309 protein-coding genes, 1 tRNA gene, 1 other RNA gene and 1 pseudogene (1 of these 312 only partly in view) are annotated in these 348,404 nt (G+C 63.0%); 151 read left to right on the forward strand and 161 right to left on the reverse strand.

The window, feature by feature from the left end:
• The 10 genes from CAG18_RS13015 to yaaA all read right to left on the reverse strand — a co-directional run.
• A protein-coding gene (locus CAG18_RS13015) for an MBOAT family protein (protein WP_015271746.1) crosses the window boundary here: on the reverse strand, window positions 1–955 show its 5' portion. It extends 503 nt beyond the left edge of the window; 955 of the gene's 1,458 nt are visible here — the first part of the coding sequence; its start codon is at window positions 953–955; its stop codon lies beyond the left edge, outside the window.
• Window positions 956–1,152: 197 nt separating this feature from the next.
• The gene (locus CAG18_RS13020; protein WP_013974156.1) at window positions 1,153–2,256 is read right to left on the reverse strand and encodes a mannuronate-specific alginate lyase; all 1,104 of its coding nucleotides are present in this window, start codon (window positions 2,254–2,256) and stop codon (window positions 1,153–1,155) included.
• A gap of 7 nt (window positions 2,257–2,263) precedes the next feature.
• Window positions 2,264–3,706 carry an alginate O-acetyltransferase gene (locus CAG18_RS13025; RefSeq protein WP_013974155.1) on the reverse strand — a complete coding sequence of 481 codons (1,443 nt, stop codon included), beginning with the start codon at window positions 3,704–3,706 and terminating at the stop codon, window positions 2,264–2,266.
• 13 nt (window positions 3,707–3,719) lie between these two features.
• Window positions 3,720–5,279 (reverse strand): mannuronan 5-epimerase AlgG, encoded by a 1,560-nt coding sequence (gene algG / locus CAG18_RS13030; RefSeq protein ID WP_039613017.1) that lies wholly within the window; start codon window positions 5,277–5,279, stop codon window positions 3,720–3,722.
• 15 nt (window positions 5,280–5,294) lie between these two features.
• Entirely contained in the window at window positions 5,295–6,773 is a 1,479-nt protein-coding gene (locus CAG18_RS13035; RefSeq protein WP_013974153.1) for an alginate export family protein, read from the reverse strand.
• Complete coding sequence (algK, locus tag CAG18_RS13040; protein ID WP_085720998.1) at window positions 6,770–8,197, reverse strand: alginate biosynthesis TPR repeat lipoprotein AlgK; 1,428 nt, start codon at window positions 8,195–8,197, stop codon at window positions 6,770–6,772. Before algK ends, CAG18_RS13035 begins: the two co-directional genes overlap by 4 nt.
• Before the next feature lie 12 nt (window positions 8,198–8,209).
• Window positions 8,210–9,376 (reverse strand): alginate biosynthesis protein Alg44, encoded by a 1,167-nt coding sequence (locus CAG18_RS13045; protein ID WP_013974151.1) that lies wholly within the window; start codon window positions 9,374–9,376, stop codon window positions 8,210–8,212.
• Window positions 9,377–9,412: 36 nt separating this feature from the next.
• Complete coding sequence (locus CAG18_RS13050) at window positions 9,413–10,894, reverse strand: glycosyltransferase family 2 protein (RefSeq protein ID WP_031324250.1); 1,482 nt, start codon at window positions 10,892–10,894, stop codon at window positions 9,413–9,415.
• Window positions 10,895–10,967: 73 nt separating this feature from the next.
• On the reverse strand, window positions 10,968–12,284 hold the full coding sequence (locus CAG18_RS13055; RefSeq protein WP_085720999.1) for a nucleotide sugar dehydrogenase: 1,317 nt from the start codon (window positions 12,282–12,284) through the stop codon (window positions 10,968–10,970).
• Window positions 12,285–13,148: 864 nt separating this feature from the next.
• Window positions 13,149–13,928, reverse strand: coding sequence for a peroxide stress protein YaaA (yaaA, locus tag CAG18_RS13060; protein WP_085721000.1), 780 nt, complete (start codon window positions 13,926–13,928; stop codon window positions 13,149–13,151).
• A gap of 136 nt (window positions 13,929–14,064) precedes the next feature.
• Between yaaA and CAG18_RS13065 the strand changes: the two genes are divergently transcribed.
• The 5 genes from CAG18_RS13065 to moaE all read left to right on the forward strand — a co-directional run bounded on the left by CAG18_RS13065 (window position 14,065) and on the right by moaE (window position 18,233).
• Window positions 14,065–15,192, forward strand: coding sequence for a polysaccharide deacetylase family protein (locus CAG18_RS13065; protein WP_085721001.1), 1,128 nt, complete (start codon window positions 14,065–14,067; stop codon window positions 15,190–15,192).
• 365 nt (window positions 15,193–15,557) lie between these two features.
• Complete coding sequence (locus CAG18_RS13070; RefSeq protein WP_013974146.1) at window positions 15,558–16,952, forward strand: PhoH family protein; 1,395 nt, start codon at window positions 15,558–15,560, stop codon at window positions 16,950–16,952.
• Window positions 16,953–17,068: 116 nt separating this feature from the next.
• Complete coding sequence (gene moaC / locus CAG18_RS13075; RefSeq protein WP_003251775.1) at window positions 17,069–17,539, forward strand: cyclic pyranopterin monophosphate synthase MoaC; 471 nt, start codon at window positions 17,069–17,071, stop codon at window positions 17,537–17,539.
• Window positions 17,539–17,784 carry a molybdopterin converting factor subunit 1 gene (gene moaD, locus CAG18_RS13080; protein ID WP_085721002.1) on the forward strand — a complete coding sequence of 82 codons (246 nt, stop codon included), beginning with the start codon at window positions 17,539–17,541 and terminating at the stop codon, window positions 17,782–17,784. Before moaC ends, moaD begins: the two co-directional genes overlap by 1 nt.
• 2 nt (window positions 17,785–17,786) lie before the next feature.
• Complete coding sequence (gene moaE / locus CAG18_RS13085) at window positions 17,787–18,233, forward strand: molybdopterin synthase catalytic subunit MoaE (RefSeq protein ID WP_085721003.1); 447 nt, start codon at window positions 17,787–17,789, stop codon at window positions 18,231–18,233.
• 128 nt (window positions 18,234–18,361) lie between these two features.
• On the opposite strand, the gene rhlB is transcribed toward moaE, so the two are convergent.
• Entirely contained in the window at window positions 18,362–19,825 is a 1,464-nt protein-coding gene (gene rhlB, locus CAG18_RS13090; RefSeq protein WP_085721004.1) for an ATP-dependent RNA helicase RhlB, read from the reverse strand.
• A 101-nt stretch (window positions 19,826–19,926) separates the two neighbouring features.
• Complete coding sequence (locus CAG18_RS13095; protein WP_015271737.1) at window positions 19,927–20,583, reverse strand: alpha/beta hydrolase; 657 nt, start codon at window positions 20,581–20,583, stop codon at window positions 19,927–19,929.
• Between the two features lie 331 nt (window positions 20,584–20,914).
• On the opposite strand from CAG18_RS13095, the gene CAG18_RS13100 reads away from it, so the two are divergent.
• From CAG18_RS13100 to CAG18_RS13115, 4 genes are all read left to right on the forward strand, one after another.
• Window positions 20,915–21,943, forward strand: coding sequence for an amino acid ABC transporter substrate-binding protein (locus CAG18_RS13100; RefSeq protein WP_015271736.1), 1,029 nt, complete (start codon window positions 20,915–20,917; stop codon window positions 21,941–21,943).
• Window positions 21,944–22,010: 67 nt separating this feature from the next.
• A complete protein-coding gene (locus CAG18_RS13105) occupies window positions 22,011–23,189 on the forward strand; it encodes an amino acid ABC transporter permease (RefSeq protein ID WP_085721005.1) in 1,179 nt (392 codons plus the stop codon).
• 10 nt (window positions 23,190–23,199) lie between these two features.
• Complete coding sequence (locus CAG18_RS13110; RefSeq protein WP_013974139.1) at window positions 23,200–24,297, forward strand: amino acid ABC transporter permease; 1,098 nt, start codon at window positions 23,200–23,202, stop codon at window positions 24,295–24,297.
• A 10-nt stretch (window positions 24,298–24,307) separates the two neighbouring features.
• A complete protein-coding gene (locus CAG18_RS13115) occupies window positions 24,308–25,072 on the forward strand; it encodes an amino acid ABC transporter ATP-binding protein (protein ID WP_003251792.1) in 765 nt (254 codons plus the stop codon).
• Window positions 25,073–25,193: 121 nt separating this feature from the next.
• Here the strand turns inward: CAG18_RS13115 and algW are convergent, their stop codons facing one another.
• Window positions 25,194–26,354 (reverse strand): Do family serine endopeptidase AlgW, encoded by a 1,161-nt coding sequence (gene algW, locus CAG18_RS13120; protein ID WP_015271734.1) that lies wholly within the window; start codon window positions 26,352–26,354, stop codon window positions 25,194–25,196.
• A gap of 167 nt (window positions 26,355–26,521) precedes the next feature.
• Between algW and CAG18_RS13125 the strand changes: the two genes are divergently transcribed.
• From CAG18_RS13125 to cysN, 3 genes are all read left to right on the forward strand, one after another.
• Window positions 26,522–27,280 (forward strand): Nif3-like dinuclear metal center hexameric protein, encoded by a 759-nt coding sequence (locus CAG18_RS13125; protein ID WP_015271733.1) that lies wholly within the window; start codon window positions 26,522–26,524, stop codon window positions 27,278–27,280.
• Between the two features lie 313 nt (window positions 27,281–27,593).
• On the forward strand, window positions 27,594–28,511 hold the full coding sequence (gene cysD / locus CAG18_RS13130) for a sulfate adenylyltransferase subunit CysD (protein ID WP_013974136.1): 918 nt from the start codon (window positions 27,594–27,596) through the stop codon (window positions 28,509–28,511).
• Between the two features lie 16 nt (window positions 28,512–28,527).
• Window positions 28,528–30,429: a sulfate adenylyltransferase subunit CysN gene (gene cysN, locus CAG18_RS13135; RefSeq protein WP_054573306.1), complete on the forward strand. Its 1,902-nt coding sequence runs from the start codon at window positions 28,528–28,530 to the stop codon at window positions 30,427–30,429.
• Window positions 30,430–30,641: 212 nt separating this feature from the next.
• On the opposite strand, the gene CAG18_RS13140 is transcribed toward cysN, so the two are convergent.
• From CAG18_RS13140 to CAG18_RS13150, 3 genes are read right to left on the reverse strand one after another with little or no spacing between them, the layout of a single operon-like run.
• A complete protein-coding gene (locus CAG18_RS13140; protein ID WP_015271731.1) occupies window positions 30,642–30,905 on the reverse strand; it encodes a bacteriocin immunity protein in 264 nt (87 codons plus the stop codon).
• Window positions 30,902–33,145, reverse strand: a complete 2,244-nt coding sequence (locus CAG18_RS13145) for an S-type pyocin domain-containing protein (RefSeq protein WP_085721006.1) — start codon at window positions 33,143–33,145, stop codon at window positions 30,902–30,904. Before CAG18_RS13145 ends, CAG18_RS13140 begins: the two co-directional genes overlap by 4 nt.
• A complete protein-coding gene (locus CAG18_RS13150; protein WP_085721007.1) occupies window positions 33,138–33,617 on the reverse strand; it encodes an Lrp/AsnC family transcriptional regulator in 480 nt (159 codons plus the stop codon). The genes CAG18_RS13145 and CAG18_RS13150 overlap by 8 nt, the downstream gene beginning before the upstream one ends.
• A 127-nt stretch (window positions 33,618–33,744) precedes the next feature.
• Here CAG18_RS13150 and CAG18_RS13155 point away from each other — a divergent pair, with 127 nt between their 5' ends.
• The gene (locus tag CAG18_RS13155) at window positions 33,745–34,941 is read left to right on the forward strand and encodes a methionine gamma-lyase (protein ID WP_085721008.1); all 1,197 of its coding nucleotides are present in this window, start codon (window positions 33,745–33,747) and stop codon (window positions 34,939–34,941) included.
• 162 nt (window positions 34,942–35,103) lie between these two features.
• On the opposite strand, the gene CAG18_RS13160 is transcribed toward CAG18_RS13155, so the two are convergent.
• Window positions 35,104–35,538: a YhcB family protein gene (locus tag CAG18_RS13160; RefSeq protein ID WP_003257164.1), complete on the reverse strand. Its 435-nt coding sequence runs from the start codon at window positions 35,536–35,538 to the stop codon at window positions 35,104–35,106.
• A gap of 135 nt (window positions 35,539–35,673) precedes the next feature.
• Here CAG18_RS13160 and CAG18_RS13165 point away from each other — a divergent pair, with 135 nt between their 5' ends.
• From CAG18_RS13165 to zapE, 3 genes are all read left to right on the forward strand, one after another.
• The gene (locus CAG18_RS13165; protein ID WP_085721009.1) at window positions 35,674–36,309 is read left to right on the forward strand and encodes an alpha/beta hydrolase; all 636 of its coding nucleotides are present in this window, start codon (window positions 35,674–35,676) and stop codon (window positions 36,307–36,309) included.
• 25 nt (window positions 36,310–36,334) lie between these two features.
• On the forward strand, window positions 36,335–37,684 hold the full coding sequence (locus CAG18_RS13170) for a tryptophan--tRNA ligase (RefSeq protein WP_085721010.1): 1,350 nt from the start codon (window positions 36,335–36,337) through the stop codon (window positions 37,682–37,684).
• A 166-nt stretch (window positions 37,685–37,850) separates the two neighbouring features.
• A complete protein-coding gene (zapE, locus tag CAG18_RS13175; RefSeq protein ID WP_015271725.1) occupies window positions 37,851–38,945 on the forward strand; it encodes a cell division protein ZapE in 1,095 nt (364 codons plus the stop codon).
• Between the two features lie 119 nt (window positions 38,946–39,064).
• Here the strand turns inward: zapE and CAG18_RS13180 are convergent, their stop codons facing one another.
• Both CAG18_RS13180 and CAG18_RS13185 read right to left on the reverse strand, forming a co-directional pair.
• Entirely contained in the window at window positions 39,065–39,985 is a 921-nt protein-coding gene (locus CAG18_RS13180; protein ID WP_169774643.1) for a GlxA family transcriptional regulator, read from the reverse strand.
• Window positions 39,986–40,294: 309 nt separating this feature from the next.
• Complete coding sequence (locus tag CAG18_RS13185) at window positions 40,295–41,335, reverse strand: NADP(H)-dependent aldo-keto reductase (RefSeq protein ID WP_015271724.1); 1,041 nt, start codon at window positions 41,333–41,335, stop codon at window positions 40,295–40,297.
• A gap of 257 nt (window positions 41,336–41,592) precedes the next feature.
• On the opposite strand from CAG18_RS13185, the gene rplM reads away from it, so the two are divergent.
• The 7 genes from rplM (at window position 41,593) to CAG18_RS13220 (ending at window position 46,458) form a co-directional block, all read left to right on the forward strand.
• On the forward strand, window positions 41,593–42,021 hold the full coding sequence (rplM, locus tag CAG18_RS13190) for a 50S ribosomal protein L13 (protein ID WP_003260798.1): 429 nt from the start codon (window positions 41,593–41,595) through the stop codon (window positions 42,019–42,021).
• A 14-nt stretch (window positions 42,022–42,035) separates the two neighbouring features.
• Window positions 42,036–42,428 (forward strand): 30S ribosomal protein S9, encoded by a 393-nt coding sequence (gene rpsI / locus CAG18_RS13195; protein WP_003260797.1) that lies wholly within the window; start codon window positions 42,036–42,038, stop codon window positions 42,426–42,428.
• Window positions 42,429–42,691: 263 nt separating this feature from the next.
• The gene (gene petA / locus CAG18_RS13200; RefSeq protein ID WP_015271723.1) at window positions 42,692–43,285 is read left to right on the forward strand and encodes a ubiquinol-cytochrome c reductase iron-sulfur subunit; all 594 of its coding nucleotides are present in this window, start codon (window positions 42,692–42,694) and stop codon (window positions 43,283–43,285) included.
• Window positions 43,285–44,496 carry a cytochrome bc complex cytochrome b subunit gene (locus CAG18_RS13205; RefSeq protein ID WP_003260795.1) on the forward strand — a complete coding sequence of 404 codons (1,212 nt, stop codon included), beginning with the start codon at window positions 43,285–43,287 and terminating at the stop codon, window positions 44,494–44,496. The genes petA and CAG18_RS13205 overlap by 1 nt, the downstream gene beginning before the upstream one ends.
• Entirely contained in the window at window positions 44,496–45,275 is a 780-nt protein-coding gene (locus CAG18_RS13210) for a cytochrome c1 (RefSeq protein ID WP_013974125.1), read from the forward strand. Before CAG18_RS13205 ends, CAG18_RS13210 begins: the two co-directional genes overlap by 1 nt.
• 117 nt (window positions 45,276–45,392) lie before the next feature.
• Window positions 45,393–46,016, forward strand: a complete 624-nt coding sequence (locus CAG18_RS13215) for a glutathione S-transferase N-terminal domain-containing protein (RefSeq protein ID WP_015271722.1) — start codon at window positions 45,393–45,395, stop codon at window positions 46,014–46,016.
• A 10-nt stretch (window positions 46,017–46,026) separates the two neighbouring features.
• Window positions 46,027–46,458 carry a ClpXP protease specificity-enhancing factor gene (locus CAG18_RS13220; RefSeq protein WP_039613003.1) on the forward strand — a complete coding sequence of 144 codons (432 nt, stop codon included), beginning with the start codon at window positions 46,027–46,029 and terminating at the stop codon, window positions 46,456–46,458.
• A gap of 51 nt (window positions 46,459–46,509) precedes the next feature.
• Here the strand turns inward: CAG18_RS13220 and CAG18_RS13225 are convergent, their stop codons facing one another.
• The 5 genes from CAG18_RS13225 to CAG18_RS13245 all read right to left on the reverse strand — a co-directional run bounded on the left by CAG18_RS13225 (window position 46,510) and on the right by CAG18_RS13245 (window position 50,335).
• A complete protein-coding gene (locus CAG18_RS13225) occupies window positions 46,510–46,728 on the reverse strand; it encodes a YgdI/YgdR family lipoprotein (RefSeq protein WP_003260792.1) in 219 nt (72 codons plus the stop codon).
• A 163-nt stretch (window positions 46,729–46,891) separates the two neighbouring features.
• Window positions 46,892–47,470 carry a BON domain-containing protein gene (locus tag CAG18_RS13230; RefSeq protein WP_015271720.1) on the reverse strand — a complete coding sequence of 193 codons (579 nt, stop codon included), beginning with the start codon at window positions 47,468–47,470 and terminating at the stop codon, window positions 46,892–46,894.
• Complete coding sequence (locus tag CAG18_RS13235; RefSeq protein ID WP_085721011.1) at window positions 47,467–48,060, reverse strand: phosphoheptose isomerase; 594 nt, start codon at window positions 48,058–48,060, stop codon at window positions 47,467–47,469. Before CAG18_RS13235 ends, CAG18_RS13230 begins: the two co-directional genes overlap by 4 nt.
• Window positions 48,061–48,146: 86 nt before the next feature.
• Entirely contained in the window at window positions 48,147–48,518 is a 372-nt protein-coding gene (locus CAG18_RS13240; protein WP_039613002.1) for a YraN family protein, read from the reverse strand.
• Window positions 48,518–50,335 (reverse strand): penicillin-binding protein activator, encoded by a 1,818-nt coding sequence (locus CAG18_RS13245; protein WP_085721012.1) that lies wholly within the window; start codon window positions 50,333–50,335, stop codon window positions 48,518–48,520. Before CAG18_RS13245 ends, CAG18_RS13240 begins: the two co-directional genes overlap by 1 nt.
• A gap of 186 nt (window positions 50,336–50,521) precedes the next feature.
• On the opposite strand from CAG18_RS13245, the gene rsmI reads away from it, so the two are divergent.
• The 18 genes from rsmI (at window position 50,522) to lpxC (ending at window position 69,941) form a co-directional block, all read left to right on the forward strand.
• Window positions 50,522–51,397 (forward strand): 16S rRNA (cytidine(1402)-2'-O)-methyltransferase, encoded by an 876-nt coding sequence (gene rsmI / locus CAG18_RS13250; protein WP_043935900.1) that lies wholly within the window; start codon window positions 50,522–50,524, stop codon window positions 51,395–51,397.
• Between the two features lie 67 nt (window positions 51,398–51,464).
• Window positions 51,465–51,824, forward strand: an RNA gene (gene rnpB, locus CAG18_RS13255) — RNase P RNA component class A.
• A gap of 308 nt (window positions 51,825–52,132) precedes the next feature.
• A complete protein-coding gene (gene mraZ / locus CAG18_RS13260) occupies window positions 52,133–52,588 on the forward strand; it encodes a division/cell wall cluster transcriptional repressor MraZ (protein WP_004575120.1) in 456 nt (151 codons plus the stop codon).
• Window positions 52,585–53,532: a 16S rRNA (cytosine(1402)-N(4))-methyltransferase RsmH gene (gene rsmH / locus CAG18_RS13265; RefSeq protein WP_015271715.1), complete on the forward strand. Its 948-nt coding sequence runs from the start codon at window positions 52,585–52,587 to the stop codon at window positions 53,530–53,532. The genes mraZ and rsmH overlap by 4 nt, the downstream gene beginning before the upstream one ends.
• Complete coding sequence (gene ftsL, locus CAG18_RS13270; RefSeq protein WP_003260787.1) at window positions 53,529–53,822, forward strand: cell division protein FtsL; 294 nt, start codon at window positions 53,529–53,531, stop codon at window positions 53,820–53,822. The genes rsmH and ftsL overlap by 4 nt, the downstream gene beginning before the upstream one ends.
• A complete protein-coding gene (locus tag CAG18_RS13275) occupies window positions 53,822–55,564 on the forward strand; it encodes a penicillin-binding protein 2 (RefSeq protein ID WP_178075713.1) in 1,743 nt (580 codons plus the stop codon). Before ftsL ends, CAG18_RS13275 begins: the two co-directional genes overlap by 1 nt.
• Window positions 55,561–57,051, forward strand: a complete 1,491-nt coding sequence (murE, locus tag CAG18_RS13280) for a UDP-N-acetylmuramoyl-L-alanyl-D-glutamate--2,6-diaminopimelate ligase (RefSeq protein ID WP_170976258.1) — start codon at window positions 55,561–55,563, stop codon at window positions 57,049–57,051. The genes CAG18_RS13275 and murE overlap by 4 nt, the downstream gene beginning before the upstream one ends.
• A complete protein-coding gene (gene murF / locus CAG18_RS13285; protein ID WP_015271712.1) occupies window positions 57,044–58,411 on the forward strand; it encodes a UDP-N-acetylmuramoyl-tripeptide--D-alanyl-D-alanine ligase in 1,368 nt (455 codons plus the stop codon). Before murE ends, murF begins: the two co-directional genes overlap by 8 nt.
• Window positions 58,411–59,493, forward strand: coding sequence for a phospho-N-acetylmuramoyl-pentapeptide-transferase (gene mraY / locus CAG18_RS13290; RefSeq protein WP_015271711.1), 1,083 nt, complete (start codon window positions 58,411–58,413; stop codon window positions 59,491–59,493). The genes murF and mraY overlap by 1 nt, the downstream gene beginning before the upstream one ends.
• Before the next feature lie 6 nt (window positions 59,494–59,499).
• Window positions 59,500–60,846 carry a UDP-N-acetylmuramoyl-L-alanine--D-glutamate ligase gene (gene murD / locus CAG18_RS13295; RefSeq protein WP_061303698.1) on the forward strand — a complete coding sequence of 449 codons (1,347 nt, stop codon included), beginning with the start codon at window positions 59,500–59,502 and terminating at the stop codon, window positions 60,844–60,846.
• The gene (gene ftsW / locus CAG18_RS13300; protein ID WP_015271709.1) at window positions 60,843–62,057 is read left to right on the forward strand and encodes a putative lipid II flippase FtsW; all 1,215 of its coding nucleotides are present in this window, start codon (window positions 60,843–60,845) and stop codon (window positions 62,055–62,057) included. Before murD ends, ftsW begins: the two co-directional genes overlap by 4 nt.
• Window positions 62,047–63,126, forward strand: coding sequence for an undecaprenyldiphospho-muramoylpentapeptide beta-N-acetylglucosaminyltransferase (gene murG / locus CAG18_RS13305; protein WP_015271708.1), 1,080 nt, complete (start codon window positions 62,047–62,049; stop codon window positions 63,124–63,126). The genes ftsW and murG overlap by 11 nt, the downstream gene beginning before the upstream one ends.
• A complete protein-coding gene (gene murC / locus CAG18_RS13310; protein ID WP_013974110.1) occupies window positions 63,119–64,567 on the forward strand; it encodes a UDP-N-acetylmuramate--L-alanine ligase in 1,449 nt (482 codons plus the stop codon). Before murG ends, murC begins: the two co-directional genes overlap by 8 nt.
• Window positions 64,564–65,520: a D-alanine--D-alanine ligase gene (locus CAG18_RS13315; protein WP_015271707.1), complete on the forward strand. Its 957-nt coding sequence runs from the start codon at window positions 64,564–64,566 to the stop codon at window positions 65,518–65,520. The genes murC and CAG18_RS13315 overlap by 4 nt, the downstream gene beginning before the upstream one ends.
• A 4-nt stretch (window positions 65,521–65,524) precedes the next feature.
• Window positions 65,525–66,394, forward strand: a complete 870-nt coding sequence (locus tag CAG18_RS13320) for a cell division protein FtsQ/DivIB (protein ID WP_012274056.1) — start codon at window positions 65,525–65,527, stop codon at window positions 66,392–66,394.
• A gap of 14 nt (window positions 66,395–66,408) precedes the next feature.
• The gene (gene ftsA / locus CAG18_RS13325) at window positions 66,409–67,665 is read left to right on the forward strand and encodes a cell division protein FtsA (RefSeq protein ID WP_015271706.1); all 1,257 of its coding nucleotides are present in this window, start codon (window positions 66,409–66,411) and stop codon (window positions 67,663–67,665) included.
• A gap of 55 nt (window positions 67,666–67,720) precedes the next feature.
• A complete protein-coding gene (ftsZ, locus tag CAG18_RS13330; RefSeq protein WP_003260772.1) occupies window positions 67,721–68,917 on the forward strand; it encodes a cell division protein FtsZ in 1,197 nt (398 codons plus the stop codon).
• 112 nt (window positions 68,918–69,029) lie between these two features.
• Window positions 69,030–69,941 carry a UDP-3-O-acyl-N-acetylglucosamine deacetylase gene (gene lpxC / locus CAG18_RS13335; protein WP_003260771.1) on the forward strand — a complete coding sequence of 304 codons (912 nt, stop codon included), beginning with the start codon at window positions 69,030–69,032 and terminating at the stop codon, window positions 69,939–69,941.
• 47 nt (window positions 69,942–69,988) lie between these two features.
• Here the strand turns inward: lpxC and CAG18_RS13340 are convergent, their stop codons facing one another.
• On the reverse strand, window positions 69,989–70,444 hold the full coding sequence (locus CAG18_RS13340) for a DUF721 domain-containing protein (RefSeq protein WP_015271705.1): 456 nt from the start codon (window positions 70,442–70,444) through the stop codon (window positions 69,989–69,991).
• 392 nt (window positions 70,445–70,836) lie between these two features.
• Between CAG18_RS13340 and secA the strand changes: the two genes are divergently transcribed.
• The 4 genes from secA to CAG18_RS13365 all read left to right on the forward strand — a co-directional run bounded on the left by secA (window position 70,837) and on the right by CAG18_RS13365 (window position 76,704).
• The gene (gene secA, locus CAG18_RS13350; RefSeq protein ID WP_015271704.1) at window positions 70,837–73,572 is read left to right on the forward strand and encodes a preprotein translocase subunit SecA; all 2,736 of its coding nucleotides are present in this window, start codon (window positions 70,837–70,839) and stop codon (window positions 73,570–73,572) included.
• Between the two features lie 196 nt (window positions 73,573–73,768).
• Entirely contained in the window at window positions 73,769–74,986 is a 1,218-nt protein-coding gene (argJ, locus tag CAG18_RS13355) for a bifunctional glutamate N-acetyltransferase/amino-acid acetyltransferase ArgJ (RefSeq protein WP_023662147.1), read from the forward strand.
• 144 nt (window positions 74,987–75,130) lie between these two features.
• Window positions 75,131–75,763, forward strand: a complete 633-nt coding sequence (locus CAG18_RS13360; protein WP_015271702.1) for a glutathione S-transferase family protein — start codon at window positions 75,131–75,133, stop codon at window positions 75,761–75,763.
• Window positions 75,760–76,704: a Nudix family hydrolase gene (locus CAG18_RS13365; protein ID WP_015271701.1), complete on the forward strand. Its 945-nt coding sequence runs from the start codon at window positions 75,760–75,762 to the stop codon at window positions 76,702–76,704. Before CAG18_RS13360 ends, CAG18_RS13365 begins: the two co-directional genes overlap by 4 nt.
• A 125-nt stretch (window positions 76,705–76,829) precedes the next feature.
• Here CAG18_RS13365 and CAG18_RS13370 read toward each other — a convergent pair whose 3' ends face one another.
• From CAG18_RS13370 to CAG18_RS13380, 3 genes are read right to left on the reverse strand one after another with little or no spacing between them, the layout of a single operon-like run.
• Complete coding sequence (locus CAG18_RS13370) at window positions 76,830–77,396, reverse strand: cob(I)yrinic acid a,c-diamide adenosyltransferase (RefSeq protein ID WP_085721014.1); 567 nt, start codon at window positions 77,394–77,396, stop codon at window positions 76,830–76,832.
• A 1-nt stretch (window position 77,397) separates the two neighbouring features.
• Window positions 77,398–79,428 (reverse strand): ATP-binding protein, encoded by a 2,031-nt coding sequence (locus CAG18_RS13375; RefSeq protein WP_013974101.1) that lies wholly within the window; start codon window positions 79,426–79,428, stop codon window positions 77,398–77,400.
• A 38-nt stretch (window positions 79,429–79,466) separates the two neighbouring features.
• Window positions 79,467–80,384 (reverse strand): putative 2-dehydropantoate 2-reductase, encoded by a 918-nt coding sequence (locus CAG18_RS13380; RefSeq protein WP_085721015.1) that lies wholly within the window; start codon window positions 80,382–80,384, stop codon window positions 79,467–79,469.
• Window positions 80,385–80,484: 100 nt separating this feature from the next.
• Here CAG18_RS13380 and CAG18_RS13385 point away from each other — a divergent pair, with 100 nt between their 5' ends.
• From CAG18_RS13385 to CAG18_RS13395, 3 genes are all read left to right on the forward strand, one after another.
• The gene (locus CAG18_RS13385; RefSeq protein ID WP_003260761.1) at window positions 80,485–80,970 is read left to right on the forward strand and encodes a YajQ family cyclic di-GMP-binding protein; all 486 of its coding nucleotides are present in this window, start codon (window positions 80,485–80,487) and stop codon (window positions 80,968–80,970) included.
• Window positions 80,971–81,084: 114 nt separating this feature from the next.
• Entirely contained in the window at window positions 81,085–81,927 is an 843-nt protein-coding gene (locus CAG18_RS13390; protein WP_015271698.1) for a mechanosensitive ion channel family protein, read from the forward strand.
• Between the two features lie 211 nt (window positions 81,928–82,138).
• Window positions 82,139–83,383: an MFS transporter gene (locus CAG18_RS13395; RefSeq protein WP_015271697.1), complete on the forward strand. Its 1,245-nt coding sequence runs from the start codon at window positions 82,139–82,141 to the stop codon at window positions 83,381–83,383.
• A 115-nt stretch (window positions 83,384–83,498) separates the two neighbouring features.
• Here the strand turns inward: CAG18_RS13395 and CAG18_RS13400 are convergent, their stop codons facing one another.
• The gene (locus CAG18_RS13400; RefSeq protein ID WP_013974096.1) at window positions 83,499–85,046 is read right to left on the reverse strand and encodes an AmpG family muropeptide MFS transporter; all 1,548 of its coding nucleotides are present in this window, start codon (window positions 85,044–85,046) and stop codon (window positions 83,499–83,501) included.
• Window positions 85,047–85,089: 43 nt separating this feature from the next.
• Entirely contained in the window at window positions 85,090–85,443 is a 354-nt protein-coding gene (locus tag CAG18_RS13405) for an MGMT family protein (protein ID WP_003260756.1), read from the reverse strand.
• 166 nt (window positions 85,444–85,609) lie between these two features.
• Between CAG18_RS13405 and CAG18_RS13410 the strand changes: the two genes are divergently transcribed.
• From CAG18_RS13410 to groL, 5 genes are all read left to right on the forward strand, one after another.
• The gene (locus CAG18_RS13410) at window positions 85,610–86,620 is read left to right on the forward strand and encodes a DUF481 domain-containing protein (protein ID WP_023662443.1); all 1,011 of its coding nucleotides are present in this window, start codon (window positions 85,610–85,612) and stop codon (window positions 86,618–86,620) included.
• A 149-nt stretch (window positions 86,621–86,769) separates the two neighbouring features.
• A complete protein-coding gene (locus CAG18_RS13415; protein ID WP_085721016.1) occupies window positions 86,770–87,501 on the forward strand; it encodes a HugZ family protein in 732 nt (243 codons plus the stop codon).
• A gap of 67 nt (window positions 87,502–87,568) precedes the next feature.
• Window positions 87,569–88,030, forward strand: a complete 462-nt coding sequence (locus CAG18_RS13420) for an FxsA family protein (protein WP_039612990.1) — start codon at window positions 87,569–87,571, stop codon at window positions 88,028–88,030.
• A 248-nt stretch (window positions 88,031–88,278) separates the two neighbouring features.
• Complete coding sequence (locus CAG18_RS13425; protein WP_003260750.1) at window positions 88,279–88,572, forward strand: co-chaperone GroES; 294 nt, start codon at window positions 88,279–88,281, stop codon at window positions 88,570–88,572.
• 48 nt (window positions 88,573–88,620) lie between these two features.
• Window positions 88,621–90,261, forward strand: coding sequence for a chaperonin GroEL (groL, locus tag CAG18_RS13430; protein WP_013974091.1), 1,641 nt, complete (start codon window positions 88,621–88,623; stop codon window positions 90,259–90,261).
• A gap of 166 nt (window positions 90,262–90,427) precedes the next feature.
• On the opposite strand, the gene CAG18_RS13435 is transcribed toward groL, so the two are convergent.
• Window positions 90,428–91,156: a phosphatase PAP2 family protein gene (locus tag CAG18_RS13435; RefSeq protein ID WP_085721017.1), complete on the reverse strand. Its 729-nt coding sequence runs from the start codon at window positions 91,154–91,156 to the stop codon at window positions 90,428–90,430.
• Window positions 91,157–91,339: 183 nt separating this feature from the next.
• Here CAG18_RS13435 and colR point away from each other — a divergent pair, with 183 nt between their 5' ends.
• The 5 genes from colR (at window position 91,340) to CAG18_RS13460 (ending at window position 95,052) form a co-directional block, all read left to right on the forward strand.
• The gene (gene colR, locus CAG18_RS13440; protein ID WP_003255215.1) at window positions 91,340–92,023 is read left to right on the forward strand and encodes a two-component system response regulator ColR; all 684 of its coding nucleotides are present in this window, start codon (window positions 91,340–91,342) and stop codon (window positions 92,021–92,023) included.
• Window positions 92,013–93,323, forward strand: a complete 1,311-nt coding sequence (locus CAG18_RS13445) for a HAMP domain-containing sensor histidine kinase (RefSeq protein ID WP_015271692.1) — start codon at window positions 92,013–92,015, stop codon at window positions 93,321–93,323. The genes colR and CAG18_RS13445 overlap by 11 nt, the downstream gene beginning before the upstream one ends.
• Window positions 93,324–93,430: 107 nt before the next feature.
• Window positions 93,431–94,114 (forward strand): class I SAM-dependent methyltransferase, encoded by a 684-nt coding sequence (locus CAG18_RS13450; protein ID WP_013974088.1) that lies wholly within the window; start codon window positions 93,431–93,433, stop codon window positions 94,112–94,114.
• A gap of 6 nt (window positions 94,115–94,120) precedes the next feature.
• The gene (locus tag CAG18_RS13455) at window positions 94,121–94,819 is read left to right on the forward strand and encodes a lipopolysaccharide kinase InaA family protein (RefSeq protein ID WP_054573313.1); all 699 of its coding nucleotides are present in this window, start codon (window positions 94,121–94,123) and stop codon (window positions 94,817–94,819) included.
• Entirely contained in the window at window positions 94,819–95,052 is a 234-nt protein-coding gene (locus CAG18_RS13460; RefSeq protein ID WP_085721018.1) for a hypothetical protein, read from the forward strand. Before CAG18_RS13455 ends, CAG18_RS13460 begins: the two co-directional genes overlap by 1 nt.
• A gap of 297 nt (window positions 95,053–95,349) precedes the next feature.
• On the opposite strand, the gene CAG18_RS13465 is transcribed toward CAG18_RS13460, so the two are convergent.
• From CAG18_RS13465 to CAG18_RS13515, 11 genes are all read right to left on the reverse strand, one after another.
• On the reverse strand, window positions 95,350–98,394 hold the full coding sequence (locus CAG18_RS13465) for a multidrug efflux RND transporter permease subunit (protein WP_085721019.1): 3,045 nt from the start codon (window positions 98,392–98,394) through the stop codon (window positions 95,350–95,352).
• A gap of 12 nt (window positions 98,395–98,406) precedes the next feature.
• Window positions 98,407–99,555, reverse strand: coding sequence for an efflux RND transporter periplasmic adaptor subunit (locus tag CAG18_RS13470; protein ID WP_015271689.1), 1,149 nt, complete (start codon window positions 99,553–99,555; stop codon window positions 98,407–98,409).
• A gap of 233 nt (window positions 99,556–99,788) precedes the next feature.
• Window positions 99,789–100,886: a DUF1513 domain-containing protein gene (locus CAG18_RS13475; RefSeq protein WP_013974083.1), complete on the reverse strand. Its 1,098-nt coding sequence runs from the start codon at window positions 100,884–100,886 to the stop codon at window positions 99,789–99,791.
• Window positions 100,887–100,888: 2 nt separating this feature from the next.
• Window positions 100,889–101,953 (reverse strand): imelysin family protein, encoded by a 1,065-nt coding sequence (locus CAG18_RS13480; protein WP_015271687.1) that lies wholly within the window; start codon window positions 101,951–101,953, stop codon window positions 100,889–100,891.
• A gap of 20 nt (window positions 101,954–101,973) precedes the next feature.
• Window positions 101,974–103,401 carry a di-heme oxidoredictase family protein gene (locus CAG18_RS13485; protein ID WP_015271686.1) on the reverse strand — a complete coding sequence of 476 codons (1,428 nt, stop codon included), beginning with the start codon at window positions 103,399–103,401 and terminating at the stop codon, window positions 101,974–101,976.
• Between the two features lie 277 nt (window positions 103,402–103,678).
• Window positions 103,679–105,016 (reverse strand): imelysin family protein, encoded by a 1,338-nt coding sequence (locus CAG18_RS13490; protein WP_013974080.1) that lies wholly within the window; start codon window positions 105,014–105,016, stop codon window positions 103,679–103,681.
• Window positions 105,017–105,172: 156 nt separating this feature from the next.
• Window positions 105,173–107,227 carry a bifunctional diguanylate cyclase/phosphodiesterase gene (locus CAG18_RS13495; protein WP_015271685.1) on the reverse strand — a complete coding sequence of 685 codons (2,055 nt, stop codon included), beginning with the start codon at window positions 107,225–107,227 and terminating at the stop codon, window positions 105,173–105,175.
• A 425-nt stretch (window positions 107,228–107,652) separates the two neighbouring features.
• Entirely contained in the window at window positions 107,653–108,621 is a 969-nt protein-coding gene (locus CAG18_RS13500; protein WP_085721020.1) for a TauD/TfdA family dioxygenase, read from the reverse strand.
• A gap of 29 nt (window positions 108,622–108,650) precedes the next feature.
• Window positions 108,651–109,388, reverse strand: coding sequence for a TSUP family transporter (locus CAG18_RS13505; RefSeq protein WP_043935892.1), 738 nt, complete (start codon window positions 109,386–109,388; stop codon window positions 108,651–108,653).
• Between the two features lie 190 nt (window positions 109,389–109,578).
• The gene (locus CAG18_RS13510) at window positions 109,579–112,035 is read right to left on the reverse strand and encodes a membrane-bound PQQ-dependent dehydrogenase, glucose/quinate/shikimate family (protein WP_085721021.1); all 2,457 of its coding nucleotides are present in this window, start codon (window positions 112,033–112,035) and stop codon (window positions 109,579–109,581) included.
• A gap of 212 nt (window positions 112,036–112,247) precedes the next feature.
• Entirely contained in the window at window positions 112,248–113,150 is a 903-nt protein-coding gene (locus tag CAG18_RS13515; protein ID WP_085721022.1) for a GntR family transcriptional regulator, read from the reverse strand.
• A gap of 92 nt (window positions 113,151–113,242) precedes the next feature.
• Between CAG18_RS13515 and CAG18_RS13520 the strand changes: the two genes are divergently transcribed.
• Complete coding sequence (locus CAG18_RS13520; protein ID WP_085721023.1) at window positions 113,243–113,992, forward strand: hydroxypyruvate isomerase family protein; 750 nt, start codon at window positions 113,243–113,245, stop codon at window positions 113,990–113,992.
• Window positions 113,993–114,109: 117 nt separating this feature from the next.
• On the opposite strand, the gene CAG18_RS13525 is transcribed toward CAG18_RS13520, so the two are convergent.
• Together CAG18_RS13525 and CAG18_RS13530 are read right to left on the reverse strand one after the other, a co-directional pair.
• On the reverse strand, window positions 114,110–114,706 hold the full coding sequence (locus tag CAG18_RS13525; RefSeq protein ID WP_013974076.1) for a superoxide dismutase: 597 nt from the start codon (window positions 114,704–114,706) through the stop codon (window positions 114,110–114,112).
• Window positions 114,707–115,015: 309 nt separating this feature from the next.
• Entirely contained in the window at window positions 115,016–115,615 is a 600-nt protein-coding gene (locus CAG18_RS13530; RefSeq protein WP_003258234.1) for a LysE/ArgO family amino acid transporter, read from the reverse strand.
• Between the two features lie 97 nt (window positions 115,616–115,712).
• Here CAG18_RS13530 and CAG18_RS13535 point away from each other — a divergent pair, with 97 nt between their 5' ends.
• The 3 genes from CAG18_RS13535 (at window position 115,713) to CAG18_RS13545 (ending at window position 118,605) form a co-directional block, all read left to right on the forward strand.
• Entirely contained in the window at window positions 115,713–116,603 is an 891-nt protein-coding gene (locus CAG18_RS13535; RefSeq protein ID WP_085721024.1) for a LysR family transcriptional regulator ArgP, read from the forward strand.
• Between the two features lie 49 nt (window positions 116,604–116,652).
• Complete coding sequence (locus CAG18_RS13540; protein ID WP_085721025.1) at window positions 116,653–117,648, forward strand: NAD(P)-dependent oxidoreductase; 996 nt, start codon at window positions 116,653–116,655, stop codon at window positions 117,646–117,648.
• Between the two features lie 87 nt (window positions 117,649–117,735).
• On the forward strand, window positions 117,736–118,605 hold the full coding sequence (locus CAG18_RS13545) for an ATPase (protein WP_085721026.1): 870 nt from the start codon (window positions 117,736–117,738) through the stop codon (window positions 118,603–118,605).
• 123 nt (window positions 118,606–118,728) lie between these two features.
• Here the strand turns inward: CAG18_RS13545 and CAG18_RS13550 are convergent, their stop codons facing one another.
• Both CAG18_RS13550 and CAG18_RS13555 read right to left on the reverse strand, forming a co-directional pair.
• A complete protein-coding gene (locus CAG18_RS13550; protein ID WP_085721027.1) occupies window positions 118,729–119,778 on the reverse strand; it encodes an alkene reductase in 1,050 nt (349 codons plus the stop codon).
• Window positions 119,779–119,795: 17 nt separating this feature from the next.
• Window positions 119,796–120,098, reverse strand: coding sequence for a helix-turn-helix transcriptional regulator (locus CAG18_RS13555; protein ID WP_015271675.1), 303 nt, complete (start codon window positions 120,096–120,098; stop codon window positions 119,796–119,798).
• A 150-nt stretch (window positions 120,099–120,248) separates the two neighbouring features.
• Between CAG18_RS13555 and CAG18_RS13560 the strand changes: the two genes are divergently transcribed.
• Window positions 120,249–120,833 (forward strand): ACP phosphodiesterase, encoded by a 585-nt coding sequence (locus CAG18_RS13560; protein ID WP_085721028.1) that lies wholly within the window; start codon window positions 120,249–120,251, stop codon window positions 120,831–120,833.
• 61 nt (window positions 120,834–120,894) lie between these two features.
• Here CAG18_RS13560 and CAG18_RS13565 read toward each other — a convergent pair whose 3' ends face one another.
• Window positions 120,895–121,683 carry a lysophospholipid acyltransferase family protein gene (locus CAG18_RS13565; protein WP_085721029.1) on the reverse strand — a complete coding sequence of 263 codons (789 nt, stop codon included), beginning with the start codon at window positions 121,681–121,683 and terminating at the stop codon, window positions 120,895–120,897.
• On the reverse strand, window positions 121,683–122,438 hold the full coding sequence (olsB, locus tag CAG18_RS13570; RefSeq protein ID WP_015271672.1) for an L-ornithine N(alpha)-acyltransferase: 756 nt from the start codon (window positions 122,436–122,438) through the stop codon (window positions 121,683–121,685). Before olsB ends, CAG18_RS13565 begins: the two co-directional genes overlap by 1 nt.
• A 160-nt stretch (window positions 122,439–122,598) precedes the next feature.
• On the opposite strand from olsB, the gene CAG18_RS13575 reads away from it, so the two are divergent.
• The 6 genes from CAG18_RS13575 (at window position 122,599) to CAG18_RS13600 (ending at window position 127,444) form a co-directional block, all read left to right on the forward strand.
• On the forward strand, window positions 122,599–123,486 hold the full coding sequence (locus CAG18_RS13575) for an acyl-CoA dehydrogenase (protein WP_085721030.1): 888 nt from the start codon (window positions 122,599–122,601) through the stop codon (window positions 123,484–123,486).
• 167 nt (window positions 123,487–123,653) lie between these two features.
• Window positions 123,654–124,736, forward strand: coding sequence for a serine hydrolase (locus CAG18_RS13580; RefSeq protein ID WP_085721031.1), 1,083 nt, complete (start codon window positions 123,654–123,656; stop codon window positions 124,734–124,736).
• The gene (locus tag CAG18_RS13585) at window positions 124,733–125,029 is read left to right on the forward strand and encodes a hypothetical protein (protein WP_025340511.1); all 297 of its coding nucleotides are present in this window, start codon (window positions 124,733–124,735) and stop codon (window positions 125,027–125,029) included. Before CAG18_RS13580 ends, CAG18_RS13585 begins: the two co-directional genes overlap by 4 nt.
• A 44-nt stretch (window positions 125,030–125,073) precedes the next feature.
• Window positions 125,074–125,655 carry a YceI family protein gene (locus tag CAG18_RS13590; protein ID WP_013974065.1) on the forward strand — a complete coding sequence of 194 codons (582 nt, stop codon included), beginning with the start codon at window positions 125,074–125,076 and terminating at the stop codon, window positions 125,653–125,655.
• A gap of 1 nt (window position 125,656) precedes the next feature.
• Complete coding sequence (locus tag CAG18_RS13595; RefSeq protein WP_015271668.1) at window positions 125,657–126,814, forward strand: phosphatidylserine/phosphatidylglycerophosphate/cardiolipin synthase family protein; 1,158 nt, start codon at window positions 125,657–125,659, stop codon at window positions 126,812–126,814.
• 51 nt (window positions 126,815–126,865) lie between these two features.
• Entirely contained in the window at window positions 126,866–127,444 is a 579-nt protein-coding gene (locus CAG18_RS13600; protein WP_015271667.1) for a DJ-1/PfpI family protein, read from the forward strand.
• A 124-nt stretch (window positions 127,445–127,568) separates the two neighbouring features.
• Here the strand turns inward: CAG18_RS13600 and CAG18_RS13605 are convergent, their stop codons facing one another.
• Window positions 127,569–127,967, reverse strand: a complete 399-nt coding sequence (locus tag CAG18_RS13605) for a nuclear transport factor 2 family protein (protein ID WP_015271666.1) — start codon at window positions 127,965–127,967, stop codon at window positions 127,569–127,571.
• Window positions 127,968–128,082: 115 nt separating this feature from the next.
• On the opposite strand from CAG18_RS13605, the gene CAG18_RS13610 reads away from it, so the two are divergent.
• Both CAG18_RS13610 and CAG18_RS13615 read left to right on the forward strand, forming a co-directional pair.
• A complete protein-coding gene (locus CAG18_RS13610) occupies window positions 128,083–128,673 on the forward strand; it encodes a GNAT family N-acetyltransferase (RefSeq protein WP_013974061.1) in 591 nt (196 codons plus the stop codon).
• A complete protein-coding gene (locus CAG18_RS13615) occupies window positions 128,670–129,548 on the forward strand; it encodes a carbon-nitrogen hydrolase family protein (RefSeq protein ID WP_085721032.1) in 879 nt (292 codons plus the stop codon). The genes CAG18_RS13610 and CAG18_RS13615 overlap by 4 nt, the downstream gene beginning before the upstream one ends.
• A 121-nt stretch (window positions 129,549–129,669) precedes the next feature.
• Here CAG18_RS13615 and CAG18_RS13620 read toward each other — a convergent pair whose 3' ends face one another.
• Window positions 129,670–131,193: a fumarate hydratase gene (locus CAG18_RS13620; protein WP_013974059.1), complete on the reverse strand. Its 1,524-nt coding sequence runs from the start codon at window positions 131,191–131,193 to the stop codon at window positions 129,670–129,672.
• Between the two features lie 248 nt (window positions 131,194–131,441).
• On the opposite strand from CAG18_RS13620, the gene CAG18_RS13625 reads away from it, so the two are divergent.
• Window positions 131,442–132,362: an iron-sulfur-binding ferredoxin reductase gene (locus CAG18_RS13625; RefSeq protein ID WP_085721033.1), complete on the forward strand. Its 921-nt coding sequence runs from the start codon at window positions 131,442–131,444 to the stop codon at window positions 132,360–132,362.
• Between the two features lie 138 nt (window positions 132,363–132,500).
• On the opposite strand, the gene pyk is transcribed toward CAG18_RS13625, so the two are convergent.
• Window positions 132,501–133,955: a pyruvate kinase gene (pyk, locus tag CAG18_RS13630; RefSeq protein WP_013974057.1), complete on the reverse strand. Its 1,455-nt coding sequence runs from the start codon at window positions 133,953–133,955 to the stop codon at window positions 132,501–132,503.
• 179 nt (window positions 133,956–134,134) lie between these two features.
• Here pyk and CAG18_RS13635 point away from each other — a divergent pair, with 179 nt between their 5' ends.
• From CAG18_RS13635 to sbcB, 3 genes are all read left to right on the forward strand, one after another.
• Entirely contained in the window at window positions 134,135–134,521 is a 387-nt protein-coding gene (locus CAG18_RS13635; protein WP_003259593.1) for a hypothetical protein, read from the forward strand.
• 123 nt (window positions 134,522–134,644) lie between these two features.
• A complete protein-coding gene (locus CAG18_RS13640; protein WP_003259592.1) occupies window positions 134,645–135,004 on the forward strand; it encodes a PilZ domain-containing protein in 360 nt (119 codons plus the stop codon).
• A 71-nt stretch (window positions 135,005–135,075) separates the two neighbouring features.
• Complete coding sequence (gene sbcB, locus CAG18_RS13645) at window positions 135,076–136,509, forward strand: exodeoxyribonuclease I (RefSeq protein ID WP_015271663.1); 1,434 nt, start codon at window positions 135,076–135,078, stop codon at window positions 136,507–136,509.
• Window positions 136,510–136,594: 85 nt separating this feature from the next.
• On the opposite strand, the gene mvaT is transcribed toward sbcB, so the two are convergent.
• Complete coding sequence (mvaT, locus tag CAG18_RS13650; protein ID WP_003259590.1) at window positions 136,595–136,972, reverse strand: histone-like nucleoid-structuring protein MvaT; 378 nt, start codon at window positions 136,970–136,972, stop codon at window positions 136,595–136,597.
• A gap of 284 nt (window positions 136,973–137,256) precedes the next feature.
• Here mvaT and purU point away from each other — a divergent pair, with 284 nt between their 5' ends.
• Complete coding sequence (gene purU, locus CAG18_RS13655; protein WP_023662871.1) at window positions 137,257–138,108, forward strand: formyltetrahydrofolate deformylase; 852 nt, start codon at window positions 137,257–137,259, stop codon at window positions 138,106–138,108.
• A 297-nt stretch (window positions 138,109–138,405) separates the two neighbouring features.
• Here the strand turns inward: purU and CAG18_RS13665 are convergent, their stop codons facing one another.
• From CAG18_RS13665 to CAG18_RS27500, 5 genes and pseudogenes are all read right to left on the reverse strand, one after another.
• Window positions 138,406–139,398: a lysylphosphatidylglycerol synthase transmembrane domain-containing protein gene (locus CAG18_RS13665; RefSeq protein WP_085721035.1), complete on the reverse strand. Its 993-nt coding sequence runs from the start codon at window positions 139,396–139,398 to the stop codon at window positions 138,406–138,408.
• Complete coding sequence (locus tag CAG18_RS13670) at window positions 139,395–140,159, reverse strand: DUF2334 domain-containing protein (protein ID WP_015271659.1); 765 nt, start codon at window positions 140,157–140,159, stop codon at window positions 139,395–139,397. Before CAG18_RS13670 ends, CAG18_RS13665 begins: the two co-directional genes overlap by 4 nt.
• Entirely contained in the window at window positions 140,152–141,273 is a 1,122-nt protein-coding gene (locus CAG18_RS13675) for a glycosyltransferase family 1 protein (protein WP_085721036.1), read from the reverse strand. Before CAG18_RS13675 ends, CAG18_RS13670 begins: the two co-directional genes overlap by 8 nt.
• 251 nt (window positions 141,274–141,524) lie before the next feature.
• Entirely contained in the window at window positions 141,525–142,289 is a 765-nt protein-coding gene (locus CAG18_RS27495; protein ID WP_370464237.1) for a methyl-accepting chemotaxis protein, read from the reverse strand.
• Window positions 142,290–142,382: 93 nt separating this feature from the next.
• Window positions 142,383–143,399: pseudogene (locus CAG18_RS27500) on the reverse strand (cache domain-containing protein); the annotation flags it as partial.
• A gap of 169 nt (window positions 143,400–143,568) precedes the next feature.
• Here CAG18_RS27500 and CAG18_RS13685 point away from each other — a divergent pair.
• Window positions 143,569–145,044 (forward strand): helicase HerA-like domain-containing protein, encoded by a 1,476-nt coding sequence (locus CAG18_RS13685; RefSeq protein ID WP_085721037.1) that lies wholly within the window; start codon window positions 143,569–143,571, stop codon window positions 145,042–145,044.
• A gap of 170 nt (window positions 145,045–145,214) precedes the next feature.
• On the opposite strand, the gene CAG18_RS13690 is transcribed toward CAG18_RS13685, so the two are convergent.
• Complete coding sequence (locus tag CAG18_RS13690) at window positions 145,215–146,687, reverse strand: inorganic phosphate transporter (protein WP_013974049.1); 1,473 nt, start codon at window positions 146,685–146,687, stop codon at window positions 145,215–145,217.
• A 311-nt stretch (window positions 146,688–146,998) separates the two neighbouring features.
• Window positions 146,999–147,199: a hypothetical protein gene (locus CAG18_RS13695; protein ID WP_003259583.1), complete on the reverse strand. Its 201-nt coding sequence runs from the start codon at window positions 147,197–147,199 to the stop codon at window positions 146,999–147,001.
• A gap of 494 nt (window positions 147,200–147,693) precedes the next feature.
• Here CAG18_RS13695 and pcaR point away from each other — a divergent pair, with 494 nt between their 5' ends.
• The 9 genes from pcaR (at window position 147,694) to pcaC (ending at window position 157,377) form a co-directional block, all read left to right on the forward strand.
• Complete coding sequence (gene pcaR, locus CAG18_RS13705; RefSeq protein WP_013974048.1) at window positions 147,694–148,584, forward strand: pca regulon transcriptional regulator PcaR; 891 nt, start codon at window positions 147,694–147,696, stop codon at window positions 148,582–148,584.
• Window positions 148,585–148,911: 327 nt separating this feature from the next.
• Window positions 148,912–150,258, forward strand: coding sequence for an MFS transporter (locus CAG18_RS13710; RefSeq protein ID WP_015271655.1), 1,347 nt, complete (start codon window positions 148,912–148,914; stop codon window positions 150,256–150,258).
• Window positions 150,259–150,488: 230 nt separating this feature from the next.
• Window positions 150,489–151,349 (forward strand): CoA transferase subunit A, encoded by an 861-nt coding sequence (locus CAG18_RS13715; protein ID WP_015271654.1) that lies wholly within the window; start codon window positions 150,489–150,491, stop codon window positions 151,347–151,349.
• Window positions 151,346–152,125 (forward strand): CoA-transferase subunit beta, encoded by a 780-nt coding sequence (locus tag CAG18_RS13720; RefSeq protein ID WP_015271653.1) that lies wholly within the window; start codon window positions 151,346–151,348, stop codon window positions 152,123–152,125. The genes CAG18_RS13715 and CAG18_RS13720 overlap by 4 nt, the downstream gene beginning before the upstream one ends.
• Window positions 152,122–153,327, forward strand: coding sequence for a 3-oxoadipyl-CoA thiolase (gene pcaF, locus CAG18_RS13725; protein ID WP_169774743.1), 1,206 nt, complete (start codon window positions 152,122–152,124; stop codon window positions 153,325–153,327). The genes CAG18_RS13720 and pcaF overlap by 4 nt, the downstream gene beginning before the upstream one ends.
• A gap of 189 nt (window positions 153,328–153,516) precedes the next feature.
• A complete protein-coding gene (locus CAG18_RS13730) occupies window positions 153,517–154,806 on the forward strand; it encodes an MFS family transporter (protein ID WP_085721038.1) in 1,290 nt (429 codons plus the stop codon).
• 9 nt (window positions 154,807–154,815) lie between these two features.
• Window positions 154,816–156,168, forward strand: a complete 1,353-nt coding sequence (locus CAG18_RS13735) for a 3-carboxy-cis,cis-muconate cycloisomerase (protein ID WP_085721039.1) — start codon at window positions 154,816–154,818, stop codon at window positions 156,166–156,168.
• An 11-nt stretch (window positions 156,169–156,179) separates the two neighbouring features.
• Window positions 156,180–156,971 carry a 3-oxoadipate enol-lactonase gene (gene pcaD / locus CAG18_RS13740; RefSeq protein ID WP_061551888.1) on the forward strand — a complete coding sequence of 264 codons (792 nt, stop codon included), beginning with the start codon at window positions 156,180–156,182 and terminating at the stop codon, window positions 156,969–156,971.
• 10 nt (window positions 156,972–156,981) lie between these two features.
• The gene (gene pcaC, locus CAG18_RS13745; RefSeq protein ID WP_003259581.1) at window positions 156,982–157,377 is read left to right on the forward strand and encodes a 4-carboxymuconolactone decarboxylase; all 396 of its coding nucleotides are present in this window, start codon (window positions 156,982–156,984) and stop codon (window positions 157,375–157,377) included.
• 113 nt (window positions 157,378–157,490) lie between these two features.
• Here the strand turns inward: pcaC and CAG18_RS13750 are convergent, their stop codons facing one another.
• The 6 genes from CAG18_RS13750 to ttgA form a co-directional block, all read right to left on the reverse strand.
• Entirely contained in the window at window positions 157,491–158,015 is a 525-nt protein-coding gene (locus tag CAG18_RS13750) for a DUF962 domain-containing protein (protein WP_015271648.1), read from the reverse strand.
• Between the two features lie 192 nt (window positions 158,016–158,207).
• Window positions 158,208–159,131 (reverse strand): LysR family transcriptional regulator, encoded by a 924-nt coding sequence (locus tag CAG18_RS13755; RefSeq protein WP_015271647.1) that lies wholly within the window; start codon window positions 159,129–159,131, stop codon window positions 158,208–158,210.
• 183 nt (window positions 159,132–159,314) lie between these two features.
• Window positions 159,315–160,571, reverse strand: coding sequence for an OprD family porin (locus CAG18_RS13760; RefSeq protein WP_015271646.1), 1,257 nt, complete (start codon window positions 160,569–160,571; stop codon window positions 159,315–159,317).
• Window positions 160,572–160,870: 299 nt separating this feature from the next.
• On the reverse strand, window positions 160,871–162,328 hold the full coding sequence (locus CAG18_RS13765; RefSeq protein ID WP_013974037.1) for an AdeC/AdeK/OprM family multidrug efflux complex outer membrane factor: 1,458 nt from the start codon (window positions 162,326–162,328) through the stop codon (window positions 160,871–160,873).
• Window positions 162,325–165,477: a multidrug efflux RND transporter permease subunit TtgB gene (ttgB, locus tag CAG18_RS13770; protein ID WP_085721040.1), complete on the reverse strand. Its 3,153-nt coding sequence runs from the start codon at window positions 165,475–165,477 to the stop codon at window positions 162,325–162,327. Before ttgB ends, CAG18_RS13765 begins: the two co-directional genes overlap by 4 nt.
• A 3-nt stretch (window positions 165,478–165,480) precedes the next feature.
• The gene (gene ttgA, locus CAG18_RS13775) at window positions 165,481–166,635 is read right to left on the reverse strand and encodes a toluene efflux RND transporter periplasmic adaptor subunit TtgA (RefSeq protein WP_013974035.1); all 1,155 of its coding nucleotides are present in this window, start codon (window positions 166,633–166,635) and stop codon (window positions 165,481–165,483) included.
• Window positions 166,636–166,893: 258 nt separating this feature from the next.
• Here ttgA and ttgR point away from each other — a divergent pair, with 258 nt between their 5' ends.
• Window positions 166,894–167,526, forward strand: coding sequence for an efflux transport transcriptional regulator TtgR (gene ttgR, locus CAG18_RS13780; protein WP_013974034.1), 633 nt, complete (start codon window positions 166,894–166,896; stop codon window positions 167,524–167,526).
• Between the two features lie 221 nt (window positions 167,527–167,747).
• On the opposite strand, the gene CAG18_RS13785 is transcribed toward ttgR, so the two are convergent.
• A complete protein-coding gene (locus tag CAG18_RS13785; protein ID WP_085721041.1) occupies window positions 167,748–169,199 on the reverse strand; it encodes an MDR family MFS transporter in 1,452 nt (483 codons plus the stop codon).
• Between the two features lie 440 nt (window positions 169,200–169,639).
• Here CAG18_RS13785 and CAG18_RS13790 point away from each other — a divergent pair, with 440 nt between their 5' ends.
• Window positions 169,640–170,509, forward strand: coding sequence for an oxaloacetate decarboxylase (locus tag CAG18_RS13790; RefSeq protein ID WP_003259571.1), 870 nt, complete (start codon window positions 169,640–169,642; stop codon window positions 170,507–170,509).
• A gap of 25 nt (window positions 170,510–170,534) precedes the next feature.
• Here CAG18_RS13790 and CAG18_RS13795 read toward each other — a convergent pair whose 3' ends face one another.
• Window positions 170,535–171,440: a LysR family transcriptional regulator gene (locus CAG18_RS13795; protein ID WP_015271643.1), complete on the reverse strand. Its 906-nt coding sequence runs from the start codon at window positions 171,438–171,440 to the stop codon at window positions 170,535–170,537.
• 103 nt (window positions 171,441–171,543) lie between these two features.
• Between CAG18_RS13795 and CAG18_RS13800 the strand changes: the two genes are divergently transcribed.
• Both CAG18_RS13800 and CAG18_RS13805 read left to right on the forward strand, forming a co-directional pair.
• On the forward strand, window positions 171,544–172,419 hold the full coding sequence (locus CAG18_RS13800; RefSeq protein ID WP_085721042.1) for an MBL fold metallo-hydrolase: 876 nt from the start codon (window positions 171,544–171,546) through the stop codon (window positions 172,417–172,419).
• 27 nt (window positions 172,420–172,446) lie between these two features.
• On the forward strand, window positions 172,447–173,061 hold the full coding sequence (locus CAG18_RS13805; RefSeq protein ID WP_015271641.1) for an NAD(P)-dependent oxidoreductase: 615 nt from the start codon (window positions 172,447–172,449) through the stop codon (window positions 173,059–173,061).
• On the opposite strand, the gene CAG18_RS13810 is transcribed toward CAG18_RS13805, so the two are convergent.
• Window positions 173,045–173,947, reverse strand: coding sequence for a LysR substrate-binding domain-containing protein (locus tag CAG18_RS13810; RefSeq protein ID WP_085721043.1), 903 nt, complete (start codon window positions 173,945–173,947; stop codon window positions 173,045–173,047). The genes CAG18_RS13805 and CAG18_RS13810 overlap by 17 nt on opposite strands.
• 114 nt (window positions 173,948–174,061) lie before the next feature.
• On the opposite strand from CAG18_RS13810, the gene CAG18_RS13815 reads away from it, so the two are divergent.
• Window positions 174,062–175,699 (forward strand): 5-guanidino-2-oxopentanoate decarboxylase, encoded by a 1,638-nt coding sequence (locus CAG18_RS13815; protein ID WP_085721044.1) that lies wholly within the window; start codon window positions 174,062–174,064, stop codon window positions 175,697–175,699.
• Between the two features lie 134 nt (window positions 175,700–175,833).
• On the opposite strand, the gene CAG18_RS13820 is transcribed toward CAG18_RS13815, so the two are convergent.
• Entirely contained in the window at window positions 175,834–176,754 is a 921-nt protein-coding gene (locus CAG18_RS13820; protein ID WP_003258430.1) for an AraC family transcriptional regulator, read from the reverse strand.
• 202 nt (window positions 176,755–176,956) lie between these two features.
• On the opposite strand from CAG18_RS13820, the gene CAG18_RS13825 reads away from it, so the two are divergent.
• Window positions 176,957–177,250, forward strand: a complete 294-nt coding sequence (locus tag CAG18_RS13825; protein WP_003258431.1) for a putative quinol monooxygenase — start codon at window positions 176,957–176,959, stop codon at window positions 177,248–177,250.
• Window positions 177,251–177,380: 130 nt separating this feature from the next.
• A complete protein-coding gene (locus CAG18_RS13830) occupies window positions 177,381–177,647 on the forward strand; it encodes a hypothetical protein (protein WP_003258432.1) in 267 nt (88 codons plus the stop codon).
• Here CAG18_RS13830 and CAG18_RS13835 read toward each other — a convergent pair whose 3' ends face one another.
• Together CAG18_RS13835 and CAG18_RS13840 are read right to left on the reverse strand one after the other, a co-directional pair.
• A complete protein-coding gene (locus CAG18_RS13835) occupies window positions 177,648–178,253 on the reverse strand; it encodes a flavin reductase family protein (protein ID WP_085721045.1) in 606 nt (201 codons plus the stop codon).
• Between the two features lie 118 nt (window positions 178,254–178,371).
• Window positions 178,372–178,737 carry a hypothetical protein gene (locus tag CAG18_RS13840; RefSeq protein WP_015271636.1) on the reverse strand — a complete coding sequence of 122 codons (366 nt, stop codon included), beginning with the start codon at window positions 178,735–178,737 and terminating at the stop codon, window positions 178,372–178,374.
• 344 nt (window positions 178,738–179,081) lie between these two features.
• Between CAG18_RS13840 and CAG18_RS13845 the strand changes: the two genes are divergently transcribed.
• On the forward strand, window positions 179,082–179,834 hold the full coding sequence (locus CAG18_RS13845; RefSeq protein WP_054571987.1) for a hypothetical protein: 753 nt from the start codon (window positions 179,082–179,084) through the stop codon (window positions 179,832–179,834).
• A 267-nt stretch (window positions 179,835–180,101) separates the two neighbouring features.
• On the opposite strand, the gene CAG18_RS13850 is transcribed toward CAG18_RS13845, so the two are convergent.
• The 4 genes from CAG18_RS13850 to bglX all read right to left on the reverse strand — a co-directional run bounded on the left by CAG18_RS13850 (window position 180,102) and on the right by bglX (window position 187,224).
• Complete coding sequence (locus tag CAG18_RS13850; protein WP_003258436.1) at window positions 180,102–181,421, reverse strand: MFS transporter; 1,320 nt, start codon at window positions 181,419–181,421, stop codon at window positions 180,102–180,104.
• Between the two features lie 277 nt (window positions 181,422–181,698).
• Window positions 181,699–183,033 carry a sigma-54 dependent transcriptional regulator gene (locus CAG18_RS13855; protein WP_085721046.1) on the reverse strand — a complete coding sequence of 445 codons (1,335 nt, stop codon included), beginning with the start codon at window positions 183,031–183,033 and terminating at the stop codon, window positions 181,699–181,701.
• Window positions 183,027–184,784: an ATP-binding protein gene (locus tag CAG18_RS13860; protein WP_024087686.1), complete on the reverse strand. Its 1,758-nt coding sequence runs from the start codon at window positions 184,782–184,784 to the stop codon at window positions 183,027–183,029. Before CAG18_RS13860 ends, CAG18_RS13855 begins: the two co-directional genes overlap by 7 nt.
• Before the next feature lie 148 nt (window positions 184,785–184,932).
• Entirely contained in the window at window positions 184,933–187,224 is a 2,292-nt protein-coding gene (gene bglX / locus CAG18_RS13865) for a beta-glucosidase BglX (protein WP_085721047.1), read from the reverse strand.
• Window positions 187,225–187,410: 186 nt separating this feature from the next.
• Between bglX and CAG18_RS13870 the strand changes: the two genes are divergently transcribed.
• Both CAG18_RS13870 and CAG18_RS13875 read left to right on the forward strand, forming a co-directional pair.
• Window positions 187,411–188,028, forward strand: coding sequence for a TPM domain-containing protein (locus tag CAG18_RS13870; RefSeq protein ID WP_085721048.1), 618 nt, complete (start codon window positions 187,411–187,413; stop codon window positions 188,026–188,028).
• Between the two features lie 258 nt (window positions 188,029–188,286).
• A complete protein-coding gene (locus CAG18_RS13875) occupies window positions 188,287–189,501 on the forward strand; it encodes an SAM-dependent methyltransferase (RefSeq protein ID WP_013974019.1) in 1,215 nt (404 codons plus the stop codon).
• A 44-nt stretch (window positions 189,502–189,545) separates the two neighbouring features.
• On the opposite strand, the gene CAG18_RS13880 is transcribed toward CAG18_RS13875, so the two are convergent.
• From CAG18_RS13880 to CAG18_RS13910, 6 genes are all read right to left on the reverse strand, one after another.
• Window positions 189,546–190,553 carry a DUF4917 family protein gene (locus CAG18_RS13880; RefSeq protein WP_085721049.1) on the reverse strand — a complete coding sequence of 336 codons (1,008 nt, stop codon included), beginning with the start codon at window positions 190,551–190,553 and terminating at the stop codon, window positions 189,546–189,548.
• Window positions 190,554–190,768: 215 nt separating this feature from the next.
• The gene (locus tag CAG18_RS13885) at window positions 190,769–192,475 is read right to left on the reverse strand and encodes a SulP family inorganic anion transporter (RefSeq protein ID WP_054573857.1); all 1,707 of its coding nucleotides are present in this window, start codon (window positions 192,473–192,475) and stop codon (window positions 190,769–190,771) included.
• Window positions 192,476–192,640: 165 nt separating this feature from the next.
• Window positions 192,641–192,714 (reverse strand) — tRNA-Gly (locus CAG18_RS13895).
• A gap of 111 nt (window positions 192,715–192,825) precedes the next feature.
• Window positions 192,826–193,713, reverse strand: coding sequence for an alpha/beta fold hydrolase (locus CAG18_RS13900; protein WP_013974016.1), 888 nt, complete (start codon window positions 193,711–193,713; stop codon window positions 192,826–192,828).
• 430 nt (window positions 193,714–194,143) lie between these two features.
• Window positions 194,144–194,836 (reverse strand): pseudouridine synthase, encoded by a 693-nt coding sequence (locus CAG18_RS13905; protein ID WP_015271612.1) that lies wholly within the window; start codon window positions 194,834–194,836, stop codon window positions 194,144–194,146.
• 9 nt (window positions 194,837–194,845) lie between these two features.
• Window positions 194,846–195,058 (reverse strand): cysteine-rich CWC family protein, encoded by a 213-nt coding sequence (locus CAG18_RS13910; protein ID WP_085721050.1) that lies wholly within the window; start codon window positions 195,056–195,058, stop codon window positions 194,846–194,848.
• A gap of 143 nt (window positions 195,059–195,201) precedes the next feature.
• On the opposite strand from CAG18_RS13910, the gene CAG18_RS13915 reads away from it, so the two are divergent.
• On the forward strand, window positions 195,202–195,654 hold the full coding sequence (locus CAG18_RS13915; RefSeq protein ID WP_085721051.1) for a hypothetical protein: 453 nt from the start codon (window positions 195,202–195,204) through the stop codon (window positions 195,652–195,654).
• 147 nt (window positions 195,655–195,801) lie between these two features.
• Here the strand turns inward: CAG18_RS13915 and CAG18_RS13920 are convergent, their stop codons facing one another.
• On the reverse strand, window positions 195,802–196,908 hold the full coding sequence (locus tag CAG18_RS13920; protein ID WP_085721052.1) for an enoyl-CoA hydratase/isomerase family protein: 1,107 nt from the start codon (window positions 196,906–196,908) through the stop codon (window positions 195,802–195,804).
• 126 nt (window positions 196,909–197,034) lie between these two features.
• Between CAG18_RS13920 and ung the strand changes: the two genes are divergently transcribed.
• The gene (ung, locus tag CAG18_RS13925) at window positions 197,035–197,727 is read left to right on the forward strand and encodes a uracil-DNA glycosylase (RefSeq protein ID WP_044047153.1); all 693 of its coding nucleotides are present in this window, start codon (window positions 197,035–197,037) and stop codon (window positions 197,725–197,727) included.
• A gap of 41 nt (window positions 197,728–197,768) precedes the next feature.
• Here ung and CAG18_RS13930 read toward each other — a convergent pair whose 3' ends face one another.
• From CAG18_RS13930 to CAG18_RS13950, 5 genes are all read right to left on the reverse strand, one after another.
• A complete protein-coding gene (locus tag CAG18_RS13930) occupies window positions 197,769–198,800 on the reverse strand; it encodes an AbrB family transcriptional regulator (protein WP_085721053.1) in 1,032 nt (343 codons plus the stop codon).
• The gene (locus CAG18_RS13935; protein WP_013974009.1) at window positions 198,793–200,307 is read right to left on the reverse strand and encodes a tripartite tricarboxylate transporter permease; all 1,515 of its coding nucleotides are present in this window, start codon (window positions 200,305–200,307) and stop codon (window positions 198,793–198,795) included. Before CAG18_RS13935 ends, CAG18_RS13930 begins: the two co-directional genes overlap by 8 nt.
• Before the next feature lie 3 nt (window positions 200,308–200,310).
• Complete coding sequence (locus CAG18_RS13940) at window positions 200,311–200,769, reverse strand: tripartite tricarboxylate transporter TctB family protein (RefSeq protein ID WP_015271606.1); 459 nt, start codon at window positions 200,767–200,769, stop codon at window positions 200,311–200,313.
• A gap of 200 nt (window positions 200,770–200,969) precedes the next feature.
• Window positions 200,970–201,950, reverse strand: a complete 981-nt coding sequence (locus CAG18_RS13945) for a tripartite tricarboxylate transporter substrate binding protein (RefSeq protein WP_085721054.1) — start codon at window positions 201,948–201,950, stop codon at window positions 200,970–200,972.
• A gap of 46 nt (window positions 201,951–201,996) precedes the next feature.
• The gene (locus tag CAG18_RS13950) at window positions 201,997–203,286 is read right to left on the reverse strand and encodes an OprD family porin (RefSeq protein WP_023663468.1); all 1,290 of its coding nucleotides are present in this window, start codon (window positions 203,284–203,286) and stop codon (window positions 201,997–201,999) included.
• Window positions 203,287–203,486: 200 nt separating this feature from the next.
• Here CAG18_RS13950 and CAG18_RS13955 point away from each other — a divergent pair, with 200 nt between their 5' ends.
• Together CAG18_RS13955 and CAG18_RS13960 are read left to right on the forward strand one after the other, a co-directional pair.
• Window positions 203,487–204,158, forward strand: a complete 672-nt coding sequence (locus tag CAG18_RS13955; RefSeq protein ID WP_085721055.1) for a response regulator — start codon at window positions 203,487–203,489, stop codon at window positions 204,156–204,158.
• Window positions 204,151–205,530, forward strand: coding sequence for a sensor histidine kinase (locus CAG18_RS13960; RefSeq protein ID WP_061303756.1), 1,380 nt, complete (start codon window positions 204,151–204,153; stop codon window positions 205,528–205,530). The genes CAG18_RS13955 and CAG18_RS13960 overlap by 8 nt, the downstream gene beginning before the upstream one ends.
• A 126-nt stretch (window positions 205,531–205,656) precedes the next feature.
• Here the strand turns inward: CAG18_RS13960 and CAG18_RS13965 are convergent, their stop codons facing one another.
• Together CAG18_RS13965 and CAG18_RS13970 are read right to left on the reverse strand one after the other, a co-directional pair.
• A complete protein-coding gene (locus tag CAG18_RS13965; protein WP_015271603.1) occupies window positions 205,657–206,463 on the reverse strand; it encodes an HDOD domain-containing protein in 807 nt (268 codons plus the stop codon).
• Window positions 206,464–206,518: 55 nt separating this feature from the next.
• Window positions 206,519–207,460, reverse strand: coding sequence for a folate-binding protein YgfZ (locus CAG18_RS13970; RefSeq protein WP_085721056.1), 942 nt, complete (start codon window positions 207,458–207,460; stop codon window positions 206,519–206,521).
• 133 nt (window positions 207,461–207,593) lie between these two features.
• On the opposite strand from CAG18_RS13970, the gene CAG18_RS13975 reads away from it, so the two are divergent.
• Together CAG18_RS13975 and CAG18_RS13980 are read left to right on the forward strand one after the other, a co-directional pair.
• On the forward strand, window positions 207,594–207,848 hold the full coding sequence (locus CAG18_RS13975; protein ID WP_003252043.1) for a succinate dehydrogenase assembly factor 2: 255 nt from the start codon (window positions 207,594–207,596) through the stop codon (window positions 207,846–207,848).
• Window positions 207,832–208,296 carry a protein YgfX gene (locus CAG18_RS13980; RefSeq protein ID WP_061303760.1) on the forward strand — a complete coding sequence of 155 codons (465 nt, stop codon included), beginning with the start codon at window positions 207,832–207,834 and terminating at the stop codon, window positions 208,294–208,296. Before CAG18_RS13975 ends, CAG18_RS13980 begins: the two co-directional genes overlap by 17 nt.
• Before the next feature lie 291 nt (window positions 208,297–208,587).
• On the opposite strand, the gene nadB is transcribed toward CAG18_RS13980, so the two are convergent.
• Complete coding sequence (gene nadB / locus CAG18_RS13985; protein WP_013974000.1) at window positions 208,588–210,192, reverse strand: L-aspartate oxidase; 1,605 nt, start codon at window positions 210,190–210,192, stop codon at window positions 208,588–208,590.
• Between the two features lie 434 nt (window positions 210,193–210,626).
• Between nadB and rpoE the strand changes: the two genes are divergently transcribed.
• From rpoE to CAG18_RS14005, 4 genes are all read left to right on the forward strand, one after another.
• Window positions 210,627–211,208, forward strand: coding sequence for an RNA polymerase sigma factor RpoE (rpoE, locus tag CAG18_RS13990; protein ID WP_003252049.1), 582 nt, complete (start codon window positions 210,627–210,629; stop codon window positions 211,206–211,208).
• Window positions 211,209–211,239: 31 nt separating this feature from the next.
• Entirely contained in the window at window positions 211,240–211,830 is a 591-nt protein-coding gene (locus CAG18_RS13995) for a sigma-E factor negative regulatory protein (RefSeq protein ID WP_015271600.1), read from the forward strand.
• A gap of 12 nt (window positions 211,831–211,842) precedes the next feature.
• Window positions 211,843–212,805 (forward strand): MucB/RseB C-terminal domain-containing protein, encoded by a 963-nt coding sequence (locus CAG18_RS14000; protein ID WP_085721057.1) that lies wholly within the window; start codon window positions 211,843–211,845, stop codon window positions 212,803–212,805.
• A 222-nt stretch (window positions 212,806–213,027) separates the two neighbouring features.
• Window positions 213,028–214,428 carry a DegQ family serine endoprotease gene (locus CAG18_RS14005; protein ID WP_370290353.1) on the forward strand — a complete coding sequence of 467 codons (1,401 nt, stop codon included), beginning with the start codon at window positions 213,028–213,030 and terminating at the stop codon, window positions 214,426–214,428.
• Between the two features lie 79 nt (window positions 214,429–214,507).
• On the opposite strand, the gene CAG18_RS14010 is transcribed toward CAG18_RS14005, so the two are convergent.
• Window positions 214,508–215,701 (reverse strand): hypothetical protein, encoded by a 1,194-nt coding sequence (locus CAG18_RS14010; protein ID WP_015271597.1) that lies wholly within the window; start codon window positions 215,699–215,701, stop codon window positions 214,508–214,510.
• A gap of 202 nt (window positions 215,702–215,903) precedes the next feature.
• Here CAG18_RS14010 and lepA point away from each other — a divergent pair, with 202 nt between their 5' ends.
• The 6 genes from lepA to pdxJ all read left to right on the forward strand — a co-directional run bounded on the left by lepA (window position 215,904) and on the right by pdxJ (window position 221,947).
• Complete coding sequence (gene lepA / locus CAG18_RS14015) at window positions 215,904–217,703, forward strand: translation elongation factor 4 (RefSeq protein WP_013973995.1); 1,800 nt, start codon at window positions 215,904–215,906, stop codon at window positions 217,701–217,703.
• Window positions 217,704–217,708: 5 nt separating this feature from the next.
• Window positions 217,709–218,563 (forward strand): signal peptidase I, encoded by an 855-nt coding sequence (lepB, locus tag CAG18_RS14020; RefSeq protein WP_003258486.1) that lies wholly within the window; start codon window positions 217,709–217,711, stop codon window positions 218,561–218,563.
• A 161-nt stretch (window positions 218,564–218,724) separates the two neighbouring features.
• Window positions 218,725–219,414 carry a ribonuclease III gene (rnc, locus tag CAG18_RS14025; protein ID WP_003258487.1) on the forward strand — a complete coding sequence of 230 codons (690 nt, stop codon included), beginning with the start codon at window positions 218,725–218,727 and terminating at the stop codon, window positions 219,412–219,414.
• A complete protein-coding gene (gene era, locus CAG18_RS14030; RefSeq protein ID WP_015271595.1) occupies window positions 219,407–220,309 on the forward strand; it encodes a GTPase Era in 903 nt (300 codons plus the stop codon). The genes rnc and era overlap by 8 nt, the downstream gene beginning before the upstream one ends.
• A gap of 170 nt (window positions 220,310–220,479) precedes the next feature.
• Window positions 220,480–221,163 (forward strand): DNA repair protein RecO, encoded by a 684-nt coding sequence (gene recO / locus CAG18_RS14035; RefSeq protein ID WP_085721058.1) that lies wholly within the window; start codon window positions 220,480–220,482, stop codon window positions 221,161–221,163.
• 61 nt (window positions 221,164–221,224) lie between these two features.
• On the forward strand, window positions 221,225–221,947 hold the full coding sequence (gene pdxJ / locus CAG18_RS14040) for a pyridoxine 5'-phosphate synthase (RefSeq protein ID WP_153670549.1): 723 nt from the start codon (window positions 221,225–221,227) through the stop codon (window positions 221,945–221,947).
• Between the two features lie 45 nt (window positions 221,948–221,992).
• Here the strand turns inward: pdxJ and CAG18_RS14045 are convergent, their stop codons facing one another.
• Window positions 221,993–223,375: a heavy metal sensor histidine kinase gene (locus CAG18_RS14045; protein WP_085721059.1), complete on the reverse strand. Its 1,383-nt coding sequence runs from the start codon at window positions 223,373–223,375 to the stop codon at window positions 221,993–221,995.
• On the reverse strand, window positions 223,372–224,046 hold the full coding sequence (locus tag CAG18_RS14050; RefSeq protein WP_003258489.1) for a heavy metal response regulator transcription factor: 675 nt from the start codon (window positions 224,044–224,046) through the stop codon (window positions 223,372–223,374). Before CAG18_RS14050 ends, CAG18_RS14045 begins: the two co-directional genes overlap by 4 nt.
• A gap of 349 nt (window positions 224,047–224,395) precedes the next feature.
• Between CAG18_RS14050 and CAG18_RS14055 the strand changes: the two genes are divergently transcribed.
• Window positions 224,396–224,599: a hypothetical protein gene (locus tag CAG18_RS14055; protein ID WP_025340422.1), complete on the forward strand. Its 204-nt coding sequence runs from the start codon at window positions 224,396–224,398 to the stop codon at window positions 224,597–224,599.
• A gap of 69 nt (window positions 224,600–224,668) precedes the next feature.
• On the opposite strand, the gene cmoB is transcribed toward CAG18_RS14055, so the two are convergent.
• The 7 genes from cmoB to CAG18_RS14090 all read right to left on the reverse strand — a co-directional run bounded on the left by cmoB (window position 224,669) and on the right by CAG18_RS14090 (window position 235,857).
• Entirely contained in the window at window positions 224,669–225,625 is a 957-nt protein-coding gene (cmoB, locus tag CAG18_RS14060) for a tRNA 5-methoxyuridine(34)/uridine 5-oxyacetic acid(34) synthase CmoB (protein WP_015271590.1), read from the reverse strand.
• Window positions 225,622–226,365: a carboxy-S-adenosyl-L-methionine synthase CmoA gene (cmoA, locus tag CAG18_RS14065; RefSeq protein WP_015271589.1), complete on the reverse strand. Its 744-nt coding sequence runs from the start codon at window positions 226,363–226,365 to the stop codon at window positions 225,622–225,624. Before cmoA ends, cmoB begins: the two co-directional genes overlap by 4 nt.
• A 147-nt stretch (window positions 226,366–226,512) precedes the next feature.
• Window positions 226,513–226,905, reverse strand: a complete 393-nt coding sequence (locus CAG18_RS14070) for a protease inhibitor I42 family protein (protein ID WP_013973987.1) — start codon at window positions 226,903–226,905, stop codon at window positions 226,513–226,515.
• Window positions 226,906–227,075: 170 nt separating this feature from the next.
• Window positions 227,076–229,496, reverse strand: a complete 2,421-nt coding sequence (lon, locus tag CAG18_RS14075; RefSeq protein WP_085721060.1) for an endopeptidase La — start codon at window positions 229,494–229,496, stop codon at window positions 227,076–227,078.
• A gap of 217 nt (window positions 229,497–229,713) precedes the next feature.
• Window positions 229,714–232,125 carry a glucose/quinate/shikimate family membrane-bound PQQ-dependent dehydrogenase gene (locus CAG18_RS14080; RefSeq protein WP_085721061.1) on the reverse strand — a complete coding sequence of 804 codons (2,412 nt, stop codon included), beginning with the start codon at window positions 232,123–232,125 and terminating at the stop codon, window positions 229,714–229,716.
• A gap of 30 nt (window positions 232,126–232,155) precedes the next feature.
• Window positions 232,156–233,490 carry a carbohydrate porin gene (locus CAG18_RS14085; RefSeq protein WP_085721062.1) on the reverse strand — a complete coding sequence of 445 codons (1,335 nt, stop codon included), beginning with the start codon at window positions 233,488–233,490 and terminating at the stop codon, window positions 232,156–232,158.
• Window positions 233,491–233,805: 315 nt separating this feature from the next.
• Window positions 233,806–235,857 carry a TonB-dependent receptor gene (locus tag CAG18_RS14090; RefSeq protein ID WP_085721063.1) on the reverse strand — a complete coding sequence of 684 codons (2,052 nt, stop codon included), beginning with the start codon at window positions 235,855–235,857 and terminating at the stop codon, window positions 233,806–233,808.
• A gap of 165 nt (window positions 235,858–236,022) precedes the next feature.
• Between CAG18_RS14090 and CAG18_RS14095 the strand changes: the two genes are divergently transcribed.
• Window positions 236,023–236,244 (forward strand): VF530 family DNA-binding protein, encoded by a 222-nt coding sequence (locus CAG18_RS14095; RefSeq protein WP_003252112.1) that lies wholly within the window; start codon window positions 236,023–236,025, stop codon window positions 236,242–236,244.
• Window position 236,245: 1 nt separating this feature from the next.
• Window positions 236,246–236,881, forward strand: a complete 636-nt coding sequence (locus CAG18_RS14100; RefSeq protein ID WP_015271585.1) for a Pr6Pr family membrane protein — start codon at window positions 236,246–236,248, stop codon at window positions 236,879–236,881.
• 283 nt (window positions 236,882–237,164) lie between these two features.
• On the opposite strand, the gene CAG18_RS14105 is transcribed toward CAG18_RS14100, so the two are convergent.
• The 3 genes from CAG18_RS14105 to CAG18_RS14115 form a co-directional block, all read right to left on the reverse strand.
• Complete coding sequence (locus CAG18_RS14105; protein WP_015271584.1) at window positions 237,165–237,926, reverse strand: siderophore-interacting protein; 762 nt, start codon at window positions 237,924–237,926, stop codon at window positions 237,165–237,167.
• A complete protein-coding gene (locus CAG18_RS14110) occupies window positions 237,919–238,464 on the reverse strand; it encodes a PadR family transcriptional regulator (protein ID WP_054573739.1) in 546 nt (181 codons plus the stop codon). The genes CAG18_RS14105 and CAG18_RS14110 overlap by 8 nt, the downstream gene beginning before the upstream one ends.
• 89 nt (window positions 238,465–238,553) lie before the next feature.
• On the reverse strand, window positions 238,554–241,703 hold the full coding sequence (locus CAG18_RS14115) for a transglycosylase domain-containing protein (protein ID WP_054573738.1): 3,150 nt from the start codon (window positions 241,701–241,703) through the stop codon (window positions 238,554–238,556).
• Window positions 241,704–242,180: 477 nt separating this feature from the next.
• On the opposite strand from CAG18_RS14115, the gene CAG18_RS14120 reads away from it, so the two are divergent.
• Window positions 242,181–243,599, forward strand: coding sequence for an amino acid permease (locus CAG18_RS14120; protein ID WP_013973978.1), 1,419 nt, complete (start codon window positions 242,181–242,183; stop codon window positions 243,597–243,599).
• Window positions 243,600–243,742: 143 nt separating this feature from the next.
• Here the strand turns inward: CAG18_RS14120 and CAG18_RS14125 are convergent, their stop codons facing one another.
• Entirely contained in the window at window positions 243,743–245,362 is a 1,620-nt protein-coding gene (locus CAG18_RS14125; RefSeq protein WP_015271581.1) for an FMN-binding glutamate synthase family protein, read from the reverse strand.
• 277 nt (window positions 245,363–245,639) lie between these two features.
• A complete protein-coding gene (locus CAG18_RS14130; RefSeq protein WP_015271580.1) occupies window positions 245,640–249,908 on the reverse strand; it encodes a DEAD/DEAH box helicase in 4,269 nt (1,422 codons plus the stop codon).
• Between the two features lie 226 nt (window positions 249,909–250,134).
• Between CAG18_RS14130 and CAG18_RS14135 the strand changes: the two genes are divergently transcribed.
• Complete coding sequence (locus tag CAG18_RS14135) at window positions 250,135–250,548, forward strand: NUDIX domain-containing protein (RefSeq protein WP_015271579.1); 414 nt, start codon at window positions 250,135–250,137, stop codon at window positions 250,546–250,548.
• Here the strand turns inward: CAG18_RS14135 and metR are convergent.
• On the reverse strand, window positions 250,532–251,449 hold the full coding sequence (metR, locus tag CAG18_RS14140; RefSeq protein WP_003258025.1) for a transcriptional regulator MetR: 918 nt from the start codon (window positions 251,447–251,449) through the stop codon (window positions 250,532–250,534). The two genes, CAG18_RS14135 and metR, sit on opposite strands and share 17 nt — an antisense overlap.
• A 196-nt stretch (window positions 251,450–251,645) precedes the next feature.
• Here metR and CAG18_RS14145 point away from each other — a divergent pair, with 196 nt between their 5' ends.
• A complete protein-coding gene (locus CAG18_RS14145) occupies window positions 251,646–252,641 on the forward strand; it encodes an alpha/beta fold hydrolase (protein WP_015271578.1) in 996 nt (331 codons plus the stop codon).
• A gap of 168 nt (window positions 252,642–252,809) precedes the next feature.
• Here the strand turns inward: CAG18_RS14145 and CAG18_RS14150 are convergent, their stop codons facing one another.
• From CAG18_RS14150 to CAG18_RS14205, 12 genes are all read right to left on the reverse strand, one after another.
• Window positions 252,810–253,145 (reverse strand): GlpM family protein, encoded by a 336-nt coding sequence (locus CAG18_RS14150; protein ID WP_015271577.1) that lies wholly within the window; start codon window positions 253,143–253,145, stop codon window positions 252,810–252,812.
• Window positions 253,146–253,170: 25 nt separating this feature from the next.
• Window positions 253,171–254,499 carry a sigma-54 dependent transcriptional regulator gene (locus tag CAG18_RS14155; protein WP_013973972.1) on the reverse strand — a complete coding sequence of 443 codons (1,329 nt, stop codon included), beginning with the start codon at window positions 254,497–254,499 and terminating at the stop codon, window positions 253,171–253,173.
• Window positions 254,496–256,400 (reverse strand): ATP-binding protein, encoded by a 1,905-nt coding sequence (locus CAG18_RS14160; RefSeq protein WP_015271576.1) that lies wholly within the window; start codon window positions 256,398–256,400, stop codon window positions 254,496–254,498. The genes CAG18_RS14155 and CAG18_RS14160 overlap by 4 nt, the downstream gene beginning before the upstream one ends.
• A gap of 72 nt (window positions 256,401–256,472) precedes the next feature.
• Entirely contained in the window at window positions 256,473–257,207 is a 735-nt protein-coding gene (locus CAG18_RS14165; RefSeq protein WP_015271575.1) for an amino acid ABC transporter ATP-binding protein, read from the reverse strand.
• On the reverse strand, window positions 257,204–257,875 hold the full coding sequence (locus CAG18_RS14170) for an amino acid ABC transporter permease (protein ID WP_013973970.1): 672 nt from the start codon (window positions 257,873–257,875) through the stop codon (window positions 257,204–257,206). Before CAG18_RS14170 ends, CAG18_RS14165 begins: the two co-directional genes overlap by 4 nt.
• Window positions 257,876–258,622, reverse strand: a complete 747-nt coding sequence (locus CAG18_RS14175) for an amino acid ABC transporter permease (RefSeq protein ID WP_015271574.1) — start codon at window positions 258,620–258,622, stop codon at window positions 257,876–257,878. It abuts the gene before it with no gap.
• 141 nt (window positions 258,623–258,763) lie between these two features.
• On the reverse strand, window positions 258,764–259,681 hold the full coding sequence (locus CAG18_RS14180; protein WP_015271573.1) for a glutamate/aspartate ABC transporter substrate-binding protein: 918 nt from the start codon (window positions 259,679–259,681) through the stop codon (window positions 258,764–258,766).
• Window positions 259,682–260,002: 321 nt separating this feature from the next.
• Window positions 260,003–264,151 carry an NEL-type E3 ubiquitin ligase domain-containing protein gene (locus tag CAG18_RS14185; RefSeq protein ID WP_085721064.1) on the reverse strand — a complete coding sequence of 1,383 codons (4,149 nt, stop codon included), beginning with the start codon at window positions 264,149–264,151 and terminating at the stop codon, window positions 260,003–260,005.
• A 119-nt stretch (window positions 264,152–264,270) separates the two neighbouring features.
• Window positions 264,271–265,803, reverse strand: a complete 1,533-nt coding sequence (gene glpD / locus CAG18_RS14190) for a glycerol-3-phosphate dehydrogenase (protein WP_015271571.1) — start codon at window positions 265,801–265,803, stop codon at window positions 264,271–264,273.
• Between the two features lie 185 nt (window positions 265,804–265,988).
• Window positions 265,989–266,744 carry a DNA-binding transcriptional repressor GlpR gene (gene glpR / locus CAG18_RS14195; RefSeq protein WP_015271570.1) on the reverse strand — a complete coding sequence of 252 codons (756 nt, stop codon included), beginning with the start codon at window positions 266,742–266,744 and terminating at the stop codon, window positions 265,989–265,991.
• A 276-nt stretch (window positions 266,745–267,020) separates the two neighbouring features.
• A complete protein-coding gene (gene glpK / locus CAG18_RS14200; protein ID WP_015271569.1) occupies window positions 267,021–268,520 on the reverse strand; it encodes a glycerol kinase GlpK in 1,500 nt (499 codons plus the stop codon).
• Window positions 268,521–268,571: 51 nt separating this feature from the next.
• Entirely contained in the window at window positions 268,572–269,423 is an 852-nt protein-coding gene (locus CAG18_RS14205; protein WP_015271568.1) for an MIP/aquaporin family protein, read from the reverse strand.
• Window positions 269,424–269,727: 304 nt separating this feature from the next.
• On the opposite strand from CAG18_RS14205, the gene ybaK reads away from it, so the two are divergent.
• Entirely contained in the window at window positions 269,728–270,198 is a 471-nt protein-coding gene (ybaK, locus tag CAG18_RS14210; protein WP_085721065.1) for a Cys-tRNA(Pro) deacylase, read from the forward strand.
• Between the two features lie 121 nt (window positions 270,199–270,319).
• Here the strand turns inward: ybaK and CAG18_RS14215 are convergent, their stop codons facing one another.
• Window positions 270,320–271,429 (reverse strand): ABC transporter ATP-binding protein, encoded by a 1,110-nt coding sequence (locus CAG18_RS14215; protein WP_015271566.1) that lies wholly within the window; start codon window positions 271,427–271,429, stop codon window positions 270,320–270,322.
• Window positions 271,426–272,346, reverse strand: a complete 921-nt coding sequence (argF, locus tag CAG18_RS14220; RefSeq protein WP_015271565.1) for an ornithine carbamoyltransferase — start codon at window positions 272,344–272,346, stop codon at window positions 271,426–271,428. Before argF ends, CAG18_RS14215 begins: the two co-directional genes overlap by 4 nt.
• Before the next feature lie 397 nt (window positions 272,347–272,743).
• Here argF and CAG18_RS14225 point away from each other — a divergent pair, with 397 nt between their 5' ends.
• Together CAG18_RS14225 and grxD are read left to right on the forward strand one after the other, a co-directional pair.
• On the forward strand, window positions 272,744–274,852 hold the full coding sequence (locus CAG18_RS14225) for a molybdopterin oxidoreductase family protein (RefSeq protein WP_085721087.1): 2,109 nt from the start codon (window positions 272,744–272,746) through the stop codon (window positions 274,850–274,852).
• A 91-nt stretch (window positions 274,853–274,943) separates the two neighbouring features.
• Window positions 274,944–275,279 (forward strand): Grx4 family monothiol glutaredoxin, encoded by a 336-nt coding sequence (grxD, locus tag CAG18_RS14230; RefSeq protein ID WP_003254949.1) that lies wholly within the window; start codon window positions 274,944–274,946, stop codon window positions 275,277–275,279.
• A gap of 57 nt (window positions 275,280–275,336) precedes the next feature.
• Here the strand turns inward: grxD and bfr are convergent, their stop codons facing one another.
• Window positions 275,337–275,810: a bacterioferritin gene (gene bfr / locus CAG18_RS14235; protein ID WP_003258014.1), complete on the reverse strand. Its 474-nt coding sequence runs from the start codon at window positions 275,808–275,810 to the stop codon at window positions 275,337–275,339.
• A gap of 201 nt (window positions 275,811–276,011) precedes the next feature.
• Window positions 276,012–276,230, reverse strand: coding sequence for a bacterioferritin-associated ferredoxin (locus CAG18_RS14240; protein WP_003254947.1), 219 nt, complete (start codon window positions 276,228–276,230; stop codon window positions 276,012–276,014).
• A gap of 224 nt (window positions 276,231–276,454) precedes the next feature.
• Between CAG18_RS14240 and CAG18_RS14250 the strand changes: the two genes are divergently transcribed.
• Window positions 276,455–277,057: a peroxiredoxin gene (locus CAG18_RS14250; RefSeq protein WP_003254945.1), complete on the forward strand. Its 603-nt coding sequence runs from the start codon at window positions 276,455–276,457 to the stop codon at window positions 277,055–277,057.
• Between the two features lie 159 nt (window positions 277,058–277,216).
• On the opposite strand, the gene rnt is transcribed toward CAG18_RS14250, so the two are convergent.
• The gene (rnt, locus tag CAG18_RS14255; protein ID WP_230388460.1) at window positions 277,217–277,828 is read right to left on the reverse strand and encodes a ribonuclease T; all 612 of its coding nucleotides are present in this window, start codon (window positions 277,826–277,828) and stop codon (window positions 277,217–277,219) included.
• Window positions 277,829–277,887: 59 nt separating this feature from the next.
• Entirely contained in the window at window positions 277,888–278,934 is a 1,047-nt protein-coding gene (gene pyrC / locus CAG18_RS14260) for a dihydroorotase (protein ID WP_015271562.1), read from the reverse strand.
• Window positions 278,935–279,064: 130 nt separating this feature from the next.
• Here pyrC and CAG18_RS14265 point away from each other — a divergent pair, with 130 nt between their 5' ends.
• Together CAG18_RS14265 and CAG18_RS14270 are read left to right on the forward strand one after the other, a co-directional pair.
• The gene (locus CAG18_RS14265) at window positions 279,065–279,982 is read left to right on the forward strand and encodes an OmpA family protein (RefSeq protein ID WP_085721066.1); all 918 of its coding nucleotides are present in this window, start codon (window positions 279,065–279,067) and stop codon (window positions 279,980–279,982) included.
• Between the two features lie 156 nt (window positions 279,983–280,138).
• Complete coding sequence (locus CAG18_RS14270; RefSeq protein WP_013973956.1) at window positions 280,139–281,356, forward strand: argininosuccinate synthase; 1,218 nt, start codon at window positions 280,139–280,141, stop codon at window positions 281,354–281,356.
• A 58-nt stretch (window positions 281,357–281,414) separates the two neighbouring features.
• Here CAG18_RS14270 and CAG18_RS14275 read toward each other — a convergent pair whose 3' ends face one another.
• The gene (locus CAG18_RS14275; protein WP_015271560.1) at window positions 281,415–281,897 is read right to left on the reverse strand and encodes a hypothetical protein; all 483 of its coding nucleotides are present in this window, start codon (window positions 281,895–281,897) and stop codon (window positions 281,415–281,417) included.
• A 362-nt stretch (window positions 281,898–282,259) separates the two neighbouring features.
• Here CAG18_RS14275 and CAG18_RS14280 point away from each other — a divergent pair, with 362 nt between their 5' ends.
• Entirely contained in the window at window positions 282,260–282,880 is a 621-nt protein-coding gene (locus CAG18_RS14280) for a response regulator transcription factor (protein ID WP_015271559.1), read from the forward strand.
• Between the two features lie 43 nt (window positions 282,881–282,923).
• On the opposite strand, the gene CAG18_RS27085 is transcribed toward CAG18_RS14280, so the two are convergent.
• From CAG18_RS27085 to metG, 7 genes are all read right to left on the reverse strand, one after another.
• The gene (locus CAG18_RS27085; RefSeq protein WP_003258006.1) at window positions 282,924–283,100 is read right to left on the reverse strand and encodes a PA3496 family putative envelope integrity protein; all 177 of its coding nucleotides are present in this window, start codon (window positions 283,098–283,100) and stop codon (window positions 282,924–282,926) included.
• 104 nt (window positions 283,101–283,204) lie between these two features.
• Window positions 283,205–283,843, reverse strand: a complete 639-nt coding sequence (gene nth, locus CAG18_RS14285; protein ID WP_013973953.1) for an endonuclease III — start codon at window positions 283,841–283,843, stop codon at window positions 283,205–283,207.
• Between the two features lie 4 nt (window positions 283,844–283,847).
• Entirely contained in the window at window positions 283,848–284,372 is a 525-nt protein-coding gene (locus tag CAG18_RS14290) for an Rnf-Nqr domain containing protein (RefSeq protein WP_015271558.1), read from the reverse strand.
• Complete coding sequence (locus CAG18_RS14295; protein WP_085721067.1) at window positions 284,365–284,967, reverse strand: RnfABCDGE type electron transport complex subunit G; 603 nt, start codon at window positions 284,965–284,967, stop codon at window positions 284,365–284,367. The genes CAG18_RS14290 and CAG18_RS14295 overlap by 8 nt, the downstream gene beginning before the upstream one ends.
• Window positions 284,964–285,938 (reverse strand): RnfABCDGE type electron transport complex subunit D, encoded by a 975-nt coding sequence (locus CAG18_RS14300; protein ID WP_085721068.1) that lies wholly within the window; start codon window positions 285,936–285,938, stop codon window positions 284,964–284,966. Before CAG18_RS14300 ends, CAG18_RS14295 begins: the two co-directional genes overlap by 4 nt.
• Window positions 285,935–286,483 carry an Rnf-Nqr domain containing protein gene (locus tag CAG18_RS14305; RefSeq protein WP_085721069.1) on the reverse strand — a complete coding sequence of 183 codons (549 nt, stop codon included), beginning with the start codon at window positions 286,481–286,483 and terminating at the stop codon, window positions 285,935–285,937. Before CAG18_RS14305 ends, CAG18_RS14300 begins: the two co-directional genes overlap by 4 nt.
• 165 nt (window positions 286,484–286,648) lie before the next feature.
• Window positions 286,649–288,688 carry a methionine--tRNA ligase gene (gene metG, locus CAG18_RS14310; protein ID WP_015271555.1) on the reverse strand — a complete coding sequence of 680 codons (2,040 nt, stop codon included), beginning with the start codon at window positions 288,686–288,688 and terminating at the stop codon, window positions 286,649–286,651.
• Between the two features lie 158 nt (window positions 288,689–288,846).
• Between metG and apbC the strand changes: the two genes are divergently transcribed.
• The gene (gene apbC, locus CAG18_RS14315; RefSeq protein ID WP_061304814.1) at window positions 288,847–289,941 is read left to right on the forward strand and encodes an iron-sulfur cluster carrier protein ApbC; all 1,095 of its coding nucleotides are present in this window, start codon (window positions 288,847–288,849) and stop codon (window positions 289,939–289,941) included.
• A gap of 123 nt (window positions 289,942–290,064) precedes the next feature.
• Here the strand turns inward: apbC and CAG18_RS14320 are convergent, their stop codons facing one another.
• Entirely contained in the window at window positions 290,065–290,274 is a 210-nt protein-coding gene (locus CAG18_RS14320) for a cold-shock protein (protein ID WP_003254922.1), read from the reverse strand.
• Window positions 290,275–290,602: 328 nt separating this feature from the next.
• Between CAG18_RS14320 and dcd the strand changes: the two genes are divergently transcribed.
• Together dcd and CAG18_RS14330 are read left to right on the forward strand one after the other, a co-directional pair.
• Window positions 290,603–291,169, forward strand: a complete 567-nt coding sequence (gene dcd / locus CAG18_RS14325; protein WP_003258001.1) for a dCTP deaminase — start codon at window positions 290,603–290,605, stop codon at window positions 291,167–291,169.
• A gap of 93 nt (window positions 291,170–291,262) precedes the next feature.
• Window positions 291,263–291,490, forward strand: a complete 228-nt coding sequence (locus CAG18_RS14330) for a hypothetical protein (protein WP_015271553.1) — start codon at window positions 291,263–291,265, stop codon at window positions 291,488–291,490.
• 10 nt (window positions 291,491–291,500) lie between these two features.
• Here the strand turns inward: CAG18_RS14330 and pdeM are convergent, their stop codons facing one another.
• From pdeM to CAG18_RS14370, 8 genes are all read right to left on the reverse strand, one after another.
• On the reverse strand, window positions 291,501–292,154 hold the full coding sequence (gene pdeM / locus CAG18_RS14335; RefSeq protein ID WP_085721070.1) for a ligase-associated DNA damage response endonuclease PdeM: 654 nt from the start codon (window positions 292,152–292,154) through the stop codon (window positions 291,501–291,503).
• Window positions 292,151–294,604 carry a ligase-associated DNA damage response DEXH box helicase gene (locus tag CAG18_RS14340; RefSeq protein ID WP_015271551.1) on the reverse strand — a complete coding sequence of 818 codons (2,454 nt, stop codon included), beginning with the start codon at window positions 294,602–294,604 and terminating at the stop codon, window positions 292,151–292,153. Before CAG18_RS14340 ends, pdeM begins: the two co-directional genes overlap by 4 nt.
• Window positions 294,605–294,671: 67 nt before the next feature.
• Entirely contained in the window at window positions 294,672–295,787 is a 1,116-nt protein-coding gene (locus CAG18_RS14345) for a succinylglutamate desuccinylase/aspartoacylase family protein (protein ID WP_015271550.1), read from the reverse strand.
• Between the two features lie 223 nt (window positions 295,788–296,010).
• Window positions 296,011–297,669, reverse strand: coding sequence for an ATP-dependent DNA ligase (locus tag CAG18_RS14350; RefSeq protein ID WP_085721071.1), 1,659 nt, complete (start codon window positions 297,667–297,669; stop codon window positions 296,011–296,013).
• Complete coding sequence (locus CAG18_RS14355; RefSeq protein WP_015271548.1) at window positions 297,666–298,682, reverse strand: ligase-associated DNA damage response exonuclease; 1,017 nt, start codon at window positions 298,680–298,682, stop codon at window positions 297,666–297,668. The genes CAG18_RS14350 and CAG18_RS14355 overlap by 4 nt, the downstream gene beginning before the upstream one ends.
• Window positions 298,683–298,780: 98 nt before the next feature.
• Window positions 298,781–299,122, reverse strand: a complete 342-nt coding sequence (locus CAG18_RS14360) for a hypothetical protein (protein ID WP_054573727.1) — start codon at window positions 299,120–299,122, stop codon at window positions 298,781–298,783.
• A gap of 105 nt (window positions 299,123–299,227) precedes the next feature.
• Entirely contained in the window at window positions 299,228–301,669 is a 2,442-nt protein-coding gene (locus CAG18_RS14365) for a penicillin acylase family protein (RefSeq protein ID WP_085721072.1), read from the reverse strand.
• Window positions 301,670–302,047: 378 nt separating this feature from the next.
• Window positions 302,048–303,388 (reverse strand): PLP-dependent aminotransferase family protein, encoded by a 1,341-nt coding sequence (locus CAG18_RS14370; protein ID WP_085721073.1) that lies wholly within the window; start codon window positions 303,386–303,388, stop codon window positions 302,048–302,050.
• A 154-nt stretch (window positions 303,389–303,542) separates the two neighbouring features.
• Between CAG18_RS14370 and CAG18_RS14375 the strand changes: the two genes are divergently transcribed.
• Window positions 303,543–304,739, forward strand: coding sequence for an MFS transporter (locus CAG18_RS14375; RefSeq protein WP_085721074.1), 1,197 nt, complete (start codon window positions 303,543–303,545; stop codon window positions 304,737–304,739).
• A gap of 54 nt (window positions 304,740–304,793) precedes the next feature.
• Here CAG18_RS14375 and CAG18_RS14380 read toward each other — a convergent pair whose 3' ends face one another.
• The 4 genes from CAG18_RS14380 to CAG18_RS14395 are packed head-to-tail and all read right to left on the reverse strand — an operon-like array spanning window position 304,794 to window position 306,460.
• Window positions 304,794–304,991: an SEC-C metal-binding domain-containing protein gene (locus CAG18_RS14380; protein WP_003258907.1), complete on the reverse strand. Its 198-nt coding sequence runs from the start codon at window positions 304,989–304,991 to the stop codon at window positions 304,794–304,796.
• Between the two features lie 7 nt (window positions 304,992–304,998).
• Entirely contained in the window at window positions 304,999–305,484 is a 486-nt protein-coding gene (locus tag CAG18_RS14385; RefSeq protein ID WP_015271543.1) for an LEA type 2 family protein, read from the reverse strand.
• A 2-nt stretch (window positions 305,485–305,486) separates the two neighbouring features.
• On the reverse strand, window positions 305,487–305,963 hold the full coding sequence (locus CAG18_RS14390; protein WP_015271542.1) for a YchJ family protein: 477 nt from the start codon (window positions 305,961–305,963) through the stop codon (window positions 305,487–305,489).
• Window positions 305,964–305,965: 2 nt separating this feature from the next.
• Window positions 305,966–306,460 carry a DUF6231 family protein gene (locus tag CAG18_RS14395; RefSeq protein WP_015271541.1) on the reverse strand — a complete coding sequence of 165 codons (495 nt, stop codon included), beginning with the start codon at window positions 306,458–306,460 and terminating at the stop codon, window positions 305,966–305,968.
• 159 nt (window positions 306,461–306,619) lie between these two features.
• Here CAG18_RS14395 and CAG18_RS14400 point away from each other — a divergent pair, with 159 nt between their 5' ends.
• From CAG18_RS14400 to CAG18_RS14415, 4 genes are all read left to right on the forward strand, one after another.
• Complete coding sequence (locus tag CAG18_RS14400) at window positions 306,620–307,312, forward strand: OmpA family protein (protein ID WP_003258902.1); 693 nt, start codon at window positions 306,620–306,622, stop codon at window positions 307,310–307,312.
• 89 nt (window positions 307,313–307,401) lie between these two features.
• Window positions 307,402–308,121 carry an OmpA family protein gene (locus CAG18_RS14405; protein WP_085721075.1) on the forward strand — a complete coding sequence of 240 codons (720 nt, stop codon included), beginning with the start codon at window positions 307,402–307,404 and terminating at the stop codon, window positions 308,119–308,121.
• Between the two features lie 98 nt (window positions 308,122–308,219).
• The gene (locus tag CAG18_RS14410; RefSeq protein WP_013973933.1) at window positions 308,220–308,495 is read left to right on the forward strand and encodes a DUF1145 domain-containing protein; all 276 of its coding nucleotides are present in this window, start codon (window positions 308,220–308,222) and stop codon (window positions 308,493–308,495) included.
• Window positions 308,488–309,246, forward strand: coding sequence for a collagen pro alpha-chain precursor (locus CAG18_RS14415; protein ID WP_085721076.1), 759 nt, complete (start codon window positions 308,488–308,490; stop codon window positions 309,244–309,246). The genes CAG18_RS14410 and CAG18_RS14415 overlap by 8 nt, the downstream gene beginning before the upstream one ends.
• 150 nt (window positions 309,247–309,396) lie before the next feature.
• Here CAG18_RS14415 and CAG18_RS14420 read toward each other — a convergent pair whose 3' ends face one another.
• Window positions 309,397–309,861 (reverse strand): CopD family protein, encoded by a 465-nt coding sequence (locus tag CAG18_RS14420; protein WP_085721077.1) that lies wholly within the window; start codon window positions 309,859–309,861, stop codon window positions 309,397–309,399.
• 98 nt (window positions 309,862–309,959) lie between these two features.
• Between CAG18_RS14420 and dinG the strand changes: the two genes are divergently transcribed.
• From dinG to pdxH, 5 genes are all read left to right on the forward strand, one after another.
• On the forward strand, window positions 309,960–312,104 hold the full coding sequence (gene dinG, locus CAG18_RS14425) for an ATP-dependent DNA helicase DinG (protein ID WP_013973931.1): 2,145 nt from the start codon (window positions 309,960–309,962) through the stop codon (window positions 312,102–312,104).
• An 81-nt stretch (window positions 312,105–312,185) separates the two neighbouring features.
• Window positions 312,186–314,420 carry a beta-galactosidase gene (locus CAG18_RS14430; protein WP_054573722.1) on the forward strand — a complete coding sequence of 745 codons (2,235 nt, stop codon included), beginning with the start codon at window positions 312,186–312,188 and terminating at the stop codon, window positions 314,418–314,420.
• Between the two features lie 257 nt (window positions 314,421–314,677).
• A complete protein-coding gene (locus CAG18_RS14435; protein ID WP_085721078.1) occupies window positions 314,678–315,823 on the forward strand; it encodes a serine hydrolase domain-containing protein in 1,146 nt (381 codons plus the stop codon).
• Between the two features lie 99 nt (window positions 315,824–315,922).
• Window positions 315,923–316,900, forward strand: coding sequence for an OmpA family protein (locus CAG18_RS14440; RefSeq protein ID WP_015271535.1), 978 nt, complete (start codon window positions 315,923–315,925; stop codon window positions 316,898–316,900).
• An 18-nt stretch (window positions 316,901–316,918) separates the two neighbouring features.
• Entirely contained in the window at window positions 316,919–317,566 is a 648-nt protein-coding gene (pdxH, locus tag CAG18_RS14445; RefSeq protein WP_015271534.1) for a pyridoxamine 5'-phosphate oxidase, read from the forward strand.
• A gap of 143 nt (window positions 317,567–317,709) precedes the next feature.
• Here pdxH and CAG18_RS14450 read toward each other — a convergent pair whose 3' ends face one another.
• On the reverse strand, window positions 317,710–317,943 hold the full coding sequence (locus CAG18_RS14450; protein ID WP_013973926.1) for a hypothetical protein: 234 nt from the start codon (window positions 317,941–317,943) through the stop codon (window positions 317,710–317,712).
• Window positions 317,944–318,089: 146 nt separating this feature from the next.
• Between CAG18_RS14450 and CAG18_RS14455 the strand changes: the two genes are divergently transcribed.
• A complete protein-coding gene (locus tag CAG18_RS14455; protein WP_013973925.1) occupies window positions 318,090–318,554 on the forward strand; it encodes a glycine zipper 2TM domain-containing protein in 465 nt (154 codons plus the stop codon).
• Window positions 318,555–318,623: 69 nt separating this feature from the next.
• On the opposite strand, the gene nhaA is transcribed toward CAG18_RS14455, so the two are convergent.
• The 8 genes from nhaA to CAG18_RS14495 form a co-directional block, all read right to left on the reverse strand.
• The gene (gene nhaA / locus CAG18_RS14460) at window positions 318,624–319,799 is read right to left on the reverse strand and encodes a Na+/H+ antiporter NhaA (RefSeq protein WP_015271532.1); all 1,176 of its coding nucleotides are present in this window, start codon (window positions 319,797–319,799) and stop codon (window positions 318,624–318,626) included.
• 312 nt (window positions 319,800–320,111) lie between these two features.
• Window positions 320,112–321,719, reverse strand: coding sequence for an NAD(P)/FAD-dependent oxidoreductase (locus tag CAG18_RS14465; RefSeq protein ID WP_015271531.1), 1,608 nt, complete (start codon window positions 321,717–321,719; stop codon window positions 320,112–320,114).
• Window positions 321,720–321,822: 103 nt separating this feature from the next.
• Window positions 321,823–322,497: a COG3650 family protein gene (locus tag CAG18_RS14470; RefSeq protein WP_085721079.1), complete on the reverse strand. Its 675-nt coding sequence runs from the start codon at window positions 322,495–322,497 to the stop codon at window positions 321,823–321,825.
• 169 nt (window positions 322,498–322,666) lie between these two features.
• Window positions 322,667–323,368: an ABC transporter ATP-binding protein gene (locus CAG18_RS14475; RefSeq protein ID WP_013973921.1), complete on the reverse strand. Its 702-nt coding sequence runs from the start codon at window positions 323,366–323,368 to the stop codon at window positions 322,667–322,669.
• Window positions 323,369–324,136 carry a high-affinity branched-chain amino acid ABC transporter ATP-binding protein LivG gene (gene livG, locus CAG18_RS14480; protein ID WP_013973920.1) on the reverse strand — a complete coding sequence of 256 codons (768 nt, stop codon included), beginning with the start codon at window positions 324,134–324,136 and terminating at the stop codon, window positions 323,369–323,371.
• A complete protein-coding gene (locus CAG18_RS14485; protein ID WP_085721080.1) occupies window positions 324,133–325,389 on the reverse strand; it encodes a high-affinity branched-chain amino acid ABC transporter permease LivM in 1,257 nt (418 codons plus the stop codon). The genes livG and CAG18_RS14485 overlap by 4 nt, the downstream gene beginning before the upstream one ends.
• Window positions 325,386–326,309 (reverse strand): high-affinity branched-chain amino acid ABC transporter permease LivH, encoded by a 924-nt coding sequence (gene livH / locus CAG18_RS14490; RefSeq protein WP_013973918.1) that lies wholly within the window; start codon window positions 326,307–326,309, stop codon window positions 325,386–325,388. The genes CAG18_RS14485 and livH overlap by 4 nt, the downstream gene beginning before the upstream one ends.
• A 185-nt stretch (window positions 326,310–326,494) precedes the next feature.
• Complete coding sequence (locus tag CAG18_RS14495; protein ID WP_024087643.1) at window positions 326,495–327,610, reverse strand: branched-chain amino acid ABC transporter substrate-binding protein; 1,116 nt, start codon at window positions 327,608–327,610, stop codon at window positions 326,495–326,497.
• A 358-nt stretch (window positions 327,611–327,968) separates the two neighbouring features.
• On the opposite strand from CAG18_RS14495, the gene CAG18_RS14505 reads away from it, so the two are divergent.
• Together CAG18_RS14505 and CAG18_RS14510 are read left to right on the forward strand one after the other, a co-directional pair.
• On the forward strand, window positions 327,969–328,280 hold the full coding sequence (locus CAG18_RS14505) for a DUF2288 domain-containing protein (protein ID WP_003258939.1): 312 nt from the start codon (window positions 327,969–327,971) through the stop codon (window positions 328,278–328,280).
• A gap of 308 nt (window positions 328,281–328,588) precedes the next feature.
• Window positions 328,589–329,476 (forward strand): NAD(P)-dependent oxidoreductase, encoded by an 888-nt coding sequence (locus tag CAG18_RS14510; RefSeq protein WP_015271527.1) that lies wholly within the window; start codon window positions 328,589–328,591, stop codon window positions 329,474–329,476.
• On the opposite strand, the gene CAG18_RS14515 is transcribed toward CAG18_RS14510, so the two are convergent.
• Window positions 329,376–331,640 carry a bifunctional diguanylate cyclase/phosphodiesterase gene (locus CAG18_RS14515; protein ID WP_054573718.1) on the reverse strand — a complete coding sequence of 755 codons (2,265 nt, stop codon included), beginning with the start codon at window positions 331,638–331,640 and terminating at the stop codon, window positions 329,376–329,378. The two genes, CAG18_RS14510 and CAG18_RS14515, sit on opposite strands and share 101 nt — an antisense overlap.
• A 320-nt stretch (window positions 331,641–331,960) precedes the next feature.
• The gene (gene rapA / locus CAG18_RS14520) at window positions 331,961–334,807 is read right to left on the reverse strand and encodes an RNA polymerase-associated protein RapA (RefSeq protein ID WP_041505639.1); all 2,847 of its coding nucleotides are present in this window, start codon (window positions 334,805–334,807) and stop codon (window positions 331,961–331,963) included.
• A 161-nt stretch (window positions 334,808–334,968) separates the two neighbouring features.
• Here rapA and CAG18_RS14525 point away from each other — a divergent pair, with 161 nt between their 5' ends.
• From CAG18_RS14525 to CAG18_RS14545, 7 genes are all read left to right on the forward strand, one after another.
• Window positions 334,969–335,664, forward strand: coding sequence for a M949_RS01915 family surface polysaccharide biosynthesis protein (locus CAG18_RS14525; protein WP_047595771.1), 696 nt, complete (start codon window positions 334,969–334,971; stop codon window positions 335,662–335,664).
• A gap of 63 nt (window positions 335,665–335,727) precedes the next feature.
• A complete protein-coding gene (locus tag CAG18_RS14530; RefSeq protein ID WP_085721081.1) occupies window positions 335,728–336,057 on the forward strand; it encodes an aspartate-semialdehyde dehydrogenase in 330 nt (109 codons plus the stop codon).
• A 67-nt stretch (window positions 336,058–336,124) separates the two neighbouring features.
• On the forward strand, window positions 336,125–336,286 hold the full coding sequence (locus tag CAG18_RS27090) for a hypothetical protein (protein WP_003258944.1): 162 nt from the start codon (window positions 336,125–336,127) through the stop codon (window positions 336,284–336,286).
• Between the two features lie 135 nt (window positions 336,287–336,421).
• Complete coding sequence (ccoM, locus tag CAG18_RS27410; RefSeq protein ID WP_003254862.1) at window positions 336,422–336,538, forward strand: cytochrome c oxidase subunit CcoM; 117 nt, start codon at window positions 336,422–336,424, stop codon at window positions 336,536–336,538.
• 272 nt (window positions 336,539–336,810) lie between these two features.
• Window positions 336,811–338,799: an FUSC family protein gene (locus CAG18_RS14535; protein ID WP_085721082.1), complete on the forward strand. Its 1,989-nt coding sequence runs from the start codon at window positions 336,811–336,813 to the stop codon at window positions 338,797–338,799.
• Window positions 338,786–338,992 (forward strand): DUF1656 domain-containing protein, encoded by a 207-nt coding sequence (locus tag CAG18_RS14540; RefSeq protein ID WP_013973910.1) that lies wholly within the window; start codon window positions 338,786–338,788, stop codon window positions 338,990–338,992. Before CAG18_RS14535 ends, CAG18_RS14540 begins: the two co-directional genes overlap by 14 nt.
• A gap of 12 nt (window positions 338,993–339,004) precedes the next feature.
• A complete protein-coding gene (locus tag CAG18_RS14545) occupies window positions 339,005–339,874 on the forward strand; it encodes an HlyD family secretion protein (RefSeq protein ID WP_015271522.1) in 870 nt (289 codons plus the stop codon).
• A gap of 39 nt (window positions 339,875–339,913) precedes the next feature.
• Here CAG18_RS14545 and CAG18_RS14550 read toward each other — a convergent pair whose 3' ends face one another.
• Window positions 339,914–340,672, reverse strand: coding sequence for an SDR family NAD(P)-dependent oxidoreductase (locus CAG18_RS14550; protein WP_013973908.1), 759 nt, complete (start codon window positions 340,670–340,672; stop codon window positions 339,914–339,916).
• A gap of 112 nt (window positions 340,673–340,784) precedes the next feature.
• Here CAG18_RS14550 and CAG18_RS14555 point away from each other — a divergent pair, with 112 nt between their 5' ends.
• Both CAG18_RS14555 and CAG18_RS14560 read left to right on the forward strand, forming a co-directional pair.
• On the forward strand, window positions 340,785–341,693 hold the full coding sequence (locus tag CAG18_RS14555; protein WP_015271520.1) for a LysR family transcriptional regulator: 909 nt from the start codon (window positions 340,785–340,787) through the stop codon (window positions 341,691–341,693).
• Window positions 341,694–341,816: 123 nt separating this feature from the next.
• Window positions 341,817–342,146 (forward strand): DUF2025 family protein, encoded by a 330-nt coding sequence (locus tag CAG18_RS14560; protein ID WP_015271519.1) that lies wholly within the window; start codon window positions 341,817–341,819, stop codon window positions 342,144–342,146.
• Window positions 342,147–342,188: 42 nt separating this feature from the next.
• Here CAG18_RS14560 and CAG18_RS14565 read toward each other — a convergent pair whose 3' ends face one another.
• On the reverse strand, window positions 342,189–344,774 hold the full coding sequence (locus CAG18_RS14565) for an EAL domain-containing protein (protein ID WP_085721083.1): 2,586 nt from the start codon (window positions 344,772–344,774) through the stop codon (window positions 342,189–342,191).
• A gap of 51 nt (window positions 344,775–344,825) precedes the next feature.
• The gene (locus CAG18_RS14570; protein WP_043936262.1) at window positions 344,826–345,899 is read right to left on the reverse strand and encodes a diguanylate cyclase; all 1,074 of its coding nucleotides are present in this window, start codon (window positions 345,897–345,899) and stop codon (window positions 344,826–344,828) included.
• 130 nt (window positions 345,900–346,029) lie between these two features.
• On the opposite strand from CAG18_RS14570, the gene CAG18_RS14575 reads away from it, so the two are divergent.
• Window positions 346,030–347,121, forward strand: a complete 1,092-nt coding sequence (locus CAG18_RS14575; RefSeq protein WP_085721084.1) for an MBL fold metallo-hydrolase — start codon at window positions 346,030–346,032, stop codon at window positions 347,119–347,121.
• 3 nt (window positions 347,122–347,124) lie between these two features.
• On the opposite strand, the gene CAG18_RS14580 is transcribed toward CAG18_RS14575, so the two are convergent.
• Complete coding sequence (locus CAG18_RS14580) at window positions 347,125–348,021, reverse strand: formate/nitrite transporter family protein (RefSeq protein WP_085721085.1); 897 nt, start codon at window positions 348,019–348,021, stop codon at window positions 347,125–347,127.
• Between the last annotated feature and the right edge of the window lie 383 nt (window positions 348,022–348,404).

The following is a 348,404-nucleotide window of genomic DNA, read 5'->3' on the forward strand; positions in this document are numbered from 1 at the left end:
CACCCAGCAGCATGGTCAGGAACAGGTTGCGGTAGGTGTTGAAGGTGCCTTTGCGGTTACCGCCCAGGGTGATGTACAGGTAGTCGCGCAGCCAGGTCGACAGGCTGATGTGCCAGCGCCGCCAGAACTCGGTGATCGACTGGCTGATGTACGGCTGCTTGAAGTTCTCCATGAAGCGGAAGCCCATCATCAGGCCGAGGCCGATGGCCATGTCGCTGTAGCCGCTGAAGTCGAAGTACAGCTGCGCGGTGTAGGCCAAAGCGCCGAGCCAGGCATCCCCGGTGGTCGGGTTCTGCAGGGCGAAGCAGTGGTCGGCCACTACCGCCAGGGTATCGGCGATGAACACTTTCTTGATGAAGCCCTGCATGAAGCGGGTGCAGCCTTCGGAGAACTTGTCCAGGGTGTGGGTGCGGTTGTTGAACTGGTCGACCAGGTCCTTGAAGCGCAGCACGGGGCCGGCGATCAGGTGCGGGAAGATCGCCACGAACGCCGCGAAGTCGATCAGGTTGCGGGTGGCCGGGGTGTCGCCGCGGTACACGTCGATGATGTAGCTGATCGACTCGAAGATGTAGAACGAGATACCGATCGGCAGCAGCACGTGGGTGAGGATGAACGGCTCCAGGCCGAACGAGGAGATGATCGCGTTGAGGCTGTCGACGCCGAAGTTGGCGTACTTGAAGTAGCCGAGAATCGCCAGGTCCACACCGACGCCGAGCAGCAGCCAGCGCTGTGCCGGCTTGGTACGCACGCCGGCGGCGCCGACTTTCAGGCCGATCCAGTAGTTCCACAGGGTCACGCCGGCGAACAGGGCGAGGAAGTCGACCCGCCACCAGGCGTAGAAGATGTAGCTGGCGACCAGCAGCAGCAGGTTGCGATAGCGTTGCCCGCTCAAGTAGTACAGGCCGAGGAAGATCGGCAAGAACAGGAACAGGAACACGTTGGACGAGAAGACCATCCCGGTTCTCCTTTTTGTTCACAGCATCCGGGGCAAAGCGCCCCCCAAACCCCCCAGTGCAAGACTGGAAGGCAACCTAGTACCTCTGTGGGAGCTGGCTTGCCGGCGAAGCCTTGCCCAGCGGTAGACAGCGGCTGCTACGCAGCCCATCGCCGGCAAGCCGGCTCCCACAGGTTTCACCCCCACATTGGGGTGTGTTACTTCTTGCTCTCTGCGCTCGGGTCATAGACCCGGGTCAGGTCGCCGCCCAGCCGGAAGCTGTTGAACGGCTGCATACCGCGCTTGCGCTGCAGGGTGTCGCCACTGCACGCATACAGGCTGCAATAGGGCTCCATCCACGAGTACTTGCTGTCGATCTTCAGGTCTTTCATGTCCTGTTTCTCGCCATTGCGGGCCTTGAACGCGCTTGGGTCCTTCGAACCGTTCAGTACCCGCTGCGCCAGGCGCTGCAGGGCGTTGTTGTTCTCGCCGCGCACGTCCACGCCATTGACCTGGGCGAAGCTGGCGATCATCGTCAACGGCGGCAGGGCGTAGTTGTGGTAGGCCAGGGCGCGTTGCTTGCGCTTCAGTTCGTTGGGCAGGAAGCCCTGCTCGTCTACCTGGTTGGCGCCAACCCTGTATTCCTTCACGGCCCAGTCGAACAGGTCGCGACGGTCGGTAGCCACGGCGGTGGCCATTACCGCCCAGGCCGCCCAGTAGCTGTGGTTGTTGATCTTCTCCAGTGGCAGGTCGCTCCAGTCGCGCACGGTCTGCTCGGCCAGGCGGGCGAACCATTTTTCGATCAGCTCGGCCTCGGCCTGGTGCGCGGCCAACGGCTGCGAATTGGAGAACTTCAGGCGCAACCACGAACCACTCATGCTGCCCAGCGCCCATTTGCGCATCGACTTGCCGGTGTGGTTGTAGTCGGTGGACATCAGCGCATCGGCGCGGGCCCAGCTGCCCAGCCAGGCCAGGGTGCAGTCGAGTTGCGCCGGGCGGCCGTCACGCATGTACTGGCCGATCATCTTGCTCACGCCTTTCTCAAGGGTGGTGATGTCTTCGGTGGACTTGCGAAAGGCCTTTTCCGAGTCGGCGTTGAGTGTTGCCCGCGCCTTGTCCGAGCCTTCGTATTTGCTGCGGAACTGCAGGGCACCGGTATACGGTTTGGGGGCAGCTTCGCAGCGGAAGTTACCGTCGCCGGTCTTGAGCTTTTCGATCCCCTCGTAGTAACCCTGGGGCGGTACCAGCGCGGCGTGCGCGGCACCGCCGCACAACGCCAGGGCGAGCAGGGCGGGGCGGGAAATTCGCTTGAACGGGATCATGGTCGCCTCACTGGCCGGCCTGCGCGGTCTGCGCAGGCACGGCGAAGTTGTTGCGTTTGCAAAGCTTGGCTTCGACCTTCTGGGTACCGCTTTCCGGTCCCTGCACCTCGAACGCCAGCAGGCTCTGGCTGGCCCAGTCCTCGTCTTCGCGCATCTGGAAGACGAAGCGGCCGTCGGTGTCGGAGGTTTCCGGTTTTTCCAGCTTGATGTCCTCGTGGCGGCCGTTGAGGTACCAGAGGGTGGCCTGCAGCACCTTCACCGACGGGTCTTCGAACTTGATGTCCATCTGCATGTTGCGGTTGATCAGGTCTTTGATCACGCCGCCCTTGCCATTGACCATCAGCTCGTTCTTGCCGGGCTTGAGGGTGGCGCTGGCGCTCATCAGGGCCGGGCGGTCATCGCAGCCGTCGTCGAGCAGGCCAAGGATTTGCCGCCAGATGGTTTCCTGGTCCAGGCGATACAGCGGGGAGAATTCCCAGATCAGGATCTTCGGCGGGTTCTTCTGGAATTCTTCGCTGCCCAGGTACTGGATCATCGAACCTTCCAGGCCACCACCAGGGAAGGCCACGTTGAGCACGTCGGCGCCGATGTACTGCTCGAGGAACCCGGAGAAGTTGTAGTTCTTGCCACTGTGGCTGGTGCCGACCAGGGTGATCTGCGCGTTGCCGCCGTCACCGAACAGGTCGTCGCCGCCACCGGTGGAACCTTTCGGCTCGGTGGCGAACTGGTCCATGTATTGGACGGCATAGCTGGTGCCGCACAGCTGGCCGGCCACGTTATGCAGGGTGCCGGTCTTGCCCATGCGCCCGGATTTTTTCGTTTCGAATTCCTTGCGCGGGATGCCTTCGAAAGCCGGCATCTTGTGCACGGTATCGGCCACGATCCTGGCCGCGCGCTCGGCGCCGTAAGGCGTCCAGTGCTGGTCGCCGCGGAAGTAGAAGTCCTTGCCCTGGTCGGCAGCGGCCAGCTGTTCGTTGGTCAGCGGCGACAGGTCGGGCACGTTGTAGCCCATGCTGGCAAAGCGCTTGAGCATGGCCTGGTAGTTGCCCAGGGCCTTCTGGTAGTCGAAGGCAGCCTTTTCCGCCGGGTTGAGCATGTTGCGGTTCACCAGGCCGCGGGTCGGCTGGTACACCACCACCAGTTCCACGCCGCGCTTCTTGAATGCGTCGTGCACTTGCTGCAGGCGCTTGTAGCCGGCCGGGGTGGTATTGAACTCGGTGCGCAGGTCTTCGCGGGTACGGAACAGCCAGTCGCCCTTCGCCTGCACCAGCGTGGTGAAGTTCTGCTGGTAACGGGTTGTGTAGCGGCTTGGGTCATGCGCTTCAGGGCACAGCTGGCAGCAAGGCTCGGCGCTGAAGGTGGGGGCCTTGACGTCTTCGGCGCGCACGCCCTGGCTGATCGCCAGAAGTGCGGCGGACAGGCCCAGCAGTTTCATCAGATGTGGAGTCATGGTCTGGGCTTCCTTAATCGATCATTTCGGTCTGGCGTTCGACCGGGTCGATCAGCACAGCCTTTTGCTGGCGTACCAGCAGGTCGAGGATTTCGTCCTGGCGTTCGCCGAGGATGCCGTTCAGGCTGATGCCGTTGGCCTTGCGCGGGGCTAGCATGGATACCTTGTAAAGCTCGACCGACAGCGGCGAGTCGATCGACAGCGGGCCCGAGCCGTTGGCCGCCAGTTCGCCACCGACCAGGATCAGCGACACCTTGGTGTCGAACGGGTCGAGGGCGATGTCGCGGTCGGTGTTGGACAGGTCCTTGATGTGGCCGTACACGCCGACCAGGCCGTTGGCCATTGCGACGTTTTCGTACAGGCGGATGTTCACGCTGTTACGCACGCGGATGCCGTGGCGGCGGTTGTTGATCAGCTTGTTGCCCCAGATCAGGTTGTCGCCACTTTCGTACAGGGTGATGCCGTCGGTGTGGTTGCGGTAGATCTCGTTGTAGGCAATCAGGTTGTTGACGCTGTTACGGTCGATCACCACGCCCGAGAGCTTGTTGTCGAAGCTCTTGTTGTTGATGATCCAGCTGTCGTTGACCTCACGCGAGACGATGATGCCGTGCTTTTTCTTGGTGCCGTACACCGTGTTGCCGGCGATGATCAGCCGGTGCGAGCGGTCGTGCGGGTCGATGCCGTAGACGATGTTGTCGCGGTAGGTGCTGTCCTTGACCACGAAGTCCTGGGTCTCGTAGCAGTAGAAGCCGTACCACATGTCGCTGAACTCAGAGCCGATGATCCAGCCGGTGGGTTCCGGGCGGCCCATGCGCTTGGCCATGTTCGGCGTGTACTGCGAGATGCTCACGCCGTACGACTTGGACTTGGCGTAGCCGAAGCTGGCCATTTTGGTGTTGACGATGTAGGTCTCGGTACCGCCCCACGACAGCAGGAACGGGCGGAACTCCTTGGGCGAGCGGAAGGTCGCCGGGCCGTTTTCCTTTTCCCGCCAGCCGGTCACCTGGGTGTCGGTGACGAACAGCTTGCCGTCGTTGACCAGGAACGAACCGCCTTCCTGGGACAGGCGCAGTTGCTTGACCTTGCCGTCGATCTCGAGGATGCCCTTCTGCCCGACCACGATCGGCAGGCGCGCCAGGTACACACCCGGCTCGACTTCGCTGAGGTACTGCTTGGGTACCTTCTTGCTCAGCTCGACCAGGTCGACATGGCCGTCATCGACGAAGATCGCCTGCGGAATGCCATGCTGGCGCTGGACCCACTCGGCCGCCTTGTTGTCGCCGCCAACGAATTCCTTGAGGGTGTCCTCCTGGAACATGCGGCGCAGGCTGACCTTGCCTTTGTGGCGACGGTCGATTTTCTTCTGCACCGCCTCGGCGGTGTAGCCGGTCAGGTCAGGCAGCTTCGGCGGGTCCATGTGCAGCGGCTCGACCGGTGCACTGGAGACCGTGTAGGTCTTGGCCTGCTGCAGTTCCTTGGCGATCACCTGGGGCTCTGCGGCAGCGACCAGGCCACTGGCCAGCAGCAGGGCGCTGGCCAGGAGGCTGTGACGTAAGTGCGGGTGAAGGTTCATCAGGGTCTCCCGGCCTCAGAAGCGCCAGATCACGTCGACGAAGGCGCGGTGCATGTACGAGTCCGCTTCCTTGCCGTAGGCGTCACCCGGCTTGAACACACCGGCGCGCAGGCGCACCAGGGCAGATGGCTCGTCGATGGCCTGGCTCATCGAAGCCGGCAGCAGGCCTTGCTTGAAGTACTTGGTCACGACCACGTCCATTTCCTGGCCAAGGTCTTTTTCACCATCGACCAGCGGGCGGTTCACGCCGTTGTCGTTGACTACCGCGTTGATGCCGCTGGAACCGATGTTCTGGTTGCCATCGACACGCCAGAACTTGTGGTAGATGAAGCTGGCGTCATAGTCGTCGCGCAGCTGCCAGGAGGCGAACAGGGTGGCCGCCTGCAGGTTGCCCAGCTCGCCACGGAAGGCTTCACCGAAGCGGTGCACGCGCGAACGGGTGCCGGTGTAATTGGAGCGGTTGCTCTCGAGGCCGGTCTGCTCGTAGTTGCTCGAACCGTCGTCGCCACCACCACCGCTGCCACGGGCGTAGGCCGCACCGACCTGCCATTGCGGGTCGAGGCGCAGGCGGATGCCGAGGTCGGTGGCCCAGGCGTTGACGTCACCGCTCTGCTTGCCGGTGGCCACGGTTTCGTCACCGACGACCTGGCTGCTGAGGGTGTCGCGGTCACCGGTCAGCCAGGTGACGCTGCCCCAGTAGTTGACGGTGTGGTCGTTGCGCCAGTTGTAGGCGTCGCTGTTGGCTTCCAGGCCCAGCCAGGTGAGGTCGCCGGTGCGGGTCTTGTCCAGCGCATCGACGGTTTCGCCCGGGTTCTTCAGGCTGCCGCCGTCGTGGGTGTGGTGGGCGCGAACGCCGACCCAGTGGCCAGGGGTCCACTGCGTGGCGACGTTGCCGTAGAGGTGTGTGCGGTCCTTGTCTTCCGGGGCCAGTTCGGTGAGGTCGGTGCGGTATTCGCTGAAGCGCTGGGCCACGCCCAGGTCGGCCTTGAGCAGGGTGGTGTCGAAGGTCCAGTTCAGCGCCTCGATATTGGTGTCACGCCACATGCCATCGTCGCTGCGCAGGCGCTGGCGGCCGAAACGCAGCTGCTCGCCGGGGTAGGCGGTCAGGCCGCTGTAGCCGACCCAGAATTCGCGCATGGCCAGGTAGCTCTTGTCCTGTTCACGGCCGTCGGCAGCGGTATCGGTACTGGTGCCGTCGTCGTTCTGGCGCAGGGTGTCGGTTTCGATGGTGTCGGTGGCGGTGACTGCCTGGCCCATGGCGTAGGCGCTCCAGTTGCCACGCTCGCCATATACCCAAGGGCGCAGATCAAGACCGAGGCCGTTGACGTCGCCGCCGGAGCGGGTGCCCAGGTCACGGTCGTCTTCCGACTGGCCGGTGATCTTCACATCCAGGCCGAAGTTCTTTTCAGCGGTCATTTCCGCCAGGGTCGGGCAGGACCACAGCAGGGCGAAGCTCAGGCCGATGCCAGCTTTCACGAAGGGATTGAGCGTCATAGCGAGTCCTCACCGGTTACTTCTTTTTCGTCGTCTTGCAGGGCTTCGATGGCCAGGGTGCTGTTTGCGCCTTGCGCCATGCTGCCGCGCGCCTGCTTCTCTTGTGCCAGCAGTTGCTGGGCCTGGCTGCGTTGGTCAGGCGTAAGTTGCTGATCGAGCTGCTGCAACAGTTCAGCGGACTGCGGCGACGGGTTGGCCTGGGCCAGCTGGGCGAATACCCAGGCGTTACCTGGTTGCGGGCGAATGCCGTGGCCTTCGCTGAACAGCTGGGCCAAGGCGTAGTCGGCGCTGTTCTGGCCGCCACGGGCGGCGGCCAGCAGGTGGTCGACGGCCTTCTGCGGCTCGACGTTGCCCAGGTAACCGCGGCGGTACAGCTGGCCCAGGTAGTAATGGGCGCTGACTTCGCCGGCGTCGGCGGCAGCCTGCAGGTGTTCTTCGGCTTTGGGCGCGTCCGCAGGCACGGTCTTGCCTTCGTAGTACAGGCGGCCCAGCAACAGTTCGGCGCGTGGCTGTTCGGCTTCGCGGCCCTTGTCGATGTAGGCCATCAGCTGGTCGGTATCACCCAGCTCGGGGAAGTCGTACACCAGTTGCGCCAGGCTGACCCAGGACGCCGGGTTGGCCGGGGCCACCTGCTCGAGCAGGTCCTTGGCGGTTTTTTCGTCGGTCTGGCCGAGGCTGCGGTCAGCCAGTACCCGGGCAACGCTGTCGACCCGGGTGGCCGGCACTGCGCCACGGGCGTAGGCAGCCTTGAGTTGGCCGAGCAGGGCAGCCTGCTGGTCGGCCTGGCCACGCTTCTGGTACACGGTGGCCAGTTCGACGTAGCAGATGTCGGTGGTGTTCAGGGCGGCCTTGCAGATCTTCTCCACTTCGCCCAGGTGCTGGTCGTAGGTGCCCTGGGTGCGGTACAGCAGCACCTGGGCCAGGCCCGCTTCCGGGTTACCGGCGGCGCGCCACTGGTCGATCTGCTGCTGCGCGTTGACCTTGGGGAAGCTCTGCGGGTAGGTCAGGTAGAGCATCGCCAGCGGGATCAGGGTGTTGCTTTCGCCCTGCTTGGCGGCTTGCTTGAGCAGGGTTTCGGCTTCTTCGCGCTCGGCCTGGGTGCTGTCGGGCTTGGCCACCAGCAGGCGGCCAAGGCGCGCCTGGGCACGCGGCGAAATGGCGGCCGCGGCGCGGTAGGTGGCCTCGGCTTCCTTGATTTTCGCCGGATCGCGGGTGGCGACCTTGATGTCGGCCAGGCCCACTTGCGCTTCGCTGTAGCCCAGGTCGGCCAGCGCCTTGTAGTTGCGCTCGGCCAGTGCCGTGTCACCGCGCTTCATGGCTTCGTTGGCCAGGCGCTGGTCGGGCAGGCCTGCACAGCCGGCCAGGGTGATGGCTGCAGCCAGGGCACACAGGCCCAGGCTGGCGCTTTTCTTGTGGGGAATCATGTTGTGGTCCTCTTACAGCCCACGGGCCATGGCTTTGTCGATCAGCCAGTTCAGCGATGGGCCACGGTCGCTGTTGACCGAAGCCGGGCGGCCGGCGAGTTCGGCGGGCAGGGCGCTGTCGGGCTTGATCTGCACGCGGATGTCGGCGGCCAGGTCTTCGCTGTTGAGGCTGGCGCTGCTGACGATCTGGCCGGTGCGTACTTCGTCTTCGCCGGCTACCTGGAAGTTGACGCGGGTGCCTGGCTTGACCTCGTCGAACTGGCGGTAGGTGAAGCGCGCCTCGACCATCGGGTTGGTGGTGCGCGGGATCAGCTGGAAGATCGGCTGGCCCTTGGCGGCGTACTGGCCGTTGTCCACCAGCTGGCGGGCAACCACGCAATCACACGGGCTGGTGAGGGTGCCGGACAGCTGCTTGCCGAACAGTTCCTCGATCTTCGCCGGCTCCAGTTGTGCGTCTTCCAGGTTGCCCTTGAGCATGTCCAGCATGCTGGTGGTGAAACTGGCCAGTGGCGCGCCCTTGGCGATCTGCCCACCGCTTTCGACCAGGCTGTTCACGGTGCCGTCGCGCGGCATGGTGACGTTGGTGGTGGGTACCGCGACCACGCCGGCTTCGGCATGGCTGACGAAGTACATGCCGTACAGCGACTTGGCGATGAAGCCGAAGGCGGCGACACCGACCACGAACACGCCGAGGGTGACGGTGACCGCCTTGAGGCGGCCGAAGGCGCTCAGGCCGGCACCGCCGTCCTTTTGCTTGCGCGCCTTGGTGAAGTTGTCGCGCTGCAGGGTGCTGAGCACATCGCCAGCAGTGATCAGCTCACCCGACAGGTGCGAGGTGATGATGTGGCGCAGCGTGGCGATGTCGCGGAGCTCGAGGTTCTGGAACTGCGCGCCGGTACGGCCGCTGCCCGGGTTGTAGGAGCGCACCTGGAACTCGATGTCCATCGACAGGCCGAGGTTGTCGACCGTGAACTGCAGCCGCCCGCGGAGCACGTCGCCAACCGACAGTTGTTGCTTGGTGTGGAAGCTCAGGCCACCGGCGGAGAGGTCGTCGACCTTCACATCGTGGGCCTGGCGCTGAGGGTCGAGGAACCGCAGCTTGGCGGGGATGCGTACCCGGGCATGCTGGCGCTGGGCTTCGGACTCATGCACGACGTTGACGTTCACGGCGGTATTCATGTGGTTTGTTCCTGTTAGTTCCGATCCGGGTTGGGCTCACACGACCATGAACAGCACAGCAACGAAGATGCTGGCAGCCGAGAAGGTCATGGTCCGCGAGGACCAGGTGTTGAACCATTGTTGAAAGCTGGCGAGGTCACGCTTGAGGGCAGTGGGCTGACGCGTCCAGGACTGCTTGTCGAGGCGGAAGAACACGTAGATCTTCATCAGCGCGCCGATGATCTGGTTGTAATAGAGAATCAGCGGGTAGGCCGGGCCTACGTTGTGGCCGGAGCACAGCAGCATGATGGTGAGGATCAGGCGGGTGATACCGATCCACAGCAGATACACCAGCAGGAAGCCCAGGCCGAACTTGAGGCTGGCGATCACCGCCACGGTCAGGCCCAGCAGGCTGGTCCACATCGACACGCGCTGGTCGAACAGCACGATGCTGGTGAACAGCCCCAGGCGGCGCAGGCCCAGGCCAAGCGCGCGGGAGTTCTGCCGCAGGTTGTTGCCGTACCAGCGGTACATCAGCTTGCGGCTGGCCTTGAGGAAGCTCTTCTCCGGCGGGTGCTCGACCGTGTTGATGGCGGCGTCCGGCACGTAGAAGGTGTCGTAGCCCAGGCGCATCAGGCTGAACCAGCTGGACTTGTCGTCACCGGTGAGGAACTTGAAGCGGCCCAGGCGCCAGTGCATCAGCGAGTCGCTTTCGACGTCGGCGATGAACTCGGGGTTGGTCACCACGCTGGCGCGGAACATCGACATGCGTCCAGTCATGGTCAGCACGCGCTTGGACAAGGCCATCGAGCACATGTTGATGTGGCGCTGGGCGAAGCGCAGCTTGTGCCACTCGCTCATGATGTAGCCGCCACGCACTTCGCAGAACTCGTTGGTGGTCAGGCCGCCGACGTTGGGGAACAGCTTGAACCACGGCACGGTCTTGCGTACCACGCCATCGCCCAGCACGGTGTCACCGTCGATTACCGCCACCACGGCGTTCTCGTCCGGCAGCATGCGCGAGATCGCACGGAAACCGTAGGCCAGGCCGTCACGCTTGCCGGTACCGGCGATGCGCACGATGTCCAGTTTCACGTGGGCTGGCGGGTTGTATTTGGCCCACAGGCTTTTCACCAGCAGTTCGTCCGACATCTCCACCAGCGAACAGACCACGGTGGTGGGGAAGCCACAGTTGATCGCCTCGCGGATCACCGAGCTGTACACCTGAGCAGTGGTGAGAGCTTCGATGCGGAAGCTGGTCACCATCAGGTACACGTGGGACGGGTCGGCGTCCTTGCCCATTTTCTGAACCTTGCGGCGCAGGTACGGGTATACGCCGTAGAGGAAGATCATGCCGCGGATGAAATGCGTGGCGCCCATGGAGTAGCGCCAGATGCCGACTGCGCCGACCAGGAAGATGAAGTGCTTCGACTGCGAGTCGAAGATATCGGCTGGCAGGGCCAGGGCGATCAGCATGAGCAGACTCACGTAGAGCAGCCAACCGGCGCACTGCAACAGCACTGTCTGGATCCTTTGCATGTTCAGCATCCGTCGAGAATTCGGGAAAAGGTGGGCAGCGGGGGTGGGGAGGCCCCCGCTGCCCGGCCAGCACTTACCAGCAGATGCCTTCGGTGCGGCTGGTAGCGCAGGTCGGTTTGCTCATGAAACCGACCAGGTCGATCACGTGCTTGCCGGCCGGCGCTTGCTGGGCCAGTGCACGGAACTGCTCGTCACGGTTGCCCAGGACGATGATGTCGGCGTTGTCGATCACCTTCTGGAAGTCGGCGTTGAGCAGCGACGACACGTGCGGGATCTTCGACTCGATGTAGTCCTTGTTGGCGCCGTGTACGCGGGCGTACTGGACGTTCTCGTCGTAGATATCCAGCTGGTAGCCCTTGCCGATCAGGCGTTCGGCCAGTTCCACCAGCGGGCTTTCACGGAGGTCGTCGGTGCCGGCCTTGAAGCTCAGGCCGAGCAGGGCGACCTTGCGCTTGTCGTGGGCTTCGATCAGCTCGAAGGCGTTCTGCACCTGCGAATCGTTGCTGCGCATCAGCGAGTCGAGCAGCGGTGCGCGTACATCGAGGCTGGCGGCGCGATAGGTGAGGGCGCGCACATCCTTGGGCAGGCACGAGCCGCCGAAGGCGAAGCCAGGGCGCATGTAGTACTGGGACAGGTTCAGCACTTTGTCCTGGCAGACCACGTCCATCACGTCACGGCCATCCACGCCTACGGCCTTGGCGATGTTGCCGATCTCGTTGGCGAAGGTGACCTTGGTGGCGTGCCACACGTTGCAGGTGTACTTGATCATCTCGGCCACTTCGATCGGCTTGCGGATGATCGGTGCGTCGAGCTCTTCGTACAGGGCCTGCAGGATGTCGCCGCTGGCGCTGTCCAGTTCGCCGATGACGGTCATCGGTGGCTGGTCGTAGTCCTTGATCGCGGTGCTTTCACGCAGGAATTCCGGGTTGACCGCGACGCCGAAGTCGACGCCGGCTTTCTTGCCCGAGCAGTCTTCGAGGATCGGGATCACCACGTTCTTCACGGTGCCCGGCAGCACGGTGCTGCGTACCACGATGGTGTGGCGGCGCTCGCTGTCACGCAGCACGTAGCCGATTTCTCGGCACACCGACTCGATGTATTCGAGGCCCAGGTCGCCGTTCTTCTTGCTTGGGGTACCCACGCAGATCATCGATACGTCGCTGGCACGGATGGCTTCGGCGAAATCGGTAGTACCGCGCAGGCGGCCGTTGGCGATGCCCTGTTGCAGCAGTGCTTCCAGGCCAGGTTCGACGATGGGCGACTTGCCCTGATTGATCAGGTCGATCTTGGTGCTGGACACGTCCACACCGATCACTTCATGGCCACGCGCCGTCAGGCAGCCTGCACAGACTGCACCCACATAACCCAAACCAAAGATGCTGATACGCATCGCTATCACCTCATGTGTTTATCACGCCGGCGCCTCCGGAGAGAGCCGGACTGGGTTGATTAACAACAGTTTTCGGGCGCACGGATCCATGGCGAAATGCACACTTCGCCGAGCGCAGGCAAAATAAATCCGGAGCGCAAAAAGTTATGCACTCAAATGTGGCAGTAAAAAGCCATTAATTAAAAAACGTGCCCTGGAATGCAGCCGTCTTTATTGCAATGCGCTACGTGGCGCTTTGCTGTGCTTGTTCTTTCAAGTGGAAAAATCCTTTGAAATCAACCACTAGGACGAATTGAAAGGGACGCGTCTCTCCTGCATGGACAGGTCTTCGGGGGTTGCCCGTCATACCTGTCGAAGTTGTTGAGGCCGGTAGTGGATACCTGCCGTTGTCATATGTAAGTCATCTCTCACAGCCCAAGGGCAAGAAAATCGTTACGGCACTATGAGCGAATCGTCGTAGCAGAAGTTCCGAGGTGGGTTCGACGTGGATGAAAGATTTCTAAATATTTTTTCAGTGGCGGACAATTTCAATCTGATAGCACTCGGGGGTTTTGCCCCGATATATAAAGGGCGAAACTGTTGCGAGATATTTTTATGCCAGCATCGAAAAATATTTTGAAAAATTCGTCAAAAAAGCTACGAACGGTCTTATGGCGCTTGGCTATAAGTCGCGGCGTGCCGTTTTTTTGGCGTCGGATTTGTGGCGTGATGGCGATATGAAGCGTGCCCTGTTGCAGGGCAAAGGCGGGGAGAAATGATTTTGCCCATTCGCGGGCACGCCCGCTCCCACAGGTTGGTCACTGACCTTGAATTCAGTGGCATACCTGTGGGAGCGGGCGTGCCCGCGAAAGCGGTGCTACAGGCTTACTCAGTGGGATGATCGCGCAGGAACACCAGGTGGTCCGGCTTCGACTGCTCGGCACTGTAGTAGTACCCCTGCACATCGAACTGCTTGAGCTGCTCCGGGTCGCTGATGCGCTGCTGGATCACGAAGCGGCTCATCATGCCGCGGGCTTTCTTGGCGTAGAAGCTGATGATCTTGTATTGGCCGTTCTTCAGGTCCTTGAAGTCGACGTTGATCACCCGGGCCTTGAGCGCACTGCGTTTCACCGCGCTGAAATACTCGTTGCTGGCCAGGTTCAGCAGCACGTCATCGCCCTGTTCGGCCAAGGCCTGGTTCAGCCATTCGCTGATGCGTGTGCCCCAGAAAGCGTACAGGTCCTTGCCGCGGGCGTTGGCCAGCTTGGTGCCCATTTCCAGGCGGTAAGGTTGCATCAGGTCGAGCGGGCGCAGCAGGCCATACAGGCCCGAAAGCATGCGCAAGTGCTGCTGGGCATAGCTGAAATCGTCCTCGCCCAGGCTTTCGGCGTCGAGGCCGGTATACACGTCACCCTTGAACGCCAGCAGCGCCTGCTTGGCATTGGCCGGGGTGAAGTCCGGGGTCCAGCTGCCGAAGCGCGCGGCATTCAGGCCGGCGAGCTTGTCGGACAGGTGCATCAGTTCGCTGATCTGTGCTGGCGACAGGTCGCGCAACTGCTGGATCAGCTCCTGAGAGTCGTCCAGGTACTGGGGCAGGGTGAAACGCTCGGTCACCGGCGGGGTTTCGTAGTCGAGGGTCTTGGCGGGTGATATCACCGTCAGCATCGGGTCGGCTCCTGGCATCGTAGGCCGGGAATTCTACGGGCTGGGCGGTGCAAGTCCAAACTATGGCGACGATAGTCACAGACCATGGCCGGTGCAGAGGCTATAGTGCGCGTTTCGCCGTTGCGGAGCTTCAACCGTGCGTATTGCCTCTGCCTTGTTGGCCGCTCTGCTGAGCCTGGCCGTGCAAGCCGCCCCTTCAACCCAGGTGAGCCTGGACCGCAGCCTGTGGCCCGAAAAGCTGGACAGCCCGGCGTTGTTCGATGTGGCCTCGCGGGCCGAGATCCTCTCGTTCGCCCAGGTGCTGCATGAAAGCGAACTGCTGGACGACGCGGCGCTGGCGGCACGCTTGGGGCTACGGCAGGTCAACCTGCAGAAGGTGCGCCTGGTGCGGGCGCGCATGTGGCAGCGGTTGTGGGAAGGTTATCAACAGGCGCAGCGCAGTTGCGAACAGGATGCGTCGTTCTGCTATCCGGTTACGTCGATGGCGGAGTTGCGCACACAGGCAGCGACGTTCGCTGCCGATGTCGGCACGTTCTACACGGGCTGGATCGAGCCGAGCCACCAGTTCCATGTGCGGTACCTGGAGGAACAACTGCGCAAGGCTGCGTTGCTGCCGCAGACCAGCAGCGAGGTGGAGCGGTTGTCCTCACGCGAGCGCAATGGGGATGAACTGAACGACCGCATGTTCCTGCTGACCTTCGTCGGCGGGCCCGGGCCGGATGGCGGCAGTACCGATCTGCTGACTGATTATCTGCGCCGGCAAAAGCTTGAAGGCACGTTCTTCGTGCTCGGCAACCGCCTGCAGCAACGCCGCGACGCCGGTGCGGCAGATGCCTTGCGCCAGCTCTATCGTGGGCATTGCGTGGGGGTTCAGGGTTGGGAGTACCGCTCCCATGCGCAGTGGACAGACTGGCAGGATTCATTGCGGCGCAGCCAGGCTCGGGTGCAGGCCGACTTGCCGGAGCAGTATGTACCGTTGTTTCGGCCGCCCTACGGGCAGCGCCGGGCCGATGGCGAGGCGTTCATGACCAGCCAGCAGTTGCAAGTGTCGTTGTGGGACATCGATGCCCAGGATGATGGCGCACTGAGCGCCGAGCCCTCTGCCCAGCGGGTGCTGACCTTGATGCTGCTGTGGCGCAAGGGCGTGATCCAGTTCCATGACAGCCTGCCCAAGGCGCAGCCGGCGGTGGAGTGGTTGTTGCGCAATACTGCGCAGAGCGGGATTGGTTGGGAAGACTGCCAGGGATATGCCAACCGGGAGTGAGAGGGGGCTGCTGCGCCGCCCATCGCCGGCAAGCCGGCTCCCACAGGTACCGTGCATGGCTTGCTGGCGATAGCCCCTGCAATGGCAGCCTGATTTTTGACTGTAGTCCTCACGCGCCCCCTCGCCAACCCCTGTTCGTCATTTGGAAAAATAAACTTCACCTACGCGTAAAAAGACTTTTTTTAGTCATCATTTTTGCGGTATGAAGAAACCAGACAGCCGATTCCTGCAGCACAGGTGGCGTCATCCAGGCCCACCTAGCCAGGTTCGCTTCCCGCCCGTAACGACGCGGATACGGGGACAGCGGCAGTCACTCTGCGGCGTAACAGACCACGCCGTGTGGCTTCGACATAAGGTGACCGAGTATGGATGACCAAGGACGCAACCCTTCCTCCAGCAAGCCTATCCTGTATGTGCTCGATACCAACGTCCTGATTCACGACCCCAACGCGTTACTGAACTTCGAGGAGCACCATGTCGCCATCCCGATGACGGTGCTGGAGGAACTCGACAAGCTCAAGACCGGCAAACAGACCATCGCCGCCGAATGCCGCCAGGCCATTCGCCTGATCGACCAGACCCTTGGTGACGCCTCGCCCAGCGATGTCGAGCAGGGCGTGCCGATCCAGCGTGGCAAGAGCGGGCCCAAGGGCTTCCTGTCCATCCTGATGACTCCGCGCAACGAGCCGAACAAGCTGCTGCCGGAAAACCTCAACGACAACATCATCATCAACCAGTTGCTCGAAGTACGGGCCCGGCGCACCGACCTGGACGTTGTGCTGGTCACCAAAGACATCAACATGCGCCTGAAGGCACGTGCCTGTGGCATCGCGGCCGAGGACTACAGCACCGACCAACTGGTCGATGACGTGTCGTTGCTGTCCAAGGGCTACCATTCGGTCACCGGCTCGTTCTGGGACCGGGTGAGCAAGGTCGATACCCGCCAGGAGCGCGGCCGCACCTGGCACCGCGTGCAATTGATCGACAACCTGCCGGCGGTTCACGTCAACGAGTTCATCATCGATGAACAGGGCTTCGTCGGCTGGATCAAGGGTATCCGCAACGACGAACTGCTGTTGCTGGACCTGCACCAGGAACCGCTGCTGCACCAGGAAGCCTGGGGCTTGAAACCGCGGGACATCCACCAGAGCCTGGCGTTGTTCGCCCTGCTTGACCCGGATATCCACTTGGTCAACCTGACCGGCGCCGCCGGTTCCGGCAAGACCATCCTGGCCCTGGCCGCAGCCATCGAACAGACCATGGTAAGCAAGCGCTACCGGCGCATCATCGCCACCCGCAGTGTGCAGGGGCTGGACCAGGAGATCGGCTTCCTGCCGGGCACCGAGGCCGAGAAGATGGAACCTTGGCTGGGCGCCATCACCGACAACCTCGAGGCCTTGCACATGGATGACGAAAGCACCCATGGCAGCGTCGAGTACATCCTCGAGCGCGTGCCGTTGCAGTTCAAGTCGCTTAACTACATCCGTGGCCGTAGCTTCCAGCAGAGCCTGATCCTGATCGACGAGTGCCAGAACCTGACGCCGCACCAGATGAAAACCATCATCACCCGTGCCGGCTCCGGGTCCAAGGTAGTCTGCCTGGGCAACCTGGCGCAGATCGATACCCCCTACCTGTCCGCGACCAGCTCGGGCCTGACCTACCTGACCGAGCGCTTCAAGGACTTCCCCCATGGCGTGCACATCACCCTGCAGGGCGTGCCACGCTCGGTGCTGGCCGAGTACGCCGAGTCGCATCTGTAACCCTTTCCGCCGGGCGGTTCGCCGCCCGGCTCTTTCGCGGGCACGGTTGACGCACCCCTCTGCTCAAACCTGACTCACAGGTTTACACTGCGAGTTCCCTTCACAGGAGCAGAGCAGTGCTGACACATCTTGATTCCCAGGGGCGGGCCAACATGGTCGACGTCACTGAAAAGGCCGTGACCGAGCGCGAGGCCACTGCCGAGGCGCGGGTGCGCATGTTGCCGCAGACCTTGCAGATGATCGTCGACGGTGAACACCCCAAGGGCGACGTGTTCGCCGTGGCGCGCATTGCCGGGATCCAGGCGGCGAAGAAGACCAGCGACCTGATCCCGCTGTGCCACCCGCTGATGCTGACCAGCGTCAAGGTCGAACTGAGTGCCGAGGGGCAGGACGCGGTGCGTATCGTCGCCCGCTGCAAGCTGGCCGGGCAGACCGGCGTGGAGATGGAGGCGCTGACTGCCGCCAGCGTGGCTGCGCTGACGATCTATGACATGTGCAAGGCTGTGGATAAAGGTATGGTCATCGAGCAGGTGCGCCTGCTGGAAAAACTCGGCGGCAAGAGTGGCCACTACAAGGTGGAGGCGTGATGAAGGTCAAGGTGATGTACTTCGCCCGTTACCGCGAATTGTTGGGCGTGGATGCCGAGCGGGTGGAGGGTTCGTTCAAGGTGCTCGACGATGTGCGCCAGGCCTTGGTGGCCAAGGGCGGGCAGTATGAAGTGCTGGCCGAGCAGAACCTGATGTGTGCGCGCAACGAAGAACTGTGCAAGCTCGATGAGCCGCTGGAAGAGGGCGATGAAGTGGCGTTCTTTCCGCCGGTGACCGGAGGCTGAACATGGCTGTGCGAGTACAGGAGGGCGCGTTCGATCCGGGAGCCGAGACCAATGCCATGCACGCGGCGAATGTCGGTGTGGGCGCGGTGGTCGGTTTTGTCGGCTACGTGCGGGATTTCAACGATGGCCGCGAGGTGGCGGGGATGTTCCTCGAGCACTATCCGGGCATGACCGAAAAGGCCTTGGCCAAGATCGTGGTGGAGGCAGAGCAGCGCTGGCCGTTGCTCAAGGTGGAGGTGCTGCACCGCATCGGTGCGCTCGAGCCGGGTGAGCCGATCGTGTTCGTCGGCGTGGCCAGTGCCCATCGGCAGGCGGCGTTCGATGCCTGCAACTTCATCATGGACTATCTGAAGACGCGGGCGCCGTTCTGGAAGAAGGAAAATACCCAGGAAGGGGCGCGGTGGGTGGAAGGGAGGCAGAGTGACCAGGATGCCGCTGGGCGCTGGTAGATCCTTGTTTGATGGCCGGGGCGGAGCCCCGGTTCGCAGGTGAACCCGCTCCCACAGGTACACCACAGGTTTTGAAAGCTGTGCAGTACCTGTGGGAGCGGGTTTACCCGCGAAGAGGCCGGCATAGGTTAATGGTGCTTGCGCGGCACCGGCTTCAGCATTTCATCCGGCGGCATTTCACACTTGATCTTGCGCCCCAGCAGCTCTTCGATCGCTGGCAGCTGGTACGAGTCATCCTCACCGGCAAAGCTGATCGACACACCACTGGTGCCAGCACGGCCTGTCCGGCCAATGCGGTGCACGTAGTCGTCCGGGTCTTCCGGCAGGGTGAAGTTGATCACGTGGCTGATGCCATCGATATGAATGCCCCGCCCCGCCACGTCGGTGGCCACCAGCACGGTGATGCGCCCTTCGCGGAAGTTCTCCAGGGTACGGATACGCTTGTGCTGCGGCACGTCACCCGACAACTGCGCGGCATTGATGCCGTCGCGCACCAGTTTTTCCTCGATGCGCCGCACTTCGTCCTTGCGGTTGGCGAACACCATCACCCGTTCCCACTTGTTCTGGGTCACCAGGTTGTACAGCAGCTTGTACTTGTCGCTGCCGGCCACCGCATAGACGTGCTGCTCCACCGTTTCGCTGGCAACGTTCTCCGGCTCGATCTCGACGATGGCCGGGTTGGTGGTCCACTGCTTGGCCAGGTTCATCACGTCGTCGGTGAAGGTGGCGGAGAACAGCAGGGTCTGGCGCTCGCTTTTCGGCGGCGTCTGGCGAATGATCTGGCGCACCTGGGGGATGAAGCCCATGTCGAGCATGCGGTCGGCTTCGTCCAGCACCATCACTTCGACCATGTCCAGGTGCACCTCACCGCGCTGGTTGAAGTCCAGCAGACGCCCCGGAGTGGCCACCAGGATGTCGCAATGGCGCGCTTCCAGGGCCTTGAGCTGCTTGTCGAAGTCCATTCCGCCGACGAAGCTCATCACGTTCAGGCCGGTGTACTTGGTCAGGGCGATGGCGTCCTTGGCGATCTGCACCACCAGCTCACGGGTGGGCGCGATGATCAGCGCACGTGGCTCGCCCATGTAGCGTTCCTTCGGCGGCGGCGTCTGCTGCAGCTGGGAAATGATCGAGATCAGGAACGCCGCAGTCTTGCCGGTACCGGTCTGGGCCCGGCCGATGGCATCCTGACCGCGCAGGGTGTAGCCCAGCACCTGTGCCTGGATCGGCGTGCAGTACGGGAAGCCCAGGTCGTGGATGGCATGCATCAGTTCGTTGGACAGCTTGAAGTCGTGGAAGCGGGTCTTGCCTTCCTGTGGCTCGACCACGAAGTCTTCCGGTTTCCACAGGCTGGCCTGCGGCTTGGGCTTGCGCTCGCGACGCGGTTTGTCCTTGGCCGGCTTGTCGGCGGCTGGCGTAACGGCGGCAGGCTGTTCGGCCTGGGGAGTGGGGGTGGCGCGTGGTGCGGCCGGTTTTTCCGCAGGCCGGGCCTCGCTGGTGGGTGCGGGCGCAGGCGGCGTCACGCTGGCAGCAGGAGCGACGGCCTGTGGCGCGGCGTCTCCCTTGCCGAAAATTTTCTTGAGTGCCTTGAGCACGATCGTCTCATCAACTGGTTAAGGAATGTACGCCGGGCAGTGTAATGCAAGATTCAGGCGCGGCGTAGTGGAATAGCCTTACAACTACAGACAGCCCTGGCTTATTGCAATTGCTTGCTCAGCCAGTCGTGGATGTCGCTCAACTCTTCCACCACCACTTCGTGTTCCATCGGGTATTCGTGCCAGCGTGCGGCAACGCCCCAGGTATTGAGGTACTCGAAGGCGGTGCGGCCCATGGAAGGGATCACCACCGGGTCGTGCACACCATGCAGGCACAGGGCCGGGGTGCGTTGCTGGCAGGCGCTCAACTGATGCTGGTCGTTGAAGGTGGGGGCGTAGGTGGACAAGGCGATCACGCCACCCAGCGCTTCTTGCCACTTTATATAGGCAGTGTGCAGCACCACCGCGCCACCCTGGGAGAAGCCAGCCAGGAAGATCCGCGACAGGCTGATGCCTTTGGCCTGCTCGGCCTTGATCATGCTGATGACCTGTTCGGCCGATTCCTCCAGCTGCGCCTCGTCGATGGCGCGGGCCGGGGTCATGGCCTTGATGTCGTACCAGCTGGGCATGGCGTAGCCGCCGTTGATGGTTACCGGGCGGGTGGGAGCCTGGGGCATGACGAAACGGGTGCTGAGCAGGCGTTCCTGCATGAATTCGGCCACTGGTAGGAAGTCGTAACGGTCGGCACCCAGGCCGTGCAACCAGATCACACAGGCGTCTGCGGTTTTCTGCGGTTCGAGAATCAGCGGGTTGGTCATGACTGCTCCGAAAGTGTGCGGGTCTTGTTATGGCGTGCGTGAAAAGAAGGCGCTGGAAATGATTGTCGGAAAAAGAATGTCGCAACGATACAACTTTCCCTACTTGACGAGCGCTTAAACGCTACAGCCGTAAATTCTGGTACGCGCTTTGCAATTCAACCAATGATGCAAAGGGCAGGCCGTGACGGTAACACCCTTTGCACGCGAAGGCTGTCACAGAACAGTCCATTGCGCCATTGACCCAATAACAAGCCAATACGGGTCGGATACGCCTCAAAAGGGTGCGGTGCAATTCCGGCTCGATACAACAAGAGCGATTTGGAGGTTGTGAATGAAGATGTTGAAAACCACCCTGGCAGTCCTGACCGCTGCCGCCGCGCTGGGCGCCGTGAGCAACGCCCAGGCCGGCGCCACCCTGGATGCGGTAAAGAAGAAGGGCTTCGTCCAGTGTGGCGTGAGCGACGGTCTTCCAGGCTTCTCGGTACCTGATGCGCAGGGCAAGATCGTTGGTATCGACGCCGACGTGTGCCGCGCCGTAGCCGCCGCTGTATTCGGCGATGCGACCAAGGTCAAGTTCAGCCAGCTCAACGCCAAGGAACGCTTCACCGCACTGCAGTCGGGCGAAGTCGACGTACTGTCGCGCAACACCACCTGGACCAGCTCGCGTGATGCCGGCATGGGCCTGGTGTTCGCCGGTGTTACCTACTATGACGGCGTCGGCTTCCTGGTCAACAAGAAACTCGGTGTTTCCAGCGCCAAGGAGCTTGATGGCGCGACCATCTGCATCCAGGCCGGTACCACCACCGAGCTGAATGTGTCGGACTTCTTCCGCGCCAATGGACTGAAGTACACGCCGATCACTTTCGATACCTCCGACGAAAGCGCCAAGTCGCTGGAGTCCGGCCGTTGCGACGTGCTGACCTCGGACAAGTCGCAGCTGTTCGCCCAACGCTCCAAGCTGGCCGCGCCGACCGAATACGTGGTACTGCCGGAAACCATCTCCAAGGAGCCGCTGGGCCCGGTGGTGCGCAAAGGCGATGAGGAGTGGTTCAGCATCGTCAAGTGGACCCTGTTCGCCATGCTCAACGCCGAAGAGGCAGGCATCACCTCGAAGAACGTCGAGGCCGAGGCCAAAGGCACCAAGAACCCGGACGTCGCTCGCCTGCTGGGGGCGGACGGCGAGTATGGCAAGGACCTCAAGCTGCCCAAGGACTGGGTAGTGCAGATCGTCAAGCAAGTCGGCAACTATGGCGAAGTGTTCGAGAAGAACCTGGGCCAGGGCACCGACCTGAAGATCGACCGTGGCATGAACGCCCTGTGGAACAACGGCGGCATCCAGTACGCGCCACCTGTGCGCTGATGGCTGCACCCTGCGGCGGCATCCCGCCGCCGCAGGCTGTTCGGAACCCTACTTTCCGGGGCACTTCATGCAAAATCGAATCGGCGCACAAAAGGGTTTATCCCTGAGCGATCCACGTGTGCGCGCGTGGCTGTTCCAGATTCTCACGATAGTCTTCGTGGTCGGTCTGGGCTGGTATCTGTTCCACAACACGCAAACCAACCTGCAACACCGGGGTATCACCTCGGGCTTCGACTTTCTCGACCGCAGTGCCGGCTTCGGCATCGCCCAGCACCTGATCCCCTACGTGGAATCAGACAGCTATGCGCGGGTGTTCATCATCGGCCTGCTCAACACCTTGCTGGTGACGTTCATCGGCGTGGTGCTGGCGACCATCCTTGGCTTCATCATCGGTGTGGCGCGGTTGTCGCCGAACTGGATGATCAACAAGCTGGCGACCGTGTATGTGGAAACCTTCCGCAACATCCCGCCGTTGTTGCAGATCCTGTTCTGGTACTTCGCCGTGTTCCTGACCCTGCCGGGACCGCGGGGCAGCATCAATATCGACGACACCTTCTTCATCAGCAACCGTGGCCTGAACATGCCCGGCGCGTCCATGGCCGAAGGCTTCTGGCCGTTCGTCGTGGCCCTGGTCCTGGCGCTGCTGGCCATCGTGGTGATGGTGCGTTATGCCAACAAGCGCTTCGACGAGACGGGTGAGCCATTCCACAAGTTCTGGGTGGGGCTGGCGCTGTTCATCGCCATCCCAGGCGTTTGCGCACTGCTGTTCGGCAGCCCGGTGCACTGGGAAGTGCCGCAATTGAAAGGATTCAACTTCGTCGGTGGCTGGGTACTGATCCCCGAGCTGCTGGCGCTGACCCTGGCGTTGACCATCTACACCGCTGCGTTCATCGCCGAGATCGTGCGCTCCGGTATCCGTTCGGTCAGCCATGGCCAGACCGAGGCCGCGCGTTCGCTGGGCCTGCGCGAGGGGCCGACCCTGCGCAAGGTGATCATCCCCCAGGCACTGCGGGTGATCATTCCGCCGCTGACCAGCCAGTACCTGAACCTGGCGAAGAACTCGTCGCTGGCGGCCGGTATCGGCTACCCGGAGATGGTCTCGCTGTTCGCCGGTACCGTGCTCAACCAGACCGGCCAGGCCATCGAGGTGATCGCCATCACCATGAGTGTCTATCTCGCCATCAGCATCAGTATTTCGCTGCTGATGAACTGGTACAACAAGCGCATTGCGCTGATCGAGCGGTGAGGATACGCCCGTGAATGCCCATGTTTTCAAACCCGACATGCCGCCACCGGTGAAAACCGTCGGCGTGCTCGCATGGATGCGTGCCAATCTGTTCTCCAGCTGGCTCAATACGCTGCTCACTCTGTTCGCCATCTACCTGGTTTGGCTGATCGTGCCGCCGCTGCTGCAGTGGGCGTTGCTTGATGCCAACTGGGTCGGCACCACCCGCGCCGACTGCACCAAGGAGGGCGCCTGCTGGGTGTTCGTGCAGCAGCGTTTCGGCCAGTTCATGTACGGCTACTACCCGGCCGAGTTGCGCTGGCGCGTGGACCTGACCGTGTGGCTTGCCGTGCTTGGCGCCGCCCCGCTGTTCATCAAACGCTTCCCACGCAAGGCCTTCTACGGCCTTGGCTTCCTGGTGGTGTACCCGCTGCTGGCCTACACCCTGCTGCACGGGGGCATGCTGGGCCTGGAAAGCGTACCTACCAGCCAGTGGGGCGGGCTGATGCTGACCCTGGTGATTGCCACCGTGGGCATTGTCGGCGCATTGCCGCTGGGAATCCTGCTGGCCCTGGGGCGGCGCTCGAAAATGCCTGCGGTGAAGGTGGTGTGCGTGACCTTCATCGAGTTCTGGCGCGGCGTGCCGCTGATCACCGTGCTGTTCATGTCATCGGTGATGCTGCCGTTGTTCCTGCCTGAGGGCATGAGCTTCGACAAGCTGCTGCGGGCGATGATCGGCGTGATCCTGTTCCAGTCGGCGTATATCGCCGAGGTGGTGCGTGGCGGCCTCCAGGCCATCCCCAAGGGCCAGTACGAAGCTGCCGCGGCCATGGGCCTTGGCTACTGGCGGGCGATGGGCCTGGTGATTCTGCCGCAGGCGCTCAAGCTGGTAATTCCCGGCATCGTCAACACCTTCATTGCCCTGTTCAAGGACACCAGCCTGGTGATCATCATCGGCCTGTTCGACCTGCTGAACAGCGTCAAGCAAGCTGCTGCCGACCCGGCCTGGCTGGGTATGGCTACCGAGGGCTACGTGTTCGCCGCCCTGGTGTTCTGGATTTTCTGTTTCGGTATGTCCCGCTACTCCATGCATCTGGAGCGCAAGCTGGACACTGGCCACAAGCGTTAGGAGTTTCGAAATGAGTGAAGCGATCAAGCAGCCTGCCGGCCCCGAAGGCATCATCCAGATGCAGGGCGTGAACAAGTGGTACGGCCAGTTCCATGTGCTCAAGGACATCAACCTGAACGTGCGCCAGGGCGAGCGCATCGTGCTGTGCGGGCCGTCCGGCTCTGGCAAGTCCACCACCATCCGTTGCCTCAACCGCCTTGAAGAGCACCAGCAGGGGCGCATCGTGGTCGATGGTGTGGAGCTGACCAACGACCTCAAGCAGATCGAGGCCATCCGCCGCGAAGTGGGCATGGTGTTCCAGCACTTCAACCTGTTCCCGCACCTGAGCATCCTGGAAAACTGCACCCTGGCGCCGATGTGGGTGCGCAAGATGCCGCGGCGCAAGGCCGAGGAAATCGCCATGCACTACCTGGAGCGGGTGCGTATTCCGGAGCAGGCGCACAAGTACCCGGGGCAGTTGTCCGGTGGTCAGCAGCAGCGTGTGGCGATTGCCCGCGCGTTGTGCATGAAACCGAAGATCATGCTGTTCGACGAACCGACCTCGGCGCTGGACCCGGAAATGGTCAAGGAAGTGCTCGATACCATGGTGGGCCTGGCCGAGGACGGCATGACCATGCTCTGCGTGACCCACGAGATGGGCTTTGCCCGGACCGTGGCGAACCGGGTGATCTTCATGGACAAGGGCGAGATCGTCGAGCAGGCGGCGCCGGATGACTTCTTCGACCGGCCACGCAGTGACCGGACCAAGTTGTTCCTGAGCCAGATCCTGCATTGATGTAGCCGGGGCCGCTTTGCGGCCCATTCGCAGCACAAGGCTGCTCCTACAAGGGAAATGCGATCTCCTGTAGGAGCAGCCTCGTGCTGCGAAGCAGCCCCCCAGAGACCAGATCGCAGCCTTACTTCTCTTCCTTGGCGACTGCCGGCGCCGGTGGTGGCCGCAGGCCCACCTCGGCGATCAGCTTCAACTGCTGCCCATTGCGCATCACCTCGATGGTGATCTTCTCGTTGGGCTTGATCCGCGCCACCTGGTTCATCGACTTGCGCCCGTCACCGGCCGGCTCGCCGTTGATGCTCAGGATCACGTCACCCAGCTGCAGCCCGGCCTTTGCCGCCGGCCCTTCGCGGAAGATGCCCGCCACCACGATGCCCGGGCGGTCCTTCATGCCGAACGATTCGGCCAGTTCCTGGCTCAGTGGCTGTACTTCGATGCCCAGCCAGCCACGGATCACCTGGCCGTGCTCGATGATCGACTTCATCACCTCCAGTGCCAGTTTCACCGGGATGGCGAAGCCGATACCTTGCGAACCGCCGGACTTGGAGAAGATCGCCGTGTTGATGCCGATCAGGTTGCCGTTGGCATCCACAAGCGCACCGCCGGAGTTACCCGGGTTGATCGCCGCGTCGGTCTGGATGAAATCTTCGTAGTTGTTCAGCCCCAGCTGGTTGCGGCCAGTGGCGCTGATGATGCCCATGGTCACGGTCTGGCCGACCCCGAACGGGTTACCGATGGCCAGCGACACGTCACCGATGTGAATGTTGTCGGAGCGGCCGATGGTGATTGCCGGCAGGCTCTTCAGGTCTATCTTCAGCACCGCCAGGTCGGTTTCCGGGTCGCTGCCGATGACCCGGGCCAATGTCTCGCGGCCATCCTTCAGGGCCACGACGATCTGGTCGGCGCCGCTGGTGACATGGTTGTTGGTCAGCAGGTAGCCTTCGGGGCTCATGATCACCGCCGAGCCCAGGCTCGACTCCCAGCGGCGCTGCTTGGGCAGGTTGTCGCCGAAGAAACGGCGGAACTGCGGGTCTTCGAACAGCGGGTGGGCGCTCTTGTTCACCACCTTGGTGGTGTACAGGTTGACCACCGCCGGGGCGGCCAGGGTCACGGCGTCGGCGTAGGATACCGGGCCCTGCATGATCCGCGTGGTCTGCGGTGCCTGCTGCAGGTTGACGTCCTGGCTGGGCAGGCCGACCCACTCCGGGAAGCGCTGGATGATCAGCATGGCGATCAGTACGCCGGTAAGCAGGGGCCAGCCAAAATAACGCAAAGCCTTGAACATGAATGAATCCTGGAAATAGCCGGGGACGATGACCGTGCGGTGGGCATGAGCGCGCGCGATCATACACCGGTTCCCCCAGTGCCGGCGACGGCCCATAATGGCCGGCATTATACGGGCGTTGCATGGGCGTTGTGCCCGAGAAAAACGCAGATTTCGAGGAGATTTTCATGGCCGTCGCTCTGAACACCCTGGTCGAGGAAGCCGAGCGTTACCTGGGCAGCGCGAAGATCCAGGATTATTGCCCCAACGGCCTGCAGGTCGAAGGCCGGCCGCAGGTCAGCCGCATCGTCAGCGGCGTTACCGCCAGCCAGGCGTTGCTGGATGCGGCAGTCGAAGCCGAGGCCGACCTGGTGCTGGTGCACCATGGCTACTTCTGGAAGGGAGAGAACCCTTGCGTCACCGGCATCCGGCAGCGCCGGCTGAAAACCCTGTTGAACAACGACATCAGTCTGCTGGCGTTCCACCTGCCGCTGGACGTGCACCCGGACGTGGGCAACAACGTGCAACTGGCGCGGCAACTGGACATCACCGTCGAAGGGCCGCTGGACCCGGAGAACCCCAAGGTGGTCGGCCTGGTCGGCTCGCTGGCCGAGCCGATGACTGCGCTCGACTTCGCCCGGCGAGTGCGGGAGGTTCTGGGGCGTGAGCCTTTGCTGGTAGAGGGTGAGCAGATGATCCGGCGGGTCGGCTGGTGCACCGGAGGCGGGCAGGGCTACATCGACACGGCGATCGCGGCCGGGGTGGACCTGTACCTGACCGGCGAGGCGTCGGAGCAGACCTACCATAGTGCCCGCGAGAATGGCGTCAGCTTCATTGCCGCCGGGCACCATGCCACCGAGCGGTATGGGGTGCAGGCGCTGGGTGATTACCTGGCGCGGCGCTTTGCCGTGGAGCACCTGTTCATCGATTGCCCGAACCCGATCTGACATCGGCGTCGCCTTCTTCGCGGATACAGTGTTGATGGCGCGGTCCCTGTAGGAGCAGCCTTGTGCTGCGAAGAGGCCAGTGAGGCAAAAGAGCTTTTTGGGCAGTAACGGCCTCTTCGCAGCACAAGGCTGCTCCTACAGATCCTGTGCATGTCCAGAGACCAATACCGGGCCTGCCAGCCCAAACCCCCAGTCATATCGTTAGACTTTTTCGATCTAGCCAGCCTCCTAAATAGAAGCAGCCGCTGTGATAAAGTGGCTCGCTCGAACACGGCCCGCAGGCCGTCCATAAGATCGTTTTTCGTGAGTAGCCATGGTCGACAAACTGACGCACTTGAAACAGCTGGAGGCGGAGAGCATCCACATCATCCGCGAGGTGGCCGCCGAGTTCGACAACCCGGTGATGCTGTACTCGATCGGCAAGGACTCCGCCGTGATGCTGCACCTGGCGCGCAAGGCCTTTTTCCCAGGCAAGTTGCCGTTCCCGGTGATGCACGTCGACACCCAGTGGAAATTCCAGGAGATGTACAGCTTCCGCGACAAGATGGTCGAGGAAATGGGCCTGGAGCTGATCACCCACGTCAACCCCGAGGGTGTGGCGCAGGGCATCAACCCGTTCACCCATGGCAGCTCCAAGCACACCGACATCATGAAGACCCAGGGCCTGAAGCAGGCGCTGGACAAGCATGGTTTCGATGCCGCCTTCGGTGGTGCGCGCCGCGACGAAGAGAAGTCGCGGGCCAAGGAGCGCGTGTACTCGTTCCGTGACAGCAAGCACCGCTGGGACCCGAAGAACCAGCGCCCGGAACTGTGGAACGTGTACAACGGCAAGGTCAACAAGGGCGAGTCGATCCGCGTCTTCCCGCTGTCGAACTGGACCGAGCTGGACATCTGGCAGTACATCTACCTCGAAGGCATCCCGATCGTGCCGCTGTACTTCGCCGCCGAGCGTGAAGTCATCGAGAAGAACGGCACCCTGATCATGATCGACGACGAGCGCATCCTCGAACATCTTACCGATGAAGAGAAAGCGCGCATCGTCAAGAAAAAGGTGCGTTTCCGTACCCTTGGCTGCTACCCGTTGACGGGTGCTGTCGAGTCGGAAGCCGAGACGCTCACCGACATCATTCAGGAAATGCTCCTGACGCGCACTTCCGAGCGCCAGGGCCGAGTCATCGACCACGATGGCGCCGGTTCCATGGAAGACAAGAAACGTCAGGGCTACTTCTAATTTTCAGGGTTACTCCATGTCGCACCAATCCGATTTGATCAGCGAAGACATCCTCGCTTATCTGGCTCAGCACGAGCGCAAAGAACTGCTGCGTTTTCTCACCTGCGGCAACGTGGATGACGGCAAGAGCACCCTGATCGGGCGCTTGCTGCATGACTCGAAGATGATCTACGAGGACCACCTCGAGGCCATCACTCGCGATTCGAAAAAGGTCGGCACCACCGGCGAGGAAGTCGACCTGGCGCTGCTGGTCGACGGTCTGCAGGCCGAGCGCGAGCAGGGCATCACCATCGATGTCGCCTACCGCTATTTCTCCACCGCCAAGCGCAAGTTCATCATTGCCGACACCCCGGGCCACGAGCAGTACACCCGCAACATGGCTACCGGCGCGTCCACCTGCGACCTGGCGATCATCCTGGTCGATGCCCGCTACGGCGTGCAGACCCAGACTCGCCGCCACAGCTACATTGCCTCGTTGCTGGGCATCAAGCACATCGTGGTCGCGGTCAACAAGATGGACCTCAAGGGCTTCGATCAGGGCGTTTTCGAATCGATCAAGGCCGACTACCTGAAGTTCGCCGAAGCCATCAACCTGGTGCCGAGCAGCCTGCACTTCGTGCCGATGTCGGCGCTCAAGGGCGACAACGTGGTCAACCACAGCGAGCGTTCGCCGTGGTATGCCGGCCCGACGTTGATGGAAATCCTCGAAACCGTCGAAGTGTCGGCCGACCGCAACTTCACCGACCTGCGCTTCCCGGTGCAGTACGTCAACCGTCCCAACCTGAACTTCCGCGGTTTCGCCGGCACCATCGCCAGCGGCGTGGTGCACAAGGGTGACGAAATCGTCGTGCTGCCGTCGGGCAAGAGCAGCCGCGTCAAGTCCATCGTCACCTACGAAGGCGAGCTGGAAAACGCAGGCCCCGGCCAGGCCGTGACCCTGACCATGGAAGACGAGATCGACATCTCCCGTGGCGACCTGCTGGTGCATGCCGACAACGTCCCGCCGGTCACCGACCAGTTCGACGCCATGCTGGTGTGGATGGCCGAGGAGCCGATGCTCCCGGGCAAGAAATACGACATCAAGCGCGCCACCAGCTACGTGCCGGGCTCGATTGCCAGCATCACCCACAAGGTCGATGTGAACACCCTGGAGCAGGGCGCTGCCAGCGCGTTGCAACTGAACGAGATCGGCCGCGTCAAGGTGTCCCTGGACGCCTCGATTGCCCTGGACGGTTACGAAAGCAACCGCACCACCGGTGCGTTCATCGTCATCGACCGGCTGACCAACGGCACGGTCGGCGCCGGCATGATCATCGCCCCGCCAGTCCTGCCGCACGGCAGCACCGGCCATCATGGCAAGCTGTGCCATGTGGCCACCGAAGAGCGCGCCCTGCGCTTCGGCCAGCAGCCTGCCACCGTGCTGTTCAGTGGCCTGTCCGGCGCTGGCAAGAGCACCCTGGCCTACGCCGTGGAGCGCAAGCTGTTCGACATGGGCCGTGCAGTGTACGTGCTCGACGGCCAGAACCTGCGCCATGACCTGAACAAGGGTTTGCCGCAGGACCGTGCCGGCCGCACCGAGAACTGGCGCCGCGCCGCCCATGTGGCGCGCCAGTTCAACGAAGCCGGTCTGCTGACTCTTGCCGCGTTCGTGGCCCCGGATGCAGAAGGCCGCGAACAGGCCAAGGCATTGATCGGCAAGGAGCGCCTGGTGACCGTTTACGTCCAGGCCTCGCCGCTGGCCTGCCGTGAGCGTGACCCGCAAGGCTTGTACGCTGCTGGTGGCGACAACATCCCGGGCGAAAGCTTCCCGTACGATGTGCCGCTGGATGCCGACCTTGTGATCGATACCCAGGCCACGAGCGTGGATGAGGGCGTGAAGCAGGTGCTGGACGTGCTGCGTCAGCGTGGCGCGATCTAAGCGCCCCTGCAAGAAAAAACCCGCCTCGGCGGGTTTTTTTATCCTGCTATTTATAGCCGCCAAAGCCAGCGGCCTTGAGATACTGGTCGGTAAATAGGCGACCGTTGCGGCCATTGCCCAAAACGCGCTTGGCGCAGCCTTCCTGTGGATGTTTGGAAATTTTTACTGAGTTGCGCTTTGGTGGTACAGCCCGCGTGAGCGGGGTGTCGAATTCATTCTGGTTTGAATCCTGGCTTGCCGTTGGCTGCACGCCACTCTTTTATTATGCGTAGAATTTCTTCAGGCGTGTCAAGGCCGTCTGCTTCAGGCCAATAAATTAGGTCTGACCCGTTGGGGTGTTCGCTCAGAGTCTTGAATGCCATGATTTGTGCGTCAAGTTCTTGATCGCTTATGTTGTCTGGTGGGTTGATTATTGATTTGATGAAATTCAAGAAGTCAAGTTCTGTATATTCGGAGATCGTGGCTTTTTGAGTCATTCGGAGGCCCCATAGTGAATGGCATGATGCGCCGCTGGTGTAACTACTCTTAAGTTGTCTACGTCGTATACAGCCCCGCTCTCGGAAATTGGAATCACGTGGTGGAGTATGAAGGTTGCGTGACCTTTGTGGTGATCTTTGTCACGCGCTCTGGGCGCGCGCCCTTTGGCGATGAGACTCTTGTTTGCATCATTGAATTGGCTAGAAAGCTCTGGGGTATCGGATAACGCCTTCCAGAATGCGGTTCTGAACTCATCGAAGTCTCGAAACTCTCTTCCCCTCAGCGCATTTGCAATTTGTGTCGGGATTTTTGCTCCGGCCCCTCTGGTTATGTCCCCAAGCCAGATGCCATCGATCTCCGCCCCTGAGCCCATGACAATACCTGGCTCATATCGCGGACTCTTGAACACCACCAGAATAGGCGGTAATCCCGAGTCCATGGGGAAGGTAATGATCAGCCGTTCCTGATCCAGCAGATCAAGCGCGGGGTAGCCTTCCTGTTCGTTATTCACAGGGTTCAGGCTGCTACCGGCATAGACGATGGTGCCTGGGGGTAGTTGCGGAAGGCTGGTGGAACTTCCTTGCTCACCACCCGGAGCACTGGCAGGTGTCCACGTCAGAATCCGCTGAGGATTGTCCAGCGCCAGGCTGTACACCTGCCGTTCCGTGTCGAACGTTGCTGCACGAACCGCTACCGGTTTGCCGCCTGGCACCACATACAGGTCCAGGGTGTCTTCGCTTTCGGCCCCTGCCATGAGATACGGTAAGTCGATACTGGTGGATGTTGCGGCCAACGCGGCAATGTCTGGCCCGTCAGGTGGTACCAGGCTGGATAGTGGGGTGCTGATGAGGTAGTGGCGTTCGCTGTTGCCCAGTGTCGATGGCCAGGCCATTGCGAGGGTGCCAACGGAAAGCGAGCGAAGAGAAACAGCAACCAGACGACTGATCGCCGAAGTTATTGCTTTGCTCAACGCTGTGTACGATGTTTCGGCAATTGCAAAGGTTGCAGCGCCGATGGGGATTACGGCTGGCGCTGATCCTGCAAGCTGCGCCTGGTGGTTATAGCGCACGCGCTGGCGTATAGCCTCCTGCCATTGTTGCTCGGCTTCCGCCGCCGAGCGCTCAGCTTCGGCCTGCTGGCGCGCAGCTTCTTCTTGTGCGGCGAGTTGCCCTTGCAGGCTCTCTACCTCAACGGCGCGCTGCACCAGGTTTTGCGTGGCACTTGTGTAGACACCCAGAAACCGGATCGATTCGGTCAGAGCAAGCGCCTGGTGATACTCCTTCCAGCGTGGACCGGCACGCCGTAACCGCTGCTCATCCACGAGGTGCAGAAGCCCTTCGAGTTGCGGCTTTGACAGAGGGCCGTTGATTTGAGGGTTTTGGTCCGGGTATGACGGGATTTGCGATTGTTTGCCCTGGATCAGGGCAACAGCAGTGGCTAGATAAGCACTGAGTGCCTGAACGAGCGAGAGTGCGTCGTCAATGACTGTCTGCCCCAACTCGTGCTGAATAACACTGGGCAAGCAGTTGAAATGAATTTGCCGCTCTGCATGGATTTGCGCTGTTCTTCGGGCAATGGCCTGCGACAAGTCCATCGGCTGATGACTCAGCTCATCCTGATCCACTTGTGTTGCCAGGCTTTCCAGGTCATCTGCCAGTGCCTGAATCTTGAGTGCTTCAAGATGCAGGCGATAGGCGCCATCCCATGAACTGTGCAGTTTGGCGCCCCATTCTGCCCCCAGTTCTTCACCCGTTGTTGCGGCGAAAAAGCCCGGGTCGAGAAATCGGCTCATCATTGAATCACCGCGTTTATAGAACGCGGGTGCACCGAAATAACTGTTGGCGTCGGGCAGGATCTGTAGATAAAGATCACGCATCTGATTGATGCGTGTGGTGAGAATGACCTGCTCGGCTGATGCCGCTGTCAGAGGGGCGCCTGCCTGGCTCGCTTCCGCTTTTATTTGGGACTTCAATGCTGCAATTGTGCTTGGCAGCTGGTTCGTCTCTTGACGGTATTTTTCCAAATAATCTTTTTCAATGACATGGTATTCCTCTGCGAACACCTTTCGAGTGGAAATTACGCGTGCAATATCGCTTTTGGTTGGACTGGTCCCGCGAGGATACCCGTCGCTAAGCCCCCAGCCACCTCCCCCCGGCCCACCACCACCGCCAATATAATGCAGCTCAATGCCCGTTGGTGGCTGCGCACCCTGGCGTGCTGAAAGACCTGTCCTAGATATGTTTTTCCGACACCGGTATCACCCGTTTTTCCTTCACCGCTTTGTACGAAAAACTCGAGTAGATCTCCTTCACCCCCGGTAACCGCTGCAGCACTTCGCGGGTGAATTCGCCGAACGACTCCAGGTCCCGCGCCAGGATCTCCAGCAGAAAATCATACCTCCCGGAAATGTTGTGGCAGGCAACGATCTCGGGAATCTCCATCAACCGCTGCTCGAACGCCAGCGCCATGTCCTTGGTGTGCGAGTCCATCATGATGCTGACGAACGCGGTCACGCCAAATCCCAGCGACTTGGGCGAGAGGATGGCCTGGTAGCCGGTGATGTAGCCGTTGTCCTCCAGCAACTTGACCCGCCGCCAGCACGGCGAGGTTGTCAGCGCTACCTGGTCGGCAAGTTCGGCAATGGTGAGGCGGGCATTGTCCTGCAGGGCAGCGAGCAGGGCGCGGTCGGTGCGGTCGAGGCGTGAAGGCATGTTTTGCCCTCCTGGTCCGGTAATTATTGTTTTTATTCCAACAAGTACGCGTATGCGTGGGCCATTTTGGAAAAAATCGGGCAGCTCGGTGGCATAAGCTTATAGCAAACCACAAGAGGCTGTTGCCATGCGCGACTCCCATAACAACACCGGTTTTTCCACGCGGGCCATTCACCATGGCTACGATCCGCTTTCCCACAATGGCGCCCTGGTGCCGCCGGTGTACCAGACCGCTACCTATGCCTTCCCCACAGTCGAATACGGTGCTGCTTGCTTCGCCGGGGAGGAGCCGGGGCATTTCTACAGCCGCATTTCCAACCCTACCTTGGCTCTGCTGGAGCAGCGCATGGCCTCGCTGGAGGGCGGCGAGGCGGGGCTGGCATTGGCGTCGGGCATGGGGGCCATCACCTCGACGATCTGGACCCTGTTGCGCCCTGGTGATGAGCTGATCGTCGGGCGCACATTGTACGGCTGCACTTTTGCTTTCCTGCACCATGGCATTGGCGAATTCGGCGTGAAAATCCGCCATGTCGACCTGAACGATGCCAAGGCCCTGAAAGCGGCGATCAACAGCAAGACGCGGTTGATCTACTTCGAAACGCCGGCCAACCCCAACATGCAGCTGGTGGATATCGCCGCGGTGGCCGAGGCGGTGCGCGGGCATGATGTGCATGTCGTGGTCGACAACACCTACTGCACGCCCTACCTGCAGCGGCCGCTGGAGCTGGGAGCGGACCTGGTGGTGCATTCGGCGACCAAGTACCTGAGTGGCCACGGCGATATCACTGCCGGTCTGGTGGTGGGGCGCAAGGCGCTGGTCGACCGCATTCGCCTGGAAGGGCTGAAGGACATGACCGGGGCGGTGCTGTCACCCCACGATGCGGCGCTGCTGATGCGCGGTATCAAGACCTTGGCCCTGCGCATGGACCGACATTGCGCCAATGCCCAGCAGGTGGCGGAGTTTCTGGCTCGGCAGCCGCAGGTGGAGCTGATTCACTACCCAGGTTTGCCGTCGTTTGCCCAGTACGAGCTGGCGCAGCGGCAGATGCGTTTGCCGGGCGGGATGATCGCCTTCGAGCTCAAGGGGGGGATCGAGGCCGGGCGCAGGTTCATGAATGCTCTGCAACTGTTTGCGCGGGCGGTGAGCCTGGGCGATGCCGAGTCGCTGGCGCAGCATCCGGCGAGCATGACGCACTCAAGCTATACCGCGCAGGAGCGGGCCCATCACGGGATATCGGAGGGGCTGGTGCGCCTGTCGGTGGGGCTGGAGGACGTGGAGGACCTGCTGGCGGATGTCGAGCAGGCATTGCAGGCCTGCAGCTAGGTTGCCTGGGCCGACCTCTTCGCGGGTAAACCCGCTCCTACAGGTCAGGCGCAGTATTTGAAACCTGCGCCGCCCCTGTGGGAGCGGGTTCACCCGCGAAGAGGCCAGTGAATCCAGCCCATGAAAAAGGCCTCTTGCGAGGCCTTTGTCATTTTCTGCAGATCAGCGCTTCAGCCCGTAGCTCTCGTCAAGCATGCCCGGCGAGTTCGGTGCTTTCGGCGCGTAGTCGCGTGGCACTTCGGCGTCCTTCGGCGGGGTCAAACGGTCGCGTGGGCCTTGCGCTGCCTCGGAGTGCAGGGCTGCCAGCAAGCGTTGGCGAGTGACGTCGTCCAGGGCCAGGCTGTTGGCGCCTTCGGCCAGGTGGTCCTGCACGTCCTGATAGCTTTGGGTCAGTTTCTTGACCAGCACGGCCGTGCTGTTGAAATGAGTAACCACTTCGTTCTGATAGCTGTCGAAGCGCTTCTGGATATCATCCAGTTGACGCTGGGTGCTGCTCGGCGCGGCATTGGGCAGCAGGCGAGCGACGACGAACCCAACCACCACGCCGATGACCAGGGCCAGGGTCGGCAACAACCAAACAAGGAGCGAGAGTTCCACGAGTCCTTCCTCTATAAACGGCTTTGCTTTACGTTAACGGCTCAGACCTGCGCTGTATACCGCGAGCGATCGCAAATCAGAACAGAATTCCTCATCTAGACGAATCGACCCCTCCCGAGGTCACGGAGTAGTGCCTTGCTTGTCCGCGAAACCCCCTTGTTCATCGATGGCCCCAGCGGCCAGCTGGAAGCCTTGTACCTGGACGTGGCCAATGCCCGTGGCGTGGTGCTGATCTGCCACCCCAACCCGGTCCAGGGCGGCACCATGCTCAACAAGGTGGTCTCGACCCTGCAGCGCACCGCCCGTGACGCCGGCTACGTGACCTTGCGGTTCAACTACCGTGGCGTCGGGCAGAGCGCAGGCACCCATGACATGGGCGCTGGCGAAGTGGCCGATGCCGAGGCCGCTGCGGCCTGGCTGCGCGAAAAGCACCTGGGCCTGCCGCTGGTGCTGATGGGTTTCTCGTTCGGCGGCTTCGTCGCCACCAGCCTGGCCGGCCGCCTGGAAGCTGCCGGAGTAGAGCTGCAACAGCTGTTCATGATCGCCCCGGCGGTCATGCGCCTGACGGCGGAGTTCCCGCTGCCGCAGCGCTGCCCGATCACCGTGGTGCAGCCGGACGCCGACGAAGTCGTCGCGCCGCAGCTGGTTTACGATTGGTCCGACAGCCTGTCGCGCCCCCATGAGCTGCTGAAAGTGGCAGAATGCGGACACTTCTTCCATGGCAAGCTGACCGATCTGAAGGATCTGCTGCTGCCGCGCCTTTCGAACTGAGCCAAGCCTGAATAAGCGAACACCCATGACCACGCGCATTCTCACCGGTATCACCACCACCGGCACTCCGCACCTGGGCAACTACGCCGGCGCCATCCGCCCGGCGATCCGTGCCAGCCAGCAGCCCGGTGTCGACTCGTTCTACTTCCTGGCCGACTACCACGCCCTGATCAAGTGCGACGACCCGCTGCGCATCCAGCGTTCGCGCCTGGAAATCGCCGCCACCTGGCTGGCCGGCGGTCTCGATGCGGACAAGGTGACCTTCTACCGCCAGTCCGATATCCCGGAAATCCCCGAGCTGACCTGGCTGCTGACCTGCGTCAGCGCCAAGGGCCTGCTCAACCGTGCACACGCCTACAAGGCCTCGGTGGACAAGAACCTGGAAAATGGCGAAGACCCGGATGCCGGCGTGACCATGGGCCTGTACAGCTACCCGGTGCTGATGGCTGCGGACATCCTGATGTTCAATGCCAACAAGGTGCCGGTCGGTCGTGACCAGATCCAGCACGTGGAAATGGCCCGCGACATCGGTCAGCGCTTCAACCACCTGTTCGGCCAGGGCAAGGACTTCTTCGCCCTGCCGGAAGCGGTGATCGAGGAGAGCGTGGCGACCCTGCCGGGCCTGGACGGGCGCAAGATGTCCAAGAGCTACGACAACACCATCCCGCTATTCACCAGCGCCAAGGAGATGAAAGACGCCATCTCGCGCATCGTCACCGACTCGCGTGCGCCTGGCGAAGCCAAAGACCCGGACAACGCGCACCTGTTCACCCTGTTCCAGGCCTTCTCGACGCCGGCGCAGTGCGCGGAGTTCCGTGACGAGCTGCTGCAGGGCCTGGGCTGGGGCGAGGCCAAGCAGCGGCTGTTCCAGCTGCTGGACGGCCAGCTGGCCGAGAAGCGCGAGTACTACCACCAGCTGATCGCCCGTCCGGCGGACCTGGAAGACATCCTGCTGGCCGGCGCTGCCAAGGCTCGCAAGATCGCCACGCCATTCCTCGAGCAGCTGCGCGAGGCCGTTGGCCTGCGTTCGTTCCGTAGCAGCGTGCAGGCCAGCACCGAAGTGAAGAAGAAGGCCGCCAAGAGTGCGCGTTTCGTCAGCTTCCGCGATGAAGACGGCAGCTTCCGCTTCCGCCTGCTTGCCGCTGATGGCGAGCAACTGCTGCTGTCGCGCAGCTTCGCCGACGGCAAGAGCGCCGGCGCCGTGAGCAAGCAGCTGCAGCAAGGTGGCGAGGCGGATGTACGCGTCGAAGGCCTGGGTTTCGGTCTGTGGCTGAACGGTGAACAGGTTGCCGAGGGGCCGCAGTTCGACAGCGCCGAAGCCCGTGATTCGGCCATCGAAAGCCTGCGTGCAGCGCTTGTTCCACAATCGGACTGAAGATGGTGAAACTGTGGGAGCGGGCGTGCCCGCGAAACAGGCGCCGCGTTGCATGGCACCGGCTTTGCCGGTGTTCGCGGGCACGCCCGCTCCCACAGACTGATTGCCATTAAGCGGGCCTGTCGCTACAGTGACGGCCCGTTTTTTGTTGCCTCGCTAACGAATCATGACGCCCCTAGAACGATATCAAGCAGATCTGAAACGTCCCGACTTCTTCCATGACGCGGCGCAGGAAACTGCGGTGCGTCACCTGCAGCGCCTGTACGATGACCTGGTACACGCGCAGAACAACAAGCCGGGTGTGTTCGGCAAGCTGTTCGGCAAGAAGGAGCAGACCCCCGTCAAGGGCCTGTACTTCTGGGGTGGGGTAGGGCGCGGCAAGACCTATCTGGTCGATACCTTCTTCGAGGCGCTGCCGTTCAAGCAGAAGATGCGCACGCACTTCCACCGCTTCATGAAGCGTGTGCACGAGGAAATGAAAACCCTCAAGGGCGAGAAGAACCCGCTGACCATCATTGCCAAGCGCTTCAGCGAAGAAGCCAAGGTCATCTGTTTCGACGAATTCTTTGTGTCGGACATTACCGACGCGATGATTCTCGGCACCCTGATGGAGGAGTTGTTCAAGAACGGCGTATCGCTGGTGGCTACCTCCAACATCGTGCCTGACGGCCTGTACAAGGACGGCCTGCAGCGCGCGCGCTTCCTGCCGGCCATCGCCATGATCAAGCAGTACACCGACGTGGTGAACGTCGACAGCGGGGTCGACTATCGTCTGCGTCACCTCGAGCAGGCCGAACTGTACCACTACCCGCTCGATGAGGCGGCGCACCAGAGCCTGCGCGCCAGCTTCAAGGCCTTGACTCCTGAGTGCACCCAGGCGGTCGAGAACGACGTGCTGATGATCGAGAATCGCCCGATCCAGGCCCTGCTGACCTGTGACGATGTGGCCTGGTTCGACTTCCGCGCGCTGTGCGACGGCCCTCGTAGCCAGAACGACTACATCGAACTGGGCAAGATCTTCCATGCCGTGCTGTTGAGCAACGTGGAGCAGATGGGCGTCACCACCGACGACATCGCCCGCCGCTTCATCAACATGGTGGACGAGTTCTACGACCGCAACGTCAAGCTGATCATCTCGGCCGAGGTGGAGCTGAAGGACCTGTATACCGGTGGGCGCTTGGCCTTCGAGTTCCAGCGTACCCTGAGCCGCTTGCTGGAGATGCAGTCGCACGAGTTCCTGGCGCGGGCGCACAAGCCCTGAAATTGCCGGGGCCGCTTTGCGGCCCTTTCGCGACACAAGGCCGCTCCTACAGGATCACGCGATTCCATGTAGGAGCGGCCTTGTGTCGCGAAAGGGCTGCAAAGCAGCCCCAGAAGGCCTCAAGCCTCCTGCATGAACTGCTGCCGATACTGGTTCGGCGACAGCTCGGTATGCTGACGGAACAGCCGCGCAAAGAAACTGGCATCGTCATAGCCCACCTCATAACTGATGGTCTTGATGCTCTTGCGCGTGCTCGACAACAAGCCCTTGGCCGTCTCGATCCTCAACCGTTGCAGGTAGTGCAGCGGCTTGTCACCCGTAGCGCTCTGGAAACGCCGCATGAAATTGCGAATGCTCATGCCGTGGTTGCGAGCCACGTCCTCGAAGCGGAACTTGTCGGCGAAGTGTTCTTCCAGCCAGTGCTGTATCTGCAGGATGATCAGGTCCTGGTGCAGCTTCTGCCCGCCAAAGCCCATGCGTCCCGGGGTGTAATTGCGCTGCACTTCGTAGAGGATGTCGCGGGACACGGCGCGGGCCACGTTGGCGCCGCAGAAGCGTTCGATCAGGTAGATGTACAGGTCGCAGGCTGAAGTGGTCCCGCCGGCGCAATAGAGGTTGTCTGCATCAGTCAGATGCTTGTCCTGGTTCAGCCGGATCTTCGGGAAGCGTTCGGCAAAGCTGTTGAAGAAGCGCCAGTAGGTGGTCGCTTCCTTGCCATCGAGCAGGCCGGACTCGGCCAGCCAGAATACGCCACTGGCCTCGGCGCACAGCACCGAGCCACGGGCATGCTGTTCACGCAGCCACGGCAGTACCTGTGGATAACGTTGCAGCAGGTTGTCGAAGTCATCCCAGAAGGCCGGAAGGATGATCACGTCTGCGTCGTCAAGGCCGCCTTCGACTGGCAACTGCACATTGCTGAAGCTGTCCACGGGCTGGCCGTCCGGGCTCACCAGGCGAATCTCGAACATGGGCTGCAGGCCCAGGCCCAGTTGCTTGCTGTAGCGCAAGCTGGCGAGGTGGAAGAAATCCTTGGCCTGCATCAAGGTCGAAGCGAACACCTTGTCAATGGCCAGGATGCTGACGCGCCGCAGCGACGCGGAGGGTTGGGTAAACATCATTGTCATTGTTCTTATAGGGTAGAGTGGTCAATCACCGGCTGGATCGTCTTATTTTTTGGCGATTGTGTCTAGCCTGTGCAGCAGAGGGGCAGCGCCAACCGGTAGGAGCAGCCTTGTGCTGCGAAGAGGCCATTGCTGCCACAGGCAACCTTCAGCCATACAGACCTCTTCGCAGCACAAGGCTGCTCCTGCAGGTGTCCCACAGGCCTCGAAGTGGGCACAGGGTCCGGCTCAAGGCGCCGGGTTCGGTTGCTCCTGGTGAATCGCCTCGATCGCCGCCAGCAGCTCATCACTCAGGCTCAGCTCGAGGCTGGCAAGGTTGCTGTCCAGCTGTTCGAGGCTGGTCGCGCCAATGATATTGCTGGTCACGAACGGCTGCCGGGTAACGAACGCCAGGGCCATCTGCGCCGGGTCCAGGCCGTGCTCGCGGGCCAGCTGCACATAGCGGCTGCAGGCCGCCACGGTCTGTGGGTTGGAATAGCGGGCAAAGCGGCTGAACAGGGTCAGGCGTGCGTTTTCCGGGCGTGCGCCGTTCTCGTATTTGCCGGAGAGCATGCCGAACGCCAGCGGCGAATAGGCCAGCAGGCCGCATTGCTCGCGGATGGCCACTTCCGCAAGGCCCACCTCGAAGCTGCGGTTGAGCAGGTTGTAAGGGTTCTGGATTGATACCGCTCGCGGCCAGCCGCGGCTTTCAGCCAGTTGCAGGAACTTCATGGTGCCCCACGGCGTTTCGTTGGACAGGCCGATGTGGCGGATCTTGCCCGCGCGTACCTGCTCGTCGAGCACTTCGAGGGTTTCTTCCAGCGGGGTGAAGTGGTCCTGTGGCAAATGCTGGTAGCCCAGCTTGCCGAAGAAGTTGGTGCTGCGCTCGGGCCAGTGCAGCTGGTACAGGTCGATGCGGTCGGTCTGCAGGCGCTTGAGACTCTCGTCCAGCGCCGCGACGATATGCTGGCGGTTGTGCTTGAGCTGGCCGTCGCGAATGTGGCTGATGCCGTTGCCGGGGCCGGCGACCTTGCTGGCCAGCACCCAGTCGTCGCGATCGCCATTGTCACGGAACCAGTTGCCTATGATGCGCTCGGTGGCGGCGTAGGTTTCGGGGCGGGGCGGCACCGGGTACATTTCGGCGGTGTCGATGAAGTTGACCCCGGCGGCCTTGGCCCGGGCAATCTGCTCGAAGGCCTCGGCCTGACTGTTCTGTTCGCCCCAGGTCATGGTTCCAAGGCACAGGGCGCTGACATTGAGGTCGGTACGGCCAAGCTGGCGGTATTCCATCGGATAGACACTCCTTGGCAAAGAAGCCCATCAAAGCAGGTTGAAATTTTTCGCGCAATCTGGATAATTCGGCACCTCTCCGTGTGGCGGAAGTGATGCACCACCACGCAGGAAGAACCCCGTCGAACATTGGCGTGCCTGACCCGAGCCCCCAAAAGCGTCAGCGTTCGGCTGCGCGCTTGCCCTTGGCAAGCTGTGCACTATCCAGTAAGATTCGCCGTCTATTTTTCGCTGGGCGGCCTCTGAGGCTTTAGAGAATGAAAACTTTTACTGCTAAACCGGAAACAGTAAAGCGCGAGTGGTTCGTAGTCGACGCCGCTGGCCAGACCCTGGGTCGTCTGGCTACCGAAATCGCTAGCCGTCTGCGTGGCAAACACAAGCCAGAATACACCCCTCACGTTGACACCGGCGACTACATCGTCGTTATCAACGCCGAGCAGGTTCGTGTGACTGGTGCCAAGTCTTCCGACAAGATGTACTACTCCCACTCCGGTTTCCCGGGCGGTATCAAGGAAATCAACTTCGAGAAGTTGATCGCCAAGGCCCCTGAGCGTGTTATCGAAACTGCGGTCAAAGGCATGCTGCCGAAGAACCCGCTGGGTCGCGACATGTACCGCAAGCTGAAAGTGTACGCGGGTGCTGCTCACCCACACACTGCTCAGCAGCCTCAAGAACTGAAGATCTAACGGGATAGTTCATTATGTCGGCGACTCAAAACTACGGCACTGGCCGTCGCAAGACCGCAACCGCTCGCGTATTCCTGCGTCCGGGTACTGGTAACATTTCCATCAACAACCGTTCTCTGGACGTGTTCTTCGGTCGCGAAACCGCTCGCATGGTTGTTCGTCAGCCGCTCGAGCTGACCGAAACCGTTGAGAAGTTCGACATCTACGTCACCGTTTCCGGTGGTGGTGTCAGCGGTCAAGCCGGTGCGATCCGTCACGGTATCACCCGCGCTCTGATGGAATACGACGAAACCCTGCGTGGCGCTCTGCGTCGTGCTGGCTACGTCACCCGCGACGCTCGTGAAGTCGAGCGTAAGAAAGTGGGTCTGCGTAAAGCGCGTAAGCGTCCTCAGTACTCCAAGCGTTAATACCGCTTCGGCAGTCGAAAAAAGCCCGGTTCTTTGGAACCGGGCTTTTTTTATGTCTTGAACTAACCTGTCAGCATGTCCGTGACGACTTGCCGCATAGACGCAGATCAAGCAAAGCGAGGGTTGTAGCCCGTTCCCCGGGTAATCACCTTGTCAGTGTGTGGATTTGTTTCTTACCATGGCGGCCAATTTTTAGTGCCACAGACATTACCTAAGTACAGGCCAGGTCCAACTGGTCAAGCAAGCTGATGGGAGAGGACTGAATGAGCAATGACGGCGTCAACGCAGGCCGGCGCCGCTTCCTCGTAGCCGCGACATCCGTAGTCGGGGCGGCGGGGGCAGTGGGGGCTGCGGTACCGTTCGTGGGGTCATGGTTTCCCAGTGCCAAGGCGAAAGCCGCGGGTGCACCGGTGAAGGTCAATATCGCCAAGGTCGAGGCCGGCCAGCAGATGGTGGCCGAGTGGCGCGGTCAACCAGTGTTCATCGTGCGGCGAACGGACGAGATCCTCGGTAACCTGAAAAAGGTCGTAGGTGATCTGGCTGACCCCGAGTCCAAGGCCTCGGTGCAGCCCACCTACGTCGATCCGCAGGTTCGTTCGATCAAGCCGGAAATCCTCATCCTTGTTGGCCTGTGCACACACCTGGGCTGCTCGCCCACCTTCCGCCCGGAAGTCGCACCCGCTGACCTTGGCCCGAAATGGGTAGGTGGCTATTTCTGCCCGTGCCACGGTTCCCACTACGACCTGGCCGGCCGTGTCTACAAGTCGCAGCCGGCGCCACTCAACCTGCCCGTGCCACCGCACTCTTACGAGTCGGACGAGATCGTCGTCATCGGCGTTGACCAGGAGAACGCATGATGAGCAAGTTCATGGACTGGATTGATGCTCGCTTCCCCGCGACCAAGATGTGGGAAGACCACCTGAGCAAGTATTACGCACCCAAGAACTTCAACTTCCTGTACTTCTTCGGCTCGCTGGCGTTGCTGGTACTGGTCAACCAGATCGTCACCGGTGTGTGGCTGACCATGAGCTTCACACCCTCGGCAGAAGAGGCGTTCGCCTCGGTCGAGTACATCATGCGCGATGTGGAATACGGCTGGATCCTGCGCTACCTGCACTCCACCGGTGCATCGGCGTTCTTCATCGTCGTCTACCTGCACATGTTCCGCGGCCTGCTCTACGGTTCCTACCAGAAGCCGCGTGAACTGGTGTGGCTGTTCGGCATGCTGATCTACCTGGCGCTGATGGCCGAAGCCTTCATGGGCTACCTGCTGCCGTGGGGCCAGATGTCGTACTGGGGTGCCCAGGTGATCATCTCGCTGTTCGGTGCCATTCCGGTGATCGGTGGCGACCTTACCCAGTGGATCCGTGGTGACTACCTGATCTCGGGTATCACTCTGAACCGCTTCTTCGCCCTGCACGTGGTTGCCTTGCCGATCGTGATTCTCGGCCTGGTGGTCCTGCACATCCTCGCCCTTCATGAAGTGGGTTCGAACAACCCCGATGGCGTCGACATCAAGAAGAAGAAGGACGAAAACGGTATCCCGCTGGACGGTATCCCGTTCCACCCGTACTACACCGTCAAGGATATTGTCGGCGTGGTGGTGTTCCTGTTCGTGTTCTGCGCCGTGGTGTTCTTCTTCCCGGAAATGGGTGGTTACTTCCTGGAGAAACCTAACTTCGAGCAGGCGAACGCCTTCAAGACCCCCGAGCACATTGCGCCTGTGTGGTACTTCACGCCGTTCTACGCGATCCTGCGTGCGGTGCCTGACAAGCTGATGGGCGTCATCGCCATGGGTGCGGCCATTGCCGTGTTGTTCGTCCTGCCCTGGCTCGACCGCAGCCCGGTCCGCTCCATGCGCTACAAGGGCTGGATCAGCAAGCTCTTCCTGCTGGTGTTCTGCGTGGCCTTCGTCATCCTCGGCATACTGGGCGTGCTGGCGCCGACACCTGGGCGTACCTTGCTGTCGCAGGTGTGCACGGTGTTGTACTTCGCCTACTTCCTGCTGATGCCGTTCTACACAAGGCTCGAGAAGACCAAACCGGTTCCGGAAAGGGTGACTGGCTGATGAAAAAGTTGATTGCAGTATTTTTGCTGGCAGTGATGCCTGCCTTTTCCTTCGCGGCCGAAACGGGCCTGGAGCTGGACAAGGTCGACATCGACCTGAGCGACAAGGCCGCCATGCAGGACGGTGCGCGTACCTTTGCCAACTATTGCATGGGCTGCCACAGTGCGAAGTTCCAGCGTTACGAGCGGGTTGCCGATGACCTGGGCATCCCCCACGAGCTGATGCTCGAGAAGCTGGTGTTCACCGGTGCCAAGATCGGTGACCACATGCAGATCGGCATGAAGCCCAGTGACGCCAAGACCTGGTTCGGCGCCGCACCGCCCGACCTGACCCTGGTGGCCCGTGTGCGTGGCACCGACTGGTTGTACACCTACCTGCGCAGTTTCTATGAGGACCCGTCACGGCCTTATGGGGTGAACAACAAGGTGTTCCCGAACGTCGGCATGCCTAACGTGCTGGTCGGCTTGCAGGGCAACCAGGTGGTTGGCTGCAAGCAGGTGCAGACCGTGACCGATGGCAAGAAGCAATTCGACCCACTGACTGGTAGCCCGCTGACTCATGAAGCCTGCGACCAGCTGACCATTACGCCGAATTCCGGTACCCTGACGACCGAGCAGTTCGACGAGAAGGTCAAGAACCTGGTGACCTTCCTGGCCTATTCGGCCAACCCGGTCAAACTGGAAAGCCAGCGCATCGGTACCTATGTGTTGCTGTACCTGGCTTTCTTCTTCGTATTCGCCTACTTGCTCAAGCGTGAATACTGGAAGGACGTGCACTGATCACGCAGTAGTTTCTGGTTGTTGAACGCGCCCGTGGTGGCCTGGCAGATCTGCCAGGTCACCACGGGCGCGTTTTCATTTACAGTTTTACAAGCATCCCGTACGAGGAGGCGCTACATGGGCGCAACCAACAGGTTAGCCTGCTATTCCGACCCCGCTGATCACTATTCTCATCGGGTACGCCTCGTGCTGGCCGAGAAGGGCATCAGCGTGCAGGTCATCGATGTCGATCCCGGTCGACTGCCGCCCAAGCTGGTCGAGGTGAATCCTTACGGCAGCGTGCCGACCCTGGTCGACCGTGACCTGGCGCTGTATGAATCGACCGTGGTGATGGAGTACCTCGAGGAGCGTTATCCACATCCGCCGCTAATGCCGGTGTACCCGGTTGCGCGGGGGAACAGTCGCTTGCTGATGCACCGCATCCAGCGCGACTGGTGCTCCCTGGCCGATACCGTGCTCGATCCGCGCAGTAGCGAGGCTGCCCGAACCGAAGCGCGCAAGGCATTGCGTGAGAGCCTGACCGGGGTCTCGCCGTTGTTCGGCGAGTACGCCTGCTTCATGAGTGAGGAGCAAAGCCTGGTCGATTGTTGTCTACTGCCCATCCTCTGGCGTCTGCCGGTGTTGGGTATCGAGTTGCCGCGGCAAGCCAAGCCGCTGCTGGATTACATGGAGCGACAGTTCGCCCGCGAGCCTTTCCAGGCGAGCCTGTCCTCTGTAGAACGTGAAATGCGCAAGCTTTAAGGAGCCGTTGATGAACTCCAGTCGCCCCTATCTGGTTCGAGCACTGTACGAGTGGATCGTCGACAACGATTGCACGCCCCATATGCTGGTCAATGCCGAATTCCCGAAGGTCCAGGTGCCGGACGGTTTCGCCAGTGATGGCCAGATCGTCTTGAACATCTCGCCAAGTGCCGTGCGCAGCCTGCACATGGACAACGACGCGGTCAGCTTCGAGGGCCGCTTCGGTGGCGTGGCTCACTCGCTGTACGTGCCGGTTGGCGCCATCCTGGGTATTTACGCCCGCGAGAATGGCCAGGGTATGGTCTTCGAGCTGGAGTCGTCCATGATGGATGACGATGAGCAGGAAGATGATGATGTGCAGCCGGATGACGATGGCCCGCCAGAGGGTGGTGGCCAGCCGCCACGCCCGACTGGTCGACCAAGTCTGAAAGTGGTCAAGTAATAAAAAAGGCGATCCAACCGGATCGCCTTTTTTTAATTACGCCAGCCCTGCTTACAGGTCGCTGATGGTACGTACCTGGTCCTTGTTGATGCGGGTACGCTTGCCGTCGAGTTGCTGGAACTCATAGAAGCCGGCGTCACGGTCGAACTTCGGTACGTCGACGGCCTGGATTTCACGGCCATCGTTGAGGGTGATCAGGCTTGGTGTAGAGCAGCCGGCCAGGGTGGCGAAAGTGCCGAACAGCAGGGCAGGCAGCAGAAGCTTTTTCATGCGGTGTTTCCTGGATTTCTGAAGGGTGGGGCAGTGTTGTCGCCTGTGCTGGCCTTTTCGCGGGTAAACCCGCTCCCACAGGAATACAACAAGTCTCGAAAGCTGTGAGATCCCTGTGGGGGCGGGTTTACCCGCGAATAGGCCGGTGCAGGCAATCAGTGAATCAGTCGATGTACTCGAACAGCTTGACGATCTTCTGCACACCCGACACGCCCTGTACCACGGCAGTGGCCGAGTTGGCCTCCTGCTGGGTCACCAGGCCGAGCAGGTAAACGATGCCATTCTCGGTAATCACCTTGATGCGCGAGCTGGGCACGGCATTGTCGGTCAGCATCTGGGTCTTGATCTTGGTGGTCAGCCAGGCGTCGTTGTTGCGCGCCAGGATGGAGGAGGGTTGCATCACCTGCAGCTCGTTGTGCACTTTCTTGACGCGCTGTACCTGGCTGGCAGTCTGCTCGGCGAGGCTCTTGAGGTCGGCGCGCGGTGTCTGGCCGGCCAGCAGGACGATGCCGTTGTAGCTGCTGACAACGATGTGCGAACCTTTGTCCAGGTCAGGGCTGGCCTTGGCGATGTTGACCGAAGCCTTGGTTTCGATCAGCGAGTCGTCGATCTTGCTGCCGATGGTGCGCGTTCCGCGATCGTCCTCGATCGGCGAATTGCGGGTAGAGGTCAGTACCGAGCTGCAACCAGTGACGCTCAGGCACAGTGTCAGGGCCATAAGGCCGAGGCGCATAGGGGTCATTCTTCACTCCCGAACAGTTGGCTGTCGATCAGATCACACAGGCAGTGGATCGCCAGCAGGTGGACTTCCTGGATACGCGCGGTAACCGTCGAAGGTATGCGGATTTCCACGTCTTCGGGCAGCAGCAGCGAAGCCATGCCGCCGCCATCGCGACCAGTCAATGCTACGACAATCATTTCGCGGTCATGTGCGGCCTGGATCGCCTGGATCACGTTGGCCGAGTTGCCGCTGGTGGAGATCGCCAGCAGAACGTCACCGGGCTGGCCCAGCGCGCGGATCTGCTTGGAAAAGACTTCGTTGTAGCTGTAGTCGTTGGCGATCGAGGTCAAGGTCGAGCTGTCGGTGGTCAGCGCGATGGCCGGCAGGCTCGGGCGTTCGCGCTCGAAGCGGTTGAGCAGCTCGGAGGAAAAGTGCTGGGCATCGCCGGCCGAGCCGCCGTTGCCACAGGCGAGCATCTTGCCCTCGTTGAGCAGCGCGTTGACCATGACCAGGCTGGCCTGCTCGATGTGCGGTGCCAGGATGTCCATTGCCTGTTGCTTGGTATCGATGCTGGCCTGGAATAGCCGGCGAATTCGGGATTGCATGTCCATCTGGTGACCTTAAGTGGGGCGGTGGCCTTTGCTACGCGCAACAACGACCAGCCCGCGAAACATAGAGCAAAAAAATCGGAATGGGTTCAGCATTCGAAGGCGTTTTTCAGCCATTGAAGCGGTCTGCCTGCATGGTGGCTGCCCTGTAGGGCGACTACGTCGAAGCGGCAGGGGTGGTTGCCCCAGTGGGGCTCCTTCTGCAGGAACAGGCTGGCGGCGAGCACCAACCGTTTCTGCTTGCGCCCGTCGATACTGCCAAGGGCGCCACCGAAGCCCGCGTGCAACCGGTAGCGGACTTCGACGAATACTACTGTATCGGCGTCGAGCATGACCAGATCAAGCTCACCGCCTTTGCATCGCCAGTTGCGCGCCAGCAGTTGCAGGCCCTGCCCTTGAAGATATTCAAGGGCCTGGCTTTCCGCTGCCTGCCCGGCGCTGGTGGGCGACGCTGCTGCCATCAGCGAGGAGTGTCAGGCAGGCGCTGGACCTGGCCACCGACGAACTCGGCCCAAGGTAGCTGGCGCTCGACACGCTGGTTGGCGTTCATGCTCAGGCTGCCCGAAAGGCCCAGTACGCGGTTGTCCGGTAGTGCTTTCAGCTGGCCCAGGCGCGGCGCCAGGCTGTAGGCGTCGACGCCCATGGCATACAGGCGGCCCAGGCTGCCTGCCGCTTGCGGCCATTGCTGCACGACCTGCTGGCGCAGGCTGTTGCTGGTATCGAGCAGCCACGGGGTTTCGCAGAAGCGGATACCGTTCATGTCGTTGTACTGGTTGACGTCACCACTGGCGCTGTACAGGTTCGAGGTGGCGTAGACCGGTACGTCACCGGCGTACTGGAAGTTCAGGGTCGGCTTGATCTGCTGGGCCTGTTGCGGGGTCGAGGCGAGGAAGATGAAGTCGATGTCCTGGCGGCGCGACGGCTGCGCGGCGATGCTGCCACCTACCGTGCTCTGCAGGCTCTTGGCGCGGCCTTCGCTCTGGCGCAGCTGGAACAGGTCGGCAATCTGCTGGGCCAATGCGACCGGCTGGGCGATGCGTTCGGCGGCGAGCAGAGTGCCACCGTTGCCTTCCCAGTCCTGGCGGAAGGCGGCAAGCACACGATCGCCCCATTCGCCGCTCGGCACCAGGGCAACTGCGCGGACCATGCCATCGGCGCGGGCGCGACGGGCCACTTCACGGGCTTCGTCTTCGGCAGCGAGGCCGAACTGGAACAGCTGCGGTGGAGCCTTCTGGCCGGCGTCGGCGTAGTTCAGGGCCAGGGTGGTGATCGGCAGTTGTGGCTTGGCAGCCAGTTGCTTGACCAGCGGTTTTTCCAGCGGGCCGATGACCAGCTGTACGCCTGCGGCCTGGGCCTGGCGATAGAAGTCGTCGAGCGAGCCGATGCGCGAGCTGTCGAATACCTGCACGGCTGGCGCCTGCTGGCCGGCTTGCTGGGCCTGGAAGTGTGCAGCCATGAAACCGTCACGCAGGGCGCGGGCAACACCGGCAAGCGGGCCTTCCTGAGGCAGCAGCAGGGCAATCTTGGTCAGCGGTTGGCTGGCCAGCTCCTTGAGCTTGGTCAGAGCCAGCGGCAGTTGCTGGGCGGCCGGGTGGTCCGGGTGCTGCTTGACCCAGGCGTCGATCGCCGCTTGCTGCTGCTCCAGGGTGCCGGCGCTTTTTACCGCGAAGGCCAGGCTGGTCCAGCCGGCAAGGGTCTGGTCGTTGCCTGGCTGCTGCAGTTGCTCTGCCGGCAGCGAGGCGACCAGTGCCCAGATGGCGTCATTGTTGGCGCTGGCGGCCTGGCCGCTGAGCAGCGGGGCCAGCAGCACGCGCTGTTGCGCGGCGGCGAGGGCCTGGCCATCGGCTTCGAGGGCGGCCGCGTGCACGCTGTAGGTGCGCGCTTGCTGTTCTTGCGGCAGTTCGGCGACGCGCTGCAGGCTGGGGTGGGCCAGGGCAGCCAGGGCAGCCTTGGGCTGGTTGCGGCTCATGGCCAGCTCGGCTCCGAGGGTGCTGGCGAACACTTGCTGGGCCGGCTTGAGCGTGTCCAGCGGCACCTGCTCGAGGATGCGTGCGGCGCGTGGGAAGTCCTTCTGCCTGTAGGCCAGGTCGGCTGCGCTCAGGCGCAGCAGGGCGGCGTCTTCCGCGGACTTGCTGGAAGCAGCCTTTTCGAGCAGTTGCTCGATGCTGGCGTCCGGGGTGCGTGGCAGTTCGCCCAGGCTGGATGAGGGCGAGCTGGCGCAGGCTGCCAGCAAGGCAGCAAGGCAGAGGGCTGTGAACAGCCGCAGGCAAGCGATCATGTAAAGGTCCTGTTACTCGATCAAGGTGGCCGGCAATTGTACCCAAGCGCTGGCCGGGGCGCGATGTTGCCGTGTCGATCCTTCACTATAGGAGGCCTGCCATCGGTCGTCGGCGAAGTTCTTTGCGCCCTGTTGCAGGCGCTCGGGCTACAATGGCGCCTTTGATCCGAACGACAGGTGTGCGCAGTGACTGATGTGGCAGGGGCTTCGAAATCCACGGTGGGGACGCTGTATGTGGTCGCAACCCCTATCGGCAACCTCGACGACATGAGTGCCCGGGCGCTGAAGGTGCTGGCGGACGTGGCCCTGATCGCGGCGGAAGATACCCGTCATTCGATCCGTCTGCTGCAGCACTTCGGCATCGACACGCCGCTGGCGGCCTGCCATGAACACAACGAGCGTGACGAGGGTGGGCGTTTTCTCACCAAGCTGCTGGCGGGCGAGAATGTGGCGTTGGTTTCCGATGCCGGCACGCCGCTGATTTCCGATCCGGGGTACCACCTGGTGCGCCAGGCGCGTGCTGCGGGGGTAAATGTGGTCCCGGTGCCGGGCGCCTGCGCTCTGATCGCTGCGCTGTCGGCAGCCGGCCTGCCGTCGGACCGTTTCATCTTCGAAGGCTTCCTGCCGGCCAAGGCGGCGGGACGGCGGGCGCGCCTGGAGCAGGTAAAGGAAGAACCGCGCACGCTGATCTTCTACGAGGCCCCGCACCGTATCCTGGAATGCCTTGAAGACATGGAAGCGGTATTCGGTGGCGAGCGCCCGGCGCTGTTGGCGCGTGAACTGACCAAGACCTTCGAGACCCTCAAGGGCCTGCCCCTGGCCGAGCTTCGCGCCTTCGTTGCTGGTGACAGCAACCAGCAGCGCGGTGAGTGCGTGGTACTGGTTGGTGGCTGGAGTGCGCCGGAGGGCGAACAGGCGATCAGTGCCGAAGCGCAACGGGTGCTCGACCTGCTGCTGGCCGAGCTGCCACTCAAGCGGGCGGCGGCGCTGGCTGCGGAAATTACCGGGGTGCGCAAGAACCTGCTGTATCAACTTGCACTGGAAAAGCAGAAAGCCGAATAGTGGCATATTGATATAAATGCCGGTATTGCTTGTTCTTGGGCGCGCGTGCCGTTAATCTTGGCGGCGGAGAGTCGATCGGACAGTCGCTGCCTGCTTTTGTTCCGCAACAGTAGGGGGAGGAAAGTCCGGGCTCCATAGGGCAGAGTGCCAGGTAACGCCTGGGAGGCGCGAGCCTACGGAAAGTGCCACAGAAAATAACCGCCTAAGCACTTCGGTGCCGGTAAGGGTGAAAAGGTGCGGTAAGAGCGCACCGCACGGCTGGCAACAGTTCGTGGCTAGGTAAACCCCACTCGGAGCAAGACCAAATAGGGTTCCATCAGGCGTGGCCCGCGTCGGAACCGGGTAGGTTGCTAGAGGCGTCCAGTGATGGCCGTCGTAGAGGAATGACTGTCCTCGACAAAACCCGGCTTACAGATCGACTCTCCACCTTTCCCTCCCTGCTTTATTCGATAGCAGATGCCCTCTGGTAATACCGAAAAAATCTTACTCTTAATAAATCACTTTAACTTCGAACTCCATTCGCCTGCGTGGGTTTGATTTTTCTCGTGTTTTTTTCTGCTCAGTAGTCCTTCCGCATTCCTTTATTGCGCTAAATCTCGGTCCTGTAAGGCTTTTCCTTCCGAACGTGCCTTGACGGTGCTGCGGGCGGATTCCTATAGTGTGCGCAAGTGGCAGAAAGTGGGATGAAGTGGGTTTTCTGGCACAAAAAAGCTAACATTGTGGGGAATCGCAGCCGTGTTCCGCGGAGCCAACGCCGTCAGCCTCGATGCCAAGGGCCGTCTCGCCATGCCGAGCCGGTACCGTGACGAGCTCGATTCGCGTTGCAATGGTCAGCTGATCGTGACCATCGACGCCGTTGACCCCTGCTTGTGTGTTTATCCCCTCGATGAGTGGGAACAGATAGAAGCCAAGTTGCGTGCCTTGCCATCGTTGCGTGAGGAAAACCGCCGCCTTCAGCGTTTGCTGATCGGTAACGCGGTTGACCTGGAGCTCGATGGCAGTGGGCGTTTCCTGGTACCGCCCCGTCTGCGTGAGTACGCCAAGCTCGACAAGAAGGCGATGCTGGTGGGGCAACTGAACAAATTCCAGCTGTGGGATGAAGATGCCTGGAACGCGGTTTCGGCAGCAGACCTTGCAGCTATTCAACAACCGGGCGCCATGCCCGACGAATTGCGTGACCTGATCCTGTGACCATAGATAGCGGCTTCAACCACATTACCGTCCTGCTCGACGAAGCTGTCGAGGCATTGGCCCTGCGCGCCGACGGTTGCTATCTGGACGGCACCTTTGGCCGTGGCGGGCACAGCCGGCTGATTCTCAGCAAGCTCGGGCCGCAAGGGCGGCTGCTGGGTTTCGACAAAGATCCACAGGCGATTGCCACGGGGCAAGCGCTGGCGGCCGAAGACGGCCGCTTTGTCATTGTGCAGCGCAGCTTTGCCGAGCTGGGCGCGGAAGTGGCCGAGCGTGGCCTGGATGGCAAGGTCAGCGGCGTATTGCTGGACTTGGGCGTTTCCTCGCCGCAGCTGGATGACCCCGAGCGGGGCTTCAGCTTCCTCAATGATGGCCCGCTGGACATGCGCATGAACCCGGACCAGGGCATCAGCGCCGCCGAGTTCATCGCCACTGCACCTGAAGAAGAAATAGCCCGTGTGTTCAAGGAGTACGGCGAAGAGCGTTTCGCCAAGCGCATGGCTCGCGCCGTGGTGCAGCGCCGCGAACAGCAACCGTTCACCCGCACCGGCGACCTCGCCGAGGTGCTGAAGGTGGCCAACCCGGCCTGGGAGAAGGGCAAGAACCCGGCGACCCGCGCCTTCCAGGGCCTGCGTATTCACGTCAACAACGAATTGGGTGATCTCGAGGCAGGCCTGGAGGCCGCGATCGATGCGCTGGAAGTGGGCGGCCGCCTGGCAGTGATCAGCTTCCATTCGCTGGAAGACCGCATCGTCAAGCTGTTCATGCGCAGGCTGGCCAAGGGCGAGGCTGACAACCTGCCGCGCAACCTGCCGGTACAGCACAAGGTCTTCGAGCCGAAAATCAAGCTCATCGGCAAGGCTCAGTTCGCTTCCGACGCCGAGCTCAAGGCCAACCCGCGGGCGCGCAGCGCCGTTATGCGGGTGGCGGAGAAGCTGCGGTGAGCAGGCTGTTTGCCAAACCTTTGCCAGGCGGAAGCTTCCTGATGCTTCTGCTGTTCGTTGCCGTGCTGGTTTCGGCCATCGCCGTGTCCTACAGCGCGCACTGGAACCGTCAGTTGCTCAACACGCTGTACGGCGAATTGAACGAACGTGACAAGGCCCAGGCCGAATGGGGCCGGCTGATTCTCGAACAAAGCACCTGGACCGCCGCCAGTCGCATCGAGAACCTGGCTTCCGAGCAACTGAAGATGCGCGTACCTTCGGCTGACGAAGTGCGGATGGTGGCGCCATGATGAAGCTCGAAGGCGCACTCTACCCCTGGCGCTTCCGCGTGGTGATCGGCTTGCTGGCGCTGATGGTCGGTGCCATCTGCTGGCGCATCATCGACCTGCAGGTAGTCGACCGTGATTTCCTCAAGGGGCAGGGCGATGCGCGCAGCCTGCGTCACATCCCTATCCCGGCTCACCGCGGCCTGATCACCGACCGTAACGGTGAACCGTTGGCGGTCAGTACCCCGGTCACCACCCTGTGGGCCAACCCAAAGGAAATGCAGGCCTCCAAGGACCGCTGGCCGCAGCTGGCAGCAGCACTGGGGCAGAACACGCAGCAGCTGACCGAGCGCCTGACCCAGCAGGCCAGCAAAGAGTTCATCTACCTGGTCCGCGGCCTGACCCCGGAGCAGGGCCAGCATGTGCTCGACCTGAAAGTGCCGGGCGTGTATGGCCTGGAAGAATTCCGCCGCTTCTACCCGGCCGGTGATGTCACCGCGCACATGGTCGGCTTCACCGACCTCGACGACCACGGTCGCGAAGGGGTGGAGCTGGCCTATGACGAATGGCTGGCTGGCGTACCCGGCAAGCGGCAGGTGATCAAGGACCGGCGCGGCCGGCTGATCAAGGACATCCAGGTAACCAAGAACGCCAAGGCCGGGAAGACCTTGGCGTTGTCGATAGACCTGCGCCTGCAGTACCTGGCCACCCGCGAGCTGCGCAACGCCATTGCCGAACAGGATGCCAAGGCCGGCAGCCTGGTGATCATGGACGTCAAGACCGGTGAGGTCCTGGCCATGGTCAACCAGCCGACCTACAACCCCAACAACCGCCGCAGCATGTTCCCGGCCGCCATGCGTAACCGCGCGATCATCGACGTGTTCGAGCCGGGCTCCACGGTCAAGCCGATCTCCATGAGTGCGGCACTGGAAAGTGGCCGCTGGAAGCCGACCGACAAGGTCGAGGTGTACCCGGGCAGCCTGCAAATTGGTCGCTACACCATCAAGGACGTGTCCAGGAGCGAAGGCCCGATCCTCGACCTGACCGGTATCCTGATCAACTCCAGTAACGTCGGCATGAGCAAGATCGCCTTCGACATCGGCGGCGAGGCCATCTACCGGGTCATGTCCCAGGTCGGCCTGGGTCAGTACACCGGCCTTGGCTTCCCCGGCGAGCGCGTCGGCAACCTGCCCAACCATCGCGAGTGGCGCAAGGCCGAGACTGCGACCCTGTCCTATGGCTATGGCGTGTCGGTGACCGCCCTGCAGCTGGTGCATGCATACGCGGCGCTGGCCAACGACGGCAAGATGGTGCCGCTGTCGATCCTCAAGGTCGACAAGGCCCCGGAAGCGGTGCAGGCCATTCCGAAGGAAACCGCCGAAACCATTCAGGGCATGCTGCAGCAGGTGATCGAAGCGCCGCGCGGGGTGTTCCGTGCCCAGGTTCCGTTCTACCACGTGGCCGGCAAGTCAGGTACCGCCCGTAAGGCCACCGTCGGTTCCAAGGGCTACACCGAAAACGCCTACCGCTCGCTGTTCGCCGGCTTCGGGCCGATGAGCGACCCGCGCTATGCCATCGTCGTGGTAATCGATGAGCCTGGCAAGGGCGGTTACTTCGGTGGCCTGGTTTCGGCACCGGTGTTCAGCAAGGTCATGTCCGGCACTCTGCGCCTGATGAACGTTCCGCCAGACAACCTGCCTCCATCGGCACCTGTAGAACAATCGCAAGTCAATGCTGCTGCAACCGCCAAGGGAGGGCGTGGATGATGACAATGCCATTGAGCAAGCTTTTCGCTCACGCCAGCCGTGACCCGTTGATCCGTGAACTGACGCTGGACAGCCGCAATGTGCGTCCGGGTGATCTGTTCCTGGCTGTTCCGGGCGCCAAGGTCGATGGCCGCGAGCATATCGCCGATGCCCTGGCGCGTGGCGCTGCCGCTGTAGCCTATGAAGAGCAGGGCACGAGCGTCCTGCCTATCACCGATGTGCCGCTCATCCCGGTCAAGGGCCTGATCGCCCAGCTTTCGGATATCGCAGGTCGCTTCTATGGCGAACCGAGCCGCCAGCTGAACCTGGTGGGCGTTACCGGTACCAACGGCAAGACCAGCGTCACCCAGCTGGTGGCCCAGGCGCTGGACTTGCTTGGCCAGCGTTGCGGCCTGATCGGCACCCTGGGTACCGGCTTCTATGGTGAGCTGCAGAGTGGTCGCCTGACCACGCCCGACCCGATCGCCGTACAGTCGACCCTCAACGACCTCAAGAAAGGTGGCGCCAAGGCCGTGGCCATGGAGGTTTCCTCCCACGCCCTGGAGCAGGGCCGGGTCGCCGCTCTGGAATTCGACATCGCGGTCATGACCAACCTGTCCCGCGACCACCTGGACTACCACGGCAGCATGGAGGCCTACGAGGCCGCCAAGGCCAAGCTGTTCGCCTGGCCGAGCCTGCGTTGCCAGGTGGTCAACCTGGATGACGATTTCGGCCGTCGCCTGGCCGCCGATTTTGCCCGCCGCCCGAGTGTCGACCATATCGAGACCCGGTTGCTCAGCTACAGCCTGGAGAACCCGGAGGCCTCGCTGTACTGCCGTGAAGCCGTGTTCAATGACGATGGCGTGCGCGCCACCCTGGTCACCGCCCAAGGCGAACGTACCCTGCGCAGCCAGTTGCTGGGCCGCTTCAACCTGAGCAACATGCTCGCCGCCGTGGCGACCCTGTTGGCGCTGGACTACGCGCTGGACGAAATCCTCAAGGTCACCCCGCAGCTGCAGGGGCCGATCGGCCGCATGCAGCGCCTGGGTGGGGGCGACAAACCGCTGGTGGTGGTCGACTATGCGCACACGCCGGACGCCCTGGAGAAAGTGCTCGAAGCCCTGCGCCCGCATGCGCACGGCAAGCTGCTGTGCCTGTTCGGCTGCGGCGGCGACCGAGACCGCGGCAAGCGCCCGCTGATGGCCGAAGTGGCCGAGCGCCTGGCCGACCGCGTGCTGGTAACCGATGACAACCCGCGTACTGAAGACCCGCTGCGCATCTTTGATGACATCCGCCCGGGTTTCGCCAAGCCTGCCGAGGTCGAGTTCGTTGCCGGTCGTGGCGAAGCCATTGCGCACCTGATCGCCACCGCCGCTGCCGACGATGTGATCGTGCTGGCCGGCAAGGGGCACGAGGATTACCAGGAGATCAATGGCGAGCGCCATGATTTCTCCGATTTGACCGAGGCCGAAAAGGCACTTGCAGCCTGGGAGGCTCCACATGCTTAAGCCGATGTCACTCAGCCAGCTGACCAAAGCGCTGGGTGGTCAACAAGTCGGTGCCGACGCCACCTTCACCGGCGTCAGCATCGACAGCCGCAGTGTTGGCGCCGGGCAACTGTTCGTGGCCCTGGCCGGCCCGCGCTTCGATGGCCACGACTACCTGGCCGATGTGAAGGCCAAGGGCGCTGTCGCTGCCCTGGTCGAGCGTGAAGTGGCCGATGTCGACCTGCCGCAGCTGCTGGTCGCCGATTGCCGCCTGGCCCTCGGCCAGCTTGGCGCGCTGAACCGTGCTGCATTCGACAAACCGGTGGTGGCCATCACCGGTTCCAGCGGCAAGACCACGGTCAAGGAGATGCTCGCCAGCATCCTGCGCACCCGTGGCCTGGTGCACGCCACCCGCGGCAACCTGAACAACGACCTCGGCGCGCCGCTGACCCTGCTGGAGATCGCTCCCGAGCACAGCGCCGCGGTGATCGAGCTGGGCGCCTCGCGCATTGGCGAGATCCGCTACACCGTCGGCCTGACCCGGCCCCAGGTGGTCATCATCAACAACGCCGGCACCGCCCACGTTGGCGAGTTCGGCGGCCCGGAAAAGATCGTCGAAGCCAAGGGCGAGATTCTCGAAGGCCTGGGCGAGGGCGGTATCGCCATCCTCAACCTGGACGACAAGGCCTTTGATATATGGAAGGCACGTGCCGGCGCGCACAAAGTCTTCAGCTTTGCCCGCAACAATCCAAAGGCCGATTTCCATGCCTCTGACATCGGCCGCGATGCCCGTGGTTGCCCGTCGTTCAAGCTCCATGGCGCTGGCGACACGGTAGACGTGCAACTCAATGTGCTCGGTGAGCACAACGTCAGCAATGCCCTGGCCGCCGCTGCCGCTGCCCATGCCGTTGGTCTGAGCCTGAGCGGCATCGCCGCAGGCTTGGCTGCCGTGCAACCGGTCAAGGGCCGTACCGTGGCGCAGATCGCGCCGAACGGCGTGCGGGTGATCGACGACAGTTACAACGCAAATCCCACCTCCATGTGCGCGGCCATTGATATACTCGCCGGCTTTTCCGGGCGCACCGTCTTGGTGCTTGGGGATATCGGCGAACTGGGGCAATGGGCGGAAGAAGGCCACCGTCAGGTGGGTGACTACGCGCGTGGCAAGGTCGACGCCCTGTACGCAGTGGGTTCCAACATGACACACGCGGTCAAGGCATTCGGAGCCAATGGCCGCCATTTCGCTACTCAAGCTGAGCTGATCGACGCGGTTGGCGCCGAGAATGCCAGCGACACCACTATCTTGATCAAGGGCTCGCGCAGTGCTGCGATGGAAAACGTCGTGGCGGCATTGTGCGGTGCCAGCGGGGAGAAACATTAATGCTGCTGCTGTTGGCCGAGTATCTGCAACAGTTCCACAAAGGCTTCGCGGTCTTCCAGTACCTGTCCCTGCGCGGGATTCTGGGTGTGCTGACCGCGTTGTCCCTGGCGCTGTGGCTGGGGCCGTGGATGATCCGTACCCTGCAAATACGCCAGATCGGCCAGGCCGTGCGTAACGACGGCCCGCAATCGCACCTGTCCAAGTCCGGCACCCCGACCATGGGTGGGGCGCTGATCCTGTCCGCCATCGCCGTCAGCACGCTGCTGTGGGCCGACCTGACCAACCGCTATGTGTGGGTGGTGCTGATCGTTACCCTGGCATTCGGTGCCATCGGCTGGGTCGATGACTACCGCAAGGTGATCGAAAAGAACTCGCGTGGCCTGCCAAGCCGCTGGAAGTACTTCTGGCAGTCGGTGTTCGGCCTGGCTGCAGCCGTCTTCCTGTACAAGACCGCGCCGACCAGCGTCGAAACCACGCTGATCCTGCCGTTCATCAAGGATGTCACCATTCCGCTGGGCATCGGCTTCGTCGTGCTGACCTACTTCGTCATTGTCGGTTCGAGCAACGCGGTCAACCTCACTGACGGCCTCGACGGCCTGGCGATCATGCCGACGGTGATGGTCGGCGGCGCCCTGGGCATCTTCTGCTACCTGTCGGGCAACGTGAAGTTCGCCGAATACCTGCTGATCCCCTATGTGCCGGGCTCGGGCGAGCTGATCGTGTTCTGCGGCGCGCTGATCGGTGCCGGCCTGGGCTTCCTGTGGTTCAACACCTACCCGGCGCAGGTATTCATGGGTGACGTCGGCGCGCTGGCGCTGGGCGCCGCGCTGGGCACCATCGCCGTGATCGTTCGCCAGGAAATCGTGCTGTTCATCATGGGCGGCGTGTTCGTCATGGAAACCCTGTCGGTGGTGATCCAGGTTGCCTCCTTCAAGCTGACCGGCAAGCGCGTGTTCCGCATGGCGCCGATCCACCACCACTTTGAACTCAAGGGCTGGCCAGAGCCACGGGTGATCGTCCGCTTCTGGATCATCACCGTGATCCTGGTGCTGATCGGCCTTGCAACCCTGAAACTGAGGTAGATGAGCGTGTCCTTGATCGCTTCCGACCAATTCCGCATCGTTGTCGGCCTCGGCAAGAGCGGCATGTCCCTGGTTCGCTTCCTGGCGAGCCGGGGCATTGCCTTTGCGGTCGCCGACACCCGCGAGCAACCGCCGGAACTGGACACCCTGCGCCGTGATTACCCGCAGGTGGAAGTGCGCTGTGGTGAACTGGACGTGGACTTCCTGTGCCGCGCCAACGAGCTGTATGTCAGCCCCGGCCTGGCCCTTGCCACCCCGGCCCTGCAGCAGGCGGCCGCGCGTGGGGTGAAGTTGTCCGGTGACATCGAACTGTTCGCCCGCCACGCCAAGGCCCCGATCATTGCCATCAGCGGCTCCAACGCCAAGAGCACCGTCACCACCCTGGTGGGCGAAATGGCCGCCAAGGCGGGCAAGCGCGTGGCGGTGGGCGGCAACCTCGGTACCCCGGCGCTGGACCTGTTGGCCGATGATGTCGAGCTGTACGTGCTGGAACTGTCCAGCTTCCAGCTGGAAACCACCGATCAGCTCAACGCCGAAGTGGCCACCGTGCTGAACATCAGCGAAGACCATATGGACCGCTACAGCGGCCTGCCGGCTTACCACCTGGCCAAGCACCGGATCTTCCGTGGTGCCCGCCAGGTCGTGGTCAACCGCCAGGATGCCCTGTCCCGGCCGCTGCCGGTGGAAGGCCGCCCATGCTGGACCTTCGGTCTCAACCAACCGGATTTCAAGGCCTTCGGCCTGCGTGAAGTGGACGGCGAAAAATACCTGGCGTTCGAGTTCCAGGCGCTGATGCCGGCACGTGAGCTGAAGATTCGTGGCGCCCACAATCAGAGCAACGCCCTGGCGGCTCTGGCTCTGGGGCACGCTGCCGGCCTGCCGTTCGAACCGATGCTCGAGGCACTGCGCGAGTTCGGCGGCCTGGCCCACCGTTGCCAGTGGGTGCGCGAGCGCAACGGCGTGAACTGGTACGACGATTCCAAGGCCACCAACGTCGGTGCTGCCCTGGCCGCGATCGAAGGCCTGGGTTCCGACATCGAAGGCAAACTGGTGCTGATCGCCGGTGGCGACGGCAAGGGCGCCGACTTCGCCGCGTTGCGCGAGCCGGTCAAGCGCTTCTGCCGCGCCGTGGTGCTGCTTGGCCGTGATGCCGAGCGCCTGGCCGAAGCCCTGGGCGATGGCGTGCAACTGGTCCGCGTGAAGTCTCTCGACGAGGCTGTACAGCAATGCGCCGAACTGGCCCGGCCGGGTGATGCCGTGCTGCTGTCGCCGGCGTGTGCCAGCCTCGACATGTTCAAGAACTTCGAAGAGCGCGGGCGCCTGTTCGCCCAGGCAGCGGGAGGCCTTGCATGATCTTTGGCATCCTCAAGCCCTATCCGTCGCCGCTGATCAGCGGCCGTGGCATCGACCTGGACTTCGCGATGCTCGCCGGCTGCCTGGCTTTGCTGGGCCTGGGCCTGGTGATGATCACGTCGGCGTCCTCGGAAGTGGCTGCGGTGCAGTCTGGCAACCCGCTTTACCACATGTTCCGCCACTTGGTGTACGTGTTCCTCGGCCTGGTCGCCTGTGGCGCCACCATGCTGGTGCCGATCGCCACCTGGCAGCGCATGGGCTTCCTGATGCTGCTGGGGGCCTTCGGCCTGCTGGTGCTGGTGCTGGTGCCGGGCATCGGCCGCGAAGTGAACGGTTCCATGCGCTGGATCGGCTTCAGCTTCTTCAACGTGCAGCCTTCGGAAATTGCCAAGGTGTTCGTGGTCATCTACCTGGCCGGCTACCTGGTGCGCCGGCAGACCGAGGTACGCGAAACCTGGATGGGCTTCTTCAAGCCATTCATCGTGCTGCTGCCCATGGCTGCCCTGCTGCTGATGGAGCCGGACTTCGGTGCCACCGTGGTGATGATGGGCGCGGCGGCGGCCATGCTGTTCCTCGGCGGGGTGGGGCTGTTCCGCTTCAGCCTGATGGTGGTGTTGGCGGTCGTTGCGGTGTTCGTCCTGGTACAGGCGCAGCCTTACCGTATGGCGCGCCTGATTACCTTTACCGACCCGTGGTCCGACCAGTTCGGCTCGGGCTACCAGCTGACCCAGGCGCTGATTGCCTTCGGCCGTGGCGAGTGGTTCGGCGTTGGTCTGGGCAACAGCGTGCAGAAGCAGTTCTACCTGCCTGAAGCGCACACCGACTTCGTGTTCTCGGTACTGGCCGAAGAACTTGGCGTGGTCGGCTCGCTGCTGACTATTGCTCTGTTCGTATTCGTGACTGTGCGTGCCCTGTATATCGGCCTGTGGGCGGAAAAAGCCAAACAGTTCTTTGCCGCTTATGTTGCGTTCGGCCTGGCCTTCCTGTGGATCGGCCAGTTCCTGATCAACATCGGTGTGAACGTCGGCCTGCTGCCGACCAAGGGCCTGACCCTGCCGTTCCTCAGCTACGGGGGCAGCTCGCTGGTGATCTGCTGTGCCTGCGTGGGCCTGTTGCTGCGCATCGAGTGGGAAAGCCGTACGCACCTGGGTAGTGAGGAGCACGAATTCAGCGAAAGCGATTTTGCCGAGGAGACCAATCATGGCCGCTGACGGCAGGAACGTACTGATCATGGCGGGCGGAACCGGGGGCCACGTGTTCCCGGCCCTGGCCTGCGCTCGTGAATTCCAGGCGCGCGGTTACAGCGTGCACTGGCTGGGCACCCCGCGTGGCATCGAGAACGAACTGGTGCCCCAGGCCGGCCTGCCGTTGCATCTGATCCAGGTCAGCGGCCTTCGCGGCAAGGGCAAGCTGTCGTTGCTCAAGGCGCCGTTCACCCTGGTCAAGGCCGTGCTGCAGGCGCGGCGTATCGTGCGTGAGCTCAAGCCGGTATGCGTGGTCGGCTTCGGTGGCTATGTGACCGGCCCAGGCGGCGTGGCCGCACGCCTGTGCGGCGTACCGCTGGTGATCCACGAGCAGAACGCGCGCGCCGGTACTACCAACCGCCTGCTGCTGCCGCTGGCTGCGCGTGTTTGCGAAGCCTTCCCGGCCACCTTCGCCGCCAGCGACAAACTGCGCACCACCGGCAACCCGGTGCGCCCGGAGCTGTTCATGGACGCCCTGCGCGCGCCGCTGGCCGAGCGCCGTGCGCGCCTGCTGGTGATGGGCGGCAGCCTGGGGGCGGAACCATTGAACAAATTGTTGCCTAAGGCCCTGTCCGAAGTGCCCCCCGCGCTGCGGCCAGAGGTATTCCACCAGGCCGGCAAGCAACACGCGCCAGCCACCGCCGAGCGTTATCGCGAGGCGGGCGTCGAGGCTCAGGTAGAGCCCTTCATCAAGGACATGGCCCAAGCCTATGGCTGGGCCGACATTGTGGTGTGCCGGGCCGGCGCCTTGACCGTCAGTGAGCTGGCGGCAGCGGGCCTGCCTTCGATGCTGGTGCCATTGCCCCATGCGATCGACGACCACCAGACCCACAACGCCCAATATCTGGCCCGGGAAGGCGCTGCCTTCCTGATGCCACAAGCGACAACTGGCGCAGCGCAGCTCGCTGAACGCCTGAACGAGGTGCTGATGCAACCCGAGAAACTCAACGTCATGGCAGGCACCGCACGGCGCCTGGCCAAACCTGCCGCAACCAGCACCGTGGTCGATATCTGCCTGGAGGTGGCCCATGGTTGAAAGCCAGAAAGCCATGCCCCAGCCAAAGATGGGCCGTATCCGCCGTATCCACTTCGTCGGTATCGGCGGCGTGGGCATGTGCGGCATTGCCGAAGTGTTGCTGAACCTGGGCTATGAAGTGTCCGGTTCCGACCTGAAGGCTTCGCCGGTCACCGAGCGCCTGGAGTCGTTCGGCGCCGAGATCTTCGTCGGCCACCGTGCCGAGAACGCCGCCACCGCCGATGTGCTGGTGGTGTCCAGCGCCATCAACCCGGCCAACCCGGAAGTCGCCACCGCTCTCGAGCGGCGCATTCCGGTGGTGCCGCGTGCCGAGATGCTCGCCGAGCTGATGCGCTATCGCCATGGCGTGGCCGTTGCCGGCACCCACGGCAAGACCACCACCACCAGCCTGCTGGCCTCGGTGTTCGCCGCTGGCGGCCTGGACCCGACCTTCGTCATCGGTGGCCGCCTGACCGCTGCCGGCACCAATGCCCAGCTGGGTACCAGCCGCTACCTGATTGCCGAAGCGGACGAGAGCGATGCGAGCTTCCTGCACCTGCAGCCGATGGTGGCCGTGGTCACCAACATCGACGCCGACCACATGGCGACCTACGAAGGTGACTTCAACAAGTTGAAGAAAACCTTCGTCGAGTTCCTGCACAACCTGCCGTTCTACGGCCTGGCCGTGATGTGCCTGGACGACCCGGTGGTGCGCGAGATCCTGCCACAGGTCAAGCGCCCGACCGTGACCTATGGCTTCAGCGACGAGGCCGACATCCGCGCCATCAACGTGCGCCAGATGGGCATGCAGACCCACTTCACCGTGCTGCGTCGTGATCGCGAGCCGCTGGAGGTGTCGGTGAACATGCCCGGCAACCACAACGTGCTCAATGCCTTGGCCACCATCGCCATCGCCACCGACGAAGGCATCACCGACGAAGCCATTGTCCAAGGCCTGTCCGGCTTCCAGGGCGTCGGCCGCCGCTTCCAGGTGTACGGCGAACTGCCGGTCGAAGGCGGCAGCGTGATGCTGGTCGACGACTACGGCCACCACCCGACCGAAGTGGCTGCGGTGATCCAGGCCGTGCGCGGCGGTTGGCCAAGCCGTCGCCTGGTGATCGTCTACCAGCCGCACCGCTACAGCCGTACCCGCGACCTGTACGACGATTTCGTCCAGGTTCTGGGCGATGCCAACGTGCTGCTGCTGATGGAGGTCTACCCGGCCGGCGAAGAGCCGATCCCCGGCGCCGACAGCCGCCAGCTGTGCCACAGCATCCGCCAGCGCGGCAAGCTGGACCCGATCTACATCGAGCGTGGCGTCGACCTGGCGCCGCTGGTCAAGCCACTGCTGCGCGCCGGCGACATCCTGATCTGCCAGGGTGCCGGTGATGTCGGCGGCCTGGCCCCTCAATTGATGAAAAGCCCGCTGTTCGCTGGCGCCAAGCAGGAGAAGTCGAAATGACCAGCGCCTACGACAAGCTGCACTCGACCCTGGACGTCAAGGCGTTCGGCCGCGTCGCGGTGCTGTACGGCGGCAAGAGCGCCGAGCGCGAAGTGTCGCTCAAGTCCGGTGCCGCAGTGATCGACGCGCTGACCACCGCCGGTGTCGACGTGGTCGCCATCGACGTGGGTGACGACCTGCTCGACCGCCTGCAAAGCGAGAAGATCGACCGCGCCTTCATCATCCTCCACGGCCGTGGCGGTGAAGACGGCAGCATGCAAGGCCTGCTCGAGTGCCTGGGCATCCCCTACACCGGCAGTGGCATCCTTGCCTCGGCACTGGCCATGGACAAGCTACGCACCAAGCAAGTGTGGCAGAGCCTGGGCATTCCGACCCCGCGCCACGCGGTGCTGGCGAGCGAAAGCGATTGTTTGCAGGCCAGTACGGAACTGGGCTTCCCGCTTATCGTCAAACCCGCCCATGAAGGTTCCAGCATCGGCATGGCCAAGGTGAACAGCGCCCAGGAACTGGTCGCCGCCTGGCAGGATGCCGCCCGATACGATTCCCAGGTACTGGTGGAGCAGTGGATCCACGGGCCGGAGTTCACCGTCGCGGTATTGCGCGGCCAGGTGCTGCCGCCGATCGCCCTGGGTACGCCGCACGTGTTCTACGACTACGACGCCAAGTACATCGCCAACGATACCCAGTACCGCATTCCCTGCGGCCTGGACAGCGTCAAGGAACAGGAACTGATCGACCTGACCGCGCGTGCCTGCGATGCCATCGGCATCGAAGGCTGGGGGCGGCTGGACGTGATGCAGGACGAGCAGGGCCGGTTCTGGCTGCTCGAAGTCAACACCGCACCCGGCATGACCGACCATAGTCTGGTGCCCATGGCGGCCCGCGCGGCCGGCCTGGACTTCCAGCAACTGGTGCTGGCGATCCTGGCCGAGAGCGTGGCGACGCGAGGTTAAAACCATGCAAGGCGCGATGATACGTCAGCAGCAACCCGTTACCGGCCGTAGCAAGCCGGTGCCGCGTGGTGCCAGCCGTCTGGTGGCCGACGAGCCCGTATCGGCGCGCCTGCCGCGGCCAAGCCTGGGTGGTCTCAAGCGCCTGCTGTGGCCGGTGCTGCTGGTGGCGGCCGGGTTTGGCGCCTACGAGGGCGCCATTCGCCTGATGCCGTATGCGGACCGGCCGATCACCAAGATCGACGTGCAGGGCGACCTCAGCTACATCAGCCAGCAGTCGGTGCAGCAGCGTATCGCGCCCTATGTGGCAGCGAGCTTCTTCAGTGTCGACCTGCCGGCGATGCGCGCAGAGCTCGAGCAGATGCCGTGGATCGCCCACGCCGAAGTGCGCCGGGTGTGGCCCGACGAGGTGGTGATCCGCCTGGAAGAACAGTTGCCGGTAGCGCGCTGGGGTGACGAAGCCTTGCTCAACAACCAGGGCCAGGCCTTCACCCCGCGCGAACTGGCCAACTACGAGCACCTGCCGCAGCTGGCCGGGCCGCAGCGTGCTCAGCAACAAGTCATGCAGCAGTATCAGGTATTGAGCCAGATGCTGCGCCCCCTGGGCTTTTCCATCGCTCGCCTGGAGCTGCGCGAGCGAGGCAGCTGGTTCCTGACCACGGGCGCGAGCAGCGCCGGGCCGGGCATCGAGCTGCTGCTGGGGCGCGACCATCTGGTGGAGAAGATGCGCCGTTTCATTGCCATTTACGACAAGACACTCAAAGACCAGATCACCACTATCGCCCGCATTGATCTGCGTTACTCCAACGGACTTGCCGTTGGTTGGCGGGAACCGATTGCACCGACGACGGCCCAACCCGCCGTTGCGAAGAATTAGAGAGAGGCAGGACCATGGCAAACGCGCATAGCGGCAAAATGATCGTCGGGCTGGACATCGGCACCTCCAAGGTGGTGGCGCTGGTGGGTGAAGTGGGCGAGGACGGCACCCTGGAAATCGTCGGGATCGGTACTCATCCGTCCCGCGGCCTGAAAAAAGGCGTGGTGGTGAACATCGAGTCCACCGTGCAGTCGATCCAGCGCGCCGTGGAAGAAGCGCAGCTGATGGCCGGCTGCCGCATCCACTCGGCCTTCGTCGGCGTGGCCGGCAACCACATCCGCAGCCTGAACTCCCACGGCATCGTCGCCATCCGCGACCGCGAGGTCAGCCTGGCCGACCTGGAGCGCGTACTCGACGCCGCCCAGGCCGTTGCCATCCCGGCCGACCAGCGCGTGCTGCACACCCTGCCGCAGGACTACGTGATCGACAACCAGGAAGGCGTGCGCGAGCCGCTGGGCATGTCTGGCGTACGTCTGGAAGCCAAGGTCCACGTGGTCACCTGCGCGGTCAACGCGGCGCAGAACATCGAGAAGTGCGTACGCCGTTGCGGCCTGGAAATCGACGACATCATCCTCGAGCAGCTGGCCTCGGCCTACTCGGTGCTGACCGACGATGAAAAAGAGCTGGGCGTGTGCCTGGTGGACATCGGCGGTGGCACTACCGACATCGCCATCTTCACCGAGGGCGCGATCCGTCACACCGCGGTGATCCCGATTGCCGGCGACCAGGTGACCAACGACATCGCCATGGCGCTGCGTACTCCGACCCAGTACGCCGAAGAAATCAAGATCCGCTACGCCTGCGCCTTGGCCAAACTGGCTGGCGCCGGCGAGACCATCAAGGTGCCGAGCGTGGGCGATCGCCCACCGCGCGAGCTGTCGCGCCAGGCCCTGGCCGAGGTGGTGGAGCCACGTTACGACGAGCTCTTCACCCTGATCCAGGCCGAACTGCGCCGCAGTGGCTACGAGGACCTGGTGCCGGCCGGCATCGTTCTCACCGGCGGCACCGCGAAGATGGAAGGCGCCGTGGAACTGGCCGAGGAAATCTTCCACATGCCGGTACGCCTGGGCGTACCGCACAGCGTTCGGGGGCTCAGCGACGTGGTTCGCAACCCGATCTATTCCACCGGCGTGGGCTTGCTCACCTACGGCCTGCAGAAGCAGACCGAAGACCTGCCCCTGACCGGTAACAGCAGCAACAACAGCTATGGCGATGAACCGAAGGCTCCAGTGCTTGAACGCTTCAAGCGCTGGGTCCAGGGCAATTTCTAAGTTTCAAAGCAGTAGTGGTAGGCGCGACAACTAGAGAACTGTAAGGAGAGGGAAAATGTTCGAGCTCGTAGACAACGTCCCGCAAAGCCCGGTCATCAAAGTGATCGGTGTTGGCGGTGGTGGCGGCAACGCCGTCAACCACATGGTCAAGAGCAGCATCGAAGGCGTGGAATTCATCTGCGCCAACACCGATGCCCAGGCGCTGAAGAACATCGGCGCGCGCACCATCCTGCAATTGGGTACTGGTGTGACCAAGGGCCTGGGTGCCGGTGCCAATCCGGAAGTCGGCCGTCAGGCCGCGCTGGAAGACCGTGAGCGCATCGCTGAAGTGCTGCAGGGCACCAACATGGTGTTCATCACCACTGGCATGGGTGGCGGTACCGGTACCGGTGCAGCGCCGATCATCGCCGAAGTGGCCAAGGAAATGGGCATTCTCACCGTTGCCGTGGTGACCCGTCCGTTCCCGTTCGAAGGCCGCAAGCGCATGCAGATCGCCGATGAAGGCATCCGCATGCTGGCCGAAAGCGTCGACTCGTTGATCACCATCCCCAACGAGAAGCTGCTGACCATCCTGGGCAAGGATGCCAGCCTGCTGTCTGCCTTCGCCAAGGCCGACGACGTACTGGCCGGTGCCGTGCGCGGTATCTCCGATATCATCAAGCGCCCGGGCATGATCAACGTCGACTTCGCCGACGTGCGTACCGTGATGGGTGAAATGGGCATGGCCATGATGGGTACTGGCTGTGCCAGCGGCCCGAACCGTGCGCGTGAAGCCACCGAGGCAGCGATCCGCAACCCGCTGCTGGAAGACGTCAACCTGCAGGGCGCCCGCGGCATCCTGGTGAACATCACCGCAGGCCCTGACCTGTCGCTGGGTGAGTACTCCGATGTGGGTAGCATCATCGAAGCCTTCGCCTCCGACCACGCCATGGTCAAGGTCGGCACCGTGATCGACCCGGACATGCGTGACGAGCTGCACGTGACCGTGGTGGCTACTGGCCTGGGCGCGCGCATCGAGAAGCCTGTGAAGGTGGTCGACAACACCCTGCAGACTGCCCAGCAGGTGTACGAGGCCTCCAACCCGGCGCCGGTTCGCCAAGAGCAGCCTGCGGTCAACTACCGTGACCTGGAGCGCCCGACCGTAATGCGCAACCAGGCTCATGCAGGTGCTGCTGCAGCCGCTAAACTGAACCCTCAGGATGACCTGGACTACCTCGATATCCCGGCATTCCTGCGTCGTCAGGCTGATTAATGGAATTTATCAGGGGTATAAAGGTGATTGGTATTCATCAAAGGTTGGGTCTGTTATCATCCCCAGCCTTTGTTGATACCTGTTCGCAATTTGCGCTGAAGCGGCCAATGCCATGATTAAACAACGCACCCTGAAGAATACCATCCGTGCCACAGGTGTCGGTCTGCACTCCGGGGAGAAGGTTTACCTGACCCTCAAGCCTGCACCTGTTGACACCGGCATCGTCTTCCGCCGCGCCGACCTCGACCCTGTGGTCGAAATCCCGGCGCGCGCGGCCAACGTCGGCGAGACAACCATGTCGACGACGCTGGTCAACGGTGACGTCAAGGTCGATACGGTCGAGCACCTGCTCTCCGCCATGGCGGGCCTGGGCATCGATAACGCCTACGTCGAGCTCTCCGCCTCGGAAGTGCCGATCATGGATGGCAGCGCCGGACCCTTTGTATTTCTGATTCAGTCTGCCGGCCTGGAAGAACAGGACGCAGCCAAGAAGTTCATCCGCATCCTGCGTGAGGTAACCGTGGAAGAGGGCGACAAGCGCGCCACTTTCCTGCCTTTCGACGGCTTCAAGGTGAGCTTCGAGATCGACTTCGATCATCCGGTCCTCAAGGGCCAGACCCAGAGTGCGGTCGTCGACTTCTCCAGCACCTCGTTCGTGAAGGAAGTCAGCCGCGCCCGTACCTTCGGCTTCATGCGTGACATCGAGTACCTGCGCAAGCACAACCTTGCGCTGGGTGGCAGTGTCGAGAACGCCATCGTGGTCGACGAGACCGGTGTGCTCAACGAAGACGGCCTTCGTTCCGATGACGAATTCGTCAAGCACAAGATCCTCGACGCCATTGGCGACCTTTATCTGCTGGGCAACAGCCTGATCGGCGAGTTCAAGGGCTACAAGTCCGGCCACGCGCTGAACAACCAGCTGTTGCGCAAGCTGATTGCCGAAACCGATGCCTGGGAAGTGGTCACCTTCGAAGATGCCAGCACGGCACCGATCTCGTACATGCGCCCTGTTGCGGCCGTGTAAGTTCGAACACTCTCTAGTTCATTAAGGCCACCTTCGGGTGGCCTTTTTTATGGCTTGTCCCGGGCGTGGGCGGCCAATCGTTCCAGTGCTGCGCGCAGCTTGGGGTCAGTGATGCCCTCGGCGGTATCGCGCAGGCTCTCGGCTGCGTTATTGGACAGTTCTGCGGCATTGCCGCCACGCTTGGCTGGCACCAGCGGGGGCTGGACCTTGTACAGGATGCGCCTGAGGTTGGCGAATGCCTCCATGGCCTGTAATGCAGAGATCAAGCGTTTCTGCTGATAGCGCAGGCGGGTTGCCCAATGGCCGTCGGTCACCACCAGCAACAATGTGCCATCGCGCCACGACGCCACATGGCAGTGCTCGCGGGCGGCCGGTTGCAGCTGGCTTTCCAGCAGGCGCTGCAGGTGCTCCAGGCGTTCGGCCTGGTTCAGCAGCAGGCGCAGCGGGCGGACCTGGCGGAGCAGGGCCGAGGGCGGCTGGGCGGGGGAGGGTTTGTAGGCCATGGGTATGTGCATGAGGTTACAAGATCGGCAGTTTAACACCTCTTGTAGCCTGTGCCGGCCTCTTCGCGGGCTTGCCCGCTCCCACAGGTATTACGCAACACTTGAGACCTGTGGTGATCTTGTGGGAGCGGGCAAGCCCGCGAAGAGGCCGACACAGGCAACCAAGGACAAGACTCATTCTCGATACGTTTCATCTTCCCGAACCTTGAACTCAGGGAAAATGCCCCTATCTAAAACAAGCCCCCGCCAAAACGCTGTCCAAGCATCGTGGAAATCCACCACTTTCCTCACCATCGTTTCCGGGTAGAATGCTCGTTCGCATGCGGCCTCAGGGCTGCACGGGCGACTCATGGGGCCGCCCTCCATCCCTACGTGTGGAAGATCCTGCCGATATGTTTGCGCCTTTGTTAAAGAAACTTTTTGGAAGCAAGAACGAGCGTGAAGTCAAACGCATGCTCAAGACGGTGAACATCGTCAATGCTCTCGAAGAGAAGATGGTGGCCCTCTCCGACGAGCAACTGCGGGGCAAGACCGCAGAGTTCAAGGAGCGCCTGGCCAAAGGCGAGACACTGGACCAGTTGCTGCCTGAAGCCTTCGCCGTGGCCCGTGAGGCCGGCAAGCGCGTGATGGGCATGCGCCACTTCGACGTGCAGCTGATCGGTGGCATGACCCTGCACGAGGGCATGATCGCAGAAATGCGTACCGGTGAAGGCAAGACCTTGGTCGGTACCCTGGCCGTGTACCTCAACGCATTGTCCGGCAAGGGCGTGCACGTGGTCACCGTCAACGACTACCTGGCCCGCCGCGACGCCAACTGGATGCGCCCGCTGTACGAGTTCCTTGGCCTGTCGGTCGGCATCGTCTCGGCCTTCCAGCCGCCGGAAGAAAAGCGTGCCGCCTACGCGTCCGACATCACCTACGGCACCAACAACGAATTCGGTTTCGACTACCTGCGCGACAACATGGCGTTCAGCCAGGAAGAGAAGTTCCAGCGTGAACTGAACTTCGCCGTGATCGACGAAGTCGACTCCATCCTCATCGACGAAGCGCGTACCCCGCTGATCATTTCCGGCCAGGCCGAGGACAGCTCCAAGCTGTACATCGAGATCAACCGTCTGATCCCGCGCCTTACCCAGCACATCGAGGAGGTGGAAGGCCAGGTCACCCAGGAAGGCCACTTCACCATTGACGAAAAGAGCCGTCAGGTCGAGCTGAACGAAGCCGGTCACCAGTTCATCGAAGAGATGCTCACCCAGTCCGGCCTGCTGGCCGAGGGCGAGAGCCTGTATTCGGCGCATAACCTGAGCCTGCTGACCCACGTCTATGCTGGCCTGCGCGCGCACAAGCTGTTCCACCGCAACATCGAATACATCGTCCAGGACGGCCAGGTCCTGCTGATCGACGAGCACACCGGCCGTACCATGCCAGGCCGTCGTCTGTCCGAAGGCTTGCACCAGGCCATCGAAGCCAAAGAGAACCTGAACATCCAGGCCGAGAGCCAGACCCTGGCTTCGACTACCTTCCAGAACTACTTCCGCCTGTACACCAAGCTGTCCGGCATGACCGGTACCGCTGACACCGAAGCGTTCGAGTTCCAGTCGATCTATGGTCTCAACGTGATGGTCATTCCGCCGAACAAACCGTTGGCACGTAAAGACTTCAACGACCTGGTGTACCTGACCGCCGACGAGAAATACGCCGCGATCATCGCCGACATCAAAGAAAGCATGAAGCAGGGTCGCCCGGTGCTGGTGGGTACTGCGACCATCGAAACCTCCGAGCACATGTCCAACCTCCTGAAGAAGGAAGGTATCGACCACAAGGTGCTCAACGCCAAGTACCACGAGAAGGAAGCCGAGATCATCGCGCAAGCCGGTGCGCCAGGTGCCCTGACCATCGCCACCAACATGGCCGGCCGTGGTACCGACATCCTGCTGGGCGGTAACTGGGAAGCCGAAGTGGCAGCCCTGGAAAACCCGACCGCCGAGCAGATCGCCCAGATCAAGGCCGACTGGCAGAAGCGTCACCAGCAGGTGATCGAGTCGGGTGGCCTGCACGTGATCGCTTCCGAGCGCCACGAATCGCGCCGTATCGACAACCAGCTGCGTGGCCGTTCCGGCCGTCAGGGCGACCCGGGCTCCAGCCGCTTCTACCTGTCGCTGGAAGACAGCCTGATGCGTATCTTCGCCTCTGACCGGGTGAAGAACTTCATGAAGGCGCTGGGCATGCAGTCCGGCGAGGCCATCGAGCACCGCATGGTCACCAACGCCATCGAGAAGGCCCAGCGCAAGGTCGAAGGCCGCAACTTCGACATCCGCAAGCAGTTGCTGGAATACGACGACGTGGCCAACGAGCAGCGCAAGGTGATCTACCACATGCGCAACAGCCTGCTGGCCGCCGAGAACATCGGCGACACCATCGTCGAATTCCGCAAGGAAGTACTGGACGCTACCATCAGCCAGCACATTCCGCCGCAGTCGCTGCCCGAGCAGTGGGACGTGGCCGGCCTGGAGGCTTCGCTGGCCAGCGATTTCGCCATGAAGCTGCCGATCCAGCAGTGGCTCGACGAGGACGATCACCTCTACGAAGAGACCCTGCGCGAGAAGCTGCTGAACGAAATCACCACCGCGTACACCGAGAAGGAAGACCAGGCCGGTATCGAAGCCCTGCGTACCTTCGAGAAGCAGATCCTGCTGCGTGTGCTGGATGACCTGTGGAAAGACCACCTGTCGACCATGGACCACCTGCGTCACGGTATCCACCTGCGTGGTTATGCGCAGAAGAACCCGAAGCAGGAGTACAAGCGCGAATCCTTCAGCCTGTTCCAGGAGCTGCTCGAGTCGATCAAGCGCGACACCATCCGCGTGCTGTCGCACGTTCAGGTACGCCGCGAAGACCCGGTCGAAGAGGAAGCACGCCTGCGCCGCGAGGCCGAGGAACTGGCCAGCCGCATGCAGTTCCAGCATGCCGCTGCTCCGGGCCTGGAAAGCGAGCAACTGAACGAGGAGGGCGCCGAAGTGGCCGTTGCCTCGGCACCGGTGCGCAACGAGCAGAAGCTGGGCCGCAACGAGCCGTGCTGGTGTGGTTCGGGCAAGAAGTTCAAGCATTGCCACGGGCAGATCGAGTGATCTGACCAGGCTGTTGTAACCTGAAACATCCGGGGCCGCTTTGCGGCCCATTCGCGGCACAAGGCCGCTCCTACAGGGACCGCGCCCGCCCCAATGGTTGCGATGTCCTTGTAGGAGCGGCCTTGTGCCGCGAATGGGGCGCGAAGCGGCCCCGCTCTTCCATCACCTGTTCACCGTATTTTCTAGGAGCGCTCTAATGGCTGTTGGTCTTGGTCCTTTGCCCACCCTGCACCCGGTTCCGGGTTTTGAACTCGGCATCGCTTCTGCCGGCATCAAGCGCCCGGGGCGCAAGGATGTGGTGGTCATGCGCTGCGCCGAAGGCTCCAGCGTGGCTGGCGTGTTCACCCTCAACGCCTTCTGCGCAGCGCCGGTGATCCTGTCCAAGCAGCGTGTGCAGGGCACCGTGCGCTATCTGCTGACCAACACTGGTAACGCCAACGCCGGCACCGGTGCGCCAGGCCTGGCCGCCGCCGAGCGCACCTGCGCCAAGCTGGCCGAACTGGCCGGCGTACCGGCCGAGTCGGTACTGCCATTCTCCACCGGCGTGATCGGCGAGCCGCTGCCGGTCGAGAAGATCGAAGGCGCACTGCAGGCCGCCCTCGACAACCTGTCGGAAAACCACTGGGCTGAAGCTGCCACCGGCATCATGACCACCGACACCCTGCCCAAGGGGGCCAGCCGCCAGTTCCAGCACGATGGCGTGACGGTTACCGTCACCGGCATCAGCAAGGGTGCAGGCATGATCCGCCCGAACATGGCCACCATGCTCGGCTACATCGCCACCGACGCCAAGGTTGCCCCGGCGGTGCTCAAGGACCTGATGCTGGACGGCGCCAACAAGTCGTTCAACCGCATCACCATCGATGGCGACACCTCGACCAACGACTGCTGCATGCTGATTGCCACTGGCAAGGCCAACCTGCCGGAAGTCACCGAAGCCAGCGGCGCACTGTTCGAAGCGCTGAAGAAGGCAGTGTTCGAAGTGTGCATGGAAGTGGCCCAGGCCATCGTCCGTGACGGCGAGGGCGCCACCAAGTTCGTTACCGTGCAGGTCAACGGCGGTGGCAACCACCAGGAATGCCTGGACGTCGGCTACGCCGTGGCCCACTCGCCGCTGATCAAGACTGCGCTGTTCGCTTCCGACCCCAACTGGGGCCGTATCCTCGCCGCCGTCGGCCGTGCCGGCGTACCGGAGCTGGACGTGAGCCTGATTGATGTGTACCTGGACAGCGTTTGCATTGCCAGCAAAGGCGGCCGTAGCCCGAGCTACACCGAAGACCAGGGTGCCAAGGTTATGGCCCAGGAAGAGATCACCATCCGTATCGAGCTGGGCCGTGGCCAGTGCAGCGAAACCATCTGGACCACCGACCTGTCCCACGAGTACGTGAAGATCAACGCCGAGTACCGTACCTGATGTAGCTGGGGCCGCTTTGCGGCCCGATCGCGACACAAGGCCGCTCCCACAAGCACCTGCTTACACCGCCCCATGTGGGAGCGGCCTTGTGTCGCGAAAGGGCTGCAAAGCAGCCCCAGAATTCCCAAACGATGGAGCCGAACCATGAGCTATCACCTGATCATCGGCGACAAGCTGTATTCCTCCTGGTCGCTGCGTGGCGCCCTGGCCCTCGAGCTGGCTGGCGTGCCTTACGAAGAAACACTGATCAAGCTGAACCAGCCTGACACCCGTCAGCGCATCCTCGCCTTCTCGGCTACCGGCAAGGTACCGCTGCTCAAGACAGAGCACGGTGTGATCGCCGACTCGCTGGCCATTGCCGAATACCTCAACGAACGCCATCCCGACGCCCAGCTGTGGCCTGCCGACGTGGCGGCCCGGGCCCAGGCCCGTTCGGCCTGCGCGCAGATGCACAGCGGCTTCTTCGCCCTGCGCGGCGCGATGCCGTTCGACCTGTCGCGCGACCAGGCGCTGGACAGCGTGCCGCTGGAGGTTCAAATCGATATCGACCGTATCGTTGCACTGTGGTCGGAATGTCGCCTTGCGGCCAAGGACAGCGGCCCGTTCCTGTTCGGCAGGCCGAGCCTGGCTGATGCCTTCTTCGCCCCGGTGGCGGTGCGCCTGCGCACCTACCGTGTGGAAGTGCCTGCGGAGGCGGCGACTTATATCGAGACCATTTATCAGTGGCCAGCCTTCCAGGCCTGGCAAAAGGCTGGCCTGGCGGAGCGTGAAGGGTGAAACGGATTCATGTTGTAGCTGCTGTCATTCGCGGTACTGACGGCCGTATTCTGATCGCGCGGCGCGCCGATACCCAGCACCAGGGCGGTCTGTGGGAATTCCCGGGCGGCAAGGTAGAAGAGGGTGAGGGCGTCGAGGCGGCGCTGGCCCGCGAGCTGCGCGAGGAGCTGGGTATCGAGGTGAGTCGTTCGCGCGCGCTGATCAAGGTCAGCCACGATTACCCGGACAAGCAGGTGCTGCTGGATGTGCGCGAAGTCGAGGCATTCACCGGCGAGCCGCATGGCGCCGAAGGGCAGCCGCTGGAATGGGTTGCTCCACGCGATTTGCCCCAATACGAATTCCCCGAGGCCAACAAGCCGATCGTTGCAGCCGCGCGCCTGCCGGATCAGTACCTGGTCACCCCCGATGGCCTGGAAGTGCCGCAGATGCTCAAGGGCATCCAGAAGGCAGTGGCCAGTGGCATTCGCCTGATCCAGTTGCGTGCCCCGGACATGTACGATCCCAAGTATCGCGATGTGGCAGTGGATGCGGTTGGCCTGTGCGCGGGCAAGGCGCAGTTGATGCTCAAGGGGCCGCTGGAGTGGCTGGGTGACTTCCCAGCCGCGGGTTGGCACCTGACGGCTGCACAACTGCGCAAGTATGCCGCCAACGGCCGGCCGTTCCCCAAGGAGCGCTGGCTGGCGGCGTCCTGCCACAGTGCCGAAGAGCTGGCGCTGGCGGAGCAGATGGGCGTGGACTTTGTCACCTTGTCGCCGGTGCAGGCAACCCGGACACACCCTGAGGCGGTGCCGCTGGGGTGGGACGAGGCGCAACGTTTGATTGCCGGGTTCAACAAGCCGGTCTACCTGCTGGGTGGGGTAGGGCCGGGTGAGCGCGAGCAGGCCTGGGAAGCAGGGGCACAGGGTGTGGCCGGGATCCGGGCGTTCTGGCCTGAGATCTGAGCCGCCTGAAATTGGGGCCGCTTTGCGGCCCATCGCCGGCAAGCCAGCACCCACAGAGGCAGCACAGACCGGGCTCTGTGGGAGCTGGCTTGCCGGCGATGGGCTGCGCAGCAGCCCCAGAAATATCAGCCGTTTGGTTTCTCAGCAGGCTGCCACAAAACCTCCGCCACCCCCTGCCGCCGCCCAATAATCCGCGCGGCCACGAACAGCAGATCCGAAAGCCGGTTGATATACGCCAACCCAACCCCCGCCAACGGCTCCAGCGCATTCAGCTGCTGGCACCGCCGCTCCGCACTGCGCGCCAGGCTCCGGCACACATGCGCCTGCGCCACCAGCGCCGAGCCACTGGGCAAGATGAAGTTTTTCAACGGCCCCAGCTCTTCATTCCACACATCGATCGCTGCCTCAAGCCGCGCCACCTCCGCCAGGTCCAACGCCTGATAACTGGGCATCGCCAGCTCACCGCCCAGGTCGAACAGGCGGTGCTGACACGGCGCCAAAACCGCGCTCACTTCATCCAGCCCTTGTTCGGCCAGCCCCGCCAGCAGCAAACCCAGCTGGCTGTTCAGGCTGTCCACCTCGCCAATCGCCTCGATCCGCGGGTGATCCTTGGGCACCCGGCGCCCATCGCCCAGGCCGGTTTCGCCTTTGTCGCCGGTGCGGGTGTAGATCTTCGACAGGCGGTAGCCCATGTCATTTCTCCATTTTGGCCGGCGCCACCGCTGCCGGCTGGCCAAGGGGCAAGCGCAGGGTGAAGCAGGTGCCCTGGCCGGGCGTGGACTGCACTTCCATCTGCCCCTTGTGGTTGTTGGTGATGATGAAGTACGAGACCGACAGCCCCAGCCCGGTACCCTGGCCGATTTCCTTGGTGGTGAAGAACGGCTCGAAGGTGCGCTTGCGCACCCCTTCGGGCATGCCGACGCCGTTGTCCTCGACCTGGATTTCCGCCCATGGCGGGCTCAAGCGGGTACGCAGGGTGATGCGCCCGGGCTCGCTCGGCTGCGGCCGCTGGTGGATGGCCTGGGCCGCGTTTTTCAGCAGGTTGAGCAGCACCTGCTCCAATTCGTTGGCGGTGCACGGCACCGGCCCCAGGTCGGGGTCGAACTGACGCACGATGGCCTGGCCCTTGAAATCGAAGCCTATGGCCAGGTCGAAGTCGTTGCTGGCAATCTCCACCGCCTGATCGATCAGCGCCGGCAGGTCGCACGGCGCCAGCTGACGGTTGCTGCGGCGGCTGAAGCTGAGCATGTGGGTGACGATCTTCGCTGCCCGGGCACCGGCCTGCTGGATGCCGTCGAGCAATTGTGGCACTTCGCGGCTCTCCAGGTAGCGGTTGACCGTGGGCAGGTCGATGCCCAGTTCCTCTGCCTGTTCCTGATTGCGCGGCAGTTCTGGTGACAGGCGCCGGCGGATGTTCTGCACGTTATGCAGGATCGCGCCCAGCGGGTTGTTGATCTCGTGGGCCATGCCGGCGGCCAGGCCGCCGACCGAAAGCATCTTTTCCGATTGCACCATCATTTCTTCCAGCGACAGGCGCTGGGTGATGTCGTCGATACGGATGACAACGCCACGGCCGCCGCCACCGGTCAGCGGGTAGAAGGTCAGGGCGTAGTGGCGCAGGTCGTCACCCTTAGGCCAGGTGACCCGCTCGATCTTTGCCACCCGGTGCTTTTCCACTGTTTCCTTCAGTTGCGGCAGGAACGGCTTGAGCGGTTCGAAGGCAATGAAGATCGGCTGATTCAGCGCCTCGTCCAGAGGCGTGCCGGAAAGTACCGTGGCTTCGTGGTTCCATTGGGTCACGTAGAGCTGCTCATCGAGGGCGATCAGTGCCGAGGGCATCGAGTCGATGATGCTGTTGAGGTAGTTCTGGAAGCCGGTGAGTTTTTTCTCGATCTTGCTGCGCACCTGAACTTCCAGTTCCAGCTTGCGGTTGGTGTGGCGGGTTTCCTCGGCCAGGCCCTGGGCCTGGTCGTAGGCCTCCTGAAACTCGTCGCGGGTGCGCTTGAGTTGCTGTTCGCGGGCTTCGATGCGCGAGAGCATGGTGTTGAACGCTTCGGCCAGGCTGCCGATTTCGTCGTCGTTACCGCGCTGCGCACGCAAGGCATAGCTCTCTTCGCGGGTGACCTGGCGGCTGAGCTCTTCGAGCTGGTTGATCGGCTGGGTGATCAGGCGTTTTATCTGTCGGGCTATGACGATCCACAGAAGGATGCTGAACACCAGGATGCCCAGGCTGGCGCTGAGGGTGCCGGTGTAGAAAGCCGTGGGCAGTTCACTGCTGGCCACCAGCAGCAGGTGTGCGGGCGGGTTGGCGTCACGTGGCATGCGGATCAGCTGGGTGCTGCGAAACTCCATCAGGCGCCAGCCGTCGATGTTGCGAAAACGCTTGGGCAGTGCCAGCGGCTCGCCGTGCTGCAACTGCGCCAACATGCGGCCATCGCCACCGTAGACGGCAGCGGCGCGCAGCGGCGTGTAGCTGTCCAGCTCCTTCAGCAGGGCGCTGGCGGTGTCCGGTGTATCGCCGGCGCGCGCTGCCAGTTGCGGGTTGGCCACCAGCCGGCCGATGGTGTGCAGCGCCTGTGGCGCCATGCTTTCCTGGGTGATCCAGTAGGCGGCGCTGATGAAGGTGAGGTTGGCCACCAACAGGATGGTCACCAGCAACACCAGCAGGGCTGCCAGCAGCTTCTGCCCGACCGGGAGGTTTTCCAGGCGTTGGCGCAAGGTCATGGGCTAGGCAATATCCGTATCCGGTTGAAAGGGCTGCGTCAGTCGCAGGGCAAACCACGCACACGCAGGTTATCGACCAGGTGCTGCAGCAGGCGTTCCAGCTCTGGCAGCTGCAGGCCATGACGGCCGGCGGCGCGGCAGGCATGGCCAAGCAGGTAGTGCACCTCGGTGCGGCGGCCTGCGCGTACATCCTGGTACATGGAAGAGTAGTTGGCCGCAGTGGCGAGGATCACCCGCTGCACTTCTTCGTTCAGCCCGTGTGCCGCTTCTGGCTGGCCACAGCGGTGCAGCAGTTGGGCCAGCTCGGCGCACAGCGCATCCACTTCGCCCAGGTGCCCCAGCAGCCCGCCGTTCTGGCAGTCGTGCAGCACGGTCAGCGGGTTGATGGCGCAATTGAGTGCCAGCTTGCGCCACAGGCGGGTGAGGATATCCACCGTCCACTCGGCAGGGATGCCAGCCTGATGCAGGTCATCGAACCAGGCCGGGATCGTCGGGTTGCATGGGTCACCCAGCCAGTTGAAGCCGTGGCCGGCAAAGCGTACCTGCCAATCTCCCTCGCGGAATGCGCCTTCGGTACTGGAGGCGAAGATGCAGCGTGCATGGGGCACCAGGTCGGCGACCTCGTCCTGGCTGCCCAGGCCGTTCTGCAGCAGAACCACCTCAGCGTCTTCGGCCAGGCGAGGTGCCACGCCGGCGATGGCCGGGGCGGCGTCGTAGGCCTTGCAGGCCACCAGCAGGCGATGGATCGGGCCGCGTGCCTGCGCGGTTTCGGCGGGGATGGCGTAGTGGCGGGACTGGTCCTGTTCGACCAGGGTCAGGCCGCCGGCCTGCTGGTAGGCCTGCAGCCGCTGCCCGTCACGCAGGATCAGGCGCACTGCCTTGCCCGCGCGCGCCAGGCGGCAAGCCCACAGGCTGCCCAGGCTACCGGCGCCGAGAATATGCCAGGTGCTGCTCATATGCGTTTCGCAACCCGTTATAATGAGCCCGCATTTTAACCGTCAAATCCAGCGCGCTCCATCTTCAGCCTGAGCGCGCTTTTATTTTGGGAGAACAACCATGCCTTCGTTCGACGTGGTATCGGAACTGGACAAGCACGAAGTGCAGAACGCGGTCGACAACGCCATCAAGGACCTGGACCGTCGCTACGACCTCAAGGGCAAGGGCACCTTCGAGTTCAAGGACAAAGAGCAGACCGTGATGCTCACCGCCGAGGAAGAGTTCCAGCTCGAAGCGATGCTGGAAATCCTGCGCCTGGCGCTGGTCAAGCGCAAGATCGACGTGAAGTGCCTGGAAACCAAGGACCCGTATGCCTCGGGCAAGGAAAAGAAACAGGAAGCCAAGTTCCGCGAAGGTATCGACAAGGAACTGGCGAAGAAGATCGTCGCCACCATCAAGGATGCCAAGCTGAAAGTGCAGGCCGCCATCCAGGGCGAGCAGGTACGCGTTACCGGCAAAAAGCGCGACGACCTGCAGGAAGCCATTGCGCTGCTGCGTACCAAGGAATTCGACATGCCATTGCAGTTCAACAACTTCCGCGACTGATGTGGGCATCGCCCGGAACCCCGATGGCCAAATGATGTCCATGGGGACCGGGGCTGCGCCATCGCGCGTGGCCAGTTCTACCGTGTACTTGCCGCTCGGCATCAGGAGATGAATATGGATTTGAACGCTGAAGTCGATCAGCTGGTCCGCCAATCCCAGACCTGGATCCCCTTGATCATGGAATATGGCAGCCGTGTGCTGCTGGCGCTGCTGACCCTGGCGGTCGGCTGGTGGATCATCAACAAGGTCAGCGCCCGCCTGGGCAAGCTGGTTGGCCTGCGCAACGCCGACCTGGCGCTGCAGGGCTTCATCAGCACCTTGTCGAATATCGTGCTGAAGGTGCTGCTGTTCGTCAGCGTGGCGTCGATGATCGGTATCGAGACCACCTCGTTCGTTGCCGCCATCGGTGCCGCGGGCCTGGCCATCGGCCTGGCCTTGCAGGGCAGCCTGGCGAACTTCGCCGGCGGTGTGCTGATCCTGATGTTTCGCCCGTTCCGCATCGGTGACTGGATCGAGGCGCAAGGCGTGGCCGGCACCGTCGACAGCATCCAGATCTTCCACACCGTGCTGCGCACTGGTGACAACAAGACGGTGATCATGCCCAACGGCAGCCTGTCCAACGGCATCATCACCAACACCAACCGCCAGCCGACGCGCAAGGTGGTGTTCGATGTGGGCGTGGACTACGAGGCCGACCTGCAGAAGGCCCGCAACGTGCTGCTGGAGCTGGCGCAGGACCCGCGCGTGCTGCCCGACCCGGCGCCGCAGGCGGTGGTCGCGACCCTGGGCGACAGCTCGATCACAGTGTCCTTGCGCTTGTGGACCAAGACCGCCGATTACTGGGATGTGATGTTCATGCTCAACGAGCATGCGCGTGACCGGTTGAAGGCCGAAGGAATCGACATTCCGTTCCCGCAGCGGGTGATTCGCGTGGTGCAGGAGACTGCAGCGCAGTAATACCGCGTTGAAGCCGGGGCCGCTTCGCGCCCCATCGCCGGCAAGCCAGCTCCCACAGGGTTATCACAGTCTTCAGGCCTGTGTCCCTGTGGGAGCTGGCTTGCCGGCGATGGGGCGCGAAGCGGCCCCGGCTTTTTACACTTGTTCACAGCAATACCCCGCCATTTCTGGCATATAGCCTGACCCCACCTGCCACACCCGATACGCCATCATGAAACCACTGCTGTACATCACCCCCCTGCGTGCCTTGCTGTTCGGCCTGACCCTGGCCCTGTTCGAGCTGCTCACCTACCTGGCCAGCGATGCCGTCATGCCGGCCATGCCGGTGGTGGTCGGCGACCTGGATGCCAGCCCCGAATACATTCCCCACGCCCTCAACCTGTACCTGCTGGGGGGCGTGGTGCTGCAATGGCTGATCGGCCCGTTGGCCGACCGCTATGGCCGGCGCCCGTTGCTGCTGATCGGCTGCGCGTTCTTCGGCCTGGCCTGCCTGGCCACCTTCTGGGTCCACGACATCGGCCTGTTCAACTTGCTGCGCCTGCTGCAAGGCATCGGCCTGGGGTTTGTGGTCACGGTCAGCTACCCGGCCCTGAACGAAGCCTTCAGCGAAGCCGACGCCGTGCGCATGATGGCCCTGCTGGCCAATATCGCCTTGCTCTCGCCTTTGCTCGGGCCGTTGGTGGGCACCTTGCTGTTGCAGTGGCTGGACTGGCGTTGGCTGTTCGTGGCCTTCGCCATTGGCGCGGTTGTGGCCTGGCTGCTGCTGTACCGGCTGATGCCGGAGACCTTGGGCGTGGAGCGCCGTGACGGCTCGCGCCTGGCATTCACGCCGATCCACCTGCTGCCACTGCTGGCCGGCTACGGCCAGTTGCTGGGCAACCGCCGCTTTGTCGCTGGCAGCGCGGCCCTGGGCCTGGTCGGTCTGCCGCTGATTGGCTGGATCGGCCTGTCGCCGGTGCTGCTGATCCACGACGAGGGGCTGAGCACCATGGAGTACGCCTTGTGGCAGTTGCCGGTGTTTGGCGGGCTGATCCTGGGCAACCTGATCATCAACCGCATTGCCGATCGCTATCCGTTGGCGGCGCTGGTGCGTGGTGCATTGTGGCCATACCTGGCCGGCCTGTGCCTTATGGGACTGGCGACATGGTACTGGCCGAGTGTGACCAGCGTGGTGGCGGGCATGTCGCTGTACGCGCTGGGGTTGGGCGTGGCCAACGCGGTGCTGTATCGCATGACGCTGTTCGCCAGCGAGCAGAGCAAGGGCCTGGTCTCGGCCATGCTGGGGATGATCACCATTGCCTTGCTGGGGTTGGGTGGGGCGCTGCTGGCGATGATTGGGGCCGGGACCAGCTTGCTGCACTTTGCCCTGGCGGCGGGTGTGGCGGGGGCCTTGGCGCTGTGGCCGCTGTGGTTTGTGGTGGGTGGAAGGCCTGGTGAGGGGGCTGTTGCTCAGTAAACTTTATTGCCTGCACCGGCCTCTTCGCAGCACAAGGCTGCTCCTACAGAGCTGTGATGTATCTGTAGGAGCAGCCTTGTGCTGCGAAGAGGCCGGTACAGGCAATACAAACCAGTCAGGGCCGCTCGGCCGCCGAACCTTCCTCTGCAACCGGTTTGCCCGGCCCGGCCTCCTGGCGCCACTGCAGGGCAATCAGGATCAGGGTCGGCACGCCAAGGAGGGCAGTGATCAGGAAGAAGTCGTGGTAACCGAATTTCTCCACCATGACCCCCGAATAACCCCCGATCAGCCTTGGCAACAGCAGCATGATCGAGCTGAGCAACGCGTACTGGGTAGCCGAGAACTTCAGGTTGGTCAGGCTCGACAGGTAGGCAACGAAGGCCGAGGTGGCCAGGCCGGAGCTGAAGTTGTCCAGCGAGATGGTCACCACCAGCATTTGCAAGTTCGGGCCCATGTCGGCCAGCATCAGGAACAGGATGTTGGTGCCCGCGGAGGCCGCACCGCCGATGAACAGGATCGGCATGATGCCGAAGCGCACGATCAGCAGGCCGCCAACACCTGCGCCGACCAGGGTCATGATCAGGCCGAAGATCTTGCTGACGCTGGCGATCTGGTCCTTGGTGAAGCCCATGTCGATGTAGAACACGTTGGCCATCACGCCCATTACCGTGTCCGACATGCGATAGGTGGCGATCAGGCCGAGCAACAGCAGGGCCTGCCAGCGGTAGCGGGCGATGAAGTCGTTGACCGGGGTCAGCACCGGCGCGAGGCCGCGACGGCCCAGGCTCGACAGGCACGCCCATGTCAGCAGCACATAGAGGATCAGGCGCAGGAAGGCGCGGTCTTCCAGCAGCAGGTCCAGTGGCGTTGCATCACCGGAGATGACGCTGGACCAGCCGGTATTGAACATCTGGGTGAAGCTGGCCGGTACCGATACCAGCAAGATTATCAGCACGAACACCGAGGCCAGCTGGTGCACCAGCCCATAGCGCGCTGCCGACAGCTGGGTACGCATGGGTACGGGCGGTTCGCGCATGATCAGGGTGGTGAACACGGCGGGCAGCATCATCACCGCGAACATGACGTAGGTGCCGGCCCAGGCCTTGTGCAGGTAGCTGAAGCCAGTGGAGCCGAACCACTCGGCGAAGAACAGGGCACCAGCCGTGGCCAGCAGGGCCGCCACGCGGTAGCCGGCCATATAGCTGGCGGCGAGTGCAGCCTGGCGCTGGTCGTCGGCGATTTCCAGGCGGTAGGCATCGACCGCGATGTCCTGGGTGGCCGAAGCGAAGGCCACCAACACCGCCAGGGCGATCAGCCAAGACAGATGCTGCTGCGGGTCGCACAGGCTCATGCCGACCAGCCCGATCACCACCAGCGCTTGCGACAGCAACAACCACGAACGCCGGCGCCCCAGGCTGCCGAGCAGCGGCAGGCGCCATTGGTCGAGCAGTGGCGACCACACCCACTTGAAGGCGTACGCCAGGCCGATCAGGCTGGCGTAACCAATGGTCTCGCGGGCCACGCCAGCTTCGCGCAACCACACCGAAAGGGTGGAGAACACCAGCATGTAGGGCAGACCGGCGGCGAAGCCGAGCAGCAAAAGTACCAAGGTTGACGGGCTGGCATAGGCAGCAAGCGCAGCGCGCCAGGTTTTACGGGGCATGGGCCAACATCTGCCTCAAGTTTGCGAAAACAAAACGCGCACTCTAACCGCTGTGCTCCATCGGGCGCCAGCCATGGCGCGTCATATCCACACGATTGTTGGTTACATTTACACCCTCCGCACGAAGGCGCGCCCGTTGTTCATCCCCAGACGGGGTACCCAGTGCCAGGCTCAGGCGACCGCCTGCGCCGAGCACCCGGTGCCAGGGCAGGCGAGTGTCCGCGGGCAGTTGCCCGAGGGTACGTCCGACCCAGCGTGCCGCCCGCCCAAGCCCTGCCAGTTCGGCCAGTTGGCCATAACTGACCACCTTGCCGGCCGGAACTTGGCCAAGTACCGAATACAGCACCGTCCGTCGGCCCTCGGCGGAGTCGAGGGCGTGCTCATATCCGTCAGACATCAGGCCCCCTCTGGGCTGCAGATGAAACCGGACCGGCGGTCTGGCAAATGAGAGTTGAACTCAACGGCATGCTCCCGGTCTTTTCTTGCTCTGGTCGTCGTTATCCGGATAATGCCCGGCTTTTTTCGCCAAATCGAACCTGTAGTCCGAAAATCATAGCCCGCTTATGTATTCTAGATCCTTGTTGTGCCTGCTTGCTGTTTCCCTCTGCGCCTCCCCGGTGTTCGCCGACACCGTATGGATGAAGAACGGTGACCGTCTCAGCGGCAAGATCAAAGTCTTCGACGGCGGCAAGTTGCTGCTGGAAACCCCCTATGGCGGTTCCATCGCCCTGGACTGGAAAGAGGTCCAGACCCTGGAGAGCGACCAGGAGATGCTGGTCAAGCAGGACGCCTACAGCGGTGAGCGCGCCAAGTCGCTGAAGGCCGCCGAGCCTGGCAAGGTGACCCTGGCCAATGGCGAGGCGCCGAAGACCGTGGAGCTGGCCAGCATTGAGCAGATCATGAAGCCCAAGCCCCTGGTCGAGGATTTCGTGTGGAAGGGCAACGTCGACGTGGCGCTGGACTACAAGCGCGCCGAGAACGACACCGACGACTACGACGTCGGCTTCAAGACCAGCGCCCGCCATGGCCGCTGGCGGCACAATGCCGAAGGCGAATACAACCGCGAGACCAAGGACGACGTCACCACCACAGACAACTGGAGTGCCGAGTATGCCCTGGACCGCTTCCTCACCGAGAAGTGGTTCTGGCAAGGGCGCATGGAGTACAAGCGCGACCGCATCGAAGACCTTGCTCGCCAGCGCACCGTGGGTACCGGCCCGGGTTACCAGTTCTGGGACAACGAACTGGGCGCGTTTTCGCTGGGGTCGCTGATCAACCGCACCGACTTCGAATACCAGGATGGCGCCAAGGACAACTTCTATTCTGCGGCGGTGAAGTGGGACTACACCCGCTACCTGATTGGCAAGAACGTGCAGCTGTTCACCAACGGCGAGTTCGCCAAGCCGCTGGGTGGCGTGGCCGACTATGCGCTGGATGCCGAGGTTGGCCTGCGCTACAAGGTCACTGAATGGGCCTCGCTCAACCTCAAGGCGGAGAAGGACATCATCACCGGTACCCGTGAGAGTGACCTGGACAAGACCCGCTATACCGCAGGCTTCGGCGTTACCTGGTAAATCTTTGCGGCCCATCGCGACACAGGATGTACGCGATCCCTTGTAGGAGCGGCCTTGTGTCGCGATGGGCTGCAAAGCAGCCCCATTGGCACTGGATCTGATAATGCTTATCTTGTCCCATCCAGCCCGATATCAGGAGCCGCCCCCAAGTGAGTACCAATGCCATCCGTCCCGCCCGGGAGCTGCTGCTCAAGGAATACCGCGGCGTGCTCTCGACCCATTCCAAGTCGATGCCCGGCTACCCCTTCGGCTCGGTCGTGCCGTACTGCCTGGACGCCCAGGGCAACCCGTTGATCCTCATCAGCCGCATCGCCCAGCACACGCACAACCTGCAGAAGGATCCCAAGTGCTCGCTACTGGTAGGTGAGCGCGAAGCCGAGGACGTGCAGGCCGTGGGGCGCCTGACGGTGATGGCCGAGGCGCACAAGCTGGTGGAGGAGGCCGCCATCGAGGCTGCCGCAGAGCGTTACTACCGCTATTTCCCGGACGCGGCCAACTACCACAAGGCCCACGACTTCGACTTCTGGGTGCTGCAGCCGGTGCGCCACCGCTACATCGGCGGCTTCGGCGCGATCCACTGGCTTGACCAGGTAACTCTGGCCAACCCGTTCGCCGGTAAAGCCGAGGCAAGCATGGTCGAGCATATGAACAGCGACCACGCCAACGCCATCGCCCACTATGTGCAACTGACCGAGCTGCCAAGCCATGCGCCAGCACAGATGGTCGGGGTAGACAGCGAAGGCATGCACCTGCGTATTAGCCAGGCGGTGCACTGGTTGCCCTTCCCAAGTACTTGCAATACGCCGACACAAGTCCGCGAAGCCCTGGTTTTGCTGGCTCGCGCCGACCAGTGGCCGGTTGCGACGGAAGTCGAGGGTTGAAAACCCGAGCGCACGCATCCATCTGTTGGTCTTACAGGAAGGTTCTCTTCCGACGAGGAATGCTTTGATGCGTGCTTTTCTACTGCTGTTTCTCCTGTTTCCCGTGCTGGAGCTGTTCGTCTTCGTGAAGGTCAGTGCCGCCATCGGTTTCTTCCCGGCACTGCTGCTGATCATCGCCGGCTCCGCCCTGGGTGTGCTGGTGATGCGCGTGGCCGGGCTGGCAACCGCACTGCGCGCCCGTGAAAGCCTGCAGCGTGGCGAACTGCCCGCCGAGGACATGTTTCAGGGCATGATGCTGGCCGTTGGTGGTGGCCTGCTGTTGCTGCCAGGTTTCATCAGCGACGTGCTGGGCTTGCTCTGCCTGCTGCCATTCACCCGTCATCTGGCCGCGCGCAAGATGCGCGAGCGTGCCGAGGCCCAGGCCATGCGACAACGCGCCTTTCAGGACGACCCTTTCCAGGCCCGGCCGCGTGATGGCGGGCATCGGCCGAATGTGATCGAAGGCGAGTACGAGCGCCGCGACAAGTAATAACCGGGGGGCCGCTTTGCGGCCCCAGCTTTTTGCGGGGCCAAGGCGCTAATGAAAAATTTTCTGAAGCAAGCCTTGTAATTGAATATGGCGGCCTCATGTAGTGGTCACCGCAAGGTTTCTGGTGGCAACACCAGGCATAACTCAGGTGGTTCGCCCATTGCGGGCCACCCCGGCAACGCCGGACAGCAACAACCCGCCGGTGTCGACACCGGCCGATGAAAACCACAATTTGGGAGAGATCGACAATGAAGCTTCGTCCTCTGCATGACCGCGTCGTTATCCGTCGCAGCGAAGAAGAATCGAAAACCGCTGGCGGTATCGTCCTGCCGGGTTCGGCCGCTGAAAAACCAAACCGCGGCGAAGTCGTCGCCGTCGGCACCGGTCGCATCCTGGACAACGGCGAAGTTCGCGCACTGGCCGTGAAAGTGGGTGACAAAGTGGTTTTCGGCCCTTACTCGGGCAGCAACACCGTGAAAGTCGATGGCGAAGACCTGCTGGTCATGGCCGAGAACGAAATCCTCGCCGTTATCGAAGGCTGATTTCCCCGACTTCCCGTTACTCCAAAGAATTCCAAGGATTAAACGATCATGGCTGCTAAAGACGTAAAATTCGGCGATTCCGCTCGTAAGAAAATGCTGGTTGGTGTCAACGTTCTGGCTGACGCGGTAAAAGCGACCCTGGGCCCGAAAGGCCGTAACGTGGTGCTGGCCAAGAGCTTCGGCGCTCCGACCATCACCAAGGACGGCGTTTCCGTCGCCAAGGAAATCGAGCTGAAAGACGCCTTCGAGAACATGGGCGCCCAGCTGGTCAAGGAAGTTGCTTCCAAGGCCAACGACGCTGCCGGTGACGGCACCACCACCGCTACCGTCCTGGCTCAGGCCATCGTCAACGAAGGCCTGAAAGCCGTCGCTGCCGGCATGAACCCGATGGACCTGAAGCGCGGCATCGACAAGGCCACCGCTGCCGTCGTCGCCGAGCTGAAGAACCTGTCCAAGCCATGCGCCGACTCCAAGGCCATCGCCCAGGTAGGTACCATCTCCGCCAACTCCGACAACTCCATCGGTGAAATCATCGCCGAAGCCATGGAAAAAGTCGGTAAAGAAGGCGTGATCACCGTTGAAGAAGGCTCGGGCCTGGAAAACGAACTGTCGGTCGTTGAAGGCATGCAGTTCGACCGCGGCTACCTGTCCCCGTACTTCGTCAACAAGCCGGACACCATGGTTGCCGAGCTGGAAGGCCCGCTGCTGCTGCTGGTCGACAAGAAGATCTCCAACATCCGTGAGCTGCTGCCAGTTCTGGAAGCCGTTGCCAAAGCCGGCCGCCCACTGCTGATCGTTGCCGAAGACGTTGAAGGCGAAGCCCTGGCTACCCTGGTAGTCAACAACATGCGCGGCATCGTCAAGGTTGCTGCGGTCAAGGCTCCGGGCTTCGGCGACCGCCGCAAGGCCATGCTGCAGGACATCGCCGTCCTGACTGGCGGCCAGGTCATCTCCGAAGAAATCGGCCTGTCGCTGGAAACCGCTACCCTGGAGCACCTGGGTAACGCCAAGCGCGTCATCCTGTCCAAGGAAAACACCACCATCATCGACGGCGCTGGCGCCGACACCGAGATCGAAGCACGCGTCAAGCAGATCCGTGCCCAGATCGAAGAGACTTCCTCGGACTACGACCGCGAGAAGCTGCAAGAGCGTCTGGCCAAACTGGCTGGCGGTGTTGCCGTGATCAAGGTCGGTGCCGGCACCGAAGTTGAAATGAAAGAGAAGAAAGCCCGCGTTGAAGACGCCCTGCACGCTACCCGTGCAGCCGTTGAAGAAGGCGTGGTGCCTGGCGGTGGCGTAGCCCTGGTTCGCTCCCTGGCTGCCATTGCCAACCTCAAAGGTGACAACGAAGACCAGAACGTCGGTATCGCCCTGCTGCGTCGCGCTGTTGAAGCGCCGCTGCGCCAGATCACTGCCAACGCCGGCGACGAGCCAAGCGTTGTCGCTGACAAGGTCAAGCAAGGTTCGGGTAACTTCGGTTACAACGCTGCTACCGGCGAATACGGCGACATGATCGAGATGGGTATCCTGGACCCAGCCAAAGTCACCCGCTCGGCGCTGCAAGCTGCTGCTTCGATCGGCGGTCTGATGATCACCACCGAAGCCATGGTCGCTGACCTGCCAGAAGACAAGCCAGCTGCTGGCATGCCTGACATGGGCGGCATGGGTGGCATGGGCGGCATGATGTAAGCCAGCCTTACCCCCTGCACCATGAAAAGCCCCGGTTCGCGAGAACCGGGGCTTTTTTGTTTTCCTGTGAGGGCCCTTTCCCAGCACAAGGCTGCTCCTACAGACGATCACGTACTCTTGTAGGAGCAGCCTTGTGCTGCGAAAGGGCCGCAAAGCGGCCCCTGGGTCAGGCGACGCTACGCTCGGCAGCAGGCACCTCAGCCATTCCCCGCCGATAAAGGATCAGGTAATAGGACCCCAAGCCGATCAACCAGCAGAACACCGCCGTCCACACGTTGTGCGACAGGAAATGCGCTCCCTGCATCATCCGCCCCAGCGACAGCACCGACCCGGCGACGAAGGCCACCGTCAACGCCACTCGCGCCAGCCTTGGCTTGCGATCACGCAACATGAAGAACAGCCCGAACAGGCAGAACCCGGTGGCGGCATGCCCGCCCGGCCAGCACAGCCCGGGCTTGTCGGTCGCCGGCCGCGGCTCCAGCAGCTTGCTGTAGGTTTCCTTCCCGCCAAACTGGGTCAGGCTCCACGGGCATTGCACCTGGGTCACTTTCTTCAGCGGTGTGACAAACGCCGTGGACAGGCCCAGTGCCAGCACCAGGCAGCCCAGCTCACGGCGCCAGCCGAACAGGCGCTTCCAGAAGAAGCTGGCAGCAAAGGTCACCAGCGACATCACTCCCAGCAGGATCACCCCCTGCTTGACCCTGTCATGCAGGATGTTCTCCAGCAAATAGCTGTGGCGGCCGATGAACTGCCCGGCAGCAGGGTCGAAGAACAGGTTGGCAATGTCCATGTCGACCGAGGTCAGTTCCAGCAGAATCAGGCCGATTGCGGTCGCCAGGGGTAGCCCCAGATAAAGCCAGAAATTGATCGGGCGGGGGCGATTTGGTTGCTGCATGGCGGCTCCAGGGCGCGAAAAAGATCGGGCATTGTCGGCCGCCCGCTATCCTGTGTCCGTGAAGGATCAGTGAAAAAACCGTCAAGTGCGCTGAATTTTCCCTGGGGCTGGCACCCTGCAGGCATAGGCCTTAAGCTGCGCCTGCCGCGCACCACAGCGAGAAGCGCCGCACAGGAGAAACCGATGCGCATTCTTTTGGTTGAAGACAACCGCGATATCCTGGCCAACCTGGCCGATTACCTGGGCATGAAAGGCTATACCGTCGACTGTGCCCAGGATGGCCTGTCCGGCCTGCACCTGGCTGCCACCGAGCACTACGACCTGATCGTGCTCGACATCATGTTGCCGGGCATCGACGGCTACACCCTGTGCAAGCGCCTGCGCGAAGACGCCCGCCGCGACACGCCGGTGATCATGCTCACCGCCCGCGACCAATTGGACGACCGCCTGCAAGGCTTCCGCTCCGGTGCCGACGACTACCTGCTCAAGCCCTTCGCCCTGTCGGAGCTGGCCGCCCGCATCGAAGCGGTGCTGCGCCGGGCCCAGGGCGGTGGGCGCCGCACCTTGCAGGTGGCCGACCTCAGTTATGACCTGGACACCCTCGAAGTCACCCGCCAGGGCCGCTTGCTCAAGCTCAACCCGGTCGGCCTCAAGCTGTTGGCGGTGCTGATGCAGAAAAGCCCGCACGTATTGCGTCGCGAAGTGCTGGAAGAAGCCCTGTGGGGAGATGATTGCCCTGACAGCGACAGCCTGCGCAGCCACGTGCACCAGCTGCGCCAGGTGATCGACAAGCCGTTTGAAAAACCGCTGCTGCATACCGTCCATGGCGTCGGCTATCGCCTCGCCGAGGGCCGTGATGGAGTTTAAGCAAAGCCTTGCCCAGCGCATCATCATCGCCTTTGCCCTGATGAGCGCGCTGGTGGCCGGGGCCTTCGCCTTTGGCATCGTCGGCACCGTGCACCTGGTCGAAGAGCGGCTGATTTCCTCGGTGCTGGGCGGTGACTTGCAGCGCTTGCTGCGCATGGACAGCGTCAGCGACTGGAGCCACCGCCCCCGCCCCGACCAACTGTTCTATTTCAGCGGCGGGCGCGACGACTTCGAACTTCCCAAGGACCTGCGCCACCTTGACCGCGGCTTCCACGAGGTATTCCGCGATCAACTGTCGTACCACGCCATGGTCGAGATCGTTGATGGCCGTCGCTATGTGCTGTTGCAGGACCAGAGCGACTTCGAAGAGCGCGAGCGCTTGCTGTTCGCGGTGGTGGTGGTGGGCTTCGTGCTCAGCCTGGTACTGGCGGTGATCCTCGGCTGGCTGGTGGCGCGCCGGGTGATGGCACCGGTGATCCGCCTGGCGCGCCAGGTACGCCACCGTGACCAGTTGCTGGGCCTGGCCCCGCCGCTGGCACCGGACTATGCCGCGGACGAAGTCGGCCAGCTGGCGGTAGCCTTCGACGATACCTTGGGCCGCCTGCGCGATGCGCTGACCCGCGAACGGTTGTTCACCAGCGACGTCAGCCATGAATTGCGCACACCCTTGATGGTGCTGGCCACCTCGTGTGAGCTGCTGATGGAAAACCCGACGCTGGACGCCCGCTCGCGCAGCCAGGTGGAGCGCGTGGCGCGGGCCACGGAAGAAATGCGCGAGCTGGTCAAGACCTTCCTGATGCTGGCCCGGGCACAGCGCGACGAGGGTGCGGTGGCATCGCGGGCCACCCTGCGGGAGGTGGCTGACGAACTGGTCGGGGTTTGGCGCGACACCATCGAGCAGAAGGGCCTGGCCTTGTATTACGATGGCCGCGTCAGTGCCAGCCCGGTACTGTACAACGCCACCTTCCTGCAGTCGGTAATGGGCAACCTGCTGCGTAATGCCGCGCACTACACCGACAGCGGCTACATCCGCCTGAGCCTGGAAGCCAACGGCTTCAGCGTGGAGGACAGTGGCGTGGGTATCCCGGAGGAACAGCGCGAGGCGATGTTCCGGCCGTTCGTGCGCGGCGATGAGCGGCGCGGTGAGGGCCTGGGCCTGGGCCTGTCGTTGGTACAGCGTATCTGCGATGACCAGGGTTGGCATGTCACCCTCACATCAACCTTGCCCCACGGCTGCCGTTTCGTGGTCGACCTGAGCAATACCGCGGCCAAGGGCGATCCGGAGGCTTTGGTCGAGTAATCTGTGGTAACAGGTCATTCGGCGCTCAACATATTTTTCACACCAGCATGACCTGATTCATACGCTTGCTTACCTAATGTGGGCGGAATGGAGTCAGGAGATGCCCAATGCGTAGCCCCATCAAGCTTGAATTTTCCGAGAAGTACGACAAAGAACATGCCCGCGAGTACTTTCTCAAGCACCAGGATGGCCTGGCGCGACGCCTTTCCCACAAGCGTGATGAGCAACTGGCGCGTCGTGCCTTGGCATTGGCTGGTGAGCCTGGGCTGGTCCTCGACCTGCCATGCGGTGCTGGCCGCTTCTGGCCGTTGCTGGCAGAAAAGCCCAATCGGGTGATCATCGGCGCCGACAACTCAGAAGCGATGATCGAGACAGCCTGTACCGCGCAAGCGCCAGAGGTGGTGGCACGGGTACGCCCTTTGCAGACTTCGGCATTTGCCATCGACTTGCCGGACAATTCGGTGGACAGCATCTTCTGCATGCGCTTGTTCCACCACATCGGCGAAGCGGCGCACAGAAAGACCATTCTTTCGGAGTTTCAACGGGTTAGCCGTGATAGTGTGATCCTGTCATTGTGGGTGGATGGTAATTTCAAGGCCTGGCGCCGGAAAAAACTGGAACAGCGCCGCAGGTCCAGGAAGGGCGACCAGGACAACTACCAGAACCGTTTTGTGTTACCGGCCGATACGGTCGAAGAAGAATTCCGAGCCGCCGGCTTCAGAATCCAGGAACGCCTCGATTTCCTGCCGTTCTATGCCATGTGGCGGGTATATGTATTGCGTAAGGGGTAGTGTTTGATGGCTGTAGCCCAGAGCGGGGAGTCGCGGTTCGATTTTTACTGGCGCCAGCAGGGCGAGTGGGTCGAGGAGCCTAACCAGCGTCGTGGTGGCGAGAGCGGTGTGCAACGCCTCGACGATGGCAATGGCAAGCTGCTGTATGCCAAGCGCCAGGTCGGGCATATCTACCGTAGCCTGCTGCACCCTTTCGGCCGACCGACCGTATTGCGTGAGCTCGATGCGTTGAACAGCTTCGAGCAACTGGGGGTGCGTGTACCGCGCATCGTCTTCTGTGGCGCCGAACGTGGTGCCGACAAGCAGTGGCGTGCGCTATTGGTGAGCGAAGCACTCGACGGTTTCGTCGAACTCGATACCTGGCATGCCGAAGGTGCCCGCGAGCGTTACCCGCAGGTGGTGCATGAGCGCATGCTCAAGGACCTGGCGGACAACCTGGCGCGCATGCATCTGGGGCACTGGCAGCACGGTTGCCTGTATGGCAAGCATGTGTTCGTCAAGGTGATTGGCGAGGGCGAGCAGGCCCGGGTCGAAGTCGCGCTGCTGGACCTGGAAAAATGCCGTCGGCGCATCAGCTGCCAGCGTGCGGCGGGCAATGACCTGCGCCAGCTGCGCCGCCATTCGTCGATGAATGACGCGGAATGGCAAACACTGCTCTACTTTTACCAGATGGCGTTTGGCAGCGCTGTCAAAGGGTTAGGGTAATGAAACTAGAAATAGCTCGAGCTTTGTTCCTGGTAGCTGGCCTGGCGGTGACCACCGTGGCGGTGGCTGCCTGGGAAGAGCCGAGGCCGACGGTGTTCAGTAAGGCGGAGCTGGCCGACCAGTGCGCGTTGCCGCGGGAAATGAAACCGCAGCAACAAGCCGAGGCCGCGCCGGATCAGGACCTGTTGCTGTTCCTGTTCGGCATGCGCCAGGGGTTGCGGCCGTTCGGTTGAACCCGGTGGTATATGGGAAATGCCAGAGGCCTCGCGGTTGCGGGGCCTCTGGCATTTTTGCATTTGCCTCGCCGGCCTCTTCGCGGGCTTGCCCGCTCCCACAGGTAACGCGCAAGGTTCAAGACCTGTGCGGTATTTGTAGGAGCAGCCTTGTGCTGCGAAGAGGCCAGCAGGGCAACAGAGCTTCTTCGGCAGTAGGGGCCCCTTCGCAGCACAAGGCTGCTCCTACCGGTCCTGCGCAAACCTCAAAGTCGATGCTGGCCAGGTGGGAGCGGGCGAGCCCGCGAAGAGGCCTGTTCAGGCAACCGATGTTTCCCTGGCAACCGCCTTGTGCGCCAGCAACGTGTAGATACAAGGCAACACGAACAGGGTAAACAGCGTACCAATCGACATCCCGGTGGCAATCACCGTACCGATGTCAAAGCGGCTGACCGCCCCCGCACCAGTCGCCAGGATCAGCGGTACCATGCCAAATACCATCGCTGCCGTAGTCATCAGCACCGGCCGCAGGCGAATCGCCGCGGCTTCCTCGATCGCCTCGCGCACACTCATGCCGCGCTCCTCACGTAACTGGTTGGCGAACTCGACAATCAGGATGCCGTGCTTGCTGATCAGCCCAATCAGTGTCACCAGCCCGACCTGGGTGTAGATGTTCATGCTCGATACGCCAAGGAACAGTGGCAGCAGCGCGCCACAGATCGACAACGGCACCGTCACCAGTATTACCAGTGGGTCGCGGAAGCTTTCGAACTGCGCCGCCAGCACCAGGAAGATGATCGCCAATGCCAGGCCGAAGGTCACCCACAGCGCGCTGCCTTCCTGCACGTACTGGCGCGCCACGCCGGCATAGTCGAAGGCGAAACCTTCCGGAGCCTCCTCGTGGGCGATGCCCTGTACGGTCTGCAGCGCCTCGCCCAGGCTGACCATGGGCACGCCCTGGATGATCGCCGAGTTCAGCTGCTGGAACTGGTTGAGCTGGCGCGGGCGGGCGCGGTCGGTGAGGGTGATCAGGGTGGATAGTGGCAGCAGCTGGCCCTGGTCGTTCTTCACGTAGTAGTTGTTCAGCCAGCCGGGGTTGTCGCGGTAAGGCCGCTCGACCTGGGCAATCACCTTGTAGCTGCGGCCTTCGAGGGTGAAGCGGTTGATTTCCGCCTCGCCCAGCAAGGTCGCCAGGGTGCTGCCCAAGGTGTCCATCGACACCCCCATCTGCGCCGCCTTGGCCCGGTCGATATCCACCACCACTTCGGGCTTGTCGAAGGCCAGGTCGATGTCGAGGAAGGCGAACTTGCCGGATTCCTGGGCGCGGGCCTTGATGCGCTGGGCCACATCCAGCAGTGCCGGGTAGTCGCCAGCGCTGTTGATCACGAACTGGAATGGCAGGCCCTCGCCGGTGCCGGGCAGCGACGGCAGGTTGAAGCCGAAGATCTGCAGGCCACTGATTTCTTCGAGCTTGCTCTGCACCAGCGGCAGCAGCTCCATCTGCGTGCGCTCGCGCTCGTTCCAGGGTTTGAGCAGGAAGCCGCCGATGCCGGTCTGCACGCCATTGAAACCGTTGATCTGGAACGACGAGTAATACTCGGGGAAAGCCTTGAACAGCGGGGTGAATTCGTCGGTATAGGCGTTGAGGTAATCAAGGTTGGCCGGCTGGGGTGAACTGCTCATCATGAAGATCACCCCCTGGTCTTCGTTGGGCGCCAGTTCGTTCTGGGTGAACTTCAGCAGTACCGGAATCAGGCACAGAATGATCACGGCAAACACCAGCACGACGGGCCGGCTGTCGAGGGTGGTGTGCAGCAGGCGCTGGTAGCGCACCTTCAGGCGTTCGAACAGCACGTCCAGGCGGTGGGCCAGGCCGCTGGGGTTCTGTTCCTGACGCAGCAGCAGCGCGCACATCATCGGTGACAGGGTGAGGGCAACGATGCCGGATATGATCACCGCACCGGCCAGGGTCAGGGCAAATTCCTTGAACAATGCGCCGGTCAGCCCGGTGAGGAAGCCGATCGGTGCATACACCGCCGCCAGGGTGATGGTCATCGACACCACCGGCATGGCGATTTCGCGGGCGCCCTCGAGGGCGGCGTCGAACGGCGACTTGCCTTCTTCCATGTGCCGGTGGATGTTCTCCACCACGACGATCGCGTCGTCCACCACCAGCCCGATGGCCAGCACCATTGCCAGCAGGGTCAGCAGATTGAGCGAATAGCCCATCATCTGCATGAAGAACAGCACGCCGATCATCGACAGCGGAATGGTCACCACCGGAATCAGCACCGAACGCAGGGCACCGAGGAACAGGAACACCACCACGATGACGATCAGTACAGCTTCGCCGAGGGTCTTGATCACTTCGTCGATGGAGGCCTGGATGAAAAGCGTGGCGTCATAGGCGATCGATACCTTCAGCGCCGAGGGCAGCTGGCTTTCCAGCTCGGGCATGATGCGCCGCACTTCCTTGATGACGTCCAGCGGGTTGGCGGCTGGTGTGGCCTTGATGCCGATGTACACCGATGGGGTGCCGTCGAACGAGCTGACCGTATCGTAGTTTTCCGCCCCCATCTCGACCCGCGCCACATCGCCAAGCAGCACGCGGCTGTCGCCACTGGTCTTGACCGGCAGGGCGGCGAACGCCTCGGCCGACTTCAGCTCGGTGCTGGCGTTGATGCTGGTGACCACGTATTCACCCTTCACCTCGCCGGCCGCGGAAAGGAAGTTGTAGCGGCGCACGGCATTGGTCACGTCGATGGCAGACAGGCCATAGCCCGCCAGTTTCACCGGGTCGATCCAGATGCGCATGGCGAATACCTGGTTGCCGAGGATTTCCGCTTCGGCCATGCCCGGCAGGGTCGCCAGCTTGGGCTGGATCACCCGCGACAGGTAGTCGGTGATTTGCGGGTTGCTCATCTCTTTGCTGTAGAAACTGATGTACATAAGCGCCGAAGCATCGGCGGCTTCCTTGCTCAGTACCGGGTCTTCCGAGTCCTGGGGCAGCTTGTTGCGCACTTCGTTGGCCTTGGCCAGCAGTTCGGTGAACAACCGGTCGCTGTCGGCGCCGATGCGGGCGTAGATGGAAATGATCGAGAAGTTCTGTCTGCTCACCGAGGTCATGTAGTCGATGCCTTCGGCGCTGGCCAGGCTTTGCTGCAGCGGCTGGGTGATATAGCCCTGGATGGTCTCGGCGTTGGCGCCGGGGTAGGCGGTGGTTACCGTGATCAGGGCATTTTCCATTTGCGGGTACTGGCGGATCTGCAGCTTGTTCCAGGCCTGGAAGCCCAGCAGCAGGATCAGCAGGCTCACCACGCTGGCCAGCACCGGGCGGCGGATGAACGGGTCGGTGAACGCCATGCCAGCCTCCTGTCAGTCCTTGCCCGGCGTGCCCTGTGCGGGCTTGAGGGCTTTGTCCTGGCCGATGCGGATCGCGGCGCCGGGGGTGAGCTTCAGTTGGCCGGCGGTGACCACCTGTTCCCCGGCCTGCAGGCCCTTGCTGACCACCACCACGCCGTCACGGCGCTCGCCGGTCTGCACCGCGCGCTGCTCGGCGGTGAGCTGCGGCTGGCCCTTGTCGTCGTTTAGTGGCTTGCCGTCCTTGTCCTTTTTCGGCGTTGCGACATACACCGAGTTGCCATACAGGGTGTAGGTGATGGCGCTTTCCGGCACCACCACTTGTGGCTGCGGGTTGGGTAACAGGATCAGCAGGCTGGCGAACATGCCCGGCAGCAGCTTGCTGTCCGGGTTGGCCATGGTTGCGCGCACCAGCAGGTTGCGCGTGGTTTCCTCGACCTTGGGGTTGATGGCGCTGAGGCTGGCGGGGAAGGTCTGGCCCGGGTAGGCGGCCACCTGCACCAGCACCTGCTGGCCCAGGCTGAGGTGTGGCAGGGCCTGTTCCGGTACGTTGAAGTCGACGTAGAGGCTGGATGTGTCCTGCAGGGTGGCGATCACCGTGCCGGCGGCCAGATAGTCGCCGACGTCCACTTGGCGAATGCCGATGGTGCCGCTGAACGGAGCGCTGATGCTCTTCTTGGTCTTCGATGCCTTGAGCTGGTCGACCACCGCCTGATTGCGCCGGTACTGGGCGGTGAGGCGGTCGAATTCGCCGCGGGAGATGGCCGAGTCGCCGACCAGCTGGCTGCCACGGCCGAAATCTACCTTGGCCAGGCCCAGGTCGGCCTGGGCGGTGCCGAGCAGGGCGGTTTCCTGGTCGTCGTTGAGTTGCAGCAACAGTTGCCCGGCCTTGACCTGCTGGCCTGAGTCGAAATGCAGGGCCTTGACGATGCCTTCCACTTCCAGGCTCAGTTCAACGCCCTGTAGCGCCTTGAGGCTGCCGACGGCGGGCAGGCGCTCTTGCCACGGGCGCTGTTCGGCCAAGGCGGCCGCCACGGTGATGGGCGGCTTGGGGGCAGTGAACATCTGGATCTGCTGGTAGATCGAAAAGGCTTTGTAGCCCCCCAGGGCCAGCACGATCAGCAGAACCACGGCCAACATGATGAGCATGCGGCGGCGCAGCATAGGTCCGGTTCCTTGGATGCGGTTGTTATTCGCTTAGACACGACAACGGGCGATCCTGCCCACGTGTGGATGGGGGAAGTATTGACTGTTTTTTGGGGGAAGGGGAGCGGAATGCCTGGGCCGGCCCCTTCGCGGCTAAAGCCGCTCCCACAGGGGCCGCGCAGTCAGCGGGTTGCGCTATTCCTGTGGGAGCGGTTTTAGCCGCGAAGGGGCCAGTACAGCCAACCCGAAAATCAGACGAGATGCAGGTGGTTGTCCCAGAAACCGGACGGCAGGTTCATCGGTTGCCCGACCAGTTCGGCCTTGCGGCAATCATAGAACCGGCAACGGCCCTGCCCGGAGGTGACGACAAAGCCGTCCTGTACCGCGCCCACCCCCGCGCAATCGGGCATTGGCGCATCCAGCCGCACCGCGCCGCTGTCCAGGTCCCAGACGAACAGGCGATTGGCCCGTGGCGCGGTCAGCGCGACCAGCCGCAGCTCGCTGTGGATAGCCACGCTGGCGGTGTACTGGGCCATGGCCTGCAACTGCCGCTCCGGTACCGGGAAGGCCTTGAACGGCTCGCCAGGGCGCTTGATCGCCAGCAATTCGGCGGTTTCATCGGCATCGCCCATGAACTGCTGGCAGGCGGCGATGGTGCCATCGCTGCCCACCGCCAGGTGGCGCACGCTGTTCATCTGCTGGGCCAGGGTTTCCTTGCTCAGCAGGGTGCCGTCGCGCTGCATCAGCACCAGGCTCGGTTCCATGGCGTCGAGGTTCATCTCCACCCGGCTTTCGGCTTCGGTGCGGATACCGCCGTTGGCCACGATCAGCGTTTCGCCGTCCGGCAGCCAGGCCACTTCGTGCGGGCCGATGCCGTGGGTCGGAATCTCCCCGCTGTGCACCAGGCGCTCGCCTTCGAAGCGGTACACGCCGAGTACGCCACGCCCCGGGTCGGTGGTGTCGTTCTCGGTGGCATACAGCCATTCGCCACCTTTGTGGATGACCGCGTGGCCGTAGAAGTGCCGGTTCGGCTGCGAGGTGACGGTTTGCAGCAGGCGCCCGTCGCGCAGGTCGACCAGGTAGCTTTCGGTGCCGGGACGGCGGGCGACGAACAGGGCGATCGGCAGGTCCGGGTGATGGATGATGGCATGGCAACGTTGGGCGACCTGGGTGCTGAACACCTGGGTGCCGTCCAGGCGGAACCCGACCGCATAGTGCTTGCCGTCGCCGTCGTCACGCGCCGACAGCAGCAGGGGCTCGCTGCCTTTGTTGCGGAACAGGCTCCAGCCGCCCAGGGTGAGGGCGCTGAGCAATACGCTACCGAGTTTGAGGGCCTGGCGTCGCAGCATGATCAGTCACCGTCGTTGGCATTGAAGCCCAGCTGGATGTTCAACGCCTTGGCCAGCTCGCCTTCGTGCAGGCGGTGGACGACGTTGAGGCTGTCGTAGATCTGGTTCAGGGTTTGCTGGCCAGCGTCGTCGGCCAGCAGCTCGCCCAAGGTTTTCTGGTTGTCGGCCAGCAGTTTGAGCGAGGCAGCGTAGGCGACGTCGATCTTGTCTGCCAGGGCTTTCTGATCGCTGGACAGCAAGCCGCGCAGGCCTTGGTTGTCGACCCCGACCCAGACCGCTTCGGCGGCCTTGAGGCTGGCCTCCAGGCTCTTGAGCGAGCTGTGGCTGCGCCAGGCTTCGGCCTGCAGTGGCTGCGGAATGCCCTTGCTCTGGCGGCCCATCGGCGCACCGAGCTTTTTCTTCAGGCTGTCCAGGGCGGTGACCTGGGCGCGCAGCAGGTCGGCGATGGCCTCGTGGGAGTCGGCGTAGCGCTGGTTGGGGAACTTGGTCATCTGCGAGAGCATGCCGTCGGTGCTGTTCCAGCCCTTGAGGATCTCTTCGGCCAGGGTTTTCTGGTGTTCACCGATGGCCACCAGCAACGGGCAGTAGCGGGCTTTCTGCTCGGCAGTGGCGATGTCCGGCTTGCTGTCGAACAGGATGTACTCGTAGGCCGACAGGCCACGCACCACCACGCTGGCCTTGCCCAAGGCCGCGGCATCGACCGGCTGGTCTGCGTTGACCAGCTGCTCGACCTGGCGGCCGACCAGGTTCTTCTTGTCGGGCCAGAACTGTACTTGCCAGGCGCGGTTGCCTTCGGCCAGCGGGCCGACCAGCAGCGGTTGCAGCTCGGCCCAGGCTTTTTGCGCATTGAGGAAGTCGGCACGGGCCTTGTCCAGGGTTTCCTTGCCTTCGCAGTAGGCCAGGGCGCTGGCGGCCAGCGTGCGGTCGGCTTCGACCCAGCGGCTGTAGGTGGGCAGGATCACCTGCTTGGCGATGGCAGCGGAGGTCACGGCTTGCGGGTCCTGCGGCGAGCAGGCGCCGAGGGCGAGTGCGGCGAGGCTGGTGAACAACAGTTTGGGTCGGAACATGCCCGGCTCCTTTGCGCTTTTTAAAGTGAGTTCAGGAAAGCCAGCAACGCGGCACGCTGCTCGGCATTGAAAGTGAGTACGAAATTGCGTGCCGACTCGGCCTCGCCACCGTGCCAGAGCACGGCCTCGAGCAGGTTGCGGGCGCGGCCGTCGTGCAGGAACTGGCTGTGGCCACTGACCGTTTCGCTCAGGCCGATGCCCCACAGTGGCGGGGTGCGCCAGTCCTGGCCGTTGGCGGCGAATTCGGTGCGCTCGTCGGCCAGGCCCGGGCCCATGTCATGCAACAGCAGGTCGCTGTAAGGGCGGATCAACTGGTTGGCCAGCTCCGGCTCGGCGGCATTGGCGGCTGTGGTGAACTGCGGTGTATGGCAGCCCTGGCAGCCGGCCTGGTAGAACAGGTTCTTGCCCGCCAGCACCTGCGGCGAGCCCACGTCGCGTCGGGCCGGTACGGCCAGGTTGCGCGTGTAGAAGGTAACCAGGCGCAGGATGTTGTCGCTGACCTCCTTTTCGCCATCGGCACCGTCGCCGTTGGGCGCGGCCAGGCAGTCGGACTGCGCCTGGGTGCAGTCATCGTTGGGCTGCAGGGTGGTGGTCAGGCCCATGTCGCCGGCAAAGGCATGCACGTTCTGCTGGTTGACGTTGGGCTGCCCGGCCTTCCAGCCGAAGCGGCCGACCACAGTTTTGCCCTGGGCGTCATCCCACACCCGGTTGGCCCGGCCGCGGATGCCGTCGCGGTTGCGGTCGTCGGGATCCTCGTTGGCCAGCAGGTCGGCCTCGGGGATGGCTTCGAGCAGGCCCAAGCCGATCATCGGCGGCGCCACCCGCGCCGAAAAGCGCGTGTCGGGGTGCATCACGCCATAGCCGAGCTGGGTGATCTGCAGGGCCGGCTTGCGCAGCTCGACCTGGTGGCCATCCTCGAACGACACCGTTTCGCTGGTGTAGCTGACCCGCACCTTGCCTTCCGGCGTCACGCCGGGGATGGCCATGTCCTGCAGCTGGGTGCCATAGACCGGCTCCGGCACCACGCCGAGACGTTCGACCACCTTGGCCAGGTAGGGCTGGTCGGGGATCGACAGGCGTACCAGCATCGATACGGCGTTGCTGTCGCCCGGCTCTGGCGGGTGGCCGCGGCCGTCTCGCACGTGGCAGTTCTGGCAGGCATTGGTATTGAACAGCGGCCCCAGGCCGTCACGGGCGGTGGTAGTGGACGGGGCGATCACCCAGGGGTTGCGGAAGAAACTGTTGCCTACGGCGAAATCCAGGCGCCGCTCGGGCGAGAGGTTGGCCGAGGGCAGGGAATAGGCATTGCGGTCGGTGCGCTGCACGGTGGCTTTGCCGCCCGACAACGCTTCGCCGGGCTCGGCCTGGGTGAAACGCGGGGCGTCGTCGCAGGCGGCAAGGGCAAAGGCCAGCAGCAGGGGGGAGAGTCGGGACAGCGACAAGGACATCGAAAATCCTGGGCGTGAGCGAAAAACCGGCGTGCAAGCTTAGCAGGGTGAGGGAGTTTGAATAAGAGCAATTTGCAATTGCTGGATGAAATCGGTGTCAGTTGGCCATGGTTTGTGGTTGCCTGGTCGGGCCCTATCGCCGGCAAGCCAGCTCCCACAGGTACCCCACAGCCTCTGAGCCCAGTGGGGAACCTGTGGGAGCTGGCTTGCCGGCGATAGGGCCGGAAGCAAAAAAGGCGACCCGAAGGCCGCCTCTTTCAGAACCGCTACAGCAGGATCAGAACTCGTGATCCGCGGTATCCGGGTTGAGGTTGGCAATGCCCAGCTTGCCCGCGGCCTGCTCGATCGCACCGGTCTGCTTGACCAGGGAGGCGATGGCGTCACGCACGATCTGGTTGCCGGCTGCGTTGTCGGCAGCGATCAGCTGGTCGTAGTGCTCGCCCTTGAGCGCGTGGTCGACGATCACCTGGATCTTGGCTTCGGTGGCTTCCAGGTCGGCCTTGAGGGTGGCGTCGGCAGCCGGGTCTACTTTGGCCACCAGCGACGACAGGCTCGGGCCGGTCACCTTGCTGCCGTCCGGGCGGGTGTACTCGCCCAGGTAGACGTTGCGGATGCCCTTGGCATCGTAGAAGTGCGAGTAGTGGGTGTTGTCGCTGAAGCAGTCGTGCTCGTCTTCCGGCGAGTTGGCCTCCAGCGAAACCTTCATGCGCTCGCCAGCCAGTTCGCCCAGCGACAGGCTGCCCATGCCGAACAGCATCTTGCGCAGGCCGTCGTTGACCGACTCGGCTTCCAGCTTGGCGCGGTAGTTGTCGGCAACGTTCGGTGCCCAGTTGCCGACCATCTCTTCGAGGTCCTTGACCAGCAGGTCGGTGACCGCTTTCAGGTAGGCACGGCGGCGGTCGTTGTGGCCACCGGTGGCGCCCTTGCCTTCCAGGTAGTCCGACGCCGGACGGTTGCCAGCGCCCGGGCCGGTGCCGTTCAGGTCCTGGCCCCAGAGCAGGAACTCGATGGCGTGGTAGCCGGTGGCGACGTTGGCTTCAGAGCCGCCCAGTTCGTTCAGGCTGGCCAGCTTCTCGGGGGTGATGTCCTTGACGTCGATCTTCTCTTCGCCCACCTGGATCTCGGTGTTGGCGATGATGTTGGCGTTGGCCGCCGGGTTGCCCAGGGCGTGCTCATAGCTCTTGTCGACGTAGTCGATCAGGCCTTCGTCCAGCGGCCAGGCGTTCACCTGGCCTTCCCAGTCGTCGATGATGGTGTTGCCGAAGCGGAATACTTCGCTCTGCAGGTACGGTACGCGCGAGGCGACCCAGGCTTCCCTGGCTGCTTTCAGAGTTTCGTCGTTCGGCTTGGCCAGGAACGCGTCGACTGCGGTCTGCAGGGTCTTGGCGGTGCTCAGCGAGTCGCTGTACACGGCGTAGACCAGCTCGGCGTAATGCTTGACCACGGCTTTGCCGGCGGCTTCGTCGACAGCCCCGGGCGCTGCAGCGGTGGTACTGGCGGCGGCAGGTGCCTGGGCTTGCGGCGCGGCGGCCTTGTCGTCCTTGCCTTCGCCGCAACCGGCGAGAGCGATGGCAATGGCCAGCAGACTGGCGGAGGCCAGAGGCATTCGAATCATTATTGGTTTCCTGCGTCGTGTGGTTGGACCAAGGGGTGGACGGTGCGCCGTGGCACGCGAAACGACAACATCATGCGAAAGATTTGCATTTGCTGTAAAGGGGCGGGCATGCAATTCGTGTAAATGCCGGTCACGGGCTGTAATCGGGCAGGCGGCTCAGAACATCGAAACCTGGTTTCGCTGTGCCTGCTTGAGGAAGTTGGTCAGCTCACGGGCCGACAGCGGCTTGCTGTAGTGGTAGCCCTGGCCCTCGTGGCAGCCCTGGGCGACGATGTAGGTTTCCTGTTCGGCGGTTTCCACGCCTTCGGCGATTACCTGCATTCCCAGGCTCTTGCCCAGCTGGATGATGGCGCGGACGATGGTGGCGTCGTCATCGTCGTCCAGCAGGTCCTGGACGAAGCTCTTGTCGATCTTGATCTTGTCCAGCGGCAGCGATTTCAGGTAGCTGAGCGACGAGTAGCCGGTGCCGAAGTCGTCGATGGCAATCAGTGCTCCGGAGCGGCGCAGGCTCAGCAGGTGCTGGGCGGCGGTGCTGATGTCTTCCATCAGGCCGGTCTCGGTGACTTCCAGTTCCAGGCTGCGTGGTGGCAGGCGGTAAGCCTGCAGCAGGTTGTTGACCACCCGCGGCAGCTCGTTGTGGTGCAGCTGCACGGTGGACAGGTTGACCGCCATGCGCAGGTCGCTGAAGCCCATGTCGTGCCATTCGCGCAATTGCCGGCAGGCCTGGTCGAGCACCCATTCGCCGATGCCGATGATGCTGCCGTTCTGTTCGGCCAGGGGGATGAACTGGTCCGGGGGCACCATGCCCAGCTCCGGATGTTGCCAGCGCAGCAGTGCTTCGACACCGACCACGCGGTGGTCGCGGTAGCTGATCTGTGGCTGATACACCAGGTACAGCTGGTTGCGTGGCAGGGCTTCGCGCAGGTCCTTTTCCAGTTCGCGACGGCGGCGCATCTCGCTGTCGACGCTGGCGATGTAGAACTGGTAGCGGTTGCGTGAACGGGCCTTGGCCAAGGTCATGGTCTGTTCGGCTTTCTGCAGCAGCTTCTCGGTGCTGTCGCCGTCTTCCGGGAACAGGGTGATGCCGATGGTGGCGCGCAGGCGGATCTGCTGGTGGTGGTCGAGGTCGAACGGCACTTCCAGGTCGTCGAGGATACTCTGCGCCAGTTCGGCGGCCTCGTAGGGCTGCTCGATATTGGCCTGCACCAGGGCGAACTGGTCACCGCCCAGGCGTGCCAGGGCGCCCAGTCGGCCGCTGTGGGCGCGCAGGCGGTCGGCCAGGGCCAGCAGCAACTGGTCGCCGACCTGGTAGCTGAACTGCTCGTTGATGCCCTTGAAGTCGTCCAGGCCTACGCACAGTACCGCCACGCGGTGTTGCAGGCGGCCACCGTCGACGAGGATCTTGTCCAGTTGCTGCTGCAGTTGCTGGCGGTTGGGCAGGCCGGTGAGGAAGTCGTACTGGGCCATGCGTTGCAGGCTGTTTTCCGCCTCGTGACGCAGATGGGTGTTGCGCTCGATCGAGGCCAGCAGCTGGTTGGCGGTATTTACCCACAGGCCCAGCTCGTTCTTCTCGTGGCCCTTGAGCAGCGGTAGCTGATGCTGGCTGGGGCGGTCGGGGTTGATCTGGGTGAGGTGCTCGATGATCTTCGACAGCGGTTTGGTCAGCAGCCAGTGGTAGACCAGGTACAGCACCAGGCCCATGGCCAGGGCCCGCAGCACGCCGGAAATGAAGATGATCACGGCGTTGATCAGGAAATCTTCGCCGTAGGACGAGGTGTCGAGGGTGATGCTCAGGTCGCCGTAGTATTCGCTGTAGGGGCCGCGGCCGACCAGTTGCGTGCTGTAGGTACGTTCCTGGCCGAGAATCAGGTCGGTCAGCCAGCGCATGGACATGTCCTGCAGCGGGCGGGACTTTTCTGCGAGCATGGTTTCGTTGGGGTGGCCAATGGAGGCCATGCGTACCGATTCATCCTGGAACAGGCCTTCAATCACCTGCATGCCCATTTCGCGGTCTAGGCTATATACCGCCTGGGTCGAGGGGTCGCGGAACATGTCGAGGATGCGTTGGGCATCGCTGTTCACGGCTTGGCGGGTCTTGTAGGTGTCGTAGACGATTTGCGCACAGCTGAGCACGACACCGACCGCTAGCGCCGACAGCAGCACGACCCTGAGCAACTTGACCGACAAGCTGTTCCGCAATTCCAGCTTCAATGGGGGTTTCCTTAATCCATGCGCATGGCATCATTTTGCCATCAACGATGACGATACACTATCGGCCGACCATCAGAAGTGTATCGGTTGCCTGACCCCGCAACTTGAATGCGCCGTGACAATCTTCCAGAGGTTTGATGTTAGCGTGGTATGCGGGCTGAGCAAGCGTTTTGCGGGTGGGGCGTGGATGAAAACCGTGTCGACCGCTTCGCGGGCAAGCCCGCCCCCTCAGGCATGGCACATTCCTCCAAATGGAGTAGCGCCTGTGGGGCGGGTCTGATTTGCACGCCGCTGGAGAAGCGGACGGATCCCTGCGATGAAAGGCAACCACCTGTGTACGCATGCAGACGAGCACAGCATCCGCCATCAGGCAGGCACTGTGAAGGCACGCGTTATCGGGCAGTTACAGTAGTGCGGGGAAAGGGTTATTGGCGATTGGCACTGCTGGCCGGCCATTGTTCAAGTTCGGCACAGGGCGGGGTCAGGAACATGTCCGACTGAAACCGAATCCCGCAACTGTAATCGATGATGGCAGGCGCGTTCTCGGCGGCGGCAATATTGTATTTCTGGAACGGCAACATGGCCCTGCGCACCGGCGACTGGTTGAGAATATTCTTGAATACCATGCTGGTGTCATCGGCAATCCACAGCCGACGGACTTTTCTTTTCATGTTGCCGTCAGTGAACTGGTGGCGTGCATGCAATACTCGCAAGTTGTCCATGACCAGGATTTCGCCGGGTTCCAGGCTAATGTTGGTGATGTAGTCCGGGTTGGTTGAATATTTATCCTGGATATACTGGAAGGCGGAACTGGCCCATTCCGGACTGAACGCAGTGCTGTCATACCGGTAGCGAATACGCAGTTTGTTCTCATTGACCTTTTCGAAGACAGAACAATCGATCGACAGCAGGTCATCACGGCAGTACGTGACACTGCCACTGGTCATCAGGATCCTCAGGATGTCGGGATGATTCACCAGCAGGTCATTATAAATGCGTTGCCCATCCACCAGGAAGTTGTCACCGCCAAACTGCGGTTTGGAAACGCACTGCAGAATGACGTATTTGGGCGGGGTAATCTTCCTGGCAACCCCATCGATATACGCCATGCCATTGAGGAACGAGCCATCCGTATGGGGATAGAAGTCGCTCGACAGTTCGCCGTGGTAGTCGTCCCTGAACGCTTGCCAGTCCTTGTTGATCGGATCGCCGCCGCCGACCACGCCAGTCTTGTCGGATTTGGTATGGAACTGGATCAGGCCGAACCGGCCTGCCACCGCGCGAAAGGCCTCGAGCGAATCGTCCTCGGGGTTGATTACGCAATATCCATGTTCATGAAGAAAAGTCGAGATCCCCTGGCTGTCCTTGGAATCAAACTTTTTACGCGCGATCATTTCAAACTCCTTGTTTGAATGGATGAAGCTCAGACGTTTTGAATAAAGTGGTCCACAATCATTTTCAAACCGAAGAACGTCACCCCGGCTTTAAGCAGGATGGCGCCAACACGTTGCGATATTCGGTTTCGAAGAAAGCCGCCCAGGTAGGAACCGGCGGTGGAGGCGGTGATCATGATGATGATCAACTGGGCATAGTCCATGAAGGCAAAGCCGGCAAAGACAAAGGCAGCTACTTTCAGGCCGTGCAATACACTCATCTGCATGGCGTGGGTGACGATGACCTGATCCTTGTTGATGTTCATCCTCATCAGGATCGGCTGGGAAATAAGCCCGGTGACGGCAACGAACAGTGATAGAAACGTTTGCAGGAAACCAACGATGGCAAAATTTTTCAGGACAAAGCCGAGCGAGGCGACCAGCTTGGTCCAGGTAATCGCCAGGATGAAGATGCCGAGAATCAACGACAGGTACTTTTCCGGGAAATGCCCAATGAAGAAGTAACCGATGGCTGCCCCTGAAAGGCAGCCGATGACATAACGCGGGAGAATCTCGATTTTTGCGTGCTTGTAATCGAAGGCGAAGCGGCTGCCGTTGCTGACCATCTGAATCAGGCCATGCACCGGCACAACGGCAGAAATGGGCAGGAACTGCGGCATGACTGCCAATAGGCCAATCCCGCCGCCTACGCCGATAGCGGCAGTCATCAAAGAAGTTAGAAAACTGACGCCCACCAAAACATATAGGCCAGCGGATAGTTCAAACATTGTCACTCCTGTCTGATTGACATGAATTCAAGCGGGCACTTCTGTACCGCAGTTGCTCGTTGCTGTTTGTGGCGCGCACGCAGCCACCCGACGGCGCACGGCGCGCCATCGGCGGTCGATGATTGGTTGATAGCGGGTATGTCAGCGCCTGGCTTTCAGTGCCGAGCAGCGCCTTTACGCAGCGGGCGCGCTATTTTTCCGGCAGCGCCCAGGCAATGATGCTGTCACCCAGCTTGGTCGGAATCCGGTCATGCCCGCCGACCACGGCAACAACGTACTGCCGCCCTTCGCTCATGTAGGTCAGGGGCGAAGCCTGGTTGCCGGCCGGTAGGCGCTCTTCCCACAGCAATTCACCACTTTCGCTGTTGTAGGCGCGCATGAAACGGTCGATGGCAGCGCCAATGAAGGTCACGCCTCCTGCTGTAGCCACGCCAGTGGCGTCGCTCGGAGTGCCGATTTCGAAGCGCAGTTTCGAGGCGATGCCCAAGGGCCCACTGTCATAGCCGGTGCCGAACGGGCGGCTCCAGCGCACTTCACGTGTGCGCAGGTCGATAGCGGAGATGAACCCCCAGGGTGGTGCGATGCACGGCTGTTCCAGCGCTGACATCCATGGGTCCTTGATCGCCCCGAACGGCAGACCGGCCTGGACGCGGAACCCCTGGTTATTGCCCGGCGACTCCTGGAACGACTTGGCATTGATCGCATCGAGCTGTTCGCGTGGAACCAGCCCCTGCATGTACGGCAACCGCTGGTTATTGATGATCAGCAGGCCTCGCTGCAGGTCCACCATCACCCCGCCCCAGTTCAGGCCGCCGTGATGGCCGGGAAAGATCAGGCTTTGCTGGCCGACTACCGGCGGTGTAAAGATCCCTTCGTAACGCGCCTGGCGAAACTCGATGCGGCATTGCAACTGATCGAACGGCGTCAGGCCCCAGGCGTCGGCTTCGTCCAGCACTTCCGGTCTTTTCGATGGGCGGCCCATGGTGCTCGGCATGCTTGGTGACAGCGGCTGCGTCGCCGCGGTGTAGTCTCCAGGGGCAGTGCCCTGTGGGACGGCAGCCTGCACCACGTCGACCAGCGGTTCGCCGGTGGCGCGGTCGAGGACGAACAACTGGCCCGATTTGGTCGCTTGAATGACGGCCGGGCGTGGGCCGCTGCTCGTGGGGAAATCGATCAGCGCCGGTTGTGGGCTCAGGTCGTAGTCCCAGAGGTCGTGATGGACGGTCTGGAAATGCCATTTGACCTTGCCGGTGAGCGCATCCAGGGCCACCAGTGAAGAGCTGAACTTGTCTTCCTGTTCGGTACGGGTACCGCCATAGAAGTCGCCTGCAGCATTGCCGGTGGTGATGTAGACCAGCCCCAGTTCGTCGTCGGCGGAAATCGGCGCCCATGAGTTGGGCGTGCTGAGCGTATAGGTTTCATCGGCGTCGGCAGGCGCAGTGCTGTCGGGGCGACCGAGGTCCCAGGCCCACTTCTGTTTGCCGCTGACTGCGTCGTAGGCGCGAACCACACCTGATGGCGCCGGGCGCACATCCGAATCAAGCACGCGGCCACCGGTAATGACCACACCGCGGATTACCAGTGGTGCAGAAGTGATGCCGGTGGAGCCTTTGCGGAACGTGCCCAGGCCGTCCTTGAGGTCGGCAAAGCCTGCCGTGCCGAAATCTGGGCAGGCCTGCCCGGTGAGTGCATCAACTGCACCCAGGCGGATGTCGTTGGTGCCCCAGATGATGCGTTTGGCGCATAGGCCACTGGCATTGGGTACTTCGTAGTACGAGACACCACGGCAATAGGCACCACCGTTGGCGAAATAGTCCGGGTCGACTTTCGAGTCGTAGCGCCAGTTCTCTTTGCCGGTAGTGGCGCTCAACGAAATGATGATTTGCTTGGGCGTGCAGGTATACAGCGAGTCGCCAACCTTGATTGGCGTGGCCTCGTTCAGATACTTGGTTTTTTCGCCAGGCTGTTTCACATCGCCATGATGATACTCCCAGGCCTTGACCAGGCCGGAAACGTTGCTTGGGGTAATCTGCGCCGCAGCGGAATAGTGGTTGCCGAGGTTGGAGCCGGCATAGGCGGTCCAGTTGGTCTTGTCGTGGGACGCGGCGACATTGGCGTCCGGTGAGGTCACCGTACTGCGGCTGAAGGGTTGCTGTGTATGGGCGGTGATAGCGGGCGAGTCGGCCAGGTGAACGGTGTTGGGGAAGAACAGCGGTGTCAGGATGGTGGCCGCCATCAGCAGCGGCAGCCCCCCCATGATGCTGAAATACAGTGCCTTGTTGACTTTGGCAAAGTCGCGCCGGACAAGAGGCCAGAAGGCCAGAAAGATCACACTGAGAAGTACCAGCCATGCCAGACGTGGGATATAGGCCCAGCCGTTGTAGCCGGATTCCCAGATTGCCCAGCCGTAGGTGGCTAGGGATGCTGCACCGTAGAGATAGATGCCGAGCGACTTCTTCAGGCCCATGAGTGCGGCTGACAGCAGCAATGCGGTACCCATCATTGCGTAGTAAGGCGAGCCGCCGGCACTGACCAGCGTGCTTCCCTGACAGGCCAGCGTCAGGCCAAGCAGGGCCAGCAGAATCGTGTACACCCCGAACAGCAGGCTGGAGACCCCCGTCCCGTTAGCCAACGTTCCTTGTTTCATTGCAATCATCCCTGTGTGATTCGGTGCCACAGTGCGTCCGAGCGGCGCGCATAATTGCTTATTCTTACAATTAAATACAATAAGTGGCGCGAAATTTACTCCTGGCGCTGAATCTCAGGGTGGTTTTGTATCTTGCGTAAAAAGAAGGCAATGTCTAAGCTGCCTTCCCTGATCTGAATGCGCGGGTAATGAAAGGAAGGCGGGGGAAGGGGTTACCCCTGCTGGCTTTCCAGCAAGGCATCCTGACGGGTCTTGAGCCGGCCGACTTCGTCCAGATGTTTCCAGAGAAACTGAGCGGCTTCTTCACGCCGACCGGACTCGATCAAGTCGAGCAGGTGCAGGTGCTCCAGGCATTGCGTCATCAGGCGACTGCGGTCGACGTTGGCTTTGTAGCTCATGAAGCGTCTGAGCTGGTTTTGCCGACGTATGGCATCTATGAAGAAGAGATTGCCCGAGCACTGCACGATCATTTCGTGAAACTGGGCGCCAATTTCGAACAGTTGGGCACGTGACAGCTGGTGAATTTCGCCGTCGAGCATGGCCTGCTGTTGCTCCCGGGCTTTGGCAAATGCGGCCTGGTTGACCTTGTAGCCTGGTTCGCGCAGTGCGGCCGGCTCGATGGCCATGCGGAAGCGGTAGCTCTGGATGTGGGTCTGGGCGTTGTGTACGAATTCGTTAAGGCTCCAGCCTTGCCCGGGCTTGCGCTCGACCATGGCTTCGCTGGCCAGCCGGTTGAGGACCTTGAGCAGTTGCCCGCGGGGCACGGAGTAGCGTCGCAGTAATTGGGCCTCAAAGAATTCGGCAGGGACTTCCCCGCTGAGGATGTCGTCCACCACGCGCAGGTAGAAGTCTTCGAATGGGTCGCAGGTGGACGGTACAGTGGTTTCCTGGATCTGCCCGGCGTCCTGTTTCAGAAAGTAGCCGCGATTGGGCTCCTGCACCGCGATGTTCCACTCGGCGAGCAGGGCAAATACCCTGCGAATGGGGGAGCGGGAGACATCGAAGGCTTGGGCGAAGGTCTGCTCGCGCAATGGCTCGCCGGCCTTCATCGACCGGGCGCGGATCATCTCGATGACGCGAGGGGCCAACTGCAGGGCGAGATCTTTCTTTATCACAGGCTGTATTCCGAATGGTTATCTTCAGTCGATCCAGCAGATTCGGGTCGGACTGGGGCAGGAAAATACCACACACGGATGGATCTATACGCATGCTCAAATTCAATGCTCATCTCGGCTTCCAGTTCAATGAACTGCCTTTTCTGCAGCGTATCGAAGCCGCTGCCGCCGCCGGATTTCGCGCGGTGGAATTCCCGTCACCCTATGAATTCGACGCGAGTTTGTTGGCTGATCAACTGGCGCAATATGGGTTGCCATTGGTCCAGTTCGCTGCGCCGGCTGGCGTTTCCAAGGGTATTGCCGCGGTGGCGGGCAAGGAGCCCGAGTTCCGTGACGGGTTACGCCAGGCCGTCAGCTATGCCCGCGCACTGGCGTGTGCGGATGTGCACCTGATGTCCGGGGTAACCCACGAGGATGGCGCCGACAAGGTGTATGCGAGCAACCTGGACTATGCCGTGAAGTATTTTGAGGACCAGGGGCTGCGGCCATTGATCGAGGTGATCTGCACGCAGGCAATGCCGGGGTATTACATGTCCGATTTCGGCAAGGCGCAGCAGGTACTGGAGGCGCATCCCGATATGGGGCTGATCCTTGATCTTTATCATGCACAGTTGCTGACCGGAAATGCTGCCGATGTGCTGGCGCAGTTCTTTGAACGGACGGTGCATGTGCAGGTGGCCGACTGCCCGGGGCGGCATCAGCCGGGGACGGGCCAGATGGATGTTGCAGGGTTGCTGGCGGCGCTGGAGCAGCGCGGGTATGCAGGGTGGGTTGGATGTGAGTATCGGCCTACGGGTGCCACTGTAGATAGCCTTGGCTGGCTTGATCGGTACGTTTCCTGAAAATACGGCGTTCTGGCCCCTCGTATGCCCCGAAAAAAATCCGATACCAGAGGACTGGCATCGGATTTTCGAAGAGCCCCGGCGTGGCGCCGGGGTTCTGTCTCAAGGCTGGATGACTCAGGCCTTGAAGGTCTTGCCTTCGAACTGTTCGGCAACGAAGGCCCAGTTGACCAGGTTCCAGAACGCCTCGACGTACTTCGGACGCAGGTTGCGGTAGTCGATGTAGTAGGCATGTTCCCAGACGTCGCAGGTCAGCAGCGGGGTGTCGCCGCTGGTCAGCGGGCAGCCGGCGCCGATGGTGCTGGCCAGGGCCAGGGAACCGTCAGCCTTCTTCACCAGCCAGCCCCAGCCGGAACCGAAGGTGCCAACCGAAGTCTTGGTGAACTCTTCCTTGAACTTGTCGAAGGAACCGAAAGCGGCGTTGATGGCGTCAGCCAGGGCACCGGTCGGCTGGCCACCGGCGTTTGGTGCCAGGCAGTTCCAGTAGAAGGTGTGGTTCCAGACTTGAGCGGCGTTGTTGAAGATGCCGCCCGAAGAGCTCTTGACGATCTCTTCCAGGGTCTTGCCTTCGAATTCGGTGCCTGGGACCAGGTTGTTCAGGTTCACGACATAGGTGTTGTGGTGTTTGTCGTGGTGATACTCCAGGGTTTCCTTGGAGATGTGCGGCTGCAGGGCATCGTGGGCGTACGGCAGCGGCGGCAATTCAAAAGCCATGGTGGATCTCCTGATTCAGGTCTGTTTGCGGTTTGCGCAAGGCCGATCACGGGCGGCCCGATGAGCGTCGGCGAGTTTGTACTCTTTGCGACGCAAGGGCTGGATCATAGCACCGGGCCCGGCGCATAACCACGCAACAAAGATAGGGAATAGAGGTTCCAGAGCGGTTGGGCTGTGCCGACCAGTGGCGTCAGCTATTGCCTGCAAGGGCCTCATCGCCGGCAAGCCAGCTCCCACAGGGATATCACCGCCCTCAGGCCTGGTGACATCTCTGTGGGAGCTGGCTTGCCGGCGATAGGGCCCTTGAGGTCAGTTGAAGATCAACTGCGCCGCCACCGCGAACATCATCACCGCCACCATCAAGTCGAGCATGCGCCAGGTCGCCGGCCGGGCCAGCCACGGCGCCAGCCAGGCCGCACCGATCGCCAGGGTCGAGAACCACAGCAGCGAGGCGCTGGCAGCGCCAGCCACGTAGGCGCCAGGCGCAGCCTGCTGGGCGCCCAGCGAGCCGATCAGCAGCACCGTGTCGAGGTACACGTGCGGGTTCAGCAGGGTCACCGCCAGTGCACTGAGCAACACCGCGCGGCGTGAGCGCGCACCCTGGCCCTGCTGGTGCTGCAGGCTCTGCCTGGAGCAGGCGCTGCGCAACGCCTTGGCGCCGTACCAGATCAGGAACACCGCGCCGCCCCAGCGGGCGATCGCCAGCAAGGTCGGGTTGTGCGCCAGCACGGTGGCCAGGCCGAACACTCCGGCAGCCACCAGGATGGCGTCACAGACGATGCACAGTGCTGCCACCGGCAAATGATGCTCGCGGCGCAAGCTCTGGGCGAGGACGAAAGCGTTCTGTGCACCGATGGCCATGATCAGGCCGAAGGCCACGAGCATGCCGTTGAGATAGCTTTGCCACATGGCACGCTCTCCAAAGCGTCTAAAAGATGCTGGCCATTGTGATGAACCACGCTGTATAAGAAAAACAAATAGAGCTGATCCGTCATTAGGAAAATCGATGTTCGACTACAAGCTGCTGGCCGCCCTCGCCGCCGTGATCGAGCAGGGTGGTTTCGAACGCGCGGCGCAGGTGCTGGGCTTGTCGCAGTCGGCCATTTCCCAGCGCATCAAGCTGCTCGAGGCGCGGGTCGGCCAGCCAGTGCTGGTGCGTGCCGCGCCGCCAAGCCCCACCGAAGTCGGCCGCCAGTTGCTCAACCATGTGCAGCAGGTGCGCCTGCTTGAGCGCGACCTGCAGCGCCAGGTGCCGGCGCTGGACGAGGAGGGCATGCCGGAGCGCTTGCGCATCGCCCTCAATGCCGACAGCCTGGCCACTTGGTGGGCCGGTGCGGTGGGTAACTTCTGCGCGCAGCAGAATGTGCTGACCGACCTCGTGGTGGAAGACCAGGAAGTGGGCCTGAAACGCATGCGTGCGGGCGAAGTTGCGGCCTGCCTGTGTGGCAGCGAGCGGCCGGTGGCCGGGGCGCGCAGCCTGCCACTGGGTGCCATGCGCTACCGGGCGCTGGCCAGCCCCGGGTTCATGGCGCGGCATTTTCCGCAGGGCTTCGCCGCCAGCCGCCTGGCCCGTACCCCGGCGATCGTGTACGGCCCGGACGACTTCCTGCAACACCGCTACCTGGCATCGCTGGGCATCGAGGATGGCTTCCTGCACCACTTGTGCCCGTCGTCCGAAGGCTTCCTGCGCATGACCGAAGCCGGCCTGGGGTGGGGCCTGGTGCCCGAACTGCAGGCCCGCGAGCAACTGGCCAGCGGCCAGCTGGTGGAAATCTGCAGTGATACCCCCATCGATGTGCCGCTGTACTGGCATCATTGGCGCAATGGCGGGCAACTGCTCGCGCAACTGACCGACCACCTTCGGCACACCGCACGGCAATGGCTGGTGCCCTTGTAGCCACGGCTGGCGTCAGTTGCATCTGAAATCTGGCAAGACGGAGTCTTACATGCGAATTCTGGTCACCGGCGCGAGTGGCTTCATTGGCGGGCGCTTTGCACGCTTTGCCCTGGAGCAGGGCCTGGACGTGCGGGTCAGCGGCCGTCGAGCCGAAGGGGTCGAGCACCTGGTCAAGCGCGGCGCCCAGTTCATCCCCGGCGACCTGGGGGATGCCGAGCTGGCCCGCCGCCTGTGCCAGGGCGTCGAGGCGGTAGTGCACTGCGCCGGCGCAGTGGGCAACTGGGGGCGCTACCAGGACTTCTATCAAGGCAATGTGGTGGTCACCGAAAACGTGGTCGAGGGCTGTTTGAAGGAGCACGTACGGCGGCTGGTACACCTGTCGTCGCCGTCGATCTACTTCAATGGCCGCTCGCGCCTGGAAATCCGTGAAGACCAGGTGCCGCGCCGCTTCCACGACCACTACGGGCAGACCAAGTACATGGCCGAGCAGAAAGTGTTCGGTGCCCAGGAGTTCGGCCTCGAGGTGCTGGCGCTACGCCCACGCTTCGTCACCGGCGCTGGCGATGCCAGTATCTTCCCGCGGCTGATGCAGATGCAGAGCAAGGGGCGCGTGGCGATCATCGGCAACGGCCTGAACAAAGTCGATTTCACCAGCGTGCACAATCTTAACGAAGCGCTGCTCAGTGCCCTGTTCGCCGATGACCGGGCGCTGGGCCAAGCCTATAACATCAGCAACGGCCAGCCGCTGCCGCTGTGGGATGTGGTCAACTACGTGATGCGCCAGATGCAACTGCCGCAGGTTACCCGTTACCGTTCCTACGGCCTGGCCTACAGCCTGGCCGCGCTGAACGAGGCGGCCTGCATGTTGTGGCCGGGGCGCCCGCAACCGACCCTGTCGCGCCTGGGGATGCAGGTGATGAGCCGCGATTTCACCCTGGATATCAGCCGCGCCCGACAGTACCTGGACTACCAGCCCAAGGTCAGCCTGTGGACGGCATTGGATGAATTCTGTGCCTGGTGGAAGCACCAGCCGCCGGGGCAGTAAAGCCGGCCGGCCGACAATGGTCATCAACGCGCCGCGCTGGCGGTTTATACTCGTGCCTCTTTGCGACTACCGCGGTTGAATGTATCCATGCGTAACCATGCTCACGATGACTACGATGACGTGCCTAGCCTGCGGGCGGGCACCCATGACGATGACGAACTGATGCCGGCGCACGTGGTGCGCAACCGCCAGAAGGCCGCTCGCGGTGCCAGCACGGCGCCGCTGTGGGCATTGCTCGGGGCCTCGTTCATCGCCTTGGCGGGCCTTGGCTGGTGGAGCTTCCAGCAGATCTCGCTGATGGAGCAGCAGCTGGTGGCGACCCAGGAAAGCTTCGCTCGCATCAGCGAAGAGGCTGCCGGGCGCCTGCAGGCGATCAGCGGCAAGGTGGCGGCCAGCGAATCCGGCGCCACTACCAACAGCGAGGCGTTGAAGCTGCAACTGCGTCAGTTGCAGCAGGGGGTGGCCGGGCAGACCGGCGACCTGGGCAAGCGCCTGGAGCAGGTACTGGCTGATACCCGCGAACAGCAGAAGGCCGTGACCCAGCTGCAAACCCAGTTGCAGACGCAACTGAAGGCGGTGAATGGCGAGCTGGCCGCATTGCGCTCGGGCCAGGTCGATGGTGGCAAGCTGGATACCCAGTTCAAGGGCCTGAACGAACAGGTTGCTTCGCTGAAGGCCGCGCAGGTGGATGGCGCCAAGCTGGATGCGCAGCTCAAGAGCCTGGGCAGCGAGGTTGCTGCGCTGAAGAAGCAGGGTAACCCGAGCGCGGCCATCCAGGACCTGGAGCAGGACATTCTGGTGCTCAAGAGCCAGATCGATAACCGCCCGGCCGCGGCGGCGTCCAGTGGTGCTTCGGTGCAGGAATTCGACGCCTTCCGGGCGCAGACGACACGCAACCTGAATACCTTGCAGAGCCAGATCCAGAACCTGCAGCAGCAGATCAATGCCCGGCCGTGACATTGCAGGGGAGGGCTTTGCCCTCCTATCGCGACACAAGGCCGCTCCTACAGGAAATCGCGTTCCCCTGTAGGAGCGGCCTTGTGTCGCGATAGGGCCGCAAAGCGGCCCCGGCGATTTCAGTTACAACCGCGGATAGTCGATGTACCCCACCGGCCCCTTGCCATAGAAAGTCTCCGGCCGCGCCTCGTTCAACGGCGCATCCGCCGCCAGCCGCGCCGGCAGGTCAGGGTTGGCGATGAACGGCACGCCAAACGCCACGGCGTCGGCCTTGCCGCTGGCTAGGGCGGCATTGGCACTGGCCTTGTCAAACCGCTCGTTGACGATGTACGGGCCGCCGAACGCTTCCTTGATCAGCGGGCCGATACTGTCATCGGCTTCCTTTTCCCGCGAGCAGATGAAGGCAATACCACGCTTGCCCAGCTCACGGGCCACGTAGGTAAAGGTTTCGGCACGGTCGGCATCGCCCATGTCATGGGCATCGGCCCGCGGCGCCAGGTGCACGCCCACGCGGTTTGCGCCCCACACCTCAATGGCCGCATCGGTCACTTCCAGCAGCAGCCGCGCACGGTTTTCCAACGAACCGCCGTAGCGGTCGGTGCGCTGGTTGGTGCTGCTCTGCAGGAACTGGTCGAGCAGGTAGCCGTTGGCGCCGTGGATTTCCACGCCATCGAAACCGGCAGCCTTGGCATTCTCGGCACCGCTGCGGTAGGCCTCGATGATGTCGATGATTTCTTCGGTTTCCAGCGCGCGTGGGGTGGGGTAGTCACTGAGCGGGCGCACCAGGCTTACATGGCCCTTGGGCTGGATCGCGCTGGGGGCCACCGGCAGCTCGCCGTTCAGGTAGCTGGGGTGGGAGATGCGGCCAACATGCCACAGCTGCAGGAAGATGCGCCCGCCGGCGGCATGCACGGCCTTGGTCACGTTGTTCCAGCCACGCACCTGTTCGTCGTTCCAGATACCAGGGGTATCCGGGTAGCCGACGCCCATGGCGCTGACCGAGGTCGCCTCGCTGAGGATCAGCCCGGCGCTGGCGCGCTGTACGTAATACTCGGCCATCAGCGCGTTGGGCACGCGGCCTTCGTCGGCCCGGCAGCGGGTGAGCGGGGCCATGATGATGCGGTTGGGCAGTTGCAGGTCGCCCAGGGTGATCGGATCGAAAAGCGTGGTCATTACGGTTACCTGCCTGTTCAGAGTGCTTGGCGCAGTTGTTCGAGAAACGCCTGGATGGTGGCTTCGTTGCGTTTGAAGAAATGCCATTGGCCGATCTTCTGGCTGCTGATCAGCCCGGCGCGCTGCAAGGTGGCCAGGTGGGCGGAGACGGTCGACTGCGACAGACCGCAGCGTTGGTCTATCTGCCCGGCACATACACCGTTCTCGGTGCTGTGGTACTGGTCGGGGAATTGTGTCGCCGGGTCCTTCAGCCAGCTGAGGATTTCTCGCCTGACCGGGTGGGCCAGCGCTTTTATGATTTCGTCGAGATCGATAGGCATGGGTTGAGGCTCGTTGTAGCGGTATATCGCGATAGAACGAAATGTAAATCGTGGTTTCCCGATATACAAATATGAAGAGGTTCTGAGCTGAGCACGAATCGATATATCGCGTTATAACGATATATTGGCCGGCGGTGCTAGACTGCGCTCATGAACTACCTCGCACACCTGCACCTTGGCGGCCCGGCGCCGCACCAACTGCTTGGCAGCCTGTATGGCGACTTCGTCAAAGGCTCGCTGGAAGGGCGCTTCCCGCCAGCGCTGGAGACGGCCATCCGGCTGCACCGGCATATCGACAGCTATACCGACCAGCACCCGTTGGTGTTGGCGGCTCTTGCGCGTTTTCCGCGTGAGCGGCGGCGCTTTGCCGGCATCGTCCTGGATGTGTTTTTCGACCATTGCCTGGCCCGGCATTGGCAGGATTATGCCGAGCAGCCGCTGGAGCAGTTCACCGGGGACTTTTATCGGGTATTGCTGGCGGAGCCCGAGTTGCCGGGGCGGCTGGCGCGGATTGCGCCGTTCATGGCTGCGGATGACTGGCTGGGGGCGTATGGCGATTTTGCCACGCTGGAGCAGGTGTTCAACGGTATTGCCCGGCGCTTGTCGCGGCCGGAGGGGATGGTTGGGGTGATGGGGGAGCTGGAGCGGCTGTATGAGCCATTGCTGGCGGACTTCAGGGAGTTTTATCCACAGTTGCAGGCGTTTGCGGCGGCTGGCCGGTTGTCTGACAGTTAGTCCTGCGCTGGCCTCTTCGCGGGCAAGCCCGCGAAGGGGCCGGTACTGGCAGTGCAAGAGTTCAGGCAGCCCGCGCCTGCCGCCGTGGCGCCAGCTCGACTCCTTCAACCCCGAACAACGCCAGGTGAATCGCCTGCTGCGCCTGCAACGCCAGCACCGCTCGCTCCTTGCCCACGCTGCCGATCGGCTGCAGCAGGTGAATGCATACCTCGCCCCGCGGCAGGGCAAACAGGCGCATCAGGTGCGACACCAGGTCATCGTCACCAATGAACGGTGCAATCGGGTCGATCTGGCCATCGCGCAGGTACTGGATGGCGACCGGCTGCACCGCCACGCCACGGTCGATGGCACCTGCCAGCAGGCGACCATGGAAGGTGCGCAGGGTACGGCCACTGGTGGTGGTACCCTCCGGGAAGATCAGTAGCGGCCGGGAAAGACCCAGTTGCCCGGCGATCTGCTCACGCAGGCGCTGGCTGTCGCCCCCGCCACGGCGGATGAACAAGGTGCCGGCCTTTTCCGCCAGCCAGCCGGCCACCGGCCAGTGCCGCACTTCGGCCTTTGACAGGAACGACAGCGGCAGCAGCATGCCAAGCAACGGGATATCGGTCCAGGACACGTGGTTGCTGACCCACAGCATTGGCCGTTGGGGCAGCTCTCCGATCACTCGCACATCGAAGGGAAGGGCCGCGACCAGGCGCTTCATGAACAGGCAGGTCCAGCGCTGGCGGCGCTCGATGGGCGCCTTGAACCCCAGGCGTTCGCCCAGGGCGATCACGCTGGCCATCAGCATGCCCAGCAGCAGTACCAGCAGCAGTCGAGTCAGGCGGGCCATTACCCGCAGCTTCGGCATCAGACCGCTGCCTTGAAGTGGCGGGCGTAGCGTGGGCACAGTTCGTCGCGCTTGAGCAGGATGAACACATCGGCCACCTGGAAGTCTTCGTCCCAGCACGGCTCGCCGCAGATCTTCGCGCCCAGGCGCATGTACGCCTTGAGCAGCGGTGGCATCTCGGCGATGACGTTGTTCGGCAGGGCCAGGTTGGGCAACGGGTTCTTCGGCTCGGCGCGCAGGTGCTCGGTGCACAGGTAGCGGTCACGCAGGCGCTGCATCACCGCGTGGGCCTGCACCCCGCCATCCTGCATGGGGATGCTGGCGCAGCCCATCAGGTAGCTGTAGCGGCCTTCGTTGAGCACTTCGGCCAGTTCGCCCCAGAGCACGGCGATGGTGCCGCCGTTGCGGTAGTCGGGAGCTACGCAGGTTCGGCCCAGCTCCAGGATCGGGCCCTGCAGCTGCAACAGGCCGTGCAGGCTGAATTCTTCTTCGCTATAGAAGCGGCCCAGGCTGCTGGCGGCCTGATGGTCGAGCAGGCGGGTGGTGGCAACCAGCTCGCCGGTGCTCAGGTCGCGTACGCCAATGTGGCGGCAGTGCACGTCGTAGTCGTCCATGTCCAGGCCTTGCTCGGCTCCTTTGAGCTTGGCCTTGAATTCGGCGCTGAACACTTTGTAGCGCAGGGCCTGGGCTTCCTGCAGGGCCGCGGCGCCAACCAGGCGTTCGGCTTGCAGACGGCGTTCGGTGCTGTTGTCGCCAGCGTGAGCGATCCGAGTCATTACGAGTCTCCATAAGCCAGCCATGAAGGGTTGCGGCCGGTCGGCTTTGTTGTGCAAAGTCAGCCTAGGTAGATGGGGTGTCACCCCTGTGAATCTTTGGTGATGCTTGCGTGACACCCCCTGAGCCACAACTGAAAGCCCTTCAGCAAGGAGCCGACCGATGGCCTGGTTGCAACGACTCAACGACCCGCTTCGCCAAGCGCTGGCGGGCACCCTGGGCGAAACCTATGCCGCGCTGCTCGAGCGCCTTGGCCCGGTTGCCCCGTTCGAACTGGCGGTGCTCGGCGGGCGCGCGATGGCCACCCCCGGCCTGGCCTTCCTGGTCGGCTACCAGGCCGCCTTGCGCGTGCTGTGGCCCAGTGCTCCACCCAGCCTCGGCGCCCTGTGCGCCACCGAACGGCGCAGCGTGCGGCCGGCGGACATGCGCACGCGCCTGGACGGCTTGCGGCTGACCGGCAGCAAGGACTTCGTCACTGCAGGCCTGGAGGCGGAATGGCTGCTGGTGGCGGCGCGCTGCGAGGCGACGGGCGCGGCGCCGCAGTTGAACCTGGCGGTGGTCTACCCCGGGGAGCCAGGTGTGACGCTGGAAGCGCTGCCGACGCTGCCGCTGATGCCGGAGGTAGGCCATGGGCGACTGGTGCTGGAGCGCGCGGCGTGCGAGTTGTTGGCCGGTGATGGTTGGGATGCCTATGTGAAGCCGTTCCGTTCGCTGGAGGACTTGTATGTGCTTACGGCGTTGACGGCCTGGTTATATGGCGTGGGGCAGGAGTGCGCCTGGCCGCAGGCCTTGCGCCTGCAGTTGCTTGGGCTGCTGGCCGGGTGTGCCGAAGGTAGCCGGCAGTGCGCCGATAGCGTTGGTTGCCATTTGTTGCTGGGGGGATTGTTTGCACAGTTCCAGGCGCTGCGAGGGGAGATCGATGCTGCGTTGGCGGCGGGGCCGGCGCAGTGGGCGCAGATCTGGCAGCGTGACCAGGGGGTGATGGCGCTGGCGGCGGCGGCGCGGGAGAAGCGGCTGAACAAGGCTTGGGCTGCTGCGGGATTGTCATGAATGCCTGATAGGTTTGTGTGATCCGATGAATCCTGGGGCCGCTGTGCGGCCCTTTCGCGACACAAGGCCGCTCCCACAAAAGCAAGAGCAGCGCTGTTCCCTGTGGGAGCGGCCTTGTGTCGCGAAAGGGCTGCGCAGCAGCCCCAAAATTGCGAGCCTGAAACGGGATGCTGAAAAGTCTGCTGCTGCTTTTTTGCATGGCTACGGGAACCGCCAAAGCCGAGGTCTGGCCAACGCCGGACTGGCCAATCGACAACACCCCCCTCGACTGGCAAGCCGTCGACGCCTACGCCTTCCCCGCACGCACAACCCCCGAACGCAGCGGCATCCGCACCGACGCCCTGCTGATCATCCGCGACGGCCGCATCCTCCACGAACGCTACGCCGCCCCCAGCACTGCCGCCACCGCCCACCTCACCTGGTCGATCAGCAAGAGCGTACTCGCCACGCTATTGGGCGTAGCCCAGGGCGAAGGCCGCTTCCAGCTGCAGGACTCGGTGACCCGTTTCTACCCGGCCATGCACGCCCATCCCGGCGTGCGCATGGCCGATCTGCTGCATTGGGCCAGCGGCCTGGACTGGCAGGAAGACTACGAGTACGCCCCGCTCAAGTCCTCGGTGGTGGCCATGCTGTATACCCGTGGCCGCGAGGACATGGCGGCCTACACGGCGGCGCGGGAAGCGGTGGCCAGCCCGGGCCAGCGGTTTCTCTATTCCAGTGGCGACAGCAACCTGCTGGCCGCGGCGTTGCGCGGCATGCTCGATGCCGGTCAGTACCCCGACTACCCCTGGCATGCGCTGTTCATTCCGTTGGGGATCGACAGCGCGGTATGGGAGCGGGACCGCGCGGGTACCTATGTGGGTTCGTCCTACCTGTACCTCAGCGCTCGCGACCTGGCGCGCATCGGCCTGCTGATGCAGCGCGACGGGCGCTGGCAGGATCGGCAATTGCTGCCCAAGCCCTGGGTGGCTTTCAACCGCACGCCGTTTGCCGAAGCCGAAGCACTGCCCGGCGAGGCCAACCCCGGTGGCCACTGGTGGCTCAATCAGCCGCTGGTCGGCGCTGCCCGGCCTTGGCCGAGTGCTCCCGCGGACACCTACGCAGCCCTTGGCCACTGGGGCCAGGCGCTGTACGTGCTGCCCGCGCAAAAGCTGGTGATCGTGCGTTACGCCGATGACCGCGACGGCAGCTACCAGCACGATGAACTGCTCAAGCGGATACTCGCGGCGCTGGCTGGAGAGGGGGCATGAAGCGGGTGCTGCTTGTGGTGTTGCTGGGGCTGGTGTACTGGGCCTGGCACGAGCGCCAGGCCCTGGCGGACTTCCCCGGTATCCTTTCGGCCTACTCGGCCAAGGAATATTGCTCGTGCCGCTTCGTCATGGGGTTCGAGCCAGCGTATTGCCAAGGCTACGTGAAGCAATGGCTGCCGCTGAGCCTGCTGGAGGAAGACAGCCAACAGCGGCAGGTCACCGCCGAAGGCCTGGGCCGTCGCAACCAGGCTGCCTGGCAAGGCCCGCGCGAGGGCTGCCGCTTGCTGCCGTGAAGGCGGGCGGGTAAGGTTGGCGGCCTGGTTTCACGAGATCTGTCATGTTCAAGCTGCCCCGCCTGCTGCCCGCCTTGTTGCTGGCTTTTTGCCTGCCCGCCCACGCCAACTGGCACCTCGATGGCGAGTCTTCGCGCCTTTCGTTCATTACCGGCAAGAACGGTAACACCGCCGAGGTGCACCGCTTCCTGGTGCTGCATGGCACGGTCGACCGCAAGGGAGTGGCCGGGTTGAGCATCGAGATGGACTCGGTGAGCAGCGGTATTCCGCTGCGTGATGAACGCATGCGCGAGGACCTGTTCGAGGTCGAGCGCTTTGCCGAAGCCAAGGTGCAGGCGCAACTGGACCTACGGCCGATCAACGACCTGGCCAACGGTGCCCAGATCGAACTGCGCCTGCCATTGACCGTGACCCTGCATGGCCAGTCGCACAGCTACAACGCCCTGCTGCTGGCCACCCGCCTGGACGAGCGACGCTTCCAGGTGGTGACCCTGGAGCCCTTGGTGCTGCGCGCCGAGGATTTCGGCCTGCTGCCGGGGCTGCAACGCCTGCGCAAGTTCGCCGGGCTCAAGTCCATCAACCCGTCGGTGCCGGTTAGCGCGGTGCTGATCTTCACCGCCCGCTGACATGCCGGGGCCGGTCTTTCCCTGGCGGGATGGCAACCAGTTCGAACTGCTGATCGACGGCCCCGAGTTTTTTCCGCGCATGCTCCTGGCGATCATGCGCGCCGAATTCCAGGTCGACCTGGAACTGTACCTGGTCGAGGCCGGTGACTGCGCGGATGCGGTGGTCGAAGCGCTGGAGCAGGCTGCCCGACGTGGCGTGCGGGTGCGCTGCCTGTTCGACGACTATGGCTCGCTGGCCTTCAACAGCAAGTTGCGTCAGCGCCTGCTGGACGCAGGTGTGTACCTGCGCTGGTACAACCGCCTGCGCTGGAAGCGTGGCTTGCGCAACCTGTACCGCGATCACCGCAAGTTGCTGCTGGTGGACGAACGCTGGGCAGTGGTGGGCGGCACGGGCGTCACCGACGAGTTCTGGACGCCGGGCGAGGCGACCAGTGAATGGCACGAGGTGATGGTGCAGATGCAGGGGCCGGTGGTAAGCGACTGGCAGTTGCTGTTCGACCGCCAGTGGCACGCCAACAACCGTCGCACAGCCTGGCGCCCCGCCGAGGGCTTTGGCCTGCCGCGCCTGCCCAAGGTGCCTGCACAGGGGCAGGGCATGGGCCGGGTAGCCTATGCCGACGCCCGCCAGCACCAGGACATCCTGCATTCGCTGGTGCGCGCGATCAACAGCGGCAAGCAGCGAGTGTGGCTGGCCACGCCTTACTTTCTGCCGACCTGGAGCGTGCGTCGGTCGCTGCGCCGGGCTGCCGGCAAGGGGGTCGATGTGCGGCTGCTGCTGACCGGGCCGCGCACCGATCATCCATCGGTACGTTACGCCGGGCATCGCTATTACCCGCGTCTGCTGCGCGCCGGGGTGCGTATCTACGAGTACCAGCCGTGTTTCCTGCACCTGAAGATGGTGTTGATCGACGATTGGGTCAGTATCGGCTCATGCAACTTCGATCACTGGAACTTGCGCTTCAACCTCGAGGCCAATATCGAGGCACTCGACCCGCCGCTGACGGCTGCCGTGCAGGCCAGTTTCGAGCGTGATTTCGCGTTGAGCGAGGTGGTCGACCTGGGCCACTGGAATGCCCGGCCGCTGTGGCGCCGGGTGAAGCAGCGGTTGTGGGGGTGGCTGGACCGGTTGGTGGTCAACTTGCTCGACCGTCGCGACTGAGACCAGCTATCGTGCAGTGATTGGCTCAAGGCAATCGAAGGAGTGGGTGCGATGACGGCAAAGAAAATTCTCATGTTGGTCGGCGACTACGTCGAAGATTACGAAGTCATGGTGCCGTTCCAGGCGCTGAGCATGGTCGGGCACACGGTGCATGCGGTATGCCCGGAAAAGGTCGCGGGGCAGACGGTGCGTACCGCGATTCATGATTTCGAGGGCGAACAGACCTACAGCGAAAAGCCGGGGCACAACTTTGCCTTGAATTATGACTTCGTGCGTGTACGGCCCGAGAGTTACGACGCGCTGCTGATCCCGGGTGGTCGTGCACCGGAGTACCTGCGCCTGGATGAGCGGGTGCTGGAGCTGGTGCGGGCGTTCGACCAGGCCGGCAAGCCGATCGCGGCGGTTTGCCATGGTGCCCAGTTGCTGGCGGCGGCCGGCGTGCTGGAAGGGCGCGAATGCAGTGCGTACCCGGCGTGCGCCCCGGAAGTGCGCTTGGCGGGCGGGACATTCATCGATATCGCGGTGGACCAGGCGCATGTGGACGGCAACCTGGTGACGGCACCGGCATGGCCGGCGCATCCGGCGTGGTTGGCGGCATTCCTCAAGGTGCTTGGTACCCGTATTGCCTGATACGGCCTTATCGCCGGCAAGCCAGCTCCCACAGGTTTAGCGAAGGTTTCAAGACCTGTGGAGTACCTGTGGCAGCTGGCTTGCCGGCGATGAGGCCAGTGCAGGCAACACAGCTCAACCAGGCTTAACCCACCTGCTCGACCCAGTCATTGAGGTTGTAGTAGTTGGTCACCCGGGCAATCTTCCCGCAATGGATATAGAAGAACGCCCCTGCCGGCAGCACATAGGTCTGCCCGTTGGCCGCCGGCAACCCTTCGTCATCGGCCAGATATTCCCCATGCACGGTGAACTCCGCCGCCGCGCGGCTGCCGTCGGCGTTCTGCATCACCACGATATCGGCCAGGCGCTCGCGGTAGCAGCGGTTCATCTTGTCCATGAACGCTGCAAACCGGGCCTTGCCCATCTGCCGCTCGCCCTGGTTGATGTCGTGGATCACATCCTCGCTGAGCAGGGCGAGAAAGGCCGGCATGTCGCCCGCATTGAAGGCGGCGTAGTAAGCATTTACCAGTTCGGTAGCGGTCATGGAACAATACCTGTCGTGGAGGGAAAAGGCGGGTCGTCGCTCCGGATGATAGGGTTTCCCCTCAAGCCCGGCTTAGCCGAGCGCGTCATCCACATCGACAAAACGACCGCCAAGCATGGAAATACGCCTGTTGCACGGCGCCGCTATCGCGCCTTACATCGATGACCTCGCTCGCCTGCGCCTTACCGTGTTTCGCGAGTTTCCCTACCTTTACGACGGCACCCCGGAGTACGAGGCCGACTACCTGGCCACTTATGCCCGCTCCGGGCGCAGCCTGGTGGTGCTGGCGCTGGACGACGGCAAGGTGGTCGGTGCCTCCACCGGCCTGCCGCTGGTGGATGTCGCCCCCGAGTTCCAGCAGCCGTTCCTGGCCCAGGGGCGCGACCCGGCCAGCGTGTACTACTTTGGTGAATCGGTGGTACTGCCCGAGTACCGTGGCCAGGGCCTGGGGGTGCGCTTTTTCATCGAGCGCGAGTCCTACGCACACAAGCTGGCCGAGTTCGACTATTGCGCGTTCTGTGCGGTCGAGCGGCCAGGTGTGCATCCGCGGCGGCCTGCGGACTACAAGCCGTTGCATGGCTTCTGGCGTAACCGCGGCTTTCTGCACGACCCGTCGCTGCGCACCAGCTACGCCTGGCGCGACCTGGACGAGCAGGAAAGCTCCGACAAGCTGATGTCGTTCTGGCTCAAGGAACTGCCGATATGATCCGCCTGGCGGCCTGCCAGTACGCCATCGAGCTGCATGAAACCTGGGAGGCCTACGCCGATCATCTGCAAGCCCTGTGCGCCGAGGCGGTGGACGCGGGGGCCCGCTTGCTGCTGTTGCCGGAGTACGCCGGCCTGGTGCTCAGCGGGCAGCTGAGTGCCGAGCAGCGGGGTGACCTGAAGGCTTCCATCGCCGGTATCCAGCCGCTGATCGAACCCTGGAGGGCCTTGTGCGAGAGCCTTGCCCGGCGCTGGGGTATCTACCTGCAACCGGGTAGCGTACCGGTGCTGGACAGCGATGGGCGCTACCGCAACCGTGCCTGGCTGTTCGGCCCCCAAGGTGTGCTGGGCTACCAGGACAAACTGATGATGACCCGTTTCGAACGGGAGCAATGGGACATAGCCGCGGGCCAGGGGCTGCAGGTGTTCGACACTGAACTGGGGCGCCTGGGCATCCTGATCTGCTACGACAACGAATTCCCGATGCTGGCGCGGCGCCTGGCGGAGGGTGGTGCCGACCTGATCCTGGCGCCGAGCTGTACCGACACCGAGGCGGGTTACCACCGGGTGCGCATCGGTGCCCAGGCGCGGGCGCTGGAGAACCAGATTGCGGTGTTGCAGAGCCCCACGGTCGGGCTGGCGCCCTGGTCGCCGGCGCTGGACGAGAATATCGGCCGGGCAGGGCTGTTCGTGCCGCCGGATCATGGGATGCCGGGGGATGGGGTGGTGGCCTTGAGTGAAGAATCGAGCCCTGCCACTAGTCAGTGGCTGGTCTGTGAGGTGGACCTTGAGGAAGTACGGCGGGTGAGGCGGGAAGGGCAGGTGTTTACCCGCAGGGACTGGCCGGAGCAGTTTGACCGGATCTGCCCCCTGTAGGAGCAGCCTTGTGCTGCGAATGGGCCTGTGCTCACCCAAATATCTGTGGGTGACACAAGGCCTCTTCGCAGCACAAGGCTGCTCCTACAAAGAGCAGGGCCGTGACGCTTTTGCAGCAGATTTACTTCACTTCGACTGCCAGGCTCTGGGCAATCTTGCTCTGCCACAGGGCAGGGCCAGTGATGTGTACCGACTCACCGTTGCTGTCCACGGCGACGGTCACCGGCATGTCCTTGACCTCGAACTCGTAGATCGCTTCCATGCCCAGCTCGGCGAAGGCCAGGACCTTCGACTTGCGGATGGCCTGGGCCACCAGGTAGGCAGCACCGCCGACGGCCATCAGGTACACGGCCTTGTTGTCCTTGATCGCTTCGATGGCGGCAGGGCCGCGCTCGGACTTGCCGATCATGCCGAGCAGGCCGGTCTGCTCGAGGATCTGGCGGGTGAACTTGTCCATGCGGGTGGCGGTGGTCGGGCCGGCTGGGCCTACCACTTCGTCACCGACCGGGTCGACCGGGCCAACGTAGTAGATGAAGCGGCCTTTCAGGTCCACCGGCAGCTCTTCGCCACGGTTGAGCATTTCGACCATGCGCTTGTGCGCGGCATCGCGGCCGGTCAGCATCTTGCCGTTGAGCAGGATGGTTTCGCCCGGCTTCCAGCTGGCGACTTCTTCCGGGGTGATGGCGTCGAGGTTGACGCGACGGGCGCTCGGGCCAGCTTCCCAGACGATTTCCGGGTAGGCGTCCAGCGACGGCGCTTCCAGCTCGGCCGGGCCGGAGCCATCGAGCACGAAGTGGGCGTGGCGGGTGGCGGCGCAGTTGGGGATCATGCACACCGGCAGCGAAGCGGCGTGGGTCGGGTAGTCCATGATCTTGACGTCGAGCACGGTGGTCAGGCCACCCAGGCCCTGGGCGCCGATGCCCAGCTGGTTGACCTTCTCGAACAGCTCCAGACGGATTTCTTCCAGGCGGTTCTGCGGGCCACGGGCTTTCAGTTCGTGGATGTCGATGGACTCCATCAACACTTCCTTGGCCATGACGGCGGCCTTCTCGGCGGTACCGCCGATGCCGATGCCGAGCATGCCAGGCGGGCACCAGCCAGCGCCCATGGTCGGGACGGTCTTCAGTACCCAGTCGACGATCGAGTCGGACGGGTTGAGCATGGCCATCTTCGACTTGTTCTCCGAGCCGCCGCCCTTGGCTGCGACATCGACCTCGACCTTGTCGCCGGGGACGATGGAGTAGTGGATCACTGCCGGGGTGTTGTCCTTGGTGTTCTTGCGGGCACCGGCCGGGTCGGCCAGGATCGAAGCGCGCAGGACGTTTTCAGGCAGATTGTAGGCGCGACGCACACCTTCGTTGATCATGTCGTCGACGCTCATGGTGGCGCCGTCCCAGCGCACGTCCATGCCCACGCGGATGAACACGGTGACGATACCGGTGTCCTGGCAGATCGGGCGATGGCCAGTGGCGCACATGCGCGAGTTGATCAGGATCTGGGCGATGGAATCGCGCGCAGCAGGCGATTCTTCACGCAGATAGGCCTCGTGCATGGCCTGGATGAAATCGACGGGGTGGTAGTACGAGATGAATTGCAGGGCGTCGGCGACGCTCTGAATCAGGTCGTCTTGCTTGATCACGGTCATGCAGCGCGCTCCTCTTAAAGACGGGAACATTCATTACGGCGCTCGACGGTGCCGACCAGCGTGTCGAAGCGCCTTGCAAGGCGCCGGCAGGTCAGGCCGACGGAAAAAGGCGCGGCAGTATAGCGCGCATCCGTGCCGGGCACACCTGCGGTCGGTCTGGACCATGGTCGGCAGTGGTTGGGCATCCTTTTTGCTGCCGTTGCGTGCTTGGCTTAAAGTGCACTGTGATATGTGGAGAAAGACCGACCATGCCCGTACTTTGCGTGGGCGAGCGCCGCTGGGCGGTGCCGACCGGCAGCAACCTGCTCGATGCCTTGAACGAGGCCGGGCTGAACGTACCCTACAGTTGCCGCGCCGGCAGTTGCCATGCCTGCCTGGTGCACTGCCTGGGCGGGCAACCGCTGGATGCCATGCCCGAGGCCCTGGCGCCGGACAAGCATGCCCAGGGCTGGCGGCTGGCCTGTCAGTGTCGGGTAGTCGAAGATCTGCGCGTGGCGCAGTTCGACCCGCAGCAGGATGGCCTGCCGGCGCAGGTCTGTGCCCTGGACTGGTTCGGCGATGTGCTGCGCGTGCGGCTGCGGCCCGAACGGGCAATGCGTTACCAGGCGGGGCAGCATGTGGTGCTGTGGAATGGCGCGGTGGCGCGGCCTTACTCCTTGGCCAGCTTGCCGGGCGAAGATGATTTCCTCGAGTTTCATATCGACTGCCAGCACCCCGGCGCCTTTTGTGACAAGGCCCGTGGCTTGCAGCTGGGTGATGTGCTGCGCCTGGGCGAGCTCAGGGGAGGGGCCTTGCACTACGACCCGGACTGGCAACAGCGGCCGCTGTGGTTGCTGGCGGCGGGGACCGGGCTGGCGCCGTTGTGGGGCATCTTGCGCGAGGCTCTGCGGCAGGGGCACCAAGGGGAAATCAGGGTCATGCATGTGGCGCGCGAGGACGCTGGGCATTATCTGGCCGAGCCGTTGCGCAAGATGGCGGATGTGAGTGTCGAGTTGGTACTGGCAGAGCGGCTGGATGAAGCGTTGGCCGGGTTGCGGCCGTCATCGCGGCAGACGGTGGCGCTGGTGTGCGGGGCGCCGGGGAGTGTCGAGCGGTTTGCCCGGCGGCTGTTCATTGCCGGGGTGCCACGGGGGCAGGTGTTTGCCGATGTGTTTGTCGAGCATGCCTGAGGCATTTGTGTAATCTGGGCTGGCCCCATCGCCGGCAAGCCAGCTCCCACAGCATTGCAACAGACCTGGGCCTGCGCGGTACCTGTGGGAGCTGGTTTGCCGGCGATGGGGCCGCAGTGCGGCCCCGTTTGGAGCAGATCAACCGACCAGCGGATCACCGACATGCAGGATCTTCATGCCATTGGTGCCACCGATGGTGTGGTAGCTGTCACCCTTGGTCAGGATTACCCAGTCACCTTGCTCCACCAGGCCACGCTTGAGCAGTTCGTCGACCGCTGCCTGACTCACCTTGTCGGCCGGCAGCGAGGCCGGATCGAAGGCGATCGGGTACACGCCGCGGAACATGTTGGCACGGGCCTGGGTAGCGCGGTGCGGCGACAGGGCGAAGATCGGCACGTGCGAACGCAGGCGCGACATGATCAGCGGGGTGTAGCCACTCTCGGTCAGCGCAATGATCGCCTTCACGCCCGGGAAGTGGTTGGCGGTGTACATGGCCGCCAGCGCGATGCTCTCGTCGCAGCGCTCGAAGGTAGTGTGCAGGCGGTGGCTGGACTTCTGGCTGGTCGGGTGCTTTTCGGCACCCAGGCAGATGCGGGCCATGGCCTGGACAGCTTCGATCGGGTAGGCACCGGCGGCGCTCTCGGCCGACAGCATCACCGCGTCGGTGTTGTCCAGCACGGCGTTGGCCACGTCGGACACTTCGGCACGGGTCGGCATCGGGTTCTGGATCATCGACTCCATCATCTGGGTCGCCACGATCACCGCCTTGTTGTTGCGGCGGGCGTGCTGGATGATCTTCTTCTGGATGGCGATCAGCTCGGCGTCGCCGATTTCCACGCCCAGGTCGCCACGGGCGACCATGACGGCGTCGGATGCGAGGATCAGCTTGTCGAGGGTCTCGTCGTCGGCCACTGCTTCGGCGCGTTCGATCTTGGCCACCAGCCAGGCGCTGCCGCCAGCTTCGTCACGCAGCTTGCGCGCGTATTCCATGTCGCTGGCGTCACGCGGGAAGGACACGGCCAGGTAGTCCAGGTCCATTTCCGCGGCCAGCTTGATGTCGGCCTTGTCTTTCTCGGTCAGGGCCGGTGCGGTAAGGCCGCCACCTTTACGGTTGATGCCTTTGTGGTCCGACAGCGGGCCACCGATGATCACCACGCAGTGCAGGGCATCTGCGGTGGCGGTCTCGACGCGCATCACCACGCGGCCATCGTCGAGCAGCAACTCGTCACCAACGCCGCAGTCCTTGACCAGGTCGGGGTAGTCGATACCGACGATGTCCTGGTTGCCTTCGGTCAGCGGGTGGGCGGTGGAGAAGGTGAACTTGTCACCGATCTTCAATTCGATACGCTTGTTGGCGAACTTGGCGATGCGGATCTTCGGACCCTGCAGGTCGCCCAGCAGTGCAACATGGCGGCCGTTCTTGGCGGCGATGTCACGGATCAGGCGCGCGCGGGCCTTGTGCTCGTCCGGAGTGCCGTGGGAGAAGTTCAGGCGTGCCACGTCCAGGCCGGCGAGGATCAGCTGTTCGATCACTTCCGGCGAGTTGCTGGCGGGGCCAAGGGTGGCGACGATTTTGGTACGGCGGATGCTCATGCACAGACTCCTATAGTGAAGCGCAGCGAAAGGCTACTCCTGAATCTCGCTGTAGTCATTGTTCCGTTGCACTACCTGCGACCGAGGCAGGGTGGCATTTGAACGGGCAGGGCATCATTGCAAAAGGGTGTGAAGATTTGCCGGCAAAGGCCGATACACTGGCATCAAAGGAGACCCCCATGCGAGCCCTGATCGTTTTAGCCCTGGCGGCCAGCGCCGTCGGTTGCACCCGCTGGTCCATGGACCACCACCTGAACAATGCCTACCGTGCCTACGACCGTGGCGATTGCGCGCGGGTCATGCTCGAGCTGTCGCAGGTCGACCGCACCAGCCGTGCACGACCGTTCATCCACCCCGAGGTGTCGCTGCTGCGCGGCCAGTGCCTGGAGCGCCAGGCCTTGTACGTGGATGCGGCGCAGACCTACCAGTACCTGATCCAGCAGTACCCGGGCAATGAATACGCGTATCGTGCCCAGGCACGCCTGCAGACCCTGGAGAAACTCGGCCATTTGCGCGGCACCGAAGCCGCCGTGGCGAACCCGGTGACCGCCGCACCTTGGCGTTAACACCAAGGTGTGATTTATTTCACGGGATTTGCCGCGCGCGCTGCGCTAATCTGTAACTCAGTTGTTACAACAACCGCCAGTTCCACGTATTCCTGGCATCGGATACGGACTGCACTTGCGATCATGTTCAACAAGCGCCACATCGAACGCCATCAGCTGCCTTGTGTTCTCAAGGTGTTCAACCGCATTACCGGTCAGGCCATCGGCCAACTGGGTAACGCCTCTGAAGACGGGCTGATGTTGATAAGCCAGCTACCTGTGCTGGTCGGGCCCGACTATGATCTGCAATTACGCCTGCCGCTGCTTGGTGGCGGGCATCAATTCGTCAACCTTACCGCCAGCTGCCTGTGGTGCCGTGAAGACCAGACGCCCGGGCACTACGATTCCGGTTTCATGCTGCTGCAGGCCCCCCGCGAGTACGATGAATTCGTCCGTTCGTTGCGCGACTATTTCAGTTTCCGCCCCGCCAACGCATCTGCCTGAGCCTGCTGAGCCCCGGGCCCAGCTTCTGGAATCGCGCTAGAATCGGGTCGACCTCGATACAGGACGACCCCGTGACCTCCAGCATTTTCTGGCACGACTACGAAACCACCGGCATCAACCCGCGCTGTGACCGGCCGTTGCAGGTTGCCGGTGTGCGCACCGACTTTGACCTCAACGAAATCGACGAGCCGATCAGCCTTTATTGCCGGCCCTCCGACGATATCCTGCCGCACCCGGCCGCCTGCCTGGTGACTGGCATCACCCCACAACTGCTGGCCGAGCAGGGTTTGTGCGAAGCGGAGTTCATGACCCGGGTGCACGCACAACTGGCGCACCCTGGTACCTGTGGCGCCGGCTACAACACCCTGCGCTTCGACGACGAAGTGACCCGCTACAGCCTGTACCGCAACTTTTTCGACCCTTATGCCCGAGAGTGGCAGGGCGGCAACAGCCGCTGGGACCTGATCGACATCGTGCGCACGGCCTATGCACTGCGCCCGGACGGCATCGAGTGGCCGCAGCAGGACGGGCGCACCAGCCTGCGCCTGGAGCTGCTGAGCAAGGCCAATGGCATCGACCATGGGCATGCCCACGAAGCGCTTTCCGACGTGCGGGCAACCATCGCCCTGGCCCGCCTGATCCGGCAAAAACAGCCCAAGTTGTATGACTGGCTGTTTCAGTTGCGCAGCAAGCATAAAGTGATGGAGCAGATCCGTTTGTTGCAGCCACTGGTGCATATATCCGGGCGCTTCTCGGCGGCACGCAATTACCTTGGTGTCGTATTGCCGCTGGCCTGGCACCCGCGTAATCGCAATGCACTGATTGTGTGCGACCTGCATCAGGAAACCCTACCGTTACTACGGGAAAGTGCTGAAGTTCTACGCCGGCGTTTGTATACCCGCCATGAAGAACTGGCCGAAGGCGAATTACCCGTGCCGCTCAAATTGGTGCAGGTCAATCGCTGCCCGGTAGTGGCGCCACTTTCGGTATTACGCCCGGCCGATCAACAGCGGTTGGGTCTGGACTTGACGTTGTTACAATTGCGCGGCGAAGAATTGGCCGAGCAACAGGCGCAATGGCAAGACAAGCTGGAACACATCTACGGCAAGGAAGACTTCGCCCCGAGTGAAGACCCGGAACAACAGTTGTATGACGGTTTTCTGGGGGACCGTGACCGCCGCTTATGCGAGCAAGTTCGTGCACTGGAACCGGCGCAGTTGAGCCATGGGCAGTGGATGTTCGATGACCTGCGCTTGCCTGAATTGTTGTTCCGCTATAGGGCACGCAACTTCCCCGAGACCCTGACCGGCGAAGAGCGGCAACGCTGGTTCAGCTTCTGCCAGCAGCGCCTGAGCGACCCGCAGTGGGGCGCGCCGAATACGCTGGGCGACTTCGAACAGGCGCGGCAGCAGGCCTGGGAGGGCGCTGACGATGCGGGGCGGCGGGTGCTGGATGCCTGGCAGGTACATGCCCGGCAATTGCAGGCACAGTATGCAGTTGGCTGAGCGCTGACACAAAACGCGGACAAACAAAAACGCCGGCAATATGCCGGCGTTCTTGTTGCGATAAGCAGCAGGCGTGTGCGGACAATCAGTCCAGCAGGGTCGCCCAGCTTTCAACCACATCGCCACCCCACTTGGCTTTCCATTCTTTCAGGGTCTTGTGGTTGCCGCCTTTGGTTTCGATCACTTCATTGTTGTGCGGGTTCTTGTATTGCTTGACCTTGCGTGCACGCTTGGTGGCGGTAGTCTTGACCGCACCACGAGGTGCCTTGCTCAGTTTCGACTCTGGGTCGAGCAGGGCAATCACGTCGCGCAGCGACTTGGAGTATTCGCCCATCAGTGTGCGCAGTTTGCCTTCGAACTCCAGTTCTTTCTTCAGCTTGTCATCCTGCGACAGGTTGGCCAGGCGGGCCTGAAGTTCCTTGATGGCTTCTTCGGTAGCGCGGTACTCGTTGATCAGGGACATGGAGTGTTCCTTAATGCGTGTTCAGAAATGTGTGGGGCAATAATAGACAGGCAATACTCGCAAGTAAACATATTGTTGGGCAATTAACTGTTAACTAAGCTGTGACAACCATTTCTCTAGGTGAACAAAAATTTACAATTAACCCTGCATTTCGTCATGTCTGTCAGAGAATGCCGGCAGTGCATCTCGTCAGGAACACAGGCCACGGCCGCTGCGATCATTACTGCGTTTTTCCTGGCGGGCCGCTAGAATGAGCGCCTTTGCGAAGTTCTGGAGTCTCATTCATGCGCACCTATCGTCTGGTGATCGCCTGCCCCGACCGTGTTGGCATCGTGGCGAAAGTCAGTAATTTCCTGGCCTTGTACAATGGCTGGATCAACGAAGCCAGCCACCACTCTGATGAGCAGAGCGGTTGGTTCTTCATGCGCCATGAAATCCGCGCCGAATCGCTGCCGTTCGGTATCGAAGCCTTCCGTGAGGCGTTTGCGCCTATCGCCGAAGAGTTCTCCATGACCTGGCGCATTACCGACTCGGCGCAGAAAAAGCGCGTGGTACTGATGGCCAGCCGCGAGTCGCACTGCCTGGCCGACCTGCTGCACCGCTGGCACACCGATGAACTGGACTGCGAGATCCCTTGCGTGATCTCCAACCACAACGACCTGCGCAGCATGGTCGAGTGGCACGGTATTCCGTTCTTCCATGTACCGGTCGACCCCAAGGACAAGGCACCGGCCTTTGCCGAAGTTTCGCGCCTGGTGCAGGAGCATGCCGCCGACGTGGTGGTGCTGGCCCGCTACATGCAGATCCTGCCGCCGCAGCTGTGCCAGGACTATGCTGAAAAGGTGATCAACATCCATCACAGCTTCCTGCCGTCGTTCGTCGGCGCCAAGCCGTATCACCAGGCGGCCCTTCGCGGTGTGAAACTGATCGGCGCGACCTGCCACTACGTTACCGAAGAGCTGGACGCCGGCCCGATCATCGAGCAGGACGTGGTACGTGTCAGCCATGCCGACAGCATCGATGACATGGTCCGCTTTGGCCGTGATGTGGAGAAGATGGTGTTGGCCCGTGGCCTGCGTTATCACCTGGAAGACCGGGTGCTGGTGCATGGCAACAAGACTGTGGTGTTTGACTGACAGAGTCGGGTTGGCGGTGAGATCTTGGGGCTGCTGCGCAGCCCTTTCGCGACGCAAGGCCGCTCCCACAAGGGTATGGTGTACCCCGTTCCATGTGGGAGCGGCCTTGTGTCGCGAAAGGGGCGCAAGGCGACCCCGGCAATCCTGAGGGATACGCAATGGCCAAGACCCGCAATAACCCCACTGCCTCACCCCCACCCACCCTCGGTGAAGGCTGCCTGGCCCGCTACGATCCCGAAGCCCTGGCCGATACCGATGGCACCGATTTCCCTGGCGCCGCGGAACTCTGGCAGCAGCTCAACCCGCCTGACGCCGCCAGCGATCCAGCAGCGGGCGCGCCAGCAGGCACACAAACACCGGCCCACCCGCCAGCAGATAAAAGTAGTAAGTGACCGCCCGCCATATCAGGATCGCCGCAGCCGCGGTCGAACTGCCCACCAGTGGCGTCAGCAGGCTGGCCGAAGTCAGCTCGGCGGCGCCGGCACCACCCGGCAACAGGCTGAACTGGCCAGCACTGAGCGACAGCATCTGCACAAGGAAGCTGGGGATCCACGCCAGGTCTACCCCCAACCCCCTCAATACCAGGTACAACACGCTGTAGCGCAGGCCCCAGTGGGCGCAGGTCAGGGTGAACACCAAGGTCAGCGTACGCTTGGGCAGGCGCCAAGTCTGCGCCAGTGCATCGATGAAGCGTAGCAGTTTGCGTGCCCAACGCCGCTTGCGCTGGCGGCTCATGCCCAGGCGGCGCAGCAACCTGCCGTTCACGCGCATCACCGTGCGCCGGTAGCGCAGCAGGCCGATCACTCCGGCCAGTGCCGTGCACAGCAGCAACGCGCTGCCCAGCAACATGCTCTCCTGGCTGCGGCCCAGGCTGTGGAACAGTGCATAACCGGCAATAGCCAGCATCGCGCAGAAAAAGAACACCAGGTCGTTCAGCTGATCCATGGCAAACACCGCGCCGCTGCGCGCCGGGCCTATCCGGTCACGTGCCAGCAGGGCCATCAGGGTCAAGGGGCCGCCGCTGCCGCCGGGGGTGGTACAGATGGCGAACTCGGTAGCCATCACCACACCCAGGCTGCGCAGGCGCCCAAGCCTTGCTCCTTGCTGGCCGAGCAACAGGCGCAAGCGGATGGCGTTGATGACCCAGCAAAGCAGGATCATGCCCAGCAGGGTCAGCATGAGGCTGGGGGCGAAGCGCTGCAGCCTCGGTAGCAGCTCGCTGCCACCGAGCAGTGCCGGTACCAGCATGGCACCCAGCAGTGCCAGGGCCAGCCAGGCCAGGCGGTTCATACGCTGGCCTGGCGGTCGAGCCAGGTGGATTTGGTCAGCGGCTCTCGGCCCTGTGCCAGTAGCGTGTGCAAGGTGTTCAGCCAATAGTCGCGGGACGCGCGATGGCGCATGTCCACCGGGTGCAGGCCCAGGCGCAGGGTCTGGGCGTCGCGCCAGCGCCGGCATTGCCAGTCGCACAGCACCCGTGACAGGCCACGGCGCCAGGCGCTGCGTGCACTCCAGACAAGCCCTGGGGCCTTGATCGCGGTGAAGTCCGGTAAACGATACAGGTGCTGTGGCGTGCTGGTGTAGCGCAGCGGCAGACGGCGCAGTGCCTGGCGGGTGCCTTCGCTCATCAGCCAGGCAGGCGCGACGAAGCCTGCCACTGGCCAGCCCTGCTGGGCGAACAGTGCCAGGCCGTGCTCCAGTCGTTGCAGGGCCTGCTGCTGGTCAAGGGCGTAGAATTCCCCTTCGTGGGTATAGATGCGGCGCATGAAGTATTCGCCGGGTGTGCGCGGTGGTGGCCCGCTGTCGGCATGGTAGAAGCCGTGCAGGGCAAGCTCGTCGCCCTGGGCCAGGCGCCGTTCGAGCAAGCGGCAGAAGGTAGGCGAGCGTTGCAGCGGGTTGCGGTGGTGAAAGTCCGGCACCACCAGCCAGGTCATGGGGATGCCGCCGATGGCGTCGACGGCCTGGACGAAGGGCTGGTAGTCGGGCCAGGTCTCGGGCGCGACATCGTGCAGCACCAGCATCAGGCTGCGCGATGCCGGTAGCGGCTCAGCCATGGGCACGTACCTGTGGCTGGTGGCCGAGCACAGCCTGGTAGTGTTGCAGCAGGCCGGCGACGACGTTGTCCCACGAATAGTGCTGCTCGGCATGGCGACGGGCCTGTAGCCCAAGCGTGCGCACACCGGCTTCGAACGCCTCTTGCACGGCCGTCGCCATGGCCTGGCTATCGTTGGGGCGGCACAAGCGCCCGCATTGTTCGTTGACGATTTCGCCGAAAGCACCTGCGCGCACGGCCACTACCGGCGTGGCGCTGGCCATCGCTTCGAGAATGACCAGGCCGAAGGTTTCCTGGTCACCGGCATGCACCAGCAGGTCGGCGCTGGCCATCAGCCGGGCGACTTCCGGTGCCGGGCAGAAGTGATCGATCACACTGACGTTCCGCGGTACGTTGGCCGGCATGTTCGAACCCACCAACAGCAAGTGGTAGGGGTGGCCCAGGTGCTGCATGCAGTCGAGCAGCACCGGCAGGTTCTTTTCTCGCGAGCCACGGCCGGCGTAGATCAGCAGGCGACTGGTTTCGGCAATACCCAGTTCGGCACGCAGCTGCGGGTCGCGCTGGTTGGGGTGGAAGGTGGCCAGGTCGACGCCCAGGCGCTGCACGTGCACATCGCGCACGCCCAGGCGGCGCAACTTGTCTGCCATGACCTGGCTGGGGGCCAGGACCCGGTCGAAATTGCCGTACAGCTTGCTGACATAGGCCTCGACATTGGGGGTGAACCAGTTGCCCATGCGGTTGCTGACCAGCAGCGGCAGGTCGGAATGGTAGAAGCCGATTACCGGCACATCGAGCTTGCGCCGCGCTTCCAGTGCAGCCCAGGCGGTCAGGTAGGGGTCGCCGACTTCGATCAGGTCGGGCTTGAGCCTGCGCAGCACATTGCACCAAGGGGCCAGGCGTACCGGGAAGCGGTAGCCATTGCCGAACGGCAGTGGCGGTGCGGGCACTTGGTATATGCCATCGGCGTGCTGGGCGCTGGCACCGGGTATCAGCAAGCTGTGGCGGACGCCCTGGATGGCGTCGAGGCGGTGGTGTTTGGCATCAAGATAGGTACGTACGCCACCACTGGCGGGGGCGTAGAACATGGTGATGTCGGCGATGTGCACGATCAGCATCCCTCCGGGATCGTCTTCGGGTCTGTCATCCGGCGTTAACGGGCCGGCGATGACGCGCCTAAAGGTTGACCTATCAGAAGGATAGTTTGTTCGATCGGGGTTGGGTGGGGTTGGGAAGAGGGTAGGCTGCACAAGCGTTGTAGGAGCAGCCTTGTGCTGCGAAGGGGCCAGAGAAGGCAACACAGTTGTATTGCCTGTACTGGCCTCTTCGCAGCACAAGGCTGCTCCTACAAAGAGAGGAGTAGCACTTGTCAGATGCGGAAGCTGCCCACCAGGTGCTTCAGGCGGCCGGCCTGCTGCTCCAGGTCGGAGCAGGCGCGCAGGGTGGCCTGCAGGTTTTCCACGCCCTCCTGGTTGAGCATGTTGATTTCGTTGATGTCCATGTTGATCGCTTCGACCACGGCGGTCTGCTCTTCGGTGGCGGTGGCTACCGACTGGTTCATGCCGTCGATCTCGCCGATGCGCACGGTAACGCTGTCCAGCCGTTCACCGGCCTGGTTGGCGATCTGCATGCTGTCCTGGCTGTGGCGCTGGCTCTGGTCCATGGTCTCGACCGATTCGCGCGCACCGACCTGCAGTTCTTCGATCATGGTCTGCACCTGTTGCGCCGACTCCTGGGTGCGGTGCGCCAGGTTGCGTACTTCATCGGCGACCACGGCAAAACCACGCCCGGCTTCACCGGCACGGGCCGCTTCGATGGCCGCGTTCAGCGCCAGCAGGTTGGTCTGCTGGGAAATGCTGGTGATCACCTCAAGGATCTGACCGATGTTGACGGTCTTGCTGTTCAGCGTCTCGATGTGCGCGCTGGAAGTGACGATCAGGTCGGACAGGCGGTTCATTGCCGCAATGTTGCGTTCCACCACCTGCTGCCCTTCTTCGGCCAGCAACCGCGCCGAACTGGCGTGCTGCGAGGCCTGGGCGGCGTTGCCGGCAATTTCCTGGGCGGCGGCGCCCAGTTCGTTGATGGCGGCGGCCACGCTGTTGGTACGGTTGGACTGTTCGTCGGAGTTGGTCATCGACGAGTTCGAGGCACTGATGACCCGCAGGGCAACTTCGTTGACCTGCTCGGTGGCCGAGGACACTTCGCGGATCGAACTGTGTATACGTTCGACAAAACGGTTGAAGGCGCTGCCCAGGATGCCGAACTCGTCATGGTTGTGGATGCGCAGGCGCTTGGTCAGGTCGCCTTCACCCTCGGCAATATCTTCCATGGCACGGGTCATGGTGTGCAGCGGCTGCATCAGCACGCGGATCAGCAGCCCGAGCAGGCCGATGATGATCACCACCGCCACCAGCGTGGCGATCACCGCTGACGTGCGGAAGGTGCTCAGCATCGAGAAGGCCTTGTCCTTGTCCACCGACAGGCCGATGTACCAGTTGGCCGACGGCAGGCCGGTGATCGGGGTGAAGGTCAGCAGGCGGGCCTGGCCGTCGCTCTGCACTTCGGTCAGCTCACCGCTCAGTTTCGGCGTGTGCTGCGGGAACAGGTCCGACAGCGACTTCATCACCAGGTCTTTGTCCGGGTGCACCAAGATCTTGCCTTGATCGTTGACCAGGAAGGCATAGCCCATGCCGCCGAAGTTCAGCGAGTTGATGATCTGCACCAGGCCGTCCAGGGCCAGGTCGCCACCGACGACACCGACACTGCCGGACACTTTGTTGATGATGCCGATGACCATCCTGTTGGTGGCCATGTCGATGTATGGCTCGGTCAGGATCGGGCCTGCGGCGTTCATGCCGTCCTTGTACCAGGGACGGATACGTGGGTCGTAGCCGTCAGGCATCTTCGTGTCAGGACGCACGCTGAAGCCACCGTCGACCTTGCCCACGTAAACCGTGAGAAAGCTCGAGATCAGCGCATTCTGGCCCATCAGGGTTTCGGCGTTGGTCGGGTCCTGGGCTATGTTCTGTGCCAGGTTTTCCACCAGCTTGATACGGCCTTCGAACAGGTTGCGGATATTGGTCGAAGTGGAAGCGCCCATTTCAGCCAGATAGTTCTCGAGGTCCTCGCGGATCGCATTACGCTGGAGGTAATCGTTGTAGAGCGTGAAAAGGCTGAAGGCGAGTATCACGATCAGTGATGCTGCCAAAAGAATCTTGTGGCTGAAACGAAGGCTTTTGTTCATGGCGTAATCGGTTCCGCTAAGGTTTCATATCAGGCGTTTGCACGCGTGGAGTCGCAAAGCAGTGCAATATCCCGAAAAGTCCCTTTTCGGTTGTTCCTCTCTATTAAGGCGAATATCACCCACAGGTATCGGCCGAATTACGGTAAAGCTTGAGCAGAGGATTTAAGAGATGTCGGAAATTTCGACCATCGTTGTAGGTGCTGGCCCGGATGGCCAGCCGGTTGGGCAAGCTATGAGGTTGGCCAACCGCCATGGCCTGGTAGCGGGCGCTACGGGTACTGGCAAGACCGTCACCTTGCAGCATCTGGCGGAAGCGTTCAGTGACGCGGGGGTTGCGGTGTTCGCCGCCGATGTCAAAGGCGACCTGTGCGGCCTGGGCGCTGCTGGTGCGCCGCAAGGCAAGGTGGCCGAGCGCATCGCCGGCATGCCCTGGCTGGGGCACAGGCCCCAGGCTTACCCGGTGAGCCTGTGGGACATTGCCGGGCAGTCCGGCCACCCGCTGCGTACCACCCTCAGTGAAATGGGGCCGCTGCTGCTGGGCAACCTGTTGGAACTGACCGACAGCCAACAGGCGGCGCTGTATGCGGCGTTCAAGGTAGCCGACCGTGAAGGCCTGCTGCTGCTGGACCTCAAGGACCTCAAGGCGCTGCTCGCGCACCTGAAGGACAACCCGCAACTGCTGGGCGAAGACAGCGCGCTGATGACAACGGCCTCCACTCAGGCGCTTTTGCGCCGGTTGGCGACCCTGGAGCAGCAGGGCGCCGAGGCGTTGTTCGGTGAACCGGGGTTGCAGCTCGAGGACCTCCTGCGGCCAGACCCGGATGGCCGTGGGCGTATCCACCTGCTGGACGCCAGCCGGTTGGTTCACGATGCACCGAAGGTGTACGCGACCTTCCTGTTGTGGCTGCTGGCCGAGTTGTTCGAGCAACTGCCCGAGCGCGGTGATGCCGATAAGCCGGTGCTGGCGTTGTTCTTCGATGAAGCGCACTTGTTGTTCAACGATACACCCAAGGCATTGCAGGATCGCCTGGAGCAGGTGGTGCGGCTGATTCGTTCCAAGGGCGTGGGTGTGTACTTCGTCACCCAGTCGCCGGGGGACTTGCCAGATGCGGTGCTGGCCCAGTTGGGCTTGCGCATTCAGCATGGCTTGCGGGCGTTTACCGCCAAGGAGCAGAAGTCGCTGCGGGCGGTGGCTGATGGCTTCCGCCCCAACCCGGTGTTCGACACCCTGGCGGTGCTGACCGAACTGGGTATTGGCGAGGCGCTGGTGGGGACACTGGAAGAGAAGGGCACGCCAGCGATGGTGCAACGTGTGCTGATTGCACCGCCGCAGTCGCGTATCGGGCCGTTGAGCGCGGCTGAGCGCAGTGCGCTGATTGCCAATTCGCCGCTGGCGGGGCGTTACGACAAGCCGGTGGACCGTGAGTCGGCCTATGAGATGCTGACCCAGCGCAAGGGCGAGCCGGTGGAGCCCGTGCCGCAACCCAAGGCGGATGAAGAGAGCTTTGCCGACAAGGCTGGTGAGTTCTTGCAGAGTGCGGCAGGGCAGGCAATCAAGTCGGCGGTGCGCCAGGCGGCCAACCAGTTGGGGCGGCAGTTGGTGCGTGGGTTGATGGGGTCGTTGCTGGGGGGCAAGAAAAGGTAGGTTGCCTGTACCGGCCCTTTCGCCGGCAAGCCAGCTCCCACAGGTACTGCACAGGCCTTGCGGGCGGTGCAATACCTGTGGGAGCTGGCTTGCCGGCGATAGGGCCGGTACAGGAATGACACCTATGAAAAAGGCGCCCGTCAGGCGCCTTCTTCTTATTGCGGTATCACTCAGCCAATGGCTTTGGACGCCAGCCAGAACAGGCCGGCCGCCAGGCCCATCGACGCAGGCAGGGTCAGTACCCAGGCCAGCAGGATGGTCTTCACGGTGCCGCCTTGCAGGCCGCTCTTGTTGGCGACCATGGTGCCGGCCACACCGGACGACAGCACGTGGGTGGTCGATACCGGCAGGGCGAAGATGTTGGCCATGCCGATGGCACAGGCCGCGGTGATCTGTGCCGACATGCCCTGGGCATAGGTCATGCCCTGCTTGCCGATCTTCTCGCCAACGGTCAGTACCACGCGCTTCCAGCCGACCATGGTACCCAGGCCCAGGGCCAGGGCGACGGCCACGATCACCCAGAACGGGGCGTACTCGGTAGTGGCGGTCAGGTCTTTGCGCAGTTTTTCCAGATCGGCCTTTTCACGGGCTTCCAGACCTGGCAGCTTGCCGACCTTCTTCGCCGTGTCGTCCAGGCACAGCAGGTAGCGGCGCACTTCGACACGCTTGTCGGCACTCAGGCTGTGGTAGTCGGTCACGCCCTGCAGCGAGGACTGCAGCGCGGCAATGGTCGGCTCGGTCTGCTGCGGGTTGCAGCTGAACTGCTCCGGCAGGTCGCTGGACTTGGCCTTGCCCAGTGCCAGGAACTCGCCCAGGGTGGCGGCGTTGCGCTGGTAGAACTGGCTCATGTGCAAGGTGGCGTCGCGGGTACGCTCGATCTGGTAGGTGGTGCTGTTCAGGTCGAGGACGAATTTGGCCGGGACGATACCGATCAGCACCAGCATGATCAGGCCGATGCCTTTCTGGCCGTCGTTGGAGCCGTGCACGAAGCTCACACCCATGGCCGAAACCACCAGTACCAGGCGGTTCCAGAACGGTGGGTGCTTCTTGTCGTCGAGCTTGCGGCGCTGCTCGGGGGTCTTGTGCATCTTCGACAGCGGGCGCCACCACTTGAGGCCGATCAGCACCATAGCGGCAACGGCGAAGCCGGCCATCGGCGAGACCACCAGCGACATGGCGATGTCGATAGCCTTCTGCCAGTTGACACCGTCGCCCAGCGGGATGTCGTTGATCAGGGCGTTGGCCAGGCCGACGCCGAGGATGGAGCCGATCAGCGTGTGCGAGCTGGAGGCGGGGATACCGAAGTACCAGGTGCCCAGGTTCCAGGTGATGGCCGCAGCCAGCAGCGAGAAGACCATGGCCAGGCCGTGTCCGGTGTTCACATTGATCAGCAGCTCTACTGGCAGCAGGTGCACGATGGCATAGGCCACCCCGACACCGCCGAGCAGAACGCCAAGGAAGTTGAACACGCCGGAGAAGAACACGGCGAGGTGCGGCGGCATGGCTTTGGTATAGATGACGGTAGCTACCGCGTTGGCGGTGTCATGAAAGCCATTGATGAACTCGAAGGCGAGCACGAAGGTCAAGGCGAGCAGCAGGCTCACCAACACCCAGGCATCCAGTCCGCTGAATAATTCGATCATGAAGGTTGTCTGGCGGTCTTAGGGGGGCGGGATTATGCCAGAAAACGTTGGCAATCGATGCATTTGCGACAGACCGACGGCAATCTTCCTGACGCGAGCGTGATGTGCACGGTGCGACGTGCCGGCAGGGAAATATCCGCTAAAGCGCGTAAAAGCTGGCGAAAACCGGCAAAAAGCTGGAAAAAAAGCCGCTTCGCTTCTTTTCAAACGGTCGTATGAAATTTGTGTAATTCCATTTCACCTTCGGCCGGACAGTAAAGATCGACCGCGCCCGGGCTGGCCGGGCGACGACGCGCTGGCGTGGTCCCAGGTCAGGGAGTGTCGCTGCGCAGTTCCTTTTCCATACGTTCCAGTTCCTGGCTGAAGGCCTGGTCGCGCACGCTGGCGCGCTTGCGCCAAGGTTTGCGTTCCGGATCCGGTTGTGCGGCGTAAGTGGTGACTTCGCCACCATAAACATCCTTGTAACGTTCAGCCTGGCGCTCGAGTTCCGCGCGCAGTTCATCTTTCGTCACAGTAGTACCTGAATTAAGTTAAGTTTGATGACAGTTGTTAAGCGTTGTGCAGCGTGCACATGCCTTGCTGGCCGCAACGGCTTGATACAGCGGAGGGTTCCATTACCACGGCATCGTCGAGGCCTGCGCAATCGATTATAGCAATCGATATTCGCCGGACATCGTAATTTACCCAACCCTGACATCACAAGACGCAAGTAATGGAATGCATTCGATGACAGTTTGGGCCTTTCGTACAAGTTTGAAAGGCAATACGGACAAAAGTTCGTTGCAGTGCAGCAGCGGGACAGTCGACCGGGAGGGTAATGAAAAACGGCCTCGCCAAAAGGCGAGGCCGTTGCCTGGGGACTTCTACGGTGGGTACCTGACCAGTCTCTCCAAAGAAGCCACAAGTGGCATGAGAAAGGTATAAGTAAAAGTGTCAGCGGTCAATTGCGATTATCGGCCGTTTGTTCGATAATCGCACGAGTGGGCGTTTTTTTTTGAGGTGTGCGATGAGTGACGAAACCTTGGCCAGCGATTCCGTCAATCCAGAGTCGGTCAACCTGGAGCAGGGGCGACCTGCCTCGGCAGCCCTGGCACCACCGATCGTGGCGTCACCGGCCAAGCGCATCCAGGCCTTCACCGGCGACCCGGACTTCATGACCTCCCTGGCGCGAGGCCTGGCAGTCATCCAGGCCTTTCAGGAACGCAAGCGCCACCTGACCATCGCCCAGATCAGCCACCGCACCGAAATCCCCCGTGCTGCGGTACGCCGTTGCCTGCACACGTTGATCAAGCTGGGTTACGCCACCACCGACGGGCGCACCTATTCGCTGTTGCCCAAAGTGCTGACGCTGGGGCATGCGTACCTGTCGTCGACGCCGCTGGCGATTTCCGCCCAGCCTTACCTGGACCGCATCAGCGACCAGCTGCACGAGGCGGCCAACATGGCCACGCTGGAAGGTGACGACATCCTTTATATAGCCCGTTCGGCGACCGTGGAGCGGTTGATTTCGGTCGACCTGTCGGTGGGCGGGCGCCTGCCGGCCTATTGCACATCGATGGGGCGTATTCTGTTGGCGGCCATGGACGACACCAGCCTGCGTGAATACCTGGAGCGTGCCGACCTGAAGGCGCGTACCAGCCGTACCTTGCACGACCCCGAGTCGCTGTTCGCCTGTATCCAGCAGGTGCGTGCCCAGGGCTGGTGCGTGGTAGACCAGGAGCTGGAGCAGGGGCTGCGCTCGATTGCGGTGCCGGTGTATGACGCCTCGGGGCAGGTGCTGGCGGCTTTGAATGTGAGTACCCATGTCGGGCGGGTGACGCGCAGTGAGCTGGAGCAGCGGTTCTTGCCGATCCTGCTGGCGGCCAGCCGGGACCTATGTCATCAGTTGTTTGGTTGAGCCCCGAAGGGGCGCACAGCGCGCCACTTTCAAATTTAGAACAGGCAAAACCCTTTCCTGTGCGATAAACGCACAGTGTCGTTCGCGGTGAATTGCGCCGCCTCCGCTCGCTGATTAATGTCTCTCGCAACGGTCGGCTGTGCCGACCGAACAAGAAAAACATAAGAGGCACTTAACATGAATACTGTCCCCTCGCTGCCGCGGCCGCACCCGCGCGCAGTACCGTTATATCCAGGCTGACGCCGGCTGCATCCCCAAATCATCGTCCTCTGTACCGTTTGATCGCGTGCAGTGGGCTGGCTGTGCCCCTCATTCTGGAAAACAATAATGAATCAAGCGCAAACCAACGTCGGCAATAGCCTCGACGTCCAGTCGTTCATCAATCAGCAGCCGCTGTCCCGCTACCAATGGCGGGTGGTGTTGCTGTGCTTCCTGATCGTCTTCCTCGATGGCCTGGACACCGCCGCCATGGGCTTCATCGCCCCGGCCCTTTCGCAGGAGTGGGGGATAGACCGCGCCAGCCTCGGCCCGGTCATGAGTGCTGCATTGATCGGTATGGTTTTCGGTGCCCTCGGCTCCGGCCCGCTGGCGGACCGTTTTGGCCGCAAGGGCGTGCTGGTGGGCGCAGTGCTGGTATTCGGTGGCTTCAGCCTGGCCTCGGCCTATGCCACCAACGTCGATCAGTTGCTGGTGTTGCGCTTCCTGACTGGCCTGGGCCTTGGTGCAGGTATGCCCAACGCCACCACGCTATTGTCTGAATATACCCCCGAGCGCCTCAAGTCGCTGTTGGTGACCAGCATGTTCTGCGGCTTCAACCTGGGCATGGCCGGTGGTGGTTTCATTTCCGCCAAGATGATCCCGGCCTACGGCTGGCACAGCCTGCTGGTGATCGGTGGCGTGCTGCCGTTGCTGCTGGCGCTGGTGCTGATGGTATGGCTGCCGGAGTCGGCGCGGTTCCTGGTGGTGCGCAATCGGGGTACCGACAAGGTGCGCCAGACCTTGTCGCCCATCGCGCCGCAGGTGGTGGCCGAGGCGGGCAGTTTCAGCGTGCCGGAACAGAAGGCGGTGGCCGCGCGCAACGTGTTCGCGCTGATCTTCTCCGGTACCTACGGCATGGGCACCATGCTGTTGTGGCTGACCTACTTCATGGGCCTGGTGATCGTCTATCTGCTGACCAGCTGGTTGCCAACCTTGATGCGCGACAGCGGCGCGAGCATGGAACAGGCTGCCTTCATCGGCGCACTGTTCCAGTTCGGTGGCGTGCTGAGCGCCGTCGGTGTGGGTTGGGCCATGGACCGCTTCAATCCGCACAAGGTGATCGGAATTTTCTACCTGCTGGCCGGGGTGTTCGCCTACGCCGTGGGGCAGAGCCTGGGCAACATCACCGTATTGGCCACGCTGGTGCTGGTTGCCGGCATGTGCGTGAACGGCGCCCAATCGGCGATGCCTTCGCTGGCAGCGCGCTTCTATCCGACACAGGGCCGCGCCACAGGGGTATCGTGGATGCTGGGTATCGGCCGCTTCGGTGCGATTCTCGGGGCCTGGAGTGGTGCGACGCTGCTGGGGCTGGGCTGGAACTTCGAACAGGTGCTCACGGCATTGCTGGTGCCGGCGGGGCTGGCGACCGTGGGTGTGATCGTGAAAGGGCTGGTGAGCCACGCTGACGCGACCTGAAGCCCGAGGGCCGCTGTGCGGCCCTTCGCAGCACAAGGCTGCTCCTATAAAGGCGACGCCGCCCCCTGTAGGAGCAGCCTTGTGCTGCGAAGAATTCGACACGGTAGTGAATGAATAGCAGGACAACAAATTGTTCGATAATCGCACAGATAGTCGATTATCGGATTGTAAGCCACCCACCAGTCTCCTTAATCTGAGCTCACCGAAGCACCCTGACCAGGAGTCTCCAAATGGCTGCAATTCTCCCGCTTCACGAAGCCGTGAAGCAGTTCATCCAGGATGGCGATACCGTCGCCCTCGAAGGTTTCACCCACCTGATCCCGACTGCCGCCGGCCACGAGATCATCCGTCAGGGCAAGCGCGACCTGACCTTGGTGCGCATGACTCCGGACCTGATCTACGACCAGCTGATCGGCGCCGGCTGCGCCAGCAAGCTGATCTTCTCCTGGGGTGGTAACCCAGGTGTCGGCTCGCTGCACCGCCTGCGTGATGCCGTCGAGAAGCAGTGGCCACACGCCATCGAAATCGAAGAACACAGCCATGCCGACCTGGCAAACGCCTATGTCGCCGGTGCTTCTGGCCTGCCGTTCGCCGTGCTGCGTGCCTACGCCGGCTCCGACCTGCCGAAGGTCAACCCGCTGATCAAGAGCGTCACCTGCCCGTTCACCGGTGAAGTGCTGGCAGCCGTGCCGTCGGTGCGCCCGGATGTGACCGTGATCCACGCGCAAAAGGCCGACCGCAAAGGCAATGTGCTGCTGTGGGGCATCCTCGGCGTGCAGAAGGAAGCCGCCCTGGCCGCCAAGCGCTGCATCGTCACCGTCGAGGAAATCGTCGACGACTTGCAGGCCCCGATGAACGCCTGTGTGCTGCCGACCTGGGCCCTGAGCGCGGTATGCCTGGTACCTGGCGGTGCGCACCCGTCCTATGCCCACGGCTACTACGAGCGTGACAACCGCTTCTACCAGGCCTGGGACCCGATCGCGCGTAGCCGCGAATCGTTCACCGCCTGGATCGACACCTACATCCGTGGCACTGCCGATTTCAACGAATTCAAGGCCAAGCTGGCCAGCACTGCGGAGGCCGCACAATGAGCTACTCCACTTCCGAAATGATGACCGTCGCTGCAGCACGTCGCCTGCGCAACGGTGCTGTGTGCTTCGTCGGCATCGGCCTGCCGTCCAAGGCTGCCAACCTGGCGCGCCTGACATCGTCGCCAGACGTGGTGCTGATCTACGAATCCGGCCCGATCGGCGCCAAGCCAAGTGTGCTGCCGCTGTCTATCGGCGACGGCGAGCTGGCCGAAACCGCTGACACCGTGGTGCCGACCGGCGAGATCTTCCGCTACTGGCTGCAAGGTGGGCGCATCGACGTCGGCTTCCTCGGCGCTGCCCAGGTCGACCGCTTCGGCAACATCAACACTACCGTCGTCGGTGATTACCACGCCCCGAAAACCCGCCTGCCAGGTGCTGGTGGTGCACCGGAAATCGCTGGTTCTGCCAAGCAGGTACTGATCATCCTCAAGCAGTCGCCGCGTGCCTTTGTCGACAAGCTGGACTTCATCACCTCGGTTGGCCACGGTGAAGGCGGCGACTCGCGCAAACGCCTTGGCCTGCCAGGCGACGGCCCGGTCGGCATTATCACCGACCTGTGCATCATGGAGCCGGAAGCCGGGACCCACGAATTCGTCGTCACTGCGATCCACCCGGGTGTGACCCGCGAGCAGATCATCGCCGCCACTGGCTGGGCGATCCGCTTTGCCGACGATGTGCAGACCACCGCCGAACCGACCGAAGTCGAGCTGTCCGCTCTGCGTGACCTCGAAGCCCGTACCGCCGCGGCCCATGGCCAGGTCGCAGGAGAAGCTTGATGCGCGACGTATTCATCTGTGACGCCATTCGCACCCCGATCGGCCGCTTCGGTGGCGCCCTGGCCGGCGTGCGGGCCGACGACCTGGCCGCCGTACCGCTGAAGGCGCTGATCGAGCGCAACCCGACCGTGCAGTGGGATCAGGTTGACGAAGTGTTCTTCGGCTGCGCCAACCAGGCTGGTGAAGACAACCGCAACGTGGCACGCATGGCGCTGCTGCTGGCCGGCCTGCCGGAGAGCATTCCGGGTGTCACCCTGAATCGCCTGTGCGCGTCGGGCATGGATGCCATCGGCACTGCCTTCCGCGCCATTGCCAGCGGCGAAATGGAGCTGGCGATTGCCGGCGGCGTCGAGTCGATGTCGCGTGCCCCGTTCGTCATGGGCAAGGCCGAAAGCGGCTATTCGCGCAACATGAAGCTCGAAGACACCACCATCGGCTGGCGTTTCATCAACCCGCTGATGAAGAGCCAGTACGGTGTGGACTCCATGCCGGAAACCGCCGACAACGTGGCCGACGATTACCAGGTTTCGCGTGCCGACCAGGACGCCTTCGCCCTGCGCAGCCAGCAGAAGGCAGCTGCGGCCCAGGCCGCCGGCTTCTTCGCCGAAGAGATCGTGCCGGTGCGTATCGCGCACAAGAAGGGCGAGACCATCGTCGAGCGTGACGAACACCTGCGCCCGGAAACCACGCTGGAAGCCTTGACCAAGCTCAAGCCGGTCAACGGCCCGGACAAGACCGTCACCGCTGGCAATGCCTCGGGCGTGAACGACGGTGCCGCGGCGTTGATCCTGGCTTCGGCCGAGGCTGTGAAGAAACACGGCCTGACCCCACGTGCCCGCGTACTGGGCATGGCCAGCGCCGGTGTTGCACCGCGAGTGATGGGCATTGGTCCGGTGCCGGCAGTGCGCAAGCTGACCGAGCGCCTGGGTGTGGCGGTGAATGATTTCGATGTGATCGAGCTCAACGAAGCCTTTGCCAGCCAAGGTCTGGCGGTGCTGCGTGAGCTGGGTGTGGCCGACGATGCACCGCAGGTGAACCCCAACGGCGGTGCCATCGCCCTGGGCCACCCGCTGGGCATGAGCGGTGCGCGCCTGGTGCTGACTGCGCTTCACCAGCTGGAGAAGAGCGGTGGGCGTAAGGGCCTGGCGACCATGTGTGTGGGCGTAGGCCAAGGTTTGGCGCTGGCCATCGAGCGGGTTTGACTTGTACCGGCCTCTTCGCGGGTAAATCCGCTCCCACAGGGGGAACCACGCCTCCCGCTGTGGGAGCGGGCTTGCCCGCAAAGAGGCCGGTCCTGCCAGACTCAAGGCCAGTTGCCAGCCAGATAGCGGAACGAGTGTGTTACCAGGTGTGTCTAGAATTACCTGCGACCCTCCAGGAGTAAACTCACCATGACCTCAACCTATTACACCGGCGAAGAACGCAGCAAACGCATCTTCGCTATCGTTGGTGCCTCTTCAGGCAACCTGGTGGAATGGTTCGACTTCTACGTCTATGCCTTCTGCGCGATCTACTTTGCCCCGGCTTTCTTCCCCTCCGACGACCCCACCGTGCAGTTGTTGAACACGGCAGGCGTGTTCGCCGCGGGCTTTCTGATGCGCCCCATCGGTGGCTGGATCTTCGGCCGCCTCGCTGACCGCCATGGTCGCAAGAATTCCCTGATGATCTCGGTGCTGATGATGTGCTTCGGCTCCCTGATGATCGCCTGCCTGCCTACCTATGCCAGCATCGGCACCTGGGCCCCGGCGCTGCTTTTGCTGGCCCGGTTGATCCAGGGCCTGTCGGTAGGCGGCGAGTACGGCACCACCGCCACTTACATGAGTGAAGTAGCCCTGCGCGGCCAGCGCGGTTTCTTCGCCTCGTTCCAGTACGTGACCCTGATCGGCGGCCAGTTGCTGGCGGTGCTGGTGGTGGTGATCCTGCAGCAACTGCTCACCGAAGAAGAGCTGCGCGCCTGGGGCTGGCGCATTCCGTTCGTGGTCGGTGCCATTGCCGCACTGATCTCGCTGATGCTGCGCCGCTCGCTGCATGAGACCAGCAGCGCCGAAACCCGCCAGGACAAGGATGCCGGCACCATCAAGGGCCTGTTCCGCGACCATGCGGCGGCCTTCATCACCGTGCTCGGCTATACCGCGGGCGGTTCGCTGATCTTCTATACCTTCACCACCTACATGCAGAAGTTCCTGGTCAACACCGCTGGCATGACCGCGAAGAACGCCAGCTATGTGATGACCGGTGCGCTGTTCCTGTTCATGGTGCTACAGCCGTTCTTTGGCATGCTCTCCGACCGCATCGGTCGGCGTAATTCGATGATGCTGTTCGGTGCCCTGGGGACGCTATTTACCGTACCGTTGCTGATGGCGCTGAAAACCGTGAGCAGCCCGTTCATGGCCTTCGTGCTGATTACCCTGGCGTTGTGTATCGTCAGTTTCTATACCTCGATCAGCGGCTTGGTGAAGGCCGAGATGTTCCCGCCGCAGGTGCGCGCACTGGGCGTGGGCCTGGCCTATGCAGTGGCGAACGCGGCGTTCGGCGGTTCGGCCGAGTACGTGGCCCTGGGCCTGAAGACCCTGGGCATGGAAAACACTTTCTACTGGTACGTGACGGCGATGATGGCGATTGCCTTCCTGTTCAGCCTGCGCCTGCCGAAGCAGGCGGCCTACCTGCACCACGATAATTAAGGACGTGGCATGACCAACCAACTGTTCGACGCCTACTTCACCGCACCGGCCATGCGCGAGATCTTCTCCGACCGTGGCCGCCTGCAGGGCATGCTCGATTTCGAGGCGGCGCTGGCGCGTGCCGAGGCGGCTGCCGGGCTGGTCCCGCATAGCGCTGTAGCGGCCATCGAGGCGGCGTGCCACGCCGAGCGCTATGACGTTGGCGTGCTGGCCAATGCCATCGCCACTGCAGGCAACTCGGCGATCCCGCTGGTGAAGGCGTTGGGCAAGGTGATTGCCAGTGGCGTGCCCGAAGCCGAGCGCTATGTGCACCTGGGCGCCACCAGCCAGGACGCGATGGACACTGGCCTGGTCCTGCAGCTGCGTGCTGCCCTCGACCTGATCGAAGCCGACCTCGGCAAGCTGGCCGATACCCTGTCCCGTCAGGCCTTGCAGCACGCCGACACGCCGCTGGTGGGGCGCACCTGGCTGCAGCACGCCACCCCCGTGACCCTGGGCATGAAACTGGCCGGTGTGCTGGGCGCCTTGACCCGTCACCGCCAGCGCTTGCATGAGCTGCGCCCACGCTTGCTGGTGCTGCAGTTCGGCGGCGCCTCGGGTAGCCTGGCGGCGTTGGGCAGCAAGGCGATGCCGGTGGCCGAAGCCCTGGCCGAGCAGCTCAAGCTGACCCTGCCCGAGCAGCCCTGGCACACCCAGCGCGACCGCCTGGTGGAGTTTGCCTCGGTACTAGGCCTGGTCGCTGGTAGCCTGGGCAAGTTCGGCCGCGATGTCAGCTTGCTGATGCAGACCGAGGCGGGGGAACTGTTCGAGCCTTCCGCGCCGGGCAAGGGTGGGTCTTCGACCATGCCGCACAAGCGCAACCCTGTCGGCGCCGCGGTGCTGATCGGCGCCGCGACCCGCGTGCCGGGGCTGGTTTCGACGCTGTTCGCCGCCATGCCCCAGGAGCATGAGCGCAGCCTCGGCCTGTGGCATGCCGAATGGGAAACCCTACCGGACATCTGCTGCCTGGTCTCTGGTGCGCTGCGCCAAGCCCAGGTGATTGCCGAGGGCATGGAAGTAGATGCCGCGCGCATGCGCCGTAACCTCGACCTGACCCAGGGCCTGGTGCTGGCCGAAGCGGTGAGCATCGTCCTCGCCCAGCGCCTGGGCCGCGACCACGCCCATCACCTGCTGGAGCAGTGCTGCCAGCGCGCTGTGGCCGAACAGCGCCACCTGCGCACCGTGCTGGGTGAAGAGCCGCAGGTCAGTGCCGAACTGTCCGCCGAAGAACTCGATCGCTTGCTCGACCCTGCCAATTACCTGGGCCAGGCCCGCGTCTGGGTGGCGCGCGCCGTGTCCGAACATCAACGTTTCACTGCCTGAAGGAGACCGCTGTGGCGCACTTGCAACTGGCCGATGGCGTTTTGAATTACCAGATCGATGGCCCGGAAAACGCCCCGGTGCTGGTCCTGTCCAACTCGCTGGGCACCGACCTGGGCATGTGGGACACACAGATACCGCTGTGGAGCCAGCACTTGCGCGTGCTGCGCTACGACACCCGTGGCCACGGTGGGTCGCTGGTCACTGAAGGCCCCTACAGCATCGAACAGCTGGGCCGTGACGTGCTGGCCCTGCTCGATGGCCTGGATATCGCCAAGGCGCACTTCGTCGGCCTGTCGATGGGCGGCTTGATCGGCCAGTGGTTGGGCATAAACGCCGGCGAGCGCCTGCACAGCCTGACCCTGTGCAACACCGCCGCCAAGATCGCCAACGACGAGGTGTGGAACACCCGTATCGACACCGTGCTCAAGGGCGGCCAGCAGGCCATGGTCGACCTGCGCGATGCCTCCATCGCCCGCTGGTTCACCCCGGGCTTCGCCCAGGCCCAGCCAGCGCAGGCCCAGCGCATCTGCCAGATGCTGGCGCAAACCAGTCCGCAAGGTTATGCCGGCAACTGCGCGGCGGTGCGTGATGCCGATTACCGCGAGCAACTGGGCCGTATCCAGGTGCCGGCGCTGATCGTTGCCGGTACCGAGGACGTGGTGACCACTCCGGAGCACGGCCGCTTCATGCAGGCCGGTATCGCGGGTGCCGAGTACGTCGACTTCCCGGCGGCGCACCTGTCCAACGTCGAGATCGGCGAGGCGTTCAGCCGCCGAGTGCTCGCCTTCCTGCAGGCTCACTGAGGATACCGCCATGGACGAGAAACAACGTTACGACGCCGGCATGCAAGTACGCCGCGCAGTGCTTGGCGATGCCCACGTGGACCGCAGCCTGGAGAAGCTCAACGACTTCAACGGCGAGTTCCAGGAGATGATCACCCGCCACGCCTGGGGTGACATCTGGACTCGCCCTGGCCTGCCGCGCCATACCCGTAGTCTGATCACCATCGCCATGCTGATTGGCATGAACCGCAACGACGAGCTGAAGCTGCACCTGCGCGCGGCGGCCAACAACGGCGTGACCCGCGACGAAATCAAGGAAGTGCTGATGCAGAGCGCGATCTATTGCGGCATTCCGGCGGCCAATGCCACCTTCCACATGGCTGAGTCGGTGTGGGATGAGCTGGGTGTGGAGTCGCGACAGCAGTAATGGCTGTACCGGCCCAATCGCCGGCAAGCCAGCTCCCACAGGGATTGCATCAGGCTTGAGGGTAGTGCAGTTCCTGTGGGAGCTGGCTTGCCGGCGATTGGGCCATGGAATGTTTACATGGCCGCATTCTTCTGCCGCATGGCCACTGGGCCGGCGTTGCTTTCTACGGCTTGCTTCAGGGCCGGGCACAGGCCGAGCATGAATGCCGCTTCTGCCACCACGAACAACGGCCCGATGATCAATCCGCTGACATCGTCGACAAACGCCGGTTTGCGGCCTTCGTAGTAATGGCCGACGAACTGGATGATCCAGCCCACCACGAACGCTCCCAGCCCGGTGCCGAGCCACAGCGCTGTCGTCTGCATCGCCAGCACCTGGCCGACCCACAGGCATAGCCCAAGCAACAACCCCATCACCAGGCCGAAGCGCAGGTCCAGGCGCAGGTAGAACCAGACCGAGGCCGCCGCCGCAGGCAGGGCAGGGGACAGCCACATGCCGGCTACCTCCCAGCCTGGGCGCGACAGCAGGATAGTGACCGCCAGCACGATCATCGGGATGCCGACGAAGTGGGTGGCGATGTTGCGTGGGTCGCGGTGGTAGCTGGCGTATTGGCTCAGGTGGTCGACGAGGGTTTTCATTGTTGTGCCTCCCTGGTTGCCTGATCGAGGTGTATTGCTGTTCCGGCCTCTTCGCGGGTAAATCCGCTCCCACAGAGTCACTACAACTCCTGAGGGCTGCGCTGGACCTGTGGGAGCGGGTTTACCCGCGAAAGGGCCGGTACAGGCGACCGATATAGCTCAGGATAGCCCGCCCCTGCCACCATCATCAGCTCAGCGAATGGCAGCAGCCCGCACTGGCATATCCAGCCCCACCAGCGTCTCGATCATCGCTCGCGCCGCCGGCGACAGCCGGTAACCGCTGCGGCTGACCACGCCACAGCGCACACTCAGCACTTCCAGCGCCGGTGGCAGGTTGCGCCAGTGCAGGCGCACCAGCCGGCCGCTGGCCAGGTCTTCGGCAACTGCTTCCTCGCTGGCGGTGCCGATGGCATCGCTGGCTTGCACCACACTGCGCAGCACGGCCAGGTGCTCGGTTTGCAGGTGCGGGGTGAAATCGCTGCGCCCGCTCAGGTTGGCCAGGCGCTTGCGCACACCGGGGGCGAGCAGGGCGCTGGCCAGCGGGTAGCTGAACAGGTCGTTGGTCGACAGGCTGTCCTTGGCCAGCAATGGGTGCCCCGGGCGGCAGAAGAACAGGCCGGGGCGCGTTGAAAGGGGCTCGGTGTGAAAGTTGGGATCGGCTTCGAACGGTCGGATATCGTCGACGAAAAATTCGATCTGCTCGCGGCGCAGGGCCTGGCCGAGGCGTTCGGCGTTGTCTACCAGCAGTGAGGTGCGGATGCCCGGGTGGCGTTCGAGAAAGTGGCGCAGGGCATCGGGCACCAGGCGCACGGCCAGCGCCGGGCCGCTGCCGAAATGCAACTCGCCGGCGTCGAGCTTGGTCATCTGCAGCACTTCGTTGCTCAGCTGCGCGGCACCTTGTACCAGGCGCCGGGCATGTTGCAGCACCACCAGGCCTTCGGGGGTGGGCGGCAGGGCTTTGCTGGCGCGGTCGACCAGTGGGCAGCCGAAGCTGTGTTCCAGACTCTGTATGGCACGGCTGAAGGCGGGTTGGGTGATGCCCATGGCCTCGGCGGCACGGACGAAGCTGCGGTATTCGGTGAGGGCGATGAAGTAGCGCAGCTGACGGAGGTCCATGTCATAGCTCTGGGGCGGGGATCAGGGGCCTATTCAAGCGGTTGCTGCATATGTCGTCAAAGAAGGTTTATTGATTTGTTTATAGCTTAGGGTTATTTGTTTTAGCTTCTGGCCTCTTCGCGGGCATGCCCGCTCCCACAGGGACCGCACAGGTTTCAAGGCTGGTGCGGTCCCGCGAAGAATTCAGAGGAGATTCAGCGGGTAACTCAGGATCAACCGGTTCTCATCGAACGAGTTGGTGCTGAAGTCCCGGCGCATGGTGGAGTTGCGCCACTTCACCGACAGGTCCTTGAAGCTGCCCGACTGCACCACATAGGCCAACTCGGTTTCCCGCGCCCATTCCTTGCCATCGTCCACACCGCCTGCGGTCACGTTGTCACCCTTGATGTAGCGGTTCATCAGGGTCAGGCCTGGCACGCCGACGGTGGCGAAGTTGAAGTCATGGCGCACCTGCCATGAGCGTTCCTTGGCGTTGTCGAAGCTGGAGTTGTAGCTGTCGTTTGCCAGAGTGCCGCCGCTGGTGCCGTTCACCCGCATCCAGGCGTCGTCGCCGCTGACTTTCTGCAGGCCGACGTAGATGGTGTGGCCCTGATAGCGTGCCGAGAGCATGGCCGAGGCGGTGCGGTTGTCCAGTTCGCCAGCGCGTTCGGCGCCGTCTTCCTTGCCGATGAAGTAGCCCAGGTTGGCGCCCAGGGTCCAGTCGCCCAGGGGTTGGCTGTGCACCAGGTTGAGGTACTGCTGGCGGTAGATGTCCTTGAGCTGAGCATTCCACAGGCCGATCATGGTGCGCTTGTCGTTGAAGGTGTATTCGCCGCCGCCAAAGTTGAAACGGTCGGAGGTGAACGCTGCCTTGCCGTTCATCGACATGTCTTCCATGCTGGCGTCGTTGCGCGGGCTGTTGCCGCGGAACTGGCCGGCGTACAGGGTCAGTCCGGCGATTTCCTTCGAGGTCAGCTGGCCGCCGCGGAAGGTCTGCGGCAGCGAGCGGCCATCGTCCGAGCGCAGGATCGGCAGTACCGGCATCCATTCACCCACTTTCAGCTCGGTTTCGGACAGCTTGGCTTTCAGTGCCACGCCCAGGCGGCCGAAGTCATCGGCCGGGCGGCCATCATCGTGCACCGGCAGCAGGTGGGTGTTGGTGGTGCCTTTGCCGCCGTCGAGCTTGACCGAGTACAGGCCCAGTACGTCCACGCCGAAACCGACGGTGCCCTGGGTGAAGCCGGAGCGGGCGTCGAGGATGAAGCTCTGCGTCCACTCCTCGGCCTTGGCCTGCGGGTGGGCCGGGTCGACGAAGTTGCGGTTGATGTAGAAGTTGCGCAGGTTGAGGGTGGCCTTGGCGTCCTCCAGGAAACCACCTTCGTCGGCGGCGAACACGGGGAGTGCGCAGGACATGGCCAACAGGCCGGGCAGCAGCTGGCGTGCGGGTTGCAAAGTGCTCATCTGTCGTGGATCTCTTGTTTTTATGGGCGAGCCGATACGCTGCAGGATGCGGCCTGCAGGTGCGGGTCTTTTGGGATGAACCGGGGCAACGTTGCGTGGGGAGGATGGTGCGGGGTAGGGCAGGGGTGAGGCAATTCGCCACAAACGGAAACGGGCGATAATCGAACGGAATGTTCTGGTTGGTTAATTGTTTTTCCTGTGCTGGCCTCTTCGCGGGCGAGCCCGCGAAGAGGCTGGTCCAGGCAACACAAAACAAAAAGCCCACCGCGAGGGTGGGCTTGATGCTTTGACAGCTTCAATCAGCTCTTCGGTGCTTCCACCGCTGCCTGCTGGTTGTTGGCCTGCCCGGTCTGCTCGTACCAACCACCGCCAAGCGCCTTGTACAGGTTGACCTCGCTGGTCAGCTGCGACAAGCGGTCGCCGATCAGTGCCTGCTGGGCGCTGAACAGGTTGCGCTGCGCGTCGAGGAAGGTCAGGTTGCTGTCGATACCGATGCGATAGCGGCGTTCGGCCAGGCGGTAGTAGTCCTGGTTCGCCTGCACCAGGTCGCGTTGCGCCTGCAGCTGCTCTTCGAAGGTCTTGCGCGCCGCCAGGCCATCGGAGACTTCCTGGAACGCGGTCTGGATGGTCTTTTCGTACTTGGCGACGTTGATGTCCTTCTGGATCTTCGAGTAGTCCAGGCTGGCCTTCAGGCTGCCGGCGTTGAAGATCGGCAGGTTGATCTGCGGCTGGAACAGCCAGGTGCCCTGGCCGCCCGAGAACAGGTGGCCCATGTCGGGGCTCAGGCTGCCAGCATTGGCGGTCAGGCTGATGCTCGGGAAGAACGCTGCGCGGGCCGCGCCAATGTTGGCATTGGCGGCCTTGAGCAGGTGCTCGGCTTCCTGGATGTCCGGGCGACGCTGGAGGATGTCCGACGGCAGGCCGGCCGGTACTTCGGCCAGTTGGTCGGCATTGAGCTCCAGCGGCTTGGCCAGGTCGGCGGGAATGCCGGTGCCCAGCAGCACGGTCAGGCTGTTGACGTCCTGGGCGACCAGGCGCTGGTACTGCGAGTACTTGACCCGGGCGCCTTCCACGGCGGTACGCGCCTGGCTGACGTCGAGTGCCGAGGCTACGCCGACTTCGTTGCTGCGACGGGTGAGGTTGTAGCTTTCCTCGTAGGTCTTCAGCGTTTCTTCGGTCAGCTTGAACAGCGCCTGGTCGGCCTGCCAGGTGTAGTAGGCGTTGGCCACGCTGGCCACCAGGCTGATCTGCGTGGAGCGACGCGCCTGTTCGCTGGACAGGTAGGTTTCCAGGGCCTGCTCGGTCAGGCTGCGTACGCGGCCGAACAGGTCCAGCTCATAGGCGCTGACGCCCAGGGTGGCCGAGTACTGGCTGGTGATGCCCGCTTCGCCCGTCTGCGACATGTTCGCCGGTACGCGCTGGCGGCTGCCGCTACCGTTGGCCGAAACCGCAGGGAACAGGTCGGCACGCTGGATGCGGTACTGCGCACGGTAGGCGTCGATGTTCAACGCGGCAACGCGCAGGTCGCGGTTGTTCACCAGCGCGGTCTGGATCAGCTGCTGCAGGGCCGGGTCGTGGAAGAACTGACGCCAGCCCTGTTCGGCGGCGGCAACCTCCGCCGACTGCGTCGGCGAGTAAGCCGGGCCTTGCGGCCACTGCGCAGCCACCGGCGATTCCGGGGTCTGGTAGTCAGGGATCAGCGAGCAGCCGCCAAGAATGAAAGCGGTTACTGCCAGGGACAACAAAGACTTGGTCATTGCCCAGCCTCATAACGTGGAGTTTCAGGGGTGACGTCTTTTTCCGGCTCTTTGCTGCCGAACAGTGACGACACTGCGACGAAGAACAGTGGTACCCAGAAGATAGCCAGCACGGTCGCACTGATCATGCCGCCGATCACGCCAGTACCGATGGCATGCTGGCTGCCGGCGCCGGCGCCGCTGGCGATAGTCAACGGTACCACGCCGAGGATGAACGCCAGCGAGGTCATGATGATCGGGCGCAGACGCATGCGGCACGCCTCGATCGCCGCGTCGTACAGGCTGCGGCCTTGCTCGTGCAGTTCCTTGGCGAACTCGACGATCAGAATGGCGTTTTTCGCCGCCAGGCCGATGGTGGTCAACAGGCCGACCAGGAAGTACACGTCGTTGGACAACCCGCGCAGGCTGGTGGCGATCAGGGCACCGATGATACCCAGCGGTACTACCAGTACCACGGCGATCGGGATCGACCAGCTTTCGTACAGTGCTGCCAGGCACAGGAACACGAACAGTACCGAGAGGGCGAACAGTGCCGGCATCTGCGAACCGGAGAGTTTTTCCTCGTAGGACATGCCGGTCCAGGAGAAGCCGATGCCGCTTGGCAGTTCGCCAGCAATGCGCTCGACCTCGGCCATGGCTTCACCGGTGCTGTAGCCCGGGGCCGGAGCACCGAGGATTTCCATTGCCTCGACGCCGTTGTAACGCGACAGCTTCGGCGAACCGTAGGTCCATTCGCCCTTGGCGAAGGAGGAGAACGGCACCATTTCGCCGGCGCCATTGCGCACGTACCACTTCTGCAGGTCTTCCGGGCTCATCCGCGCGTTCGGCTCGCCCTGGATGTACACCTTCTTGACCCGGCCACGGTCGATGAAGTCGTTGACGTAGCTGGCACCCAAGGCAATCGACAGGGTGTTGTTGATGTCGGCGATGGTCACACCCAGGGCGCTGGCACGCTCGTCATCGATGGTCAGCTGGTACTGCGGCTCGTCGTTCAGGCCGTTCGGGCGCACGGCGCTGAGGATCTTGCTCTGCGCGGCCTTGGCCAGGAACTGGTTGCGCGCTTCCATCAGCTTGGTATGGCCGACACCGCCGCGGTCCTGCAGGAACACGTCGAAGCCGGTGGCGTTACCCAGTTCGAGCACCGCAGGCGGGGCAAAGGCGAACACCATCGCATCGCGGAAGGTGAAGAAGTGCTGCTGGGCGCGCTGGGCAAGGGCGAACACGCTGTTTTCCTTGGAGCGTTCATCCCACGGCTTGAGCATGATGAATGCCATACCCGAGCTCTGGCCACGGCCGGCGAAGTTGAAGCCGTTGACGGTGAACACCGAAGCCACGGTGTCGGCCTCTTCGCTGAGCAGGTACTCACGCATCTGGTCGACCACCACCTGGGTGCGCTCGGCACTGGAGCCGGCCGGGGTCTGTACCTGGGCGAACAATACGCCCTGGTCTTCTTCCGGCAGGAACGCGGTAGGGATGCGGGCGAACAGCCAGATCATGCCGACCACGATCAGCGCGTAGGCCAGCAGGAACGGTACCTTGTTGCGCAGGATGGCGCCCACGCTGCGCTCGTAGCCGGTTACGCTGCGGTCGAAGTTGCGGTTGAACCAGCCAAAGAAGCCGCGCTTGGCCACATGGTGCTCGCCCTTCTTCAGCGGCTTGAGCATGGTGGCGCACAGGGCCGGGGTGAAGATGAGCGCCACCAGCACCGACAGGCCCATGGCCGAGACGATGGTGATGGAGAACTGCCGGTAGATCACACCTGTGGAGCCGCCGAAGAACGCCATGGGCAGCAGTACCGCCGACAGCACCAGGGCGATACCCACCAGGGCACCCTGGATCTGCTCCATCGAGCGCTTGGTCGCTTCCTTGGGCGGCAAGCCTTCCTCGGACATCACCCGCTCGACGTTCTCCACCACGACGATGGCGTCGTCCACCAGCAAGCCGATGGCCAGGACCATGGCGAACATGGTCAGGGTGTTGATGCTGAAGCCGGCAGCGGCAAGGATGCCGAAGGTACCCAGCAACACAACCGGTACGGTCATGGTGGTGATGATGGTGGCGCGGAAGTTCTGCAGGAACAGGTACATCACCAGGAACACCAGGACCACGGCTTCGATCAGGGTGTGGATAACGCCACTGATCGATTCGGTGACCACCGGAGTGGTGTCATACGGGAATACCGCTTTCACCCCAGGCGGGAAGAACGGTTCCAGGTCGGCGATGGTCTGGCGCAGGGCCTTGGCGGTGTCCAGGGCGTTGGCACCGGTAGCCAGTTTAACTGCCAGGCCGGAGGCCGGCTTGCCGTTGAACTGGGCGCTGACGGCATAGTTTTCACCACCCAGGCCAACCTGGGCGACATCACCCAGACGCACCTGCGAACCGTCGCTGTTGACCTTGAGCAGGATTTTCTCGAACTGCTCGGCAGTCTGCAGGCGGGTCTTGCCGATGATGGTAGCGTTCAGCTGGGTACCCGGCATGGCCGGCAGGCCGCCGAGCTGGCCGGAGGATACCTGCACGTTCTGCGCGGCCACGGCGGTCTTGACGTCGACCGGGGTCAGCTGGAACTTGTTCAGCTTGGCCGGATCGAGCCAGATACGCATGGCGTACTGCGCACCGAACACCTGGAAGTCACCCACACCCGCGGTACGCGAGATCGGGTCCTGCATGTTGGAGACGATGTAGTTGGCCAGGTCGTCCTTGGTCATGCTGCCGTCTTCGGACACCAGGCCGATCACCAGAAGGAAGTTCTTCACTGCCTTGGTGACGCGGATACCTTGCTGCTGCACTTCCTGCGGCAGCAGCGGGGTAGCCAGGTTCAGCTTGTTCTGCACCTGCACCTGCGCGGTGTCTGGGTTGGTGCCCTGCTCGAAGGTGGCGGTAATGGTCATGCTGCCGTCAGAGTTACTTTCCGACGACACATAACGCAGGTTGTCGATACCGTTGAGCTGCTGCTCGATCACCTGTACCACGGTGTCCTGTACGGTTTGCGCCGAGGCGCCCGGGTAGGTCACGGCGATGGCGATGGCCGGCGGCGCGATGCTGGGGTACTGGTTGATCGGCAGCTTCAGGATCGACAAGGCGCCGACCAGCATGATCACCAGGGCGATCACCCAGGCGAAGATCGGGCGATCGATAAAGAACTTCGACATGGTTTACTCCGCTTTGGCGTCTGCTTTCGCCGCGTTGGCCTGAACAGGGCTGGCCGGCTTCTTGACGTTGGTGGCTTCGCTGACCTTGACCTCGACGCCCGGGCGCACGTACTGCAGCCCTTCGGTGATCAGGCGGTCACCCGGGTTCAGGCCTTCCTCGATCAGCCAGTCGCTGCCCAGGGTACGGTTGGCCTTGAGCTGGCGCAGTTCGACCTTGTTCTCCTGGTTGACCACCAGTGCGGTCGGCGCGCCTTTCAGGTCGCGGGTCACGCCCTGTTGCGGGGCCAGGATGGCGTTGGCGTTAACCCCGGCCTTGAGCCGCGCATGCACGAACATGCCTGGCAGCAGGGTGTGATCGGGGTTGGGGAAGAGGGCGCGCAGGGTGACCGAGCCGGTGGTCTCGTCGACCGCGACTTCGGAGAACTCCAGGCGGCCTTCCTGCTTGAACAGGCTGCCGTCTTCCAGCACCAGCTGCACCGAGGCGGCGTTGTCGCCGGCCTTCTGCAGCTGGCCGCTTTCCAGGTCACGGCGCAGCTTGAGGAGTTCGGCGGTGGACTGGGTGACGTCGACGTAGATCGGGTCGAGTTGCTGGATGGTGGCCATGGCGTTGGCCTGGCCATTGCTCACCAGTGCACCTTCGGTGAACGAAGAACGGCCGATACGGCCGCTGATCGGTGCCAGGACCTTGGTGTAGCGCAGGTCGATCTGCGCGCTTTTGAGCGAAGCCTCGGCCTGCAATCGTTTGGCATTGGCGTCGTCGTATTCCTGCTTGGAGACAGCTTGTTCGTCGATCAGCTGCTTGTAGCGCTCGGCCAGCGAGCGGGTGGCCTGCAGGTTGGCCTGGGCATTGGCCAGGTTGGCTTCGTACACGGCAGGGTCGATCTGGTACAGCTGCTGGCCTTCCTTGACCTCACTGCCTTCCTTGAACAGGCGCTTGAGGATGATGCCGTTGACCTGCGGGCGCACTTCGGCGACGCGGTAGGCAGTGGTACGCCCCGGCAATTCCGAGGTCAGGGTGAAGGCTTGGGGCTGGATGGTCACGACGCCGACCTGAGGAGCCTGCGCCGCTGGCGCTGCTTCTTCTTTCTTACAGCCACTGAGCAGGGTTGCCAGGGCGACGGCGGAAACCAGAGCGGTAACGGCTGGCTTGAATTGCATGAGGATCCTCGGGTCGCTGGAGCTGGGAGACGCTCAAGAGTAATGGAAGAGTCTTGATCTGGAAAAATTGCTATCCGGTGGATAAATAGCTTGCTAAGGAATATACTTACATTCATGGTTGTTTGTAAATACCGCTGGGTTGTACTCGGGTACTGCCACAGCTCTTGATTAGCTCCCCCGCGAGGCACCCTGCAGAGGTGCCCCCGGAGTGTTCCCCGCACGCGCCGCGCGTTCGGGGCAAATGAGGTTTGTACTGCCATGGTCCGTCGAACCAAAGAAGAAGCCCAGGAAACCCGCGCCCAGATCATCGAGGCGGCGGAAAAGGCCTTCTACAAGCGCGGGGTTGCGCGAACCACCCTGGCCGACATCGCCGAGCTGGCGGGTGTGACGCGAGGAGCGATCTACTGGCACTTCAACAACAAGGCCGAGTTGGTGCAGGCGTTGCTCGACAGCCTGCATGAAACCCATGACCATCTGGCGCGGGCGAGCGAAAGCGAGGACGAAGTGGACCCGCTTGGCTGCATGCGCAAGCTGTTGCTGCAAGTGTTCAACGAGCTGGTGCTCGATGCCCGAACCAGGCGTATCAACGAAATCCTGCATCACAAGTGCGAGTTCACCGATGACATGTGTGAAATTCGCCAGCAGCGCCAGGCTGCTGTGCTGGATTGCCACAAGGGCATCACCCTGGCGTTGGCCAATGCCGTGCGCCGGGGCCAGTTGCCAGGCGAGCTTGATGTCGAGCGCGCGGCGGTGGCCATGTTCGCCTATGTCGATGGCCTGATCGGGCGCTGGCTGTTGCTGCCTGACAGTGTCGATTTGTTGAAGGATGTCGAAAAATGGGTCGACACCGGGCTGGATATGCTGCGCTTGAGCCCGGCTCTGCGCAAATGACACTTTGTTAAGGATTGTGAGGGAGTGTTACCCCTTTGTGTTAAGGGGGGATTAATGCTTCCGGATGACCTTGAACAAATCACAGATCCTGTGGGAGCGGCCTTGTGTCGCGATAGGGCTGCGCAGCAGCCCCGGCAATTTGTGCATCACTGCTGAAATCCTGGGGCCGCGTCGCGGCCCTTTCGCGACACAAGGCCGCTCCCACAGAGATCGCGTAGCTTCTAGCGTCCGCGCAGTTGCCGGTCGGGCAATGCAAACGCTGCAAACAGTCCCAGCACGGCTACCCCGGCACTCCCCATCAACAACTGCCGGAACGTCTCGAGCAACCGCCCCTGTGTCACCAGGTCCACTTCACCGGCCTTCAGGCTCCCCAGCAACGGATTACCCAGCGACTCGAACCCGCCCTGGTGCAGCAGCGCCAGCAGCAGGCTGGACATGCACGCCACCCCCATGGCCCCACCTAGCGAGCGGAACAGGTTGGTGGTGCTGGTGGCCACGCCGATGTCCTTGCTGTCCACCGCGCTTTGTGTGCCTACCAGCGAGGTCGGGAACTGCAGCCCGCAAGCGATGCCGGTCAGCAGCATGAACAGTGCACTGAGCAAGGCCGACTGCGGCGGGGTCAGCGCCATGGCGAAAATGGCCAGTGGCATCAGCAGTGCGCCGGCCAGGATCTGCGGCTTGTAGCGCCCGGTCAGGCTGGTCATGCGCCCGCCGGTGAAGGCACCCATGGGCAGCCCCATCACCAGCGGCAGGAGGTGCAGGGCAGCACTGTCGGCGCCGGCACCGGTGATGCCCTGGTAGCGCAACGGCATAAGCATGGTCAGGGAGATCGACTGGAAGCTGGCGAAGAAGATCACGCCCCAGCACAGCACCGCCACGCGGTTGCCGAACAGGCCGAGTGGCAGCAGTGGATCCCGGCAGCGGCGTTCATGGGCGATGAACAGCACCAGGCCCAGCGCGGCGCAGGCGAACAGGGCCAGCACGGCCGGGTCGGCCCAGGCGTGGCCCTGGCCGACCAGGGTAATGCCCAGCAACAGGCTACCCAGGCCGAGGATCAGCAGCACGGCGCCAAGGTAGTCCACCTGCGCCTCGCGGCGCTGCGCCGGCATGCCGCCGAGGGCGCGGCGGATCGCCCACAGTGCAACCAGCCCCAGCGGCAGGTTGATCCAGAACACCCAGCGCCATGACAGGTATTCGGTCAGCCAGCCGCCCAGCACCGGGCCGGCGACACTGGCCACCGCGTACATGCTGCTGAAGTATCCCTGGTAGCGGCCGCGCTCTCGTGGGGGTACGAAGTCGCCGATGATCGCCTGGCTCACCGAGACCATGCCACCGGCACCAATGCCCTGCAGTACCCGGGCCAGCACCAGCTGTTGCATGTCCTGGGCCAGGGCGCAGGCGATCGAGGCCAGGGTGAACAGGCTGATGCCGGTGAGGATCATCCGGCGCCTTCCGTACAGGTCGCCCAGCTTGCCGTAGATCGGCACGGCGACAGTCATCGCCACCATGTAGCCGGAGATGACCCAGGCCAGCAGGCCGACATCGTTGAACTGCGCCGAGATCGCCGGCAGCGAGACAGCGACGATGGTCTGGTCCAGGGCGCCGAGGAAGATCGCCAGCATCAGGGCGGTGAGCACGTTGCGCAGGGTGGTGGGGGGCAGGGCGGCGGTCACGGGGATACCTTGTTTATCGGTTGAGGCCTCTTCGCGGGCACGCCCGCTCCCACAGGTACAACACAGGGCTTGAAGGCTGTGGTGTACCTGTGGGAGCGGGCGTGCCCGCGAAGGGGCCCCGAAATTGTAACCTGAGTTAGGTAGCTTCCTATCCACTATCTGCATCCCCTATGCAAGATCGGCATTGGCGCATTCATTCAGTGCTGCATGGCTGCGTGATATCGTTGGTATGCCACAGAGGCCGAAAATCGGGGGTTTGCACCAGCTTGGTGCAACATTATGCCGCAGGTTTTTGCGCCGCTGTCTCCCACACCTTTTATTCCTCTGCCTGCATGTCGAGCATGACCGCCCAGATGGCGACGGTTGGAACAGGCCAGGTAGACCCGATTACAGGGGTCGGTAGTTACCGTTCGAATTTCAACTTATTTTGCGGAGTGATCATGCCCAAGGCTTCCCATCAAGATCTGCGTTTTGCCTTCCGCGAGCTGCTCGCTTCAGGTTCCTGTTATCACACCGCATCGGTGTTCGACCCGATGTCGGCACGCATTGCCGCAGACCTGGGCTTCGAGGTCGGCATCCTCGGTGGCTCCGTCGCTTCGCTGCAGGTACTGGCTGCACCGGACTTCGCCCTGATCACCCTCAGCGAGTTCGTCGAGCAGGCCACCCGTATTGGTCGTGTGGCACAACTGCCGGTGCTGGCTGACGCCGACCACGGCTATGGCAACGCGCTGAACGTCATGCGCACGGTCATCGAACTGGAGCGCGCCGGCGTGGCTGCGCTGACCATCGAGGACACCCTGCTGCCTGCCCAGTTCGGGCGCAAGTCCACCGACCTGATCCCGGTTGAAGAGGGCGTCGGCAAGATCCGTGCGGCGCTGGAGGCACGGGTCGATTCGTCGCTGTCGATCATTGCCCGGACCAACGCTGGCGTGCTCACCACCGAAGAAATCATCGTGCGTACCCAGAGCTACCAGAAGGCCGGAGCCGATGGCATCTGCATGGTGGGGGTGAAGGACTTCGAGCAACTCGAGCAGATTGCCGAGCACCTGACGGTGCCATTGATGCTGGTGACCTACGGCAACCCGAACCTGCGTGACGACGAGCGCCTGGCACGCCTGGGCGTGCGCATCGTCGTCGATGGTCACGCGGCCTACTTTGCCGCCATCAAGGCCACCTACGATTGCCTGCGGCTGCAGCGCGGCCAGCAGAACAAGTCGGAAAACCTCAGCGCCACCGAACTCTCGCACACCTACACCCAGCCCGAGGACTACATCCGCTGGGCCAAGGAGTACATGAGCGTCGAGGAGTGACAGTGCCATTCCTGTAGGAGCGGCCTTACAAGTCCTGATCCCACTCCGGTTCGTCCTTGAACCGCTGCACAAGAAAATCCAGCATGCTGCGCAAGGTCGCCGGCATGTGCTTGCGTGAGGTGTATACCGCATTCAGGTTCAGCTCGCGTGGCCTGGCTTCGGGCAGCAGGCGCACCAGTTCACCCCGGCGCAGGGCCTGCGCGGCCTGGTAGGTCGGCAGCATGGCGATACCTGCGCCGGCCAGCGCCGCCTTCTGCAGTGTCATCGCCTCGTTGGCACTGATGTTCCCCGCCACTGGCACGGCGACTTGCTGGCCGGCTACCTCGAAATGCCACAGGCTGTGGCCGAAGTAGGCATGTGTCAGGCAGTTGTGCCGGCTCAGTTCCTCGACCCGTTGCGGCGTGCCGTGCTCGCGCAGGTAGGCCGGTGCCGCACACACAGCCGAGCGGCATACGCTCAGGCGCCGGGCGATCAGGTTGGGGTCCAGGTCATTGCTGGTGCGTATGGCCAGGTCGATGCGCTCGTCCACCAGGTTGACCGTGCGATCGAGCATCTGTAGTTCCACCTTCACCCCAGGGTAGCGTCGGACGTAATCGGCCACAGCATCCACCAGTTGGGCCTGGCCGAATGAGGTGCTGACGCTGATGCGCAGCGCGCCCTTGGGCGCGTCATCCGGCTGCTGCACCGCGGCCTGCAGGTCGCCAGCCAATTCCAGCAATTGCCGGCAGCGGGGCAGGGTTTCCTGGCCGGCGGCGGTGAGGCTGAGCTTGCGTGTGGTGCGCTGCATCAGTCGTGCGCCAACCCAGTCTTCCAGCTCTGCCAGGTAGCGCGAAACCACCGGCCGGGACAGTTGCAGATGATCCGCCGCCGCCGACTGGCTGCCCAGGTCGACGACGGTGACGAAAACGCGCATGGCGTTGAGACGGTCCATGATTTGCCCGGTTTCAGAAACAAACTATGTTCGAGCATCGCATTTTTTGTCACGGATTGGGCAACTAAGCTGTTGGGCATTGTTCATCTGACGGGCGTTTGCGATGTCTCTTTTCACTCCTCTGCGTGGCCTGCTGCTGGCCTGTGTGACCCTGGCCGGCCCGGCGCTGGCTGCCGACCCCTTGCGGCTGGAGGTTTACAACCCCGGGCATGAGGCGATCTTCCCGGTCAGTTCGGTGATCGTCAGCGGCGAGCACGACGCCATCCTCGTCGATGCCCAGTTCGGCAAGGCCCAGGCCGAGCAGCTGGTGCAGCGCCTGCGGGCAGGCGGCAAGCAGCTGACCACTATCTACATCAGCCATGGCGACCCGGACTACTACTTCGGCCTGGATACCCTGACCCAGGCCTTCCCGGACGCCAAGGTGCTGGCGTCGGCCGCCACGGTTGCCCATATCCGCCAGACCATGGATGCCAAGCTGGCCTACTGGGGCCCGCAGATGGGCGCGGACAAGCCGGCGCGGTTGGTGCTGCCACAGGTGCTCGAAGGCAACCGCCTGACGCTGGAAGGGCAGGACCTTGAGGTGGTCGGCCTCGACGGCTCGCAACCTGACCGCAGTTTTGTGTGGATCCCGTCGATCAAGGCGGTGGTCGGTGGCGTGGTGGTGTCGGAGAACATTCATGTGTGGATGGCCGACACGCAAACGACCAAGTCCCACGCCGACTGGCTCGGCACCCTGGCGCACATCGAAGCGCTGGCGCCGCGTACGGTCATCCCCGGACATTACCTGGGGGGCAGCAGTCGATCGCTGGAGGCCGTGCATTTCACGGCGAACTACATTCGTGACTTCGATGCCGAGACCGCCCAGGCGAAAGACGCCGGTGCGTTGATCGCGGCGATGAAGCGACGTTACCCGAGCCTGGCCGATGAAAGCTCGCTGGAGCTGGGGGCCAAGGTCGCCAAGGGCGAGATGAAGTGGTAGTTCCGTTCAACTGATGGAGAGTATCCCATGAGCAAGATTGCAATCATCGGTGCCACCGGCCGCGCTGGCAGCCAGTTGCTGGAGGAGGCCCTACGCCGTGGTCACAGTGTGCTGGCCATCGCCCGCGACCCGTCGCGGTTGCAGGGGCGGGAGGGGGTGACCGTCAAGGCGCTGGATGCCAAGGACAGCGCAGCCCTGCAAGCGGCGGTCGCGGGTGTGGATGCGGTGCTGAGTGCGGCGCATTTCTCGACCATCGAGCCACACGCCATCATCGAGCCGGTCAAGCGGGCCAGGGTCAGGCGCCTGCTGGTGGTAGGTGGGGCCGGCAGCCTGTTGCTGCCGTCTGGGCATCGGGTGATCGACAGCCCGGACTTCCCCGAGGCATACAAGGCCGAGGCCACTGCCGGGGTGCGTTTTCTGGAAGCGTTGCAACGGGAGCCGAACCTGGACTGGACCTTCCTGTCGCCGTCGGCGGAGTTCGTTGAAGGTGAGCGCAGCGGGCATTACAAGCTGGGCAAGGATCATCTGTTGATCGGCGCGGATGGCAAGAGCTGGATCACCTTTGCCGATTACGCGATTGCCATGCTCGACGAACTGGAAAAGCCGGCGCATTCGCGGCAGCGTTTCACTGTCGGCTATTGAGTCGCCTGCTTCGCGGGCTGGCCTGGTGTTCCAGCCAATCCAGCAACTCCCCCAACCCCGCCGGCAAGCTCTTGGCCTGGCTCACCAGGTAATACCCCTTGCCGGTCATCACCTTCAGCGCAAACGGCATGCACAACCGCCCCCCGCGCAAGTCATCGCCGATCAGCGACCAGTCGCCGATGGCCACACCGGTGCCCTGCGAGGCCATGGCCATCGCCATGTCCAGCGTTTCGAAATGCTGCTTCGGCCCTTGAGTGCCCAGTGTCACCCCCGCTGCCTGCAGCCATAACCGCCAGTCATGCTCATTCCGCGAGGGGTGCAGCAGCATGTGTCGCGCCAGGTCCTCGACCTGCTGCAACGGCACCGGCCCCTCGCGCAGTGACGGCGCACACACCGGCGTCAGCTGCTCATCGAACAGCTTGCGCACGCGCAGCCCATGGTTCGGCGCATCGCCATACACCACCGCCGCATCGAAACCCTCGCGGCGAAAGTCCACTCCATGTTGCACCGTGGTGGTCAGCTCCACCGGTACATCCGGCCGTAGCGCCTGCCATTCCATCAGGCGTGGCAGCAGCCAGCGCATCACGCAGGTCGGTGCCTTGAGCTGTAATGTAGCGCTGCGCCCACCCACCTCGCGCACCCCTTGTTCAATCAGCGCAAATACCTGTTGCACCCTTGGCAGCCAGTCCTGGCCTTCACGGGTCAGGCTCAACCCACGGGCCTGGCGCTGGAACAAGGCATAGCCCAGATGCTCTTCGAGGGCCGCGATCTGTCGGCTTACGGCGCCCTGGGTGATATGCAACTGCTGCCCGGCACGGGTGAAATTGCAGTGCTGGGCGGTGACCAGGAAGGTATGCAGGGCGGGCAGGGGCGGGAGGCGTTTCATTGTGCTGAGCCATGATTGCAGAACATGGCTAGTATGTGTTTTTTTGCATTGTGGCGATAGCCGTGGCTGGGTCCAATAGGGGCATAACCCAACCAAGATTCACGGTGAAACCCAATGTCGACCTGCGGCGAAGTACTGGTAAAACTCCTTGAAGGCTATGGCGTTGACCATGTCTTCGGCATTCCTGGTGTACATACCGTGGAGCTCTACCGCGGCCTGGCCGGCTCGTCCATCCGCCATGTCACCCCGCGCCACGAGCAGGGGGCCGGGTTCATGGCCGACGGCTATGCGCGGACCCGCGGTAAACCGGGGGTGTGCTTCATCATCACCGGCCCGGGGATGACCAACATCACCACCGCCATGGGCCAGGCCTATGCCGACTCGATCCCGATGCTGGTGATTTCCAGCGTGCAATCCCGCGACCAGCTGGGCGGTGGCCGTGGCAAGCTGCATGAGTTGCCCAACCAGGCCGCGCTGGTGTCGGGTGTGGCGGCGTTTTCCCACACCCTGATGAGTGCCGATGACCTGCCGCAGGTGCTGGCTCGGGCATTCGCCGTGTTCGAAGGCGCCCGACCGCGCCCGGTGCATATCGAGATCCCGCTCGACGTGCTGGTCGAACCGGCCGATCACCTGCTGCCGGGGCGCGTGGTGCGCAGTACCCGGGCAGGGGCAGCGCCGCAGGCCGTGGCGCAGATGGCCGAGCGCCTGGCCAATGCAAGGCGGCCATTGATCCTGGCCGGGGGCGGTGCATTGGCCGCGGGCGCTGCGCTGGCGCGCCTGGCCGAACAGCTGCAGGCGCCGGTGGCGCTGACCATCAATGCCAAGGGGCTGCTGCCGGCCAGCCACCCCCTGCAGATCGGCTCGAGCCAGTCACTGCCAGCTACACGGGCGCTGGTGGCCGAGGCCGATGTGGTGCTGGCGATCGGCACCGAACTGGCCGAAACAGACTATGACGTCACCTTCAAAGGTGGTTTCGAGATCCCGGGCAGCCTGTTGCGCATCGACATCGACCCGGACCAGACCGTGCGCAATTACCTGCCGGCGCTGTCGCTGGTGGCCGATGCCGAACTGGCCGCCGAGGCGCTGCTCGGTGCCTTGCAGGCGCTGCCGCAATCCGTGCGTGAGAGCACGTGGGGCGAGGCCCGGGTGGCCAAGCTGCGCCAGGCACTGGCGGCGGGTTGGGACCAGCCGACCTTGAGCCAGACGCGTCTGCTGAGTGCGATTCTCGAGCGTCTGCCCAATGCCATTCTGGTGGGCGATTCGACCCAGCCGGTGTACACCGGCAACCTGACCCTGGACATGGACCAGCCACGCCGTTGGTTTAACGCTTCGACCGGCTACGGCACTTTGGGTTACGCATTGCCGGCGGCCATGGGCGCCTGGCTGGGCAGCGCGGAGCAGGTCGGTGAGCGTGCCCCTGCGGTGTGCCTGATTGGTGATGGCGGTTTGCAGTTCACCTTGCCGGAGCTGGCCAGCGCGGTGGAAGCGCAGGTGCCGCTGATCGTGCTGCTATGGAATAACCAGGGGTACGAGGAAATCAAGAAGTACATGGTCAACCGGGCCATCGAGCCAGTCGGGGTGGATATCCATACGCCGGACTTCATCGGTGTGGCGCGGGCCCTGGGCGCGGCGGCGGAGCAGGTGGCAGATGTGGCGCAGCTGCAGGTGGCGTTGGGGCAGGCAGTGGAGCGCAAGGGGCCGACCTTGATCCAGGTTGACCAGAATCAGTGGCAGGGGGCTGTGTTGGGTTGAGGTGAAGCTATTGTCTGTACCGGCCCTTTCGCGGGTGAACCCGCTCCCACAGGTACTGCACAGTTATCAATATCTGTGCAAAACCTGTGGGAGCGGGTTTACCCGCGAAGAGGCCGGCACAGGCAAAGCCAAACTCAGCCAGCAGTCGCCCGCAACCTGGCCACATCACGAATCGGCGGCGCGCCATACAGCCGGCTGTATTCACGGCTGAACTGTGACGGGCTTTCATACCCCACCCGGTAGGCCGCCACCGCTGCCTCGAGGCCGTCATTGAGCATCAATCGCCGCGCCTCCTGCAGGCGCAGTTGCTTCTGGTACTGCAACGGGCTCATCGACGTCACGGCCTTGAACCGGTGGTGCAAGGTCGAGGTGCTGAGGTTGACTTCACGCGCCAGATCCTCGATGCGCAAAGGCCGCTGGTAGTTCTGGTTGAGCCAGGTGATGGCCTGACAAACGCGGTGGGTCTGGCTGTTGGCCAAGGCAATTTCGTACAACCGATAGCCCTGCGGCCCTCGCAGCAGACGGTACAGAATCTCCCGGCGGAACAGCGGCGCCAGCATCGCGATGTCGCGCGGGGTGTCCAGCAGGCGTATCAGGCGCAGCAAGGCGTCGAGCAACGCGGCGTCGGTTCTCTCCACATACAAGCCACGACCGGAAGGCCGGTTGGGCACCAGCATCGGCCCGCTTTCGGCGATCAGCTGGCTGATTTCGGCTGGGTCCAGGTCCATGCGCAGGCCAAGGCTCGGGTGCTCGGGGCTGGCGTCGAGCTTTACGCCGCTAAGCGGCAAGGTTACCGAGACCACCATGTAGTGCAGCGGGTCGTAGGCGTACTGCTCGTCACCCAGGAACAGGCTTTTGCTGCCCTGGGCGAGGATGCACAGCGCGGGTTGCGCCAGGGTCGGTACCGAGCGCACGTTTTCGGTGTAGCGCACCAGGTACAGGTCATCGATGGCCGATGCCGGGCCATGAGGCTCCCCGGCGTGGCGGCGGATCAGCTCGGCCAGCTCCTGGCGTTGCAGTTCCAGGCTTGGGTCGATGGACGTGGCGATGGTCATGATGGCTTTCCTCTGCTGACCGACGCAGCATAGGTTTGGGCAATGGCGGGCGCTAGTCAAAAGCTGCACGCCGATTGCCTGATCCTGCCGCGCTGCAGGATCAGGCAATCGGCGAGCAGTAATGGCCTAACGCGTCGCGCGGGCGAGGCCCTAACCTTGGCAGCCTGGCTTTTTCGTCCGCCTGCTTCAAGGAGATTGTGCAATGACCCCGACACAACCGGTCACCCACCTTGCTTTCATCCGTGCCAGCAGCGGGCGCTCGGCGGAGCTGGGCGCGCGCCTGCGTGACCTGCTCGAGCCCTCGTTGCGGGCACCGGGCTGCCTGAGTTTTTCGGTGCAGCGTTCGCAGGCTGATGCCGATTTATGGTTGCTCAGTGGCAGCTGGCAAGACCAGCAGGCGATGAGTGGCTATTTTGCTTCGCCGACACTGGAAGTGTTTGGTGAGTTGGTGCAGGAACAGGTGGTCAGTAGCCTGGATCTGCATACCTTTGATTGAGGTGTTGCCTGTTCTGGCCTCATCGCCGGCAAGCCAGCTCCCACAGGTTTATCGCAGGTTTCGAGGGCGGTGCAGTACCTGTGGGAGCTGGCTTGCCGGCGATAGGGCCGGTACAGATGAATAGGGTAAGATGCTGCCCTTGATCAACCAGGTAGATAGCAACATGGCACGTAGAGAATTCCCGCATTTCGAAGCGGTTTCGGCGATGGTCCCGGTGGAAGGTGGCGGCTACAACGCGGCCATCGCGGTCAAGGCCCTGGGCATGGGTGGCGCGCCGCGCTTTCACAAGATTCTCGACGGCCAGGTGTTCCAGGGCGCCGTGGCCGCCGACGAAGCGGCCACGGCCGAGCTGCAACGCCTGCAGGGCGTCAGCGAAGAGGGTGAGCTGATCTGGTGATCAGGCCGGTGGGCGGGCCATCTTGAACAGGTTGCCCAGCTCGAAATAATCTGCCGGGCCACCACCACGCAGGATCGGCTCGGCGGCAGCGGTATCGTAGATGCCGTTCTTCAACAGGTGCTCGGCAATGTGCACCGCCACCACTTCACCCAGGATCAACCAGCTGGGCACCAGTTCCTGGTCGGCCCGCTTGAGCTGGACGATCTGGCTGACCTTGCACTCGAAGGCCACTGGGGTTTCGCCGACACGCGGCACATTGACGATGCTCGATGGCGTGGCGGTTAGGCCGCTCAATTCGAATTCGCTTACCTCGGCGGCAACCGGTGCGCAGCTCTGGTTCATCTGCTCGGCCAACGTGCGAGTGGCGAGGTTCCAGACGAACTCGCCGGTCTGCTCGATGTTGTTCAGGCTGTCTTTGCGCCCGACGCTGCAGAAACCGATGATTGGCGGGATGTAGTTGAAGGCGTTGAAGAAGCTGTAGGGCGCCAGGTTCAGGCGGCCTTCGCGGTCGTGTGAGGAGATCCAGCCGATAGGGCGGGGGCCGACGATGGCGTTGAACGGGTCGTGGGGCAGGCCGTGGCCTTTTGCGGGTTCGTAGTAATACATCTGTGCTGGGCTTGCTGGCCCTACCTCCTGGTGGACAAGGCGCCTAGTGTGCCAAGCCTGTGCCCGCCTGCAAATGATCAAGCCCGGCCGAAGCCGGGCTGGGTACTCGCATCAGGGATCAGCTGATGCGGTGGGCGTTGGTGCGGTTGAAGCCGTCTTCGGCGAAACGCTGGCCACCAGTGCGGTCGAAGCCGTCTTCGGCGAAGCGTTGACCACCAGTGCGGTCGAAGCCGTCTTCGGCGAAGCGTTGACCACCAGTGCGGTCGAAGCCGTCTTCGGCGAAGCGCTGGCCACCGGTGCGGTCGAAGCCATCTTCAGCGAAGCGCTGGCCGCCAGTACGGTCGAAACCATCTTCAGCGTAGGCAGCGGATTGGCTCTGGGTCGCTGCGAAGGTGTGGGCGTTGGTGCGGTTGAAGCCATCTTCGGCGAAAGCGCCAGCAGCGAAAACCGAGAGGGCCAGGGTGAGGATCAGTTTGTTTTTCATGGTCGTTGCTCCAGGGGTTTTTGAGGTTGTTTTGTTTCTATGGGTTTAATCCTACGCTTATTAATTTGATTAAAAAGCGCGAATAGCAGTTCTTAAAAATCGAATAGTTCGATATGTGTTGGCGTGCATCTTGTGGCTCGGGCAGCGGTTCTGGCTCAGGATGTGCCCGCCCATGCGCCGACGTTCTGCCAGCCATTTCAGCTTGAGGCGGTGGAATTAATGGGGCGTTAAGGATGAAAAATTTGTCATTGAAGGCTGCTGAACGCATTTTTCATACATCACCAACCGATTTTTCAAATGCTGTTCAGCACCATCGCCGCACCTCAAACCGGAGCGGCACAACAATGAACAAACTTCCGCAAATCACCTTGGCCTTCTGGGTCATGAAGATCTGCGCTACCACCCTTGGCGAAACGGCGGGGGATTTGCTGTCGATGACCCTGAACATCGGCTATGCCCTCAGTTCGTTGCTGCTTATCAGCGTGTTCCTGCTGACCTTGCTCGGCCAGCTGTACTCGCGCCGCTACCACCCGATGCTGTACTGGCTGGTGATCCTCTCCACCAGCACCGCAGGCACCACCATGTCCGACTTCATGGACCGCACCCTGGGCCTGGGCTACGCCGCGGGTTCGGCCATCCTCATCGGCATCCTGCTGCTGACCTTCCTGGTATGGCGCCTGAGCGGCAACCCGCTGGATGTCACCCGCATCAAGAACCGCACGGGCGAATTGTTCTACTGGGTGGCGATCCTGTTTTCCAACACCCTCGGCACGGCGCTGGGCGATTACCTGGCCGATGACTCGGGGCTCGGTTTTGCCGGTGGCGCACTGTTGATCGGCAGTGCCATCGCCATGGTAGTGGTGGCCCGCTACTGGACACGCATCCCTGGCGTGGTGTTGTTCTGGGTCGCGTTCGTGCTTACCCGCCCGTTCGGCGCCACCTTGGGCGACTTCCTCACCAAGCCCCACGAGAAGGGCGGTTTGGACTTCGGCACGGTCGGCTCTTCGGCGGTGCTGGGAGGGGTGTTGTTGGTACTGGTGCTGATGGCCACCTGGTACCAGCGCCGTGAGCCGCGTCAGGCGTTGGAGATGTCCTGAGCCTGCTTTCCGATACCAGTAAGCCGATTAATTGGGCTATTCGGCTCACATGGTGAGCCGAATAGGATTTCTAATCGGCTCATCAGAAGGCTTCGGAGGTATGGCTTGATGTTTGCGCTGTTGCTGAAATCAAGCGCCGTCCGCGCGGTGCGTCTCGCATGCGCTGGAGCCCTCAAACCGTACACCTGGATTGCATGACGCATTCGCATGTATGAAAAAAGGCGCCCCGACAACGGGGCGCCCTTCTTGATTACCGCAAGCTCACACTCACTCAGTGGTAATCCGCGAGTGCTGCTTGGTGTCCTTCATGGTTGCGTAAACCAGCAGCGAGCAGGCGATGCAGGCGGTCACGTACCAGTAGAAGCCACTCTCCATGCCGGCGCTCTTGAACCACAGGGCCACGTACTCGGCGGTGCCGCCGAAGATTGACACGGTCAGCGCGTACGGCAGGCCCACGCCCAAAGCGCGGATTTCGGTGGGGAACAGCTCGGCTTTGACCACGGCGTTGATCGAGGTGTAGCCGCTGACGATGATCAGCGCCGCCATGATCAGGAAGAACGCGCCCCACCAGGTCTGGATGGTGTGCAGGGTGCTGAGGATCGGTACGGTGAACAGGGTGCCGAGCACGCCGAAGGCGATCAGGATCGGGCGTCGACCGATCTTGTCGGACAGGCCGCCGATCACCGGCTGCAGGCACATGAACAGGAACAGCGTGGCGGCCGAGATGGTGGTCGAGTCGCTGATGCTCATGCCAACGGTGTTGACCAGGTACTTCTGCATGTAGGTGGTGTAGGTGTAGAAGGCCAGGGTGCCGCCCATGGTCAGCCCGACCACGGTCATCAGCTCCTTGGGGTGGCGCAGCAGGGTGCGCATCAGGCTTTCCTTGGCCTTTTCCTTCTTGGTGAAGGAGGCGGTTTCTTCCATGCCGCGACGCAGGTACAGGGCCACCACGGCGCACAGCGCACCGATCACGAACGGTACGCGCCAGCCCCAGGCATACAGCTGCTCGGTGGTCAGGGTCTGTTGCAGGACGATCAGTACCGCCAGGGCGATGAGCTGGCCGGAGATCAGGGTGACGTACTGGAAGCTGGAGAAGAAGCCACGGCGGTCCTTGCTGGCCATCTCGCTGAGGTAGGTGGCCGAGGTGCCGTATTCACCACCCACCGACAGGCCCTGCATCAGGCGTGCAATGACCAGCAGGATGGGTGCGGCGACTCCGATGGTTTCGTAACCCGGGGTCAGGGCGATGACCAGCGAGCCTGCGCACATCAACAGTACCGAGGCCATCAATGCGGCCTTGCGGCCTTTGCGGTCGGCGTACAGACCCATCAACCAGCCACCGATCGGGCGCATGAGGAAGCCCACGGCGAAGATCGCGGCGGTATTGAGCAATTGTGCGGTGGAATCGCCGGCCGGGAAGAAGGCCTTGGCGAAGTACAGCGAGAATGCGGCGTAGACGTACCAGTCGTACCATTCGACCATGTTGCCGATGGACCCGCTGAAGATCGACTTCAGGCGGCTGGCGGTGGTTTTTTCTGTGGCAGGCGCGGTGGACGCCCCGGCTGGCAGGGAGGTGGCATTATCCATCAGGGATACCTTCTCGTTGTTTTTGTGGAGCGCGCCGTGGCGCAGCTTGCACAGGTGATTGCAGAAGGTGTGCCAAATGGGTGCATTGGGCTTCAAATGGGGGCGCTGCGCGCCCTTCGCGGGCACGCCCGCTCCCACAGGGACCGCGTGACGTCTGACTCTTCGCGTTTCCCTGTGGGAGCGGGCGTGCCCGCGAAGGGCTGCAAGGCAGCCCCGGAAAATCAGATTAATGAGCGGTTTTTTGCTTGCTGATTGAGCGAGATAAGCGGATTTCCGCTCATTCCCGCCCGATGAAGTCCTCGCGCACCAACCCATGCCGCTGCATCTTTTCGTTCAGCGTGCGCCGCGGCAGCTGCAAGGCCTCCATCACCGCCTTGATTTCGCCCCTGTGCTGGCGCAGCGCCGCGCGCAGGCATTGCGCCTCGAACGCTTCCATCTGTTCGCTCAACGACTGCCCGGCAGGCGTCACCTCGATGTTCGGCGAGCCCAGCCCCAATGCATGCCGTTCCGCCGCGTTGGCCAGCTCACGCACGTTGCCCGGCCAGTCATGCGACAGCAGCTGCGCCAGTTGCGCGCCCGACAGTGGCGGGGCTGCGCGACCAAGCTTTTCGCCGGCGGCACGGGCAAAGTGCTCGAACAGCAGTGGAATGTCCTCACGCCGTTCACGCAACGGCGCCAGGCGCAACTCGGCCACGTTCAGGCGATAGGCAAGGTCTTCGCGGAAGCGCCCGGCGCGGGCTTCTTCGAGCAGGTCGGGCTTGGTCGCGGCAATGATGCGCAGGTCGACGCTGATGCTCTGGTTGGCCCCCAGGCGTTCCAGCTTCTGTTCCTGGATCACCCGCAGAAGCTTGGCCTGTTGGGCCAGTGGCATGCTTTCGATTTCGTCGAGGAACACCGTGCCACCGTTGGCGTACTCAAGCTTGCCGATGCGCTTGCCCTGGGCGCCGGTAAAGGCGCCGCTTTCATGGCCGAACAGCTCGGCCTCGAACAGCGACTCGGGGATGGCTGCACAATTGAGGGCGACGAACGGCTTGTCGGCGCGCGGGCCAAAATCGTGCAGGCAGCGGGCCACGCGCTCTTTGCCACTGCCGGTTTCGCCGCGGATCAGCACATTGACCGGCAGGCTGGCCAGGTCCAGCACTTGCCGACGCAGCTGTTGCAGGCCCTGGGACATACCCAGCAGTGTGCCTTCCAGGCGTGACTTGAGATCGGCCTGCTCGTGCAGCCGGCGGTTTTCCAAGACCAGCTGGCGCTTTTCCAGGGCCCTGCGCAGGCTGCCCAGCAGGTGCTGCGGGGTAAAGGGTTTTTCCAGGAAGTCGTAGGCCCCGCTGCGCATGGCTTCCACTGCCATGGGCACATCGCCGTGGCCGGTCAGCAGGATCACCGGCAAGTCGGAGTCGTCCGCCTGCAGGCGTTCGAGCAACTGCAGGCCATCCATGCCCGGCATGCGTACATCGCTGATGATCACCCCGGGAAAGTGCCGTGGCAGGTGTGCCAGGCATTCTTCGGCGCGGGCGAACAGTTGCACGCTGAAGCCCGACAGGCTCAGCCATTGCTCGACCGCCGTGCGGATACTGGCTTCATCATCGACGACGATCACTGAATTCAACATGCAGGCTCCAGGTCACGGGGCAGGGTAAGGCTCAGGCGCGCGCCGCCAGGCAGGTTTTCGGCCTGCAGCTTGCCGCCGGCCTCGTGGACAATGCCGTAGGAGATGGCTAGCCCCAGCCCAAGGCCTTCACCCACCGGCTTGGTGGTGAAGAATGGGTCGAAGACCTTGGCCAGGTTGGCCTCGGCAATGCCGCCACCCGAATCCAGCACGCTCAGGCGCCATAGCTCGCCGTCGGGCTCGATGCGGATCTCCAGGCGTTTGTAGCGCTTGTCGGCCATGGCGTCGAGGGCATTGCGCAGCAGGTTGATCAGCACCTGCTCCAGGCGAATGGCATCGCCGCGCACCCAGGCCGGGCGCGCCAGGTACAGGGCTACCTCCACTTCTTCGCTGCGAATACGCGCCTCCAGCAGGTGCAGTGCCTGGTCGACCACGGTGGCCAGGTCGAGGCGTTCGCGCAGGCCGACCGGGCTGTTGCGGGCGAAGGTTTTCAGGTGACTGGTGAGCGCGGCCATGCGCGTGAGCATCTGCTCCAGCGGCTCCAGTGCCTGGCGTGCTTCGTCATATCGGCCATGGTCGAGCAGCAGACGCAGGGTTTCCAGTTGCATGCGCTGGGTGGTCAGCGGCTGGTTGATTTCATGGGCCATGGCCGCCGACATTTGCCCAAGCGCCGCCAGCTTGGCCGATTGCACCAGCCCCTCCTGGGCGGTGCGCAGCTCACGGGTGCGTTCCTCGACCTGGCGCTTGAGCTCCTCCCGGCTACGCTGGCGCAGGCGGGCAAGGCGCAGGCGCTGGCTGACGAACAGCGCAGCGAACACCAGGCTCAGCCATACGGCGGCGGCGCCGAGGGCGGCATTGCGACCGTCGGCGGCCACCTGCGGCTTGCGCAGCAGATGCAAGGTCCAGTTTTCACTTTCCAGCGGCAGGCTTTCCCACAGGTACTCGGCGCTACCCTCCGGGCCTTGCACGCGGCTGAGGGTGCTGTTGGCGGCAAAGCGGGTCAGCACCTGGTGCTGCAGCGGCACCAGCGGTTGCTTGTCGTACTGACGGGTTTCGGCCAGTTCGGCACGGTCGGCACCATTGAGCGGCTGCAGCTCGCGGTAGCGCCAGCCGTCCTGGTTGGCGATAAAGGTGATGCCACGGGCATCGCTGACCAGCAGGATGTCGCTGCCCTGGCGCCACTCGCGCTCCAGTTCGGGGAACTCCAGCTTAACCACCATGGCGCCGAGGAAGCGGCCATGCTCGTCGTTCACCGCGCTGGCGAGGAAGTAGCCCGGCACGCCACTGGTCACGCCCACGGCGTAGAAGCGGCCACTGCCTTGGCTGCGGGTTTGCTTGAAGTAGGGGCGGAAACCGTAGTTGGAGCCCACATAGCTGCTGGGCAGCCGCCAGTTGCTGGCGGCGATGGCCAGGCCGGTGCGGTCGAGCAGTTCGAGGGTGGAGGAGTTGGCAGCGCCGTTGATGCGTTCGAGCTTGCGGTTCAGGGCGTCCTGCATCGGTTCGCTGACCGGGCCGCGCAGGGCGGCGATCAGTTCCGGGTCCAGCGCCAGCACGGCGGGCAGGGCGCGGTAGCGGTCGATCAGCGTGTGCAGGGCATTGGCATACAGGCCCAACTGCTGGCTGGCACGCTGGGCGTCGGCTTCCATGGCCTGGCGCTTGGCCTGGTGCATGGCCCAGCCGGCGCTGAGGGCGGTGCCCAGCACGATCAGCAGGGAGATCAGCCCCAGACGCAGGGCGCGAACGGAAAAGGGCATGGGGCGGATCCGGATAAATGGGGTATCAGGGCTGGCCTATTCGCGGGCTTGCCCGCTCCCACAGAAGATTCACAGCCCGATGGACCTGTGCATTACCTGTGGGAGCGGGCAAGCCCGCGAAGGGGCCGGTACAGGCATAACCTGTCAGTTACAGCAGTTCAAAGCTCTGCTGTTGCACCGCCTGGGAATCCAGGCCGACCTGGACATTGAATTCCCCTGGCTCGGCAACCCGCTGCAGTTGGCCATTGTAGAACTTCAGGTCTTCTTCGCTGATGCGGAAGCTCAACGTGCGCGATTCGCCAGGCTTGAGCATCAGCTTCTGGAAGTTCTTCAGTTCCTTCACCGGGCGGCTCATCGATGCCGATACATCCTGCAGGTACAGCTGCACCACGGTCTCGCCTGCCACCTTGCCGGTGTTCTTCACCGTCACCTTGGCCTCCAGCGTGTCGCCACGCCTGAGGTCCTTGTTCGACAGCTTCAGCCCCGACAGCTCGAAGCTGCTGTAGCTCAGGCCATAGCCGAACGGGTACAGCGGGCCATTGGGCTCTTCGAAGTACTGCGAGGTGTAGTTGCCCGGCTTGCCCGGTGTGAAGGGCCGGCCGATACGGGTGTGGTTGTAGTACATCGGGATCTGCCCGACCGAACGCGGGAAGGTGATGGCCAGCTTGCCGGACGGGTTGTAATCGCCGAACAGTACGTCGGCGATCGCGTTGCCGCCTTCGGTACCGGCGAACCAGGTTTCCAGGATGGCGTCGGCCTGCTCGCGTTCCCAGGCAATCGACAGTGGGCGGCCGTTCATCAGCACCAGCACCAGTGGCTTGCCGGTGGCTTTCAGGGCCTTGATCAGCTCCCGCTGGCTGGCCGGGATTTCCAGGGTGGTACGGCTCGACGACTCGTGGGACATGCCGCGGGATTCGCCGACCACTGCCACCACCACATCGGACTGCTTTGCCGCCTTCACCGCCTCGTCGATCAGCACCGCGGGCGGGCGCGGGTCGTCGACGATTTCCGGAGCATCGAAGTTGAGGAAGTTCAGGTAATCGAACATCGCCTTGTCGCCGGTGACGTTGGAACCTTTGGCGTAGACCAGCTTGGCCTTGCCCTCCACGGCGCGGCGCAGGCCTTCGCGCACGGTCACCGAGTGCACCGGTTTGCCGTCGGCAGCCCAGCTGCCCATCATGTCGATCGGGGCATCGGCCAGCGGGCCGACCAGGGCGATGGTGCCGGCCTTTTTCAGCGGCAGGGTCTGGTTGTGGTTTTCCAGCAGTACCAGGCTGCGGCGCGCCACGTCACGCGCGGCGTCGCGGTGCAGGCGGTCGTTGCCGTAGTAGTCCTTCAGGTCAGTTTCGGCCTTGCCGATGCGCACGTACGGGTCCTTGAACAGGCCCATGTCGTACTTGGCGCCCAGTACTTCGCGCACTGCCTGGTCCAGTTCGGCCTGGGTCACTTCGCCAGACTTCAGCAGGCCTGGCAGCTCTTCGCCGTACAGGGTGTCGTTCATGCTCATGTCGATGCCGGCCTTGATCGCCAGCTTGGCGGCTTCGCGCCCGTCGCGGGCGACGCCATGGCGGATCAGCTCCTGGATGGCGCCATGGTCGCTGATGGTCACGCCCTTGAAGCCCCACTCCTTGCGCAGCAGGTCGTTCATCAGCCAGGTATTGGAGGTGGCCGGCACGCCGTTGATCGAGTTCAGCGCCACCATCACTCCGCCGGCACCAGCGTCGAGCGCGGCGCGATAGGGTGGCAGATAGTCGTTGTACATTTTCGGCAGGCTCATATCGACCGTGTTGTAGTCGCGCCCGCCTTCCACCGCGCCATACAGGGCGAAGTGCTTGACGATGGCCATGATGCTGTCGGGGTTGGCCGGGCTGCTGCCCTGGAACGAGCGGACCATCACCTGGCCGATCTTCGAGGTCAGGTAGGTGTCCTCGCCGAAGCCTTCACTGGTGCGGCCCCAGCGCGGGTCGCGGGCGATGTCGACCATCGGTGCGAAGGTCATGTCCAGGGCGTCGGCCGCGGCTTCGATGGCGGCGGTGCGGCCGACCTTGGCGACGGCGTCCATGTCCCAGGTCGCGGCCATGCCCAGGCCGATCGGGAAAATGGTGCGTTCGCCGTGGACGGTGTCGTAGGCGAAGAACATCGGAATCTTCAGCCGGCTACGCATCGCCGCGTCCTGCATGGGGCGGTTCTCGGGGGCCGTGCGTGAGTTGAAGGTACCGCCGATGCGCCCGGCGGCAATTTCCTCGCGGATCTTATCCTTCGGCATTTCCGGCCCGATACTGATCAGGCGCAGTTGGCCGATCTTCTCGGCTTCGGTCATCTGGCTGATCAGATGGTCGATGAACGCCTGCTTGTCCTGCAGGGGCGGGGCGGAGGGGGCGGCGAGTGCCGCCTGACTGGCAAGGCCCATGGCCAGGCCCAGCAAAGACAGTTTCATCATCAATTCCGTTGTGAGGCCTGTGCCGTATCCACGGTGATACGCGCGCGGCCGAAGTTTTCAGGCGGCTATTGTTGTACGATTTGCAGGCATTTCTTCCAGCGGCGGATTATGCCTGAATATGTCGCCTGCGGACGAAGCCCCGAATGCCGGGACAACAACTATAAGAACGCTCAAGAGACCGACGGCATGACCCCCCTCGACGAATACCATCAGCGCCAGATCGCCGAAGCCATTGCCCGTGCCGAACGGCGCACCGATGCCGAACTGGTGACGGTGCTGGCCCGCCGGGCCGACGATTATGCCTACTGGCCGTTGTTCTGGGCCGCCGTGCTGGCGCTGGCCGTGCCGGCCCTGTTGCACTGGCTGCTGGGTTGGCCCGGAGTGCGTGGCTTGCTGGTGGCCAATGTGCTGCTGTTCGTAGGCTTGTGCCTGCTGCTGCGCAGCCCGCGCCTGGCCGGCTGGCTGATCCCCCGGGCCCTGCGCCGCTGGCGCGCCTCGCGCCTGGCCCGCCAGCAGTTTCGCGAACAGAACCTGCAGCACACTGCCGGTGCCACGGGTGTACTGATCTTCGTCAGCGAGGCGGAGCGGCATGTGGAGATCCTGGTCGACCGCGGTATCGAGCGCCATCTGGATGCCACCGCCCGCGCGGCCATCGTCGCCCGCCTTGCCGAACAGGTACGCCAGGGCCGCACCTTGCAGGGGTTTGTGGAGTGCATAGAAGCGTGCGGCGAACTGCTCAGCGAACATGTGCCGCCTACCCATGCGCGTAACGAGTTGCCCAACCGGTTGGTGATTCTCGATTGAGCCGACCCCGATGGCTTGACGCGCCCCCCTGTAGGAGCGGCTTTAGCCGCGAACACCGGCGCAGCCGGGGCCATGCACCGCGTTGGATTCTTCGCGGCTAAAGCCGCTCCCACAGGGTACGCGTACCGCTTGCGAATTCAGCTCCCTACGCGACAGCGCAGCCCAAAGGACTGGGCGATCTCCCACAGGAAGTTAGCCACCCTGTAGAATGCGTGCATTGCGCCATGCGCTCCCCGCTACCCGAGGCACCGTTTTTCCATGTCCGCCAGTTCTTCTGCCCCATCCGCGCCGGATGCGCGCACCCAGTTTCTCGACCTGCTGAACGCCGCCCTGCATGGCAATACCCTGGTCAAACTGGTATTGGCGCGCCATGTCGGTGCCGACCAGACCCTGCAACGGATCATTGCCAAGCCGCTGCAGGTCAAGGGCCAGCCGTGCCTGTCGCTGGTCTATCGCCACCAGACCCGCGACATCACCCGCAATCTGGCGCTGGAGCAGGCACAGGCGCTGGTCGCCGAGCTGCTACCGGACAGCTTCCGCAACGCGCACTTGTTCGATGCCGACGGTGAAGTGCAGTTGACCTTCAGCAAGAAGGGCAAGCCCATGCTCCAGCGCCACGGCGCACAGGCGCCACGCGAAGCTGCCAGTAGCAGCGGCCATGACCGCGAGAAGAAGCGCTATCTGGAGCTTTCACGGCCGTTCCTGCGTGACCTCGGCGTTACTGACGCACAAGGCGCGCTGATCCCGTCGATGTCGCGCAAGTGGAAGCAGATCAACAAGTTCATCGAAGTCTTCGACCACGCCCTGGCCAGTGCACCGGTGCCGGCGGAGCAGGCGCTACGGGTGGCCGACTTCGGCTCAGGCAAGGGCTACCTGACCTTTGCCATGCACGACTACCTGCGCAATAGCCTGGGCCGCGAAGCACAGGTAACCGGCGTCGAGCTGCGCCAGGACATGGTCGACCTGTGCAACGCCGCCGCCTTGCGCCTGGAGCACCCGGGCCTGGAGTTCCAGTGTGGTGACGTGCGTAGCGTGGTGCCCGAGGCCATCGAAGTGATGATCGCCCTGCATGCCTGCGACATCGCCACCGACTACGCCATCCACACCGGCATCCGCTGCAACGCCGCGATCATCATGTGCTCGCCGTGCTGCCACAAGCAGATCCGCCCGCAACTGCACAGCCCGGGGTTGTTGCAACCGATGCTGCAGTACGGCCTGCACATGGGCCAGCAGGCCGAAATGCTGACCGACAGCCTGCGCGCGCTGTACCTCGAAGCCTGCGGGTATGAGACCAAGGTGTTCGAGTTCATTTCGCTGGAGCACACCAACAAGAACAAGATGATTCTTGCGGTGAAGCGGCGTCAGGCAGGGGACAACGGCGCGTTGCTGGAGAAGATCGGGCAGCTCAAGGCCTTTTACGGGGTGCAGGAGCATTGCCTGGAGACGTTGTTGCGTGCGGATGGGTTGCTCTGACGTTGCGACACCAGGCAGCTCCTGCAGCTGACTGCGTTGAGCGATCAGGTGCGAGCTGGCGCCTCGATAGCCAGTTCTGCCTGTCCCAACGGATGCGTACTGGCATCAAAGAAGTGCAGCACTGTCCCCGGCATATCCCCGAACCTGTCGACAAAATGCTGCTTCTGGTTGATCACCGATGCCTCGCTCAATGGCCGTATGGCAATCGACAGATGCTTCGGCCGGGCCTGTCGGATGGCTTCGAGCAGATGCTGGTCACTGCTGTCCAGGTGCAGCCCGAACAGGCATAGCCCCTGGCTTTCCCGCGCCAGTTGCCCCAGGCACCAGCCCAGGTAGTCAGAGTTGCGGATGGCGCGCAGCTTCTCGTCGCTGCGGTCTTCGTTGACGAACAGCGGCACTTCGCCCGGGATGTTCACGGCAAAACCATCGAGCAGTTCGGCGCTGTCGGCACTGCGTTGGCGGGTGGTGCCGTCGGGCAGCTTGAGCAGGTGCAGGCCGCCATGCAGGTGCAGTACCCGCGTGCCTTCGCCGTTGGTGCGGCGCACGTCGAAGAAGCCTTGCTCGTCGAACAGTTCGGCGAAACCCTGCGGGGCGTGTTGCACGGCCCACGGTAGCAGCAGGTCATAGTTGCTGGTGTAGACGCTGCGGTAGCCACGCAGCGCCTGGTTGAGGGTTGCCAGGGTCGTGGCCGGCATGAGTGGCCACGGCAGGTGCACCGTGCGTACGGCGTGGATCAGCGCTTCCTTGATCGAGTAGTAGCGGTTCAGCGGCGCGGTGGAGTTGATGGCCAGCGCGGCGTTGGTGCGCACGGTGGTGTTGAGGGCGCTGAGCACCGGCTCGAACAGTTCCGTACCCAGTGACTTGAACAGTGCCTGGTCGCTGACGGCCAGGCCTTTCTTGCGCCCGGCACGTTGCGCTTCCTCGAACAGCGAGAAGTAGCCGAACGGCTTCCACAGCACGCGGCTGGCGCCGTTGCCCAGCAGCAGGGCGTCGCAAGGGTGGCGGGCGGCGAGTTCCGGCCAGGGGGTGAGGGTGGCGTCTAGTGCGGGCATGCTGGGGTCCGTTGGGTGGAGCGGGAACGGGGGCGACTTTAGCATGTCATGCAAAGTGTGCGAGGGTTGGTGTCCAGGCAACTGCTTTGTGCAGCCTGTACTGGCCCTATCGCCGGCAAGCCAGCTCCCACGGTTCGCCACAGGCCTTGAGAGCAGTGCAGTACCTGTGGGAGCCGGCTTGCTGGCGATATGGCCAGTAGCAACGACGCAATGCTTCAACCTTGTTCAGCCCGTTGCTCAACGCGACTCCTGTTACGCCAAACCCGATAGGCGCGAATGCCCGCCCGCACCGAGCCGAACAGCAGTTTGTCTTCCATCTCCCGGGCCATCCCCGAGCGCACCAGCATGCGCAGGAAGGTGCCGCGAGCGCGGGCGATGGCAAAGAAGATGCCCTGCGCGGCCAGGGTGTCGCGCACTTCGCGCAGGGCGGCGATGCCGCTGACGTCGATGCTGGTTACCGCTTCGGCATCGAACAGCACGGCCCTGGGCCGTTCCTGGCTCTGCACCGCTTCGAGCAGGCGCATCTTGAAGTAGTCGGCGTTGAAGAACAGGATCGCGTCGTCGAAGCGGTACACCACAAGGCCTGGCACGGTGCGGGCATCCTTGTGTTTGCGGATGTCCACCTGGCCTTCGGTGCCGGGCAGCCAGCCAAGCACCGCGTCGGTGGGCTGATAGATGCTGTACAGCAGGCGCAGGATCGCCAGGGTCACGGCAAACACGATGCCGGGAAGCACGCCCAGGCTCAGCACACCGACCGTGGTCAGCAGGCACAGCCAGAACTCGAAGCGGCTCAGGCGGCGGATATGCTTCAGCGACTTGATGTCGATCAGCCCCCAGCCTGCCATCAGCAGCACGGCACCCAGCGCGGCCTGCGGGATCCACGCCATCGGCGCGGTGAAGAACAGCAGGATCAGGGCGATGACCAGTGCTGCGATGATGCCCACCAGTTGGCTCTTGCCACCGACCATGTCGTTGACCGCAGTGCGCGAGTCTGCACCGCTGATGGCAAAGCCCTGGGAAACCCCGGCAGCCAGATTGCTTACGCCCAGGGCGACGAATTCGTGGTTGGCGTTGATCGCGTAGCCGTGCCGGGCGGCAAAGCTGCGTGCGGTGAGCATGGCGCTGCAGAAGCTGACGGTGGCGATACCCAGGGCGTCGCGCAGCAGGCTTTTCATTTCTGCCAGGTTACTGTGTGGCCAGGCCAGCTGCGGGATGCCGGCAGGTACCGGGCCGAGAATGGCGACGCCAAAGCGGTCGAGGCCGAGCAGGCCGACCAGCAGCATGAACAGCGCCACTACAGTTAGCGCCGCAGGCAGATGGGGGTAGCGTCGTGGCAGCCAGATCAGCAGGCCCAGTGCGGCGATGCCGATGAGCAGCGTCACCCAGTGGATTTCGCCTAGGCGCTGGAAGAAGTTGATCAGGCTGAGGATGAAACCGTCGCCCTCGATCTTGAACCCCACCACCTTGGACAACTGCCCGGCGATCAGGCTCAGGCCGATACCGTTGAGATAGCCGATCAGGATCGGCCGCGAGAAGAAGCTGGCGATGAACCCGGCCCGGGCCACCCCGGCCGCGATCAGCATTACCCCGACCAGCAAGGTGACGATCACCGACAGCTCGGCAATCCGGTGCGGTTCGCCCATGGCCAACGGCGCCACGGCGCCGGCGATCATCGCGCAAGTGGCGGCGTCTGGGCCGACCATCAGCTGGCGCGAGCTTCCGATCAGGGCATAGACCATCATCGGCAGCACACAGGCATACAGGCCGTACTGCGGCGGCAGGCCGACGATCTGCGCGTAGGCGATGGCAATGGGAATCTGGATCGCCGCCACCGAGAGGCCGGCCTGCAGGTCGGCGTGGAACCACTCGCGGCGGTAGTGCAGCAGGTTGGCAAGGCCCGGTAGCCAGCGGGAGAGAAACATGCGTCGTCCTTTCGAAATGCTTCACGAATCCATCCACGCATTGAAGCGGATCGGCAGGCAAATGGCCATGGGGCAGGTCAAAGGGAGGGGGGAGAAACGAAAAAAGGAGCCTGGGCTCCTTTTGACAGCGATGACGTTGCTGGAACGCCATGCGGGAATGCGATGTGGAGCGGGTAGAGGGAATCGAACCCTCAACTAAAGCTTGGGAAGCTTTCGTTTTACCACTAAACTATACCCGCGTTTGCGCAGCACTTTTTACCAGAACCCTCAACGAATTAGAAGCCCAAGTTATTAAAAAGCTTGTCGGCGCCCCATGGTTTGCGGGTTTGAGCCACAGGACGCCGAGTTGCTCAGATGGCCAATGCATGCTGCTCCTGTTTTACAGGCTGGTAACGTTGACGAGGTTCACGCACGGTTGGCTTCAGGAACCCCAGCATGACACTGCGAGTGTCCTCGCAAGCGGCCTTGTGTTCCATATCCAGGAAGTGGCCTGCATCGCGGATCACGCTGAAGTGGCTTCGGCCCACGTGCTTGCTGAACTGCCGCGCATCCTCGACCGTGGTGTACTCGTCGCGGTCACCATTGATGAAAAGTACCGGGATGTCGATATTGCGTGCACCATCCAGCGCCCGCCCCAGGTCATGTTGCAGCACCTCGTTGATGTGGAAGTGCATCTGCGCATACTCGTGGCTGTCCAGGCTGCTGACATGGCGGTAGTTGAAGCGCTTGAACAGTGACGGCAGGTGCTTGCCGATGGTGTCGTTGATCAGGTTGCCGACCTGATAACGGTCGCAGGCGGCCAGGTACTGGCAACCACGGTCCAGGTAGTCGCGCATCGGTTCGTTGATCACCGGTGAGAACGAACTCACCACTGCCTTCTTCACGCCCCGCGGCTGGTGCGCCAGCGCCAGCAGCGTACTTGCGCCACCCCACGAGAACGACATCACGTGGTCTGCCTGGAAGTGCTCGATCAGCTCGAGGAGAATATGCGCTTCGGTCTCCTTGCTGATAAAGCGTTCCTGGCGATTGTGCGGCTTGGATTTGCCAGCGTATGGCTGGTCGAACAGTACAACGTTGAACTGCGGGTGCAGGTTACGTACCGTCTGGGCGAACGAGGCCGTGGTGGCAAGCGAGCCATTGATCAGGATGATCGTATTCTCGGCCGCATCCGCGCGATAGAACTCCGTGTAAACCCGATACTGACCTTGGATATCAAGTACAGCGATTTCTGGCCTCATGTCATCGACTCCTGGCGCAAAAAGGGTATTCGCGTCACCTAGGGTGCACGTTCTTTATGACAGGTAGGCATTTGCCTGAAGAGAAACCGGGGGGCCCTGTGTCGATCCTTGGCACGTGCGTCGACGGTATTGTTTTTGGCGGGCAATTCGCCGTGCCCCAAGGCATCGAGGCCTTGGGTGGCCGGCAAAAAGTGTCTTCGACTGCGATCGTGACTTGGTAGTCACATGCAGACTGACGATTTGGATTCAAGCAGTGGGTCGGGAATCCCGCAAGTGCAGTTCGGGGGAAAATGTGACTTTTGTCGCTGAGCGGTCGTATGACGACCCTGATCTGTCTGGTCCGGCCCTTTCCACGGTTCGAGTCAGGCTTTGCGTGCTACGCGGCCCCTGTGGGAGCGGGCGAGCCCGCGAAGAGGCCGGAACAGCCAACCTAGACCGTCGCTATTTCATCCGCCGTCAGCTCACGAAACGCCCCTGGCGCCAACCCCGGGTCCAGCCGGATCGCCCCCATGCTTTCCCGATGCAACCCCACCACCTTGTTGTCGAAATGGCCGAACATGCGCTTCACCTGGTGATAGCGCCCTTCGACGATCGACAGCCGTGCCTGGCGCGGCCCGAGGATGTCCAGCTGGGCGGGCAGGGTGGTGAGGTCTTCGAAAGCGAAGTAGAAGCCCTCGAGGAACTTGGCCACATAGTGCTCGCCAATCTCGTCCTCGGTTTGCACCAGGTAGTGCTTGGGCAGCTTGGTCGCGGGCTGGGTAAGCCGGCGTGACCATTGGCCATCGTTGGTCAGGATCATCAAGCCCGTGGTGTTGAAGTCCAGGCGCCCGGCAATGTGCAGGTCCTCACGCAAACCGGCTGGCAGCAGGTCGAGCACGGTGCGGTGTTGCGGGTCCTGGGTGGCGCTGACGCAGCCTGCGGGCTTGTGCAACATCAGGTAGCGTGCCGGGCGGCCAGCCTGCAGCAGCTGGTCGTCCAGCTCCACGCGGCTGAATTCGCGCACTTCGGCCAGTGGGTCGCTGACCACTTGGCCATCCACCCGCACACGGCGTTGCGCCAGCATCAGACGGACTTGCTGACGGTTGTGGCTGGGCAGGTTGGCGAGGAAACGGTCGAGGCGCATGGCAAACGGTCAGTCGGAAGCGGGGGAGCGAAGTTGTTCTTCGACGGCGGCGCAGCGCGGGCACAGGCAGGCTTTGTCGCGCAGCTCGGCGGGCAGGGCTTCGAGCACGGCATGGTCGATGGTCACGCTGTAACACCAGCAGGCCTGGGTGGTCCGGCGCGGATCGGCCAAGCTGCACTGGTTGAGGGCGCCACAAGCGGGGCAGTGCTGGTTGTCGGGCATGGCTGCCGCTCACCTGTATCAAATTGTTGCAGAAATGGCACTGCACCTTGGCGGCACTGTCTTATTCAGTGTCGATGATCGCATTTCGCATCGATGCTCGCCAGCGCCGCTGTTCGGGCACTCCAGCGGTCCAGGAGGCCGCCATGTCCTATCGAATCCTGTTGATCGCCCTGCTGGGGCTGATGACTTCCGCCTGCGTTCCGTACTACGAGAGCGGGGGCTATTACCGATCGGACCACTACTACTCCGACCGTTATGTGTCACCGGATTATTACCGCTATGACCGCTATTACGTAGCGCCGCAGCCCCGTTATTACTATCAGCCTGCGCCACGCTACTACTACCGCTCGGCGCCCGCGCCTCACTACCGGTCTCATCCGCAGCCGGGGATGAAGCAATGGTATGGCAACCCACGAAACGACTATGGCAACCGCCAGCGGTATGACTATGGGCGCGACCGGGACCGTCATGATTATCGCGGTGGCAGCCAGCGCTACCAGCAGAATGACCGTTGGCACTCTAGCGGGCGGGGTGATGGTGACCGGCGCGGGGACGGGCGGCGTGGGCACGGGCAAGGAGGGAACTGGCAGCGGTAGGTGAATTGAAAATCGGGGGCGCGGTGCGCCCCTTTCGCGACGCAAGGCCGCTCCCACAGGTACGGCGCAGCATTGGAAACCATCGCTGTACCTGTGGGAGCGGCCTTGTGTCGCGATGGGCTGCAATGCAGCCCCAACTTCTCGAAGCTACCCGAGATCCGCCAGCGGATGCCGCCCCTCCCACACCTTGGCAAAATGCGCCTCGACCACCGCTGCCGGCACTTGCGCCACATCGGGCCAGTGCCAGTGCGGCTGGTTGTCCTTGTCCAGCAAGCGCGCACGCACGCCTTCGCTGAATTCCGGGTGGCGGCAGCAGTTCAGGCTCATGCTGTATTCCATCTGAAACACCTGCGCCAACGACAGCTGCCGTGCCCGGCGGATCTGTTCCCACACCAGGTGTGCGGTCAGCGGGCAACCTTCATGCAACCGTTGGCCGGCATCTGCCAGCAGCGGGTCGTCGTGGTGCTTGAGCCCCTCCAGCGCACGCCAGGCGGCTGCTGCGTCGGCCACGTCGAGCAACTGATCGATTACCTGTCGCCGCGGCAGCCACTGGGCCTGGGGCAACTCGGCGCAGGCGCGGTGCTGTTCGGCCTTGAGCAGGCTGTTCAGTTGCAGGGCAGTTTGTTCCTGCCAGTTCAGTTGCAGCAGTTCCTCGATCAGCGCCTCTTGCTGGTGCTCACCCAGAAAGCGGTCGGCCAGGCCCAGGTCCAGGGCGTCGTGGGCGTTGATCGGCGCGCCTGTCAGGCCGAGGAACAACCCCAGCTTGCCCGGCAGGCGGGCAAGGAACCAGCTGGCGCCCACGTCCGGGTACAGGCCGATGCTGATTTCCGGCATTGCCAGCCGACTGCTGGGGGTGACAATACGCACATTGGCGCCCTGCAGCAGGCCCATGCCACCACCCAGCACATGCCCGTGCCCCCAGCACAGCAACGGCTTGGGATAGGTGTGCAGGGCAAAGTCCAGGCGGTATTCGGCGGCGAAGAAGGTGGCGGCCAGCGGGGGCACGCTACCAGGGTGGTCGCGGCAGGCTTGTACCAGCGCACGCACATCACCGCCGGCACAGAAGGCCTTGGCACCGTTGCCGCGCAGCAGCACGCAGACGATTCCCGGGTCGCGAGCCCAGGCGTGCAACTGTTCGCCCAATACCTCGATCATCGGCAGGCTCAGCGCATTGAGCGCCTTGGGCGCATCCAGGGTGGCGATGCCGATGCGGGCGCCATCGGCGCCGGTGAGTACCTCGCAATGAATGGCCATGGACTACCTCGCGCAAGTCATCGCCCAAGTATGGCTTGCCTGGCCGAACATGCCGGTCGTCGGTCGGATCGTTTGACAAGCGGGAAGGGCTTACCTAGTGTCGCGCCATTGTTTATGGAAGGCCCCATGACTGACGACGATCGCATCAAACTCGAACCCAGCTGGAAGGCCGCCTTGCGCGCGGAATTCGACCAGCCCTACATGCATCAGTTGCGCGAGTTCCTGCGCAGCGAGTACGCCGCCGGCAAAGAGATCTACCCGCCAGGGCCGTTGATCTTCAACGCGCTCAACTCGACGCCGCTGGACCAGGTGAAGGTGGTCATCCTTGGCCAGGACCCTTACCACGGGCCGGGTCAGGCGCATGGCCTGTGCTTCTCGGTGCAACCGGGCGTGGCCACGCCACCTTCGCTGGTCAACATCTACAAGGAGCTGCAGCGCGACCTGAACATCCCGATTGCCAGTCATGGCTACCTGCAGAGCTGGGCCGAGCAGGGCGTGCTTTTGCTCAACACGACCATGACCGTGGAGCGTGCCAATGCCGCGTCGCATGCCAAGAAGGGCTGGGAGTTCTTTACCGACCGGATCATCCAGGTGGTTAGCGAGCAGTGCCCGAACGTGGTGTTCCTGCTGTGGGGCTCGCATGCGCAAAGCAAGCAGAAGCTGATCGACGGGACCAAGCACCTGGTGCTGAAATCGGTGCATCCATCACCGTTGTCGGCTTACCGTGGGTTCCTGGGGTGCGGGCATTTCAGCCGGGCCAACAGTTTCCTCGAGCAGCGTGGGCTGGCGCCGATCAACTGGGCATTGCCACCGCTGTGATCACCTGAAAAAACGCGTCGCCTGCTTCGCGGGCGACGCGATTATTCCGGGTTGGCGTTCCACACCCGGAACAACGGCTCTGCCAGAAACAGCACAAACAACAAGCGCATCACCTGCAGCGCCGTCACCAGCGGTACCGACAGCTGCAGGGTCTCCGCCGTCAGGCTCATCTCGGCAATTCCGCCCGGCATCATCCCCAATGTCAGCGAACGCAGATCCAGCGCGGTCATCATGCTCAGCACCCATGCGGCACTGCCGGCAATCGCCATGCACAACGCCGTGGCCACCAGGGTGCGGCAAAGGAACGACGGTGCGCGGCGGAAGAACGCGCGGTTGAAGTGGCAGGCCAGGCCGCTGCCGATCAACCACTGGCCGATCTGGCTGGCGCCATTGGGCAGGGTTATCTGCAGGTCGCCCGCCAGGCTCACGGTGGCTGCGACCAACAATGGCCCGAACAACCACGGGTTGGGCTGGCGCAAGCGCTGCCACAGCAGGGCGACGGCAACGCCCAGAGGTGCAATCAGCGCCAGCCAGCCCCAGCTCACACTGCCGGTGTGATTCAGCGGTACCCCGTCACCCAGCAGGAACTTGAACAGCGCCGGCACGCACAGTACCACCGCCAGTACGCGCAGGCTTTGCGCCGCCGCCACCTGGCTGAGCACTGCGCCATTGCGGGCGCCAAGGTTGACCATCTCCCCCGAACCGCCAGGCATGCTGGCGAAGAACGCCGTGGCACGGTCTTCACCGGTGCGCCGCAGCAGCCATACGCTGATCACGCTGGACAAGGTGGTGAACAGCGCGCCGAAGAAGATCAGTGCGAAATGGCTGGCCACCTGCTCGATCACCGCCGGGGTGAAGTGCAGGCCAATGCCGATGCCGATGATGCATTGCCCGCATTTGCGGCCATTGGGGATTTCCGGCAGCTGCCAGGGTGTCAGGCAGCGCACCAGGATGATCGCCAGCAACGAGCCGACCATCCACGGCAAAGGCCAGCCGACCTTGCTGGCGGCAAAACCGCCAGCAAGGCCGACCAGCCCGGTCGCGACAAACAACGGCAACGAGCGATCAGGCATCGGCCATCGCCCGGCGCTGCAGGCTGCGTTTGCGCCAGATGCGCAGCAGCGGCAGGGTCAGCATGCAAATGGTCAGTACCCATACCGACATGCTGATCGGGCTCGACCAGAGGATGCCCAGTTCGCCGTTGGAGATCGACAGCGCCCGGCGCAGGTTCTGCTCCATCAACCCACCGAGGATGAAACCGAGCAGGATCGGCGACAGCGGGAAGTCCAGCTTGCGCAGGATATAGCCCATGATGCCGATACCGACCATCAGGAACAGGTCGAAGGTAGTGGCATGCACGGCGTAAACGCCGATCGCGGTGATGATGGCGATCACCGGTACCAGCGCCCAGTTTGGCACGGCGAGGATGCGGGTGAAGATGCGGATCATCGGGATGTTGAGGATCACCAGCATGATGTTGGCGACGAACAGCGAGGCGATCAGGCCCCAGACGATGTCTGGCTGCTGTTCGAACAACAGCGGGCCTGGGGTGATGTTGTACAAGGTCAGCGCGCCGATCATCACCGCGGTGGTGCCCGAGCCAGGTACGCCCAGGGTCAGCATCGGTACCAGGGCGCCACAGCAGGAGGCGCCGATGGCGGTTTCCGGTGCGGCCAGGCCGCGGGCGTCGCCCTTGCCGAACTTGCCCTTGTCGCCCGCCAGGCGCTTTTCGGTCATGTAGGCCACGGCGCTGGCCAGTGTTGCACCGGCACCAGGCAGCACACCCATGATGAAGCCAAGCAGGCCGCAGCGGATGTTGACCACGAACACCGAGGCCGCTTCCTTGAAGTTGAACAGCATGCGGCCGGTGGCTTTGACTGCCTGGTGGCCATGGTGGGTCTTTTCCAGCAGCAGGAGGATTTCGCTGATGGAGAACAGGCCCAGCACCAGTACCACGAACTGGATGCCGTCGGCCAGGTGCACGCTGTCGCCGGTGAAACGGTACACGCCACTGTTGGCATCGATGCCGACTGCCGACAGGAACAGGCCGATCAAAGCGGCAATGAAGGTTTTCAGCGGCTTGTCGCCGGCCATGCCGCCGAGGGCGACGATGGCGAACACCATCAGCACGAAGTACTCCGCCGGGCCGAAGGCGATTGCCCATTTCGCCAGCAGCGGTGCGAACAGCACCATGCCGCAGGTGGCGATCAGCGCACCGATGAACGAACTCCAGGCCGACAGCGACAGCGCTACGCCAGCCAGACCATTGCGGGCCATCGGGTAGCCATCGAGAGTGGTCATCACGGTCGAGGCTTCGCCGGGGATGTTCAGCAGGATCGAACTGATGCGTCCGCCGTACTCGCAGCCCAGGTACACCGCTGCCAGCAGGATCAGCGCCGATTCCGGCGGCAGGCCGAGGGCGAAGGCGATGGGGATCAGCAAGGCCACGCCGTTGATCGGGCCCAGGCCCGGCAGCAGGCCGACCACGGTACCGATCAGCGTGCCGGTGAGGGCGGTGACCAGGTTGTAGGGGGACAGGGCGACGCCGAAGCCCTGGCCCAGGTAGCTCAAGGTATCCATGTGTCAGTTCTCCAGTACGCTCAGCAGGCCAAGGGGCAGGGGCACGTCCATCACGCGGTCGAACAGCCAGTAGAGAAACAGGCTCATGCCCGCCACCACGATGGCGCTGTGCAGCCAGCGGCCGCCGTACAGGCGGGCCATGGGCACGCCGACCAGGATGGCGCTGAGGATGAAGCCCAGGGCTTCGAAGGTGCTGGCGAACACGATCAGCAGGCCGACGCAGGCGGCGATCTTGATCAGGGTCTCGCGGTCCAGTTCCGGTTCGTCGTCCTTGCGCACGATGGGGGTGGGGCGGAACACCAGGTACAGCAGGCCCAGGCCGAGCAGGCCGAGCGTCAACAGCGGGTAGGCGCGCGGGCCCACCGGTTCATAGGAAAACGCCGCCTGGTAAGGCCAGGCCATAACGGCCAGGGCGGCGCACACCGCCAGCAGGGCCAGGGCGAAGATGCGTTGCAGGATCATGAAGGAATCCTCGTTGGGATCGCTCAAGCGAGATGCAAATCCTGTGGGAGCGGCCTTGCGTCGCGATCGGGCGCGAAGCGGCCGCAAAACCTGCCACTGCGATCTGTCTGAAGCATCGCATCGGCTGAGACAGGGGCCGCTGTGCGGCCCATCGCGACACAAGGCCGCTCCCACAGGGATTGTGGTAACTCCGGCCAGTGTTACTGGATCAGGCCAAACTCCCTGGCCAGTGCCTTGTAGTCAGCCACTTGCTTCTTCACATAGCCGTCCAGCTCTGCACCGGTCATGGCGAACGGGAACAGTTCGCGCTGGTCACGCAACTTGGCGAAGTCTTCCGAAGCCAGCATTTTGTCGAATGACTGCTTCCACCAGGCGTATTCCTCGTCGCTCACCTTTGGCCCCAGGTAGAAGCCGCGTACCACTGGCCAGACGATGTCGTAACCCTGTTCCTTGGCGGTGGGGATGTCTTTCATCTCGGGCTCGTCCAGGCGCTTTTCCGAGAACACCGCGAGGATGCGCATGTTGCCGCTCTGAATGTGCGGCATGGAGTCGGAGATGTCGGTCGAGCCTACCTGGATATGCCCGCCCAGCAACGCCGTGGCGATCTCGCCGCCACCTTCCAGGGCGACGTAGCGCAGGTCACGCGGGTTGATGCCGGCGGCCTTGGCAATCAGGGCGGTCTGCATCCAGTCCTGGCTGCCGACGGTACCGCCGGAGCCGATCACCACCTTGCTCGGGTCTTTCTTCAACGCTGCGACCAGGTCGTCGAGGGTCTTGTAGGGCGAGTCGCTTTTCACTGCGATGGCGCCGTAGCTGGTGCCGACGGCGGCCAGCCATTTCACCGCGTTCTCGTCGAAGCGGCCGAACTTGCCCTGGGCCAGGTTCAGCAGCGAACCGCTGGACCAGGCCACCAGGGTGCCGGCATCGGCCGGGCGCTGGGCGACCACGGCGTTGTAGGCCACCGCACCGACACCGCCGGGCATGTAGGTGACGCGCATCGGCTTGGTGAGGATTTTTTCCTGCACCAGGGCGCTCTGCACCAGTTTGCAGGTCAGGTCGAAGCCGCCGCCGGGCGAGGCGGGGGCAATGCATTCGGGGCGTTTCGGTTCGGCAGCGAGGGCGTTGCCGGCCAGCAGCAGGCAGCCGGTAGCGAGGACGAGGCGGCGCAGTGAGTAGGTCATCGTCTTTCTCCGTGAGCGTTGTTATTATCAAGTTATCGCTATGGGGTTACCACAGCGCCACGCTGTAGCTCACCAGCAGCCGCACCTCGTCCGCGTCGCGGGCGAAGTTGGAGCGGAAGGTGGCGTTGCGCAGGCGCACGGCGACGTTCTTCAACGGGCCGCTTTGTACCACGTACTTCATTTCGGTATCGCGTTCCCACTCCTTGCCCTCGCCACCGGCGGCGCGGCTGACGTTGTCGCCGCTGATGTAGCGGGTCATGAAGGTCAGGCCGGGCACGCCGAGCGCGGCGAAGTTGTAGTCGTAGCGCGCCTGCCAGGAGCGCTCGTCGGCCCCTGCGAAGTCGTTGATCTGGACGAAGTTGACCAGGTACGGGTCGGCACCATCGACGTACGGGAAGGCGCTGTCGCCTGACAATTGCTGCCAGGCGGCGCTGACCTTGTGCCCGCCCAGGGCGTAGCTGAGCATGCCATTGACGGTGGTGTTGTCGATGTTGCCGGCCTTGGCGGCGCCGGCGTCATCACTCACGGCCAGGCGCAGGTCGGCGCCCAAGGTGCCGGGGCCCCATGGCTGGGTGGCGACCATGCCGATGAAGTGCTGGCGGTAGATATCGTCGAGCTGGGCAAAGTGGTAGCTGCCGGTGATGCGATCGGTGAACTGGTAGTCGAGGCCGGCCAGGTCCAGGTTGTCGGCGCTGAACGAGCCACCGAAGCGGCCGTTCTTGTTGTTCAGGGCCAGGTCTTCCCAGTTGGTGTCGTTGCGGTCCTTGGCCTTGTCCAGTCGGCCTCCGGTGAAGGTCAGGCCCTTGACCTCCTTCGAGGTGAGCAGGCCGCCTTCGAAGGTTTGCGGCAGGATGCGCCCATCGTTGGGCTGCAGGGTCGGCAGTTCGGGGATCAGCGTGCCGATCTTCAGTTCGGTCTGCGACACCTTCACCTTGCCGGTCAGGCCGAGCTTGGAGTACTCGTCGGCGGCCTTGCCGTCATCGTGCGTCGGCAGCAGGCCGGTGTCGGTGCGGTCGGGGCTGGAGTCGAGCTTGATGCCGAGCATGCCCAGCGCATCCAGGCCGAAACCCACTGTGCCATCGGTGTAGCCAGACTCGAAGTTGAGCATGAAGCCCTGGGCCCACTCGTCGCGCTTGGATTGCTGCGCACTGGTGCCGTCGCGGAAATCGCGGTTGAAGTACATGTTGCGGGTTTCGAAGGTGGCCGTGCTGTCTTCGAAGAAGGCGGCCTGGCTCATCGGCGCGACACCGGCAAGCGCAAGGGCGCTGACGATGGCGGAGGGGCGTGCGGCAAAGGAACGGGTAGGCGCGAACGCCTGCGGCTGCGATGACAGCATCACTGATGGCTCCGTTTATTGTTCTTATTCGTTGCACCTTGCTGGTGCTTTTTTTCGGCGCGTAGGGCGACCGTGGTGCGATGCTAGGTAACCAACCTTTCGCTAACCTTTCAGCGTGAAAGGTTTGTCGACAGGGCTTCACAGGCCTGCCGACAGCGGTACACTCCGCGCCACCGTCCCACCCGAGCAGGGAGAATCCGATGCGTGTGCTGCTGGTCGAAGACCACCTGCAACTGGCTGAAAGCGTGGCCCAGGCCTTGAAAAGCCATGGCCTGACCGTGGATGTGCTGCATGACGGCGTGGCCGCCGACCTGGCCCTGGCCAGCGAGGAGTACGCCGTGGCCGTGCTGGATGTCGGCTTGCCGCGCATGGACGGCTTCGAGGTGCTGGCGCGCCTGCGCAGCCGTGGCAAGACCCTGCCGGTGCTGATGCTGACCGCACGCAGCGACGTCAAGGACCGGGTTCATGGGCTGAACCTGGGCGCCGACGACTACCTGGCCAAGCCGTTCGAGCTGACCGAGCTGGAAGCACGGGTCAAGGCCCTGTTGCGGCGCAGCGTGCTCGGTGGCGAGCGCCAGCAACGCTGCGGGCCGCTGGTGTACGACCTGGACACCCGGCGCTTCGCCCTGGGTGGCGAAAACCTGACCCTGACCTCGCGCGAACAGAGCGTACTGGAAGCGCTGATCGCCCGACCGGGCCGGGTGATGAGCAAGGAGCAACTGGCCGCCCAGGTGTTCGGCCTGGACGAAGAAGCCAGCCCTGATGCCATCGAAATCTACATCCACCGCCTGCGCAAGAAGCTCGACGGCCACCCGGTGGCGATTGTCACCTTCCGTGGCCTGGGCTACCTGCTCGAGCACCGCGATGCGTGACAACGGCAGCCTGCGTGGGCGCTTGCTCGGCAACCTGGCCTTGCTGCTGGTGGTGTTGATGCTGGCCAGCGGCCTGAGCGCCTACTGGAACGGCCGTGAGGCCGCCGACACCGCCTACGATCGGACCCTGCTGGCCTCGGCAAGGACCATTGCCGCAGGCCTGTCCCAGCGTGACGGTTCGCTGAGCGCGGATGTGCCCTACGTGGCCCTGGACACCTTCGCCTACGACAGTGCCGGGCGAATCTACTACCAGGTGCTGGACATCCAGCAGCGGCTGATTTCCGGCTACGAGAACCTGCCAGCGCCGCCGCCGGGCACGCCGCGTACCGACGACTACCCGGCGCTGGCGCGGTTCTATAACGCCACCTACCTGGGCCAGGACGTGCGCGTGGTCAGCCTGCTGAAGCCGGTGAGCGAGCCGAACATGAACGGCATGGCGGAAATCCGTGTGGCCGAGACCGAGGAAGCGCGGGTGCGCATGGCCCGTGGTCTGATGGCCGATACCCTGCTGCGCCTGGGGATGCTGGCGCTGGGCGCGCTGGTGATGGTGTGGTTTGCCGTGAGTGCCGCGTTGCGACCGCTGGAGCGCCTGCGCACGGCGGTGGAAGAGCGCCAGCCGGACGACCTGAGGGCCTTGCCGGTGGTGCAGGTGCAGCGTGAGCTGGGCCCACTGGTGCGGGCTTTGAACCATTTCACTGAGCGTTTGCGAGGCCAGTTCGAGCGCCAGGCGCAGTTCATCGCGGACGCTGCCCACGAGTTGCGCACGCCACTGGCCGCGCTGAAGGCGCGGGTCGAGCTGGGCCTGCGTTCGGCCGAGCCGCAGGAGTGGCGACAGACGCTTGAGTCCGCGGCCCAAGGCACCGACCGGCTGACCCATCTGGCCAACCAGCTGCTGTCGCTGGCGCGGGTCGAGAACGGTGCGCGGGCGATTGCAGAAGGCGGCGCGCAGCGCCTGGACCTGAGCCAGTTGGCTCGTGAGCTGGGCATGGCCATGGCACCGCTGGCGCACAAGCGTGGGGTGGCGCTGGCCCTGGAGGCCGAGGCGCCGGTGTGGCTGAAGGGGGAGCCGACGCTGCTCAACGAGCTGTTGAGCAACCTGGTGGACAATGCCTTGGCGCATACGCCGACTGGCGGCAACGTGATCTTGCGAGTGCTGGCGCCGGCGGTACTGGAGGTGGAGGATGACGGACCGGGGATTCCCGAGGCCGAGCGTGAGCGGGTGTTCGAGCGCTTCTACCGGCGCAGTGCGCAGGGCAGTGGGCTTGGCTTGGCGATTGTCGGCGAGATCTGCCGGGCGCACCTGGCACAGGTGAGCCTGCATGACGGTGCGAAGGGCGGGTTGCGGGTGCGGGTGAGTTTTATCGCGGATTGATGTGTTGCCTGTACCGGCCCTATCGCCGGCAAGCCAGCTCCCACCTCGACTGCATTGACCTCAAGTCATGTGCTATCCCTGTGGGAGCTGGCTTGCCGGCGATAGGGCCGAACAGGCTGACACCGGTCAGCGCAACATGCTCCGCGCCTCGATCAGTTCACCCACTTCAAGCTCGGTGCCGTACGGCAGGCCCAGGTGGCGGTATGCCGGCAGTGCCGCCAGCGGCCGGTGGCGGCCTCGCTGGCTGATGCAGCGGGCGATCTGCACGATGTCGATGTAGTCGATCTTGTCAGTCTGCCGGTCCAGGTCCTGCACCTGGCTCGGCAGGTTGACCAGTTGCTCCGGAAACTCCCAGGCCTTGAGGATCTTGTCGCCCAGCACTGGCTGGATCTGCTCGATCACATAATGCAGGCACACTGGGTCCGACAGCAGTTCGTTGTGCTCTTCGGCGTAGATCAGTACCGGCAGCGCGCCAATCTGGTTGACCAGCCCGCCGAGGGTGGCCTGGTCGGGTTTGAGTTGTGTAAAGCGCCGGCAGATTTCGTAGCTGATGCCCGCCACATCCAGGCTGTTGGCCCAGATATCGCGTAACTTCTGCTCCACAGCCGGCGCCCGTGCGTGGAAAATCTGCTCGATCACCAGGCCAATGGCCAGGTTGCAGCTGTAGTTGATGCCCAGCCGCGTGATGGCGGTGTGCAGGTCGGTGACCTCGACCGCCGCGCGCAGCAGCGGGCTGTTGACGACTTTGATCAGGCGCGCTGAAAGGGCCGCATCGCGACCGATCACCTTGCTCAGGGCCGCTACGCTGATCTCGCTGTCTTCCGCCGCCTCGCGGATGCTCAAGGCAACCTCGGGCAGGGTCGGCAGGACCAGGTCATCCTTTTCGATGGCATCGAGCAACTGTGCTTGAACCATCTCGGCCAGCTTGTTCATGGGCGTGTCTACCGCAGTGGTGGTGCGGCCCCGCCATGTAGGCGGGGCAGGCTGGTCAGCGCTGGATTTCCCGGTCGCGGTCCAGTTCGTAGGGCAGGGTCAACACCTGCAGGCGTGGGCCATCGAGGCTGCCCAGGTGCAGGTTGTCGTCTTCCACCGCTTCGGCGCTGAGCACCGCGAGCAGTTCGCAGCCTGTGCCGTTGCTGGCAGCAATGACCACTTCACCGACCGACGAACCATGGGTGGGCGAGAAGATCTCGACGCCCGGGGCCGGAATGGCCTGCTGGTCCAGTGCCAGGCGGTACTGGCGGCGCTTGAGCTTGCCCAGGTACTGCATGCGGGCAACGATTTCCTGACCGGTGTAGCAGCCCTTCTTGAAGCTGACGCCGTCGACGGCCTGCAGGTTGATCATCTGCGGGATGAACAGCTCGCGGGTCGGCCCCATGACCTGACCGATACCGGCGCGAATCTGCCCCAGCAGCCAGTCGTTGAGGCTACCTTCGGGCAACGCCGCGGCCAGCGCCTGGCGAACGCTTGCGGCGCTGTCCGCCGGGGCCCACAGCTCTACGCGGCCAGCGGACACGGCAATGGCGATCAAGCCGTCGTGGCGTGCGGTGCTGCCGGCTGCTGGTGGCACATCGAGCCCCAGCGCCTGTAGCGCCGCATCGCCGCCGTGCAGGCCGAAGCGTGCCCAGGCAGCGCTTTCATCGGTCAGCGTGGCCTTGGAGAACACGGCGTACTTCTTGAGGTCGGCCAGCTGGGCGTCGAGCAGCTCACTGGCCATGGCCAGCAGGTAGCCGTTGCCTTCGGGCAGGATGCGGAAACTCGACTGCATGCGCCCCTTGACCATGCAGCGGGCGCCGAGGCTGGCGTGTTCCGGGCTGAGGTAGTTGATGTTGCAGGTCAGCTGGCCTTGCAGGAACTTGCCTGCATCGGAGCCGCGGACGGCGAGGATGCCCTCGTGGGACAGGGGGCAGAAGAAAGCGGAATCGGCCATGGGTCATCGCGGTGGCTAAAGACTGGCGGCCATCATAGAACGCCGGTAACAAAATAGGTAGTTGACTAGACCAACGCCCGGTGTCGCTTCGCTCGCCTGGCTGTATACTGGCGGGCCATTCGAGGAGGGCCCCATGGTCGAACAAACTGAACTCAACCGGCTTTTCTGGCACAGCCGCCGCGGCATGCTGGAACTGGACGTACTGCTGGTGCCTTTCACCCAGGAAGTCTACCCCACGCTCAACGAAACCGACCGCGAACTCTACGTGCGTCTGTTGAGCTGCGAGGATCAGGACATGTTCGGCTGGTTCATGGAGCGCACCGAGTCCGAAGACCCGGAGCTGCAGCGCATGGTCCGCATCATCCTGGATCGTGTCCAGCCCAAGTGAGTGCTTCGAGTGCCGCTGGCGAGGCTCGCGCCTGCTGCTGGCGGTCTACCTGGGTTGCCAGGTACTGGCGTGGTTCGCCGTATGGGCGAGCCCGCTGCCCGGGTGGTCGGCCCTTGCAGTTGTCGCCGCCTGTATTGCCCACGCTGGCTGGGCCATTCCCCGACGTATTCTGCTGACGCATGAGCATGCCGTTGTCGGCCTGCGCCGTGATGTGCGCGGCTGGCAGGTGTTCAGCCGTGCCCGCGGCTGGCAGCCGGTGCGCTTGTGCCGGGACAGCGTGGCGTTGCCGGCGCTGGTGGTGTTGCGCTTTGTGCGGGCGGGGCGCTGGTTGGGGGAGAGCCAATGTGTGCCGCGTGATGCGCTGGGGGCTGATGAGCACCGGCGTTTGCGGGTGCGGTTGAAGTTCAGCCGGCGCAGGTGGGCAGGGGTGGGGGCGAGTCAGGGCTGACAGGTGTTCGTCGTGGCAGCTTCAGCGCCTGCAAGATCGAGCGCCGCCCGCGCGGCGCTTCGCAGCACAAGGCTGCTCCTACCGTTTGTTTCGGGCCAGTTATTCCTGTGAGCGCGGCACGCGGCCCCTGGCGTACGCCTCGATATCGTGTCGGGCAAACAAGGCGGTCGCGTGCGCAGGCACAGGCGTTACTGGCCCGAAACAGATGTAGGAGCAGCCTTGTGCTGCGAAGCGCCGCGCGGGCGGCGCTCGATCTCGCAGGCGCTGAAATTGCCGCGCCAGGGGCCGGACTTAGATCGGACTAAGGATGGTGTCCTTGGCCTCGTCCAGCATCCCCGGGTAATCCAGTGTGTAATGCAGTCCGCGGCTTTCCTTGCGCTGCATGGCCGACAGGATCATCAACTCGGCCACCTGCGCCAGGTTGCGCAATTCGATCAGGTCGCGGCTGACCTTGTAGTTGCTGTAGAACTCGTCGATTTCGTCCAGCAGCAGGCGAATGCGGTGCTGCGCTCGCTGCAGGCGCTTGCTGGTTCGCACGATGCCTACGTAGTCCCACATGAAGCGCCGCAGTTCGTCCCAGTTGTGCGCAATGATCACGTCCTCGTCCGAGTCGGTGACCTGGCTGGCGTCCCAGCCGGGCAAGGCCTTGGGCATGGTCACCTCATCCAGGTGCGCCTGGATGTCGGCGGCGGCGGCACGGCCATAGACGAAGCATTCCAGCAGCGAGTTGCTGGCCATGCGGTTGGCGCCGTGCAGGCCGGTGAAGCTGGTTTCGCCAATGGCATACAGGCCCGGCACGTCCGTGTGGCCGCGGTCGTCGACCATCACCCCTCCGCAGGTGTAGTGCGCCGCTGGCACCACCGGGATCGGCTGACGGGTGATGTCGATGCCGAAGGCCAGGCAGCGCTCGTACACGGTGGGAAAGTGGCTCTTGATGAAGTCGACCGGCTTGTGGGTGATATCCAGGTATACGCAGTCCACGCCCAGGCGCTTCATCTCGTGGTCGATGGCGCGGGCCACGATGTCGCGCGGCGCCAGTTCTTCGCGCGGGTCGAAACGTGGCATGAAGCGTTCGCCATTGGGCAGGCGCAGCAGGGCACCTTCGCCACGCAGGGCTTCGGTGATCAGGAAGCTCTTGGCCTGTGGGTGGTACAGGCAAGTCGGGTGAAACTGGTTGAACTCCAGGTTCGCCACCCGGCAGCCAGCCCGCCAAGCCATGGCGATGCCGTCGCCGCAGGCACCGTCGGGATTGCTGGTATACAGGTACACCTTGGCCGCACCGCCAGTGGCCAGCACGGTGAAGCGCGCACCGAAGGTGTCCACCTCGCCGGTGTTGCGGTCGAGCACGTAGGCACCCAGGCAGCGCTCGCCGGGCAGGCCGAGGCGGCGTTCGGTGATCAGGTCGACCGCCACGCGCTGCTCCAGCAACTGGATATTCGGGCGTTTGCGGGCCTGCTCCAGCAGCGTGGTGAAGATGGCTGCGCCGGTGGCGTCGGCGGCGTGGATGATGCGCCGGTGGCTATGGCCGCCTTCGCGGGTCAGGTGGAACTCGAAGCCGCCGTCGTCGACGCTGTAGTGCTCGTCGCGGGTAAAGGGCACGCCTTGCTCGATCAGCCACTCGATGGCCTCGCGGCTGTGCTCGACGGTAAAGCGCACGGCGTCTTCATGGCAAAGGCCGCCGCCGGCATTGAGGGTGTCCTCGACATGCGACTGCACGGTATCGGTATTGTCCAGCACCGCCGCGACACCGCCCTGGGCCCAGAAGGTCGAGCCGTTGGCCAGGTCGCCCTTGCTGAGTACGGCGACTCGAAGGTGGCTGGGGAGGTTCAGTGCCAGGCTGAGACCGGCGGCACCGCTGCCGATCACCAGGACATCATGTTGGAATTGTTGGCTCATGTCGGGACACTAGTATTCTTTGGAAGGGGCGCGGCACAATAGTCACGCGCCGATGGCATTGTGAAACTATCGTAAAAGCTGGCCGGGTTGCCTTTATAGCAGCCCCGGGTGGCCAATTTCCATGCCACTTGCCTGGTCGCGACAACCTTTGTGGGAACTTTCCGACATGGCCGGAAATCCTATGAAGGCTGCCCACGCGCCACAACTTGCCGCGGCGACGCAGGGCGGCAGGCCTGTCCGGGCTGTCCCTGCGTACTCGAAACCTGATTATCGACGTAGCCGGCCGTGACCGTGCCGCGTCTTTCGTGCAAGCCGACCAAGGGCTGCAGGAAACTTGCTTGGAGGGGAGAACTTTTGCGCAAAGCCCGAGTCTATGGTTGCAAGCCTGAACGATGGCTGATGCAACGCTCCTTCGAGTTCACTGAGGAGTGTTCATGCTAACCCAGGAAGAGGATCAGCAGCTTGTCGAGCGCGTTCAGCGTGGTGACAGGCGAGCGTTCGATCTGTTGGTGCTGAAGTATCAGCACAAGATTCTCGGGTTGATCGTGCGGTTCGTTCACGACACCCACGAGGCCCAGGATGTAGCACAGGAAGCCTTCATAAAGGCCTACCGTGCGCTTGGCAACTTCCGCGGAGACAGTGCGTTCTATACGTGGCTGTACCGCATCGCCATCAACACGGCGAAGAACTACCTGGTGTCCCGTGGAAGACGGCCGCCAGACAGTGATGTGAGCTCCGAGGATGCGGAGTTTTACGACGGCGATCATGGTCTCAAGGATCTCGAGTCCCCAGAGCGCTCGTTGTTGCGGGATGAAATCGAAGGCACTGTCCATCGCACCATCCAGCAACTGCCTGAAGACCTGCGCACGGCGCTGACCCTGCGCGAGTTCGACGGGCTGAGTTACGAAGACATTGCCAGTGTCATGCAATGTCCGGTGGGTACCGTGCGCTCTCGAATCTTCCGCGCTCGGGAGGCAATAGACAAAGCCCTGCAACCTTTGCTGCAGGAAACCTGAGACAGCGGCGACAGCCAAGAGAGGAACCGCCATGAGTCGTGAAGCTTTGCAGGAATCGCTGTCCGCGGTGATGGATAACGAAGCGGACGAGCTTGAACTGCGTCGTGTGTTGAACGCCGTAGATGATGCTGAAACCCGTGCCACCTGGTCGCGTTACCAGGTTGCCCGCGCAGCCATGCACAAGGAGCTGCTGCTGCCTAACCTGGATATCGCCTCGGCGGTGTCTGCAGCGCTGGCTGACGAAGCCGTGCCGGCCAAGGTCAAGAAAGGGCCATGGCGCAGCATTGGCCGCCTGGCGGTAGCTGCCTCGGTCACCGTAGCGGTGCTGGCCGGTGTGCGCATGTACAACCAGGACGAGATCACTGGCGCCGAGCTTGCTGCCCAGCAACCTGCCCAGCAAGGCCTGAGTGTGCCACAAGCACAAGGCCCTGCCGTTTTGGCAGGCTATAGTGAGAGCAGTGAGCAACCGACCGGGCCGATGGCCAACGGCGTGCTGCAGAACCAGGCCGGCTGGGACCAGCGTCTGCCAGGCTACCTGCGCCAGCATGCCCAGGAATCTGCGCTCAAGGGCACTGAAACCGCATTGCCGTATGCCCGCGCCGCCAGCCTGGAAAACCGTTAAGTAAGGAGGATCATGCGCGCGCTACCTCTCCTGTCGCTGCTGATTGGCAGCTGCGTGACGGTGCCAGCATTGGCGGCCAATTCTTCGCCCGAGGCGAGCGAGTGGCTGAGCAAGCTGGCACAGGCCGAGCAAAAGCAGAGCTACCAAGGCTCTTTTGTCTACGAACGGAACGGCAGTTTCTCTTCCCACGAGATCTGGCACAGGGTCGACGACGGCAAGGTCAGCGAGCGGCTGTTGCAGCTCGATGGTGCCGCTCAGGAGATCGTGCGCGTGGATGGCAAGGTGGAGTGCGTCAGCGGGGCCTTGGTCAGTGGAGTGACGACGCCCCCGAACACTACGCAGCGTGTACTTGATCCGCTGAAACTGATGGGCTGGTATGACTTGAGCGTGGCGGGCAGGTCGCGGGTCGCCGGACGCGATGCCGTGATCGTGACGCTCACCCCGCGCGACCAGCACCGCTATGCCTTCGAATTGCACCTGGACCGCACTACTGGCCTGCCGCTGCGCTCGTTGATGATCAACGACAAGGGGCAGTTGCTGGAGCGCTTCCAGATGACCCGTCTCGATACTGGCGCACCCAGCGATGATGACCTGCGCGCCAGTGCTGCATGCAAGCCGGTGCAGCATGTGGCTGCTGCCGCCAATGACACGGTCGCCGGCTGGCGTTCGGACTGGCTGCCGCCCGGCTTCGAGCTGGTCAACAGCTCGGTACGCCGCGACCCCAAGAATGACAGCACGGTCAGCAGCCTGATGTATGACGATGGCCTGGCGCGCTTCTCGGTGTTCCTCGAGCCGGTAAAGGATGAGGGCGGGACCGACATGCGCACCCAGCTTGGCCCGACCTCGGCGGTCTCGCGTCGGCTGAACACGCCCAAAGGCAAGGTCATGGTCACTGTGGTCGGCGAGATTCCGCTGGGTACCGCAGAGCGTGTGGCGCTGTCGATGCGCCCCCAGGATGGCCAGGCGCGCCAGTGATGGCGTGCATTTGCGGGCATGGCGTGCAGGCCATGCCAAGGCGTGCGGACATGCCGCTGAAATGAAATTAAAGCATTGTCATTTGCAATCCATCGGCAAATTTTCTATAGGTCAGGCTTCTAGGAGTCTGGCCTTTCCTGTTTTGTGCAGGGGCCTTTCTAAACTACCGCTCGTTGTGACGGGAGCCGTATGTCAATACCACGCTTGAAATCCTACCTATCGATGTTCGCCGCCGTGCTGATGCTCGGCCAGGTGCTCAGCGCCCAGGCCGAGGAAGCCCTGCCGGACTTCACTACCCTGGTCGAGCAGGCCTCGCCAGCCGTGGTCAACATCAGTACCAAGCAGAAACTGCCGGACCGCCGCATGGCCGCCGGGCAGATGCCCGACCTGGAAGGCCTGCCGCCGATGTTCCGCGAGTTCTTCGAGCGCAACATGCCGCAGCAACCGCGCTCTCCGCGTGGCGACCGCCAGCGCGAGGCCCAGTCGCTGGGTTCGGGCTTCATCATTTCCAGTGATGGCTACGTACTGACCAACAACCACGTGGTAGCCGATGCCGACGAGATCATCGTCCGCCTGTCGGACCGCAGCGAGCTGCAGGCCAAACTGGTCGGCACCGACCCGCGCACCGACGTGGCCCTGCTCAAGGTCGAGGGCAAGAACCTGCCGACCGTCAAGCTGGGTGATTCCGAGAAGCTCAAGGTGGGCGAGTGGGTGCTGGCCATCGGTTCGCCGTTCGGCTTTGACCATTCGGTGACCAAAGGTATCGTCAGTGCCAAGGGCCGTACCCTGCCCAATGACACCTACGTACCGTTCATCCAGACGGACGTGGCCATCAACCCCGGAAACTCCGGCGGCCCGCTGTTCAACATGAATGGCGAAGTAGTGGGTATCAACTCGCAGATATTCACCCGTTCCGGTGGTTTCATGGGCCTTTCGTTCGCCATCCCGATCGATGTGGCGATCGATGTCTCCAATCAGCTGAAGAAAGACGGCAAGGTCAGCCGCGGCTGGCTGGGCGTGGTGATCCAGGAGGTCAACAAGGACCTGGCTGAATCGTTCGGCCTGGACAAGCCGGCCGGTGCCCTGGTGGCACAGGTGCTGGAAAACGGCCCTGCAGCCAAGGGCGGCCTGCAGGTGGGTGACGTGATCCTGAGCATGAACGGCCAGCCGATCATCATGTCGGCCGACTTGCCGCATCTGGTCGGCAGCCTCAAGGATGGCGAAAAGGCCAAGCTGGAGATCATCCGCAACGGCAAGCGCCAGAACCTCGACATCAGCGTTGGCGCACTGCCCGACGAAGATGCCGACATCGGTACCGGCGCCGAAGGCAGCGCCGAGCGTAGCAGCAACCGCCTGGGCGTCTCGGTTGCCGACCTGACCGCCGAACAGAAGAAAGCCCTCGAACTCAAGGGTGGTGTGGTCATCAAGGAAGTTCAGGATGGCCCGGCCGCGATGATCGGCCTGCGTCCGGGTGATGTGATCAGTCACCTGAACAACCAAGCTATCGGTTCGGCCAAGGAATTCACCGAAATCGCCAAGGAACTGCCGAAGAACCGTTCGGTGTCGATGCGCGTACTGCGTCAGGGCCGTGCCAGCTTCATTACTTTCAAGCTGGCTGAATAAGGTGTAGTTGCCTTCGCAGGCATTGTCCGGCTTGACAAGCCCGGTGCGTGAGCGCCGGGCTTTGTCATTCAGGGGGGGCTCAGTTGAAAATGGACATCAACGTGCCGAGGTATCCAGCAACTGCGGTTGAGTTGAAACCGATCACAGTGCGCTGCCCGTTATCCAGGCAAGTCATGGCATCGGGTATGCCGACGAGATCATTGATCGGTCGGAAGGATGTATCAATGGAGCCATCCGCAAGAAAGCGACGGTTTTCCAGGCTCCTGCCCAGGCCGAACGCAAACAGCCGATGTTGCTCATCGATGGCCACTGCACACCAATCTGTCAGACCTGAGTCGTCCAGTATCGGTGCACCGCCGTTAAATGTCGGGTCCTTCGCGCCACTGGCATCGAACTGCCAGAGCAATGCTTGTGATGAATTGTCTCCGGTTGTCGCTTTACCGGCGACCAGCAGCTGTCCTTCCGGCCTGGCTAGCAGCGCGTTGAGTTCGGTAGCGAAACCCTCAGCCCGGAAATACACTGTGCCGCCTTCACCGAAGGCTGAATCCAGCTCGCCGTCGTGACGGTAGCGAGCGAGAAAGCTTTCTGCGGGCTGCCCCTGCTGCGAGCGGGTTCCGCTGACCACGAACCCGTCAGGCAACTGAACGATTCCGGCGACAGCAATTTGGCCTGCGTCCGGTAGAATATCGATGAATTCCTGAAGCCCTGCTGCTGGCTGGCCGGTGTGTTCCCGCAGGTACACCCTGGCCATCGTGGAACGCGCGCCTTGAGCCTTTTGGAGGTTCAAGGAAACCATGAGGTATGGCCCGTCGCTTGTAAGGCGACCGCTACCAATCACCATGCCCATATCCGGCGGCACGCTCAGGAGCTGGTGTTCACCTCCTCGGCCATCGCGGTCGTAACAGGTGAGCCTGGGCTTTGCCAGCAGGTTCGAGGTAGGGGCACTCCATCCCAGCACTGTGAAGCGTTGGTCAGCCAGTACCGTTAGCGCTTCAGTCGATGCATGTTCGTCAATCACGTAACGGCCAACGATCACGCCGCCCTGTGCAAAGTCGTTGTCAACTGAACCGTTTGCGGTAAAGCGGGTCAGGGCAAAATGACGCCCCCCGGAGGAGTCAAAGGCAAGCGCGCTGACAAGCAGGCTGCTCCCTTGTAGCGCCATGCCAGTCAGGTTTCGGCCTATTGAAGCGCCATGGAACGAAGGGAGCTCGGCCCTGCCATTCATTCCAAATGCAGGGTCGTAATCCCCCGGTGTCATGTGTTGTTCGGGCATGCTGGTCACCTTGGTCGAGAGGTTTGCAAGGATGGTCGACTCCCGATGCGGTGAGTACTGGCAGAAATGTCAGGTAGCACCTCTGTCAGGCAACCGTGTTCACCAACGGCCGGATGGCGTGGCGGCCTGCTGCGGCTTAAGGTACAATTCCCGGCTATTTTTCGGCGGGCGTCCGGCTCGCAGCCTTTTCGAGTGTTGACCCGTGAGTGATTTGAGTCATATCCGCAATTTCTCCATCATCGCCCACATCGACCATGGCAAGTCGACGCTGGCCGACCGTTTCATCCAGATGTGCGGTGGCCTGTCGGCACGCGAGATGGAAGCCCAGGTGCTCGATTCCATGGACCTGGAGCGTGAGCGCGGTATCACCATCAAGGCCCACAGCGTCACGCTCAACTACAAGGCGCAGGACGGCAAGGTCTACCAGCTGAACTTCATCGATACTCCTGGCCACGTCGACTTCACCTACGAAGTCTCGCGTTCGCTGGCGGCCTGTGAGGGCGCGCTGCTGGTGGTGGATGCCGGCCAGGGCGTCGAGGCCCAGTCTGTGGCCAACTGCTATACCGCCATCGAGCAGGGCCTTGAGGTCATGCCGGTACTGAACAAGATGGACCTGCCCCAGGCCGATCCGGATCGCGTCAAGGACGAGATCGAGAAGATCATCGGCATCGACGCCACCGACGCCGTGGCCTGCAGTGCCAAGAGCGGCATGGGCGTGGACGAGGTGCTCGAGCGCCTGGTGCAGACCATTCCCGCGCCGGAAGGCGATATCGAGGCGCCGCTGCAGGCGCTGATCATCGACTCCTGGTTCGACAACTACCTGGGTGTGGTCTCGCTGGTGCGCGTGCGACACGGTCGCGTCAAGAAAGGCGACAAGATCCTGGTCAAGTCCACCGGCAAGGTGCACCTGGTCGACAGCGTGGGCGTGTTTACCCCGAAGCACACCCAGACCGCCGACCTGAAGGCCGGCGAAGTGGGCTTCATCATCGCCAGCATCAAGGACATTCACGGTGCCCCGGTCGGTGACACCCTGACCCTGTCCGCGACCCCTGAGGTCGAAGTGCTGCCAGGCTTCAAGAAGATTCAGCCGCAGGTCTACGCCGGCCTGTTCCCGGTCAGCTCCGACGACTTCGAGGACTTCCGCGATGCGCTGCAGAAGCTGACCCTGAACGACTCGTCGCTGCAATACATGCCGGAAAGCTCCGACGCCCTGGGCTTCGGCTTCCGTTGCGGCTTCCTCGGCATGCTGCACATGGAGATCATCCAGGAGCGCCTGGAGCGCGAATACGACCTGGACCTGATCACCACCGCGCCAAGCGTGATCTATGAGCTGGAACTGAAAACCGGCGAGACCATCACCGTCGACAACCCGTCGAAGCTGCCAGACGTCTCGGCTGTCGCCGATTTCCGCGAGCCGATCGTCACCGCCACCATCCTGGTGCCGCAGGAGCACCTGGGCAACGTCATCACCCTGTGCATCGAGAAGCGTGGCGTGCAGCGCGACATGCAGTTCCTCGGTAGCCAGGTGCAGGTGCGCTACGACCTGCCGATGAACGAAGTGGTGCTGGACTTCTTCGACCGCCTCAAGTCCACCAGCCGCGGCTATGCTTCGCTGGACTATCATTTCGATCGCTACCAGTCGGCCAATCTGGTCAAGCTGGACGTACTGATCAACGGCGACAAGGTCGATGCCCTGGCATTGATCGTGCACCGCGACAACGCGGCCTACAAGGGCCGTGCGTTGACCGAAAAGATGAAGGAACTGATCCCTCGGCAGATGTTCGACGTGGCGATCCAGGCAGCTATCGGCGGCCAGATCATTGCGCGGACAACCGTCAAGGCGCTCAGAAAGAACGTACTGGCCAAGTGCTACGGTGGCGACGTCAGCCGTAAGAAGAAGCTGCTGGAGAAGCAGAAGGCCGGTAAGAAACGCATGAAACAGGTGGGTAACGTGGAAATTCCACAGGAAGCCTTCCTCGCCGTGCTCAGGTTGGATAGCTAGGTCCTATGTCGCTAAATTTCCCGCTGTTGCTAGTCATCGCCGTCTTCGTCTGCGGCCTGCTGGGCTTGATCGACCTGCTGTTCCTGGCCCCGCGCCGGCGTGCGGCAATCGCCAACTACCAGGGCAGCGTCAGCCAGCCCGAGATGGCGGTGGTCGAGCGCCTGGGCAAAGAGCCGTTGCTGGTCGAGTACGGCAAGTCGTTCTTCCCGGTGCTGTTCATCGTGCTGGTGCTGCGTTCGTTCCTGGTCGAGCCGTTCCAGATCCCTTCGGGGTCGATGAAACCGACCCTGGAAGTGGGCGACTTCATCCTGGTGAACAAGTTCTCGTACGGCATTCGCCTGCCGGTGATCGACAAGAAGGTCATCGAGGTGGGTGACCCGCAACGCGGTGATGTGATGGTGTTCCGCTACCCTAGCGACCCGAACGTCAACTACATCAAGCGTGTGGTCGGCCTGCCGGGCGACCAGGTGCGCTACACCAGCGACAAGCGGTTGTTCGTCAACGGCCAGCCGATTGCCGAGCAACTGGTGGGCACCGAGCCGGGCACTTTGGGCAGCGCCGAGCTGTACAAGGAAAAGCTCGGCGAGGCCGAACACCTGATTCGCAAGGAAATGAGCCGTTATCGCATGCCGCCGGACCAGCAATGGACCGTGCCAGCAGGCCATTACTTCATGATGGGCGACAACCGCGACAACTCCAACGACAGCCGTTACTGGGATGACCCGAACATCCCGAAGGAACTGCACGGCATGGTTCCCGACCGGAACATCGTCGGCAAGGCCTTCGCGGTGTGGATGAGCTGGCCAGAGCCCAAGCTCAGCCACCTGCCCAACCTGTCGCGGGTCGGTCTGATCCATTGATACCCATCGGCGCTGGCCTGCAGGCAGCGCCGAATGCATTTCTGACATAGGCTGTGTTCTCAGGGATCGGGAGATTCGTCGCACATCGCGGCGGGCCACAGCCAAACAGTCTTTCAGGATGTTGATTTGAACAACGCGTTGAACAACGAACGGGTGGCTGCATGAGTGCTCCCCTTGCCCGTCTGGAGCGAAAGCTCGGTTATACCTTCAAGAACCAGGACCAGATGCTCCTGGCACTGACCCATCGCAGCTACGCCGGGCGCAACAATGAGCGCCTGGAGTTTCTCGGTGACGCCATTCTCAACTTCGTCGCCGGCGAAGCGCTGTTCGAGCGCTTCCCGCAGGCCCGCGAAGGCCAGCTGTCGCGCTTGCGCGCGCGCCTGGTCAAGGGTGAGACCCTGGCCCGCCTGGCCCGTGGTTTCGACCTGGGCGATCACCTGCGCCTGGGCTCGGGGGAGCTCAAGAGCGGTGGCTTCCGCCGCGAGTCGATCCTGGCCGACGCCCTGGAGGCGCTGATTGGCGCCATCTACCTGGACGCCGACATGGAAACGGCCCGGGAGCGCGTGCTGGCCTGGCTGGCCGATGAATTCGAAGGCCTGACCCTGGTTGATACCAACAAGGACCCGAAAACCCGCCTGCAGGAGTTCCTGCAGTCGCGCAGCTGTGAGCTGCCGCGTTACGAAGTGGTGGATATCCAGGGCGAACCGCACTGCCGGACCTTCTTCGTCGAATGCGAAGTGGTGCTGCTGAACAACAAGAGCCGTGGCCAGGGCGTTAGCCGGCGTATCGCCGAGCAAGTCGCCGCCGCGTCTGCACTGATCGCCCTGGGCGTGGAGAATGGCAATGACTGATAGCAACCCGACCCGCTGCGGCTACGTGGCCATTGTCGGCCGCCCGAACGTGGGCAAGTCGACCCTGCTCAACCACATCCTCGGCCAGAAGCTGGCGATCACCTCGCGCAAGCCGCAGACCACCCGTCACAACATGCTCGGCATCAAGACCGAGGGTGACGTGCAGGCGATCTACGTCGATACCCCCGGTATGCACAAGGCCAATGACAAGGCCTTGAACCGCTACATGAACCGCAATGCCTCGGCGGCCCTGAAGGACGTCGACGTGGTGATCTTCGTGGTCGACCGCACCAAATGGACCGACGAGGACCAACTGGTGCTGGAGCGCGTGCAGTACGTGACGGGCCCACTGATCATCGCGGTCAACAAGACCGACCGCATGGAAGAGAAGGCCGAACTGATCCCGCACCTGCAATGGCTCCAGGAGCAGTTGCCGAACGCCGAAGTGATGCCTATTTCCGCGCAGCAGGGGCACAACCTGCAGGCGCTGGAAGCACAGATCGCCAAGCACCTGCCCGAGAACGAGCACTTCTTCCCCGAAGATCAGATCACCGATCGCAGCAGCCGCTTCCTGGCCGCCGAACTGGTGCGCGAAAAGATCATGCGCCAACTGGGTGCGGAATTGCCGTACCAGATCACCGTGGAAATTGAAGAATTCAAGCAGCAGGGCCACGTGCTGCACATCCACGCGCTGATCCTGGTCGAGCGCGATGGCCAGAAGAAGATCATCATTGGCGACAAGGGTGAGCGCATCAAACGCATCGGCTCCGAGGCGCGCAAGGACATGGAGGTGCTGTTCGACTCCAAGGTCATGCTCAACCTGTGGGTCAAGGTGAAAGGCGGCTGGTCCGATGACGAGCGCGCCCTCCGCTCGCTGGGCTACGGCGACCTCTAAGCAATACTATTGGGGCCGCGGTGTGGCCCATCGCCGGCAAGCCGGCTCCCACCCAGATCGCATCGACTTCAAGCCATGCGCCGTACCTGTGGGAGCTGGCTTGCCGGCGATGGGCTGCAGAGCAGCCCCAATATGCAGTTTACCGAGCCACAGGGAGCCAGTGATCTTCCATGGAACAACCTGTCGGCCAGCCAGCCTACGTGCTGCACAGCCGCGCCTACAAGGAAACCAGCGCGCTGGTGGACTTCTTCACCCCGCAGGGCCGCATGCGTGCCGTGCTGCGCCGTGCGCGTGGCAAGGGTGGCAGCCTGGTGCGGCCGTTCGTGCCGCTGGAACTGGAGCTGCGCGGGCGTGGCGAGCTGAAGAATGTTGGGCGCATGGACAGCGCTGGCATCGCCGCCTGGCTGCATGGCGATGCCCTGTTCAGCGGGTTGTACCTCAACGAACTGCTCATGCGCCTGCTGCCCGCCGAAGCGCCTTTCCCGGCGCTGTTCGAGCACTACACCCTGACCTTGCAGGCCTTGGGCGCCGGTCGCCCGCTGGAGCCGCTGCTGCGCTCCTTCGAATGGCGGCTGCTGGACGAGCTCGGTTACGCGTTTTCGTTGCACCACGACGTCAATGACCAGGCGATCGCGGTCGATGGCCTGTACCGCTTGCGTGTGGATGCAGGCCTGGAGCGGGTCGAGCTGGTGCAACCCGGGCTGTTCCGCGGCACCGAACTGCTGGCTCTGGCCGAAGCCGACTGGGATGCGCCAGGTGCCTTGCTCGCTGCCAAGCGCCTGATGCGCCAGGCACTGGCGGTTCATCTGGGGGCAAAACCGCTGGTCAGCCGGGAACTGTTTCGCAAGCGCTGATCACGACGTATGCTGTGGGGCTCAATCTTCAGGAGAGCCTTTCGTGACTCACAGCAACCGCATGCTTCTCGGCGTAAACATCGACCACGTGGCGACCCTGCGCCAGGCCCGGGGCACGCGTTACCCCGATCCGGTCAAGGCTGCCCTGGATGCCGAGGAAGCGGGCGCCGATGGCATCACCGTCCATCTGCGTGAAGACCGTCGGCACATCCAGGAGCGTGATGTGGTGCTGCTGAAGGACGTGCTGCAGACGCGCATGAACTTCGAGATGGGCGTCACCGAAGAGATGATGGCCTTTGCCGAGAAGATCCGACCGGCGCACATCTGCCTGGTACCCGAAACCCGTCAGGAACTGACCACCGAAGGCGGCCTTGACGTGGCGGGCCAGGAGGCACGGATCAAGGCTGCGGTTGAGCGGCTGTCGCGTACCGGTGCCGAAGTGTCGCTGTTCATCGATGCCGACGAGCGGCAGATCGAGGCGTCGCGTCGCGTTGGTGCGCCTGCCATCGAACTGCACACCGGGCGTTACGCCGATGCCGAAACCCCGACCGAAGTGGCCGAGGAGCTCAAGCGTATCGTCGATGGCGTGGCGTTTGGCGTGGGGCAGGGGTTGATCGTCAATGCTGGCCACGGGCTGCACTACCACAACGTGGAGGCGGTGGCGGCGATCAAGGGCATCAATGAGCTGAACATCGGTCATGCGCTGGTGGCGCATGCGCTGTTCGTCGGCTTCAAGGCCGCTGTGGCCGAGATGAAGGCGCTGATCGTGGCGGCTTCGCGCTAATCGCTGGTCGCCTGTACCGGCCTCTTCGCGGGTATAGGCGATGTATTACTCGGCAGGAAATACCAGGGTAAACCGGGTCGGCCCCAAGGGCCTGCTGCTGACCTCGACCCGCCCACCATGCAACTGCATGATCGATTTCACGATCGCCAGCCCCAACCCGGTCCCTCCCTCCAGCCGCGAGCGTCCCGAGCCCACCCGGTAAAACCGCTCGAACAAGCGCGACTGGTGCTCTTCAGCAATACCAGGCCCCTGGTTTTCCACCGAAAGCCGAACTTCGCTGCCCACGCGCTCGATGCACAGTTCCACAGGCTTGCCATCCGGACAGTGCCGAATGGCATTGCTCAACAGGTTCGACAGTGCCCGCTGAAACATCAGCCGATCACCCTGCGCCGTCCCCCAGCCTTGCACACGCAACTCAACCCCTTTCAGCTCGGCACTGAACGCAAACAGCTCGACAACCCGCGCCGTCTCGTCGGCCAATGCCATGGGCTTGAGCGCGACCTGGGCCTGGGGTTGGCTGACCTGGGCGAGAAACAGCATGTCATTGATGATGCGGTTGAGCCGGGTCAGTTCTTCGATGCTGTCTTCCAGCACTTCCCGGTAATTCGCGTTGTCCCGTTCGCGGGCCAGCGTCACTTGCGCCTTGCCCATCAGGTTGCTCAACGGTGTGCGCAGTTCATGGGCCAGATCATCGGAAAACTGCGACAGCTGGCTGACGCCCTGATCGAGGCGGTCGAGCATCACGTTGATGCTGCTGGCCAGCTCTGCCAGCTCCAGCGGCAGGCCGGTAGCGGGAAGGCGATGTTGCAGGTCCTGGGCCGACACCCGCCCGGCAATGCGCCGGAAGTGCCGCAGTGGCCTCAGGCCGCGCTGCATCAGCCACCAGGCACCGGCCCCGATCAGCAACAGCAGCAACGGCAGCGCGAGCAAGGTGGAATGCAGATAGGCCTGCAGCAGGGCGTTGTCGTCGGCGCGGTTGAGCGACATCATCACCTTGACCGGGGTGTCGTCGCGCAGGCGCATCAGCCGGGTCGCGGTGAGTATCTGGTTGCCATTGCTGTCGCGCCACGCATGAAAGGCCAGACGGGCATCGGTGCGCAGCTCGCCTACCTGTGATTCCAGCGCCGGCCCGAGGCTGAGCAGGTGCGGGTGGCGGCCTTCGAGAGCCAGCACGCTGAGGCTGAGGTTATCGTGCCCCATCACCAGGTCGAGCAAGGGATGGGCGCGGCTGCCCAGGTCTTCGTTACGCAGGTCGACGCGCAGGTTGTGCTCGACCTGCAGCATCTTGCGCGCCAGGTCCTTGCGTGCGCGGCTGTCCAGTTCGTGATCGAGGGCGAACACGGCCAGGCAGGCCAGCAGCAGCACCAGTGCGGCGCCCATCAGCGTCACGCTCAAGCCCAGGCGCAGTGACAGGCTGGCGTTTTTCAAAAGCGTGCCTCGAGCACGTAGCCGACGCCACGCAGGGTATGGATCAGCTTGTTGTCGAACGGGTCGTCGATCTTTGCCCGCAGGCGCCGGATCGAAACCTCGACCACATTGGTGTCGCAGTCGAAGTTCATGTCCCACACCAGCGAGATGATCTGGGTGCGCGACAGCACCTCGCCGGTCTGGCGCATCAGCAGGTGCAGCAGGGCGAATTCCTTGGCGGTCAGGTCGATACGCTGCCCCGCGCGGTAGGCGCGGTGACGGCCGGGGTCCAGCTCCAGATCGGCGACGCGCAGGGTGCTGGGCTGCAGTTGCTGGTCGTTGCGGCGCAGCAGGCTGCGGATACGGGCCAGCAGTTCCGGGAACTCGAAAGGTTTGAGCAGGTAATCGTCGGCCCCCAGGTCCAGGCCCTTGACCCGGTCGGCCAGGCGGCCGTGGGCGGTAAGCATCATGATGCGCGTGGCCGATTCGGCGCGCAGCCGCTGCAGCACGGTCCAGCCATCGAGTTCGGGCAGGTTGACGTCGAGGATGACCAGGTCGTAGGGCTGCTGGCGGGCCAGGTGCAGGCCATCGGTGCCGGTGTGGGCGCAGTCGACCACGTAGCCGTTCTCGCGCAGGCCCTGCTGCAGGTAGTCGGCGGTACGCAGTTCGTCCTCGATGATCAGTAGACGCATGGGTGGGCTCGGTGTGATGAAAGGGGGCGATTCTCGACCCTGTAGTGGCATCAGGGTCAAGGCGTGGGATGTTACGGCATGAGTAAGGACGCGCGGCGCAGATAACGGATTTGTAATCCTGGTGTTATCTGGCTGTCTGTTCGGGCCCTATCGCCGGCAAGCCAGCTCCCACAGGTACTGCACAGTTTTCAAGACCTGTGGTGATCCTGTGGGAGCTGGCTTGCCGGCGATAGGGCCCGAACAGGCAAAACAGGGCCACATTGCAAGACTGTAATCCCCGCCTCACCTTGCCGTTAGCTAGCCCTCGCTAGGATGGCCCTGTCTGATCGGTTATCACGAGGCAACCACGATGAACCTGACCAAATACCTGCTGTTGGCCACCCTTGCCCTGGGCAGCGCCAGTGTTTACGCCGAGGGCGGTGCGGAACGTTCCAAACAATTCTGGCAAGCGTTCCGCGAAGACCAGCAGCGCCTGCACGGCGACAAGCAACAGGCCGTTGCCGAGCGTGAGCGCAAGGCACAGGAGAAGGCCCGCGAGTTGGCCAAGGACTGAGGTAACAGCACCTGCGCCGTGACAGCTCCTCGGCGCAGGTGTATTCGGGCGCCCATCCGGGCGCCTTTTTTATTTGCGCGCCAGCAGGGTGGCGCGGCGTGGGGCCGGCAGGCCTTCGATGGTCTTGCTGTGGTCGTTCGGGTCGAGGAAGTCGCCCAGTGACTGGTAGCGCATCCACTCGGTGCTGCGCTGTTCCTCGACGCTGGTCACGCTTACGTCGACGCAACGCACGTCGCTGAAACCGGCACGGCGCAACCAGCGCTCCAGGGCTGGCACCGACGGCAGGTACCAGACGTTGCGCATCTGTGCATAGCGGTCCTCAGGTACCAGCACCTGGTTTTCGTCACCCTCGATCACCAGGGTTTCCAGCACCAGTTCCCCGCCTTTGACCAGGCAGTCCTTGAGCGCCAGCAGGTGCTCGATGGGCGAGCGGCGATGGTAGAACACCCCCATGGAAAACACCGTGTCGAAACCTTCAAGGTTGGCCGGCAGGTCTTCCAGGGCGAATGGCAGGTGCCAGGCGGGCAGCTCTGGCAGGTATTGCTGGACGGCCTGGAACTGGCAGAAGAACAGCCAGTTGGGATCGACGCCAATCACCATGTCGGCACCGGCACCGAGCATGCGCCACTGGTAGTAGCCGTTGCCGCAGCCCACGTCGAGCACGCGCTTGCCCTTGAGGTCCAGGTGCGGGCCAACCCGCGACCATTTCCAGTCCGAACGCCATTCGGTATCCACATGCACGCCGAACAGGTCGAAGGGGCCTTTGCGCCAGGGCGACAGTCCCATTAGTGCATGATGCATCTGCGCGCGGGTCGCGTCGTCGCAATCGCAGTCCAGGCGCAGCCCGTTGACCAGGTCGACTTCGCTCGGCTGCAGCGCGGGCAGGGCTTCCAGCGCACCGCGCCAGCGGTCGAGGTCACCGTGGCCCTTCTCCAGCTTGGCTTCCAGTTGCGCTTGCAGGCCTTGCGACCAGGAAGCCAGGGGCGTGCCCGCCAGGCGGCGGACTAGGGGGGACAGATCGATCATGGCAGGGCAATCAACGAGGCGAAGTTAAGGCATTGGAACCAGGGCACCACCTTCGAGAAACCGGCTGCGCGCAGGCGCGCCTGGTGGGCTTCGAGGGTGTCGGGCTTCATCACGTTCTCGATGGCGCTGCGCTTCTGGGCAATTTCCAGTTCGCTGTAGCCATTGGCACGTTTGAAGTCCAGGTGCAGTTCATTGAGCAGGTCCTGCTGTTCCGCATCGGCGAAGCGCAGTTTTTCCGAGAGGATCAGCGCACCACCGGGCAAAAGCGCCTGGCGGATGCGGCCAAGCAGTTCCAGGCGCTGGTCGGGGGCGACGAATTGCAGGGTGAAGTTCATCGCCACCACCGAGGCGGGCTCGAATGGCAGGGCCAGGATGTCGGCTTCCAGCACCTGCACCGGCAGCAGTTCCTGGAACATCGAGTCCTGGGCAGTGAGGTATTGGCGGCAACGCTCGACCATCGCCGCGGAGTTGTCCACGGCAATCACCCGGCAGCCATCACTGCGCACATGGCGGCGCAGCGACTGGGTAACGGCACCCAACGAGGCACCGAGGTCGTACAACGCGGTGTGCGGCTGGGCGAAGCGCGCGGCCAGCACGCCGAGGTTCTCGACGATGGTCGGGTAGCCTGGCACCGAGCGCTTGATCATGTCCGGGAACACGCGCACCACATCCTCGTTGAAGGCGAAGTCGGGCACTTGCTCCAGGGGCTGGGCGAAAAGGCGGTCGGGTTGTTTGCTCACGGGAGGGCTCGATACAGGGTGAAACGGAGACGCATTTTAGCCAAAGGCCGCGATTCTTGCCATGGCGGCGCTCAAGGGGCGGGGCGCCGAGGGGCCTCTGCCCCTAACAAGTGGCCGTTCAGGTTGCCCGGGACGGAGCTGCGGCCTTTAGCGGACGATGATCTTGCAGTCGAAGGTTTGTACGGGCGCAATATCTGCGGCCCACGGCTGCTGGTACACAAGCACCAACTGGCCATCGCCGGTACCGCTGGCCTGGTAGCGCCAGGTGGAGACACCGGCATTGCCGACCAGGTCTTCCTCCTCGGGAGCGCTGTACACCTCCGGGCCAAGGCTGCGCAGTACATTGGCGGCGGGGTTTTCGACGCGCCAGCGATAGCCGGTGGATGGGTTGCTGGGCAGGGTCAGTGTCAGCACCTGGCCAACCTGCAGGCGTGTCGGGCATTCGCTTTCGGCGTCCAGTTCGACGGGTTGCGTAGGCTGTTGAGCGCAGGCGGAAATCAGGGCGAAGCTCAGGGGAACGAGCAGACGAGGGGCGGTCATGTTGGCTCCGGAGGCTGGCGATGGCCTGAGGATAACCGATGATCGAGGAGATTTGTGTTGCCTGTGCCGGCCTCTTCGCGGGCTTGCCCGCTCCAACAGGTATTGCACAGTAATTGAAAACTGTGATTTCCCTGTAGGAGCGGGCAAGCCCGCGAAGGGGCCGGAGCAGCTCAGAACAGGACTTTGGCCACGTCGGCGAAGCGCTTGGCGAAATGCACGGTCAGGCCTTCGCGCAGGTAGTCCGGCAGTTCTTCATAGTCCCCGCGGTTAGGCTCCGGCAAGATCAGCTCGAAGATCTTCTGCCGCCGTGCTGCAATCACCTTCTCGCGCACACCGCCAATCGGCAGGACCTGCCCGGTCAGGGTCAGCTCGCCAGTCATGGCCACCCCTTTCTTCGGCGCCTGGTCACGGGCCAGCGACAGCAGGGCGCTGGCCATGGTGATACCGGCACTTGGGCCGTCCTTGGGCGTGGCGCCTTCGGGCACGTGCAGGTGAATGAACGCTTCGTTGAAGAAACCTGGGTCACCACCAAACTGCTTGAGGTTGGAGCTGACGTAGCTATAGGCGATTTCGGCCGACTCTTTCATCACCTCACCCAGCTTGCCGGTCAGCTTGAAGCCGCGGTTGAGGCTGTGGATGCGGGTGGCTTCGATCGGCAGCGTGGCGCCGCCCATGCTGGTCCAGGCCAGGCCAGTGATCACGCCTTTGCCGGCCAGCACCTGCTCGCTGCGGAACACGGGCATGCCGAGCGCAGCTTCCAGGTCCTTGGTGCCGATCTTCAGCTTGGCTTCGGGGTTGTCCAGCAGCTTGACCACGGCCTTGCGCACCAGCTTGCCCAGTTGTTTCTCCAATTGGCGTACCCCGGCTTCGCGGGCATAGCCTTCGATCACCGCACGCAGGGCGCTGTCGCTGATGCCGAGGCTGGTCTTGGCCACGCCAGCCTTTTCCAGCTGCTTGGGCCACAGGTGGCGCTTGGCGATAGCCAGTTTCTCTTCGGTGATATAGCCGGACAGGCGGATCACTTCCATACGGTCGAGCAATGGCCCGGGGATCGAGTCCAGGGTGTTGGCGGTGCACACGAACAGCACCTTGGACAGGTCCAGGCGCAGGTCGAGGTAGTGGTCGAGGAAGTCGACGTTCTGCTCTGGGTCCAGGGTTTCCAGCAGCGCTGAAGCCGGGTCGCCCTGATAGCTCTGGCCCATCTTGTCGATCTCGTCGAGCATGATCACCGGGTTCATCACTTCGACGTCCTTCAGGGCCTGCACCAGCTTGCCGGGCTGGGCGCCGATGTAGGTGCGGCGATGGCCCTTGATCTCGGCCTCGTCACGCATGCCGCCGACACTGAAGCGGTAGAACGGCCGGCCGAGCGATTCGGCGATGGATTTGCCGATGCTGGTCTTGCCTACCCCAGGCGGGCCCACCAGCAGCACGATCGAGCCGCTGATCTCGCCTTTCCAGGCGCCCACGGCAAGGAACTCGAGAATGCGCTCCTTGATGTCATCGAGGCCGGCGTGGTGCTGGTCGAGGACTTTGCGCGCGTGGTTGAGGTCGAGCTTGTCCTTGCCGTACACACCCCAGGGCAGGGCGGTTGCCCAGTCCAGGTAGTTGCGGGTGACGGCGTATTCGGGCGAGCCGGTTTCGAGGATGGCCAGCTTGCCCATCTCTTCGTCGATGCGCTTGCGCGCCTGGTCCGGCAGGGTCTTGCCCTCGAGGCGCTGCTCGAACTGCTCCAGGTCGGCGCTGCGGTCGTCCTTGGTCAGGCCCAGCTCCTGCTGGATGACCTTGAGCTGTTCCTTGAGGAAGAACTCGCGCTGGTGCTCGCCGATCTGCCGGTTGACTTCGGCCGAGATCTCGTTCTGCAGGCGCGCGACCTCGACCTCTTTGCGCAGCATCGGCAGGACCTTTTCCATGCGTTTGAGCATGGGGACGCAGTCGAGCACTTCCTGCAACTGGTTGCCGGTGGCCGAGGTGAGGGCGGCGGCGAAGTCGGTGAGCGGCGACGGGTCGTTGGGGCTGAAGCGGTTGAGGTAGTTTTTCAGCTCTTCGCTGTACAGCGGGTTGAGTGGCAGCAGTTCCTTGATCGCGTTGATCAGCGCCATGCCATAGGCCTTGACCTCGTCGGTCGGCTCGGCGGGCTGGCGCGGGTATTCGACCTCTACAAGGTACGGCGGGCGGTGGTGCTTGAGCCAGGTACGGATGCGTACCCGGGTCAGGCCCTGGGCGACGAACTGCAGCTTGCCGTTTTCGCGGCTGGCGTGGTGCACCTTTACCAGCGTGCCGTACTGCGGCAGCGCCGAGGTATCGAAGTGGCGGTGGTCTTCTGGCGGGGTATCCATGAAGAACAGGGCCAGGCTGTGGTCTGGCGACTTGGCTACCAGGTCCAGGGTTTCTGCCCAAGGGTCTTCATTGACGATGACCGGCAGCACCTGGGCCGGGAAGAACGGACGGTTGTGGATCGGGATCACGTAGACCTTGTCCGGCAGCTGCTGGCCGGGCAGGGCGAGGGCGTGGCCGGTTTCGGCCTGGGGTGTGGTGTGTTCGACTTCGCTGTGTTCGTCGGGATGTTCCGGGAAATCCTGCTGGTTGCTCATGGGGCACCTGCGTGAATGACTATGGTGCTTAGATGGGGCGCGGGGGGATGGGTTTCAATGGTAGTTGAAGGGTGCAGATAGGAGTGATGCCTGTACCGGCCTCTTCGCGGGTAAACCCGCTCCCACAGGTACGGCGCCGAACTTGGGGGTAGCGCCGTACCTGTGGGAGCGGGTTTACCCGCGAATGCGGCAGCAGGTTCACTGCCGCATCTCTGGATTACTCAGCCAGTTTGTAAGCGATGATGTAGTCGCCCATCCTGGTGCCCAGCGAGCCATGCCCGCCGGCAGTCACCAGCACGTACTGCTTGCCATCCTTGCCGCTGTAGGTCATCGGCGTGGCCTGGCCACCCGCGGGCAGGCGGGCTTTCCACAGTTCCTTGCCGTTGTTCACGTCATAGGCGCGCAGGTACTGGTCCAGGGTGCCGCTGAGGAAACCGACGCCACCAGCGGTGACGATCGAGCCGCCCATGCTCGGCACGCCAACCGGCAGGCCGATCGGCACCGGGGTGCTGTCGCGGGTGGTGCCGTTCTTGTGCTTCCACACCACCTTGTTGGTGAACAGGTCGATGGCGGCGACATAGCCCCAGGCCGGGGCCTGGCACGGTACGCCCAGGGGCGACATGAACGGGTGCATGGTCACTGCGTACGGTGCGCCGGTGTTCGGCTGCACGCCGCTGGTCTCGCTTTCGCGCTTGCTGCCCTCGGCCACCTGCTCACGCGGGATCATCTTCGACACGAAGGCCATGTAGTTGGGCGAGGTGAACAGCAGTTGGCGCACCGGGTCGACCGACACGCTACCCCAGTTGAACACACCGACGTTGCCCGGGTAGACCAGCGAGCCTTGCTCGGACGGTGGAGTATATTGGCCTTCGTAACGCAGTTCGCGGAACTGGATGCGGCACAGCATCTGGTCGAACGGCGTGGCGCCCCACATGGCCTGTTCGGTCAGCTCAGGGCCGAGCAGGTTGAGGTCGGAGCGGGCTTGGGTCGGCGAGGTGTGGTCACCCTTCACCGCACCTTGAGGGGTGGGGATCTCGCGGATCGGCACGATCGGCGTACCGTCGCGGCGGTCGAGCACGTACAGGCTGCCTTGCTTGGTCGGCACGATGATTGCCGGCTTCACGCCATCGTCGGTCTTCAGGTGGACCAGGGTCGGCTGGCTGCCGACGTCCATGTCCCACAGGTCGTGGTGGGTGAACTGGTAGTTCCAGCGAGCCTTGCCGGTGGCCAGGTCGAGTGCGACCACGCCGGCGCTGTACTTCTCGGCGCCCGGGGTGCGGTCGGCGCCCCACTGGTCCGGGGTCTGGTTGCCCAGTGGCAGGTAGATCATGCCGAGGTCTTCATCGACGCTGGCGATCGACCACATGTTGGCCGAGTTGCGGCTGTACATCTTGCCGGGGGCCAGTGGCTGGGTGTCGTCCGGGTTGTTGCTGTCCCAGTTCCACACCAGGTGACCATCGTGTACATCGTAAGCGCGGATCACGCCGGATGGCTCGTTGGTCGACTCGTTGTCGGTGACGTGGCCACCGATGATCACCAGGTCACGGGTGATTGCGGCTGGCGAGGTGGAGTAGTAGCCGCCAGCGGTGAACGGGCCGATGCCGGTGGTGAGGTCGATCACGCCCTGGTTGGCGAAGCCTTCGCAGACCTTGCCGTTGTCGGCATTGATGGCGATCAGGCGGGCGTCCGCAGTCGGCAGGTAGAGGCGGCGAGGGCAGGCCTGGGCCACGGCTTGGCCGGCGTCGGTAATTTTCGGTGCCGGGCTGCCGTCGCGGCTGACGTAACGGTTTTCGTCATAGTACGAAACGCCACGGCAGGTCATGTGGGCAAAGCCTTTGAAGGTGCCGACGGGGCTCTTGACCTGTGGATCAAAGCGCCAGATTTCCGCGCCGGTGTCCGGGTCCAGGGCCAGCAAGCGGCTATGCGCGGTGCAGGCATAGAGCATGCCGTTGACCTTCAGTGGGGTGTTCTGGTTGGTCAGCTCCACAGGGTCGTTTTCGGTCGGCAGGTCACCGGTGCGGATGCGCCAGGCCTCTTCCAGGCGGTAAGCGTTCTGCGGGGTGATCTGGCGCAGTGGCGAATAGCGGTCGCCGTGCTCGGTGCGGCCGTAGGCCTGCCATTCACCGTCGGGCATGGCCGGGGCGGCGCTGGCCATTTCGCTGCTGTCGCGGCCCAGTTCGCCAAACACTTCACCGGGGTGGGTGAACTGGCTGCCCAGGGCACAAGCGCCAGATGCTACCACTGCAACGCCGAGCAGCGCAGTGTTGGCCTTGCTGGCCGGGCCGACCAGCGGACGACGCGCCCAAGGCAGCAGCAGGACCACGCCGATGGCAAACCAGATGGCCAGGCGTGGCACCAGTTGCCACCAGTCCAGGCCCACTTCGAACAGGGCCCATGCGGTGCTGCCCAGCAGTACCAGGCCGTACAGGCCCAGGGCGATGCGGCGTTGGGCCAGCAGCAGGATACCAGACAGGGCAAAGCCGATTCCGGCGATCAGGTAGTACAGCGATCCGCCCAGCTGGCTCAGCTTGATGCCGCCAGCCAGCAGGGCCAAGCCCATCAGCAACAGCAGCGCGCCGATCAGGCGCGGTAGCCAGCGGCTTCCATTGTTGGCACCTTCAGTGCTCATCGTAGGTTCTCCGTCAGGTCAAGAAAGGGGTTAGAAACTGCTCTGGATCTTCAGGCCGCCGATCAGGGCGCCATCGACTTGCGACACCCCGCCCGGGTGGCGGATGTACTGCAGGTTGGGGCGTACCGTGAGCCAGTCGGCCAAGTGGATGCCGTAATACAGCTCGGCGCTGTACTCGGTGTCCTGTACCGGCAGGAAACCGGGGTTGTCATAGTCGTCGATGCCGGCGGCCTGGTTGACCAGACGCGCGTTCTTGCGATAGGCAGGGTTGACGTGCACGCGGGCGAGGGCGAAACCGATGTCGTCCTTGGCGCGGGCGTCGAATGGCCCTTTGTATACCAGTCCTGCCTGAACATAGTTGTCGATGGCATTGGTCTTCTTGTCGTGCACCGTGGCGTTGGCGAACAGGTTCAGGCCACGCGACTGGTCGGACGCCAGCGAAGTCACCTGCTGCTGGGCGCCGAGCCACAAGCCGTGCTTGCTCGAACTGCTGCGGTAGGCGGCGCCGCTGAGGGCTGCCGGCTGGCCATTGCTGTCCTTGAGAACATCCTGTGCCTTGGCATTACTGTAGTAGTAGCCAGCGCGATATTCCCCTTTCAGGCCATTGACCTGTGGGCTCCATACCAGTTCGATCGGCATTACCGCGCCTTGGGTGCCGCTGCCGCTGAGCTTGAAGCCGTTGCCCGACTCCAGGTTGGAGGGGTTCTGCTCGTACACGCCGACCTGGGCGTAGAGCGCATCGCTGAGGTTGTAGCGGACGCGCAGGGCCCACTGGCTGACCGGCCAGTTGTACCAGATGCCACCTACCCAGTTGCCTACCTGCGAGCCGCAGAAGGCCAGGTTCTGGAAGTCGCAGGGGAAGCTGTTGAAGTCTTCGCCTTCGCCGAAACGGCCGAATTTCACATCCAGTGCGCCATCGAAGTACTTCTGCTTGATCCACATCTGCGTCAGCCGCCAGGTTTCGCCACGGCCCCAGACCTCCTGGGCCGAGGTGAAGCCGCCGACACGCGGGTCGTTGATACGGTCGTTGCTGATGTTGTCGCCGTGGCGCTCGGTAATGGTCAGCTGGAATTCGGTGTCTTTCCAGCCGAGGATCTTCTCCAGGTCCAGGTGGCTGCCGAAGGTGAACTGGTCGCTGTAGCGCGCGGTGCGGTCGTGGTCGTAGCCACCATGCAGGTTGCTGCCCATCTCGCCGGTGTAGCCGAGGGTGAAGTCGTAGCCTTTTTCCAGCAGTTCGCTGCGGGTGCCACCCCAGTCGCCGAGCATCCATGGCGAATCGCTGGCGAACATCTCGCTGGCGCTGCTGGGAGCCGCCAGGGCGCTGAGGGCTAGGCCGATGTAACAGGTTTTGGGCAGTTGGAGCATGAGATAGCGCTATCTTCTGATTGTTGAATAAACGGCAAGCGCATCGAAGGGCGGGCCCTTCAATGGAAATGGCGACAAGATGGTTTCGATGAAGCGATTCAGCTTGCGGCGGGGAGGATATAGGGGAAGTTGTAAGAAAAAAAGACAAATTGTCGCAGTGGATTGTTGTTCGACAGGTAATAATTGGCTGCAGAGGCGGCTGCTTTGCAGCCCAATCGCCGGCAAGCCAGCTCCCACAGGATGGCGTTGCACTTGAGGCAGAAGCAATACCGGTGGGGCTTGCCGGCGAAAGGGGCGCGAAGCGCCCCCACGATTTCAGAAGGTGGTACGCAGACCCACTTCCACACTACGCCCCGGCGCCGGGGCGATGTCGCGCAGGATCGAGCTGGCATAGCGCACGGTCTGGTCCGTCAGGTTTTCGCCGCGCACAAACGCCAGCCACTGGCTCTGGCCAACTTCGAAGCGGTAACCAACGCTGGCCCCTAGCGTGGTATAGCCATCAGTGCTGGTTTCGTTGGCCGGTTTGCGATGCTGAGACGCAGCGTGTTGCACGTCGACCCGCGCCTGCCAGCGGTCCAGCTCCCAGACCAGGCCGCTGTTCAGGCGCAGCGGGGCGATGCGGGGCAGCGGCTCGCCACTGTCCAGGTTCTTGGCCCGGGTGTAGTCACCAGACACTTCCAACGCGAAGCTGCCGTAACGGTTCTCGGCCAGCTGCCAGCGATCCTGGGCCTCGATGCCATAGAATCGCGCCCGCACGCCCTGATACTGGTACTCCGGGAAACCGCCGTGGTCATGATCGTGATCATGGTCGTGGTCATCCTCATCATGATCGTGGTCATGCCCCTCGCGGATGTTGCCGGTGCTGATCAGGCCGATGTAGTTGCGGAAGTGGCTGTAGAACACCCCGACACTGCCCTTGTGGGTGCCGTTGTCGAAACGCAGGGCCAGGTCGGCGGAAACGGCTTTTTCCTTGTTCAGGCTGGCATCGCCGACTTCAAAGGCTCCGGTGGCCACGTGGGCACCATTGGCATACAGCTCGTAGAAGGTCGGGGCGCGCTCGGTGTAGCCGAGGTTGGCGGCCAGCGACCAGACCGGGTCGAGCTGGTACACCGCCCCGGAAGACAGGCTGAAGGTGTTGAAACTGCTGGCGCTGTCGGCGTCGGCGAAGTTCTCGTTGCCTTTGGCATCCGGATCGACCCGGGTGTGCTCCATGCGTGCACCCAGGCTCAGGTTGAGGCGCTCGGTGGCTTGCCACTGCTCCAGCATGAACAGCGCCAGGCTGTCGGTGTCGGTGTGCGGGACGAAGGCTTCCTCGCCCAACGCGGAGAATTCGTTGCGGCTGACCTGGGCGCCGATCACGCCTTCTACCGGCCCGAGCGGTTGGTGGCGAGCTTCGATACGTGCTTCATAGCCCTTGTTCCTGAAGGTGGTGTGGACCTCGCCTTCTTCGATTTCACGATGCTCGTAGTCGGTGTAGCCGGCATCGACCTTGATCGAAGTGAACGGGCCGTCCAGGTCACGCAGCTCGGAGGCGAAGGCGTAATGGTCCTGCTTCATGTCCAGGCGCACACCTGGCTCGGCCACCGAGCCATAGTTACTGTCGTAGCGGCTGTACGACAGGCCGGCGTAACCGTGGTCCCAATGGTAGGCGCCACCCAGGGCGCCACCGTCCTGGCGGCCGTCGCTGTTTTCCAGGCGGTGCTTGCTGCCGGGTTCGTCGGCATCGCGCACCTTGGAACTGCGCGCGTAAGCGGGGATGCGCAGGTCGTTGAACTGGCGGCTGTTGGCATCCAGGTGCAGGGCGAAGGCACCGTTGCCGGCCTCCAGCTTGCCAGCGCTGCTGCGGGTGGTATCGGCGCCGCCGTAGCGCAGTTCACCGGCACCGTGGATGCCCTCGATGGGGGCATCCGGGATGCGGTTGTCGAAGGTATTGACCACGCCGCCGATGGCGTTGCCGCCGTAGAGCAGGGCGGCCGGGCCACGGACGATCTCGACACGGTCGACGGTCACCGGGTCCAGCGGCACGGCGTGGTCGTAGGACAGTGATGAAGCGTCGAGGGCGCCGACGCCATTGCGCAGGATGCGAATGCGGTCGCCATCCAGGCCACGAATTACCGGGCGACTGGCGCCAGGGCCGAACCAGGTGGAGGCGACTCCGGGCTGCTTGTTCAGGGTTTCACCGAGGCTGCCGTGCTGCTGTTGCAGCAGGTCGTCGCCTTCGAGCACGGTGCTGGGGGCGGCCAGCTGGCTGTTACCCAAAGGGTTGGCGGTGATGACCTGGGGCTCGAGCTCCACCGCTTGGCTGGGTGGTGCGGCAAGCCAGAGCGCGACGGCGAGGGGAGAGAGGCGAAGCGGTGTGTACAGCATGGGGATGGGGCGTTCCTTGGCAGATGCTTTTGTATTGTTACAATATAACATCTCTATTTCAGCACAGAGGTTTTGCGCCTGGCCAGCGGTTTTTCTGTTGACTCACCTGATCCCACCCACCACTACACTCGTGTAAGGTGCGCATCTTTCCTACGGAGCACTGGCATGAGCACGGCCCAACACAACGCGCTGCACGGCAAAACCCTCGAACAGATCCTCACCGAGCTGGTGGCGCACTACCAATGGCAGGGCCTGGCCGAGCGCATCGATGTGCGCTGCTTCAAAAGCAACCCGACCATCAAGTCGAGCCTGACCTTCCTGCGCAAGACGCCGTGGGCACGGGAAAAGGTCGAGCAGCTGTACGTGAAGCTGCAGCGCCAGGCCTGACATGCCACGTCGCCCCTGGCTGACCGGCATGGCCGTGCTGGGCTGGTTCGGCCTGACCGTGCAGGTGTATCTGGTGCTGCTGGCGCGTTGGCAGGAGCAGGCCAGCCTGGTGGGTGGTCTGATCAATGTGTTCGGGTATTTCACCGTGTTGACCAACACCCTGGTGGCAACGGTGCTCAGTTATGCGGCGTTTGGCCGGGAAGGCCGTGCCAAACGCTTTTTCCTGTCGCCTTCGGTGAGTTCCGCAGTGGCTGCCAGCATCGTGCTGGTGGCATTGGCCTACAGCGTGCTTTTGCGTCACTTGTGGCAACCGCAGGGCTGGCAATGGCTGGCGGACGAGTTGCTGCACGATGTGATGCCCGTGCTATATGCCTTGTACTGGTGGTGCGAGGTGCCCAAAGGTAGGTTGCGGCTATGGCATCTGCTGGTCTGGGCGGTTTATCCGGCGACGTATTTTGCCTACGCGCTGTGGCGTGGGAGCGAGATTGGCGTGTATGCCTACCCGTTCATCGACGTGGCGAGCCTGGGGTATGGGCAGGTAGTGCTCAATGCCCTGGGGGTGTTGGCGGGGTTCTGGGGGATTGGGCTGGTGTTGCTGGGGCTGGATCGGTGGCGGGGGCTGCACAGATTGGCTTGACCTGCACTGGCCCTATCGCCGGCAAGCCAGCTCTCATAGAACAACACATGACTCATTGGTTCGGCGAGGTTCTGTAGGAGCAGCCTTGTGCTGCGAAAAGGCCGGTGCTGACAAAGCCTGTCTATTGGCTGTACCGGCCTTTTCGCAGCACAAGGCTGCTCCTACGAAGGATGCGTCAGACGTGCGATATTGGTTCTCTGCACGACAGCGCAGCCCTTGAGCGCTGCGGGGGACCTGTGGGAGCCGGCTTGCCGGCGATAGGGCCCATGCAGGCAATAAACAATCATTCGTCGTCCGCAGTCCCGTCGGCACGCCAGTAGGCCACAGCCTTGAGCGCATCCTCAGGCAAGCCTTTCTCCAGCAACAGTGCTTTGGCCTGCCGGCTCAGGGCTTTTTCCAGTGCCACCCAGCCGTACAACCGGCCCTGCGGCAAGGTCAGGTTCTTCACCAGTGCCAGCAAGTCCTCCTGTTGGCGACGTACCCAGATCACCTCCACCTGTGCCTTGCTAGGCAGTGGCTGGCGTTCCTGCTCGTCTTCGATCTGGATAACCGCCAGCACCTGACGGCCCGCAGGCAACTCCTCCAGGCGGCGGCCAATGGCCGGGATGGCAGTTTCGTCACCGATCAGCAGGTAGCTGTCGAAGATGTCCGGCACCACCATCGAAGCCCGCGGCCCGGCGATGTTCAGGGTTTGCCCGGGTGCCGCCTGGGCGGCCCAGGTGGATGCAGGGCCATCGCCGTGCAGCACGAAGTCGATATCCAGTTCATTGGCCACCAGGTCGATGCGCCGTGGCGTGTATTCGCGCATGGTAGGCCGTGCGCCACCTTCTCGGCCCAGGTTGCGAGCCTCGATGGCTTGCTGTTGCTCCGGCGTTTCGGCGAACAACAGCTTGATATGGTCGTCGCTGCCCACGCTGGTGAAACCTTGCAGCTCGGCACCCCCGAGAGTGATGCGGCGCATGCGCGGGGTCAGTTCGGTGACCCGCAGCACCTGCAGGTGGCGTTGGCGGATTTCGTGGTTGACGCGGTGAATGGTGTCACTCATGGGGTGTCTCCCTGGCAGGTTCAGCCGGCGAGGAGGCGATGGCCTTGGCGGCGTGGTTGAGCAGGTCGCGGACCCGCTCGATTTCTTCCGGTGTCCAGCGGCCGCTGTGCATGTGCAGTGCGTGGCGCAGGTTGCCGACCGCTTCATGAATCTCTGGTGGGCGGTCGTGGCCGCGCAGGGCGCGCTTGCTGACTTCGATGCGCATGCGCACGCCGTCCAGTGCGACGGCCTGTTCGGCCAGGGCGGTGCGGCCGGCTTGTGTGATGGCATAGAGGCGTTTGCTGCCCTGCACCTGGCCGCTGATCAGTTCGGCCTCCTCAAGGAAGTTGAGGGTGGGGTAGATCACCCCGGGGCTTGGGCTGTAGCTACCGTCGAACAGGTTTTCGATCTGGCGGATTAGGTCGTAGCCGTGGCCTGGCTGCTCGGCGAGCAGGGCCAGCATCAGCAGCTTGAGGTCGCCGGGAGCGAAGACGCGCGGGCCGCGTTCGCCACGACCTGGGCGCCGCTCGAAGGGGTCATGGGGGGTATGTTCGCGCATGGGGGCAGGGCTCTGTCGTTTGCGATATATCGTAAGATATTACTCAAGATATATCTAAAGACAAGCCCTTAATTGCAGATGATTATCATCTAGTTGTTCGATGTATCCCCTTGCGGCGCGGCTGTGTGCATGGCCACCTGCGGCGCTTTGCACTCATTCGGATTGCCCGGTTGCAGGTAAGGCATGAGAATCGGAGCCATACCCTTGAGCACCTGCACCGGCAGCGCCGAGGTGAACTTGAAGGCCTCTGCCGAGCGCCCCGGCACGAATGCGGTCAAGGTGCCGAAATGGTTGTCGCCCAGGAAGAACACGAAGGTGGCGGTTCGGTTCAGCGAGCGCGAGCCGATCAGTCGGCCGCCAGCACCAAAGCTTTCGATGCGGTTGTCACCGGTACCGGTTTTGCCGCCCATCACCAGTGGCGTGCCGTCCTGCAGCTTGAAACTGCCGGAAATACGCCGCGCGGTGCCCGCATCCACCACCTGCGACATGGCGCCTTTGAGGGCGCGCGCGACTTCGACCGGCAGAATCCGCACACCCCGGTCCGGGTCGGTGACCAGCTTGGTCTCGTAAGGCGTATTGGCTGCGAAGTGCAGGGTGTCGATCCGCAAGGTCGGCAGGCGCACACCGTCGTTCTGAATGATGCCGACCAGCTCGGAGAGGGCGGCGGGGCGGTCGCCCGAGCTGCCGATGGCGGTGGCCAGCGAGGGTACCAGGTGGTCGAATGGATAGCCCACGCGCTTCCAGCGCTGGTGAATGTCGAGGAACGCTTCGATCTCCACCATGGTGCGAATGCGGCTGTCACGGGCGCCCTGATGGCGGCTCTTGAACAGCCAGCCGTAAACCTCCTGGCGCTCGAAGCGGCTGGCATTGACCATTTCGGTTAAGGTCGAACCGGGGTTCTTCAGCAGGTAACCCAACAGCCACAAGTCCAGCGGGTGGACCTTGGCGATATAGCCCTGGTCGGGTAGGTCGTACTTGCCCGGGCCATAGGCGTCGTACATCTCCGACAGGCGGCCATCGGTCAGTTTGCCCAGGACGATCTTGTCACCCTTGAGGTGGGCGCGGACGAAGGCGTTGAAGGTTTCCTGGCCAGCCTCGGGGAACAGGTAGCGGTGCACGGCCGCCAACCGTTGCGGGGTCACGCGCATGCTGTCGAGGAAGGTGTCCAGTCGCTGCTGCGAGGTCTTGCGCTGGTATTTCTTCCAGAAGCGCATCAGGTAGTTGGTGCCTTCCTTGTCGGCGAAACGGGCCAGGTATTCCTGGCGGCGCGGGTCGGAGTCGTCCTTGAGCAGCGGCACGCGGTTATACGGTTGCTGGTAGGTCACGTAGCGCACCAGGTCGCGCATCAGGCGGATGAACGGCAGGTTGATCGATTCGCGCAATGCATCCTTGAGGGTTGGGTTGCGGCTGTTGTCTTCCTTGCGGAAGTTGTTGAACACATGCATGCCGCCGCCGGTGAAGAAGGCTTCGCCGGTGTTGGCCGAATACTTGCGTTCCAGTGCGGCATCGAGCATGGCGTCCAGGCTCTGGTTCTTGCTGTTCTGCGCCAGCCATTCCAGCGACCACTGGCTGATGCGGTCTAGCTCGGCGACTTCGACTTTCTTCAACTCGGCGGCTGGCTTGCCGGCGTATTTGTCGTGCAGTTCGGCGATGATCTCCAGGTAGGTGGTGAGCACCCGCAACTTGGCGGTTGAACCCAGCTCCAGCTTGCTGCCTTCGTTGATATCGAATGGCTGGTCGGTGCTGTCGGTCTGCACCCGCACCCGCGAGCCGTCGGCGGTGCGCTCGAACAAGGTGAAGCTGTAGCTCACCTGATCGGTGGTCTTGGCGGTGAGCAGGCGTTCGCCGATCAGGCCGATCTGCGCCGCGAATTCAGGGTCGGAAAGGTTTTTCAGGTACTGGCTGACCTGCAGTTGCAGGTCGGACTGCAGGGTGCTGGTGGCCGACAGATCCAGCCGGTCGAGATCGTACAGCGGGCGGTTGAGCATGGCTGCCAGGCGGTTGCGTGCCAGGCTGATGCCCTTGTTGGTGACGATCGGCACGATGGTCGGTTGAGCCACCCAGTCGCGGTATACCGCCTTGCTGGCCAGTGCAGCGTCGGCCAGTGGCCGCTCGATGACCTTGTTGGCGGCCAGCACGCGGATGTGCGCGTCGGTCAGTTCGGCCAGTTCGAGCCGCCCCTTGGACAGGTAGTGCGACGGCCGGCGCTGGGCAATCATCAGCGACAGCACCTGGCGCAGGGCCAAGCCGCGTGCGGCCATGCTCTCAGGGTCGCTGGCGGTGGAACTCAGGGCCTGGTTGACCTGGTCGAAATCGGCGCCGTACCACACCCGCAGGCCTTCGGCCATGCCATGCACTTCGCCATGCCCAGGTACTGCCGACAGCGGCACGCTGTTGAGGTAGTCCCGCACGATGCGCTGGCGCGCCTCGGTTGTATCAGGGCCGCCCTGATAGGCACGCACGCTGGCGGAAATCATCTGGCGGATCTTCTCGGCGCCGGAAACGGTCAGGCCGTCCGGTGAATGACGGTACTTTTCAAGCTGCGTGGCCAGGGTGCTACCGCCAGCGGACTGGCCGGGCAGGGCCAGGTACTTGGCCACCTGGCTGTAGGCGGCCTTGGCGAAGCGCGGCCAGTCCACGGCCGGGTTGTTGCGCGGGTCCTTGGTGTCGAGCAGGTCGCGGTTTTCGATGAACAGCAGGCTGTTGACGATAACCGGCGGGATCGCCGCAAAGTCCGGGTACAAGTGTTGCGGGTAGTTGTACTGGTACAGCATGTCGCCACGGCAGTCGGTGATCGACAGGCCAGCCTGGATTTTCTCGATATAGGGGGCGAACAGCCCATGATCGACGTAGTTCATCAACGCCGGCGAGAACTTCACCTGCTCGCTGATCAGGTAGTCGCGCTTGAGCAGGCGTGGCAGGAATTCGCCCAGGGCACTGTAGCCCAGGCGTTTGTCGAACGGCCCTTCGCCGGGGTAGACGATGGCATCGCTGGGGCCTGGTTGCAGCGAATAGGTGAGGGTGCTTGCCAGCTTGCTGAATTCCCGCGACTGCAGGTTGGAGGTGCGGAATTCGTCATATGCAGCGAAGCCGATGGCAACCAGCGCCACCAGCAGCATGAGGATGATCAGCCGCCACCATAGCCGACGCTGACGGGGGGACTTTGGTTGTGGCGTCTCGGCCGGAGGTATCTCGGGTGCTTCCGTTCTGCTTGGTTCCGATTGCCACAGTGCGCCCATAGTCTTCTATCCGGCCAGGTATTTTCGTCTTGCTTGTCTGAAGCTTAGACGTTGAGCGGGTCAGGTGAAAAATTTGTAAGAGACGGAGAAGAGTGGCGTAGGGCTATGCGGCTTTGGTGTGGGTTTCTTCATACGGCGATGTTGCTATGGTGGCCGGGCGATTTGGGGCCGCTTCGCGCCCCATTCGCAGCACAAGGCTGCTCCTATCAGGGGAATGCGTATCCATTGTAGGAGCAGCCTTGTGCTGCGAATGGGGTGCGAAGCGGCCCCAGAGATCTAGCTGAATATTCCTGTTTATACAGCGAAAAAACCTGCAAGGGTCTTCCTATACTGCTCGCCCCCTTCGCCTCGCCGGGCGCTCTATTCCGGCACTCGGGCCGGCCCACAAGGCCAGTTCGGCAAGCCAATGCCACGCCTATCGGCCTGGCTGGAGCTGCACGAAGGTCAAATCCAATAACAAAATGAGGTTGTATTGCTATGCCAGTCGGCAACCACTCTGCCCACGGCCAGGCCGCTGAAGGCGGCCCGCTCAAGCGTGAACTGGGCGAACGGCACATCCGCCTGATGGCGCTGGGCGCCTGTATCGGTGTCGGTCTTTTCCTCGGTTCGGCCAAGGCCATCGAAATGGCCGGCCCCGCCATCATGTTGTCCTATATCATCGGCGGCCTGGCCATCCTGGTGATCATGCGCGCCCTTGGCGAAATGGCCGTGCACAACCCTGTCGCTGGCTCGTTCAGCCGTTATGCCCAGGACTATCTAGGCCCGCTGGCGGGCTTCCTTACCGGCTGGAACTACTGGTTCCTGTGGCTGGTGACCTGCGTTGCCGAAATCACCGCGGTGGCCATCTACATGGGTATCTGGTTCCCTGACGTACCACGCTGGATCTGGGCCCTGGCGGCGCTGGGCAGCATGGGGGCGGTCAACCTGGTGGCCGTCAAGGCCTTTGGTGAATTCGAGTTCTGGTTCGCCCTGATCAAGATCGTCACCATCATCGCCATGGTCCTTGGCGGCATCGGCATCATTGCCTTTGGCTTCGGCAATGACGGCGTGGCAGTGGGTATTTCCAACCTTTGGAGCAACGGCGGCTTCATGCCCAATGGCGTGACCGGCGTGCTGATGTCGCTGCAAATGGTCATGTTCGCCTACCTGGGCGTGGAAATGATCGGCCTGACCGCCGGTGAAGCACGCAACCCGCAAAAGACCATCCCGCAGGCCATCGGCTCGGTGTTCTGGCGCATTCTGCTGTTCTATGTCGGTGCGCTGTTCGTGATCCTGTCGATCTACCCTTGGAGCGAAATCGGCAGCCAGGGCAGCCCGTTCGTCATGACCTTCGAGCGCCTGGGCATCAAGACCGCCGCCGGCATCATCAACTTCGTGGTCATCACTGCAGCGCTGTCGTCGTGCAACGGCGGCATCTTCAGCACCGGGCGCATGCTCTACAGCCTGGCGCAGAACGGCCAGGCCCCGGCGGCCTTCGCCCGTACGTCGAAGAACGGCGTGCCGCGCAACGCGCTGCTGCTGTCGATCGGCGCGCTGCTGCTGGGCGTGCTGGCCAACTACCTGGTGCCGGAGAAGGTCTTCGTTTGGGTGACTTCGATCGCCACCTTCGGCGCGATCTGGACCTGGGTGATGATCCTGCTGGCGCAACTGAAGTTCCGCGCCGGCCTGAGCTCCACTGAACGCAAGGCGCTGAAATACCGCATGTGGCTGTGGCCGTTGAGCTCGTATCTGGCACTGGCCTTCCTGGTGCTGGTGGTCGGCCTGATGGCGTACTTCGAGGATACCCGCGTGGCGCTGTACATCGGCCCGGCGTTCCTGGTGCTGCTGACGGTGCTGTACTACGCGTTCCGCCTGGCGCCGAAAGACGCGCAGGGTGTGGCCAGTACTGCTTCCTGATCTGAAATGGCTGGGGCCGCTTTGCGGCCCTTTCGCGACACAAGGCCGCTCCTACAGGCGACCGCAGCCAGCTGCATGGGTCGCGGTCGCCTGTAGGAGCGGCCTTGTGTCGCGATGGGCTGCGTAGCAGCCCCAGGGTTCTATCAGGCCGCCACTTCGCTGTTCGGTTCAAAGCTGTCCGCCCGCGCCAGCTGCCACATGCGCGAATAGAACTGCCCGTTCACCTCGCCAGTCAGCAGTTCACCCGGCTTCAAGAACACATGCATCTGCGAGAACAGTTTGATCTCGGTGGCCGAGATGCGCCGTACCAGGTGCTTGGCTTCCAGCTGCGCCGGGTGCTCCAGGCCCGCTGCCGCAAGCATTTCGGCCAGGGCACGCAAGGTATTGTGGTGGAAGTTCAACACCCGCTGGGCTTTGTCCGGCACCACCAGCGCACGCTGGCGCAGAGGGTCTTGCGTGGCCACACCGGTCGGGCACTTGTTGGTGTGGCAGCTCTGCGACTGAATGCAGCCGATGGCGAACATGAAGCCGCGCGCCGAGTTGGCCCAATCAGCGCCAATGGCCAGCACGCTGGCAATGTCGAACGCGCTGACGATCTTGCCGCTGGCGCCCAGCTTGATCTTGTCGCGCAGGTTCAGGCCAACCAGGGTGTTGTGCACGAACAGCAACCCTTCGCGCAGCGGTACGCCAATGTGGTCGGTGAACTCCACCGGCGCCGCGCCGGTGCCGCCTTCCTTGCCGTCGACGACGATGAAGTCGGGCAGGATGCCGGTTTCCAGCATGGCCTTGGCTATGCCCATGAACTCCCACGGGTGGCCCAGGCAGAACTTGAAACCTACCGGTTTGCCGCCAGACAGCTCACGCAGCTGGGCAATGAACTGCATCATCTCGATTGGGGTGGAGAAGGCACTGTGGCGCGACGGCGATATGCAGTCTTCGCCCATCAGCACACCACGGGTTTCGGCGATTTCCCGGGTCACCTTGTGCTTGGGCAGGATGCCGCCATGGCCGGGCTTGGCGCCTTGGCTCATCTTGATTTCGATCATCCGCACCTGCGGGCTGCGTGCCTGGGCGGCAAAGCGTTCGGGGTCGAAGCGCCCGTCTGGCGTGCGGCACCCGAAGTAGCCGCTGCCCAGTTCCCAGACCAGGTCGCCGCCATGCTCGCGGTGATAGGGGCTGATGCTGCCTTCGCCGGTGTCATGGTGGAAGTTGCCCAGCTTGGCGCCCTGGTTGAGGGCGCGGATGGCGTTGGCGCTGAGCGAGCCAAAGCTCATCGCCGATATGTTGAAGATCGACGCTGAGTATGGCTGGCTGCATTGCGGCCCGCCGACGATGACCCGGAAGCTTGCCGGGTCGGCCAATGGCGCCGGGCGCATGGAGTGGCCGATGAATTCGAAGCCGGACTCGTACACGTCGATCAGGGTGCCGAAGGGTTTGTCCGAGGCTTCGTTCTTCGCCCTTGCGTAAACCAGCGAGCGCTGGGCGCGGGAGAACGGCAGGGCGTCGCTGTCCGCCTCCAGCAGGTACTGGCGAATTTCCGGGCGAATGGCCTCGACCAGATAGCGGATGTTGCCCAGGATCGGGTAGTTGCGGCGTACTGCGTGGCGTTGCTGCAACAGGTCGAACAGACCGATGAGGCTGAGGATTCCGGTGCTCAGGGTGAACGGCCACAACCATTCGTGGTGGGTGAACGGAAGGCTTGCCAGGGTGAACAGCACACAGGCGGCGAAGAAGGCATAGCGACTGAGAAGTGACAGGCTCATACAGGGTCCTTGCGATGGCGCGGTCAGGCTCAGGGCCTGGGGCAAACCCCGACCATAGCCAAGTTGCTCGGCTGTGCAAATTAAAATCGGGGTAGCGAAAATCATTCTCGCAGAGCCTGGCGATAGTCTTCAGGCCAACACGGGCTTTTGTAGGAGCAGCCTTGTGCTGCGAAGAGGCCAGTAGGGAAACAGATTGTCTTCGGCAATAATGGCCTCTTCGCAGCACAAGGCTGCTCCTACAGGTGCTGTGCATGCCCTGAAGTCAGCAACAAGGGATTCAGATAGTGTCGCGCAGCAGCTTCTGCCGCCAGCTTTCCTGCTCTTGTGCCGGCGCTTCGACCAGGTACGAATAGTGCCCTGCCACCCGCATCGCCACTGGCACCCCGTCGCGGTACAGCAGGCGGTTGCCACTCACCGCCGGCACTTTCGCCCCCGGCAGCAACGACCCAACCAGGTTCAGCGGGTCACTGGCACTCACCACCACCAGAGTCCCGTCCAATTCACGCCGCCGCACCTGCCGCAGCAGCCCCACCGCCTCCGGCAAGGCGAACTGTTCGCCAGCCAGCCCGGCAATGAAACGCCCGCCACGAATCTCGCCACGCGCTTCCAGACGGTGATAGCAGCGCAGCAATTCGCGCCAGGGCGGCAACACATCGCTTTCGCGCTCCAGCAGGCGCCAGCACACCACGCCATAGCGCCGTAGCAGGGCCCGGGCGATGTGCTCCAGGCGCTGGCCGTCGTCTACAGCACCCCTGCGCAGCAACGCCCAGCGCCCGGCATGGGACATGCTGCTGGACAGCGGTGGGTGGCCGCGTCGGCTGTTGCGCGATGTGCGTTTCGCCGCCGGGGTGATCAGGCTGCGCAGGCCGGTGAAGCTGTCGGCCCCCACCAGGCCTGCTCCTACCAGCTCTTGCAAGGCCGTCTCCAGTTCGCTGGGCAGCAGGTGGGCGTCGTGTGCCAGCTCGTCGAAGAACAGCGCGCCATGTGCGTTCAGCACCTCGTGGACGCGTTGCGCCCGTGCGCCGAGGCTATCCAGAGCGGGTACGGGGGCAAGGCTGCGCCACAACCCAAGATGCTCGCGCGGCAGCAGCACCAGCGGTGTGCTCGACAAGGTGTTGCTCGACACGGTCGCCGCCAGCCGGCTCCAGGCAAACTGCCCGCTACGGCAGGCATCGTCGAGCCAGTGCGGGCTGTAGTCCTTGATACGTGCCGGCAGCAGTTCGGCCTCCCAGGCTCCGGCTGCACTCGGGAACCCTTGCAACTGGCCAAGTACCTCGGCCACGGCTTGCGGGCCGCGCAGGCGCGTGTCGTCAGCCAGGTGCTGCCAGTCGAACAGAAAGCGCACGAAGTCCTGCAGGCTGACCGGCTCGATCTCCCGGCGCAGGCGTTTGACCGTGTAGCGGTGGATGCGCGCAAGCAGATGGCGTTCGCACCATTGCAGTTCGCTTGCGCCGGGGCTGAAATGCCCACGCAGCACATAGCCTTCGGTCTCCAGGTGGGCCAGGGCCTGTTCGATGGCTTGCGGCGGTTTGCCAAGTGCTACCGCAATCTGCGCGCGGGTCAGCGGGCCATGGCCGCTCAGGCGGGCTCGCAACAGTTCGACCAGCGCAATGTCCGGCTCGATGGCCTGATCGAAGCCTGGCAGTACCTGCAACGCAGGTTCCAGCCGGGAGCCGGGATACAGCACCTGCAGCAGACTCGACCGCTCGCGTGCCAGCCACAGTTTTTCATCCACCAGGCGCAAGGCCCGGCCAGCCTTGGCCAATTGTCTGAGCAGCAGCTCCCAGCCGGCATTGCCCTGCACTTCGTCCTGGCTGATGACACCCAGGCCCATCAACGCTTCATGCATTTCGTCGGCGTTGCCCGGTTGCGGCCAGGCCTCTGCCGTCACGGCGGCAATCGCATCGGCGTCCAGCGCGCCCAGGTCGTCGCCGTTCTGCACCTCGTTCCAGCGCCGGTTGAGCACTGCCTGTGTGCGACGCTCTTCCAGTGGCGCGTCATCCAGGAAGGCATATGGCCGTGCATTGAGGATGGCCGCCGCCAACGGCGAAGGGGCGGGCAGATCGCGGCACAGCAGGCGTACCGTGCCGCTTTCCATGCGCCGCAAAAGTGCTAGCCAGCCTTCGCTATCCATCGCCTCGTGCAAGCAGTCGTCGAGGGTTTGCTCGACCAGCGGATGATCGGGAATCTGCCGCTCGCCGACGATGTTCTCCAGGCAGGCGATCTGGTCGGGGAACACGGCGGCAATCAGGTCTTCACTCTTCATCCGCTGGATCTGTGGCGCCACCTTGCGACCGCCGACAAAGCGCGGCAAGGCCATGGTCACGCTGGCGTTCCAGCGCCAGCGCACGCCGAACAGCGGCGCATCGAGCAGTGCCTGGACAAGGATCGACTCGGCGTTGCGGCTATTCAGGTAACGCCACACGTCGTCCAGTTCGAAGCTGTGGCTGGAGGACAGCGACAGCACGATGGCGTCCTCGCTGGCCGCCGCCTGCAACTCGAAGTTGAAGGTGCGGCAGAAGCGCTTGCGCAGGGCCAGGCCCCAGGCGCGGTTGATGCGGCTGCCGTAGGGCGAATGGATGATCAACTGGGTACCGCCGGACTCATCGAAGAAGCGCTCCATCACCAGCGTGCCCTGCGAGGGCAGGGCACCAAGCACTTCGCGGGTGCGGGCCAGGTAGTCGAGCAACTGGCCGGCGGCGTCTTCACTCAGTTCGAAGGTGGCCTGCAACCATGCCAGCACCTCGGCCTGGTTGTTGTCAGCCAGCTGTTGGTCGATCTGCGCCTGCAGCCGGGCCACCGCGGCGGACAGCTCGTCGCTGCGCCCCGGCGCCTCGCCCAGCCAGAATGGAATGGTCGGTGGCAGGCCATGGGCATCCTCCACCCGCACCCGGCCCGGCTCGACCCGCAGGATTCGATAGGAGGCATTGCCAAGCTGGAAGATGTCGCCGGCGATGCTTTCCACGGCGAAGTCTTCGTTGACGCTGCCGATGTTCAGCGCCTGCGGTTCGAGCAGCACGGCGTAGTCGGCGTTGTCGGGGATTGTGCCGCCGCTGGTCAGGGCGGTCAGCTGGCTGCCACGGCGGCCACGCAGGGTGCCGCTCACCGCATCGCGGTGCAGATAGGCACTGCGCACGCCCTGGCGGCCGTTGTAGCCCTCGGCGAGCATGCGCAGCAGGGCCTGGTAATGTTGCTGGTCGAGTTCGGCATAGGGCGTGGCCTGGCGCAGGCAGTCGAACAGGGCTTGTTCGTGCCAGGGCTGGTTGCTGGCTTCGGCGACGATCTGCTGGGCCAGCACGTCCAGCGGCGCCCGGGGAATGTGCAGCTCGTCCAGCTCGCCCCGGCGTATGCAGTCGAGCAGGGCCACGCATTCGATCAGGTCATCGCGCGAGGTCGGGAACAAGCGGCCCTTTGGCACGCCATCGACCTGGTGGCTGGCGCGGCCGACCCGCTGCAGAAAGGCCGCTATCGAACCTGGTGAGGCGATCTGGCAGACCAGATCGATGTCACCGATATCGATGCCCAGCTCCAGCGATGCAGTGGCCACCAGCACCTGCAACTGGCCATTCTTCAGGCGTTGTTCGGCATCCAGGCGTAGTTCCTTGGCCAGGCTGCCGTGGTGCGCGGCAACCGCCTCCTTGCTCAGCCGGTCGCTGAGGTGGCGGGTGATGCGCTCGGCCAGGCGCCGGGTGTTGACGAACACCAGGGTGGTGCGGTGTTCGCGCGCCAGGGTGGCCAGGCGGTCATAGACCAGGCCCCAGACATCGGTGGACATCACTGCACCCAGCGGCACTGGCGGCACCTCGATGGCCAGGTCGCGCTGCCGAGCATGGCCGACATCGACGATTGCGCAGGGGCGGCCGTTGCCGACCAGAAATTGCGCCACCCGCTCGACCGGGCGTTGCGTGGCCGACAGGCCGATGCGCCGCAACGGCCGGTTGCACAGGGCCTGCAGGCGCTCCAGGGTGAGTGCCAGGTGGGCGCCGCGCTTGTTGCCTGCCAGGGCATGGATTTCGTCGACGATTACCGTGTGCACGCTGGCCAGGCCTTTACGGCCAGAAGCCGAGCCCATCAGCACGTAGAGCGATTCGGGGGTGGTCACCAGGATGTGCGGCGCCAGCTTGCGCATGGCGGCACGCTCCTTCTGCGGGGTGTCGCCGCTGCGCACGGCCGTGGTGATGCGCGGGGCGTTCAGGCCCTGGTCCGCGAGGGCCTGGCTGATGCCTTCGAGCGGGGCTTGCAGGTTCAGGCGGATATCGTTGGACAGCGCCTTGAGTGGCGAAACGTAGACCACCTGGGTTTGCGCTGGTAGCTCGCCTTGGTGCTCCAGGCCTTGGCGGAACAGTTCGTCGAGCACGGCCAGGAACGCACTGAGGGTCTTGCCCGAGCCGGTCGGTGCGGCTAGCAGCATCGACTGGCCCGCATGGATCAACGGCCAGGCCTGGGCCTGGGCATCGGTCACCGTAGCGAAGTGGCGACGGAACCAGGTGCGCACGGCGGGGTGGAACAGCTCGAGCACCGGGTGGTGTTTGGCGGGCAGGTTCATGTGTTGGTTATGGAGGGTGTGGGGCGGGTTGGCAAGGGGCCGTTCGTCTGCTGGATCGGCTATGACCTGTGCCGGCCTCTTCGCGGGTACTGCGCCGCTCTCTGGCCTTGTGGTGCACCTGTGGGAGCGGGTTCACCCGCGAAGAGGCCGGCACATGAGACACTGGCCTTGTCAGGGCAAGGACCCCCATGGGATCCTCCCCGGCCATTGTTTCAGGTGAGCCCCCATGCCCAACACCATCCGCATAGCCGCGGCCCTGTTGATCGACCCCCAAGGCCGCACCCTGCTGGTACGCAAGCGCGGCACCCAGGCTTTCATGCAGCCCGGCGGCAAGATCGATGCTGGCGAAACCCCGGTGCAGGCGCTGGTGCGCGAGCTGCATGAGGAACTAGGCCTGCACATCGACCCAGCTCAGGCCGTGCACCTGGGCCGGTTCAGCGCCCCGGCCGCCAACGAGCCGGGCTTCGAGGTACAGGCCGAACTGTTCCGTGTCGACAGCGCCGCAGCCGTGCTGCCGGCCGCGGAGATCGAGGAGGTGGTGTGGCTGGCCGCAGACCAGGCACCCGCCATGCAGCTTGCACCCCTGACCCGCGACCTGATCCTGCCGCTATACCGCCAGGCCGTCAGCGCACCGCGCTGACGCCATCAAGGGTGGCGAACGAGGTGTCCTTGGCCGTGAGCAAGAAGTCGCGCATATATGGCGCATCGAGCATGTCGGTGCGCACGGCGGCATAAAGCGTGGCGAACAGGCCTTTCTCACCCAGGCGCTTGCCCTTCACATACCCGCGCGAACTGTACTCGTGCAGCGCCCAGTGCGGCATGCCGCAAACGCCACGGCCACTGGCCACAAGTTGCATCATCATCACCGTCAGCTCCGATGTGCGCACGGCGGCGGGCTCGATGTCGGCTGGCTCCAGGAAGCGGGTGAAGATGTCCAGGCGGTCGCGCTCCACCGGGTAGGTGATGAGGGTCTGGTCGAGCAGGTCCTGCGGCACGATGTAGGGCTTGCTGGCCAACGGATGCTGGTTGGCCACCGCCAGCATCGCCTCGTAGGTGAACAGCGGCACGTAGGTGATGCCCGCCAGGTCCAGCGGGTCGGAGGTCACCACCAGGTCGAGGTCGCCGCGGGCCAGGGCCGGCAGTGGTGCGAAGGCAAAGCCGGAGGCCAGGTCCAGCTCCACCTCCGGCCAGGCGTCACGGAACTGGTCGATGGTCGGCATCAGCCACTGGAAGCAGCTGTGGCATTCGATGGCCATGTGCAGACGACCGGCGGTGCCGCCGGCCAGGCGCGCGATGTCACGTTCGGCGCCGCGCAGCAGCGGCAGGGTGGCATCGGCCAGTTGCAGCAGACGCAACCCGGCGCTGGTGAAGCGGATCGGCTTGGTCTTGCGCACGAACAGTGGCAGGCCCAGGCGTTCTTCCAGCTCCTTGAACTGGTGCGACAGCGCCGACTGAGTCAGGTGCAGGCGCTCGGCAGCCTCCACGAGGCTGTCAGCCTCGCGCAGGGCATGAAGGGTTTTCAGGTGACGGATCTCCAGCACAGCTGACTCCGGTGTGTGGACTTGAGGAAACAGGGTATGAGTTGAGTTTCCCTCATGTTGCCGCGCCTGTCGACTGGGCGTACCGCCGCACCGCCTGGCGGGAGTCATCAAACTGTCACTGAACTGTGGCAGCGCGCCCGAACAGAATTCATCAGACTCGCGCTCTACTGGGGATCTGCATTCTGGTGTTTCTTTCATGCGGGCTTTTTGGCTTTTTCTTTTCTTTGTATTCGGCGTACCTGCAAGTTTCGCTGAACAGCGTTGTGACGCCCACGTGCCGGTGCAGCGTGCCGAGCTGGGCGCGGTCAGCCTTGTCTACCAGAGCGTCGGTGCGCCACGCGACCCGGCCTTGCTGCTGGTGATGGGCCTTGGAGGGCAGCTGATCCACTGGCCGGACGACGTGGTCGAAGCGTTGTGCCGCCAGGGCTTTCGGGTCATCCGCTATGACAACCGCGATGTCGGCCTGTCACGCTGGAACCAGTTGCCACCGACGGCCAACCTGACGGTCGAACTGCTGCGCTACAAGCTGGGCCTGTCGGTGGCTGCGCCCTATACGCTGACCGACATGGCGGACGATGGCCTGCGCTTGATGGATGCGTTGGGCGTGCGCCAGTTTCATGTGCTGGGGGTGAGCATGGGCGGCATGATTGCCCAGCACCTGGCTGCCATGGCGCCCGAGCGCGTGCGCAGCCTGACGCTGGTCATGTCCAGTTCAGGGGCGGCGGGGTTGCCGGCGCCGGATCCGGCGCTGGTGCAGTTGCTGGCCCGGCGCAGCGCGCCGAACCGCGAAGTGGCCATCGAGCAGCAGGCTGATCTGCTGGCGGCGCTGGGTAGCCCCGAGGTGCGTGACGACCGTGCGGCCTTGCTGCAGCAAGCGGCCGTGGCCTACGACCGGGCGTTCAACCCTGAAGGGGCCAAGCGCCAGATCATGGCGATACTGGCCGAGCCGAGCAGGGTCGAGTTGCTTAACCAGTTGCGGGTGCCGACCCTGGTAGTGCATGGCACGGCCGACCCGTTGCTGCCGGTGATGCATGGCGTGCACCTGGCGGCGCATATCCGGGGCAGCCAGCTGCGTTTGATACCGGGGTTGGCGCACCGCTTCCAGGAGCCGTTCAAGGCGCCGTTGCTGGGGGCGGTGTTGCCCTACCTGCAGGCACATCGGCAGGATGTCACGCATATCGCAGGGCTCTGAATTTCCATGCTTCCAGGCTGATGCTATCCCCTGTAGGAGCGGCCTTGTGTCGCGAAAGCGCCGCAAAGCGGCCCCGGCAACATTCGTTGCGAAGCTGAAATCGGGGGCCGCTACGCGCCCCATCGCGACACAAGGCCGCTCCTACACGGACCGCGTCAGCCGACTGCCTCAGTGCATCCGCACCCACAGGGTCACCAGCACGGTCGCAGCCATCAGCCAGGCCACCGTGGCCAGCGCCAGCGATGCCTCAAGGCGCATGCGGTCGACCAGTACATACAAGGTCGCCAGGTACACGAAGTACGGAATGATCGACCACATGCCGAACAGGATGGTGGTCTTCAGGTCGGCAATGCTGCGCCCCTTGCCGACAATGTAGTGGGCAATCAGGGCGAAGGTGGGGAACAGCGGCACCAGTCCGGCGATGTAGTAATTGCGTGTCTTCGACAGCACCGCCAGCAGCAGTACCACACCAGCACCCAAGGCAGCTTTGAATACCAGGTCCATGTTGTCTTTCCAGGTTGGGTTGAGGTCAGCCGAGGCCGTATTTCTTCACTTTGTCGAACAACGTGGTCTTGGCCATGCCCAGCTCCTGGCTGGCCTGGCTCAGGTTGCCACCAGTACGTTGCAGGGCATCGCTGAGCAGGTTGCGCTCGAACGCTTCCACCGCCTCGGCAAAGCCCAAGCCTTGGCTGGCACCACCGCTGGGGCCTTTCTTGAACGCAGGCAGGCCGAGGGCATAGCGTTCGGCGACGTTGCGCAGTTCACGCACGTTGCCGGGCCAGTCGTGGGCCATCAGGCGCGACAGGGTCTGGCTGTCCAGCGCAGGTGTTTCACGGTCGAAGCGCAGGGCCGACTGCTGCAGGAAGTGTTCGAACAGCTGCAGGATATCTTCGCGGCGCTCGCGCAGCGGCGGCAGCTCCAGTGTCACCACGTTCAGCCGGTAATACAGGTCGCTGCGGAACTGGCCACTCTGGCCCATGGCATCCAGGTCAGACTTGGTGGCGGCGATCACCCGGCAGTCCACCGGAATGCTCTGGTTCGAGCCCAGCCGCTCCAGGGTGCGCTCCTGCAGCACGCGCAACAGCTTGATCTGCAGGTTGATCGGCATGCTCTCCACTTCGTCGAGGAACAGCGTGCCGCCGTTGGCGTGTTCGATCTTGCCGATGCGGCGTTTGCCGGCACCGGTGAAGGCGTTGGCCTCGTGGCCGAAAATCTCGCTTTCGAACAGGTTTTCCGGCAAGCCGCCACAGTTAAGTGCCACGAACGGCTGGCCCTGACGACGGCTGAAGTCGTGCAGGCAGCGGGCGACCAGTTCCTTGCCGGTACCGGTTTCGCCTTCGATCAGCACGTTGGCCGAGGTATCGGCGACGTTGGCGATGAGCTCGCGCAGGTGCTCCATGGCCGGCGAACGGCCAATGATGCGCCCTTCCAGGCTGCTTTGCTCCGCCAACTGGCGGCGCAGGGCCACCACTTCGCGCGACAGCCCGCGCTGTTCGAGGGCGCGGCGCACCACGTCGACCAGGCGCTCCGGGGAGAAGGGTTTTTCCATGAAGTCGTAGGCGCCATTGCGCATGGCGCCCACCGCCATGTCGATATCGCCGTGGCCGGTGATCAGTACCACCGGCAGGCTGCGGTCGCGGGCCTTGAGGCGGTTGAGCAGCTCCAGGCCATCGATGCCCGGCAGGCGTATATCGCTGACGACGATGCCGGCGAAGTCGTCGCCGATGCGCTCCAGCGCCTGCTCGGCGCTGCCCACACCTTCACAGGCGATGTCTTCCAGGGCCAGCGCCTGTTGGCAGCCGAGCAGCACATGCGGGTCGTCTTCGACGATCAGGACGGTAAGAGGCGCTTGGTTCATGGGTGCTCTGCCGATTCGCTAGGGGGTGAGACCAGGGGCAGGGCCAGGACGAAGGCCGTACCGCCGCTGGCGGGATGCTCGACGTTGAGGCTGCCCTTGGCGGCGGCGGCAAGGCTCGCCGACAGGGTCAGGCCCAGGCCCAGGCCGTGTTCGCCCGGCTTGGTGGTGAAGAAAGGTTCGAACAGGTGCTTGCGCGCCTCGGCGTCGATGCCGTGGCCATTGTCGCGCACCTGCAAACGGTACTTGTCGCCCTGCAGCTCGCCCTCCAGCCACAGTTGCGGCAGCGGTTGGGCGGCCATGGCATCCAGGGCGTTGCCGATCAGGTTGACCAGGATCTGCTCCAGGCGGGTCTGGTCGATGGCAAGCTGCTGGTCCTCGAACTGATTGTGCAACTGCAGGTGGCAGGCGCTGATGCGGTTGGCCAGCACCTGCAAGGTAGCGTCCACCGCCTTGGCCAGCGAAGCCTGGCCACTGTCGTCGCTGCGTCGGGCGAACGAGCGCAGGCTGGCGGTGATTCGGCCCATGCGGTCGATCAGGTCGTTCATGGTACGCAGGTTGGTGCTGGCGGTTTCCAGCGCCCCGCGTTCGAGGAAGCGCACGGTGTTGCCGGACAACGTACGCAGCGCGGCCAGCGGTTGGTTCAGTTCGTGGGCAATGCTGGTGGACATCTGCCCGATGGCGGCCAGCTTGCCGGCCTGTACCAGTTCGTCCTGTGCGTGGCGCAGGGTCTGCTCGGCATGCCGGCGCTCGCGAATCTGACCCTTCAGGCGTTCATTGCTGGCACGCAGGTCGGCCGTGCGTTCGGTAATCCGTCGCTCCAGCTGGCTGTTGGCTTCCTGCAGGGCCTCGCGGGCTGCCAGGCGAGTGGCGATGACCTTGCGCCGTTCGTTCCAGGCGATGCCGAGGATCGCCAACAAGGCGAAGGCCACGCCCACCAGGATGCCCTGTACCATGGATTCGCGGCGCAGGTCCTGCAGCGGGGTCAGCAGGGTGAAATGCCAGGGCGTGTCGACCAGGCGCCGGGTCTGGGCCAGGTAGGCCATTTCGCGGGCCTTGCCCTGTGCGGTTTCGCTGTTGGCCGGGAAGGTCAGCTTTTCTACACCATCGGCCAGGGTCTCCCGTGCCAGCGGCTGCAGTTCGTTCAGCGGCCACCAGTAGTACTGCAGGCTGCGAGCCAGGCGCTCCTTGATCTGCGGGGTCAGCGGGCGTACCGACTTCAGGCGCCGGGCAGGGTCGCTGGAGAGGATGATGATGCCGTTCTCGTCGCTGACGAACGCCTCCAGGCGGGCACGCTGCCAGCGCTCTTCGAGGGTGTCCAGGCGCACTTTGATCACCGCCACGCCAATGATCTTGCCATGCTCCTCCAGGCCGTGGGCCAGGTAATAGCCGGCCTCGCCGGTTGTACTGCCTATACCGTAGAAACGCCCGGGTTCGCCGCGCACGGCAGTCTGGAAGTAGGCCCGGAACGACAGGTCCTCGCCGAGGAACGAGTCGGCATCGCGCCAGTTGCTGGTAGCCTGGACACGGCCGTTGGTGTCGAGGACGAAGATGGCCCGGCTGCGGCTGCGCCGGTTCAGGCCTTCGAGGTATTCGTTGACGGTCTGCCGCGAGCCGCCGTCAGGGTCGGTGAGCAGATGCGAGACGCTGTCTTCCAGCTCCAGCAGGCTCGGCAGGTAGGTGTACTTGCTGATTTCGCTCTCGACCGTGCGCGCGTGCAGCTCCAGCTGGCGCTCGCCGTTTTCGCTGAGGGTGCGGATGCCGCTGCTCTCGCTGATCAGGTAGCCAGCCATTCCCAGGCCGACCATCAGCAGAATGATCAGTGGCGGTAACAGCAATTGGCGGAGCAGGCGGGATTTCACGGCAGGCTTGGCAGGGAGAAGAAGCGAAGGATCGCATTTCATCACAGTGGCCTTGTCACGGCCAGCGCCTGCTGCCCGAAGGGCAGCGGCGCCGACCGCTTCAGTGAAGCAAAATCAGTGTTGCAGGATCTTGCTGAGGAAGTGCTGGGTACGTTCGTGGCGGGCACTCGGGTTGCCGAAGAAGTCTTCCTTCTGGCAATCCTCGATGATGTTGCCCTTGTCCATGAAGATCACGCGGTTGGCCACCTTGCGGGCGAAGCCCATTTCGTGGGTCACGCACATCATGGTCATGCCTTCGTGGGCCAGCTCGACCATCACGTCCAGTACTTCGTTGACCATTTCCGGGTCCAGGGCCGAGGTCGGTTCGTCGAACAGCATGACGATCGGGTCCATCGACAGGGCGCGGGCGATGGCCACGCGCTGCTGCTGGCCGCCGGACAGCTGGCCGGGGTGCTTCTTGGCGTGGGCACCGAGGCCGACGCGGTCGAGCAGGGCCAGGCCCTTCTTGGTCGCTTCTGCTTCGCTACGGCCAAGCACCTTGCGCTGGGCAATGGTCAGGTTCTCGGTGATGGTCAGGTGCGGGAACAGCTCGAAGTGCTGGAACACCATGCCAACGCGTGAACGCAGCTTGGGCAGGTTGGTCTTGGGGTCGGCGATGGAGGTGCCGTCGACCACGATGTCACCTTTCTGGAACGGCTCCAGGGCGTTGACGCACTTGATCAGGGTGGACTTGCCCGAGCCCGACGGGCCGCAGACCACCACCACTTCACCCTTCTTGACCTCGGTGCTGCAGTCGGTCAGTACCTGGAAGTCCCCGTACCACTTGTTTACGTTCTTGATGGAAATCATACGGCGATCCTTTTTTGCAGGCGCTTGACCAGCCACGAAGCGGAGAAGCTGATGAGGAAGTACACGACACCGGCGAAGATCAGGAACTCATGGGAGCGCCCGATGATGTCGCCGTTGGAGCGTGCCGAGTTGAGGAAGTCCACCAGGCCCACGGTGTAGACCAGCGAGGTGTCCTGGAACAGGATGATGCTCTGCTGCAAAAGCAGCGGCGTCATCTTGCGGAAGGCCTGGGGCAAGATGATCAGGCGCATGGTCTGGCCGTAGGTCATGCCCAGGGCCTGGGCGGCGCCCATCTGGCCTTTGGAGATCGACTGCACGCCGGCGCGGACGATTTCGCAGAAGTACGCGGCCTCGAACATCATGAATGCCACCACGCAGGAGGTGAAAGCACCTACCGGGGTGTCCTCGCCGGTAATCCAGCGCAGCACGAATGGTACTGCCAGGTAGAACCAGGTGATTACCAGCAGCAGCGGGATCGAGCGGAAGTAGTTGACGTAGGCGCCGGCCACGTTCGACAGCAGCTTGCTCGACGACAGGCGCATCAGGGCCAGGATGGTCCCCAGTACAATGCCGCCAACCACGCCCATTATCATCAGCTGCAGGGTCATGACCATGCCTTCCCAAAGGGCAGGCAGGGCCGGGATGATTTCGCTGAAATCCATGTCCATTTATTTGCCCCCTACGGAAATCAGGCCGGGCACCGAGACTTTTTTCTCGACCATGCGCATCAGCAGCATCAGGCCCATGTTCAGGGTGAAGTAGATCAGCGTGGCCAAGGTGAAGGCCTCGAACAGGTTCGCCGAGAACTCAGCGGTCTGCTTGGTTTGTGCCAGCAGTTCCATCAGGCCGATAAGCGACGCCACCGACGAGTTCTTGAACACGTTCAGGAATTCCGAGGTGAGCGGCGGAATGATGATCCGGTAGGCTTGTGGCAGCAGCACGTTGGTGTAGATCTGCGACAGGCTGAAGCCCATGGCGCGGGCGGCGGCTTCCTGGCCGCGGGGCAGCGCCTGGATGCCGGTACGCACCTGCTCGCACACGCGGGCGGCAGTGAACAGGCCCAGGCAGATGACCACGCTGATCAGCGCCGAGGTGGTCGGGTTGAGGTCCTGCTTGAACCATTCCTGCAGGCCTTCTGGCAACAGGTCTGGCACCAGGAAGTACCAGATGAACAGCTGCACCAGCAGCGGTACATTGCGGAACAGCTCCACATAGGCGGTGGCGATACCCGATACCAAACGGTTCGGCACGGTGCGCATGACACCGAGGACCGAGCCCAGCAGCAAGGCGATGACCCAGGCGGAGATGGCGATGGCGATGGTCCAGCCCAGGCCGGTGACGTACCAGTCCAGATAGGTTTCGCTGCCCACGCCGGTGGACTTGAAGAACACGCCCCAGTCCCAGTTGTAATTCATCGGGATTTCCCCTCAGACGGTTGTTTCACGGGCACCTTCCAACATCCGAGGGCATAAGCCCTCGGATGAAAGGTTAGACACTAACGGGTGGCCTGCAGGTTTAATTCGCGCTTTGCAGCGCAACAGGCCATGGGCTGGTGGTCAGGACTTTTTCTCGTCCGCAGCCTTGTCGGTCGGCTCGGCGATCAGTTTCTTCAGCTCGTCGCTCATCGGGAACTGCAGGTTCAGACCCTTCGGCGGGATTGGCTGTTGGAACCATTTGTCGTAGCTCTTGTTGACTTCGCCCGACTTGAAGTAGCCGACGATGGCGTCATCGACTGCTTTCTTGAAGGCCGCGTCATCCTTGCGCACCATGCAGCCGTAGATCTCGTAGGACTGCGGGGTACCGGTGATGACCCAGTCCGACGGCTTGCGAGCCTTGGCCATTTCGCCGGCGAGCAGGGCGTCGTCCATCATGAAGGCCACGGCGCGGCCGCTTTCGAGCATGTTGAAGGCTTCACCGTGGTCCTTGGCGGAAATCACGTTCATCTTCATCTGCTTGTCGGCGTTCATCGCCTTGAGGATGCGCTCGGAGGTGGTACCTGCGGTGGTTACCACGTTCTTGCCGGCCAGGTCCGGGAAGTCCTTGTATGCCGGCTGACCGTCCTTGACCTTGGTCAGCAGGCGGGTACCGACTTCGAAGATACCGACCGAGAAGCCGACTTGCTGCTGGCGCTCGACGTTGTTGGTGGTGGAGCCGCACTCGAGGTCTACGGTGCCGTTCTGCACCAGCGGGATGCGGGTCTGGGAGGTGACGAGGTTGTAGCGGACCTTGATGTCCGTGCCCAGCTGCTTCTTCAGGGCGTCGACGACAGCCAGCTGGATGTCATGCGAGTAGCCCACGGGCTCTGGCTTGCCGGCCAGGTAGGAAAACGGGATGGAGGAGTCGCGGTGGCCCAGGGTGATGGTGCCCGACTCCTTGATCTTCTTCAGGGTGCCGGTCAGTTCTTCGGCCATGGCCGGCGAAGCGATCACGGCGGCCGCGATGGCGGCGCCCAGCAATTGACGAACGATGCGCATCAAATTTTCCTCGACGTGTTTGTTTTTTTTATGGAGCCGTTGGCGGACTCTTCGTTCAACGAATACAGAAATAAACGATTGCATTCGGCTACCAAGTGTAGAGCATGAGTCGTGCCAAGCTCTGGCATTGATCATAACGCCTCGAATTCATTGGGAATCAACCTTTCGCACTCATCGTGTGACGGTAAGTTTCATTCGCCATACCGAATGAATAGCGGTTAATCGTTCGGAAATCCGAACGGATTGCCAGCCCTGCATCGCAATGCACGAGCGATCAGGACCGCTGCCATGCTGAGCCTGATCGCAGTGCTGCCAGCCTGGTCAGTGGGGCATGAGCCGCTCTTTCGGCGTCTGGTTCCAGCGCGCCCAGGCCTCGGTAGTGAGGGTGCGTATCAGCACTGACTCCTCGGCGGCAAGTTCGCGCATCAAAACCCTGGCCTGGTCTTCATAGCCCGCTTCCTGGCCGGCCACGGCCCGTGCCTCGAGCGCTTCCATTCGCTCGTGATAAGGCCTTGCGGTCGCCTCGAAACGGTCAGCATAGGTTTCTCGCAGGTAGTTCTGCCAGTAAGGGCGGCCTGCAAGCGCGTCCAGCATCGACAAGGTGCTGTAGCTTTGCAGTACTTCTATTTCTGCTGCATTCAGATCCCGCGTTGTCACGTGGGCGAATGATGCGAAGTGCATCTCATCCGGTGGTGCTGGCAAGTCAAGTGGCCCTGTCAGCCGCAGGCGATAGAAAAGCCGAACTTCGATTTCATCTACTCTGCGTCCTGCTTCGCGCAGGGCCTGGATGTGCCGGTTGGCAATATCGTCAAGCAGGTCCAGGCGGTGCAGCTGGCCGCCCAGATACAGCAGGCGGCTCTCTCTCATTTCCGCTGGCACCCCTTCGATGCCCTGGAAGGCCAGCACGCCCACTTCCATCTGGTTGAGCAGCAGCAACAGGCGATCCTCGCAGGTACGCGGCCCGTCGGCCTCGCGAAACAACTGCTCGCGTAACGCTTCATTGTTTTCGCAGGCTTCGAGGATGTGCCAGAGACGGCGTCGAAAATGCCGCGGATGGGCCTCGAAGTCTTCGCTCTGGGCAAAGTCGGCCAGGAACCTGAACAGGCCTCCAGAGCCCGGCTCCTCGCTCAGGCGGTCCCAGGCTGCCTCCCGTTCTGCACGGAGGAGCTCGTTTCTGGATGCTACCCAGGTTGCACGGGTTTCTTCATCTATTGGCTCGTGGGCATACGACGCGCTGCCTCGGGCGCCTGTTTCGCTGGCACCCTGTGCTTCGTCCAGATACTCGATGCTGCCTTCGCTCAACGGATTGTCATGCAGGTTCAGCCTTTGCAGGCGCAGGCGCAAGCCGCGCATCTCGCGCTGCAACTCGCTGATTCTGTTGTTGCGCAAGTCGATATGGGTGCGTAGCGCTACGCTCTGGTGGACCAGGCCAATATCCGCCTGGCCCGTTGCTCGCAGGCGCAGGTCCCGCACATGTGGCAAGGCCGAGAGGTCGGGCATGCCGTTGAGGGGGTTGTAATTGAGTATCAGGGTATCCAGCCGCTGCAACTGAGCCAGGCGGCTACTACCTGCTGCGTCCATCGCAATCAGGTTGTTGCTCAGGTTCAAGCGCCGTAGCTGGCTGAGGCCCTCGATGCCCTCGGGAACCAATGTCAGCTGGTTGCCGCTCAGGTCCAGGTCCACGACGTTGGGGAACAGCCTTAGGAAGCGCGCATCGATCTGCTGCAGGCGCATGTTGCGTAACGTCAGCCGGCGCACGTGTCGGTATTCCACACCCTCCGGCAGGTCTGGCAAGGCATCGATGTGCTCGCCGTCTATGGTCAGTTCATATTGGTCGTTGCCGTCCACCAGTTTGCGCCGCCAACTGCGGCGAAGGGTATCGGCTACCCGGCGTCTGCGAATGGCGTCGATCGGAGATTGCCAACCGGCCTGCCAGACCCGAAGTGTTTCGCGCAGGTCGGCAAGCTGGCGTTGCAGCGCCTGGTAATGGTCCCACAAGCTCTCCCCGCGCTGGCGGACTGCTTCGAGGTAAGCGTCCAGTTGCAGTTCGGAGAGTGTGGGGAATATTTGATGGATCCCTCGGCGAATAGCGCTTTGGCTGCTTTCACCACCGCCGCTGAGTGTATAGGCCAGCCTGCCGTCGGCGAAACGCCGGGGCGGCCTGATAGTTGCGCGGATGCCGGGCAGGTCGAGCAGGCTAGCCGTGGAGTCGCGATCCTGTTCGGCTGCCATGGCCAGTTTGTCGCGCAGTTCCCTGAGCTGCAGGTTGCGGTTCCCCAACCGGGTTTTCTGCTCGTCGTCCAGGCACCGCAGGAGCGCTGCCAGCAAGGACTTGCCCTGGGTTTCTTCGCCAGCCAGGGCGTAGCCTTGCTCATTTTTGACAATGGTGCGCACCTTCTGCGCGGTCTCGCTCTGGCTGGCGAATATCTGTAATCCCTCCGGGCCGCCGTGGCGTAATTCGACCCGTACTGAGTCTGGCCACGGGGCTTCCCGCTCGATGAGGCGTAGCGCCAGTATTTCGCTATCGGTGTTGGTCAGGTTCTGTAGGCGCAAGCCGAGACAAGCTCGGTCAATACGGCTGGCATGTTCATACCATCGTGCATGTTGCGCCATGCTCAGTGGTATCCGCCCGGAAGCATGCAACTGTTCTATCTGGGCGCTACTGCAATGGTCGATGACTTCCTGGGCGCCCCTTGGCGACAGCCCCCGAAAGGCGCCGATCAGCTTGGCCTGGTCGATGGATAGCGGTGTTTGCCATGCCTGAAGTTTTTGTTCGAAGGCCAGCCCTTTCAGGGTCGGATCCTGCTGGTGCAGCTTGATCCGGTCGTGGATGTCTAGCAGCCGCGCGGGTGGTGGAGCGTTCTCCAGGCAAAGTCGGCGCAGTTGGTCCACGGACAGGCCTGTGACCTGCAGAAGCATCCGGCCATGGTCTGACAACGTGTCGGCAAAGTGCTCCCCTTGCAGGCCTTCCAATAATACCGAGACATTTTCCTCGGCAGGCAGGTAGCGGAGGTTTCTGGTCAGCCTTACGCCGCGGCCGGGCAACACCGTTGGCGCAAGCCTGTCGACAAAAGGTATTCGTCGCAGCGTATGCAGCGCACCTGCAGTCAGGCCTGTGGTCGCCAGGCCCTGGGCTACGTTGAACAAGTGGTCCAGTGCACCTTGGCGATCACCTAGCTGCCAGTCCTGGTAGCCTTCGTAGACTTCATCGAGCAATTGCGCCGCGCTGACGACCAGCAGCAGGTCTCCCAATACCGGTACGACCAGAGCTGCCAGCCCCAGCAGGTCCAACCCGGCGCTGAGCATGCCCTGCAAGCGCTGATGTCTGCTCAGGCGGTCTTCGACGTCCGTGGGCACAGCCAGGTAGGCTGCATCATCGAACATTCGTCCGAGCAAAAGCGCTCGTACATGTGCGAACACATCCCCCTCTATGGGCAGGTTTCGCCCGTCGAGCTGCAGTTTCTTTGCTCCAGGCGACGCTACCAGCCGTTGTGCAAGTTCCTTGTCGAAAGCGCTTGTGTCCCGCGCCTTGATGAAACGCTTGAAAAACCTGCGGAATGGCTGCTGTTTGAGGCGAGTGGCCAGGTCGCTGTACACATCGTTCCAACTGTCGTAAAAGCACAGGCTTTGCCCGGGGGCATCGGGTATCCAGACGATGATCTCGTCGATGTCGGCAGCCAAGGCAGGGCGCCATTCGAGAGTGATGACCCCCGTCACGCACTTGCCGAGCAGATAGAGTTGGCGAGGTGTCAGCGTGCCTTTGCCATAGGGTGTGAGCGCAGGGGTTTCCAGCATCGACCGCAGCCGAAGCAGATCCCGCTCATCCAGTTGCCGCTTGAACCTGGCCTCGTAAACCGCTGCTTGCATGCGCGTTCGTACGCCGGTTTCAAACAGGTGCCTTATTGTCGTGCGCGCCTGATCGCCCGGCTGGCCACGCCCAGCCTTGGGCTCGAGCACTGTCTTGAGCAGCACCTGATACTTGCCGCCCAGATCCAGCGAGCGGCACAGGCGAACGAATTGCTCGAAGGTCATGGCCAGCTTTTCGCCTTTCTCGTTTTCCAGATGCGCTTTACGCAACAGCCACGGTTTAGCTTCGTGTGCTTCGAAGTTATGCAGGGCGGCAGCCAGCAGGGTTTGTCGTGTGCTATGGATTACGGTCGGCTTGTAGAAATGCTCTGCGGCCGAAGGTAGTTGGAACTCTTCGCTCACGACCACGTGACACCGTCGCGCGTCGATATGCCCCACTCTCTGCTCACGTAGCGCGCGTTCGAGCAGGGGCAGGGCGAAGTCTTCGAGGCGAGGGATTCTTTCGAGCAGATGGCGAAGCCTGTCTGCTGCCTGTTGTTGTGCACCCAAGGCCTTGCCGTAGGCTTGCAGGTGCGTTGTGTCGGCGCCGGTCAACCAGTCTGGCAGTTGCTGGGCGATCAGGGCGTCGACTGAATAGGACGGGTTGTATTCGGTGGGTGGCACGTGATGTTCTCCGGGGTTTTAAAGACCCCAGAGCATCACGCCGGTAATGTGGTTTGGCGGTAGTTACTGCTGCGTCGAATGGCCCGCTTGCGCCTGGCGCGTGTGGGCGGGCCGGGGAGTCACGCTGCCTGGGTGCGCGCCTGCTGCTCTTGTTGCAGGTAGTCTGCAAGCACCTGTTGTTCGCCCGCGCTGGTGAACAGGCCCAGCTTGGTGCGGCGCCAGAGAATGTCTTCAGCGCTGCAGGCCCATTCGTTGCTAGCGAGGTAGTCCACCTCTCGAGCGAACAACCCACCACCAATTGCCTGGCCCAGGTCTTCCGGCCCTTGCACGCCCTCCAGCAACTGCCATACACGGCTGCCATAGGTCAGCACCCAGCGCCTGGCGATATCGACCGGCAACCAGCCACAGCGCGCCAGCACCGCATCTACCAGAGCCTGCACCGTGGTCATTTGCTCACCACCAGGTAGCGGCGCGCCAGCGGTCCAGCTGCCGCGCATCTGTGGGAAGTGCGGCTTGAGCTCGGCCATCGCCGATTCGGCCAGTTTGCGGTAGGTGGTCAGCTTGCCACCGAATACCGACAGCAACGGCGCTTGCCCTTCACTGGCGGACAGCGCCAGGGTGTAGTCGCGGGTGACCGCGGACGGATTGTCCGATTCGTCGTTGCACAGTGGGCGCACGCCGGAATAGGTGTGCACGATGTCGCTGCGGCTGATCTGGTGGTTGAAATGGGCGTTGACCACTTTGAGCAGATAATCGGTTTCCTGCTCGGTGATCGCGACTTTGGCGGGGTCGCCGCTGTACTCGCGATCGGTGGTGCCGATCAGCGTGAAACGCTCCAGGTACGGGATGCAGAAGACGATGCGCTGGTCCTCGTTCTGCAGGATGTAGGCATGTTCGCCTTCGTACATGCGCGGCACGATGATGTGGCTGCCCTGGATCAGGCGGATGCCGTAGGGGGCATCGAGCTTGAGGTCGTCCTTGATGAAGCTGGCCACCCACGGCCCGGCGGCATTGACCAGGGCACGGGCGCGAATGGTCTGCAGGCGGCCGTCAGCGTGCTGCAACTCCACTTGCCACAGGCCATCCACACGCTCCGCGCGCAGGCAGCGAGTGCGGGTATGGATATGGGCACCTTTTTCCCGTGCGGCCATCGCATTCAGCACTACCAGGCGGGCATCGTCCACCGCGCAGTCGGCATATTCGAAGCCACGGCTGATTGCAGGCTTGAGCGGGTAACCCGGGCCGAAGCGCAGGCTGCGCGAAGCCCCCAGGCGCTTGCGCTTGCCCAGGTGATCGTAGAGGAACAGGCCGGCGCGAATCATCCAGGCCGGGCGCAAGTGCGGGCGGTGCGGCAGCACGAAGCGCATCGGCTTGACGATGTGCGGGGCTTTGGCCAGCAGCACTTCGCGCTCGGCCAGCGCTTCACGCACCAGGCGGAACTCGTAGTGCTCCAGGTAGCGCAGGCCGCCGTGGATCAGTTTGCTGCTGGCCGACGAGGTGTGCTGGGCCAGGTCGTCCTTTTCGCAGAGGAATACGTTGAGGCCACGCCCGGCGGCGTCGGCAGCGATGCCCACGCCATTGATGCCGCCGCCGATCACGGCGAGGTCATAGCAGTCGGCGACTGGGGGCTGGGACGAAACGGGCTGGGACACGGGCAAGGCCTCCTGGGGCTGTTCACATCGAATATGAACATTGATGTTCGTTTTCGAAAATACTAGCGCAACAGAAAGCTGGTCGCCAGTCAGTCTTCATAGAAAAAACTGATCAGATGACAATGAAATGAACATTTACGAAAGTTTTGGATGATCGGTTTGAAAGGTATCGCGCCTGTCAGCCCTCAAACCACCTCAAGCCGGATCTTGTACTGGTTCAGCAGCTGGGTGAGGGTGGGAGTTGGCGCCTGGTCGGTCACCAGGCAGTCGACCAGGCTGATCGAGCCCATGCGCACCATGGCGTTGCGCCCGAACTTGCTGGAGTCGGCGGCAAGGATCACTTGTCGGGCATTGGCGATGATTGCCTGGGATACCCGCACTTCCTGGTAATCGAAATCGAGCAGGCTGCCATCTTCGTCGATGCCGCTGATGCCCACCAGGGCGAAGTCGACCTTGAACTGGTTGATGAAGTCGACACTGGCCTGGCCGACGACGCCGCCATCACGGCGAACCGTGCCACCTGCCACCAGCACTTCGAAATCGTCCTTGGCGGCTAGGATCGCGGCCACGTGCAGGTTGTTGGTGATGACTTTCAGGTGGTTGTGGTTGAGCAGTGCCCGGGCGATGGATTCGGTGGTGGTGCCGATGTTGATGAACAGCGAGGCATGGTCGGGAATCTGCCGTGCCACGGCTTCGGCGATGCGTTGCTTTTCGTCGCGCATCTGATCGGCGCGCATGGCGTAGGCGGTGTTCTCGATGCTCGAGTCGTAGGCCGCGCCCCCGTGGTAGCGGCGTAGCAGATTGAGCTCGGCCAGCTGGTTGATATCACGGCGGATGGTTTGCGGTGTGACGACGAACAGCTGCGCCATTTCTTCGATACTGACGTAACCGCGTTCGCGCACCAGTTCGAGGATTTGTTGTTGGCGAGGGGGCAGATTCATGGGCGGTCCTTTGGGGCTGCCGGACAAATGCTGCAATGATGCCGTAGGACGCGGACTACGACCAGTAGACTATCGGGGCGGCGGCGGGGACAAATGCCCTGCATCGATTTTGTGGCCTGCGCTGGCGCTTCTTTGTAGGAGCGGCCTTGTGTCGCGAAAGGGCCGTGAAGCGGCCCCAGGATTTTCGCGTCATAGCAAATGCTGCTGGGGCCGCTTCGCGGCCCTTTCGCGACATAAGGCCGCTCCTACACGTGGTGTAGCGCCTGTCAGGTAGGATCAGGCCTCGTGATCTTCCCAGTCACGGGTACGGTCGACTGCCTTCTTCCAGCCTGCGTACAGCTTCTCTTTCTGCGTTTCATCCAGCTGCGGGCTGAACTCGCGCTCGATGATCGCCTTGTCGCGCAGTTCGTCCAGGCCGCTCCAGAAGCCACAGGCCAGGCCTGCCAGGTAGGCCGCCCCCAGCGCCGTGGTTTCGCGCATCTTCGGCCGCTCCACGCAGGTGCCGAGGATGTCGGCCTGGAACTGCATGAGGAAGTTGTTGGCCACCGCGCCGCCGTCCACGCGCAGCTCGGACAGGCGCTGGCCGCAATCCTGCTGCATTGCGTCAAGCACGTCGCGAGTCTGGTAGGCGATCGATTCCAGCGCGGCGCGGATGATGTGGTCCACCTTCACGCCACGGGTCAGGCCGAACAGTGCGCCACGGGCATACGGGTCCCAGTACGGGGCACCCAGGCCGGTGAAGGCAGGCACCAGGTATACGCCGTTGCTGTCCTTGACCTTGCTGGCGAAGTATTCGGTATCCAGTGCGTCGTTGACGATCTTCAGTTCGTCACGCAGCCACTGCACGGTGGAACCACCATTGAACACTGCACCCTCCAGCGCATAGGCCACTTCACCACGCGGGCCGCAGGCGATGGTGGTTAGCAGGCCATGGGACGACTTCACCGCCTGGTCACCGGTGTTCATCAGCAGGAAGCAGCCGGTGCCATAGGTGTTCTTGGCCTGGCCCGGTTCCACGCACATCTGGCCGAACAGTGCCGATTGCTGATCACCGGCGATACCGGCAATGGCGATACCGCTCTTGGTATGGCCGTAGACCTCGGAGGAAGGGCGTACCTCGGGCAGCATCTGCCGTGGGATGCCGAGGATTTCCAGGAGCTTGTCGTCCCACTGCAGGCTGTGGATGTTGAACATCAGCGTGCGCGAGGCGTTGGTGTAATCAGTGACATGCACCTTGCCGCCGGAGAACTTCCAGATCAGCCAGGTATCGATGGTGCCGAACAGCAGCTCGCCGCGCTCGGCGCGTTCGCGGGCACCCTCGACATTGTCGAGGATCCACTTCAGCTTGGTGCCGGAGAAGTATGGGTCGGTGACCAGGCCAGTGGTTTCGCGAATGTAGTCTTCATGGCCGTCGCGCTTGAGCTGGGCGCAGATCTCCGTGCTGCGGCGGCACTGCCAGACGATGGCATTGTACACCGGGCGGCCGGTTTCCTTGTCCCACACCACGGTGGTTTCACGTTGGTTGGTGATACCCAGTGCGGCGACCTGGGCGTGGCTGATGCCCGCCTGGGCCAAGGCCTCGACCATGGTCGCGCTCTGCGTGGCAAAGATTTCCATCGGGTCGTGCTCGACCCAGCCCGCCTGCGGGTAGTGCTGGGCGAACTCGCGCTGGGAGGTCCCAACCACATTGGCGTCGCGGTCGAAAATAATGGCCCGCGAACTGGTGGTGCCCTGGTCCAGGGCGATGATGTAGTTCTTATCCTGGGTGTCTGTCATGGTCGTAGGCCTTGCGAAAATAGGGGGTCAGGGCTGGGCGTGATGCCGGCGTCAGTTGACTTGAGTATCGCCCTGGCGATTGTCATTTGTCTCAGGGTTCACGGCGGCTGCCATTGGCAGGTTGCGTGCGATCAGGCCGCGATAGGTCGCGGCACCCAGGCAGGCGCCAAGGATCGGTGCGAACACCGGAACCAGGAAATAAGGCATGTCCCGACCGCCAGTGAAGGCGATTTCGCCCCAACCGGCCAGGAAGGTCATGAGTTTTGGCCCGAAATCGCGGGCCGGGTTCATGGCAAAGCCGGTCAACGGGCCCATGGCGCTGCCGATCACGGCGATCAGCAGGCCGATCAGCAGCGGGGCCATGGCGCCGCGCGGCAGGCCGTTGTTGTCGTCGGTCAGGGCCATGATCACGGCCATCAGGATGGCGGTGATGATCACCTCGACCAGAAACGCCTGGCCGGTGGACAGCGATGGGTGCGGATAGGTGGAGAAGACCGAGGCCAGTTCCAGGCTGGCTTCGCTACCGCGCAACATGGCGTGGGCCTGTTCGAAATCGAAGAACAGGTTGCTGTACAGGGTGTAGACCAACGCTGCGCCACAGAACGCGCCGCATACCTGGGCCAGCATGTAGAAGGGCAGCTTGCGCTTGTCGAAGCCGGCGAACAGGGTGAGGGCGATGCTCACCGCGGGGTTCAGGTGTGCGCCGGAAATACCGGCGGTGAGGTAGATCGCCATGCTGACGCCCACGCCCCAGATGATACTGATTTCCCAAAGGCCGAAGCTTGCGCCCGCGACCTTGAGCGCGGCGACGCAGCCGGTACCGAAAAAGATGAGCAGTGCAGTGCCCAGGAACTCGGCCAGGCATTGGCTGGAAAGCGTGGGTTGGCGTAGAGCAGTCGTCATGTATGACCTCGTTTTTTTTTGTTGTGAGGCGCGTGGCGCTCGACAGCAAAGCCCGGAGTCTATCCCCGTTGACCCGGGCAGATGTTGGGAAATGCACCTTAAAAGTGCACCATTTTATTCAGAAACGAAAAAATATAGACAAGAAACGCTGATGTCAAAGGTCGAAAGTGAACGGTCGGTCACGATCTGGATGCTGATTTCAGGTGCGGATCCGCGTACTAGAGCCGCGCAATTGCGGTGCGCTGGCTGCGGTGTGGGAATTGTCCTAAAGTAGCCGCCGAGCTGTCCCGACCGGAGCCCCCGCATGACCCCCGCCCTAGACCTGTTGAAGAAACACCGTGCCGAGCATCGTGTGCACAGTTACGAACATGACCCCAAATCGGCGTCATATGGCCTGGAAGCGGCGGAGAAACTTGGTCTCGACCCGCAGCAGGTGTTCAAGACCTTGCTGGCGAGCAGTGAGAAGGGTGAATTGCTGGTGGCGGTGGTACCTGTGGTGGGTACGCTCGACCTCAAGGCCCTGGCCCAGGCTGCCGGGGTGAAAAAGTGCGAGATGGCCGAGCCGGCGTCGGCGCAGCGAGCCACGGGGTACCTGGTGGGCGGGATCAGCCCGCTGGGGCAGAAGAAGCGCCTGCGCACCTTCATCGATGACTCGGCGCAGAACTTTGCAACCATCCATGTCAGCGCCGGGCGGCGTGGGCTGGAGGTGGAGTTGGCGGCGGTGGTGCTGGCTGAGTACACCCAGGGCAAGTTTGCCGGGATTGGTCGGGGCTGAGATTTCTGGGGCTGCTTTGCAGCCCTTCGCGGCACAAGGCCGCTCCTACAGGGGGAATACGTACCCTTGTAGGAGCGGCCTTGTGTCGCGATGGGCCGCAGAGCGGCCCCAAAATTTCGAATCAGGTCGCCGAGCTGTACCGGCGAACGCCGTTGTCCTGCCGCGGCAACTGCGCCGCCACGCTGCCCGGCACCGGGAATAGCACCAGGTGATCGGCCTTGACCGCAATCCCCACATCCTCACCGACCTGACGGTCGTCATGGCTAGGGAAGATCGCCTCGAGCTGGCTGCCGGTCGGCAATTGCAGGCGGTACAGGGTCGATGCCCCAAGGAAGCTCTTGCCGACGATGTTCGCCTGCAGCGCACTGCCCGGTGCGTGGACGATATCGTCAGGGCGCAGCAGTACATCCACCGAGCTGCCCGGCGCCATGATGTAGGCACGGTTGCCGCGTAATTCACCCAGCTCGGTATTGACCGCCTCGTGGCTGATCATCTGCCCACGGATGAAATACCCCTGGCCAATGAAGCTGGCCACGAACGGCGTCTGCGGCTCGTGGTAAAGGTTGTAGGGCGTGTCCCACTGCTCCAGGCGGCCTTCCTTGAACACGCCAACCTGGTCGCTGACGGCAAAGGCTTCTTCCTGGTCATGGGTCACCAGGATGGCGCTGGTGCCGCGGCTCTTTAGAATGTCGCGAACCTCATGGCTCAAGCGCCGGCGCAGCTCTACGTCGAGGTTGGAAAATGGCTCGTCGAGCAGCAGCAGTTGCGGCTCCGGTGCCAGTGCACGGGCCAGGGCGACCCGTTGCTGCTGGCCGCCGGACAGTTCATGCGGGTAGCGCCCGCCCAGGCCGCCCAGCTTGACCAGCTCGAGCATCTCTTCGATGACCTCGGCCTGGCGGGGGTGCTTGGCGATGCCGAAGGCAACGTTCTGCGCCACGGTCAGGTGCGGGAACAGCGCGTAATCCTGGAACACCATGCCGATGCGGCGTTTTTCCGGGGCCAGTGTGAACCCGGCCCGGGAAATGACTTCCCCAGCCAACTGGATCTCGCCGTCGTGTATCGGTTCGAAACCGGCGATGGCGCGCAGGGTGGTGGTCTTGCCGCAACCGGATGAACCCAGCAGGCAACCGATGTCGCCTGCGTTCAGGTGCAGATTGAGGTTCTGAACGATGCGCTGGTCGCCATAGCCGCAGGCGAGGTTGCGCAGGTTGAGCAGTAGGGGTTGACTCATGCGTGGTGGTAAGCCGGTTCTACAAGGAATTCGAGAAGGGCCTTCTGTGCATGCAGGCGGTTTTCAGCCTGGTCCCAGGCGACCGAACGTGGGTCGTCGAGCAGGTCATGGCTGATTTCCTCACCACGGTGGGCTGGCAGGCAGTGCATGAACAGGGCGTCGGGTGCCGCCAGGTCGAGCAGCTCGCGGGTGACCTGGTAAGGCGCGAAATGCGCCAGGCGCCGTGCAGTTTCCTCCTCCTGACCCATGGAAGTCCAGACATCCGTGGTTACCAGATGGGCGCCGCGCACGGCTTCCTTCGGGTCACGCACGATCTGCACGTGGTCACCACCAATGGCCATGAAGCGTGGGTCCGGCTCGTAGCCTTCCGGGCAGGCAATGCGCAGCTGGAAGTCGAACTGCCTGGCTGCCTCGATGTACGAGTTGCACATGTTGAAGCCATCGCCGATCCAGGCGACGGTCTTGCCCTGGATCGAGCCGCGATGTTCGAGGAAGGTCTGCATGTCGGCCAGCAGCTGGCACGGGTGCGACTCGTCGGACAGCGCGTTGATCACCGGCACACGCGAGTTGGCGGCGAATTCGGTCAGGGTGCTGTGGGCGTGGGTACGGATCATCACCACGTCGAGCATGCTCGACAGCACGATGGCGCTATCGCTTATCGGCTCGCCACGGCCCAGCTGGGTGTCGCGCGGGGACAGGAAGATGGCCTGGCCGCCGAGCTGGATCATGCCTGCCTCGAATGACACGCGGGTACGGGTCGAGGACTTTTCGAAGATCATGCCCAGCACGCGGTTCTTCAGGGGCTCGAACAGCACGCCTCGCTTGCGCAGGTCCTTCAGCTCGATGCCGCGGCGGATCACACCGAGCAATTCGTCGGTGGTGAAGTCCAGCAGGGAGAGAAAGTGCCTAGCGCTCATGATTGACTACCTTATCTGCAACGGTATGCAGGTCGACCGTATGGTTTTTTTTGACAACGGGAGTGACCTGCGGCGTAAGCCGCACGGGGGCGGACGAAATAGGGAAAGGCGCAATACTATAAGTAAATGTCGCCTGAAGCCAAGAGGGGAAACAGCTGCCCAGTACCAAAGGGTGTTGCAAAGGGTGTCTTTACCCGACGGGCAGTGCTGTTTTTTATTTGCTACAGAGGTTTGTACACGGCTTGCCGGCAATTTGGCAAATGGCTGTCGCAAATCGTGTGCCTGATGTCGGTGGATTCACACCGCGAAGTGCGCTGGCCGGTGGCGGGGGCTGGGCGCATAGTCGATGTTCGACAACCTTCTACACATCCTCCACAACAACAAGGCAGAGGCGGCCATGACCAAGACCCTGCATCACCGTGCCTGTCACCTGTGCGAAGCGATCTGTGGGCTGAACATTGAAGTCAGCCATGACGACGATGGGCGGGCGCTGATCAGTTCGATCAAGGGCGACCCCCAGGACCCGTTCAGCCGCGGCCATGTCTGCCCAAAGGCCGTGGCCCTGCAGGACATCCAGAACGACCCCGACCGCCTGCGCCAACCGCACAAGCGGGTGGGCGAGCACTGGCAGGCCATCGGCTGGGACGAGGCCTTTGCCCTGGCCGCCGACAGGCTGTGGGCGATCCAGCAGGTCCATGGGCGCAATGCCGTGGCGGTGTACCAAGGCAACCCGAGCGTGCACAACTACGGCCTGATGACCCACAGCAACTACTTCCTGGGCCTGCTGAAAACCCGCAACCGCTTCTCTGCCACCTCGGTGGACCAGTTGCCGCAGCACCTGGTCAGCCACCTGATGTACGGCCATGGCCTGCTGCTGCCGATCCCGGACATCGACCAGACCGGTTTCATGCTGATCCTCGGCGGCAACCCGCTGGCCTCCAACGGCAGCATCATGACCGTGCCGGACGTGGAAAAACGCCTGAAAGCCCTGCAGGCCCGGGGTGGGCGCCTGGTGGTGGTGGACCCGCGGCGCAGCGAAACGGCGGCGATGGCCGACAGTCACCTGTTCATTCGCCCTGGAGGGGATGCGGCTTTGTTGTGTGGCTTGCTCAACACCCTGTTCACTGAAGGCCTGGCGCGCGGCTCGCACTTGCCGGTCATCGGCTTGCAGCAGGTGCGCGAAGCGATCGCGCCGTTCAGCGCGGAGGCCATGAGCGCGCACTGTGGCATTGCCGCGACAGACATTCGCCAGCTGGCAAGGGACTTTGCCGCGGCCGACAGGGCGGTGTGCTACGGCCGCATGGGGGTTTCGACCCAAGCCTACGGCACCCTTTGCCACTGGCTGGTGCAACTGATCAACCTGGTAACCGGCAACCTTGACCGTGAAGGCGGCGCGTTGTGCACCGAGCCTGCCGTCGACCTGGTAGCGACCACCTCGGGTGGCCATTTCAACGCCTGGCAGAGCCGGGTGTCGGGCTTGCCCGAGTACGGCGGCGAACTGCCCGTGGCGGCCTTGGCCGAGGAAATGCTGACGCCAGGCGAAGGGCAGGTGCGTGCGCTGGTGACGGTGGCTGGCAACCCCGTGCTCTCAACGCCCAATGGCCGCCAGCTGGATGTGGCGCTGGAGGGGTTGGAGTTCATGCTCAGCATTGACCTGTACATCAACGAAACCACCCGCCATGCCGACCTGATCCTGCCCTCCACCTCGGCGCTGGAAAACGACCATTACGACAGCACATTCAACTTGCTGGCCGTGCGCAACGTGACCCGCTTCAACCGGGCGATCCTGGCCAAGCCCGAAGGGGCATTGCATGACTGGGAGATTTTTGTCGGGCTGGCACAAGCGTTCGCCAAACGCGCCGAGCTGGATTTGAAACCGACCTGGGCGCCAGCGCAGATGATCGACCTGGCCCTGCGCAAGGGGCGTTATGGTGAAACGACACCCTGGCAGCTTTCGCTGGCAGCGCTGGACGAGCACCCGCATGGCCTCGACCTGGGGCCATTGCGCGCCAACCTCGCTGCGCGCCTGACGACTGCCAGCAAGGCCGTCGAAGCGGCGCCCCAGGTGCTGCTGGATGACTTGGGGCGACTGGCGCAACAGGCCCCTCCGGTGCCGGGCGAACTGCTGCTGATCGGCCGTCGCCATGTTCGCAGCAACAATTCATGGATGCACAACTTTCATCGACTGGTGAAAGGCAAGCCGCGCCATCAGTTGTTGATGCATCCGCAGGACCTGCAGCATCGTCAGTTGCAGGACGGCCAGCGAGTTCGTATCCGCTCGCGTACCGGGGATCTTGAAGTCGAGGTTCAGGCCTGCGAGGACATGATGCCCGGTGTAGTCAGCCTGCCCCATGGCTTCGGTCACTCTCGTCAAGGCGTGCACATGCAGATCGCCAAGGCGCAACCTGGGGTGAGTGCCAACGACCTCACCGATGAGCGCCTGCGTGATCAGGTTTCCGGCAACGCCGCCCTCAATGGCGTACCCGTGCAGGTAGAGGCCGCGTAAGGAATGGTAAGGCCGAGCATGCTGCTCGGCTTTCCGTTACAATGCGTCACCGTGCCGACGACCGCGTCGGAAAGTTCAGCCGAGGTGCTACATGGATATCATCGAAACGATCAAAGAGCAGATTGCCAACAACACCATTCTGCTTTACATGAAAGGCTCGCCGAATGCCCCGCAGTGTGGCTTCTCTGCGCGTGCATCGCAGGCCGTGATGGGTTGTGGCGAGAAGTTCGCCTACGTCGACATCCTGCAGAACCCGGAAATCCGTGCGAACCTGCCAAAATACGCCAACTGGCCGACCTTCCCGCAGCTGTGGGTAGCCGGTGAACTGGTCGGCGGCAGCGACATCATGCTGGAAATGTTCGAGAAGGGTGAGCTGCAGACCCTGATCAAGGAAGCGGCTGCCAAGGCCAAGGCTTCCGAGGCCTGAATTTCCGGCAAGCATGAAAAAACCCGCTGATCGCGGGTTTTTTCATGGGACGAATATTTATTCTTCGCCCATCTGCGACTGCAGGTAGTTCTCGATACCAATCTTGTCGATCAGCCCCAGCTGGGTTTCCAGCCAGTCGATGTGCTCTTCCTCGGACTCGAGGATATCTTCGAGCATGTCACGCGAGCCAAAGTCGCCAGCGGTTTCGCAATGGGCGATGGCCGCTTTCAGGTCGACCAGGCCTTTCTGTTCGATCTTCAGGTCGCATTCGAGCATCTCTTTGGTGTGCTCGCCAATCAGCAGCTTGCCCAGGTCCTGGACGTTGGGGATGCCTTCGAGGAAGAGAATACGCTTGATCAGCTTGTCAGCGTGCTTCATCTCGTCGATGGATTCCTTGTACTCGTGCTTGCCGAGTTTGTTCAGGCCCCAATCTTCGTACATGCGTGCGTGCAGGAAGTACTGGTTGATCGCGACCAGCTCGTTTCCGAGGATCTTGTTGAGATGCTGGATGACGCTTACGTCGCCTTTCATGTCGGGTTCCTGCCCTGTAGAAGTGTGCCAATACAGTGAAGTTTGAGCCCGATACTTAGGTGTGTCAAACCTAAGTTCTTGAATAATAAGTGAAAATTAATGGAAATAAGAATGTTTGTGAACCGCGTTGGAGCGCTAACTTATTGAATTGCGGGCATAAAAAAACCGGACGCAAGGTCCGGTTCTTCGAATTCTTTGTTATCAGGCTGCGGTAAATTCCACGGGGTAGGGCAGGGCTGCCTGGCTGACCTGGAGCTCGGTCAGGGTCTCGCGGACCACCTGCTTGGCAACGCAGGCACATTTGCCGCACTGGCTGGCGACGTTTGTGGCGGCTCGCACTTCCTTGTAGCTGCAGCATCCTTCATAGATCGCATCGCGGATCTGTCCGTCGGTAACGCCGACACAAAGACACACATACATAAAGGCTGACCATCGTTGGTGGGCTCGATGGAGTGGAGCTTAATGTTAATGAGAATGCTTGTCAAAGGAGTTTCTGAAAGGGCCGTGCTTGAGCGACCGGCGGTTGCTTCGTCGTTGGAGTCGGCCTGTCACCAGAAGCCGTGTATGATGGACGGCCTTTGTTGGATGTCGGGCAAGCCCGTCTGGCCCGGCAAACGGTTTTTCACCCTCATCAGGAGATTACAATGAGCGTACTCGTTGGTAAGAAAGCCCCCGATTTCACCGTTCCGGCCGTGCTGGGCAATGGCGAGATCGTCGACAGCTTCAACCTGGCTTCGGCCATCAAGGGCAAGTACGGCCTGGTGTTCTTCTACCCGCTGGACTTCACCTTCGTCTGCCCGTCCGAGCTGATCGCCCTGGACAACCGCATCCCTGACTTCCAGGCGCGCAACGTGGAAGTGATCGGCGTGTCGATCGACTCGCACTTCACCCACAACGCCTGGCGTAACACCCCGGTCAACAACGGCGGTATCGGCCAGGTCAAGTACACTCTGGCTGCCGACATGACCCACGAAATCTGCAAGGCCTACGACGTCGAGTCCGAAGGCGGCGTAGCCTTCCGTGGCGCCTTCCTGATCGACACCAACGGTGTTGTTCGTTCGCAGATCGTCAACGACCTGCCACTGGGCCGCAACATGGACGAGCTGCTGCGCCTGGTCGACGCCCTGCAGTTCCACGAAGAGCACGGCGAAGTCTGCCCTGCCAACTGGAAAAAAGGCGACAAAGGCATGAACGCTTCGCCGGAAGGCGTTGCTGCCTACCTGAGCGAGAACGCTGGCAAGCTGTAATTGCCGCGTGCATGAAAAAACCGGCCCTTGTGGCCGGTTTTTTTGTGCCGTCCTGTGCCGGCCTTTTCGCGGGCTTGCCCGCTCCCACAGGAATAGCACAATGGCTGAGGCCACTGCAGTACCGGTGGGAGCGGGAATGCGCGCGAACGCTTTTGCAGATCAATCGTTGAAATCGCGCCAGCCGCCCATCTCTTTCCAGCGGTTGACGATGCCGCAGAACAGCTCGGCCGTCTTCTCGGTGTCATAGCGCGCCGAGTGCGCCTCACGTCCGTCGAAGTCGATGTCGGCGCTCTGGCAGGCCCGCGCCAGTACGGTCTGGCCATAAGCCAGGCCCGCCAGGGTAGCGGTGTCGAAGCTGGAGAACGGGTGGAACGGGTTGCGCTTCAGGTCATTGCGCGTCACCGCCGCATTGAGGAAGCCCAGGTCAAAGCTGCTGTTGTGGCCGACCAGGATCGCCCGCTTGCAACCATTGGCCTTGAGCGCCTTGCGTACGCCACGGAAGATGTCGGTCAGCGCACTTTCTTCGCTGACTGCCATACGCAGCGGGTGGTCCAGCTTGATCCCGGTGAATTCCAGCGCGGCCGCCTCGATGTTGGCGCCCTCGAATGGCTCCACGCGGTGGAAGTAGGTGTGCTCGGGGAACAGGAAGCCCTTTTCGTCCATGCCGATGGTGACTGCGGCAATTTCCAGCAGGGCATCGGTAGCGCTGTTGAAGCCGCCGGTTTCAACGTCTACCACTACCGGCAGATAGCCGCGGAAACGCTCGGCCATCGGATGGCGCGAGCCGCTGCTGCCTTGGGTGTCGAGGTCGTCTTCGTAGAGGTCTTCGCTCACGCGTTTTCCTCCAGCAGGCGCCAGCGCAGTTTTTCGCCGGCGCGCAGCGGGACTACGGTCTGCTCGCCAAACGGCAGGCTATCCGGGGCGGTCCATTCTTCGCGGACCAGGGTAATGGTGTCGGTGTTTGCCGGCAGGCCGTAGAACGCCGGGCCGTGCAGGCTGGCAAAGCCTTCCAGCTTGTCCAGCGCGTTACGCTGCTCGAACGCTTCGGCGTACATCTCGATGGCTGCGTAGGCGGTGTAGCAACCGGCGCAACCGCAGGCGGCTTCCTTGGCGTGTCGGGCGTGTGGGGCCGAGTCGGTACCCAGGAAGAACTTCGGGTTGCCGCTGGTGGCCGCATCCAGCAACGCCACCTGATGGGTGTTGCGCTTGAGGATCGGCAGGCAGTAGAAGTGCGGGCGAATGCCGCCAACCAGCATGTGGTTGCGGTTGTACAGCAGGTGCTGCGCGGTGATGGTCGCGCCGACGTTGGCCGGGGCCTCGGTGACGAACTGCGCGGCATCGCTGGTGGTGATGTGCTCGAACACCACCTTCAGTGTCGGGAAGCGCTCGACCACACGGCGCATATGCTCGTCGATGAAGCGCTTCTCGCGGTCGAACACGTCGATCTCGCTACGGGTCACTTCGCCATGCACCAGTAGCGGCATGCCAACTTCCGCCAGCGCCTCGATGGCCGGGAAGATGTTGTCGATGCTGGTCACGCCCGAGTCTGAATTGGTGGTGGCGCCAGCAGGGTACAGCTTGGCGGCATACACGAAACCGCTGGCCTTGGCCGCGCGGATGTCCTCGGGGCTGGTGCGGTCGGTGAGGTACAACACCATCAGCGGCTCGAAGCGGCTGCCAGCCGGGCGGGCGGCCAGGATGCGCTCACGGTAGGCGCCGGCCTCTACGGCATTGCGTACCGGCGGAACCAGGTTGGGCATGATGATGGCACGGGCGAAAGTACGCGCCACATCGCCAACGGTGTGGGGCAGGACGGCACCATCGCGCAGATGGATGTGCCAGTCGTCGGGACGCAGGAGGGTCAGGCGATCGGACATTGGGGATTCCAGGCGGGTCGAACTCAAGCCCCAATGCTACCGGAAAACCCTGGGTGGAGCACGGCTATCAAGTTTTCCGCCAGGCGTCCGATAGCCTGCAGGTAAGCCGTCAGAATTTGTGGAGCCGCCCGTGCGCCAGCGTTACCTAGCCCTGTTGACCCTATTCGCCAGCCTGCCGGCCGGTGCGCTGACCTTCCAGACGCGCATGGAAAACATTGCCTGGAAGGTCGAGGGTGACCAGTTCGAATGCCGGCTGATCCAGCCGATCGACGGTTTCGGCAGTGGCGAGTTCGTGCGCCGCGCGGGCGAGCAGCCGGTGTTCCAGTTGCGCTCGGACAGCAACGTACTGGGGGCGGGCACGGCCACATTGCTGGCAGCTGCTGCGCCGTGGCAGCCTGGGCGCAGCGACATCAATCTGGGCAGCGTGCGCATGGCCCGTACCGGGGTGTTGTTCAGTTCTTCCCAAGGCCAGGCCAGTCGCCTGATCAACGGCCTGCTCGATGGGCGCAGCACGGTGGTACGCAATTATGCCGGCGAGGCGGGCAGGCCGATGGAAGTGCGTGTGCTGCCGGTCAGCTTCGCCAAGGCCTACAACGACTATCAGGCCTGTGCCGGCAAGCTGCTGCCGATGAATTACGATCAGGTGCGTCAGACCCAGGTGGGCTTCCCCGGGGGAGGCTTCGAGCTGGATGGCGCGGCCAAGGCACGGCTGGACGTGATCCTCGACTACATCAAGGCTGACCCGACCGTTAACCATGTAGAGCTCAACGGCCACTCCGACAACAGTGGCAATCGCCTGACCAATCGCGACATGTCGCGCCGCCGGGCACTGGCGGTAGCCGACTACCTCAAGGCCCATGGCGTTCCGGAAGAGCAGATTACCGTGCGTTTCCATGGCGAGCGTTATCCATTGGCGAAGAACACCAATGCTGCCAACCGGGCGCGTAATCGTCGGGTGAATATCGAACTGGATCGGGTTGCGATAATCGAGAAGCCGGTTGAGAAGCCTGTCGAAAAGGCCCCTGAGCCAACACCTGCCAAGTCCTGAAGGCTGCTCTCACACGGCATTTCATAATTTCCGACGGTAAGTCGCCCTTCCGAAACTTCTTGTCGCTTTGTCGTCAGAAGCTGTCGCCCCACTGTAAATTTATCCGTAACGTCGTTAGAATCGATCCCTTTCCGTACAACCCCGTGGAGTGATGGCATGGCGGACGTAAAAAAGGTCGTACTGGCGTATTCCGGCGGCCTTGATACTTCGGTGATTCTCAAGTGGCTGCAGGATACCTACAACTGCGAAGTGGTGACCTTCACCGCTGACCTGGGGCAGGGCGAAGAGGTCGAGCCGGCTCGTGCCAAGGCCCAGGCAATGGGCGTTAAAGAGATCTACATCGACGACCTGCGCGAAGAATTCGTGCGTGATTTCGTGTTCCCGATGTTCCGCGCCAACACCGTCTACGAGGGCGAGTACCTGCTGGGTACTTCCATCGCCCGTCCGCTGATCGCCAAGCGCCTGATCGAAATTGCCAACGAAACCGGCGCCGACGCCATTTCCCACGGCGCCACCGGCAAAGGCAACGACCAGGTGCGTTTCGAACTGGGTGCCTACGCGCTGAAGCCAGGCGTCAAGGTAATCGCCCCATGGCGTGAGTGGGACCTGCTGTCCCGCGAGAAGCTGATGGACTACGCCGAGAAGCACGGCATCCCGATCGAGCGCCACGGCAAGAAGAAGTCGCCGTACTCGATGGACGCCAACCTGCTGCACATCTCCTACGAAGGCGGTGTCCTGGAAGATACCTGGACCGAGCACGAAGAAGACATGTGGCGCTGGAGTGTCTCGCCTGAGAACGCCCCGGATCAGGCTACCTACATCGAGCTGACCTACCGCAACGGTGACATCGTTGCCATCGACGGTGTCGAGAAGACTCCGGCCACCGTCCTGGCCGACCTGAACCGTATCGGTGGTGCCAATGGCATCGGCCGTCTGGATATCGTCGAGAACCGTTACGTCGGCATGAAGTCGCGCGGTTGCTACGAGACCCCTGGTGGCACCATCATGCTCAAGGCCCACCGTGCCATCGAGTCGATCACCCTGGACCGCGAAGTCGCTCACCTGAAGGATGAGCTGATGCCGAAGTACGCCAGCCTGATCTACACCGGCTACTGGTGGAGCCCGGAGCGTCTGATGCTGCAACAGATGATCGACGCTTCGCAGGTCAACGTGAACGGCGTGGTACGCCTGAAGCTGTACAAGGGCAACGTCACCGTTGTCGGCCGCAAGTCGGACGACTCGCTGTTCGACGCCAACATCGCTACCTTCGAGGAAGATGGCGGCGCCTACAACCAGGCGGATGCAGCTGGCTTCATCAAGCTCAACGCCCTGCGTATGCGCATTGCTGCCAACAAGGGCCGCTCGCTGCTCTGATTACCGTCATGTGCGGCAAGAACCCCGGCTCAGGCCGGGGTTTTTTTTGTCCGTGGAATCAATGGCCGTCGTTCGCCACCTGTTCATCAAGCGCGCTGATCGATAGTTGCGCGCACTGGCGTCTGTCCAGGTTGCAAAAGCGCCAGGTGCGAGATTGCTGAGGCGGTTGGGCGAGGGCGGACAGCAATTGCTGCTCCATCATGCGATAGGCATCGGGGCCGGAAAACATGAACGTGACAGGCTCGCCCTGCAGCGCTTCGCCGGTACTACCGGGCATTGCATGCTTGGACACATCACTCGGTGTCGATGTGTTGTCGTTTGTCGTCCTGTTTGGCGACGGGTCGTAGAACGACTTGTAATTGAAGTTGAGCGTGAGGAAGAACAGTGCCGTCAGGAAGAATGGGAAGCCCACCAGAAACCAAGTATAGAGCTTTTGACTGGACTCGCTGAGAAACGGCAATGTGGCAAGGGCGGAGGCTTCGATAATCCCTGCGAAGATGGCAATGATCGTCAGCGGGGCGACAGGTTGTACTTGGTGCATATGGGTCGTCTCCAGCGATTTTGCATATCTTTGCCTTACCGCGCTGCTCAACTAAAGACTGGATTGTTTCCCGTGAGAATAATCGCTCGAAATCCTGGTGATGTTGCCTGTTCAGGCATTTGAATTGAACATTTCCCGAGGTATCGGCCGGTTTTCAACTGGTGCACTTTTACAGGCCGGTGATACCGTTCATTCGGTAACAGGGAATTTGATTGTTACAAGTACATCAGTTGAGTGTAGGAAATTTCTGTAAGTGTTGTAGGTTCCATCTGTTCATATATTTCGCCGGTAAATCACCGCGCCAGCAGGCGCTCTGTAGGTTATCTTGGCGGGCCAAAGCAAAAGCAATGAATGGATATCGCATGAATAAAGTGCTTATCGTGGATGATCATCCGGTCATACGCCTGGCCGTACGCATGCTGATGGAGCGGCATGGGTATGACGTCGTGGCGGAAACCGACAACGGAGTGGCTGCGCTGCAACTGACACGGCAACACCTGCCGGATATCGTGGTGCTCGATATCGGCATCCCCAAGCTGGATGGCCTGGAAGTAATCACCCGCATGACGGCCTTCAGCCCGGGCAGCAAGGTGCTGGTGCTGACATCGCAGGCCCCCGGCAACTTCTCGATGCGCTGCATGCAGGCGGGGGCGGCGGGGTATGTGTGCAAGCAGCAGGAACTCACCGAACTGCTGAGCGCCATCAAGGCCGTACTGTCGGGCTACAGCTACTTCCCCAACCAGGCCCTGCACGTATCACGTGGAAGGGGGGGGAGCGAGACGGATATGGTCAACCGCCTCTCGGCAAGGGAGATGACCGTGTTGCAGCAACTGGCGCGAGGGCGTTCCAACAAGGAAATTGCCGACAGCATGTTCCTCAGCAACAAGACGGTCAGTACCTACAAGTCGCGCCTGTTGCTCAAGCTCAATGCACGGTCGCTGGTCGACTTGATCGAGCTGGCGCAACGGCAAGGGTTAAGCTGATCGCCAAGGCCGTAAAGCCTCCAGCCAGGAGGCTTTGCCAAGGTTACAGATCGTAGTCGAAGTCGGCCAACTGCTTCTGCAGGCGCCTTTCCTCCAGCATATTGTCGATGGTGCGGCGCTTGCTCAGGTTGGTCTTTGCGGTTTCCACCTGGGGTTCCGCTTCGTCATCTGCGGCAACAAAATCATCTTCGATCGACAGGTCGTCTTTATCGCTACTCATGAGTCGCTCCAAGCCAAGGGGCCATTGGCCGTCCTTATAACCAGAAAGCAGACGCTGGTAAAAAAGATTTTTTCAATCGCAGTGGGTGGTTTCGAGCTATCGACTCAATCGTCGGAGGTCTTGTGCTTGTACTCGCACAAGTCTTCAATCCGGCAACTGCCGCAGCGTGGCTTGCGTGCCTGGCACACATAGCGCCCGTGCAGGATCAGCCAGTGGTGGGCGTCGAGCAGGTAATCCTTCGGCACGAACTTGATCAGCTTTTTCTCCACTTCCAGCACCGTCTTGCCTGGCGCAATGCCCGTACGGTTGCTGACCCGGAAGATATGGGTATCCACGGCCATGGTCGGCTGGCGGAACGCTGTGTTGAGCACTACGTTGGCGGTCTTGCGGCCAACGCCGGGTAGCGCCTCCAGGGCTTCGCGAGTCTGCGGGACCTGGCTGTCATGGCGTTCGATCAGCAGCCGGCAGGCTTCGATAACGTTTTTCGCCTTGCTGTTGTACAAGCCAATGGTCTTGATGTACTCACTCAGGCCTTCGACGCCCAGCGCATAGATGGCCTCGGGGGTGTTGGCGACCGGGAACAGGCGTGCGGTGGCCTTGTTGACGCCGACATCGGTGGATTGCGCAGACAGTGTCACGGCGACCAGCAACTCGAACGGGGTGGTGTACGCCAGTTCGGTCTTCGGGTCGGGGTTGTCTTCGTGCAGCCTGCGAAAGATCTCCAGGCGTTTGGCGGCATTCATGAAATCAGAGCTTTCCTTGATGACGTGATTGGGCAGGGCCCGGACGCAGACGATTGTACAAGGCCAACAGCAGACCGAGCAGTAGCAAGGCGCCCGGGGCCAGGCTGGCCAGGTGCAGGCCGATACCGTCGGCCAGCCATTGGCGGCTGGCACCAAGCAGCAGGCATGTGGCAAACAACGCGCAAAGGTGGCCGGCGAGCAGGCGCCAGCGCCCTTGATCGGGCAGCAGGTAGTCAATGGCCAGGCATTGCAGGCACAGCAGTGCGGGATAGTGGCCGAGGGCGAGTGCCAGTGGCAGCAGCCAGGCACGCAGTGCCAGTTGCAAGCAACTGGCCAGGGCCGCCAGAACCAGCAGGCTGGCCAGTACATAGGTCCAGGTGGCGGACCGTCGGCGCAGGGGTGCCATTGATAGCTGGTGAAGGCTGCTCAGCAGCACTGCGCACACGCCTATGGTGGCGCCTTCGCTCAGTGTTCGGGTGGCGCCCAGCAGAGGCACCAGGCTTGCACCGAGCAGGTAGAGCCTATTCATGCGTGGCGCCCTCCAGCAATACGCTGCGCTGCTCATCGAAGTAGCTCAGCGCTTCCTGTAGCGCGACGATCACTGCACGTGAGGTCACGGTTGCGCCGGCCAACTGGTCAAAGTCGCCCTGGTCGCGCTTCAGCGCCCAGTGATCGCCCAGCTGACGGTTGGCAAATTGCCCCAGCCAGTTCAGCTGCGCATCACCCAGGCGTGCACCCAGCCCAGGGCTTTCCTGTTGCTCGACCACCTGGCTGCCGATCAGTCGGCCGTCCGCTGCGATGGCCACGCTCAACACGATAGGCCCGGCATAGCCCTGGACCTTTGTGACCAGTATGACGGCGGCCGGTTTACCCGCCAGCGTTGCCCGGTAAGCTGCCAGGATGCGGCTGTTTGGCCGCTGTGCGGCGGGCTTGGGCAACGGGCTGTCCAAAGGTTGGTTGTCGTAACTGCCTTCTGGCAACACCGCCAGCCGCTGGCGGCTATTCAGTTGCTTCTCGGCGTCGGCGATGGCTGCGCTGGTCCAGTGCCGCCAGGCCAAAGTGGTCGACAGCGCCAGTGCTCCAGTCAGGAGCAACAAACCCACATCGCGTACCAGGCGCTTCATCGGGCAACCTGCTGGCGCTGCAGAGCCAGGCGTTCGAGGCTCGGCGCCATGAGGTTCATGAGCAGGACGGCGAACGCTGTACCGTCCGGGTAGCTACCCCAGGTGCGGATCAGATAGATCAGCAGGCCCGCCCCCAGGCCGAAACCCAGCTTCGCCCACTCCTGCCGGGGCCCGGACACCGGTTCGGTGGCAATGAAGAACGCCGCCATCATGGTCGAGCCGGAGAACAGGTGCACCAGGGGGGAGCCGTTGGAGTCCGAGCCCGAGCCATTCCAGCCCAGCAGGCTGAACAGGAACAACCCAGCCAGCAGACCGACCGGCGCATGCCAACTGATAACCTTGCGTTGCAGCAGGAACAGGCCGCCCAGCAGGAACGCCAGGTTGACCCATTCGCTGCCCCGTCCACCGATGCTGCCGAAGCCCGGGTGACCGGCGAACAGTTCATCGATGGTCAGGCTGTGGTTGTGGCGAAGACCGTCGAGCAGCGTCGGCCTGGCCCAGGCATCGATCTGCTCGCCGCCGGCGAACACCAGCTGCAGGCTGTCGAGCAGGCCTGGTGCCGGCCCTGGCCAATGGTTCATCTGCAACGGGAAGCTCAGCAGCACGAAGGCGTAGCCGACCATGGCCGGGTTGAACAGGTTGCGCCCAACCCCGCCAAAGGCCTGCTTGCCGATGCCGATGGCAACGCTGGTAGCGACCACCGGCAACCACCAGGGTGCCAAGGTGGGCAGGGCGGCGGCCAGCAGCACGGCGGTCACCAGCGCGCTGCCGTCGTTCAGCGCCGTGCGCAGCGGTTGTGCTCGCAAGGTAAGCAACAGCGCCTCGCACAGCAGCGCGGTGCTGGCGCACAGCAACAGGTTCAGTAGCAAACTCCAGCCATGCAGCCAGAACAGCGCCAGCAGGCCAGGTACGCAGGCCAGCAACACCAGGCCCATGCTGGTGCGTAGCCGCGGGTCGGGCTTGGCGGTCATTGGGCGAACAGCCCGTTGAAGCCGGAAAACGCCATGGCCATTACTCCGGCCCCAAGCAGTTCGATGGGCAGGCCGCGCATTGCCCCGGGGACGTCGGCATGAGCGCTGCGCTGGCGCAGGTCGGCGAACAGCACCAACGCCAGCCAGAAGCCGCCGCCGGCCAGCAGGCCTTGCAGCAAGGTAGCGAGCCATGTGCTTTCGTCGCTTGCCTGTTGCAGGGTCAAGCCCAGTACTACCGCGTTGCTCAACAGCAGCGCGGGCAGTTGCGTCACCGGCCAGTTCGGGCGCCATCTTGTCAGTAGCCATGGTACGCCCCAGGCAAGCACGGCCAGCCAGGGCAACAACAGGAACAGGGCAAGGTCCTGGGCTTGCAGTGGGGCAAGCACCCCGCGCACCAGTAGTTGTGCGCCGATCACGCCCAAGGCAATGCACAGTGCGCAGGCAAGGCCGTGCACGTGGAGGTGCAGCCTTGGGAATGGCTGTTGTTGCAGGCACAGGTGATTGACCAGCGCAGCGCTGATCAGTACCAGGATGTAGTCGCTCATGAGATGACGATAGCCGGGAATCGGGGCGATTGTCCGGGTTTGGCATCAAGGTGCCGGAGTCATTGTGAAAGTGGGCGTGCCCGCGAACACCGGCAACGCCGGTGCCATGCACCGCGTAGTCAGTCTCGCGGGCACGCCCGCTCCCACAAGGTCCAGCAGGTTTTGTTACTTGATGCGCTGGCCTGGCTTGGCACCGCTGTCCGGGCTCAGCAGGTAGATCTCTTCACCGCCAGGCCCGGCCGCCATGACCATCCCTTCGGACACCCCAAAGCGCATCTTCCGTGGCTTGAGGTTGGCCACCATCATGGTCAGCCGGCCTTCCAGCTGGGACGGGTCGGGGTACGCCGACTTGATGCCGGAAAACACGTTGCGGCGCTCGTCACCGATGTCCAGGGTCAGTTGCAGCAGCTTGTCCGCGCCCGGTACGGCCTCGGCCTTGACGATCAGCGCCACGCGCAGGTCGACGGCAGCGAAGGTGTCGAACTCGATTTCCGCCGACAGTGGGTCCTTGGCCAGCTCGCCATTGCCGGCCGGGGCCTTGGCTTCGGCGGCCAGCAGGTCTTCCTTGCTGGCGGCGACCATGGCTTCGACCTTGGCCGGTTCGATGCGGCTCATCAGCGCCTTGAACGGGTTCAGCTGATGGTTTTCCAGGCGCGACAGGTGGTCGTTCCAGGTCAGTGGTGCCACGTTGAGGAAGGCCTCGGCGTCAGCAGCCAGCACCGGCAGCACCGGTTTGAGGAAAATCACCAACTGGCGGAACAGGTTGATGCCCTGGGCGCAGATGGCCTGAACTTCATCCTGCTTGCCTTCCTGTTTGGCCAGCGACCATGGGGCCTTGTCGGCAATCCAGGCGTTGGCGCGGTCGGCCAGCGCCATGATTTCGCGCATGGCACGGCCGAAGTCGCGGCCTTCATAGGCGTCGGCGATCGACGGGGCAGCCGCCAGGAAGGCTTCGGTCAGCTCCGGTGCAGCATCGCCAGCCACCATCACCCCTTCATTGCCCTTGTGGATGAAACCGGCGCAACGGCTGGCGATGTTGACCACCTTGCCGACCAGGTCGGAGTTGACCTTCTGCACGAAGTCTTCCAGGTTCAGGTCCAGGTCATCGACACCGCGGCCCAGCTTGGCAGCGTAGTAGTAACGCAGGTATTCCGGCTGCAGGTGGTCGAGGTAGGTGCGGGCCTTGATGAAGGTACCGCGCGACTTGGACATCTTGGCGCCGTTCACGGTCAGGTAGCCGTGCACGTTGACCGCGCTCGGCTTGCGGAAGCCCGCGCCTTCGAGCATGGCTGGCCAGAACAGGGCGTGGAAGTTGACGATGTCCTTGCCGATGAAGTGGTACAGCTCGGCCTTGGAGCCTTCGTTCCAGAACGCGTCGAAGTCCAGCTCCGGGCGGCGTGCACAGAGGTTCTTGAAGCTGGCCATGTAGCCGATCGGTGCATCCAGCCACACGTAGAAGTACTTGCCTGGCTCGCCTGGGATCTCGAAGCCGAAGTACGGCGCGTCGCGCGAGATGTCCCACTCCTGCAGGCCCGAGTCCAGCCATTCGGCCAGCTTGTTGGCTACCGCGTCCTGCAGCGTGCCGCTACGGGTCCACTGCTGCAGCATGGCCTGGAAGTCCGGCAGCTTGAAGAAGAAGTGCTGGGAATCACGCAATACCGGGGTGGCACCAGAGATGGCCGACTTGGGGTTCTTCAGCTCGGTGGGCGCGTAGGTGGCGCCGCATTTCTCGCAGTTGTCGCCGTACTGGTCTTCGGCCGCGCACTTGGGGCAGGTGCCCTTGATGAAGCGGTCGGCGAGGAACATGCCCTTTTCCGGGTCGAAATACTGGGTTACCGAACGGGTGGCGATGTGCCCGGCGTCTCGCAGGCGCGCGTAGATCAGGCCCGACAGTTCGCGGTTTTCTTCGCTGTGGGTAGAGTGGAAGTTGTCGAAGTCCACCAGGAAGTCGGCGAAGTCGCTGCTGTGTTCGGCCTGGACGTTGGCGATCAGCTGTTCCGGGGTGATGCCTTCCTTCTCGGCGCGCAGCATGATGGCCGAACCGTGGGCGTCGTCGGCGCAGACGTAGATGCACTGGTTGCCGCGCAGCTTCTGGAAGCGGACCCACATGTCTGTCTGGATGTACTCGAGCATATGGCCAAGGTGGATCGATCCGTTGGCATAGGGCAAGGCGCTGGTGACGAGAATCTGACGTGGCTCGGACATGGTGGCTCGGCTACTTATCTGGCGACGGGGTAAAAATGAGGTTGATCGGCCACTATAAAGGGCTGGCGAAGATATTTCACCCCGCATGCGCATCTGCTGACGATTGACGGGTTAGGATAGGCGTCTGTTTTACATTCAGTTTGCCATTGGGAGTCTCCATGAGTGCCGTCACCCGTGCCGCCGTCGAAGGCGTGCTTCGCCAGTACACCGACCCCTACCTGAACCAGGACCCGATCAGCGCCGGCTGTGTGCGCGCAATCGATATCCAGGGCGGCCAGGTCAGCGTGCAATTGCAACTGGGTTATGCCGCAGGGCTGTTCAAGAACGGCTGGGCCCAGGTGCTGCAGACCGCCATCGGCAACCTGGAGGGCGTCAGCAGTGCCCAGGTGTCGATCGACTGCGTGGTGGCTGCGCACAAGGCCCAGGCCCAGGTGCCGGCAATGGCCAACGTCAAGAACATCGTCGCCGTGGCCTCGGGCAAGGGCGGTGTGGGCAAGTCGACCACCGCTGCCAACCTGGCCCTGGCGCTGGCTCGCGAGGGCGCGCGAGTGGGTATTCTTGATGCCGATATCTATGGCCCCAGCCAGGGCGTTATGTTCGGCATCGCCGAAGGCACCCGCCCGCAGATTCGCGAGCAGAAGTGGTTCGTGCCGATCAAGGCCCATGGCGTGGAAGTCATGTCCATGGCGTTCCTTACCGACGACAACACGCCGATGGTATGGCGTGGCCCTATGGTTTCCGGCGCGCTGCTGCAGCTGGTGACCCAGACTGCCTGGGACGACCTGGATTACCTGGTGATCGACATGCCGCCGGGCACCGGTGACATCCAGCTGACCCTGGCGCAGAAGGTACCGGTTGCCGGTTCGGTGATCGTCACCACCCCGCAGGACCTGGCCCTGCTGGATGCCAAGAAGGGCGTGGAGATGTTCCGCAAGGTCAACATCCCGGTGCTGGGCGTGGTGGAGAACATGGCCGTGCACATCTGCTCGAACTGCGGTCATGCCGAGCACCTGTTCGGCGAAGGCGGTGGCGAGAAGCTGGCGAGCCAGTATGGCGTCGACCTGTTGGCGTCGTTGCCGCTGTCGATGCTGATTCGCGAGCAGGCCGATAGTGGCAAGCCGACGGCGATCGCCGAGCCGGAAAGCCAGATTGCGATGGTCTATCAGGAGCTGGCCCGTCAGGTGGGCGCGCGGATCGTGCTGCAGGAAGCTGCTGCGCCGGCGATGCCTAGCATTACCATCAGCGAAGATTGATCTGTCAGATCGCGTCGCTCTCTTCGCGGGCAAGCCCGCGAAGCAGGCGACACGGTCTTTCGGCCAGGCATAAAAAACCCGCCGGAAGGCGGGTTTTTTGAAAGCTAGGAAGCTTCGATCGACTTAGGCGATCTGAACTTCTTCAGCCTGCATGCCTTTCTGGCCGCGGGTAGCGACGAAAGTAACAGCCTGGCCTTCTTTCAGGGTTTTGAAGCCGTCAGCTTGGATGGCTTTGAAGTGCACGAACAGGTCGTCGCCCGACTGAGGGGTGATGAAGCCGTAGCCTTTCTCATCGTTGAACCACTTAACAACACCGGATTGACGGTTGGACATTTTTCTGTCTCCTTGGACAATTTGATAACGGTCAGGAAAAACCCTGGCCGGGACTGAGCGCAAAGAGAGCAGAAAATTCAGCGATGGGCCGATCAGGATCGTGCATCAAACTAGAGATTCTCGGTGTCACGTGCAGCACAGTGGCGCCACCTTACCCCACTTTCCGCAACCTGCCAATGGTCAGAAGGCGCTTTACGCAAATTCGGATCGACGGCGGCTGAAGCCCCCGCCCGGCGCGGGATGAGGCATGGAACTTTAACCTGGGCGCCGGGACCGGTAAGATGCGCGTCTCGAATTTTCACCTCGCAACTCTTCAGGACACCCCGCCATGAGCATCAAATCGGACAAGTGGATTCGCCGCATGGCGCAGGAACACGGCATGATCGAACCGTTCGTCGAGCGCCAGGTGCGCGGCGAACAGGACAGCCGGGTGATCTCCTTCGGCGTCTCCAGCTACGGCTACGACGTGCGCTGCGCCGACGAATTCAAGGTGTTTACCAATATCAACTCGGCCACCGTCGACCCGAAGAACTTCGATGCAGGCAGTTTCGTCGACATCAAGAGCGACGTGTGCATCATCCCGCCGAACTCCTTCGCCCTGGCGCGTACCGTCGAGTATTTCCGCATTCCGCGTGATGTGTTGACCATCTGCCTGGGCAAGAGCACCTACGCCCGTTGCGGCATCATCGTCAATGTCACCCCGCTCGAGCCCGAGTGGGAAGGCCATGTGACACTGGAGTTCTCCAATACCACCACGCTGCCGGCGAAGATCTACGCCAACGAAGGTGTGGCCCAGATGCTGTTCCTGCAGTCCGACGAAGAATGCGAAGTGTCGTACAAGGACCGTGGCGGCAAGTACCAGGGCCAGCGCGGCGTCACCCTGCCGCGTACCTGAGCCGACAAGCGCGGGGAATTCCCAGCGCCTTTGGCACTCCAACTGGATAACGCCGGTACGCATGACGCGTAGCGGCCTTGCCAGGAGCAGCCAATGAAACTCCACCCCGCAATCAGTGCCAAGCTGGCAGGCCTGCAGCCCAACCACGTCGGGTTGCTACCATGGTCACTGCTGGCACACCCGCTGCCGATGCAGGCGGGGGGCGTGCCCCACCAGCCTGACCCGGATACCCCGCAACCGCCGGAGCCCGGTGATACACCACCCATGGAGCCGGGCGAGCCGACCCTGCCGGACGAGCCTCCACCGGCACCTGTAGCCTGAGTGATCCGGGCTAGAGCGGCCAGACGCGGTCTGCACCGGTCAGGAACACCCGGCTGGCGCCCGTGGGGGCGATTTCCCAACCCCCGGTAAATTCACCGAACGCCGGCAGCAGGCTGACCTGTCCATCGATCAGGAAGCAGGGCAATCGCAGGCGTTGCCGAGCCTTGCCGCGCAGGACGAATACCGGGTGTACGTGCCCTGCCAACACCGGTTGGGTCGGGTGGGGGCGGGGTTCGTGCTGTAGCGCAAAGGGTTCCAACAGCCAAGGTTCGCTCACGACTTCGATACCAAGTGGCGCGGGCGGGTCACCGGCGTTTCGATCGTGATTGCCGCGGATCAGCACGATTTTCAGGGTTCTGTGGCGCTCTCGCCAGGCCTGCAGCGTTGCCAAAGTTGCCGGCGCCTGCGCTGCGCGCGCATGCAGAAAATCGCCAAGAATGATCAGTTGCTCGCAATCATGCCTTGCCAGCAATGCATCCAGGCGGGAGAGTGTCGCCTCGGTGGTGCCGCGCGGTACCGGTTGGTGCAAGGCGCGATAGCTTGCTGCCTTGCCGATGTGCACGTCGGCCACCAGCAGGGCATGACGGGCTGGCCAGTAGATGGCCTTGTCCGAAAGCAGCCAGAGCACTTGGCCATGGTGTTCGATGGGTAGAAGGTTGGTCATTCCGTAGCGTCCGCCGCACTGTTCAGTTCCGCGACCATCCTCGCAATCCGGTCCGCCAGTCTCTCGGTGCTCAACGTTTCGCGCATGCCTTCCACCAGCAAGGCAAATGCCAACGGTCCGGGCCGTTTGAGTGGTCGCAGTTCCAGCTGTAACTGGCCCATCTTCAGCAATTGCCGGTGCAACCGCTCGATCTCCAGTTCCTCATTCAGCACCTCGTCCCGTGCCTGGGCCAGCAGCAGGTTGCCGGTGTCATGCTTGCGAAATACCTCATAAAACAAGCCGCTGGAGGCCTGGATCTGCCTGAGGCTTTTCTGCGCCGCCGGATACCCGCCAAACACCAACCCGGCAATCTGTGCGATCTCGCGAAAACGACGCAACGCCATTTCTCCTGCGTTGAGGCTGGCCAGCACATCATCCAGCAGGTGTTCGGTACCAAGTGCCTGCGGCAGGTGCGTCGTCCAGTCCACCTTGCCTGGACTGAGCAGTTCGAAACCGTAGTCATTGACCGCAATCGAAACCGAAAGCGGCTGCACGCGGCTCACCCGCCAGGCGATCAGGTTGGCCAGGCCAAGGTTGGCCATGCGCCCGGCGAACGGATACAGGAACAGGTGCCAACCCTGGCGCGACTTGAAGGTTTCTGCCAGCAGCGTTTCGGGGGTGGGCAGCGCCGACCATTGCGCCTGCAAGGCCAGCAGGGGGCGTACTGCACGCATCTCCGGGCTTTGAAAGCGCCCTTGGGATGCTGCGCCGAGCTGCTCGACCAGTGCGTCGGCCAGTTCGCTGGAGAGCGGCATGCGGCCACCATTCCAGCGTGCAACCGCTGCCTTGCGCGCGGTACTGCGGCGTACGTAGGCCGTCATGTTTTCCACGCGCACCAGTTCCAGCACTCGCCCGGCGAACACCAAGGTGTCGCCAGGGCGCAAACGGGCAATGAACGCCTCTTCGACGCTGCCCAGCGCCTTGCCCCCGCCACCCTTGCTCCAGTACTTGAGCTGCAGGCTGGCGTCGCTGACGATGGTACCGATACTCATGCGGTGGCGACGTGCCAAACGTTCGCTGGCAACCTTGTAAGTGCCGTCGGGCTGGCGCTCGACGCGCTGGTAATCTGGGTAGGCGCTGAGTGAGCTGCCGCCATGGCAGACGAAGTCCAGCGCCCATTGCCACTGGCTGTCACGCAATTCGCTGAAGGCCCAGGTACTGCGCACTTCGGCCAGCAACTGCTGCGGGTGAAAGCCGCTGCCCAAAGCCATGCTTACCAAGTGTTGCACCAGCACGTCCATGCACAAGCGCGGCGAATGCCGGGCTTCGATGTGCCCGGCTGCCAGGGCGTGCCTGGCGGCGGCTGCTTCCACCAGTTCCAGGCTGTGGGTGGGCACCAGAGTCACCCGGGAGCGCCGCCCCGGCGCATGGCCGGAGCGCCCGGCCCGTTGCACGAGACGGGCAATGCCCTTGGCGGAACCGATCTGCAGTACTCGCTCCACGGGCAGGAAGTCCACCCCCAGGTCCAGGCTGGAGGTGCAGATCACTGCCTTCAGGTTGCCTTGCTTGAGGCTGCGCTCGACCCAGTCACGGGTATCGCGGGCCAGTGAGGCATGGTGCAAGGCAATCAGCCCGGCCCACTCGGGGCGTACCTCGAGCAGGGCCTGGTACCAGAGTTCGGCCTGCGCCCGAGTGTTGGTGAAGACAAGGCAACTAGTGCTGGCATCTATCTCCCGGCTGACCTGATCGAGCATCTTCAAACCCATGTGCCCGGCCCAGGGGAAGCGCTCGATGGCCGTTGGCAGCAGGGTATCGACCTGCAACTGCTTGTCCTGTCGGCCTTGTACCAGCAGGCCGCCTTGTGGCAGCAATACGTCCAGCGCATGTTGGAGATTGCCGAGGGTCGCGGACAGGCCCCAGGTCGGCAGGCTCGGGTGCCAGTGGCGCAGGCGGGCCAAAGCCAGTTGCAGTTGTACTCCACGCTTGTTGCCCAGTAGTTCGTGCCATTCGTCCACCACTACCAGGCGCAGTGTGGCGAAGTCTTCGCGAGCTTGTGCCCGGGTCAACAGCAGCGTAAGGCTTTCAGGGGTAGTGACCAGTACGCTGGGCAGGCGCCGTGCTTGCCGGGCACGTTCGGCACTGCCGGTGTCGCCGCTGCGAATGCCCACGCTCCAGGGCAGGCCCAGGTCGTCCAGCGGCATCTGCAGTGCGCGGGCGGTGTCGGCGGCCAAGGCTCGCATGGGGGTAACCCACACCACCTGCAAGGGTGCAGCATGACGTCCTTGGGCTTCGGCCTTGAAGGCCCTCAGTGCGGCGAGCCATACCGCGTAGGTCTTGCCGGCACCGGTACTGGCATGCAGCAAGCCGGATTCGCCCCGTTCCACGGCGGCCCAGACGCGGCGCTGGAAAGCGAAAGGCTTCCAGCCACGCTTGGCGAACCAGGCCTTGGCGAGGTCGGTGGCGGCGGGCATGGGGCATAGGGTCCTTCGGTGGCTGTGTTTCTACAGACAACCAGCCAGGCGCAATGGTTTTACTGGATCAGTTTGCCAGCAGATAGCCGCTGCGGCACACCTGCTCGCCTGCGACGTGGGCGATGACCATGCCTGCGGTAGCCATGCGCCGTACGTTACGTGCATACAGCAGGCCGGGCTGGCTGTTGCGGATGGCCGTCACCCGGTCGCTGAGCGGGTCGATGACTTCAGCGATCAACTGGCCCGCCTCCAGGTGCTGGCCTGGCCGGGCGTGGTACACCAGCAACCCGCCCAGTGGCGTTATCACCGGTTCTACTGCGGCCAGTGGTGTGGCCGGGCAGCGCAAGGCGGGCAGGGCCGGGCTTGCGCCTTCGATGACCCCCGCATGGGTAAGGAAGTCGAGGATCGCCTGGCAGTCCTTGCTGGCCAGGTCGTGGCTGACATCGGCCTGGCCGCGCAACTCGACGGTGACCGAGCAGCAGCCCAGCGGAATCGGGAAACGTTTGCCGAAGCGTTGTTGCAGCTGCCACCAGACCAGGCTGAAGCATTCATCGAACGACTGCCCGCCAGAGTCGGTGGCCAGCAGGCTGGCTTGGGCACCCAGGTAGCGGGCCAGAGGTTCGATCTGCGGCCAGGCGTCTGGCGTGGTGTACAGGTGCTCGACCGCCTCGAAGTCGCAGTGCAGGTCGAGCACCATGTCGGCATCGCAGGCAAGGCGCTGCAATATCAGGCGTTGGGCCTGCAGCGGTGTGCGCGCCGGGTGTGCGTCCAGCCCCCGCCGCAGGTATTCGCGGATCAGCGCGAGGTTGTGTGCCGGGTCTTCGGTCAGGTGTTCTTCGATCTGGTCGCCGATGCTGTCGGAAAGATCGACGAAGTTACGGTTGAAGTTCTCGCCGCTTTGCAGTTCGAATCGTCCCAGCGGTGCGTCCAGCAGCACTTGTTCCAGGCCGACCGGGTTGGCCACCGGCACCAGGATGATCTCGCGCTGCAGGCGGCCTTGCTGTTCCAGTTCACCCAGGCGGCTTTTGAGGTGCCAGGCCACCAGCATGCCGGGCAGCTCGTCGGCATGCAGCGAGGCCTGGATATAGACTTTGCCGCCACCGCGAGGTCCGAAGTGGAAGCTGTGCAACTGGCGGGTGATGCCCGGAACGGGCGAGAGCAGGTCGTGAGTTGAGTGGTGCATGGTGGTCCTGGGTGCGTGGCGAAAACGGTCTGCGACACAGTCGGCACAAAGATGGAAGCACAGTTTTCGGGCTTGCGCCTCCTTCGATTGCGTCCCGATTACCCCGTCGGCTTCTTCGCGGGCGTGCCTGCTCCCACAAGGAACCTCACAATCCTCCCGGCCTGTGATGAACCTGCGGGAGCGGGCGTGCCCGCGAAAAAGCCAACGCCGTATCGAAATGGTTTCAGGCCAGCAGCGCCTGCAATGTAGCCAGGTCATCCGCTTCTTCCACTGGCTTGTCCAGCCGCCAGCGCAGCATCCGCGGAAAGCGCACGGCGATGCCGCTCTTGTGTCTCCTGGACAGGGCGATGCCCTCGAAGCCCAACTCGAACACCAGCGTCGGCGTCACGCTGCGCACCGGCCCGAAGGTTTCAACCGTGGTCTTGCGGATGATGGCGTCGACCTTGCGCATTTCTTCGTCACTGAGCCCTGAATAGGCCTTGGCAAAGGGGACCAGTGCCCGACCCGGCGTACCGGCTGGCGCGTCCCACACGGCGAAGGTGTAGTCGCTGTACAAGCTGGCCCGCCGGCCGTGGCCGCGCTGAGCATAGATCAGCACGGCATCGACGCTGAACGGGTCGATCTTCCACTTCCACCAGGTGCCCATGTCCTTGGTGCGCCCCACGCCATACAACGCCTCTCGCTGTTTCAGCATCAGCCCTTCCACCCCCAGGCTGCGGGACTGTTCGCGCTGGCGGGCAAGGTCGGCCCAGTCCTGGCCTTCGAGCAGAGGCGAGAGCAATACCGGGGCCAATGGGTGCTGCTCAAGTACCAGCTCCAGCTGCTGGCGGCGTACATGCTGCGGACGGCTGCGCCAGTCCTCGCCTTGCCATTCCAGCAGGTCGTAGGCCTGCAGCACGACCGGGGCGTCGCTCAGCAGCTTCTTGCCCAAGGTCTTGCGTCCCAGGCGCTGCTGCAACAGGGCAAATGGCTGCACGGCCAGCTCAGCCGCTGAGCCACCAGGTTTCCAAACCAGGATCTCGCCATCGAGCACGACACCGTCGGGTAACGTCTGCGCCAGGCCGTGCAATTCGGGGAAGCGTTCGGTGACCAGTTCCTCACCGCGCGACCAGACCCACAGCTGGCCTTCGCGCTTGACCACCTGGGCGCGAATGCCGTCCCATTTCCACTCGATTTGCCATTCGCTCGGCGGCCCGAGCAGTGTATCGAGCTGTTCGGTTGATACCTGCAGGGGGTGGGCCAGGAAAAACGGGTAGGGCTGGCCGCCACGCAAGCTATGTTCATCGTCTGATTCCGGGGCTATCAGCCGTTGATAGCTGACTGCCGTCGGGCGGTGGCTGATGTCGGTGTAGCCAACCAGGCGCTGGGCCACGCGTTTGGCATCCAGCCCGGCCAGTTGCGCGAGGGCGCGAGTGACCAACAGCTTCGATACGCCCACGCGAAAGCTGCCAGTGATGAGTTTCAGGCAGAGCATCAGGCTGGGGCGGTCCAGCTGGGCCCAAAGAGGCGGCAGGCGTTGCTGGATCTCCTCGACCGGCAGGTTCCGCAATGGCAGCAGATGGGCTTCGACCCAGCGGGCGAGGCCGTCGTCGCCAGGGTGGCGGCTTTCCGGAACCAGCAGGGAAATGGTTTCGGCCAGGTCGCCAACGGCCTGGTAGCACTCCTCGAAAAGCCAGTCAGGCAGCCCCGCCAACCTGCCGGCCAGCTCCCGTAGCACGCGTGTAGGCACCAGTTGGCGGGGGCGGCCACCTGCCAGGAAGTACACCGCCCAGGCGGCATCCACAGGCGGGGCGGTGTTGAAGTAGTCGCGTAGCGCCTTGAGCTTTGCAGTGCTGGAGGTGGTCGCATCCAGCCTCATGTACAGCTCGGCGAATGCTTTCATGCGCCTGGCTCCGTGGTCACAATGTCATCTTCCTCACCGTACTCGGTCACGAAGGCGCGGGCATCGAGGCCTTGTTCGATGAGGTAGCGCACCAGCACATTGACCGAACCATGGGTGACCATCACGCGTTCTGCGCCGGTCTGGCCGATGGCCCAGAGCAATCCCGGCCAATCGGCATGGTCCGAGAGCACGAAACCTCGGTCTACCCCACGCCGGCGTCGGGTGCCGCGCAACAGCATCCAGCCACTGGCAAAGGCATCGCTGTAGTCGCCGAAACGGCGCATCCAACTGCTGCCACCCGCCGAAGGCGGTGCCAGGACCAGTGCCTGGCGCAGCAGCGGGTCGTTGCGAGGGATATCGCCGACATAGCGGGTTTGCGGAAGGTAGACGCCAGCGTCCCGGTAAACCCGGTTGAGTGGTTCGACAGCACCATGCACGAGGACAGGGCCAATGTTGGCGTCCAGCCCGTGGAGGATTCGCTGGGCCTTGCCGAAGGCATAGCAGAACAGCACGCTGGCTTTGCCCTGTTCGCTATTGGCGCGCCACCAGTTATTGATGCCGGTGAAAATCTCGCCCTGGCTGGGCCAACGGTAGATGGGCAGGCCGAAGGTCGATTCGCTGATGAACGTGTGGCAGCGCACCGGTTCGAACGGCGTGCAGGTGCCGTCGGGTTCCACTTTGTAGTCGCCGGAGGCGACCCAGACCTCGCCCTGGTACTCCAGGCGCACTTGCGCCGAGCCCAGTACATGCCCGGCCGGGTGCAGGCTCAGGGTTACGCCATGGTGCAGCAGGCGTTCGCCGTACGGCAGGGTTTGCAGGTGGATGTCCTGGCCCAGGCGGCTGCGCAGGATGCCGGCGCCTGAGGCGGCGGTGAGGTAATGGCGGTTGCCGACGCGGGCATGGTCGCCGTGACCATGGGTAATAACAGCGCGGTCTACGGGGCGCCACGGGTCGATGTAGAAATCACCGGGCGGGCAGTACAGGCCTTCGGGGCGGGCGATGACGAGGTCCATGGCTCAACGTCTGGAGTAGGGCTTGCTAGGTCAGAGTGGCGAGGCCTGCGACAAGTTCTATGTGTGAGGCAGCCCTCTCGAGGGCTGCCAGACCCGCGTCAGGAAATAGCGACCTTCCAGCCCGATTTTCGGGCTTCTTCGATGCTGATCTTGGCGACGCGGGCGATGTTCAGGCGTTTGCCGTCATGCATCAGATATGGCGAAGCGCGGAAGTGATCCCAAGTGGTATCGACGCTGTCGGGCAGCAGGTCCTCGGTGTCATAAGCGATTTCCAGGGTGACCGGTGAAGAAACCGCAGGGGCGCTGGCATCTCCGTCGCTGATCATGCGGTAGTCGGCGATTGCGGTTCCCAGCCAAAGTTGTGCATTGACGGTAGCGCCAGCTGGAACTTTGAGCGTATCAGGCCAGGAAATTTCAATTTTCAGGGTTTCTGTAGCCATGTTCATCATCCTCTTGATGGAAAGTGTGCCGCACCTGTCCGGGAACAGTGCGGCACCGAGGATGCTAGGTAGCTGGGTGGCTGCCGGTAAGCAGGAAAGGCTCCACTAGCGCCCAGGCACCAACGTCAAACGCTGGTTGCCATACGCCCGCCCGAAGTTCTGCTGCTGCAGTGGCAGGCTCATGAAGCGCCCTTTGAACCAGGCATCCAGCCCATCGCTGTAATGCGTGCTGGCCGGGTTGCCGGACTGCCCGCTGCTGGTCAGCACCTGCAACGGCTCGGCCTGGCCGAAGTCGACGATCATCCGTGCCGAGGCCGGCAGGCGGGTGTCGAAGTCGCTGCCCCAAGCGTATGGCGTCAGGGCCAGGGTGGTAAAGTCGCCACCGGCAGCCAGCGGCGGGCGACCGAGGGCATCGCCCAGGCCATGGTAGGCCGGTGCAGGCCAGCGGTACTGGTGCAGCTTGCCCCACTGCCAGGCGCGGCGGTCGGCTCCCAGTTGAGCGGTGCCGGCATCCACAGCACCAGCCAGGCTGCGGGCGAGAATGGCCGGCTTGTCTTCTTTCTGCGGGGTATTGCGGTCATCCCAGAACGGGCTGTCGTCGCGGCCCAGCAGGTGGTCGGCCTGCGCCGAGAACGACAAGCGGGCATTGCTGACGAACGCCTGCCAGGCCGGGCCGGATTCCGGGCCCAGGTCATCAAGGAAGGTTTGCCGGGCGACTTCCTGGAGGAACAGTTCGTACAGTGCGGCATCGGCCGACACCGGGCTCAGGCGGCCATCGAAGGCCTTGAGCCGGGCCAGCGCGTCGCTGGCCTTGTCGCGCTGTGCGGCGGGCAGGGCGTCGATCGCCTGCTTGAGCGGCTGGGCCATGCCCGGGGCGTCGAACATCTGCTTGAGCTTGTCGGCCAGCAGGGTGGTCTGGTCGTTCTGCAGGGCCATCAGGCTGCGGCTGTCGTGGCGGCCATTGCCGGCCAACTGGGCCAGGCGCTCGGCGCGTTCTGGGTAGTACCAGGTGCTGGACAGCTGCATGCCATAGCCACGCGGAAGGCTGCGCTGGTTGGCGTGGCCGATCCAGCCGGCGGGCGGGTCCTGATCGTAAGGGTGCAGCATCGGGTCGGCATAGCCGTCCCAGTCGTAGCGCCCGTCCCAGCCAGGCGACGGCAGCAGGCCCTGGCCTTCGCGGCGGTTGGGGTAGCGGCCACTGACTTGCCAGCCGATGTGCTCGGGTTCGGCGAAGACGAAGTTGAGGGCGGCGGCGGTCACTTCACGGGTACTGTCGAAGGCACGCTCCACGCTCTTGGCACGGGTCAGGTCGAACAGCGCATCCAGGCTGCGGTCGCCCTTGAACTGTGGCAGGTTCAGCGCCAGGCCCAGGCTGGCATTGCCTGGCTGGGCCAGCAGGGTGCCGTGGCGGGTGTCGTACATCACCTCGCGCAGCGGGCGCTGGCCGCGGACGAAGAAGGTTTCGGTACGGGCGCGGGCCGGCAGCCATTTGCCGTCGGCGAGGTAGCTCAGTTGGCTGCCCTGGTGGCGCAGTTGCTCCAGATACAAGTCCTGGTTGTCGGCCATGACCGCGCTGCTGCTCCAGGCCAGCTTGCCGTTGTAGCCGGCCAGCACGATCGGCAGGCCAGGCAACGACAGGCCGGCGACCTGGTACTTGCCGGTGTGGATCTGCACCGGGCTCAGGGCCCAGGCGGCTCGGCTGTCGCTGGCCAGCAAGCTTTTGCCGCTGCGGCTGCGCTGCGGCGCCAGGGCCAGGTTGGCCGAGCCCGGGCTGCCCAGAAGGTCGAGGTCGGCCAGCTTCTGGCTGGCGGCTGCCAGGGCTGGCAGCCCCGGCAACTGGCTGGCCAGGTTCAGGCCCTTGAGCTTGTCCACTTCGGCTTCGGCCAACGGCTCGTCCGGGGCACCGGGTAGCAGCCAGGCCAGCTTGTCGCTGCCGGCTTTTTGCGCCAGGGTCAGGGCGCTCAGTTCTTCCTGCAGGTTCACCGACTGGCTGAACGCATACAGGCTGAAGATCAGTGCCGAGTCCTCGGGCTTCCAGTATTCGGGGCGGTATCCACTGCTGGCCAGGCCGGCGGGCAGCTTGTCGCGGTAGCGGAACAGGTAGGCGTTGACCCCGCGTGCATACACTTCGAAGAAGCGCTTGAGCCGTGGCGACGCGTCGGCGTACTGCTGGGCGGCGCTTTGTTTGAGGTTGGCCGCGCGCATCAGGCGGTCGATGTCCAGCGCGTCGCTGCCGGCCAGTTCTGCCAGGCGGCCCTGGGCCAGCAGGCGCATGGCGACCATCTGCTCGATGCGGTCGCCGGCATGCACATAGCCCAGGCTGAACAGGGCGTCATGGAAGCTGCTGCTTTCGATCAGTGGTGCGCCCATTGCGTTGCGCCGTACCGAGACGTTCTGCGCCAGGCCCTTGAGCGGCTGCACGCCGCTGGTCGGTGGCACGCTGCCCTGGTAGCCGCCCGTCTGGCAGCCGGCCAGCCCGAGCATGCCGAGCAGCGTGGCAGCGGTTGCGAACCGCGGGCGGAATGGAGGAAAGGCGGAGGCGGCCATGACAAGGGCTCCTGCAAGGCGTGGCGGGTTTCGAAAGGCGCTAAGGTAGTGAGCGCGCAGGCGCCGTGCAAGGTCCCTGGGCGGTTTATTTTTTGTGCTTGGCGTGGGGTGTGTGGTGCCTGTGAGATCGAGCGCCGCCCGCGCGGCGCTTCGCAGCACAAGGCTGCTCCTACATTTGTTTCAGGCCAATTATTCCTGTGAGGTTTGTGCGCGAACGCTTTGGCGTATGGCTCGATATCGCGTTGTACGAACAAGGCGGTCGCGTGCACTGGCATAGGCATTACTGGCCCGAAACAGATGTAGGAGCAGCCTTGTGCTGCGAAGCGCCGCGCGGGCGGCGCTCGATTTGCGCGCCACCTCAAAAATCAAGACATGCACTCAAACCTTGAAATGTTCGGCCACGGCGTCGGAAAAGTGCGTGCAATTGATGCGAGCAAGGCGTTGATAGTCACGGCTGACGGCGAAGGCCGAGCCTGGCATCAATAGCACCTTGTGCTGTTCCAGGCGACGCATGAAGGGCTGCAGGTCGGCCAGTTCGGGGTGGTAGACCCACAGGAACATGCCACCTTGGGGCGTTATGTCGAATTGCCAGCCACGCGCCCGCAACAACTGCTGGGTCTGCGCCTGCTGCCGGATCAGGCGCTGCTGCAGGTCTTGCATGTGCCGGGCATAGGTGCCGTCGGACAAAATGGTGTTGACGAAGCGCTCGCAAAACGCCGGTACCGCCACGCAGGTCAGCAGCTTCAGGCGTGTCAGCGGCTCCATCAGCTCTGCCGAGCATGCGATGTAGCCCACGCGCAATGAGGCGGACAGGCATTTCGAGAAGCTGCCGATGTAGATGACCCGCTCAAGGTCGTCCAGTTCGGCAAAGGTCTGGCGCACACCCGGGCTGAAGTCGCCGTAGACATCGTCCTCGACCACGAAGAAGTCGTGTTCCACCGCCAGGCGCAGGACGCTGAAGGCATTGTGCGGGCTGATGTTGCCGCCGGTCGGGTTGTGGAAGGTGCTGTTGCAGAAGAATGCCTTGACCTTGTGCCTGGCCAGGTGCTCCTTCATGTCTTCCACGCTCGGTCCGTCCTGGGTTCGGCGCACCCCGACCACATGGCCGCCGGCCAACTGGATCAGCTTGATCAGGTTGCCATTGCCAGGCTCGTCGACGAACACGTGATCGCCTGGCTTGATCAACAACCGCGCCACCAGGTCCAGCGCTTGTGTGGCGCCCAGCGTAGTCAGCAACTGACTTGGCCGGGCATCCACACGGGTCAGGCGTTTCAGGTGCACGCACAACTGCTTGCGCATGGGCAGATAGCCCTGGATGTCGCCATATTCTGCCAGCGAACTCTGCTCCAGGCGTGCCGTGCGCCGAATTGCCCTGGCCAGCAGCTCGGTGTCTCGCCAGGCGGGTGGCAGCCAGCCGCTGCCCAGTTTGGTGTAGTGCTGGCCCCCCTGCAGCAACTTGAACAGCGGGTCGTCGGCCATGCCTGCGGGCGTATCCACTGTGCCGGTTTGCCGTGTGTGGCTGGCGACGAAGTAGCCGCGGCCAGGAATGGCGGTCAACACACCTTCGCTTACCAATCGGGCATAGCTGGAGACGACATCGTGGTAGCTGCAGCCAACCGCCGCCGTCAGCTTGCGGATGGACGGCATGCGCTGGCCAGGCAGCCATTCGCCGGCTTCGAGGCGCTGTTTCAACTGGTCATGAAGGCTGTGCGGGCGCATGGCGGGTCCAGCAGCTGTTAGAAAAAACAGCCTAACAGTTAACTGGAAAGCGCGTCGACTGTTCGAACTACAGGGCGCGGCAGATGCCACCATGCACCTGTCGGCATCTTTCCAATGCAGAATTCCACCCGTCCACCAACCGTGAGCACACGCCATGTCGAGCCCCCTTCCACGGCGCACGTACCTGTATTTCACCGCGCAATCGATCAACCTGACGACTGCGGTCATGTCCGTGACCATGGCGGCCATTGTCGGGGCGGCGCTGGCGCCTGCTGCCACATGGTCCACTGTGCCCTATGGGTTCCAGTTCCTTTGCCTGATGCTGGCTACCTATCCGGTCTCCAGGCTGATGAGCCGCATTGGCCGCAAGCGCGCCTTCATGCTGGGCTCGGTCCCTTTGGCGGTGTCTGGCATCAGTGGTTACCTGGCGGTGCAGTACCAGCACTTCCCGACGCTGGTGATCAGCCATTCGGCATTGGGCATCTACATTGCGTTTGCCAACTTCAATCGCTTCGCGGCCACCGACAATCTGGCCCAGAACCTGAAGCCCAAGGCGCTTTCCCTGGTGGTGGCCGGTGGGGTGATCGCTGCCGTGGTCGGGCCGGCGCTCACCGAGTGGCTGAGGGACGTTGGTGGGTATCCGCTGTTTTCGCTGTGCTACGCCGCTTTTGTCGGCCTGGCGGTGATGTCGTTGCTGACAGCGGCCTGCCTGCCCGGCGATACCGGCACCGCCAGTAACGACCGTGCAGCGAAAGCGGCTGGCACGACCGCCGAGCCGCTGAGCCCGGTGGTTGCCGTGGCCATGGCGGTGGCCGCGCTGGGCTACGGCATCATGAATTTGCTGATGATCCAGGCGTCCATGCACATGAAACACATGCATGAGGACTTTTCCGACGTTCGCTTGGCGATTCAATGGCATGTGATTGCCATGTTTGCGCCGTCGTTCTTCACCGGCGCCATCATCCACAAGCTCGGCATCAGGGCCACCATCTGTCTCGGCCTGTGCCTGCTGATCGGTTGCACGGCCATGAACATGTGGTCGCACAGCTACGCGATGATGACCTTGTCACTGATAGCCCTGGGCCTGGGTTGGAACCTGACCTACGTGGGCGGTGGGGCGCTGTTGGCGCAGACGCTGCAAAACAGCCCGGCAGCGATGCAGATGCAGGGGAAGAACGATCTGGCCATTGCGGTGTTCGCGACCGTTGGTGCATTCAGCCCATCGCTGTTGCTGGGTACGGTCGGCTGGGATGGCACCAATGCCATTTGCATGGCCCTCTGCATCGTGCTGCTCATGGCCACCGCAGGGTTGCTGCAGCGCAAGGTTTCAGGGCCTGCCAGGGCCAGTTAGACCCCGGCTACCCTCCGCGCGGCCCGCAGCAGGGACGCGCGAGTGCTGTTCAGGTCAGGCGCCGTGGCACTTCTTGAACTTTTTCTGGCTACCGCACGGGCATGGGTCGTTACGGCCAACGTCCTTCAGGGCGTTGCGTACCGGCTCCTGGTGGCCGTGGTTGCAGTGCGGGCCGTGTACATGGCCATGATCGTGGTGGTGATCATGATCGTGGTTGCAGTCAGGGCCATGAACGTGGGGTTGCTGGGACATTGCAGGGTCACTCCGGTTTGTAATCGCCGGGGATTATCTCACCACTGCGCGACAAGTGCAGGTCCCGATGGATGAGCAACCCGGTCGCCAGCTCGCCCTGCAGGCTGTAATGCAGTGGTTGTTCGCTTTTCAGCAGCTTGGCCAGCGGTTTCAGGTGCTGCCACAGGTTGGTCCGTGCGGTGATCTTGAAAGTACGCCGGGCATGCCCGCCGACACTGCGCCACACGCTGGTTTCATCCTGCACCAGCAACAGGTCGTTGAGGCGTATGGCATACGACAGGTTGCGGATGAACAGGCGGCTGTCATTGGGGTTGTCGATTCGCAGATGCAGCACGAACTCCTGCTCCAGCAACCTGGCCTTGACCGTCTCCACCTCGACCAGGTGCACCTCGGGTTCGCGCCAGTCGTCACCGCCCCAGCTGGCGCAGCCCGCGAGCAGTGCAAGCCATGCCATCAGGGTGGCGAGCAGCAGCGGGCGGGTGCGGGCGATCATGGTCAGCTACCCACGTAACTGGCGCAGCATTTCTTGAACTTCTGGCCGCTGGCGCAGGGGCAGGGGTCGTTGCGCCCGGCCTTGAGCCCGACCGTGGGGTCGATGAAGTACCAGCGCCCGGCGTGCTGGACGAATGCCGAGCGCTCGCGGTGCTGATGGTCACCCTCCTGGTCGTGCCAGCGTGCAGTGAAGGTGACAAAACCGTGCTCTGGCTGGCCGCCCAGCACCTCTGCGCTTTCCACCTCCAGGCCCAGCCAGGTGCTCTGGGCGCTCCAGGCGGCCATGGCGGCACGGTCCAGGCCGGCTTGCTGGGCCGGCAGGGTTGTGGCCACCAGGTAGTCGACCAGGCCCAGCACGTAGGCACTGTAGCGTGAGCGCATCAGCGCCTGGGCATCCGGCGCCGGGGTGCCGGCATGGTAGTGCCCGCAGCAGGCGTCGAGCAGGTTGCCACTGCCACAAGGGCAGACCGAGACACTCATCATCACCACCAGTACTTGCCGAAGTTTTCAGGGTTGGCCCAGAACTTGGCATTCAGCCAGTCCGGTACCTGCTTGTAGTCATGTAGATCATAGGTGAACAGGCTCAATACCTGCTGGTCACGGCGGAATTTCTCGCTGGCCGACAGGGCAAGGGCAAAGAAATCGGTGTCCTGCCAGCCACAGGCGGCCAGGTCGGCCAGCACAGCGACCCGGCTGGCATTGAGGTTGCGAATGCCACCGAGCAATTCCAGGCCGGTGCGTTTTGGCAGGTGCTCCAGGCAGTCCACCAGTACCGCCAGGTCAAAGCGCTGGGCTGCCAGTTCTGCCGGCAGCGGGCCTGGGGCGGCCGTGGCGATGGTTACCTGTGGGTGCGCCTGGGCGAAGGCGTCCAGCGCCGGGAAGCGCGTGCCCACCAGCAGCAGGCGTTGCGGAGTGAAGCGATCGAGCAGGGCCGCCAAGGCCTGCTGCGGGGTGCGCTGGGAAAAACCGTCGGTCATTGCCAATCCTCGTTGAAGTCATCCAAGACTAGCGGGCCGCAGCGTGCGGGCAAAGAGGCATGTGACTGTGTCGTGGCTTATTGGTGGCAGGGATCAGATGCTCGGTCTTTACTCCCTGAAATCGGCCTTATGCCGATTCCCCCTAGGAGAAGCAATGAAATGAGCATAGTACGCACAGCGATACCCCTGGTTCTGCTCACCAGTGTGTTGACTGGTTGTGCAGGTTTGCAAAAGACCGACTGGCCGAAATGTGCCGCCGTCGGGGGTGTAAGCGGCGCTGCCCTGGGCGCCATCGAGAGCTCCAGCTGGGCTGGTTGGGGCGCGTTGCTGGGCGGTGGCCTGGCGGCGGGCTATTGCTGGGCCCATGGCGATGGCGACGAGGATGGTGACGGTGTGCCGGACAGCCGTGACAAGTGCCCAGGCACCCCGCGCGGTGTGCAGGTCGATGCCAACGGCTGCCCACCGGAGCCGGCCGCGGTGGTCGAGGAAGTGGTGGTGCAGAAGGAAGAAGTCATCGTCATCCGCGATGTGCACTTCGAGTTCGACTCTGCGCGCCTGACCGCCAGCGACAAGGAGCGCCTCAACACCATCGCCACGCGCCTGAAACAGGAGGCGCCGTCCGCCCGCCTGAGCGTCAGCGGCCATACCGATAGCGTCGGCTCCGACAGCTACAACCAGAAACTGTCCGAGCGCCGTGCCCACTCGGTGACCGATTACCTGGTCGAGAGCGGTGTGCCGCGCAGCAGCTTCGTGTCGGTGGTCGGTGCTGGTGAAACCCAGCCGGTGGCAGACAACGCCACGGCCGAGGGGCGTGCCATGAACCGTCGTACCGAGATCAAGATCCAGCGGTAGATCGGCGTGCGCCCGTGCCTTGAGCAGTGGTACGGGCGCGTCTTCACGGCGGTCAGCCGCCCGTGGCCAATGACACAGGAGCATTCAGCATGAGTGTGACGTCGAAGGCGGCGCTGCCGCTGTTGGTGGCTGCCAGCCTGCTAGCGGGCTGCGCCACCCACAGCGATGGCAGCGCGCCGCTCAACCAGAGGACCTGGCCCATCTGCAGCCTGCTCGGCGGCCTGGTCGGTGGTGGCCTGGGCGCCATCGAAAGTTCGAGTTGGGCGGCTGGCGGCGGTGCCCTTGGCGCCATCGCCGGGGGCCTGATCTGTTACGCCCAGGATGGCGACGAAGATGGCGACGGCATTTTCGACCGCCGTGATCGTTGCCCCGATACCCCCACCAACACTGCGGTCGACCACATGGGTTGCCCGTTGAGGGTGTACCCCGCATTGCCGCCTGCCACTGAACCTGAACCCTCGCCGGAGGTGATCATCCTGGATGACAACGGCGCGGTGATGTTCGCCTTCGATTCCGCCGAGCTGACCCCGGCGGCCCAGCAGCGTCTGCAAGGCCTGGTGGCAAAACTCGATTCACCGACGGTGGCCAAGGTAAGCGTGATCGGGCATACCGACAACGTCGGCTCCGACAGCTACAACCAGGCACTTTCCGAACGCCGCGCCAGCAGCGTGGCCGTTTACCTGATCGGCCAGGGGCTGGAGGCGGGCAAGGTCACCAGCCAGGGGCGCGGCGAGAGTGAACCGCTCACCGACAACGAAAGCGAGGAGGGCCGTGCCCGCAACCGACGGGTGGAACTGCACCTCAACTGAGTGGTGCTGGCGCCTGTCCGGGCATTGCAGTTAATGTTGGTCGCACGGCCCGCTCGAACGGGCCGTCTCGACATAACAACAATCCATGGGGGCGGGATATGAAGTTCATCCTGGGCTTGGGCAAGGTCCTGACTGTCGCTTTCTGGGGGGTGGTGCTGTTCAATCAGTTCATGCCACAACCCTTGCCCTTCAACCTGCTGATCAACGCCGCCGGCATCACCTTGCTGGGCCTGCACCTGCTTGAAGTGCTGTTCTTCAATGGCAGCTTGCGCGGCCGCAGCCACCGCTGGTTCGATCGTTTGCAGATCCTGTTGACGGGTATCTTCCATGTCATGTCCATCCCCCGTGTGCAGGAGGCGCCGCGAAATGCGTAATCTGATGTTATTGGCCATGTTGGCCGCTCCCCTGGCCCAGGCCGAAAGCCTGGAGGTCGCTGCCAATTCCATGCTGCGCCTGCCCGACAAGTCTGCCAGCGTGCACCTGGCACAGTTGCGTGTCGCCGATGCCGCAACCCTGCTGCTGCCTGCCACGCTCGCGGAATTGAAGGTCGACCAGCTGGAGCTGGGGCGCGATGCGCGTATCGCCATTGCACCTTCCGATAGCCCGTTGCTGATCGAGGCGCGCAGTGCGCGGCTGGGTGAGGGTAGCGAATTCAGTGCGCCGGGAGCGGCGGGTACTTACCAGCGGGGGGCCCGGTCAGGCCGCAGCCTGGACCTGAAACTGGCTGAAGTGGATGCCGAGCGCCTGGCCATCGATGCCCGTGGCGGTGCCGGTGCGCCGGGGTACGAGGGGCTGGATGGCGCCAACGGCCAGGCCGGTGGCTGCACCTGGGGCCAGGCCAGCCGCGGTGCCAACGGCGATGACGGCGGCAACGGGCACGATGGCGCGCCGGGTGGGCGCATCCGCCTGAGCGTGCCGCAGGGCTTCCCGCAGGAACGCATCGTGGTGCGCCTGGACGGCGGCGCACCGGGCAAGGCCGGGGCTGCTGGCAAGGCCGGCAAGGGCGGGGCTAGCAAGGGTTGCCTGGTTTACCGCACAGACGCCGGCGCCAACGGCCGGCCGGGGCAGCCGGGCCAACCTGGGTTGGCCGGCGCTGTAGGTGAGCTGATTCTGCAGCGCCTCTGAAGCCTTGCCGCGCGCCCTGTAGGAGCGGCCTTGTGTCGCGATGGGCTGCGCAGCAGCCCCAGGATTTCAGCGCCTTCGCACAAAATGCCGGGGCTGCTGCGCAGCCCATCGCGACACAAGGCCGCTCCTACAGGGGCCGAGCAGATCCTGTCAGAACATCAGCCGCGAACTGGCCACGGCTACCACCGCCAGACCGAGCAGCAGGTTGATCCCCACCATCCGCCGAATCCGTCCCAGCACTGCCGCACCCGCCGGCCAGTCCTCGGCCTGCACTGCCCCCCTCAATTCCGGCAGCAGCAGCGCCTGGATGCGCATGAACAGGGCAAACATGGCGATGCCCCCACCGATCATCACCTGCACATATTTCGGTGCAGTCTCGAAGCCGCTGAAGCGCATGTGCAACATGCCGATACCACTTATCGCCAAAATCGCCACTGCCAGCCAGACCCAACCGAAGAAGCGTCGGAAAACTTCCACCCACAAGCGCAGCCGGGCAGGCCCTTCAAGGGCTGCAACTGTTGCCGGGCGCAGCACCAGCCAGGCGAAGAACATGCCGCCGACCCACACCAGGGCGGCCAGGACATGCAGTGTGTAGGGCAGGGCAAAGGCAAGCATCCGGATCTCCATGCGGCATAAAGGGCAATAGCGGGGTATGATAGCCGCCCCATGCGAAACACTGAAAATATATCCAGCCCTCCGGGCGCCTGCAGACCATGATCAGCAACGAACTCAAAGCCACCATCCAGGGCGCCTATACGCGTTTTCTCGAAGCCAAGAGCCTCAAGCCGCGCTATGGCCAACGCCTGATGATCGCCGAAGTGGCCAAGGTGCTCGGCGACATCGCCTGCGACGAAGAAGGCCGCCGTGCCGGCGAGCCTGCCGTGGTGGCAGTGGAGGCGGGCACCGGTACCGGCAAGACGGTGGCCTACAGCCTGGCTGCCATTCCGGCCGCCAAGGCCGCCGGCAAGCGTTTGGTGATCGCCACCGCCACCGTGGCGCTGCAGGAGCAGATCGTCTTCAAGGACCTGCCCGACCTGATGCGCAGCAGCGGGCTGAACTTCAGCTTCGCCCTGGCCAAGGGCCGTGGCCGCTACCTGTGCCTGTCCAAGCTCGACATCCTGCTGCAGGAGGGCCACGCCCAGTCGGCCACCGCCCAGCTGTTCGAGGAAGAAGGCTTCCACATCGAAGTCGACGAGCGGAGCCAGAAGCTGTTCAACAGCATGATCGAGAAGCTTGCCGGCAACCGCTGGGACGGTGACCGCGACAGCTGGCCCGAAGCCCTGGAAGACCAGGACTGGGCACGCCTGACCACCGACCACAGCCAGTGTACCGGCCGTCATTGCCCGAACTTCCAGCAGTGCGTGTTCTACAAGGCCCGTGAAGGCATGGGCAAGGTCGACGTGATCGTCACCAACCACGACATGGTGCTGGCCGACCTGGCCCTGGGCGGCGGCGCGGTGTTGCCCGACCCGCGCGACACCATGTACGTGTTCGACGAAGGCCACCACCTGCCGGACAAGGCCATCGGCCATTTCGCCCACTATTCGCGCCTGCGCTCCACTGCCGACTGGCTGGAGCAGACCGCCAAGAACCTGACAAAGCTTCTGGCCCAGCACCCGCTGCCCGGTGACCTGGGCAAGTACATCGAGCAGGTGCCGGAGCTTGCGCGAGAAGTGCGCACCCAGCAGCAGTTCATGTTCACCCTGTGCGAGCAGGTTGCCGACTTCCGCCCCAGCGAGGACAACGAAGGCCGTGAGCGCCCGCGCTACCGCTTCGAAGGCGGCGTGGTGCCGGAGCAGATTCGCGAAGTGGGCATCGAGCTGAAAAAAGGCTTTGCCCGCCTCAACGACCTGTTCACCCGCTTGGCCGACCTGCTCAAGGAAGGCATGGACGGTGAGGTCAACATCGGCATCGCCAGCCACCAGGCCGAGGAGTGGTACCCGCTGTTCGGTAGCCTGGTCACCCGTGCCCAGGGCAACTGGGAGCTGTGGACGGCCTTTACCGCCGAAGACCCGGAAGACAGCCCACCCATGGCCCGTTGGCTGACCCTGGCCGAGAGCGGTGCGCTGTTCGACATCGAAGTCAATGCCAGCCCCATCCTGGCCGCCGAAATGCTTCGCCGCAGCCTTTGGAGCGTGGCACATGGCGCACTGGTGACCTCGGCGACGCTGACTGCGCTGGGCAAGTTCGACCGCTTCCGCATGCGCTCGGGGTTGCCCCGTGACGCGGTCACTTGCGTGGTGCCCAGCCCGTTCGTGCATGGCGATGCCGGCCTGCTGCGGGTCCCCGACCTAAAGGCCGACCCGCGCGATGCGGCGGCGCATACCGCAGCGATCATCCGCGAACTGCCGAACATCGTCGAAGATGCCCGTGGCGCGCTGGTGCTGTTCTCCTCGCGCAAGCAGATGCAGGACGTGTTCGATGGCCTGGACCGTGACTGGCGCAAGCTAGTGCTGATCCAAGGCAACCTGTCCAAGCAGGAAACCCTGAACAAGCACAAGGCACGGGTCGACGATGGCCAGCACAGCGTGCTGTTCGGCCTGGCCAGCTTTGCCGAGGGTGTCGACCTGCCGGGTGCCTACTGCGAGCACGTGGTGATCGCCAAGATTCCTTTTGCCGTGCCTGATGATCCGGTCGAAGCGGCGTTGGCCGAGTGGATCGAAGCTCGCGGCGGCAACCCGTTCATGGAAATTGCCGTGCCCGATGCCTCGCTGCGGCTGATCCAGGCCTGCGGCCGCCTGCTGCGAACCGAACAGGACCGCGGTGTTATCACCTTGCTTGACCGGCGCCTGGTCACCCAGCGCTACGGCAAGGCTATTCTCAATGCGCTGCCGCCGTTCCGGCGGGAGATTTCCTGACCGCCGGAGCACACTTGCTCCGGTGCGTTGTCCATTACTCAGTCGTGGGCCATGAGGGCCCTGAAGGAGAGCCCCAGCCTTATGGTCCGCCGTACCCTGCCCGCCGTTTTTGCCCTGTTGTTCAGCTCGCCGTTGCTGGCTGGGCAGCAGACGCTTTTCAGCTTCGTGCGCCCGGCCTCGGTGGTCAATGTGGCGACCGAGGATGCCGGCATGCCGCAGTACAACGCGGAGCAGACGGCCGAAGGTGAAGTGTTGCGGCGCGTGGTGTTCAACCCGGCCGAGCGGCCGACCCTGCGCCTGAGCCCGCAAAGCGGTGTGTGGGACTGGTCCGGCGGTCAGTTCCTGACTTTGCGCCTGCAAAGCGCGATGGATTGGGCGCTGACCGTGGACGTGGTGGTGCAGGGCAGTGATGGGCGCACGTTGACCAGCCGCATCGACCTTCCGGCCGGTCCTGCACAAACCGTGATGGTACCGCTGACGGCCAGTTCGCCATTGAGCCAAGGCATGCGCGCCGGCCCGCCCATGCCCTGGAACCATGGCGGCCAGCGCCTGCTGCTGACCAGCAGCGCCGGTGCGGTCGACCTCAAGCAGGTGACGTCGGTCAGCCTGAGTATCCCCAACCCCAAGGTGGCGCAGAACCTGCTGATCGAGCGGGTGGGCATCCAGGATGACGACCAGGCATACAAGGCGGCCTACCAGGAACTGATCGATGCCTATGGCCAGTCCACCCGCGGCCATTGGCCAGAAAAGGTTACCAATGACGAGCAGCTCAAGGCGGCCGATGTACGCGAGCAGCAACAGCTCAAAGGCTGGCTGGCAGAGCGTGGCAAGCAGCAGCTGGACGCTTACGGAGGCCTGCTGGCCGGGCCGGCGTTCGAGGCCAAAGGCTTCTTCCGCACCGAAAAGCGTGACGGCCGCTGGTACCTGGTAACGCCCGAGGGGCATCCGTTCTATTCCCTGGGGGTGAATGCCGTCGCCGCGGATGGCGGGCGTACCTACGTCGCCGGGCGTGAGGGGATGTTCAAGGGGTTGCCGGTTGAGGGGGATGCACTGGCCGCATTCTATGGTGATGGCAACAACGACGATGGCAACCCCTCGTCGCAAGGTCGCAACTTCAAGCAGGGGCGCTGGTTCGATTTCTATGCCGCCAACCTGCAGCGCACCTATGGCAAACCCTGCCCGCCCGCGGTAGAGGGGCAGCCAGCAAGCTGCCCACCATTGGCGCTGGATACCGCCCGCTGGAAGGCGCATGCGCTCGACCGCCTGCAGGCCTGGGGTTTCAACACGGTCGGCAACTGGAGCGAACCGGCCCTGGGCCAGACCAGGCGCATGCCGTACACCTTGCCGCTATCGATCGTGGGGGATTACGCCAGCATCAGCACTGGCATGGACTGGTGGGGCCGCATGCCCGACCCGTTCGACCCGCGTTTTGCCATGGCCACCGAGCGCGCCGTGGCCATTGCCGCCCGCGATCACCGTGACGACCCCTGGCTGATCGGCTATTTCGCCGACAACGAACTGGCCTGGGCCGCCCCCGGTAGCGACCCAAAGGCGCGTTACGGCCTGGCCTACGGAACCTTGCGCCTGACTACCGACGTACCGGCCAAGCGCGCCTTCCTCAAGCAACTGCGTGACAAGTACCGCAACCAGGAAGGGTTGTCCAAGGCCTGGGGCATCGAGCTGAGCGCCTGGGAACTGATGGAGGACCCGGGTTTCGAGGCACCGTTGCCGAACCCGGAGCACCCGGAAATCGAGCGTGACTACCAGCACTTCCAGCAGGTGTTCGCCGAAACCTACTTCAGGACCATTGCCGACTCGTTGAAGTGGCATGCGCCCAATCACTTGCTGCTGGGTGGCCGCTATGCCGTCAGCACGCCGGAGGCGGTCAAGGCCTGCGCCGAGTTCTGCGATGTGCTCAGCTTCAACTTCTATACCCTCAAGCCGCAGGATGGCTACGACTTCACCCGCCTGGCCGAGCTGGACAAGCCGGTGTTGGTGTCCGAGTTCCAGTTCGGCTCGCGCGATCGCGGGCCGTTTTGGCCGGGGCCGCTGGAAGTGGCGCGGGAAGAGGACCGTGGCCCGGCCTACGGCAACTTCCTCAAGGCGGCCCTGGCGCAGCCGATGATCGTTGGCGCGCACTGGTTCCAGTACCTCGACCAGCCGGCCAGCGGCCGCCTGCTCGATGGCGAGAACGGTCACCTAGGGTTGGTGGCGATCACCGATATGCCATACCCGGGGTTTGTCGATGCCGTGCGCAAGAGCAACTTGCAGGCAATGAGCCAGCTGCGCGTCCAACTGGAAAAACCGGCGCCCTAGCAACCGGCTGACGCGGTCTTGTGTAGGAGCGGCCTTGTGTCGCGATGGGCTGCACAGCAGCCCCAGGATCTCAGCCGCAATGCACAAATTACCGGGGCTGCTGCGCAGCCCATCGCGACGCAAGGCCGCTCCTACAGGGGCACCGTTCGTCCTGGCTGCCATTCGTCGCGACCACTTGGCCCAAGCCAGTTTGCAAAACACGCAACTACTGAAACAATGCACACCATTTTCGGAATTGGTCGTACGGAGAACAGCGGGTGCAGATCCAGGGTCACTATGAGCTGAAGTTCGAAGCAGTGCGCGAAGCCTTCGCCGCGCTGTTCGATGATCCCCAGGAGCGTGGCGCCGCGCTGTGCATCCAGGTTGGTGGCGAAACCGTGGTCGACCTGTGGGCTGGCAGTGCCGACAAGGACGGCCAGCAGGCCTGGCACAGCGATACCATCGCCAACCTGTTTTCCTGCACCAAGACCTTCACCGCTGTCACCGCCCTGCAACTGGTCGGCGAGGGCAAGCTGGCGCTTGATGCGCCGGTGGCCAACTACTGGCCCGAGTTCGCCCAGGCAGGCAAACAGGCGATTACCCTGCGCCAGCTGCTCAGCCACCGCGCCGGCTTGCCGGCCATCCGTGAGCTGCTGCCGGCCGAGGCACTGTATGACTGGCAGGCCATGGTCGATGCGCTGGCTGCCGAAACGCCCTGGTGGACACCCGGCACCGAGCATGGCTATGCCGCAATTACCTACGGCTGGCTGATTGGCGAGCTGATCCGCCGTGCCGACGGCCGTGGCCCCGGCGACTCGATCGTGGCCCGTACCGCTCGGCCGTTGGGGCTGGATTTTCATATCGGCCTGGCGGACGATGAGTTTCATCGCGTAGCGCATATCGCCCGTGGCAAGGGCAACGCCGGGGACGCTGCGGCTCAGCGCCTGCTGCAGGTGACCATGCGCGAGCCCGAGGCTCTGTCGACCCGTGCCTTCACCAACCCGCCGGCGATCCTGACCAGTACCAACAAGCCGGAGTGGCGGCGCATGCAGCAGCCAGCGGCCAATGGCCATGGCAATGCGCGCAGCCTGGCGGGCTTCTATGCCGGGCTGTTGGACGGTAGGCTGCTCGAATCAGAGCTGCTCGACGAACTCACCCGTGAGCACAGCCTCGGCCAGGATCGTACTCTGCTCACCCAGACCCGTTTTGGCCTGGGCTGCATGCTCGACCAGCCAGACGTGGCCAATGCCACGTTCGGCCTCGGGGCCCGCGCCTTCGGCCACCCAGGCGCCGGCGGCTCGGTTGGTTTCGCTGACCCGGAACACGATGTGGCCTTCGGTTTCGTGGTCAATACCCTTGGCCCTTATGTGCTCATGGACCCGCGAGCCCAGAAACTGGTACGCGTCCTTGCCAATTGCCTTTGATCGGGTAATGCGGGTATTGCCCCAGCCCTTTGACTATCCTCAATGCCAACGCCTGAAGGGCGTAAGCAAAATTTCTTTCTATTTCATGGTGTATCGCTGATGTCTTCACACAAAACCTTAGCACTCGCCCTGTGCCTGACCGCCGTTACCGGCTGCGCCAGTCACCCCCAGGACGGCTCGAAGGACAGCGCCTCTAGCTGGTGGCCCTTCGGTTCGGACAAGGTTGCCGAGCAGGAAGTGAAGCAAGCCGTCACGGAAAATGTGGCCAAGGCCGACGCCAAGTCCGACAACGCCAGCCGTTGGTGGTGGCCGTTCGGCGGTGAAGAGAAGCAGGCCAAGGGGCCGGTGGTGCCGAAGGTCGACCAGAAGGCCACCCAGGCCTGGCTGGACGAGTACGAGCCAAAGCTGCGTGAGGCGATCAAGGGCAGCAAGCTGGAGCTGGAGCGTCGTGACAACGTGCTGGCCGTAACCATCCCGGTGGACAGTTCGTACAACCCCGATCGTCCGAACATGCTGCTGCCGATGACCCTGGGCCCGATTACTCGTGTGGCCAAGACTGTCGAAGGCGATGCCAAGACCGCTGTGCTGGTGCTCGGCCATGCCGACAGCAGCGGGGTCGCTGCCGCCAACCAGAAGCTAAGCCTGGAGCGCGCCGCTTCGGTGTCGGCCATCTTCCGCCTCAGCGGCCTGCAGCGTGACCGTCTGAACCTCAAGGGCATGGGCTCGGAAATGCCGCGCGCCGCCAACGACAGCGCCGAGGGCCGTGCCCTGAACCGCCGTGTGGAAATGCTGTTGACCCCGCAGAACACCATGGTCGCCCTGCTGGCCAAGTACCAGCAAGCCGCCCCGGCGCGCGCGCCAATGGTGGCGGTGCAAGATGTCAAAGCACCTGCTGCCAAGCCTGCCGACAGCAAGCCGGCCATCAAGGCTGCGGCGAAGAAGCCTGTGACCAAAGCCAAGGCTAAGGCGCCAGCCAAGACCACGGCCAAGAAAAAAGCTGCACCGGCCAAGCCGGTTGCCAAGAAAGCTACCACTGAAAAGAAAGTAGCTGCCAACAGCCCTGCGAAGACCAACTGATCGTCAAGGAACGCAGCAATGACCCAATCCCTGGCCGATATGCGCCGCGACTACACCCGTGATGGCCTGGCCGAATCCCAGGCCCCGGGAGAGCCGTTCGCCCTGTTCCACCAGTGGTTCGCCGAAGCGGTGAAAACCGAGCAGGTGCCGGTGGAAGCCAACGCCATGACCTTGGCCACTGTCGACGGTGAAGGCCGCCCGCACTGCCGTATCTTGTTGCTGAAGGGGCTCGATGAGCGTGGCTTCACTTTCTTCACCAACTACGATAGTGCCAAGGGCCAGCAACTGCTGGTCAACCCTTTCGCCGCCATGACCTTCTTCTGGCCGGCGCTGGAGCGCCAGGTGCGCATCGAAGGGCGGGTGGAAAAGGTCACCCCCCAGGAGTCTGACGCCTACTACCAGGTGCGCCCGCTGGGTAGCCGCCTGGGTGCTTGGGCTTCGCCACAGAGCCAGGTGATTGCCGGTCGTGAGGAGCTGGAGGGACTGGTCAAGGCCACTGAGGCGCGCTTTTCCGACACCCAGCCGCATTGTCCGGAGCATTGGGGTGGGTATCGTTTGCTACCTGAGCGCATCGAGTTCTGGCAGGGGCGGGCCAGCCGCCTGCATGACCGACTGAACTACCGGCTGGTGGACGGGCAATGGCTGCGGGAGCGGTTGGCGCCCTGAGATTGTTGGGGCCGCTTTGCGGCCCTTTCGCGACACGATGCCGCTCCTACAGGAGATCGCGATCCCGGCAACTGACGCGGCCCCCTGTAGGAGCGGCCTTGTGTCGCGAAAGGGCTGCGCAGCAGCCCCGGCACTCCATCAGGCTACCCAGGATACCCCGCAGCTTCCCGCTCCAGCCACCCCGCCAACTGCTTGCGCCCCACCTTCTCCACCCGCGCCTGCTCCAGCCTTTGCAGCATATACGCGCGTTTTTCAGGGTCCGACCCTGCCAGCGACAACGCCAGGTCACGGTCCATCCAGCGGCGCATGCGCACATACAGCCACCAGTGGAAATACAGCCCCGCAACGGTGGTGACCACGACGATGAAGTAATCCATGGCTATCCTTGGTCTCACTTGAAAGGCCTCGACACAGCCGTGCAGGCTGTCCCTTGGCTGAATGAAAACAATTTTATTACGTTTGTACCGTGACAGCCGTCAACGTGCAGCGTCTAATGAGCACCTGACTTATGGAGACCTTACCCATGCGTAAATCCGCTTTGCTGGTGGCGACCTTTACCACCATGTCGCTGTTGCTGGGTGGCTGTGCCTCGAGCCTGACCGGTGACAGCTACTCCCGTGATGAGGCCCGCCGCGTGCAAACTGTGCGCATGGGCACTATCGAGTCCCTGCGTCCGGTCAAGATCGAAGGCACCAAGACCCCGATCGGTGGCGGTGCTGGCGCCATCGTGGGTGGCGTGGCCGGGAGCGCCGTGGGTGGTGGCCGAGGCAGCATCGTCGCCGCCGTGATCGGTGCCGTTGCCGGTGGCCTGGCCGGTTCCGCCGCCGAAGAGGGCCTGACCCGTACCCAGGGTGTCGAAATCACCGTGCGTGAGGACGATGGCAGCATGCGTGCCTATGTGCAGGCCGTGCAGCAGAACGAGATCTTCCGCGTTGGCGACCGCGTGCGCATCATGACCGTCGATGGCACCAGCCGCGTCACGCACTGACCGTAGCCCAACAAGAAAAAACCCCGACATGGCGCTCGCCAGTCGGGGTTTTTTCATGCTGCGGCCAGGTCAGCCGACGTTGGACTTGCGGCTGGCCATGGCGGTTACTGCATAGCCGAACACGGCGGCGAAGAACGAGCCGGTGAGAATACCCATGCGGTCCATCCCGGCGTAATCACTGCTGCCAGGCACAAAGGCGAGCGAGCCGACGAACAGGCTCATGGTGAAGCCGATACCGCAAAGTATCGCCACACCCAGCAATTGCCCCCAACTGGCGCCTGCAGGCAGTGCGGCCAGGCGCAGCTTGACCGCGACCCATGTCAGGCCGAAGACACCCACGGTCTTGCCCAGCAACAGCCCCACGGCGATGCCCAGTGGCACCGGGTGGGTGAAGCTTTCTAAGGTCACGCCTGACAGCGATACACCGGCGTTGGCGAAAGCGAACAGCGGCAGGATGGCGTAGGCAACCCAAGGATGCAGGGCTTGTTCCAGGGCAAGCAGTGGTGAGCGTTCGGCATGGCGCGTGCGCAGCGGGATGCACAGGGCCAGGGCGACGCCGGCCAGGGTGGCATGCACGCCGCTCTTGAGCACGCAGACCCACAGGATCAGGCCAACGACCATGTAGGGCCCAAGCTTGACCACGCCAAGCCGATTCATCGACACCAGCAACACCAGGCAGGCGGCAGCCAGCAGCAGCGACATGCTCGACAGGGTGCCCGAGTAGAACAGGGCAATGACGATGATCGCACCCAGGTCGTCGATGATCGCCAGGGTCATCAGGAACAGTTTCAGCGACACCGGCACGCGCTTGCCCAGCAGGGCCAGTACGCCGAGGGCGAAGGCGATGTCGGTGGCTGTGGGGATAGCCCAGCCGGCTATGGCGGCAGGGTTGTCACGGTTGATGAACCAGTAGATCAGTGCCGGTATCACCATGCCGCCCACGGCGGCGGTGGCTGGCAGGATTACCTGGGAGGGCTTGGACAGGTGGCCGTCGACTACCTCGCGCTTGACCTCCAGGCCGATCAGCAGGAAGAACAGGGCCATCAGGCCGTCGTTGATCCAAAGCAACAGCGGTTTGGCGATGTGCAGCGCACCGACCTGAACGGCGACGGGAACGTCGAGCAGGCCGCTGTACAGGTAGGACAGCGGCGAGTTGTTGATTATCAGGGCCAGGATGGCCGCAGCGATCAGCAACAGGCCACTGGCGGCTTCGAGCTGGAAGAAGCGGGTGAACAGGCTACGCACGGGCTATAGGCTCTCCATGAGCAGTTGACAATGGAACGGGCGTACACCCTAGCCTTTGGCGATATGCTTTCAAACAAAAACCATATTCGTTTTTGTTATATGTTGTTACTGGCTGGGCTGAGGGAAGCCTAGATGCAGATGGGGAAGGAAGGGGGAGGGAGAGTCTGATCTCTGGGTTGGATAATTCTGATTGCTGTCAGGGCCTATTCGCGGGCTTGCCCGCTCCCACAGGTTCCGCGCCACATTCAGATCTGGCGCGGCACGTGTGGGAGCGGGCAAGCCCGCGAAAGGGCCCTGGCAGGCAATAAAGGCTCAGAGGCCGAGCATATCCCGCGCCACCGCCTCGGCGATGCGAATCCCATCGACACCCGCCGACAGGATCCCGCCCGCATACCCGGCCCCTTCACCCGCCGGGAACAGCCCCTTGAGGTTCAGGCTCTGGAAGTCCTCACCGCGGGTAATGCGCAGCGGCGAGGAGGTGCGGGTCTCGATCCCGGTCAGCACTGCATCATGCAGGTTGTAGCCCTTGATCTGCCGGTCGAACGCTGGCAGCGCCTCGCGAATGGCTTCGATGGCGAAGTCCGGCAGGCTCGGCGCCAGGTCGCCCAGGGTCACGCCCGGTTTGTAGGACGGCTCGACACTGCCCAGTGCAGTCGACGGCCGGCCAGCGACGAAGTCACCCACCAGCTGTGCCGGGGCCTGGTAGTTGCTGCCGCCCATCACGTAGGCGTGGGCTTCCAGGCGTTCCTGCAGCTCGATGCCGGCCAGCGGGCCGCCCGGGTAATCGCGCTCGGGGTCGATGCCGACGACGATGCCTGAGTTGGCGTTGCGCTCGTTACGCGAGTACTGGCTCATGCCGTTGGTAACCACCCGGCCTGGCTCGCTGGTTGCTGCGACCACGGTGCCGCCCGGGCACATGCAGAAGCTGTACACAGAGCGGCCATTCTTGGCGTGATACACCAGTTTGTAGTCGGCGGCACCGAGTTTCGGGTGACCGGCGTACTTGCCCAGGCGAGCCTTGTCGATCAGCGTTTGCGGGTGCTCGATACGGAAGCCCACCGAGAACGGCTTGGCTTCCATGTACACGCCTTTGGCGTGCAGCATGCGGAAGGTGTCGCGGGCACTGTGGCCCAGTGCCAGCACCACATGGCGCGAGTGCAGCTGTTCGCCGCTCTCCAGCACCACGCCGGTCAGTTGCCCATCCTCGATCAGCAGGTCGGTGACCTTCTGCTGGAAGCGCACTTCGGCGCCAAGGGCAATCATGTCCTGACGCATCTGCTCGACCATGCCGGTGAGGCGGAAGGTGCCGATGTGCGGTTTGTTGATGTACAGGATCTCGTCCGGCGCACCGGCCTTGACGAACTCTTCCAGCACCTTGCGGCCGTGGTGCTGCGGGTCCTTGATCTGGCTGTACAGCTTGCCGTCGGAGAAGGTACCGGCGCCGCCTTCGCCGAACTGCACGTTGGACTCGGGGTTGAGCACGCTCTTGCGCCACAGGCCCCAGGTGTCCTTGGTGCGCTGGCGTACTTCCTTGCCGCGCTCGAGGATGATCGGCTTGAAGCCCATCTGTGCCAGCAACAGGCCGGCGAAGATGCCGCACGGGCCGAAGCCGACCACGATCGGGCGCTCCTGCAGATCGGCAGGGGCCTTGCCGACGAACTTGTAGGTTACGTCTGGCGCCGGGCCGATATTGCGATCGTCGGCGAACTTGCTGAGCAGCTCGGCTTCGTTGCTGGCTTCCAGGTCGATGGTGTAGATGAACAGCAGTTCGCTGTTCTTCTTGCGCGCATCGTAGCTGCGCTTGAACAGGTTGAAGCTGAGCAGTTGCTCGTCGCGGATGCCCAGGCGCTGGACGATCGCTTCACGCAGGGCTTCGTCGGGATGGTCCAGGGGCAGCTTCAGTTCGGTGATTCGTAGCATGGCAGGGTCCAGTATCCCGGCCATGGGCGGCCGGCGGCTTTACACAAACCGCCAAGTATAAGCTGTTCGCCGCCCCGACTGGCAGGATAAAAGCGCCCGGCGATCAGTTGTCGCGTGCACCGCCATAGTAACCGCAGCCCAGCAGGGTCTTGCCGTCGATGCGCAGTTCGGCACGCAAGTGGTGGATGGCACCGGTGGCGGTGTCTACACAGCGTTGTGGCGCGACCCACAGCTCCACGTGCTGGCCGTTGGCTTCGCTGGTAAGGGTCAGGCCGCCGCCGGGCACTTCTTCTTCCAGAAAGGGCAGGGGCAGGGGATCCTGGCCGACGCGGTTGAGCACCATGCCTTTGCCGCTGGCCTTGATGTCCCATTCCGGCTCATGGCCGTTGGCGCGCAAGGTCAGCTGCTTGAAGTTGGGGTCTTCACAGGCGCGGGTGGAAGGTTCCAGGCGGTACAGGCGGCGAACTTCAAGCTGGCCGTCGTTGTTGGCCTGCCTGCTGCCGGTGAGGCGGCCACGGACGTCGGCGAACAGTTTGTCGTTGGCGTCCTTGGCGAGGTTGGCGGCTTCCTGCAGGATGCCGGTTGCGGCGACGTCGTTGATCACGAAAGTGCGGTTTTCGCTGCACGGCTTGAACAGCAGCTGGCCACCGCCGGCACGCAACTCGCCCTGCATGCGCGTAGTGCCGATGTTCGGGTCGCTGGGGGCGTCAGCCATGAGCTGGCAGCCGGCGAACAGGGGCAGCAGGGCAGTGAGCAGCAGGGTGGGGGTGAGGCGCATGGGGCGGGCTCCGGGGAAATCTTTGCCATGAAAGCCGGCCACGTTACTCAGGCTGGCGCTGGATCACAAGTTAATGGTTGCCTGTACTGGCCCTATCGCCGGCAAGCCAGTACAGACAATACATTTCTGACAGGTAGAAAAAAGGGCCAGTAGATGGCCCTTTTCCAGGTCAACCCCCCAGGTACGCGTCGCGCACCTTCGGGTCGGTCAGCAGTGCTTCCCCAGTACCCTGCATCACCACCCGGCCGTTCTCCAGCACATACGCCCGGTCAGCGATCTTCAGCGCCTGGTTGGCGTTCTGCTCCACCAGGAACACCGTCACGCCATCACGGCGCAGCTGTTCGATGATGTCGAAGATCTGCTGGATGATGATTGGCGCCAGGCCCAGCGATGGCTCGTCGAGCAGCAGCAGCTTGGGCTTGCTCATCAGCGCCCGGCCAATGGCGAGCATCTGCTGCTCGCCACCGGACATGGTGCCGCCACGCTGGATATAACGCTCCTTCAGGCGCGGGAACAGCTGCAACACCTTGTCCAGCTGCTCCTGGTAATCGCCCTTGTCGGTGAAGAAACCACCCATTGCCAGGTTTTCCTCGACGGTCAGGCGGGAGAACACGCGGCGGCCTTCCGGTACCACCGCGATGCTCTTGCGCATGATGTGCGAAGACGGCTGGCCGACCAGCTCTTCACCCAGGTACTTGATGCTGCCGCTGTGCGCCTGCGGCGAGCCGCACAAGGTCATCAGCAAGGTCGACTTGCCGGCGCCGTTGGCGCCGATCAGGGTGACGATCTCACCCTGGTTGATCTCCACATTGACGCTGTGCAGCGCCTGGATCTTGCCGTAGAAAGTGGAAACGTTCTCGAACTTCAGCATTTACGCTTCCCCCAGGTAGGCTTTGATCACATCAGGGTTGTCGCGGATCTCTTCCGGTGTGCCGTGGGCCAGGGGTGTGCCCTGGTTGATCACCACGATATGGTCGGAAATGCTCATCACCAGCTTCATGTCGTGCTCGATCAGCAGCACGGTGACGTTGTGCGACTCACGCAGGTAGGCGATCAGCGCCTTGAGGTCTTCGGTTTCCTTCGGGTTCAGGCCCGCAGCCGGTTCGTCGAGCATGATGATGCGCGGTTGGGTCATCATGCAGCGGGCGATTTCCAGGCGGCGCTGCTGCCCGTAGGCGAGGGTGCCGGCGGTACGGTTGGCGAACTCGGTCAGGTTGACCTTCTCCAGCCAGTACTGCGCGCGCTCCATGGCCTCCTTCTCGCTGCGGCGGAAGCTTGGGGTCTTGAACAGGCCGGCGAAGAAGTTGGTGTTGAGGTGGCGGTGCTGGGCGATCAGCAGGTTTTCCAGCGCGGTCATTTCCTTGAACAGGCGCACGTTCTGGAATGTCCGCACCACGCCCTTGCGGGCGATCTGATGCCCGGCCAGGCCCTGGATCGGCTGGCCATCGAGCAGGATGGTGCCGCCGCTGGGCTTGTAGAAGCCGGTCAGGCAGTTGAACACGGTGGTCTTGCCGGCGCCGTTCGGGCCGATCAGTGCCACCACCTGTTTTTCCTTGACGGTCAGGCCCACGCCGTTGACCGCCAACAAGCCGCCGAAGCGCATGCTCAGGCCGCTGACTTGCAGAATTTCGCGGCTCATCGACGCAGCTCCATGTGTGGACGTTGCATAGGCAGCAGGCCTTGCGGACGCCAGATCATCATCAACACCATCAGCGCACCGAACATCAGCATCCGGTATTCGCTGAACTCACGCATCAGCTCGGGCAGCAGGATCATCACGATGGCCGCGAGGATCACGCCCAGTTGTGAGCCCATGCCGCCGAGCACGACGATGGCGAGGATGATCGCCGACTCGATGAAGGTGAACGACTCCGGCGTCACCAGGCCTTGGCGCGCAGCGAAGAAGCTGCCGGCGAAACCGGCGAAGCAGGCGCCCAGGGTGAATGCCGACAGCTTGATCACGGTCGGGTTCAGGCCCAGAGCACGGCAGGCGATCTCGTCTTCGCGCAGGGCTTCCCAGGCGCGGCCGATCGGCATGCGCAGCAGGCGGTTGATCACGAACAGCGCCAGCAGAGCCAGCAGCAGGGCCACCAGATAGAGGAAGATGACCTTGTTGATCGAGTTGTATTCCAGCCCGAAGAACTCATGGAACGTCTGCATGCCTTCGGCGGCACGGCGTTCGAAGGTCAGGCCGAAGAACTCCGGCTTGGGAATGTTGCTGATGCCGTTGGGGCCGCCGGTCCAGTCGGTGAGGTTACGCAGGAACAGGCGGATGATCTCGCCGAAGCCGAGGGTCACGATCGCCAGGTAGTCACCGCGCAGGCGCAGCACCGGGAAGCCGAGCAGGAAGCCGAAGGTAGCGGCCATGAGGCCGGCGATCGGCAGGCATACCCAGAAGCTCCAGCCCAGGTAGTGCGAGAGCATGGCGTAGCTGTAGGCACCGACGGCGTAGAAGCCGACGTAACCGAGGTCGAGCAGGCCTGCCAAACCGACCACGATGTTCAGGCCCAGGCCCAGCAACACGTAGATCAGGATCAGCGTGGCAATGTCGACCGCGCCGCGCGAGCCGAAGAACGGCCACACCAGTGCCGCGACGATCAGGCCCATGATCACGTAGCGCTGGGTTTTCGGCAGGGTCAGGTAGTTGCTGACCGCTGGCGGGATCAGCTTGCGATCCGAGCGGCGGCCCATTACCGAGCTCCACTGCTTGTCGAACAGCACGCGCAGGAACATCAACACCGAACACACGGCGATGATGCCGATGGTGAACGAGCCCTGGCTGTGCACCACCAGGCTGATGCCATCGATGCTCAGTTTCAGGCCCAGTACTGGGAAGGCCACGGCCCATACCAGCAAGGCGCTGAAGAGCGCCTGTTTGAGATTTCTGTTCATACTTTTTCAACCTCCGGGCGGCCCAGGATGCCGGTCGGCCGGAATAGCAGGACAAGAACCAACAAGCCGAATGCCACAACGTCCTTGTACTGGTCGCCGAAGATATCGGCACCGAACGCTTCGGCCACGCCCAGCACCAGCCCGCCGAGCATGGCGCCCGGAATGCTGCCGATGCCACCCAGCACCGCCGCGGTGAAGGCCTTCAGGCCCACCAGGAAACCGGCGTTGGGGTTGATCACCCCGTACTGCATGCTCAGCAGCACGGCCGCCACCGCCGCCAGGGCGGCACCGATGACGAAAGTGAGGGCGATGATGTTGTTGGTGTTGATGCCCAGCAGGTTGGCCATCTTGATGTCCTCGGCGCAGGCGCGGCAGGCGCGGCCCAGGCGGGAACGGGAGATGAACAGCGTGAGGCAGGTCATGGCCACCAGGGTGACCACGAACACCAGGATCTGCATGTAGCTGATCAGTACTTCCTCCGCGCCGCCTGGCCCGAACGAGAAGCTTCCGGGGATCAGGTTGGGGATGGACTTGTCCTTGGAATCTTGCGACAGCAGGACGGTGTTCTGCAGGAAGATCGACATGCCGATGGCGGAAATCAGCGGGATCAGGCGGTTGCTGTTGCGCAGGGGGCGGTAGGCAACCCGTTCGATGCTGTAGCCATAGGCACTGGTGACGAAGATCGTCGCGACAAAGGCGACGGTCATCAGGACAGGCAGCGAATGGATACCCATCATGGCCAGGCCCGCCAGGGCGATGAAGGCCACGTAGGAACCGATCATATACACCTCGCCGTGGGCGAAGTTGATCATGCCAATGATGCCGTACACCATCGTGTAGCCGATGGCGATCAAGGCATAGGTGCTGCCGATGGTCAATCCATTAACCAGTTGTTGGAAGAAATGGTAGATCTCAGGCATTACAGCGCTCCTAAAAACCTGATTTGCATTTCGCTGGCGGGGGTAGGCCAGGAAACCGCGGGTGACGGTTTTAAGATTTTCAGGTGAGCCCGCCCCCGGATCGCGGGGATCAGGCCCATGAACCTCGTAAAACAAAGCCCACTGCTCGCACAGTGGGCTTCTACGGTCAGCTATTAGTCACGCAGTTACTGAGGGGAGACTTCGGTCTTCGGCTTGCCGAAGTGCCATTCGTAGACCACGAACTTGAAGTCTTTCAGGTCGCCTTTGTCGTCGAACGACAGGTCACCGGTCGGGGTCTTGAAGGTACCTTTGTGGATGGCGGCTGCCACCTTGTCGGCATCTTCGGACTTGGCTTCCTTGATGCCCTGGGCGATCAGCTCGACAGCCGAGTAGGCCGGGAACACGAACGGGCCGCTTGGGTCCTTGCCGTCAGCCTTGATGGCGTCGACGATCTTCTTGTTCGCAGGGTCCGCATCGAACGACTTCGGCAGGGTCACCAGCAGGCCTTCGGAGGCGTTCTGGGCGATCTGCGAGATGGAGTCGTTGCCCACGCCTTCCGGGCCCATGAACTTGGCTTTCAGGCCCTTTTCCTGAGCCTGGCGCAGGATCAGGCCCAGCTCTGGGTGGTAGCCGCCGTAGTAGACGAAGTCGACGTTGTTCTGCTTGAGCTTCTGGATGATCGAGGAGAAGTCCTTGTCACCGGCGTTCAGGCCTTCGAACACGGCAACCTTGGTGCCTTTGCCTTCCAGGGTCTGCTTGACCGCGGTGGCGATGCCTTCACCGTACTGCTGCTTGTCGTGCAGAACGGCGACAACCTTCGGCTTGACGTGGTCGGCGATGTAGTTGCCGGCAGCCGGGCCCTGGGCGCTGTCCAGACCGATGGTGCGGAAGATCAGCTTGTAGCCACGTGCGGTGATTTCCGGGGAGGTCGCGGCCGGGGTGATCATGATCACGCCTTCGTCTTCGTAGATGTCGGACGCAGGCTGGGTAGAGCTGGAGCACAGGTGGCCAATGACGAACTTGACGCCGTCGTTGACCACTTTGTTGGCGACTGCCACGGCCTGTTTAGGATCGCAGGCGTCGTCGTATTCCTTGGCTTCGAGCATCTTGCCATCCACGCCGCCCGCGGCGTTGATATCCTTGATGGCTTGCTTTGCGCCGATGAACTGCATGTCGCCGTACTGGGTCACAGGGCCGGTCTTGGGGCCGGCAATCCCGATCTTGATGGTATCGGCGGCAAACGAATGGCTGGCTACCCCTGCCAGAACCATTGCGGCGAACAGCTTGGAAATCTTGATCATAGTGCTCCACTCATTCTGTTGTAATTCTTATAGTCCTGGCGGCCAGGGCTACAGACCGGGCGGGATTTGCGGCGTGGCCATGCCAACGCGCAAGCCCACCTTCCCCGGAACATGTCCCGGAACTGTACCGGTACAGTGTAGAGCGCTGTTCGAGCGCTTGAAAAGCGGTCGAAAAGTGCCTGCTTCCTGGGTTGTCGCATGGTCGACACAAAGATACAGAAAGGCGCCATCAAACTGCCTGCATCTGCGACCCCGCCCCACAAGTTCGGGATCAATCGACCAAATTACATATTTGAAACCGGGTTTTTCTGCAAAAATGCCGACCTTTTTTATTGGCCGATTTTTGCGGAAACCACCCATGACTGATCAAACAAGCACCCTCTATGCCAAATTGCTTGGCGAGACGGCAATCATCGAGTGGAAAGCGCTGGAGCGTTTCTGGGCCAAGGGTGACCTGATTTGGGTCGACCCGAGCCTCGACCTGATTGCCGTTGCCGAGGCGATGGCCGAGAATCGCAGCGAGATCTTCGCCAAGTGGCGTAGTGATGGCACTGTTGGTCCGGTAACCGCCGAGCAGGCCCTGGACCTGCAAAGCCGCGATCCAGAGATCTGGGCGGTGGTGGTTTCGCCGTTCATCGTGATTCAGGCAAAGCGCCCGACAGAGGCATGATCGCTTTTGGTGCGCGAAAATGTGCAGCAGCCCCGTTTTGGTGCTTGAAGGCGCTCAAGGCGGGTAGAGGGAAGTAACAATTCGGCGTGGCGGTAACAGTTTACGGGATGCGTAATGCCCCACCGTTCTGCCAGGCAACGCGAAACCTGTAGGAGCGGCCTTGTGTCGCGATGGGCTGCGCAGCAGCCCCGGCATTTTTTGCATCGATGCGGAGATCTGGGGCTGCTGCGCAGCCGATCGCGACACAAGGCCGCTCCTACAGGTTCCTGGCCCGCATGGGTAATGTTCGAACCAGTCAGGAGTCATTGATGAGCACTGCACTACCTTCGCTTGGATTCGCCGGCATCGGCCTGATGGGCCTGCCCATGTGTCGGCGCCTGCTGGCAGCGGGTTACCCGCTGACGGTATGGAACCGCAGCCCGGACAAGTGCACTGCACTGGTCGCGGCTGGCGCGCGCCTGGCCAGCAGCCCTGCCGAACTGTGCCGCGACAGCGACATGGTGCTGCTGTGCCTGGCCGACACGGCCGTGGTCCGCGAGGTGGTGTTCGGCGAGCAAGGCATTGCCCAGGGCGGACGCAGCGGCCAGTTACTGGTCGATTTCTCCAGCCTGGAGCCAACCGCCACTCGTGAAATGGCCGCTGAACTGGCAGCGCTGTGCGGCATGGCCTGGCTGGACGCGCCAGTGTCCGGGGGCACCCCCGGGGCCGAAGCCGGCACCCTGGCGATCATGGTCGGTGGCGAGGCAGCCGACCTGGCGCGTGCGCGCCCGGTACTGCAGGTACTTGGCCAGCGCGTGACGCATATGGGCGCGGTGGGCGCAGGCCAGGTGACCAAGGCCTGCAACCAGATGATCGTGGCCTGCAATGCTCTGGTAATCGCCGAAGTGGTTGCCTTGGCTGAACAGTCCGGTGTCGACGCGACGCTGATCGCCGAAGCGCTGGCGGGCGGTTTTGCCGACTCCAGACCGTTGCAGATCCTCGCTCCGCAAATGGCCGAGAGCCGCTTCGAGCCGATCAAGTGGCATGTGCGCACGCTGCTCAAGGACCTCGATGGCGCGGTCAAATTCTCCCGCGAGCAAGGCTCGGCGACGCCGCTCAGTGGCCTTGCCGCACAATTGATGCGCCTGCACGCAAGCCAGGGGTACCTGCAAAAGGATCCGGCGACCCTGGTTGAGCTGTATCGCAGCAAGGGCTGAATACGCCGCCCTTGTGCCGAACCCGCTCCAGTAGCGAGCGTAGTTCGGCAAGCGGCTCCGGGCGGCCCAGCAGGTAGCCCTGCAGGTAGTCGCAGCCGTGGGCTTGGAGAAACGCCAGCTGTTCGGCGGTTTCCACGCCCTCGCTGACCACCTGCAGATGCAGGGTATGCGCCATGACGATGATCGCCTGGACAATTTCGCGATCCTTCTGGCTGCCCGGCACATCCTGCAGGAAGCTGCGATCGACCTTAAGCACGTCCAGCGGCAGGCGCTTGAGGTAGGCCAGCGACGAGTAGCCGGTGCCGAAGTCATCGATCGACAGCGCCACGCCCAGGGCGCGTATGCGCGTGAGCAGGTTTACCGTGCGCTGGATGTCACCCATCAAGGCGTTCTCGGTCACTTCCAGTTCCAGCTGTCGGGGTGCGAGCCCGGCGTGGAACAGCGCCTTTTCCACTTCGTTGGGCAGTTCGTCGTGACTGAGGGTGACGGCCGAACAATTGACCGTGACCTTGAGGTTTCCATGACCGTGGCGCTGCAGATAGGCCAGGTCGGCGCAGGCGTGGCGCAGCACCCACAGATCGAGGTCGATGATCAGCCCGTTGGCCTCGGCGATGGCGACAAAACGATCGGGCCCGAGCAGGCCGTGTTGCGGGTGTTGCCAGCGCACCAGGGCCTCAAGTTTGGCCACTTGCCTGCTGCGCAGGTCGAAGATCGGCTGGTAGTGCACGCATAGCCCATGCTCCTCGAGCAGCGCCACCCGCAGTTCCTCTTCCAGTTGCAGAGCAATCGAGGCCTGGGTCTTCAGGCTGTCGTTGAAGAAGTTCAGGCTGTTGCGCCCGTTACCCTTGGACTGGTACAGGGCAAGGTCTGCATGCTTGAGCAGCTCTTCGGCGGTGGTGCCGTCGTCGGGGAAGATGCTGATGCCGATGCTGGTGGTCATGACCATGCGCCGGCCGCCCAGGTTTATGGGCTCTTTCATCCTCTGCATGATGCGCTGGGCCAGGTGGCGGGCTTCGTCGCGGTTTGTGAGGCTGGTGACCACGCAGAACTCGTCGCCGCCCAGGCGTGCGACCAGGTCGCGGTTTCGGGTGGCGGCCTTGATGTGTCCGGCGATCACTTTGAGCAGTTCGTCGCCGGCGTCGTGACCGAGGCTGTCGTTTATGCGCTTGAAATGGTCGATGTCGAGGAACATCACCGCCAGGTGGCTTTGCGTGGCCTGGTGCTCGGCCAGGCGTTCGGCGAACACCTGGTTGAAACCGCGGCGGTTGACCAGGTTGGTCAGGGCGTCGTAGTGCGCGGCCTGCTGCAGCGAAGCGCGGGCCTGGTCCAGTTGGCTGAGCAGCACGCTGACCCGGCGCAGGTCGTGCTCCTTGCTTTGCAGCTTCTTGTCGGCCAGTGCGGTACTGATGCTGGCAGCACTGATCAGCATGGTGATGAAGCCGATGCCCAGTGCCAGTTGCAGGCTGTTGTCGCCAGAGGGCAGGCGCAGGGCGGTGTCGGCCGGGATGACCAGGGTCATGGCCGACATCGCGGTAAAGTGAGTGGCAACGATACCACCAGCCATCAGCAGGCTGGCGCCGTACTTCATGGCCTGGTGCAAGGTACCGCTGCCCTGCCGGAAGTAGCGGGCCAGGTATAGCGCGGTCAGGCTGGTGAGCAGGGCAATGGTGGCAGAGGCCAGCAGCAGGCCGGTCTGGTAGTACTGGCGGGCACCGGTTTCCAGGGCGGCCATGCCTACGAAGTGCATCAGGATGATGCCCAGGCCGATCAGTACCGCACTTCGCAGGTAATGGATTGCGCGCATCTGGCTGCGGTCGAGGCTGTGCATGGCCAGCCAGGCGACGGCCAGTGCGATGAGCAGCGAAAGGATGGTCAGGGACGCGTCGTAGTGCACTTCCACTGGTGCCCGGAAGGCCAGCATGCTGATGAAATGCATGGCCCAGATGCCACCTGCCAGGCAGCAGGCACCGAGCATGTTCCATTGTCGGTGGGCGGTGGGGTCTTCGCTGTGGGATTGGCGCTCGGCCATGTCCAGCGTGGCGAAGCAGGCCGCACAGGCGACGAGGTAGGCAAGCAGAACCAGGAACGGTTCATGCCGGCAATCGATGACGATGCGCCCGGTTGCCGGCAGGTCGGCGAACAGTTGCAGCCCCAGCCATTCCATGGAATGCCTCATGATCGAGTTTTCACTCGTCTGCGCTAAACCCTGTGCAGACTGTCCAGAGGCAGTATAGGAAGAGGTGTTTAAGCCTTCCTGACTAATGGCACATTGATTCCTACGATTTGGTTATGAACCTGATCGCAGCCTGGAATATGTAAATGGGTTCTGAAAGTTGGTCTCCCCTGTGGGAGCGGCCTTGTGTCGCGAAAGGGCTGCAAAGCAGCCCCAGCAATTTCAACTGTTGCGCGTCAATTCTGGGGCCGCGTTGCGGCCCTTTCGCGACACAAGGCCGCTCCCACAAAGGCGGCGGTGTCTGACCTGTATTAGCCAGCCACCAGCACGCGAATGGCTTCCAGGCGCAAGGCGGCCTTTTCCAGCATCGCCAGGCCCTCTTCACGCTGCTTGCGCAGCGCTTCGATCTCGCTGTCGCGCACGCTCGGGTTGACCGCTTGCAGGGCGACCAGACGGGCCAGTTCTTCGTCGGCCTCCGCTTTAAGGCGGCGCTGGGCCTCGGCCACGCGCTCGACGTGGGCCGGCATGACCTTGGCCTCGCCGCTGCCGATGCGCTGGGCCAGCACATCACGCTGGGCCTGGACGAACTTGTTGGCGCTGGCGCGTGGCACGCTTTCCAGCTGGTCGTTGAGGGTTTCGAAGGCCACGCGGGACGCCAGGTCGTTGCCGTTGGCATCGAGCAGGCAGCGCAATGCCGCCGGTGGCAGGTAACGCCCCAGTTGCAGGCTGCGCGGTGCCACCACCTCGCTGACGAACAGCAGTTCAAGCAGCACGGTCCCGGGTTTGAGCGCCTTGTTCTTGATCAGCGCCACGGCGGTGTTGCCCATCGAGCCGGACAGCACCAGGTCCATGCCGCCTTGTACCATCGGGTGTTCCCAGGTGAGGAACTGCATGTCCTCGCGCGACAGCGCCTGGCCACGGTCGTAGGTGATGGTCACGCCTTCGTCGTCACCCAGCGGGAAGCTGGCGTCGAGCATCTTTTCGCTCGGCTTGAGGATCAGGGCGTTCTCGGAATGGTCTTCGCTGTCGATGCCGAAGGCGTCGAACAGGGTTTCCATGTAGATCGGCAGGGCGAACTGGTCGTCCTGTTCGAGAATGTCCTCGACCAGCGCCTGGCCTTCGCCGGCACCGCCGGAGTTGAGCTCCAGCAGACGGTCACGGCCGGTATGCAGTTCGGCTTCCAGGCGTTCGCGTTCGCTGCGGGCGTCGGCCACCAGGGCTTCCCAGGCCTTGCTTTCGCCACCTTCAAGCAGTGGCAGCAGGCGCGGGCCGAACTGATGTTGCAGGGCGTTGCCGGTAGGGCAGGTGTTGAGGAAGGCGTTGAGGCCTTCGTGGTACCACTGGAACAGGCGCTCTTGCGGGCTGTCCTGCAGGTACGGGATATGCAGCTGGATGGTGTGCTTCTGGCCGATACGGTCGAGGCGGCCGATGCGCTGTTCGAGCAGGTCGGGGTGCGCTGGCAGGTCGAACATCACCAGATGGTGGGCAAACTGGAAGTTGCGGCCTTCACTGCCGATCTCGGAGCAGATCAGCACCTGCGCGCCGAACTCTTCGTCAGCGAAGTAGGCGGCGGCGCGGTCGCGTTCGAGGATGCTCATGCCCTCATGGAACACCGAGGCCGGGATGCCGGAGCGCACGCGCAGGGCGTCCTCCAGGTCCATCGCGGTTTCGGCATGGGCGCAGATCACCAGCACCTTGGTACGCTTGAGCATCTTCAGGGTGTCGATCAGCCAGTCGACGCGCGGGTCGAAACGCCACCAGCGCTCGTCATCGGCCACCTCGCCCTGGGCCTGGAAGGCGACTTCCGGGTACAGCTCGGCATGTTCGCCGGCTGGCAGGTCGCGGTACTGCTCGGGCGTCGCCAGTGGGTAAGGGTGCAGCTGGCGCTCAGGGAAGCCCTGGATCGCCGCGCGGGTGTTACGGAATAGCACGCGGCCGGTGCCGTGACGGTCGAGCAGCTCACGGATCAGGCGCGCGCTGGCCTGGGTATCGCCGTCGCTGACCGCAGCCAGCAAGGCTTCGCCTTCGGCACCCAGGAAGCCCTGGATGGTGGCGTGGGCCTTGGGCGACAGGCGGCCTTCGTCGAGCAGTTCCTGTACGGCTTCAGCCACCGGGCGATAGTGCTCGCTCTCGGCGCGGAAGGCGGCCAGGTCGTGGAAACGGTTGGGGTCGAGCAGGCGCAGGCGGGCGAAGTGACTGTCCTGGCCGAGCTGCTCGGGGGTGGCGGTGAGCAGCAGCACGCCCGGGATCACCTGGGCCAGCTGTTCGACCAGGCCGTATTCGGCGCTTACCTGGTCTTCGTGCCAGACAAGGTGGTGGGCTTCGTCCACCACCATCAGGTCCCAGCCAGCGGCGAACAGCGCGTCCTGGGCCTTTTCGTCTTCTACCAGCCACTCCAGGGCCACCAGCGCCAGCTGGGCATCCTCGAACGGGTTGCTGGCATCGCTTTCGATGAAACGCTCAGCGTCGAACAAGGCCACCTGCAGGTTGAAGCGGCGGCGCATTTCCACCAGCCACTGGTGCTGGAGGTTTTCCGGTACCAGGATCAGTACGCGGCTGGCGCGGCCAGACAGCAGCTGGCGGTGGATCACCAGGCCGGCTTCGATGGTTTTGCCCAGGCCTACTTCGTCGGCCAGCAAGACGCGCGGCGCGCTGCGGTCGGCGACTTCGCGGGCGATGTGCAACTGGTGGGCGATGGGTTGGGCACGGCAGCCGCCCAGGCCCCACAGCGCCGACTGCATCTGCTTGCTGGTGTGCTGCAGGGTGTTGTAGCGCAGGCTGAACCACGACAGCGGGTCGATCTGCCCGGCGAACAGGCGGTCGCTGGCCAGGCGGAACTGGATGAAGTTCGACAACTGGGTTTCTGGCAGGGTGCGCGGCTGGTTCTGCCCGTCCAGGCCGTGGTAGACCATCAGCCCGTCGATGTCCTCGACCTCGCGCACGGTCAACTTCCAGCCTTCGAAGTGGGTGATCTGGTCACCTGGCGAGAAGCGCACGCGGGTCAGCGGCGCATTGCGCAGGGAATACTGGCGGGTGTCGCCAGTGGCCGGGTAGAGCACGGTCAACAGGCGGCCATCCTGCGCCAGGATGGTACCCAGGCCGAGCTCGGCTTCGCTGTCGCTGATCCAGCGTTGCCCCGGTTGATACTGCTGCGCCATACTGCCTGAACTCCCGCGATGAAAAAGCCGGTTATGTTAACGGATCGGCCGGTCAGACCAAAGTGCCGAGCGCATCGAAAGGTGCCGAAGTGCGATAGGTAGCAACAGTCTAGCCGCTTCATCGTCCCCCACCGTGCTGCCGACGAGGGCTCCGGATCAACATGTCTGCCAAGCACCGCTGGATCAGCGCTTCGATGGCCGTGGGCAGCCTGTTGCTGCTGGCCGCCTGCGAGCAGAAAAACTTCGAGACCTTGCCCGCCATCCCGATCGAACAGCTCGAGGTGCTGGGCGTGCAGACGCCGATCAAGAGCGTGCACTTTCGTGACCGCGACGGTGAAGGCCTGCTGGTGTTGAGCCGCAGCGATGGCCAGGCCAGCGACCCGGAAAGCGAGCAGGAAGTTGACAAGGTGGTACTCAAGGCCACGCTGTACGGGCGCAAGGCCGAAAATGACGCTTTCAAGGCGCGCTGGCAGATCGAACAGGAAACCACCTGCCCGGGCCTGGACCTGGATGTGGACTTCTATAACGACGTCAGCGATGTCGGCGACCTGAACAAGGACGGCATCGCCGAGGTGACGGTTGCCAGCCACGCATTCTGTGGCGGTGGCATCGACCCGCACGACATCGCCATCGAGATGCGCGAAGGGCAGGCCAGCTACAGCATCACCGGCCAGTCGCTGATCACCCCGGCAGGTGAAGAGCCGATCGGCGGTGAGCGTGAGGACAGCGCCTCGCTAAAATCCGCGCCGCAGGTGCTGCGCGAGCACATGGACGCGGTCTGGCAGCAGGTGTACAAGCGGCCCTGGAGCGAGGCCAGCCCGCCAAGCGACGACAACCCTGACGACGAAGCCGAATAAGTGTTGTGCATGCCATCAAGGTAAACCCGCGCCTGCCGATACAGGGGGCATAGGAGAACGTCCATGCTGCCACCGATCATTCCGCTCAGTGCCGCCCCGGTGACCTCGCAACAGGACCCGGTCAAGCCGACACCCGACATCAAGCCGGTGGTGCCGACCCAGCCTGCATCCGGTGAAAGTGCCATCGACCTCAAGCAGCAGCGTGACCCGCAGGAGCAGGCGCTGCAGCTGCGCGACGAGCAGCGCCGCCAGCAGCAACGTCGGCAGAAGGGCGAGGACGAACGCTACAGTGCAATGCCGGGTGACGAGGTCAACGCCGACAATACCGTGCCGGTGGCGCCGTTGATGGGCGAGCATGTACGCCAGGGGCTGCTGGTGGACATCGAAGTCTGACATGGGGCTGGTCAGCGCCAGCGCCTGGCTTCATCATGCAAGTCTCAGTTGATCGTCGAGCCCACCCATGAGCCAAGACAACCTCATCGATTTCGATGCCGAACGCGCCAAGCGCGTCCACGACCTCAAGGAAAAGCGCCTGAACGAAATGCGCAATGCGTTCGAGCAGGCCCTGCCGTTGAACAGTGCCAAGAAAAAGAAGCCCAAGGGCAAGCCGAAGAAGCGCTGAAACTTGACGCAGGTCAACCCTGCACTCGCCTCGCGTGCCCGGCCCCGGGCACCATTGACACCGATCAATTTTCCCCGCCCCCACATTGGTTAACTTGCACCCATCGGACAACGGCAAACGAATGGGGAGGCCAGCATGTTCTTCGACAACGTGGTTATCGCCGGAGTGGTAACGGTCGGGTTGATGGTCGCATTCTTTGCCGGTCTGGGCATTTTCATCTGGAAGGACTCGAACAAGCGCAAACCGCGCTGACCTTCCGGGTACACGAGCACGCAAGGCATTTAGGGCGACTTCGGTCGCCCATTTTTTTGCCTGCAATTTTTGTGTTGCCTGTCCCGGCCCTTTCGCAGCACAAGGCTGCTCCTACACAGTATCTGTAGGAGCAGCCTTGTGCTGCGAAAGGGCCGGGACAGGACCATCTGCACCTCTTATAAAGATGATTAGCTAGCTAATTAATCGTTTCCGCTTTATCCTTCCCACCATTGTCTATCTTTCTACAAGACCATCCCCTCAAGGTCCGTCTCGTGCCCATCACCTTCCAGGCCCTGTTCGCTCCCAGCAGCCTCGCCCTCAAGTTCGCCATCAAGACCCTGCTCGGTGGCGGCCTGGCCCTGTGGTTGGCGATGCGTTGGGGCCTGGAACAACCGTCCTGGGCCCTGATGACCGCTTTCATCGTCGCCCAGCCGTTGTCAGGCATGGTGGTGCAGAAGGGCCTGGCGCGGCTGGCCGGCACCCTGGTCGGCACGTTTATGTCGGTGCTGTTCATCGGTCTGTTTGCCCAGACCCCCGGTCTGTTCCTGCTCACCTTGGCCCTGTGGCTGGCCCTGTGTACCGCCGCCTCCACACAGTTGCGCAGCGCCTGGGCCTATGCCTTCGTGTTGGCAGGCTACACGGCGGCGATCATTGCCCTGCCGGCCATCGATCACCCATTGCAGGTGTTCGACCAGGCCGTGGCGCGCTGCACCGAGATCTGCCTGGGTATCTTCTGTGCCACCGCCAGCAGCGCCTTGCTCTGGCCCATGCGGGTAGAGCAGCAACTGGGCGGGCAGGCCCGTCAGGCCTGGCAGAACGGCCTGCAGGCCGCCAGTGCCATGCTGGGCGGTGAAGACGAGGGGCGCAAAGGCCTGCTGGAGAGCCTGGGGCGTATCGTTGCCATCGACAGCCAACGCGAACACGCCTGGTTCGAAGGCAACCGCGGGCGCCAGCGCGCTCGTGCCATTCGCGGCCTGAGCCAGAAACTGATGGTGCTGCTGCGCATTTCCCGTTCGGTGCGCCGCCAGTGGCGGCAACTTGATGAGGGCGAGGCCGAACGCCTGGCGCCCTGGCTGGAGGAGGTGCGCGCACTGTTGGGCAAGCCCGATCAGCCGAGCCTTTTGCTTCTGCGCCAGCGTATCTGGGATGCTGCCCACGATGATCAGATCAGCCCGGCGGAGCACTTTTGCCTGGCACGCATGGCACTGCTGCTGGATTACGCCATGGCTGCCAGCCAGGCGCTGGAGGATGTGGAGGCGGGCAGGGCGCCCAAGGATGTGTCTCAGGGCCTGGCCGCGCACCGCGACTGGTCGCTGGCCTTGCTCTTCGGCTCACGCAGTGCGCTGGCCTTTCTGGTGATGAGTGGTTTCTGGCTGGCCACCGCCTGGCCTTCGGCACCGGGTGGCCTGGTGCTGACCTGTGTGGTCTGCAGCCTGTTCGCCAGCCGCGAGAATGGCGCGCAGATCGGCCTGAGCTTTTTACGAGGGATCCTCCTGGCAATACCGGCGGCGTTTCTGGTCGGGCAGATTCTGCTGCCGCAATGGAGCAGCTTCGCCATGCTCTGCCTGGGCATGGGGGTGCCGCTGTTTCTTGGTGCGCTGGGCATGGCTCACCCGCGGACCGGGGCCACGGCTACTTCTTATTGCCTGCATTTCATCGTGCTGGTGTCGCCGCTCAACGCCATGCAGTTCGGCGTGGCCACCATGCTCAACAGTGCCTTGGCCATGCTGGTGGGTGTGTCGGCGGCGGTGATGGCCTTCCGCTTGTTGGTGTTTCGCCACCCGGCCTGGCTGGGCCAGCGCCTGCGCGCGGCGACCCAGAATGACCTGGTGCGCCTTACCCGGCGCGACCTGCGCGGGGCCGACAGTTGGTTTGGCGGGCGCATGGCCGACCGCCTGATGCAACTGGCGCGGCATGCTGGCGACCTGCCCGAGAGCGAACGCAAGCGCTGGGACGACGGCCTGCACGGCCTGGATATCGGCGACGAACTGGTGCATTTGCGCATGTGCCTGGCGGTCGCCCAGGCCCCGTTGGGACGGGTCGAGCGCGAATACCTGCAGCAGGTAGAGGCAGTGCTGGCCAAAGGGCCGGCGCCAGGGCGTGGACAGAGCCTGGATGCCGCAAGCGAACAGTTCATTGGCGCCTTGCGCCGACTACCCTCCAGCGATCCGCTGCGGTTGGCCGAAGGGGCGGTGCTGCAACTGCAAAAAAGCTGGGGCAAGTGGTGCCGTTGGCAGGAGGAATCCCATGGGGTTGCGTGAGTGGGAATTGGGCGGCGTGCTGTTCAGCCCTTTCCTGGTTTATGTGTTGATGGCGCTGGTGCTTACCGGCGTGTTGCGTCTGGTGGTGCAGGCCACGCCGTTGGGGCGCTGGATCTGGCATGAAGCGCTGTTCGATGCGGCGTTGTTCGTTTGTGTGTTGTTCCTGGTAGTGCGACTGCTGGGAGCTTTATAAAGGAGTGTTTCGATGCGTGCGGCCGTACGTACCCTGGTCACCTTGTGTGTGGTGGCCCTTGCCGTCTTCGCCGGCTATCAGCTGTGGCAGTACTACATGCTCACCCCCTGGACCCGCGATGCCCGTGTGCGCGCCGATGTGGTGGTGATCGCCCCCGATGTGTCCGGCTGGGTGCGCGAGCTGAAGGCCCGTGACAATCAGCAGGTCAAGGCCGGCGACCTGCTGATGAGCATCGACCGCGAACGCTTCCAGGCGGCTTTCGACCAAGCCAGTGCGGTGACCGAAACCCGCAGCCAGCAACTGCGCCTGCGCGAGCGTGAAGCGGCCCGGCGTACCGCACTTGGGCCGGAGGCGATCAGTGCCGAATTGCGGGAAAACGCCCAGATCAATGCGGCCATCGCCCGCGGTGAGCTGCATGAGGCCGAGGCACAATTGCAGGTCGCCAAAATCAACCTGGCGCGCAGTGAAGTGCGGGCGCCGCGCAGCGGGCATATCACCAACCTGCGCCTGGCCGAGGGCAACTATGTGAATACCGGGGAGGCGGTGATGGCCCTGGTGGACGATTCAACCTTCTATATCCAGGCCTATTTCGAGGAAACCAAGCTGCCACGCATTCGTGTGGGGGATGCGGTGAAGGTCTGGCTGATGGGCGCGGGCGAACCGATGCAAGGGCATGTGGAAAGCATCAGCCGTGGTATCACCGACCGCAACAGCAACCCCGACAGCCAGTTGCTGCCGGAGGTCGAGCCGACCTTCAACTGGGTGCGATTGGCGCAGCGGATACCGGTAAGGATTCGCCTGGACCAGGTGCCGGAGGGGGTGACCCTGAGTGCGGGAATGACGGCCAGTGTGCAGGTGCATGAGGAGCAGAGTCGGCCGTGAGGGCCAAAGGGGCTGCTAAGCAGCCCCAGATCCTCGATTTCAGAGGAACATCCCGCCCGAAACCTCCAGCCGTTGCCCGTTGATCCAGCCGTTGCCATCTTCCAGCAACAGCGCAATCGCTGCCCCGATATCATCCGGCAAGCCCACCCGCCCCAGCGCCGTGTTGCCGGCAATGTATTCATTAACCTGTCGGTTATCCCGCACCACGCCGCCGCCAAAATCGGTCTCGATCGCCCCCGGCGCCAGAATGTTCACACGAATCCCACGTGCTCCCAGTTCCTTGGCCTGATAGCGGGTCAGCACCTCCATCGCCCCCTTCATCGCGGCATAGGCGGCATACCCCGGTAGCGCAAAGCGCGCCAGGCCAGTGGAAATGTTGACGATGCGGCCATTGTCGACCAGCAACGGCAGCAGGCGCTGGGTAAGGAAGAACGGACCTTTCAGCTGGATGTTCAGCAACTGGTCGAACTGTGCCTCGCTGGTTTCGGTGTATGGCACGTTCAATCCGATCCCGGCATTGTTCACCAGAAAGTCGAAGCGCTCGCGGCCAAAGTGTTGCTGCAGGGTTGCGCCGAGGCATTCGGCGAAGCCGGCAAAGCTGGCGCTGTCGCTGACGTCCAGTTGCAGCATGATAGCCTTGACCCCGGCCTGCTCCAGCCGGGCGGCGACGGCATGGGCTTCCTCCGCCTTGCTGTGGTAAGTGCCGATGACATCGATGCCGCGTGCGGCCAGGTGTTCTGCGGTGTTGCGGCCCAGGCCGCGGCTGGCGCCAGTGATCAGGGCAATCTTGCGGGTCATGGTGAAAACCTCATGGTGGGCTGATGAGCACAGGTTATTGGTCGGTGTGGTGCTGTTAAATCCAGCGAATATGGAAATACTGTTCGGTAAAACCGGATAGACGAGGGCTGAATTGAACAAGCTGGAGTTGTTGCGCACCTTTGTTCGGGTCTGCGAGGTCAGCAGTTTCACCCTGGCTGCCGAGAGCTTGGGGCTGCCCCGTTCGACTGTGTCGGAGCAGGTCAGGGCGCTCGAGCGTTTGCTGGGTACGCAGCTGTTCAACCGCACCACCCGCCGGGTACAGGCGACCCAGGATGGCGCCTTGCTGTACGAGCGCAGCAAGGACCTGCTGTCGGGCATGGACGAAATCGAGGGCTTGTTCCGCGCCGACGATGCCGAGCTGGCCGGGCGCCTGCGCGTCGATCTGCCGACAATGATGGCCCGGCGGGTCATCATCCCGGCGTTGCCGCAGTTTCTGCAGCGCTTCCCGCGCCTGGAGGTGGAGCTCAGTTGTACCGACCGCCAGGTCGACCTGCTGCGTGAAGGCTTCGATTGCGTGATGCGCATTGGTGCCCTGCATGACCTGGATGTGGTGGCGCGCCCGGTCGGTCAACTGAGCATGCGCAACTGTGCCAGCCCTGCCTACCTTGCACGCTACGGCGTGCCGCGCACGCTGCAGGACCTGGCCGAGCATCACTTGGTGCATTACGTGCGCACCCTGGGGGGGCGTAGTGCCGGTTTCGAATTTCTGCAGGACGGTGAACTGCATTTCCAGGCCATGGCTGGCGTGGTCACAGTGAACAATGCCGAGGCCTACTCGGCGGCCTGCCTGGCCGGGCTGGGGCTGATCCAGGTGCCGGCGGTGGGCGTGGCCGAGCACCTGCAGCGCGGTGAGCTGGTTTCGGTACTGGAAGGCTGGCAGGCGCCGGCCATGCCCGTATCACTGCTTTATGCCCGGCAACGGCACGTGCCACGCCGGGTGCAGGCCTTCATGCAATGGTTGGGCGAGGTGCTGCATTCACAGGTTGACGGTGGTCGCTGATCGATGAAAACCGTGGCGCCTGTGTGATGGCTTGCGTTAGGCTGCCAGTCACGAGTTGCCCGGCAGAGGCAACCCTTTCCCGCCTGGCGTGCGTATCTTCCGATTTCATTGCGAGGTTACGTCATGGCCATCACTTCACAGGACATCTGCAACGCTGCCGACCAGCTCAAGGGCTTTGTCGGTTTTCATGGCAAGCGCGGCGTGCATATCGTGCGTTTTTCCGAAGACTCTTTCGGCATGGACGTGGCCGATGCCAGCATCACGCCCTGCAGCGAGTTTGTCTGGCGGCCCGAGCAAGGGCAGCGCATGGCTCTTTGCCGCGAACGGCTGGCGCTGTTGCTGGAGCAGCATGTGGATGACCGTTTGAACATCGGTGAACCGCTGCGCACCTACCTGCGCCGGCGCGACCTGCCGGAAATCGTGGCTGAGCGCAGCTTGCGGCAGCTGTGCTGAAAATCCCTGTAGGAGCGGGCTGCGCAAGCTTTCAAACTTACGCTACAGGTAGGGCGCCGAGCGTTGGGATGCCTGCTGCAACAACGCCTCGAGCCCCGCACTGTTCAGAGGCCTGCTCAGGTAATAGCCTTGCACTTCATGGCAACGGTCCTTCTGCAGTGCCCTGAGCTGCTGCTCGCTTTCCACTCCTTCGGCCGTCACCGTCAGCCCCATCGCTTCGCCCAGGTTGATGATGGCCTGGACCACGGCGCGGTCGCTGCCAGCGGTGTTGTTCAGCCCGCCGATAAAGCGTTTGTCGATCTTGATGCTGTCGAACGGGTAGGTGCGCAAGTAGCCCAGCGACGAGTAGCCGGTGCCGAAGTCGTCCATGTTCAGGCGAACGCCGAGCTCCTTGAGCGACAGCATTGTGCCCAGTGCGCCTTCGATGTCATTGAGCATCACGTTCTCGGTAATTTCCAGCTCCAGGCGCTGTGCGGGGAAAGCGGTTTCCAGCAGGATCTCGCGTACATCCGCCACCACATCGCTGCGCTGGAACTGCGCAGGTGACAGGTTCACAGACACCAGAACATCGGCGGGCCAGTCATGGGCAGTGCGGCAGGCTTCGCGCAACACCCAGCGGCCCAGCGCGACAATGATGTCACTCTGTTCGGCCAAGGGGATGAAGGTGTCCGGCCCCAGCAACCCTTCCTGCGGATGCTGCCAGCGCAGCAAGGCCTCGACTGCGACGATGCGCAGGTCGCTGAGGCGGTAGCGCGGCTGGTAGTGCAGCTCGAATTCCTGGTTGCGCAGGGCTCGCCGCATGTCGTTCTCCAGTTGGCGGCGGTACTGGATCTGCTGGTTCATTTCGGCAGCGAAATAGCGCCAGGTGCTCTTGCCGTCGGCCTTGGCCTGGTACAGGGCGATATCGGCGCAGCGGATCAGCTCGCCGGCATCGAAGCCCTGGGTACGGGTCTGGGCGACTCCGATGCTGGCGCCAACATGGAGGGTCTGGCTATCGAAGGCGATCGGCTGCTGCAGCAGGCTGATAAGGCGCGCACAGAAACGGTCGATCTCGCTGCGGTTGTCCATGCCGCTAAGCACCAGGAGGAACTCGTCGCCGCCTAAACGCGCGACCAGGTCGCCGTCGCGGGTAGTGTCGCGCAGGCGGTTCGCTACCTCCTGCAGCACCGCGTCACCGGCGGCATGGCCGAGAGAGTCGTTGATCGGCTTGAAGTTGTCCAGGTCCAGCAGCAGCAAGGTCAGTGGTGGCGAGTCGCTCCCACGTAACAGCGCCTGTTCCAGGTGGCGGGCTAGCTTGTTGCGGTTGGCCAGGCCGGTCAGCGGGTCGTGCAGCGACAGGTGCTGGATGCGTGCATGGGCATCGACTTCGTCGGTGATGTCACTGGCGGTGCCACGGAAACCGACGGGCTTGTCGTCGTACCAGATGGCGCGGGCCGAAATCCGGCAGTAGCGGTTCTGACCATTCTGGTCGCGGTAGGTGCAGCGCAGGTTGGCCAGTTGTTGCGGGTCGGCCGCGGCCAGGGCATCCAGCCACGGCGAGAGCGGCGTGGTATCGCAGGCCAGTAACTGATTGAGCGGGTGGCCGAGCCAGTCGTCCACCGGGTAACCGGTAACGTTGACAAAACGTTGTGACAGATAGGTGAGGCGTTGCTGCCGATCAGTTTCCCAGATCCAGTCGGATGCCGACTCGGCCACCGCGCGAAAACGCTGCTCGCTGGCCTCCAGGGCCTGGTTGCTCTGCTGCAGATCGGCGAGCGTGAGGTCGATCGCGCGCGAACTGCGCAAGGCATGACGGAACAGGTAGAGCATGACCAGGCCAAGTATCAGCAAGGCTCCCGACAGCGGGGGCAACACAGCACGCAGCAACTGGTGCCCTGGCAGCGGGCTGCTCCAGGACAGATGGTAGCCGGTATCGCCGAGGTCGATGCGCAGGTGGCCGTGCTCGCCCACATCATCTTTCTCCACGTGCATGCCGGTCAGGCCGGCACCGCTGCTCAGTTGCGCCAGCTTGTCCTCGGTGAGCTGGTCGACAAACAGCATTACCGGTGCCTGGCGGACCTCGCTCTCGGTGACATCCCGGTCCGGGCGCACCGCCGCGGCACTGAGCACTGCCGGCCAGCCGTTGAACAGGACGAAACGGGTGATCTGTTCACGTGGGATGGCCGCCGCCCGGGCCTGGTCGATGATTGGCTGCAGCGCTGCATCGATATAGGTATTGGCAGCCGCCTGGGTAGGCTGGCCTCTGAACAAGGCGTAGGTGGTGCGTGCGTCCTCCACCACGAACACTCCCTCATAGCCGCTGGCGCTGTACAGCGACTCGCCCACGTTCTTTTCTTCGTAGGCCCATTTCCAGTCGGCCTGCCCCGCCAGGTGTTCGAAGGCAGCATCCCATACGGCGTAGCTGGACAGGAATTGGCGCGATGCGAGCAACCGTTGCTCCAGCGCCTTGGATGCCTGCGAGGCGCTGCGCTGGCGCTCCTGATGGTCAAGAGTACCCGCGATATTGAACAGGGCGCCGACGATGACCAGGCAAGCCAGGCCGAAAACTGCGCTGAAGCCGGCAATCAAGCGACGCACCTGGAAGCGCGGGGTGGGGCTGGCGGGTGGAGGGTTGGCGGTCCTGGCCATGCGCGAGCGGCTCCTTCAGGCAGCCTCCCGCCAGTTAGTCAGGAAGGAGGTTCAATCAGGATAGGCCAGCCTGAGCGTTGCAGCGTCGCTGCGGGCAAAATTGACCTGGTCGCGCCCGGCATGCTTGGCGGTATACAGCGCCTTGTCCGCCTGTTCGAGCCAGTGCTCGGGTGACTCCAGGTCGGCCTCGAATGCCGAAAGGCCGATGCTCAGGCTGATGCGCAGGTGCGGCAACTGCGGGTTGCGGTAGCTGGCGACCCGCTCGCGCAGGCGCTCCATGGCCAGGCACGCTTCGGCTTCGCTGGTATCCGGCAAGATTACGCAGAATTCGTCACCGCCGTAGCGCCCGGCCTGGTCGCCTTCGCGTAGGTTGTGCCGCAGCTCGGCGCCGAGTTGGCGCAGCACACAGTCGCCGACAACGTGACCGAACGTGTCGTTGATGGTCTTGAAGTGGTCGATGTCGATCAGGGCAATCACCGCGTGCCCCTTTTGCTGCTGGCAGGCCTGGAACTTCAGCAGCAGCAGGTCTTTCCAGGCACCGTGGTTGAGCAGGCCGGTCAGGCTGTCGGTGAGGCTCAGGGTGCTCAGTCGGCGCTTGTGGTCGGCCAGCTTGATCGCCAGCTGGTAGCAGACCCAGCCTAGCGCCAGTGGATAGAGCGTCAGCATCGGCAGGCAGGCATAGACCTGCAGGGGTGTGGCATTCAGTTGCAGGCCGGGGCCCAGCAACAATGTGGCGATGAGCATGCCGGCCAACTGGGCCAGCATCCCGCGAACGACCATGCGTTTGCCGCCGGCGGCGACGTTGTTCATGGTCATCATCGAAAGCACGGTCACACTGGGCAATGGATTGAAATGCATGGCGGCGGTCCAGAACCCACCCATCAGGGAGTCCAGAACCAGGTTGCGCTGTTCTGCCTGGTAGGGCGTGGCCGAACGGGCTGCCCACAGGTAGGCCACATGTGGCCACAACAGGCCGTTGAACAGCACCAGCAGCCATGCCCAGATGGGCGGTGACAGCGGCGCCATGGCGGCCATGACACTGAACAGGCCGATTCCCAGGCCGATGACCCGCGGCAGGTAGATGCGTTTGGCGAATGAAAGTCCTTTGCCGCTGCGTTTATCCATCTTGATCATCGTTCTTCTGCTGAAGCACCGTTTATCGCATAACTCGCATGAATATTGTTGAACAGTGTTTCATCGACGAAAAATGACCTTACAAGCCAATTCATGGTTGATCCGATCACTGTGGGGTAGCATGAAGGCTTTCCTGTTGCTCGGAGTGTTGCTGATGGTCCCTTTGGCCAACCCCGCCGGCGAGCCGGCGCCACAGCGGGAAGGGCGTTTTCACAACCAGGCGTCGTTGCCACAGGATGGCGTATTGAAGAAGCTGCGCATCGGGCTCAAATACCTGTTCCTGCGCAAACCGCCGGAAACCCGGCCGGCCACACCGGTCAGCCTCCAGCCCATGACCCGCCAGCAGGTGCTCGATGCGCCCGATCGCAGCCTGTGGCGCCTGGGCCATTCCACAGTATTGCTCAAGCTGCGTGGGCGCTTCTTTATTACCGACCCGGTATTCGCCGAGCGCGCCTCGCCAGTGCAGTGGGCCGGCCCGCTGCGTTTCCATGCGCCACCCTTGGCACTGGACCAATTGCCGCCATTGGCTGCGGTGGTACTGTCCCACGATCACTTCGATCATCTGGACGAACAGGCGATTCGCCAACTTGCACCGCGAACAAGTGTGTTCCTGGCCCCGCTGGGCGTAGGCAACCTGCTGATTACCTGGGGCGTGGCACCGGCGAAGGTGCGGCAGCTGGACTGGTGGCAGGAAAGCGAGGTCGAGGGCGTACGCTTTGTCGCCACCCCGGCTCAGCACTTTTCCGGGCGTGGGCTGCTGGACAGCAACCGGACCTTGTGGGCGTCGTGGGTGATCGTCGACGAGGATGTGCGGGTATTCTTCAGTGGCGATACCGGCTACTTCGATGGGTTCAAGCAGATTGGCGAGCGCTTCGGGCCGTTCGACCTGACCTTGATCGAGACCGGGGCCTACAACGTCGCCTGGCCCGATGTGCACATGCAGCCGGAGCAGAGTCTGCAGGCACATCTGGATTTACGCGGGCGTTGGCTGTTACCGATTCACAACGGCACTTTCGACCTGTCCATCCATGGTTGGCAGGAGCCGTTCGAACGCATCCTGGCGCTGGCCAACCAGGCACAGGTGCGCCTGAGCACCCCGCAGATGGGGGAGCGGGTCAGCCTTGACTCTCCGCACGCCGGGCAGAACTGGTGGCAGCCACGGCCTGTGCGTCAGCGCGGCCAGGCGAACGAGCGCGTTGTAGCGGCACGCTGAGGTTCATTTGTTGCCGTTGTTGCGGCGCGGGGAGGGTGGCTGGTCCTCTTTCAGTAGCCGTGAGGGCGGTTTGCCGCTGTCGCTGCGCACCTGTGCATGGCTGATCAATCCGAAGATGAAACTGCCGCCGATGATGTTGCCCGCCAGTGTCGGCAGGGCGAACTCCAGCCAGAAACTGCTCCAGGTTTCATCGCCGGCCCAGACCAGATAGGACACCTCGACCGAGCCGACCACTATATGGGTGAAGTCGCCCAGGGCCATCAGATAGGTGATCATCAGGATGATCCAGATCTTGGCATGTTCCATCGACGGGATCATCCATACCATGGTGGCGATCATCCACCCCGATACGATGCCTTTGGCGAACATCTGGCTGACATCGTTTTTCATGACCTTGCGGCCAACCTCCAGGAAGGCCACGTCGGTCTTGCTGTCGAAGATCGGCAGCTCCAGCATTACCCAGGCCACCAGCAAGGTGCCGGCGAGGTTGCCAAGCAGTACCACGCTCCAAAGGCGCAGCAGGCGCCCGAAGTTGGCCAGGGTGGGGGCAGTCATTACCGGCAACACGGCGGTCAGGGTGTTTTCGGTGAACAACTGCTGACGCGCCAGTATCACTGCAAGGAAGCCTGCGCTATAGCCGATGCTGGCGATAACCTGGGCACTGTCCCCCTCCGGCAGGCGTGCGTAGAACAGCCCCATGGCCATGAGCGACAGCCCCATGGACAAGCCTGCGGCCAGTGCCGACCACCACAGTGCGGCGAGTGTTCGTTCCAGTTCCTGATCGCCCTGGTAACGAATGATCTCGTGCAGTACTGCCGCGCGGGGCGGTTGGTTAAGGCTGACTTCCTGCTCCTCGTCCGCCGACAGGCCCGGGGTTTTCTCGCTTTGCGCATCGCTCATGGCCGCTACGCTCCGTTGGGTGGTGTTTCTCTACAGATTCGCGGCGCTTTCATTAGTTGCCGACGAAGGTAAAACGCTGGCAGAAAGTTTTTTCAGATCAAGGTGTTGACTCTGATCTCAAAGCGCGTATTATTCGCCTCCTCGCAGCGTTGAACGCTTCGAGGCAAGCGGTAAGTTGTTGAAGTTGAAAGGTTTCGAAAGAAATCGATTGTAAAAAACTTCAAAATAAACGCTTGACAGCAAATGAGGAAAGCGTAGAATGCGCGCCTCGGTTGAGACGAAAGGCTCTTAACCAAACGCTCTTTAACAAATCGAATCAAGCAATTCGTGTGGGTGCTTGTGAGTACGGACTGATAGTCACAAAGATTATCAGCATCACAAGT

The sequence above is a fragment of the Pseudomonas sp. B22(2017) genome, from assembly GCF_002113105.1.
GTDB lineage: Bacteria > Pseudomonadota > Gammaproteobacteria > Pseudomonadales > Pseudomonadaceae > Aquipseudomonas > Aquipseudomonas asiatica.

Coding starts and splice junctions, on each gene's coding strand:
- CAG18_RS13020 (WP_013974156.1), bottom strand. CDS start 2,256: ATGATCCCGTTCAAGCGAATTTCCCGCCCCGCCCTGCTCGCCCTGGCG.
- CAG18_RS13025 (WP_013974155.1), bottom strand. CDS start 3,706: ATGACTCCACATCTGATGAAACTGCTGGGCCTGTCCGCCGCACTTCTG.
- algG (WP_039613017.1), bottom strand. CDS start 5,279: ATGAACCTTCACCCGCACTTACGTCACAGCCTCCTGGCCAGCGCCCTG.
- CAG18_RS13035 (WP_013974153.1), bottom strand. CDS start 6,773: ATGACGCTCAATCCCTTCGTGAAAGCTGGCATCGGCCTGAGCTTCGCC.
- algK (WP_085720998.1), bottom strand. CDS start 8,197: ATGATTCCCCACAAGAAAAGCGCCAGCCTGGGCCTGTGTGCCCTGGCT.
- CAG18_RS13045 (WP_013974151.1), bottom strand. CDS start 9,376: ATGAATACCGCCGTGAACGTCAACGTCGTGCATGAGTCCGAAGCCCAG.
- CAG18_RS13050 (WP_031324250.1), bottom strand. CDS start 10,894: ATGCAAAGGATCCAGACAGTGCTGTTGCAGTGCGCCGGTTGGCTGCTC.
- CAG18_RS13055 (WP_085720999.1), bottom strand. CDS start 12,284: ATGCGTATCAGCATCTTTGGTTTGGGTTATGTGGGTGCAGTCTGTGCA.
- yaaA (WP_085721000.1), bottom strand. CDS start 13,928: ATGCTGACGGTGATATCACCCGCCAAGACCCTCGACTACGAAACCCCG.
- CAG18_RS13070 (WP_013974146.1), top strand. CDS start 15,558: ATGGATGACCAAGGACGCAACCCTTCCTCCAGCAAGCCTATCCTGTAT.
- moaD (WP_085721002.1), top strand. CDS start 17,539: ATGAAGGTCAAGGTGATGTACTTCGCCCGTTACCGCGAATTGTTGGGC.
- moaE (WP_085721003.1), top strand. CDS start 17,787: ATGGCTGTGCGAGTACAGGAGGGCGCGTTCGATCCGGGAGCCGAGACC.
- CAG18_RS13095 (WP_015271737.1), bottom strand. CDS start 20,583: ATGACCAACCCGCTGATTCTCGAACCGCAGAAAACCGCAGACGCCTGT.
- CAG18_RS13100 (WP_015271736.1), top strand. CDS start 20,915: ATGAAGATGTTGAAAACCACCCTGGCAGTCCTGACCGCTGCCGCCGCG.
- CAG18_RS13105 (WP_085721005.1), top strand. CDS start 22,011: ATGCAAAATCGAATCGGCGCACAAAAGGGTTTATCCCTGAGCGATCCA.
- CAG18_RS13115 (WP_003251792.1), top strand. CDS start 24,308: ATGAGTGAAGCGATCAAGCAGCCTGCCGGCCCCGAAGGCATCATCCAG.
- algW (WP_015271734.1), bottom strand. CDS start 26,354: ATGTTCAAGGCTTTGCGTTATTTTGGCTGGCCCCTGCTTACCGGCGTA.
- CAG18_RS13125 (WP_015271733.1), top strand. CDS start 26,522: ATGGCCGTCGCTCTGAACACCCTGGTCGAGGAAGCCGAGCGTTACCTG.
- cysD (WP_013974136.1), top strand. CDS start 27,594: ATGGTCGACAAACTGACGCACTTGAAACAGCTGGAGGCGGAGAGCATC.
- cysN (WP_054573306.1), top strand. CDS start 28,528: ATGTCGCACCAATCCGATTTGATCAGCGAAGACATCCTCGCTTATCTG.
- CAG18_RS13140 (WP_015271731.1), bottom strand. CDS start 30,905: ATGACTCAAAAAGCCACGATCTCCGAATATACAGAACTTGACTTCTTG.
- CAG18_RS13150 (WP_085721007.1), bottom strand. CDS start 33,617: ATGCCTTCACGCCTCGACCGCACCGACCGCGCCCTGCTCGCTGCCCTG.
- CAG18_RS13155 (WP_085721008.1), top strand. CDS start 33,745: ATGCGCGACTCCCATAACAACACCGGTTTTTCCACGCGGGCCATTCAC.
- CAG18_RS13170 (WP_085721010.1), top strand. CDS start 36,335: ATGACCACGCGCATTCTCACCGGTATCACCACCACCGGCACTCCGCAC.
- zapE (WP_015271725.1), top strand. CDS start 37,851: ATGACGCCCCTAGAACGATATCAAGCAGATCTGAAACGTCCCGACTTC.
- CAG18_RS13180 (WP_169774643.1), bottom strand. CDS start 39,985: ATGCAGGCCAAGGATTTCTTCCACCTCGCCAGCTTGCGCTACAGCAAG.
- CAG18_RS13185 (WP_015271724.1), bottom strand. CDS start 41,335: ATGGAATACCGCCAGCTTGGCCGTACCGACCTCAATGTCAGCGCCCTG.
- rplM (WP_003260798.1), top strand. CDS start 41,593: ATGAAAACTTTTACTGCTAAACCGGAAACAGTAAAGCGCGAGTGGTTC.
- rpsI (WP_003260797.1), top strand. CDS start 42,036: ATGTCGGCGACTCAAAACTACGGCACTGGCCGTCGCAAGACCGCAACC.
- petA (WP_015271723.1), top strand. CDS start 42,692: ATGAGCAATGACGGCGTCAACGCAGGCCGGCGCCGCTTCCTCGTAGCC.
- CAG18_RS13205 (WP_003260795.1), top strand. CDS start 43,285: ATGAGCAAGTTCATGGACTGGATTGATGCTCGCTTCCCCGCGACCAAG.
- CAG18_RS13210 (WP_013974125.1), top strand. CDS start 44,496: ATGAAAAAGTTGATTGCAGTATTTTTGCTGGCAGTGATGCCTGCCTTT.
- CAG18_RS13215 (WP_015271722.1), top strand. CDS start 45,393: ATGGGCGCAACCAACAGGTTAGCCTGCTATTCCGACCCCGCTGATCAC.
- CAG18_RS13220 (WP_039613003.1), top strand. CDS start 46,027: ATGAACTCCAGTCGCCCCTATCTGGTTCGAGCACTGTACGAGTGGATC.
- CAG18_RS13225 (WP_003260792.1), bottom strand. CDS start 46,728: ATGAAAAAGCTTCTGCTGCCTGCCCTGCTGTTCGGCACTTTCGCCACC.
- CAG18_RS13230 (WP_015271720.1), bottom strand. CDS start 47,470: ATGACCCCTATGCGCCTCGGCCTTATGGCCCTGACACTGTGCCTGAGC.
- CAG18_RS13235 (WP_085721011.1), bottom strand. CDS start 48,060: ATGGACATGCAATCCCGAATTCGCCGGCTATTCCAGGCCAGCATCGAT.
- CAG18_RS13240 (WP_039613002.1), bottom strand. CDS start 48,518: ATGGCAGCAGCGTCGCCCACCAGCGCCGGGCAGGCAGCGGAAAGCCAG.
- CAG18_RS13245 (WP_085721012.1), bottom strand. CDS start 50,335: ATGATCGCTTGCCTGCGGCTGTTCACAGCCCTCTGCCTTGCTGCCTTG.
- CAG18_RS13275 (WP_178075713.1), top strand. CDS start 53,822: ATGAAGCTCGAAGGCGCACTCTACCCCTGGCGCTTCCGCGTGGTGATC.
- murE (WP_170976258.1), top strand. CDS start 55,561: ATGATGACAATGCCATTGAGCAAGCTTTTCGCTCACGCCAGCCGTGAC.
- murF (WP_015271712.1), top strand. CDS start 57,044: ATGCTTAAGCCGATGTCACTCAGCCAGCTGACCAAAGCGCTGGGTGGT.
- mraY (WP_015271711.1), top strand. CDS start 58,411: ATGCTGCTGCTGTTGGCCGAGTATCTGCAACAGTTCCACAAAGGCTTC.
- ftsW (WP_015271709.1), top strand. CDS start 60,843: ATGATCTTTGGCATCCTCAAGCCCTATCCGTCGCCGCTGATCAGCGGC.
- murG (WP_015271708.1), top strand. CDS start 62,047: ATGGCCGCTGACGGCAGGAACGTACTGATCATGGCGGGCGGAACCGGG.
- murC (WP_013974110.1), top strand. CDS start 63,119: ATGGTTGAAAGCCAGAAAGCCATGCCCCAGCCAAAGATGGGCCGTATC.
- CAG18_RS13315 (WP_015271707.1), top strand. CDS start 64,564: ATGACCAGCGCCTACGACAAGCTGCACTCGACCCTGGACGTCAAGGCG.
- CAG18_RS13320 (WP_012274056.1), top strand. CDS start 65,525: ATGCAAGGCGCGATGATACGTCAGCAGCAACCCGTTACCGGCCGTAGC.
- ftsA (WP_015271706.1), top strand. CDS start 66,409: ATGGCAAACGCGCATAGCGGCAAAATGATCGTCGGGCTGGACATCGGC.
- ftsZ (WP_003260772.1), top strand. CDS start 67,721: ATGTTCGAGCTCGTAGACAACGTCCCGCAAAGCCCGGTCATCAAAGTG.
- lpxC (WP_003260771.1), top strand. CDS start 69,030: ATGATTAAACAACGCACCCTGAAGAATACCATCCGTGCCACAGGTGTC.
- CAG18_RS13340 (WP_015271705.1), bottom strand. CDS start 70,444: ATGGCCTACAAACCCTCCCCCGCCCAGCCGCCCTCGGCCCTGCTCCGC.
- secA (WP_015271704.1), top strand. CDS start 70,837: ATGTTTGCGCCTTTGTTAAAGAAACTTTTTGGAAGCAAGAACGAGCGT.
- argJ (WP_023662147.1), top strand. CDS start 73,769: ATGGCTGTTGGTCTTGGTCCTTTGCCCACCCTGCACCCGGTTCCGGGT.
- CAG18_RS13360 (WP_015271702.1), top strand. CDS start 75,131: ATGAGCTATCACCTGATCATCGGCGACAAGCTGTATTCCTCCTGGTCG.
- CAG18_RS13370 (WP_085721014.1), bottom strand. CDS start 77,396: ATGGGCTACCGCCTGTCGAAGATCTACACCCGCACCGGCGACAAAGGC.
- CAG18_RS13375 (WP_013974101.1), bottom strand. CDS start 79,428: ATGACCTTGCGCCAACGCCTGGAAAACCTCCCGGTCGGGCAGAAGCTG.
- CAG18_RS13380 (WP_085721015.1), bottom strand. CDS start 80,384: ATGAGCAGCACCTGGCATATTCTCGGCGCCGGTAGCCTGGGCAGCCTG.
- CAG18_RS13385 (WP_003260761.1), top strand. CDS start 80,485: ATGCCTTCGTTCGACGTGGTATCGGAACTGGACAAGCACGAAGTGCAG.
- CAG18_RS13390 (WP_015271698.1), top strand. CDS start 81,085: ATGGATTTGAACGCTGAAGTCGATCAGCTGGTCCGCCAATCCCAGACC.
- CAG18_RS13395 (WP_015271697.1), top strand. CDS start 82,139: ATGAAACCACTGCTGTACATCACCCCCCTGCGTGCCTTGCTGTTCGGC.
- CAG18_RS13400 (WP_013974096.1), bottom strand. CDS start 85,046: ATGCCCCGTAAAACCTGGCGCGCTGCGCTTGCTGCCTATGCCAGCCCG.
- CAG18_RS13405 (WP_003260756.1), bottom strand. CDS start 85,443: ATGTCTGACGGATATGAGCACGCCCTCGACTCCGCCGAGGGCCGACGG.
- CAG18_RS13410 (WP_023662443.1), top strand. CDS start 85,610: ATGTATTCTAGATCCTTGTTGTGCCTGCTTGCTGTTTCCCTCTGCGCC.
- CAG18_RS13420 (WP_039612990.1), top strand. CDS start 87,569: ATGCGTGCTTTTCTACTGCTGTTTCTCCTGTTTCCCGTGCTGGAGCTG.
- CAG18_RS13425 (WP_003260750.1), top strand. CDS start 88,279: ATGAAGCTTCGTCCTCTGCATGACCGCGTCGTTATCCGTCGCAGCGAA.
- groL (WP_013974091.1), top strand. CDS start 88,621: ATGGCTGCTAAAGACGTAAAATTCGGCGATTCCGCTCGTAAGAAAATG.
- CAG18_RS13435 (WP_085721017.1), bottom strand. CDS start 91,156: ATGCAGCAACCAAATCGCCCCCGCCCGATCAATTTCTGGCTTTATCTG.
- colR (WP_003255215.1), top strand. CDS start 91,340: ATGCGCATTCTTTTGGTTGAAGACAACCGCGATATCCTGGCCAACCTG.
- CAG18_RS13445 (WP_015271692.1), top strand. CDS start 92,013: ATGGAGTTTAAGCAAAGCCTTGCCCAGCGCATCATCATCGCCTTTGCC.
- CAG18_RS13450 (WP_013974088.1), top strand. CDS start 93,431: ATGCGTAGCCCCATCAAGCTTGAATTTTCCGAGAAGTACGACAAAGAA.
- CAG18_RS13455 (WP_054573313.1), top strand. CDS start 94,121: ATGGCTGTAGCCCAGAGCGGGGAGTCGCGGTTCGATTTTTACTGGCGC.
- CAG18_RS13460 (WP_085721018.1), top strand. CDS start 94,819: ATGAAACTAGAAATAGCTCGAGCTTTGTTCCTGGTAGCTGGCCTGGCG.
- CAG18_RS13465 (WP_085721019.1), bottom strand. CDS start 98,394: ATGGCGTTCACCGACCCGTTCATCCGCCGCCCGGTGCTGGCCAGCGTG.
- CAG18_RS13470 (WP_015271689.1), bottom strand. CDS start 99,555: ATGCTGCGCCGCCGCATGCTCATCATGTTGGCCGTGGTTCTGCTGATC.
- CAG18_RS13475 (WP_013974083.1), bottom strand. CDS start 100,886: ATGCTGCGACGCCAGGCCCTCAAACTCGGTAGCGTATTGCTCAGCGCC.
- CAG18_RS13480 (WP_015271687.1), bottom strand. CDS start 101,953: ATGTTCCGACCCAAACTGTTGTTCACCAGCCTCGCCGCACTCGCCCTC.
- CAG18_RS13485 (WP_015271686.1), bottom strand. CDS start 103,401: ATGTCCTTGTCGCTGTCCCGACTCTCCCCCCTGCTGCTGGCCTTTGCC.
- CAG18_RS13490 (WP_013974080.1), bottom strand. CDS start 105,016: ATGATTCGAATGCCTCTGGCCTCCGCCAGTCTGCTGGCCATTGCCATC.
- CAG18_RS13500 (WP_085721020.1), bottom strand. CDS start 108,621: ATGATCGCGCGTAAAAAGTTTGATTCCAAGGACAGCCAGGGGATCTCG.
- CAG18_RS13505 (WP_043935892.1), bottom strand. CDS start 109,388: ATGTTTGAACTATCCGCTGGCCTATATGTTTTGGTGGGCGTCAGTTTT.
- CAG18_RS13510 (WP_085721021.1), bottom strand. CDS start 112,035: ATGAAACAAGGAACGTTGGCTAACGGGACGGGGGTCTCCAGCCTGCTG.
- CAG18_RS13520 (WP_085721023.1), top strand. CDS start 113,243: ATGCTCAAATTCAATGCTCATCTCGGCTTCCAGTTCAATGAACTGCCT.
- CAG18_RS13525 (WP_013974076.1), bottom strand. CDS start 114,706: ATGGCTTTTGAATTGCCGCCGCTGCCGTACGCCCACGATGCCCTGCAG.
- CAG18_RS13530 (WP_003258234.1), bottom strand. CDS start 115,615: ATGTGGCAAAGCTATCTCAACGGCATGCTCGTGGCCTTCGGCCTGATC.
- CAG18_RS13535 (WP_085721024.1), top strand. CDS start 115,713: ATGTTCGACTACAAGCTGCTGGCCGCCCTCGCCGCCGTGATCGAGCAG.
- CAG18_RS13540 (WP_085721025.1), top strand. CDS start 116,653: ATGCGAATTCTGGTCACCGGCGCGAGTGGCTTCATTGGCGGGCGCTTT.
- CAG18_RS13545 (WP_085721026.1), top strand. CDS start 117,736: ATGCGTAACCATGCTCACGATGACTACGATGACGTGCCTAGCCTGCGG.
- CAG18_RS13550 (WP_085721027.1), bottom strand. CDS start 119,778: ATGACCACGCTTTTCGATCCGATCACCCTGGGCGACCTGCAACTGCCC.
- CAG18_RS13555 (WP_015271675.1), bottom strand. CDS start 120,098: ATGCCTATCGATCTCGACGAAATCATAAAAGCGCTGGCCCACCCGGTC.
- CAG18_RS13560 (WP_085721028.1), top strand. CDS start 120,249: ATGAACTACCTCGCACACCTGCACCTTGGCGGCCCGGCGCCGCACCAA.
- CAG18_RS13565 (WP_085721029.1), bottom strand. CDS start 121,683: ATGCCGAAGCTGCGGGTAATGGCCCGCCTGACTCGACTGCTGCTGGTA.
- olsB (WP_015271672.1), bottom strand. CDS start 122,438: ATGACTCGGATCGCTCACGCTGGCGACAACAGCACCGAACGCCGTCTG.
- CAG18_RS13575 (WP_085721030.1), top strand. CDS start 122,599: ATGGCCTGGTTGCAACGACTCAACGACCCGCTTCGCCAAGCGCTGGCG.
- CAG18_RS13580 (WP_085721031.1), top strand. CDS start 123,654: ATGCTGAAAAGTCTGCTGCTGCTTTTTTGCATGGCTACGGGAACCGCC.
- CAG18_RS13585 (WP_025340511.1), top strand. CDS start 124,733: ATGAAGCGGGTGCTGCTTGTGGTGTTGCTGGGGCTGGTGTACTGGGCC.
- CAG18_RS13590 (WP_013974065.1), top strand. CDS start 125,074: ATGTTCAAGCTGCCCCGCCTGCTGCCCGCCTTGTTGCTGGCTTTTTGC.
- CAG18_RS13595 (WP_015271668.1), top strand. CDS start 125,657: ATGCCGGGGCCGGTCTTTCCCTGGCGGGATGGCAACCAGTTCGAACTG.
- CAG18_RS13600 (WP_015271667.1), top strand. CDS start 126,866: ATGACGGCAAAGAAAATTCTCATGTTGGTCGGCGACTACGTCGAAGAT.
- CAG18_RS13605 (WP_015271666.1), bottom strand. CDS start 127,967: ATGACCGCTACCGAACTGGTAAATGCTTACTACGCCGCCTTCAATGCG.
- CAG18_RS13610 (WP_013974061.1), top strand. CDS start 128,083: ATGGAAATACGCCTGTTGCACGGCGCCGCTATCGCGCCTTACATCGAT.
- CAG18_RS13615 (WP_085721032.1), top strand. CDS start 128,670: ATGATCCGCCTGGCGGCCTGCCAGTACGCCATCGAGCTGCATGAAACC.
- CAG18_RS13620 (WP_013974059.1), bottom strand. CDS start 131,193: ATGACCGTGATCAAGCAAGACGACCTGATTCAGAGCGTCGCCGACGCC.
- CAG18_RS13625 (WP_085721033.1), top strand. CDS start 131,442: ATGCCCGTACTTTGCGTGGGCGAGCGCCGCTGGGCGGTGCCGACCGGC.
- pyk (WP_013974057.1), bottom strand. CDS start 133,955: ATGAGCATCCGCCGTACCAAAATCGTCGCCACCCTTGGCCCCGCCAGC.
- CAG18_RS13635 (WP_003259593.1), top strand. CDS start 134,135: ATGCGAGCCCTGATCGTTTTAGCCCTGGCGGCCAGCGCCGTCGGTTGC.
- CAG18_RS13640 (WP_003259592.1), top strand. CDS start 134,645: ATGTTCAACAAGCGCCACATCGAACGCCATCAGCTGCCTTGTGTTCTC.
- mvaT (WP_003259590.1), bottom strand. CDS start 136,972: ATGTCCCTGATCAACGAGTACCGCGCTACCGAAGAAGCCATCAAGGAA.
- purU (WP_023662871.1), top strand. CDS start 137,257: ATGCGCACCTATCGTCTGGTGATCGCCTGCCCCGACCGTGTTGGCATC.
- CAG18_RS13665 (WP_085721035.1), bottom strand. CDS start 139,398: ATGAACCGCCTGGCCTGGCTGGCCCTGGCACTGCTGGGTGCCATGCTG.
- CAG18_RS13670 (WP_015271659.1), bottom strand. CDS start 140,159: ATGGCTGAGCCGCTACCGGCATCGCGCAGCCTGATGCTGGTGCTGCAC.
- CAG18_RS13675 (WP_085721036.1), bottom strand. CDS start 141,273: ATGCTGATCGTGCACATCGCCGACATCACCATGTTCTACGCCCCCGCC.
- CAG18_RS27495 (WP_370464237.1), bottom strand. CDS start 142,289: ATGACCAACTCCGACGAACAGTCCAACCGTACCAACAGCGTGGCCGCC.
- CAG18_RS13685 (WP_085721037.1), top strand. CDS start 143,569: ATGTCGGAAATTTCGACCATCGTTGTAGGTGCTGGCCCGGATGGCCAG.
- CAG18_RS13690 (WP_013974049.1), bottom strand. CDS start 146,687: ATGATCGAATTATTCAGCGGACTGGATGCCTGGGTGTTGGTGAGCCTG.
- pcaR (WP_013974048.1), top strand. CDS start 147,694: ATGAGTGACGAAACCTTGGCCAGCGATTCCGTCAATCCAGAGTCGGTC.
- CAG18_RS13710 (WP_015271655.1), top strand. CDS start 148,912: ATGAATCAAGCGCAAACCAACGTCGGCAATAGCCTCGACGTCCAGTCG.
- CAG18_RS13715 (WP_015271654.1), top strand. CDS start 150,489: ATGGCTGCAATTCTCCCGCTTCACGAAGCCGTGAAGCAGTTCATCCAG.
- CAG18_RS13720 (WP_015271653.1), top strand. CDS start 151,346: ATGAGCTACTCCACTTCCGAAATGATGACCGTCGCTGCAGCACGTCGC.
- CAG18_RS13730 (WP_085721038.1), top strand. CDS start 153,517: ATGACCTCAACCTATTACACCGGCGAAGAACGCAGCAAACGCATCTTC.
- CAG18_RS13735 (WP_085721039.1), top strand. CDS start 154,816: ATGACCAACCAACTGTTCGACGCCTACTTCACCGCACCGGCCATGCGC.
- pcaC (WP_003259581.1), top strand. CDS start 156,982: ATGGACGAGAAACAACGTTACGACGCCGGCATGCAAGTACGCCGCGCA.
- CAG18_RS13750 (WP_015271648.1), bottom strand. CDS start 158,015: ATGAAAACCCTCGTCGACCACCTGAGCCAATACGCCAGCTACCACCGC.
- CAG18_RS13755 (WP_015271647.1), bottom strand. CDS start 159,131: ATGGACCTCCGTCAGCTGCGCTACTTCATCGCCCTCACCGAATACCGC.
- CAG18_RS13760 (WP_015271646.1), bottom strand. CDS start 160,571: ATGAGCACTTTGCAACCCGCACGCCAGCTGCTGCCCGGCCTGTTGGCC.
- CAG18_RS13765 (WP_013974037.1), bottom strand. CDS start 162,328: ATGACCAAGTCTTTGTTGTCCCTGGCAGTAACCGCTTTCATTCTTGGC.
- ttgB (WP_085721040.1), bottom strand. CDS start 165,477: ATGTCGAAGTTCTTTATCGATCGCCCGATCTTCGCCTGGGTGATCGCC.
- ttgA (WP_013974035.1), bottom strand. CDS start 166,635: ATGCAATTCAAGCCAGCCGTTACCGCTCTGGTTTCCGCCGTCGCCCTG.
- ttgR (WP_013974034.1), top strand. CDS start 166,894: ATGGTCCGTCGAACCAAAGAAGAAGCCCAGGAAACCCGCGCCCAGATC.
- CAG18_RS13790 (WP_003259571.1), top strand. CDS start 169,640: ATGCCCAAGGCTTCCCATCAAGATCTGCGTTTTGCCTTCCGCGAGCTG.
- CAG18_RS13795 (WP_015271643.1), bottom strand. CDS start 171,440: ATGGACCGTCTCAACGCCATGCGCGTTTTCGTCACCGTCGTCGACCTG.
- CAG18_RS13800 (WP_085721042.1), top strand. CDS start 171,544: ATGTCTCTTTTCACTCCTCTGCGTGGCCTGCTGCTGGCCTGTGTGACC.
- CAG18_RS13805 (WP_015271641.1), top strand. CDS start 172,447: ATGAGCAAGATTGCAATCATCGGTGCCACCGGCCGCGCTGGCAGCCAG.
- CAG18_RS13810 (WP_085721043.1), bottom strand. CDS start 173,947: ATGAAACGCCTCCCGCCCCTGCCCGCCCTGCATACCTTCCTGGTCACC.
- CAG18_RS13815 (WP_085721044.1), top strand. CDS start 174,062: ATGTCGACCTGCGGCGAAGTACTGGTAAAACTCCTTGAAGGCTATGGC.
- CAG18_RS13820 (WP_003258430.1), bottom strand. CDS start 176,754: ATGACCATCGCCACGTCCATCGACCCAAGCCTGGAACTGCAACGCCAG.
- CAG18_RS13825 (WP_003258431.1), top strand. CDS start 176,957: ATGACCCCGACACAACCGGTCACCCACCTTGCTTTCATCCGTGCCAGC.
- CAG18_RS13830 (WP_003258432.1), top strand. CDS start 177,381: ATGCTGCCCTTGATCAACCAGGTAGATAGCAACATGGCACGTAGAGAA.
- CAG18_RS13835 (WP_085721045.1), bottom strand. CDS start 178,253: ATGTATTACTACGAACCCGCAAAAGGCCACGGCCTGCCCCACGACCCG.
- CAG18_RS13840 (WP_015271636.1), bottom strand. CDS start 178,737: ATGAAAAACAAACTGATCCTCACCCTGGCCCTCTCGGTTTTCGCTGCT.
- CAG18_RS13845 (WP_054571987.1), top strand. CDS start 179,082: ATGAACAAACTTCCGCAAATCACCTTGGCCTTCTGGGTCATGAAGATC.
- CAG18_RS13850 (WP_003258436.1), bottom strand. CDS start 181,421: ATGGATAATGCCACCTCCCTGCCAGCCGGGGCGTCCACCGCGCCTGCC.
- CAG18_RS13855 (WP_085721046.1), bottom strand. CDS start 183,033: ATGTTGAATTCAGTGATCGTCGTCGATGATGAAGCCAGTATCCGCACG.
- CAG18_RS13860 (WP_024087686.1), bottom strand. CDS start 184,784: ATGCCCTTTTCCGTTCGCGCCCTGCGTCTGGGGCTGATCTCCCTGCTG.
- bglX (WP_085721047.1), bottom strand. CDS start 187,224: ATGATGAAACTGTCTTTGCTGGGCCTGGCCATGGGCCTTGCCAGTCAG.
- CAG18_RS13870 (WP_085721048.1), top strand. CDS start 187,411: ATGACCCCCCTCGACGAATACCATCAGCGCCAGATCGCCGAAGCCATT.
- CAG18_RS13875 (WP_013974019.1), top strand. CDS start 188,287: ATGTCCGCCAGTTCTTCTGCCCCATCCGCGCCGGATGCGCGCACCCAG.
- CAG18_RS13880 (WP_085721049.1), bottom strand. CDS start 190,553: ATGCCCGCACTAGACGCCACCCTCACCCCCTGGCCGGAACTCGCCGCC.
- CAG18_RS13885 (WP_054573857.1), bottom strand. CDS start 192,475: ATGTTTCTCTCCCGCTGGCTACCGGGCCTTGCCAACCTGCTGCACTAC.
- CAG18_RS13900 (WP_013974016.1), bottom strand. CDS start 193,713: ATGAGGCCAGAAATCGCTGTACTTGATATCCAAGGTCAGTATCGGGTT.
- CAG18_RS13905 (WP_015271612.1), bottom strand. CDS start 194,836: ATGCGCCTCGACCGTTTCCTCGCCAACCTGCCCAGCCACAACCGTCAG.
- CAG18_RS13910 (WP_085721050.1), bottom strand. CDS start 195,058: ATGCCCGACAACCAGCACTGCCCCGCTTGTGGCGCCCTCAACCAGTGC.
- CAG18_RS13915 (WP_085721051.1), top strand. CDS start 195,202: ATGTCCTATCGAATCCTGTTGATCGCCCTGCTGGGGCTGATGACTTCC.
- CAG18_RS13920 (WP_085721052.1), bottom strand. CDS start 196,908: ATGGCCATTCATTGCGAGGTACTCACCGGCGCCGATGGCGCCCGCATC.
- ung (WP_044047153.1), top strand. CDS start 197,035: ATGACTGACGACGATCGCATCAAACTCGAACCCAGCTGGAAGGCCGCC.
- CAG18_RS13930 (WP_085721053.1), bottom strand. CDS start 198,800: ATGCCTGATCGCTCGTTGCCGTTGTTTGTCGCGACCGGGCTGGTCGGC.
- CAG18_RS13935 (WP_013974009.1), bottom strand. CDS start 200,307: ATGGATACCTTGAGCTACCTGGGCCAGGGCTTCGGCGTCGCCCTGTCC.
- CAG18_RS13940 (WP_015271606.1), bottom strand. CDS start 200,769: ATGATCCTGCAACGCATCTTCGCCCTGGCCCTGCTGGCGGTGTGCGCC.
- CAG18_RS13945 (WP_085721054.1), bottom strand. CDS start 201,950: ATGACCTACTCACTGCGCCGCCTCGTCCTCGCTACCGGCTGCCTGCTG.
- CAG18_RS13950 (WP_023663468.1), bottom strand. CDS start 203,286: ATGCTGTCATCGCAGCCGCAGGCGTTCGCGCCTACCCGTTCCTTTGCC.
- CAG18_RS13955 (WP_085721055.1), top strand. CDS start 203,487: ATGCGTGTGCTGCTGGTCGAAGACCACCTGCAACTGGCTGAAAGCGTG.
- CAG18_RS13960 (WP_061303756.1), top strand. CDS start 204,151: ATGCGTGACAACGGCAGCCTGCGTGGGCGCTTGCTCGGCAACCTGGCC.
- CAG18_RS13965 (WP_015271603.1), bottom strand. CDS start 206,463: ATGAACAAGCTGGCCGAGATGGTTCAAGCACAGTTGCTCGATGCCATC.
- CAG18_RS13970 (WP_085721056.1), bottom strand. CDS start 207,460: ATGGCCGATTCCGCTTTCTTCTGCCCCCTGTCCCACGAGGGCATCCTC.
- CAG18_RS13975 (WP_003252043.1), top strand. CDS start 207,594: ATGGTCGAACAAACTGAACTCAACCGGCTTTTCTGGCACAGCCGCCGC.
- nadB (WP_013974000.1), bottom strand. CDS start 210,192: ATGAGCCAACAATTCCAACATGATGTCCTGGTGATCGGCAGCGGTGCC.
- rpoE (WP_003252049.1), top strand. CDS start 210,627: ATGCTAACCCAGGAAGAGGATCAGCAGCTTGTCGAGCGCGTTCAGCGT.
- CAG18_RS13995 (WP_015271600.1), top strand. CDS start 211,240: ATGAGTCGTGAAGCTTTGCAGGAATCGCTGTCCGCGGTGATGGATAAC.
- CAG18_RS14000 (WP_085721057.1), top strand. CDS start 211,843: ATGCGCGCGCTACCTCTCCTGTCGCTGCTGATTGGCAGCTGCGTGACG.
- CAG18_RS14005 (WP_370290353.1), top strand. CDS start 213,028: ATGTTCGCCGCCGTGCTGATGCTCGGCCAGGTGCTCAGCGCCCAGGCC.
- CAG18_RS14010 (WP_015271597.1), bottom strand. CDS start 215,701: ATGCCCGAACAACACATGACACCGGGGGATTACGACCCTGCATTTGGA.
- lepB (WP_003258486.1), top strand. CDS start 217,709: ATGTCGCTAAATTTCCCGCTGTTGCTAGTCATCGCCGTCTTCGTCTGC.
- rnc (WP_003258487.1), top strand. CDS start 218,725: ATGAGTGCTCCCCTTGCCCGTCTGGAGCGAAAGCTCGGTTATACCTTC.
- era (WP_015271595.1), top strand. CDS start 219,407: ATGACTGATAGCAACCCGACCCGCTGCGGCTACGTGGCCATTGTCGGC.
- recO (WP_085721058.1), top strand. CDS start 220,480: ATGGAACAACCTGTCGGCCAGCCAGCCTACGTGCTGCACAGCCGCGCC.
- pdxJ (WP_153670549.1), top strand. CDS start 221,225: ATGCTTCTCGGCGTAAACATCGACCACGTGGCGACCCTGCGCCAGGCC.
- CAG18_RS14050 (WP_003258489.1), bottom strand. CDS start 224,046: ATGCGTCTACTGATCATCGAGGACGAACTGCGTACCGCCGACTACCTG.
- CAG18_RS14055 (WP_025340422.1), top strand. CDS start 224,396: ATGAACCTGACCAAATACCTGCTGTTGGCCACCCTTGCCCTGGGCAGC.
- cmoB (WP_015271590.1), bottom strand. CDS start 225,625: ATGATCGATCTGTCCCCCCTAGTCCGCCGCCTGGCGGGCACGCCCCTG.
- CAG18_RS14070 (WP_013973987.1), bottom strand. CDS start 226,905: ATGACCGCCCCTCGTCTGCTCGTTCCCCTGAGCTTCGCCCTGATTTCC.
- lon (WP_085721060.1), bottom strand. CDS start 229,496: ATGAGCAACCAGCAGGATTTCCCGGAACATCCCGACGAACACAGCGAA.
- CAG18_RS14080 (WP_085721061.1), bottom strand. CDS start 232,125: ATGAGCACTGAAGGTGCCAACAATGGAAGCCGCTGGCTACCGCGCCTG.
- CAG18_RS14085 (WP_085721062.1), bottom strand. CDS start 233,490: ATGCTCCAACTGCCCAAAACCTGTTACATCGGCCTAGCCCTCAGCGCC.
- CAG18_RS14090 (WP_085721063.1), bottom strand. CDS start 235,857: ATGCTGTACACACCGCTTCGCCTCTCTCCCCTCGCCGTCGCGCTCTGG.
- CAG18_RS14095 (WP_003252112.1), top strand. CDS start 236,023: ATGAGCACGGCCCAACACAACGCGCTGCACGGCAAAACCCTCGAACAG.
- CAG18_RS14100 (WP_015271585.1), top strand. CDS start 236,246: ATGCCACGTCGCCCCTGGCTGACCGGCATGGCCGTGCTGGGCTGGTTC.
- CAG18_RS14105 (WP_015271584.1), bottom strand. CDS start 237,926: ATGAGTGACACCATTCACCGCGTCAACCACGAAATCCGCCAACGCCAC.
- CAG18_RS14110 (WP_054573739.1), bottom strand. CDS start 238,464: ATGCGCGAACATACCCCCCATGACCCCTTCGAGCGGCGCCCAGGTCGT.
- CAG18_RS14115 (WP_054573738.1), bottom strand. CDS start 241,703: ATGGGCGCACTGTGGCAATCGGAACCAAGCAGAACGGAAGCACCCGAG.
- CAG18_RS14120 (WP_013973978.1), top strand. CDS start 242,181: ATGCCAGTCGGCAACCACTCTGCCCACGGCCAGGCCGCTGAAGGCGGC.
- CAG18_RS14125 (WP_015271581.1), bottom strand. CDS start 245,362: ATGAGCCTGTCACTTCTCAGTCGCTATGCCTTCTTCGCCGCCTGTGTG.
- CAG18_RS14130 (WP_015271580.1), bottom strand. CDS start 249,908: ATGAACCTGCCCGCCAAACACCACCCGGTGCTCGAGCTGTTCCACCCC.
- CAG18_RS14135 (WP_015271579.1), top strand. CDS start 250,135: ATGCCCAACACCATCCGCATAGCCGCGGCCCTGTTGATCGACCCCCAA.
- CAG18_RS14145 (WP_015271578.1), top strand. CDS start 251,646: ATGCGGGCTTTTTGGCTTTTTCTTTTCTTTGTATTCGGCGTACCTGCA.
- CAG18_RS14150 (WP_015271577.1), bottom strand. CDS start 253,145: ATGGACCTGGTATTCAAAGCTGCCTTGGGTGCTGGTGTGGTACTGCTG.
- CAG18_RS14155 (WP_013973972.1), bottom strand. CDS start 254,499: ATGAACCAAGCGCCTCTTACCGTCCTGATCGTCGAAGACGACCCGCAT.
- CAG18_RS14160 (WP_015271576.1), bottom strand. CDS start 256,400: ATGAAATGCGATCCTTCGCTTCTTCTCCCTGCCAAGCCTGCCGTGAAA.
- CAG18_RS14165 (WP_015271575.1), bottom strand. CDS start 257,207: ATGATTTCCATCAAGAACGTAAACAAGTGGTACGGGGACTTCCAGGTA.
- CAG18_RS14170 (WP_013973970.1), bottom strand. CDS start 257,875: ATGGACATGGATTTCAGCGAAATCATCCCGGCCCTGCCTGCCCTTTGG.
- CAG18_RS14175 (WP_015271574.1), bottom strand. CDS start 258,622: ATGAATTACAACTGGGACTGGGGCGTGTTCTTCAAGTCCACCGGCGTG.
- CAG18_RS14180 (WP_015271573.1), bottom strand. CDS start 259,681: ATGCGCATCGTTCGTCAATTGCTGGGCGCCGCCATCGCGGCCGCCGTG.
- glpR (WP_015271570.1), bottom strand. CDS start 266,744: ATGAATCTGCCCCCTCGCCAACAACAAATCCTCGAACTGGTGCGCGAA.
- glpK (WP_015271569.1), bottom strand. CDS start 268,520: ATGACAGACACCCAGGATAAGAACTACATCATCGCCCTGGACCAGGGC.
- CAG18_RS14205 (WP_015271568.1), bottom strand. CDS start 269,423: ATGACGACTGCTCTACGCCAACCCACGCTTTCCAGCCAATGCCTGGCC.
- ybaK (WP_085721065.1), top strand. CDS start 269,728: ATGACCCCCGCCCTAGACCTGTTGAAGAAACACCGTGCCGAGCATCGT.
- CAG18_RS14215 (WP_015271566.1), bottom strand. CDS start 271,429: ATGAGTCAACCCCTACTGCTCAACCTGCGCAACCTCGCCTGCGGCTAT.
- argF (WP_015271565.1), bottom strand. CDS start 272,346: ATGAGCGCTAGGCACTTTCTCTCCCTGCTGGACTTCACCACCGACGAA.
- CAG18_RS14225 (WP_085721087.1), top strand. CDS start 272,744: ATGACCAAGACCCTGCATCACCGTGCCTGTCACCTGTGCGAAGCGATC.
- grxD (WP_003254949.1), top strand. CDS start 274,944: ATGGATATCATCGAAACGATCAAAGAGCAGATTGCCAACAACACCATT.
- bfr (WP_003258014.1), bottom strand. CDS start 275,810: ATGAAAGGCGACGTAAGCGTCATCCAGCATCTCAACAAGATCCTCGGA.
- CAG18_RS14240 (WP_003254947.1), bottom strand. CDS start 276,230: ATGTATGTGTGTCTTTGTGTCGGCGTTACCGACGGACAGATCCGCGAT.
- CAG18_RS14250 (WP_003254945.1), top strand. CDS start 276,455: ATGAGCGTACTCGTTGGTAAGAAAGCCCCCGATTTCACCGTTCCGGCC.
- rnt (WP_230388460.1), bottom strand. CDS start 277,828: ATGGCCGAGCGTTTCCGCGGCTATCTGCCGGTAGTGGTAGACGTTGAA.
- pyrC (WP_015271562.1), bottom strand. CDS start 278,934: ATGTCCGATCGCCTGACCCTCCTGCGTCCCGACGACTGGCACATCCAT.
- CAG18_RS14270 (WP_013973956.1), top strand. CDS start 280,139: ATGGCGGACGTAAAAAAGGTCGTACTGGCGTATTCCGGCGGCCTTGAT.
- CAG18_RS14275 (WP_015271560.1), bottom strand. CDS start 281,897: ATGCACCAAGTACAACCTGTCGCCCCGCTGACGATCATTGCCATCTTC.
- CAG18_RS14280 (WP_015271559.1), top strand. CDS start 282,260: ATGAATAAAGTGCTTATCGTGGATGATCATCCGGTCATACGCCTGGCC.
- CAG18_RS27085 (WP_003258006.1), bottom strand. CDS start 283,100: ATGAGTAGCGATAAAGACGACCTGTCGATCGAAGATGATTTTGTTGCC.
- nth (WP_013973953.1), bottom strand. CDS start 283,843: ATGAATGCCGCCAAACGCCTGGAGATCTTTCGCAGGCTGCACGAAGAC.
- CAG18_RS14290 (WP_015271558.1), bottom strand. CDS start 284,372: ATGAATAGGCTCTACCTGCTCGGTGCAAGCCTGGTGCCTCTGCTGGGC.
- CAG18_RS14295 (WP_085721067.1), bottom strand. CDS start 284,967: ATGAAGCGCCTGGTACGCGATGTGGGTTTGTTGCTCCTGACTGGAGCA.
- CAG18_RS14300 (WP_085721068.1), bottom strand. CDS start 285,938: ATGACCGCCAAGCCCGACCCGCGGCTACGCACCAGCATGGGCCTGGTG.
- CAG18_RS14305 (WP_085721069.1), bottom strand. CDS start 286,483: ATGAGCGACTACATCCTGGTACTGATCAGCGCTGCGCTGGTCAATCAC.
- metG (WP_015271555.1), bottom strand. CDS start 288,688: ATGTCCGAGCCACGTCAGATTCTCGTCACCAGCGCCTTGCCCTATGCC.
- apbC (WP_061304814.1), top strand. CDS start 288,847: ATGAGTGCCGTCACCCGTGCCGCCGTCGAAGGCGTGCTTCGCCAGTAC.
- CAG18_RS14320 (WP_003254922.1), bottom strand. CDS start 290,274: ATGTCCAACCGTCAATCCGGTGTTGTTAAGTGGTTCAACGATGAGAAA.
- dcd (WP_003258001.1), top strand. CDS start 290,603: ATGAGCATCAAATCGGACAAGTGGATTCGCCGCATGGCGCAGGAACAC.
- CAG18_RS14330 (WP_015271553.1), top strand. CDS start 291,263: ATGAAACTCCACCCCGCAATCAGTGCCAAGCTGGCAGGCCTGCAGCCC.
- pdeM (WP_085721070.1), bottom strand. CDS start 292,154: ATGACCAACCTTCTACCCATCGAACACCATGGCCAAGTGCTCTGGCTG.
- CAG18_RS14340 (WP_015271551.1), bottom strand. CDS start 294,604: ATGCCCGCCGCCACCGACCTCGCCAAGGCCTGGTTCGCCAAGCGTGGC.
- CAG18_RS14345 (WP_015271550.1), bottom strand. CDS start 295,787: ATGCACCACTCAACTCACGACCTGCTCTCGCCCGTTCCGGGCATCACC.
- CAG18_RS14350 (WP_085721071.1), bottom strand. CDS start 297,669: ATGAAAGCATTCGCCGAGCTGTACATGAGGCTGGATGCGACCACCTCC.
- CAG18_RS14355 (WP_015271548.1), bottom strand. CDS start 298,682: ATGGACCTCGTCATCGCCCGCCCCGAAGGCCTGTACTGCCCGCCCGGT.
- CAG18_RS14360 (WP_054573727.1), bottom strand. CDS start 299,122: ATGGCTACAGAAACCCTGAAAATTGAAATTTCCTGGCCTGATACGCTC.
- CAG18_RS14365 (WP_085721072.1), bottom strand. CDS start 301,669: ATGGCCGCCTCCGCCTTTCCTCCATTCCGCCCGCGGTTCGCAACCGCT.
- CAG18_RS14370 (WP_085721073.1), bottom strand. CDS start 303,388: ATGCGCCCGCACAGCCTTCATGACCAGTTGAAACAGCGCCTCGAAGCC.
- CAG18_RS14375 (WP_085721074.1), top strand. CDS start 303,543: ATGTCGAGCCCCCTTCCACGGCGCACGTACCTGTATTTCACCGCGCAA.
- CAG18_RS14380 (WP_003258907.1), bottom strand. CDS start 304,991: ATGTCCCAGCAACCCCACGTTCATGGCCCTGACTGCAACCACGATCAT.
- CAG18_RS14385 (WP_015271543.1), bottom strand. CDS start 305,484: ATGATCGCCCGCACCCGCCCGCTGCTGCTCGCCACCCTGATGGCATGG.
- CAG18_RS14390 (WP_015271542.1), bottom strand. CDS start 305,963: ATGAGTGTCTCGGTCTGCCCTTGTGGCAGTGGCAACCTGCTCGACGCC.
- CAG18_RS14395 (WP_015271541.1), bottom strand. CDS start 306,460: ATGACCGACGGTTTTTCCCAGCGCACCCCGCAGCAGGCCTTGGCGGCC.
- CAG18_RS14400 (WP_003258902.1), top strand. CDS start 306,620: ATGAGCATAGTACGCACAGCGATACCCCTGGTTCTGCTCACCAGTGTG.
- CAG18_RS14405 (WP_085721075.1), top strand. CDS start 307,402: ATGAGTGTGACGTCGAAGGCGGCGCTGCCGCTGTTGGTGGCTGCCAGC.
- CAG18_RS14410 (WP_013973933.1), top strand. CDS start 308,220: ATGAAGTTCATCCTGGGCTTGGGCAAGGTCCTGACTGTCGCTTTCTGG.
- CAG18_RS14415 (WP_085721076.1), top strand. CDS start 308,488: ATGCGTAATCTGATGTTATTGGCCATGTTGGCCGCTCCCCTGGCCCAG.
- CAG18_RS14420 (WP_085721077.1), bottom strand. CDS start 309,861: ATGCTTGCCTTTGCCCTGCCCTACACACTGCATGTCCTGGCCGCCCTG.
- dinG (WP_013973931.1), top strand. CDS start 309,960: ATGATCAGCAACGAACTCAAAGCCACCATCCAGGGCGCCTATACGCGT.
- CAG18_RS14430 (WP_054573722.1), top strand. CDS start 312,186: ATGGTCCGCCGTACCCTGCCCGCCGTTTTTGCCCTGTTGTTCAGCTCG.
- CAG18_RS14440 (WP_015271535.1), top strand. CDS start 315,923: ATGTCTTCACACAAAACCTTAGCACTCGCCCTGTGCCTGACCGCCGTT.
- pdxH (WP_015271534.1), top strand. CDS start 316,919: ATGACCCAATCCCTGGCCGATATGCGCCGCGACTACACCCGTGATGGC.
- CAG18_RS14450 (WP_013973926.1), bottom strand. CDS start 317,943: ATGGATTACTTCATCGTCGTGGTCACCACCGTTGCGGGGCTGTATTTC.
- CAG18_RS14455 (WP_013973925.1), top strand. CDS start 318,090: ATGCGTAAATCCGCTTTGCTGGTGGCGACCTTTACCACCATGTCGCTG.
- CAG18_RS14465 (WP_015271531.1), bottom strand. CDS start 321,719: ATGCTACGAATCACCGAACTGAAGCTGCCCCTGGACCATCCCGACGAA.
- CAG18_RS14470 (WP_085721079.1), bottom strand. CDS start 322,497: ATGCGCCTCACCCCCACCCTGCTGCTCACTGCCCTGCTGCCCCTGTTC.
- CAG18_RS14475 (WP_013973921.1), bottom strand. CDS start 323,368: ATGCTGAAGTTCGAGAACGTTTCCACTTTCTACGGCAAGATCCAGGCG.
- livG (WP_013973920.1), bottom strand. CDS start 324,136: ATGAGCCGCGAAATTCTGCAAGTCAGCGGCCTGAGCATGCGCTTCGGC.
- CAG18_RS14485 (WP_085721080.1), bottom strand. CDS start 325,389: ATGAACAGAAATCTCAAACAGGCGCTCTTCAGCGCCTTGCTGGTATGG.
- livH (WP_013973918.1), bottom strand. CDS start 326,309: ATGCCTGAGATCTACCATTTCTTCCAACAACTGGTTAATGGATTGACC.
- CAG18_RS14495 (WP_024087643.1), bottom strand. CDS start 327,610: ATGATCAAGATTTCCAAGCTGTTCGCCGCAATGGTTCTGGCAGGGGTA.
- CAG18_RS14505 (WP_003258939.1), top strand. CDS start 327,969: ATGACTGATCAAACAAGCACCCTCTATGCCAAATTGCTTGGCGAGACG.
- CAG18_RS14510 (WP_015271527.1), top strand. CDS start 328,589: ATGAGCACTGCACTACCTTCGCTTGGATTCGCCGGCATCGGCCTGATG.
- CAG18_RS14515 (WP_054573718.1), bottom strand. CDS start 331,640: ATGGAATGGCTGGGGCTGCAACTGTTCGCCGACCTGCCGGCAACCGGG.
- rapA (WP_041505639.1), bottom strand. CDS start 334,807: ATGGCGCAGCAGTATCAACCGGGGCAACGCTGGATCAGCGACAGCGAA.
- CAG18_RS14525 (WP_047595771.1), top strand. CDS start 334,969: ATGTCTGCCAAGCACCGCTGGATCAGCGCTTCGATGGCCGTGGGCAGC.
- CAG18_RS14530 (WP_085721081.1), top strand. CDS start 335,728: ATGCTGCCACCGATCATTCCGCTCAGTGCCGCCCCGGTGACCTCGCAA.
- CAG18_RS27090 (WP_003258944.1), top strand. CDS start 336,125: ATGAGCCAAGACAACCTCATCGATTTCGATGCCGAACGCGCCAAGCGC.
- ccoM (WP_003254862.1), top strand. CDS start 336,422: ATGTTCTTCGACAACGTGGTTATCGCCGGAGTGGTAACGGTCGGGTTG.
- CAG18_RS14540 (WP_013973910.1), top strand. CDS start 338,786: ATGGGGTTGCGTGAGTGGGAATTGGGCGGCGTGCTGTTCAGCCCTTTC.
- CAG18_RS14545 (WP_015271522.1), top strand. CDS start 339,005: ATGCGTGCGGCCGTACGTACCCTGGTCACCTTGTGTGTGGTGGCCCTT.
- CAG18_RS14550 (WP_013973908.1), bottom strand. CDS start 340,672: ATGACCCGCAAGATTGCCCTGATCACTGGCGCCAGCCGCGGCCTGGGC.
- CAG18_RS14560 (WP_015271519.1), top strand. CDS start 341,817: ATGGCCATCACTTCACAGGACATCTGCAACGCTGCCGACCAGCTCAAG.
- CAG18_RS14565 (WP_085721083.1), bottom strand. CDS start 344,774: ATGGCCAGGACCGCCAACCCTCCACCCGCCAGCCCCACCCCGCGCTTC.
- CAG18_RS14570 (WP_043936262.1), bottom strand. CDS start 345,899: ATGGATAAACGCAGCGGCAAAGGACTTTCATTCGCCAAACGCATCTAC.
- CAG18_RS14575 (WP_085721084.1), top strand. CDS start 346,030: ATGAAGGCTTTCCTGTTGCTCGGAGTGTTGCTGATGGTCCCTTTGGCC.
- CAG18_RS14580 (WP_085721085.1), bottom strand. CDS start 348,021: ATGAGCGATGCGCAAAGCGAGAAAACCCCGGGCCTGTCGGCGGACGAG.